Origin of the sequence: Brevundimonas pondensis (genome assembly GCF_017487345.1) — a bacterium.
Lineage (GTDB): Bacteria > Pseudomonadota > Alphaproteobacteria > Caulobacterales > Caulobacteraceae > Brevundimonas > Brevundimonas pondensis.
Genome location: NZ_CP062006.1, coordinates 1,822,223 through 2,266,262, shown reverse-complemented (window position 1 = coordinate 2,266,262; position 444,040 = coordinate 1,822,223). Strand labels below are relative to the sequence as shown.

443 protein-coding genes, 10 tRNA genes, 1 other RNA gene, 2 pseudogenes and 1 riboswitch (2 of these 457 cut by a window edge) are annotated in these 444,040 nt (G+C 66.7%); of the genes and pseudogenes, 285 read left to right on the top strand and 171 right to left on the bottom strand.

The annotated features are described in order from the left end of the window. Together IFE19_RS11290 and IFE19_RS11285 are read left to right on the top strand one after the other, a co-directional pair. Positions 1–1,218: the final stretch of a fimbria/pilus outer membrane usher protein gene (locus IFE19_RS11290; protein WP_207822368.1), read on the top strand. The gene continues 1,317 nt to the left of window position 1, outside the view; the window shows 1,218 of its 2,535 coding nt (coding positions 1,318–2,535); its start codon lies off the left edge, out of view; its stop codon occupies positions 1,216–1,218. A gap of 17 nt (positions 1,219–1,235) precedes the next feature. Further along, positions 1,236–2,144, top strand: coding sequence for a hypothetical protein (locus IFE19_RS11285; protein ID WP_207822366.1), 909 nt, complete (start codon positions 1,236–1,238; stop codon positions 2,142–2,144). A gap of 90 nt (positions 2,145–2,234) precedes the next feature. On the opposite strand, the gene IFE19_RS11280 is transcribed toward IFE19_RS11285, so the two are convergent. Both IFE19_RS11280 and IFE19_RS11275 read right to left on the bottom strand, forming a co-directional pair. Continuing rightward, positions 2,235–2,666 carry a hypothetical protein gene (locus IFE19_RS11280; protein WP_207822364.1) on the bottom strand — a complete coding sequence of 144 codons (432 nt, stop codon included), beginning with the start codon at positions 2,664–2,666 and terminating at the stop codon, positions 2,235–2,237. A gap of 192 nt (positions 2,667–2,858) precedes the next feature. Further along, on the bottom strand, positions 2,859–4,202 hold the full coding sequence (locus IFE19_RS11275; protein ID WP_207822362.1) for an MFS transporter: 1,344 nt from the start codon (positions 4,200–4,202) through the stop codon (positions 2,859–2,861). A 190-nt stretch (positions 4,203–4,392) separates the two neighbouring features. Between IFE19_RS11275 and cyoA the strand changes: the two genes are divergently transcribed. From cyoA to IFE19_RS11240, 7 genes are all read left to right on the top strand, one after another. Beyond that, positions 4,393–5,625: a ubiquinol oxidase subunit II gene (cyoA, locus tag IFE19_RS11270; RefSeq protein WP_225910254.1), complete on the top strand. Its 1,233-nt coding sequence runs from the start codon at positions 4,393–4,395 to the stop codon at positions 5,623–5,625. Positions 5,626–5,638: 13 nt separating this feature from the next. Beyond that, complete coding sequence (cyoB, locus tag IFE19_RS11265) at positions 5,639–7,648, top strand: cytochrome o ubiquinol oxidase subunit I (protein ID WP_404822127.1); 2,010 nt, start codon at positions 5,639–5,641, stop codon at positions 7,646–7,648. A 4-nt stretch (positions 7,649–7,652) separates the two neighbouring features. Continuing rightward, the gene (cyoC, locus tag IFE19_RS11260) at positions 7,653–8,297 is read left to right on the top strand and encodes a cytochrome o ubiquinol oxidase subunit III (RefSeq protein WP_207822358.1); all 645 of its coding nucleotides are present in this window, start codon (positions 7,653–7,655) and stop codon (positions 8,295–8,297) included. Further along, on the top strand, positions 8,294–8,686 hold the full coding sequence (gene cyoD / locus IFE19_RS11255) for a cytochrome o ubiquinol oxidase subunit IV (protein ID WP_207822355.1): 393 nt from the start codon (positions 8,294–8,296) through the stop codon (positions 8,684–8,686). The genes cyoC and cyoD overlap by 4 nt, the downstream gene beginning before the upstream one ends. A 67-nt stretch (positions 8,687–8,753) precedes the next feature. Next, positions 8,754–9,467: an SURF1 family protein gene (locus IFE19_RS11250; RefSeq protein ID WP_207822353.1), complete on the top strand. Its 714-nt coding sequence runs from the start codon at positions 8,754–8,756 to the stop codon at positions 9,465–9,467. After that, a complete protein-coding gene (locus IFE19_RS11245) occupies positions 9,464–10,786 on the top strand; it encodes an ATP-binding protein (protein WP_207822351.1) in 1,323 nt (440 codons plus the stop codon). Before IFE19_RS11250 ends, IFE19_RS11245 begins: the two co-directional genes overlap by 4 nt. Positions 10,787–10,791: 5 nt before the next feature. Continuing rightward, complete coding sequence (locus IFE19_RS11240; protein ID WP_404822171.1) at positions 10,792–11,328, top strand: response regulator transcription factor; 537 nt, start codon at positions 10,792–10,794, stop codon at positions 11,326–11,328. Positions 11,329–11,338: 10 nt separating this feature from the next. Here IFE19_RS11240 and IFE19_RS11235 read toward each other — a convergent pair whose 3' ends face one another. Further along, complete coding sequence (locus tag IFE19_RS11235) at positions 11,339–12,280, bottom strand: DUF808 domain-containing protein (RefSeq protein WP_207822346.1); 942 nt, start codon at positions 12,278–12,280, stop codon at positions 11,339–11,341. A gap of 161 nt (positions 12,281–12,441) precedes the next feature. Next, positions 12,442–12,517 (bottom strand) — tRNA-Lys (locus IFE19_RS11230). Positions 12,518–12,711: 194 nt separating this feature from the next. On the opposite strand from IFE19_RS11230, the gene IFE19_RS11225 reads away from it, so the two are divergent. The 10 genes from IFE19_RS11225 (at position 12,712) to IFE19_RS11180 (ending at position 25,670) form a co-directional block, all read left to right on the top strand. Then, positions 12,712–14,121: an amino acid permease gene (locus tag IFE19_RS11225; RefSeq protein ID WP_207822344.1), complete on the top strand. Its 1,410-nt coding sequence runs from the start codon at positions 12,712–12,714 to the stop codon at positions 14,119–14,121. Next, complete coding sequence (locus IFE19_RS11220; RefSeq protein WP_207822342.1) at positions 14,121–14,474, top strand: Hpt domain-containing protein; 354 nt, start codon at positions 14,121–14,123, stop codon at positions 14,472–14,474. The genes IFE19_RS11225 and IFE19_RS11220 overlap by 1 nt, the downstream gene beginning before the upstream one ends. A 217-nt stretch (positions 14,475–14,691) precedes the next feature. Then, positions 14,692–14,778: a potassium-transporting ATPase subunit F gene (locus IFE19_RS11215; protein ID WP_225910496.1), complete on the top strand. Its 87-nt coding sequence runs from the start codon at positions 14,692–14,694 to the stop codon at positions 14,776–14,778. 16 nt (positions 14,779–14,794) lie between these two features. Further along, the gene (gene kdpA, locus IFE19_RS11210) at positions 14,795–16,507 is read left to right on the top strand and encodes a potassium-transporting ATPase subunit KdpA (protein ID WP_207822338.1); all 1,713 of its coding nucleotides are present in this window, start codon (positions 14,795–14,797) and stop codon (positions 16,505–16,507) included. A 100-nt stretch (positions 16,508–16,607) separates the two neighbouring features. Beyond that, a complete protein-coding gene (kdpB, locus tag IFE19_RS11205; protein ID WP_225910495.1) occupies positions 16,608–18,602 on the top strand; it encodes a potassium-transporting ATPase subunit KdpB in 1,995 nt (664 codons plus the stop codon). Positions 18,603–18,634: 32 nt separating this feature from the next. After that, positions 18,635–19,378, top strand: coding sequence for a TorF family putative porin (locus IFE19_RS11200; protein ID WP_207822335.1), 744 nt, complete (start codon positions 18,635–18,637; stop codon positions 19,376–19,378). Continuing rightward, the gene (kdpC, locus tag IFE19_RS11195) at positions 19,378–19,965 is read left to right on the top strand and encodes a potassium-transporting ATPase subunit KdpC (RefSeq protein ID WP_207822333.1); all 588 of its coding nucleotides are present in this window, start codon (positions 19,378–19,380) and stop codon (positions 19,963–19,965) included. Before IFE19_RS11200 ends, kdpC begins: the two co-directional genes overlap by 1 nt. Before the next feature lie 11 nt (positions 19,966–19,976). Next, the gene (locus IFE19_RS11190) at positions 19,977–22,634 is read left to right on the top strand and encodes a sensor histidine kinase (protein ID WP_225910253.1); all 2,658 of its coding nucleotides are present in this window, start codon (positions 19,977–19,979) and stop codon (positions 22,632–22,634) included. Positions 22,635–22,643: 9 nt separating this feature from the next. Continuing rightward, complete coding sequence (locus IFE19_RS11185) at positions 22,644–23,333, top strand: response regulator (RefSeq protein ID WP_207822329.1); 690 nt, start codon at positions 22,644–22,646, stop codon at positions 23,331–23,333. Positions 23,334–23,375: 42 nt separating this feature from the next. Further along, a riboswitch (cobalamin riboswitch) is annotated at positions 23,376–23,583 on the top strand. Between the two features lie 137 nt (positions 23,584–23,720). After that, positions 23,721–25,670 carry a TonB-dependent receptor plug domain-containing protein gene (locus IFE19_RS11180; RefSeq protein ID WP_207822328.1) on the top strand — a complete coding sequence of 650 codons (1,950 nt, stop codon included), beginning with the start codon at positions 23,721–23,723 and terminating at the stop codon, positions 25,668–25,670. Between the two features lie 119 nt (positions 25,671–25,789). On the opposite strand, the gene IFE19_RS11175 is transcribed toward IFE19_RS11180, so the two are convergent. Beyond that, entirely contained in the window at positions 25,790–26,362 is a 573-nt protein-coding gene (locus tag IFE19_RS11175; protein WP_404822126.1) for an OmpA family protein, read from the bottom strand. Positions 26,363–26,401: 39 nt separating this feature from the next. Between IFE19_RS11175 and IFE19_RS11170 the strand changes: the two genes are divergently transcribed. Together IFE19_RS11170 and IFE19_RS11165 are read left to right on the top strand one after the other, a co-directional pair. Next, a complete protein-coding gene (locus IFE19_RS11170; protein ID WP_207822326.1) occupies positions 26,402–26,587 on the top strand; it encodes a hypothetical protein in 186 nt (61 codons plus the stop codon). Between the two features lie 114 nt (positions 26,588–26,701). Further along, positions 26,702–27,520 (top strand): hypothetical protein, encoded by an 819-nt coding sequence (locus tag IFE19_RS11165; protein ID WP_207822324.1) that lies wholly within the window; start codon positions 26,702–26,704, stop codon positions 27,518–27,520. Here the strand turns inward: IFE19_RS11165 and IFE19_RS11160 are convergent. Next, positions 27,517–28,395, bottom strand: a complete 879-nt coding sequence (locus tag IFE19_RS11160) for a LysR family transcriptional regulator (RefSeq protein WP_207822321.1) — start codon at positions 28,393–28,395, stop codon at positions 27,517–27,519. The two genes, IFE19_RS11165 and IFE19_RS11160, sit on opposite strands and share 4 nt — an antisense overlap. A 103-nt stretch (positions 28,396–28,498) precedes the next feature. Between IFE19_RS11160 and IFE19_RS11155 the strand changes: the two genes are divergently transcribed. Continuing rightward, the gene (locus IFE19_RS11155) at positions 28,499–30,001 is read left to right on the top strand and encodes a CoA-acylating methylmalonate-semialdehyde dehydrogenase (RefSeq protein WP_207822320.1); all 1,503 of its coding nucleotides are present in this window, start codon (positions 28,499–28,501) and stop codon (positions 29,999–30,001) included. A gap of 46 nt (positions 30,002–30,047) precedes the next feature. Here IFE19_RS11155 and IFE19_RS11150 read toward each other — a convergent pair whose 3' ends face one another. Then, entirely contained in the window at positions 30,048–30,743 is a 696-nt protein-coding gene (locus IFE19_RS11150; protein ID WP_207822318.1) for a TetR/AcrR family transcriptional regulator, read from the bottom strand. Further along, positions 30,740–32,266: a carboxylesterase/lipase family protein gene (locus IFE19_RS11145; protein WP_207822316.1), complete on the bottom strand. Its 1,527-nt coding sequence runs from the start codon at positions 32,264–32,266 to the stop codon at positions 30,740–30,742. The genes IFE19_RS11150 and IFE19_RS11145 overlap by 4 nt, the downstream gene beginning before the upstream one ends. A gap of 195 nt (positions 32,267–32,461) precedes the next feature. Between IFE19_RS11145 and IFE19_RS11140 the strand changes: the two genes are divergently transcribed. Continuing rightward, positions 32,462–34,666, top strand: coding sequence for a TonB-dependent receptor (locus tag IFE19_RS11140; RefSeq protein ID WP_225910252.1), 2,205 nt, complete (start codon positions 32,462–32,464; stop codon positions 34,664–34,666). 62 nt (positions 34,667–34,728) lie between these two features. On the opposite strand, the gene IFE19_RS11135 is transcribed toward IFE19_RS11140, so the two are convergent. Further along, complete coding sequence (locus tag IFE19_RS11135) at positions 34,729–36,183, bottom strand: short-chain fatty acyl-CoA regulator family protein (protein ID WP_225910251.1); 1,455 nt, start codon at positions 36,181–36,183, stop codon at positions 34,729–34,731. Positions 36,184–36,269: 86 nt separating this feature from the next. On the opposite strand from IFE19_RS11135, the gene IFE19_RS11130 reads away from it, so the two are divergent. Genes IFE19_RS11130 through mce form a run of 5 tightly spaced genes read left to right on the top strand, consistent with a single transcriptional unit; the run spans position 36,270 to position 43,752 of the window. Beyond that, positions 36,270–37,805, top strand: a complete 1,536-nt coding sequence (locus IFE19_RS11130) for an acyl-CoA carboxylase subunit beta (RefSeq protein ID WP_207822314.1) — start codon at positions 36,270–36,272, stop codon at positions 37,803–37,805. A 9-nt stretch (positions 37,806–37,814) separates the two neighbouring features. Next, positions 37,815–39,791: an acetyl-CoA carboxylase biotin carboxylase subunit gene (locus IFE19_RS11125; RefSeq protein ID WP_207822312.1), complete on the top strand. Its 1,977-nt coding sequence runs from the start codon at positions 37,815–37,817 to the stop codon at positions 39,789–39,791. Beyond that, positions 39,792–41,174 (top strand): methylmalonyl-CoA mutase family protein, encoded by a 1,383-nt coding sequence (locus tag IFE19_RS11120; protein ID WP_207822310.1) that lies wholly within the window; start codon positions 39,792–39,794, stop codon positions 41,172–41,174. After that, entirely contained in the window at positions 41,171–43,330 is a 2,160-nt protein-coding gene (gene scpA / locus IFE19_RS11115; RefSeq protein ID WP_207822307.1) for a methylmalonyl-CoA mutase, read from the top strand. The genes IFE19_RS11120 and scpA overlap by 4 nt, the downstream gene beginning before the upstream one ends. Continuing rightward, a complete protein-coding gene (gene mce / locus IFE19_RS11110) occupies positions 43,330–43,752 on the top strand; it encodes a methylmalonyl-CoA epimerase (protein WP_207822305.1) in 423 nt (140 codons plus the stop codon). Before scpA ends, mce begins: the two co-directional genes overlap by 1 nt. A 39-nt stretch (positions 43,753–43,791) precedes the next feature. On the opposite strand, the gene IFE19_RS11105 is transcribed toward mce, so the two are convergent. Further along, positions 43,792–46,299: a TonB-dependent receptor gene (locus IFE19_RS11105; RefSeq protein WP_207822303.1), complete on the bottom strand. Its 2,508-nt coding sequence runs from the start codon at positions 46,297–46,299 to the stop codon at positions 43,792–43,794. Positions 46,300–46,501: 202 nt separating this feature from the next. After that, a complete protein-coding gene (locus IFE19_RS11100) occupies positions 46,502–48,577 on the bottom strand; it encodes a TonB-dependent receptor domain-containing protein (protein WP_207822302.1) in 2,076 nt (691 codons plus the stop codon). Between the two features lie 129 nt (positions 48,578–48,706). Here IFE19_RS11100 and IFE19_RS11095 point away from each other — a divergent pair, with 129 nt between their 5' ends. The 3 genes from IFE19_RS11095 to tdh are packed head-to-tail and all read left to right on the top strand — an operon-like array spanning position 48,707 to position 51,858. Continuing rightward, a complete protein-coding gene (locus IFE19_RS11095; RefSeq protein ID WP_207822300.1) occupies positions 48,707–49,564 on the top strand; it encodes a DUF4232 domain-containing protein in 858 nt (285 codons plus the stop codon). A 45-nt stretch (positions 49,565–49,609) separates the two neighbouring features. After that, positions 49,610–50,812 (top strand): glycine C-acetyltransferase, encoded by a 1,203-nt coding sequence (locus IFE19_RS11090; RefSeq protein ID WP_207822298.1) that lies wholly within the window; start codon positions 49,610–49,612, stop codon positions 50,810–50,812. Beyond that, positions 50,812–51,858 (top strand): L-threonine 3-dehydrogenase, encoded by a 1,047-nt coding sequence (tdh, locus tag IFE19_RS11085; protein ID WP_207822295.1) that lies wholly within the window; start codon positions 50,812–50,814, stop codon positions 51,856–51,858. The genes IFE19_RS11090 and tdh overlap by 1 nt, the downstream gene beginning before the upstream one ends. Positions 51,859–51,916: 58 nt before the next feature. Here tdh and IFE19_RS11080 read toward each other — a convergent pair whose 3' ends face one another. Further along, on the bottom strand, positions 51,917–52,321 hold the full coding sequence (locus IFE19_RS11080) for a hypothetical protein (protein WP_207822293.1): 405 nt from the start codon (positions 52,319–52,321) through the stop codon (positions 51,917–51,919). Positions 52,322–52,461: 140 nt separating this feature from the next. Here IFE19_RS11080 and rlmJ point away from each other — a divergent pair, with 140 nt between their 5' ends. Beyond that, positions 52,462–53,283: a 23S rRNA (adenine(2030)-N(6))-methyltransferase RlmJ gene (rlmJ, locus tag IFE19_RS11075; protein WP_207822291.1), complete on the top strand. Its 822-nt coding sequence runs from the start codon at positions 52,462–52,464 to the stop codon at positions 53,281–53,283. Here rlmJ and IFE19_RS11070 read toward each other — a convergent pair. Continuing rightward, entirely contained in the window at positions 53,280–53,597 is a 318-nt protein-coding gene (locus IFE19_RS11070) for an antibiotic biosynthesis monooxygenase family protein (protein ID WP_207822289.1), read from the bottom strand. The two genes, rlmJ and IFE19_RS11070, sit on opposite strands and share 4 nt — an antisense overlap. Positions 53,598–53,680: 83 nt before the next feature. On the opposite strand from IFE19_RS11070, the gene IFE19_RS11065 reads away from it, so the two are divergent. Next, a complete protein-coding gene (locus IFE19_RS11065) occupies positions 53,681–54,412 on the top strand; it encodes a type 1 glutamine amidotransferase (RefSeq protein WP_207822287.1) in 732 nt (243 codons plus the stop codon). Between the two features lie 83 nt (positions 54,413–54,495). Continuing rightward, positions 54,496–56,997 carry a hybrid sensor histidine kinase/response regulator gene (locus IFE19_RS11060; RefSeq protein WP_207822285.1) on the top strand — a complete coding sequence of 834 codons (2,502 nt, stop codon included), beginning with the start codon at positions 54,496–54,498 and terminating at the stop codon, positions 56,995–56,997. Between the two features lie 19 nt (positions 56,998–57,016). Here the strand turns inward: IFE19_RS11060 and hemF are convergent, their stop codons facing one another. Continuing rightward, entirely contained in the window at positions 57,017–57,871 is an 855-nt protein-coding gene (gene hemF, locus IFE19_RS11055; RefSeq protein WP_207827577.1) for an oxygen-dependent coproporphyrinogen oxidase, read from the bottom strand. Between the two features lie 179 nt (positions 57,872–58,050). Between hemF and IFE19_RS11050 the strand changes: the two genes are divergently transcribed. Then, positions 58,051–59,328 carry a dipeptidase gene (locus IFE19_RS11050; protein ID WP_207822283.1) on the top strand — a complete coding sequence of 426 codons (1,278 nt, stop codon included), beginning with the start codon at positions 58,051–58,053 and terminating at the stop codon, positions 59,326–59,328. Positions 59,329–59,385: 57 nt separating this feature from the next. Here the strand turns inward: IFE19_RS11050 and IFE19_RS11045 are convergent, their stop codons facing one another. Then, positions 59,386–59,841 carry a tRNA (cytidine(34)-2'-O)-methyltransferase gene (locus IFE19_RS11045; protein WP_207822281.1) on the bottom strand — a complete coding sequence of 152 codons (456 nt, stop codon included), beginning with the start codon at positions 59,839–59,841 and terminating at the stop codon, positions 59,386–59,388. Positions 59,842–60,036: 195 nt separating this feature from the next. Here IFE19_RS11045 and petA point away from each other — a divergent pair, with 195 nt between their 5' ends. The 5 genes from petA (at position 60,037) to IFE19_RS11020 (ending at position 66,296) form a co-directional block, all read left to right on the top strand. Further along, the gene (gene petA / locus IFE19_RS11040; protein ID WP_207822279.1) at positions 60,037–60,597 is read left to right on the top strand and encodes a ubiquinol-cytochrome c reductase iron-sulfur subunit; all 561 of its coding nucleotides are present in this window, start codon (positions 60,037–60,039) and stop codon (positions 60,595–60,597) included. A gap of 17 nt (positions 60,598–60,614) precedes the next feature. After that, entirely contained in the window at positions 60,615–61,910 is a 1,296-nt protein-coding gene (locus IFE19_RS11035; protein ID WP_207822277.1) for a cytochrome b, read from the top strand. Positions 61,911–61,915: 5 nt separating this feature from the next. Further along, positions 61,916–62,791, top strand: coding sequence for a cytochrome c1 (locus IFE19_RS11030; RefSeq protein WP_207822275.1), 876 nt, complete (start codon positions 61,916–61,918; stop codon positions 62,789–62,791). Between the two features lie 143 nt (positions 62,792–62,934). Next, positions 62,935–64,575 (top strand): M28 family metallopeptidase, encoded by a 1,641-nt coding sequence (locus tag IFE19_RS11025; protein WP_207822273.1) that lies wholly within the window; start codon positions 62,935–62,937, stop codon positions 64,573–64,575. 110 nt (positions 64,576–64,685) lie between these two features. After that, positions 64,686–66,296 (top strand): M28 family peptidase, encoded by a 1,611-nt coding sequence (locus IFE19_RS11020; RefSeq protein ID WP_207822271.1) that lies wholly within the window; start codon positions 64,686–64,688, stop codon positions 66,294–66,296. A 256-nt stretch (positions 66,297–66,552) separates the two neighbouring features. Here IFE19_RS11020 and IFE19_RS11015 read toward each other — a convergent pair whose 3' ends face one another. Then, positions 66,553–67,524 (bottom strand): DUF6607 family protein, encoded by a 972-nt coding sequence (locus IFE19_RS11015; protein WP_207822268.1) that lies wholly within the window; start codon positions 67,522–67,524, stop codon positions 66,553–66,555. A 43-nt stretch (positions 67,525–67,567) separates the two neighbouring features. Beyond that, the gene (locus IFE19_RS11010) at positions 67,568–69,793 is read right to left on the bottom strand and encodes a TonB-dependent hemoglobin/transferrin/lactoferrin family receptor (RefSeq protein WP_207822266.1); all 2,226 of its coding nucleotides are present in this window, start codon (positions 69,791–69,793) and stop codon (positions 67,568–67,570) included. Positions 69,794–70,060: 267 nt separating this feature from the next. On the opposite strand from IFE19_RS11010, the gene IFE19_RS11005 reads away from it, so the two are divergent. The 3 genes from IFE19_RS11005 to IFE19_RS10995 all read left to right on the top strand — a co-directional run bounded on the left by IFE19_RS11005 (position 70,061) and on the right by IFE19_RS10995 (position 72,591). Further along, complete coding sequence (locus IFE19_RS11005) at positions 70,061–70,378, top strand: hypothetical protein (protein ID WP_207822264.1); 318 nt, start codon at positions 70,061–70,063, stop codon at positions 70,376–70,378. 147 nt (positions 70,379–70,525) lie between these two features. After that, positions 70,526–70,957: a thiol-disulfide oxidoreductase DCC family protein gene (locus IFE19_RS11000; RefSeq protein WP_207822262.1), complete on the top strand. Its 432-nt coding sequence runs from the start codon at positions 70,526–70,528 to the stop codon at positions 70,955–70,957. Beyond that, positions 70,957–72,591, top strand: a complete 1,635-nt coding sequence (locus IFE19_RS10995; protein ID WP_207822260.1) for an SDR family oxidoreductase — start codon at positions 70,957–70,959, stop codon at positions 72,589–72,591. The genes IFE19_RS11000 and IFE19_RS10995 overlap by 1 nt, the downstream gene beginning before the upstream one ends. Before the next feature lie 22 nt (positions 72,592–72,613). Here IFE19_RS10995 and ychF read toward each other — a convergent pair whose 3' ends face one another. From ychF to IFE19_RS10975, 4 genes are all read right to left on the bottom strand, one after another. Next, positions 72,614–73,711 carry a redox-regulated ATPase YchF gene (ychF, locus tag IFE19_RS10990; RefSeq protein ID WP_207822258.1) on the bottom strand — a complete coding sequence of 366 codons (1,098 nt, stop codon included), beginning with the start codon at positions 73,709–73,711 and terminating at the stop codon, positions 72,614–72,616. 109 nt (positions 73,712–73,820) lie between these two features. Next, on the bottom strand, positions 73,821–74,303 hold the full coding sequence (locus IFE19_RS10985) for a copper chaperone PCu(A)C (RefSeq protein WP_207822256.1): 483 nt from the start codon (positions 74,301–74,303) through the stop codon (positions 73,821–73,823). 20 nt (positions 74,304–74,323) lie between these two features. Then, positions 74,324–76,387: a TonB-dependent receptor family protein gene (locus IFE19_RS10980; protein WP_207822254.1), complete on the bottom strand. Its 2,064-nt coding sequence runs from the start codon at positions 76,385–76,387 to the stop codon at positions 74,324–74,326. Next, positions 76,348–76,854 (bottom strand): hypothetical protein, encoded by a 507-nt coding sequence (locus tag IFE19_RS10975; RefSeq protein WP_225910250.1) that lies wholly within the window; start codon positions 76,852–76,854, stop codon positions 76,348–76,350. The genes IFE19_RS10980 and IFE19_RS10975 overlap by 40 nt, the downstream gene beginning before the upstream one ends. Before the next feature lie 117 nt (positions 76,855–76,971). On the opposite strand from IFE19_RS10975, the gene IFE19_RS10970 reads away from it, so the two are divergent. Both IFE19_RS10970 and IFE19_RS10965 read left to right on the top strand, forming a co-directional pair. After that, a complete protein-coding gene (locus IFE19_RS10970; RefSeq protein WP_207822252.1) occupies positions 76,972–78,393 on the top strand; it encodes a DUF4139 domain-containing protein in 1,422 nt (473 codons plus the stop codon). Positions 78,394–78,396: 3 nt separating this feature from the next. Further along, positions 78,397–80,001, top strand: coding sequence for a DUF4139 domain-containing protein (locus IFE19_RS10965; RefSeq protein ID WP_207822250.1), 1,605 nt, complete (start codon positions 78,397–78,399; stop codon positions 79,999–80,001). Positions 80,002–80,046: 45 nt separating this feature from the next. Here IFE19_RS10965 and pth read toward each other — a convergent pair whose 3' ends face one another. From pth to IFE19_RS10945, 4 genes are all read right to left on the bottom strand, one after another. Further along, complete coding sequence (pth, locus tag IFE19_RS10960) at positions 80,047–80,652, bottom strand: aminoacyl-tRNA hydrolase (RefSeq protein ID WP_207822248.1); 606 nt, start codon at positions 80,650–80,652, stop codon at positions 80,047–80,049. Between the two features lie 87 nt (positions 80,653–80,739). Next, positions 80,740–81,345 (bottom strand): 50S ribosomal protein L25/general stress protein Ctc, encoded by a 606-nt coding sequence (locus tag IFE19_RS10955; protein WP_207822246.1) that lies wholly within the window; start codon positions 81,343–81,345, stop codon positions 80,740–80,742. Positions 81,346–81,490: 145 nt separating this feature from the next. Continuing rightward, complete coding sequence (locus tag IFE19_RS10950; protein WP_225910249.1) at positions 81,491–82,414, bottom strand: hypothetical protein; 924 nt, start codon at positions 82,412–82,414, stop codon at positions 81,491–81,493. A 208-nt stretch (positions 82,415–82,622) separates the two neighbouring features. Then, the gene (locus IFE19_RS10945) at positions 82,623–83,558 is read right to left on the bottom strand and encodes a ribose-phosphate pyrophosphokinase (protein ID WP_207822244.1); all 936 of its coding nucleotides are present in this window, start codon (positions 83,556–83,558) and stop codon (positions 82,623–82,625) included. 241 nt (positions 83,559–83,799) lie between these two features. Here IFE19_RS10945 and IFE19_RS10940 point away from each other — a divergent pair, with 241 nt between their 5' ends. Together IFE19_RS10940 and recN are read left to right on the top strand one after the other, a co-directional pair. Continuing rightward, the gene (locus tag IFE19_RS10940) at positions 83,800–84,615 is read left to right on the top strand and encodes an outer membrane protein assembly factor BamD (protein ID WP_207827575.1); all 816 of its coding nucleotides are present in this window, start codon (positions 83,800–83,802) and stop codon (positions 84,613–84,615) included. Between the two features lie 86 nt (positions 84,616–84,701). Next, positions 84,702–86,399 carry a DNA repair protein RecN gene (gene recN / locus IFE19_RS10935; RefSeq protein WP_207822242.1) on the top strand — a complete coding sequence of 566 codons (1,698 nt, stop codon included), beginning with the start codon at positions 84,702–84,704 and terminating at the stop codon, positions 86,397–86,399. A gap of 184 nt (positions 86,400–86,583) precedes the next feature. Here the strand turns inward: recN and IFE19_RS10930 are convergent, their stop codons facing one another. The 4 genes from IFE19_RS10930 to IFE19_RS10915 all read right to left on the bottom strand — a co-directional run bounded on the left by IFE19_RS10930 (position 86,584) and on the right by IFE19_RS10915 (position 89,900). Further along, positions 86,584–87,504, bottom strand: coding sequence for a cobalamin biosynthesis protein CbiG (locus IFE19_RS10930; protein WP_207822239.1), 921 nt, complete (start codon positions 87,502–87,504; stop codon positions 86,584–86,586). 76 nt (positions 87,505–87,580) lie between these two features. Continuing rightward, positions 87,581–88,096, bottom strand: a complete 516-nt coding sequence (locus IFE19_RS10925) for a hypothetical protein (RefSeq protein WP_207822237.1) — start codon at positions 88,094–88,096, stop codon at positions 87,581–87,583. A gap of 3 nt (positions 88,097–88,099) precedes the next feature. Continuing rightward, positions 88,100–88,885: an exodeoxyribonuclease III gene (locus tag IFE19_RS10920; RefSeq protein ID WP_207822235.1), complete on the bottom strand. Its 786-nt coding sequence runs from the start codon at positions 88,883–88,885 to the stop codon at positions 88,100–88,102. A gap of 103 nt (positions 88,886–88,988) precedes the next feature. Continuing rightward, entirely contained in the window at positions 88,989–89,900 is a 912-nt protein-coding gene (locus tag IFE19_RS10915) for a hypothetical protein (protein WP_207822233.1), read from the bottom strand. Between the two features lie 115 nt (positions 89,901–90,015). On the opposite strand from IFE19_RS10915, the gene IFE19_RS10910 reads away from it, so the two are divergent. The 6 genes from IFE19_RS10910 to IFE19_RS10885 are packed head-to-tail and all read left to right on the top strand — an operon-like array spanning position 90,016 to position 94,886. Then, a complete protein-coding gene (locus tag IFE19_RS10910) occupies positions 90,016–91,089 on the top strand; it encodes an MBL fold metallo-hydrolase (RefSeq protein WP_225910248.1) in 1,074 nt (357 codons plus the stop codon). Then, a complete protein-coding gene (locus tag IFE19_RS10905) occupies positions 91,086–91,862 on the top strand; it encodes an enoyl-CoA hydratase (RefSeq protein ID WP_207822231.1) in 777 nt (258 codons plus the stop codon). The genes IFE19_RS10910 and IFE19_RS10905 overlap by 4 nt, the downstream gene beginning before the upstream one ends. A gap of 51 nt (positions 91,863–91,913) precedes the next feature. Next, on the top strand, positions 91,914–92,423 hold the full coding sequence (locus IFE19_RS10900) for a GNAT family N-acetyltransferase (RefSeq protein ID WP_207822228.1): 510 nt from the start codon (positions 91,914–91,916) through the stop codon (positions 92,421–92,423). A 50-nt stretch (positions 92,424–92,473) separates the two neighbouring features. Further along, positions 92,474–93,025, top strand: a complete 552-nt coding sequence (locus tag IFE19_RS10895; RefSeq protein ID WP_207822226.1) for a DUF1285 domain-containing protein — start codon at positions 92,474–92,476, stop codon at positions 93,023–93,025. After that, positions 93,022–93,684 carry an NUDIX hydrolase gene (locus IFE19_RS10890; protein WP_207822223.1) on the top strand — a complete coding sequence of 221 codons (663 nt, stop codon included), beginning with the start codon at positions 93,022–93,024 and terminating at the stop codon, positions 93,682–93,684. Before IFE19_RS10895 ends, IFE19_RS10890 begins: the two co-directional genes overlap by 4 nt. Next, complete coding sequence (locus IFE19_RS10885) at positions 93,681–94,886, top strand: CCA tRNA nucleotidyltransferase (RefSeq protein ID WP_207822221.1); 1,206 nt, start codon at positions 93,681–93,683, stop codon at positions 94,884–94,886. Before IFE19_RS10890 ends, IFE19_RS10885 begins: the two co-directional genes overlap by 4 nt. On the opposite strand, the gene IFE19_RS10880 is transcribed toward IFE19_RS10885, so the two are convergent. Then, positions 94,861–95,820 carry an endonuclease/exonuclease/phosphatase family protein gene (locus IFE19_RS10880; protein ID WP_225910247.1) on the bottom strand — a complete coding sequence of 320 codons (960 nt, stop codon included), beginning with the start codon at positions 95,818–95,820 and terminating at the stop codon, positions 94,861–94,863. The two genes, IFE19_RS10885 and IFE19_RS10880, sit on opposite strands and share 26 nt — an antisense overlap. 220 nt (positions 95,821–96,040) lie before the next feature. Here IFE19_RS10880 and IFE19_RS17865 point away from each other — a divergent pair, with 220 nt between their 5' ends. From IFE19_RS17865 to IFE19_RS10805, 15 genes are all read left to right on the top strand, one after another. Further along, on the top strand, positions 96,041–97,516 hold the full coding sequence (locus IFE19_RS17865) for a DUF2793 domain-containing protein (protein ID WP_263972771.1): 1,476 nt from the start codon (positions 96,041–96,043) through the stop codon (positions 97,514–97,516). Between the two features lie 157 nt (positions 97,517–97,673). Continuing rightward, a complete protein-coding gene (locus IFE19_RS10870; RefSeq protein WP_207822219.1) occupies positions 97,674–97,931 on the top strand; it encodes a hypothetical protein in 258 nt (85 codons plus the stop codon). Beyond that, positions 97,928–98,311, top strand: a complete 384-nt coding sequence (locus IFE19_RS10865; RefSeq protein ID WP_207822217.1) for a M15 family metallopeptidase — start codon at positions 97,928–97,930, stop codon at positions 98,309–98,311. Before IFE19_RS10870 ends, IFE19_RS10865 begins: the two co-directional genes overlap by 4 nt. Beyond that, complete coding sequence (locus IFE19_RS10860) at positions 98,308–98,733, top strand: hypothetical protein (protein ID WP_207822215.1); 426 nt, start codon at positions 98,308–98,310, stop codon at positions 98,731–98,733. The genes IFE19_RS10865 and IFE19_RS10860 overlap by 4 nt, the downstream gene beginning before the upstream one ends. Before the next feature lie 22 nt (positions 98,734–98,755). Continuing rightward, the gene (locus IFE19_RS10855) at positions 98,756–98,920 is read left to right on the top strand and encodes a hypothetical protein (RefSeq protein ID WP_207827730.1); all 165 of its coding nucleotides are present in this window, start codon (positions 98,756–98,758) and stop codon (positions 98,918–98,920) included. Between the two features lie 246 nt (positions 98,921–99,166). After that, entirely contained in the window at positions 99,167–99,982 is an 816-nt protein-coding gene (locus IFE19_RS10850) for a flagellin (protein WP_207822213.1), read from the top strand. An 87-nt stretch (positions 99,983–100,069) separates the two neighbouring features. Next, complete coding sequence (locus IFE19_RS10845) at positions 100,070–100,345, top strand: hypothetical protein (RefSeq protein ID WP_207822211.1); 276 nt, start codon at positions 100,070–100,072, stop codon at positions 100,343–100,345. A 129-nt stretch (positions 100,346–100,474) separates the two neighbouring features. Then, on the top strand, positions 100,475–101,326 hold the full coding sequence (locus IFE19_RS10840; protein ID WP_207822209.1) for a flagellin: 852 nt from the start codon (positions 100,475–100,477) through the stop codon (positions 101,324–101,326). Between the two features lie 248 nt (positions 101,327–101,574). Beyond that, positions 101,575–104,262 carry an NHL repeat-containing protein gene (locus IFE19_RS10835; protein ID WP_225910246.1) on the top strand — a complete coding sequence of 896 codons (2,688 nt, stop codon included), beginning with the start codon at positions 101,575–101,577 and terminating at the stop codon, positions 104,260–104,262. A gap of 78 nt (positions 104,263–104,340) precedes the next feature. Continuing rightward, entirely contained in the window at positions 104,341–105,021 is a 681-nt protein-coding gene (locus tag IFE19_RS10830; RefSeq protein WP_207822207.1) for a hypothetical protein, read from the top strand. Beyond that, positions 105,018–105,446, top strand: a complete 429-nt coding sequence (locus IFE19_RS10825) for a hypothetical protein (protein ID WP_207822206.1) — start codon at positions 105,018–105,020, stop codon at positions 105,444–105,446. Before IFE19_RS10830 ends, IFE19_RS10825 begins: the two co-directional genes overlap by 4 nt. A gap of 94 nt (positions 105,447–105,540) precedes the next feature. Further along, entirely contained in the window at positions 105,541–106,038 is a 498-nt protein-coding gene (gene ssb, locus IFE19_RS10820; RefSeq protein ID WP_207822205.1) for a single-stranded DNA-binding protein, read from the top strand. A 293-nt stretch (positions 106,039–106,331) separates the two neighbouring features. After that, positions 106,332–107,639, top strand: coding sequence for an SDR family oxidoreductase (locus tag IFE19_RS10815; RefSeq protein WP_207822203.1), 1,308 nt, complete (start codon positions 106,332–106,334; stop codon positions 107,637–107,639). Beyond that, complete coding sequence (locus IFE19_RS10810; RefSeq protein WP_207822201.1) at positions 107,639–108,106, top strand: DUF2269 family protein; 468 nt, start codon at positions 107,639–107,641, stop codon at positions 108,104–108,106. Before IFE19_RS10815 ends, IFE19_RS10810 begins: the two co-directional genes overlap by 1 nt. Before the next feature lie 125 nt (positions 108,107–108,231). Continuing rightward, positions 108,232–109,074, top strand: coding sequence for a DMT family transporter (locus IFE19_RS10805; protein ID WP_404822169.1), 843 nt, complete (start codon positions 108,232–108,234; stop codon positions 109,072–109,074). Positions 109,075–109,080: 6 nt separating this feature from the next. Here IFE19_RS10805 and IFE19_RS10800 read toward each other — a convergent pair whose 3' ends face one another. Then, positions 109,081–109,611 (bottom strand): superoxide dismutase family protein, encoded by a 531-nt coding sequence (locus tag IFE19_RS10800; protein ID WP_404822168.1) that lies wholly within the window; start codon positions 109,609–109,611, stop codon positions 109,081–109,083. Positions 109,612–109,824: 213 nt separating this feature from the next. Here IFE19_RS10800 and gyrA point away from each other — a divergent pair, with 213 nt between their 5' ends. Genes gyrA through IFE19_RS10775 form a run of 5 tightly spaced genes read left to right on the top strand, consistent with a single transcriptional unit; the run spans position 109,825 to position 115,736 of the window. Beyond that, positions 109,825–112,593: a DNA gyrase subunit A gene (gene gyrA, locus IFE19_RS10795; RefSeq protein ID WP_207822195.1), complete on the top strand. Its 2,769-nt coding sequence runs from the start codon at positions 109,825–109,827 to the stop codon at positions 112,591–112,593. Positions 112,594–112,622: 29 nt separating this feature from the next. After that, entirely contained in the window at positions 112,623–113,426 is an 804-nt protein-coding gene (locus IFE19_RS10790; protein ID WP_207822193.1) for an aminotransferase class IV family protein, read from the top strand. Positions 113,427–113,478: 52 nt separating this feature from the next. Then, on the top strand, positions 113,479–113,961 hold the full coding sequence (gene coaD / locus IFE19_RS10785) for a pantetheine-phosphate adenylyltransferase (RefSeq protein WP_207822191.1): 483 nt from the start codon (positions 113,479–113,481) through the stop codon (positions 113,959–113,961). Positions 113,962–113,975: 14 nt separating this feature from the next. Next, entirely contained in the window at positions 113,976–114,818 is an 843-nt protein-coding gene (locus tag IFE19_RS10780) for a peptidylprolyl isomerase (protein WP_207822189.1), read from the top strand. 27 nt (positions 114,819–114,845) lie between these two features. After that, positions 114,846–115,736, top strand: coding sequence for a peptidylprolyl isomerase (locus tag IFE19_RS10775; protein WP_207822187.1), 891 nt, complete (start codon positions 114,846–114,848; stop codon positions 115,734–115,736). Here the strand turns inward: IFE19_RS10775 and IFE19_RS10770 are convergent. Further along, positions 115,706–116,833, bottom strand: a complete 1,128-nt coding sequence (locus IFE19_RS10770) for a Ppx/GppA phosphatase family protein (RefSeq protein WP_207827567.1) — start codon at positions 116,831–116,833, stop codon at positions 115,706–115,708. The genes IFE19_RS10775 and IFE19_RS10770 overlap by 31 nt on opposite strands. Positions 116,834–116,978: 145 nt before the next feature. On the opposite strand from IFE19_RS10770, the gene hspQ reads away from it, so the two are divergent. Then, positions 116,979–117,293: a heat shock protein HspQ gene (gene hspQ, locus IFE19_RS10765; RefSeq protein ID WP_207822185.1), complete on the top strand. Its 315-nt coding sequence runs from the start codon at positions 116,979–116,981 to the stop codon at positions 117,291–117,293. A gap of 72 nt (positions 117,294–117,365) precedes the next feature. Continuing rightward, on the top strand, positions 117,366–118,241 hold the full coding sequence (gene phhA / locus IFE19_RS10760; protein ID WP_207822183.1) for a phenylalanine 4-monooxygenase: 876 nt from the start codon (positions 117,366–117,368) through the stop codon (positions 118,239–118,241). A 306-nt stretch (positions 118,242–118,547) separates the two neighbouring features. Here the strand turns inward: phhA and astB are convergent, their stop codons facing one another. The 4 genes from astB to IFE19_RS10740 all read right to left on the bottom strand — a co-directional run bounded on the left by astB (position 118,548) and on the right by IFE19_RS10740 (position 123,755). Continuing rightward, a complete protein-coding gene (astB, locus tag IFE19_RS10755; protein ID WP_207822181.1) occupies positions 118,548–119,882 on the bottom strand; it encodes an N-succinylarginine dihydrolase in 1,335 nt (444 codons plus the stop codon). A gap of 174 nt (positions 119,883–120,056) precedes the next feature. Continuing rightward, positions 120,057–121,472, bottom strand: a complete 1,416-nt coding sequence (gene astD, locus IFE19_RS10750) for a succinylglutamate-semialdehyde dehydrogenase (RefSeq protein ID WP_207822179.1) — start codon at positions 121,470–121,472, stop codon at positions 120,057–120,059. 14 nt (positions 121,473–121,486) lie between these two features. Then, on the bottom strand, positions 121,487–122,494 hold the full coding sequence (locus IFE19_RS10745) for an arginine N-succinyltransferase (protein ID WP_207822177.1): 1,008 nt from the start codon (positions 122,492–122,494) through the stop codon (positions 121,487–121,489). Positions 122,495–122,498: 4 nt separating this feature from the next. Beyond that, positions 122,499–123,755: a hydrolase gene (locus IFE19_RS10740; protein ID WP_207822175.1), complete on the bottom strand. Its 1,257-nt coding sequence runs from the start codon at positions 123,753–123,755 to the stop codon at positions 122,499–122,501. A 117-nt stretch (positions 123,756–123,872) separates the two neighbouring features. On the opposite strand from IFE19_RS10740, the gene IFE19_RS10735 reads away from it, so the two are divergent. From IFE19_RS10735 to arsC (IFE19_RS10725), 3 genes are read left to right on the top strand one after another with little or no spacing between them, the layout of a single operon-like run. Then, a complete protein-coding gene (locus IFE19_RS10735) occupies positions 123,873–124,346 on the top strand; it encodes a hypothetical protein (RefSeq protein ID WP_207822173.1) in 474 nt (157 codons plus the stop codon). A 23-nt stretch (positions 124,347–124,369) separates the two neighbouring features. Next, a complete protein-coding gene (locus tag IFE19_RS10730) occupies positions 124,370–124,906 on the top strand; it encodes a hypothetical protein (protein ID WP_207822171.1) in 537 nt (178 codons plus the stop codon). Then, positions 124,906–125,247, top strand: coding sequence for an arsenate reductase (glutaredoxin) (gene arsC / locus IFE19_RS10725; protein WP_207822169.1), 342 nt, complete (start codon positions 124,906–124,908; stop codon positions 125,245–125,247). Before IFE19_RS10730 ends, arsC (IFE19_RS10725) begins: the two co-directional genes overlap by 1 nt. A 36-nt stretch (positions 125,248–125,283) precedes the next feature. On the opposite strand, the gene IFE19_RS10720 is transcribed toward arsC (IFE19_RS10725), so the two are convergent. The 4 genes from IFE19_RS10720 to IFE19_RS10705 all read right to left on the bottom strand — a co-directional run bounded on the left by IFE19_RS10720 (position 125,284) and on the right by IFE19_RS10705 (position 132,858). Further along, positions 125,284–129,513, bottom strand: coding sequence for a translocation/assembly module TamB domain-containing protein (locus tag IFE19_RS10720; protein WP_207822167.1), 4,230 nt, complete (start codon positions 129,511–129,513; stop codon positions 125,284–125,286). Continuing rightward, positions 129,510–131,318 (bottom strand): autotransporter assembly complex protein TamA, encoded by a 1,809-nt coding sequence (locus tag IFE19_RS10715; RefSeq protein WP_207822165.1) that lies wholly within the window; start codon positions 131,316–131,318, stop codon positions 129,510–129,512. Before IFE19_RS10715 ends, IFE19_RS10720 begins: the two co-directional genes overlap by 4 nt. Positions 131,319–131,374: 56 nt before the next feature. Beyond that, complete coding sequence (locus IFE19_RS10710) at positions 131,375–131,653, bottom strand: hypothetical protein (RefSeq protein ID WP_207822163.1); 279 nt, start codon at positions 131,651–131,653, stop codon at positions 131,375–131,377. A 119-nt stretch (positions 131,654–131,772) separates the two neighbouring features. After that, complete coding sequence (locus IFE19_RS10705) at positions 131,773–132,858, bottom strand: CaiB/BaiF CoA transferase family protein (RefSeq protein WP_207822161.1); 1,086 nt, start codon at positions 132,856–132,858, stop codon at positions 131,773–131,775. 211 nt (positions 132,859–133,069) lie between these two features. Here IFE19_RS10705 and IFE19_RS10700 point away from each other — a divergent pair. From IFE19_RS10700 to IFE19_RS10690, 3 genes are all read left to right on the top strand, one after another. Beyond that, positions 133,070–133,146, top strand: a tRNA-Lys gene (locus tag IFE19_RS10700). A 118-nt stretch (positions 133,147–133,264) separates the two neighbouring features. Beyond that, positions 133,265–133,669: a hypothetical protein gene (locus IFE19_RS10695; protein WP_207822159.1), complete on the top strand. Its 405-nt coding sequence runs from the start codon at positions 133,265–133,267 to the stop codon at positions 133,667–133,669. Between the two features lie 50 nt (positions 133,670–133,719). Continuing rightward, positions 133,720–134,283: a hypothetical protein gene (locus tag IFE19_RS10690; protein WP_207822157.1), complete on the top strand. Its 564-nt coding sequence runs from the start codon at positions 133,720–133,722 to the stop codon at positions 134,281–134,283. On the opposite strand, the gene tgt is transcribed toward IFE19_RS10690, so the two are convergent. The 3 genes from tgt to queA all read right to left on the bottom strand — a co-directional run bounded on the left by tgt (position 134,280) and on the right by queA (position 137,060). Then, positions 134,280–135,395 carry a tRNA guanosine(34) transglycosylase Tgt gene (gene tgt / locus IFE19_RS10685; protein WP_207827564.1) on the bottom strand — a complete coding sequence of 372 codons (1,116 nt, stop codon included), beginning with the start codon at positions 135,393–135,395 and terminating at the stop codon, positions 134,280–134,282. The genes IFE19_RS10690 and tgt overlap by 4 nt on opposite strands. Before the next feature lie 94 nt (positions 135,396–135,489). Continuing rightward, on the bottom strand, positions 135,490–135,957 hold the full coding sequence (locus IFE19_RS10680) for a hypothetical protein (RefSeq protein WP_207822155.1): 468 nt from the start codon (positions 135,955–135,957) through the stop codon (positions 135,490–135,492). Beyond that, on the bottom strand, positions 135,954–137,060 hold the full coding sequence (gene queA / locus IFE19_RS10675; RefSeq protein ID WP_207822153.1) for a tRNA preQ1(34) S-adenosylmethionine ribosyltransferase-isomerase QueA: 1,107 nt from the start codon (positions 137,058–137,060) through the stop codon (positions 135,954–135,956). The genes IFE19_RS10680 and queA overlap by 4 nt, the downstream gene beginning before the upstream one ends. A 101-nt stretch (positions 137,061–137,161) precedes the next feature. On the opposite strand from queA, the gene IFE19_RS10670 reads away from it, so the two are divergent. Further along, a complete protein-coding gene (locus tag IFE19_RS10670; RefSeq protein ID WP_207822151.1) occupies positions 137,162–137,917 on the top strand; it encodes a hypothetical protein in 756 nt (251 codons plus the stop codon). 25 nt (positions 137,918–137,942) lie between these two features. Next, positions 137,943–138,401: a MaoC family dehydratase gene (locus tag IFE19_RS10665; RefSeq protein ID WP_207822149.1), complete on the top strand. Its 459-nt coding sequence runs from the start codon at positions 137,943–137,945 to the stop codon at positions 138,399–138,401. On the opposite strand, the gene IFE19_RS10660 is transcribed toward IFE19_RS10665, so the two are convergent. Continuing rightward, entirely contained in the window at positions 138,398–138,826 is a 429-nt protein-coding gene (locus tag IFE19_RS10660) for a GNAT family N-acetyltransferase (RefSeq protein ID WP_207822148.1), read from the bottom strand. The genes IFE19_RS10665 and IFE19_RS10660 overlap by 4 nt on opposite strands. An 82-nt stretch (positions 138,827–138,908) precedes the next feature. Between IFE19_RS10660 and IFE19_RS10655 the strand changes: the two genes are divergently transcribed. Next, positions 138,909–140,579 (top strand): lysine--tRNA ligase, encoded by a 1,671-nt coding sequence (locus tag IFE19_RS10655; RefSeq protein ID WP_207822146.1) that lies wholly within the window; start codon positions 138,909–138,911, stop codon positions 140,577–140,579. 250 nt (positions 140,580–140,829) lie between these two features. Continuing rightward, positions 140,830–141,309, top strand: a complete 480-nt coding sequence (locus IFE19_RS10650; RefSeq protein ID WP_207822144.1) for an SH3 domain-containing protein — start codon at positions 140,830–140,832, stop codon at positions 141,307–141,309. A 157-nt stretch (positions 141,310–141,466) separates the two neighbouring features. Here IFE19_RS10650 and IFE19_RS10645 read toward each other — a convergent pair whose 3' ends face one another. The 6 genes from IFE19_RS10645 to IFE19_RS10620 form a co-directional block, all read right to left on the bottom strand. Continuing rightward, the gene (locus IFE19_RS10645; protein ID WP_207822142.1) at positions 141,467–142,102 is read right to left on the bottom strand and encodes a S24 family peptidase; all 636 of its coding nucleotides are present in this window, start codon (positions 142,100–142,102) and stop codon (positions 141,467–141,469) included. 37 nt (positions 142,103–142,139) lie between these two features. Further along, the gene (locus IFE19_RS10640) at positions 142,140–142,574 is read right to left on the bottom strand and encodes a hypothetical protein (RefSeq protein ID WP_225910245.1); all 435 of its coding nucleotides are present in this window, start codon (positions 142,572–142,574) and stop codon (positions 142,140–142,142) included. A 90-nt stretch (positions 142,575–142,664) separates the two neighbouring features. Then, positions 142,665–143,012 carry a hypothetical protein gene (locus IFE19_RS10635; RefSeq protein WP_207822141.1) on the bottom strand — a complete coding sequence of 116 codons (348 nt, stop codon included), beginning with the start codon at positions 143,010–143,012 and terminating at the stop codon, positions 142,665–142,667. A gap of 112 nt (positions 143,013–143,124) precedes the next feature. Further along, on the bottom strand, positions 143,125–143,532 hold the full coding sequence (locus IFE19_RS10630) for a PaaI family thioesterase (RefSeq protein ID WP_207822139.1): 408 nt from the start codon (positions 143,530–143,532) through the stop codon (positions 143,125–143,127). Continuing rightward, positions 143,529–144,017, bottom strand: coding sequence for a PaaI family thioesterase (locus tag IFE19_RS10625; RefSeq protein ID WP_207822137.1), 489 nt, complete (start codon positions 144,015–144,017; stop codon positions 143,529–143,531). Before IFE19_RS10625 ends, IFE19_RS10630 begins: the two co-directional genes overlap by 4 nt. 121 nt (positions 144,018–144,138) lie before the next feature. After that, complete coding sequence (locus IFE19_RS10620) at positions 144,139–145,755, bottom strand: response regulator (RefSeq protein WP_207822135.1); 1,617 nt, start codon at positions 145,753–145,755, stop codon at positions 144,139–144,141. A gap of 206 nt (positions 145,756–145,961) precedes the next feature. Between IFE19_RS10620 and queC the strand changes: the two genes are divergently transcribed. The 3 genes from queC to IFE19_RS10605 all read left to right on the top strand — a co-directional run bounded on the left by queC (position 145,962) and on the right by IFE19_RS10605 (position 147,773). Then, entirely contained in the window at positions 145,962–146,681 is a 720-nt protein-coding gene (gene queC / locus IFE19_RS10615; protein WP_207822133.1) for a 7-cyano-7-deazaguanine synthase QueC, read from the top strand. Next, complete coding sequence (queE, locus tag IFE19_RS10610; protein WP_207827560.1) at positions 146,678–147,313, top strand: 7-carboxy-7-deazaguanine synthase; 636 nt, start codon at positions 146,678–146,680, stop codon at positions 147,311–147,313. The genes queC and queE overlap by 4 nt, the downstream gene beginning before the upstream one ends. A 61-nt stretch (positions 147,314–147,374) precedes the next feature. Then, positions 147,375–147,773, top strand: coding sequence for a DUF6334 family protein (locus IFE19_RS10605; RefSeq protein WP_207822131.1), 399 nt, complete (start codon positions 147,375–147,377; stop codon positions 147,771–147,773). A gap of 25 nt (positions 147,774–147,798) precedes the next feature. Here the strand turns inward: IFE19_RS10605 and IFE19_RS10600 are convergent, their stop codons facing one another. The 6 genes from IFE19_RS10600 to IFE19_RS17640 all read right to left on the bottom strand — a co-directional run bounded on the left by IFE19_RS10600 (position 147,799) and on the right by IFE19_RS17640 (position 151,495). Further along, positions 147,799–148,419, bottom strand: coding sequence for a DJ-1/PfpI family protein (locus tag IFE19_RS10600; protein ID WP_207822129.1), 621 nt, complete (start codon positions 148,417–148,419; stop codon positions 147,799–147,801). Positions 148,420–148,500: 81 nt separating this feature from the next. Further along, complete coding sequence (locus tag IFE19_RS10595; protein WP_207822127.1) at positions 148,501–148,773, bottom strand: hypothetical protein; 273 nt, start codon at positions 148,771–148,773, stop codon at positions 148,501–148,503. Between the two features lie 117 nt (positions 148,774–148,890). Then, positions 148,891–149,586, bottom strand: a complete 696-nt coding sequence (locus tag IFE19_RS10590; protein ID WP_207822125.1) for a pirin family protein — start codon at positions 149,584–149,586, stop codon at positions 148,891–148,893. Positions 149,587–149,671: 85 nt separating this feature from the next. After that, complete coding sequence (gene aroC / locus IFE19_RS10585; protein ID WP_207822123.1) at positions 149,672–150,757, bottom strand: chorismate synthase; 1,086 nt, start codon at positions 150,755–150,757, stop codon at positions 149,672–149,674. Positions 150,758–150,767: 10 nt separating this feature from the next. Continuing rightward, positions 150,768–151,229, bottom strand: coding sequence for a DnaJ C-terminal domain-containing protein (locus IFE19_RS17645; RefSeq protein ID WP_225910244.1), 462 nt, complete (start codon positions 151,227–151,229; stop codon positions 150,768–150,770). Positions 151,230–151,234: 5 nt separating this feature from the next. Continuing rightward, complete coding sequence (locus IFE19_RS17640) at positions 151,235–151,495, bottom strand: hypothetical protein (RefSeq protein WP_225910243.1); 261 nt, start codon at positions 151,493–151,495, stop codon at positions 151,235–151,237. Between the two features lie 143 nt (positions 151,496–151,638). Between IFE19_RS17640 and pdxH the strand changes: the two genes are divergently transcribed. Beyond that, entirely contained in the window at positions 151,639–152,301 is a 663-nt protein-coding gene (gene pdxH, locus IFE19_RS10575) for a pyridoxamine 5'-phosphate oxidase (RefSeq protein WP_207822121.1), read from the top strand. A 6-nt stretch (positions 152,302–152,307) separates the two neighbouring features. On the opposite strand, the gene IFE19_RS10570 is transcribed toward pdxH, so the two are convergent. Then, complete coding sequence (locus tag IFE19_RS10570) at positions 152,308–152,922, bottom strand: TetR/AcrR family transcriptional regulator (RefSeq protein WP_207822119.1); 615 nt, start codon at positions 152,920–152,922, stop codon at positions 152,308–152,310. Between the two features lie 87 nt (positions 152,923–153,009). Next, positions 153,010–153,654 (bottom strand): uridine kinase, encoded by a 645-nt coding sequence (udk, locus tag IFE19_RS10565; RefSeq protein WP_207822117.1) that lies wholly within the window; start codon positions 153,652–153,654, stop codon positions 153,010–153,012. Positions 153,655–153,937: 283 nt separating this feature from the next. Between udk and IFE19_RS10560 the strand changes: the two genes are divergently transcribed. Both IFE19_RS10560 and IFE19_RS10555 read left to right on the top strand, forming a co-directional pair. Then, positions 153,938–155,569 (top strand): long-chain-fatty-acid--CoA ligase, encoded by a 1,632-nt coding sequence (locus IFE19_RS10560; RefSeq protein ID WP_207822115.1) that lies wholly within the window; start codon positions 153,938–153,940, stop codon positions 155,567–155,569. A gap of 17 nt (positions 155,570–155,586) precedes the next feature. Further along, complete coding sequence (locus IFE19_RS10555) at positions 155,587–156,282, top strand: DUF1499 domain-containing protein (protein WP_207822113.1); 696 nt, start codon at positions 155,587–155,589, stop codon at positions 156,280–156,282. Here the strand turns inward: IFE19_RS10555 and IFE19_RS10550 are convergent. Then, on the bottom strand, positions 156,279–157,187 hold the full coding sequence (locus IFE19_RS10550; protein ID WP_207822112.1) for an MBL fold metallo-hydrolase: 909 nt from the start codon (positions 157,185–157,187) through the stop codon (positions 156,279–156,281). The two genes, IFE19_RS10555 and IFE19_RS10550, sit on opposite strands and share 4 nt — an antisense overlap. Before the next feature lie 240 nt (positions 157,188–157,427). Beyond that, positions 157,428–157,829 carry a beta-lactamase hydrolase domain-containing protein gene (locus IFE19_RS10545; protein ID WP_207822110.1) on the bottom strand — a complete coding sequence of 134 codons (402 nt, stop codon included), beginning with the start codon at positions 157,827–157,829 and terminating at the stop codon, positions 157,428–157,430. Between the two features lie 228 nt (positions 157,830–158,057). Here IFE19_RS10545 and IFE19_RS10540 point away from each other — a divergent pair, with 228 nt between their 5' ends. Next, positions 158,058–158,963: a TonB-dependent receptor gene (locus IFE19_RS10540; protein WP_207822108.1), complete on the top strand. Its 906-nt coding sequence runs from the start codon at positions 158,058–158,060 to the stop codon at positions 158,961–158,963. A 43-nt stretch (positions 158,964–159,006) separates the two neighbouring features. Next, positions 159,007–161,094 (top strand): TonB-dependent receptor domain-containing protein, encoded by a 2,088-nt coding sequence (locus tag IFE19_RS10535; protein WP_207822106.1) that lies wholly within the window; start codon positions 159,007–159,009, stop codon positions 161,092–161,094. A 94-nt stretch (positions 161,095–161,188) separates the two neighbouring features. Here IFE19_RS10535 and metH read toward each other — a convergent pair whose 3' ends face one another. The 7 genes from metH to ettA form a co-directional block, all read right to left on the bottom strand. Beyond that, positions 161,189–163,873, bottom strand: coding sequence for a methionine synthase (gene metH / locus IFE19_RS10530; protein WP_207822104.1), 2,685 nt, complete (start codon positions 163,871–163,873; stop codon positions 161,189–161,191). 183 nt (positions 163,874–164,056) lie between these two features. After that, positions 164,057–164,842 carry an alpha/beta fold hydrolase gene (locus tag IFE19_RS10525; protein WP_207822102.1) on the bottom strand — a complete coding sequence of 262 codons (786 nt, stop codon included), beginning with the start codon at positions 164,840–164,842 and terminating at the stop codon, positions 164,057–164,059. Positions 164,843–164,848: 6 nt separating this feature from the next. Continuing rightward, positions 164,849–165,943 (bottom strand): homocysteine S-methyltransferase family protein, encoded by a 1,095-nt coding sequence (locus tag IFE19_RS10520; RefSeq protein ID WP_207822100.1) that lies wholly within the window; start codon positions 165,941–165,943, stop codon positions 164,849–164,851. After that, complete coding sequence (gene metF / locus IFE19_RS10515; protein WP_207822098.1) at positions 165,944–166,900, bottom strand: methylenetetrahydrofolate reductase [NAD(P)H]; 957 nt, start codon at positions 166,898–166,900, stop codon at positions 165,944–165,946. Continuing rightward, positions 166,900–167,862, bottom strand: coding sequence for an ArsR/SmtB family transcription factor (locus tag IFE19_RS10510; RefSeq protein ID WP_207822096.1), 963 nt, complete (start codon positions 167,860–167,862; stop codon positions 166,900–166,902). The genes metF and IFE19_RS10510 overlap by 1 nt, the downstream gene beginning before the upstream one ends. A gap of 115 nt (positions 167,863–167,977) precedes the next feature. Beyond that, positions 167,978–168,907: a 2-hydroxyacid dehydrogenase gene (locus IFE19_RS10505; protein ID WP_207822095.1), complete on the bottom strand. Its 930-nt coding sequence runs from the start codon at positions 168,905–168,907 to the stop codon at positions 167,978–167,980. A 96-nt stretch (positions 168,908–169,003) separates the two neighbouring features. Next, entirely contained in the window at positions 169,004–170,671 is a 1,668-nt protein-coding gene (ettA, locus tag IFE19_RS10500) for an energy-dependent translational throttle protein EttA (RefSeq protein WP_207822093.1), read from the bottom strand. 179 nt (positions 170,672–170,850) lie between these two features. Here ettA and IFE19_RS10495 point away from each other — a divergent pair, with 179 nt between their 5' ends. After that, complete coding sequence (locus tag IFE19_RS10495) at positions 170,851–172,359, top strand: serine hydrolase (RefSeq protein ID WP_207822090.1); 1,509 nt, start codon at positions 170,851–170,853, stop codon at positions 172,357–172,359. Here the strand turns inward: IFE19_RS10495 and IFE19_RS10490 are convergent. From IFE19_RS10490 to IFE19_RS10480, 3 genes are all read right to left on the bottom strand, one after another. Further along, positions 172,356–173,267, bottom strand: a complete 912-nt coding sequence (locus tag IFE19_RS10490; protein WP_207822088.1) for an alpha/beta hydrolase — start codon at positions 173,265–173,267, stop codon at positions 172,356–172,358. The genes IFE19_RS10495 and IFE19_RS10490 overlap by 4 nt on opposite strands. Positions 173,268–173,331: 64 nt before the next feature. Continuing rightward, a complete protein-coding gene (locus IFE19_RS10485) occupies positions 173,332–173,943 on the bottom strand; it encodes a TIGR02466 family protein (RefSeq protein ID WP_207822087.1) in 612 nt (203 codons plus the stop codon). 44 nt (positions 173,944–173,987) lie between these two features. Further along, a complete protein-coding gene (locus tag IFE19_RS10480) occupies positions 173,988–174,758 on the bottom strand; it encodes a tRNA1(Val) (adenine(37)-N6)-methyltransferase (protein ID WP_207822085.1) in 771 nt (256 codons plus the stop codon). 143 nt (positions 174,759–174,901) lie between these two features. On the opposite strand from IFE19_RS10480, the gene IFE19_RS10475 reads away from it, so the two are divergent. Both IFE19_RS10475 and IFE19_RS10470 read left to right on the top strand, forming a co-directional pair. Continuing rightward, positions 174,902–175,876 (top strand): polyprenyl synthetase family protein, encoded by a 975-nt coding sequence (locus IFE19_RS10475; RefSeq protein WP_207827559.1) that lies wholly within the window; start codon positions 174,902–174,904, stop codon positions 175,874–175,876. A gap of 89 nt (positions 175,877–175,965) precedes the next feature. Continuing rightward, the gene (locus IFE19_RS10470) at positions 175,966–176,283 is read left to right on the top strand and encodes a hypothetical protein (protein WP_225910242.1); all 318 of its coding nucleotides are present in this window, start codon (positions 175,966–175,968) and stop codon (positions 176,281–176,283) included. A gap of 13 nt (positions 176,284–176,296) precedes the next feature. Here IFE19_RS10470 and IFE19_RS10465 read toward each other — a convergent pair whose 3' ends face one another. After that, complete coding sequence (locus IFE19_RS10465; protein WP_207822082.1) at positions 176,297–177,502, bottom strand: pyridoxal phosphate-dependent aminotransferase; 1,206 nt, start codon at positions 177,500–177,502, stop codon at positions 176,297–176,299. A 121-nt stretch (positions 177,503–177,623) separates the two neighbouring features. Here IFE19_RS10465 and IFE19_RS10460 point away from each other — a divergent pair, with 121 nt between their 5' ends. From IFE19_RS10460 to IFE19_RS10425, 8 genes are all read left to right on the top strand, one after another. After that, positions 177,624–178,346, top strand: a complete 723-nt coding sequence (locus tag IFE19_RS10460) for a TVP38/TMEM64 family protein (RefSeq protein WP_207822079.1) — start codon at positions 177,624–177,626, stop codon at positions 178,344–178,346. A 13-nt stretch (positions 178,347–178,359) separates the two neighbouring features. Beyond that, positions 178,360–178,974: a glutathione S-transferase family protein gene (locus IFE19_RS10455; protein ID WP_207822078.1), complete on the top strand. Its 615-nt coding sequence runs from the start codon at positions 178,360–178,362 to the stop codon at positions 178,972–178,974. A 251-nt stretch (positions 178,975–179,225) separates the two neighbouring features. Beyond that, positions 179,226–180,266, top strand: a complete 1,041-nt coding sequence (locus IFE19_RS10450) for a rod shape-determining protein (protein ID WP_207822076.1) — start codon at positions 179,226–179,228, stop codon at positions 180,264–180,266. Positions 180,267–180,381: 115 nt separating this feature from the next. After that, complete coding sequence (gene mreC, locus IFE19_RS10445; RefSeq protein WP_207822074.1) at positions 180,382–181,587, top strand: rod shape-determining protein MreC; 1,206 nt, start codon at positions 180,382–180,384, stop codon at positions 181,585–181,587. Further along, entirely contained in the window at positions 181,584–182,102 is a 519-nt protein-coding gene (locus IFE19_RS10440; protein WP_225910241.1) for a hypothetical protein, read from the top strand. Before mreC ends, IFE19_RS10440 begins: the two co-directional genes overlap by 4 nt. After that, positions 182,099–184,105 (top strand): penicillin-binding protein 2, encoded by a 2,007-nt coding sequence (gene mrdA / locus IFE19_RS10435; RefSeq protein ID WP_207822072.1) that lies wholly within the window; start codon positions 182,099–182,101, stop codon positions 184,103–184,105. The genes IFE19_RS10440 and mrdA overlap by 4 nt, the downstream gene beginning before the upstream one ends. Then, positions 184,102–185,259, top strand: coding sequence for a rod shape-determining protein RodA (rodA, locus tag IFE19_RS10430; RefSeq protein WP_207822070.1), 1,158 nt, complete (start codon positions 184,102–184,104; stop codon positions 185,257–185,259). Before mrdA ends, rodA begins: the two co-directional genes overlap by 4 nt. 28 nt (positions 185,260–185,287) lie before the next feature. Further along, positions 185,288–185,797, top strand: a complete 510-nt coding sequence (locus IFE19_RS10425; protein ID WP_207822068.1) for a DUF6173 family protein — start codon at positions 185,288–185,290, stop codon at positions 185,795–185,797. Here IFE19_RS10425 and pip read toward each other — a convergent pair. Together pip and IFE19_RS10415 are read right to left on the bottom strand one after the other, a co-directional pair. Continuing rightward, positions 185,794–186,768, bottom strand: coding sequence for a prolyl aminopeptidase (gene pip, locus IFE19_RS10420; RefSeq protein WP_207822066.1), 975 nt, complete (start codon positions 186,766–186,768; stop codon positions 185,794–185,796). The genes IFE19_RS10425 and pip overlap by 4 nt on opposite strands. Before the next feature lie 31 nt (positions 186,769–186,799). Then, the gene (locus IFE19_RS10415; protein ID WP_207822064.1) at positions 186,800–187,171 is read right to left on the bottom strand and encodes a DUF423 domain-containing protein; all 372 of its coding nucleotides are present in this window, start codon (positions 187,169–187,171) and stop codon (positions 186,800–186,802) included. A 50-nt stretch (positions 187,172–187,221) separates the two neighbouring features. Between IFE19_RS10415 and IFE19_RS10410 the strand changes: the two genes are divergently transcribed. Beyond that, complete coding sequence (locus IFE19_RS10410; protein WP_207822062.1) at positions 187,222–188,382, top strand: MFS transporter; 1,161 nt, start codon at positions 187,222–187,224, stop codon at positions 188,380–188,382. Between the two features lie 4 nt (positions 188,383–188,386). Here the strand turns inward: IFE19_RS10410 and IFE19_RS10405 are convergent, their stop codons facing one another. The 3 genes from IFE19_RS10405 to IFE19_RS10395 form a co-directional block, all read right to left on the bottom strand. Next, complete coding sequence (locus IFE19_RS10405) at positions 188,387–188,980, bottom strand: hypothetical protein (protein WP_207827555.1); 594 nt, start codon at positions 188,978–188,980, stop codon at positions 188,387–188,389. 120 nt (positions 188,981–189,100) lie between these two features. After that, positions 189,101–191,668: a coiled-coil domain-containing protein gene (locus IFE19_RS10400; RefSeq protein WP_207822060.1), complete on the bottom strand. Its 2,568-nt coding sequence runs from the start codon at positions 191,666–191,668 to the stop codon at positions 189,101–189,103. A gap of 162 nt (positions 191,669–191,830) precedes the next feature. Beyond that, on the bottom strand, positions 191,831–192,013 hold the full coding sequence (locus tag IFE19_RS10395; protein ID WP_207822058.1) for a hypothetical protein: 183 nt from the start codon (positions 192,011–192,013) through the stop codon (positions 191,831–191,833). Positions 192,014–192,162: 149 nt separating this feature from the next. Here IFE19_RS10395 and IFE19_RS10390 point away from each other — a divergent pair, with 149 nt between their 5' ends. Further along, on the top strand, positions 192,163–193,638 hold the full coding sequence (locus IFE19_RS10390; RefSeq protein ID WP_207822057.1) for a phospholipase D-like domain-containing protein: 1,476 nt from the start codon (positions 192,163–192,165) through the stop codon (positions 193,636–193,638). Here IFE19_RS10390 and IFE19_RS10385 read toward each other — a convergent pair. The 5 genes from IFE19_RS10385 to folD form a co-directional block, all read right to left on the bottom strand. After that, positions 193,623–194,363 (bottom strand): endonuclease/exonuclease/phosphatase family protein, encoded by a 741-nt coding sequence (locus tag IFE19_RS10385; protein WP_207822054.1) that lies wholly within the window; start codon positions 194,361–194,363, stop codon positions 193,623–193,625. The genes IFE19_RS10390 and IFE19_RS10385 overlap by 16 nt on opposite strands. Before the next feature lie 44 nt (positions 194,364–194,407). Further along, positions 194,408–195,112 carry a TPM domain-containing protein gene (locus IFE19_RS10380; RefSeq protein ID WP_207822052.1) on the bottom strand — a complete coding sequence of 235 codons (705 nt, stop codon included), beginning with the start codon at positions 195,110–195,112 and terminating at the stop codon, positions 194,408–194,410. Beyond that, entirely contained in the window at positions 195,106–195,975 is an 870-nt protein-coding gene (locus IFE19_RS10375; protein WP_207822051.1) for a TPM domain-containing protein, read from the bottom strand. The genes IFE19_RS10380 and IFE19_RS10375 overlap by 7 nt, the downstream gene beginning before the upstream one ends. 10 nt (positions 195,976–195,985) lie before the next feature. Continuing rightward, positions 195,986–196,690: a LemA family protein gene (locus IFE19_RS10370; RefSeq protein ID WP_207822048.1), complete on the bottom strand. Its 705-nt coding sequence runs from the start codon at positions 196,688–196,690 to the stop codon at positions 195,986–195,988. Positions 196,691–196,784: 94 nt separating this feature from the next. Continuing rightward, on the bottom strand, positions 196,785–197,708 hold the full coding sequence (folD, locus tag IFE19_RS10365) for a bifunctional methylenetetrahydrofolate dehydrogenase/methenyltetrahydrofolate cyclohydrolase FolD (RefSeq protein WP_207822047.1): 924 nt from the start codon (positions 197,706–197,708) through the stop codon (positions 196,785–196,787). Positions 197,709–197,801: 93 nt separating this feature from the next. Here folD and IFE19_RS10360 point away from each other — a divergent pair, with 93 nt between their 5' ends. The 3 genes from IFE19_RS10360 (at position 197,802) to IFE19_RS10350 (ending at position 201,511) form a co-directional block, all read left to right on the top strand. Beyond that, on the top strand, positions 197,802–199,637 hold the full coding sequence (locus tag IFE19_RS10360; protein WP_207822045.1) for a PPC domain-containing protein: 1,836 nt from the start codon (positions 197,802–197,804) through the stop codon (positions 199,635–199,637). 19 nt (positions 199,638–199,656) lie between these two features. After that, positions 199,657–200,688, top strand: coding sequence for a type 2 isopentenyl-diphosphate Delta-isomerase (fni, locus tag IFE19_RS10355; RefSeq protein WP_207822043.1), 1,032 nt, complete (start codon positions 199,657–199,659; stop codon positions 200,686–200,688). Between the two features lie 61 nt (positions 200,689–200,749). Next, positions 200,750–201,511, top strand: a complete 762-nt coding sequence (locus IFE19_RS10350; protein WP_207822041.1) for a peptidase — start codon at positions 200,750–200,752, stop codon at positions 201,509–201,511. Here IFE19_RS10350 and IFE19_RS10345 read toward each other — a convergent pair. The 3 genes from IFE19_RS10345 to hutU all read right to left on the bottom strand — a co-directional run bounded on the left by IFE19_RS10345 (position 201,495) and on the right by hutU (position 205,281). Beyond that, entirely contained in the window at positions 201,495–201,971 is a 477-nt protein-coding gene (locus tag IFE19_RS10345; RefSeq protein WP_207822039.1) for a hypothetical protein, read from the bottom strand. The two genes, IFE19_RS10350 and IFE19_RS10345, sit on opposite strands and share 17 nt — an antisense overlap. A gap of 105 nt (positions 201,972–202,076) precedes the next feature. Further along, a complete protein-coding gene (gene hutH / locus IFE19_RS10340; protein ID WP_207822037.1) occupies positions 202,077–203,609 on the bottom strand; it encodes a histidine ammonia-lyase in 1,533 nt (510 codons plus the stop codon). A 4-nt stretch (positions 203,610–203,613) separates the two neighbouring features. Then, positions 203,614–205,281 (bottom strand): urocanate hydratase, encoded by a 1,668-nt coding sequence (hutU, locus tag IFE19_RS10335; protein ID WP_207822034.1) that lies wholly within the window; start codon positions 205,279–205,281, stop codon positions 203,614–203,616. A 95-nt stretch (positions 205,282–205,376) separates the two neighbouring features. Between hutU and IFE19_RS10330 the strand changes: the two genes are divergently transcribed. From IFE19_RS10330 to IFE19_RS10310, 5 genes are all read left to right on the top strand, one after another. Continuing rightward, positions 205,377–206,075 carry a UTRA domain-containing protein gene (locus IFE19_RS10330; RefSeq protein WP_207822032.1) on the top strand — a complete coding sequence of 233 codons (699 nt, stop codon included), beginning with the start codon at positions 205,377–205,379 and terminating at the stop codon, positions 206,073–206,075. Between the two features lie 5 nt (positions 206,076–206,080). Next, entirely contained in the window at positions 206,081–206,983 is a 903-nt protein-coding gene (locus IFE19_RS10325) for an agmatinase family protein (protein WP_225910240.1), read from the top strand. Positions 206,984–207,137: 154 nt separating this feature from the next. Continuing rightward, complete coding sequence (gene hutI / locus IFE19_RS10320; protein ID WP_207822028.1) at positions 207,138–208,352, top strand: imidazolonepropionase; 1,215 nt, start codon at positions 207,138–207,140, stop codon at positions 208,350–208,352. Positions 208,353–208,409: 57 nt separating this feature from the next. Continuing rightward, the gene (locus IFE19_RS10315) at positions 208,410–211,901 is read left to right on the top strand and encodes a class I SAM-dependent DNA methyltransferase (RefSeq protein WP_207822027.1); all 3,492 of its coding nucleotides are present in this window, start codon (positions 208,410–208,412) and stop codon (positions 211,899–211,901) included. 36 nt (positions 211,902–211,937) lie between these two features. Then, a complete protein-coding gene (locus tag IFE19_RS10310; protein ID WP_207822025.1) occupies positions 211,938–213,524 on the top strand; it encodes a phytoene desaturase family protein in 1,587 nt (528 codons plus the stop codon). On the opposite strand, the gene IFE19_RS10305 is transcribed toward IFE19_RS10310, so the two are convergent. The 6 genes from IFE19_RS10305 to IFE19_RS10280 form a co-directional block, all read right to left on the bottom strand. After that, a complete protein-coding gene (locus IFE19_RS10305; protein ID WP_207822024.1) occupies positions 213,511–213,888 on the bottom strand; it encodes a response regulator in 378 nt (125 codons plus the stop codon). The two genes, IFE19_RS10310 and IFE19_RS10305, sit on opposite strands and share 14 nt — an antisense overlap. Next, positions 213,885–215,396 carry an HWE histidine kinase domain-containing protein gene (locus IFE19_RS10300; RefSeq protein WP_225910239.1) on the bottom strand — a complete coding sequence of 504 codons (1,512 nt, stop codon included), beginning with the start codon at positions 215,394–215,396 and terminating at the stop codon, positions 213,885–213,887. Before IFE19_RS10300 ends, IFE19_RS10305 begins: the two co-directional genes overlap by 4 nt. Before the next feature lie 145 nt (positions 215,397–215,541). Continuing rightward, positions 215,542–215,616: transfer RNA gene (locus IFE19_RS10295), tRNA-Val, on the bottom strand. 85 nt (positions 215,617–215,701) lie between these two features. Continuing rightward, complete coding sequence (locus tag IFE19_RS10290; RefSeq protein WP_207822022.1) at positions 215,702–216,991, bottom strand: dicarboxylate/amino acid:cation symporter; 1,290 nt, start codon at positions 216,989–216,991, stop codon at positions 215,702–215,704. Positions 216,992–217,092: 101 nt separating this feature from the next. Further along, positions 217,093–217,416 carry a DUF2834 domain-containing protein gene (locus IFE19_RS10285; RefSeq protein WP_207822020.1) on the bottom strand — a complete coding sequence of 108 codons (324 nt, stop codon included), beginning with the start codon at positions 217,414–217,416 and terminating at the stop codon, positions 217,093–217,095. Between the two features lie 21 nt (positions 217,417–217,437). Continuing rightward, on the bottom strand, positions 217,438–218,127 hold the full coding sequence (locus tag IFE19_RS10280) for an HAD-IA family hydrolase (protein ID WP_207822018.1): 690 nt from the start codon (positions 218,125–218,127) through the stop codon (positions 217,438–217,440). Between the two features lie 72 nt (positions 218,128–218,199). Between IFE19_RS10280 and glmU the strand changes: the two genes are divergently transcribed. The 8 genes from glmU (at position 218,200) to IFE19_RS10240 (ending at position 225,395) form a co-directional block, all read left to right on the top strand. Next, the gene (gene glmU, locus IFE19_RS10275) at positions 218,200–219,549 is read left to right on the top strand and encodes a bifunctional UDP-N-acetylglucosamine diphosphorylase/glucosamine-1-phosphate N-acetyltransferase GlmU (RefSeq protein WP_207822015.1); all 1,350 of its coding nucleotides are present in this window, start codon (positions 218,200–218,202) and stop codon (positions 219,547–219,549) included. Further along, positions 219,546–220,229: a ribose-5-phosphate isomerase RpiA gene (gene rpiA, locus IFE19_RS10270; RefSeq protein WP_207822013.1), complete on the top strand. Its 684-nt coding sequence runs from the start codon at positions 219,546–219,548 to the stop codon at positions 220,227–220,229. The genes glmU and rpiA overlap by 4 nt, the downstream gene beginning before the upstream one ends. Next, complete coding sequence (locus IFE19_RS10265; RefSeq protein WP_207822011.1) at positions 220,226–221,077, top strand: hypothetical protein; 852 nt, start codon at positions 220,226–220,228, stop codon at positions 221,075–221,077. The genes rpiA and IFE19_RS10265 overlap by 4 nt, the downstream gene beginning before the upstream one ends. Before the next feature lie 123 nt (positions 221,078–221,200). After that, the gene (gor, locus tag IFE19_RS10260; protein ID WP_207822009.1) at positions 221,201–222,583 is read left to right on the top strand and encodes a glutathione-disulfide reductase; all 1,383 of its coding nucleotides are present in this window, start codon (positions 221,201–221,203) and stop codon (positions 222,581–222,583) included. A gap of 75 nt (positions 222,584–222,658) precedes the next feature. After that, positions 222,659–223,405 (top strand): class I SAM-dependent methyltransferase, encoded by a 747-nt coding sequence (locus IFE19_RS10255; RefSeq protein ID WP_207822007.1) that lies wholly within the window; start codon positions 222,659–222,661, stop codon positions 223,403–223,405. Between the two features lie 28 nt (positions 223,406–223,433). Then, positions 223,434–224,114, top strand: coding sequence for a methyltransferase (locus IFE19_RS10250; RefSeq protein WP_225910238.1), 681 nt, complete (start codon positions 223,434–223,436; stop codon positions 224,112–224,114). An 82-nt stretch (positions 224,115–224,196) separates the two neighbouring features. Then, positions 224,197–225,096, top strand: coding sequence for a 3-hydroxyisobutyrate dehydrogenase (gene mmsB, locus IFE19_RS10245; protein WP_207822005.1), 900 nt, complete (start codon positions 224,197–224,199; stop codon positions 225,094–225,096). Then, positions 225,093–225,395 carry a hypothetical protein gene (locus IFE19_RS10240; protein WP_207822003.1) on the top strand — a complete coding sequence of 101 codons (303 nt, stop codon included), beginning with the start codon at positions 225,093–225,095 and terminating at the stop codon, positions 225,393–225,395. The genes mmsB and IFE19_RS10240 overlap by 4 nt, the downstream gene beginning before the upstream one ends. On the opposite strand, the gene IFE19_RS10235 is transcribed toward IFE19_RS10240, so the two are convergent. After that, complete coding sequence (locus tag IFE19_RS10235) at positions 225,392–226,480, bottom strand: agmatine deiminase family protein (RefSeq protein WP_207822001.1); 1,089 nt, start codon at positions 226,478–226,480, stop codon at positions 225,392–225,394. The two genes, IFE19_RS10240 and IFE19_RS10235, sit on opposite strands and share 4 nt — an antisense overlap. A 180-nt stretch (positions 226,481–226,660) precedes the next feature. Here IFE19_RS10235 and hemA point away from each other — a divergent pair, with 180 nt between their 5' ends. The 12 genes from hemA to IFE19_RS10175 all read left to right on the top strand — a co-directional run bounded on the left by hemA (position 226,661) and on the right by IFE19_RS10175 (position 237,109). Beyond that, entirely contained in the window at positions 226,661–227,887 is a 1,227-nt protein-coding gene (hemA, locus tag IFE19_RS10230; RefSeq protein WP_225910237.1) for a 5-aminolevulinate synthase, read from the top strand. Beyond that, positions 227,884–228,069, top strand: coding sequence for a DUF6898 family protein (locus IFE19_RS10225; RefSeq protein ID WP_207821997.1), 186 nt, complete (start codon positions 227,884–227,886; stop codon positions 228,067–228,069). Before hemA ends, IFE19_RS10225 begins: the two co-directional genes overlap by 4 nt. A 79-nt stretch (positions 228,070–228,148) precedes the next feature. Continuing rightward, on the top strand, positions 228,149–229,432 hold the full coding sequence (gene glyA, locus IFE19_RS10220; RefSeq protein ID WP_207821994.1) for a serine hydroxymethyltransferase: 1,284 nt from the start codon (positions 228,149–228,151) through the stop codon (positions 229,430–229,432). Positions 229,433–229,444: 12 nt separating this feature from the next. Further along, on the top strand, positions 229,445–229,918 hold the full coding sequence (nrdR, locus tag IFE19_RS10215; RefSeq protein WP_207821992.1) for a transcriptional regulator NrdR: 474 nt from the start codon (positions 229,445–229,447) through the stop codon (positions 229,916–229,918). Next, positions 229,918–230,544 (top strand): RibD family protein, encoded by a 627-nt coding sequence (locus tag IFE19_RS10210; protein ID WP_207821989.1) that lies wholly within the window; start codon positions 229,918–229,920, stop codon positions 230,542–230,544. The genes nrdR and IFE19_RS10210 overlap by 1 nt, the downstream gene beginning before the upstream one ends. 75 nt (positions 230,545–230,619) lie before the next feature. Continuing rightward, positions 230,620–231,210 carry a riboflavin synthase gene (locus tag IFE19_RS10205; protein ID WP_207821987.1) on the top strand — a complete coding sequence of 197 codons (591 nt, stop codon included), beginning with the start codon at positions 230,620–230,622 and terminating at the stop codon, positions 231,208–231,210. After that, complete coding sequence (gene ribB, locus IFE19_RS10200) at positions 231,207–232,343, top strand: 3,4-dihydroxy-2-butanone-4-phosphate synthase (protein WP_207821985.1); 1,137 nt, start codon at positions 231,207–231,209, stop codon at positions 232,341–232,343. The genes IFE19_RS10205 and ribB overlap by 4 nt, the downstream gene beginning before the upstream one ends. Then, entirely contained in the window at positions 232,337–232,801 is a 465-nt protein-coding gene (gene ribH, locus IFE19_RS10195) for a 6,7-dimethyl-8-ribityllumazine synthase (protein WP_404822167.1), read from the top strand. The genes ribB and ribH overlap by 7 nt, the downstream gene beginning before the upstream one ends. Before the next feature lie 41 nt (positions 232,802–232,842). After that, positions 232,843–233,337 carry a transcription antitermination factor NusB gene (gene nusB, locus IFE19_RS10190; RefSeq protein ID WP_207827549.1) on the top strand — a complete coding sequence of 165 codons (495 nt, stop codon included), beginning with the start codon at positions 232,843–232,845 and terminating at the stop codon, positions 233,335–233,337. Then, complete coding sequence (gene thiL, locus IFE19_RS10185) at positions 233,324–234,313, top strand: thiamine-phosphate kinase (RefSeq protein WP_207821983.1); 990 nt, start codon at positions 233,324–233,326, stop codon at positions 234,311–234,313. The genes nusB and thiL overlap by 14 nt, the downstream gene beginning before the upstream one ends. 38 nt (positions 234,314–234,351) lie before the next feature. Then, positions 234,352–234,777 (top strand): hypothetical protein, encoded by a 426-nt coding sequence (locus tag IFE19_RS10180; RefSeq protein ID WP_207821981.1) that lies wholly within the window; start codon positions 234,352–234,354, stop codon positions 234,775–234,777. Positions 234,778–234,958: 181 nt separating this feature from the next. After that, positions 234,959–237,109 (top strand): sodium-translocating pyrophosphatase, encoded by a 2,151-nt coding sequence (locus tag IFE19_RS10175; protein WP_207821979.1) that lies wholly within the window; start codon positions 234,959–234,961, stop codon positions 237,107–237,109. 55 nt (positions 237,110–237,164) lie between these two features. On the opposite strand, the gene bamE is transcribed toward IFE19_RS10175, so the two are convergent. Next, on the bottom strand, positions 237,165–237,644 hold the full coding sequence (bamE, locus tag IFE19_RS10170; protein WP_207821977.1) for an outer membrane protein assembly factor BamE domain-containing protein: 480 nt from the start codon (positions 237,642–237,644) through the stop codon (positions 237,165–237,167). Between the two features lie 87 nt (positions 237,645–237,731). On the opposite strand from bamE, the gene IFE19_RS10165 reads away from it, so the two are divergent. The 7 genes from IFE19_RS10165 to IFE19_RS10135 all read left to right on the top strand — a co-directional run bounded on the left by IFE19_RS10165 (position 237,732) and on the right by IFE19_RS10135 (position 241,887). After that, positions 237,732–238,259 carry a ubiquinol-cytochrome C chaperone family protein gene (locus tag IFE19_RS10165; RefSeq protein WP_207821975.1) on the top strand — a complete coding sequence of 176 codons (528 nt, stop codon included), beginning with the start codon at positions 237,732–237,734 and terminating at the stop codon, positions 238,257–238,259. Next, the gene (locus tag IFE19_RS10160; protein ID WP_207821973.1) at positions 238,256–238,792 is read left to right on the top strand and encodes a YceD family protein; all 537 of its coding nucleotides are present in this window, start codon (positions 238,256–238,258) and stop codon (positions 238,790–238,792) included. The genes IFE19_RS10165 and IFE19_RS10160 overlap by 4 nt, the downstream gene beginning before the upstream one ends. Positions 238,793–238,921: 129 nt before the next feature. Further along, positions 238,922–239,962 carry a phosphate acyltransferase PlsX gene (plsX, locus tag IFE19_RS10155; protein WP_213086734.1) on the top strand — a complete coding sequence of 347 codons (1,041 nt, stop codon included), beginning with the start codon at positions 238,922–238,924 and terminating at the stop codon, positions 239,960–239,962. After that, on the top strand, positions 239,959–240,936 hold the full coding sequence (locus tag IFE19_RS10150; protein ID WP_207821970.1) for a beta-ketoacyl-ACP synthase III: 978 nt from the start codon (positions 239,959–239,961) through the stop codon (positions 240,934–240,936). Before plsX ends, IFE19_RS10150 begins: the two co-directional genes overlap by 4 nt. 71 nt (positions 240,937–241,007) lie before the next feature. Continuing rightward, the gene (locus tag IFE19_RS10145; RefSeq protein WP_207821967.1) at positions 241,008–241,316 is read left to right on the top strand and encodes an integration host factor subunit alpha; all 309 of its coding nucleotides are present in this window, start codon (positions 241,008–241,010) and stop codon (positions 241,314–241,316) included. Between the two features lie 6 nt (positions 241,317–241,322). Next, positions 241,323–241,739, top strand: a complete 417-nt coding sequence (locus IFE19_RS10140) for a MerR family transcriptional regulator (protein WP_207821965.1) — start codon at positions 241,323–241,325, stop codon at positions 241,737–241,739. A 71-nt stretch (positions 241,740–241,810) separates the two neighbouring features. Continuing rightward, a tRNA-Pro gene (locus tag IFE19_RS10135) sits at positions 241,811–241,887 on the top strand. Between the two features lie 70 nt (positions 241,888–241,957). On the opposite strand, the gene IFE19_RS10130 is transcribed toward IFE19_RS10135, so the two are convergent. The 3 genes from IFE19_RS10130 to IFE19_RS10120 all read right to left on the bottom strand — a co-directional run bounded on the left by IFE19_RS10130 (position 241,958) and on the right by IFE19_RS10120 (position 243,160). Further along, positions 241,958–242,620, bottom strand: a complete 663-nt coding sequence (locus IFE19_RS10130) for an FkbM family methyltransferase (protein ID WP_207821963.1) — start codon at positions 242,618–242,620, stop codon at positions 241,958–241,960. A gap of 82 nt (positions 242,621–242,702) precedes the next feature. Further along, a complete protein-coding gene (locus IFE19_RS10125; protein WP_207821961.1) occupies positions 242,703–242,906 on the bottom strand; it encodes a DUF2842 domain-containing protein in 204 nt (67 codons plus the stop codon). Then, positions 242,906–243,160 (bottom strand): transglycosylase, encoded by a 255-nt coding sequence (locus tag IFE19_RS10120; RefSeq protein WP_207821960.1) that lies wholly within the window; start codon positions 243,158–243,160, stop codon positions 242,906–242,908. The genes IFE19_RS10125 and IFE19_RS10120 overlap by 1 nt, the downstream gene beginning before the upstream one ends. 131 nt (positions 243,161–243,291) lie before the next feature. Between IFE19_RS10120 and IFE19_RS10115 the strand changes: the two genes are divergently transcribed. After that, positions 243,292–244,359, top strand: coding sequence for a COX15/CtaA family protein (locus IFE19_RS10115; protein WP_207821958.1), 1,068 nt, complete (start codon positions 243,292–243,294; stop codon positions 244,357–244,359). Here IFE19_RS10115 and IFE19_RS10110 read toward each other — a convergent pair. After that, positions 244,328–245,749 carry an alkaline phosphatase PhoX gene (locus IFE19_RS10110; RefSeq protein WP_207821956.1) on the bottom strand — a complete coding sequence of 474 codons (1,422 nt, stop codon included), beginning with the start codon at positions 245,747–245,749 and terminating at the stop codon, positions 244,328–244,330. The genes IFE19_RS10115 and IFE19_RS10110 overlap by 32 nt on opposite strands. 394 nt (positions 245,750–246,143) lie before the next feature. On the opposite strand from IFE19_RS10110, the gene rplM reads away from it, so the two are divergent. The 3 genes from rplM (at position 246,144) to argC (ending at position 248,134) form a co-directional block, all read left to right on the top strand. Continuing rightward, on the top strand, positions 246,144–246,620 hold the full coding sequence (gene rplM / locus IFE19_RS10105; RefSeq protein ID WP_207821954.1) for a 50S ribosomal protein L13: 477 nt from the start codon (positions 246,144–246,146) through the stop codon (positions 246,618–246,620). A 2-nt stretch (positions 246,621–246,622) separates the two neighbouring features. Further along, positions 246,623–247,111 carry a 30S ribosomal protein S9 gene (rpsI, locus tag IFE19_RS10100; protein WP_207821952.1) on the top strand — a complete coding sequence of 163 codons (489 nt, stop codon included), beginning with the start codon at positions 246,623–246,625 and terminating at the stop codon, positions 247,109–247,111. A gap of 87 nt (positions 247,112–247,198) precedes the next feature. Then, entirely contained in the window at positions 247,199–248,134 is a 936-nt protein-coding gene (gene argC / locus IFE19_RS10095; protein WP_207821948.1) for an N-acetyl-gamma-glutamyl-phosphate reductase, read from the top strand. A gap of 17 nt (positions 248,135–248,151) precedes the next feature. Here argC and IFE19_RS10090 read toward each other — a convergent pair whose 3' ends face one another. Beyond that, on the bottom strand, positions 248,152–248,529 hold the full coding sequence (locus IFE19_RS10090) for a hypothetical protein (RefSeq protein WP_207821946.1): 378 nt from the start codon (positions 248,527–248,529) through the stop codon (positions 248,152–248,154). Then, a complete protein-coding gene (phaC, locus tag IFE19_RS10085; protein ID WP_207821944.1) occupies positions 248,526–250,487 on the bottom strand; it encodes a class I poly(R)-hydroxyalkanoic acid synthase in 1,962 nt (653 codons plus the stop codon). The genes IFE19_RS10090 and phaC overlap by 4 nt, the downstream gene beginning before the upstream one ends. 79 nt (positions 250,488–250,566) lie before the next feature. On the opposite strand from phaC, the gene IFE19_RS10080 reads away from it, so the two are divergent. From IFE19_RS10080 to IFE19_RS18115, 8 genes are all read left to right on the top strand, one after another. Further along, positions 250,567–251,016, top strand: a complete 450-nt coding sequence (locus tag IFE19_RS10080; protein ID WP_225910236.1) for a hypothetical protein — start codon at positions 250,567–250,569, stop codon at positions 251,014–251,016. A gap of 76 nt (positions 251,017–251,092) precedes the next feature. After that, positions 251,093–252,895: a single-stranded-DNA-specific exonuclease RecJ gene (recJ, locus tag IFE19_RS10075; protein ID WP_207821940.1), complete on the top strand. Its 1,803-nt coding sequence runs from the start codon at positions 251,093–251,095 to the stop codon at positions 252,893–252,895. A gap of 107 nt (positions 252,896–253,002) precedes the next feature. After that, positions 253,003–253,077 (top strand) — tRNA-Glu (locus IFE19_RS10070). A gap of 160 nt (positions 253,078–253,237) precedes the next feature. After that, positions 253,238–253,312, top strand: a tRNA-Glu gene (locus IFE19_RS10065). 163 nt (positions 253,313–253,475) lie between these two features. Beyond that, positions 253,476–254,021 carry a cold-shock protein gene (locus IFE19_RS10060; protein WP_225910235.1) on the top strand — a complete coding sequence of 182 codons (546 nt, stop codon included), beginning with the start codon at positions 253,476–253,478 and terminating at the stop codon, positions 254,019–254,021. A 28-nt stretch (positions 254,022–254,049) separates the two neighbouring features. Beyond that, positions 254,050–254,526: a DUF192 domain-containing protein gene (locus IFE19_RS10055; RefSeq protein WP_207821938.1), complete on the top strand. Its 477-nt coding sequence runs from the start codon at positions 254,050–254,052 to the stop codon at positions 254,524–254,526. Between the two features lie 67 nt (positions 254,527–254,593). Next, positions 254,594–254,670: transfer RNA gene (locus IFE19_RS10050), tRNA-Pro, on the top strand. A 62-nt stretch (positions 254,671–254,732) separates the two neighbouring features. Then, positions 254,733–255,443 (top strand): CatB-related O-acetyltransferase, encoded by a 711-nt coding sequence (locus IFE19_RS18115; protein ID WP_404822117.1) that lies wholly within the window; start codon positions 254,733–254,735, stop codon positions 255,441–255,443. Positions 255,444–255,458: 15 nt separating this feature from the next. Here IFE19_RS18115 and IFE19_RS10040 read toward each other — a convergent pair whose 3' ends face one another. Continuing rightward, positions 255,459–256,163: a polysaccharide biosynthesis/export family protein gene (locus tag IFE19_RS10040; protein ID WP_207821936.1), complete on the bottom strand. Its 705-nt coding sequence runs from the start codon at positions 256,161–256,163 to the stop codon at positions 255,459–255,461. 124 nt (positions 256,164–256,287) lie between these two features. On the opposite strand from IFE19_RS10040, the gene IFE19_RS10035 reads away from it, so the two are divergent. Then, positions 256,288–257,733: a GumC family protein gene (locus tag IFE19_RS10035; protein ID WP_225910234.1), complete on the top strand. Its 1,446-nt coding sequence runs from the start codon at positions 256,288–256,290 to the stop codon at positions 257,731–257,733. 64 nt (positions 257,734–257,797) lie between these two features. Beyond that, positions 257,798–258,499: a P-loop NTPase family protein gene (locus IFE19_RS10030; RefSeq protein ID WP_207821934.1), complete on the top strand. Its 702-nt coding sequence runs from the start codon at positions 257,798–257,800 to the stop codon at positions 258,497–258,499. On the opposite strand, the gene IFE19_RS10025 is transcribed toward IFE19_RS10030, so the two are convergent. From IFE19_RS10025 to IFE19_RS10005, 5 genes are read right to left on the bottom strand one after another with little or no spacing between them, the layout of a single operon-like run. Continuing rightward, a complete protein-coding gene (locus IFE19_RS10025; protein WP_207821932.1) occupies positions 258,496–259,440 on the bottom strand; it encodes a glycosyltransferase family 2 protein in 945 nt (314 codons plus the stop codon). The two genes, IFE19_RS10030 and IFE19_RS10025, sit on opposite strands and share 4 nt — an antisense overlap. After that, positions 259,437–260,180 (bottom strand): polysaccharide deacetylase family protein, encoded by a 744-nt coding sequence (locus IFE19_RS10020; RefSeq protein ID WP_207821930.1) that lies wholly within the window; start codon positions 260,178–260,180, stop codon positions 259,437–259,439. Before IFE19_RS10020 ends, IFE19_RS10025 begins: the two co-directional genes overlap by 4 nt. Next, positions 260,177–261,118, bottom strand: a complete 942-nt coding sequence (locus IFE19_RS10015; protein WP_207821927.1) for a glycosyltransferase family 2 protein — start codon at positions 261,116–261,118, stop codon at positions 260,177–260,179. Before IFE19_RS10015 ends, IFE19_RS10020 begins: the two co-directional genes overlap by 4 nt. After that, a complete protein-coding gene (locus IFE19_RS10010; RefSeq protein WP_207821925.1) occupies positions 261,115–262,566 on the bottom strand; it encodes an oligosaccharide flippase family protein in 1,452 nt (483 codons plus the stop codon). Before IFE19_RS10010 ends, IFE19_RS10015 begins: the two co-directional genes overlap by 4 nt. After that, positions 262,566–264,125 carry an exopolysaccharide biosynthesis polyprenyl glycosylphosphotransferase gene (locus IFE19_RS10005; RefSeq protein WP_207821924.1) on the bottom strand — a complete coding sequence of 520 codons (1,560 nt, stop codon included), beginning with the start codon at positions 264,123–264,125 and terminating at the stop codon, positions 262,566–262,568. The genes IFE19_RS10010 and IFE19_RS10005 overlap by 1 nt, the downstream gene beginning before the upstream one ends. A gap of 137 nt (positions 264,126–264,262) precedes the next feature. Between IFE19_RS10005 and IFE19_RS10000 the strand changes: the two genes are divergently transcribed. Further along, a tRNA-Ser gene (locus tag IFE19_RS10000) sits at positions 264,263–264,354 on the top strand. Positions 264,355–264,376: 22 nt separating this feature from the next. Here the strand turns inward: IFE19_RS10000 and IFE19_RS09995 are convergent. After that, complete coding sequence (locus tag IFE19_RS09995) at positions 264,377–264,577, bottom strand: hypothetical protein (protein WP_207821921.1); 201 nt, start codon at positions 264,575–264,577, stop codon at positions 264,377–264,379. A 187-nt stretch (positions 264,578–264,764) separates the two neighbouring features. Between IFE19_RS09995 and IFE19_RS09990 the strand changes: the two genes are divergently transcribed. From IFE19_RS09990 to IFE19_RS09965, 6 genes are all read left to right on the top strand, one after another. Next, positions 264,765–265,955 (top strand): glycosyltransferase, encoded by a 1,191-nt coding sequence (locus IFE19_RS09990; protein ID WP_207821919.1) that lies wholly within the window; start codon positions 264,765–264,767, stop codon positions 265,953–265,955. Then, entirely contained in the window at positions 265,945–266,721 is a 777-nt protein-coding gene (locus tag IFE19_RS09985; RefSeq protein ID WP_207821917.1) for a hypothetical protein, read from the top strand. The genes IFE19_RS09990 and IFE19_RS09985 overlap by 11 nt, the downstream gene beginning before the upstream one ends. A gap of 212 nt (positions 266,722–266,933) precedes the next feature. Next, positions 266,934–268,331, top strand: coding sequence for an ammonium transporter (locus tag IFE19_RS09980; protein ID WP_207821916.1), 1,398 nt, complete (start codon positions 266,934–266,936; stop codon positions 268,329–268,331). A 144-nt stretch (positions 268,332–268,475) separates the two neighbouring features. Next, entirely contained in the window at positions 268,476–269,156 is a 681-nt protein-coding gene (locus IFE19_RS09975; RefSeq protein ID WP_207821914.1) for a TorF family putative porin, read from the top strand. A gap of 117 nt (positions 269,157–269,273) precedes the next feature. Continuing rightward, positions 269,274–269,576: an SCP2 sterol-binding domain-containing protein gene (locus IFE19_RS09970; protein ID WP_207821912.1), complete on the top strand. Its 303-nt coding sequence runs from the start codon at positions 269,274–269,276 to the stop codon at positions 269,574–269,576. Positions 269,577–269,681: 105 nt separating this feature from the next. Then, positions 269,682–270,890: an acyl-CoA dehydrogenase family protein gene (locus IFE19_RS09965; RefSeq protein WP_207821911.1), complete on the top strand. Its 1,209-nt coding sequence runs from the start codon at positions 269,682–269,684 to the stop codon at positions 270,888–270,890. Positions 270,891–270,959: 69 nt separating this feature from the next. Here IFE19_RS09965 and IFE19_RS09960 read toward each other — a convergent pair whose 3' ends face one another. Beyond that, positions 270,960–271,196: a hypothetical protein gene (locus IFE19_RS09960; protein ID WP_207821909.1), complete on the bottom strand. Its 237-nt coding sequence runs from the start codon at positions 271,194–271,196 to the stop codon at positions 270,960–270,962. 58 nt (positions 271,197–271,254) lie between these two features. Then, positions 271,255–271,857, bottom strand: a complete 603-nt coding sequence (locus IFE19_RS09955; protein ID WP_207821907.1) for a sigma-70 family RNA polymerase sigma factor — start codon at positions 271,855–271,857, stop codon at positions 271,255–271,257. A 160-nt stretch (positions 271,858–272,017) separates the two neighbouring features. Between IFE19_RS09955 and egtB the strand changes: the two genes are divergently transcribed. After that, positions 272,018–274,165 carry an ergothioneine biosynthesis protein EgtB gene (gene egtB / locus IFE19_RS09950; RefSeq protein WP_207821905.1) on the top strand — a complete coding sequence of 716 codons (2,148 nt, stop codon included), beginning with the start codon at positions 272,018–272,020 and terminating at the stop codon, positions 274,163–274,165. Between the two features lie 64 nt (positions 274,166–274,229). On the opposite strand, the gene IFE19_RS09945 is transcribed toward egtB, so the two are convergent. Next, on the bottom strand, positions 274,230–274,457 hold the full coding sequence (locus tag IFE19_RS09945; protein WP_207821904.1) for a con-10 family general stress protein: 228 nt from the start codon (positions 274,455–274,457) through the stop codon (positions 274,230–274,232). Between the two features lie 219 nt (positions 274,458–274,676). Here IFE19_RS09945 and IFE19_RS09940 point away from each other — a divergent pair, with 219 nt between their 5' ends. After that, a complete protein-coding gene (locus IFE19_RS09940) occupies positions 274,677–274,952 on the top strand; it encodes a hypothetical protein (protein ID WP_207821902.1) in 276 nt (91 codons plus the stop codon). Between the two features lies 1 nt (position 274,953). Here the strand turns inward: IFE19_RS09940 and IFE19_RS09935 are convergent, their stop codons facing one another. Next, entirely contained in the window at positions 274,954–275,655 is a 702-nt protein-coding gene (locus IFE19_RS09935; protein ID WP_225910233.1) for an MBL fold metallo-hydrolase, read from the bottom strand. A gap of 171 nt (positions 275,656–275,826) precedes the next feature. Here IFE19_RS09935 and tig point away from each other — a divergent pair, with 171 nt between their 5' ends. From tig to IFE19_RS09920, 3 genes are all read left to right on the top strand, one after another. Beyond that, positions 275,827–277,170 (top strand): trigger factor, encoded by a 1,344-nt coding sequence (gene tig / locus IFE19_RS09930; RefSeq protein ID WP_207821900.1) that lies wholly within the window; start codon positions 275,827–275,829, stop codon positions 277,168–277,170. Between the two features lie 164 nt (positions 277,171–277,334). Continuing rightward, a complete protein-coding gene (locus tag IFE19_RS09925; protein ID WP_003165321.1) occupies positions 277,335–277,976 on the top strand; it encodes an ATP-dependent Clp protease proteolytic subunit in 642 nt (213 codons plus the stop codon). Between the two features lie 90 nt (positions 277,977–278,066). Continuing rightward, positions 278,067–278,387, top strand: a complete 321-nt coding sequence (locus IFE19_RS09920; RefSeq protein WP_207821898.1) for a hypothetical protein — start codon at positions 278,067–278,069, stop codon at positions 278,385–278,387. Between the two features lie 17 nt (positions 278,388–278,404). Here the strand turns inward: IFE19_RS09920 and IFE19_RS09915 are convergent, their stop codons facing one another. Further along, on the bottom strand, positions 278,405–279,052 hold the full coding sequence (locus IFE19_RS09915; protein WP_207821896.1) for an HAD-IB family hydrolase: 648 nt from the start codon (positions 279,050–279,052) through the stop codon (positions 278,405–278,407). A gap of 193 nt (positions 279,053–279,245) precedes the next feature. On the opposite strand from IFE19_RS09915, the gene clpX reads away from it, so the two are divergent. The 4 genes from clpX (at position 279,246) to IFE19_RS09895 (ending at position 283,785) form a co-directional block, all read left to right on the top strand. Further along, positions 279,246–280,514 carry an ATP-dependent Clp protease ATP-binding subunit ClpX gene (clpX, locus tag IFE19_RS09910; protein WP_207821894.1) on the top strand — a complete coding sequence of 423 codons (1,269 nt, stop codon included), beginning with the start codon at positions 279,246–279,248 and terminating at the stop codon, positions 280,512–280,514. A 356-nt stretch (positions 280,515–280,870) separates the two neighbouring features. After that, positions 280,871–283,270: an endopeptidase La gene (lon, locus tag IFE19_RS09905; protein ID WP_207821892.1), complete on the top strand. Its 2,400-nt coding sequence runs from the start codon at positions 280,871–280,873 to the stop codon at positions 283,268–283,270. Between the two features lie 121 nt (positions 283,271–283,391). Continuing rightward, the gene (locus IFE19_RS09900) at positions 283,392–283,667 is read left to right on the top strand and encodes an HU family DNA-binding protein (protein WP_207821889.1); all 276 of its coding nucleotides are present in this window, start codon (positions 283,392–283,394) and stop codon (positions 283,665–283,667) included. Positions 283,668–283,708: 41 nt separating this feature from the next. Then, positions 283,709–283,785: transfer RNA gene (locus tag IFE19_RS09895), tRNA-Val, on the top strand. Between the two features lie 219 nt (positions 283,786–284,004). On the opposite strand, the gene IFE19_RS09890 is transcribed toward IFE19_RS09895, so the two are convergent. After that, entirely contained in the window at positions 284,005–284,235 is a 231-nt protein-coding gene (locus IFE19_RS09890) for a hypothetical protein (RefSeq protein ID WP_207821887.1), read from the bottom strand. A gap of 879 nt (positions 284,236–285,114) precedes the next feature. Here IFE19_RS09890 and IFE19_RS09885 point away from each other — a divergent pair. Then, on the top strand, positions 285,115–285,615 hold the full coding sequence (locus IFE19_RS09885) for a pyridoxamine 5'-phosphate oxidase family protein (protein ID WP_207821885.1): 501 nt from the start codon (positions 285,115–285,117) through the stop codon (positions 285,613–285,615). A 326-nt stretch (positions 285,616–285,941) separates the two neighbouring features. Beyond that, a complete protein-coding gene (locus IFE19_RS09880; RefSeq protein WP_207821883.1) occupies positions 285,942–287,852 on the top strand; it encodes a UDP-N-acetylglucosamine--peptide N-acetylglucosaminyltransferase SPINDLY family protein in 1,911 nt (636 codons plus the stop codon). On the opposite strand, the gene IFE19_RS09875 is transcribed toward IFE19_RS09880, so the two are convergent. Further along, positions 287,849–288,688, bottom strand: a complete 840-nt coding sequence (locus tag IFE19_RS09875) for an AraC family transcriptional regulator (RefSeq protein WP_207821881.1) — start codon at positions 288,686–288,688, stop codon at positions 287,849–287,851. The two genes, IFE19_RS09880 and IFE19_RS09875, sit on opposite strands and share 4 nt — an antisense overlap. A 125-nt stretch (positions 288,689–288,813) precedes the next feature. Here IFE19_RS09875 and IFE19_RS09870 point away from each other — a divergent pair, with 125 nt between their 5' ends. The 6 genes from IFE19_RS09870 (at position 288,814) to IFE19_RS09845 (ending at position 294,586) form a co-directional block, all read left to right on the top strand. Then, positions 288,814–290,049 (top strand): MFS transporter, encoded by a 1,236-nt coding sequence (locus tag IFE19_RS09870; RefSeq protein WP_207821879.1) that lies wholly within the window; start codon positions 288,814–288,816, stop codon positions 290,047–290,049. A 655-nt stretch (positions 290,050–290,704) separates the two neighbouring features. Further along, positions 290,705–291,283, top strand: a complete 579-nt coding sequence (locus tag IFE19_RS09865) for a DUF4142 domain-containing protein (RefSeq protein ID WP_207821877.1) — start codon at positions 290,705–290,707, stop codon at positions 291,281–291,283. A gap of 4 nt (positions 291,284–291,287) precedes the next feature. Beyond that, on the top strand, positions 291,288–291,743 hold the full coding sequence (locus IFE19_RS09860) for a hypothetical protein (protein WP_207821875.1): 456 nt from the start codon (positions 291,288–291,290) through the stop codon (positions 291,741–291,743). Between the two features lie 113 nt (positions 291,744–291,856). Then, positions 291,857–292,030 carry a hypothetical protein gene (locus IFE19_RS09855; protein WP_207821874.1) on the top strand — a complete coding sequence of 58 codons (174 nt, stop codon included), beginning with the start codon at positions 291,857–291,859 and terminating at the stop codon, positions 292,028–292,030. Between the two features lie 151 nt (positions 292,031–292,181). Continuing rightward, positions 292,182–292,421, top strand: a complete 240-nt coding sequence (locus IFE19_RS09850; RefSeq protein WP_207821872.1) for a hypothetical protein — start codon at positions 292,182–292,184, stop codon at positions 292,419–292,421. Positions 292,422–292,501: 80 nt separating this feature from the next. After that, the gene (locus IFE19_RS09845) at positions 292,502–294,586 is read left to right on the top strand and encodes a catalase (protein WP_207821869.1); all 2,085 of its coding nucleotides are present in this window, start codon (positions 292,502–292,504) and stop codon (positions 294,584–294,586) included. Between the two features lie 30 nt (positions 294,587–294,616). Here IFE19_RS09845 and IFE19_RS09840 read toward each other — a convergent pair whose 3' ends face one another. Continuing rightward, a complete protein-coding gene (locus IFE19_RS09840) occupies positions 294,617–295,108 on the bottom strand; it encodes a DUF4126 domain-containing protein (protein ID WP_225910232.1) in 492 nt (163 codons plus the stop codon). Between the two features lie 143 nt (positions 295,109–295,251). On the opposite strand from IFE19_RS09840, the gene IFE19_RS09835 reads away from it, so the two are divergent. Next, positions 295,252–295,467 (top strand): hypothetical protein, encoded by a 216-nt coding sequence (locus tag IFE19_RS09835; RefSeq protein WP_207821867.1) that lies wholly within the window; start codon positions 295,252–295,254, stop codon positions 295,465–295,467. 124 nt (positions 295,468–295,591) lie between these two features. Here the strand turns inward: IFE19_RS09835 and IFE19_RS09830 are convergent, their stop codons facing one another. Beyond that, positions 295,592–296,437: a Crp/Fnr family transcriptional regulator gene (locus IFE19_RS09830; protein ID WP_207821865.1), complete on the bottom strand. Its 846-nt coding sequence runs from the start codon at positions 296,435–296,437 to the stop codon at positions 295,592–295,594. A gap of 140 nt (positions 296,438–296,577) precedes the next feature. Between IFE19_RS09830 and IFE19_RS09825 the strand changes: the two genes are divergently transcribed. Continuing rightward, the gene (locus tag IFE19_RS09825; protein ID WP_207821863.1) at positions 296,578–297,348 is read left to right on the top strand and encodes a Crp/Fnr family transcriptional regulator; all 771 of its coding nucleotides are present in this window, start codon (positions 296,578–296,580) and stop codon (positions 297,346–297,348) included. Between the two features lie 284 nt (positions 297,349–297,632). Here IFE19_RS09825 and IFE19_RS09820 read toward each other — a convergent pair whose 3' ends face one another. Further along, positions 297,633–298,376 carry a Crp/Fnr family transcriptional regulator gene (locus tag IFE19_RS09820; RefSeq protein WP_105562254.1) on the bottom strand — a complete coding sequence of 248 codons (744 nt, stop codon included), beginning with the start codon at positions 298,374–298,376 and terminating at the stop codon, positions 297,633–297,635. A 263-nt stretch (positions 298,377–298,639) separates the two neighbouring features. Then, positions 298,640–298,813 carry a DUF1328 domain-containing protein gene (locus IFE19_RS09815; protein WP_207821861.1) on the bottom strand — a complete coding sequence of 58 codons (174 nt, stop codon included), beginning with the start codon at positions 298,811–298,813 and terminating at the stop codon, positions 298,640–298,642. A gap of 383 nt (positions 298,814–299,196) precedes the next feature. Here IFE19_RS09815 and IFE19_RS09810 point away from each other — a divergent pair, with 383 nt between their 5' ends. The 11 genes from IFE19_RS09810 to IFE19_RS09760 all read left to right on the top strand — a co-directional run bounded on the left by IFE19_RS09810 (position 299,197) and on the right by IFE19_RS09760 (position 309,323). Then, the gene (locus IFE19_RS09810; protein ID WP_207821859.1) at positions 299,197–299,493 is read left to right on the top strand and encodes a hypothetical protein; all 297 of its coding nucleotides are present in this window, start codon (positions 299,197–299,199) and stop codon (positions 299,491–299,493) included. Positions 299,494–299,496: 3 nt separating this feature from the next. After that, a complete protein-coding gene (locus IFE19_RS09805) occupies positions 299,497–300,315 on the top strand; it encodes a TIGR02587 family membrane protein (protein WP_207821858.1) in 819 nt (272 codons plus the stop codon). A 2-nt stretch (positions 300,316–300,317) separates the two neighbouring features. Next, positions 300,318–300,701 carry a hypothetical protein gene (locus IFE19_RS09800; RefSeq protein WP_207821856.1) on the top strand — a complete coding sequence of 128 codons (384 nt, stop codon included), beginning with the start codon at positions 300,318–300,320 and terminating at the stop codon, positions 300,699–300,701. A 199-nt stretch (positions 300,702–300,900) separates the two neighbouring features. After that, entirely contained in the window at positions 300,901–301,248 is a 348-nt protein-coding gene (locus tag IFE19_RS09795) for a hypothetical protein (RefSeq protein WP_207821854.1), read from the top strand. Between the two features lie 26 nt (positions 301,249–301,274). Further along, a complete protein-coding gene (locus IFE19_RS09790) occupies positions 301,275–301,919 on the top strand; it encodes a hypothetical protein (protein ID WP_207821852.1) in 645 nt (214 codons plus the stop codon). A 212-nt stretch (positions 301,920–302,131) separates the two neighbouring features. After that, a complete protein-coding gene (locus IFE19_RS09785) occupies positions 302,132–302,437 on the top strand; it encodes an energy transducer TonB (RefSeq protein WP_207821849.1) in 306 nt (101 codons plus the stop codon). A 145-nt stretch (positions 302,438–302,582) separates the two neighbouring features. After that, positions 302,583–306,005, top strand: a complete 3,423-nt coding sequence (locus IFE19_RS09780) for a response regulator (protein WP_225910231.1) — start codon at positions 302,583–302,585, stop codon at positions 306,003–306,005. Further along, positions 306,002–306,838, top strand: coding sequence for a CheR family methyltransferase (locus tag IFE19_RS09775; protein ID WP_225910230.1), 837 nt, complete (start codon positions 306,002–306,004; stop codon positions 306,836–306,838). The genes IFE19_RS09780 and IFE19_RS09775 overlap by 4 nt, the downstream gene beginning before the upstream one ends. Next, entirely contained in the window at positions 306,835–307,410 is a 576-nt protein-coding gene (locus tag IFE19_RS09770; RefSeq protein WP_207821847.1) for a chemotaxis protein CheB, read from the top strand. Before IFE19_RS09775 ends, IFE19_RS09770 begins: the two co-directional genes overlap by 4 nt. Then, entirely contained in the window at positions 307,407–308,546 is a 1,140-nt protein-coding gene (locus tag IFE19_RS09765; RefSeq protein WP_207821845.1) for a hybrid sensor histidine kinase/response regulator, read from the top strand. Before IFE19_RS09770 ends, IFE19_RS09765 begins: the two co-directional genes overlap by 4 nt. A gap of 114 nt (positions 308,547–308,660) precedes the next feature. Beyond that, the gene (locus IFE19_RS09760; RefSeq protein WP_207821843.1) at positions 308,661–309,323 is read left to right on the top strand and encodes a hemerythrin domain-containing protein; all 663 of its coding nucleotides are present in this window, start codon (positions 308,661–308,663) and stop codon (positions 309,321–309,323) included. A gap of 121 nt (positions 309,324–309,444) precedes the next feature. Here the strand turns inward: IFE19_RS09760 and pdeM are convergent, their stop codons facing one another. After that, positions 309,445–310,164 carry a ligase-associated DNA damage response endonuclease PdeM gene (pdeM, locus tag IFE19_RS09755; RefSeq protein ID WP_207821841.1) on the bottom strand — a complete coding sequence of 240 codons (720 nt, stop codon included), beginning with the start codon at positions 310,162–310,164 and terminating at the stop codon, positions 309,445–309,447. After that, the gene (locus tag IFE19_RS09750; RefSeq protein WP_207821839.1) at positions 310,161–312,623 is read right to left on the bottom strand and encodes a ligase-associated DNA damage response DEXH box helicase; all 2,463 of its coding nucleotides are present in this window, start codon (positions 312,621–312,623) and stop codon (positions 310,161–310,163) included. Before IFE19_RS09750 ends, pdeM begins: the two co-directional genes overlap by 4 nt. 219 nt (positions 312,624–312,842) lie before the next feature. Between IFE19_RS09750 and IFE19_RS09745 the strand changes: the two genes are divergently transcribed. The 3 genes from IFE19_RS09745 to IFE19_RS09735 all read left to right on the top strand — a co-directional run bounded on the left by IFE19_RS09745 (position 312,843) and on the right by IFE19_RS09735 (position 314,659). Then, a complete protein-coding gene (locus IFE19_RS09745; protein WP_207821837.1) occupies positions 312,843–313,910 on the top strand; it encodes an NAD(P)/FAD-dependent oxidoreductase in 1,068 nt (355 codons plus the stop codon). An 82-nt stretch (positions 313,911–313,992) separates the two neighbouring features. Continuing rightward, the gene (locus IFE19_RS09740) at positions 313,993–314,250 is read left to right on the top strand and encodes a SemiSWEET family sugar transporter (RefSeq protein ID WP_207821835.1); all 258 of its coding nucleotides are present in this window, start codon (positions 313,993–313,995) and stop codon (positions 314,248–314,250) included. Between the two features lie 217 nt (positions 314,251–314,467). Then, positions 314,468–314,659 (top strand): DUF3008 family protein, encoded by a 192-nt coding sequence (locus IFE19_RS09735; protein ID WP_207821833.1) that lies wholly within the window; start codon positions 314,468–314,470, stop codon positions 314,657–314,659. Between the two features lie 247 nt (positions 314,660–314,906). Here the strand turns inward: IFE19_RS09735 and IFE19_RS09730 are convergent, their stop codons facing one another. Together IFE19_RS09730 and IFE19_RS09725 are read right to left on the bottom strand one after the other, a co-directional pair. Then, complete coding sequence (locus IFE19_RS09730) at positions 314,907–316,529, bottom strand: cisplatin damage response ATP-dependent DNA ligase (protein ID WP_207821831.1); 1,623 nt, start codon at positions 316,527–316,529, stop codon at positions 314,907–314,909. Beyond that, positions 316,529–317,548: a ligase-associated DNA damage response exonuclease gene (locus IFE19_RS09725; RefSeq protein ID WP_207821829.1), complete on the bottom strand. Its 1,020-nt coding sequence runs from the start codon at positions 317,546–317,548 to the stop codon at positions 316,529–316,531. The genes IFE19_RS09730 and IFE19_RS09725 overlap by 1 nt, the downstream gene beginning before the upstream one ends. 201 nt (positions 317,549–317,749) lie before the next feature. On the opposite strand from IFE19_RS09725, the gene IFE19_RS09720 reads away from it, so the two are divergent. Beyond that, positions 317,750–318,643: an SDR family oxidoreductase gene (locus tag IFE19_RS09720; protein ID WP_207821827.1), complete on the top strand. Its 894-nt coding sequence runs from the start codon at positions 317,750–317,752 to the stop codon at positions 318,641–318,643. A gap of 18 nt (positions 318,644–318,661) precedes the next feature. On the opposite strand, the gene map is transcribed toward IFE19_RS09720, so the two are convergent. The 4 genes from map to IFE19_RS09700 form a co-directional block, all read right to left on the bottom strand. Next, positions 318,662–319,432, bottom strand: coding sequence for a type I methionyl aminopeptidase (gene map, locus IFE19_RS09715; RefSeq protein ID WP_207821825.1), 771 nt, complete (start codon positions 319,430–319,432; stop codon positions 318,662–318,664). Next, the gene (locus IFE19_RS09710) at positions 319,429–319,665 is read right to left on the bottom strand and encodes a ParD-like family protein (RefSeq protein WP_207821822.1); all 237 of its coding nucleotides are present in this window, start codon (positions 319,663–319,665) and stop codon (positions 319,429–319,431) included. Before IFE19_RS09710 ends, map begins: the two co-directional genes overlap by 4 nt. 97 nt (positions 319,666–319,762) lie before the next feature. Beyond that, on the bottom strand, positions 319,763–320,593 hold the full coding sequence (locus IFE19_RS09705; RefSeq protein ID WP_207821820.1) for a metallophosphoesterase family protein: 831 nt from the start codon (positions 320,591–320,593) through the stop codon (positions 319,763–319,765). Then, positions 320,577–321,356 carry a nucleotidyltransferase family protein gene (locus IFE19_RS09700; protein WP_207821818.1) on the bottom strand — a complete coding sequence of 260 codons (780 nt, stop codon included), beginning with the start codon at positions 321,354–321,356 and terminating at the stop codon, positions 320,577–320,579. The genes IFE19_RS09705 and IFE19_RS09700 overlap by 17 nt, the downstream gene beginning before the upstream one ends. A gap of 264 nt (positions 321,357–321,620) precedes the next feature. On the opposite strand from IFE19_RS09700, the gene IFE19_RS09695 reads away from it, so the two are divergent. From IFE19_RS09695 to IFE19_RS09680, 4 genes are read left to right on the top strand one after another with little or no spacing between them, the layout of a single operon-like run. Beyond that, a complete protein-coding gene (locus tag IFE19_RS09695; RefSeq protein WP_207821816.1) occupies positions 321,621–322,040 on the top strand; it encodes a DUF2231 domain-containing protein in 420 nt (139 codons plus the stop codon). Between the two features lie 41 nt (positions 322,041–322,081). Beyond that, positions 322,082–323,347, top strand: coding sequence for a PQQ-dependent sugar dehydrogenase (locus IFE19_RS09690; RefSeq protein WP_428979966.1), 1,266 nt, complete (start codon positions 322,082–322,084; stop codon positions 323,345–323,347). A gap of 57 nt (positions 323,348–323,404) precedes the next feature. Further along, positions 323,405–324,136 (top strand): cytochrome c oxidase assembly protein, encoded by a 732-nt coding sequence (locus tag IFE19_RS09685; RefSeq protein WP_207821812.1) that lies wholly within the window; start codon positions 323,405–323,407, stop codon positions 324,134–324,136. Further along, positions 324,133–324,867: a cytochrome b gene (locus IFE19_RS09680; protein WP_207821810.1), complete on the top strand. Its 735-nt coding sequence runs from the start codon at positions 324,133–324,135 to the stop codon at positions 324,865–324,867. The genes IFE19_RS09685 and IFE19_RS09680 overlap by 4 nt, the downstream gene beginning before the upstream one ends. On the opposite strand, the pseudogene IFE19_RS18110 reads toward IFE19_RS09680, so the two are convergent. Next, positions 324,863–325,321: pseudogene (locus IFE19_RS18110) on the bottom strand (c-type cytochrome); the annotation flags it as partial. The gene IFE19_RS09680 and the pseudogene IFE19_RS18110 sit on opposite strands and share 5 nt — an antisense overlap. 233 nt (positions 325,322–325,554) lie before the next feature. Here IFE19_RS18110 and IFE19_RS09670 point away from each other — a divergent pair. From IFE19_RS09670 to IFE19_RS09640, 7 genes are all read left to right on the top strand, one after another. Continuing rightward, complete coding sequence (locus IFE19_RS09670; RefSeq protein WP_207821808.1) at positions 325,555–325,935, top strand: c-type cytochrome; 381 nt, start codon at positions 325,555–325,557, stop codon at positions 325,933–325,935. Further along, on the top strand, positions 325,925–326,875 hold the full coding sequence (gene coxB, locus IFE19_RS09665) for a cytochrome c oxidase subunit II (RefSeq protein WP_207821806.1): 951 nt from the start codon (positions 325,925–325,927) through the stop codon (positions 326,873–326,875). The genes IFE19_RS09670 and coxB overlap by 11 nt, the downstream gene beginning before the upstream one ends. Next, positions 326,872–329,418, top strand: a complete 2,547-nt coding sequence (locus tag IFE19_RS09660) for a cbb3-type cytochrome c oxidase subunit I (RefSeq protein WP_207821804.1) — start codon at positions 326,872–326,874, stop codon at positions 329,416–329,418. Before coxB ends, IFE19_RS09660 begins: the two co-directional genes overlap by 4 nt. Beyond that, positions 329,415–329,714: a hypothetical protein gene (locus IFE19_RS09655; protein ID WP_207821802.1), complete on the top strand. Its 300-nt coding sequence runs from the start codon at positions 329,415–329,417 to the stop codon at positions 329,712–329,714. Before IFE19_RS09660 ends, IFE19_RS09655 begins: the two co-directional genes overlap by 4 nt. 55 nt (positions 329,715–329,769) lie before the next feature. After that, positions 329,770–331,011 (top strand): putative DNA modification/repair radical SAM protein, encoded by a 1,242-nt coding sequence (locus IFE19_RS09650; RefSeq protein ID WP_207821800.1) that lies wholly within the window; start codon positions 329,770–329,772, stop codon positions 331,009–331,011. Continuing rightward, positions 331,011–332,456 (top strand): UdgX family uracil-DNA binding protein, encoded by a 1,446-nt coding sequence (locus IFE19_RS09645; protein ID WP_207821798.1) that lies wholly within the window; start codon positions 331,011–331,013, stop codon positions 332,454–332,456. Before IFE19_RS09650 ends, IFE19_RS09645 begins: the two co-directional genes overlap by 1 nt. A 383-nt stretch (positions 332,457–332,839) precedes the next feature. After that, on the top strand, positions 332,840–333,178 hold the full coding sequence (locus tag IFE19_RS09640; RefSeq protein WP_207821796.1) for a hypothetical protein: 339 nt from the start codon (positions 332,840–332,842) through the stop codon (positions 333,176–333,178). A gap of 208 nt (positions 333,179–333,386) precedes the next feature. On the opposite strand, the gene IFE19_RS09635 is transcribed toward IFE19_RS09640, so the two are convergent. The 3 genes from IFE19_RS09635 to IFE19_RS17855 all read right to left on the bottom strand — a co-directional run bounded on the left by IFE19_RS09635 (position 333,387) and on the right by IFE19_RS17855 (position 337,792). Beyond that, positions 333,387–334,316: an NAD(P)/FAD-dependent oxidoreductase gene (locus IFE19_RS09635; RefSeq protein ID WP_207821794.1), complete on the bottom strand. Its 930-nt coding sequence runs from the start codon at positions 334,314–334,316 to the stop codon at positions 333,387–333,389. A 105-nt stretch (positions 334,317–334,421) separates the two neighbouring features. Next, on the bottom strand, positions 334,422–336,410 hold the full coding sequence (locus IFE19_RS09630; protein ID WP_225910227.1) for an AsmA family protein: 1,989 nt from the start codon (positions 336,408–336,410) through the stop codon (positions 334,422–334,424). Positions 336,411–336,688: 278 nt separating this feature from the next. Further along, complete coding sequence (locus tag IFE19_RS17855; protein ID WP_207821790.1) at positions 336,689–337,792, bottom strand: winged helix-turn-helix domain-containing protein; 1,104 nt, start codon at positions 337,790–337,792, stop codon at positions 336,689–336,691. Between the two features lie 88 nt (positions 337,793–337,880). On the opposite strand from IFE19_RS17855, the gene IFE19_RS09620 reads away from it, so the two are divergent. Beyond that, positions 337,881–338,477 carry a hypothetical protein gene (locus IFE19_RS09620; RefSeq protein ID WP_207821788.1) on the top strand — a complete coding sequence of 199 codons (597 nt, stop codon included), beginning with the start codon at positions 337,881–337,883 and terminating at the stop codon, positions 338,475–338,477. A 127-nt stretch (positions 338,478–338,604) separates the two neighbouring features. Here IFE19_RS09620 and IFE19_RS09615 read toward each other — a convergent pair whose 3' ends face one another. Next, on the bottom strand, positions 338,605–339,486 hold the full coding sequence (locus IFE19_RS09615) for a hypothetical protein (RefSeq protein ID WP_207821786.1): 882 nt from the start codon (positions 339,484–339,486) through the stop codon (positions 338,605–338,607). Positions 339,487–339,723: 237 nt separating this feature from the next. Between IFE19_RS09615 and IFE19_RS09610 the strand changes: the two genes are divergently transcribed. Next, positions 339,724–339,870: a hypothetical protein gene (locus IFE19_RS09610; protein WP_207821783.1), complete on the top strand. Its 147-nt coding sequence runs from the start codon at positions 339,724–339,726 to the stop codon at positions 339,868–339,870. Between the two features lie 123 nt (positions 339,871–339,993). Here the strand turns inward: IFE19_RS09610 and IFE19_RS09605 are convergent, their stop codons facing one another. The 5 genes and pseudogenes from IFE19_RS09605 to IFE19_RS09590 all read right to left on the bottom strand — a co-directional run bounded on the left by IFE19_RS09605 (position 339,994) and on the right by IFE19_RS09590 (position 345,731). Further along, entirely contained in the window at positions 339,994–340,143 is a 150-nt protein-coding gene (locus IFE19_RS09605; RefSeq protein WP_207821782.1) for a hypothetical protein, read from the bottom strand. A gap of 133 nt (positions 340,144–340,276) precedes the next feature. Continuing rightward, a complete protein-coding gene (locus IFE19_RS09600; RefSeq protein WP_207821780.1) occupies positions 340,277–343,534 on the bottom strand; it encodes an error-prone DNA polymerase in 3,258 nt (1,085 codons plus the stop codon). Next, the gene (locus IFE19_RS18105; RefSeq protein ID WP_404822113.1) at positions 343,531–343,782 is read right to left on the bottom strand and encodes a DUF6504 family protein; all 252 of its coding nucleotides are present in this window, start codon (positions 343,780–343,782) and stop codon (positions 343,531–343,533) included. The genes IFE19_RS09600 and IFE19_RS18105 overlap by 4 nt, the downstream gene beginning before the upstream one ends. A gap of 328 nt (positions 343,783–344,110) precedes the next feature. After that, positions 344,111–345,058, bottom strand: a pseudogene (locus IFE19_RS09595) (Y-family DNA polymerase); the annotation flags it as partial. Next, complete coding sequence (locus IFE19_RS09590; RefSeq protein ID WP_207821778.1) at positions 344,973–345,731, bottom strand: ImuA family protein; 759 nt, start codon at positions 345,729–345,731, stop codon at positions 344,973–344,975. The gene IFE19_RS09590 and the pseudogene IFE19_RS09595, both read right to left, overlap by 86 nt. A gap of 145 nt (positions 345,732–345,876) precedes the next feature. Between IFE19_RS09590 and IFE19_RS09585 the strand changes: the two genes are divergently transcribed. The 6 genes from IFE19_RS09585 (at position 345,877) to IFE19_RS09560 (ending at position 349,706) form a co-directional block, all read left to right on the top strand. Beyond that, a complete protein-coding gene (locus IFE19_RS09585; RefSeq protein ID WP_207821776.1) occupies positions 345,877–346,113 on the top strand; it encodes a DUF5961 family protein in 237 nt (78 codons plus the stop codon). A gap of 92 nt (positions 346,114–346,205) precedes the next feature. Continuing rightward, a complete protein-coding gene (gene ku / locus IFE19_RS09580; protein ID WP_207821774.1) occupies positions 346,206–347,066 on the top strand; it encodes a non-homologous end joining protein Ku in 861 nt (286 codons plus the stop codon). 125 nt (positions 347,067–347,191) lie between these two features. Continuing rightward, entirely contained in the window at positions 347,192–347,398 is a 207-nt protein-coding gene (locus IFE19_RS17615) for a hypothetical protein (RefSeq protein WP_225910225.1), read from the top strand. Between the two features lie 268 nt (positions 347,399–347,666). After that, positions 347,667–348,143 carry a hypothetical protein gene (locus IFE19_RS09570; RefSeq protein ID WP_207821770.1) on the top strand — a complete coding sequence of 159 codons (477 nt, stop codon included), beginning with the start codon at positions 347,667–347,669 and terminating at the stop codon, positions 348,141–348,143. A 519-nt stretch (positions 348,144–348,662) separates the two neighbouring features. After that, positions 348,663–348,887, top strand: a complete 225-nt coding sequence (locus IFE19_RS09565) for a hypothetical protein (protein WP_207821768.1) — start codon at positions 348,663–348,665, stop codon at positions 348,885–348,887. A 243-nt stretch (positions 348,888–349,130) separates the two neighbouring features. Then, positions 349,131–349,706 carry an isochorismatase family cysteine hydrolase gene (locus tag IFE19_RS09560; protein WP_207821766.1) on the top strand — a complete coding sequence of 192 codons (576 nt, stop codon included), beginning with the start codon at positions 349,131–349,133 and terminating at the stop codon, positions 349,704–349,706. A gap of 40 nt (positions 349,707–349,746) precedes the next feature. Here IFE19_RS09560 and IFE19_RS09555 read toward each other — a convergent pair whose 3' ends face one another. Both IFE19_RS09555 and xth read right to left on the bottom strand, forming a co-directional pair. Beyond that, complete coding sequence (locus IFE19_RS09555) at positions 349,747–350,046, bottom strand: hypothetical protein (RefSeq protein WP_207821764.1); 300 nt, start codon at positions 350,044–350,046, stop codon at positions 349,747–349,749. Between the two features lie 440 nt (positions 350,047–350,486). Continuing rightward, complete coding sequence (xth, locus tag IFE19_RS09550; RefSeq protein ID WP_207821762.1) at positions 350,487–351,260, bottom strand: exodeoxyribonuclease III; 774 nt, start codon at positions 351,258–351,260, stop codon at positions 350,487–350,489. A 409-nt stretch (positions 351,261–351,669) separates the two neighbouring features. Here xth and IFE19_RS09545 point away from each other — a divergent pair, with 409 nt between their 5' ends. From IFE19_RS09545 to IFE19_RS09530, 4 genes are all read left to right on the top strand, one after another. Then, entirely contained in the window at positions 351,670–352,029 is a 360-nt protein-coding gene (locus IFE19_RS09545) for a sigma factor (protein WP_207821760.1), read from the top strand. Further along, positions 352,026–352,223, top strand: coding sequence for a hypothetical protein (locus tag IFE19_RS09540; RefSeq protein ID WP_207821757.1), 198 nt, complete (start codon positions 352,026–352,028; stop codon positions 352,221–352,223). The genes IFE19_RS09545 and IFE19_RS09540 overlap by 4 nt, the downstream gene beginning before the upstream one ends. Beyond that, a complete protein-coding gene (locus IFE19_RS09535) occupies positions 352,220–352,663 on the top strand; it encodes a DNA glycosylase AlkZ-like family protein (RefSeq protein ID WP_207827533.1) in 444 nt (147 codons plus the stop codon). Before IFE19_RS09540 ends, IFE19_RS09535 begins: the two co-directional genes overlap by 4 nt. A gap of 235 nt (positions 352,664–352,898) precedes the next feature. Beyond that, on the top strand, positions 352,899–353,177 hold the full coding sequence (locus IFE19_RS09530) for a DUF7662 domain-containing protein (RefSeq protein WP_207821755.1): 279 nt from the start codon (positions 352,899–352,901) through the stop codon (positions 353,175–353,177). Positions 353,178–353,252: 75 nt separating this feature from the next. On the opposite strand, the gene IFE19_RS09525 is transcribed toward IFE19_RS09530, so the two are convergent. Next, positions 353,253–353,477, bottom strand: a complete 225-nt coding sequence (locus IFE19_RS09525; RefSeq protein WP_225910224.1) for a hypothetical protein — start codon at positions 353,475–353,477, stop codon at positions 353,253–353,255. 190 nt (positions 353,478–353,667) lie between these two features. Here IFE19_RS09525 and IFE19_RS09520 point away from each other — a divergent pair, with 190 nt between their 5' ends. The 5 genes from IFE19_RS09520 (at position 353,668) to IFE19_RS09500 (ending at position 358,020) form a co-directional block, all read left to right on the top strand. Beyond that, entirely contained in the window at positions 353,668–354,567 is a 900-nt protein-coding gene (locus IFE19_RS09520) for an endonuclease/exonuclease/phosphatase family protein (RefSeq protein ID WP_207821750.1), read from the top strand. Positions 354,568–354,694: 127 nt separating this feature from the next. Further along, positions 354,695–355,399, top strand: a complete 705-nt coding sequence (locus tag IFE19_RS09515; protein WP_207821748.1) for a glutathione S-transferase — start codon at positions 354,695–354,697, stop codon at positions 355,397–355,399. Positions 355,400–355,578: 179 nt separating this feature from the next. Beyond that, a complete protein-coding gene (locus tag IFE19_RS09510; RefSeq protein WP_225910223.1) occupies positions 355,579–356,517 on the top strand; it encodes an aminotransferase class I/II-fold pyridoxal phosphate-dependent enzyme in 939 nt (312 codons plus the stop codon). Continuing rightward, positions 356,405–357,445 carry a DNA polymerase IV gene (gene dinB / locus IFE19_RS09505; RefSeq protein ID WP_263972834.1) on the top strand — a complete coding sequence of 347 codons (1,041 nt, stop codon included), beginning with the start codon at positions 356,405–356,407 and terminating at the stop codon, positions 357,443–357,445. The genes IFE19_RS09510 and dinB overlap by 113 nt, the downstream gene beginning before the upstream one ends. Then, on the top strand, positions 357,442–358,020 hold the full coding sequence (locus IFE19_RS09500; RefSeq protein WP_207821744.1) for an alpha-ketoglutarate-dependent dioxygenase AlkB: 579 nt from the start codon (positions 357,442–357,444) through the stop codon (positions 358,018–358,020). Before dinB ends, IFE19_RS09500 begins: the two co-directional genes overlap by 4 nt. Before the next feature lie 4 nt (positions 358,021–358,024). Here the strand turns inward: IFE19_RS09500 and IFE19_RS09495 are convergent, their stop codons facing one another. Continuing rightward, positions 358,025–359,227, bottom strand: a complete 1,203-nt coding sequence (locus IFE19_RS09495) for a DUF6880 family protein (protein WP_225910222.1) — start codon at positions 359,225–359,227, stop codon at positions 358,025–358,027. Between the two features lie 167 nt (positions 359,228–359,394). On the opposite strand from IFE19_RS09495, the gene IFE19_RS09490 reads away from it, so the two are divergent. Together IFE19_RS09490 and IFE19_RS09485 are read left to right on the top strand one after the other, a co-directional pair. Continuing rightward, positions 359,395–359,607 carry a hypothetical protein gene (locus IFE19_RS09490; RefSeq protein ID WP_207821742.1) on the top strand — a complete coding sequence of 71 codons (213 nt, stop codon included), beginning with the start codon at positions 359,395–359,397 and terminating at the stop codon, positions 359,605–359,607. A 178-nt stretch (positions 359,608–359,785) separates the two neighbouring features. Beyond that, entirely contained in the window at positions 359,786–359,953 is a 168-nt protein-coding gene (locus tag IFE19_RS09485; RefSeq protein ID WP_207821741.1) for a hypothetical protein, read from the top strand. 557 nt (positions 359,954–360,510) lie between these two features. Here the strand turns inward: IFE19_RS09485 and IFE19_RS17610 are convergent. After that, positions 360,511–360,882 carry a hypothetical protein gene (locus IFE19_RS17610; protein WP_225910221.1) on the bottom strand — a complete coding sequence of 124 codons (372 nt, stop codon included), beginning with the start codon at positions 360,880–360,882 and terminating at the stop codon, positions 360,511–360,513. A gap of 120 nt (positions 360,883–361,002) precedes the next feature. Here IFE19_RS17610 and IFE19_RS09475 point away from each other — a divergent pair, with 120 nt between their 5' ends. Then, entirely contained in the window at positions 361,003–361,398 is a 396-nt protein-coding gene (locus IFE19_RS09475) for a DUF302 domain-containing protein (RefSeq protein WP_207821739.1), read from the top strand. 249 nt (positions 361,399–361,647) lie between these two features. Here IFE19_RS09475 and chrA read toward each other — a convergent pair whose 3' ends face one another. Further along, the gene (chrA, locus tag IFE19_RS09470) at positions 361,648–362,856 is read right to left on the bottom strand and encodes a chromate efflux transporter (RefSeq protein WP_225910220.1); all 1,209 of its coding nucleotides are present in this window, start codon (positions 362,854–362,856) and stop codon (positions 361,648–361,650) included. 197 nt (positions 362,857–363,053) lie between these two features. Here chrA and IFE19_RS09465 point away from each other — a divergent pair, with 197 nt between their 5' ends. Beyond that, positions 363,054–363,623, top strand: a complete 570-nt coding sequence (locus IFE19_RS09465; RefSeq protein WP_207821737.1) for a cytochrome b — start codon at positions 363,054–363,056, stop codon at positions 363,621–363,623. A 57-nt stretch (positions 363,624–363,680) separates the two neighbouring features. On the opposite strand, the gene IFE19_RS09460 is transcribed toward IFE19_RS09465, so the two are convergent. Then, a complete protein-coding gene (locus tag IFE19_RS09460) occupies positions 363,681–364,370 on the bottom strand; it encodes a VIT1/CCC1 transporter family protein (RefSeq protein ID WP_207827525.1) in 690 nt (229 codons plus the stop codon). A 168-nt stretch (positions 364,371–364,538) separates the two neighbouring features. On the opposite strand from IFE19_RS09460, the gene IFE19_RS09455 reads away from it, so the two are divergent. Further along, positions 364,539–366,566: an ATP-binding protein gene (locus tag IFE19_RS09455; protein WP_207821735.1), complete on the top strand. Its 2,028-nt coding sequence runs from the start codon at positions 364,539–364,541 to the stop codon at positions 366,564–366,566. Between the two features lie 216 nt (positions 366,567–366,782). Here IFE19_RS09455 and IFE19_RS09450 read toward each other — a convergent pair whose 3' ends face one another. From IFE19_RS09450 to IFE19_RS09410, 8 genes are all read right to left on the bottom strand, one after another. Further along, a complete protein-coding gene (locus IFE19_RS09450) occupies positions 366,783–367,457 on the bottom strand; it encodes a pentapeptide repeat-containing protein (RefSeq protein ID WP_207821731.1) in 675 nt (224 codons plus the stop codon). Positions 367,458–367,589: 132 nt separating this feature from the next. Then, the gene (locus IFE19_RS18175) at positions 367,590–368,840 is read right to left on the bottom strand and encodes an amidohydrolase family protein (protein ID WP_455423501.1); all 1,251 of its coding nucleotides are present in this window, start codon (positions 368,838–368,840) and stop codon (positions 367,590–367,592) included. A 3-nt stretch (positions 368,841–368,843) separates the two neighbouring features. After that, complete coding sequence (locus tag IFE19_RS09435; protein WP_207821725.1) at positions 368,844–369,635, bottom strand: MerR family transcriptional regulator; 792 nt, start codon at positions 369,633–369,635, stop codon at positions 368,844–368,846. Positions 369,636–369,889: 254 nt separating this feature from the next. Next, the gene (gene arsH, locus IFE19_RS09430; RefSeq protein ID WP_207821723.1) at positions 369,890–370,636 is read right to left on the bottom strand and encodes an arsenical resistance protein ArsH; all 747 of its coding nucleotides are present in this window, start codon (positions 370,634–370,636) and stop codon (positions 369,890–369,892) included. Further along, the gene (arsN2, locus tag IFE19_RS09425; protein ID WP_207821721.1) at positions 370,633–371,073 is read right to left on the bottom strand and encodes an arsenic resistance N-acetyltransferase ArsN2; all 441 of its coding nucleotides are present in this window, start codon (positions 371,071–371,073) and stop codon (positions 370,633–370,635) included. The genes arsH and arsN2 overlap by 4 nt, the downstream gene beginning before the upstream one ends. Further along, positions 371,070–372,155, bottom strand: a complete 1,086-nt coding sequence (gene arsB, locus IFE19_RS09420) for an ACR3 family arsenite efflux transporter (protein ID WP_207821719.1) — start codon at positions 372,153–372,155, stop codon at positions 371,070–371,072. The genes arsN2 and arsB overlap by 4 nt, the downstream gene beginning before the upstream one ends. Next, entirely contained in the window at positions 372,155–372,577 is a 423-nt protein-coding gene (arsC, locus tag IFE19_RS09415) for an arsenate reductase (glutaredoxin) (protein ID WP_207821717.1), read from the bottom strand. Before arsC (IFE19_RS09415) ends, arsB begins: the two co-directional genes overlap by 1 nt. Positions 372,578–372,584: 7 nt before the next feature. Next, positions 372,585–372,920, bottom strand: coding sequence for an ArsR/SmtB family transcription factor (locus tag IFE19_RS09410; RefSeq protein WP_207821715.1), 336 nt, complete (start codon positions 372,918–372,920; stop codon positions 372,585–372,587). A 429-nt stretch (positions 372,921–373,349) separates the two neighbouring features. On the opposite strand from IFE19_RS09410, the gene IFE19_RS09405 reads away from it, so the two are divergent. Continuing rightward, positions 373,350–373,760 (top strand): DUF2177 family protein, encoded by a 411-nt coding sequence (locus tag IFE19_RS09405; protein WP_105564496.1) that lies wholly within the window; start codon positions 373,350–373,352, stop codon positions 373,758–373,760. Here the strand turns inward: IFE19_RS09405 and IFE19_RS09400 are convergent. Genes IFE19_RS09400 through IFE19_RS09390 form a run of 3 tightly spaced genes read right to left on the bottom strand, consistent with a single transcriptional unit; the run spans position 373,757 to position 375,770 of the window. Continuing rightward, a complete protein-coding gene (locus IFE19_RS09400; RefSeq protein WP_207821713.1) occupies positions 373,757–374,560 on the bottom strand; it encodes a DUF1295 domain-containing protein in 804 nt (267 codons plus the stop codon). The genes IFE19_RS09405 and IFE19_RS09400 overlap by 4 nt on opposite strands. Beyond that, on the bottom strand, positions 374,557–375,195 hold the full coding sequence (chrR, locus tag IFE19_RS09395; protein WP_207821711.1) for a cadmium/peroxide/UV radiation responsive anti-sigma factor ChrR: 639 nt from the start codon (positions 375,193–375,195) through the stop codon (positions 374,557–374,559). The genes IFE19_RS09400 and chrR overlap by 4 nt, the downstream gene beginning before the upstream one ends. Then, on the bottom strand, positions 375,192–375,770 hold the full coding sequence (locus IFE19_RS09390) for a sigma-70 family RNA polymerase sigma factor (protein ID WP_225910219.1): 579 nt from the start codon (positions 375,768–375,770) through the stop codon (positions 375,192–375,194). The genes chrR and IFE19_RS09390 overlap by 4 nt, the downstream gene beginning before the upstream one ends. 124 nt (positions 375,771–375,894) lie before the next feature. Here IFE19_RS09390 and IFE19_RS09385 point away from each other — a divergent pair, with 124 nt between their 5' ends. The 5 genes from IFE19_RS09385 (at position 375,895) to IFE19_RS09365 (ending at position 380,735) form a co-directional block, all read left to right on the top strand. Then, positions 375,895–377,220 (top strand): NAD(P)/FAD-dependent oxidoreductase, encoded by a 1,326-nt coding sequence (locus tag IFE19_RS09385; protein WP_207821709.1) that lies wholly within the window; start codon positions 375,895–375,897, stop codon positions 377,218–377,220. Next, on the top strand, positions 377,217–378,020 hold the full coding sequence (locus IFE19_RS09380) for a DUF1365 domain-containing protein (RefSeq protein WP_207821707.1): 804 nt from the start codon (positions 377,217–377,219) through the stop codon (positions 378,018–378,020). The genes IFE19_RS09385 and IFE19_RS09380 overlap by 4 nt, the downstream gene beginning before the upstream one ends. 54 nt (positions 378,021–378,074) lie before the next feature. Then, positions 378,075–379,298, top strand: coding sequence for an SAM-dependent methyltransferase (locus IFE19_RS09375; RefSeq protein WP_207821705.1), 1,224 nt, complete (start codon positions 378,075–378,077; stop codon positions 379,296–379,298). A 71-nt stretch (positions 379,299–379,369) separates the two neighbouring features. After that, a complete protein-coding gene (locus IFE19_RS09370) occupies positions 379,370–379,882 on the top strand; it encodes a lipocalin family protein (protein WP_318780445.1) in 513 nt (170 codons plus the stop codon). 52 nt (positions 379,883–379,934) lie between these two features. Then, the gene (locus tag IFE19_RS09365; protein WP_207821701.1) at positions 379,935–380,735 is read left to right on the top strand and encodes a DUF3313 family protein; all 801 of its coding nucleotides are present in this window, start codon (positions 379,935–379,937) and stop codon (positions 380,733–380,735) included. 228 nt (positions 380,736–380,963) lie between these two features. Here IFE19_RS09365 and IFE19_RS09360 read toward each other — a convergent pair whose 3' ends face one another. The 5 genes from IFE19_RS09360 to IFE19_RS09340 form a co-directional block, all read right to left on the bottom strand. Next, positions 380,964–382,499, bottom strand: a complete 1,536-nt coding sequence (locus tag IFE19_RS09360) for a tyrosine-type recombinase/integrase (RefSeq protein WP_207821699.1) — start codon at positions 382,497–382,499, stop codon at positions 380,964–380,966. 378 nt (positions 382,500–382,877) lie between these two features. After that, positions 382,878–383,306, bottom strand: a complete 429-nt coding sequence (locus IFE19_RS09355; RefSeq protein ID WP_207821697.1) for a DoxX family protein — start codon at positions 383,304–383,306, stop codon at positions 382,878–382,880. Beyond that, positions 383,303–384,067 carry an HvfC/BufC N-terminal domain-containing protein gene (locus IFE19_RS09350; RefSeq protein WP_207821695.1) on the bottom strand — a complete coding sequence of 255 codons (765 nt, stop codon included), beginning with the start codon at positions 384,065–384,067 and terminating at the stop codon, positions 383,303–383,305. The genes IFE19_RS09355 and IFE19_RS09350 overlap by 4 nt, the downstream gene beginning before the upstream one ends. Next, entirely contained in the window at positions 384,064–384,921 is an 858-nt protein-coding gene (gene bufB / locus IFE19_RS09345; protein WP_207821693.1) for an MNIO family bufferin maturase, read from the bottom strand. The genes IFE19_RS09350 and bufB overlap by 4 nt, the downstream gene beginning before the upstream one ends. Beyond that, positions 384,921–385,214, bottom strand: coding sequence for a BufA1 family periplasmic bufferin-type metallophore (locus IFE19_RS09340; RefSeq protein ID WP_207821691.1), 294 nt, complete (start codon positions 385,212–385,214; stop codon positions 384,921–384,923). The genes bufB and IFE19_RS09340 overlap by 1 nt, the downstream gene beginning before the upstream one ends. Before the next feature lie 152 nt (positions 385,215–385,366). On the opposite strand from IFE19_RS09340, the gene IFE19_RS09335 reads away from it, so the two are divergent. Together IFE19_RS09335 and IFE19_RS09330 are read left to right on the top strand one after the other, a co-directional pair. Beyond that, positions 385,367–385,909, top strand: coding sequence for a sigma-70 family RNA polymerase sigma factor (locus tag IFE19_RS09335; protein ID WP_207821689.1), 543 nt, complete (start codon positions 385,367–385,369; stop codon positions 385,907–385,909). After that, positions 385,899–386,534, top strand: coding sequence for an NrsF family protein (locus IFE19_RS09330; protein WP_207821687.1), 636 nt, complete (start codon positions 385,899–385,901; stop codon positions 386,532–386,534). Before IFE19_RS09335 ends, IFE19_RS09330 begins: the two co-directional genes overlap by 11 nt. Positions 386,535–386,745: 211 nt before the next feature. On the opposite strand, the gene IFE19_RS09325 is transcribed toward IFE19_RS09330, so the two are convergent. The 5 genes from IFE19_RS09325 to IFE19_RS09305 all read right to left on the bottom strand — a co-directional run bounded on the left by IFE19_RS09325 (position 386,746) and on the right by IFE19_RS09305 (position 392,910). Beyond that, positions 386,746–386,982, bottom strand: coding sequence for a helix-turn-helix domain-containing protein (locus tag IFE19_RS09325; protein ID WP_207821685.1), 237 nt, complete (start codon positions 386,980–386,982; stop codon positions 386,746–386,748). Positions 386,983–387,442: 460 nt separating this feature from the next. Then, positions 387,443–387,787, bottom strand: a complete 345-nt coding sequence (locus IFE19_RS09320; protein ID WP_207821683.1) for a hypothetical protein — start codon at positions 387,785–387,787, stop codon at positions 387,443–387,445. Between the two features lie 185 nt (positions 387,788–387,972). Further along, positions 387,973–388,230, bottom strand: coding sequence for a hypothetical protein (locus IFE19_RS09315; RefSeq protein ID WP_207821681.1), 258 nt, complete (start codon positions 388,228–388,230; stop codon positions 387,973–387,975). A 265-nt stretch (positions 388,231–388,495) separates the two neighbouring features. Next, a complete protein-coding gene (locus IFE19_RS09310) occupies positions 388,496–389,083 on the bottom strand; it encodes a helix-turn-helix domain-containing protein (RefSeq protein WP_207821679.1) in 588 nt (195 codons plus the stop codon). Between the two features lie 536 nt (positions 389,084–389,619). Next, positions 389,620–392,910 (bottom strand): autotransporter outer membrane beta-barrel domain-containing protein, encoded by a 3,291-nt coding sequence (locus IFE19_RS09305; RefSeq protein ID WP_207821677.1) that lies wholly within the window; start codon positions 392,908–392,910, stop codon positions 389,620–389,622. A 303-nt stretch (positions 392,911–393,213) separates the two neighbouring features. Between IFE19_RS09305 and IFE19_RS09300 the strand changes: the two genes are divergently transcribed. Then, positions 393,214–394,464, top strand: a complete 1,251-nt coding sequence (locus IFE19_RS09300) for a glycosyltransferase (protein WP_207821675.1) — start codon at positions 393,214–393,216, stop codon at positions 394,462–394,464. A 111-nt stretch (positions 394,465–394,575) separates the two neighbouring features. Here the strand turns inward: IFE19_RS09300 and IFE19_RS09295 are convergent. After that, positions 394,576–394,652, bottom strand: a tRNA-Asp gene (locus IFE19_RS09295). Between the two features lie 112 nt (positions 394,653–394,764). Continuing rightward, positions 394,765–396,375, bottom strand: coding sequence for an AbgT family transporter (locus tag IFE19_RS09290; RefSeq protein WP_207821673.1), 1,611 nt, complete (start codon positions 396,373–396,375; stop codon positions 394,765–394,767). Between the two features lie 210 nt (positions 396,376–396,585). Between IFE19_RS09290 and IFE19_RS09285 the strand changes: the two genes are divergently transcribed. The 21 genes from IFE19_RS09285 (at position 396,586) to IFE19_RS09185 (ending at position 415,328) form a co-directional block, all read left to right on the top strand. Continuing rightward, positions 396,586–396,963: an NADH-quinone oxidoreductase subunit A gene (locus tag IFE19_RS09285; protein ID WP_207821670.1), complete on the top strand. Its 378-nt coding sequence runs from the start codon at positions 396,586–396,588 to the stop codon at positions 396,961–396,963. Then, complete coding sequence (locus IFE19_RS09280) at positions 396,933–397,556, top strand: NuoB/complex I 20 kDa subunit family protein (protein WP_207821668.1); 624 nt, start codon at positions 396,933–396,935, stop codon at positions 397,554–397,556. The genes IFE19_RS09285 and IFE19_RS09280 overlap by 31 nt, the downstream gene beginning before the upstream one ends. Then, positions 397,553–398,176 carry an NADH-quinone oxidoreductase subunit C gene (locus tag IFE19_RS09275; RefSeq protein WP_207821666.1) on the top strand — a complete coding sequence of 208 codons (624 nt, stop codon included), beginning with the start codon at positions 397,553–397,555 and terminating at the stop codon, positions 398,174–398,176. The genes IFE19_RS09280 and IFE19_RS09275 overlap by 4 nt, the downstream gene beginning before the upstream one ends. Before the next feature lie 95 nt (positions 398,177–398,271). Then, positions 398,272–399,450, top strand: a complete 1,179-nt coding sequence (locus IFE19_RS09270; protein ID WP_207827521.1) for an NADH-quinone oxidoreductase subunit D — start codon at positions 398,272–398,274, stop codon at positions 399,448–399,450. After that, positions 399,447–400,121: an NADH-quinone oxidoreductase subunit NuoE gene (gene nuoE / locus IFE19_RS09265; protein ID WP_207821664.1), complete on the top strand. Its 675-nt coding sequence runs from the start codon at positions 399,447–399,449 to the stop codon at positions 400,119–400,121. Before IFE19_RS09270 ends, nuoE begins: the two co-directional genes overlap by 4 nt. Then, positions 400,121–400,390 (top strand): hypothetical protein, encoded by a 270-nt coding sequence (locus IFE19_RS09260; RefSeq protein WP_207821662.1) that lies wholly within the window; start codon positions 400,121–400,123, stop codon positions 400,388–400,390. Before nuoE ends, IFE19_RS09260 begins: the two co-directional genes overlap by 1 nt. Positions 400,391–400,396: 6 nt before the next feature. Continuing rightward, the gene (nuoF, locus tag IFE19_RS09255) at positions 400,397–401,710 is read left to right on the top strand and encodes an NADH-quinone oxidoreductase subunit NuoF (RefSeq protein WP_207821660.1); all 1,314 of its coding nucleotides are present in this window, start codon (positions 400,397–400,399) and stop codon (positions 401,708–401,710) included. Positions 401,711–401,715: 5 nt separating this feature from the next. Next, positions 401,716–403,761, top strand: coding sequence for an NADH-quinone oxidoreductase subunit NuoG (gene nuoG / locus IFE19_RS09250; RefSeq protein ID WP_207821658.1), 2,046 nt, complete (start codon positions 401,716–401,718; stop codon positions 403,759–403,761). Positions 403,762–403,764: 3 nt separating this feature from the next. Further along, positions 403,765–404,841, top strand: a complete 1,077-nt coding sequence (gene nuoH, locus IFE19_RS09245) for an NADH-quinone oxidoreductase subunit NuoH (RefSeq protein WP_207821656.1) — start codon at positions 403,765–403,767, stop codon at positions 404,839–404,841. Then, positions 404,841–405,065 (top strand): hypothetical protein, encoded by a 225-nt coding sequence (locus tag IFE19_RS09240; protein WP_207821654.1) that lies wholly within the window; start codon positions 404,841–404,843, stop codon positions 405,063–405,065. The genes nuoH and IFE19_RS09240 overlap by 1 nt, the downstream gene beginning before the upstream one ends. Further along, on the top strand, positions 405,065–405,268 hold the full coding sequence (locus tag IFE19_RS09235) for a hypothetical protein (RefSeq protein ID WP_207821652.1): 204 nt from the start codon (positions 405,065–405,067) through the stop codon (positions 405,266–405,268). The genes IFE19_RS09240 and IFE19_RS09235 overlap by 1 nt, the downstream gene beginning before the upstream one ends. Beyond that, entirely contained in the window at positions 405,268–405,759 is a 492-nt protein-coding gene (nuoI, locus tag IFE19_RS09230; RefSeq protein WP_040345161.1) for an NADH-quinone oxidoreductase subunit NuoI, read from the top strand. Before IFE19_RS09235 ends, nuoI begins: the two co-directional genes overlap by 1 nt. A gap of 63 nt (positions 405,760–405,822) precedes the next feature. After that, positions 405,823–406,449 (top strand): NADH-quinone oxidoreductase subunit J, encoded by a 627-nt coding sequence (locus IFE19_RS09225; RefSeq protein WP_207821650.1) that lies wholly within the window; start codon positions 405,823–405,825, stop codon positions 406,447–406,449. After that, complete coding sequence (gene nuoK / locus IFE19_RS09220) at positions 406,449–406,757, top strand: NADH-quinone oxidoreductase subunit NuoK (protein ID WP_105563431.1); 309 nt, start codon at positions 406,449–406,451, stop codon at positions 406,755–406,757. Before IFE19_RS09225 ends, nuoK begins: the two co-directional genes overlap by 1 nt. 14 nt (positions 406,758–406,771) lie before the next feature. After that, on the top strand, positions 406,772–408,820 hold the full coding sequence (nuoL, locus tag IFE19_RS09215) for an NADH-quinone oxidoreductase subunit L (RefSeq protein ID WP_207827519.1): 2,049 nt from the start codon (positions 406,772–406,774) through the stop codon (positions 408,818–408,820). Between the two features lie 5 nt (positions 408,821–408,825). Continuing rightward, the gene (locus IFE19_RS09210; RefSeq protein ID WP_207821648.1) at positions 408,826–410,313 is read left to right on the top strand and encodes an NADH-quinone oxidoreductase subunit M; all 1,488 of its coding nucleotides are present in this window, start codon (positions 408,826–408,828) and stop codon (positions 410,311–410,313) included. A gap of 7 nt (positions 410,314–410,320) precedes the next feature. After that, positions 410,321–411,763 carry an NADH-quinone oxidoreductase subunit NuoN gene (gene nuoN / locus IFE19_RS09205; RefSeq protein WP_207821646.1) on the top strand — a complete coding sequence of 481 codons (1,443 nt, stop codon included), beginning with the start codon at positions 410,321–410,323 and terminating at the stop codon, positions 411,761–411,763. A gap of 6 nt (positions 411,764–411,769) precedes the next feature. Further along, positions 411,770–412,516, top strand: a complete 747-nt coding sequence (locus IFE19_RS09200; RefSeq protein WP_207821644.1) for a biotin--[acetyl-CoA-carboxylase] ligase — start codon at positions 411,770–411,772, stop codon at positions 412,514–412,516. Further along, on the top strand, positions 412,513–413,307 hold the full coding sequence (locus IFE19_RS09195; protein ID WP_207827517.1) for a type III pantothenate kinase: 795 nt from the start codon (positions 412,513–412,515) through the stop codon (positions 413,305–413,307). Before IFE19_RS09200 ends, IFE19_RS09195 begins: the two co-directional genes overlap by 4 nt. A gap of 6 nt (positions 413,308–413,313) precedes the next feature. Next, the gene (locus tag IFE19_RS09190) at positions 413,314–414,990 is read left to right on the top strand and encodes a ribonuclease J (protein ID WP_207821642.1); all 1,677 of its coding nucleotides are present in this window, start codon (positions 413,314–413,316) and stop codon (positions 414,988–414,990) included. Next, complete coding sequence (locus tag IFE19_RS09185) at positions 414,990–415,328, top strand: DUF3088 family protein (RefSeq protein WP_207821640.1); 339 nt, start codon at positions 414,990–414,992, stop codon at positions 415,326–415,328. The genes IFE19_RS09190 and IFE19_RS09185 overlap by 1 nt, the downstream gene beginning before the upstream one ends. A 154-nt stretch (positions 415,329–415,482) precedes the next feature. Here IFE19_RS09185 and IFE19_RS09180 read toward each other — a convergent pair whose 3' ends face one another. Then, positions 415,483–415,842: a 5-carboxymethyl-2-hydroxymuconate Delta-isomerase gene (locus IFE19_RS09180; RefSeq protein WP_207821638.1), complete on the bottom strand. Its 360-nt coding sequence runs from the start codon at positions 415,840–415,842 to the stop codon at positions 415,483–415,485. Positions 415,843–415,932: 90 nt separating this feature from the next. Here IFE19_RS09180 and IFE19_RS09175 point away from each other — a divergent pair, with 90 nt between their 5' ends. From IFE19_RS09175 to IFE19_RS09155, 5 genes are all read left to right on the top strand, one after another. Then, complete coding sequence (locus tag IFE19_RS09175) at positions 415,933–416,199, top strand: DUF1467 family protein (protein WP_207821636.1); 267 nt, start codon at positions 415,933–415,935, stop codon at positions 416,197–416,199. Between the two features lie 60 nt (positions 416,200–416,259). Next, positions 416,260–417,576 (top strand): proline--tRNA ligase, encoded by a 1,317-nt coding sequence (gene proS, locus IFE19_RS09170; RefSeq protein WP_207821634.1) that lies wholly within the window; start codon positions 416,260–416,262, stop codon positions 417,574–417,576. Continuing rightward, positions 417,573–418,883 carry a lipoprotein-releasing ABC transporter permease subunit gene (locus IFE19_RS09165; RefSeq protein ID WP_207821632.1) on the top strand — a complete coding sequence of 437 codons (1,311 nt, stop codon included), beginning with the start codon at positions 417,573–417,575 and terminating at the stop codon, positions 418,881–418,883. Before proS ends, IFE19_RS09165 begins: the two co-directional genes overlap by 4 nt. Continuing rightward, positions 418,876–419,592 (top strand): ABC transporter ATP-binding protein, encoded by a 717-nt coding sequence (locus IFE19_RS09160; protein WP_225910217.1) that lies wholly within the window; start codon positions 418,876–418,878, stop codon positions 419,590–419,592. Before IFE19_RS09165 ends, IFE19_RS09160 begins: the two co-directional genes overlap by 8 nt. A gap of 184 nt (positions 419,593–419,776) precedes the next feature. Further along, positions 419,777–420,406 carry a response regulator transcription factor gene (locus tag IFE19_RS09155; RefSeq protein WP_318780444.1) on the top strand — a complete coding sequence of 210 codons (630 nt, stop codon included), beginning with the start codon at positions 419,777–419,779 and terminating at the stop codon, positions 420,404–420,406. A 530-nt stretch (positions 420,407–420,936) separates the two neighbouring features. Here the strand turns inward: IFE19_RS09155 and IFE19_RS09150 are convergent. Beyond that, positions 420,937–421,101 carry a hypothetical protein gene (locus tag IFE19_RS09150; RefSeq protein WP_207821626.1) on the bottom strand — a complete coding sequence of 55 codons (165 nt, stop codon included), beginning with the start codon at positions 421,099–421,101 and terminating at the stop codon, positions 420,937–420,939. Then, the gene (locus IFE19_RS09145; RefSeq protein ID WP_207821623.1) at positions 421,098–421,691 is read right to left on the bottom strand and encodes a LexA family transcriptional regulator; all 594 of its coding nucleotides are present in this window, start codon (positions 421,689–421,691) and stop codon (positions 421,098–421,100) included. Before IFE19_RS09145 ends, IFE19_RS09150 begins: the two co-directional genes overlap by 4 nt. A 125-nt stretch (positions 421,692–421,816) precedes the next feature. Between IFE19_RS09145 and IFE19_RS18100 the strand changes: the two genes are divergently transcribed. The 21 genes from IFE19_RS18100 to lpxB all read left to right on the top strand — a co-directional run bounded on the left by IFE19_RS18100 (position 421,817) and on the right by lpxB (position 442,485). After that, a complete protein-coding gene (locus tag IFE19_RS18100) occupies positions 421,817–422,110 on the top strand; it encodes a helix-turn-helix domain-containing protein (protein WP_207821621.1) in 294 nt (97 codons plus the stop codon). Between the two features lie 2 nt (positions 422,111–422,112). Further along, positions 422,113–422,430, top strand: a complete 318-nt coding sequence (locus IFE19_RS09135; protein ID WP_207821619.1) for a hypothetical protein — start codon at positions 422,113–422,115, stop codon at positions 422,428–422,430. Positions 422,431–422,447: 17 nt separating this feature from the next. Next, a complete protein-coding gene (locus IFE19_RS09130) occupies positions 422,448–422,912 on the top strand; it encodes a phage tail protein (protein ID WP_207821617.1) in 465 nt (154 codons plus the stop codon). A 425-nt stretch (positions 422,913–423,337) separates the two neighbouring features. Further along, positions 423,338–426,793, top strand: coding sequence for a DNA polymerase III subunit alpha (gene dnaE / locus IFE19_RS09125; RefSeq protein WP_207821614.1), 3,456 nt, complete (start codon positions 423,338–423,340; stop codon positions 426,791–426,793). Positions 426,794–426,810: 17 nt separating this feature from the next. Continuing rightward, positions 426,811–427,206, top strand: coding sequence for a DUF3224 domain-containing protein (locus IFE19_RS09120; protein WP_207821612.1), 396 nt, complete (start codon positions 426,811–426,813; stop codon positions 427,204–427,206). A 15-nt stretch (positions 427,207–427,221) separates the two neighbouring features. Beyond that, a complete protein-coding gene (locus IFE19_RS09115; protein WP_207821610.1) occupies positions 427,222–427,572 on the top strand; it encodes a GFA family protein in 351 nt (116 codons plus the stop codon). Positions 427,573–427,736: 164 nt separating this feature from the next. Further along, positions 427,737–428,585 carry a 30S ribosomal protein S2 gene (gene rpsB / locus IFE19_RS09110; RefSeq protein ID WP_207821609.1) on the top strand — a complete coding sequence of 283 codons (849 nt, stop codon included), beginning with the start codon at positions 427,737–427,739 and terminating at the stop codon, positions 428,583–428,585. Positions 428,586–428,685: 100 nt separating this feature from the next. Next, positions 428,686–429,627, top strand: coding sequence for a translation elongation factor Ts (tsf, locus tag IFE19_RS09105; RefSeq protein WP_207821607.1), 942 nt, complete (start codon positions 428,686–428,688; stop codon positions 429,625–429,627). Positions 429,628–429,765: 138 nt separating this feature from the next. After that, on the top strand, positions 429,766–430,503 hold the full coding sequence (pyrH, locus tag IFE19_RS09100; RefSeq protein ID WP_207821605.1) for a UMP kinase: 738 nt from the start codon (positions 429,766–429,768) through the stop codon (positions 430,501–430,503). A gap of 38 nt (positions 430,504–430,541) precedes the next feature. Then, positions 430,542–431,099, top strand: a complete 558-nt coding sequence (frr, locus tag IFE19_RS09095; protein WP_207821603.1) for a ribosome recycling factor — start codon at positions 430,542–430,544, stop codon at positions 431,097–431,099. A gap of 29 nt (positions 431,100–431,128) precedes the next feature. Continuing rightward, positions 431,129–431,893 carry a polyprenyl diphosphate synthase gene (uppS, locus tag IFE19_RS09090; RefSeq protein WP_207821601.1) on the top strand — a complete coding sequence of 255 codons (765 nt, stop codon included), beginning with the start codon at positions 431,129–431,131 and terminating at the stop codon, positions 431,891–431,893. Further along, positions 431,893–432,711 carry a phosphatidate cytidylyltransferase gene (locus IFE19_RS09085; protein ID WP_207821599.1) on the top strand — a complete coding sequence of 273 codons (819 nt, stop codon included), beginning with the start codon at positions 431,893–431,895 and terminating at the stop codon, positions 432,709–432,711. The genes uppS and IFE19_RS09085 overlap by 1 nt, the downstream gene beginning before the upstream one ends. Then, positions 432,708–433,904: a 1-deoxy-D-xylulose-5-phosphate reductoisomerase gene (dxr, locus tag IFE19_RS09080; protein ID WP_207821597.1), complete on the top strand. Its 1,197-nt coding sequence runs from the start codon at positions 432,708–432,710 to the stop codon at positions 433,902–433,904. Before IFE19_RS09085 ends, dxr begins: the two co-directional genes overlap by 4 nt. Before the next feature lie 23 nt (positions 433,905–433,927). Further along, complete coding sequence (locus IFE19_RS09075; protein WP_207821595.1) at positions 433,928–435,145, top strand: M50 family metallopeptidase; 1,218 nt, start codon at positions 433,928–433,930, stop codon at positions 435,143–435,145. A 53-nt stretch (positions 435,146–435,198) separates the two neighbouring features. Then, complete coding sequence (gene bamA, locus IFE19_RS09070; protein ID WP_207821593.1) at positions 435,199–437,598, top strand: outer membrane protein assembly factor BamA; 2,400 nt, start codon at positions 435,199–435,201, stop codon at positions 437,596–437,598. A 32-nt stretch (positions 437,599–437,630) separates the two neighbouring features. Further along, complete coding sequence (locus IFE19_RS09065) at positions 437,631–438,212, top strand: OmpH family outer membrane protein (RefSeq protein WP_207821591.1); 582 nt, start codon at positions 437,631–437,633, stop codon at positions 438,210–438,212. Between the two features lie 8 nt (positions 438,213–438,220). Further along, positions 438,221–439,240 (top strand): UDP-3-O-(3-hydroxymyristoyl)glucosamine N-acyltransferase, encoded by a 1,020-nt coding sequence (gene lpxD / locus IFE19_RS09060; protein ID WP_207821589.1) that lies wholly within the window; start codon positions 438,221–438,223, stop codon positions 439,238–439,240. Next, the gene (gene fabZ / locus IFE19_RS09055; protein ID WP_207821586.1) at positions 439,237–439,701 is read left to right on the top strand and encodes a 3-hydroxyacyl-ACP dehydratase FabZ; all 465 of its coding nucleotides are present in this window, start codon (positions 439,237–439,239) and stop codon (positions 439,699–439,701) included. The genes lpxD and fabZ overlap by 4 nt, the downstream gene beginning before the upstream one ends. After that, a complete protein-coding gene (lpxA, locus tag IFE19_RS09050; protein WP_207821584.1) occupies positions 439,698–440,486 on the top strand; it encodes an acyl-ACP--UDP-N-acetylglucosamine O-acyltransferase in 789 nt (262 codons plus the stop codon). Before fabZ ends, lpxA begins: the two co-directional genes overlap by 4 nt. Next, entirely contained in the window at positions 440,483–441,322 is an 840-nt protein-coding gene (gene lpxI, locus IFE19_RS09045) for a UDP-2,3-diacylglucosamine diphosphatase (protein ID WP_207821581.1), read from the top strand. The genes lpxA and lpxI overlap by 4 nt, the downstream gene beginning before the upstream one ends. Next, positions 441,319–442,485 carry a lipid-A-disaccharide synthase gene (gene lpxB, locus IFE19_RS09040; RefSeq protein ID WP_207821579.1) on the top strand — a complete coding sequence of 389 codons (1,167 nt, stop codon included), beginning with the start codon at positions 441,319–441,321 and terminating at the stop codon, positions 442,483–442,485. The genes lpxI and lpxB overlap by 4 nt, the downstream gene beginning before the upstream one ends. A 16-nt stretch (positions 442,486–442,501) precedes the next feature. Here lpxB and IFE19_RS09035 read toward each other — a convergent pair whose 3' ends face one another. The 4 genes from IFE19_RS09035 to ssrA form a co-directional block, all read right to left on the bottom strand. After that, a complete protein-coding gene (locus IFE19_RS09035) occupies positions 442,502–443,041 on the bottom strand; it encodes a hypothetical protein (RefSeq protein WP_207821577.1) in 540 nt (179 codons plus the stop codon). A gap of 77 nt (positions 443,042–443,118) precedes the next feature. Beyond that, a complete protein-coding gene (locus IFE19_RS09030; RefSeq protein WP_207821575.1) occupies positions 443,119–443,286 on the bottom strand; it encodes a hypothetical protein in 168 nt (55 codons plus the stop codon). Positions 443,287–443,297: 11 nt separating this feature from the next. Beyond that, a complete protein-coding gene (locus IFE19_RS09025; RefSeq protein WP_207821573.1) occupies positions 443,298–443,795 on the bottom strand; it encodes an SspB family protein in 498 nt (165 codons plus the stop codon). Positions 443,796–443,910: 115 nt separating this feature from the next. Further along, positions 443,911–444,040: a transfer-messenger RNA gene (gene ssrA / locus IFE19_RS09020) on the bottom strand; it runs 236 nt beyond the window's last position.

Here is a 444,040-nt window from a genome sequence, read left to right as displayed (position 1 = left end):
TACGCCCTGAGCTACGATCTGGCGGTCGATCAGGGCGACACCTACGACAGCTGGACCTTCGTGGCGGATTACACGTCCGAGGACTATGCCAGCCTGGGCAACGCCACGGCGCAGAATCCGATCTCGTGGATCTTTACGGGGGCCTATTCGCACAGGTTCTCGGCCGATTGGCTGGCTAACGCCACGGCCTCCTATCGTATGAGCCGCAGCGCCTTCCTCGATGATTCCTATACCCTCGGCGCGACGACCACCTATCGCGTGACGCCGGAGTGGGGACTGCAGTTCGGGGCCGAATACACGGATTACGGCAATACCTTCGGCACGACGCGCGACGGTTTCGGCTTCACGGTCGCCCTGATCTGGTCGCCACGCTACGATCGTCGTGGCGAGGCGCGCTACAGTTCGGCGCGCAACACCGGCAGCGTGCGCTTCCAGCAGTCGAGTGAGAACCGTGTCGGGTCGTGGGGCTATTCGGTCCAGTCGACCTATGACGACGGGCCCGGCACGGTGTCGGGTCAGGTCGACTATGTCGGCAATCGCTTTGACGCCAGCCTGTCGCACACCACCTTCGGCCAGTCCTTCAGCAATATCACCGAGGAACAGGTCACCACCTTGCGGCTCGGCAGCTCGATCGCCACGACGGGCGGCAAGGTCGCGATGGGGCGCAACATCTACGACAGTTTCGCCATCGTCTATCCACACGAAACGCTTGGCGATCACCCGGTCATCGTGGGCGAGTCGTTCGCGCGCGGGAACTACACCGCCCGCAGCGGCGCCCTGGGGCCGGCTCTGTCGAACACCCTGACCTCCTATGTGAACCAGTCGGTACGCTATGATGTGCTCGATGCGCCGCTGGGCTACGACATCGGCGAAGGCATCCTGCGCGTTCGGCCGACCTACAAGAGCGGCTATTCCGTCCAGGTCGGCAGCGACGCCTTCGTTTCGGCGCTGGGCCGCATCGTCGGCAACGGCGGTCGCCCGGCGGCCCTGCTGTCGGGGCGGGTTCGTCCGGTCGACGAACCGAACGCCGAGCCGGAACTGTTCTTCACCAACTCGGTCGGCCGTTTCGCCGTTCAGAAGCTGAAGCCGGGCAAGACCTATCGCGTTGATCTGTTCACCAGCCCGTCGGCCGGGTTCGAGTTCTCGGTGCCGGCGGACAACGAAGGTCTGCTGGACATGCAGACCGTCACCCTGCCGATCGACGTGCCGGAAGAATGACTGGAAGGAAGATGACCATGATCTCCGGATCCCTTCGCACCACCCTGACGGCGGCCGCCGTCGCCTTCGGCGCCCTGGCGCTGGCGGGTCAGGCCTCGGCGCAGGCCAAGTGCAACCTGACTCTGGACCCCGGCGCCGACCAGTGGATCATTCGCTACAATCCGCTGGAGGACGACTCTGCGGTGCGCGATTTTGATCTGGCCCTGATCAACAGTGGTCAGACGCCCTGCAACGGTCGCTTCAACGTCTCGCTTCGCGGTGAGCCGTACGGCCTGGGCGCGCCCGGAACGCGGGTGCGCGTGCCCTACGTCATGCGTGACGAGCAGAGCGGCGCGGATCTGACGCCGCGGTCGGGAACCAGCGGCATCGTCACCGGCTCCCAGATCCACGTGCCGAAAGACGGACGGGAACTGGCGCGCATTCGTGTCGCCGTGCAGCCGCCGGCCAATCTGCCCTACGGCCGCTATACCCAGACCGCCTACATCGCCTTGCAGGCCGCCAGTGGCGACGTGCATGCCGAGCGTCCGGTGACCCTGGTGCTTGAGGCCGCGGCGGCCACCATCATCGGCCTGAAGGGCGAGTTCACTCGCCAGAACGGGATTCCGACCATCAGCCTGGGCGAATTGAGCGAGGGGACGCGCGCGCTTAACACCTCGGTCTATGTTCACAGCACCGCTGGCTACCGCGTGTCGGTTACGTCCCAGAACCTGGGCCGCCTGCGTCAGGCCGGTACGCCCTGGTATATCGACTATGGGCTGCAACTGGGTTCGCGGAACGTCAACCTGACCGCGCCCTACAGCTTCGACGTGGTTTCGGCCCAGGCGCGTCGGGACGACTACCCGCTGACGGTGCGTATAGGCGACACCTCGGGCAAGCGGGCAGGGGATTACAGCGACATCCTGACCTTCACCGTCGCCGCGATCTGATCGCGGCGGCGCCAGCCGCCTTGATGTTTGCCGAATACGAAAACGCCCCGCAGATCCTGCGGGGCGTTTTTGTTGTCGGAGATCAGGGGATCAGATCGGCTGGATGGTCAGGGCCAGGATCAGGGGCTCGTCCAGTTCGACCTCGTCGAAGCGATAGTCGACGGTGCGGATGGTCGCCATATTGGAACGGCGCAACTCCAGCATCCCGGTCTTGGCCAGGTCCAGGGCGCGATCACCGTAGATGATCCTGGCCTTTTCGCTGGTGCCGAGCGGGCGGTATTGAGCCGAGACGGTGAAACCGCCCGGGCTGTTGCAGGCCTCGACGACAGAGCCGGTGCGGCCGGTTTCGGCCATGACCGTGCTGCTGGGGCGCACCCAGCATGACACGGGCACTGTCGCTTTCAGGCGATAGGAATAGCCCGCGGTCGGGCCGGCCGAGGCGACTTGCGGCGCCAGCATGGCGGTCAGGCCGGCGGCGAGCGCCAGCAGGGTACGGCGTTTTGCCGACTTCAACTTGGTCATGACGTCCTCATCACCCTTGATTTCAAGAGCGACGATACGCAACGCCTCTTAACTTCAGGCGATCAGACAGGCTTAGCGGGGACTGAAGCCTTATTGTAAACTGGCGATAACCTTGTTGACCTGAAGCGCGCATGAAAAAGGGGCGGAACCTGCAGGTCCGCCCCTTTTCCGTTTCTCATGAAGGTCTGACCATCAGGTCTTGGCGCCGGCCCGGCCGCGGCCTAGTTCGCGGTTCAGCCACAGGGCCAGCAGGGTGCAGACGGCGCCCGACAGCAGATAGCCGCCGCCCGCCACCAGGCCGAACTTGCCGGATAGGGCCAGAGCCGCCAGAGGGGCGAAGCCCGCGCCGAACAGCCAGGCCAGGTCGGAGGTCAGGGCCGAGGCGGTGTAGCGGTTCCCCAAGCTGAAGCTGGAGGCGATCGAGCCCGAGGCCTGGCCGAACGACAGGCCCAGCAGGACGAAGCCCAGGATCATGTAGGCCAGTTCGCCCATGGGGCCGCCGTCCAGCATCTGCGGCGCGAAGCCCGAGAAGGCGGCGATGCCGGCGGCGGTGACGGCCAGCAGGGCGCGACGGCCGTAACGGTCGGCCAGCCAGCCTGAGGCCAGGATGGCGATCAGGCCGAAGACGGCGCCGACCAGTTCGATCATCAGGAAGCGGCTGGGGGATTCTTCCGTGTAGAGGAAGACCCAGGACAGCGGGAAGACCGTCACCATGTGGAACATGGCGAAGCTGGCCAGAGGAGCGAAGGCGCCGATGACGATGCCGCCGCCTTCTTCGCGCACGGCCTTGGTGACCGGGGCAGGGTGCAGTTCCAGCGTCTCGAAGGCGGCCTGGAAGGCGGGCGTCACCACGATGCGCAGACGGGCGAACAGGGCCACGACGTTGATGGCGAAGGCCACGAAGAAGGGATAGCGCCAGCCCCAGTCGAGGAAGTCGGCGGCCGACAGCTTGCTGAGGAAGTAGGCGAACAGGGCGCTGGCCACGATCAGGCCGAAGGGCGCGCCCAGTTGCGGCACCATGGCGTACCAGCCGCGACGGTTCTCAGGCGCGCTGACGGCCAGCAGCGAGGCCATGCCGTCCCAGGCGCCGCCCAGAGCCACGCCCTGACCGATGCGCAGGACGATCAGCATGACCGCCGCCCAGTGGCCAACCTGATCATAGCTGGGCAGGAAGCCGAGGCAGACCGTCGATAGGCCCAGCAGGAAGAGGGCGATGGTCAGCTTGGTCCCGCGCCCGAAGCGTCGGTCGATCTCGATGAACAGGGCCGTGCCGAGCGGGCGGGCGATGAAGGCCACGGCGAAGACGGCGAAGGACAGCAGGGTCCCGCCCAGCGGTCCCGCATAGGGGAAGACCAGCTGCGGGAAGACTACGACCGAGGCGATCGCATAGACGAAGAAGTCGAAGAATTCCGACGTGCGACCGATGATCACGCCGATCGCAATTTCTCCGGCGTCGATTTTGCCGTGTCGCGCGTTGATCTGGCTGGCGTCCCGTTCGAGGGACTCTGAAGAAGGCGCGCCGCTGGTGGCGTTCATGACCGATGACGTTCCCTGGACCCGAGCGCGACACGCGCGCCGACATGGTAAGAATGACGAAAGCGGCCATTTGCTCCCGATCCTCGTCGGGGGGGATAGGACGGATTGTCCAATGTCGCCATTTGGCGGGCGGCGCTACGGGCCGCGCACGATGACCGAGCCAGCACCCAATTTCCGGACAGGAGCCTTCGTGCGCCGCCTGCGACCTCTCTTGCTATTGCCGCTCCTGGCCCTGCTGCCGGGCTGTGAAGCTGTTGTCCTGTCGCCCGCGGGCGACATCGCGGTGCAGCAGCGCGATCTTCTGGTTTGGTCGGTGGTGCTGATGCTGATCATCGTCATCCCCGTGATGGCCATGATCATCTTCTTCGCCTGGAAGTACCGGGAGTCGAACAAGGAAGCCCGTTACGAGCCGGACTGGGATCACTCGACCCATCTGGAACTGGTGATCTGGGCTGCGCCGCTGCTGATCATCATCTGCCTGGGCGCGATCACCTGGTCGGGCACCCACCTGCTGGATCCCTATCGGTCGCTGGACCGGGTCAACAAGGGGCAAGCCGTCGCCGAGGGCGTCGAGCCGCTTCAGGTCAACGTCGTCGCCATGGATTGGAAGTGGCTGTTCATCTACCCGGAATACGGCATCGCCACGGTCAATGAACTGGCCGCGCCGGTGGACCGGCCGATCCGTTTCCACATCACCTCGACGGGGGTGATGAACTCCTTCTACATCCCCGCCCTGGCTGGTCAGATTTACGCCATGCCGGGCATGGAGACCAAGCTGCACGCCGTCATCAACCATCCGGGCGAATACGTCGGCTTCTCGGCCAACTATTCCGGCGACGGCTTCTCCAACATGCGTTTCGCCTTCCACGGTCTGGATCAGGCGGGCTTTGATCAGTGGGTCGCCGGCGTGCGCGCCGACAGCAGGAGCCTGGACCGTGAAACCTATCTGGAGCTGGAAAAGCCCAGCGAGAAGGTGCCGGTCATTCACTACGCCTCGGTCGACGAAGGCCTGTTCGACGCCGTGCTGAACATGTGCGTCGAGCCGGGCAAGATGTGCATGGGCGAGATGATGGCCATCGACAAGAAGGGCGGCCTGGGTCTGACCGCCGTCCACGCCACCTGGCCCCTGGTCCACGACAAGTACGCCCGCCGCGGCCAGGCCGTCCTGGGTTCGGGCGAGTCCTACGTCATGGCCGTCTGCACCCCGCTGGAGGCCGAGAAGGCCGCAGTGGACGCCGCCCGCCGCCGTCAGGAGCTGGCCGTGCAGATGACTCGTTCGGCTCCGAGCGAACAGATCATGGGCATGGGGCTGGCCCGTCCGGGGCAAGCCGCCCGCACCGAAGTCGCCGCCACCACCGGCTGGCCCTTCGCTCCCCGTATTCCTGCGCCGACCGCGGCCGACGCCTCCGCGTCCCAATCCTGAGCGCCTGACCGACATGTCTATTGAGCAAATCGCATCCATGATCTTCGGCCGGCTGGACTGGAACGCCCTGCCATTCCACGAGCCGATCCTGGTCGTCACCTTCGCCGTCGTCGTGCTGGGCGGCCTGGCGACCCTGGGCCTGATCACCCGCTACAAGCTGTGGGGCTACCTCTGGACCGAGTGGTTCACGACGGTCGACCACAAGAAGATCGGCATCATGTACATGATCCTGGGGATCATCATGCTGCTGCGCGGCTTCGCCGACGCGGTCATGATGCGTCTGCAGCAGGCCATGGCCTTCGGCGGGGCCGAGGGTTACCTGAACGCCCACCACTACGACCAGATCTTCACCGCTCACGGCGTGATCATGATCTTCTTCGTGGCCATGCCCCTGATCACCGGTCTGATGAACTATCTGGTGCCGTTGCAGATCGGGGCGCGCGACGTCTCCTTCCCCTTCCTGAACAACTTCAGCTTCTGGATGACGACGGCGGGCGCGGTGCTGGTCATGGCCTCGCTGTTCATCGGCGAGTTCGCGCGCACGGGCTGGCTGGCCTATCCGCCGCTGTCGGGCATCGGCTACAGCCCCGGCGTCGGCGTGGACTACTATATCTGGGCCCTGCAGATCGCGGGGGTGGGGACCACCCTGTCCGGCATCAACCTGATCGCGACCATCGTGAAGATGCGCGCGCCGGGCATGGGCCTGATGAAGATGCCGGTCTTCACCTGGACCTCGCTGTGCGCCAACGTCCTGATCGTGGCCTCCTTCCCGGTGCTGACGGCGGTTCTGGCCCTGCTGACGGCTGACCGTTACGTGGGCACCAACTTCTTCACGAACGACTTCGGCGGCAACCCGATGATGTACGTGAACCTGATCTGGATCTGGGGCCACCCCGAGGTCTACATCCTGATCCTGCCGCTGTTCGGCGTCTTCTCGGAAGTCACCTCGACCTTCTCGGGCAAGAAGCTCTTCGGCTATACCTCCATGGTCTATGCGACGGTGGTTATCACCATCCTGTCCTACCTGGTGTGGCTGCACCACTTCTTCACCATGGGCTCGGGCGCATCCGTGAACTCCTTCTTCGGGATCACGACGATGATCATCTCGATCCCGACAGGGGCCAAGTTGTTCAACTGGCTGTTCACCATGTACCGCGGCCGCATTCGCTTCGAGCTGCCGATGATGTGGACGGTCGCCTTCATGCTGACCTTCGTGATCGGCGGCATGACGGGCGTCATGCTGGCTGTGCCGCCGGCGGACTTCGTCCTGCACAACTCCCTGTTCCTGATCGCCCACTTCCACAACGTCATCATCGGCGGCGTGCTGTTCGGTCTGTTCGCGGCCATCAACTTCTGGTGGCCCAAGGCCTTCGGCTTCAAGCTGGACAAGAAGTGGGGCCTGGTCAGCTTCTGGTGCTGGGTGGTCGGCTTCTGGGTCGCCTTCGCCCCGCTCTATGTCCTGGGCTTCATGGGCGTGACGCGGCGGATGCGGGTCTTCGACGATCCGTCCTACCAGATCTGGTTCATCATCGCGGCGGTCGGCGTTGGCATCATCGCCGTCGGCATCCTGGCCATGCTGATCCAGTTCGCCGTCTCGATCCTCAACCGCGACAAGCTGCGCGATGAGACGGGCGACCCCTGGCACGGTCGCACCCTGGAGTGGTCCACCTCCTCGCCGCCGCCGGATTACAACTTCGCCAAGACGCCGATCATCCATGACTCGGACGCCTGGTGGGACATGAAGACGCGCGGCTATGAGCGGCCGACCGACGGCTACAAGGCCATCCACATGCCGTCCAACACGGGGGCGGGCGTGATCCTGGCCGGTCTGTCGACGATCGTGGGCTTCGCCCTGATCTGGTACATGTGGTGGCTGGCGGCGCTCGGCTTCTTCGCCCTGATCGCCTACGCCATCTTCCACACCTTCAACTACAAGCGCGACTACTACATCCCGGCCGAAACGGTGCAGGCGACGGAAGACGCGCACACCAAGGCCCTGGCGGCCGCAGCGGCGAAGGGATGATCCGATGAGCCACGCAGCTTCCCTGAACCCTGACTACGTCGACGAGGCCGGGCGGCCGATCTACCACCCGGTCGAGGAGCCGCATCACCCGGAAGGCCACAGCACCATGCTGGGCTTCTGGATGTATCTGATGAGCGACTGCCTCATCTTCGCGATGCTGTTCGCTGTCTATGCCGTGATCGGCGGCAACTACGCCGCCGGCCCCGCGCCCAAGGACCTGTTCGACCTGCCGCTGGTGGCGCTGAACACGTCGATGCTGTTGCTGTCGTCGATCACCTACGGCTTCGCCATGCTGGCCATGGTCAAGAACCGCACGGCCCAGATGCAGACCTGGCTGGCGATCACCGGCGTCTTCGGTCTCTGCTTCCTGGGGATCGAGCTCTATGAGTTCGCCCACATGATCCATCTGGGCGCCACGCCCCAGCGCAGCGGCTTCCTGTCGGCTTTCTTCTTCCTGGTCGGCACCCACGGCCTGCACGTCACCTTCGGCTGCATCTGGCTGGTCACGCTGATGGTGCAGGTGTGGCGCAAGGGTCTGATCCCGGCCAACAAGCGCCGGCTGATGTGCCTCAGCCTGTTCTGGCACTTCCTAGACGTCATCTGGATCGGCGTCTTCACCTTCGTCTATCTGTTCGGGATGCTGCGATGAGCGTCGAGGCCCACAACGACCACGCGGTCGATCATCATCACGACGATCATCACCACGGCGACGACCACGATCACGGCTCGTTCAAGACCTATATGATCGGCTTCCTGCTGTCGGTCGTGCTGACGGCGATCCCGTTCTGGCTGGTCATGACCGAGGCCCTGGCGCCTCAGACGACCGGTCTGGTCATCACGGCCTTCGCCGTGGTCCAGATCATCGTGCACATGGTCTTCTTCCTGCACATGAACCACAAGTCCGAGGGCGGGTGGAACATGCTGGCGCTGATCTTCACCATCGTCGTGGTGGTGATCGCCGTCGCCGGTTCGGTCTGGGTGATGTATCACCTGAACACGAACATGATGCCCACCCACGACATGCAGACCATGGGCTGAGCCTGACGGCCAGCAGGGGAGAAGCGCCATAGAGCCGACGTCGCGACCTGTCCGGCCGCCGCGCAGCATGACCGTCCTGATCCTGGGCGCGGTCATGTTCGCGGTTCTGTTCGCGGGCTTCTCGGCGCTCGGCGTCTGGCAGGTGCAGCGGCTGGCCTGGAAGCAGGACCTGATCCGTCAGGTCGACGCGCGCATCCACGCCGCGCCCGTCGCCGCTCCGCCGCCCGATCAGGTCGTCACGCGTCAGGCCGATCAGTATCGTCGGGTCGTCGTCAGCGGCCGCTTCGATCATTCGCGCGAGGCCCTGGTGAAGGCCGTGACAGACCTTGGCCCCGGCTACTGGGTTGTCACGCCGCTGACGACCGACCGGGGGTTCACGGTCCTGATCAACCGGGGCTTCGTCCCGTCTGAGCGTCAGAAGCCGGCCGATCGTGCAGAGGGCCAGATCGAGGGGGAAGCCACCGTCGTCGGCCTGCTGCGCCTCAGCGAACCGGACGGGGGCTTCCTGCGCGCCAATGATCCCGCGGGCGACCGCTGGTTCTCGCGCGATGTGACCGCAATCTCCAGGGCGAGGGGGCTGACCGGGCCGGTGGCGTCCTACTTCATCGACGCCGATGCTGCGCCCAATCCCGGCGGCTGGCCGCGCGGCGGCCTGACCGTGGTGCGTTTCGCCAACAGCCACCTGATCTACGCCCTGACCTGGTTCGGGCTGGCCCTGATGTCGACGGCGGGCTTCGTCCTGTTCTGGCGTGAGGAAAAGCGCCGGAGAGCGGCGCGATGAGCGCGGCCGGTTTCGCGCGAGGCCTTCTGGGCCTGGACGACCGGGCCGAGACACCGGTGTCGCCGGGCGCGGCGGGGCGGCGCAACATGTTGCTGCTGATCCAGTTACGCTGGCTGGCGGTCATCGGGCAGGTGATGACCATCGCCGTGGTTCACTGGGGGCTGAAGATTCCCCTGCCGCTGGGGATGCTGCTGCTGGCGCCGACTGGGCTGGCGGTGATGAATCTGGCCAGCGCGCCTGTGACCCTGCGTCGGCAGAGCGTGACCGACCCGGAGCTGATGCTGGCCCTGTTCGTGGATGTGGCCGCTCTGACCTGGCTGCTCTTCTTCAGCGGCGGGACCAGCAATCCCTTCGCCGCCCTTTATCTTATGCAGATCGTGCTGGCGGCGGTGCTGTTGCGACCGCCCTACGCCTGGGGCTTCGTGCTGGTCACCAGCGGCTGTCTGGCCTTTCTGGCGATCTGGCACCAGACGCTGTTGTTGCCGCCGGACACCGACGCCCACATGGGCCTGATCCAGGCCGGCGCCCTGGTCAACTTCATCCTGATCGCCGTGCTTCTGGTCGCCTTTGTCACCCGTACGACCCAGAACGTGCGCGCGCGCGACGCCTATCTGGCCGACGCCCGCCAGCAGGCGGCGGAGCAGGATCACATTGTCCGCATGGGGCTGCTGGCCTCGGGCGCCGCGCATGAACTGGGCACGCCTCTGGCCTCGCTGTCAGTCATCCTCAGCGACTGGAAGCGGATGCCGGTCCTGACCGCCGACGCCGACCTGACCTCCGACATTGTCGAGATGCAGGCCGAGGTCGAGCGCTGCAAGACCATCGTCACCGGGATCCTGATGTCGGCGGGCGAGGCGCGGGGCGAGGCGCCGACCGTCACAACCCTGGGCGGCTTCCTGTCCGAGATCGTCGCCGACTGGCGCGAGAAGTCCAGCGACGCCATGGCCGTGGTGCTGAAGCCGCCGACGCCTCGTGATCCCCGCATCATCGCCGATCCGGCCCTGAAGCAGGTCTTCAGCGCCCTGCTGGACAATGCGCATGAGGCGGGGGCCGAGCGCATGGTGATCGCTGCGACGCTGGAAGGCGACCTGCTGTCGGTTGAGTTCAATGACGACGGCCCGGGCTTCACGCCCGAGATCCTCGAGCGCCTGGGCCAGCCCTATCAGTCGACCAAGGGCAGGGCAGGGGCGGGGCTGGGGCTCTTCCTTCTGGTCAATGTGATGCGCAAGCTGGGCGGCGGCGTCGTCGCCGCCAACCGACGCGACGGCGGCGCCAATGTCCGCCTGACCCTTCCCCTGGAGGCTTTGGCTCCGAAATGACCGACCTGACCGACGCCCCTCGTCAATTGCTGATCGTCGAGGACGACGAGGCCTTCGCCAAGACCCTGCGCAAGTCGTTCGAGCGGCGCGGCTATGAAGTCGTATCGGCCCGCAGTCACGAGCAGCTGGTCGAGTTGCTGCAGGTGCATCATCCCCGTTACGCCGTGGTGGATCTGAAGCTGGGGGCGGCTTCGGGCCTGACTTGCGTCCAGACCCTGCACGCCTTCGATCCCGAGTTGGACATCGTGGTCCTGACCGGGTTCGCGAGTATCGCGACCGCCGTCGAGGCGATCAAGCTGGGCGCGCGCCACTACCTGGCCAAGCCCGCCGGCACGGATGAGATCGAGGCCGCCTTCGCCCGTCAGGACGGCGACCCTGACGCCGCGCTCAGCGCCCGACCCACCTCGATCAAGACCCTGGAGTGGGAGCGCATCCACGAGGTTCTGGCCGAGACCAATTTCAACATCTCGGAGACCGCGCGTCGCCTGGGCATGCATCGCCGCACCCTGGCCCGGAAGTTGGAGAAGCGTCAGGTCACCTGACGCCGACTGGCTAGTGCGCGCCCCGCCCGAATAGCCGCAGGACCTGATGCAGCAGGACCGCGAGGACCCCGCCGACGACCAGGCCCAGAAGGCCTGACAGCAGGGCCGTGGTCGTCCAGCTTGCCGCGCCGGCCAGCGGCCCGGCCAGGGCGCCGACCGCGTGGGCCAGATGCTCGACCGGCTCCGCCGGCCAGGCCAGACCCAGCGTGTGCGTGCCGTGCACCAGGATGCCGCCCCCGACCCACAGCATGGCCACGGTGCCGATGACGGACAGGGACGAGAAGACGCCCGGCATGGACTTGACCAGGCCGCGCCCGATCGCGCGGCTGGACTTCGAGGCGCGCCCGGCCATGTGCAGACCGATGTCGTCCAGCTTCACCAGCAGGCCGACCGCGCCATAGACGGCCACGGTCATGGCCAGGCCAACCACGATCAGCACGCCGGCTTGCGTCGCCAGCGGCGCATCGGCGACGTCGGCCAGGGCGATGGTCATGATCTCGGCCGACAGGATCAGGTCCGTGCGCACGGCGCCGGAAACCGTGGCCTTTTCCAGATGGGCGGGGTCGTCGCTGACCGGCTTGTCCTCAACCTCGTGCCCGGCGAACATCTCCATCACCTTTTCGGCTCCCTCGAAACAGAGGTAGGCGCCGCCGCACATCAGCAGGGGCGTGATGGCCCAGGGCGCGAAGGCGGTCAGCAACAGGGCGACGGGCAGGATCAGCAACAGCTTGTTGCGGATGGAACCTACGGCGATCTTGCCGATGATGGGCAGTTCGCGGCTGGGCGACAGGCCGGTCACGTATTTCGGCGTCACGGCCGCGTCGTCGACCACCACGCCCGCTGCCTTGCCGGCGGCCTTGCCCGAGGCGGCGCCGATATCGTCGATGGAGGCCGCCGCCAGTTTGGCGATGCCCGCGACATCATCGATCAGGGCCATAAGTCCAGAGGGCATGAGGCGCACCAGAGGGGGAGGGAGAAACGCAGAGCTTTCTTCCTGCCTGCGACAAGGCGTCTTGGAAAGAGGCTGAACTCCGTCTTCTCGCCAGGCTGAGACCCGCGCAGGAGCTTTCCCCGGAAAGGGAACAGTTCGCCTGAAGCTGGATGGAGAGACGATGGTGGGTGATCACAGGTTCGAACTGTGGACCCGCTGATTAAGAGTCAGCTGCTCTACCAACTGAGCTAATCACCCGTACCGTCGTCTGCGCCCTTGGTATGGCGCCGGTCCTTCGCGGAAGGCGCTGGGCCGCCGGAAGGGCCGTCCTAATACTCAGGATGCCGGGGACGCGCAAGGGCTGATTGTGGGATTTTCTAAAGTTTGTTCTGCGCGCTAAGGTCGCGGCCGGAATCAGCCGCCGAAAGACGCGGCACGAGGAAATTACACATATGGCGTTCTGGAACCGTCGGCGGTCGATCGATGCGATGCTGGCCCCGCATGAAGGGCCGGCGCTGAAGAAAACCCTCAGCTGGCCGCACCTGATGGCCCTCGGCGTCGGCGCCATCGTCGGCACCGGCATCCTGACCCTGATCGGTGTCGGCGCCGGTCTGGCAGGACCGGCCGTGCTGATCAGCTTCGCCCTGGCCGGTCTGGTCTGCGCCTGCGCCGCCCTGGCCTATGCCGAGCTGTCCACCATCATGCCCGCCTCGGGCAGCGCCTATACCTATTCCTATGCCTCGCTGGGCGAGATCTTCGCTTGGGTCGTGGGGTGGAGCCTGATCCTGGAATACTCGCTGGTCGTCTCGGCGGTGGCCGTGGGCTGGTCGGGGTACGCCATTCCCTTCCTGGCCGGGCTGGGCATTGACCTGCCGCTGGCCCTGACGGTCGGCCCGCACGTCGAAGGCGGTCTAATCAACCTGCCGGCCGTCTTCATCATCGCCGTGGTGACGGGCCTGCTGCTGATGGGCACCAAGGAGAGCGCGACCTTGAACGCGGTGCTGGTGCTGGTGAAGATCGCCGCCCTGGTGGCCTTTGTCGCCATCGCCCTGCCGCACTTCGACGCCGCCAACTTCACGCCCTTCATGCCGCATGGCTTTGGCGCGCCCTTCGTCCAGACGGGCGTCATGGCGGCGGCGGCCATCATCTTCTTCGCCTTCTACGGCTTTGACGCCATCGCCACGGCGGCTGAGGAGACCAAGAAGCCTGAGCGCGACCTGGCCATCGGCATCATCGGCTCGATGGTGGTCTGCACCGTCCTCTATATCGTCGTCGCCGCCGCCGCGATCGGCGCCGCGCCCGTCGCCAGCTTCTCGGACAGCCCCGAGCCTCTGTCGCTGATCATGCGTGGTCTGGGCCAGGGCGTCGCCGCCCAGTGGATCGCCGCCGCCGCCGTCATCGCCCTGCCGACCGTGCTTCTGGCCTTCCTGTTCGGCCAGAGCCGCATCTTCCTGGGCATGGCCCGCGACGGCCTGCTGCCCAACCGTCTGGCCAGGATCTCTAACCGCGGCGTGCCGACCGTGGTCACGCTCTTCACGGCCATCGTCGTGGCCATCCTGGCCGGGATCATGCGTCTGGACGAACTGGCCTCCCTGGCCAACGCCGGCACCCTGATGGCCTTCATGGCCGTGGGGATCAGCCTGATCGTCCTGCGCGTCCGCGAGCCGAACCGCGAGCGCAAGTTCAAGGCGCCGCTGTGGTGGCTGGTCGGTGGCGTGGCCATCGTCGGCTGCATCGTCTTCTTCTTCAGCCTGAAGGCCTCGACCCAGCTCTACTTCCTGCTGTGGAACCTGTTCGGCCTGGCCATCTATCTGCTGTGGTCGTCGAAGAACGCTCGCCTGGCCAAGAGCCCGGAAGCCTGATGGCGCGGCGCGATCTGACGGGGGCGGTGGACTTCGCCGTCCTCGAGGCCATGACGGGTGGCATGGACGACATCACCGAGGAGGTGTTGGGCCTGTTTGCACAGCAGGCGGCGCTGTGGGCGCCCATGCTTGATCCGACGTTCGAGGGGTGGCGCGATGCGGTTCACACCATCCGTGGCGCGGGCGCGGGCATTGGCGCGCATGAGTTGGCGACGGTTTGCCAGAGTGTCGAACACGGTGAACAGGCCCTGGCGGCGGTGGGCCTGGAAAGGGTGAAAACCGCGCTGGACGCGGCCCTGGCCGACGTGGCCGCCTACCGTCATGAACTGATGCTGCGCGGCTTGAAGGGCTGAGGCGCGGTGCGCGCACCATGCGCGTGAACGGCTTTCTTTATATGCGCCTTATACGCGGCCAGATTTTCCGCATGGCCCGCTTACGCTGTTAAGGCGTCTCTTCCGGCTCTAACTGAGCTGGAGGCTTCGGCATGGCCGATGTGATCTTTCTGGCGATCGGCGGCGGGGCCTTTCTGGTCTTCGCCGCCCTCGCTGTTGCGTTGAAGAGGTTGTGATCATGTGGCTGAACGTCCTGTGGGGCGTCGGCGCCCTGGTCATCGCCGGCTACATGGTCGCGGCCCTGCTGCGCCCCGAGCGGTTCTGAGCGGAGCCGCCATCTCATGAATATTCAAGGTTGGGCGGAAATCGCCCTGACCCTCGGTCTCGCCGTCGTGCTCGGCTGGCCGATCGGGGTCTATATGTCGCGTGTCTGGAACGGCGAGCGCACCTGGCTGGACCCGATGCTGAAGCCGGTCGAGGGCCTCTTCTATCGCGCCGCCGGGGTTGATCCGGGCCGCAGTCAGGGCTGGCTGGGCTATGTCGGCGCCCTGCTGGTCTTCAATCTGGCGGGCTTCCTGCTGCTTTACGGCCTGCTGCGGCTCCAAGGTATTTTGCCGATGAACCCGCAGGGGTTCGACGGCCTGAGCCCGCATCTGGCCTTCAACACCGCCGTCAGCTTCGTCACCAACACCAACTGGCAGAGCTATGGCGGCGAGACGACCGTCTCGACCTTCACCCAGATGGTGGGCCTGACGGTGCAGAACTTCGTCTCGGCGGCCACCGGGGCGACCATCGCCGCCGCCCTGGCCCGCGCCTTCATCGCCAATCGCGGCGAGGGACTGGGCAATTTCTGGGCCGACCTGACGCGCACCAGCCTCTATGTCCTGCTGCCGATCGCCTTCATCGTGGCGGTGGTTCTGGCCGGTCTGGGCGTGGTTCAGTCGCTGGCGGCCTCGACCCAGGCGACGACGCTGGAAGGCGGCTCGCAGACCATCAGCCTGTTCCCGACCGCCAGCCAGCTGGCCATCAAGCAGCTGGGCATCAACGGCGGCGGCGTGTTCAACGTCAACTCGGCCCATCCGCTGGAGAACCCGACCCCTCTGACCACCCTGATCACGGCGGTCTGCATCAACGTCATGGGCTGGGCGGCCTTCTTCGCCTTCGGCCGCAGCGTCCTGGCCAAGAAGGACGTTCGCGCCCTGGCCGTCGCCGCCGTCATTCTTCTGGGGGGCGCGGCCTCGGCCCTCTATGTCATCGAAAGCCAGCCCGCGCCCGCCTTGGTCGCCGCTGGGGTCGATACGTCCGCCGGAAACATGGAGGGCAAGGAGGTCCGCTTCGGCGTGCCGTCCTCCGTCGCCTGGGCGGCCCAGACGACCGGCGCCTCGAACGGCTCGGTCAACTCCATGCACGCCAGCTATATGCCGCTGGGCGGCGCCGTGACCATGTTCCTGATGCAGCTGGGCGAGATCCTGCCCGGCGGGATCGGTTCGGGCGTCGCGGTCATGGTGCTGATGGCCATGCTGGCGGTCTTCGTGGCGGGCCTGATGGTCGGCCGCACGCCGGAATACCTGGGCAAGAAGATCGAGGCGCGCGAGATCCAGTTCGCCATGCTGGCGGTCCTGGTCGTGCCTTTATCGGTGCTGGGTTTCTCGGCCGTCGCGGCGGTCCTGCCCGAGGCTCTGGCCGGTCTGCTGAACAAGGGGCCGCACGGCCTGTCCGAGGTCCTCTACGCCTATACCTCGGCGACGGGGAACAACGGTTCGGCCTTTGCGGGTCTGACCGCCAATGCCCCCTGGTGGAACACCACCCTGGGTCTGGCCATGCTGCTGGGCCGGTTCGTGCCCGCCGTCGCGGTTCTGGCCGTCGCCGGGGCTCTGGTCGCCAAACCGAGGCTGGCGCCCTCGACCGGCACTCTGCCGACCCATGGCCCGCTGTTCATCGGCCTGTTGATCGGGGTGATCCTGATCCTCGGCGGTCTGCAGTTCTTCCCCGCCCTTTCCCTGGGTCCGATCGTGGAGCATTTCGATATGCTCCAGGTCGTGGCCCGGTTCTGATCGGATATCCGTCATGACCCAAGTCACGCTCGATCCGTCGAGCTCCCCATCCTCCCCAAGAGTGTCCTCTTCGCCCGTCGCGGGCGGATTGACCGGGGCCATGCTCGGCCGGGCGCTCGGCGACGCCGTCGTCAAGCTGAACCCGACCAAGCTGCTCAACAACCCGGTGATCTTCGCCACCTGGATCGTCGCCCTGCTGGCCAGCGTCTCGGCGGTCGCCGCCGTGGCGACGGGCCAGGCGGCGGGTTTCGCCGTCCAGCTGGCCCTGTGGCTGTGGGCCACGGTCCTGTTCGCCAATGTCGCTGAAAGCATCGCCGAAGGGCGCGGCAAGGCGGCGGCCGACAGCCTGCGCGCCACCCGCGTCACCACCAAGGCCAAGCTGATCGTCGATCCGAAGACCGGAACGGTGGTCCCGACGCCGGCGGGGGAGCTGGAGATCGGCTCCATCGTCCTGGTCGAGGCCGGGGACGTCATCCCCTCGGACGGCGAGATCATCGAGGGCGTCGCCTCGGTCAACGAGGCCGCCATCACCGGCGAAAGCGCCCCCGTCATCCGCGAAAGCGGCGGCGACCGCTCGGCCGTCACCGGCGGCACCACCGTGGTGTCGGACTGGATCAAGGTCCGCATCACCTCGGCCCCCGGCGCCACCTTCCTCGACCGCATGATCGCCATGGTCGAGGGCGCGGACCGTCGCAAGACGCCGAACGAACTGGCCCTGTCCGTACTCCTGGCAGGATTGACCCTGGTCTTCCTGATCGCGGTGGCCAGCTTGCTGGGTCTGGGCGCCTATACGGGGATCAAGCTGGACCCCATCGTCCTGGGCGCCCTGTTCATCACCCTGATTCCGACCACCATCGGCGGCCTGCTGTCCGCTGTCGGCATCGCCGGCATGGACCGGCTGCTGAAGGTCAATGTTCTGGCCACCTCGGGCCGGGCGGTGGAGGCGGCGGGCGACGTCGACACCCTGCTGCTGGACAAGACCGGCACCATCACCTTCGGCAACCGCATGGCCACGGAAGTCATCACCGTGCCGGGCGTGCGTCCTGACGCAGTGATGCGGGCCGCGGTCATGGCCTCCCTGGCCGATGAGACGCCGGAAGGCCGCTCCATCGTCGAACTGGGCCGCAACGCCGGGGTGACGGGCGACCTGCCTGAAGGGGCTAAGACCATTCCGTTCAGCGCCGTGACCCGCCAGTCGGGTCTGGAGGCGGGCGGCCAGTCGTGGCGCAAGGGGGCGGTCGACGCCGTGCTGAAGTCGCTGGGTCTGGCCGAGGCGGAGGCTGCGCCTGAGTTCCGCGCCGCTGTGGACCGCATCGCCCGTTCGGGCGGCACGCCCCTGGCCGTGACCGAAAACGACGTCCTGGTCGGGGTCATCCACCTGAAGGACGTGGTCAAGCCGGGGGTGAAGGCCCGCTTCGCCGACCTGCGTCGCATGGGGCTGCGGACCGTCATGATCACCGGCGACAACCCGGTGACGGCGGCGGCCATCGCATCCGAGGCCGGGGTCGACGACTTCCTGGCTGAGGCCACGCCTGAGGACAAGATGCGCCTGATCAAGGCGGAGCAGGCCAAGGGACGCATGGTCGCCATGTGCGGCGACGGCGCCAATGACGCGCCTGCCCTGGCCCAGGCCGACGTCGGCGTGGCCATGCAGACCGGGGCCCAGGCCGCGCGCGAGGCCGGCAACATGGTCGATCTCGACAGCGACCCGACCAAGGTCATCGAGATCGTCGAGGTCGGCAAGCAACTGCTGATCACGCGCGGCGCCCTGACCACCTTCTCGATCGCCAACGACGTGGCCAAGTATTTCGCCATCATCCCGGCCATGTTCGTGGTCGGTCTGCCGTCGCTGGCGGCGCTGAACGTGATGAAGCTGTCCAGCCCGGAGAGCGCCATCCTGTCGGCGGTCATCTTCAACGCCCTGGTCATCATCGCCCTGATCCCGTTGGCGCTGCGCGGGGTGAAATACCGCGCCGTGGGGGCGGGCAAGCTGCTGGGCCGCAACCTGCTGATCTACGGCCTGGGCGGTCTGATCGCCCCCTTCGTCGGCATCAAGCTCATCGACATCGTCATCTCCGCCCTCGGCCTGGCTTGAAGCCCGCCCTGAGCGACCAAGGAAAAACCGTCATGCGTAAACGTAACCTCTCCAAAGCCTCGGGCTCCAACGACGCCCTGTTCGGCGGCGCCTGTCTGGTCGCCATCATCGCCCTGGGCCTGTGCAGCGCGCCGGCCAAGGCCGAGGAGAAGGCGGGTCCCGACTTCGCCTTCAACGCCGCAGTCGCCAGCGACTATGTCTTCCGCGGCGTCAGCCAGACCGAAGGCGATCCCGCCGTCTCGGCCGGGGTCGATGTGACGCAAGGAGCCTTCTACGCCGGGGCCTGGGTCGGAAACGTCGCCTTCACCGGGGACGCCGACACTGAGGCCGAGATCGACCTCTACGCCGGGGTCCGGCCCGAGTTCGGCGGCTTCAACTGGGACTTCGGCGTGGTCAGCTACTTCTACGCCGGCCAGCCGGACGGCGCCGACTACGACTATGTGGAGCTGAAAGCCGCGACCTCGCGCGCCGTCGGCCCGGCGACCCTGGGGGCGGCGATCTACTACTCGCCGGACTTCTTCGGCGCGTCCGAGGACGAGGCGACCTATGCCGAGATCAACGGCGCGATCAGCCCGGCGGACAAGTGGACGATCTCGGCGGCGGTGGGCCGTCAGTGGGTGTCGTCCGACTTCGACTACACCACCTGGAACCTGGGCGCGGCCTATCAGCTGACCGATCATCTGGCGCTGGACGTCCGCTATTTCGACACCGATGAGCACGGCTTCGGCTCCAGCTATGACAGCCGCGTCGCAGCCAGCCTGAAGGCGGTCTTCTGATGTTGAGCCATATCCGTCCGGCGGTCGTGATGATCGCCCTGTTCACCGGTGTCCTCGGCGTCGCCTATCCCCTGGCCGTGACCGGCGTGGCCCAGGCCGCCTTCCCGGATCAGGCGAACGGCAGTCTGGTTCGCGACAAGGCGGGCCAGGTGGTCGGCTCGGCCCTGGTCGGCCAGACGTTCAGCCAGCCCGGCTATCTGCACCCGCGCCCCTCGGCGGCGGGCGACGGCTATGACGCGGCCGCCTCGTCCGGCTCCAACCTCGGTCCGCTGAACCCGGACCTGATCGCGCGGGTCAAGGCCGATGCTGAAAAACTGCGGGTCGAGGCGGGCAAGGCGGTCGTCCCCGCCGACGCCGTGACGACCTCGGCCTCGGGCCTCGACCCGCATATCTCTCCGGCCTACGCTAGGTTGCAAATCGCCCGCATCGCCAGGGCGCGCGGGATTGGAGAGGCGCAGGTGCGCGAGGTGGTCGAACAGCACGTCGAAGGCCGCACGTTCGGCGTTCTGGGTCAGCCGCGCGTCAATGTGCTGCTGACCAACCGGGCGCTGGACGCTCGCTTTGCGCGCCCTGCCGCGGAGGGCTGATGGCGCCGTCCATGCTCCCGACGGACAAGACCCCGGCCGCCCCGCGCAAGCGTGGGCGGCTGAAGGTTTTTCTGGGTATGTCGCCCGGGGTCGGCAAGACCTATGAGATGCTGCGCGCCGCCCGCCGCCGAAAGGCGGAAGGCGACGACGTGGTCGTCGGCGTGGTCGAAACCCATGGCCGCAAGGAGACCATGAGCCTGCTGCGCGGGCTGGAGGTCATGGCCCGCAACCCCATCGCCTATCGCGACCGGACCCTGCTGGAGTTCGATCTCGACGGCGCCGTGGCGCGCCGCCCCGGCCTGCTGCTGGTCGATGAATACGCCCACTCCAACGCCCCCGGCTCGCGCCATCCCAAGCGCTGGCAGGACGTGGAGGAGATCCTGGACGCCGGGATCGACGTCTGGACCACCTTGAACGTCCAGCATCTGGAAAGCCTGTCGGACGTGGTGCTGCGTATCACCGGGGTGCGCCAGCGTGAAAGCGTGCCCGACAGCGCCCTGTCGCGCGCCGACGACATCGAGGTGGTGGACATCACGCCCGAGGAGCTGCGGAAGCGCCTGGCCGAGGGCAAGGTCTATGTGCCCGAGACGGCGCGTTTGGCTTCGGACAACTTCTTCAAGGTCGAGAATCTGACAGCTCTGCGCGAACTGGCCCTGCGCCGCGCGGCCCAGACGGTGGACGATCAACTGGTGGCCCGCCTGCGCGAACAGGGGGTGCCGGGGCCGTGGGCGGCGGGGGAGCGGATCCTGGTGCTGGTCAGCGGCGACGCCATGGCCGCCCCCCTGGTCCGCGCCGGGCGGCGGTTGTCGGACATGATGATGGACGCGCCCTGGACCGTGGCCCACGTCGATCGGCCCTCGGGCGCACGCCACGGCGTCGGCTCGGCGGGCAAGCTGTCGGATGCGCTGAAGCTGGCGGAGCAACTGGGCGGGCGCACGGTGGTCCTGAGCGGCGACGACGTGGTGCGCGCCGTCATGGACCACGCCCATCAGAACAACATCACCCAGATCGTTCTGGCCAAGGGCCGCGACAGCCGCCTGTCCGAATGGCTGGGCCGGTCGCTGGCCGCCGAACTGCTGCGCCAGGCGCGCGGGGTGGCGGTCCACGTCATTACCGATGGAGCCGATCTGGAGGAGAAGACCCTGCGCGAGCCGCGCATGGTCCTGACCGGCGGCTGGCGCGGCTATGCCGTCGGCGCGGCCTGTGTCGTCGCGGCGACGGGCCTCGCCCTGCTGCTGGACCGGACCTTCGAGCGGGTTGATCTGGGCGTCATCTACCTGTCGGCGGTGCTGGCGGCGGGGGTGCTCTATGGCCTGCGTCCGGCGCTGGCGGCGGCGACGCTGGCCTTCCTGACCTACAACTTCCTGTTTCTTCAGCCGCGCTACAGCTTCGCTATCGGCTCGCCGACCGACCTTTTGACCCTGATCGTCTTCTGGGCCGTGGCCCTGACGACCGGCGTCCTGGCCGGGCGCGTGCGCGAGCAGGCCAGGGCGGCCCAGCGCCGCGCCTCGGCGGTCTCGGCCCTGCTGGCCGCCAGCCAGAGGCTGACCGGGGTGGGCGACCGCGCCGCCGCCGCGCGCATCCTGGCCGAACAGACGGCGGCGGCGGCCGGAGCGGGGGCTGTGGTCCTTTTGCCCCTCAACGACGAACTGACCCTGATCGCGGGCGCGCCGACCAAGGCGGCGCTGGACGCCGAGGCCATGGCCGCCGCCCGCTGGGCCTGGGAGAAGGGCGAACCGGCGGGCCACGGCACCGGAACCCTGCCGCAGGCGCGCTGGACTTTCCGGCCCCTGCAGGGCGTGCGCGACCGGGCGGGCGTGGCGGGGATCGAGGCGGCGGCCCTGTCGCCCGGTTCGGACGAGGAAAAACTGGCCCTGGCCCTGCTGGATCAGGGCGCCGTGGCGGTCGAGCGCGCCGACCTGGCCGGGCAGGCGGTCGAGACCGAGACCCTGCGTCGCACCGACCGTTTCCGGGGCGCGCTGATGAACTCGGTCAGCCATGATTTGCGGACGCCCCTGTCCACGGTGCTGGGCGCCTCGACGACGCTGATCGACCTGGGCGACAAGCTGACGCCGGCCGTGCGCGCCGACCTGCTGCTGTCGATCCGCGAGGAGGCCGAGCGGCTCAGTCGCTATGTCGGCGACCTGCTGGACATGACCCGGCTGGAGGGCGGCGGTCTGAACATTCGCGCCGACTGGGTCGACGTGCGCGATGTGCTGAACGCGGCGGGCAAACGGGTGGCGCGGCGTCTGGGCGGGCGGAAAATGACCCGCGACTTCCCGGCCCAGCTCAGCCTGGTCATGGTGGATCAGGGGCTGCTGGAGCAGGCGCTCGTGAACATCCTTGAAAACGCCGTGGCCTACAGCCCCGACGGCTCGACCGTCGAACTGGCCGCCTATGAGGACCGGGGTGCGGTGGTCATCTCCATCGAGGATGAGGGCCAGGGCATCCCCACCGCCGAGCTGGAGCGCGTCTTCGACAAGTTTCGCCGCATGGAGGAGCCGTCTGACCGGAGCAAGGGCGCAGGCCTCGGCCTGGCCATCGCCAAGGGCTTCGTCGAGGCCATGAACGGCCGCATCGCCGCCGCCAGCCCGATTCAGGATGGAAAAGGCACGCGCATCCTGATCAGCCTGCCCAAGGCCGTCGTCACCCACCCGAGCCTGCTCTAGACTTCGCCAATGGCCGCTGTCCGTCCCCAGATTCTCGTCATCGACGACGAGCCCCAGATCCACCGCTTCCTGTCCCCGGCGCTGGACGCCGCCGGCTATGAGCCGCGCCGCGCCGACAGCGGGCAGGAGGGCCTGCGCGGCATCGCCCTGTGGAGCCCGGACGCCGTGGTGCTGGATCTGGGCCTGCCCGACATGGACGGCAAGGACGTGCTGGCCCGCGCGCGGGAGTTCTATTCCGGTCCCATCATCATCCTGTCGGCGCGCGACAAGGAGGCCGAGAAGATCGCCGCCCTGGACCTGGGGGCTGACGACTATGTCGAAAAGCCCTTCGGCGTCGGCGAACTGCTGGCCCGGGTCCGCGCCAACCTGCGCCAGGCCGCCCCGCGCGTGGAGGCCAGCGGGCCGTTGACGGCGGGGGAGGTGGTCATCGACCTGGAGCGCCGCCTGATCACCCGCGCCGAGGCCGCCGTGCGCGTGACGCCCAAGGAATACGACGTCCTGGCCCATCTGGCGCGCAACGCCGGCAAGGTCGTCGGCCACCGCGACCTGCTGACCGCCGTCTGGGGCAAGGCCCACGCCGACGACACCCAGTATCTGCGCGTGGTCATCGGCCAACTGCGTCAGAAGCTGGAAGCCGACCCGGCTCAGCCGCGCCTGATCGCGACAGAACCGGGTGTCGGTTATCGACTGACGGCCTGAGGTCGCTTTTGCGATGGTTGACCTGACCGGCGCGCGGCCCTACTGCCACCGACGCGTCAGGTTCCCCGAAAGGGGATCAAAAGGGAACGGAGTGTGAGACTCCGGCTGTTCCCGCAACTGTAAGCGGTTAGCCCGCGCGTCATACGCCACTGGCGGTCCTGAAGGCCACGGCCTGAACGACTTCTGGGAAGGCGACGCGCATCGGCCCTGATCCGCAAGCCAGGAGACCTGCCTGTCGCCGTCGTTCTCTGCGCGGTCGGGATGTGCCGGGCGGTCGAGGTGACTCGTGTGACGACAAGTGAAAACCTGCCGCGCTCGCGGCCGTTTTCGTGCGTCTGTACGGCGCCGGAAGCAGCCACGACGCGGCGTCGTCAATGGAGCCGCCGGATGAACCGGATCGCCTATGCTACCCTCGCCGCCGCCAGTCTGTTGGCGGCCTTCCCCGCCGCCGCCGTTGAAACGGACCAGCAAGCCGCCGCGCCCGACGTCGCCGGCCGCGCCGCCGCCACCCAGGTTGAAGACGTAGTCGTCACCGCCAACCGTTCGGCTCAGCCGATCGAGCGCGTCGGCGCCTCGGTCACGGTCTTGACCCAGGCCGCTCTGGAAAACCGCCAGACCACGGCCGTGGTCGAGCTTCTGGCCGAGACGCCGGGCGTCAGCTACACGCGCAATGGCGGCGTCGGAACGGTCAGCGGGCTGAGAATCCGGGGCGCGGAAAGCTACCACACGGTCGTGCTTCTTGACGGGGTCAAGATGAACGATCCGACCTCGACGCAAGGCGGCTACAACTTCGGAAACCTGCTGGTGGGCGACACGGCGCGCATCGAGGTGCTGCGCGGCGCCCAATCGACCCTGTGGGGCAGCCAGGCCATCGGCGGCGTGGTGAACATCGTCACCGCCGAACCGACCGAAGCCCTGCAAGGCAGCCTGGACGCCGAGGCCGGCGCGCGCGGCACGACCTATTTCCGCGGCGGGGTCGGCGGCGCCGGCGAGCGCCTGAACTGGCGCCTGGCCGCCAGCCGTTATTCGACGGACGGCTTCTCGGCCGACGCCACCGGAACCGAGGACGACGGCTATGCCAATACCGGTCTGTCGGGGCGTGTGAACCTGAAGCTGACTGACGCCGTGTCGCTGGACCTGCGATCGGTCTGGTCGGATGGCCGGGTTGATCTCGATGCCTGGAACGGTGATGCGCGTCGCTACGGCAATACGCGTGAACTGGCCGCCTACGCCGGACTGAATTTCGATCTTCTGGGCGGGCGTCTGCGTAACCGTATTGGCCACGCCTGGACCGATACCGACACGCAGTATTACGATCCCGACGTACATGTTCAGCCCCTGACCTATGATGCTCTCGGCCAGAACCAGCGGTGGGAATATCAGGGCGTATTCGCCGTCAGCGAGACGCTGAACGCCACCTTTGGCGCCGAGAGCGAACGTTCGGAGATGAAGGTTCGTGTGCCGGATGCCTGGGACCCGAACCCCGCCTACACCCGCGGCAAGGCCGGTATCGACAGCGTCTATGGCCAGGTCCAGTGGACCGCACTGGATGGCCTGACCCTGACCGGCGGCCTGCGCTACGACGATCATGAAGTCTACGGCGGCAAGGCTCTGGGACAGGCTGCGGCGGCATGGGCGCTGAACGAGGGCGACACCGTCCTGCGCGCCAGCTGGGGACAGGGCTTCCGGGCACCGGGTCTCTATGAGCTCTACAGCAACCTTGGCAATCTGACGCTTCAGCCTGAAGAATTCGACAGCTGGGAAATCGGCGTCGAGCAGCGCCTCTTTGATCGCGCCGTCGTCTCGGCCGTCTACTTCAATCGTCAGGCGGACAACGAGATCCGTTACAACAGCTGCGATGTCGGCACGACCGATCCGCTTTGCGGCGGCGTGAACCGTTGGGGCTATTACAAGAACCTGCAGAAGACCGAGGCTCAGGGCATCGAGCTGATCGGTCGTGTGGACGTGACCGACCGCCTGAACCTCAGCGCCAACTACACCTGGACCGAGGCGCAGAATGTTGAGGGCGACTACAACGGTAAGCAACTGACCTATCGGCCCGAGCATACGGCCAATCTGGCGGCGGATTACGCCTGGGTCTTTGGTCTGAAGACGGGCGTGTCGGTGCGCTATGTCGGCGAGCGTTTCACCACCGCGAACAATTCCGCTGACCTGGACGCCTACACCCTGGTCGATATTCGGGCTTCGTATCCGATCAATGATCACCTGGAAGTCTATGGCCGTGTCGAGAACCTCTTCGATGAAGAGTATCAAACGATCCTGAACTACGGCACGGCCGGACAGGGCGCCTTCGGCGGCGTTCGCGTTCGCTTCTGACGCCTGTCTGTTGACGGCCGCATCGGGTGCGGACGGCAATCGTGAGGGGGCCGGCGATCATTCGCCGGTCCCTTTTGCGTTTCCGGGCGGCGGCCCTGAATTGAGCCGCCGCCTCGGGATCAGCTGAGCACGACGATAGCGACGCGACGGTTCTGGGCGCGGCCTTCGCGCGTGTTGTTCGGCGCCACCGGCTTGGTCTCGCCATAGGAGATGGTCGCCATGCGGTTCAGGGCGATGCCCTGGTCGCTGAGGAAGCGGCGGACGGCTTCGGCGCGGGCCTGGCCGAGCATTTCATTGGCGTGGGTGTCGCCCGACGAGTCGGTGTGGCCCTGGATTTCCAGATAGACGTTGCGGTTTTCGGCCTTGAGGCGCTGGACCAGTTCGGACAGGCGCTGTTCGGCCTCGGGCGAAAGGGCGTCGCGGTTGACCGGGAATTTCACCGAGTCATCCGACAGCACGACCTCATACAGGAACTTGCCTTCAGCCAGCTTGTGGGCGGCGTTGGCGCGGTTCAGGGCTTCGCCGGCAGTGCCTTCGACCTGAGTCAGATGGTTGTCGACTTCGGTCACGCGGCCATCGACCACGGCGACATTGTCGCGCACGAAACGGTGGCTGGCGCAGCCGCTGGCGGCCAGGCCGCCGATCAGCACGACGCTGGTCACAGCGATCGCGCGAGAGGTCAGTTTGATCAAGTTCAGTCTCCTTCGTTCCGGAGCGCTATTCCCGGATGCATGCGCAAGCAGTCCTGTTTGCGCAGGAACGGCGCGGTAGAGACGCGTGACGAAAGAAAAGGTGCCAGCTTAACTATAGAAAAATTTAAGATATCTGCGTTTTTTGCGCTTCTCGAACGTTATGCTTCGAGCACCTTGATCCTGACACGAGCAGATGATTTTCAAAGTAATGGTCATATGCCGTGAGATCGACTTCGGAACATCAATGTCGAAGCTTCGCCATACTGAAATTGAAATATCGCGGGTTGTCGCTGAATGAGTGGGCAGCACCGTCGGCGAAGGATCGTAGGACCGGCGACCGTGGCGTTCAGTCTTCTGACGCACGCCCTTGTGCTGGCCGTCATTCTGTTCGCGCCGGTCAAGGTTCCCGTCTATCCGCCGGAGCGACCGGTCATGGAGGTGGAGCTGATTGAGCTTCTGCCGCCGCCGCCCGCGCCGGAACCGGCGGCGCAGGAAGCCGGAGGCGGCAAGCCGGCCGCAGCCCCGACGCCCGAGCCAAAGCCTGCGCCCCCGCCGACCCCGGTGAAGACGCCGGTCAAGGCCGCGCCTGCGCCGCCTGCGCGTCCTGCGCCGCGGCCCAGCCGTCCGGCGCGGCGGCCGCCGACGGTGGAGCCTGTGCCGATCTCGGCGCCGGAGCCCAGCGTCTCCTACGTCTTTCTGGGCGACGCCGCCCTTGCAGGGGCGATGACAGCCGGGGGCGGCTCCGGCGTCGGCAGCGGCGCCGGTAGTGGTACGGGCACGGGATCCGGCAGTGGTTCCGGCTCAGGCTCCGGTTCGGGATCGGGAGGGGTCTGCAACATGATCGAGCGTCTGCAGAACGCCCTGCGCGACGACCCGCGCATCCGGGCGCGCCTGACCGAGGCCTATCGCGACTCCGGCGCGCGTGGCCGGGCCATTGTCATCTGGAACGGCGATTGGGTGCTGAGCCCCGGTCAGGACGGCAAGGGACTGGCGGGCGTGCGTCAGGCCGTGGCTGTGGTGGTCGGCTTCTCGCCCCGTGAGTGCAAGTCCCAGGCGGTGCGCGGCTATGTGGTTGTGACCCTGAGTGATGATCCCGGCGCGCCCAAGCTGGCGCTGGGGACCGGCCAGTGGCGCTGGTCGGACCTGTTGGGGCTCTAGTAGGGCGACAGACGCGCCGCCGTATTCTGGCACAGGCTCTTGATCCAGCGCCGCGCCGCTTTCAGCCGCGCCGTGCCGTGAACCTCGCGGTGGGTGCTGAGCCAGAAGCGGCGCTCGATCAGCACCTGATCGGGCAGGACCCGCATCAGCCCCTCGGCCAGAAAGCAGGGCAGGACCCCGATGCCGCCGCCCGCCGCGATCATGTCCCGCTGCGCCCGGATCGAGGATGAGGCCAGGCGCGGCCTCAGGTTGGGGCGGATCTCGTCCAGATAATGCAGCTCCGGCGCATAGATCAGGTCGTCGACATAGCCGACGATGTCGAAGTCCGGCAGGTCCTCAACACGCTGCGGCGCGCCATGCCGGGTCAAGTGCTCGGGCGCGGCATAGAGGGCCAGTTGATAGGGCGTCAGCGGCTCGACGATCAGGCGCGGGCTGGCCGCGGGGCTCAGGGTGATGGCCATGTCCACCTCGCGCCGGCTGGGCGACAGGAAGCCGGAGCTGGCGGCCAGTTCGATGTTCAGGCCGGGGTGCGCCGCCAGCAACGCGGGCAGGGCGGGGGCTAGGACCGCGCCGCCGAAGCCCTCGGAGGCGCTGATCCGCACCGTGCCGGCGATCAGGTCGGGCCGCGTCACCCGCTCAGCGGCCTCCATCGCGCTTTCGGCGTCCAGCGCCGTCTCCAGCAGTTGCGCCCCCGCCGCCGTCAGCAGCAGGCCGGACGCCGAGCGCACCACCAGGGTCGATTTCAGCGCCGTCTCTAGCCGCGCCACGCGCCGCCCGACCGTGGCCGCGTCTATGCCCAGTCGCTGCGCCGCCACAGCCAGCGAGCCCGCCCGCGCGGCGGCGATGAAGATGCGAACGTCGTCCCAGTCGAACATTGCGCGAATGCACAGCATAGGATGCAAGATTGCAATGGGTGGCGAGCCCTTCGTCTGCTAGGCCATGCTGGAACGAACAACGACATCACAGGGAAACGCCTTCATGCGCGACATTCGCCACTTCATCGACGGTGCGGCCTTCGACGGCGCATCGGGCCGTTTCGGCGACGTGTTCAACCCCAACACCGGCGAGGTTCAGGCCCGCGTCCAGCTGGCGACCGTCGGCGAGATGGACCGCGCGGTTCAGGCCGCTCAAGCCGCCTTCGAGGGCTGGTCCTCGACCAACCCGCAGCGCCGCGCCCGCGTCATGTTCGAGTTCAAGCGCCTGGTCGAGGCCAATATGAACGAGCTGGCCGAGCTGCTGTCCTCGGAACACGGCAAGGTCATCGCCGACTCTAAGGGCGACATTCAGCGCGGCCTGGAAGTCATTGAATTCGCTTGCGGCATCCCGCACGCGCTGAAGGGCGAGTACACGCAAGGCGCCGGGCCCGGCATCGACGTCTATTCCATGCGCCAGCCGCTGGGCGTCGTGGCGGGCATCACCCCGTTCAACTTCCCCGGCATGATCCCGATGTGGATGTTCGGCATGGCGATCGCCGCCGGCAACACCTTCATCCTTAAGCCGTCCGAGCGTGATCCGTCGCTGCCGGTGCGTCTGGGGGAACTGATGATGGAAGCCGGCGCGCCCAAGGGCGTGCTGAACGTCGTCCACGGCGACAAGGTGGCGGTCGACGCCATCCTGACCCACCCTGACATCCACGCCGTCAGCTTCGTCGGCTCGTCGGACATCGCCCACTACGTCTATCAGATGGGCGCCCAGCACGGGAAACGCGTCCAGGCCATGGGCGGCGCCAAGAACCACGGCATCGTCCTGCCCGACGCCGACATGGATCAGGTGATCAAGGACCTGACCGGCGCGGCCTATGGCTCGGCTGGCGAGCGCTGCATGGCCCTGCCGGTGGTGGTGCCGGTCGGTCAGCGCACCGCCGACGAACTGCGCGAGCGTCTGGTCTCGGAGATCCCCAACCTGCGCGTCGGCGTCTCGACCGACGTCGAGGCCCACTATGGCCCGGTCGTCACCCAGACCCACAAGGACAAGGTCCTGGGCTGGATCAACAAGGGCGTCGAGGAAGGCGCCGAACTGGTCGTCGACGGCCGCGAGTTCAGCCTGCAGGGCCACGAGAAGGGCTTCTTCATCGGCCCGTCGCTGTTCGACCACGTCAAGCCCGAGATGGAATCCTACAAGGAAGAGATCTTCGGCCCGGTGCTGCAGATCATGCGCGCCGCCAGCTTCGAGGAGGCCCTGAGCCTGCCGAGCAAGCACCAGTACGGCAACGGCGTAGCCATCTTCACCCAGAACGGCCGCGCGGCCCGCGACTTCGCCGCCCGCGTCAACGTCGGCATGGTCGGCATCAACGTGCCGATTCCGGTGCCGGTGGCCTATCACTCGTTCGGCGGCTGGAAGCGTTCGGCCTTCGGCGACATCAACCAGCACGGCATGGAAGGTCTGCGCTTCTGGACCAAGACCAAGACCGTCACGGCCCGCTGGCCTGACAGCGAACTGGAACACGCCGACAGCTCCTTCGTCATCCCGACAATGGGCTGATGAGACCGGAACCCGACCTCAGACGCTGAGGTCGGGTTTTTCTTTGTTAGCGGCGGATGGCCTCGAACCCGCCGGTGAAGACGGCCTCCATGGCGTCGCAGATGGCGCCCATTTCCGAGGACTTGCACAGGCCGCCGGACAGGACGTCGATACGGCCCGTCTGGGCCAGCGACAAAGTCAGCGACCCCGACAGCAGGTGATAGAACCAGTAGATCTGGCGCGGTGGCGTCTCTGGCGCGATGCGTCTCAGCACGCCGATGAAGCGGTCGATCACCGGGTCGAAATGTTGGTGCATGGTGTCGCCGCCCCAGACGGGGGTGTTGTTCACCTGGGCCACCAGGGCGGCATAGTTCAGCCAGGCCTTGTCGCCCTCGTCGAACAGGACGAATAGCGGGCGCAGGAAGGCGTCGATGGCGCCGCGCACCGTCATGGCGTCGCCGTGCTCGGCCTCGTAGCGGTCCAGACTGTCGAGGCGCAGCCGGTTCACCACCTCGGCGCGGCGGCCGAAGACGGTCGAGAACAGCCGGTTCTTGTCGTCGAAATAATAATGCAGCAGGGCCGTATCGACGCCCGCCTCCTTGGCCACGGCCTTCAAGGTGACGCCGTGCAGGCCGTCGCGCGCGAACAGGGCCTCGGCCACGTCGAGGATACGGGTCGTCGTCTCCTCGCGGCGCTGGGCCTTGGGCTTGGGCGCGGGCTTGGCTTTCGCCCTGGGGCGCGGCTTGGTCTCGGTGGCGGTCATCGAGTCACTTTAGCCGAGAACAGGGTTCTCAGGCGATCCCGCGCGCGCAGCAGCAGGATTAGCAGCTTCCCTTTGCGGCCGTGGTGGTCCAGCGCCGCCTTCCACCAGCCGCGCTTGACCTCGCCGCCGGGCGTGTCGTTGAACACCATCCAGGCGTCGTCGGCGGGGACATAGGCAGGCCAGTCCGCGCCGGGCGCGCCCGTTCTGGCGAAGTCGATCCAGCGGGCGTGCATGGCGGCGCTGACGACGCGGTCAGCCTCGGTCGCTGGCGGGGCGCCGTCGGGACGGTGATCCAGGGTCTCGAAGACGTGGAAAATTTCGGCGGCGTGGTTGGCGCGCGGCATGGTCTCGCGCCGGGCTTCCTCCACATAGTCAAAGGCGTAGAGCCAGGCCTTCGACCGACGGGGGCGCGACACGACCCAGCGCGCCGGGGCGGCGAAGGCGAAGTCGCGGAAGCCCAGGCGGATCAGCTGTTCCTCGTCGCCGTTCGCCTGCGGATAGAGGGCGGCCAGCTTGGCGTTCGGCTTGATCAACTGACCGAAGCGTTTCAGCCCGCCGCCGTAGTTGAGCAGGGAATCCTCGCCGCTGTTGACCCCGATCATCATCGGCACGTCGGCGAAGTCGCCGCGCGCAAAGGCGCTGATCGGGTCGCGATCCAGCAATCGACCGTCGATGACTGGCCCGAAGGCGCCTTCGACAGTCGTCAGTTGCTCGGGCGCCAAGGCGCGCAGGGCGGCGGCGTCAGGCTGGGTCAGGCCCAGCGCAGTCGCAGCCGCGACGCCGCGCTCCTGCGCCGTCTTCAGCGGCGTGGCGGGCAGCCAGCCGCCGCCGGACTGGACGATCGCCTTGTGGAACAGGCCGCGCGCCCGCCTGGCCGTCATCAGGGCGAGGATGTCGAGGCCGCCGGCGGACTCTCCGAACAGGGTGACATTGGCCGGATCGCCGCCGAAGGCGCTGATGTGGTCGCGCACCCATTCCAGCGCCGCGATCTGATCCAGCAGGGCCTGATTGCCGAGCGCTTCGCCGGGCGCGGCCTCGGCCGTCAGGGCCGGATGGGCGAAGAAGCCGAGCTGACCCAGGCGATAGTTGACGCTGACCAGCACCACCCCGTCACGGGCGAAGGCGGCGCCGTCGTAAAAGGGCAGGGAGCCCGCTCCCATTCGGTTCGATCCGCCGTGCAGCCAGACCATGACCGGCGCGGGCGCGGCGGCCTCGGCGGGCGCCCAGAGGTTTAGCGTCAGGCAGTCTTCGCCGGTCGGCTCGGGCGCGCCGCCGATGGCGACGATGTCGGCCACATCGGACGGCCCGGCCTGAGGAGCCGAAGGGGCGAACGTCGCCGCATCGCGCACGCCATCCCAGGCCGGAAACGGGTGCGGCGCCTTCCAGCGCAGGTCGCCAACCGGGGCGGCGGCATAGGGTACGCCGCGAAACACATTGGCCGGACCTTCGCGACGGCCGCGCAGGTCGCCGGACGGGGTGTGCGCGACAGGCGAGGTCGCGGCCAGATTGACCTGATTCATCATTGCTTCCTCCAGGCGCGATCTTCGCCGCACTCGTTCATTTCAGAATGAACAACGCTCGCCTGGCTGTCGAGCCGCCGAATGAAGTTTCATTCATGCAAGAATGAATGATGTTGACAGCGGGGCCGTTCGCGGACCACCGTCGGCCCAACACAGATCAGCGGCGACCAAACGACCGCGCGTGGAGAGGAAACGAGAATGCGAACGACAGGACAGTTGCGTCTGGCGCTGATGACCAGCGTCTTCATCACGGCCTCGCTCTGCGCGGCGCCGAGCTTCGCCCAACAGGCGGATACCGAGCAGGCCTCCAGCGTCGACGATATCGTCGTCACCGCCCGCCGCCGCGAGGAGAGCCTCAAGGACGTGCCGGTCGCCGTCACCGCCGTCAGCTCTGAGCGCCTGGAACAGACCGGCGCCGCCGACATCACTACCCTGCAGCAGCAGACGCCGAACGCCACGGTCCAGATCGCGCGCGGCACCAACTCCACCCTGACCAGTTTCATTCGCGGCGTCGGCCAGCAGGACCCGCTGTGGGGCTTCGAGCCCGGCGTCGGCCTCTATGTCGACGATGTCTATGTGGCCCGTCCGCAGGGCGCGGTCCTGGACATCTTCGACATCGAACGGCTGGAGGTCCTGCGTGGACCGCAGGGCACCCTCTATGGCCGCAACACCATCGGCGGCGCGATCAAGTACGTCACCAAGCGCCTGAGCCAGGACCCGGAACTGACGCTGAAGGGCGCCTATGGCAGCTATAATCAGGTCGACCTGATCGCCTCGGGCTCGACCCCGCTGAATGACACCCTGCGGATCGGCGGCGCAATCGCGCGCTACACCCGCGATGGCTATGGCACGAACCTGACCACCGGCGCCGAACACTACAACAAGGATGTCACGGCGGGGCGTCTGAGCGTCGAATGGACGCCCAGCGACAACCTCTTCTTCCGCCTTGCCGGCGACAGGACCACGGACGAGTCCAACGCCCGTCACGGCTATCGGCTCAAGGCGCCGATGACCGACGGCATCTATGACACGCGCGCCGGCATCGGCGACGACGGCTACGTCCGTACGCGCGGCCTCTCCTTCACCGGCGAATGGAACGTCAGCGACGCCCTGACCTTCAAGTCGGTCACGGCCTGGCGCGACGGCGACACTGCGGGCGACGGTATCGACTTCGATGGCCTGCCCCAGCCGATCCTCGACATCCCGGGCTATTACGCCGACAGCCAGTTCACCCAGGAATTCCAGCTGTTGTTCGAGGGCGAGCGCTGGCAGGGCGTGGCTGGCGTCTTCTACATGGACGCCTCGGCCGAGGGGGCCTTCGACACGGTCGTCGGCCTGGCCAATCTGACCACCTTCACCGGCGGCAAGGTGGACACCGAGAGCTTCGCCGTCTTTGCTGATTTCAGCTACGATCTGACTGACCAGCTGTCGCTGTCGGTCGGCGGTCGCTGGACCAAGGACAAGAAGAGCGTCGATCAGCTGCGCCAGAACTATCTGGGCATCAAGAGCCCCTTCTTCCACAATCTCTCGGCCATTCCGCTGGGCGCGCCTCTGACCGACTACACCAACTCGGACGACTATTCGGAGTTCACGCCGCGGATCAGCGCCAGCTACAAGTTCACGCCGGAACTGACCGGCTACGCCTCCTACGGGCGCGGCTTCAAGTCGGGCGGCTTCGACATGCGCGGCGACGCCAGTCTCTATCCCGAGACGATCAACGGTTATCAGCCGGAACTGGTCGATACCTATGAGATCGGGTTGAAGGGCTCGCTGCTGGATCGCCGGATCAACTTCGCCACGGCCCTGTTCAAGTCGGACTACACCGACCAGCAAATCACATCGCAGTTCTTCATCCCGCCGACCTCGGTGGTCAGCTTCGTCGACAACGCGGGGTCCAGCGAGATCTGGGGCTGGGAGCTGGAAGCCAGCGCGCGGATCACCGACAGTTTCGTTCCGCGCCTGACGCTCGGCTACCTGGACGCCAAGTTCAACGAGTTCGTCACCTTCAACCCGTTGACCGGCAAGCGCGAGAACATGGCCGATCAGCGCCACTTCCAGAACACGCCGGACTGGACCGCCAATATCGCTCTGCCCTACAGTGTCGATCTGGGCGACCGCGGCTCGGTGATCTTCACGCCGATGGCCTCCTATCGCGGCGCGACGCAGATGTTCGAGACGCCGATCCCGCTGCTCGATCAGGGCGCCTACTGGCTCTATGACGCCACCCTGATGTGGACGGCGCCTGACGCGCGCTATCGCGTCAGCCTGGCGGGCCGCAACCTGTCGGACGAGCGCTATCGCGCCGGCGGCTATAACTTCCCGGCGGCGATCACCGGGGATTCCGTCATCGGCTTCTACGGCGCGCCGCGCACCGTGACGTTGAGCGTGACCGCCAACTTCTAGGGTTTCCAGCCCCGGAAAAACTGAAGCCCCGCCGGTTCGCCCGGCGGGGCTTTCTTTGGCCTCTAGCTGAGGGTGTAGGGGATAACGCCGCGCTCGTTGTCCGGCACGCGCAGGGTCCGGTCGATGGGCGGGAAGGCCCGCTGGGCGCAGTCGGTGCGCTCGCAGATGCGGCAGCTGACGCCCATGCGCGTCGGCGGGCCGTTCAGGTCGAGACCAGCGGCGTAGACCAGCTGATCAGCATGCTCGATCTCACAGCCCAGGCCGAGCGCATAGCGGCGGTCGGGCTCCAGATAGGACCCGCCCGGCTTGGACACGCTCTTGGCGATGCAGATGTAGCGCGAGCCGTCCGGCATCTCCGACAGATTGACCAGGATGCGGTCGGGCGCGCCGAAGGCCTCGTGCACGTTCCACAGGGGGCAGGCGCCGCCGAAGCGGGCGAACTGGAAGCGCGTCGCGCTGTGCCGCTTGGTGATGTTCCCGGCCATGTCCACCCGCGCGAAGTAGAAGGGCACGCCGCGCCAGCCGGGACGCTGAAGCGTGCTCAGCCGGTGGCAGACCTGCTCGAAGCTGACGTGGAAACGATTGCGCAGTCGGTCCACGTCGTGCCGCAGTTCACGCGCGGCCTCCAGGAAGCGGCGATAGGGCAGCAGCAGGGCCCCCGCCGCATAGTTGGCCAGACCGACCCGGCAGACATCACGCGCGGCGGGAACGTTGAAGGCGGCCCGGTCCAGTTCGTGCTCGATCAGGTCGTGGAAACGCAGCAGCACCAGCTGGTGCGCCATCAGGAAGGACCGCGTGGCGCCGGGCAGGCTGGCGTCGACATAGAGGATGCGCGCCGCCGGATCGAAACGCCGCATGGCCCCGCGTCCTTCGCCGGTGGCCAGGCGCACTCCGCACAGGTCGTTCAGCGCCGCCTCCAGATCGCGTTCGGGGTGGCCGCCCGCGCCGAGGCCTAGCTGTTCGGCCAGCACTTCGGCCGCCTGATCCAGCACGTCGATGTAGTTGTCGCGATAGTGGAAGAAGTCGCGCACCGCCTCATAGGGCAGGGCGGGGGCTGCTTGCGCCCGTTCGTCCCGGCCAAGCGTCTCGTTCAGCGTCTTCAGCCGTTCGTCGAGGCGGCGATAGTCCTGATGCAGGGCCAGGAACTGACGCGCCAGCCGCGGCGTGGTCGTCACCGCCTGCTTCAGCTCGACGGGCGAGGGCGCCTCGGCGTGACCGGCCACGTCGGTGACGGCCTCGCGCAGGTCGGCGATCAGGCGGGCGTCGCCGTCCAGATCGAACAGGCTGGCGTCCACGTCGAAGGCCCGTGTCAGGGCGATCAGAACCCGCGCCGTCGCCGGGCGTTGATTGGTTTCGATCTGCGACAGGTAGCTGGGCGACAGGGCCAGCCGTCCGGCGCAGGCTTCCAGCGTCCAGCCGCGCGCCTCGCGCAGCTTGCGCACCTTGGCCCCGAGATAGAGTTTTTCCGCCATCGCAACTTTGCAAAACAGCCCGTCGACCTTGGCAGGCTTACGCACTTACGCCCCTTTTGCAAAGTTGCGATTGCCTTTTTGCAACGGAGCGTCTTGGTGATCGTCAAAGATTGCAGGGAGTCGCCCACACCATGAGCCAGGCCATCCTCGAGGAACTGGAGCGCCGCCGCGCCGCCGCCAAACTGGGCGGTGGCGTCAAGCGCATCGAGAGCCAGCACGCCAAGGGCAAGCTGACCGCGCGCGAACGCATCGAAGTGCTGCTGGACGAAGGCAGCTTCGAAGAGACCGACATGTTCGTCGAGCACCGCAGCCACGACTTCGGCATGGACCAGCAACGCATCCCTGGCGACGGCGTCGTCACCGGGCGCGGCACCATCGGCGGTCGTCTGGTCTATGTCTTCTCGAAGGACTTCACCGTCTTCGGCGGCTCGCTGTCGGGCGCCCACGCAGCCAAGATCGTCAAGATCCAGAAGATGGCCCTGACGGCCGGCGCGCCGATCATCGGCCTGTTCGATGCGGGCGGAGCCCGTATCCAGGAGGGCGTGGAGAGCCTCGCCGGTTACGCCGACATCTTCCTGCAGAACACCCTGGCCTCGGGCGTCATCCCGCAGATCTCGGTCATCATGGGCCCGTGCGCGGGCGGCGATGTCTATTCGCCGGCCATCACCGACTTCATCTTCATGGTGAAGGACACGTCCTATATGTACGTGACCGGCCCGGACGTGGTGAAGACGGTCACCAACGAGGTCGTCAGCCACGAGGACCTGGGCGGCGCCCGCGTTCACGCCGGCAAGTCGGGGGTCGCCGACGGCGCCTTCGAGAACGATCTGGAGGCCCTGTCCGAAGTCCGCCGCCTGATCGGCTTCCTGCCCCTGTCGAACCGCGAAAAGCCGCCGGTCCGCGACAGCTATGACGAGGCGGATCGCGACGAGGCCTCGCTGGACACCCTGGTCCCGACCAATCCGAACCAGCCCTACGACATGAAGGAGCTGATCCTGAAGACGGTCGACGAGGCCGACTTCTTCGAGATCGGCGCCGACTTCGCCAAAAACATCGTCTGCGGCTTCGGCCGCCTGGACGGCCAGACCGTCGGCATCGTCGCCAACCAGCCCCAGGTGCTGGCGGGCGTTCTGGACATCGACAGCAGCCGCAAGGCCGCGCGCTTCGTCCGCTTCTGCGACGCCTTCCACATCCCTCTGGTGACCCTGGTGGACGTGCCGGGCTTCATGCCGGGCACCAAGCAGGAGTACGGCGCCCTGATCAAGCACGGCGCCAAGCTGCTGTTCGCCTATGCCGAGGCCACCGTGCCCAAGCTGACGGTCATCACGCGCAAGGCCTATGGCGGCGCCTATGACGTCATGAGTTCCAAGCACCTGCGCGGCGACGTCAACTACGCCTGGCCCACCGCCGAGATCGCGGTCATGGGCGCCAAGGGCGCCGTCGAGATCATCTTCCGCAAGGAGGCTGGCGATCCCGAGGCCCTGGCGGCGCGCGAGGCCGAGTACAAGGAACGCTTCGCCAATCCCTTCGTGGCGGCGGGCCTCGGCTACATCGACGACGTCATCATGCCCCACGGCACCCGCCGTCGCCTGATCAAGGCCCTGAAGACGCTGAAGAACAAGACCCAGGAAAATCCCTGGAAGAAACACGACAACATCCCCCTGTAAGGCCCAGAAATGTTCAAGAAAATTCTGATCGCCAACCGGGGCGAGATCGCGGTTCGCATCATCAAGACCTGCCGCAAGATGGGCATCAAGACGGTGCTCGTTTACTCGGACGCCGACGCCGGTTCGCTGGCCTGCGAGATGGCCGACGAGACCATCCACATCGGGCCGTCGCCCGCCGCACAGTCCTATCTGATCCAGGACAAGATCGTGGACGCGGTGCGCCAGTCGGGCGCCGAGGCGGTTCACCCCGGCTTTGGCTTCCTGTCGGAAAACCCGGTGTTCGCGCGTCGTCTGGAGGCCGAGGGCATCACCTTCATCGGCCCGAACCCGCACGCCATCGAGGCCATGGGCGACAAGATCACGTCCAAGAAGTTCGCCGCTGAAGCGGGCGTCTCGACCGTGCCGGGCCACATGGGCCTGATCGCCACGACCGAAGAGGCGGTGAAGATCGCGGGCGAGATCGGCTATCCGGTCATGATCAAGGCCAGCGCCGGCGGCGGCGGCAAGGGCATCCGCGTCGCCCATTCCGACGCCGACATGGCCGAGGGCTTTGCGGCGGTGAAGGCCGAGGCCCTGACCGCCTTTGGCGACGACCGCGTCTTCCTCGAGAAGTTCATCGTCAATCCGCGCCATATCGAGATTCAGGTGCTGGGCGACAAGCACGGCAACATCGTTTCGCTGTTCGACCGCGAATGCTCGATCCAGCGCCGCAACCAGAAGGTCATCGAAGAGGCCCCGTCGCCCCTGCTGGACGACGCGACGCGCAAGGCCATGGGCGATCAGGCCGTCGCTCTGGCCCGCGCCGTGAACTACGACTCCGCCGGCACGGTCGAGTTCGTGGCAGGGCAGGACCGCAGCTTCTACTTCCTGGAAATGAACACCCGTCTGCAGGTCGAGCACCCGGTGACGGAGCTGATCACCGGCGTCGATCTGGTCGAACAGATGATCCGTTCGGCGGCGGGCGAGACCATGGGCTTCAAGCAGGAAGACCTGTCGATCAACGGCTGGGCCATCGAGAGCCGCATCTACGCCGAGGACCCCTATCGCGGCTTCCTGCCGTCGATCGGTCGTCTGGTGCGCTATGAGCAGCCCGAGGAAGGCGATCAGGGGGACTATACGGTCCGCAACGATTCCGGCGTCCGCGAGGGCGACGAGATCAGCATGTTCTACGACCCCATGATCGCCAAGCTGTGCGCCTGGGGCGAGACGCGCGACGCCGCCGTCGAGGGCATGGCCCGCGCGCTGGAAGACACCCACCTGTCGGGCGTCGGCCACAACGTGCCCTTCCTGTCGGCGGTGATGGATCAGGACCGCTTCAAGTCCGGCGAGCTGTCGACCAGCTACATCAAGGACGAGTTCCCCGAGGGCTTCCACGGCCTGGAACCCAGCGAGGCGCAGAAGGACATCTTCATCACCGTGGCCGCGGCGATGAACGAGGTCCTGGCCGAGCAGGCGGGCGATCCGTCGGAACGCACCGACTGGACCGTGCTGATCGACCGCGAGGCCCACGAGGTGTCGTTGTCGTATGACGAGGCCGAGGATCTGGTCATCTCGCTGGACGAGCGCGACCTGACCCTGTCGGAAATCGACTGGCGTCCGGGCATGGCCCAGTTCCGCGCCGTGCTGGACGACGAGCCCTTCACCGCCGAGGTGAAGCGCGCGCCGGACGGCTTCGACATCCGCCACCGCGCGGCGAAGGCCCGCGTCCGCGTCCTGACGCCGCGCGCCGCCGACATGTATCAGCGTCTGCCTGAAAAGGTCGCCGCCGACACCTCCAAGCTGGTGCTGTCGCCCATGCCCGGTCTGGTCGTCGACATCCCCGTGACGGTCGGCCAGGAGGTCAAGTCGGGCGAGACCGTCGCCATCATCGAAGCCATGAAGATGCAGAACATCCTCAAGGCCGAGCGTGACGGCGTGGTGAAGGCGGTCGGCGCCAAGGCCGGCGATCCGGTCGCCGCCGACGACGTGCTGGTGGAGTTTGCGTAAATGACGACCTTTCCCACGCCGAGCCCGCTGGAATGGCGGGAACAGGCCGAGAAGGCGCTGAAGGGGCGGGCGATCGAAAGCCTGCTGCACCTCGACGCCGACGGCCTGATCATCCGGCCGCTCTATGCCGACGCAACCGGGGTGCAGGCGCTTCGCGCGCCGCGCACCACGGACGCCGAGGGGCGGGCGTGGGACCTGCGCACCCTGGTCGAGGGCGACGAGGCGGCGGCGATCAACGCCGCCGTCCTGACCGACCTTGAAAACGGCGCCGCCTCGGTGGTGCTGAAGGGCGCGTTCACGACTGACGAGGCGGCGCTGGCCGCCGCCCTCGACGGCGTGGCTCTGGAACTGGCGCCGGTGGCGCTGGACGCGGGCTTTGACGGCGTGAAGGCCGCCGAGGCCCTGTCGGCCGTGGCCAAGGGTTCGCCCCGGGCGCAACTGCAATTCCACCTCGACCCCATCTCGGCCTTTGCCGAGGCCGGTGAGGGTGAGATTGACGCCGCCGTGACCGAAGCCGCCGAGGCCGCTTCGCGTCTGGCCGTCGCCTATCCTGAGGCCAAACTCTTCCTCGCCTCGGGCCGCGTGGTGCACGAAGCCGGCGGCTCGGCGGGGCAGGAACTGGCCTTCGCCGCCGCCAGCGCCGTCGCCTACGTCAAGGCCGCCGTTCTGGCGGGACTGAGTACCGAACAGGCGCTGAAGGGCGTGGTTCTGGGCGTCTCCGTTGACGCCGAATATTTCGACGCCCTGGCCAAGGTCCGGGCCATGCGCCTGATCTGGGCCAGCGTCAGCAAGGCCTTCGGGCATGAGACCCCCGCCGTCATTGAGGCCCGTTCGTCGCGGCGGATGCTGTCGGCGCGCGATCCCTGGCCGAACCTGCTGCGCCTGACCGCCGCCGGTTTCGCCGGGGCTGTCGGCGGCGCCGACGTGGTGGTGCTGGACGGCTTCACCCGTGCCGAGGGTCGTCCCGACGCCTTCGCCCGCCGTCAGGCCCGCAACACCCAGCTGGTGCTGATGGAAGAGGCCAATCTGGGTCGGGTCGACGACCCCGCCGCCGGCTCCTGGTTCCTGGACAGCCGCACCCGCGATCTGGCCGAGGCCGGCTGGACCGAGTTCCAGTCCATCGAAGCCGAAGGCGGCGTGGTGGAGGCCCTGAAGCATCACCTGATCCAGCCGCGCGTCGAACGCGCGCGCGGCCAGTTGGAAGCCGCGCTGAAGGACGGCGCCCGCCACATGGTCGGCGTCACCAAATACGTCGATCCCGATCCGCGCCCGGCCCCGGTCGAGGCCGCCGATCCCGTCGATGCGCCGGTGCGCCACGGCGCCCTGACCCCGGTGCGCTTCGCCGCGCCCTTTGAAGTCGCGTCCGAGGAGGCCGCCCAATGAGCTTCCCCGACTTCTCCAAGGTCGACCTCGACCTGACCACGACCGGTGAAGGCCCCGCGCGCGACCCGTGGCTGACGCCCGAGGGCCTGACGGTCGAAACCGCCTATGGCCCTGAGGCTCTGGAAGGCCTCGACGCCATCCACGGCCTGCCGGGCTTCGCCCCCTATATGCGCGGACCCTATCCGACCATGTACGCGGGCAATCCGTGGACGATCCGCCAGTATGCGGGCTTCTCGACCGCCGAGGAGTCCAACGCCTTCTATCGTCGCAACCTGGCGGCGGGTCAGAAGGGCCTGTCGATCGCCTTCGACCTGGCCACCCACCGCGGCTATGACAGCGACCACCCGCGGGTGAAGGGCGACGTCGGCATGGCCGGCGTGGCCATCGACAGCATTCTGGATATGCGGACCCTGTTCGACGGCATCCCGCTGGATCAGATGTCGGTGTCCATGACCATGAACGGCGCCGTCCTGCCGATCCTGGCCCTCTATGTCGTGGCGGCGGAAGAGCAGGGCGTGCCGCACGCGGCCCTGACCGGAACCATTCAGAACGACATTCTGAAGGAGTTCATGGTCCGCAACACCTACATCTATCCGCCCGCGCCCTCGATGCGGATCATCTCGGACATCTTTGCCTGGACCGCGCAGGAGACGCCGAAGTTCAACTCCATCTCCATCTCCGGCTATCATATGCAGGAGGCCGGGGCCTCGGCCGAGATCGAGCTGGCCTACACGCTGTCGGACGGTCTGGAATACATCAAGGCCGGCGTCGACGCGGGCATGGACGTGGACCGCTTCGCGCCGCGCCTCAGCTTCTTCTGGGCCATCGGCATGAACTACTTCATGGAGGTGGCCAAGATGCGGGCCGGCCGCCTGCTGTGGGCCGAGAAGGTCGCCGAGAAGTTCTCGCCCAAGGACCAGCGGTCCCTGTCGCTGCGCACCCACTGCCAGACCTCGGGCTGGAGCCTCGCCGCGCAGGACGTGTTCAACAACGTCTCGCGCACCATGGTCGAGGCCATGGCGGCGGCGGGCGGTCAGACCCAGAGCCTGCACACCAACGCCCTGGACGAAGCGCTTGCCCTGCCGACCGACTTCTCGGCCCGGATCGCGCGGAACACCCAGATCCTGCTGCAGATGGAGACGGGCCTGACCCGCACCATCGACCCCTGGGGCGGCAGCTTCTACGTCGAGCGCCTGACCCATGATCTGGCCAACCGGGCCCGCGCCCTGATGGCGGAGGTCGAGGCGGCGGGCGGCATGGCCAAGGCCATCGAGGCCGGCATTCCCAAGCTGCGCATCGAAGAGGCGGCGGCCAAGACCCAGGCCCGCATCGACACCGGCAAGCAGACCGTGGTCGGCGTGAACCGCTATCTGAACGACACGCCCGACGACATTCCGATGCTGAAGGTCGATAACGCCGCCGTTCTGACCGCCCAGATCGACAAGCTGAAGAAGCTGCGCGCCGAGCGCGACCAGGCCGCGACCGACGCCGCGCTGGAAGCCCTGACGGCTGGCGCGCGCGGAAACGCCAACCTGCTGGAACTGGCGGTGCAGGCCGCCCGCGCCAAGGCCACGGTGGGCGAGATTTCCGACGCGCTGGAGGCGGCTTTCGGTCGCCACATCGCCACCGTGAAGACCGTCTCGGGCGTCTATGGCAAGGAAGCCGGGAACGATCCCAAGGTCGCCCGCGCCCGGGACATGGTCGCGACCTTTGTCGAGAACGACGGCGGCCCGCCGCGCATCCTGATCGCCAAACTGGGCCAGGATGGTCACGACCGGGGCCAGAAGGTCGTCGCCACCGGCTACAGCGACATCGGCTTCGACGTCACCGCCGGTTCGCTGTTCCAGACGCCCGCCGAGGCCGCCAAGGATGCGGTCGAGAAGAACGTCCACGCAGTCGGCGCCTCGTCGCTGGCGGCCGGACACCTGACGCTCGTACCGGAACTGCGCGCCGAACTGGCCAAGCTGGGCCGCGAGGACATCATGATCGTGGTCGGGGGCGTCATTCCGCCGTCGGACGTGCAGCCCCTGCTCGATATGGGCGCGGCGGCTGTCTATCCGCCTGGCTCGGTCATCGCCGACACGGCGGCGGACCTGATTGAAAAGCTGAACCTGCGTCTGGGCTATGCCCAACCGGCGCCGGCGGAGACCAAGTGATGATCGGCAATCTGAACCACGTCGGCGTCGCCACGCCCTCGATCGCGGACTCGATCAGGCTGTATCGCGACATCCTGGGCGCGACCAAGATCGGCGAGCCGTTCGACCTGCCGGCCCAGGGCGTGAAGGTCTGCTTCATCGACACGCCCACGGCCCAGATCGAACTGATCGAGCCCTATGACGAGACCAGCCCCATCACCGGCTTCCTGGCCAAGAACCCCAAGGGCGGTCAGCACCACGTCTGCTTTGAGGTGGTCGACATCCACGACGCCATCGCCCAGATGCGCGCCAAGGGCATGACCATTCTGGGCACCGGCGAGCCCCGCATCGGCGCCCACGGCACCCCGGTCGTCTTCCTGCATCCCAAGGAGATGGGGGGCGTCCTGATTGAACTGATGGAAACGCCCAAAGAGGCGCACTAAGTCAAAAGGCCCGGTCGCGATGACCGGGCCTTTTTCTTATCAGAACAGGATCTTGCGGAAACTGACCCGGAAGGTCCGGCCCAGCGGGTCCAGATAGTCGGGCTGGTAGGCTAGCGGCGTCTCACCCAGGCCGTTCCGCACGTCCAGCTTCTGGTCGAAGATGTTGTCGATGCCGACGCTGACCCGCGCCCCCTTCAGCCACGGATACTTCGCCACCAAGGTCTGACGCGACGACAGGTCGGCGAACAGGTTCAGGTTCACCGTCGTCAGATCCGAGAAGGTCAGGTCGCTGGCGTCGTCGCCGCCGTTGATCCGCGTGGACTCCTTCCAGTTGGCGTTCAGGAAGCCGCCCATGCCGCTCTTGAACAGGCCCATCTGGAACTGGACTTCATTGCGCGACTGACCGCCGCGTGCGCCCGTGGCCGCGCCGTCCAGCAGGTCGAGCACCGGCAGGCCGTCGCGGATCGTGATCTCGTCCTGGATGCGATAGGTGTGGTACAGCGAGACATTGAAGCGGCCCTGGCCGGGCTGCATCGCCGGGCCGCGTCCGCCGCGTCCTCCGCCGCCCATCTGCATCCGCATGCCGCCGCCGGGCGGAGGGCCGCCTTCGACGCGCATGGTGACGGGCCCGCCGCCACCCGGACCACCGCCGCCCGGGCCGCGCTGACCCATCCGCGCCGCCGCCGCCGGATCGGGCTTGCCAAACGGGGTCGAGAAGTTCAGGCCCCAGCGGATTTCCTGCTGCTCGGCCTTCTGGAAGTTCAGCGGGCGGGCGTCGATGGACTGCAGAACGCCATTTACGCGCGTGAAGCGCTCGGGCAGGGCGGCTTCCAGTTCCGGGGTGATGGTCGGGAAGGCGGCGATGGATCCCTCGACCTCGGTGCGGCTGTAGTTGGCCGTCAGGCGTAGGTCCTTGTCCTTCAGCGGCGTGAAGTTGAAGCCCAGCTTCAAGATGCGCTTGGTTTCCTCGGACAGACCCGCGTTGCCGCCCTCGATGCGGGTGATGTTGACCGACTGGCCGGTGGCGAAGTCATAGACCGGCACGTTTGGGGTCGAGATGGTCGGGTCGTTCAGTTGCGACATCGATGGAGCATTCTGCTCGTCCGACCAACTGGCGGTGAAGCTGACCGGGCTCCAGGGCGACCAGTTCAAGCCCAGTGTATAGGCGCTCAGGCCGCCGAAATCGGACAGGTCCTGATAGGCCAGGTTCAGGTTGGCCGACAGGTCGCCCAGAACGCCCAGGACCTCGCGGTCGCGGCTGGCGATGGGCAGGTTGAAGTTGCCCGAGGCGCTGGTCCGGTCGCGCGACAAGGAGCGCTCCGAGAAGACTCCGGAGCGCACGCTCTCGGAGTCCAGCGTCTGGGTGTCGAAGCCGACCTTGAAGGTCGAGGTCAGGGCCCCGGCCGGGCCCTCCCAGGCGGCGCCGTTGATGACGCCTTCGAGGTTGCCGCTGCTGGACACGGACCGGGCGGTGTCGAAGGGAAGGCGCGGCAACAGGTCTGCATCGCCGAACGGGTCGATCGTTCCCGCCGACACCCCGGTTTGCAGGGCGTCCTGATCCAGGCCGCGACCGGTGCGGGTCTTGGTTTCTGTGCGGTCGTAGGTTCCAGTCAGCGTCCAGCGCCAGTCGCCCAGGTAGCCGTCCACCAGGGCTCCGACCTTGCCCGCCAGGGTATCGGTGGTGCGCGACAGGGCGTCGGGCGCGTTCAGATAGAGTTGCTCCGTGACGGTGGACGGCGGCACGACCAACTGCACACCTGGCAGGCCTTGATAGGACAGTCGCGAGGTGTCCTCCAGGCTGGCGCTCAGCGTCAGGGCGGTGGTGTCGTTCAGGTCGCGCACCACCGAACCGGCGACCGAAGCCTGTTCCTGTTTGGGCAGAAGGGTGCGGTAGGCGGTGGGGTCGCCGTTTTCCCGCTGAATGTCACGCTCGGTTTCGTACAGCGGGCTGTCGTTCTCGTATTCGAGATCCAGTGTCGCGCGCTGTTTACCGGCGATGCGCAGGATGTTGCTTTCCAGATCGCTGACCGTGCGGCCGCCCTCGTCCGGGCGGCGGGCGCTGGCCTGAAGGGTCAGGGAGCGGAAATCGGCCTTGAGGACGAAGTTCACCACCCGCTGGTCGGCGCTGTAGCCGTAGGAGAGGGCGGTTTCTTCCGGCAGGATTTCGGTGCGCTCGATGGCCTCGGGCGGGATGCCGCGGATTTCCTGGAAGCCCGAGATGCGCCGGCCATTGACCAGGAAGACCGGCGAGCCGCCGCGCGAGCTGCGCGTCACCGGCTCAAGCAGGGTCATCAGCTCCTGGATGCTGCTGGCGCCATAGGCCTTGAGCTGCTCTTCATCCAGCACCAGTTCGGGTTCATAATCGCCAAGGGCCGCGCCGCGCCTCTTGGTCGATACGGCCTGGATCTCGCCCAGGTCATAGGCTTCCTGGTCCTCAATGGCCGGAACGACGGGGGTCTGGCTCTGTGTCGCTTGCGCGGTTGCCGGCGTTGTCGCGGCGGCCGGATCGAGAGAGGCGAGGGCAAGCAGCAGGGCGGCGGGTGACATGAAGAGTCCTGGTAGCGACCACGAAAGAACCGGTCCGCCTGTCTGGATACCGATGTGCGCCGAATGGTGACGCTTTCGCCCGTCAGGATTAAACCTTTGTAATGACGGGCCGGATCTGGACGAAGCCGACAGACCCTAAACGGCACGAGGGACGGAATCCGTCGGACCCGTCCCTCGCTTTTTTCGCCGATGCGAAATGAAATCAGAAGCGGGCGCGGACCCCCACCACCAGGTTGCGGCCCCGCTGCGGCGCGGTCTCTGCCAGGAAGGAGGCGTGGTTCAGCGCCAGTTCGTCCAGCAGGTTGGTTCCGCGCAGGAAGACCTGCGACTTCACCCCGGCCAGCTCGACGTCATAGGCCACGGTGGCGTTGACCATGTTGTAGCCCGGCGTCTCGCGCTCGAAGGCGGCGATGTCGTTCTGCTTGAAGGTGCGGCTGTATTCGACATCGCCGGACCATGGCCCTGAGAAGGCCTCGGCGCGGACGCCGACGCGGGCGGCGGGGATACGGGGCAGGGCGCCGCCGCCGCCCTTCAGCTCCCCGCGCACATAGTCGCCGAACACCGTGGCCGACAGCCAGGGGGTCAGCTGCTGGCGCACCTCGCCTTCGACGCCGGTGAAGGTCGCGTCGGCCTGGCTGTACTGGATCAGGCGGAAGTCCTCGAACTGGTCCAGCGTCCGGGCGAAGATGTAGTCGTCGTAGATGTAGTGATAGGCGCTGACCGAGGCGGTGGTCGAACCCGCCGTCTTGCGCAGGGTCAGCTCCAGGGCGTTGGCCGTTTCGACGTCCAGGCTGCTGTCGCCGATCTCATAGGTGTTGGTCGCCAGGTGAACGCCGTCGGCATAGAGCTCCTGGGCCGAGGGGGCGCGTTGCGAGCGCGACAGCGAGACGGCGCCGGTCCAGCCGGGCATGAAGTGCCAGACCGCCGAACCCGAGATCGAGAAGGGCTTGTGCTCGGTATCGGCCAGACCGATGGCCGAGGCCTCCTGCCATTCCTGACGCAGGGCGCCCTCGAAATGCCAGTCGCCCAGTTCGTACTCCTCCATCACGAACAGGCCGGTGTTTTTCGTCGTGCTGGGAGCCAGGAAACTCTCCTCGCCGACGGCGGCGAAGTCGCTCTTGCTCAGCTGCAAGCCGACCACGCCCTTGAACCCGGCGATCTCGCGGTGCTGGACCTCGATGCGGCCGTCGTAGCCCTCGTTGGTGAAGGTGGTCGAGACGACGCCTTCCTCCAGTTCCTGATGCTGGTAGTCGGTGTAGCCGGCGCGCAGGCGGACGTTCTCGATGCCGGGCAGGGGATCGCGCAGTTCGCCGCGCAGATCGAAGCGGCGGCTCTTCAGCCGGACCTCGGGCACGCCGTGGTCGTGATCGTGCTCCTCGCCCTCTTCGTGATCGTGGCCGTCGTGGTCGTGGTCGTCGTGGCCGCCGCAATGCAGGTGGTCGCCGTGCGGGTGGCAGCCCTCGTACTCATGGGTGTGGCCCGCCAGACCATAGCGGCTGGTCTGCTCCGTATAGGCCGCGCCCAGATAGCCGCGCGACCCGATCCAGGAGGCGCCGAGCGTCGCGGTCGAGGTCTCGTTGTAGGAACCGTCCAGACGCGGTTCGTCCCAGTCAGGGACCTTGTAGTCGTCGGCCTTGCGCGCCGCCGCCTCGATGCGGACGGCGAAGTGTCCGGCGCCGACCGTGGCGCCGACCACGCCGGCCTCTTCATTGTCGACCGAGCCGCGACGGTATTCGACCACGGCCTCGCCGCCGTTGGCCGGGACGCGGGTCGGGATCTTCTTGTCCAGCAGGTTGACCGCGCCGCCGATGGCGCCGCCGCCGTAAAGCAGGGCCGAGGGGCCGCGCAGGATCTCGATGCCTTCCAGCAAAAGGGGTTCGCCGGAGATGGCGTGGTCCGGCGAGACTTCGGAGGCGTCCATCAGGCCAGCGCCTTCGCTCAGCACCTTGACCCGCGGGGCGGCCTGACCGCGCACCACCGGGCGGCTGGCGCCGCCGCCGAAGGTGTCGGAGTTGACGCCGGGAATGCCGCTGAGCGTGTCGCCCAGGGTCGACTGACGACGGTGGACCAATTCGTCGCCGCTCAGCAGGGCGACGTGCGAGCCCACATCGTCGCCAGCGCGGCCCAGAGGCAGGGCGCGGACGACCACGTCGGCGATCTCGGTCGGATCATCCTGTTGCACCGTCTGGATCACGTCGTCAGCGGCGAAGGCGGAAGTCGAAAGGGCGGCGGCCCCGGCGGCGGTCAGAAGGAAGGTTTGAAGTCGCAAGGCACGCATCCCCGTTACAATGTCGGGAGTTTGATATGTTATAGTGTATCACTACGCAACCGCTCCGCTCGATTTCTTTGCAAGCGGAGCCTTTGGTCAGATGCGGCGTTGGGATCGGACCCACTCAGAGAGACGCTCATGACCCGTTCCGCTGTTGCGCTGTTGTCCTGTCTCAGCCTGACCGTGGCCGCCTGTTCGCAAGAGACGCCACCCGCGCCGACGTCGCCGGTGGAAGCGCCGATGGCCCAGACCGCCGCCGCTGTCGGCTATGCCTGCGAGAGCGGCAAGACCATCGCCGTGACCTATCCGGACACGGAGACGGCGCGCTTGTCATACGACGGGCGCGACTATGTTCTGACCAGCGCGGTCTCGGCCAGCGGCGCCCGCTACGCCGGGCAGGGGCTGGAATGGTGGACCGCCAGCCGAAATGGCCAGGAGAGCGGGATGCTCAGCCGACTGGGACCGAACGATCAGGCCGGCGGGGCGGTGATCGAGCGGTGCAGCCGTCCGGTCGCGGCCCTGGCCCCGGCGCCGGTTGGCCCTTGCACGGGATCGGATCTCAGGTTGTCGGTTGAGGGCGGCGACGCGGGCATGGGCAATCGTGTGACGGTCCTCGCCTTGCAGAATATCGGGGCGCGGGCCTGTAGCCTGACCGGCTATCCCACAGTGACCCTGGCCGACGCGAACGGCAGCGCCCTGACCACGGTCAAGACGGTGCAAGAGCCGGGCAACTATTTCGCCAAGGGGGTGGCGCCGACGCCGGTCGCCCTGGCGCCCCAGGCCAAGGCCTTCTTCGATCTGGCCTGGAACGTCGTGCCGCATGAAGCCGAGGGCGAGACGACCTGTCCCGAGGCCAAGACCCTGCGTCTGACGCCGCCCGGCGACACGCCTGGGGTCAGTCTGTCGTTCACCCTGACGCCGTGCGGGGGGCAAATTCGTGTCAGCCCGTTTCGGTCGGTCGTCGACGCCTCAGCCGGTCCTGCCCCGAGCGCCTGAAAACAGGGGTTCAAACCTGCCTGAATTCAGCGTAGCGGAGCAATCATGACCCAGAATACGAATTCGGTCTTCTACGACCGCATCTCCGCCGAACTGGCCGACATCGACGCCCAGGGGCTGACCAAGCCCGAGCGCGTCATCGCCTCGCGTCAGGGGCCGGTGATTTCGGTGAACGGCCGCGACGTCCTGAACTTCTGCGCCAACAACTACCTTGGCCTCGCCGGTGACGAGCGCGTCACCCAGGCGGGCATCAAGGCGATGGAGAAGTGGGGCGCGGGCACGGCCTCGGTCCGCTTCATCTGCGGCACGCTGGAGATCCACAAGGAGCTGGAACGCGCCATCGCCGACTACCTCGGCTTTGAAGACACCATCTTGTTCGCCGCCGCCTTCGACGCCAATGGCGGCATCTTCGAGCCCCTGTTCACCGAGGCCGACGCCATCGTCTCGGACAGCCTGAACCACGCTTCGATCATCGACGGCGTGCGTCTGTGCAAGGCCAAGCGCTACCGCTTCGCCACTTCGGACATGGCCGATCTGGAGGCCCAACTGAAGCAGGCCCGGGCCGACGGCGCGCGCGAGATCATCATCGCCACCGACGGCGCCTTCTCGATGGACGGCTACATCGCCAAACTGAAGGACATCCGCGCTCTGGCCGACCAGTACGGCGCCCTGATCATGGTCGACGACTGCCACGCTACCGGCTTCCTGGGCGAGAAGGGGCGCGGCTCCTACGCCTGGAACGAGGTCGAGGTGGACTTCGTCACCGGCACCTTCGGCAAGGCCCTGGGCGGCGCCATGGGCGGCTTCATCTGCGCCAAGGCTGATGTCGTGGCCCTGCTGAAGCAGCGCGCGCGGCCTTACCTTTTCTCCAACGCCCTGGCGCCCGCCGTGTGCGGTTCGTCGCTGGAGGCCATCCGCATCGCCGCGGGCGAGGAGGGCGACGCCCTGCGCGCCCAGCTGTTCGCCAACGCCGCGCGCTTCCGCTCGGCCATGACGGCGGCGGGTTTCACCCTGCAGCCGGGCGAGCACCCCATTATCCCCGTCATGCTGGGCGACGCCAAGCTGGCGCAGGACATGGCGGCGCGGATGCTGGAACTGGGCGTCTATGTCATCGGCTTCTCGTTCCCGGTGGTGCCGCGCGGTCAGGCTCGCATCCGCACCCAGATGTCGGCGGCGCACACCTTTGAACAGATCGACGCTGCCGTGGCGGCGTTCACGACCGCCGGTAAAGAACTGGGAGTGATTTGATGACCCAATCCATGAAGGCCCTGGCCAAGACCAAGCCGGGCGTCGGCCTTGAGATGATCGACGCCCCGATCCCCGTGGCGGGCGACGAGGACGTGCTGATCCGCGTCCACCGCACCGCCGTCTGCGGCACCGACATCCACATCTGGAACTGGGACGAGTGGTCCCAGAAGAATGTTCCGGTGCCCATGATCACGGGCCACGAGTTCGCCGGTGAGATCGTCGCCATCGGCAAGGACGTGGATCGCCGCCTGAAGGTCGGCCAGCGCGTCTCGGCTGAAGGTCACGTCATTGACCTGAACTCCGAAGCGGCCCGCGCTGGTCACTTCCATCTGGACCCCGACACCCGCGGCATCGGCGTGAACCGCCAGGGCGCCTTCGCCGAATACGTAGTGGCCCCGGCCTTCAACGTCATCGAGCTGCCCGACGACGTGCCCTATGAGATCGGCTCGATCCTGGACCCGTTCGGCAACGCCGTGCACACGGCGCAGCAGTTCGACCTGCTGGGCGAGGACGTCCTGGTCACCGGCGCCGGCCCCATCGGCATGATGGCCGCCGCCGTGGCGCGCCACGCGGGCGCCCGCACCGTGGTTCTGACCGATATCAATGATTTCCGCCTGGAACTTGCACAGAAGGTTGCGCCGGGCGTGCGCACGGTGAACACCACCAAGGAAGACCTGCGCGACGTCATGCACGAGCTGGGCCTGAAGGTTGGCTTCGACGTGGCGCTGGAGATGTCGGGCTCGCCCATCGCCTTCAAGCAGTGCGTCGACACCCTGATCATGGGTGGCGGCATGGCCCTGCTGGGCATTCCGTCCAAGCCGATGGAGACGGACTGGGGCACGATCATCCTGAAGGCCCTGACCATCAAGGGCGTCTATGGGCGTGAGATGTTCACCACCTGGCGCAAGATGCTGGGACTGTTGAAGGCCGGTCTGGACCTGACGCCGCTGATCACCCACCAGATGCCCTATCAGGACTTCCAGCAGGGCTTCGAGGCCATGAAGTCCGGCCAGTCCGGCAAGGTCGTCCTGAACTGGGCCGACTGATCCGTTCCTGATGCGAACTCAAGGGCCCCCTGACCGCAAGGCAGGGGGCCTCTTCGTATCAAGCCAGGGCCGAGCGCTGGCTGGTGGCGCGGAAGACGATCGCCACGAACAGAACCATCGACAGCAGGGTCAGGCTGGGGCCGACCATCAGGCCCAGATTGGCGGCGGCTTGCAGGCCGGGGCCACCCAGCAGCTTGGCCGCCAGGGCGGGCATGAAGATCAGCAGGCCGACCAACGTGATCCAGAAGTGGATGGCGGGCAGCCACCCATGCGCCGCGCCCGGCTGAACCCGGTAGAACAGGCTATAGAGCGCCATGGACACCCAGCCCAGCAGGTTGATGTGGGCGTGGACCGGCGAAGCGGCGAACTGCTCGGTCGCCCCCATCCAGTAGCCCAGGCTCATGCCGATCAAGGCGAACAGGACCGCCAGTCGGAGAAAGCGGTTGGAGAGGCGATAGTCCATCGGCGTGTCCTCATTCCGACGCGTGTCTGCGCGAGGCGCGGCAATGACGCATAACGGCGGTGTGTCAAAATGAAACAAGCGTCATTTCTGTCGCGAGGCCAGGGCTTGACCCGGAGCCCGGACCGGGAGACGGAGCGGGCATGAATTATCGCCACAGCTTTCATGCCGGAAACTTCGCCGACCTGGTCAAGCACGCCCTGGTGCTCTGGCTGCTGAAGGAGCGGCAGGAGAGGGGACCGGTCACGGTCATCGACACCCATGCGGGCGCGGGCCTCTATGACCTGTCGGGCGACGGGGCCCGGTCGAAGGAAGCCGAGGCGGGCGTGGCGCGCTTGATGACCGTCGGGGACCGGCCGCCGCTGATCGAGGCCCTGGCCGTCGAGGTGGCGGCGCTGAACCCGGACGGCGGCGCGCGCTTTTATCCGGGGTCGCCGCTGCTGATCGCGCGGGCGCTGAAAGGCGGCGATCGCTACCTGGGGTTCGAGTTCAACCCGCCGGTCCAGGAGATGCTGACTGAGGCGCTGGCGGACTGGTCCGCCGCCGAAGGGCGCGCGGGCGACGGCTATGTCGAGGCGCTGAAGGCGGCCAAGGCGACCAAGGGACCGCTGGTCCTGATCGACCCGCCGTTCGAGCGGCCCGACGACTACGTGCGCTCGGCCGAGACCGCCGCCGCCATCCTGCGCCATGACCGTACGGCGACGGTGGCCGTCTGGACCCCCTTGAAGGACATGGAGACCTTCGACGGCTTCATCCGCCGGTTGGAGGAGGCCAGGATCGGTCGGGTTCTGGTGGCCGAGGCGCGCCTGCGTCCGCTGAACAATCCGATGAAGATGAACGGCTGCACCATGACGGTGATCAATCCGCCCTCGGGCGCGGAAGCCGCCGCCGCCGAGATCTGCGGCTGGGTGGCGGCGACCCTGGGCGAGGCGGGCGCGCGGGCCGAGGTCTGGCGCGCGGGCTAGGCTTCGACGACCTCGCCGGGTTCGTAGAGGTGGGGCTCGAAGGTGGCGAGGGCCAGGATCGGCCCCATGGCCGCCACGACGCTGGGATGACGGGTCATGACCTTCCAGTCCGTGGCGCTGGCCCAGACGGCGTGATTGGCCACAACCCGTCCGTTCAGCCCGCGATGCAGGGTGCCTGAGACGAAGCCGGGCAGGGCGCGCTGCACCTGGGCCAGGGCCGTCAGATGCTCGATCAACTCGTCCTGACGACGCGCGTCGCACTTGAAGACATTGATCAGGACGACCGGGGAATTGTCGTGCGCGTGGGCGGTCATGCAGGGCGGCCTCGTTGCAATCGCCCGACTTCTACCCCAATCCAGAGACAGACGCTTCCTTCTCCCCGCTGGAAAACGCCGAAATGACCCGTATCGCCATTCTGGAAACCGGCCACCCGCCCGAGCACTTGCGGGACGCCTTCGATGATTATCCGGCGCGGTTCCGCTATCTGCTGGGCGAGAACGTGCCGACGACGCGTTTCGATGTGCAGTCGGGGCACCTGCCGGACGACCCTTCGATCTTCACGGGCGTCATCGTCACCGGCTCGGCGGCGGGGGTCTATGACGACCTGCCGTGGATCGCGCCTCTGGTGGACTGGTTGCGAGCGGCGCGGGGCAAGACGCGGCTGCTGGGCATCTGCTTCGGGCATCAGGTCATCGCCCACGCCTTCGGCGGCAGGGTCGAGAAGTCGCACAAGGGTTGGGGTGTCGGCCTGCATCGCTATGATGTCGTCAGCCATGAGTCCTGGATGCACCCTCGCGCGCCCTCTATCGCTATTCCGGTGTCGCATCAGGACCAGGTGGTGGCGGTCGCCCCGGACACGCGAGTCATCGCCTCGTGCGAGTTCACGCCCTACGCCGGTCTGGCCTGGGGCGAGGACGCCGTCAGCTTCCAGTGCCACCCGGAGTTCCAGCCCGCTTATGCCGCGGCGCTGATCGAGGGGCGGCGCGGGCATCGCATACCGCACGATCTGGCGGACGAGGCCCTGTTGAGCCTGGAAGGGGCCAACGACCGCGCCGTGCTGACGGCCTGGATTCGCGCCTATCTGCTGCTCACTCCGCCGCCGGTCGAGGCGGACGGCAGCGGCATCTGACAACGGCGTTCGGGATGGCGGTCGAACGCTAAACCTTGGGCAACTTCTGCTGTGCCAATCTGAGGCGTCAGTCTGGAAGTGATATGTCGCCAATCAAAGCTGCGGTCCTCGCAACCGCCATCCTGCTGTCGCCAAGCCTGGCTCAGACCCAGGCCCTGGCGCAGACGCCCGCCCCGCGAGACGACTTGCTGCGGGCGGTGGAGGCGCGTGCCGGCGGGACCAGTTTCACCGAGCTGGAGGCCTTTGGGGAGGCGGCCTACAAGCGCCATGATCGGGAGGGGCTGAACCGCCTCTATCATGTCGTCTGGACGACGCAGAATCAGGGCGAGTTCGAACGCGCGGCCTTCTGGAACCGGCGACTGGAGGAGAAGGCGCGCGCGCAACGTGATCAGCGTTACATCCAGATCGCCCGCCTGAATGAACTGACCGCCCGCTATGACATGGGTGACCGGACCGTCGAGGCGGAGATGAGCCGCATGGCGGCCACCGGCGCCGACTGGTTCGTGCGCGCCCACGCCGCCCGCCTGACCGCCCTGAACCTGATTGACCAGGATCGGGTGGGCGAGGGGTTGAAACTGCTCAATCAGGCCGAGACCGACATTCCGGACGCCGATCCCTACGCCGCCACCGCCCACGCCGGACTGTGGGAGATGACCGGCATGGGGCTGATGAAGCTGAACGACGTGGTGGGGGCCACCATCGCCTTCCGTCGGTTCGAGATCGACTATTCCGACCCGACCTATCCGCGCCCGGACTTCGACAGCCTGTACAATCTGACCAAGATGGCGATCCAGATCGGCGATCTGACCAGGGCGCAGGAATACTATGCCGCGCATCATCGACTGAGTTTGCGGACCGGTCTGCCCAACCTGCTGGTCTATGACGCCGGCCTGTGCGCCCAGGTCGCCAACGCCCGGGATGAGCCGCTGGAGGTCCTGGCCTGTCTGGCGCCCTATGGTGAAGACCTGACCGCGGGGACCTATGTCCTGCTCGACAATCTGCCCATACGGGCCGTGGCGCGGGCGCGAACGGGCGATGTGGACGGCGCGCGGCGTGATCTCGACCGTTTACGCGCGTTCGCTCGTGATGGCGGCGTGGATTCCCGCGTCGCCCTGGCCGAGGCCGAGGTCCTGTTCGCATCGGGACGCCCGACCGAAGCCTATGAGGTCCTGCGCACCTATCAGAGGGACCGCGACGTTCAGAGCGCCCAGCGCTTCAGCGCGGGCATTCGCCAGGTCACAGGCGACATTCAGGAACAACTGGACCGCCGTCGCCAGCAACTGGAGACTGCGCGCGCCAATACCGAGCTGCAACGTAGGGTCATCCGCTGGCAGAACTGGATCGTGGGCATCGGGGTGGTCTTCATGCTCTCGGCCCTGCTGACCCTGCTGTGGCAGTGGCGTCAGGCGGGAGAGCTGCGTCGCGCCCGCCGTCGCGCCGAAGAGGCCAGCCGGGCCAAGAGCGAGTTTCTGGCCAATATGAGCCATGAGATTCGCACCCCCCTGAATGGCGTAGTGGCCATGGCCGACGCCCTTGGACAGCGCGATCTGAATGCTGACGAGCATGAGATGGTCGAGGTCATCCGCTCGTCCGGGGCCACGCTGGAGCGGCTGTTATCCGACATTCTGGACAGCGCCCGCATCGAGTCCGGTCAGGTCACGATCGAGACGGCGCCCTTCCATCTGGGGCGGGCGGTCCATGATGTCGCCGCCCTGTGGCGAGTTCCCGCCGAGGCCAAGGGTGTGGCTGTGGCGGCCCACGTGGAGACCCGGCTGGATCGTCTGGTTGACGGCGACGCCGTTCGACTGCGTCAGATCCTGACCAATCTCGTCAGCAACGCCTTGAAATTCACAACGGAAGGCGAAGTCAGCCTGACCGTCGAGCCAGGTGTAGAGGGCGACGTCCGCTTTACTGTCACCGATACCGGCGTCGGCTTCGACGAAGAGCAGAAGGCGCGCATCTTCGGTCGTTTCCAGCAGGCGGACGGTTCGATCACACGGCGCTTCGGCGGTACGGGGCTGGGCCTGGCGATCTCGCGAGAATTGGTTGAACTGATGGGGGGATGGCTGGAGTGTGAAAGCACGCCGGGCGAAGGTTCGCGGTTCTGGTTCGAAATACCCCTGCCGCCGGTTGAGGCCCCGGACGCGACGGTTCCCCTGTCACAGCCGATGGGCGATGTCCGGGAACAGCCGTTGCGGGTCTTGCTGGCCGACGACCATCCGGCCAACCGCAAGGTCGTCGAGATCATGCTGGGCGCGACGGCGATGGAACTGGTCGCGGTCGAGGACGGGGCGCAGGCGCTGGACCTCTTCAAGCGCGAGGCCTTCGACCTGGTGTTGATGGACATGCAGATGCCAGTGATGGACGGCCTGACCGCCACCGCCGCCATCCGGGCCTTCGAGATGCAGATGGGCCGCGGCCGAACGCCGATCCTGATGCTCACCGCCAACGCCATGACCGAGCATGTTGAGGCGGGGCAGGCGGCGGGTGCGGACGGCCATCTCACCAAGCCGCTGACCCTGACCGCCCTTTTCGACGGGATCGCCGAGGGTATGGCGCGACATCAGCGCGCTGAAGTCGCTTGAAGTCGGGTTCGCCCCTTCCTCAGGGCCACTTCACCACGGGCGGCATGGAACTGAGGATCGAATCCACGTTGCCGCCGGTCTTCAATCCGAAGGTGGTGCCGCGATCGTACAGCAGGTTGAACTCGACGTAGCGGCCGCGACGGATCAGCTGTTCCTCGCGCTCCTCGGGCGTCCAGGCCTCGGTCATGCGACCGGCGACGATCTGGGAATAGGCCTCGAGGAAAGCCTTGCCCACGTCCTGGGTGAAGGCGAAGTCGCGTTCCCAGTCGCCGCTGTCGTGGTGGTCGTAGAAGATGCCGCCGGTGCCGCGCGGTTCGTTGCGGTGGGGCAGGAAGAAGTACTCGTCGCACCACTGCTTGTACTTGGCGTGCCACGAGGGGTCATAGGCGTCGCAGGCGCCCTTCATGGCGGCGTGGAAGGCCAGGGTGTCGGGGTGATCGTCGCGACGGTCAACGTCGAGAACCGGCGTCAGGTCGCCGCCGCCGCCGAACCAGGTCTTCGTGGTCGAGATCAACCGGGTGTTCATGTGCACAGCCGGCACGCGCGGGCTGACCGGGTGACAGATCAGGCTGATGCCGGTGGCGAAGAAGCGCGGGTCTTCTTCGGCGCCGGGAACATTCCTGGCGTAGTCGGCGGGGAAGGTTCCATGCACGGTCGAGCAGTGGACGCCGACCTTCTCGAACAAGCGGCCGTGCATCATGCCCATGACGCCGCCACCACCTTCCTGGCGGTCCCAGGGCGTGCGCACGAAGCGGCCGGCTTCGCCGGGGAAGAGGTCGGCGGGCGCGGCGTCTTCCAGAGCCTCGAAACCGGCGTGGATCTGATCACGCAGGGTTTCGAACCAGACGCGGGCGCGCTCGCGATGTTCGACCATCAGGGTGGGGGTCTCTTGGATCATCAGGGCTTCAACCATGACGGGCGGCCTTTGTGAACAGTGTGCGGTGCGGGCTTCATGCGCCCCGGCAAGAAAGAAGGCCTTGATCCAGATCAGACCCGGTTCCCATGCCGCGCCGCCTGTGTCAGCGTGGCTGTAACAGTTCTAAGGGGAAGTCCATGATCCGCACCGCCTTGCTCGCCGCCGTCTCGCTCGCTGTTCTGACCGGACCCGCCCTTGCTCAGGCCCAGGCGCGTGGTGATGCGGCGGGGCAGGAGCGGGTGCTGCAGATCCTGCGCCGCACGCCCTTGATCGATGGCCATAACGACTTGCCCTGGGCCCTGCGCCAGAGCTTCGGGAACGACCCCTACCGTGTTGATCTGGCGACTAATCTCGAAGCAACGACGCGCCTGCACACGGATATTCCGCGCCTGCGCGCGGGCGGTGTCGGGGCCCAGTTCTGGTCGGTCTATGTCCCCGCCAGCCTGGAGCCGGTCGAGGCCGCCAAGGCCACCTTCGAGCAGATCGACACGGTCAAGCGGATCGCCTCCGCCTATCCCTCGGTGTTCGAGATCGCCACCACCGCCGATGACATCGTCCGCATCCACAAGGCGGGCCGCATCGCCAGCCTGATCGGCATGGAAGGCGGCTATTCGATCGACGATTCCCTCGGCCTGCTGCGCGAGTTCTATGATTCCGGCGCGCGTTACATGACGCTGACCCACTCCAAGACCACGACCTGGGCCGACAGCGCCACGGACGCGCCCAAGTGGGGCGGCCTGTCGCCTTTCGGCGAGCAGGTGGTCAAGGAGATGAACCGCATCGGCATGATGGTGGACCTGAGCCACGTCTCGGAAGAGACGATGACCGACGCCATCCGTGTCTCGACGGCCCCGGTGATCTTCTCGCACTCGTCGGCGCGGGCTGTGACCGGCCACCCGCGCAACGTGCCCGATGCTGTCCTGCGCCAGATGCCGGCCAACGGCGGCATTGTCATGGTCACCTTCGTGCCGGGCTTCATCAGCGAGGCCGTGCGGGCCTCGGGCGCGGCGCGCGGGGCCGAGATGACGCGCTTGACGGCCCTGAACCCCGGCGATCCCGATGCGGTCAAGGCGGGCATGGAGGCGTTCAACGCCGCCAACCCGGCGCCCAAGGCGACGCTGGACGACGTGGTGGCCCATATCCAGCATGTCCGAGACGTGGCCGGCATCGACCATGTCGGTCTGGGCGGCGACTTCGACGGCGTCGACAGCCTGCCCGAGGGCGTCGAGAGCGTGGAGGCCTATCCGCGCATCCTGGCCGAGCTGATGCGTCGCGGTTGGAGCGAGGCCGACATCCGCAAGATCTCGGGCGAGAACCTGCTGCGCACCATGCGGGCGGTCGAAGCCGCCGCCACGGCTCAGCGCGGCGAACGCCCCAGCCTGGCGCAACTGCCCAACGACGGCGCGCCGGAGTAGGGGGAGCTCTAGAAGGGCTTCGCCTCACGTGTCCCCTCTCCCGCCGGGAGAGGGTGTCTAGCGGCTGGGCAACTCGCCCAACTGCCTCAAGCCTTCCCACAGGGCGATGCCGGCGCTGACCGACAGGTTCAGCGACCTCGTCTCGGGGCGGATGGGGATGAAGACCCGTGCGTCTGCGGCGGCGTGGACATAGTCGGGCGCGCCGGCGCTTTCCTTGCCGAAAAGCAGAATATCGTCGGGCCGGAATTCGAATTCTGTCAGCGGCGTGGCGCCCCTGGTGGTGAACAGGACCAGCCGTCCCGGTGCGCGGTCGCGCTGGAAGGCCTCCCAGTCGGCGTGGCGGGTCATGTGCGATAGCGGCCCGTAATCCAGCGCCGCGCGCTTCATGGCGCGGTCGTCGAAACGGAAACCGGTGGGCTCGATGACATGCAATTCCACGCCGAAACAGGCGCTCTGTCGGATACAGGCGCCCACATTCTGCGGGATGTCAGGTTGAAAAAGGGCGAGACGCATTCTAAGGCCGTCATACGCGCGGGGCGGGGTCTTGTCGCGGTCTTTGTTGCGACCGTTTCGCAAGTTGTGTCAGCAACTTGCGTGGAATGCGGTAAAACAAGGGCCGCAGGCATCTTCTGCCGTCTCGCAGGGACGATCCATGCCGACGACTAACCCCTTCCGGGGGCGGGCGATCGGGAGTGCAGAGGTGAGAGCGTGGCCGAATCGGTCGTGAATGCTGAAGGGCCTGAGGGCCAACACGGGGGCGGCGACGCCACCCGCCGCGATTTCATCCACATCGCCGCCGGCGCCGCCGCGGTCGGTGCGGGGGTGATGGTGGCCTGGCCGCTGATCAACCAGATGAACCCCGCCGCCGACACCCTGGCCCTGGCCTCGATCGAATTCGATCTGACCAAGGTTCAGGAAGGCCAGCAGGTCGTCATCAAGTGGCAGGGCAAGCCGGTCTTCGTGCGTTACCGCACCCCGGCCGAACTGACGCGCGTCATCGCCGACGACCACGCCTCGGATCTGAAGGAACCCCAGACCGACGCCGAGCGCACCAAGCCCGGCCACGAGAAGTATCTGGTGGTCATCGGCTCCTGCACCCACCTGGGCTGCGTTCCGACCTTCGGCTCGGGCGACTACGGCGGCTGGTTCTGCCCCTGCCACGGCTCGCACTACGACGCCTCGGGCCGCATCCGTAAGGGACCGGCGCCCAAGAACCTGGTGGTGCCGAACTACGAATACGTGTCCGACACCCGCGTGAAGATCGGCTGAGGACGGACAGAGGACCCATGAGCGATCACGAATCCACCTACGTCCCCAAGACCGCGATTGAGCGGTGGATGGACACCCGCCTGCCGATCATCCGTTTCGGCATGGACTACGCCAACCTGCCGACCCCCCGTAACCTGAACTACTGGTGGACCTTCGGCGGCATCCTGGCCCTGTGCCTGATGACCCAGATCATCACCGGCATCGTTCTGGCCATGCACTATACGCCGAACACGGCCCTGGCCTTCGAGTCGGTCGAGCGCATCATGCGCGACGTCAACGGCGGCTGGCTGATCCGCTATGTGCACGCCAACGGCGCGTCGATGTTCTTCATCGCCGTCTATCTGCACATGCTGCGCGGTCTCTATTACGGCTCCTACAAGGCGCCGCGCGAGATGATCTGGATCGTCGGCTGCGTCATCTTCTTCCTGATGATCGCCACCGCCTTCCTGGGCTACGTCCTGCCGTGGGGCCAGATGTCCTTCTGGGGCGCTGAGGTCATCACCAACCTGATCGGCGCCATTCCGGTCATCGGCGAACCGATCCTGATCTGGCTGCGCGGCGGCCCGGCGATCGACAACGCCACGCTGAACCGCTTCTTCTCGCTGCACTACCTGCTGCCGTTCGTCATCGCCGGCTGCGTGGTGCTGCACCTGTGGGCCCTGCACGCCGCCGGTCAGAACAACCCGGTCGGCATCCTGATCCCGAAGGACCGCCAGAAGAAGGACATGCTGCCCTTCCACCCGTATTTCACGGTCAAGGACGGCTTCGCGATCATCCTCTTCCTGATCCTGTTCTCGGTCTTCGTCTTCTATCAGCCGAACGCCCTGGGCCACGCCGACAACTATATCCCGGCCAATCCGCTGCAGACCCCGGCGCACATCGTGCCTGAGTGGTACATGCTGCCCTTCTACGCCATCCTGCGCGCCATCCCCGACAAGTTCGGCGGCGTGGTGGCCATGTTCGGCGCCATTGGCGTGCTGTTCGTCCTGCCCTGGCTGGACACGTCCAAGGTGCGCTCGATGCGTTACCGCCCGACGATGCGCACCTGCTTCATCATCTTCCTGTTCGTGTGCTTCGGCCTCGGCTGGTGTGGTGGTCAGCTGCCGGACGCCCCGGTTGTTCCGGGCATGCCCAGCTTCAATCTGATCGACGGCCAACTGAACTCCTACCTGTGGCTGACGCGTCTGTTCACGGCTTACTATTTCATCTTCTTCCTGGTGCTGATGCCGTTCCTCGGCCTTCGCGAGAAGCCGCTGCCGGTCCCGGCGACGATCTCCGAGCCGGTCCTGCCCGTCACCGAGCAGAAGGGCTGAGCGCGATGATTTCCAACGAGAAGAAAACCGTGTCCTTCCGCAAGACCCTGGTCGTTCTGACGGCCGCTCTGGGCCTGGCCGCCACCGCCGCTCCGGCGCTGGCCGCCGGGGGCGCCAAGCATCCGCGCAGCGGCGGCTTCAGCTTCGAGGGGCCGTTTGGCACCTACGACCAGGGCCAGCTTCAGCGCGGCTACAAGGTCTACAAGGAAGTCTGCGCCTCGTGCCACAGCATGAACCTGGTGCACTTCCGCAACCTGGGCGACAAGCACGGGCCGTTCTGGAACCCGGAGTATCCGAACCCGAACGACAACCCGGTCGTGAAGGCCCTGGCCAAGGAGTCTCAGGTTCCGGACATCGACAGCGAGACGGGCGAGGCGCTGATGCGCGACGCCACCACGGCTGACAAGTTCCCGAATCCCTATCCGAACGCCACGGCTGCGGCCGCCGCCAACGGCGGCGCGGCTCCGCCCGACCTGTCGGTCATGGCCAAGGCCCGTCACGACGGCGCCAACTACATCTACTCGCTGCTGTCGGGTTACGGCGCTCCGCCCAAGGGTCTGAAAATGACCTCGGCTCAGCACTACAACCCCTATATGGCCGGCGACCTGACCCCGTTCTGGGAAGGCGAGGGCCACGCCCCTCCGGGCGGCTTCATCGCCATGCCCGCGCCGCTGCGCGCCGGCCAGGTCACCTATGACGACGGCACCGAAGCCACCGTCGATCAGATGGCCAAGGACGTCGCCGCCTTTATCGCCTGGACCTCCGAGCCCAAGGCGACCGAGCGCAAGCAGATGGGCTTTGGCGTCATCATCTTCCTGCTGCTGTTCGCAGGGGTGACCTACGCCAGCTACCGCCGCATCTGGAAGGGCGTCGCCCACTAAGGCGAAACCTGTTCGAGACGAGATGACCCGCCGGAGCGATCCGGCGGGTTTTTTCGTGCCCGCAACCCAGCGCACCTGCATCGACTCGACCGATTTCGCCCTCTAGGGTCCGGGCCTCTGATTTGGTTGAGGGGTCTGTTTCCATGCGTCTGATGTCGTCCGCCGCCGTCCTGTTGTTCGCCGCCGCCATGGCTTCGGGCGCTGTCGCTCAGACGCCTGACTTTGATGCGGCGCGCATTTCCAACGACATCAAGGTCCTGTCGGACGACAGCTTCGAAGGGCGCGGCATCGCCACCCCGGCCGAGCAGAAGGTCATCGACTATCTGAGCCAGCAGTACGCCGCGGCCGGCTTCGCGCCCGGCGGCGAGAACGGCGGCTGGACCCAGGCGGTCGGCCTGAACCGCTTCACCGTCTCCAACGTCAGCGGCCAGATCAAGGTCGGCGACTGGACCCAAACCCTGGCCCAGGGCCAGCAGGCCACCATCACCACCCGCCTGCCCAGCGACGGCGTCGATCTGCGCGGCAAGCCCCTGGTCTTCGTTGGCTACGGCACCAACGCGCCTGAGCGCGGCTGGAACGACTTCAAGACCGATGTGCGCGGCAAGGTCATCGTCGTCCTGGTCAACGACGCCGACTTTGAAGACCCTTCGCTCAACACCTTCGGCGGTGAGGCCATGACCTACTACGGCCGCTGGACCTACAAGTACGAAGAGGCGGCGCGGCAGGGCGCGGCGGGCGTGCTGATCGTCCATGAAACCCGCCCGGCCTCCTATGGCTGGACCACCGTGGCCAACTCCTGGTCCGTGCCGCAGTTCGACATCGTGCGTCAGAACCCCTCAGCCGAACGCGTGCCGATGGAGGCCTGGATCCAGCGCGACGTGGCGGTCGAGATGTTCCGTCACGCCGGCCTCGACTTCGAGCAGGAGAAGGTCAAGGCCCGCAGCCGCGACTTCCAGCCGGTCGAACTGAAAGGCGCGACCATCGACGCCAAATTCGATGTGAAGACCGATCAGATCACCACCCACAACGTGCTGGCCAAGCTGGAGGGCACGACCCACCCGAATGAGACCATCCTCTACACCGGTCACTGGGACCACATCGGCATGGGCGAGCCGGACGCCAACGGCGACCGCATCTTCAACGGCGCCGTGGACAACGCCTCGGGCACGGCGGGCCTGCTGGAGCTGGCGCGGCAATGGGCCAAGGGGCCCAAGCCCGAGCGCACCATCGTCATGATCAGCTTCACCGGCGAGGAAAGCGGCCTGCTGGGCTCGGAGTTCTACGCCGCCAACCCGCTCTATCCGCTGGAAACCACGGTCGCGGGCTTCAACCTCGACGCCTCCAGCGTCCTGGGTCGGATGAGCAAGCTGGGCGTCACCGGCTATGGCCAGTCGGAACTGGATGAACGCGTCATCGCCCTGGCGGCGGCCCAGGGACGCGGCTTCGAGGGGGATGCGGGCGCAGGTGCGGGCATCTACTTCCGCTCGGACCACTTCCCCCTGGCCAAGCGCGGCGTGCCGATGGGCTATCTGTCCTCGACCGGCGATTATGTGGACGAGCCGATCGCCCCGCGTCTGGCGGCGGCCGCCGACTATCGCGCCAATCGCTATCATCAGGCTGCCGATGAATGGGAGCCGACCTGGGACTATCGCGGCATGATCCAGGATCTGGAGGTGGTCTTCGACGCCGGTCAGGCCCTGGCCAACAGCCGCGACTGGCCGCAGTGGAAGGCCGGTTCAGAGTTCGGCCCCGCCCGCACCGTCAGCGACGCGCAGCGCAAATAGGCTGGTCTGATCCCGCATTGCGGAAGATGACAAAAATGTAAGGGGCGGCCTCCTGCGAGGTCGCCCTATTACTTTGCGTGAAGCCCCGTGGGGAGGGCGAGGGAGTTTCCATGCATCGTCGGTTCATCAGCGGCGTCGCCGCCACCGCTCTTCTGCTCGTCGCGGGTTCGGCGGCGGCTCAGGACTTTTCGGCTCAGCGCCTGTCGGACGAGATCCGCACCATCAGCGCCGACGACTTCCAGGGCCGCTATCCCGGCACGGATGGCGAGAAGAAGACCCTGGACTGGCTGCAGGCCCAGTACGAAGCCATGGGCATGCAGCCCGGCGGCCCGAACGGCCAGTGGCTGCAGGTCATCGACCTGAAGCGCTACACCCCTGTCGCGGACGCTGCCCGGGCCAGCTGGACCGGCCCTGACGGTCAGGTCCACGCCCTGACGCCGGGAACCGACATCACCCTGCGGGCGGTCAGCAACGACGGTCAGGCGTCGATCACCAATGCGGGCGTGGTCTTCGCCGGCTACGGCATCCACGCGCCGGAGCGCGGCTGGGATGACTACGGCGGCCTCGACGTGGCGGGCAAGATCGTCCTGGTGGTTGGCGGAGAGCCGGACGGCGACCTGTTCAACGGCCCCTACGCCACCAACTACCAATCCGGCGCCTACAAGGCGGACGAGGCCAAGCGCCGGGGCGCGCTGGGCGTCATCACAGTGGCCAGGGTGGGCGCAGCCGACGCCGGCTGGACCCGGATGGCGCAGGGCAACGCCCGCACCCGCACCTTGACGCCGGGCGCGGCTGATCTGGAGTTCTCGGGCGCGATCAACACGGACACGGCCAAGGCCCTGGGGCTCGACATGGCCGAACTGATGTCGCGTGTGGCCACCGGCGACTTCCGCGCCTTCGTGCTGCCGGGCGTGACCCTGTCGGTCGCGACGGCGGAAGCCACCGACACCCTGCGCACCCACAACCTGCTGGCCAGGATTCCGGGCACGAAGCGTCCCAACGAGACCATCATCTATTCGGCCCACTGGGATCATGTCGGCGTCAATGAACACGCGGCCGGCAATGACAAGGTGTTCAACGGCGCCTGGGACAACGCTTCCGGGACCATCGGCGTGCTGGAGATGGCGCGTCAGCTGAAGGCCGCGCCTGCGCCGGACCGCACCATCGTCTTCGCCCATATGGCGGCCGAGGAAATGGGTCTGCTGGGCGCCTACGCCTATGCCGCCGATCCTGTCTATCCGCTGGAAACGACGGTGGCCGACATCAACATCGACATGCTGCCGCTGTCAGGGCCGACGAAAGACGTGCCGATCTTCGGCAAGGGTCAGAACAGCCTGGAAGACGACCTTCAGGCCCTGGCCGAGAAGGAAGGCCGCTATGTCTCCGACGACGGCCAGCCGGAGCAAGGCTTCTACTATCGCTCCGACCACTTCCCCTTCGCCCGCGCGGGCGTGCCGGCCCTGATGCCTTGGCACGGCGTGGACTGGGTCGAGGGTGGGCGTGAAGCCGGTCTGGCGGCATGGAAGGCCAAGTTCGGCGCCGACTATCACAAGCCCAGCGACGAATGGTCGGCGGACTGGGACCTGCGCTCGGCGGTCGAGAACCTGACCCTGCTGTATCGCCTGGGGCTGCAACTGGCCAATAGCGACGAATGGCCGACCTGGAAGCCGACCTCCGAGTTCGGCCAGGTCCGCGCCACCAGCGACGCCGCGCGCAAGTAATGTTGCGCCGACGGCTGCAGGAACTGACGGATCAAGCCAAGCAGAAACCCTTCCGCACCGCGCTTGGGATCATCGCGGTGATGGTTGGGGTTCGGATTCTGGGTGAGTTCGCTGCCGGCGTTATCGACGGACTAGTCGTGGGTTTCACCGACACCGTCTGAGGGTGTTGGCGTGGCCGCGTGATCGTAAGTGAAAAGGCCCTCCGACCCTTGCCGGGCGGAAGGCCTTTTGTTGGTGCTCGCCGGGGCGGGCGACCTCAGCGTTTCGTGGCGGCGTCGATGGTGGCGCGAGCCTGGACGATGGCGGCCTCGGTCGTGATCTCGCCGTTCTGGATCTTCTGGGCCAGATCCATCAGCGGCGGGCCGGTGACGACGCCGGTCTGGGCCTCTTCCTCGACATAGACGCCGTTGTCGCGGGCGATGGCGGCGTCCCAGGCGTCGCGAACGGCGGCCCAGTAGTCCTGCGTCGCCGCCCAGTAGTCGTCGCCGGCCTTGGGCGAGTAGCTGGTCGAGCGGTCGTAGGTGTTGACCACGTCTTCCTGAACGATGGCGACGGGCTCGCCGCCGGCCCGGCCGTTCATCTTCATATTGTCCTGGATATGGACCCAGCCGGTCGGCGTCAGGGCGTGGCGGTTGGTCCCCAGATAGCGGTCATAAACAGGGTTCAGCACCGCATCGCGACGCGCCAGCGGGCGCCAGGTCGGATCGGAGGTCCAGACGCTGAGGCCGTTGACGTAGGTCCAGCGCCCGACGCCGCCGTAGCGGGGGGAATCGTCCGTCTGCCACACCGTCTGCGACCAGGCGCCGGCGCGTTGATCGGCCGACACCGGCGTCAGGGCCCAGTGGTTCGGACCGGCGTAGGCGACGACCGTTTCCGGCTGATAGACCCAGTCCTGACGCCAGTGCTTGATCACGATGGCCTGACCGTCGTGCTCCATGACCAGGATGTGTTGCAGGCTGATGCGGTCGCCCTTGTCATAGACAACGCGCACGATCTCGCTGCCGCCCGACAGCTTGCCCTCCATCGGGTCGTAGTCGACGTTGAAGCTGACGTTCTCGCGCATGTCGAAGTGGACGCGGTACTGGCCAGCCTGGGCGAGGATCGACTGGCGGTCGCGCTCGAACGGGCTGGCGGGGGTGGTGGCGCCCTGAGCGGGAGCCTGAGCCAGGGCGGTCGCCGCCGGCGCGGCTCCGGTCAGCAGGGCGGCGGCGATGAGGATGGCGCGCATGGGGCGTTCCTTGGTTGGTATTTTTGTCATCGAGCTTCGTCGGTCAGTAGCGGACGTTCAGCGAGACGCCGAAGTTGCGTCCAGGCTGGGTGAAGGCGTCCAGGCTGGCTGGGGGCAAGGGATTGCCGATGTCGGCGGGATTGGCGCGCATCGACAGGCCGCGCACGTCGCTCCACCAGGCGTATTTCTCGTCGAAGACGTTGAAGACGCCGGCGCGCAGGGTGGCCTTCTCGGTCACGTTCCAGAAGGCGGTCAGGTCCAGGATGGCGAAGGCTTCGCCCGGCCAGCACAGGCCGCCGCCGCAGTCGTGGTTGGACTTGTCGTCCGACCAGGTGACGGTGGCGCCGCCGCCCCAGACGCCCGAGGGGGCGGCGTAGTTCAGGCCCGCGACGACCTTGATCGGATCGATGCTGGTCAGGGCGCCGCGCTCGCCGTCCGTCTCCTGCTCGCCGTCAGCGAAGGAGGCGGCGACGATGGTCGAGACGCCGTTGTCCCAACGAATGTCGCCGCGCGCTTCCAGGCCCCAGATCTTCACCTTGCTGAGGTTGACGTACTGATAAATCAGCGGATCGGAGCCGGGCACGCCCGTTCCCCGCACCACGATCTGATTGATGAAGTCGTCGTAGTCGGTGTGGAAGGCCGTGGTCGATAGCGACAGGTTCCCACCGAAGGCGTCGAGGTTGCGGAAGCGGAAGCCGCCCTCGATGCTCTCGCTGGTTTCCGGCGTCAGGTCGGGGTTGGGGATGGATTCGTAGCCGAACAGCGGGTTGTCGAAGAAGTTGTTCACCTGCATCGGCGAGGGCGCCTTGAAGCCCTGGGCGTAGTTGGCGAAGACGCCGAAGTGGTCGTCGGCCCAGAAGATGACGCCGACCTTGGGCGACAGGTGGCTGTCGCTCTGCCCCTCGGCGGTGACCGGGTAGAGGGCGTCGGGCTTGGGCGTCAGCTCGTACCAGTCGTAGCGCAGGGCCGGGATGATGCTGAGGCGGCCGCCCATCAGTTCGATCTCGTCCTGAACGAAGAGGCCGGCCAGATCATACTCGGTCTTGGGGAAGGGGCGGACGGGGAAGACCTCGCCCATCGGGGGCACGGTGCCGCCGCGGATGCCTTCCTGGCTGGTGCGCGACCAGTCGCCGCCGATGGTGACGCGGTGCTTCACCGACGGGCCGCCAAAGGTTTTCGATCCCTGTGCCGCCAGACCCCAGACGTTGTTGTCGAAGGTCACGTCGCGCGTGCGATCCACGGCGGGCGTGCGGTCCTCATAGGTGAACTGACGCGTCGTGGCGTCCTGCCAGTAGGCGGAGATCGATCCATCATCCAGGCCGAAGACGTCGTTGAAACGCCAATCCAGGCTGACACGGTCGCGCTGGGTCTCGTCGTGGGCGGTCAGACCGATGACGCTGGCCGAGTAGCTGCTCAGCGCCTCGCCATCCATCTCCTGATCGAAGTGGTCGTAGGTCAGGCGGACCGAGTGGTTGGCGTTGGCGTCCCAGACCAGCTTGCCCAGGATGGCGTTCGAAGCGAACGCCTGCGGGTTCGGCTGGGTGCGGGCCGAACCCGTGCCGCCGGTCTCGGCCATGTTCTCGGTCTCATGAGCGTCGCGGCGGGTATAGGCCAGCAGACCGGACAGCGAACCAGTGCGGCCTGCCAGCGCCAGACCCTCGGTCCAGCTGTCGTCTGACGAGTTGTAGCCGATACGGCCCCGCGCGCCGAAGCTCTCGCCGCGCGCGATGAAGTCGGCCGGGTCCTTGGAGGTGAAGCTGACCGCCCCGGCGATCCCGTCCGAGCCATAGAGGGCCGAGGCCGGGCCGCGCAGGATCTCGACGGACTTGATCAGGTCCAGATCGTTGTAACCGCCACGACCGACGCTCTGGGCGCCGAAGGCGAAGCCGTCGGGGACGCGCACGCCGTCCTGAATGATCAGGACCCGGTTGCCGCCCATGCCACGAATGGTGAAGCCCGAGTTGCCGTCGCGGCCCGCGCCGGACAGGGCGGCCGAGAAGCGGGCGGGGCTGGTCGGGACGCTGACGCCCGGCTCGAACCGGATCAGGTCCTTGATGTCGGTGACGAGGTTGTTCTCGATGGTGTCGGCGGTGATGACGCTGACGCTGGCCGGGACATCGTCCACGCGGCGCTGGGTGCGGGTGCCGACCACGGTGATCGGGGCGACGGGAACGGCCTGCTCCAGATCGGCGACCTCCTCGGCCCATGCGGGGAAGGCGGCGGCCGAAAGGGCGGTCAGCCCGGCGGAGAACATCAGAAACGAGCGCATGGTTACGGCCCCGGTTGGAGAGGGCTGCGCAATTACTGCGAATGATTATCAGAATCAACCGCATTTGAGGCGGCGTCGTGAAACCGAGCTGCAATGGCGGGCGTTTCCGCCGTCATGAGATGTCTTGTCGCAGCCTGTACCGCCGCCATCGCGCTCGTGGCCTGTGATCGAGACGGCGGGGTCAATCCTCCAACGGAGCCGGCGCAGCCCATTCAGGGACCGGCGGCTGCGGCTCCGCCCGCAAAGCCGCCGCCCGGCGCGGAAACCATGCTTTCTGGGGCGGGGCCGGTCAGCTTCGTCGGGCGCTGGGCGGCTGAGGCCGACTGGTGTTTCAACCCGCGCGGCGACCGCGTGCCGATCGAGATCACCACCACCGAACTGCGCGGCTATGAGAATCGCTGCGAGATTCAGCGCATCACCGAGATCAGCACGGGCTATGAAGCGGCGTTGAAGTGCGAATCCGAGGGCGAGGCGCGCTATGAGCGGCTGCGGATGATAGCCACGAAGCAGACCCTGGTCCTCACCTGGCTGGACCGCGGCGACCAGGCAGTCCGCCTGATCCGTTGCACAACCCTGGCGGACTGATGCACGAGAGCCAGCGACGATTGGTCCCCCGGCCAGTGTTTGTGCTGTGTGGTCGAGACGATGACGTTGCTATAGCGACGGGGATTGCAGATGGGGCGCAACCCTGGACGGCGGCGCTTCTTAGAACCTCAGCGAGGGCGGCAACCCATGTCCGACTGGTCGTCGCGCCCGGCGAACGGCGAAGCCGATGGTCTGATCCTGTTCGACGGGGTCTGTGTCTTCTGTTCGCGATGGGTCCGGTTCGTGCTGAAACGCGACCGCGAGGCGCGCTTCCGTTTTGTCGCGATCCAGAGCGAAGCTGGTCGGGCTCTGGCCGCAAGGTTGGGAATTTCAGTGGAGGAGCCACAGACCAACGCCGTCGTCTGGGGCGGCCGGGTCTGGTTCAAGTCCGATGCGGCCCTGACGGTCCTGTCGGTCCTGGGGCCTGCGCGGTTGCTGATGCGCGGGTTGCAGGCGACGCCGCGCCCGCTGCGAGACGCCGTCTATGACCAGATCGCGCGCAATCGTTATCGCATCTTTGGCCGCAGCGACGTCTGCATGATCCCTGATCCGGCGCAGGCCAGCCGGTTCATCACCTGATGCGCATCCTGTTGATCGGCGCGGCCGGGGTGTTTGGATCGCGGCTGGCCGAGGGGCTGGCGCGGTCCGGTTTCGATCTGATCCTGGCGGGACGCAGCCGTCCGCGCGCCGAGGCTCTGGCGGTTCACCTGCGCGCCGCATGGCCGCAGGCGCGGATCGACAGCCTGTCCCTGGATGTGGCGCAGGTGACGCCGCACATGCTCAAGGCCGCCGGCGCCGAGCTTGTCGTGGACGCCGCCGGGCCATTTCAGGGCGCAGAGCCGGTCGTGGCCCGCGCGGCCGTTGCGGCGGGCCTGCACTATGTCGATCTGGCTGATGCGCGGGATTTTGTGTCCTGTTTCAACGCTCTGGACGCCGCGGCCAGGGGCGCGGGCGTGGTGGCCCTGACCGGCGCCAGTTCTACACCCGCCCTATCGCACGCGGTGCTGGATGCGATGACGGCGGGTTGGACGCGCATCGACCAGGTCGAGGCCGCCATTTCGCCGGGTGCGCGGGCGCCGCGTGGTCCATCGGTCGTGGCCGCGGTGCTGCATTGGTTCGGACGGCCGGTCAGGGTGTTTGAGGACGGCGGCTGGCGCGAACAACCGGGCTGGGGTCGGGTCGTGCATCGCGATTTTGGCGCCGCCGGGCGTCGTCCCGTGTCTCTGAGCGAAACGCCGGACCTGGACCTGATGGTCGCCCGCTTCGCGCCGACGTCCGGGGCCGTCTTCATTGCGGGAATTCAGCCCGCGCCGTTGCACTGGGCGGCGTGGGCGACGGCGCGGCTGGTGGCGGCGACGGGGCTGGATGCTCATCCGCACTCGGCCCTTCTGAGTCGCCTGTCGGGGATGGGCGTCCGTTGGGGCGATGATCGCGGCGCCATGCGGGTCGAGGCGACGGGCGTGGATGCGGACGGCCGGGCGAAGCGCGCCGTCTGGGTCCTGATCGCGCCGCCCGGCGTCGGCCCCTGTACGCCGGGACTGCCGGCGCTGGCGACGATCAAGCGGATCGCGGCGGGCGGCATCGCACCGGGCGCTCGCGCGTGTACAGGAGAATTGGTTCTGACCGAGATCGAGGACGAGTTGGCGGTAGTCGGCATTGAAACCACCATGACGGTCGAGCCCGTCGCGCTGTTCCCGCGCGCCATCGGTTCCGCCTTCGACGTCTTGCCTGCGCCAATCCGCGACCTGCACGAGGCCGTGGGCGTCAGCGTCTGGAGGGGGCGTGCGCGAATTGACGGGGCGGCGGGTCCGATGGCGGCGCTGGTCGCGCGCGTCGTGGGGTTTCCGACAGCAGGGGGGACGGCAGTCGAGGTCGAGATCCAGGCCGACGGCCAGCGATCCGTCTGGCGGCGGCGCTTCGGCCGCCATCGCTTCCTCAGCATTTTGTCCAATGCAAGAGAGGGCGGACGCGTCACCGAGCGGTTCGGGCCTCTGTCATTCGACCTGATCCTGACGGTCAGAGACGGTTGGCTGCACTATGATGTCGAGCGCTGGCGAATGGGGGCGCTGCCCCTGCCGCGCTTCCTGATGCCCGGAACCGTGACCCATGAACAGATCGACGCCGAAGGCCGGTTCGCCTTCGACGTCGAAATCTCTGCACCGCTGGTCGGGCGGCTGGTGCGCTATCGCGGCTGGCTTGAACGCGAAGGCTAGATCAAGCCTTCGCGGTTTGGGCTTAGTTGTTGAACAGGAAGTGCATGACGTCGCCGTCCTTGACGACATACGCTTTACCTTCTGCCCGCATCTTGCCGGCTTCCTTGGCGCCCGCTTCGCCCTTCAGCGCGACATAGTCGTCGAAGGCGATGGTTTCACCGCGGATGAAGCCTTTTTCGAAGTCGGTGTGGATCACGCCGGCGGCCTGCGGGGCGGTGGCGCCGACCGGGATGGTCCAGGCGCGGGCTTCCTTGGGACCGACGGTGAAGTAGGTCTGCAGGCCCAGCAGCTTGTAGGCTTCGCGGATCAGACGGTTCAGGCCGGGCTCTTCCAGACCCAGGGTTTCGAGGAACTCTTTTTGCTCCTCGTCGTCCAGGACGGCGATTTCCGACTCGATCTGGGCCGAGATGACCACTGAGTTGGCGTTGTCCTCGGCGGCGCGCTTGGCGACCAGGTCGGACAGTTCATTGCCCTTGTCGGCCGAGCCTTCCTCGACGTTGGCGACGTAGAGGGCGGGCAGGGCGGTCAGCAGCTGCAGCATATCCCAGGCCTTCTTGTCCTCCTTGGACACCTCGGCCAGGCGCGCGGGCTTGCCGTCGCGCAGCTTCTCGAGCGCGGCGTCGATCAGCTTCAGCGTCAGCTGGGATTCCTTGTCGCCGCCCTTGGCGCGCTTCTCGACCTGAACGCGACGGCGCTCCAGGCTCTCGAGGTCGGCAAGCATCAGCTCGGTCTCGATGATCTCGAGGTCCGAGATCGGGTCGATGCGGTTCTCAACGTGGGTGATGTCGTCGTCGACGAAGCAGCGGGCGACGAAGGCCACGGCGTCGCAGTCGCGGATGTTGGCCAGGAACTGGTTGCCCAGGCCCTCGCCCTTGGACGCGCCTCGCACCAGACCGGCCACGTCGACGAAGGTGATCCGCGCAGGGATGATTTCCTTCGACCCGGCGATCTCGGCCAGGGTGTTCAGACGGGCTTCCGGCACGGCCACGTCGCCGGTGTTCGGCTCGATGGTGCAGAACGGATAGTTGGCGGCCTGGGCCGCCGCCGTCTTGGTCAGGGCGTTGAACAGGGTGGACTTGCCGACGTTGGGCAGGCCGACGATCGCGACTTTAAGAGCCATGGGATTCCTCGTGAGCGCGAGCCTTTAGCGGGTTCGGGCCCGTTTGTCAGGTGCGGCGGCGCCACGGCCCTTCCTCCCCATGTGGTGGGGAGGAAGGACTTGTGTCCGATTACTCCTCGCTATCCACCACCGGCGGCTGCTTGATCGCCGCGTGGACGCCGATGGCCGGGGCCTTCTCGAAGGTCAGGGTGAAGGAGGCCACGCCGCCGTCGACCAGCGGATCGCGCAGGCCCATCAGCATGACGTGGGTGGAGCCGGGCTTCAGCTCGACCTTCTGACCGGCGGGCAGGGGCAGGCCGTCCTTCAGCTCGCCCATGCTCATGACGCCGTTTTCCATCTTCATCTCGTGGACCTGGGCGCTTTCGGCGAGGGCCGTCGAGACGCTGAGCAGGCGGTCGTCGGAACCGGCCGTCAGGGTGACGTAGCAGCCGCCGACCTTGGCGCCGTTCGGCGTCGGGCGGCACCAGGCGTCGGCGACCGTGACGGTTCCGGGCGCGGCGGCGGTCTCAGCGGTCTTTTCGGCGGGCTGGCCGCAGGCGGAGAGGGACAGGGCGGCGAGTGCGCCGAGGATCAGGGTGTTTTTGGTCATCATGGGCTCCTTGATAGTCCAAATTAGTAGGCGAGGCGCAGGCCGACGAAAACGGATCGCCCTTCGCCCGGGAAGAAGACGCTGGTCGAGGCCGTGCGGGCGTCGGTCACGGCCGAGAACTCGCCGACGTAACGCTCGTCGGTCAGGTTTCGCGCATCGACATAGACTGAGAGGCCGTCACGGACGTCGAAGCCCGCCGTCAGGCCCAGCAGGGCGTAGTCGGGAGCCTTCATGGTGTTGGCGTAGTCAACATAGGGCCGGCTGATCCGCCACTCGATCGAGGGAGTGACGAAGACGCCCGATGCATGACGCCAGGTCAGCTCGGCCCGATACTGATGCTCGGGCACGACCGGCAGGCGGTTGTCGCCCCAGCGCAGATCGCCGTCGAAGCGGAAGTCGCTCCAGGTCCAGGTCTGGCGCAGCAAGAGGGAGCCGTTCGCGATCTCGACCGGCAGACGCCAGTCCAGGCCCGCCTCGATGCCTTGGTGGATGGTCTTGTCGGCGTTGAAGGTCGCCGCCGGGATGTCGGGTCCGACGATGAAGTTCAGCATCTCCCCTTCGATCTGGCTGCGATAGGCGGTCAGGTCCCAGGCCAGGGCACCATGCCGTCCGCGCGTGCCGATCTCGGCGGTCCAGGCGTCCTGAACCTGAACCGGGGTGAAGCCGGTCAGCGGGGCCTGCACCAGGGCGCCATAGGTCGGAGGCTCGACCGACCGGGTAACGTTGGCGAAGACTTGGGCACCGTTCTCGGCTTCCCACAACAGGCCCAGACGCGGCGAGAACCAGTCGTAGTCGATGCTGTCGTCGTTGGCGGGTTTCAGCCGATCGGTGTAGTCGCGTGTCGCTCGGCCCCATGACCCGCCCGCGACCAGCGCCATTCGTTCGGTGACGAACAGGCGGCCCTCGGCGAAGACGTCCAGCCCCGTGGCCTGTTGCAAGCCCTTGGCCGTCAGCGCGCCGCGCTTGCCGCCGACATTGACGTAGCGCAGGGCGTCCAGATCGCCATCGCGCCAACTGAAGCCATAGAAGGCGTCGGCGCGCAGGCCCGCGACTTGCCCCGTCCAGTCGATGCGGCCGAAGGCGCCCTTCGTCTGACTCTCCTGATCCACGACCTGGAAGATCGGGTGATAGAGCGACTTCTCCCAGCCCCAGATCGCGCCTTCGAAAAGGGTGGAATCGGTCAGACGCCAGCGGGTCTGCAGCGTCAGCCGCTTCAGCGTCTGGTCGCGGGCGTTGTCGTTGATGATGTTGTTGGCCGGAGCCGTGCGCAGAGTTTCCAGCGCCTGCTTCAGCGTCAGGGAGCCGGGGACCGACTGCTGGATGTCGGCGGCCTGGGCGATCAGGCGCACCTCGCGGTCCTGACCGAAGGACCGGCCGACATTGAGGGTCAGGCGGCCCTGCGACTGGTCGCTCTGCTGGCGATAGCCGTCGGTCTTCATGCCCGAGACGGCGGCGAAGGCGTCCCAGTCGCCGTGCTCGCGGGCCAGCTCGGCGTGGACGCGGTAGGTATCGTAGCTGCCGTTCTCGAACTGCAGCACGTTGTCATGCAGGGCCGTGCGGCCGGTTTGCGTCACCAGATTGATCGCCCCGCCCAGCTGGGCGCCGCCGAAGCGCAGGGTGTTCGCGCCCTTCCACACCTCGATGTAGCGGGCGCTCAGGGCGTCGACGCCCTGAAAGTCGGAAAAGCCGTCGGCGTCGGCGAAGGGGACGCCGTCCTGAGCCAGCAGGACGCCGCGCTGGTGGAAGCCCTGGGCGATGCCCGAGCCGCGAATGGAGAGGCGGCTTTCCTCGCCATAGCGCTTTTGGGCCATCACGCCGGGGACGTTCCTCAGCGTATCGGAAAAGCCCTGGGCGAAGCGGTCGGCGTAGCTCTCGGCCGAGACGACGGCCACGGCGCCGGGGGTGCGGCTGAGGCGGTCGCGCGCCTCAGCCACGACGGCGGGGTCTTCGGCGTTGCGGCGGCCGGTGACGATGATGCTGTCGACGACGGTAGCGGGGCCGTCAGCCTCGGAAGCATGGGCGAAGGTCGGCGCTAGGCAGGCGCCGATCAGCAGCGCGCACGGCGCCGCAGTGGTCTTGAAAGACATGGAAGGTCAAATCCTGAAAACAGAGGTGCGGTCGCGGGCGTCGTCGTTGGACGCGCGCGAGGCGGCAGAGGTTTCTGGCTTTCAGGCTCGAGGCGGGGCGGTGGACGGCGGGCGCGGCGGGGCGCGGGCCGGCGGCGGGGACTGACGCGGAAAGGGGAATAGGCGACCGGCGCGACCATGCGGACGGCCGGGGCGGGCGTCGGCGCGGGCGGTTCGGGCAGGGCGGCCAGCAGGGGCATGACGCAGGCCGCGCACTTTGCCCCCACATGCTTGTTGATCGGGCCGTCGACGCCGCCCGACTGGATGGTCTGCGGTCCTTCGGCCGAGCAGATGACGACGGGCTGGCCGGGAACCGAGGCCGCCAGCGCCGCGAACGGCAGCAGGGTTCCGATCACGATGGCGAACGTCGCGGCCAGGAAGGCCAGCGAGCGCGCAATCGACCAGTTTTCACTCTGGGACCGGGTCACGGGCCGGGGCTTAAACCTTCCCGCAATGTGAAGCTATAGCGACCGGACGCCGCGCACCCTCGACAACGCCTGTTTCTCCGTGTCAGCGTGGCTGCCGGACAAGCTCAGGGGGAACCCATGATCCGCGCACTCGGACCCTTCGCCGTCGCCATGCTGCTGGCCGCGCCCGTCTTCCCTTCTCAGGCATGGGCGCAACAGGTGGAGGACGGGCCGGGCGGTCCCGACCGCGTCTCCCTGACCGTCTACAACCAGAACATCGCCCTGGTGGAGGACGTGCGGAACTTGAACGTGCCCGCCGGGCGCTCCCGTCAGGAGTTTCCCGGCGTGTCGGCCAGCATCCGGCCCGAGACAGTCGGTCTGTCGGGGCGCGGCCTGTCGGTGGTGGAGCAGAACTTCGACTATGACCTGCTGACGCCCGGCAAGCTGATGGAAAGCGCCGTCGGCGGCGACATCGGCATCGTCCGCACCAATCCCGGCTCGGGCGCCCAGACCACCGAGCGCGCCCGCGTCCTGGCGGCGAATCAGGGCGTGGTGCTGCAGATCGGAAACCGTATCGAGGTGCTGCGCGACGACGGCGTGCCGACGCGCGTCATCTTTGACCGGGTGCCGCAGAACCTGCGTCCCCGTCCGACGCTCAGCGTCACCCTGGACGCGGAAGGAGCGGGGCGGCGCGAGACGACGCTCAGCTATCTGACCTCCGGCCTGCAATGGAAGGCCGACTATGTCGCCCGCTTCGACGAGAAGGCGGGCAAGCTGGACCTGACCGGCTGGGTCACCATCACCAACAACTCCGGCGCGACCTTCAGCAACGCCCAGACGCGCGTGGTGGCGGGCGACGTCAATCTGATCAATCAGGGCGGTTACAACCCCTATAACCAGCCGTCGCGTTCTCGCGGCAACGGCACGCAGACGGGCGGGCAGGGCGCGTTGGCCGACGTCTATGTCTATCCGCTGCCGGAAGCCGTCACCGTCGCCAACAACCAGACCAAGCAGGTCGGCCTGATCGACGCGGCTGGCGTGCCCGCGAGCAAGCGCTATCTGAACGTCATCGACGGCTTCCAGACCTTCGAGGAGCCGGTCGCGGCCGAGGTCGGGGTCATCTTCGCCAACGGCTCGGGCAATGCCGCCCGCGCCCTGCCGGCGGGCGTCATGCGGGTCTATGTGAAGGACGCGGCGGGCGAGCCGCGCTTCATCGGCGAGGATCAGGTCGACCACTCGCCCGCCGGCTCCGAGATCGTGGTCACGACCGGCGACGCCTTCGACGTGACAGTGCAGCCGCGTCTGGTCTCGTCCGAGCGCACGTCCAAGCGCCTCGTCGACTATTTCCGCACCCGCTATGCGATGGAATACACCGTCCGCAACGCTCGGCCCGAGCCGGTGACGGTCGAGGTGCGCCAGCGCGGTCTGGGCCGTGACACCGAACTGAGCGAGCAGAGCATCGAGGGCGAGATGCGCGACGCCCGCACCGTCGTCTGGCGCGTGCCCGTGCCCGCCAACGGTGAGACCAAACTGACCGCGACCATCACCACGGGCGGCTGATCCATGCGCCGCCTTCTGGCGATCACCACGGCCTTCAGTCTCGTCGCGCCCTCTGTCTGGGCGCAGACGGAGAGCGTGTCTGCGCGCCCGGACACGGCGACTGTGGTCATCTATCGCGACCAGCCGGTCGATACGGTCGCCCTGATGGCGCAGTCGCGTCAGTCGTGGAACCGGCTGGATCGCGAAGGTCTGGCCCTGATCGTCGAGACGCGCACCGTAGACCTTCCGGCGGGCGAGGGCATCATCCGCTTCCGGGGTCTGGCCACCGGCGTCGTGCCGCAGAGCGCGGTGCTGGAGGGCCTACCCGCCCATGTGGTCGAGCGCAACGCCGACTTCGATCTGCTGTCGCCCGCCAGCCTGATGGAGAAATCCGTTGGCGAGGTCGTCCGCGTCGTCCGCACCAATCCCGCGACGGGCGAGCAGGTGGAAAAGGCGGCCGTCATCCGCGCGGGCGCGCAAGGGACCGTGTTGGAGATCGACGGGCGCTTCGAGGCCCTGGACTGCTCGGGCCAGACCGAGCGCGTCATCTTCGATCGCGTGCCCGAGGGGTTGGGCGACCAGCCGGTGCTGTCGGTCCGCACGCGGGCCGAGCGCGCTGGGCGCCACACCGTCACCCTGGCCTATCTGGCGACAGGGCTGCAGTGGTCGGCCGACTATGTGGCGCGTCTGGACCCGTCGGACGGGACGCTGGATCTGACCGGCTGGGTGACGCTGGCGAACTTTGGCGGGACCGGATTCCCCGACGCCCCCGTCCAGGTGGTGGCCGGGACGCTGAGGAAGGACGCCGGCACCGTGCCGGTCGAACCTCTGGTCCGCTATCAGCAGAACCAGTGCTGGCCGCAGGGGACGACGACCTTTGGTTCGGGTGAGGTCGCTGAGTATAGCGGCGGACCTCCGCCGCCACCGCCGCCGCCGCCTGCGCCCCCTCCGCCGCCGGTGATGGCCATGGCGCGGGAAAGCATGGATGAGGTTGTTGTCACCGCGATGGCTCGCCAGGGCGAACTGGGCGACTACAAGATCTACACCCTGCCAGAGCCGACCACGGTGGCCGCGCGCCAGACCAAGCAGGTGCGCTTTCTCGAGCGCGAGGGCGTGGCCTATGAGCGGGTCTATCGCGCCAACGTGCTGAGCAACGATGACGAATCCCGTCCGACCGGCATCGTGTTGAAGCTGAAGAACGAGGAGAGCGCCGGGCTCGGCCTGGCCCTGCCGGGCGGATCGGTGGCGGTGATGCAGCCGGACGGGACGGGCGGTGTCCTGCTGGCCGGTCAGGACCGCTTCGTGGACAAGGGCGTGGGCCTGCCGGTGCGGCTGTCTTTTGGCCAATCGCCCGACGTGCGGGTGCAGACGCGGCTGGTGAAGTCGACCAGCACTACGCGCGGCGCGGTGACGACGGACCGGTCCGAGATCGAGACCACCGTCACCAACGTCCGCTCAGAGCCTGTCACCGTCGAACTGCTCGCCGACGCGGCGATGTCGCGCGGCTTCCGTATCCGTCGCCAGTCGGTGCGCAGCCGCATCGACGACACCGGCTACCCGGTCTGGACCCTAAGCGTACCCGCCAACGGCGCGGCGACGCTGACGGCGGCGTGGACGACGACGAATTGACCCCCTGATTCTCCCTCCCCTTCATGGGGAGGGAGAGGCGTCGCGCTATTCGCCCTTGGCCGCCTGCCTGGGGCTGAACTTCGGCGCCGGGGCCAGGCGCATGACCTCGCCCTGATAGCGCTCGTCGTCGCCCTTTATGGCAAAGGGCAGGGCGTCGGCGCAGGCCTGCAGCATGGCGTCCAGCCAGGGCTTGTCGGCCTTGTGGAAGTCGCCCAGGACGTGATGCATGACCAGCTGCGGCTCGCCGGGGTGGCCGACGCCCATGCGCGCCCGGCGGAAGTCGGCGCCCAGGTGACTGATCAGGCTGCGGACGCCGTTCTGGCCCGCCGCCCCGCCACCGGTCTTCATGCGGAACCGCCCGGGGGCCAGGTCGATCTCGTCGTGGAAGACGATGATCTCGCTGGGTTTGATCTTGTAAAAGCGCGCCGCCTCGCCGACAGCCCGTCCGCTCTCGTTCATATAGGTCTGGGGCTTCATCAGCAGGACCTTGGTCCCCTCGACCTCGCCTTCGCTGACGATGGACTGGAACTTGGCCCGCTCGGGTCCGAAGCGCCAGCGGCTGGCGATCTCGTCCACGGCCATGAAGCCGATGTTGTGACGGTTCTTCTCGTACTTGGCGCCCGGATTGCCGAGCCCTGCGATGATGATCATGCGGTCCTCATGCCCTGTGCTCCGGGCAAAGAAAAGCCCCGCTCCGGCGAACCGGGCGGGGCTGAAATCTTCGACTGGGCGGAAGGCTTATTCAGCTTCAGCCGTCGTGTCGCCGGCGTCCGACTGTGCAGCAGCCGAGTTCTTGATCGTGGCGATCACGAAGTCGCGGTCGGTGATGGTGGCCGAGGCGCCCTTCGGCAGGGTGATGTCCGACATGCGGATGGTTTCGCCGATTTCGCGACCCTTCAGATCAACGACCAGCTCTTCCGGGATCTGGTCGGCGGCGACCAGGATCTCGACCGAGTGACGGACGACTTCCAGCATGCCGCCGGCGCGCGAGAAGGGGGCTTCGTCAGCGTTCTTGAAGTGAACGTTGATTTCGATCTTGATCGGAGCCTTGGCGTCGACGCGCATCAGGTCGAAGTGCAGCGGACGATCGGTGACCGGGTCGAAATCGACGGTCTTGGCGATGACCGGCTGGGTCTCGTCGCCGTACTTCAGGGTCACCAGGTGGCCCAGCAGCTTGCCGGTGTAGAGGGACTTGCGGAAGTCCTTCTCGTTCACCGAGATCGAGACGGGGGCCTTGTCGCCACCGTACAGGATGCCGGGCACGGCGCCCGAGCGACGGACAGCGCGCGCGCTGCCGGTGCCTGCGCCTTCACGGACGTCAACGTTCAGAATGATCTCGGCCATCGGGCTCGCCTCAACAACAACAGTAACGCCGCGCCAACTCAGGGCCCGCGCAGCGGGGTCATGAACCCTCGAATTCAAGAGCGCGGGCTATTACACGGATCGGAGGCGGGACGCAACCGCTCCGGTGGTTTCCACCCGCTGCGGATCAGTTCATGCCGCTTCCCGGCGTGGGATTGGTTTCGGCCATCGTCACGGTCGGCGTCGTCTGAACGGGCACAGGGCCTGTATACTGGGCGGTGCAGGTCGCCAGGTCGCGCACGATATGGCGGCCGGCGCAGAACATGTCCTCATAGCTGGGGCGTGACGCCGCCAGGCACTGGAACAGCATCAGCTTCGACATGTTGAGGCAGAACTCGTTGTTCGATTCGCTCGACAGGGCGTCTGTGTTGGTCCGCGCGTCGTCACCGGCGGCGCCCAGGGCGGCCAGGGCGGCGATGGCCAGCGAATTGACCACGGCGGGCGTAAAGGGCGCGCCGCGCTGCGCTGGCGTCAGGTTCAGGCCCGAGCCGCTGTTGGCGGCGGCGAACAGGCGGGCGCTTTCCTCCGCTGACGGCAGACGCGAAACGGACAGGGTCTTCGCCCCTTCCAGGCGGCCCACACGGTCGGCCACGGGCTGGACCGCCCAGCGACGACGCGGGTCGCGCCGTTCCTGAATGGTGTAGGCGTCACCCTCCACCGCTTCGGCGATGGCGGTCAGTGAGGCGATGTCCCTGCCCATGGTCGAGGTGATCAGGCCGGCGGCGGCCTCGGCGCCGGGCAGGGTGGCGGCATAGGCCGGATCGGCGACGATGCGGGCGATCATGTCCTGGCGCAGCGCCGGGGTGGAGGCGAACTGACGCACGCCGGCGACATATTCGGGCGACTGCAGCGCCAGGATGGAGCCGTAGGCGATCATGCCGCGCGACAACTGGCCGGGTTCATAGGCCGCGCCCTTGCGGATCGCGGCCTGAATCGATTCCGCGTCAGGGAAGCCAGCCTGGATGGTGCCGACCTCGCGCACGAAGGCGACATAGACCGACGCCGCCTGGGCCACGCCTTCGTTCAGGGCGACCGGCGGCGGCGGGGTCACCGGCGGGGGGGCGGCGGGGCTTCGGGCTCAGGCGTCGAACAGCCGGCCAGGATGGCGGCGGCGGGCGATGGCGCGGCGACGGACAGGCCGCGACGCAAGAAGGCCTGGGACATCGGCGAATTCCCTCAAAAAACGAACGCAAGGCGCACGCTCGCGCGCCCATGAAACTGAAGCGTCTTATATCGCTGAGGGAATGGTTATTCGAAGGTTAATCGAACAGCTTCGAGACCGATTCCTCGTTGGCGATACGGCGAATAGCCTCGCCGATCAGGGGCGCCACGGAAACCGTGCGAATCTTCGAGCACTTCAAAACTTCGTCAGGCTGTTCGATCGAGTCGGTGATCACCAGCTCCTTCAGCGGGCCGTTGGTGACGCGCTGGACGGCGGGTCCCGACAGGACGCCATGGCTGATATAGGCTGAAACCTCGGTCGCGCCGCGGTCGATCAGGGCCTGGGCTGCATTGACCAGGGTGCCGCCCGAATCGACGATGTCGTCGAACAGGATGCAGCGACGGCCTTCGACGTCGCCGATGATGTTCATGACCTCGCTCTCGCCCGCCTTGGGGCGGCGCTTGTCGACGATGGCCAGATCGGCGTCCAGGCGCTTGGCCAGCGAGCGGGCGCGCACCACGCCGCCGACATCGGGAGAGACGATCATCAGGTCGTCGCCGCGCGGATAATTGTCCTTGATGTCCTGGGCCAGGACCGGCGTGGCCACCAGGTTGTCGGTCGGAATGTCGAAGAAGCCCTGAATCTGACCGGCGTGCAGATCCATGGTCAGGACGCGGTCGGCGCCGGCGCGGGTGATCAGGTTGGCGACCAGCTTGGCCGAGATCGGCGTGCGGCCCCCGGTCTTCCGGTCCTGACGAGCATAGCCGAAGTAGGGCATGACCGCCGTGATCCGTCGCGCCGACGCCCGCACCAGGGCGTCGGTCATGATCAGCAGCTCCATCAGGTTGTCGTTGGCCGGATAGGAGGTCGACTGGATGATGAAGACGTCTTCGCCGCGAACGTTCTCTTCGATGACCGCGAAGACCTCATTGTCGGCGAATCGCTTCACCTGGGCCTTGGTCAGCGGCATGTCGAGGTGGGCGCCGATGGCCTGGGACAGAGTCCGGTTCGAATTGCCAGAGAGCAGCTTCATGACCGGTCATCCTTTTGCCGTCTTCGCTGCGCCAATGGGCGCAGTCGTTTCTGGACGCGCTCTTTAGCAGCGGATCGTTTCGCATCAACCCGTCATGACCGATTTCGCTGCATTGGCATGGTCGCTGTCGCTGCTATAGAGGTCGCCGTAACGACAGCGGCGCACCGGGGGTGCGCTGCAGCCAAGGCATCTTGTGAGGTCGCCCTTGCCCGCTTCGAAGTCCCGTTCCGGCCTGATCCTGATGACGGTCGCCGTCGCCGCACTGACGGTATCCGCCTGCGCCGGGAGCAAGCCGCGCCAGAAGCTGGCCTATGAAGAGCGTCCGGTCGAAGCTCTCTACAACACCGGCTATCAGCGCCTGCAGTCCAAGCGCTGGATCGACGCGGTCGATTACTTCCAGGAAGTCGAGCGTCAGCATCCCTATTCGGAGTGGTCGCGCCGGGCGATCCTGATGCAGGTCTACGCCTATTATCAGAACAACAACTATCAGGACGCGATCGCAGCGGCTGACCGCTTCATCGCCCTGTTCCCCGGCAATCCGTCGGCGGCCTACGCCTTCTATATGCGCGCCATCTGCAACTTCGAGCAGATCGTCGATGTCGGTCGCGATCAGGCCTACGCCGAGGCCGCCCTGGTCGGTCTGCGCGATGTGGCGCGTCGTTATCCCAACACGCCCTACGCCACCGACGCCCGCGTCAAGATCGACATGGTCAACGATCAGCTGGCCGGCAAGGAAATGGCCGTGGGCCGTTTCTATCAGCGCGCCAACCAGCCGCTGGCGGCCCTGAATCGCTACAAGACGGTCATCAACAACGAAGCCTTCCAGCGCAGCTCGCATACGCCCGAGGCCCTGTACCGTCTGGTCGAGGTCAATGTGGCCCTGGGCCTGATCGAAGAGGCCACGCGCAACGCCGCCGTCCTGGGTCACAACTATCCGGGCAGCCCCTGGTACGCCGAGGCCTACGCCCTGCTGACCGAGCGCGGCCAGCGCCCTGACGTCCAGCCGGAAGCCAAACGCGAAAGCTGGCTGCAGCGGATCATCCCCGGCGGGGCCTGATCCTTTGAGGGAACGCATGCGAAAGACGCTGCGTTCCCTTTCTGTTTCCGGCTACAGTGGGCCGTAAAGTCGAATCACGCTGGCCCATGCTGACCACTCTCTCGATCCGTGACGTCGTCCTCGTCGACGCCCTCGACCTGGAGGTCGGCGAGGGGCTGACCGTGCTGACCGGCGAAACCGGGGCCGGCAAGTCCATCATCCTGGACGCCCTGGGCCTGGCGCTCGGCGCGCGCGGCGACGCGGGCCTGGTGCGGTCCGGCGCCAAACAGGCGATCGCCACCGCCGTCTTCACCGCGCCCGACGACGAGGTCCTGATCGCCCTTCTGGCCGAGCGCGGCTTCGAGGTCGCGCCGGGCGAGGAGCTGATCCTGCGCCGCGTCGTCTCGGCCGACGGCCGCAGCCGCGCCTATGTCAACGACCAGCCGGCAGGCGTGACAGCCCTGCGCGAAATCGGCGCCCTGCTGGTCGAGGTGCATGGGCAGCATGAGACGGTAGGCCTGCTGGACTGGAAGACTCACCGCGCCCTTCTGGACAATTACGGCGGCCTGCAACCCCAGCTGTCGGGCGTGGCGGCCGCCGCCGAGCGTCTGAAAGCGGCGCAGGGGCGTCTGGACGAACTGGAAGCCTCAGCCGCCGAAGCCGCCGCCAAGGCCGAGGAGATTGCGCTTAACCTGTCGGAACTCGACGCCCTGGACCCGCAGCCGGACGAAGAGACCGAACTGGCCGGCGAGCGCGCCATCCTGGGCGCTTCGGAAAAGGCCGTGGCCGATCTGGCCGACGCCCGCAACCTGCTGGGCGGCGACAAGCTGAGCCAGCGTCTGGCCTCGGCCCTGCGCGCCGTCGAGCACGCCCGCCAGCGGGCGGTGCAGGCAGGGGCCGAGGGCGACAACCCCATCATCGTCAAGCTGGCCCTGGCCGCCGAGGCCGTGGACCGCGCTCTCGTCGAGGCGACCGAGGCCGTGGCCGCCGTCGACGCGGCCGCCGACGCCTTCGACTTCGAGCCCGGCCGTCTGGACAAGGCCGAGGAGCGGCTGTTCAGCCTGCGCGCCGCCGCCCGCAAGCTGAACACCACGGTCGACGCCCTGCCGGGGTTACGGATTCGCCTGCGCGAGCAGCTGCGTCTGATCGAGGACGGGGCCGAGGCCCTGACCAACGCCCGCCGCGACGTGGCCGTGGCCATTGAGGCCTATGACGTGGCGGCCATGCTGCTGACCTCGGCGCGCGAGGCGGCGGGGGACCGTCTGGTCGCCGCCGTCATGGGCGAGCTTGGCCCGTTGAAACTGGATCGCGCCCGGTTCCGCGTGACCCTGGAGCCCATCGAGGGCCGTCGTGGACCTTTGGGCGTCGAGACCGTGCGCTTCGAAGTCGCCACCAACGCCGGCACGCCCTTCGGTCCGCTGGACACCGTGGCCTCGGGCGGCGAACTGGCGCGCTTCGCCTTGGCCATGAAGGCGGCCCTGGCCAGCCGCGAGGACCAGCGCCAGCCGGTCATGATCTTCGACGAGGTTGATCAGGGCGTCGGCGGCGCCGTGGCCGAGGCCGTGGGCGGTCGCCTGCAACGCCTGTCGAACGGCGCCCAGGTCCTGGTCGTGACCCACAGCCCTCAGGTCGCCTCACGCGGCCACGCCCACTGGAAGGTCCGCAAGGCCGACGTGGACGGCCACACCCGCACCTCCATCGACGTGCTGGAGCCGCACCCCCGTCAGGAAGAGATCGCCCGAATGCTGTCGGGGGCGGAGATCACGGATGAGGCGCGGGCCGCGGCGCGGGTGCTGATCGGGTAGGACGCCTTCCTTCTCCCCTTGAGGGAGAAGGTGTCATGCGGAGCATGACGGATGAGGGGTGCCGGCGCCGCCTCTAGAAATTCTGCGATCCGAGGGAGAGTTGGCCATCGAAACCGGCGCGCTCACACCCTCATCCGAGCGCCTGCGGCGCCCACCTTCTCCCTCAAGGGGAGAAGGAAGAAGGTCAGACCCCCAGGATCCAGCCTTCTTCGCTCTCGACCTGAGCCACCAGCGCCTCGTCCGCCGTCTTCGGGGGCGCAAAAGCCTTCTGCAACTCGCCGGCGTCGTCCATCTGGGCGAAGGCTTCGGCGGCGGTGCGGACCTGGGCCTGGGTCTTGTATTCCTTGACGCCTTCGGCGCTGACCTGACGCTTGGCGTCGAACAGGGCGGGCCAGACCTCGACCACCACGGCCGACAGGGGCTCGACGTCGGCCTCAGTCAGCTCACGCCAGCCGGTGTTGAAGGGCCAGACGGCGGCCGAGGCGCCCAGCTTGTCCAGCAGGCGGCGCAGCATGGGCACGCCCAGCAGGGTCAGGCCGCCGACGGCGCCGGCGCCGTGCATCTGCCAGACGCTCTTGGGCGGCAGCTTGTCCTTGCGCGCGGCCAGTTCGGTGGCTCGGAACTCGGGGATGTCGGCGCCGGCGCCTTCGGGCGGCTTGGTCGTGGTCAGCCAGCGCTGGGCCTGGCTGGCGGGCGCGCCCCAGAAGGGCCAGGGCTGATCCGTCATCAGACGGTTCATCTTGGCCGCGACCTGATAGCGATTGTTGGTGTTGTCGGCCTTGTCGACGATGTTGGCGGCCAGGAACTTGCCCAGGGCGTCCCAAGGGCGGCCGTCCAGATTCAGGCGCGCGGCCGTACCGGCGGGGAAGCCGAAGTCGAAGTCGAAGCCGACCAGGACGCGGTCGCCGCGCTTGCGGTGCTCGGCCAGCAGGTCGGCGATCAGGGCCTCGCCCTCGGCGCGCGTGGCGACGTTGTGGGTCTCGGTATAGAGGCGGAAACGCACGTCGCGCTTGGCGACGCCGACCCATAGGGTCTGCTCGCCCAGCTTCTTGCCTTCGGCGGCGGTCCAGTCGGCGATGATGTAGGCGTCGAAGAGACGGGCCACGGCGGGCTCCTGAAGAAACGCAGTAAACAGTAGAGGCGGGGGTTCTAGCCTTCCACGGCGAGGCCGGGAAGGGCGATCAGCGCTTCATCAGGGCTTCGACGTGCGACAACCAGCGGCGCCCCAGCCGCAGCGCCTCGGACGGCGAGCCGGTGGAGGCCGGCAGGTCGGCGTTCCACAGGGCCAGCTCGAACTCGGGGCTTCGGGTGTCGCTGAACATCAGGCGCAGCACCACCTGCTCCGCCTCGGGCACGACGACGTCCAGATCCTTGCGCAGGGCGCCGCGCCGGGCGCGGGCGACGACATGGCCGTCGACGATGATTTCGCCGCCCTCGACCTCGTCAAAGCTATAGACCAGGCCTTGCGAGCCACGCCTCCATAGCACGACCACCTGGCCGCCGTCGAAATCCAGACCGGCGGCGCGGCCCTCGGCAGGGGACAGAGCTTCGGTGTCGGCCTTGGCCCCCAGCGACTTCAACAGGGCCCGCTTCAGCCGTCGCTCCGGCTCCATCCACCAGGACAGCATCAGGGCGCCCGTCGTCAGGAAGGCGGCGGTCAGGGCGATCAGCAGGATGACCCTGAACGTCTCGCCCATGGGTCAGGCCTCCAGGTCCAGGTCGACCACCACGGGGACGTGGTCGCTGGGCTTGTCCATATCGCGGGCTTCGCGGTGGGTCTCGATCCCCCGGAAGCGGTCGGTCGCCTGCGGCGACAGCAGGGCGTAGTCGATGCGGATGCCGTTGTTTCGCTGCCAGGCGCCGGCCTGATAGTCCCAGAAGGTGTAGGTCCCCTTGGGCTCGCCGCCCAGGTCGTGGGCGTCCGCCAGCCCCAGCCACTTCATGGCGTTCAGGGCCGCGCGCGTTTCCGGCTGGAACAGGGCGTCGTTGACCCAGTCCTCGGGCTTGGCTGCGTCGTCGGGCGTCAGGATGCAGTTGTAGTCGCCGCACAGGGCCAGCGGTTCTTCGTAGGCCAGAAGTTCCTTGGCGTGGTTGTGCAGGCGCTGGAACCAGGCCAGCTTGTAGGGAAATTTCTCTGTGCCGAGCGGATTGCCGTTGGGCAGATAGATCGACGCCACGCGCACCGGGGCCGGGGCCTCGATCAGGGCCTCGATGTAGCGGGCCTGTTCGTCGCTGTCGTCGCCGGGCAGGCCGCGCCGGATGTCGGACAGCGGGAATTTCGACAGGATGGCGACGCCGTTATAGGTCTTCTGACCGTGGGTCTCGACGTTGTAGCCTAGGCTCTCGAAGGCCTCGCGCGGGAATTTCTCGTCCACGCATTTGATTTCCTGGAAGCAGACGACGTCAGGATTGGCGGTTTCCAGCCAGGCCAGCACGGTGGGCAGGCGGGCGTTGACCGAGTTCACGTTCCAGGTGGCGATGCGCATGGCCCAAGGCTAAGCCGCGTCGCGTTCGGCGAAAAGAGGTCGCCAGAAACAAAGACGCCGCCGGATCGCTCCGGCGGCGCTTCGTCTGATGATCCGATGTGGATCAGGCTTGCGGCGTCGCGGCCGGGGGCGTGGTCGTCAACTTGCAGCCGCCGCCGATCTGCTGAGCGGTGGCGCAGGGATAGATCTGCTGGACAGCCTGTTCCGCGTTGAAACGGACAATCACGCCGTCAGCGCCGGCGCAGGTGGCTTCATAGAATTTGCCGTTGGCGTTCTGGCCCATGAAGCGCGCTTGCTGGACATCGCAGTTGGCGGCGTCGCTGCCAGCCAGCCAGGACTTCAGCGTCGCGGCCTGCTCGGCGGGCTGGGTGAAGCTGCAGGTCGCATTGATTGAGATCAGCTCGAAACAGGACGAGCGGGTCCAACCTGAAGCTGATTTCTGGATGCGGGCGCCGTCCGAACCGGCGCAGCCGATCTCATAGACGACCGCGCCGTCCGAAGCCGCGCCGATGATGGTCGCGCCGTCGATCTGGCAGTCCATTCCGGCTTCGCGGGCATAGGCGGCGAAAACAGCCTGGGCATTGTCGTTGGCGGGCAGGGTGCACTGCGGGCCGACCTGGGCTTCAGGATCGCGCGCACGCGCCTTTTCTGCAGTGGAGGCCAGCACCAGGCAGTCCATCGCCGTGGGCGGCGTGCCGCCCAGAACCAGATAGCCAGGCCCGGTCGCGCAAGCGACTTCATAGAGCGACGTCTTCTCGGCCGTCTGTCCCAGAAGTTTCGCCTCTGCGATCTGGCAGCTGTTGCCGATCGCGGTCAGATGCCCCTGGACGTCGGCGCGAACCTCGGCCTCGCTGGGCTGTCGAGGAGTCCGCTGGCGACCGCGAAGCGGCCGGGGGCTGCTTTCCGTCGCTTCTGACTGTTGATTCTGGGTGCGTTGAGCAAAGGCGGGCGCAGCTGTCGTCGCGGTCAGGGCGACCGCGGCCAACACGGCCAGGATACGGGAATTCAGAGCCACGGGTGACGCTCCTGTCAAAGGGAGAAAACGTCCTGCCGTTCGAAATCGCTCGGGTCAAGGCGATGGACGCGGGGAGTTTAGCCCCATAAAGAGATGGTTTCGATAGGAGACGGACTTGGCCGACGGCGTCGCAGGATCAGACAGTCGCGTGGAGCGCGGCCTGACCTATCCGTCGGGACCGCCGCCTGAGCCGGGTCAGGCGATCAAGGTCGCGCCTGGCGTGCTGTGGATGCGCCTGCCCCTGCCGCTGAGCCTGAACCACATCAACGTCTACGCCCTGGCGGACGGCGAGGGCTGGACCCTGGTGGACACCGGGCTGAAAACTGGCGCGTCCCAAGCAGGTTGGGATGCTGCACTGGCCGGGCCGCTGGCCGGAAAGACGATCAAGCGCGTCATCTGCACCCATATGCACCCGGATCATATCGGGTTGGCGGGCTGGTTGTGCGCGCGGTTCAATGCACCGCTGCTGATGTCGCGGCTGGAATATGTGACAGGGCGGATGCTGCTGGTCGATACGGGGCGGCCGGCCCCGGACGAGGGCGCGGTCTTCTATCGCGCCGCCGGCTGGAATGATGAACAGATCGCGCGTTGGCGCACGGGTTACGGCGGTTTCGGCAAGGCGGTGGCGGCCATGCCCTCGGCCTATCTGCGTCTGGCGGAAAACGATGTGATGCGCGTCGGCGACGACGACTGGCGGGTCGTGATCGGGGAAGGCCACAGTCCGGAGCATGTCTGCCTTTGGCGCGAACGTGACGGGGTCTTTCTGGCGGGGGACCAGATCTTGCCGCGCATTTCCTCGAACGTCTCGGTCTGGCCGACCGAACCGGAGGGCGATCCCCTGGGGGAGTGGCTGCGGTCGCTGGCCGCGCTGAAGACGCGCCTGCCGGAAGACCTGTTCGTCCTGCCGTCGCACGGCGAGCCCTTCTATGGCGTCACGACGCGTCTGGAGGCCCTGATCCGGGGGCATGAGACCGCGCTGAAACGGTTGGAGCGAACGCTGAAGGCGCCGTGCCGGGCCGTCGATGTCTTTTCGGCCCTGTTCGCGCGCCCGGTGGGCGACGAGGTGCTGAGCATGGCGACGGGCGAGGCGATCGCTCATCTGAACTATCTGGCCCGCGAGGGGCGGGCCCGGCGCAACCGCGATGAGGCGGGCGTCGATTGGTGGACACTGACGGAGGCGAGCCAATGAGCGAACACATCAAGATCGATCTGGACGGCGGCGTCCTGACCGTCGCCTTTGATCGGGCGGACAAGAAGAACGCCATCACCCAGGCCATGTATGCGGCCCTGGCCGACGCCACCGAAAAGGCGAAGGTCGATGACGCAGTGCGCGTGGTCCTGTTCCGCAGCGAGGGCGACTCGTTTTCGGCGGGCAACGACATCGCTGACTTCATCGCCCTGGGCTCGCAGACGAGCGGCGATCTGGTCGAGATGGGGGTGTTTCGCTTCCTCAAGGCCCTGGCGGATCTGGACAAGCCCGCCGTGGCGGCGGTGCGCGGTCGCGCTGTGGGCATCGGCCTGACCTTGCTGCTGCATTGCGACATGGTGGTGGTGGCCGAGGACGCCCTGCTGTCGGTTCCCTTCGTCAACCTGGCCTTGGCGCCGGAAGCGGCGTCGTCCCTGTTGCTGCCGGCCACGATCGGTCATCAGCGGGCCTTTGAGCTGTTCGCCCTGGGCGAAGCCATAGACGGCAGGACCGCCCTGGCCTGGGGTCTGGCCAACCGGGCGGTGACGGCCGATCAGGTCGAGGCGACCGCGCGTCAGCTGGCCGACAAGCTGGCGGCCCGCGCGCCCAACTCGATCCGCAAGACCAAGGCTCTGATGCGCGACGCCGAGACCCTGTGGAGCCTGATGCAACGCGAGGCCCACGCCTTCGGCTCGCAAATGCGCAGCCCTGAAGCCATGGAGGCCTTCATGGCCTTCAGCCAGAAACGCGCCCCGGATTTCACCAAAGCGGGCTGAATTCGCGCAAACGCGATTGATTCGAGGGGGCAGGGGGTCTAGGCGCCGCGCATGAACGCTGTCGTCGCCCCAACTGCTGTCGAAACCGTAACACCGGTCCGCATTCTGCAAGAGCGATCGGGCGATGCGGCGGCCGTCGACGCCCTGGTTCTGGCGGCCTTTGGTCCTGGCCGGTTCGCCAAGACGGCGGAGCGTCTGCGCGAAGCGGCGCACCTGGCGGCGGGCTTTTGCGCCTATGAGGGCGAGCGGCTGATCGGCTCGGTGCGGCTGTGGTCGATCACCGTGGGCGAGGCGCGCTCTGTGTTTCTGGGGCCGGTCGCTGTGGACGCCGCCAGCCGGCGTGGCGGCCTGGGCGCGGAACTGGTGCAGGCCTGCATCGACGAAGCGAAGACGATGGCGCTGGACGGGGTCCTTTTGGTCGGCGACCCGCCCTATTTCTCGCGCTTCGGTTTTCTGCCCGCGCCGGAGGCTGTCCTGTCGGGGCCGGTGGACCGTCGCCGGGTGATGTGGTTGCCGATCACCGAGGTTGCTCCGGTTGGTCTGGTCCGTTCCGTCGCCTGAGGACGGGCTCACACCTTCCTTTGCCGGGCGACGCGCCCCATAGTTCGGATATGACGAACCCAGCGACATCGTCGGGCCTGTCCGGCGTGGCCGAAGCCGCGCGGCAAACGCCGGGGCGCGGCCTGCCGCCGGTGCATCTGTGGCATCCCGAACATTGCGGCGACATCGACATCCTGATCCGCGCCGACGGGGTGTGGATGCATGAAGGCTCGCCCATCGGCCGGGCCGAGCTGGTGCGCCTGTTCTCGACGGTGCTGCGCAAGGACCCGGACGGCTATCATCTGGTCACGCCTGTCGAGAAGCTGAAGATCCAGGTCGAGGATCTGCCGTTCCGGGCCGTGGCCGTGCAGTCGGTGGATGGGGTTCTGAACTTCACAACCGACATGGGCGATGTGGTCGAGGCTGGGGTGGATCATCCCATCGAGGTCGAGACGGACGCCGTGACCGGCGAACCGTCCCCGCGCGTCCATGTGCGGGCTGACCTGTGGGCGCGGATCGTGCGGCCGGTCTTCTATGAGCTGGTCGAGCGGGCCGGTGCGGCGGATGGACGACTGGTGGTGCGGTCCGGCGATGAGGCTTTCTCTCTGGGAGGGCTGGAATGAGCTGCGACAGCTTGAAGAAGCGGTTGATCGCGCGGCTGGACCCGGTGGCGTCGTGGACGCCTGAACGCACCGCGATCCGCTCTGATTACGATCTGAACCCCGGAACCGCGCGGCCGCCGCGCGAACTGCGGCCCGCCGCCGTTCTGGTGCCGATCATCATGCATGACGACGGCCCGACGGTGCTGATGACGCGGCGCTCGGACAGTCTGGCCAGCCATACCGGCCAGATCGCCTTTCCCGGCGGCCGTCTGGACCCCGGCGAGACGGCGGGGCAGGCGGCGCTGCGCGAAGCCTTTGAGGAGGTGGCGCTGGACCCTGGCGCGGTCGAACTGCTGGGGCTGGGAGACCCCTACGAGACGGGGACCGGGTTTCTGGTGACGCCGGTGGTTGGCTGGCTGACGAAGCCGCCGCAAGTCACCCCTTCGCCTGCTGAGGTGGCTGAGGTGTTCGAGGCGCCCTGGGACTTCCTGATGGACCCGATCAATCACCGTCGGGACTATTATGATCCCGAGGAGGGGCCGCGTCGCTGGTTCTGGGCCATGCCCTATCGCGAGCGTTATATCTGGGGGGCGACGGCGGGCATCCTGAAGGGCCTGTTCGGGCGGCTCTATGGCGACGAGGCCGAGCCCCTGTCGGCGGCGGCCGAGGACGCCGCGTGAGCCATCGGCTGCAGGGGCAGGCCTGGCTGACGGCCCCGGCGACGCGGGCGGTCATGGCGGCGCTGGCGGCGGCGGGCGGACCGGATTGCGCGCGCTTCGTCGGCGGCTGCGTGCGCAACGCCCTCATCGGCGCGCCCATCGACGACATCGACATCGCCACGACCCTGACGCCCGATGTGGTGGTCGCGGCCTTGAAGGCGGCGGGCTTGCGCTCGGTTCCGACTGGGATCGAGCACGGCACGGTGACGGCGATCTCCGAGCGCCAGCCGTTTGAGATCACTACGCTGCGCCGCGACGTCTCGACCGACGGACGGCGGGCCACGGTGGCGTTCACGACCGACTGGGCCGAGGATGCGGGACGGCGCGATTTTCGCCTGAACGCCCTGTACGCCGACGCGGACGGCGTCATCCTGGACCCGACGGAGCAGGGCTACGACGACGCCCTGGCGGGACGGATCGTCTTTGTCGGCGAGCCTGAGGGACGCATCCGCGAGGACTATCTGCGCATCCTGCGCTTCTATCGCTTCTACGCTTGGTACGGACGCGGCGCGCCGGATGCGGCGGCGGTGGCGGCCTGTGCGGCCCTGGCCGAGGGCGTCGAGCAGTTGTCGGCTGAGCGGGTGTCCAAGGAACTGCTCAAACTGCTGTCCGCGCCCGATCCGCGTCCGGCGGTGCGGCTGATGGATGAGGCGAGCGTGCTGGAACGCGTGCTGGGACAGCCCGCAGACCTGACGCGGTTTGAGGTGATGACGGAGCTGAGCGGGGATGCGGTGCTGCGGTTGTCGGCCCTGCTGCCTGATGAGCCGGCGCGGGTGGCCGAGATCTCGCGCGCCTTGCGACTATCCAACGCCCAGCGCGACAGGCTGGTTGAAGCGGTCAGCGGTGAAGCGACGACGGGGCTGACGGACCCGCAGGCCCGCACGGCGATCTATCGCGACGGGCGACAGGCGTTCGAGGATCGCGTCATGCGGGCCTGGGCGGCGGGCGGCGACGCCGAAGCGGCGCGGCGGCTGCTGGCCCTGGCGGAGGGCTGGTCACGGCCTGCGTTGCCGGTCGGCGGGCGTGACCTGGCGCGGTTGGGCCTGAAGCCCGGGCCGGAGACGGGACGGGTGCTGCAGGCCTTCGAGGCCGGCTGGATCGTCGACGACTTCCCCGACCACGGCCATGAAGACCGGCTCAGGGCGCTTCTGCCGCCAGCGTGAACCGGGTGATGACCGGGCGGTGGTCCGAGCCGGTCTTGCGGCCCAGCTTGCGATCCAGCAGGGCCAGATCGGGCGAGCGCCAGACCTGGTCGATGGTCATGCCGACCACCGAGGGGGCGGCCGAGGGCCAGGTGCCGGGCCAGCCAGGGGCGGGGATCAGACCGGCCTCGGCCTGAATCTGACGGCCGATACGGGCGCTGGAGACGCTGTTGAAGTCGCCCGCCGCGATGACTGGCCCGGTCATGTCGTGACGGATAGCGGCCAGGGCCGCAGCCTGATTGATCTGTCCCCACTGATACTGGAAGGGCCAGGGCCGGGTCAGGTGGGCGCCGATGATGTTGACGGAGCCGAGCGGAGTCTGGGCCACGGCGGCCACGGAGACCAGGCCGTCGGCCCGGTCGGCGACGGCGGTCAGCGGATAGCGCGAGGCGATGGCGGCGCGGGCCGCTCCGCTGGGCCGATCCACACGGGCGTTGAGAACGCGGTGGGGGTAGCCCGCCAGCACGCGGTCCAGTTGGGCCGAGGGCGCGTCTCCGAGTTCAACCAGCACCACGATATCGGCGTCGGATTCCTGAATGGAACGGGTGATGGCGTCGACGTCGCTGTTCCAGGCCCACAGGTTGGCGGAGTAGAGGGTCAGGGTCGGTGCGCCTTCGCGGGGCAGGGCGCCGCCCCTCGGCAGCCACTGAGGCCAGACAGCCAGAATCAACAGAGCCGTGACGCCGAGGCCGGCGATCATGGCGGGGCGCAACTTCAGCAAGGCGCAGATCACGGTCAGAACCAGGGTCGCGGCCAGGGCCGGGGCGACGAACTGGGCCAACAGGTCGGTCCAACGGTGGCCGATCCCTGACAGGGCCGACAGGGCGACGGCGGCAGGGGCGGCGACGAGGCCGAGCGCGGCCAGGTGAACCACGGCCTTCAACGGAGAGATCAAGCGGACTTCCTCGCGGACTGACGCGGCGGACCGCGTCCCTGGCCTATCCGACCGGGGCGGCGCGTGTCGAGGGCGTGGACGCACGTCGAAGGCGGAACTTCGCGCGCAATTTGACGCGTCAAATCCGGTGATTTCCCGGGCTTGCGATCCGCTGCGGCCTATCTGCCCACCGTAGCGACCGGCCTCAGCAGACTGATCCTCCAACCTTTGGAGGTATCTGATGAGCGACGACGCCAGCGCGCGGCTGGGCCTGCCCTATCTGGCGGCCGGACAGCTGCAGAAGCATGTGACCTTGAACGAGGCGCTCACGCGTCTGGACGCCCTGACCCAGACGGCCGTGGTCAGCCGCACGAGGGCGGCGCAACCGGCCACGCCGGCTGACGGCGCCCTCTATATCCTGCCGGCTGGCGCAATCGGCGCGTCCTGGGCCGGGCGTCCGGCGGGCAGCCTGATGCGGGCCGAGGCGGGCGGATGGCTGGAGGTCGAGGCGCCCGACGGCCTGCTGGCCGTGGTGCTGGACAGCCAGGAGGTGCTGGTGCGCCGCGCCGGGACCTGGGCGCCTCTGGCGGGCGAACCGGTCGCCGCCCTGCAGAATCTGACTCGCCTCGGCGTGAACACTGAGGCGGACGCGGCCAACGTTGTCGCCGCCCGGCTGAACAAGGCCCTGTGGACCGCGCTGGAGAGCGAGAGCGGCGGCGACGGCGACCTGCGCTTCACCTTCAACAAACAGGGAGCGCCGGACGTTCTGTCCCTGCTGTTCCAGAGCGGCTGGGGCGGGCGGGCTGAACTGGGCCTGATTGGCGACGACGACCTGAGGCTCAAGGTCAGCGCTGACGGTGGGAGCTGGCGGGACGTATTCGCCGTGGATCGCGTCAGCGGGCGAATGGGGTTCATGCGTGGCGCGACACGGCGCGAGACGACCGTCATGACCGGCAATGGCGTCTGGACGCCTCCGCTCTGGGCGCGCTGGATCGAAGCGGTCGCTGTGGGCGGCGGCGGCGGCGGCGGGCGGGGCCGTGGGCGCTTCTGGCGCAGCGCGGCCGGGCGGCGGCGGCGGCGGCGCAGGCGGCGCGGTGACGGCCTTGTGGCCGACGGAGGCAGTTGTCGCCGGATTGACGGTGGCGGTCGGCGGCGGCGGAGCCGGCGGGACGGTCAGCGGCGCGTCAGGCGCGGCGGGGCTGGACAGCGTGCTGACGATCGGAGGCGTGACGATCCTGAGGGCCGAAGGCGGCAGGGGCGGGGCGACATTCGGTCTGGGCGGCGTGGGCGGCGTCGGTGCGGCGCGGGCGAACGGCGGCGGAAGCTCGTCTACGGGAGCCAACGCCGGCGGCGGCCAGGCTACGGACTGTTCCTGCGGATCTGGAGGCGGCGGCGCAGGCGGCGGCGTCAGCGCGGCCAATGTCGCTTTCAGCGGTGGAAACGGCGGAGATGGTGCTGTGGCGCTGGCGCGTGCGATGGGCGGCGCCGGGCGTGCGACCTCCGGCCTGCCTGGTCAGGTATCGCCCGCGCCGGTCCTTTCCTGGGCTGGCGGCGGCGGCGGCGGCGGCGGCGGCGGCAACGCCTCGGGCGGAGGAGGCGACGGCGCGGCCGGAGGCTTGTTCGGCGCGGGCGGCGGAGGCGGGGGCGCAGCGACCTCGACGCCCGGCGCGGGGGGCGCGGGGCGGCAGGCGTCGTCTGGCTGACGGCGATCGGGTGAAACTCATGACCCGATACCTTGATCGTCTTCTCGAACCCGAGCTGCTGGACGAGGAGGCCTGGGCTGCGCCTGAACGGCTGAGTCCCGATGACTGTTTCGAGCAACTGGGCAGCGACTGGCGAAAACCGGCCGCCCCTTGTGATCCGGAGGATGAAGGATGAGTGATCCTGGCTTGGCTGAGGGGCGCTGGCTGTGGCGCCGGCTTTACGTCTTCGCCGCCAGTGCGGGCCTGTGGTGGCTGCTGGGGCGCGCAATCGGGCGAACGGCGTCCGAAGATCTGCCGCGCGTGGTCGAGGGTTTGATGGGGCTGATCGCCCTGATGCAGGTTCTCTATCTTGTGGCGCCGACCGCTCAGCAGATGATCGCCATGCTGGCCAATCTGCGGTTGCGTATGGCGACGGGAGGCAGGGCATGAGTTTTCGCCTGTCGCAACGTTCGAGGGCTCGGCTGCAAGGCGTCCATCCCGACCTGATCGTCGTGGTCGAGGCTGCGATCCGTCGGACCGAGGTGGACTTCATGGTCACCGAGGGTTTGCGCGACCCCGTCCGCCAGGCGGCGCTGGTTCGGGCCGGGGCAAGCCGTACGTTGAACTCACGTCATCTCACCGGCCACGCTGTCGATGTGGCGGCTCTGGTCGAGGGGCGGGTGCGCTGGGACTGGCCGCTGTACGGGCGGATCGCGGAGGCCTTCAAGGCGTCGGCGCGCGAGCTGCGGATCCCGCTGACCTGGGGCGGGGAGTGGTCGCGGCTGCGGGACGGGCCGCATTTCGAGCTTGATCGCAAGGTCTATCCATGAAGGCGCGTGAGTGGATGCGGGCGCTGACGCCTCTGGGCTGGCTGATGGCGGTGGCGATGATCATGACCCTGCTGGCGGTCGCCGGGCACGGCGTCGGTCTGCGATGGGATCCGCTCGACCTGAAGCAGAGGCGGCTGGATCGCGCCTTGTCGAGAGCGAGCCAAGCCGAGAGCGAGGCGGAAGCCCGGCGCGTCGAGGCCCGGGCCCGGGTGCAGCAGAGCGCTCGTCTCGACATCCACCACAAGCAGATCCTGGCTGTTGAGCGGGCAACCGTCGCAGCCGTTATTCAGGCGAGGAATGCTGACGATGCCGACGAACTTCTGGGGCGGACGCGTGCTGATCGTCTGCATGCTCATGACCGCGAGTTGTGTGAACTCTCCCCCGAACTTGAAGGGTGCGCCGCCGCGGCTGATCCTGTCTGAGGCGGCGACCCGACCTTGCGCAGTGGCGATCCTGCCGGCTCAGCCCACCCTGGCGGATCTTGAAGCGGCCTATATGTCGCGAGGGGCGCAGATCGTCGCGTGCGACGGCGCCCGACGGCTGGCGGTCGATGCGCTGCTTGCGGAGCGTGCGCTTCAGGACGACTTGCGTGGTCGCGGTTCTGACTGACAGCTCTGCACCCGGCACTTATTGCCCAATGCAAGGCAATAAGTGCCGGGTAGGCAGGTGAAGCGGCAGAAAATGCCGAGGCCAGAAAGCGGCGAAATCAAATTTAATCTAGGAAAATCATTGCTGTAGAAAACATGCGACTAGCGGTTCGAGCTGGCCCTGTCCTTGCTCAGTATCGTTCCGAGCAGAAAGCTCCCGGCAGCCAAAACGGCGTCGGACATCGTCGAAGACACAAGGATGGCCAAAATGGCTAACAGCATCAATACGAACGCTGGCGCCCTCATCGCGCTGCAAAACCTCAACGCGACCAGCCGTGACCTCTCGGTCACGCAAAACCGCGTGAACACGGGCATGAAAGTGTCCTCGGCCAAGGACAATGGCGCCATCTTCGCCATCGCCACCGGCCAACGCGCCGAAATGGGCGCTCTGGACGCCGTCAAGCAATCCATCCAGCGCGGTCAGTCGGTCGTCGACGTCGCCCTGGCTGCCGGTGATGTGATCACCAAGGCCCTGGAAGAACAAAAGTCGCTGGCCGTCGCCATCCAGTCGTCCGTCGCCGGTTCGGCTCAGGAAACCGCCTACCTGGCTGACTTCAATGCTCTGGGCAACGAAATCACCAAGGCTCTGGGCGGCGCCAACTTCGACGGCGTCAACCTGTTCTCGGCTGGTTCGGCGACCAACAACCTGGTCGTTCAGACGGGCACCGCCGCTGGCGATACCTTCACCGTCCACGCTGTGGCCGGCACCGCCACGACCGTCGCCACCGCCACGGGCTCGATCGCTCGCGCCGGCGCCACGGCCGCTGCTGTCGACACCGCGATCAGCGGTTTCGCCGCCAAGCTGGGCTCGCTCGGCACCAACTCCAAGTCGCTGGAGCGCCAACTGACCTTCACGTCCAAGATCCAGGACGCGGTGGAGGTGGGTATCGGCAACCTGGTGGATGCTGACCTGGCCAAGGAAAGCGCGAAGCTGACCGCCCTGCAGACCAAGCAACAGCTGGGCGTGCAGGCGCTGTCGATCGCGAACCAGTCGAGCTCGGTTCTGCTCGGCCTGTTCCGCTAATATGACGTGGCCGGGGGCGGGCCTTGCGGCTCGCCCCCGTTCGCACGTGCGGAGACGGAGGGCGCGGTATGACCGCGCAAGAGGGAAATGGCAGACAATGTCGCAAGAGTACCCAGCGTAGCCTTTATCAACGCCGACGCCTTGGGGCAGGGCGCTGATGTTCTCAGGCAGAAGCAGGCGGCCACGGACACTGACGCAGGGCGCTATCGCCTGACGATCGAGGAAGGCCCCGGCGGATTTATCTACAAGACCCTGGATCGCGTCACCGGCGAGGTGATTCGTCAGCTGCCGCGGGAAGATGTGGTCAAGATGCGCCACAGCCCGGCTTACGGCCCCGGCGAACTGATCAGAACCAAGGTCTGATCGCCATTGACCTGGCTTGCTGCGCCGCCTTTTCGCAAGGAGGCGTCGCAGTCGTTTCTTCGCCGTTAACCATACGCTCAGGAATCAGAGACATTCTGGCGCCCAGAATTTGAACTGGGGCTAGAAGCCATGACCAACAGCGTTCTCACCAATGCCTCGGCGCTGATCGCGCTCCAGAACCTCAATTCGACCAATCAGAAGCTGGCGATGACCCAGAACCGGGTCAATACCGGCCTCAAGGTTCAGGGGGCCAAGGACAACGCCGCCACCTGGGCTATCGCTCAGAGCCAGCGCGCCGACACCGGTGCTCTGGAAGCCGTCAAGACCAGCATGAACCGCGCGACGTCGCTCGCTGACGTGTCGTTGGCTGCGGGCGCCCAGATTTCAGATCTTCTGATTGAGCTTCGTCAGAAAGCGACCTCGGCGGCTGATCCTTCGGCCTCCACCGCGACGCGCAAGGCTTATGACGACGAGTTTCAGGCCCTGCTGATCTCGCTGCAATCCTATGCGAACAACGCAACCTTCGACGGCGAGAATATCCTGGACGGCACCAGCACGACGGCGCTGGATTTTCTGGCCAATGTGAACGCCAGCGAGACCATCACCGTGAACCGTCAGGACATGACCCGCGCGGGCCTGGGCCTGGCCACGACGAACTTCACGGCGCCGGCCACGGCTTTCAATCTTCTGACGCCGGACAACGCCACCAACGCCCTGAATCAGGTCATCGCGGCTCTGGACACGGCCAGCGCGAACCTGGCTGAGCTGGGCGCCCAGGCCAAGCAGGTCGAAAAGCACAATATCTTTGTCGGCAAGCTGATGGACTCGCTGGAAACCGGCATCGGCAACCTGGTGGATGCTGACATGGCCAAGGAAAGCGCGCGCCTCCAGGCGCTGCAGGTTCAGCAGCAACTGGGCGCTCAGGCTCTGTCGATCGCCAACCAGGCGCCGCAGATCATCCTGTCGCTGTTCAAGGGCTGATCTATCTGACCAGTCGCGATGCGCCGTGGCCCAATGAGACGGGCGGCGGCCGTCGACGCGGCGTGGGGCGAGGCAGCAGCCCGTACAGGCTGGCCAGTCTCAGGATCATCCAACGCAGATACGACATGGGCGAGCATCCCTTGCCTGTGGCCGGTGAATAACGACGTCTAACCGTCGCCGTTCCGGGGCGATCTTAAACACTTCGTTACCGGGGGTGTTGCAGGCTGGACGACAGGAGTGCGCAGCCTGTGATCAACAACAGCTATCTTCTTGGAATGTACGGACTGTCGCCGATAGCCTCAGGCTCATCGGGGGCGGCTTCGTCGTCGAAGAAGCAGCCGACTGCGCCCTGGAGCCCGGCCGCCAAGCCGCCGACCGAATCCGAACTGCTGCGGGCCGCCCTGGGTGGGCGTCGTTTCTTCAACGAGGCGACGACCTCGCTGGATGTGAAGGGCGCATCATCGGGCGACTATCGCAAGATTTTCGCCATGTATCAGGGCCTTTCCATGCTGGAGGCCATTTCAGGCCGGGCAGGGGAGCGTGGCGTCAGCGCGCTCGAAAACGCGCAGCTTTCCAAGAGATTTGATGCGGGCATGGCCGAACTGTCGGCCTTCTTGCGTGATGCGAAATTCGAGGGCCTGCGGATGGTCGAGGGGGTCTCGGCCACCAAGGCCCAGACCGGCGCCGCTGTCGCGCGGGATTCAGCCAAGTATGTGACGGGCGCTGTCCATTCGGGATCGGTGAACGAGGAGGTCGCTGCTTTTCAAGGCGATGTGAAGTTCAGCATCACGGTCAGGACGACGGGTGGCGCGCAGTCGATCGCCATCGACCTTGCCGATATGGGCGGCAATCCGCGTACGCTTCAATCTGTCGTCGATCACATCAACGGCAAGCTGGAGGCCGCTGGCGTACAGACGCGCATGGGACGTGAACTGTTGCCGTCCGAGCCGCGCGTCATCAAGGCCGGCGACAAGACCGTGACCCTGCCTGCCGGCCCGGACCAGTGGGCGCTCAGCGTTCAGGGGGTGTCGTCGGAGGCTGTGAGCTTCGTTCCCGTTGCCTCGTCAGACGCAGTCTATGTGGTGCAGGGTGTGGGAACCGCCGGAGCACACAATGTGCTGAAATTCCAGGAAGGCGCCCCCAATGCGACGGGCGCGGCCTTCTGGGTGGATGGACAGATCGGCCAGTCCGGCTTGCCGGCGGGTGTCGAAACGGTTCGCGCCAGCGCCGTGGGACCGGACGGTTCAATGTGGATCGTCGCCGACGTCAGCGAAGGCGCATCCAACCAGCCGATCAAGGGACAGGCCGACGTTGTCCTGATGAAGCTCGATTCAGCCGGGCAGGTGGTGCTCAGCCGGGCCCTGGGCGCTGCATCGACCGCCAGCGGCTATGCGATTTCAGTCAGCGCCGACGGTCGCGTGGCCGTAGCCGGATCGGTTGTCGGGGCGCTCGAGCCCGGCGTGTCCGGCGCTTCAGCCAATGTCGCGGACAGTTTCGTGACCGTTTTCGACGCCAAGGGCGTGGAGCAGTGGACCCAACGCCGCGGCGCCAAGGCGGCGGACGAGGCGACGGCGGTGTCATTCGGCGCGGACGGCCGCATCTATGTCGCGGGCCGTTCCCAGTCCGCCATGTCAGGCAGCGTCGCCCTGGGCGGCTGGGACGGCTATGTTCAGGCCTTCAGCGAGACCCAGATCCACAGTCTGGCGCCGATCAGGGCGGTGGCCTCGGGCGTCGAGCAGTTCGGTACGGCGGGCGACGACAATGTCCAGGCGATGACCGTGGACGGAGGCAAGCTCTACACCGCCGGGGTCGAGAACGGACGCATGGTGGTGCGACGTTTCCAGATCGACGCGACAGGCGCGCCGACGCTGTTGTCCACGCGTGATCTCGGCGGAGCCGATGGGGGTGAAATCAGCGGCCTGTCGGTGGTGAACGGCCAGGTCGTGGTGGCCGGCGTCACCCGCAATCCGGGCCTTGATATCGGACAGGTCAACACGGCCCACGCCGGCGGCAAGGACGCCTTCGTGGCGGTGATCGGCGAGGATCTGATCGCATCGGGCGCCGATCGGTTGACCTATCATGGGGGCGCCGGAGACGATTCCGCCGCAGACGTGAAGATCGTTGACGGCAAGGTCTGGTTGACCGGGATTGCGGACCGTCCCCTGGGCGCCAAGGTCGAGGATCCGACGTCGGGGTATCTGGCGCGCCTGGACCCGCTGACCGGCGCGGTCGAATGGAAGCAGACGTGGACCGGCGCGAATGGTCAGGCGTCGCCGACCACCATCGCCGTGGCCGCGGGCGGAGCCAGCGTGCTGGACCGTCTCGGCCTGCCGCAGGGCGAGATTCCCCAATCTGATTCCAAGCAACTGGTGGATGTCACGGCCCTGCGGGCGGGGGATCGCTTTTATGTCACCTCGACGACGGGAAGGTCGGTCGCGGTGACGATCGACGCCAAGGAGACCTTGCAAACTCTGGCGCGCAAGATCGAGACCGCATCGGGACGGGCGCTCAAGGTCACGATCAAGACAGACCGGGACTATACGACGGGGCTGGACGGCGACACCAAGGTGACGGCGGGAGGCGTCCAACGTCTGTCCATCGCCTACGCCGATGGTCGCGACGGGGCGGTCCTGCAGGCGGGGGAGGCGGGGCGAGACGCCCTGGCGGCTCTTGGCCTGACTCCCGGCTATATCGGGCCTTCGAGCAGCGATCTTAAGACCTTTGGTCTGGATCTGCCCAAGACGCTGGGCCTGCGCGACGCGGATGCGATCAAACGCTCCAACGAAAAGCTGCGCGCCGCGATGGCGACCTTGCAGACCGCCTACAGGTCGCTGGCCCCCAAAAGCACCACGCCAGCGGTTACCGGCGAGGTTCCAGCCTATCTCAAGACGCAACTGGCCAATTATCAGGCGGCGCTGGCACGACTCACAGGCTAGTGGCGGCGAGCCCTGCTTTAGGTTGACGCGTGCGGCGTCGCCGGGGTTATTGGGGCCATCATTGGCGTCGAGTCCCGTATGGCCCTTCCGAAAGACAATCGCACCGTCCTGCTGGTCGGGGGCGGCCTGGCCGTCGTCGCGGCCGTGGCGGCCGCCCTGGTGTTCAGCGGTGGACGCGACCGACCCACCGAGGCGCCGCCTGCGTCGCAGGGCGGTCTGACCATCGATCTGGCCGAGGCCCCGACGCTGGAGCCTGCGCGTGAACTGCGCTGCTTCGTTGACGGCCAGTTCGTCGGCATGGCCACTCTGGCGGACTGTGCTCGGCGCAACGGCGTGGCCACCAGCGCCCTGGACGTGGGTCTGGACGCCACAGGCGCCCTGGCCGCCGCGCCGACCGCGGCCTTCGCCCCGCCGCCTGAACTGCCCGCCGAGCCGACCGTCGAGGTCGCTCCGGTCGAGGAGGGCGCGTCGCCGGCCGAAGCCGCCCGTCCGGCGCCGGCTTCGACCTCGGCCACCGCCTGTCTGCGCCACACGGGCTCGGAATGGCGCGCCATTTCCAACGGCATGAGCCTGGGCGCCTGCGTTCAGGCCCTCTACGCCGGTGTTTGCGTCCGTCCCGGCGAGGCCCAGTACGGTCGCTGGGGTGACACCACCCTGCGTCTGGTGCCGCGTCGCGTTGAGCAATCGAACGACAACAGCCGCTTCCGCACCCTGGCCCAGCAGGATCGCAACTGTCAGTTCCCGGAGCTGGGCCGATGAGCCGCAAGACCGTCGTTTCCACCGCTGCTATCGGCCTTCTGGGGTTGAGCCTCGCCGCCTGCGCGCCGAAGGGCCTTGAAGCTCCGACTGAACCGGGCGTCTGCTATCACGTGGTCCTGTCTGAGGACGGCAAGTCTGCGCCCCTGGTCAATGTCGTCGCCCGCGATCAGCCGCAGATCGAGTTCTGCGCCGCGCGGCTTGAGGAAATGCGCCTGCGTTTCCTCAGCATGGGGGGCAACAACCGCGACATGATCGGCGCCTATCAGGGGCAGTTCATCTTCATCGACCGGGCGGGCGTGAAGTTCGGCCGAACCCTGGAAGGGCAGCGCTTCTTCGCCCTGGCGCGGACTGGCGACGGGCGCCTGGCCATTCCGGGCGCCATTCAGCGCGAGATCGACGGCCGTCCCGTCGCCGTCGCCCCCTAACTGGAATTCCCGCCCGCTCGGGTGTGAACAAAACTGGAACATTCTGTCGGTATCCGCTAGGGATCGACGGCAAGAACATAAAAGGACATCGGTCATGGCCGGCAGCGTCAACAAGGTCATCCTCATCGGCAATCTGGGCCGCGACCCGGAAATCCGCACGCTGAACAGCGGCGACCGTGTCGCCAACCTGCGCATCGCCACCTCGGAGCAATGGCGCGACAAGGCCACCGGCGAGCGCAAGGAAAAGACCGAGTGGCACGCGGTCGTCATCTTCAACGAGAACATCGTTAAGGTGGCCGAGAACTACCTGAAGAAGGGCTCGACAGTTTACATCGAGGGCTCGCTGCAGACCCGCAAATACACCGACGCCCAAGGCGTCGAGAAGTACTCGACCGAGATCGTGCTGCAGCGCTTCAATGGCCAGCTGACCATGCTGGGCGGTCGTAATGACAGCCAGGGCGGTGGCGATCGCGGCGGCTACGGCGGCGGCCGCAACGACGACGACTACTCCTCGGGCTTCTCGACCGGCGGCGCCAACAAGCCTTCGGGTCCCAAGGAAAGCTATGATCTGAACGACGACATTCCGTTCTAAGGCGATCTGAGAACTCAGGTGGGCCGGGGGGCTTGCTGTTGCCGCGACGAGCCGGTCGCGCCGTCCTTTCCGGACGAGCGGCCGCTGGTCGTGTTTGACGGCGATGGCGCCCTCCGTCCCCATCCCGCGCGGACCTTGCTGAAGCATGGTCCGCGTTTTTCGTCTGGCGCCGACGCAACCAGGGCTGCGGCAAGCCCTGTTCATCCATTTCAGTTTGTCGCCTGACACGTCCAGCCGCTTTCGAAAGCGGGCATCACGCGCATCAAGGAACGGCTTCTGGAGGGGAGGCGTAAATGAGCGATAGACGACAGGTTCTCGTTCTCGGGGCCAACGGCTTCATCGGTTCGCATCTGGCCGCCGCGCTGTCGCGCGAGGGCTGGCGGGTTCGCGCGGGCGCGCGGCGGCCCGCCGAGGCCGCCCGCCGGGCGCCGACGTTCGACTGGGTCTGCGCCGACTTCGCCAGCTTGACCTCGGTCGAGGCCTGGGCGCCGCTGCTGGACGGCGTCGACGCCGTGATCAATTGCGTCGGCGTCTTGCAAGACGGGGCGGGGGACAGCACTCGGCTGGCCCACGTCGAGGGGCCGCGCGCCCTGGTGCGGGCTTGCGAGCGTGCCGGGATCAGGCACCTGATCCACATCTCGGCCGTGGGGGCCGACGAGGCGGCGGGCACCGCCTATGCCCGCACCAAGGCCGAGACCGAGCGTCTGGTCGAGGCCAGCGCTCTGAACTGGCTGATCCTGCGGCCTTCGCTGGTGGTGGACCGCACGGCCTTCGGCGGCACGGGTTTGATCAGGGCGCTGGCGGCCTTCCCTCTGTTCAGTCCCGTCGTCGGCGGCGACCAGACCTTCCGCCCCATTGCTCTGGGCGACCTCGGCGCGGCCGTTGTGGCGGCATTGAAGCCTGACGCGCCGAGCCGTGAGACCTTCGACATGCCGGGGCCGGAGGCCGTGACCATGGTCGAGACCGTGCGCCTCTATCGCGGTTGGCTGGGCCTGCCGTCCGCGCCGGTGGTCCGGGTTCCCCGCGCGCTCGCGGCGCCGGCTCTGGCGATAGGCGACGGGCTGGGACGTATGGGCTGGTCCTCGCCTATCCGCACTACGGCCATGCGCCAGATGGATCATGACGTGTCCGGTCGGGACAGCGGCTGGGCCGAACGTCTGGGCGTGCCGGTGCGCGGCTTCTCGCGTTTCCTGGCCGAGACCCCGGCTTCGGTTCAGGACGTCTGGCACGCGCGGCTGTGGTTCGTGCGGCCCATCTCAATCATGACCCTGGGCCTGTTCTGGCTGATCACCGGCCTGATCAGCTTCGGGCCGGGCTGGAGCGGGGCTCTGGCCATCCTGCACGAAGGCGGTTTCGGGCGCTGGGCGGGGCCGATCGCCTGGTGGGGCGCCTTGCTGGACGTGGTGCTGGGGCTGGCCCTGTTCGTGCGGCCGTGGACGGCGCGGGTGGCCATCCTGATGTGCCTGTCGACCATTGGCTACCTGATCGCCGGGACGCTCAGCCTGCCGCACTACTGGATCGATCCGCTCGGGCCGTGGCTGAAGGTGCTGCCGATGATGGCCTTGTGCCTGTTCGTGGCGGCGACGGACGCGAGGCGTTGATGACCTATCTGATCCTCAAGGTGATCCACATCCTGTCGGGCGCGGTCCTGTTCGGCACCGGGGCCGGCATCGCCTTCTTCATGCTGAGGGCGCACGCTACGAAAGACCCGCGCACGGTCGCTTCGGTCGGACGGATCGTGGTGCTGGCCGATTTCGTCTTCACCGCCAGCGCCGTGGTGGTGCAGCCGATCAGCGGTCTGGCCCTGATCCACCTGCAGGGCTACGCCCTGACCGAGCCCTGGCTGATGGCGGCCTACGCCCTCTATGTCCTGATCGGCGTCTGCTGGTTGCCGGTGGTCTGGTTCCAGTGGCGCATGGTTCAGCTGGCTGAGCGTGCGGCTGAGGAGGGGGCGTCTCTGCCGCCCGCCTATCACCGCCTGTTCCGGGCCTGGTTCATCCTAGGCTGGCCGGCCTTTGCGGGCGTGATCGGCATCTACGCCCTGATGGTGGCCAAGCCGGTCTTTTGAGTGACGAAAAGAGCGGTCATCGAACGTGACGGGCCTTTCACAGCGGCCTGTGGCATCAGGTCACGGTGTCCAGCCATCGTCATTCCCCGCTGAGTCTGCTCGAGATCGCCGCCATCATCGCGGTGATGCTGATCTGGGGCGTCAATAACGCCGCCGCCAAGATCGCGACCGAGGTCATGCCGCCGTTGATGGTTGGGGCGCTGCGTTTCGCCGTCGCCGCCGCCTGTCTGGTCTGGTTCGTGCGGCCGCCCTTTCCGAACTGGAAGAGTCTTCTGATCATCGCCGTCGTGGGCGGCCCGATCCACTATGGCCTGATCTATCTGGCCTTCTGGCTGGCCCACGACGTCAGTCCGGTGACGGTGGCGACCCAACTTTGGATACCTCTGACTTCGCTGTTCGCCTTCCTGCTGCTGGGCGAGCGGATTTCGCGGACGGCGACCATCGGTCTGGTCATCGCCTTCGTCGGGGTGGCCTGGATGACGCTGGACCCGCACGCTCTGCAGGACTGGAAGGCGATCGCGGTCGGGGCCTTGGGCGCCTCGGCCTGGGCGCTGACGACGGTGATCGCGCGCCGCACCACCTCCATCCCGCCGCTGAAGATGCAGGGCCTGCTCGCCCTGATGGCCTTTCCCGCGCTGACCGTCGGATCGTTGCTGTTCGAGACGGGGCAGTGGGAGGCGGCGCAGATCGCGCCGCCCATCGTCTGGGGCACAGTGGTCTGGGCCGGGGTGATTTCGTCGGTGTTCGCGACCAGCCTGGTCTTCTGGCTGGTGCAGAGGCGCGAGGCCGGGCGGGTGACGCCCTATCTGCTGGGCTCGCCCCTGGTCTCCATCCTGATTGGCTGGCTGTGGATGGGCGACGTGCTGACGCCGCAGATCCTGACCGGGGTGGCGATCGCCCTGATCGGGGTGGTGACGGTCGCCCTGGGGGAGCGCGGCCTGCGCGCCGGCGCCCCCGCCAAGGTTTGACGCTGGTTACTGTGCGCTGAGGACGGCGCAGGCCACGCGGTCGCCCGCGCCGCCGATGGGCTGGCTGTTGTGGTCGTCGGGGTTGGCGTGGATCACCAGGGCCGAGCCGTCGGCGTCCCACAGCCACTGGCCGGGGCCGTCCTGGCTGATGCGGGCCTTGGTGGTGAAGAACTCGCCATGGGCGCTGCCGTCGGCGGCGGCGTAGAGGTTGGGCAGGTCGCCGTCGTCCGGGCCTTGGGCGTTCAGCAGGCCGTGGGGCGTCTTCGGGTCCGTGTGGTTGATGTGGGCGCCCGCCGAGGTGAAGGGGGCGGCGCACTGGCCCGTGGCGTGGATGTGGATGCCGTGCCAGCCGGGCGTCAGGCCCGTCGCCTCGACCTTGATCAGCAGGCCGGTGGCCCCCTGCGTCAGCGTCGCCTTGCCGATTTCAGCGCCCTGGCCGTTGATGATCGACGCCTGTCCCGTCTGGCCCGGCGTGGCGCGCGGAATCATGGCGGAATGGTCCATGGCGGCGGCCTGGCCGTGCGCGCCGTGACCCATGGCGGCATGGTCATGGCTTTGAGCGGAAGCGCCGGCGGCGAGCAGCGAAGTCGCCGCGACGGCGGTGAGGGTGGCAGCAGTCAGACGCATGGTTTTCCTGTCCTTTTAGGCATGGGGATATCCGCGGCGTTTCTTTGCCACAACGCCCCCCGGATGCTAGAAACCGGAACAGCGGATCACGTTCCGATTCCGGCCATTTAAAGCCTGATTTCCTTGACCGACGACAGCTACGACAACGCCGCACCTTCGGCGCCCGGCGACATCTCCATCATCACGATCGAGGACGAGCTGAAACGCTCTTACCTCGACTACGCCATGAGCGTCATCGTCAGCCGCGCCCTGCCGGACGCGCGCGACGGTCTGAAGCCTGTTCACCGTCGCATCCTCTACTCGATGCACGACCTGAACATGACGCCCGAGCGGTCGTATTCGAAGTGCGCGCGCGTCGTCGGCGACGTGCTGGGTCGCTTCCACCCGCACGGCGACGCGTCGGTCTACATGGCCTTGGTGCGGATGGCGCAGCCCTTCTCGATGGGGCTGATGCTGGTCGACGGTCAGGGCAATTTCGGCTCGGTCGACGGCGATATGCCGGCCTCCATGCGTTACACCGAGGCCAGGATGGCCCCGGCGGCGGTGGCCCTGCTGACCGACATCGAAAAAGACACGGTCGATTTCCAGCCCAACTATGACGAGAAGGAGCTGGAGCCCGTCGTCCTGCCGGCGCGGATTCCGAACCTGCTGGTCAACGGCGCGGGCGGCATCGCCGTCGGCATGGCGACCAACATCCCGCCGCACAACCTGGGCGAAGTCGTCGATGCGGCGGTGGCGCTGCTGGACAATCCCGACATGGGCGACGAGGCTCTGCTGGACATCGTGCCCGGCCCCGACTTCCCCACGGGCGGCGAGATCATGGGCCGCACGGCGCCGCGCAACGCCCTGCGCGACGGACGCGGCTCGGTCATCGTGCGCGGCAAGGCCTCGGTCGAAGAAATCCGCAAGGATCGCGACGCCATCGTCATCACCGAACTGCCGTTCCAGGTGAACAAGCAGACCCTGATCGAACGCATCGCCGAAATGGTGCGCGAGAAGCGTCTGGAAGGCATTTCCGACGTCCGCGACGAGTCCGACCGCCAGGGGATGCGGATCGTCATCGAGCTGAAGCGCGACGCTTCGGGCGATGTCATCCTGAACCAGCTGTTCCGCTATACGGCGCTGCAAAGCTCGTTCGGCGTCAACATGCTGGCGCTGAACCATGGCCGTCCCGAGCAGATGGGCCTGCGCAAGCTGTTGGAGCTCTTCCTCGAATTCCGCGAGGAAGTGGTCGTCCGCCGCGTCAAGTTCGAGCTGGCCAAGGCCCGCGACCGCGGCCACGTCCTGGTCGGTCTGGCCGTCGCCGTCGCCAATATCGACGAAGTGATCCACATCATCCGCAGCTCGGCCGATCCGGCGGAAGCGCGCGAACGCCTGCAGGCCAAGGCCTGGCCGGTCGGGGACATGATGGCCCTGGTCGAGCTGATCGCCGACCCGCGCACGGTCCTGGTCGAGGGCGACAAGATCCGCCTGACCGACGAACAGGCCCGCGCCATCCTGGCCCTGACCCTGTCGCGTCTGACCGGCCTGGGCCGCGACGACATCTTCGGCGAGGCGCGCGGCCTGGCCGACACCATCCAGGGGCACCTGACCATCCTGTCGGACCGCGCCAATGTCCTGGCCATCATTCGCGAAGACCTGCTGCTGGTGAAGGATCAGTTCGCTGTTCCGCGCCGCACCCTGATCGGGGAAGGCGACGCCGAGATGGAGGACGAGGACCTGATCCCGCGTGAGGACATGGTCGTCACCGTCACCCACGGCGGCTATGTCAAGCGTGTGGCCCTGAACGCCTATCGGACCCAGCATCGCGGCGGCAAGGGCAAGTCGGGCATGACCATGAAGGACGAGGACGCCATCACCGGCATCTTCTCGGCCTCGACCCACACCCCGGTCCTCTTCTTCGCCACCAACGGCAAGGCTTACAAGCTGAAGACCTGGCGCCTGCCGCTGGGCAACCCGCAGTCACGCGGCAAGGCCTTCGTCAACCTGCTGCCCATCGAGCCGGGCGACAGCATCATGAACGTGCTGCCGCTGCCGGAAAACGAGTCCGAGTGGGACAACTACGACATCATGTTCGCCACCAAGTCCGGCGACGTGCGGCGTAACAAGCTCAGTGATTTCGCCACGGTGAACCGCGCGGGCAAGATCGCCATGAAGCTGGAAGACGGTGACCGCATGGTCGGCGTGGCCATCTGCAACGCCGACGACGACATCCTGCTGACGACGAAGTTGGGCCGAGCCATCCGGTTCAAGGCCGATGACGTGCGGGTGTTCAAGGGGCGGGATTCGACCGGGGTGCGCGGCATCCGTCTGCAAGGCGACGACGAGGTCATCTCCATGGCCGTCCTGGGCCGCGTGGACGCTTCGCCGGAAGAACGCGCCGCCTACGTCAAGCACGCGAACGCCATGCGCAAGGCGCTGGCCGGTGCGGACGCGGACGAAGAGGTCGCTGTGGTCGAGGCGGACGACGAGGACGTGGCGGACGCCGCCCTGTCGGTCGAGCGCATCGCCGAACTGGGTGCGGCCGAGCAGTTCATCCTGACGGTCACGGAAACCGGATTCGGCAAGCGGTCCTCGGCCTATGAGTATCGTCGCACGGGTCGCGGCGGGCAGGGGCTGACGGCCCACGGCCTGGGCGGTCGCGCGGGCACGCGTCTGGCCGCCGCCTTCCCGGTCGAGGAGAGCGACGACCTGATGCTGGTCACCGACGGCGGCCAGATGATCCGCACCCCGGTCAGCCAGGTCCGCATCGTCGGCCGGTCCAGCCAGGGCGTGACCATCTTCCGCACCGGCAAGGACGAGAAGGTCGTTTCGGTCGAGCGTCTGCCCGACTCGGGCGGCGACGACGACGGCGCTGACGAAACCGTGGCGGACGAGGGCGGCGAGGGCTGATCGGCCCTCAAGGCGGCATGACGGCGGGCATGGCTGACGTTCTGATGCAGATCGACGGTCGGCCCGCCGGCGCCGCCGACCTGGGCTGTTTCGTCCTGTCCAACTATGGCGCCTTCACCTCCATGCAGGTGGAGGACGGCGGGGTGCGGGGCCTGGACCTGCATCTGGCCCGGCTGGAGGCCGAGGCCGTCGAACTGTTCGGCGTGGCGGTGCCCGAGGCCCTGCTGCGCGAACGGATGCGACAGGCGCTAGACGGACGGGCGGGCCGGTTCAGCCTGCGGGTCAATCTGTTCTCGGACGCCATCAGCCTGCGGGCGCCAGATGCGGCGGTTCAGCCGCGTGTTCTGACCACGCTGTCGCCGCCGGCTGCGCCGTTGACGACGCCGCTGCGGCTTCAGACCCAGGTCTATGCCCGCGAAGTCCCGCATCTGAAGCACGCCGCCACCTTCGGCCTGACCCGGGCGCGGCGCCTGGCGGTGCAGGGCGGTTTCGACGACGCCCTGTTCGTTGACGGCGGGGGGCGGATTTCGGAAGGCTCCATCTGGAACATCGGCTTCGTGCAGGGCGACACGGTGGTCTGGCCCGAGGCTCCCATGCTGGCGGGAACGGGGCAGGCCCTGTTGCAACGCGGGATAGCGGACCTCGGTCTGAATAGCGTCACCCGCCCAGTCCATCTGTCCGATCTGGCGGATTTCGACGCCGCCTTCATCTGCAACAGCGCCACGCCCGCCTGCGCGGTGGCGGCCATCGACGGCCATGCCTTTCCTCCCGCCGAGGCCGTGATCGCGCGGCTGATCGACGCTTGGCGATCAAACCCACGTCAGAAAATCTAGGCCGTTGATTTCGCACCTGCTAAACGGATCGAAACGCGGGGAGGCGAAGGCCATGCGCATCGGACTGTATCCGGGGACTTTTGACCCGGTCACGAACGGCCACATGGACATCATCGGGCGGGCCATCAAGCTGGTCGACCGCCTGGTCGTCGGGGTGGCCCAGAACGACGACAAGGGGCCGCTGTTCTCGACCGCTGAGCGCGTCGAGATGCTGAAAACCGAGGTCGCGCGCTTCAACGCCGACATCGAGGTGCGGCCCTTTTCCAGTCTTCTGATGCATTTCGCCGAGGAAGTGGACGCCAATGTCATCGTGCGCGGCCTGCGCGCGGTCGCGGACTTTGAATACGAGTTCCAGATGACGGCGATGAACCAGCGCCTCAACAGCGACATAGAGACCGTGTTCCTGATGGCCGATCCGCGCCATCAGGCCATCGCCTCGCGGCTGGTCAAGGAAATCGCCCGTCTGGACGGCGCGATCGAGAGCTTCGTCAGCCCGGCGGTCGCCGCCCAGGTGCGCGCCAAGGTGCAGCGCTAGAATTCAGGATAGAGATGAACCTAAAGATGTTTCTGGCCGCCGCCGCGGTCTCGATGATCGCGGGCGGCGCGGCTGCACAATCTGTTGGTGAGTGGCGCACCGTGTCGCCTGACAACCTGTTGGTGATCGACACCTCCAAGGGGCGGGTTCTGGTCGAATTGGAGCCGCGCGCCGCGCCGAACCACATCGAGCGCATCCGCACCCTGACCAACCGCGGCTTCTATGACGGGTTGAAGTTCCACCGCGTCATTCCGGATTTCATGGCCCAGACCGGCGATCCGCAAGGCACCGGCGCGGGCGGCAGCGATCTGCCGGACATCAAGGGCGAGTTCAGCTTCCGCCGGGGCCGCGACAGCGGGTTTGCGCCGGTCGAGAACAGTGGTCCGGGTTTGCGCGGCATCATGGGCAGCCTGCCGATCACGACCCAGCCGGACGCCCAGATGTTCGTCACCGCTGATCTCAAGGTTGGGGCCGGCGGCCTGTTCTGCCCTGGCGTGGCGGGCATGGCGCGGGCCGGTTCGCCTGACAGCGCCAACAGTCAGTTCTTCCTGATGACGGGTCAGAATGATGCGTTGAACGGCGGCTATACCACCTTTGGCCGAGTGGTTCAGGGACTGGACGTGGTCAAGTCTCTCAAGACAGGCAGCGAGGCCGAGGACGGCAAGGTCGCCGATCCTGACACCATGACAAGGGTGCAACTGGCCTCGGCCATGCCGGAAGGCCAGCGCCCGACCGTGCGCGTGGCCGCGCCCGGTTCGGCGCCGTTCAACGCCGCCGTCGAGGCCGCCCGCGCCGCGCGGGGCGCCCAGTTCGGCATCTGCGACGTTCAGCCGGTGGTCGAGGTCACCGGCGGCTGATTATCGACCTTGGGGAAGGGGACGAGGATGCGCGTTTCAACAGCTTTGGCGGCAGCGGCCGTCCTGATGGCGGCGGGTGGGGCGGCCTGGGCGCAGGAGGCGGCGCCGGCCGTCGCGGCGGCGCCCGCCGTGGCCGCAAGCCAATGGCGTAATGTGTCGCCTGAAAACCTGTTGGTGATCGACACCAACAAGGGCCGCATCCTGGTGGAGCTGGCCCCTGAGGTCGCGCCGGGCCATGTCGAGCGCATCCGGTTGCTGGCCGGGCGCGGCTTCTTTGACGGCCTTCTGTGGCACCGGGTCATCGACCAGTTCATGGCCCAGACCGGCGACCCGCTGGGCACGGGCGAGGGCCAGAGCGCCTGGCCCGATCTGAAGGCCGAGTTCACCTTCCGCCGTGACGGGCAGACGCCGTTCACGGCTGTCGCCGCCCCCGCCGGGGCTGTTCTGGGTTTCCTGCATTCGCTGCCGGTCCAGACCCAGCCCGACGCCTTCATGGCCACGACGGCGGATCACAAGGTTCATGCCTGGGGCCTCTATTGCCCCGGCGTCGCCGGCATGGCGCGGGACGATGCGCCGGACAGCGCCAACAGCCAGTTCTTCCTGATGCGTCAGCCCTATCCGTCGCTGGACAAGCGCTACACCATCTGGGGTCGGGTGGTGTCGGGGCTGGACGTGGTGCGGGCGCTGAAGTTCAGTCCTAACCCCGACGGGATTGTCGCCGGTCCTGACAGCATGACGCGCGTTCGTGTGGCGTCAGACCTGACCGAGGCTGAGCGGCCCACGGTGCAGGTGCTGGATACGGCCTCGCCGCAGTTTCGCGCCCTGGCCGAGGCGGCGCGTCAGGCCAGGGGAGCCGACTTCTCGGTCTGCGACATCGACCTGCCTGTTCAGGTGGCTGGAGCAGCGCCCCCCGCCTGATTGCCAGCCTGGGCTGAGCGGCCCCGACGACGGCGTCGGCGGGGCTTCTGCCGGTCCTCGCGCATCCTTTGCAGCAGCAGGCCCTCGCGCAGGCCACGGTCGGCGACGCGCACGCGTTCGCACGGCCAGGCGCGCTGCACGGCCTCAAGGATGGCCGCGCCCGCTAGCACCAGATCGGCGCGGTCGGGGCCGATGCAGCTTTCCGCCGCCCGGCCCGCCGGCCCCAAGCGCTTGAGCCGCAGGGCGGCCGCCTCGCAGTCGCCACGCGTCATCCACAGCCCGTCGACCAGATCACGCTGATAACGGCGCAGGCCCAGGTGGATGCCGGCCAGACTGGTGATGGCGCCCGAGGTGCCGACCATGTGCACCCGTCCGCTCTCGAACAGGGTGCGAACCTGCTCGTCGCTGGGACCGCCGATGGCCAGGTGAGCGCCCACGTCGGCGACCATGGCTTCGTACCAGGCCTCGGTGTTTCCGACGGGTTCGGGGTGGCGTTCAGCCAGGGTGACAACGCCCAGAGGCGCGGACATCCAGCCCTTGCTTTCAAAGCCCCGCGCGCCGCGCATCATCCACGAAAGCTCGGTCGAGCCGCCGCCGACGTCGATGACCAGCACCGCCTCGGCTCTGGGGTCGAACAGGTTGAGGCAGCCGGCGACCGAGAGGCTGGCTTCCTCCGCCGGGTCGATGATCCTGAGTTTCAGTCCGGTGCCGCGACGCACCCGGTCGATGAAGGCCTGGCCGTTGTCGGCGGCGCGGCAGGCCTGGGTGGCGACGGCGGTCAGGCGGCTGGCGTCCAGACCCTTGCGGGCCACGCGCTCGGCGCACAGGGCCAGGGCGTCATAGGCCCGGTCCATGGCGCGATCGTCCAGCCGTCCGGTAAGCGACAGGCCTTCGCCCAGCCGCACGATGCGGCTGAAGCTGTCCACCACCCGGAACCCGTCGCGCGACGGACGCGCGATCAGCAGGCGGCAATTATTGGTCCCCAGGTCGAGTGCGCCATAGAGGGGCGCATCGCGACCGGAAGCCCCTGAATCGCGGGACTTCGTGGGCTGGGACCGCGCGTCGCGCCGTGCAGGCGCGCCAGGGGTCTCCGGCATGGGCCGAGCTTTCATGTGGGCGGTCCGAAGCGGCGCCCGTCCCGGTCAGGTTAGACCGGGCTTTATGTCCAAGCCAAGACATTCTGTCGCAGAGATGAACGGCGCGGATGCATCCCCTTCAACCGGCGGCGCGTAATAGGGAAGCATGACCCAGGTTCACACAGCCCGGTTCGGCCTCGGACAGATCGTCCGGCATCGCGACCACGCCTTCCACGGTCTGGTCATGGATGTGGACGCCACCTATGCAGGCCCGGCCGCAGAGACGGGCGCGGTCGCCAGCGACCAGCCCTTCTATCGTATCCTGATCGCCGACACGGACGGCGGCGTCATCGCCTACGCCGCCGAAGACTCCCTGGTGGCCACGCCGGAGATCGAGCCCCTGTCGCCCGAGGCCGAGCGGGAGTGGTTTACCATCGACGCCCAGGGCCGCCACGCGCCGCGCTCGCAAAGGCTGCAATAGACGTGCGTGACGGCGGGCTGATGCCGCGCTAATCTGCCCGCAACGGCCGTCAGAGCCGAGAGGAGCGTTCCCATGTCCGATTTCGAACACGTCTTTGAAGCCCCGCCCGAGGGCGCCGCCGCTGACTGGACCATCCCCCAGAACTGGGCGGCCTATACCGACGTCGAACACGAGACCTGGAACACCCTCTACGCCCGGCAGATGAAGATCCTGCCCGGCCGCGCCTGCGAGGCCTATATGCGCGGGCTGGACGCCCTGGACCTGAACATGGGCGGCATCCCCGACTTCGAGGTGATGAACCCCAAGCTGCAGGCTCTGACCGGCTGGACCGTGGTCTGCGTGCCGGGACTGGTGCCGGACGACGTCTTCTTCGACCACCTGGCCAATCGCCGCTTCGTCTCGGGCCAGTTCATTCGCAAGCCGGACCAACTGGACTACTTGCAGGAGCCAGACATCTTCCATGACGTCTTCGGCCATGTGCCGATGCTGACCGACCCCGACTTCGCCGCCTATATGGAGGCCTATGGCAAGGGCGGGCAGCGGGCGCAGTCGCTGGGCATGCTGAAGAACCTGGCGCGGCTCTATTGGTACACGGTCGAGTTCGGCCTGATGAAGGAGGCCGACAGCCTGCGGATTTACGGCGCGGGCATCGTCTCCTCGGCGACCGAGAGCGTCTTCAGCCTGGAGGATGCCTCGCCGAACCGTCTGGGCTTCGACCTGGAGCGGGTGATGAAGACCCTCTATCGGATCGACGACTTCCAGCAGGTCTATTTCGTCATCGACAGCATCGAGGCGCTGAAGGAAGTCACGCTTCAGGACTTCGGGCCGATCTATGAGCGTCTGCAGGGCGCCGAGGACCTGCCGATCGAGGCGGTTTTGCCGAGTGATCGGGTCTTCACGTGCGGGACCCAGGCCTATGCCCACAAGGGCGGGCGGTTCGCGGCCTGATCAAGGCTGGCTGAAAACAGAGTCCAATTCGTCTGAATCGTCTGAAATCTCCTCCCTGGCGCGGCTCGGGAGGAGAGTGTGGCGCGGGACGAAGGGCAGGCGCGCTGATTGGCGATTACAGAGTCGCGCGGGTTGAAAAGTTAGACCTTTCTGGCGCGAGTTATGATTCCGGTTCCGCTTTCCTCCCCATGAAATGGGGAGGGGGTCCGCAGAGCGGTGGAGGGGCCTTCATGTCCAAGCGGCCCCTCCGTCTCGTCGGCTGCGCCGTCGATCCACCTCCCCATTTCATAGGGAGGAGAGGTGAAATCAGTCCCTTTGGAACGGGTAGAAGTCGGTCCCCAGACCCAGAATCCCCGTCAGTTCGTCCAGGGCCCCACGCGTTTCGTCCAGCAGGGCGGGGTCGGCCAGGTCGTGGGCGGTCAGGCTGTCGCGATACCAGCGCGCGCCCCAGACGCTGAGGGCGCCGTGCAGTTCGTCGGTCAGGCGCATGGCGGGGTTGGTCGCGGCCAGCTCGTCATCGGTCAGGACCACCCGTAGACGCAGGCAGGCGGGGCCGCCGCCGTTCCTCATCGACTGGCGCACGTCGACATATTCGACCCGGCCGATGGGGCCGTTGGAGGCGGCGATCCGCTCGGCGACCGCATGGCTGCGGGCGTTGTCGCGCGTCTCGGTGGGGCAGATCAGGGTCAGGCGGTCCTCGCCCGGAACCTGGATCAGCATGGAGTTGAACAGATAGGAGCTGATGGCGTCGGCCAGGGGCAGGTCGGCGGCCGAGACCTCGACGAATTGCGGCTCGAACAGGCCGTCGGCGGCGCGGCGGATGGCGGCCTTGGTCGCGTCCGTGTCCTCGAACGCCAGCTCGTGGAAGAAGAGGGTGTCCAGGGCGCCGACGCAGACCACGTCGTTGTGGAAGGTCCCGCCGTCGATGGCCGTGCGCGACTGCTGGGCCAGGACCGGGCGGCCGGCTTCATGGCGGCGAACGATCGTCTCGGAGGCCTCGCGCGTCTGGCGGGCGGGGAAGCGGCCCTCCCAGGGCTCGAAGGCTTCGCGGCCCCAGACCAGCAGATTGACCCCGCGACCGCCGTGCGTGGCGCACAGGCGGACGTGGTTGGCGGCGCCTTCGTCGGCCAGATGGGCCACAGCGGGCAGGGCGTCATGGACAGCGAACTTACTCGCGTCCGGGAAGAGGGCGTCCAGCGCGCGCTTCGTCTGCTGGTGCTCCAGCGAGCGGTGCAGGTTGGTGTGCAGGTTGGCGGGGGTGAAGTGGACCCGGCCGTCGGCGGCGTCGGCGCTTGGGGTCACCGTCGCGGCGTTGGCGGCCCACATGGGCGAGGCCGAACAGGCGGCGGCGGCGAAGGCCGGCGCGTCACGCCAGGCCTTGGCCAGCACGGTCCTGTCGTTTCCTGAGAAGCCGAGCGAGCGCAGGAAGGGGATGTTCGGCCGTTCGTGCGGCGGCAGGACGAACTGCGGCAGGCCCAGGTCCGCCAGCCGTTTCATCTTGTCGAGGCCCTGCAGCACCGCCGCACGCGGGTTCGACGCCTCGCCCTTGTTCAGGCTGGAGGCGAGGTTGCCCGGCGACAGGCCCGCATAGGAGTGGGTCGGCCCGATCAGACCGTCCGCGTTGGCTTCGATGGCCTTCATGCGTCCTTCTCCCCTTGAGGGAGAAGGTGGGCGCTGAAAGCGCTCGGATGAGGGGTGACGGCGGCGCCGTTCCCAATCATCCGGGACCTTGAGTTCGATCTATCAATCATGCCGCACACACCCCTCATCCGTCTCGCTCCGCGAGCCACCTTCTCCCTCAAGGGGAGAAGGAAGTCAGCGCAGGCCCTTGATTTCGCTTTCAATGTTCTTGACCGCGCCGGCCTCGAAGCTGGCGACCGGGTAGGCGCAGTAGTCGGCGGCGTAGTAGGCGCTGGGGCGGTGGTTGCCGGAGGCGCCGAGGCCGCCGAAGGGCATGTCGCCCGCCGCGCCGGTGGTCGGGCGGTTGAAGTTGACCACGCCCGCGCGGATGCGGTTGATGAAACGGTCCCAGAGCTTCGCGTCGTCGCTGACCAGACCGGCGGACAGGCCGTATTTGGTGGCGTTGGCGGCGGCGATGGCGGCGTCGAAGCTCGGGACGCGCAGCACCTGCAGGAAGGGGGCGAACATTTCCTCATCCTCGACCGCGACGCCGGTGACGTCGATGATCGCGGGCTTCACGAAGGCGCCCGGCAGGTTGTCGACCGGACCGGAGGCGCGGATCACGCGCGCGCCCGCGTCGATGCGTTGTTGCAGGGCGGCGAGGGCGGCGCTGGCGGCCTTCTCCGAGATCAGCGGCCCGGCGTAGGGCTCGGGATCGCTGTCCCAGGGGGCGAAGTTCAGGCGGTCGGACATGGCGGCGACGGCCTCGACGATGGCGTCGCCCTGGGCGCCTTCCGGCACGATCAGGCGGCGCGCGCAGGAGCAACGCTGGCCAGTGGTGACGAAGGCGGACTGGACCACGATGCCCGCGACGGCCTCGGCGTCGGCGGCGTCCCAGACGACCAGCGGGTTGTTGCCGCCCAGCTCCAGCGCCAGGATGACGTGGGGGTCATCGGCGAACTTGCGACGGAAGTGCGCGCCCGCCGCGCCCGAGCCCGTGAACATCAGGGCGTCGATGGGTTGATCCAGCAGGGCTGCGCCGGTGTCGCGCCCGCCCTGCACCATGTTGAACACGCCCTTGGGCAGGTCGGCGGCCTCGAGGCATTCGGCCATCAGCTGGCCGGTCAGGGGCGTTTCCTCGGACGGCTTGAACACGACCGTGTCGCCCGCCAGCAGGGCTGGGACGATGTGACCGTTAGGCAGGTGGCCGGGGAAGTTGAATGGGCCGAGCACCGCCGAGACGCCGTGCGGGCGGTGACGCAGGGTGGCGCGGCCGAAGGCGGTTTCGCTGCTGCGCTCGCCGGTGCGCTCGTCATAGGCGCGGATCGAGATATCGACCTTGCCCGCCATCGAGGCCAGTTCGGTCTTGGTCTCCCACAGGGCCTTGCCGGTTTCGCGGCTGATGGCCTCGGCCATTTCGGGGGCGCGCTCCTTGAGCACCGCCTGATAGCGCTTCACCGCGTCGATGCGGTCCTGACGCGGGCGGTCGGCCCAGTCGGGGAAGGCGGCGCGGGCGGCCTCGACGGCGGCGCCGACCTGTTCGATGGAGGCGGCTTCGCCTTCCCAGACGGTTTCGCCGGTGGCGGGGTTGGTGGAGGTGAAACGGGTCATGGCGGGTACTCGGTTCAGGATTTCACGCGGACGACAGCGCCGTCCTTGATCTTCAGGGCGGCGGCGACGTCGGGGGTCATGCGGACCACGTCGCCGTCGACCAGGACGCGGGCGCGGACGGCGCGGAAGGCCGAGACGCTGTCGGTCGAGACGAGGCTGGGCAGTTCGACCTCGACCTCCTTCTCGATCCGGGCGGTCAGGACGCGGGCGTCGCGGACGGTGCGGATGTTGTCGCGGCCGCAGGCGACGGTCGGACCGGCGTCGAAGATGTCGACCAGGCCATTGGGGCGGAAGCCCTCGGATTCCAGCAGGGCCATGGCGGGCACGCCCTGCGGGTGAACCTTGCCGATCACGGCGCGGGCTGGTTCGGGCAGCAGGTCGATGTAGATGGGGTGGCGGGGGGCCAGGTCGAGAATGAACTGCTTGTCGGTCGAGCCGCTCATGCGGTCGGCGTCGTCGAAGTCCATCGGGAAGAACTTGTGCGCCACATGGTCCCAGAAGGGGCAGTAGCCGTCGGGGGTGAAGACGCCGCGCAGTTCGGCCAGGACGTTGTCGGCGAACAGGTCCGGCTGCGCCCCGATCAGCATGTAGCGCGACTGGCTGAGCAGGCGCCCGGCGCCGCCCTTGCGACGGTCGGCCTTGAGGAAGAGAGAGCCGACCTCGGTCCAGCCGGTGCATTCGTTGACCAGAACCAGGGTCTGGTGGTTCAGCTTCATGCCCAGTGAGGGAGACTGGACGGTGTTGTTGACCACGCGGAAGCTGAAGAAGGGCCGCTTCAGCCCCACGGTGGCCTTGACCGAGCCGACGCCGTCGATATCGCCCGTGTCGCCGTCTTCCAGCATCAGGGTGTACCAGGCTTCCTGCGGCGGAATGCGGCCCTCGAAGCTGGCCTGGCTCAGTTCCAGCCGTTCGCTCAGGACGTCGGCGTCTTCGGGCAGGCTGGTGAAGCCGGGGCCGGACAGGATGGCCAGTTCGAGCAGGTGATGAAGGTCGGCGGGGCCGGCAGGGCGAACAACGAGCATGCGGTTACATGGTCTCCAGTCGGAGCTGTTTCAGTTTCAACGCGTCAATCTCGCCTGAGGCGATCTTGCACAGGATCAGGGCCGACAGCTGCGCCCGTTCGACGAAGCTGGCGGGCCAGGCGAACTCCTGATCCGAATGGATCTCGCCGCCGACGACGCCAAGGGTATCGACATTGGGCAGGCCCGCGGCGTGCAGGTTGTTGCCCTCGCAGACGCCGCCCGACGGCTTCCAGGCGATGGTCTGGCCCAGCAGGTCGCCGGCGTTGCGCACGGCGTGGAACAGGGCGGTCTGGCTGGCGTCCATCGGCTTGGGCGCGCGGGTCATGCCGCCGTGCAGGTCCAGGGTCAGGCCGGGGAAGGGCGGCTCGGCGGCGAGGTCGCGCACCGTCTCGTCGATCCAGGCGGCGCTCTGGGCGTCCGGGACGCGAACGTTGAAGCGCACCACGGCGTTGTCGGCCACGACGTTCAGCGGGCCGCCGCCGGCGATCTTGGCCACGTTGACGGTGACGCCCTCGCGCTGGCCGTTCAGGCCGTGCAGGCGGGCGGCGATCATGGCCGCGCCGGCCACCGCATTGGCGCCCTCGTGGAAGGCGCGGCCCGCGTGGGCGGCCTTGCCCGTGACGATCAGGTGGAAGTTGCCGCTGCCCTTGCGTTCCCCCGCCAGGGTCCCGTCGGACAGGGCGGGTTCGTAGGTCAGGCCGACGTGGCCGCGGGCGCCCAGTTCCGCCAGCAGGGGGGCCGAGGCGGGCGAGCCGATTTCTTCGTCAGGGGACAGGAGGACGGTCCAGCCGACGCGGGCCTTGTGGGGGTGGGTCTCGAAGGCCTCGAGCGCGGCCAGCATGACGCTGATCCCGCCCTTCATGTCGGCGACGCCTGGCCCGTTCAGGGCGCCGTCGTCGCGCATGACGACGCGCTGGAAAGCGCTGTCGGCGGGAAAGACGGTGTCGTAGTGGCCGGTCAGGACGACCTGGATCGGGGCCTCGGGCCGGGCGGTGATCTTCAGGCAGTCGGCGTAGCTCTCTGCGATCACCGCGCCGTTGTCGGCCACGGTGGTGGAGCCTTGGGTCGGCACGCGCTCGACCGTCGCCGTGTCGAAAGCGGCGCGCGCCGTGGCGTCCAGAACGTCGAGAACCCGCGCCAGCCCTTCGGCGTGGCGGCTGCCTGAGTTGATGTTGGACCAGTCGATGGCGCGCTGGACAATGGCGTCGCCTTGGGCCGCGACGTGATTGAGCACGGCCTGATCTTGAGGTTCGATCCGCATGACGACGACCCTAGACGGGGGCGGGGCAAAGGTGAAGGCGGGGCGGTTTCTCGCTCACGGACTTGGGAAAACGGGAGCGGGCGGGATAGGTTTGCCGCCGCAGTCTAGGAGTCGCGCATGAACCGTCGTTTCAGCTTTCCCAACCCCTTCGGTCCTGTCGATTCGGGTTCGACGGCGCAGGCGATGGCGCGCCTCAGCGCCCTTGCCTTCTGGTTGTGGGCGGCGACGGGTCTGATGCAGGCGGGACTGGTCTGGTACGCCTCGGATGCGAGCTATGCCGAGTTTCGCGGGGCGACGACAGGGTTCGCGGTCTTCTTCGCCCTGACCGCGGGCCTGCTGGGATGGATGCAGTGGCGACGGCCCAACCGTATCCTGCCGGTTTTCGGCCTGGCCTGGGCGCTCTATGAGTTGAGCTCGTTCGGGGTCAGTCTGCTGGTTGGGGCGCCGCTGGGGGTGGCGGGCGTGCCCGGCCTGGGGCGGATGATCGCGGCGACGGCGATGCTCGCGTGTGTGGTTCTGCATGTCGGCGGCCTGCGCGGCGCGACGGCGCTGGCGCGGTTTGCCACGGCGCCGCTTGCCTCTAAGAGGTAGGACTGAACAGCCGGGGGGCGATGATGAACCAGAATGTGAAACTGTGGCTGCGCGCAGCCAATCCCTTCACGCCGCCGCGCGGCATGGCCGAGGCGCAAAGGGCGGCGCGGGTGGGGGCGGTGGCGCTGGGGATTGAGGCCCTGGCGTCTGCGATCTCGAGCATTCGAACCATGGCTGATCCCAGCTACATGCGGGACTTGATGTCGCAGCAGTTCGCGCAGATGCAAATACCGGCCAAGGAACTCGAGTTCCAAATGGCGATATTCGATGCGATGCGGCCCATGATGGCGATGCTCAGCCTCGCGATCGTCGTGCTGATGGCCACGGTCGCTGTGGTGCAATGGCGGCAGATGACCCGCAGCATCCCCATCGCCATGCTGCTGTTTGGCGCCTACTCCATCGTGACGACGATCGGTGTTCTGGCGTTCGGGTTCTTTCCGAAAGGCGCGATGGACGGCTGGGCGATGTTTAGTTGGGCGCTCTTCGCTATTCTTTCGCTGCCCGTGATCGCGTCCTATCGAGGCGCGACCGCCCTTGAAAAACTGAAACGGACCTACTGATGACCGTCACGATTTTCCACAATCCGAAATGCTCGACCTCGCGCAAGGCGCTGGAGCTGCTGCAGGAGAAGGGCGTTCAGCCGGTGGTGGTCGAATATCTGAAGACCGGCTGGGATGCGGCGACGCTGGACCGGCTGGCCCAGGAGACGGGCGTCGGTCTGTCGGGGCTGCTGCGCAAGCGCGAGGCGAAGACGGGCGAGTTGCTGGAAAGCGGCGCGTCGGATGAGGTGATCCGCGCGGCCATGATCGCCGAGCCGGTGCTGGTCGAGCGACCTATCGTGCAGAGCGACAAGGGCGCCCGGATCGGGCGGCCGGTCGAGAGTATTCTGGAAGTTTTGTAGCGGGCTATCGACCCTCTCCCAATGGGAGAGGGTTTTTTAGCGGCTTCTGCTGCGCTGACCGGCGCGGTCGCCGCCGGGACGGTCGCCTTCGCGGCGCCAGCGGATCGACAGGCTGGCGTCGCCTTCGCCGCCGAACTTGGAACTGACGGCCAGGTTGCGGCGCACCTGCCATTCGACGTTGACCGCCGCTCCGCCTTCGCCGCCGCCGATGATCTCCAGATAGACGTCGTCGGTGATGTAGCGCCCGCCGGCGACGGTCAGGCTGGAGGCCTCGCCGCCGAAGGACAGACGATCCAGGCCCGCCAGCTGGCGCAGGTTGCCGATCACGTCGAAGCCGCCGCCGCCGGCCAGAGAGGCCACGGCCGAAGCCAGTTGGGCCGCTTCGAAGCCCGACAGTTGCGAGGCCGAGCGTCCGAACAGGACCTGTGACAGGATTTCGTCCTGAGGCAGGGAGGGGGTCGAGGTCAGTTCGATCTTGGGTTGGGCCGCCGTGCCGGTCACCTTGATGGCTGCGGTCAAGGTGGGGTCCTCGCGCACCGCCTGAAGGTTCAGGCGTATGCGGGCCGGATCGGTGGACAGGGAGACAGATCCGCTGTCGTCGAAGACGAAGCGCTTGCCCGCGAACTCATAGTCGCCGCGCACGACGTTGGCGGTGCCGGTCAGCAGAGGCTGGGCGATGGTGCCGCGCACGCGGGCGTTGGCCGTCAGCTCGACGTTCAGGCCGCGCCCGCGCACATGGATTTCGCGTCCGGTCAGATTGAGGTTCAGACCGATCTGCGGGCCTCGGGCCCTGGTCTCGGTCTCGACCGGATCGCCGCCGGGGCGGTTGATCTCGACCACATCCATCTTCACCACGCCGTTGGAGCCGGGCAGGTTGGGCGAGATGTTCGCATCGTCGATGTCCAGATCGCCGCTCAGCTGGATATTGCCGTCGGCGCCGCGCACCGCCGTGATCACCCCGTTGGCGCGGGCTTCTGCGATGTCATTGTCGATGACGCGAAAACGGGTCAGTTCCAGCCGCAGGGTGGAGCCTGAGCCCTGACGCAGGCCCAGATTGCCGTTGCCGGTCACTGTGCCCTTGGCGCCGTCGGCGGCCTCGAATCGTTCGATGACGGCCTGACTGTCGTCGAAGCGGCTGGCCAGGGTCACGCTTTCAAGACGCAGACCGGTGACGCTGTCGCGGAAGGCGCCCTGGGTCAGATCCATCCGGCCGTTCAGCCGGGGTGCGTTCAGCGTGCCGGCGAGGGAGGCGCGCGCCGCGACCTGGCCGGACAAGGACTGGGCGCCGCCCAGGAACAGGTCCCAGATGGGCTGGATCTGGCCATTGATGGCGATCTGGCCGGACATGTCACGCGTACGGGCGATCGCCAGACGCAGGGGCGCGGCCGAAGCCTCGACCGGGAGGCTGACGTCGGCCGAGGCCTGAACCGCCGAGCCGTCGTTGGCCTGGGCCCGGATGCGCAGGACGTTGTCGGTCAGATCGGCGCTCAGCGTGCCGTCCACGGCCAGGCCGCGTGGCGCGTCGATGCTGCGCAACTGCTTCAGATCGACATTGGCCGAGCCGTTGAGCGTATCGCCCGAGCCCTGCAACGAGACGCGGCCGGTGATCTGGCCTCTCAGGTCGGGCGCCAGGGAGCCCATTTCGACATTGGTCAGTTCGGCCTGGATGGCGCTGCCCTGCTTGTCCTGACGCAGTTCGCCAGCCAGGACGCCGCCGCCGACGCCGAGATCGACGCGGACCACGCGACCGTCGCCGTTCAGGGCGATGATGGCGGGCGTACGGGTGGTGAAGGCGACCTCGCGCACGCGGCCGCCGCCGCGCAGGGTAACGGACTGAGCCGGACCCTGGCGCGAATACTCGCCCGTGCCGTTGAATTGAACCGGGTTGGGGCCGCCGACATCGGCGGACAGGGTGAAAGGCAGGCGATCCAGCGTGCCCTGACCCTTGAGCGACAGGTTGCGCACGACCCAGGTTGACCCGGCCAGGCGAACGTTGCGGCCGGTGACGTCGAGGACGGCGCTCTGATTGCCGCCGCCGTCGGTCAGGCGCACGCGCCCATTGGCTTCGCCGGAAGCCAGGAAGGCGCCCTGACGCGCGGTGAAGGTCAGGTCGGCGCTGGACGGGTAGTTGTTGGACAGGGCGAGCGCGCCCTGGGCCGTCACGCCGCCGGCGTTGACGTCTACGTCGGTCAGGCGGATCTGCTTGCCGCCAAGGAAGAAGTTCCCCGAGGCGCGCGCCGGACCATAGTTGGAGCCTGCATTGACGACAACGCGGCCGTCGGAAGCGTCAGTTCCCTTGCGGAAGCTGAGGATCAGGTCGGCGTTGGTCAGGATCAGGCCGCCCGCCGACACCTTGTCGAAGGCGGCGCGCAGGTCGGCGCGGGGCTGGGCCAGGGTGCCGGTCAGGGCGCCGTCACCGCTCATGGCGCCGTCGATGGCCACGGGGCCGACGCCGAACGGGCCGCGCGCGTCCCAGTCCAGGGCGAGGCGCAGCTTGCCGCCCTCGATCAGGCCCTTGGCGCCCATGCGGCCGGCGGCGCCGGTCAGTTCGCTGCTGTCGATGGACAGGACGCCGTGGTTCCACGATCCGGCGGCTTTCAGGCGTGGGGTCTGGCCCAGCAGGCGGTCCAGTTCGTCCATGCCGATGGTCATTCCGGAGCCGCGCCCGTCGAAGCTGAGCGTCCATGGCGTGTCGCCGCGCGCCTTGCCGGCCTGGATCGGGCCCTTGAACGCGCCCTTGGCGCCGGGGCGGATGCGCGAGATGTCGGTGATGTCGGCGTCGCCGCGGAAGCTGAGGCCGCCGGTGATGCTGCGCCCGCCTGAGCCGGTGAGCGTCAGGGCCTGACCGCGCCCGTCGATCTTCTTCAGCACATAGGCGCCGTCGGGGGTGCGCGAGCCCTGAAGCTGTACACGCGGCGTGGCGCCCAGCAGGGCGCCGATGATGCCGGCGGTCGAGCCGCCGACCGCGCGGGCGTCGGTGGTGATGTCGAACTGACCCTTGTTCACGGCGATGTCGAGCGGCCCCGAGATGCGGGCGGCGCGGTAGCTGGCCAGGTCGGCGTTCCGAAGGCTGGCCGAACCCTGCAGGGTCCAGGTCCTGGCGTCGCCCCTGAAGACGCCGGTGTAGGTGGTGGCCTCGGCCAGGGTGAAACCGACCAGGCGGGTGAGCGACGGCGTGGTGATCGTCAGGTTGACGCCGTCAGGCGCGGTGCGGTCCTTGAGGTGGATCAGGCCGCGCGCATTGGACTGGATGTTGTCGGCGCTCAGGGTCCAGGCGACGCCCTGAAAGCCTTCGCGGGTCTTGTCCGGCACGGCGGCGAAACCGAAGCGGGCGGTGCGGCCGATGCGCTCGACGAAGGGGGCCAGCAGGTCCGAGCCCGAGAAGTCGGCATTGCCGCCGATGCGCGCGCCGTCCTTGCCGTAGCGGCCCTTGACCGACAGGGGGATGAAGTCGCCCGTCTTGACCTCGATGTCGACGATCGCGCCGTTGACCACGGCGATAGCCGAGAAGGGCTTGTCCGGGGAGTAGCCCAGGGCGCCGGCGATGGGGCCGCCCTGGGCTTCACTGGCGCGCAGGTTGACGCGCAGGTCCTCGGGCTTCTGGCCAATGATGGCTTTCAGCAGCAGGTGGTCGCCCTTGCGGTTCAGGCTGAAGGCGTCGACGTTGACGACCTTGTCGCCCTTGCGCGGGATCTCGGCGTCGCCGCTCAGGGTCCAGCGACCGTACTCCTTGGAGAAGTCCTCCATCAGTTCGACGTTGGCGCGGAACTTGTCGATGTCGACCGTGATGGCTTGCGGACCGCCCGGCTCGGTGCGGGGTTCAAGCAGGGGGCGGCGTATGACGCGGATCTGGTCGGCGCTGATCTCGGTGGCGTGGAAGCGGCGCAGAAGCAGGGGCCAGTAGGACCAGTCCACGCGGACATTGGTCGCCTCCAGCCAGACGCCGTCCTGGTCCGTCACCGTGACGCGGCCCAGGGTGAAGTCGTCGAAGAGATCGCCCTTCAAGCCCTCGACGTTGATGCGGCCATAGCGACTGATCTTCTTGCCGGCGACGAAGCTGGTGATCAGCTCACGCCCGGAATCCGAGACCAGATACATCCGCCCGCCAACCGCCAGGACGATGGTCAGGGCCAGCAGGACGGCGACCACGATCCCGCTGATGAAGGCGATCAGTTGCAGGCGGGTGCGCTTGCGCCTTTCCGCCTTGGCTGGCGTGTCGGCGGCGGCTTCCGCTTCGGGTTCGTGAGGCGGAGGAGTGTCGGTCAAAACGCCTGGCCGATGCTGATGTAGAGCTGGAAGTTGGAGTCGCCCTCGCGCTTGTCCAGCGGAATGGCGATGTCGGCGCGGACCGGGCCGAAGGGCAGCTTGTAGCGCACGCCGACACCCGCGCCGTAACGCATGTTATTGAAGTTGGGCGTTTCCTGGAAACCCACCGCGCCGGCGTCGAGGAAGGCGACGGCCTGGAACTTGGCGCCGATGTCGTGGCGGACTTCCAGCGAGGTCTCGAACAGCGACAGACCGCCGCGCGGGGTGTTGTCGGGCAGGCGCGGGTTGATGCTCTGATAGGAATAGCCCCGCACCGAGCCGCCGCCGCCGGAATAGAACAGGCGATCCGACGGCACCGTCAGCTCCGCGCCGCCGATGATGGAGCCGAGGCGTGCGCGGCCCGCCAGAATGGTCTTGGCGCCGTCCTGTAGCGGCAGGTAGGCGGTCGCCTGGCCCTCGGTCTTCAGGAACAGGACCGTGTCCTCGCCGGCGACGGCGGTCGGCTGGGCCGAGACGTAGAGGCGATAGCCGCGGGTCGGATCGAGCGGGTCGTTGGACCGGTCCATGAAGGCGGCGGCGCGCCCTGTGACGATGGCCAGATCGCGGTCGAAGGTGATCGGCGCCTGGGTGATCGGGTCGAAGCGGTTTTCCGTATACTGACCGGCATCGACGCCCAGACCGTAGGTGAAGAAGGAGGTCTTGCCGATCCGCTGCGACAGGTCGGCGTTCAGGCTGACGGCGCTGCGATCATAGGCGTCGGTCTGTTCGTTGACGAGGTAGGAGGACAGTCGCAGCGTCCGTCCCGGCTTGCGCCAGTGGGGCAGGCTGACCTCACCGCCAAGGCGGCTGTCGATGCTGGCGTAGCGACCGCCGTATTTCACGGTTGCCGCCCGACCGAAGCGGTTGAAACGGGTCTGGAAGATATCGACGCCGACGCCCTCGGCGGTCGAATAGGTGGCGCCCGCTTCCAGCAGACTGCGCGCGCGATCGGACAGGCCGACGACAACCGGGCGCAGGCCTTCAGGCGTCATCTGATCAGGCGCGGCCAGGGAGACATTGACGCCGTCATAGACGCCGGTGTCCAGCAGGCGTCGCTCCAGTTCGGCCACGTCCTCGGGATCATAGCGATCACCCGCCTTCCAGGGCGCAAGGCCGGCCACCCAGTCAGGATTGGTCGAGCCGCGCGTGCGGACCTGAATCCCGTCCAGACGGACCAGGGCGCCCGAGGCGATGTTGAAATTGGGCTGGACGGTGAAGCTGGCGTGATCGACCACCACGCGCCGGGGCTCAGCCTTGGCGTCGGCATAGCCCTCGCGGCTCAGGCTGGCCACGATGCGGCCCTCGGCGGCCAGGACATCGGCGGCGCGGCCCGGTTCGCCCGGCGTCAGGGCGAGATCCTTGGTCACGACCTGTTCAGTGACGGCGTCGGGAGCAGGCGCGACCCAGGTGACCGTGGTCTCGCCCAGGACGAAGCGGCGGCCGGGCGTAACGGCGACGACGGCGACCGGCGTGTCTTCACCTTCGACATCGTCCTGCAGCGTCGGCTGATAATAGCCCTCGGATCGCAACAGGGCCTGTGCGGCCTCCATCGCGCTGCGGGCGCGGCGCCTCGCTTCGAAGCGGTTGGCGGGGGCGGCGTCGGCACGACCCACCGCCTGCTCCAGTTGACGGCGCAGTTCGGCGTCGATCTCGCCGCGGATCTGGGCTTTGGGCACGTCGGCGAGTGCGGCGTGCCCGCAAGCGGCCCATAGCGCCAGACCGCCGATCAGGTGGCCGGCGAGAAGAAGTTTGGGCCTCGACGTCAAACGGGAACCTCGGGTCAGAGGGTCTTGAGCGGCGCATGGCCGCTGTACCGACGGAATCAGTAGAACAGCGTATCGCTTTCAGGCTGCACCGTCTGTTCCGAGGTGCGGTTTTCCGGCGGAAGGGCGTCCACCGGCGGCGGCGCATCGGTGGGGATGGGCGCTTCGGCCACGGCCGGGGCGGCCGAATCTTCGGCGGCGGGTGCAACCGGCTCTTCGCTCTGGATTTCGACCGCTTCGTAGTCGCTCTCCTGATGCGGTTTGTCGCATGAGGCCAGGAAGGCCGCGGCGCTCAAGCTGGTCGCGAGCAGTAAACGTTTTACAATCAACTGGTTCATCTGAGTCATCTTCCCCCTGTGGGGTGGCAAACGCCGTCTGCGGCGCAGGGTTCCTTCCCCCTTGTTGACCGAACGAGAATGAACCGCAACTGAACCCGCGGGGCCACAGGAGCCGGAAATCAGGCCAGCCAGTTTTTCAAGGCCTGCTCCAGCGGCAGACTGAGGCGTTGCGCGCTGACCGGCGACGGCTTTTCGGCGAATCGTGGGGCTGGGGCGGGTTGGACGACCCCGGCCTCGACGAAGGTCGCTCGCGCGCGATTGTGCGGGTGGTTCGCGGCTTCGGTCAGGGTCAGGACCGGGGTGACGCAGGCTTCGGTTCCGGCGAAATGGGCGGCCCAGTCGTCGCGGTCGCGCGCGGCGAACAGGGCGGCGAAACGGGCCTGCAGCGCGGGCCAGCCGTCGCGGTCGAACTGGGGCGCTTCCTCCGGCGTCAGGCCCAGGCCGTTGATCAGGGCGGCGTAGAAGCGGGGCTCCAGCGCCCCCACGGCGACGAAACCGCCGTCCCGACAGGCGTAGCAGCGATAGAAGGGTGCGCCGCCGTCCAGCAGATTGGTTCCACGCTGGTCGCCCCACAGACCGCGCGCGCGCAGGGCGTGGAACAGGCTGGTCAGCAGGGCCGAGCCGTCGGTCATGGCGGCGTCCACGATGCGCCCGCGTCCGGTGGTCTTCGCCTCCAGCAGGGCCGCCAGGACGCCGCTCACCAGCATCATGGCCCCGCCGCCATAGTCGCCGATCAGATTCAGCGGAGGAGGGGGCGGCTGATCGCCCGAGCCCATCGGATAAAGGGCGCCGGACAGGGCGATGTAATTGATGTCATGGCCAACCTGATCCGCCATCGGTCCGGTCTGCCCCCAACCGGTGACACGGCCATAGACCAGGCGCGGGTTGCGCGCGGCGCAGACCTCGGGGCCAAGGCCAAGGCGCTCCATGACGCCGGGACGGAAACCTTCGATCAGGGCGTCGGCGCTCTCGATCAGGGTCAGGACCCTGTCGCGGTCTCCGGTTGATTTCAGATCGACCGGAACAGCCGTGCGTCCGCGGTGCAGGACTTCGCCCCCGACCTCGTCGAACACGGCGGCGGGAGCGCTTCCGCCGCGCGTCAGGCGCAGCACCTCGGCTCCCATGTCGGCCAGCACCATGCCGGCGAAGGTGACCGGCCCAAGGCCGTCCAATTCGATGATGCGCAGTCCAGCAAGCGGTCCCATGACGCCAAGCTAAACCGGAAGCGCGAAAAGCCGCACGAGTTTCTCATGGCGCTCCATGATGCGGCGTCGAGACGTTTTCCTCATAAAATGCGCATCTTCCCGCGCGGCGGCCCTTGACCTCCATCCGCGAATGAACCAGAAACCGCCTCCGCAAACAGGCGCTGCGCCTGTCGGCGGTGAAACAGTCCAAGAGACTGATTTCAAAGAGTGTGCGCCCCTAGCTCAGTTGGTTAGAGCATCTGACTTTTAATCAGAGGGTCCTCGGTTCGAGCCCGAGGGGGCGTACCATCTCCCTTATAGTTCGATTGCGCCTTCGCGAGCGCGCGACGGGTATTCGCTGTTTGGCGAACGTTGAATTTCATGAAGGATTGCGTTTTCCTGTCGTCGGCTGCGACGGGAGGGACGTATGGCGAACAGCGAAACCGAGATTCAAGGCTTTGACGCGCGTCTGAATGCGCTGATCGAGGAAGTGCGGCGAAAGGCTGACGCCCTTGTCGATGAGGCGAGCCGCGCTGCAGACGAGCAGGCCAAGACCGCTGTGGCGCAGGCGGTGGCAGACGTGAAACGCAGGAGCCTCCAACTGGCCACCTTGACTATAGGGGTCTTGCTGCTTGCTGCCACCACCGTTGGCTATATGGCGATGAAGGACTTCATGGCCCTGCAGACGCAGGTTATTTCCGCACAGAAGGACATATCCGATACGAAAGCGCGTCTGGCCGAAGCCGTGCGTCAGGCCAATGAAGATCAGAGACGAATCGCAGAGATCAGGGCGAGTCTGGAGCGGCGGACCACAGCGGCGAACGGCAGGTGAGGCACAGCGACAGGCCTTCACCATTTGGCGTCGCCATGGTCTAAGGCGCAATGCACAAGCTTCTGGTCGCCATTTCCGTCTCGCTGACTTTGGCCGGTTGTAACGCAGGGGCCTCTGCGCGCGGCGGCGCCCAGCAGGTCGGGGCGGGCCTGGGCGATGCGGTCACGGCGCCGCTGGATGATCTGAACCTGCGCCGTCAGGAAATCCCGACCGTCCTGCTGCAGGCCGAGAGCAATCCCTATGACCTGCGCAATCTGACCCACTGCCGCACCATCGCCGCCGAGATCGCGCGGCTGGACGAGGCCCTGGGTCCGGACACCGATGCGCCGCCGTCGCAGGACGGGTCCTACATGAGCGAGCGGGCGGCCGATGCGGCGGCAGGCGCCACGCTGGACGCCGTGCGCGGGGCCGTGACCGACTTCATCCCGGCGCGTAGCTGGGTCCGTCGTCTGAGCGGCGCGGACGCCCACAGCAAGCATGTGCAGTCGGCCATTCAGGCAGGCCTGCGCCGCCGGTCCTTCCTCAAGGGCGTGGGGATGCAGCGCAACTGCGCGCCGCCGGCGGCCCCGGCGGGGTTCGTGCCCCGCCAGACCCGTGGTTGGACGGGCGGCTAGGCCTTCAGGTGCCGGGCGCGGAAGTCGCGCCGGAACTGTTCGAAGCGACCTTCGCTGATGGCCTCGCGCATGGCTGCGGTCAGCGCCTGGAAGAAGGCGATGTTGTGCCAGCTCAGCAGGATCTTGCCGAGGATCTCGTCGGCGCGGATCAGATGGTGCAGGTACGCCTTTGAATAGTCGTTGGACGCGGGGCAGGGCACGCCCATGTCCAGCGGGTCCTGATCCTCGGCGAAGCGGGCGTTCTTGATGTTGATCGGCCCGTCCCAGGTCCAGGCCTGGCCGTGGCGCCCGGCGCGGGTGGGCAGGACGCAGTCGAACATGTCGACGCCGCGATACACCGCCTCGACCAGGTCGATCGGCTTGCCGACACCCATCAGATAGCGAGGGCGATCTTTCGGCAGGAACTCGGGCGCGAAGTCCAGAACCTCGCACATGGCCTCATGGCCCTCGCCGACGGCCAGGCCGCCGATGGCGTAGCCGTCGAAGCCGATCTCCTGCAGGCGTTCCGAGGATTCGCGGCGCAGGTTCTCATAGGTCGAGCCCTGCTGGATGCCGAACAGGGCCTGCGTATCGCGCGTGCCGAAGGCGTTCTTGGACCGCTGCGCCCAGCGCGCTGACAGCTCCATGCCCTGACGGGCGCGCTTTTCTTCGGCGGGCCAAGCCACGCATTCATCCAGCTGCATGACGATGTCCGAGCCGAGGCGGTCGGCCTGAATCTGGATCGAGCGTTCCGGCGTCAGGACGTGCTTCGAACCGTCGATATGGCTGGAGAAGGTCACGGCCTCCTCGGTCAGCTTGGAAATGCCCGACAGGCTCATGACCTGGAAGCCGCCGGAGTCCGTCAGGATCGGCTTGTCCCAGCGCATGAAGTTATGAAGGCCGCCGAGGCGCTCCATCCGCTCGGGGCCGGGGCGCAGCATTAGGTGATAGGTGTTGCCCAGCAGGATGTCGGCGCCGGTCTGCTTGACCTGATCCACCGTCATCGCCTTGACCGTGGCGGCGGTGCCGACGGGCATGAAGGCGGGGGTGCGGATGTCGCCGCGCGGGGTCTTCAGCACGCCGGTGCGGGCGCGGCCTTCGTTGGCGGAAATTTCAAACGGGAAGGGCAACAGGTAACTCCGCTCATCCCGGCGGGCGCCGGAATTCAGACTTTAGCCACGCGCGCATGGCGCACTCATGGCTCTCAAACATAAGGGCTCGAAGGACCTAGCGCAGGCTTTCCAGCATTTCGGCGCGTTGCAGGTCCTTGGGGCGGCCGAACAGGCGGCAGGTCTCGATCTGCTCCTCGATCGAGGGGGTGAAGACGGTGAAGTCTTCGAGCACGATCGGCACGCGGGTCGAGAAGATGACGGGTGTCCAGTCGCCCCCGGCGCGTACGTCCATATTGGCCATGACGTCCAGCGGCACGGGCGTGGTCAGGATCTGGCCGAAGACCTGCGAACGGAACAGGCCTTCGCCGGGATCGGGCGTGACCTGGCCATGCAGGGCTTCGATCAGGCGGCGGGCGTCGCGCGGGCTGCACAGGATGTCGATGTCGGGCGCGCGCCAGTCCTGTAGGCCCCACAGCACCATGGCCGCCCCGCCGAAGATCCACCACGGGTCCTGCATCTCGCTCGCCGCCGAGGCGAGGATGTCCAGAGAGGCGGCGAAATCGTCGGGCAGGTCTTCGGTCATGCGTCCTTCCTGAACAGCAGGCTCCCGTCGCCATAAGAATAGAAGCGATAGCCGCTGTCGATGGCGTGGGCGTAGGCGGCGCGCATGGTCTCCAGGCCCGCAAAGGCGCTGACCAGCATGAACAGGGTCGACTTCGGCAGGTGGAAGTTGGTCATCAGCACGTCGCAGGCGCGGAAGCGATAGCCCGGCGTGATGAAGATGGCCGTGTCGCCGTGGAAGGGCCGGACCACGCCGTCCTCGGTCGTGGCGCTTTCCAGCAGGCGCAGCGAGGTGGTGCCGACGCAGACGATGCGCCCGCCCGCCGCGCGCACGGCGTTCAGGGCGGCGGCGGTTTCGGGCGAGACCTCGCCCCACTCGGAGTGCATCTTGTGGTCGGCGGTGTCGTCGGCCTTGACCGGCAGGAAGGTGCCGGCGCCGACGTGCAGGGTCACGGCGTGGGTGCTGACGCCGCGCGCACGGATGGCCTCCAGCAGTTCGGGGGTGAAGTGCAGACCCGCGGTGGGCGCGGCGACCGAGCCGTCATAGGCGGCAAAGACCGTCTGATAATCCTTCAGGTCGCGGTCGTCCTCGGGCCGCTTGGCTGCGATATAGGGGGGCAGGGGCATGACCCCGACGTCGCGAATGGCGTCGTCCAGCGCCGGGCCGGCCAGGTCAAAGCGCAGGGTGATCAGGCCGTCTTCGTTCTTGGCCTCGATGACAGCGTCGAGACGGCCCAGTTCGCAGGCGCCGTCAGACTGTCGTCCGAAGCGCACCCGATCGCCTACCTTCAGCCGCTTGCCCGGCTTCATGAAGGCGGACCAGACGTCCGGGGCGTCGCGGTGGTGCAGGGTGGCCTCGACCTCGACGGTCAGGGTGTCGCCTTCAGGCCCACCGACCACGGGATTGGGACGCTGGCGCACGCCCGACAGGCGGGCCGGGATCACCCGCGTGTCGTTGAACACCAGGGCGTCGCCGGGCTGCAGGAAGTCCGGCAGGTCGCGGATGATGCGGTCGTCCAGCGCGCCGTCCCTGACCACCAGCAGGCGTGCGGAATCGCGCGGTTCGGCGGGGCGCAGCGCGATGCAGTCATCGGGCAGGTCGAAGTCGAAATCTGAGGTCAGCATGAGGTGGGGCAAAGGCCATGCCCGCGCCGGTGGGTCAAGGGTCGGCGGCCGATGGCGGAATTTCTGCTATCCTTGTTCGGCGTGGACGCAGGGGAGAGCGCATGGCGCGCGTGAGGACCGGCGCCGTCCTGAACGGCGGCTTCTATGTCGGCATGGCCCTGACCGGGCTGGCGGTGGTCCTGCTGGGCTTCTCGCGGACCTATCTGGCGCCGATGGCGCAGGGCGACTTCCAGGCGGCGGGGGTGGTTCACCTGCACGGCGCCCTGGCCTTCGGCTGGGTGCTGCTGTTCGTGTTGCAGCCTGGCCTGATCCGGGCGGAGCGTTACGGCGTTCACATGCGAACCGGCCTTCTGGGGCTGGGGCTGGCGACGGCGACGGCGATCACGGCGGTTCCGGTGGCGCTTCTGGCGGTCGCGCGCGACCTTGCGTCGGGATTTGGAGCCGGGGCGGTTTCCAGCCTGCCGGGCGTACTGACCTCGATGGCGATCTTTCTCGGTCTGGTGCTGGCGGGGGCCTGGGCCGCGTTTCGAGGGCGCGGGGCGGTTCACAAGCGGCTGATGCTGCTGGCGACCATCGTCGTGCTGTGGCCGGCCTGGTTCCGGTTGCGGCACTGGTTGCCGGGCGTGCCGGACCCGCAGTTCTGGCTGGGCGTCGTGGCGGCCGATTCCCTGATGTTCGCGGCCATGATCCGCGATCGTCTGGTCGAGGGGCGGGTGCATCCGGTCTGGCTGTGGGTGGGCGTGCCGATCTTCGTCGAGCAGACGCTGGAGGCGGTGTTTTACGACGCGCCGCTCTGGCGGTCGGTCGCGACCTTCCTGTACGAGGCCCTGTCCGGCCAGGCGGTTCCGCTCGCCTGACGCCCTGTCGTGCAAGGAGCACCCCATGACCGATCGCTATCTGGACGACCTGAGCGTCGGCGAGAGCTGGACGGGCGAGCCCTTCACCATGACGGAGGCCGAGATCGTCGCCTTTGCCCGGCAGTTCGACCCTCAGCCCATGCACGTGGACAAGGCGGCGGCCGAGGCGGGGCGCTTCGGCGGCCTGATCGCCAGTGGCTGGCACGTCTGCTCGCGGGTCATGCGTCAGTTCGTGGACGAGGCCTATTTCGGCCAGACGCCGCTGCTGGGCATGAACGTCGACGCCCTGTGGTGGGTGCGGCCGGTGCGGCCGGGCGACACCCTGACCGTTCGGCGCGAGATCATGGACATCCGTCCATCGAAGAGCCAGCCCGACCGGGGCGTGGTGCGCACCAAGACCTGGGTCACCAATCAGGAGGGCGATCTGGCCATGAGCTTCGAGAACCAGATGCAGTTGCCGCGGAACGCCGAAGCGCGGCTTTAGGCGCCGTCCGGGCGCAGGAACAGGGCCATGCCGATGGAGGCGGGCGCCGTGGGCTGGAAGCCGTACTGGGCATAGAGGCGGTGGGCCTCGCCATCCGCGATCAGGCTGATATAGGCCTCGGCCGGGACGGTGGCGCGCAGGTGCTCGACCAGGGCCGCCATGATCGCCTTGCCGAGACCCTGACCCTGATGGGCGGGATCGACGGCGATGTCGACGATCTGGAAGAAAAGCCCGCCGTCGCCGATCACCCGACCCATGCCGACCGCTTGACCGGCCTGATCCTCGATCACAACCGCGAAGACGGTGTTGGGCAGGCCGACCGTAGCGGCTTCGGCACTGCGCGGGGTCAGGCCCGAAATGGCTCTCAGCCGGCGATAGTCCTCGATAGCGGGCGTGCGGGCGACGATGCGGTAATCAGGGCTCATGCCGCTTAGCTAGCCGATGATCCGGCGGGCTGACAGGGGAACAAAAGTTGACGTGATGCTGCGGAGCCTTCAAAGCCCCTTCATGCTTCAGAACCTTGAAACCCTGTCCCGTGAGGCCCGTTCGTGGCCGTTTGAGCAAGCGCGCAATCTGCTGGCCCACGTGCTCAAGAAACGGCTGTCGGACGCGGAGCGCGATGCGGCGAAACTGCTGATCGACGCGGGCAAGGCGGATGAGGCTCTGGCGACCTTCGAGGCGCTGAACCGGCCGGTGATCCTGGAGACGGGTTACGGCCCGTCGGGCCTGCCGCACATGGGCACCTTCGGCGAGGTGGCGCGCACGACCATGGTGCGCAATGCCTTCCGCGCCCTGACCGGCGACCACTGGCGCACGCGCCTGATCGCCTTTTCGGACGACATGGACGGCCTGCGCAAGGTGCCTGAGGGCGTGCCCAACCCGGAGATGCTGCGCGAGGACCTGCACCTGCCGCTGACCAGGGTGCGCGACCCGTTCGGCACGCATGACAGCTTTGGCGCGCACAACAACGCCCGTCTGCGCGCCTTCCTCGACAGCTTCGGCTTCGAGTACGAGTTCATGTCCTCGACCGAGACCTATCGGTCGGGCCGGTTCGATGCGACCCTGCTGACCCTGCTGGAGCGCTTCGACAAGGTCATGGGCATCATGCTGCCGACCCTGGGCGAGGAGCGCCGCGCCACCTATTCGCCCTTCCTGCCGATCAGCCCGATCACCGGCCACGTGTTGCAGGTGCCGACGCTGGAGCGCAACGTCGAGCGCGGCACCATCGTCTTCGACGATCCGGCCGGCGGCCGCACCGAGGTCCCCGTCACCGGCGGCCATGTGAAGCTGCAGTGGAAGCCCGACTGGGCCATGCGCTGGACCGCGCTGGACGTCGACTATGAGATGTCGGGCAAGGACCTGATTGAGAGCGTGCGCGAGAGCGGCAAGATCTGTCGGGCCCTGGGCGGCACGCCGCCGGAAGGCTTCAACTACGAGCTCTTCCTCGACGTCGAGGGCAAGAAGATCTCCAAATCCAAGGGCAATGGCCTGACGATGGACGAATGGCTGCGCTACGGCACGCCCGAGAGCCTGAGCTGGTATATGTTCCAGTCGCCGAAGTCGGCCAAGAGCCTGCACTTCAACGTCATTCCGCGCGCGACGGACGACTATCTGTCCTTCATCGAGCAGTACAAGACGCAGGAACCGGCCAAACAGATCGACAACGCTGTCTGGCACATTCACTCAGGGACTCCGCCCGAGAGCGCCTCGCCGGTGTCCTTCGCTCTGCTGCTGAATCTGGTGGGCGTGGCCAACGCCTCCAGCAAGGACCAGCTGTGGGCCTATTTCGCCAAATACCTGCCGGACGCCACGCCCGACAACCAGCCGGTTCTGGATCGGCTGATGGGCTATGCGCTGAACTACTACGAGGACTTCGCGAAGCCCTCGAAGACCTATCGTCTGCCGGACGACAAGGAGAAGGCGGCGTTGCTGGATCTGGCGGAACGTCTGAAGGCCCTGCCGGCCGACACGACCGACGGCGAGATCATTCAGGGCGAGGTCTATGCGGTGGGCAAGGCGCATGAGTTCGAGCCGCTGCGGGCCTGGTTCCAGGCGCTCTACGAGGTCCTGTTGGGCGCCTCGCAAGGGCCGCGCTTCGGTTCGTTCGCGGCCATCTACGGTCTGCCCCAGACCATCGCCCTGATCGAAGCGGGCGCGAACGGCGAACTGGCCGCCTGATTGAGAATGGAGCCGCCGCGGGAAACCTCGGCGGCTTATTCTTTGGACGCTGCGGTGTTGATCGCGAAAGGCCCGCGTCATGGCCTCAAGTAGCCCGAAGGGCGGTACGCCAACGCCTCGGGCCTCAAGTAGCGCAAAGCGCGGTAGGCCCCCTGAGAAACATGAACCGAAAATAACGGCGAAGCCGGGGGAGCCTTCAGCTTCGCTGGCGCATTCTCCTCCTCACGACACTCGATGACAGGAGAGAGACATGTCGAAGTTCTTCAAGGCGGGTCTGGCCGCCACCGCTATGTTCGCTGCTCTGGGTTCGGCCGCCGTGCCGATGACCGCCAGCGCCATGCCGCAAGCTAACGGCATCACCAACTGCGACGCCCCGGGCGGTCGCCAGCAGGCGGGCGCCGCCATCGGCGCCGTGCTGGGCGGCCTGGCTGGCAGCCAGGTGTCCAAGAATGAGCGCGCCCTCGGCGCCGTGGTCGGCGCGGGCGCCGGCGCCGCCGCTGGCTCCTACATCGGCTGCAACCAGCAGCGCGCGCGTTCGGCCAATCAGGCGGCCTCCAACTCGTACCGCGCCACCTCGAACCTGCGCATCCGCACGGGTCCCGGCGCCAACTATCGCCAGACCGGCAGCCTGTCGGCCGGCCAGCCCTTCACCGCCGTCGGCTCGCAGGGCGAGTGGGTCCAGATCGCCGGCGGCGGCTGGGTGAACGCCCACTATGTTGCGCCGAACTAGGCGACCGACAGTTTGAGTGAGGAGAGGCCGTCCCGGTGGGGCGGCCTTTCTTTTTGGGCGAGCGGCCGTCTGGCCTGCTTCTTGTGCGCTACCGGCCTTCGGCCTGCTTGAGCACATTCTTTCTGCGCTACCGGCCGTTCGGCCTACATGAGCGCGGCTACTGGCTGACCCAGAGAATGCGGGCCATCCACAGGATGTCACGGCGGGGCAGGGCGCGGGGCGGATAGGCAGGATTGATCGAGACCAGTCGCACCTCGGCGGCGTTCATGGCGGCGATCTCCTTGGCCAGGGTTTCACCGCCGGTGGTGCGCACCGCCACCCGGTCGCCGCGCCGGACGTCCGACGCCTCCAGATCCACGATCACCCGGTCGCCGGGGCGATAGAGGGGCGCCATGGAATCCCCGTCGATGGTCAGGCTGATCAGGCTGTCCTTGCGCGTCGGCAGGTCGGTCTGGTCCCAGCCCTCGGCCAGCGGCAGACCGGCGTCGTCGAAGAAGCCGTCGGCGCCGGCCTTGGCCAGCCCCAGCAGTGGGATGGATCGGTCTTCGGCCGGGGAGTCGTCGGCGAGGGCCGCGAAGGCACCGAGCGAAATCCCCGTCGCCTCCAGAACCCGTGTCAGGCTCTCGGTCGAGGGCCAGCGCGGACGGGGCGGCTCGCCCGGGCCGAAGCGCTTGGAGGGGTTGAAGCTGGTGGCGTCCAGACCGGCGCGGCGGGCCAGGCCCGACGGCGACGCGCCTTCACGACGCGCCAGGGCGTCGAGGGCCTTCCAGAGCTTGGCGTGGGACAGGGGCATGACCCTGAAGCTATCGTCAAACGATAGGAATATCCACCTACTCCGCGTCCTGACCGATGGCGCGGCGCTCCTGCCAGGCCCAGAAGGTGCCGATGGCGATGGACAGCATGATGCCGTAGCCCGTCATATTGACGACGGTGTAGAAGGCCGAGATCGGGGTCGGAAGCTTCATCATCAGCATGACGTGGCTGGTGACGGCGAGAAGCTGCATGGCGCAGGCCCAGACGGGCCAGGATCGCGGCGCCTTCCAGACCATGGCGCCGAAAATGACCAGAAGAACGACGTCGATGGCGAAAACGCCCCACTGGACGCCGAAATAGCCTCCGGATGTCTGGACCATCACCGAGGCGAACCATGCGAACAGATAGGCGCCCGCGCCAATGCGCTCGGGTGGTCCGCCTTTCAGAAGGGCGAACATGCCGACTAGGACCATGAAGGCGGCGCCGACGTAGCCAGCAATGGTTTCAAACAACGAAGGCCCCCACTGTCATACGACAATGAGGGCCAGCATATCGCAAAGTCAGTGAGAACCGGAGAGCCGATCCTCTAGATTACCGTTATTTCACGCGACGCGCAGGTGGTCGCCCTTGCGGATCATCGGGCGGTCATCCCATTGGTCAGGCTTGTTGAGCGGGCCGGCGGCGTAGGTGCCGTAGCCGAGGCGACGGTGGTCCTTTTGCAGTTCGGCGTGACAGGCGACGACAGCGTCGCGAGCCGTGCTGAGAGCCATGATGGCTTCGACGGCCTTGGCCTGTGAGCCTGCTCCCGAAACCGGCGAGATCGACAGAGCGGCGCGGGCGCCGATCATGGCCTGGACCAGGGCAGTGGCGTGGGTGATGGCGTCATCCACGGCCTTTTCAGTGGCGTACAGTTCGCCAGCGACGCCGGCGATCACTTCGGTGCGATCCATGACTTTACCCCTCAATAAAGAAACACGAGCATTTCTTAACGCGCATTAAGGGTAAATGGTAGGGTTTTGTTTACCAAGGGTTACATTCTACCTTTGCGGTAGTTGAGTAACTTCAGGTTGAATCATCGTCGCCATCCAGAAGGAAGTGAGCCGTCAGGGAGGCGATGGGCTGGTCGCGTCGCTCCTGCCAGGCTTCGGCTGTCACATGGGCCACGCGGCGGCCCGCCTTGTTGATGTGCGCCTGGGCGAAGACGTCGGTCGGTCGTCCCGAGCGCAGGTAGGCCACGGTGACGTTGATCGGGCGCGGCAAACGAAGGCGAGGGTAGCTGAGCGAAACCTGGGCGACGGCTGTCATCTCCAGCAGGGCGGCGGTTGATCCGCCATGCAGGGCAGGCAGCATGGGATTGCCGATCAGGTGATCTGCAAAGGGCATGACGACGGACAGGTCGTCGCCGTTCAGCTGGGTGCGAAGGCCGAGAAAGCGGGCATAGGGCAGGCCGTCCAGAAGGGCGAAGGTCATGCGGATTCTCCCCGAACGGCGCCGGATCGGGCGCGGAGGTTGGCGCCGGCGCGATGGTCGCCCTCGGCGCTGATGACATAGGAGGATTGGGCAGCCGCGACAGGATCTGCGGGATCATCCTCGAAGGCCCAGGCGCGCACGAAGCCGATGCTGCGGGTCAATCGATAGCAGCGCGCTTCAGCGATCAGATCCCGACCGGGGATGGCGGCGCGCATATAGTCGACGCGAAGGTCCAGGGTGGCGATCGGTTGATAGGCCTTTAACCCCACCCAGACGGCCAAACCTCCGACATGGTCCAGCAGGGTGGTGACCAGGCCGCCCGCCAGGACGCCGGTTTCAGGATCGCCGACCAGGTCCTCGCGATAGGGGACCCTGAGGCGGACGCGGTCGCCCTCCAGCCCTTCGTACTGGAAGCCCAATGTGTGGGTGTGCGCCGATCCCGAAGCGAGTTGCGGCAGAAGATTGGTGAGGAACAGATCTGTCATTGAGACGTCCTTGGCTTGAGGGCGTCTGCGGGACGTTGCGTTCGCCGCAGACGCCTTTGGTGGCGCGCAGCGAGGAGGCTGTCCATAGGGGCGGCGTCCCGATCGGGACGCGAGACATGGGTCAGGCGGCGGGGCGTTCGGCCGTCGGCGCGCTTTCGGCGCCCATCTCGGTCGAGGCGGTCAGAGCCGCGTTCATGGCCATGCGTAGCCGTTCGGGCTTGATCGGCTTTTCAACCACGGCGGCCATGCCGACAGCCAGATAGTGCTTGGCGTCGTCGGGGTCGGCGTTGGCGGTCAGGGCCACGATGGGGATGTGGCGGCTGTTGTCGGAAAGGCCGCGAATGGCCAGGGTCGCCTGGACCCCGTCCATGCGCGGCATCTTGATGTCCATCAGGATGAGGTCGAACGGTCGAGCCTTGACGGCTTCAACGGCTTCTTGTCCGTCCTCGACGGTTTCCGAGGTGCAGCCGAACATTTCGCACAGGGCCTGGGCCACGACGCGATTGGTAGCGTTGTCGTCAGCGATCAGGACGTGCGGTCTGGCCTGCAGGTCCAGTTCGTCCAGGCTGGAGACGTTGGACGGCTCTGCCTGTTCGATGACCGCGCGCGGCGCCGACAGGTCGAAGGCGAAAGTGGCACCGCGACCGACGTTGTTTTCGGCCCAGATACGTCCGTCCATCTTCTCGATGACGTGGCGGCAGATCGACAGGCCCAGACCGCCGCCGTCAAGGTTGGCGGCATGATCGAAGATCTGATCCAGGCGGCTGGCGTCGATGCCGGGGCCGTCGTCGCGAACACGGGCTTCAAGGCGAATGCGGTCGCCAATGACATGGGCCTTGAGGCTGGCCTCGACCATGCCGTTGCGAGCAAACTTCAGGGCGTGACCGATCAGGTTGTTGAACACCTGGGTCAGGCGAGGGCCGTCCAGGACGCCAGCCAGCTCGGTGTCGCCCTCGTAGCCGACCATCAGGGTGACGCCGTCCTGAGCGGCTCTCGGGGCCCACAGGGTCTGAACCTGGTCCATCACGCCGCGCAGAGGGGTAGGGGCGGCCGCCAGCTCCAACTCGCCAGCCTCGGCCCGGGCCAGGTCCAGAGCATCCTGCAAGGTGTCCAGAGCGGAATCGGAGGAGTCGATGATGGTCTGGACATGAGCCAGGGCCGCGTCGTTCAGCGGCTGGCGCAGTAGCAGTTCAGCCACCGCCATGACGCCGTTCAGAGGCGTGCGCAGCTCGGTGTTCATCAAGCCCATGAACCGGCTGTTGGCGCGGGCGGCGGCGATGGCCTGGGTCTTGGCGTCGCTGAGGGCGCGCACCTGTTCGGCCAGGTCGTGATTTTGCTGTTGCTGGCTGTCGTTCACAGCGCGGAGCAGGGCCACCGCGGTGCCGACGCCGCGATAGGCGCCGTTGCGGGTGACGATGAAGCCGCGCATCAGGGCGCCGGGGCCGCTTTTCAGAATGATGTTGGAAAAGGCGTCTATGCGGACGCCGGCTTCGACCACGGCCGGTTCGGGGTCCATCACGTGCGTGACTTCGCGTGCGCCGTAGAGGCTATGTCCCAGCGGGCCGGCCAGCTTCATCAGGAAGTCGCCGCGTTCAATCAGGCCGATGGGTCGTTCGCCATCGACGACGGGGATGACCAGGGTGTCCGGCTCGCGCTCGAAACGCGCAAAGACCTCGGCCGCCATGGTAGTGGCGGTCACCGGCTCTACGCGCTCGGTCAGCACTTCGATCGTCGGCATACGGCCGGCACTCCAATATGGAGTTTTACATTTGGCGCTAACGCTTTGCGAAAGCGTTAAAGGCCCCCCGGGAAAATACGTAGATGACACCGATGGCGTGCGGCCTCCTTTGCCGCCGTCGCCCGTCTGGCGTATAGGGGGGACAGACCCTTCTTCTTTCGACCTTTTCTGGATGCGCGCGGCCGTCGGCCGACCGCAGGTTCGTCATGAGCGTTACGCCGCAAGTCTCTGAAACCTCTGCCCTTGTCCTGTTTTCAGGTGGGCAGGACAGCGCCACCTGCCTGGCCTGGGCGCTGGAGCGGTACGACCGGGTCGAGACCATCGGCTTCGACTACGGCCAGCGTCATGCCGTCGAGATGCAGGCGCGCCAGACGGTGCGCGAGCAGATGGTGAATGTCCTGCCGCAATGGGCCGACCGGCTGGGGCCGGATCATGTGGTCGACCTGACCGGCTTCGGGGCCATCGGCGAGACGGCCATGACCACGGATCGGGCCATCGAGGCCGATGCGCGCGGCCTGCCCAACACCTTCGTGCCGGGGCGCAACCTGATCTTCCTGGTGGCGGCGGCGGCCCTGGCCGACCGGCGGGGGCTGGAGGTCCTGGTCGGCGGCATGTGCGAGACCGACTTCTCCGGCTATCCCGACTGCCGCAACGACACGATCCAGGCGATGAGCCACGCCCTGACCCTGGGCCTGGCCAAGCCGTCGCCGATCGAGACGCCGCTGATGTTCCTGACCAAGGCCGAGACCTGGGCTCTGGCCGAGCGGATCGGCGGGCGGGCGCTGGTCGAGATGATCGTGGAGGCCAGCCACACCTGCTATCTGGGCGACCGGACGCATCGCCACGACTGGGGCTATGGCTGCGGAACCTGCCCGGCCTGCGAGCTGCGGGCGGCGGGCTACGCCGAATGGGCGGCGCGCGCGTGACCTATTCGGCCAAGGAAGTCTTTTTGACGGTGCAGGGCGAGGGTGGTCAGGCCGGGCGGCCCGCCGTCTTCCTGCGCTTCGCCGGCTGCAACCTGTGGAGCGGGCTGGAGCGGGATCGCGCCACCGCCGTCTGCACCTTCTGCGACACGGATTTCGTCGGGACCAACGGCGACGGCGGGGGCAAGTTCAAGACCGCCGATCTGATGGCCGACCATGTCGCCGGGATGTGGCGGGGTCGCGAGGGTGATCCCAAGTTGGTGGTCTGCACCGGGGGCGAGCCGCTGATGCAACTGGACGCGCCGCTGATCGAGGCCCTGCACGCGCGCGGGTTCGAGGTCGCCATCGAGTCAAACGGCACCATGGTCGCGCCCGAAGGAATCGACTGGATCTGCATCAGCCCCAAGGCCGACGCGCCTGTGGTCCAGACCTCGGGTCAGGAACTGAAGCTGGTCTTCCCCCAGCCCCTGGCCATGCCCGAGCGGTTCGAGGGCCTCGATTTCGAACGCTTCTGGCTGCAACCCATGGACGGCCCCGACCAGGCCGCCAACACCGCCGCCGCCATCGAATACTGCCTGACCCACCCGCAATGGCGGCTCAGCGTCCAGACGCACAAGTATATCGGGGTTCGGTAGGGGGGCGTGTGGGTGTCTGGTAGGGCTAGGAAACGGATTTTGGACAGGTTAGACTTCGGCGATGTCCACTTTGAACTTCGATTGGGATATTGTTGACGGCCAGACCGTGTTGGCTGTTATTGGCCGCAACGAACGAAGGCAATCCGACGCCTCGTTGGCTTGGGATCAGATCGCCTTCGTCTTAGACGAACGCGCTCTCATTCTTTCGGTGAATGACACTGATGAGCTCATCGTTGAGCTTTCGGCAGTCTCTGAGCCAGGTGACTGGTTGGAAGTCGCGTCTTTAAGCCGCTTTGTAGCAAAGCCTCTAGGTTGGGGCTGGGTAATCGCGAACTATCGAGGCTACAACGACGGCTTCATGGTCGCGTTCGGTGAAACCACCGATGGACTTGAGCCGAAACTGACCTTCCTTGCAGAAGGCTCTGCAATAATCTGTTTCCACATGACCGTCGCTAGGTAACGTCCGCGACGGCGCGAAAGCGGACCTAGGCCGCCAGCGTCTTCCCGTCCCCAAGATGCGGCCTCACCGCCGCCATAGCCCGCGCGACGTATTCGGCCTTCTCGCCAACGGGGGCGACGTAATGGATGGCGTCTTCAGCGTCTTTGACGGTGGCCAGGCGGGCGATCATCCATGCGGCGAGGTATTGGGAGGCGAGGCAGCCGCCGGCCGTGGCGACATTGCCGTGGGCGATGAAGGGGGCGTCGACGACTTTGACGCCGGCCTCGATGACCCAGGGCTTCGTCGTCAGGTCGGTGCAGGCGGGCAGGTCGCCGATCAGATTTAGCTTGGCCAGCAGCAGGGTGCCCGAGCACTGGGCGCCGACCAGCTGGCGCGACGGGTCCAGCTTCAGCTGTGACAGGAAGGCGGGATCGGCGGCGTAGTCGCGGGTCCTGATCCCGCTGCCGATGAGGACGGCGTCGGCCTCGGTCAGGAAGTCCAGCGGCTTCTGGCGCTGGATCGTCACCCCCGCCATGGAGGTGGCCTCGGGCGTGGGGCAGGTGATGTGGGCCGCCCAGCCCTGGCTCTTCATCCGGTTCAGGATGCCCGCCGCAATGAAGCTGTCCAGCTCGTTGAAGCCGTCGAGGGTCAGGATGGCGATCTGCATGGCGGGCTCATCAGGGGAGGGAGGCTCACCCTAGGCCGATAGTGGCGCGGTCCGACAGGGCCGGTTGGCGTGTGAGCGGCCCTAGCAGTCCTTGCCCTGGCGCTGGCGTTGTTCGCAGCGGCGCTGTTCGCGTTCGTATTCGCGCTGCTCGCGCTCGCGTTTGGCCTTGGTTTCCTCGTCCGAGGTGGTGACGGCGTCGAAGCCCGCGCCGACGACCGCGCCGGTGGCTTTGACCGTGCCGCCGACAACCGCCGCGCCTGCGCCTGCGACGGCGCCCACGACGCAGGCCTGCAGCATCAACGAACCGCCGACGATGGCCAGAAGGGTGGTCGCCCGCGTGAAGGACTTGGTCATGTGAATCTCCCGAGGCGACTATTCTGCGTGACGGAAGTGAACAGATGCTGACGGCGGGATCGTGGCCTGCGCCGGGTCCCGGAGGGCGGCGGGCGCCGCCTTCCGGGAGGGCAGGGGTTACATGCTATCGACCATGACCAGTTCGGCGTCTTCGCTGGCCGTGATGGTGATCACGGTCTCGTCGACGATGCCGGCGCCGTCGCGGGCGTTCAGCGGGGTTCCGTTGACGTTCACCCGGCCCACGGCGGGGACCAGATAGGCGCGACGACCGGCGGCCAGGTCATAGGTCAGGCTCTCGCCCGCCTTCAGCGTCGCGGCCAGGATCCTGGCGTCGGCGTTGATCGACAGGGCCTCGTCCGCCGGATCGCCCGAGGCGACGACGGTGAACTTGCCCGAACGGTCGCTCTTGGGGAACTCGCGCTGGCCCCAGGACGGCGGGGCGCCCGGCTTGTCCGTCTCGATCCAAATCTGGAACAGGGTGGTCGTCTCGTTCTCGAGGTTGAACTCGGAGTGACGCACGCCCGTGCCCGCGCTCATCACCTGAACGTCGCCCGCGCCGGTACGGCCCTTGTTGCCCATCGAGTCCTCGTGGGTGATGGCGCCGGTGCGGACATAGGTGATGATCTCCATGTCGGCGTGCGGGTGGGGCGGGAAGCCCGAGCGGGCGCCGATCTCGTCGTCGTTCCAGACGCGCAGGCGGCCCCAGCCCATGCGCTTGGGATCATAGTAGTTGGCGAACGAGAAGTGATGCTTGGCGTTCAGCCAGCCGTGGTTGGCGCCGCCGAGGGTGTTGAAAGGTCTGACGTCGATCATGATGCGGTCTCCCATCCGAGGAATGCTTGAGACCTAGATAGGATCGCCAAATCTTATTTGCAACTGTTCTAGTATCAGATCGATCTCAGCCCACCTGCGCCCGGTGGCGCAGCATGGCGTCGGCCAGGACAATAGCCGCCATGGCCTCGACGACGGGGACGCCGCGCAGGGCGACGCAGGGGTCGTGGCGGCCCTTGGTGCGCAGGTCGACCTCGGCGCCGTCGCGGTTGATGGTCTGGCGCAGGGTCAGGATGGAGGAGGTGGGCTTGAACGCCACACGGGCCGTGATGGGCTGGCCGGTCGAGATACCGCCCAGGACGCCGCCCGCCTTGTTCGACAGGAAGACCGGCAGGCCGTCGTCGCCCAGACGCATTTCATCGGCGTTGTCCTCGCCCGTCAGTTCGGCGGCGCCGAAGCCCGCGCCGATCTCGACGCCCTTGACCGCATTGATGGACATCAGGCCCGAGGCCAGTTCGGCGTCCAGCTTGGCGTAGAGGGGCGCGCCCCAGCCGGCGGGGACGCCCGTGACCTCCAGCGCCACGACGGCGCCGATGGAGGAGCCGGCCTTCCTCACGCCGTCCAGGTAGTCTTCCCAGGTAGGCACGACCTCGGCCGAGGCGGCGAACAGGGGGTTGTCATAGACGGCGTCGAAGTCGATCGCTTCGTCGGGGATGCGGTGCGGACCCAGCTGGACCACGCCGGCGCGGATACGGATGTTCTCGCCCAGCACCTTCCTCGCCACGGCGCCCGCCGCGACGCGGCTGGCCGTTTCGCGGGCCGAGGAGCGCCCGCCGCCGCGGTGGTCGCGCACGCCGTACTTGGACTGATAGGCATAGTCGGCGTGACCGGGGCGGAAGGCGCGGGCGATCTCGCCGTAATCCTTGGAGCGTTGGTCGGTGTTCTCGATCATCAGACTGATCGGCGTGCCGGTGGTGACCGGGCCGTTCCCGTCGTCGAAGACGCCGGACAGGATACGGACCTGATCGGCCTCCTGCCGCTGGGTGACGAAGCGGCTGCCGCCGGGCTTGCGAAGGTCGAGCAGCGGCTGGATGTCTGCCTCGGTCAGGGGGATCAGCGGCGGGCAGCCGTCGACGACGCAGCCGATGGCCGGGCCGTGGCTTTCGCCCCAGGTGGTGACGCGGAACAGATGACCGAAGGTGTTGTGCGACATGCCCTAGGGCTTAAGCCGCTATCCGCTCCGGCGTCCAGACCCGCGTGAAGCGAAGCAGCAGATCTTCGGCCGCCGAGGGCAGGTCGGCCGAGGCTTCCAGCTTGACGAACAGGTCGCCGGCGGGGCGCTGGCCGCGCGCGGGCAGGCCCAGGCTCTTGAGCCGCAGACGCACCGGCTCGACCATGTCGGGGACCAGCCAAGACGAGCGCGGACCCGCGTGGGTCATGATCTCGATGCGGCCACCGTCGTCCATCATCCGCTGCGGCACAGCCCAGGTCATGAACAGGTCGCCGCCCAGAACCGACAGGCCGTCGGCAGGGCGGATCAGCACCGGCAGAAGAAGGTCGTCGCCGTTGGATGCGGCGCGCTTCAGTCGGATCCTGTCTCCGGTGCGCACGCCGGGCGGGGCGTGGACCAGCAAGGTGCGAGCGCCCAGGGTCACGCGGACACAGCCGCCGCTGATCGCCTGCATCGGCGTCAGGCCCAGAAGCGGAGCGGGGCGGGCGGCTGGATGAAGGGCTTGGCGTGGGCGGGCGCGGGCAGGGCCAGGGTCTGGGCCTGCAGCAGGCGGTAGGCGGCGATGACGCGGCGGAAGGTCTCGGTGTCGCCGCCGGGCGCGTCGGGGCGAGCCGCCTTGACCGCCGCGCGAAAGGCCCTGGCCAGGCCGTCGGCGCCGACCGGACCGGTCAGGCCCAGCAGGGATCGGGCCTTGTCGAGAGTGAGGGCGTCCGCGCACATGGAGGGCAGCCTCGCGCCGATATGGTCAAGACCGGGTTAACCTTGTCGATTGAAACGAGAATTTCAGTTTATGGTGAAGCTTGGTGTCGCACCTTAGTCTACGGCTGATGACGTAGGGGAAATGCGGGTGTAGAGAATCGGCCATGACCCAGCCCCTGATCCCGCCCAGCCCGTCTGTTCAGGACTACGCCGCGCAACTGGCGGCCAATGCGGACGAGACCATGTTCGAGCAAGTCGAGCCCTATGGCCTGTTCGCAGAGTGGCTGGAGGCGGCCAAGGCGGGTGAGCCGAACGACGCCAACGCCATGACCCTGGCGACTCTGGACGCCGAGGGCGTGCCGGACGCGCGGATTGTCCTGCTGAAGGATGTGGATGCGCGCGGCTTCACCTTCTTCTCCAATCAGGAAAGCGCCAAGGGCGAGCAGCTCTGGGCCCATCCGGCGGCGGCCCTGGTGTTCCACTGGAAGAGCCTTCGCCGTCAGGTTCGGGTGCGCGGCGTGGTGGAACAGGTCAGCGCCGCCGAGGCCGACGCCTATTTCGCCGGCCGGGCGCGCGAGAGCCGCATCGGCGCCTGGGCCTCGGACCAGTCGCGACCCCTGGACAGCCGGGCGACGCTGGAAGCGCGCGTGGCCGAAAAGACGGCGGGCTTTGACGGGCAGGAGGTGTCGCGTCCGGATCGCTGGACCGGTTGGCGAGTCGTGCCTCAGCAGATCGAATTCTGGCGTGACCGGGCCTTCCGCCTGCACGATCGACTGCGTTTCGAACGTGATGGCGAGGCCTGGCGGCGGACGCGTCTCTGGCCGTAGGCGAGACTAGACGGCGTAGCGCGCCAGGAAGGTGTCGACGGCTTCCTCGGCGATCGCGCGCGGGGTTCTCTCGGCGATGACATCGTCGCCGGTGACCAGCGGCACGAAGAAGACGGGGTGTTCGACCATGCCCATCAACTGGCCGGCGGCCCAGGAGGGTTTGTCCACCTTCATCTGACCGGACCGGGTCATCTCTGTCAGCATGCCGATCAGGACTGCGCCGAAGTCGCTGCGGCCACGTTCGAAGAAACGCATGGCGATGGCCTCGAAGCGCGGTCGCTCGGCCAGAACCAGCCGAAACACCGAGCGGACGAAGCTGTTGCTCATGAACTCGGCATAGCCGCCGATGAACTCGTTCAGACGCTCGCGCGGGGTCCCGGACCTGGTGTGCACCCCAGCCATATGGTTGGCGAAGTCTTCTGACGCATTGTCGATGACCGCCTCGAACAGCACCGCCTTGCTGTCGAAGAAGGCGTAGAGGGTGGCGGTGGATACCCCGGCTTCGCGCGCAATCGGTTCCATGCGCGTGCCGGCGTAACCTTCGGATATGAAGTGCAATCGCGCCTGTCGCACGATCGCGGCGCGGCGAGGGTCGTCGAAATCTTGGACCAAGGCGGTCATCAGCACATACCCGGAAAGCGTATGGCTAACGTGCCTTTAAAATGCCTTGATTGCAACAAGTAGCCGCGTTCTGCGAGTCGTAATCAACTAGTGATGCCAAGGCGCTAGGAGTGGATGAGCCAGGACCGGCGCGGCCAGGCGAATGACCGCCTGCGGATCTTCCAGCCGCACGGCGGCGGTGGCGTCGGCGACGATGAAGTCGGCGTGGGTGCGCGAGGGTTCCGTCAGCCGCTCGTGGCCGGGGCGGACGGTCAGCAGGTACTGATGGATGACGGATTCGGCGGTGCGGCCGCGTTCGGTCTGGTCGCGCAGCAGGCGACGGATGAAGCGGATGTCGGCGGGGGTGTCGACGAAGACCTTGATGTCGAACAGGGCGGTCAGGGCCGGCGTGCACAGGACATGAGTGCCCTCCAGAATCACCACCTCGGCTGCGGGGATGGGTTCACCGCCAGGGTCGCGGCCGTGATGGAGGAAGGAATAGAGAGGGGCGACGACCGGGCGTCCGGCCTTCAGCTCGGTCAAATGTTCCACCAGCAGATCGTGGTCGCGCGCGGCCACATCGTCGAAGTCGTGGGTGTCGGCGTCGAAGCCGGGGACACTGGCGGCGTCCAGATAATAGGAGTCCTCGCGCATCAGCACGGCGACGCCGGCGGGCAGGGCGGCGACCAGGGCCTCCGCCAGTGTGCTCTTGCCTGAGCCGGAGCCTCCGGTGATGGCGATCAGGATGGTCATGGGCGGTCTCCGTGCATTCCGGCGGCTTTCTAGGCGGGTCGTGCGGGATTGACCATCTTGCGTAAACCCGGCCAGCGTCGAAGAAGTCGTCTGCCTGACGCGTCCATATGGGGCATGACGTTTCTGGCCAAAGAGGATCAACGGCGAGGTCGTGCGCGAAGCTGTCAAACGCCTGCGGGCCTGCGGCCTTGTTTCCCTTGCGGCGCCGTTGCTTATCGCTGTTCACCTAGATAGCGTGACTGCAAGGCGCCTCGTTCGAGAGGGCGCCAAGCGAGGAAATGCGATGCTGGGTTTGATGCAGGACTGGCCGCTGACGGTCGACAAGATTCTCGACCACGCCAGGAATTGGCACCCGAACCGTGAGGTCGTGACCCGTTCGGTCGAGGGGCCGATCGAGCGCACCACCTATGGCGCCATCCATGGTCGCGCCAAGCGGGTGTCGAACGCGCTGAAGGCCTGGGGCGTGCAGCCCGGCGACCGTATCGCCACCCTGGCTTGGAACACCGCCGATCATATTGAAGCCTGGTACGGCATCATGGGCATCGGCGCGGTGTGCCACACCCTGAACCCGCGCCTGTTCCCGGAACAGCTCGTCTATATCATCAACCACGCGGGCGATCGGATCATCTTCGTCGATCTGACCTTTGTACCGTTGCTGGACGCCATCCTGCCGCACTGTCCGTCGGTCGAACGCGTCGTCATCATGACCGATCCCGACCACATGCCGCAGACCAAGCTGCCGGTGGTCGAGTGCTATGAAACCGTGTTGGAACAGTCGTCCGAGGACGTGGAGTGGGGCGGCTTCGACGAACAGACCGCCTGCGGCCTGTGCTATACCTCGGGCACGACGGGGAACCCCAAGGGGGTGCTCTATTCGCACCGCTCGAACTTCATCCATACCCTGCTGGGCCTGCAGTCGACGGTCCTGGGCGCGACGCCGAGGGAAGTGATCCTGCCGGTCGTGCCCATGTTCCACGCCAACGCCTGGGGCATCGCCTTCGGCGGGCCGGCGGCGGGGTCCAAGCTGGTCATGCCGGGCGCGCGCATGGACGGACCGGCCATCTATGAGCTGCTGGAGACCGAGGGCGTCACCTTCTCGGCCGCAGTGCCGACGGTCTGGCAGGGCCTGCTGAACCATCTGCGTGAGAACAAGCTGAAGCTCTCGACCGTGACCCGCGTGCTGATCGGCGGCGCCGCCGTGCCGGAAAGCATGATCCGCGCCTTCCACGACGAATTCGGCGTCGAGGTGCTGCAGGGCTGGGGCATGACCGAGACCTCGCCTATCGGCACCCTGTCGAACATGACACCGGAGCTGGCCGCCCTGCCGTTCGAGGAACAGCTGAAGTGGCGGGTCAAGCAGGGCACGCCGCCTCTGGGCGTCGAGCTGAAGCTGAAGAACTACGCCGGACAGGAAATGCCGCACGACGGCTCGACCTATGGCCGCCTGATGATCAAGGGGCCGACCATCGCCCGGGCCTATTTCCGCGACGAAGGCGGCGAGATTCTGGACACCGAAGGCTTCTTCGACACCGGCGACGTCTCGACCATCGACGATCACGGCTTCATGCAGATCACTGACCGGGCCAAGGACGTCATCAAGTCCGGCGGCGAGTGGATCAGTTCCATCGAGATCGAGAACCTGGCTGTCGGCCATCCCAAGGTCGCCCTGGCCGCCGTCATCGGCGCGGCCCATCCGAAATGGGACGAGCGGCCGGTCCTGCTGATCAAGCTCAAGGAGGGCGAGGCCGAGAACAAACAGGAGCACCTGGACTTCCTGCAGGGCAAGATCGCCAAGTGGTGGATGCCCGACGACGTGGTCTTCCTGGCCGATATTCCCCTGGGCGCCACCGGCAAGATCGACAAGAAGCTGCTGCGCGAGCAGATGAAGGATTACCGTCTGCCGACCGCAGGCTGATCTTTCAGGAGGGCCGCATGGCTGAACCGACCCGGACCCAGGCGCGCGCGGCCGAAATTCGTCTGCGCTGGCTGACGCTGGCGGCGTTTGCAGCGCCCCTACTGGTTCTGGTCGCTGTCTTCGGGACCCGGTTCGGTCTGTGGGACGCCGGTTTCGGCCTGGAAGTTCTGACGCTGAAGATCGGCCGCATGCTGGCCTTTGCAGGCTTGGCGGCGGCTCTGGTCGCGGTGCTGATCGCCTTTAAGGACCTGCGGCGGCGCGGGGCTTACGCCGCTGTGTCGCTGGTCGTGGCCGGTGCGGCCGTGGCCTTGTTTGCGGTTCAGGGACAGCGGTTCGCCGTCCCGACCGCCAATGACGTCACGACCGACCCCGCCGAGGCGCCGGCCTTCTCGCGTGCGGTTCTGGCCCTGCGCGGCGGGGAAGGCGAGGGCGGCGCGTCCGTCGCCTGTCCCGATCTGGTTTCGGTTCCCCGTCAGGTCGCGCCGGAAACAGCGGCGGCGGCGCTGGAGGCGGCGGGCTTCACCGTTCGCGGCGCCGCGCCCTTCCGTGCTGACGGGGCCAAGGAAGGCTTCTGGTTCGGTCTGACCTATGACGCCGCCATCCGCATCCGCCCCGGTCGCACCGACGTGCGTGTGGCCCAACGTGAGGGCGTCAAGGTCGGCGATGAGGCCTGCCGTCTGGCCCGCGCCGTTACAGCCGGGCTGCAGCCCTAGTCGATCAGGCGATAGCGCGCGGTCATCGCCGGTTCGGGATCGGCGGAGACGCGTCCCTCCTTCACCAGCTTGATCAGGTGCGACAGCACCGACAGGCTGGCGGCGGGCCACAGCCGCTGATCGACGGCGGCGTAGAGGGCAGGGACCATGTCCGCTATTGTTTCATCGCCCGCCGCCAGCCGCGCGCAGATCTGGGCCTCGCGTTCCAGCCGGTGGTCGCGATAGGCCTTGAGGAAGGGCGCGACCTGAGTGATGGCCGGGCCATGCGTCGGCCAGATGGTCGAGAAGCCGCGCGCCAGCACCCGGTCCAGACTGTCCATATAGGCTGTCATGTCGCCGTCAGGCGGGGCGACGACCGTGGTGGACCAGCCCATGACATGGTCGCCGCTGAACAGGGCGTTCTCGTCCCTCAGTACGAAAGCCATGTGGTTGGAGGTGTGGCCGGGCGTGGCCAGGGCCTCGATGGTCCAGCCGTCGCCCTCGATCATCTCGCCGCCCGACAGCAGGATATCCGGCGCAAAGGCGTCATCGTCCTCCTCGTCCATGGCGGTTGAGGCGTGGGTGGCCTGGGCGGGCGGTCGAGCCGCCAGAATCGGCGCGCCGCCGACCGCCTCGGCCAGGGCGCGTGACAGGGGCGCATGGTCGCGGTGGGTGTGGGTCACCAGAATATGGCTGACGGTTCGCCCCTTCACCGCCCGCAGCAGGGCGTGCAGGTGCGCCTCGTCCTCGGGGCCGGGGTCGATTACGGCCACCCTGGCCCCCGGCATGTCGCGGCCCACGATATAGGTTCCCGTGCCGGTGAAGGTGAACGGCCCCGGATTGTCGGCGATGACTCGCTGGATCAGGGGCGAGACCTGATCGCGACGGCCGTAGGTGAAGTCGAACTGTCGAACATAGGGGATCACGGGCGGCGGTCCTTGCGGCGAGGCTGACAGAGATCGAAGCGGAGCGGCGCCCGCCTTGCTTCAACGCATCTAGACCTGTTCGGGAGCCGCCGTCGTGATCCGTTCCGCCGTTTTTCCTGTGCCAAATCGGGCGAAAGCCCTGACTGTCGTCGCCATATGTCTTGTTGCGGCGCAGTGGGCCGCGGCGTCCTGCACGCCAGAACCCGCCGCACCCTATGCCGCGCGCGCCGCGGTCGTTCGCTAAAGCGGCAGACGGCTGAGGTCGTAGCCGGCCTTTAGCGCGGCGGCGCGAAGGTCGTCCGGGGCCGCGCCGCGCAGTCGCTCAGCCATGGCCCAGGCCGCCGTCGACCGCATGCCGGAGCGACAGAAGAGCAGGATGCGCTCTCCGGGGGCGAGGCTGTCCATCGCCGCAAGCGTGCGCTCCACCGCTGTCCGGTCCGGCAGGCCCGCCACCGGAATTTCCACGTAACGCATGCCGGCGCGCGCGGTGATTTCCGTCATTTCCGCCGAGTCGGGCTGGCCCGGCTCTTCATGCGGGGTGCGGTGATTGACCACCAGTTTTACCTGCGCCAGGGCGGCGTCGGACAGATCGTCAGCCGAAATCTGGCCTGCGACAAACGTCACTTCGTTGAGCGGCTTCATTGAATGTGTCCAATTTCATTATACGAAACAGTAGTTTCGTCATAAGTGTGGCCAACGTGCGACAACATGACGCTGAAATTGTTGCAGATCGGTAATTGTCGATGCGGCTGCGGCATCCGGTCGCTAGCATGACAGTCGCCGCAGGCATGGGGGCTTGTGGTGATTGTAGCTGTTGATGCGCATTGATCGATCGATGCAGCGGTTGATAGCTTCTAGGAGGAGAGACTCTTGAAGATCAAAAACATTCGTCAGCGGCTGTTACAGTCGACGATGATCGGCGGGACGGCGCTGATGGCGTTGGTCGCTGCACCGGCTGTCACCATGCTGGCGCCGGCTGAAGCTTTCGCACAGGACTTCACCACCGGCACGCTGGCCGGTACGGTGACGAACACTGCGGGCCAGCCGGTGTCGGGTGCTACGGTCGTCGTGACGCAGAAGGGCCGGGCGCAAAGCCGTACCTTCTCGACGGATGCGCAGGGGCGTTTCCGCGCTTCGCAAATCCCGGTCGGCGTCTATACGGTGGCGATCAGCGGCGACGGCTATGAATCCTATACCGACTCGAACGTGGCGGTGACGCTGGGCGGCACGGCTGAGTTTCAGTTCACCATCGGCGCGGTAGGCGGGTCCGCCAGCACTGTTGATGATGTCGTCGTCGTTGGCACCCGTTCCGCTTCCGTGGACTTCGATCGCACCACCACCGGCATTACGGTGGATGTGCAAGAAACGTTCGACCGGATCCCGACCCAACGTAACCTGGCGGCTATTCAGTTGCTGGCTCCGTCGACGACGCGCGGTGACGCCGCCTTCGGCAATCAGGTTTCGATTTCGGGTTCGTCGGTCGCTGAGAACGTTTACTACGTTAACGGTTTCAACATCACGAATTTCCGGAACTTCCTGGGCGGCAATACGGTGCCGTTCGAATTCTACCAGCAAATCGATGTGAAGACCGGCGGCTACCAAGCCGAGTTCGGCCGTTCGACTGGCGGCGCGGTGGTTGCGGTTACCCGCTCGGGTTCCGACGAGTTCCACGGCGGCGTCAACTACTACGTCGAACCGAACAGCCCGGGGCTCGTCTCCGGACACCTTCTCCGGCGATCCGTCGACGAACATCACGACGCTGGACTCCAAGGCTGAGTCGGATCGCTCTGAAGCCAACGTTTGGCTGTCGGGCCCGATCGTGCGCGATCATGCCTACTTCTTCGGCTTCTATAACTGGCGTGATTTCGAGAACCATCAGTTTGACGCCAACGGCACTGAAACGGTCACGCTTCAGGACGATCCGTTCTGGGGCGGTAAGGTCGATCTGTACCTGAACCCCGACCACCGCCTGGAACTGACCTACTTCAACGATGATCAGTCGGCGACGACGCGCACCATCGAAGGCAATGGTCAGAGCTCGGCCAGCGACACCTTTGTCGGCGGCGAAACCAAGATCGCCAAGTACACCGGCAAGTTCACCGACTGGTTCACGCTGTCGGCTCTGTATGGTGAAGGCACCTTCAATCAGTCCGTGATTGGTGACCTCGATGCGGAGGCGTCGGTCGTTGATAACCTCGGCAGCATTCGTCGTGGTAACACTGCGCTCGTGATTGAAACGGGTGAAGATACGCGCAAGATGTATCGTCTTGACGCTGATATCTATGTGAACAACCTGTTTGGTGATCACCACTTCCGTATCGGTTACGATCGTGAAGATCTGGCGTCGTCGATTGACTCGAGCTATTCGGGCGACCGCTACTATCGCTACTACATGTCAGGTGCTGGCGGCGCTCTTGGTGGTCTGATCCCTGCGAACACTCTCTACGTTCGTGACCGGAACATCCAGAACCAGGGGGCTTTCTCGACCGAGCAGACGGCCTTCTACATTCAGGATGCCTGGGACTTCAATGATCGCCTGTCGCTGCAACTCGGCCTGCGTGCTGAAAAGTTCAGCAACAAGAATGCTGCCGGTGAAGTCTTTGTGGAAACGGATTATGATCTGTCGCCGCGCCTTGGCTTCACCTATGATGTGTTTGGAGACCGTTCGACCAGCCTGAAGGGCTACTTCGGTCGCTACTACATCCCGATCGCCGCCAATACGAACATCCGTATGGCGGGCAAGGAACTCTTCACGCAAGACTGGTACATCGTCGGTGGCGTGGGCGGTAGCTATGCTGGAACTGCCGCTGGTCTGCAGTCTTGCCTGGACGCTACGCCTCGCAACAGCTGCGTGCCGACCTTCGCCGGCCCTGCCGTCCTGGAGGAAGTGCTGTCTCCTGGCACTGTGGCCCAGTCTCAGTCCCTGGTCTCCAAGAACCTTGAAGCGCAGTATCAAGACGAGTTCATCTTCGGCATCGAGCACGAAGTCGCCAACATGGGCTTCTTCGACGGCTGGACCGTCGGCGCCAACTTCGTCTACCGCGACCTCAAGAAGGCGATGGAAGACTTTGACACCAGCTACATCATCGACGCCTACTGCTCGTATGCGGGCATCTCGGCCGCCAACTGTGGTCAGATCAACGGCGCCGGCTATGTGCTGCTGAACCCGGGTTCCGACCTGGTCATCACGCCGGACTCGACGACTTTCCCGTTCCTCGCGGGTCAGGAAATCACCATCCCGGCGTCGATCCTGGACATTCCGGAAGCCGAGCGTACCTACAAGGCTCTGGAACTGACCTTCGAGCGTCCCTGGGACGGCAAGTGGAGCCTGCAAGGCTCGGCGGTGTTTGCCGAATCCAAGGGCAACATCGAAGGCGGCGTGAAGTCGGATAACGGTCAGGACGATACTGGTCTGACCCAGGACTTCGATGAGCCGGGCTGGACCGACGGTGCGTATGGCTTCCTGCCGAACCACCGTGGCCAGACCTACAAACTGTTTGGTTCGTATGCCATTACCAACGACCTCACGGTTGGCTTCAACGCCACGCTGCAGTCGCCGCGCAAGTACGGCTGCATCGGCACCTATCCGCATGCCGATGATCGTGCGTCGAGCTCGACCGTCACGGCCTGGTACTGCAACGGCGTCCTGACGCCGCGCGGCAGCCAGTTCGAAGGCGAGTGGTTCAAGAACGTGGACCTGTCGCTGGCCTGGAACGTTCCGGTGTCTGGCGTTCCGGGTAAGGTGCAACTCCGCGCCGACCTGTTCAACGTCTTTGACCTGACGTCGGCGACCCGCTTCCAGGAAGTGGGTGAAGATGGTCCGGGCAGCCCCAATGCTGACTATCGTCACGTTACGGGCTATCAGGCGCCCCGCACGGTTCGCGTGGGCCTGTCCTACCAGTTCTAAGGATTTACGCCTTAGACTGAGATGGGAGGCGGCGGATCGAAAGATCCGCCGCCTTTCTTCTTTATTGAATGTGGATTTCGTTGACGGGGTGTTCTTACGCCGCCGTGTCCCGCGCCAGGGCGTGCGGGTCGTAGTTGAGGATGGGGGCCAGCCAGCGTTCGGCGGTTTCGACGTCCCAGCCCTTGCGGCGGGCGTAGTCCTCGATCTGATCGCGGTCGATCTTGCCGACGCCGAAATAGTGACTGCTCGGATGGCCGAAGTAGAGGCCCGAGACCGAGGCCGGGGGCGTCATGGCGTAGCTTTCGGTCAGGGCCATGCCCGCCTTGTTCCCAGCGTCCAGCAGGCGGAACAACGTCGCCTTTTCCGTGTGGTCGGGCTGGGCCGGATAGCCGGGGGCGGGGCGGATGCCCTGATACTTCTCTTCGATCAGATCCTGCACCGAGGTGGCTTCGTCGGGGGCGTAACCCCACAGTTCGGTCCGCACCTTCTTGTGCAGGGCCTCGGCGAAGGCTTCGGCCAGGCGGTCGGCCAGGGCCGTGGCCATGATCGAGGAATAGTCGTCGCCGGCGTCCTTGAAGCGCTTGGCGATTTCCAGTTCGCCATGTCCGGCCGTGACGGCGAAGGCGCCGACGTAGTCGGAACCTTCTTCCGCGATGAAGTCGGACAGGGCCAGGTTGGGCTTGCCGTTCGACTTCTTGATCTGCTGGCGCAGGGTGTGGAAGCGGGCGATCTCGTCGCTGCGGCTCTCGGCGGCATAGACGGCGATGTCGTCGCCGTCGGCGCGGGCGGGCCAGAAGCCGACCACGCCCTTCGCCGTGAACCACTTCTCGTCGATGATCCGCTTCAACATTCCTTGCGCGTCTTTGAACAGGTCCTTGGCCGCCTCGCCGACGATCTCGTCTTCCAGGATCAGCGGATAGCGGCCGATCAGCTCCCAACTGGCGAAGAAGGGCGTCCAGTCGATGTGGTCGGCCAGGTCCTGCAGATCCCAGGCGTCGAACGAACGCACGCCGAGGAAGGAGGGCTTGCCCGGCATGGTCGCCGCCGGATCGGGCTGGAAGCGGTTCTCGCGCGCTTGCTGGATTGTGGCGCGAGCCTTCACCTCTTGCCCGCGCGCGTACTGCTCGCGGATGCGGATATACTCGTCGCGGGTTGCAGCCTCGTTCTTCGCCTTTTCGGTGGGCGACAGCAGGCCCGAGACCACGCCGACGGCGCGGCTCGCGTCGATGACATAGGTGGTCGAGCCCTTGCGATAGCTCGGCTCGATCTTCACCGCCGTGTGGGTGCGGCTGGTCGTGGCCCCGCCGATCAGCAGGGGAATATCGAAACCGCGCCGCTCCATCTCGCGGGCGACAAAGACCATCTCGTCCAGCGACGGCGTGATCAGACCCGACAAGCCAATGATATCGACCTTGTGCTCGACGGCGGCGTCCAGGATGCGGTCGGCCGGGACCATGACGCCCAGGTCGATGACCTCGTAGTTGTTACATTGCAGCACGACGCCGACGATGTTCTTGCCGATGTCGTGAACGTCGCCCTTGACCGTGGCCATCAGGATGCGGCCCGCCTGCTCGCGCGGCTTTCCGGCCTTTTCGGCCTCCATGAAGGGTTCCAGCCAGGCGACGGCCTGCTTCATCACGCGGGCCGATTTCACCACCTGCGGCAGGAACATCTTGCCCGAGCCGAACAGGTCGCCGACCACGTTCATCCCGTCCATCAGCGGGCCTTCGATGACGTGCAGGGGGCGCTCGACCGACAGTCGGGCCTCTTCCGTGTCGGCCTCGATGAACTCGGTGATGCCATGGACCAGGGCGTGGGCGATGCGGGCCGCGACGGGCTGCTCGCGCCATTTCAGGTCGACGACGCGCGCCGCGCCCTTCTCGCCCTTGTAGTTGGGCGCCATGTCCACCAGCCGCTCGGTGTTGGACACATTGGTCCGCTGCGGCCGGTTCAGGATCACGTCCTCGACCGCCTCGCGCAGGACCGGGTCGATGTCGTCATAGACCGGCAGGTCGCCCGCATTGACGATGCCCATGTCCATGCCGGCGTTGATGGCGTGGTACAGGAAGACGCTGTGGATGGCCCGGCGCACCGGCTCGTTGCCGCGGAAGCTGAACGAGACGTTCGACACCCCGCCCGAGATGCGGGCGTAGGGCAGGGTGGCCTTGATGACCTTGACCGCCTCGATGAAGTCGACGGCGTAGTTGTCGTGCTCTTCAATCCCCGTCGCCACGGCGAAGATATTGGGGTCGAAGATGATGTCCTCGGGCGGGAAGCCGACCTCGTTGACCAGGATATTGTAGGCGCGGGTGCAGATCTCGATCTTGCGCGCGGCGGTGTCGGCCTGACCCACCTCGTCAAAGGCCATGACCACGACGGCGGCGCCGTAGCGCAGGCATTTCACGGCGTGCTCGCGGAAGGCCTGTTCGCCCTCCTTCATCGAGATCGAGTTGACGATCGGCTTGCCCTGAACGCACTTCAGGCCCGTCTCGATGACCTCCCACTTGGAGCTGTCGATCATCACCGGCACGCGGGCGATGTCGGGCTCGGCTGCGATCAGGTTGAGGAAGGTGCGCATGGCGACGGCGCCGTCCAGCAGGCCCTCGTCCATGTTGATGTCGATGACCTGGGCGCCCGCCTCGACCTGCTGGCGCGCGACATCGAGGGCGGCGGTGTAGTCGCCGTCCACCACCAGCTTGCGGAACTTGGCCGAGCCGGTGACGTTGGTCCGCTCGCCGACGTTGATGAAGACAGGACGCATCTTACTGACCGAAGGCATTCCTTCTCCCCTGGGGGGAGAAGGTGTCATGCGGAGCATGACGGATGAGGGGGAGGTGTCCGCGGGCACGGTCCTGGGCGATGAGGAAGAAGCGGGCGTCCCCCTCATCCGAGCCGCTGACGCGGCCGGCCTTTTCCCCCGAGGGGAGAAGGGAAAGAGCGGTGGAGGTCATGGCGGGGCTGGTCATGCCGGTCGCTGCTCCCCCGAACGGTTCGTTGCGAGGCGCGCCGCCAGCGTGGCGATGGCTTCAAGGACCGCGGCGGGTTCGGAAATCTGCGGGAAATGCCCGCTTCGGGCGGCGAGGATCAGCGACCCCTGGGGGGACAGACGGGACAGGGCTTCCAGATGTTGACGCCTCAGGGTCTGCGCCTCTGGCCGCGCCTGCCAGTCTTTCGGGGCCTTGCCGCCGACGATGACCGCAAGCGGCACGTCCGGGAAAGGCGCCGCCGCCGCCAGCTGGCGCACGGTTTCCAGCTCATGGGCGACTTCGCCGTCCGGGTTGGACGGCGACAGGCGGTTCAGCAGTCTGTTCACCCAGCGCTGGGCGCCGGACTGAAGCGGCTTGAGGGTTGTCACATCCTCCGGCGTAGTCGGTTCGATCAGGACCAGGCCGGCGACTTCCTCGGGGTGCTGTCGCGCGAACAGGTTGGCGTGCAGCCCGCCGAAGGAATGGGCCACAAGCAGATAGGGCGGGGCCAGGCCTGCCGCCTTCAGCAGGTCGCGCAGTGTCTCGACGACCTGGACGCCCGTCTGGGGCGAGACGGGCGGCGACGAGCCGCCGACGCCGGGCCGGTCATAGGCGAAGACGGTTCCTGCTTGGGTGATGTCGGGGAACAGGCGGAACCAGCCCTCCATGGGACCGCCCGCGCCATTGATCAGCACCAGGGTCGGGCCGTCGCCGTGGGCGAGGCGATAGGCCAGCTTCTGACCCTTGATGACCGCCTCATGTCTGGGGGGAAGGTGTTTCATCGCCGGTCAGGCCACCAACTCGAACGGTTCCAGCCCGCTCAGGCGCATGGCCACCGGGCGTGCCGGGATTTCGCGCGGCTTCAGCGGGGCGACTTCTTCGGCGACGTGCTTGATGTGGTCGGGGGTGGTGCCGCAGCAGCCGCCGACGATGTTGACCAGACCTGAGGCGGCCCATTCCTCGATGAAGTGGGCGGTTTCGTGCGGTTGCTCGTCGTACTGGCCCATGGCGTTGGGCAGGCCGGCGTTGGGGTAGGCGGCGACCAGGGTGTCGGCGACCCGGCTCAGTTCGGCGATGAAGGGGCGCATCAGGTCGGCGCCCAGGGCGCAGTTGAAGCCGACGGCGAAGGGCTTGGCGTGGCGCACGGAGTTCCAGAAGGCCTCGGCGGTTTGGCCGCTCAGGGTCCGGCCCGAACGGTCGGTGATGGTGCCGCTGATCCAGATGGGCAGGGGCTCCAGCCCCTCGTCCTCAAGATCCTTGATGGCCTTGATGCAGGCCTTGCAGTTCAGCGTGTCGGTGATGGTTTCGATCAGATAGAGGTCGACGCCGCCCTCGTTCAACGCCTTCACCTGATGGCGATAGGCCTCATAGACCTCGTCGAAGGTCACCAGCCGCGCGCCGGGGTCGTTCACGTCCGACGACATGGACAGCATCTTGTTCAGCGGACCGATGGAGCCGGCGGCGAAGCGGGGCTTGTGCGGCTCCTTTTCCGTCCAGCGGTCGGCGGCGGCGCGGGCCAGCCTGGCGCCTTCCAGATTGATGTCCCAGACCGCCTGGGCGTCCAGCTTGTAGTCGTCCTGGGCGATGACGGTGGCCGAGAAGGTGTTGGTCTCGCTGATGTCCGCGCCCGCAGCGTAATACTGATCGTGCAGGTCGGCGATGATGTCGGGACGGGTGATGCAGAGGATGTCGTTGTTCCCCTTCATCTGGTCTTGTTCGTTGTAGCCATTGGCCGCAACGAAGCGGTCGCCGCGGAAGTCGGCTTCCTCCAGCCCGCGTCGCTGGATCATCACGCCCCACGATCCGTCGAGGACCAGGATACGTTCCTTGGCCGCCGCGTGCAGGGCGGCGATGCGGTCTTGGCGGGTCAGTGGGGAGGTCATCTACGCAACAGCCTTGGTTTCACGCACGCCCAGCACCCGGCAGATGGCATAGACCAGCTCGGCCCGGTTCAGGGTGTAGAAGTGGAAGTCCGAGAAGCCCTCCTCCTGCAGTCGCGCGCAGGTCTCGGCGGCGATGGAGGCGGCCAGCAGCTTGCGGGTCTCCGGGTCGTCGTCCAGGCCGTCGAAGTGGGCCGCCAGCCAGTCGGGCAGGGCCGCGCCGCAGGCCGCCGTCATTCGCTTCAGTCCGGCGAAGTTGGACACGGGCATGACGCCGGGGATCAGGGGAATGGTCACGCCCGCCGCCCGCACCCGGTCGCGGAACCGCAGGAAGGCCTCGATGTCGAAGAAGAACTGGGTCACGGCGCGCGTGGCGCCCGCATCGACTTTGGCCTTCAGCACCTCGATGTCGTGGTCGATGGACGGGCTTTCCGGGTGCTTTTCGGGATAGGCGCCGACCGTCACCTCGAACCCGCCGACGCGGCTGATGGCGGCGGTCAGTTCGGTGGCGTTGGCGTAGCCGTCGGTGCGGGGCGTGTAGGCGCCGCCGATTCCGGCTGAACCCGGCGGATCGCCGCGCAGGGCGACGATGTGATCCACGCCGATGGCTTTGTAGCCCTCGATGACCTCATCGACCTCGGCGCGGCTGGCCTCGACGCAGGTCAGGTGGGCGGCGGGGCGCAGGCTGGTCTCGCTGATGATCCGCTGCACCGTGCGGTGGGTGCGCTCGCGCGTTGAGCCGCCCGCGCCATAGGTGACGGAGACGAAGGCCGGGTTCAGCGGCTCCAGTCGGCGGACGGCCTTCCATAGATTGGCCTCGGCCTCGTCCGACTTGGGCGGGAAGAACTCGAAGGAGACGTTGACGGCGTTGCGGTTGGAACCCGCACGGGCGACCGGGCCCAGCGGCGACAGCAGCAGGGCGCGGGCCTCGGCCAGATTGAGAGCGGCGGGGGAGGCCATCAGGCGGTCTTTCGAGCGGGGACGGCGGCGCGTTCGCCGGTCCAGATGTGAACGGTCAGGCCCTCGGTGTCGGGCGGCAGGGCGACGGGGGCGTCGGCGGTCAGGCCCGCATCGGCCAGCCAGCCCTGGATTTCCTCGTCGGCGAAGCCCAGGCGGCGGTGCTGATGCGCCTCGCGCAGCTGCTCCAGCTGGTGCGGGGCGAAGTCGACGATCAGCAGCTTGCCGCCCGGCATGACCAGACGCGCCGCCTCGGCCACGGCGGCGGCGGGATCGGCCAGGTAGTGCAGGACCTGATGCACGATCACCAGGTCGGCGCTGGCGTGGGGCAGGCGGGTCGAGAAGATGTCGCCGTGGCGCAGCTCGACCTTGTCCAGCCCGGCCTTGGAGACGTTGGCGCGGGCGATGTTCAGCATGTTCTGGCTCAGGTCCAGCCCGACCGACATCTTCGCCTTCTTGCCGAACAGGGTCAGCATCCGGCCCGAGCCGGTGCCCAGATCAACGACGCGCTCGAATGGGCCGGGACCGGCCGCCTGTTCGACGGCGGTCTCGACCGCGCTTTCGCAGACATAGAGGCTGCGCATCTGGTCCCACTGGGGCGCGACCTGCTCGAAATAGCGGGCGGCGTCGATGGCGCGCTCCTTGCGCACCTCGTCCAGACGGCGATGATCGGCCTCGCCCTCGGCGTCGTCCAGCAGGTCCAGCACCGTGTCGATCAGGCGGCGCGACAGGGCGTCGTGCGACAGGCGGTAGAAGACCCGCGCGCCGTCAGGGAATCGTTCAATAAGGCCGGCGTCCGCCATCAGCTTCAGGTGACGCGACACGCGCGGCTGGCTCTGGTCCAGAACCCGCGACAACTCCATGACCGACAGCTCTTCGGCGGCCAGCAAGGACAGCACCCGTAAACGGGTCGGTTCGCCCGCGGCGCGCAGGGCCTCGACGGTCTGGTCAGCAGTCAGTGTCATGAGGTCGTATAAAGATATCCTTATACGATTATGCAAGCAAAAACTGACCGCGCGCAGGCGTTGTGCGGCGGTAGGGCCGCACGGATCATTCGAAGACCGATGAAATCGTGGCCGCTCAGGTCGTGACGGGCGTCTTCAGCGGCTCGCCCGCGAAATGGGCCGACAGGTTCTGGAGCAGAAGCATCAGCATCCCCTGAACCGCCTCGGTCGTGGCCCCGGCGGTGTGGGGCGTCAGGACGGTGTTGGGTACGCTGGCCCAGCGCGCGGCGTCGGTCGGCTCGGTCTCGAAAACGTCGAGCGCGGCGCCGCCGAGGCGCCCGTCGCGCAGGGCGGCGATGACGGCGTCTTCGTCCACCAACTGACCGCGCGCGACATTGACCAGCAGGCCGGATGGGCCGAGCGCCTCGACGACCTCGGCCGAGATCAGGCCGCGATTGGTTTCGTCCGCCCGACAGGCGACGACCAGAACGTCCGAGGCCCGGGCCAGGTCAAGCAGGCTGTCGGCGCGGGGCCAGGCGGCCTCCTTGGCGCGCGGCGCCCACCACTGGACATTCATCCGCATGACCTCGGCGCGGCGGGCCACGGCCTCGCCGATGGCGCCCAGGCCGACGACGCCGAGCGTCTGACCGCCGATGGATGGGGTGATGGTCTTGGACGCCGGAGTCCAGCCGCCGGCGCGGAGCTGACGGTCGCCCTCGGCGATCTGACGGCGCGCGGCCAGGATCAGGCCGATGGCGTGGTCGGCCACGTCCTCGTGGTTGATAGCTGGTGCGTGGGTGACGGGCAGGCCGCGCGCGCGGCACCACTCCACGTCGATGCCGTCATAGCCCGAGGTGAAACAGGCGATCAGCGACAGGTTGGGCAGGCGCTCGATCAGGTCCTTGTCCAGCTCGAACTCGCCCGCCACGACCAGGACGCGTACGTCTGCGGCGGCCTCGATCGGCGGCCCCTCCCAGAAGCGATAGACGTCATAGGCGCCTTCAAGGAAGACGCTGAGCGGCGCGAGGTGCCGCTGCATGATCAGGATGGCGGGGCGCTGGGTCATGGCGTCAGACTAACCCGGTTCCGCAGGAGCGCCAGCAGGCAAAGAAAAACGGCCCCCCGATCACTCGGAGGGCCGTCTTATTCAGTTTAACGCGGATCAGCGACCGAACTTCTGGTGCTGGATACGCTTGGGAATGATGCTGTCCGCACCCAGGCGGCGCATCTTGTCCTGTTCGTAGGCTTCGAAGTTGCCCTCGAACCACTCCACATGGCCGTCACCTTCGAAGGCCAGGATGTGGGTCGCCAGACGGTCCAGGAACCAGCGGTCGTGGGAGATGACCACGGCGCAGCCGGCGAACTCCTCCAGAGCCTCTTCGAGGTTCTGCAGGGTTTCGATGTCCAGGTCGTTGGTCGGTTCGTCGAGCAGGATCAGGTTGCCGCCCGAAGCCAAGGTCTTGGCCAGGTGGACGCGGTTGCGCTCACCGCCGGACAGTTGACCGACCTTCTTCTGCTGGTCGCCGCCCTTGAAGTTGAAGCTGCCGACATAGGCGCGGCTGTTAATCTCGCGCTTGCCGACCATCATGATGTCGGTGCCGCCCGAGATGGCCTGCCAGATGGTGTCGTCCGGCTTCAGGTCGTCGCGTGACTGGTCGACGTAGGCCAGCTTGACGGTTTCGCCGACCTTGATGGAGCCGCCGTCGGGCGTTTCCTGGCCGGTGATCAGCTTGAACATGGTCGACTTGCCGGCGCCGTTGGGGCCGATGACGCCGACGATGCCGTTGGGCGGCAGCTTGAAGGTCAGGTTGTCGAACAGGGTCTTGTCGCCATAGGACTTCTTCAGGCCCTCGACTTCCAGAACCACGTTGCCCAGACGCGGGCCCGGCGGGATCTGGATGACGGCGAAGGACTGGGCCTGACGGCTGTTTTCCTGATCGGCGACCATCTTCTCATAGGCGGCCAGACGGGCCTTGGACTTGGCCTGACGGGCCTTGGCGCCCGAGCGGACCCATTCCAGTTCGCGGGTGAGGGCGCGCTGGCGGGCTTCCGATTCCGATTGTTCCTGCACGACGCGCTTGGTCTTGGCTTCCAGCCACGAGGAGTAGTTGCCCTCGTGCGGGTGGCCCTTGCCGCGGTCCAGTTCCAGGGTCCACTTGGTGACCTGGTCCAGGAAGTAGCGGTCGTGGGTGACCAGGATGACGCAGCCCGGGAAGTTCTCCAGGTGGTGCTGCAGCCAGGCGACGGATTCGGCGTCCAGGTGGTTGGTCGGTTCGTCCATCAGCAGCATGTCGGGCTTGCTGAGCAGCAGACGGGCCAGGGCCACGCGGCGCTTTTCACCACCCGACAGGTTGGTGACTTCCCAGTCGTCCGGCGGGCAGCGCAGGGCGCCCATGGCCTGGTCGATGCGGCTGTCGATGTCCCAGACGTCGCCGGCGTCGATCTTCTCCTGGAGGGCGGTCATCTCCTCCATCAGCTCGTCGGTGTAGTTTTCGCCCAGCTCGTTGGCGACTTCGTTGAAGCGGTTGACCCACTGCTTCTCTTCGCACCAGGCCTCGACGTTCTGGCGAACGTTCAGGCTGTCGTCGAGCTTGGGCTCCTGTTCCAGGTAGCCGCGCTTGATGCCGTCGGCGGCGCGAGCCTCGCCCTGGAACTCGCTGTCCAGGCCGGCCATGATCTTCAGCAGGGTGGACTTACCCGAGCCGTTGACGCCGACAACGCCGATCTTGGCGTCGTTGTAGAAGCTCAGCCAGATGTTCTCGAAGATCTTCTTGCCGCCGGGGAAGGTCTTGGTCAGACCCTGCATCTGGAAAATATATTGCTGCGCCATGAGGTGCGGTTTCGCCCTGTCGTCTGATCTGATGGGGAGGTTGGCGCGGGATGTAGCCGTCGCGGACCCTTTGAGCAAATCTCTAGACGTAACGCGGGGCGGTTTGAAGGCGCTGCATCCGTTCCGGCCCGTCGCGGCCTCTACCCGGCACGCCCGTCGGGGGCGGGGGAGCGACTTCCATGAAAACACGGTCGATGGGGGCGTTTCTGGCGACGGCGCTCGTCTGCGCGGCGGGCGAGACGGGGGCGCAGGACCGTGCGTTGTTCGGTCCGGCCATGGACGCCTTTGCGAGTCGGGCGATGCAGCGGGTCGAGGCGGCCCCTGGCCTGGCGTTGGCTGTAGTGGATGAGGGTGGCCTGGTTCACGCTGCGGGCTTTGGCGTGGCGGACGTGGCCACAGGCGCACCGGTGACGACGGACACGCGATTCTACATCGCCTCGGCCACCAAGTCCTTCACCGCCCTGTCCATAGCCGCCATGGCGCGGCGGGTTGAAGTGGACATGGACGCGCCCCTGGCCGACTGGGCGCCGCCGTCCGGCGTGCCGACCGACATCGCCGCCCGGATCACCCTGACCGATCTGCTGAGCCACCGCTCGGGCGTGGACAACGCCCCCATCGCCTTCCGCCTCGCCTATTCCGGCGACTGGACGCCCGAGGTCCTGTGGCGGCTGACCAAGGAGACGCAGCCGCGCGACACCCCCTATGGCCAGTTCGTCTATTCCAATTCGGGCTACAACCTCGCCACCGTGCTGATGGAGCGCCGCTGGGGTCGCGACTGGCGCGCACTGGTCGAAGGCGAGGTGCTGACGCCGCTCGGCATGACCGCCACGACGGCCCGTATCGACGAGGCCCGGATGTCGGGCGCGGTGGTCGCCGCCGGTCATTTCGGCCGCATTCCCGGCCAGCCCGAGCGGTCGCAGTTGCAGAAGACGAACGCCACCATGCAGTCGGCGGGCGGGCTGATCTCGACCGCGAACGACATGGCGCTCTGGCTGGAGGCCCAGATCAACGACGGTCGTGTCGGCGGGCGGCAGGTGTTTCCGGCGGGGCTGGTCGCCTCGACCCATGCGTCGCAGGTCGCTCAGGAGACGACCTTCGGCCCCTATGTCCGCACGGGCTACGGCCTGGGCTGGCAGGTGGGGCGCTATGGCGAGGACGTTCTGATCCACCACTTCGGCAACTTCTCGGGCTTGCGGGCCCATGTCTCCTTTATGCCGGAGCGCCGTCTGGGCGTGGCGGTTATGGTCAACGAGGACGCCTTCGCCGGGGATATGGCTGATCTGGTCGCCAACTACGCCTATGACTGGTTCGCGGGCCTGCCCGACATCGAGGCGGTCTATGAGGCCAAACTCGACGCCTTGATCGTTGAGCGCGACCGTCGCCGTACGGGCATCGCCGGGGCCATGGAGGCGCGGGCGAAACGACCGCGCACCCTGTCGCTGTCGAACGCCGCCTACGTCGGCGACTACGTCAACGACGCCTACGGAACCCTGACGATCCGCGAAGCGGGCGAGCGGTTGTCGGTCGCTACCGGCGTGCAGCAGGCGCTGGCGGAATACTTGACCGAACCGGAGGGTCTTCGGGTCGAGCTGACCCCGTTCCGGGGCGAGGGCGTGGTGTTCAACCTGGACGCCGACGGCCGCCCGGTCTCGCTGACCTATCAGGACGCAGTCTTCGTGCGGCGCTAGGGCCTGGCCGGCAAGACGGCCATCAGAGCGCGGGTGAAGCCGACGGGGGCGACCGTCAGGTGGTCCTCATTTTCGAGCACGGTCGACTGGACGCTGAGACCCGGATAGGCGCGCGATTTCAGCAATCGTTCCATGGTGCGCATGTCGCCGACCATGTCCGCCTCGCTGTTGTGCCGGGCGGTGGGGCCGGGGGCTTCGAAGGCGCCGACGTACATGAAGACCTCGGCGGGCAGGTCGCGGTGGCTGCGGGCGTAGTCCGCCTCCATCTTCATCATGTGGCGCTTGTCGTACCAGAAGGACGGGCTGCCCAGGACATAGCCGCTGAACATCGTCGGATCGGTGAACATGATCTGGGCCCCCAGCAGCCCGCCGTAGGAGTGGCCCAACAGGACGCGGCGGGCCGGATCGGTGCGGAACTTCTGATCCACGAAGGGCAGGGCCTGGGTCTTCAGATAGGTCTGATAGGCCGCGCCGCCGCCGTGCACGGACCCGGCTGAGTTGCGCGGGCCGTTCGGCGTGGGGGTGTAGTCGCGGCGGCGGCTGTCGGCCCCGCCGTCGCCCCTGGCGTAGGACAGGCCGACCAGGATGAACTCCTCGATCACCGGGCCCTCCAGATTCACGCGCCGGGCGATCTGGCGGATGATGGGGAAGGCGTAGTCGGCGTCGGTGACATAGAGGACCGGATAGCGTCGGTTCGGCTCGGCCTCATAGCTGGCGGGCAGGCTGACGAAGACCTCGTATTCACGGCCCGAGACCGGATCGGGAACTGACCAGACCTGGGTGCCCTTCAACACATAGGGCGCGCCCTCGGCGGCGGTTTCGGTCGCGGTTTGTGCGTCGGCCCGTTCGCCGCAGCCTGCGGCGAGGCTCGCCGCCACCAGAATCGTCGCCAGTCCCAATGCCCGCATGGAGGCCCCCTCAAGCTTCACCAGAAGGGCAGACTTCAGGGTGAATGTGGCGCTGAAGGGGCGGTCAGGCGTAGTTGAAGCTGATCGAGATACGCTGTTCCTCGGCGCGGTTGGCGGGCACCTCGTGGCGCAGCCAGCTTTCCCACATCAGGATCGTGCCTGAGGCGGGCTTCAGATAGACGAAGGGCTTCTCGGCCTCGGTCGCCTCGGCGGTCAGGCCGGGGCGGGCCATCATCATGACCAGACGCGGGTCCTCGATCTTCAGCGACGAGGCGCCGTCGGGCACGTGGATGTAGATGGTGCCGGAAATGATGGCGTGCGGGTGGATGTGGCCGGTGTGGCCGCCGCCGGGCATCAGGACATTGACCCACAGGTTGTCGAGCTTGGGCTTCCTCGCCAGATCGAAATGCAGCGCCTTGGCGTAGGCGGCGGCGTGCTTGTCCAGCAGCTTCTTGAGCTCGGCGAACTCGGGGAAGCGGTGCGGCAGGTCGTTGATCGAGCCGTAGGAGGTGTAGCCCGGATAGTGGTTGGCCTTGCACCATTCGATCCCGGCCTCGTCCTCCTCGGCCATGACCAGGCAGAGGTCGAGGATTTCCTCGTGCAGTTCGGGCCAGGCGGCGGCGTCGGCCAGCGAGGCTTCATACACTTGGGTCGGGAAGAGGGGGCGCAGGGACATGGCGGGTTCTTAGGCCAAGCGGACGGCTTCAGAAAGCGGAGGCTTCAGAAAGGCAGGGCCGCCTCGCCGCGCAGGATGGCCTCGGCCTCGGGGCTGTGCTTGGCGTCGGTGCGGTCGTGCAGGACCAGGGGGGGGAGCAGCCGCAGCGGGGCCTTGCCGGTCTTGATGGCCTGAACCATCACCCGCTTGGCGGGCTGGTCGGCGTAGGGCTGGATAGGGCGGATGGCGAAGGAGCCGGCCTTGTCGCCCAGCAGAGCCAGCAGGTCGGCCAAGCGGTCGGCGCGGTGGATGACCACGATCTTCCCGCCCTCGCGCACCGCTTTCAGCAGAAAGCCGGTCCAGGCCTTCAAACCGTCGTCGGCCATCCAGGCGCCCATCTTGCCGGGGCCGGGCGCTCGCAGCGCGCCGGGGTCGTCGAAGAAGGGCGGGTTGCTGATCGCCCAGTCGAAGGTCGGCTGGTCCAGCGCGCGAAACCCCTGCGCCACATCGCCGCTGACAATGGTCGTGCGGTCATCCACGCCGTTCAGTGCAGCGTTCTCGCGCGCCAGTCCGGTGGCGGTCAGGTCGCGCTCCAGTCCGATGAGAAACACGCCCGGCCGCCGCGCCGCCACCTGCATCAAGACCGCGCCAGCGCCGCAACCCGCCTCGATCAGTCGTTCGCCCGGCTTGGCGTCCACAGCGGCGGCCAAAAGCGCGGCGTCCATGCCCGCGCGATAGCCCTTCACGGGCTGGCGCAGCCGGACGCGCCCGCCCAGCAGGGCGGATTCCGCAACTTCGGCGGCGGCGGTAAGGGTTGACCCGGCTTGACCCGTCATGACGCCGCCACCATTGTGCGCCGCATCGCGTTCGGGCAAGCGGATGCGTGTGATTTCCGGGCGAATCTCCCTGTTCGCCCCCTGAGTTGAAAGAGATTTTCGTGGACGCAGCATTCGTCGCCGCTCCCCGCCCCAAGGGCGATGTGGATGCTCTTGTTCGTCTGGCGAAGGACGACATGGCGGCGGTTGACGCCCTGATCATCGCCCGGATGCAGTCCGACGTGCCGGTGATCCCCATGCTGGCCGAGCATCTGGTCTCGGCGGGCGGCAAGCGTCTGCGTCCGCTGCTGACCGTCGCTGCGGCCCGCGCCATCGGCGCGACGGGCGCCATTGAGGGCGCCAGGAAGCTGGCCGCCTCGGTCGAGTTCATCCACACCGCCACCCTGCTGCACGACGACATCGTCGACGGTTCGGAAATGCGCCGCGGCAAGGTGGCGGCGCATCTGATCTGGGGCGCGGCCTCGTCGGTGCTGGTTGGCGACTTCCTGTTCGCGCGCGCCTTCGAGCTGATGGTCGAGACGGATTCCCTGCGGGCGCTCGGCATCCTTGCCACGGCCTCCAGCGTCATCGCCGAGGGTGAGGTGCTGCAGCTGACGCGCGCCCATGACCTGAACCTGGATCAGGACACCTATCTGCAAATCATCCGAGCCAAGACCGCCGAACTGTTCGCCGCCGCCGCCGAGTCGGGCGCGGTGGGCGCCGGCGCGACCGAGGAACAGGTCAAGGCTCTGCGTGACTACGGCATGGCGCTCGGCATCGCCTTCCAACTGGCCGACGACGCTCTGGACTACGGCAGCGACACGGCGACCCTGGGTAAGAACGCGGGTGACGACTTCAACGAGGGCAAGGCCACCCTGCCTCTGCTGCTGGCCGTCCAGCGCACCAAGGGCAAGGAAGACCTGTTCTGGGACCGCGTCATCACCAAGGGCGAACGCACGCCCGAGGACTTCACCCGCGCCCGCGAACTGATCCTGGGCACGGGCGCGGTCGAGGCGACGCTGGACGCCGCCGGCGACTACGCCGATTGGGCCAAGGCGGCGTTGTCGGTCCTGCCGGCCAGCGACTGGCGCTCGGCGCTGCAAGACCTGGCCGACTTCGCGGTCAGCCGCGCGGCCTGATGCTGCTGTCGCTCGTTATTGTGGGGATGCTGACGGCGACCCCGCAAGACTTGCCGCGATTCACCATGACGGCTCAGCCGGGCGACGCCTTGAAGGCCGAGCTGTTTCGCCTGGCGCCCGGTGATCCTGACGCCCAGGTTCGCGATCTGCTGGGCGGAGGCGAGGCGGGCGCGTTCACTCTCAAAAAATCCGGCGCCCTGAAGATGACCTATCGGCGCGCGACAGGGCCGGGGGCCGGCCTGGTCATTTATGCCGGGGCCAATAGCGAGTATCGGCCCGATGCGGCCTGTCTCCTGACCCGCACCGTTGATGGCGATCTCGACAACTCGCGGCGGGCCACGGACTGGTGCCTGTCCTTCATCCTGAAGACAGCGCCGACGTTGAACATTCCGCCGGCGCCGCTCTAGGCGGTTACTTCAGCTACTTCAGGGAAGCGCAGAACTTCTGGATGCGCCGGCAGCCTTCTTCCAGCACGGCTTCCGAGGTGGCGTAGCTGATGCGGAAATAGGGGCTGAGGCCGAAGGCGGCGCCCTGGACCACGGCCACGCCTTCCTGGTTCAGCAGTTCGGCGGTGAAGACCTCGTCGTCGGTGATGACCACGCCCGTTTCGGTCGTCTTGCCGATCAGGCCCTCGATCGAGGGATAGACGTAGAAGGCGCCTTCCGGGGTGGGGCAACGGATGCCGGTCGCCTGGTTCAGCATCGACACGACCAGATCGCGGCGCTTTTCAAAGGCGGCGGAACGCTCGGCCAGGAAGTCCTGCGGCCCGTTCAGGGCCTCGACGGCGGCCCACTGGCTGATCGACGACGGGTTGGAGGTCGTCTGGCTGGCCACCTTGCGCATCAGGTCGATCAGCGGCTTGGGGCCGCCTGCATAGCCGATGCGCCAACCGGTCATGGCGTAGGCCTTGGACACGCCGTTGCAGGTCAGGGTGCGGTCATAGAGGTCGGGCGCGACCTGGGCGATGGTGACGTAGTCGAAGCCGCCATAGACGAGGTGCTCGTACATGTCGTCGGTCAGGATCCAGACCTGAGGGTGCTTTCGCAGCACCACGGCCAGGGCTTCCAGTTCGGCGCGGGTATAGGCGGCGCCGGTCGGGTTGGACGGCGAGTTGAGGATCAGCCACTTGGTCTTGGGCGTGATGGCGGCGTCCAGAACCTCGGGGCGCAGCTTGAAGCCGTCGGCTTCCTCGCCGATCACGGTGACAGGCTCGCCGCCGGCCAGCAGCACCATGTCGGGGTAGGAAACCCAGTAGGGGGCCGGCACGATGACCTCGTCGCCGGGGTTCAGCGTGGCCACGAAGGCGTTGTAGATCACCGGCTTGCCGCCCGAGGCGACGTGGATCTGGTTGGTTTCGTACTTCAGGCCGTTCTCACGCGCGAACTTGGCGACGATGGCGGCCTTCAGCTCGGGCATGCCGTCGGCGTCGGTGTATTTCGTCTCGCCGCGCCTGATGGCCTCGATGGCCGCCGCCTTGATGTTGTCGGGGGTGTCGAAGTCCGGCTCGCCGGCGCCCAGGCCGATCACGTCGCGGCCCTGGCGTTTCAGCTCACGCGCCTGAGCGGTCACGGCCAGGGTGGCCGAAGGCTTGACGCGGGCGAGGGAGGCGGACTGAAGGCTGGACATGTCTATCCCGTCTGGAGGATGTGAAGAGAGCCGGGGAGGCGAGGCTTGATACGCAACCCGGCGCGGGCGCACAACGTTTGTGCGCCTTGCGGACGATCAAAAGGCGATTTGGGCGAAATTAATGCGGCGGATCGTCGATTTCCTGCTGAATATGGAGGCCCAGCGGTGGCGGACCCTGCTGGTCAGCCTGCTGCTGCTCGGGGGAATCATCGCCCTGTTCGCCTTTGGCAAAAGCCATTTCACCCTGGGCGCCGAAGAGAAGCTGGAAGCCTGGCTGGCCGGCTATCGGGTCGGGCCGTGGGGGCTGGTCGCGGCCATCGTCGTTTTCACCCTGTCGGCTTTTCTCGGCATACCGCAGTTCATTCTGATCGCCGCCTGCGTGGTGGCTTTCGGGCCCTGGTTCGGCTTCCTCTACAGCTGGATCGCCACGGTGGTGTCCGCGGCGGTCACCTATTGGCTGGGGCGTGGGCCCACGGCGCGGGCGCTGGAGCGCTTCGGCGGCGGCGCGGCCGAGCGGCTGCAGCGCTTCGTCGGCCGCAACGCCTTTTCCGCCAGCTTCATCATCCGCAACGTGCCCTCGGCCCCCTTCATCGTCGTCAACATGGCGTTCGGCGCGGTGCGGGCCTCGTTTCCGGGGTTTCTGGCGGGGTGCGCCCTGGGCGTCCTGCCCAAGACCGCCCTGGTCGCCTTCTTCGGCGGCTCCTTCATGGCGGCGGTGTCCGGCGACGGGGTCTGGACCTCCTTGATCCTGGCCGGGGTCGCCGTAGGCTGGCTGGCGCTGATGATGGCCGTGCGCGAAGTGGTCAAACGTCGCGAGGCGGCGCGACTTTCAGACGTGGATTGAACGGGAGACGACGATGCTGAAACTCTATTATTCGCCCGGCGCCTGCGCCATGGCCTCGCACATCGCGTTGGAAGAGGCGGGCACTGACTATGAGCTGCAGAAAATCGACCTGCGACAGGGCGAACAGCGCACCCCGGAGTATCTGGCGATCAATCCGGCGGGCGTGACGCCGGCCTTGGCGACTGAGCAAGGCGTCATAACTCAGAACGTCGCCATCCTGACCTATGTGGCTCAGACCCATCCGCAAGCCGGTCTGGCGCCGACCGAGGCCTACGCCTTCGCCCGGATGCAGGCCTTCAACGCCTGGCTGGCCTCGTCCCTGCACCCTGCCATCGGCAAGGTGCTGTTCTCGCGTCCTCCGCTGGAGGGGGCGGTGCGCGCTGAAGCGCTGGAGCAGGCCTTCGCCAAGTATGATCTGGCGGAACAGCATTTGCTGGTCGGTCCCTGGGCGTTGGGCGAGGATCATTCGGTGACGGATGGATACCTGATGGTCTTCACGCGGTGGGCGCGTCAGGCCGACCTGCTGGACAAGGCGCGCTTCCCCCGTCTGAACGCCCATCTGGACCGGGTGCAATCGCGTCCCGCCGTTCAGCGAGCGCTCGCGGCCGAGGGGCTGTCGGCGATCTGACGCATCGAGGTGCAAGCGGGGCTGGAAAGCTTGAGCGGACGGGCTTTCAAGCCTTGCCGTGACAAGGCTGTGATCGGCGAGTCATAGGCGCTTGCAATCGACGCGCCATGCGGGCAAACGGGCCTGTAGTCGGCTCGGCGAGGACGATCAGGACGGCTCGGCGCACATGGGTGCGCGGGGCAGGGGCGTCGCCACAGCGGACGAACAAGACTCACGCCCTACCAGGCCCGAACAAGCGGTAACCGACGCCCATGCTTTCACCCCTCTTCGGCATGATCTCCAATGACATTGCGATGGATCTGGGTACGGCCAACACCCTGATCTACATGCGCGGCAAGGGCATCGTCCTGAACGAACCGTCGGTTGTCGCCCTGCGCAACGTGGGCGGCCGCAAGATCGTCCACGCCGTCGGCCTGGAAGCCAAGCAGATGCTGGGTCGCACGCCTGGCCACATGGAAGCCATCCGTCCCATGCGCGACGGGGTCATCGCCGACTTCGAAGTCGCCGAAGAGATGATCAAGCACTTCATCCGCAAGGTGCATAACCGCAAGGGCTTCGTGAACCCCAAGATGATCGTCTGCGTCCCTTCGGGCGCCACGGCCGTCGAACGTCGCGCGATCAATGATTCCTGCCTGAACGCCTCGGCCCGCCGCGTTGGCCTGATCGACGAGCCCATGGCCGCCGCCATCGGCGCCGGCCTGCCGATCCACGAGCCGACCGGTTCGATGGTCGTCGACATCGGCGGCGGCACGACCGAGGTCGCCGTCCTGTCGCTGTCGGGCATCGTCTATTCGCGTTCGGTCCGCGTCGGCGGCGACATGATGGACGACGCCATCATCAGCTACATGCGCCGCAACCATAACCTGCTGATCGGCGAAACGACCGCCGAGCGCATCAAGAAGGACATCGGCACCGCCCGCGTCCCGGCCGACGGCGAAGGCCTGTCGATCGAGGTCAAGGGCCGCGACCTGATGCAGGGCGTGCCGCGCGAAGTGAAGATGAGCGAGCGTCAGGCCGCCGAAGCCCTGGCCGAGCCGGTTTCGCAGATCGTCGAGGCCGTCAAGGTCGCGCTGGAGGCCACGCCGCCGGAACTGGCCGCCGACATCGCCGACAAGGGCATCATGCTGACGGGCGGCGGCGCCCTGCTGCGCGGCCTGGATGTGGAAATCCGCGACCACACGGGCCTGCCGGTCCAGGTTGCTGACGATCCGCTGTCCTGCGTCGCCATCGGCTGCGGCCGCGTGCTCGAGCATCCGTCGTGGATGAAGGGCGTCCTCGAGTCCTCGCTCTGAGGCTGAACAGCCTGTCGTAGACGCCGTCTTCTTCGGGAATCGGTTTTTGCGATAGGCTCTCACCGCCGGCGAGCGAGGCTCGCCGGTCCCGGATCTCTAGGTAGGAAGGCTGGCCGTGGCGTTTCGCGACGGACCGTTCGAGAACATCAAGGTGCCGCTGGCCTGGACGGCCGCGGTCGTGGTGGTCGTCGGCCTGGTCGGCGCCGGCATGCTTCTGCTTGGCGGTCGCGGCGGCTCTCAGGACATCGACGGCTATGCTCCGGCCCGGGCCGCATTCGAGACCGGCGCCGCCCCCGTGGGCGGCGTGGTCGCCGCGCCTGTCCGCTGGACCGGCAACGCCGTCGAATACGTCAAGGGTTACTTCTTCGCCGTGTCCGAGAACCGGCGGCTGCGCGCCGAGATCGTCGAACTGAGCGCCTGGCGCGACGAGGCGCTGGCGCTGAAGAACGTCAACGCCCGTTATGAACAGATGCTGGGCGTCAAGACCGAGCCGCCCATCCCCATGGTGACGGGGCTGGCCATCACCGATGCTCGCGGTCCCTTTGCCCGCTCGCGCCTGCTGAACATCGGCGCCGCCAAGGGCGTCCGCATCGGCAATCCTGTGCTCAGCGAGCATGGCCTGGTCGGTCGCATCATGGGCGTGTCGTCGGGCAATAGCCGCATGCTGTTGCTGACCGATGTGGCCTCGCGCACGCCGGTTCTGGTGGAACGCACCGACGCCCGCGCCATGCTGACCGGCGATGGCAGCGGCAGCCCGCGCCTTGACTACGTGCGCGGCCAGGGGGCGGTGCAGGAAGGCGACCGCATCATGACTTCGGGCGACGGCGGCGGTTTCCCGCGCGGCCTGCCCATCGGTGTGGCCGCCAAGGGCGTCGACGGGACCTGGCGCGTCAAGCTGTTCAGCGATCGTACCGCCATCGACTATGTCCGCGTCCTGCTGTTCCAGGACTTTGGCCAACTGGCGGACCAGAACGCCCTGAACGCCCCGCCGCTGGCCAGCCTGGCTGTCGCGCCGCCGCCGACTCCGGCCCAGGCCGCCGCCATTCAGGATGTGGCCACCCGCCGCGCCGCCGCCGCCGCCGCGACGGCCGAGCGTGTGCGCGCCGCCAACGCCGCCCCGCCGCCGGCGCCCGTTCCTGCGCCTGCCGCAACGACGACCGCCCCGGCTCGAGCGCCAGCGACGGTCACGTCCCGTCCTGCCGTCACCCGTCCGGCGACGCCTCAGCCGCGCCCCGCGGCGCCCAGGCCGGCGGCGCCCGCGCCTCAGCCCGCCGCCTCCACGTCCGACGCCGAACCCACGCCTGCGGGAGCCGCAGAGTGAGACGGGCGATCACGGTCCGCGTCGTCGGCCCGCTGCAGTGGATTGTCTATCCGGCCCTGGCCGCGATCGCGGTCACGGTGCTGCTGGCCATTCCTTTCCGGCTGTTCGGTCTGAATCTGCCCGAGCCGGTTCTGCCGATCGTTCTGGCCTTCGCCTGGCCCCTGATCCGGCCGTCCATGCTGGCGCCCGCGGTGTTGTTCGGTCTGGGACTGTTTTTGGACCTCTTCTGGGGCGGTCCCCTGGGATTGTGGCCGCTCAGCCTTCTGGCCGTCTATGGCGCCATCCTGCTGGCCTCGAACTTCCTGGCGGGGCAGGCGACCATCGTCCTGTTCGCCCTCTATGTCGCCTCGACGGGCTTCGCCTTCTTCCTGGCCTACATGATCACTACGATGACGGTGGGCAACGCGCCGAGCATCCTGGCCGTCTTGGGGCAGGTCGTGCCGACCCTGTTGCTCTTCCCCCTGGCCGACTGGCTGATCCAGCGATTTGACGACGCCGACGTGCGCTTCCGATGAGCAGCGAACCCCATATCTTCTTCTCGGATGTGAATGAGCGGCAGGGCTCTTTCCTGCGGCGAACCTTCCTGCTGGGCGGGGGCATGGCGCTGGGGACAGCGGCTCTGGTCGGGCGTCTGGCTCAGTTGCAGATCGTCAAGGCCGAGGAATACGCCACCCTCGCCACCAACAATCAGTTCAACTTCCGCCTGGTTCCGCCGCCGCGCGGTCTGATCAAGGACCGCAACGGCGTCACCATCGCCGGCAACCGGCCCAGCTTTCGTGTCCTGGTCGTGCGCGACGAGACCAAGGACCTGGACCAGACCCTGGACCTGCTGGGCCAGCTTCTGCCCGACACCCTGGAGCGTCGCCGCACCCTGATCCGCGAGATCAACGCCGCGCCGCGTTTTTCGCCTGTCCCGGTCAAGGCCGACCTGACCTGGGAGGAATTCTCCAAGGTCAACCTGCACGCCGCTGAACTGCCAGGCGTCATGGCGGACATGAACGAGGCCCGCTACTATCCGTTCGGCGGGGCCTACGCCCATGTGATCGGCTATGTGGCCAAGGTCTCGGATCGCGACGTCAAGGCGATCCGCGACAAGGGCGAGCAGCCACCCTCCATCCTGTTCAATCCCGGCTTCCGCATCGGCCGCCAGGGCATCGAGAAGTCGCTGGACACCGACCTGCGCGGCGAGGCCGGCGGCAAACGGGTGGAGGTGGACGCGCGTGGTCGCGTGGTGGCCGAGGACGTCGCAGGTTCAAAGCCGGCCGTTCAGGGCGCCGAGGTGGTGCTGACGCTGGACAACGACGTCCAGAACCGGGCGCTTGAGGTGTTCGGCGAGGAGGCGGGAAGCTGCGTCGTCATGGACGTGCGCAACGGCGATATCCTGGCCATGGTCTCGTCGCCCTCGTTCGACCCCAACCTGTTCGTTTCGGGCGTGCCGTCGAAGATCTATCGCGCACTGGCCGATTACGAACGTCGTCCACTGCTGGACAAGGCTCTGGGCGGCACCTTCGCGCCGGGCTCGACCTTCAAGCCGGTCGTGGGTCTGGCGGCGATGAAGCGGGGCTGGGACCCCAACCGTCGCGTGGTCTGCAACGGCAGCTTCTTCCTGGGCCGGCGTTTCGCCTGCCTGGGACGGCACGGCGCGCTGGATCTGCGCGGGGCCATCAAGGCGTCGTGCAACGTCTATTTCATGACCATTGCGACCGAGTTCGGCCCCGACGCCATTGCTGAAACCGCGCGCGAAATGGGGTTCGGTCAGAGCTTCGACATCGGCCTGACAGGCCAGAAGGTCGGCCTGGTGCCGGATCGCGAATGGCGCCGCAGAAACCCTGTGCGCGGCGACGGCAAGTGGTATCCGGGCGAGACGCCAAGCTATGGCATCGGGCAGGGCGCGCTGAACGTCAACGCCTTGCAACTGGCGGTCTATACTTCCCGCATCGCCAATGGACAGAAGGCGGTGACGCCGCGTCTGATCAAGTCGATCGGCGGGGTGGAGCAGACCTCCGGCACGGCGTTCGCCGACCTGCCGTTTGATCCCGCCCTGTTGAAGGTGCTGCGTGACGGTATGGAGGCCGTGACGGACGTGGGCGGCACAGGTTTCCGCAATAGCCAGCTGGGGCTCGGCGCCGTCCGCATGGCGGGCAAGACCGGCACGGCCCAGGCCCAGAACTATGGCGCGGGATCGCGCAAGGGGGCAGGGCGACCCTGGGCGCAAAAGGACCACAACCTCTTCATCGCCTACGCCCCGACCGACAACCCGCGTTACGCCGTGTCGGTGATCGTGCAGCACGGTGGTCTGGGCGGCGGCACGGCCGGTGCGCCGCGTGCGCGAGAGGTCATGAAGGTGGCGCTGCTGAAAGACCCTGAGATTCGCGCCCGCATCGAACAGGCGGGCTTTGAAGCACCCGAAGACGCCGGCGCGCGTGAGGCCGAAGCGCGCGGCGAGCCTGTCGATGCGCCGACCCTTGAAGCGCCCGCCGTCGAAGTCGCCGCGCCCCCGCCGGAGCCTGCCCAGTGACCGCTTCCGCCCTGACCCGTCCCGGCGAACGCGACCGGATCTCCAGCAAGCTGGCTGAGCTGGACTGGCGCGTCATTGGCCTTCTGTGCGTCCTGGCCGGAATCGGCACGGCCATGCTGTATTCAATCGCCGGGGGCAGCTGGTCGCCCTGGGCGTGGAAACACCTGCTGCGCTTCGGCGTCCTGCTGGTGGCCATGATCGGCCTGGCCATGGTCCATCCCAAGTGGTGGTTCCATGCGGCCTATCCGGTTTACGGGGTCCTGCTGCTGCTGGTGCTGATGATCGAGTTCACGCCGCTGGGCTATACGGCGGGCGGCGCCAAGAACTGGCTGAATCTGGGCTTTATGCGCATCCAGCCGGCGGAGTTCGTCAAGATCGGCCTCGTTCTGGCTCTGGCCCGTTGGTACCACGGTCACTCGGCCCAAGACGCCCGCTGGTCCTGGAAGTTGCTGATCCCGGCCGGCATGATCGGCGTGCCTTTCCTTCTGGTGGCCAAGCAGCCTGATCTGGGCTCGGCCATGGTCATCGGCCTGACCGGCGCGGCCGTCATGTTCATGGCGGGGCTGAGCTGGCGCGTGATCGCGGCGGGCGCCGCGGCCGCCGTGGCGATCATTCCGCCTTTCGTCATGTTCGTCATGCACGACTATCAGCGCAACCGGGTCCTGACCTTCCTGAATCCCGAGGCCGACCCCTCGGGTACGGGCTACAACATTATTCAGTCCAAGATCGCGCTCGGTTCGGGCGGTCTGCTGGGCAAGGGCTATGGCCTGGGCAGTCAGAGCCAGCTGGAGTTCCTGCCGGAACGCCATACCGACTTCATCTTCTCGACCGTGTCCGAGGAGTTCGGCTTCCTCGGCTCCTTCACCGTCCTGGCCTGCTATCTGGCGCTGATCCTGATTTCTCTGCGGATCGCCTCGCTGTCGCACAGCCATTTCGGGCGCATCAGCGCAGCGGGCATGACGGCCTTCCTGGCCATCTTCATCCTGATCAACGGGGCCATGGTGATGGGGCTGGCGCCGGTCGTGGGCGTGCCCATGCCGCTGCTGTCCTATGGCGGTTCGACCATGATGACGGTGATGATCGGTTTCGGCCTGATCCTGTCGACCCACGTCCACCGCTATGTCGAACTGCCGAAGGGGCAGGGGCTGTTCTGATCGCGGCCTCAGGCGTTAGGCTGACGCCATGACCGATAAAACGCCCGAATCCGCCGCCGTCCCCAAGGCCGATCCCTCGATGTTCTCGGATTGCGGCGACACGCCCTGTCCGCAGCCGGTCATGGCTGATCCCAAGAACGAGGCGGCGGTCCTGGCCGAGGGCGTGCGGATGCGCAACAACCCCGCCGAATGGGCCTTCGTGCGTCTGTCCAAGCTGATCGAGGAGTTCGAGGCCAAGCTGGACAAGGACGAGGAGATCGGCGCCCGCGTGGTTGGTCTGCCGGGTGAGGGGACGATGCAGATCGTCGACGTCGGCTTCTGGGGGCCGGACCTGATCATCTTCTTCGGCCGCAACGCCGACGGCAAGCCGGTGCGCCTGATCCAGCACTACACCCAGATCAATGTCGTCCTGGCCGCGATCAAGAAACCCGAGGAGCGCGAGGCGCGCCGCATCGGCTTCCAGCTCAATGAAATGGTGATGAAGACCAACCCCGCGCCGACCGCCGCTGCGACGACCGGCGCGGGCGGTGCGATCTAGAGGCCCGCTGCCCAGTCGGTGCCGCGGATCAGGCTGTCGATGATGCCCGGTTCGCTGGAGGCGTGGCCGGCGTCGCCGACGATGTCCAGCTTGGCCTCGGGCCAGGCGCGATGCAGCGACCAGGCGCCCGAGATCGGGGTCACCACGTCGAAACGGCCCTGGGCGATCCAGCAGGGGATGTGGCGGATGGTCTCGATGTTCTCGAGGATCCAGTGCTCGCTGTCGAAGAAGCCGCCGTTGGTGAAGTACCAGTTCTCGATCCGGGCGAAGGCCACGGCGAACTCCGGCTCGGCGAACTTGTCGGGCTTGCCCGAGGGGCCCTGGACGCTGACGGTCTCGCCTTCCCAACTGGACCAGGCCACGGCGCAGCGGTTGCGCTCTTCCACGTCGTCACCCAGCAGCCGCTTGTTGTAGGCGGCCATCAGGTCGCCGCGCTCGGCCTCGGGGATGGGGGCCAGGAAGCGTTCCCAGGCGTCCGGGAAGATCATCGAGGCGCCGTCCTGATAGAACCAGTGCAGCTCCTTCTTCGTCAGCAGGAAGATGCCGCGCAGGATCAAGGCCAGGCAGCGGTCCGGGTGCTTGATCGCATAGGTCATCGACAGGGTCGAACCCCACGAGCCGCCGAAGACGACCCATTTGTCGATGCCCAGCATCTCGCGCAGGCGCTCGATATCGGCCACCAGATCCCAGGTGGTGTTGTCTTCCAGCGAGGCGTTGGGCCGCGACAGGCCGCAGCCGCGCTGGTCGAACATGACGATGCGGTATTTGGCCGGATCGAAATAGCGGCGCATTCCCGGATTGACCGCCCCGCCGGGGCCGCCGTGCAGGACGATGACCGGCACGCCGTGCGGGTTGCCGCTTTCCTCGTAATAAATCTCGTGGATGCTGTCGGTCTGCATCCAGCCCGAGGCATAGGCTTCCAACTCGGGATAGAGGTTGCGGCGCAGGGTGTCGGTCACAGGAAATGCCATGTCAGAAATGAGGGGTTTTCAGATTGGCCGGTCAGGCGTTGACGTTGTGTGAGCGGAACGCCGCGATCGCCAGCACGATCCATCCGGTGATCATCAGGGTCCCGCCGATCGGAGCGACCATGCCCATGGTTCGCAGGCTCAGCAGACCGATCATGGCCAGGGCCAGGCTGAAAATCAGCCCGCCGCCCGCCGCCAGCCAGCCCGCGATGCGCGCGGTCCTGCCGCCCGCAGCCCAAATCGCGCAGGCCACGGCCAGGACGGCGTGGACCATCTGATACTGGGCGCCCGTGGTCAGCAGGCCCTTGACCGCCGGGCCCGCGCCGTGGGCGGCGAAGGCGCCGAGCGCCACGGCCATGGCCCCGTTGAAGGCGGCGAAGACGAGCAGGTTGCGGTCATGGCTCATGGCTTAATGTCTAGACCACAACTTCGCCGGAGTCTGCTATCGCAGCGGCGATGAAATCCGCCCCGCGCATGGCCCTGCAATACGTCCTGCTGTTCGCCGCCAGCGGGGTGACCCTGCCGTTCGCCGGCCTGTGGTTTCGCGAACAGGGGCTGAGCGGGGCCGAGATCGGCGCCCTGCTGGCCATCCCCATGCTGGGGCGAGTCGTGACCGGGCCGCTGTTGGCGGTTTGGGCCGACGGTTTCCAATACAGGCGCACGCCCATTGCTCTTCTGGGGCTGGCCATGGCTCTGGGCTACGGCGGGGCGGGCATGGTTCAGGGCTTCGCGGCCTGGGCGCTCTGCTGGTTGGTGGGGGCCACGGCGGCGGCGGCGCTGATCCCGCTCAGCGACGTCATGACCTTGCGGGTGGCCAAACGCGAGGGCTTCGACTTCTCCCTGCCGCGCGGCTGCGGCTCGGCGGCTTTTGTCGTGGCCAATGTCGTCATGGGGGCGCTGCTGACGCGGGCCTCGCCGGACGCAGTCATCATCTGGATCGGGACGGCGGCGATGCTGATTGCGGTGACAGCCTGGCGGGTCCTGCCCGCCGAGCCAGTGACCGACGGTCCGCGCACGCCAGGGCTGGAGCGGTTCAAGGGGCTGGGGCGGCTGGTGATGGATCCGGCCTTCATGACCGCCATCTTCGCCGTCGGCGCGGTGCAGGCGGCGCACGCCTTCTACTACGGCTTTTCGGCCATCGCCTGGAAGGCGCAGGGGATTTCCGAGAGCGTCACCGGTCTGTTGTGGGCCTTTTCCGTCCTGGTCGAAATCGGCTTCATGTGGGTGGTCGAGCCGTGGCGTCGGCGCGTCGGCATCGGGCCCTGGTTGGTGCTTTCGGTCGGGGCTGGCGCGGCGGTCGTGCGCTGGACCCTGATGGCCTTTTCTCCGCCGCTGTGGGCGCTGTGGCCCCTGCAGACCCTGCACGCGCTCAGCTTCGCGGCCACCTACCTGGCCGGGGTGCAGATCGTGGAGCGCCTGTCGCCGCCCGGAAGCCATACAGCGGCCCAGACGCTGAGTTCCGTGGTGTCGGCGGGGGTGTTGATCGGTCTGGCGACCGCGGCGTCGGGGCCGCTGTACGACGTCTTTGGTCTCAGGGGCTATCTCGCCATGGCCGCTCTGGCCCTGGCGGGGGGACTGGCCGGGCTGACCCTGAGGTCACGGTTGCAGGAGGCCTGAAGCGTCAGGCTGCGTTGGGGCGGGGCAGGGGCGCCAGGTGGCGGGCGATGACTGAAGCCGCTGTCTTGACCGCCGCCTGAACCCTGGCGTTCGGCGCGTCGGCTGGCGCGCGGATCAGGCCGATGGCGGGCGAGGCCGGGCCGTCGGGCAGGTCGTTCAGGATCCGATACAGGATATAGCTGCCTGCATCTTCCTCGGCGTCCGAGGCGGCCATGGCGGTCAGGCCTGCGTCGGCCAGATCGCGCACGATCTCTGCGGCGGGCGCCGTGGCGCGGGCCACGCCGGGTCCGGTGTGATCCAGGCGCTCGCTTTGATCCAGGCGTCGGTTCTCGGCTCGCATCTGCAGCCGGAAGGCGCCGGCGTGGCTGGTGCGGCCCACCAGCAGCAGGGCGCTGCAGTCGCCCCTGGCCAGCAGGGCGCTGAGTTCGGTCGCCAGGGCGTCGGCCTCGGCCGAACCGGGGACGGGCAGGGTGCGCGCGCCAACCGGGTTCCACGGATCGCCCGACAGGTCCTCGACGGGGTCCCAGGCGGTGAAACCGGGGTCCCAGGCGCAGATGGCGATGGCGGGGCGCCGGTCGGGGCGAGGCCCGGTATCCATATCCAGCAAGGAGTTCACCCTGTGTGACACTAACGCGACAGCGGCCGGAACGGTGCGGTCAAACCCGGCGAGAGGTCAAGCCCGCCGAGGTAAAATGTGACGGTTCTGCGGCGCCGACGTCTAGCCCAGATCACCGATGGCGGCGTCCAGCAGCATGAAGGCGCGGCCCTCGTCGGTGGCCAGGCGCGCCTGGACGTCATGGGCGTCGCCCTGACGCGCATGATCCTGCATCTCGCGGCCGAAGGCGCGGACATAGGCGTCGGCGTCGGCGCGCAACTCGGCGTCGGCTAGGATGCGCCGCGAAACGCTGCGCACGGCGGCGGGGGCCACGCGGCGCACGATCTGGCGCGCGCGATCCGGCTCTTGCAGCGCCAGGGCGCGCGCGGCTTCCTCGATCCGGGCGCGGGGCAGAAGGGCGTTGGGATCGACCCCCATGCGGCGAATGGCGGCGGTGATGCGGTCGGCCAGGACCGCGGCGTCGACCGGGGTGGCGACCGGCGCATCCAGCTCCAGCGGGGCTTCGCGCGTCGGGTCGTTCTCGGCCAGATCGCTCCAGTCCAGCGGTTCGTCTTTTGCGGGAGGAGGCGGAGGCGGGGCGTCTTCGGTCGGCTCCAGCCGCAGACGTCCGCGCAGGCCGAAGCCGCGTTCGTCAGCAGGCTTGGCGGCGGGCTTGGCCTCAGCCTTGGGTTCGGGCTTGGCCTCGACCGGGCGCGGCTTGTAGCGTGGCGTTTCGGGCGCGGGCGCGGCCAGCAGGGGCTCGCGACGGCGGCTGGCGGGGGTATCGCCCGACACCACGCCCATGACGCGCACGGCTTCGGTCAGCATGTCGTAGTTGCGGCGCACCCGATCCTGGAAACCGCTCTCAAGAGCCTCGGTGTCCTCCGCCGCCTTGCGCGAAGCCGCGGTCAGGGCGGCCAGACCCTGTTCGACCGAGGCGCGCACCGCGTCCACGCGAGCGGCGGCTTCTTCAGGCAAGCGGTTGGCGCGGGCGTCCATCTCGGCGACGGCGCTCTCGACCTGGGTCAGGGCGGCGGTCATGCGCTCCAGCGTGCCTTCCAGACGCTCGACCACCTTCTCGCCGGTCAGATCGACCATGTCGGCGGTCTGGTTGACGATCTTGCGGGCGCCGTCGATGCGGGCCTCGGCGGCTTCGTCGGCCTTCTGTGCGGCGTCGAACAGGGATTCGCCCAGGCGGTCGGCGCGGATCTGGGCCTGTTCGATGGCGGCGGCGGCGGCGGCGCGCTGTTCGTCGGCGGTGGCCTGAAGCGCCGACAAGGCGCGTCGCGTCTCCTCGACCAGCAGGTCGCGGGCCTCGGCGGCCATGGCCTCGAAGCGGTCCAGGGCCAGCTTGGTGGCGTGGTCGAAGCCGTCGGCCTCGCGCTGCGACAGGTCCACCAGGGCGCGGAACTGATCGGTCACGGCCTCGACCTGGGCCTTCAGGGCGTCGCTGACGTCGCCCGTGGTCTGGTTCAGCTCGCCGGCGGCGCTGCGGGTCAGGGACAGTTGCTCGGTGAACTGGGCGCGCTGGCTCTCGATCTGGGCCGAGAAGTCTTCCTGATCGGTGCGCAGGGCGTAGGCGGCGGTGACCAGGGAGGCGCGCTGCTGGCTCAGACCTTCCTCGACCGACTGGATCTGTTCGGCGACGCCGCTGCCGGCTGTTTCCAGACGCAGGGTCTGGCGGGCCAGGTCGTCGGCGGCGGCGCGGGCGGCGTCCTGGGCCTCGTTGGCGGCGGCGGCGAGGTCGGCGGCGCGGGCGGCCAGGGCGGCCTCGGCTTCACGCAGTTGGGTCTGGGCCAGATCGGAGGCGTCCACCACCATGCGCGACTGACGCTCGACGGCGTCGACCACGCCGGTCGCCTGGCTGTCCAGTTGCACGCCCAGGGCGCCCAGTTGCTCACGTTCACGACCCAGCTGGTCGGTCAGGCGGCGGGCGGTGCGGCCCGCGCTCTCGGCGGCCTCGTTCAGGCGGCTGGTTTCCTGCGCCAGGGCTTCGCGCAGCAGGGCCATGTCGTTGCGGGCGCGCTCGGCGGCCAGGGCCGCCTGATCAATGTCGCCGCGCAGGGAGGTCAGGACCTGTCCAGTCTGATGGGCGGCCAGGGCCGTCGGCCCGACCAGGGCCTCGGCCATGTCGCGGGCGCGGCGGGTTTCCTGGGCCAGGCTGGCGCCCTGACGGACAGCATGGGCCAGCATGATGGCCAGACCGGCGGGGGCCAGGGCGATCAGGGCGTAGACGGCCAGACGCAGGGGCTCCAGCTGGACCGCGCCCGAGCCGAACTCGTAGGCGAACCACGAAGCCACGCCGCCGATCCACAGGGCCGAGGCCAAGCCAGCGATCAGATAGGCGGCGCCGTCGGATTTCGTGGCGGACGCATGGCTCGCGGCGACCGGGGCGGGAGGCGGGGCCTCGTCTAGTACGGCGGGCGGCGCGTCCGCCGAAACGGCCAGTGGCGGCAGGTCAGGGTGGGCCTGCATGGCTGAGGCGCGTTCGTCGGCCAGTCGCTGTTCTTCCAGCAGTTGGCGGCGACGACGCTCGGACATGGGGCGTTCAACTTCCGGTTCGGGCTGCGGCGCAGCCTCGGTTTCCGCGACCAGATCGGCGTCAGGCTTGGCGGCGGCGTCGGGCTCGCCGTGAACCGTCTCCGGTTCAGGGTCGGTCAGGTTGAGCGGCGGCCGATGGCTGGACTTCATGGGGCGTCGTTCTCGATCACTATTCGCCGAATACGCGGCGAGGGCGCGCGGAGAGTGGACCCTAACGGCTTGATCGGGTCACGCAAAGGCTCGCAGGGCGGGATTTCGCGGGAAGATCGGGGATGATCGCCCAGAATCGCTCAGGCGTCAGCGACCGGTCGGTCAGCAGTCGCCGGGTGCGGCGGCGACGGTGATCGTGGTGGTCGGGGCGTCCTTGCAATCCTGCACGCGCTGAATCTCGCGCTCCGTGTGGCGCGGCGCGTGCAGATCGACGCCGAACTGCGACAACGCCGCCGCAGCGAGCATCGCAATCAGGCCAGCCAGCATTTCCAGCAGCATTTGCATGGCGCGCACAATGGCAGAACGCGGCGATGTTTACAATGCGGCGGCATTGTGAAGCTGCGGTGGCGCGGAGAATGGAACGAAGCGGCCTTTTAAACGTCAAGCTTGGAGACGCGCATGGGCCCGTCACGCGAATCAGTCAGTCTGGATGCATGAGGGAACGGGGCGACGACAGCTACGAGGGCAGCCTTCTGGAGCCGGGGCGCGACTGCTGGCGCGTGGCGACGGCGCGCCGGTTCACGCCGCTGATGGAGAACAACGCCTATTTCGACGCCCTGGCCTCGTCGTTGCAGAAGGCGAAGAAGTCCATCGTCGTCCTGGGCTGGCAGTTTGACCCGCGCACCCGACTGGACCCGGAGTCGCCGCTGACCGACCGACGCGGCGAGATCGGCCATCAGTTGCGGATGCTGGTGCGCCACAGACCCGATCTGGATATTCGCCTGCTGATCTGGAAGTCGCCTCTGCTGATCGCGGCGTCACAGGGTTTCTATCCTCATCGCGCCCAGGGTTGGTTCCGCAAGCGAATGGTGGAGTTCCGGCTCGACAAGCCCGGCATCCTCGGCGCCTGCCACCATCAGAAGGTCGTCGTCATCGACGACAAGGTGGCCTTTTGCGGCGGCGGCGACATCGCCACCGACCGCTGGGACACGGACGAGCATCTGGATTTCGATCCCCGTCGCTGTCAGCCCTCGGGCCTGTTCAGCGCGCCCCGTCATGAGGTGATGAGCGTCATGGACGGCGCGGCGGCCCGCGCCCTGGGGGATCTGGCGCGCGAGCGCTGGTTCCGCGCCACCTGGGAACGCACCTTGCCGGACGAGACTGATGAGGACCCCTGGCCGGACGGGGTCGAGCCGGCCCTGACCGACGTGCCGGTCGGGATCGCCCGCACCGAACCGCGCGTGCGCGGTCGGCCTGAGGTGCGCGAGAACGAGGCCCTGCATCTGGAATCCATCCGCCGGGCGAAACGCCTGATCTATCTGGAGAACCAGTATTTCACCTCGCCGGTCATCGCCGCCGCCCTGGCCGAGCGGCTGGCCGAGCCGGAAGGGCCGGAAATTGTTCTGGTCTCGACCGGACGCAGCCCCAGCTGGTTCGACGGCCTGACCATGGACACGGCTCGCGCTGAGGTTCTGTATCGGCTGGAACAGGCCGATCGCTACAACCGCTTCTTCGCTTTCAGCCCGCGCACGGTCGAGGGCGAGCGGATCATCGTCCACGCCAAGATGTCGATCATCGACGACCGGCTGCTGCGCATCGGCTCCACCAATCTGAACAACCGCTCGCAGGGCCTGGATACCGAGTGCGACGTGGCGGCCGAACCGACGACCGAAGCGGGGCGCGACGTGGTGCGGCGCTTCCGTCAGCGCTCCATCGGCCACTTCATCGGCGTCTCGGGCGAGGACTTTGCCCAGGCCGAGGCCGTCATGGGCTCGGTAGGCCGGGCTGTCCTGACCTTCGGCTCGGACCGGATGACCCTGCTCGGTTCGACCCCGCCGTCGGCGATCGAGCGGATGATCGCCGAATGGCAGCTGGGCGACCCCGCTTCCTCGATGGACGCCTGGCGGCCGTGGAAGCGGTTGAACCGCTCGCATCGCCCCCGACTGACGGGACCTCAGACGCCGGGCTGAAATTCGAAATCGATGACTAGGGGCAGGTGGTCCGAGGCCGTGCGCGCCAGCGGATGCAGCGGCGTCATGGCCTTCGTCACCCTGATCTCCGGGCTGACGAAGCAGTGATCGATGCGGATGGCCGGGAAGCTGGATGGGAAGGTCTTCACCGAGGGCTTCAGGCCCAGCTCGCGCTGGGCGTCGGCCAGCCGTTTCGTCAGGGCCTGATAGGGGCGGGTGATCGAGGTGGCGTTGAAGTCGCCGGTCAGCAGGGTCGGCCCCGTGCAGCGCGGATCGCCCAGCCAGTCCGGCCCGACCAGAGCCGCCGCCTGCAGCCTCTGCTCGCGCGGCACCAGACCGAAATGGGTGTTGAAGACGTTCAGAATGGTCCCGTCGAAGTCGATAGCCGACCACAGGGCGCCGCGCGGCTCAAGCCCCCGCAGATTGGGCAGGGTCGGCAGGGCGGCGGCGCGGATCAACTTCTCGGGCCGCGCCGTCAGGATGGCGTCGCCATACAGCTCGGCCTCGATGGTCATGGCCGGATGGAAGCGGAAGCCCATCGCCAGACGCTCGGCGATGGCATGGGCCTGATCCACGCCGTTGGTGCGGGCGCGGCCGACGTCCAGTTCCTGCAGGCAGACGATGTCCGGCTCCAGCTCGGCGATGACGGCCGCGATGCGCGCCACGTCCAGCTTGCGGTCGACGCCGACGCAGCGGTGTACGTTATAGGTGACGAGTCTGGGCATGGGTCCTTGTCGGCGCGGTCGATCCCGCCGCCTGTCTATCCGGTCTAGATGACAACCAGACGGTCGGGGACCTCGTTGATATCAGCGGGTCGCGGCGGAAACTGTTCCGCCAGAACCTGACCGCACAGGGCGATGGCCTGTTCCATGCCCTCGACCGGTTGATCTCGACGCAGGCCGGCGGTCAGGGCGGCGACGGCGTCGGCCCAGACCTCGGGGCTGACGCAGGCATGGATGCCCTCGTCGGCGATGACCTCGACCTGATGATCCGCCAGGGCGGCGAAGATCAGCACCCCGGTGCGCGCCTGTGTGACGTGCAGGCCGTGGGCCAGGAACTGCTGCATGGCCGCGCGGCGCACGCGGGTGCGGCGCAAGGGGACGGGAGTAAGCAGACGGCGTACCGTGGGGATCAGGCTCAGCAGAAAGACGCTGACGAAGACCGCCGCCTGAACCAGGGCGTAGGCGGCCAGGGCCTGTCCGATCTCGACCTCGCGCGCGGCGGCGTGGGCGGCCTGCCAGTCAGCGCTGCCGAGGTTGGCAAGGTTGGGCAGCCAGTGGGCGCCGAAGCCGAGAGGGATCAGGCCCAGCGGCAACAGCAGGGCCGCCGCCGCCGCCCAGGCCAGACTGACGTCGCGATAGGAGGACACCTGCCGCGCCACGACGCAGAAGATCTCGCCCGAGGTGTTCGCCTCGGCCTGGGCGATGGCCCGGGCGACGCGGGCGTGGTCGTCGGTTGTGAACTGCATCACCATCCCCCCGAGGCGCCGCCGCCGCCGAAGCCGCCGCCGCCGCCGCCAAATCCACCGCCACCTCCGCCGAAGCCTCCGCCTCCGCCCCAGTCGCCGCCTCCACGACCTTGGTTCTTCAGCGCCTCGCTGGCGGCCCAGATCAGGATGGGGGTCAGGCCGTCGCCGCCCTTGCCGCCACGACGCCGCCTGCCGCCCGCCGCAGCCCCGACAAGGCTGATGAACAGGAAGAAGAAGATCAGGAAGATGATCAACGCAGGCAGGATGGGCTTTTGACGCTCGCTGGCCGCGCTCTTCGCCTCGGCCGCGCGGGCCTGGGCGTCAGCGGGATCGGCGGTCAGTTGGGCGATGACGGCGTCGGTCCCGGCGATGATGCCGGCCGCATAGTCGCCCTGGCGGAAGGCCGGCAGGATGTCGTTGCGGATGATCAGCGAGGAATAGGCGTCGGTCAGCACGCCTTCCAGCCCATAGCCGACCTCGATCCGCACCTTGCGCTCGTTCGGCGCGACGATCAGCAGGGCGCCGCCGTCGTTTTCCTTCTGGCCGATGCCCCAGTGACGACCCAGTTGATAGCCGAAGTCCTCGATCTCCTGATCCTGCAGCGAGGGCAGGGTGACGACGACCAGTTGATCGCCGGTCTGCTGCTCCAGCGTCGCCAGCTTGCCGGTCAGGGCCTGTTCCTGCTCCGGCGTCAGCAGTTGGGCGTCGTCGACCACCCGCCCGGTCAGGGCGGGGAACCGGATCTCGGCGGCGAAGGCCGGCAGCGCCGCCAACCACAGGACGAGCACCAGCAGAAGCGCCGGGATCAGTCCCGGTCCAAGCGGGCCGGGACTGGGGCGCTCCCTCACGGCGAGGGCGGAAGGGGTCATGTCAGGTGGATCAGGCCGCCGGAGCAGGCGCGGCTGTGGGCGGCGTCGAACCGGGAGCGGCCCCCGGCGTGGTCGCGGGCGCGCCGCCTCCGGGTTGAGCCCCTGGAACGCCGAGGTTGAAGTTCACGCTTGGGGCGCTCTGGGCCTCGGCGGTGGCGGTGAACAGCTGCATGGGCTTGGAGCCGCCGTGCAGGGTCTTGGCCCAGATCACGGTCGGGAAGGTGCGCAGCGACGTATTGTAGTCGCGCACGGCCTCGTTGTAGTCGCGCCGCGCCACGGCGATGCGGTTTTCGGTGCCTTCCAGTTGTGACTGCAGGGTCAGGAAGTTCTGATTGGCCTGAAGCTGGGGATAGGCCTCGACCGTCACCAGCAGCCGCGACAGGGCGGACGACAACTCGCCTTGCGCCTGCTGGTATTGCTGGAAAGCGGCGGCGTTATCCAGGTTTGAGGCGTCGATATTGACGCTGGTGGCCTTGGCGCGGGCCTCGATCACCTGGGTCAGGGTGGTGCGCTCCTGAATGGCCGCGCCCTGAACGGTGGCGACCAGGTTCGGCACCAGGTCGGCCCGACGCTGATACTGGCTCTGGACGTCGGCCCAGGCCGCCTCGGCCCGTTCCTGCTTGGTCGGAATGGTGTTGTAGCCGCAACCCGCCACGGCGGGGGTCAGGACGACGACGGCGGCGACGGCCGCGAGACGGGGCGATAAACCAGCCATGAAGAAGCTCCTGCGGGCGGTCGTCAGGACCGCTGATCGCTAAAGACTATCGGGGCCGAAAGGCTCCGCTTCAAGGCCGGATTTTTAGCCAGCCCTAGCTGTTCAGATCATCCGGCGTCACACCCGCGCCGCGGCAGGCGGCCGTGTAGGTGTTGGCCAGCAGGCAGGCGATGGTCATGGGACCGACGCCGCCGGGGACGGGGGTGATGCGACCGGCGACCTCGACCGCTTCATTGAAGTCTACGTCGCCGACCACGCGGGTCTTGCCCTCAGCGGCCTTGACCGGATCGCGCGAGGGGACGCGGTTGATGCCGACGTCGATGACGGTGGCGCCCGGCTTGATCCAGTCGCCCTTGATCATCTCGGGGCGACCCACGGCGGCCACCAGAATATCGGCGGTGCGGCACAGGGCGGGCAGGTCGCGGGTGCGCGAGTGCGCGATGGTGACGGTGCAGCTCTCGCCCAGCAGCAGTTGCGCCATCGGCTTGCCGACAATGTTCGAGCGCCCGACGATGACGGCGTTCAGGCCCGACAGGTCGCCCAACTGGTCCTTGAGCATCATCAGGCTGCCCAGGGGGGTGCAGGGAACCATGCCCGGCAGGCCGACCGCCAGACGCCCGACGTTGACGACGTGGAAGCCGTCCACATCCTTGTCCGGGTCAATGGCGTCCAGAACGGCGGCCGAATCGATGGCCTTGGGCAGGGGCAGTTGCACCAGGATGCCGTGGATGCCGGCATCGGCGTTCAGCGCCGCGATCAGGGCCAGCAGTTCCTCCTGCGTGGTCGTGTCGGGCAGGCGGTGGGTGTCCGACCGCATTCCGGCCTTCAGCGTCGTCTCGCCCTTGTTGCGGACATAGAGCTGGCTGGCGGGGTCTTCACCGACAATGACCACGGCCAGACCGGGCTTGACGCCGTGGGCCGCTTCCAGTCGCGCGGCGGCGGCGGCGACGCGCTCGACCAGGGTCTGCGAGAAGGCCTTGCCGTCGATGAGCGAGGCGCGTGCGGGTTCGTCAGCCATGATCGGCTCCATGCGTCGGGAACTGGAAAGCGTGGCCGCGATTTACAGCCGCTACGGTTCGGCGTCTATGATAGCGCCAGCAAAGAGGTTTTCATGCGTCATTCTCAGTTCGCGGCCCTGTTCGGGGCGGTCAGCGCCATCGCCCTGTTGTCGTCCGGCTCCGTTATCGCCCAGACCGCGACCGACATCCGCATCGGCGCCGAGGTTCGCGGACAACTGGAGGAAGGCGACGCCCGCACGCGCGGCAATGATGCCTATCGGTATGACGACTACCGCGTGCAGTTGCGCGCCGGGCAGAGATTGCAGGCTGAAATGCGCAGCAGCGACTTTGACGCCTATCTGGAAGTCTACGCCGAGGGCCGGACTTCGGGCGATTCTCTGGCTTCGGACGACGACGGCGCCGGCAGCGGCACCAACGCCCGCCTGCGCTTCACGCCCGAAAGCGACGGTGTCTATATCGTGCGGGCTCGACCCTTCTCAGGTCTGGAGACCGGCGCCTACACCCTCGCGCTCAGTGAACGGGTGGTTCCGCGTCAGCCCCGTCCGGGCCGTATCTCGATAGGCGACCATGCCAATGGCCGCCTGACCAGCAGCGACGCCGAAGACGAGGACGGCAAGACCTTTGACGCCTACGCTTTCCGGGCGGGCGCCGGGGATCGTGTGGCGGTTCTGCTGGAATCCGACGACTTCGACCCTCTGGTTCGTATTGGCCGCATGATCAACGGCGCCTTCGTGCAGTCGGCCCAGAATGACGACGGCGCGGGCAAGGGGCTGAATTCCTATTTGGTTTTCACCGCGCCTCAGGCCGGCGAGTACGTCATCCAGACGACTTCGGTCAGCGGTGACAGCGAGGGCGACTACCGCCTGACGCTGGAGCAGGGGCCCCCCGCGCCTGAGGCGCGCGGCATCGCCGTCGGCGAGGAAGTCAGCGGCCGGCTGAATGAGGACAGCCCCAAGAGCGATTCCGGCGCCCCCGCCGACCTCTATCGCTTCACCGGCCGCGCCGGGCAGCGCGTGGCCATCAGCCTGAAGGCCGATGATTTCGACAGCTACCTCGAATTGTTCGACGCCAACCACAACAGCCTGGCCACCGACGACGACAGCGGCGGCGAGCTGAACGCCCGCCTGACCTTCGTCCTGCCCGAGGACGGCGACTATCTGATCGAGGCGCGCGGTTTCTCGGACGCCACGGGCAGCTATGACCTGAAGCTGGAAGAGGTGGCCCCGCCGCCACCGCCGACAGCGCTCAGCTTTGGCCAGACGGTTCAGGGCGACCTGAAGGAAGGCGGCGCGACCGACGATCAGGGGCGTTTGTTCGACGGCTACGCCTTCACCGGAGCCGAAGGTCAGCGCGTCCAGGCCGTCATGCGCTCGGGCGACTTCGACGCCCTGCTGCAGATCGGAAAGGCGGGCGAGGAGTTCGAGGAACTGGCCAGTGACGATGACGGCCTGCGTCAGGGCACCGACGCTCGCCTGACCTTCACCCTGCCGGAAGACGGCGACTACATCCTTCGCGCTCTGCCCTATTCCAGCAGCGGCAAGGGTCTGTATTCGCTGGAATTCTCTGATCGCGGTCCCGAGCCCGGTCCCGGCAGTCTGCTGGTCGGCTCGACCGCGCGCGGCAGCCTGTCGGAAGCCGACGCCATGACCGACGAGGGCGTCTCGTTCGACGCCTACACCTTCAAGGCCAAGGCCGACGAGAAGCTGCGCTTCACCCTGATCTCCCCGGCCTTCGACGCGGTGGTCGAGGTGGGCGAGGACAAGGACGGCGACTTCCGCAGCCTGGCCGAGGATGACGACAGCCTGTCGGACACCCACGCCCGTCTGGACTGGACCGCGCCGCGCGACGGGACCTATGTCGTGCGCGCCCGCAGCTTCGCTGCGGCCTCGACTGGCGACTATGTCCTGACGGTCGAGCGTCAGCCCTGATCGCCAGGGGGAGGGCGCGATGAGCGACGACCTGATCCTCGGCCGCAAGGATCAGCACCTCGACGTGGTGCTGTCCGGCGGCGGGCGGCACACCCTGTCTTCGGGTTTTGAGGACTGGCGCTTTGTCCACGAGGCCCTGCCGGATCTGGACCACGCCAAGATCGACCTCGGCGCCGATTTCCTCGGTCGGCGTCTGCAGGCGCCCATGCTGATCAGCGCCATGACCGGGGGGCCTGCCAGGGCCGAGGCCATCAACGCCCGTCTGGCCGAGGCCGCTCAGCATCTGGGCATCGCCCTGGCGGTGGGTTCGCAGCGCGCCGCCATTGAGGGCGGGGCGACCGGCGGTCTGGATCGCTCCCTGCGCGATCGCGCGCCCGACACGCCCATCCTGGCCAATATCGGCGCGGCTCAGCTGACGCGCGGTTTTGGCGTTGAGCAGGCCAAACGGGCGCTGGACATGATCGGGGCCGACGCTCTCGTCGTGCACCTGAACCCCCTGCAGGAAGCCTGTCAGCCGGAGGGCGACCGTGACTGGTGGGGCGTCGGCGCGGCGCTTCAGGCCCTGATCCGCGAACTGGACGCGCCGGTGATTGTCAAGGAAACGGGGGCGGGCATATCCGCCGTCACCGCCCAGCGCCTGATCGCCATGGGCGCGGCGGGGATCGACGTGGCCGGGGCCGGCGGCGCCAACTGGGGCCTGATCGAGGGCGAGCGCGCGACCGATGCGGCGGACAAGGCTCACGCCGTCGCCTTCGCCGCCTGGGGCATCCCCAGCGCCCGCGCCATCGCCGAGGCCCGCAACGCCTTGCCGGAAGCCCTGATCATCGGCTCCGGCGGCGTCCGCGACGGCGTCGATGTCGCCAAGGCCGTCCGCCTGGGCGCCGATGTGGTCGGCATGGCTTCCGGCGTCATTCAGGCCGCGACGGAATCCACCGAGGCGGTGGTCGCCCGGTTCCAGACCGTGATCCGGCAACTGCGGACCGTCTGTTTTTGCACCAACGCCGCCAGCGTAGCGGCCCTGAAACGCGTACCCTTGCTAAGTGTAAAATAAATCAACTGTTTAGGCGCTCGGGTTAGGGCGCTGTTTCGGAACCCACGGAGACCTCCCCTCTATGCGCACCCTTCTGATGACCACCGTTTTGGCCTCGGCCCTGGCTGTCGCCGGCGCCGCCTCGGCCCAGAGCACGATCCGCCCCGGCCAGACCATTCAGGGCAATTTCAGCGCCAAGGACGCCCGCATGGGCGACGGCTCGCACTACCGTTGCTATGTCGTCCAGACCAATCCGGACGAGGCCTATACGGTCACGCTCAGCTCGTCGGACTTCGACACCTATCTGTCGGCGGGCGCGGGCGCGGACTGCGACGATACCTCGGTCACCAATGACGACGGTCCCGACATGGGCACTAACTCGCAGGTGCGCTTCGTCTCCAGCGGCGGCCTGTGGATCATCAAGGCCAACACCCTGAGCGAGGGCGAGACCGGCCGCTATGAACTGCGCGTCTCGGCCGGCGAGCGCGTCCGCCCGACGACCCAGGTCCTGCCGATCGCCGTCGGTGAAAGCCGTTCGGGTCGTCTGGAGTTCAGTGACCGTCGCGCCGACGACGGTTCCTTCTATGACTGCTACGCCCTGTCGATCGCGCGCGCGGGCAGCGTCGCTGTCCGTCTCGATTCCGGCGACTTCGACGCCTACCTGGGCCTCTATGAAGGGCCGCAATGCGACGGCGACTCCCTGGCTACCGACGATGACAGCGGCGGCGGCACCAGCGCCCAGATCGTCCAGACCCTGCGTCCGGGGACCTATTCGATCCGCGCAAACACTCTCGGGTCGTCGGAAGAGGGCGACTATACCCTCAGCGTCACCACGCGTCGTTGATGTCGGCGGAGGCCCCGGTCGGATCGATCGGGGCCATCCCTGCGACCGCTTCCGGCAAGGGGCGGTCGAAACCGAAACTGTAGTCGTCGGGGTCCAGCCGCACGACCCGCGGCATGGCCGCGGGCGCCGGCCCTCCAATCACCACCACGGAGGGCGGAGGCAGGGGCGGCGTCGGCTCGATCCAGGCGCTGTCCTGCGCGGCCTCATCTTGGCCATGGGGCGTCAGCGACGCCATCCGCTCCGGGTCATGCTCATAGCCGTTGCTGAACTCGCCCACCGCCAGGATAGGGCTGGGGGCCAATTCCGGCTCGACCGGGGCCACGACCTCTATATGCATTGCAGGCCCGTCAGGCGCTGTGCCGTGAGCGATCGCGGTCGAGCGCCACAGCATCCAGCCGCCGCCGAACAGGGCCGCCAAGCCGAGCGCCGCAATCGCCGCCGTCACCGCCTTCATCATCATTCACTCGTTCCTGACGCTTCCATCTATGAAGCGCACGAAGGAGGGATGGAGTTCACTTTCAGGAAATAGAGGGGGGAGAGTCTGGCCCTCCCCCCAGCGGGCCAATCAGGCCGAGGGCAGCAGGTCGCCGGCGAAGGCGCGATAGCGACCGGCCCGCACCCCGTCCGTGGCCCGGGCGATGTCTGGTGCGAAGTAACGGTCCTGATCATAGGCCGGGGCCGCCTCGCGCACGATGGCGTAGGTCTGCTCCAGTTCCGGCGAGGACGTCAGCGGACGACGGAAGTCGATGCCTTGCGCGGCGGCCAGCAGTTCGATGCCGACCACGGTCGCCGTGTTGGCGGCCATGTCCAGCAGACGGCGGGCACCGTGGGTGGCCATCGAGACGTGATCTTCCTGGTTGGCGCTGGTCGGCACGGTGTCGATGACGCAGGGGTGGGCGACCATGCGGTTCTCGGCCACCAGAGCCGCCGCCGTCACCTGGGCGATCATGAAGCCCGAGTTCACGCCGCTGTCCTTGACCAGGAAGGCGGGCAGGTCGGTCATCTTGGGATCGACCAGGATGGAGGTGCGACGCTCGGAGATATTGCCGATCTCACACAGGACCATGGCGATCTGATCTGCCGCATAAGCAACGGGTTCCGCGTGGAAGTTGCCGCCCGAGATGACGTCGCCGTCCTCGATGAAGACCAGCGGATTGTCGGTGACGGCGTTGGCTTCGCGCTCCAGCATGGCGGCGGCGTTGCGCAGCACGTCCAGCGTCGCGCCCATGACCTGCGGCTGGCAGCGCAGCGAGTAAGGGTCCTGCACCTTGGCGCAGTCGTGACGATGGCTGTCGCGGATGGCGCTGCCGGTCAGCAGTTCGCGCAGGCGACGCGCCACGTCGATCTGACCCGGCTGGCCGCGCAGGGCGTGGATACGGTGGTCGAACGGCGCGTCCGAGCCCAGAAGCGCATCGACCGACAGACCGCCCGCGGCGATGGCGGCGGCGAAGACGTCCTCGGCGGCGAACAGGCCGGTCAGGGCCAGGGCGGTCGAGCACTGGGTGCCGTTCAGCAGGGCCAGACCTTCCTTCGGACCCAGAACGACGGGCGACAGCCCGGCCTTGGCCAGAGCCGAAACGGCGTCCAGTGTTTGACCCTGATAGCGGGCTTCGCCGACCCCGATCAGGACGCAGGACATGTGGGCCAGCGGGGCCAGATCGCCCGAGGCGCCGACTGAGCCCTTGGGCGGGATCAGCGGCAGGACGCCCGCGTTGACCATGCCGATCAGGGTCTCCAGCGTGTGCCGCCGAACGCCCGAGGCGCCCTTCGACAGGCTGGCGATCTTCAGCACCATCAGCAGGCGGGTGACGTTCTCGTCCAGCGGCGCGCCGACGCCGCAGGCGTGGCTGAGCACCAGGTTCTTCTGAAGGGTTTCAAGGTCTTCCGACGCAATGCTGGTGTTTGCCAGCAGGCCGAAGCCGGTGTTGATGCCATAGACCGTGCGGCCCTCGGCCAGGATAGCGGCGACGACCGCTGCGCCCTTCTCGACATTGGCCCAGGCGGCGTCGGTCAGGCTGACCGCGACCGGGCCGTTCAGAACCGAGCGAAGCTGGGCGAGGGTGAGCGGCGCGGCGCCGATTTCGATGGTGGTGGTCATAAGCTTACAGGTCCAGAGAGGGCAGGTTCAGGCCATGTTGGCGCGCGGCGTCCTTGGCGATGTCGTATCCGGCGTCGGCGTGGCGCATGACGCCGGTGGCCGGGTCGTTCCACAGGACGCGCTCCAGACGCTTGGCGGCTTCCGGCGTGCCGTCGGCGACGATGACGACGCCCGAGTGCTGGCTATAGCCCATGCCGACCCCGCCGCCGTGGTGCAGCGACACCCAGCTGGCGCCCGAGGCCGTGTTGAGCAGGGCGTTCAGCAGGGGCCAGTCGGACACGGCGTCCGAGCCGTCCATCATGGCCTCGGTCTCGCGGTTGGGGCTGGCGACCGAGCCGCTGTCCAGATGGTCGCGGCCGATGACGATGGGGGCGCTCAGTTCGCCCGAGGCCACCATCTCGTTGAACATCAGACCGGCGCGATGACGGTCGCCCAGACCGATCCAGCAGATGCGCGCCGGCAGGCCCTGGAAGGCGATGCGCTCGCCCGCCATGTCCAGCCAGCGGTGCAGGCCGGCGTTGTCGGGGAACAGCTTCTTCATCGCCTCATCCGTCTTGCGGATGTCCTCGGGATCACCCGACAGGGCGGCCCAGCGGAACGGGCCGATGCCGCGGCAGAACAGCGGGCGGATGTAGGCGGGGACGAAGCCGGGGAAGTCGAAGGCATTTTTCACGCCCTCGTCGAAGGCGACTTGACGGATATTGTTGCCATAGTCGGTGGTGGGCACGCCCATGGCGTGGAAGTCGAGCATGGCCTGAACGTGGACGGCCATGGACTGACGCGCGGCGGCCTCGACGGCGGCGGGGTCGCTGACGCGCTTTTCTTCCCACTCGGCGACGGTCCAGCCGGAGGGCAGGTAGCCGTTGACCGGGTCGTGGGCGCTGGTCTGATCGGTCACCAGATCGGGGCGGACGCCGCGCTTGACCATTTCAGGCAGAAGGTCAGCGGCGTTGCCCAACAGGCCGATCGACAAGGGTTTCTTGTCCTTGAATGACTGCTCCAGCAGGGCCAGGGCCTCATCCAGGGTCTCGGCCATGACGTCGACGTAGCGGGTGCGCAGGCGGAACTCGATGCGGCTGCGCTGGCACTCGATGGTGATGCACGACGCGCCGGCCATGGTCGCGGCCAACGGTTGCGCGCCGCCCATGCCGCCGAGGCCCGCCGTCAGGATCCACTTGCCCGACCAGTCGCCGCCATAGTGCTGGCGACCTGCCTCCATGAAGGTCTCATAGGTGCCCTGAACGATGCCCTGGGTGCCGATGTAGATCCACGAGCCGGCGGTCATCTGGCCGTACATGGCCAGGCCCTTCTTATCGAGCTCGTTGAAGTGGTCCCAGGTCGCCCACTTGGGCACCAGGTTGGAGTTGGCGATCAGCACGCGCGGCGCGTCGGCATGGGTGCGGAAGACGCCGACCGGCTTGCCTGACTGGACCATCAGGGTCTCGTCGGCTTCCAGCTTTTGCAGTTGGTCGACGATGGTGTCGAAGGCCTGCCAGTTGCGGGCCGCCTTGCCGATGCCGCCATAGACGACCAGGTCCTCGGGGCGCTCGGCCACCTCGGGGTCGAGGTTATTCATCAGCATTCGCATGGCCGCTTCGGCCGCCCAGGTCTTGGCGGTCTTTTCAGACCCGCGCGGGCTGCGGATGATGCGGGTGTTAGGCGTAGCGCTCATCGATTCCTCCATGCGGCCCAGGATGCGACTTGGGCCGTCGTATGGGGGCAGTGTTATGTCTAGACATTAATGCGTGCAAGGGGCAGTTTCACATCATGGATCAGGAGCCGCTTCATCGCCGCATCGCGGGCGACATTGAGCGCCGCATCGCCTCGGGCGAGTGGCGGCCGGGCTTCCGCATCCCGACCGAGGCCGAGCTGACGGCCGAATACGGCTGCGCCCGCATGACGGTGTCGCGCGCCATGACCGACCTGTCGGCGCGAGCGCTGGTGGTGCGCCGCAGACGGGCCGGGACGGTTGTGGCCCATCCGCCGGTGCATTCGTCCGCCCTGGTCGCCATTCCCGACATCCAGTCCGAGGTCGAGGGCAGGGGGCTGGTTTATTCTCACCGCCTGCTGGGCCGGATCGTCCGTCCGGCGCGACCCGACGAGGGTCTGGGCGAGCGGGTGATCGAGCTCGAGACCCTGCATCTGGCCGACGACCTGCCCTTCGTCTTCGAGCGCCGCCTGATCTCGCTGAGCGCCGCGCCCGAGGCCGAGGCCGCCGACTTCGCCGCCCAGCCGCCGGGCGGCTGGCTGCTGGCCCACATGCCCTGGACCGAGGCCGAGCATCGCATCTCGGCCGTCGGCGCCGACCGCGAGACGGCGGCGGGTCTGGGTCTGGCCGACGGCGCGCCCTGCCTGCGGCTGGAGCGCCGCACCTGGCGCGATGGTCAGGGCGTGACCTGGGCCTCACAGATTTTCCCCGGCGCGGCCTATGATCTGGTCGCCCGCTTCTCTCCGACCAAAGGATGACCCCGATGAGCCAACCGTCTGAAGCCCTCGGCTGGCGCTCTGTCGGCGATCTGGTGGGGAACCATCCGGACGCATCCGTCGCCCTGATCGGCGCGCCGCTGAACGAGCGGTCGCTGACGCCGGGCCGCTGCGACCTGGGGCCGAAAGCCCTGCGCGCCGTCCTGCCGCGCCTGTCCACCTATGACGTCGAGACGGGGCTGGAACTGGACATCAAGGTCCATGACGCTGGCGACGTGGCGCTGAAGGCCGTGTCGCCGTTCGACGCTTTTGAGCCCGTGCGCGACGCGGTGGCGGCTCAGGCTCATCGCGCCCTGACCATCCTCGTCGGCGGCAACAACGCCATCACCCGGCCCGGCGTTCATGCGCTGGGGCTGGCCAAGGGGCTTTCGAGCGTCGGCGTACTGACGCTGGACGCCCATTTCGACCTGCGCGACACGGATCAGGGCCTGACCAACGGCAATCCGATTCAGGCCCTGCTGGACGATGGGCTCGACGGCCATCGCATCAGCCAGGTGGGCCTCGCCCCCTTCGCCAACACCCGCCGCGCCCATGAAAAGGCCGAGGCCGCCGGCATCAGCGTCCGCACCGCCCGCGAGTGCCGCCAGCGCGGTCTGGCGACCGTGGTGGTCGAGGAGCTCGAGCGCCTGTCGTCCCTGTGCGAGGTCATCTATGTCGACTTCGACATCGACGTCATCGACCGCAGCCAGTGGCCCGCCAGCCCCGGCGCGCGACCTGGCGGAGTGTCGGTCCACGACTTCTTCGACGCCGCCCGCGCCATCGGCGCCCATCCCAAGGTCCGCGCCGTCGATCTGACCGAATACGACCCCTCGCTGGAAGTCGGGGACCTCGGCTCCCTGACCGCCGGGCGCTGGTTCTGCGAAATCCTGAGCGGAGTAGCCGCGCGATGACCTTCACTTCCGCTCATCCCCGCGGAGGCGGGGACCCAGTTCTGTCCAGCGAGACGCCAAGGTTTCAGGATAGTCGAACGCACGGTCTCAACAGCCGCGCCTGCCAGCCAAAGCACTGGGTCCCCGCCTCCGCGGGGATGAGCGGAGAAAACTGATGATCCTCGCTGACCGCCTCATCGCCGACTGCCACGTCGCTACCATGACCGAGGGCGGCGCCCCCTATGGCGCGATCGAGGACGCCGCCATCCTGATCCAGGACGGGCGTATCGCCTGGGTCGGGCCGCGCGCAGACCTGCCTGTGCATAAGGCTGTGGAAACTGACAGCCTGGACGGCCGCTGGGTCACGCCCGGCCTGATCGACTGCCACACCCATCTGGTCTTCGGCGGCGACCGCTCGGGCGAGTTCGAGCGGCGGCTGGAGGGCGCGACCTATGAAGAGATCGCCCGCGCCGGGGGCGGTATCGTCTCCTCGGTCAAGGCGACGCGCGAGGCCAGCGAGGACGACCTCTACGCCTCGGCCTGCAAGCGCCTGGAGGGGCTCAAGGCCACGGGCGTCACCACCATCGAGATCAAGTCCGGCTATGGTCTGGACCACGACAGCGAACTGAAGATGCTCCGCGTCGCCCGCCGCATCGGGAAGGACGCCGGGGTGCGGGTCCGCACCTCCTACCTGGGCCTTCACGCCGTCCCGCCGGAGCATAAGGCCGACCGCGCCGCCTATGTGGACAAGGCTGTGGATGAAATCCTGCCCGCCGCCCATGCCGAGGGTCTGGTGGACGCGGTAGACGCCTATTGCGAGCCCATCGCCTTCAGCACCGATGAGGTCAGCCGCCTGTTCGACAAGGCCGAGGCTCTGGGCCTGCCGGTCAAGCTGCACGCCGACCAGTTGTCGGATGGCGGTGGCGCGGCCCTGGCCGCCCGCTATCACGCCCTATCCGCCGACCACATCGAACATACGACCGAGCCGGGCGTGCAGGCCATGGCCGAGGCGGGGGTGGTCGCGGTCCTGCTGCCCGGCGCCTTCCTGATGCTGCGCGAGACCCAGGCGCCGCCCGTCGCCCTGCTGCGTCAGCACGGCGTTCGCATGGCGGTGGCGACCGACTGCAACCCCGGCACCTCGCCCGTCGCCTCGATGACGGCGGCGCTGAACCTCGCCTGCGTCCAGTTCCGTCTGACCCCGGAAGAAGCCATCGCCGGCGCCACCCGCCACGCCGCCCGCGCCCTGGGCTTGCAGGACGAGGCGGGAACCATCGAGCCCGGCAAGACCGCCGACCTCGCCATCTGGGACATCAGCCGCCCCGCCGAGCTCTGCTACTGGCTGGGCGCGCCCCTGCTGCATCGACGCTACCTCGGCGGTGAAATCTCCTAAAGGTTGTATTTCTCCGTTATACTAATCTAGGGTTGTTGGCGGGGAGGCCGACAATCCATGGATGCAGACGACTTCATTCGCCGCTGGTCCGAGGCGCCGATCAGCGAGCGCGCCCACTATCAGACCTTTGTCGCCCAGCTGTGCCGCCTGATCGGCGTCGCAGCGCCTGACGACGAGCGAACCGGCGATCTGGACTACTGCTTCGAGCGCCCGGTGAAGTTCTTGCACGAGGACGGGGGCAGTCACCCCGGCTACATCGACTGCTATCGGCGCGGCGCCTTCGTGCTGGAGGCCAAGCAGTCGGGCAAGCGCGGGGCGGGCGGGGCGCTGGACCCGCAGCCGCAACTGGCTCTGTTCGGCGGGCGCGGGCGCAAGGTCGCGCCCGGACCGCCAAACGCGCTGGAAACCCTGATGCGTAACGCCAAGCGTCAGGCCGAGAACTACGCCAAGGCTCTGGACGAGTGGCCGCCCTTCATCGTCGTCGTCGATGTGGGCCGGGCCATCGAACTGTGGTCCGACTTCGGCCGGCAGGGCAAGGCCTACGTCCCGTTTCCTGACCGCGCCCGCTATCGCATCGAGATGGCGGATCTGCGCGACGAGGCCGTGCGCGATCGGCTGAGGCGTGTCTGGTCCGACCCGATGAGCCTGGACCCCGCCGCGCGCGTGGCCGAGGTGACGACCGACATCGCCGCGCGGCTGGCCTGGCTGGTCCGCTCCATCGGCGGTCGGCTTGCGATCGGCGTGGACGGTCGGCCTGATCCGGTGACGAGGGCGGCGCGGGCCAATCAGACGGCCCTGTTCGTCATGCAGTGCATCTTCGCCATGTTCGCCGACAGCGTCGGCCTGATCGAAGACAAGGGCTTCCGGCGCTTTTTGGAAAGCTATCGCGGTCAGGCGGACCAGTTTCATCTGGGCGCAGGCGACTTCTTTCGGCGCATGGATCAGGGCGGGCACTGTTCGGCCATTCGTCAGACCCTGCGCCGTTTCAACGGCGGCCTGTTCCGTCATGTCGCGGCCCTGCCGATCACCGAGGACGAACTGGAGGCCCTGATTGCGGCGGCGCGGCGGGATTGGGCCTCGGTCGAACCCGCCATCTTCGGCGCCCTGCTGGAACAGGCGCTGGACCCGACCGAGCGGGGCGAGCTGGGCGCCCACTATACGCCACGCGCCTATGTCGAACGCCTGGTCGAGCCGACTCTGATGGAGCCCCTGCGCGCTGACTGGGAGGCCGCCGAGGCCAGCGCCATCGGCCTGTTCATGGCGGGCGACCACCGGGGCGCGCGGCAGATGGTGCGTCAGTTCCATCATGACCTGTGCCACATCCGCGTGCTGGACCCGGCCTGCGGCACGGGCAACTTCCTCTATGTCGCCATGGGCATGATGAAGGAGCTGGAAGGCGAGGTCCTGGCCGTTCTGGCGGAAATGGGCGAGGCGCAAGGGTCGCTGGCCCTGGACGGCCACACCGTCAGCCCGGAACAGTTCTGGGGGCTGGAAAAGAACGCCTACGCCGCCTGGATCGCCGAGATGGTCATGTGGATCGGCTATCTGCAGTGGCATTTCCGGGTCTATGGCGACGCCAAGCCATCCGAGCCGATCCTGCGCAATTTCGAGAAGATCCGGCAGACGGACGCCCTCCTGTCCTGGTCGCGGGAAGAACTGGTGCGCGACGCCGTGGGACGTCCGATCACGCGCGCACGTCCCAGCTCTCGAACGGGGCGCAAGGCGGGCGACGCACCTGATCTGTTTCCTGTGGCCGAGGATCGCGAGGTGGTCCGGCTGATCGACCCGCGTCCGACGCCCTGGCCCGACGTTCACTTCATCATCGGCAATCCGCCCTTTATCGGCGGCAAGGACCTGAGGCGTGAGCTGGGCGACGGCTATGTCGACGCCCTGTGGCAGGTGCGGCAAGGGCGGTTCCGCTCGGCCGATCTGGTGACGGCCTGGTGGGATCGGGCTGCGGACATCCTGACGGCCAAGGGATCCAGCCTGCGCCGCTTCGGCTTCATCACCACCAACTCGATCACCCAGACCTTTTCCCGGCGGGTGCTGGAGCACCACCTGAAGAGCGAGCCGTCGATGCGGCTGGTCCTGGCCATCCCCGACCATCCGTGGATCAAGGGCGGGGACCGGGCCGCTGTCCGCATCGCCATGACCGTGGCCGAGCGCGGCGAGCCGGACGGGCATGGAAGGCTGCTGACGGTCGTGTCCGAGGCGGGCCTGCATACCGACGCGCCCGAGATCGTGTTCAGCGAGGAAAGGGGGGCGATCTCCGCCGACCTTTCGGTCAGCGCGCCGGTATCCGACGCGGCGCCGCTGAAGGCCAATGCCGTCCTGGCCATGCGCGGCGTGCAACTGATGGGCGCGGGCTTCATGGTCGCGCCGGACCGTGCGGCTGCGCTGCTGTCTGCGTCGGAGCCGGAAGCGGCCTCGCCGATCCGCGCCTATCGCAACGGACGTGATCTGGCGGACCGACCGCGCGGGGTGAACGTCATCGACCTGTTCGGTTGGGAAGAGTCAGAGGTGCGGCGACGTCACCCCGCGATCTTTCAGCACGTTCTCGAGACGGTGAAGCCCGAGCGAGACCATAACAACCGGACCTCCTATCGCGACAACTGGTGGATCTTCGGCGAGCCGCGACGCGAGTTGCGACCTGCGATTGAGGGGCTGGGGCGCTATATCGCCACGGTTGAGACGGCCAAGCACCGTTGGTTCCGGTTTCTGGACGCGGACATCCTGCCGGACAACAAGCTGGTGGTGATCGCCAGCGACGACGCCGCCGTGCTGGGCGTTCTGTCGTCGCGACTGCACCAGCAATGGTTCGTCGCCAACTCGGCGCGGATTGGCGTCTATGACGGCGACGCCGTTTATGTGAAGGGCGCCTGCTTTGACGCCTTCCCCTTTCCCGATCTTTCGGGAAGGGCCCGGGCGGAGATCGCGATCTTGGCCGACGAGATCGACGGGCTGCGCGCCAAGGTCATGGCCCAGCATGATTTCCTGACCATGACCGGCCTCTACAACGCCCGGGCCCGGCTGGCGTCAGGCGCGCCCCTGACCGAGAGCGAGCGCACCGTGCATGACGCGGGCTGCATCGGCCTGCTGGATCATTTGCATCGACGCCTCGATGCGGCGGTCATGGCCGCCTACGGCTGGCCGGCCGACCTGTCGGCGCAGGAAGCGGTGGCGCGGCTGGTCGCCCTCAACCGTGACCGGGTGGTCGAGGAGGCGCGCGGCGAGGTGCGGTTCCTGCGTCCCGACTTTCAGGCCGGGCGCGTGAAGGCGCCGCGCCGCGCGGTTCAGATCGAAGCGACGTTTGATGTTTCGGCCAGTCTCCCGTCATTGCCGGATGCGCCAGGGCCGATGGCCTCGGCGCTTCTGCACGCCCTGAGACAGGAGGGCGTGCCCGTGGGGCCGCGCGCCCTGGCGGCCCGTTTCGGCGGACGACGGGGGCGGCGGATGGAGGATCGCATCGAACAGACCCTGGCGGTTCTGGCCGTGGCGGGGTCGGTGCAGCGTACAGAGAACGGCTGGTTCACCCCGCGTCGGCTGTAATGCTAGCGTCGGCTTCTGGAATCGGGGGCGGGCGGCATGGCGCAATCACAGACGGACGTCGTCATTCTGGGCGGGGGCCATAACGGGCTGGTCTGCGCCTTCTATCTGGCGCGGGCCGGTCTGAAGGTGACGGTGCTGGAGCGGCGCGGCGTCGCCGGCGGGGCGGCGGTGACCGAGGAATTCCATCCCGGCTTCCGCAACTCGACCGCCAGCTATACCGTCAGCCTGCTGAACCCCCGCGTCATCGCTGACATGGAGCTGCCGCGCCACGGGCTGCGGGTGGTCGAGCGGCGGGCGGCGAACTTCCTGCCCTTTGACGACGGGCGTTACCTGTTGACCGGCGAGGGCCGGACCCAGGCCGAGGTGGCCAAGTTCTCGACCCGCGACGCCGAACGCCTGCCCGACTACGAGGCGCGGCTGGAGACGGTCGCCGCCATCCTGCGCGATCTGATCCTGACCACCCCGCCCAATGTCGTTGAGGGCGGCTGGTTGACGGCCCTGCCGGAAATGCTGAAGGCGGCGTCGCTGGGGCGGCGGGTGTCGGGGCTGGGCCTGGCGGCGCAGCGCGACCTGCTGGACCTGTTCGCCAAGTCGGCGGGCGACTGGCTGGACGGCTGGTTCGAGAGCGATCCGATCAAGGCCCTGTTCGGCTTCGACAGCGTCGTCGGCAACTACGCCAGCCCCTATACGCCCGGCTCGGCCTATGTCCTGCTGCATCATGTCTTTGGAGAGGTAAACGGCAAGAAGGGGGCCTGGGGCCACGCCATCGGCGGCATGGGGGCGATTACTCAAGCCATGGCCGCCGCCTGCGTCGAACAGGGCGTCGACATCCGGCTGGACGCGCCGGTCGCCGAAGTGCTGACCGAAAAGGGCAGGGCGGTCGGCGCCGTGACCGAGGCGGGCGACGCAGTCCGCGCTCGCGCCGTGGTCTCTAACCTGCATCCGCGCCTGCTGTTCGACCGGCTGGTCGATCCGGCGGTGGTCCCGGCGGACTTCACCGAGCGGATGAGCCGCTACGCCTCGGGCTCGGGCACCTTCCGCATGAATGTGGCCCTGTCGGAACTGCCCCGGTTCACAGCCCTGCCAGAGGTAGGCGACCACCTGACGGCGGGCATCATCATCGCACCGTCGCTCGCCTATATGGATCGCGCTCACGCCGAGGCGCGGCTGAACGGCTGGCCGTCAAAGCCGATTGTCGAGATGCTGATCCCCTCGACCCTGGACGACAGTCTGGCGCCGGCAGGGCGGCACGTCGCCAGCCTGTTCTGCCAGCACGTCTCGCCCGATCTGGCGGACGAGCACCGCGACACGGTGGCCGATCTGATGATCGAGACGGTCGAGGCCCATGCGCCGGGATTCAAGGCCTCGGTTGTGGGGCGGCTGGCCCTGGGGCCGCGCGATCTGGAGCGGCGCTTCGGCCTGATCGGCGGCGATATCTTCCACGGCCGGCTGACCCTGGATCAGCTGTTCAGCGCGCGGCCGGTGCTGGGCCACGCCGATCACCGCATGCCGGTTCCGGGGCTCTACCTGTGCGGTTCCGGCGCCCATCCCGGCGGCGGCGTCACCGGCGCGCCCGGCCACAACGCAGCGCGCGCCGTGCTGAAAGATCTCAAACCAGGCTGATGTTCATGGCCCGCATCAGGGCTTCGCGAATGGCGCCTTCGGTAAAAGGCTTCTGGATGGTCGGATTGCCGCGCCAGTGTTCGGGCAGTCCCGCTTCTCCATAGCCGGTCGAAAAGACGAAGGGCACGCCGCGGGCCTTCAGCGCCTCGGCCACGGGAAAGACCTCGCGTCCCGCCACGTTGACGTCCAGCAGGGCGGCGTCCAGCGAGGGCTCGGTCGTGGCCGAGATCAGGCCGTCGTCGATATTGGATTCCGGGCCGACCACGGCGCAGCCCATGTCGTCCAGAATCGTCTCGAGCAGCATGGCGACCAGGGATTCGTCCTCGATCACCAGCACGCGACGGCCCTGCAAAGCTGTGGTCATCCGACTTCCTTGTTCAACGGAATGGCGATCTCGGCGGTGAAACCATCGTCGCGGTAATGCATCTGAACCGTGCCTGCCAGATCATGCCTGACATTGCGTTCGATCAAACGACTGCCGAAGCCGCGGCGTTCCGGCTGAGCTACTGACGGCCCGCCGGTCTCGCGCCAGAAGATGACCAGCTGCGGGTCCGTCAGGTCGGCCAGTGACCAGTCGACCAGAACCCGTCCATCGCCAGGCGTCAGGGCGCCATACTTGGCGGCGTTGGTGGCAAGTTCATGAAAGATCATGCCCAGCGACACCGCCATGGCGGGGTCGAGCGCGACATTGGGGCCGTTCAGGGTCAGTCGGTGCAGGCCGTGGGCCGTGGTCTCATGCTCCAGCACCTCGCGCAGGTCGGCGCCCTCCCAATGGCTGCGGGTCAGCAGGTCGTGGGTGTGCGACAGCGACAGGATACGCGACTGGAAGGTCTCGGCGAAGGAGCGCGGGTCCTCGTGTGAACGCGCTGTCTGCATGGCGATCGACTGGACGGTGGCCAGGGTGTTCTTCACCCGGTGGTTCAGTTCGTCGATCATCAGCTTCTGACGCTCGGCGGCCTGGACGGTGTCGGTGACGTCGTGCCCCTGGACGAAGACGCCCACGATCTGACCCTCGTCGTCGCGGATCGGCTGATAGATGAAGTTGAGATAGCGGGTCGTCAGCAGGCCGTTGGGCGTCTGCTGAAGTTGCACCGGGCTCTGGCGTCCCTGGAAGGGCTCGCCCGTCGCCAGCACTTCGTCCAGGAAGTCATAGTAGCCTTGGCCGGCAAGCTCGGGCAGGGCTTCGCGAATGGGTTTCCCCACTACGTCGCGATGGCCGATCAACTGGCCATAGGCGCCGTTATGCAACTGGATCACGTGCTGCGGGCCGTTGAGTACGGCCACGAAGCCCGGTGTCTGCATGAACATGTCCAGCAGTTGCCGCCGTTCCGTCTCCAGTCGCCGGTTGTCGGCCTGAACGCTCATGGCGCGGCGGAACATGCCGCCGCCGATCAGGCTGTCCAGCGCCGAGGGGGCGTCTTCAGGCCTGAGCCGCCCGACCTGACGGCGCAGTCGTTCCAGTTCGGTGATGTCGCTGGTGTGCTGCAGGATATGGGTGACGCGGCCCTCGGCGTCCTTGATCGGCGTGTGGGTGCAACTCCAGTAGCGATCGTCATAGGCGACCGTGCCGTCGGCCTGCTCGATCGGGATTGGATAGTGCAGCACGGCCAGATGGTCTGGCTGTCCCGTCGTCAGAACCTTCTCGAACGACGCCGCCAGCTGTTTGGCGTTTTCAGGCGCCTCCTCGCCCGGCCCGGCGTCAAACGCCTGCATCACCGGCTGGCCTAGCAGCGCTTCGCGGGTGCGATGCGTCACGTCCAGATAGGCCTGATTCATCCCGGCGTAGCGCAGCTGGGCGTCCAGCAGCATGTAGGGATTGGGCGAGGCGTCGAACGCTGCGACCAGATCGATTGTCTTGGCGAGTTTTCGCAATAGGACCCCCGTAGTCCCTGCCTAACGTCAGCGCGCCCGAAAGGGTGCGTGTTCCTGCCGTGAAATCCACAGTTCTGTCCAGAGACGAACTTACGAATGCCGCGGCGGAGTGGGCGGTCGAGGTGACGAGATGTCGGAGAAGGGATGGTGGACGCGACAGGGATTGAACCTGTGACCCCCTCGGTGTGAACGAGGTGCTCTCCCGCTGAGCTACGCGTCCAGCGCAGAACGACCAAATCAGAAAGGCTTGGGCCGTCGGGAGGCGCGATGTAGCCCGCGATTCCGACGACGGCAAGCCTCTTTGATCAAATACCGGCGGTGCGGACCCCTTCGGGCGTTTCCGTCTCGGGATCGCCGGGCAGCCAGGCGACGTGACCGTTGTAGATGTCCTCGTTCAGGATGCCTTCCTCCTTGGCGACCAGCACAGGCACCAGCATCTGGCCGGTGACATTGGTGGCGGTGCGCATCATGTCGATGATCCGGTCAATGGCGACAATATAGCCGATGCCTTCCAGCGGCAGGCCCGCCGTCGAAAGGGTCAGGGTCAGCATGACGATGGAAGTGCCGGGCACGCCCGCCGTCCCCAGCGAGCCCAGAACCGCCGTCAGGCCGATCAGGACGTACTGGGTCAAGCTCAGGTCGATGCTGAAATACTGGGCGATGAAGATCGAGGCGATGGCCGGATAGATGGCCCCGCACCCGTCCATCTTGACATTCGCCCCCAGCGGCACGGCGAAGGCGGCATAGGCTTGCGGCACGCCCAGACGCTCGACCGTCTGGCGCAGGGTGATCGGCAGGGTGCCCAGTGAGGAGGAGGTGGCGAAGGCCGTCTGCTGGGCCGCAAAGGCCCCGCGGAAGAAGCTGCGGATCTTCAGGCCGTGCAGCTTCAGCAGGCCCGAATAGACGATCAGGATGTGGAACAGGCAGGCCGCATAGATGGCGAAGATGAACTTGCCCAACGGCAGCAGCGCCTCCCAGCCATAGCCGCCGACGACCGAGCCGATCAGGCCGAACACCCCGAACGGCGTCAGCTGGATCACCCAGCGGGTGATGCGAAACACCAGGGCCGCGCCTTCGTCCACCAGCCGTCGAGCCGTCTGCGCCCGGTCGCCCAGCGCCACCAGAGCCGCGCCCAGCAGGGCCGAGAAGAAGATGATCTGCAGCACCTTGCCCTCGGCCAGAGAGGCGAAGGGGTTCTTCGGCACGACGCCCAGCAGCACCTCCAGCGGCGTCGGGATGACCCGTTCCTTCACCTCGCCCAGCGGCAGGTTGGACAGGCCCACGCCCGGATTGATCAGGTGTCCGAAGGCGAAGCCGACCAGCACCGCCAACAGGGACGTGACGGCGAACCACACCAGGGTCCGCACCCCCAGCCGCACCGCGCCCACGCCTTCGCCCAGCTTGGCGATGGAACTGGCGATGGTGAACAGCACCAGCGGCGCGACCACCATGCGGATCAGGTTCAGATAGACATCGCCGATCGGCTGCAGCCAGACGGTCGCCTGCTCGCGCAGGATCAGGCCGGCGATGATGCCCAGGGCGAAACCGGCGGCGGTGCGCTGCCAGAGGGGGATAGCGAAGAAACGACGAAGCATGACGACCCTTGGGGAGGAACGGGTCGACCTATGTGTTTCCCATGCGCGCGGACGGCAACAGGAACGGGAGCGATTGACGCTGAGAAGTTCTGCGTCGTCGTTTAGTTTTTCTCGCCATCAGCTCGCTCGCGCAAATAGAGGTAGAGCGGCAGCGCCAGCGACAGTCCAACGCAGAAGCTGGCCGGCAGCACCAGCCACCAGCGCGCCACCCTGTGCCGGGCCGCATCCCGCCATGACCACACCCAGAACACCACGATGGTGATCAGCACATCGGTGGAAAAGCCGCCGGCGGCGCCGTTGGCGAACAGCGACTTCAGAAAGAGCGGGATATCGAGCCCGTTCAGGGCGAAGAAGGACCCGAAGAACAGCCAGGGGACCACGGTTCCGACCACAGCCATGGCCAGATAGAAGGGCTTGGCGTTCATTCTGTCTCTCCCCTTGGGGCCTCAGCCGCCCATCACGTCGGCCAGCCCCGCCTCGAACCCGTCGTAGTGGTCGATCACCACGTCCCCGCCCAGCTCATCCCGCGGCACGTCGTTGTAGCCAAAGCCGACGACGATGCAGGCCACGCCCGCATCCTTGGCCGCTTTCGTATCCGTCGTGCTGTCCCCAACCATGACGCACCGCGCGGGATCGCCGCCGGCCTTCTGCACGGCCTCATGGATATGCGCCCCGCTGGGCTTGCGGGCCGAGACGGCGTCCGGCCCGGCGATGAAGGCGAAATGCTTCGTCAGATCCAGCGCCTCGATCAAGGCCACGGACAGGTCGGTGCGCTTGTTGGTGGCGACGCACAGGATGGCGCCGCGCGCGGCCAGCCGCTCCAGCGTTGGGACGACGCCGTCGAACACGACGCTCTCGTCGGCGATGTGGGCCAGATAGTCCTCGATGAAGCGCTCGAACAGGCCGGGGGCATGGGCCTCGTCCCAGGCGGCGCCCGCCTCCATGAAGCCGTGACGCAGCAGGGCCATGGCGCCGTGTCCGACCAGATGCCGGGCCGAGGACATGGGCACGGGCGGCAAGTCATACTGCGCCAGCATCCGGTTCAGCGTGCCGATCAGATCGGGCGCCGAGTCCACCAAGGTCCCGTCCAGGTCGAAGGCGATGGTCCAGCCTTCCAGATCGCGTTCAGTGCTCATGTCGTCTCCCGGCTCGCGCAGACCCCGGCAATGGGCTAGATCGCGCAGGACGACAAGCCGCCGGATCGATTCATGACCGCACCTCACCCTCGCGCCGCCATCATCCTCGCCGCAGGGCAGGGCACGCGGATGAAGTCGCCGCTGCCCAAGGTCCTGCACCCGGTCGGCCAGCGCGCCATGCTGGATCACGCCATCGACGCCGCCGAGGCCCTGGGCTGCGAGCGTATCGTGGTCGTCGTCGGCTCCCATTCGCCCGAGGTCCGCGCCCACGTCGAAAAGCGTCTGGGCGCTGACTCCATCGCCGTTCAGGACCCGCCGCTGGGCACCGGCCACGCCGTCCGCGCCGCCGAGGCCGTGCTGGGCGATTTCATCGGCCATGTGGTCGTGACCTATGGCGATGTCCCCCTGCTGAAGGCCGCCGACATCGAGCCGGTCTTCGCCGACGCTCATGAAGGCGTCACCGTCATCGGCTTCGAGGCCCGCGATCCCGGCGCCTACGGCCGTCTGATCCTGCAAGGCGACGACCTGCTGGCCATCACCGAGGCCAAGGAGGCTTCGGCCGAGGTTCTGGCGATCACCGCCTGCAACTCCGGCGTCATGGCCGCCCCGGTCGGCCTGCTGTTCGACCTGCTGGCTGAGGTGAGGAACGACAACGCCAAGGGCGAATACTATCTGACCGACGTGGTCGAGCTGGCCCGTAAGCGCGGCGCCCCGACCCGCGCCGTCTTCGCTGCAGAGGACTCGGTCATGGGCGTGAACGCGCAAGGCGAACTGGCCCAGGCCGAGGCCCTGTTCCAGCAAACCCAGCGCGAACACTTCTTGGCCGCAGGCGTCACCATGGGCGCGCCCGACACCGTCCATTTCGCCTGGGACACGGCTATCGGAGCCGGCACGACCATCGAGCCCTTCGTCGTCTTCGGCCCCGGTGCGGTCGTCGCCGAGGGCGCACGCATCCGCAGCTTCAGCCACGTGGAGGGCGCCAAGGTCGCGAGCGGGGCAGAAGTCGGCCCCTACGCCCGCCTGCGCCCCGGCGCGGACCTGGGCGAGGGCGTCAAGATCGGCAACTTCGTCGAGGTCAAGAACGTCCGCATGGACGCCGGCGCCAAGGCCAACCATCTGGCCTACCTCGGCGACGGCCATGTCGGCGCGAAGGCCAACATCGGCGCGGGAACCATCTTCTGTAACTACGACGGCTTCTTCAAACACCGCACTACGGTGGGCGAGGCGGCCTTCGTCGGCTCCAACTCCTCGCTGGTCGCCCCCGTGACTGTCGGCGCGGGCGCCATGGTCGGCTCGGGTTCGGTGGTGACGAAGGACGTGGCGCCCGGCGATCTGGCCCTCGGCCGCGCCGAACAGACGACCAAGCCGGGCTGGGCCGCCCGCTTCATGGCCACCATGCGCGCAAAGAAGGCAGCGAAATGAGCGACCAGCAAAAGAAGAACGCCGGCGAAGCCGCCGCCGCCCATGTCGAGGCCGGCATGGTGGTCGGTCTGGGCACCGGCTCCACCGCCGCCTGGTTCGTGAAAGCCCTGGCCGCGCGCAACCTGCCGGACCTCCGCTGCGTCCCGACTTCGGAACGCACGGCCGATCTGGCGCGCGAACTGGGTCTGACCCTGTCGACGCTGGAAGACACCCCCCGCATCGACCTGACCGTCGACGGCGCCGACGAGATCGGCCCGGGTCTCGCCCTCATCAAGGGCGGCGGCGCGGCCCTGCTGCGCGAGAAACTGGTGTGGGAGGCGTCAAGCCGCTGCATCTGCATCGCCGACGCGGCCAAGGTGGTGCCGGTGCTGGGAACCTTCCCCCTGCCGATCGAGGTCGTCGCCTTCGGTCACAAGACGACCGCCAACCGCATCGCCGACGTCCTGGCTGACCACGACATCCCCATGCCCGCCCGTGTCCGTCAGGCCGACCGGGGCCTGATCCGCACCGACGGCGGCAATCTGATCTATGACGCGGCCTGCAAGGTCATCAACGACCCGGCGCGCCTGGCCGCCGACCTCAAGAGCCTGACCGGCGTGGTCGAGCACGGCCTCTTCCTCGACCTCACCGACCTCGCCATCATCGGCACGGACGCCGGGTTCGAGACGATCAATCCTTGATGCCGCTGACCAAGCGGCGTGCCGCAGACGTGCTTGTGTTTAAGGCTTCGCGTCTCAAGGCTGCATTCTGTGCAGCGGGCTCCGCTGCCATGGTTTACGTGAGTTATGCTAGCCAGAATCCAGTAACGACGTCTGGTGGATCGCCAGTGCACCCGCTGGCTGCTTGGGGCTTTTCCGTCCTGTTCGGCAGCTGTCTTGTCGCGGCGCTGCTAAGACTCGTTTTCTTGCCCAAGCTCGTTGTCGATCAAAATGGGCTCAGGTGCGAGGGCGGACTCAGACCTGTTGCTTTGTCCTGGAATGACGTGGTCCGCATTGATGTGCTGGAAATCAGGGGGCTGGCCTGGCTGACGGTGACTGGTTCGGCGCCTAGACATGGTCTGTTTCTTCAGGGTTGGAAGCTGTCGGCGCACGAGATGAAGTCGCGAATTACCCAATTTCGTGCGGGGCTAGGACAAGCACCCTCCGTAAACGATTGTGCAGCCGTTATTCCGAACGACGAATCTGACGAACGCAACCGTATGCGGCGACAGGGCATGGTCACGGTCGTTGTAGCGGCCGTCATGGCGTTTCTTAGCTTCGGCGATGTTCGGCAGGTTGGCGTTCAGCAGCTTCCAGCAGGTGTGGATTTTCAATGGGCTGTGGCGCCCAACCTATGGAACATGGCGCTGGCGATTGTCGCTCTCGCCGTTTCCCTTGTGGGGTTCTCCCGGTGGTTTTGGCCGACAGGCAAGAGGGCTAGTCCGCCCTTGCTGACCACGGCAACCGAATGGACGGTCCTCTCCATCTGCATGCTCGCTCTCTTTTGCGCCGCTTGGATGTTGTTCGCAGGGCTGGCGCATCCGGCATGACGTTGCCTTGCCCCCTCGCGCCCCGGCGCCTAAGTCGGGTCAGCGCTGCGGTTCAGCCGCACGGATTTCAGACGATTCAGACGAATTGGACTCTGTTTTTTGAGTCCATTCCCGGAGACCCCGATGACCCAGTACGACTACGACCTCTTCGTCATCGGCGCCGGCTCCGGCGGGGTGCGCGCGGCGCGCCTGACCGCTCTGGGCGGCAAGAAGGTGGCCGTGGCCGAGGAGTATCGGGTCGGCGGCACCTGCGTCATCCGCGGCTGCGTGCCCAAGAAGTTCATGGTCATGGCCTCGGAAGTCAGCCACGCGCTGGAGATCGCCGAGGGCTACGGCTGGTCCTTCGACAACGCTAGGTTCGACTGGCCGACCTTCCTGCAGGCCAAGGATGTCGAGATCGCCCGCCTGTCGGGCATCTACGCCGCCAACCTGGGCAAGGCGGGCGTCGATCTGGTCCACGGCCGCGCCGTGATGAAGGACGCCCACACCGTCGAGATCGTCGGCAAGAACCAGACCTTCACCGCCGAGAAGATCCTGATCGCCACCGGCGGTCGTCCGTGGAAGCCTGAGGACCTGCCGGGCGTCGAACACGCCATCACGTCTGAAGAAGCCTTCCATCTGCCGGAACTGCCCAAGCGCATCCTGATCGCGGGCGGCGGCTATATTGCGGTCGAGTTCGCGGGCATCTTCGCCGGTCTGGGCGTCGAGACGACCCTGATCTATCGCGGCCCCAACATCCTGCGCGGCTTTGACGACGACGTGCGCGCCCATCTGGCGGGCGAGATCGAGAAGCGCGGGATCAAGGTCATCCTGGGCTGCCAGCATGCGTCGATCGAGAAGACCGAGACCGGGCTGGTCAGCCACCTGGGCAACGGCATGACGCTGGAAACCGACGTGGTCATGTTCGCCACCGGCCGCGTCCCCTATGTGCGCGGGCTGGGTCTCGAGAACGCTGGCGTCGAACTGAATGACGAGGGCGCCATCGCCGTCGATCCCTTCTCGAAGACCTCGGCCGACAACATCTGGGCCATCGGCGACGTGACCGACCGGATGAACCTGACGCCCGTCGCCATCCGTGAGGCCGTCGCCTTCCACGAGACGGTCTACAAGAACAATCCGCAGCACTTCGATTATGAAGCCGTCGCCACCGCCGTCTTCAGCCAGCCGCCGGTCGGCGTCGTGGGCTTGACCGAGGCCGAGGCCCGCCGCGCCTGTCCGGGCGAGGTTGATGTCTATGTGACCCGCTTCCGCCCGATGAAATACGCCTTCACGGGCTCGGAGGAGCGGGTGCTGATGAAGCTGGTGGTCGACGCCGACAGCCAGCGCGTCGTCGGCTGCCACATCGTCGGCCCGGAAAGCCCGGAGATGATCCAGCTGGCCGCCATCGCCGTGAAGGCCGGGCTGACCAAGGCCCAGTGGGACGCCACCTGCGCCGTCCACCCGACCATGGCCGAGGAACTGGTCACGCTGAAGGAGAAGCAGTCCCCGTCGATGATGGCGGGCTGATCTTCATGGCGAGAGGCGGCTTGCCAGTCGCCTCTCGCACGCGCCTTATGCGGCCAGCTGTTTCGGAGGTTCCCCATGAAGTCCCGTCTGCTCGCCGCCGCCCTGTCCGCCCTGATGGTCGCCGCCGCATCGCCGGTTCTGGCTCAGACCGCACAGCCCGCCGCCTATCAGAGCGCCGTCGCGGACGCCTTGCGCCCCGCGGACGAGGTCGCGCGCGACCCCCTGCGTCATCCGGCCGAAATCCTCGCCTTCGCCCAACTCCAGCCTGGCCAGCGCGTCGCCGACATCCGCCCCGGCGCGGGCTACTTCACCCGCCTGTTCTCCCGCGTGGTGGGCGAGGGCGGCCACGTCTACGCCTTCGTGCCGAACAAGACCGCCGAGCGCGAAAACCCGCGCGCTGACGCCCTGGTCGCCGCCTATCCCAACGTCAGCCGCGTCAACGGCGACCTGGACGCCATGAGCTTCGACCAGCCGCTGGACGTGGTCTTCATGAGCCAGGAATATCACGACTTCCACATCCCCCGTTTCGGCGTGGATGTGACCAAGATGAACGCCGACATCTTCAAGGCGCTCAAGCCCGGCGGCCTGTTCGTGGTCATCGATCACCAGGCTGCGCCCGGCGCCGGGAACACCGTCGTCGAAACCCTGCACCGCATCGAGGGCGCCCAGCTGCGCCGCGAGGTCGAGGCCGCCGGCTTCGTCTTCGACGGCGAGACCCCGGCGGTCGCGAACCCGGCCGACAATCACACGCTGAACGTCTTCGACGAGGCCATTCGCGGCAAGACCGACCAGTTCGTCTATCGCTTCCGCAAGCCGGGCTGAACCGGCTGAAATCACAGGAGGAGTTGCCGTGCGTCCCTTCCTTTCTGTCCTCATCGCCGCCGCTCTGGCGGCGACCGCGCCGGTCGTCTCGGCCCAGACGGCGCCCGGCGCCTACGAAGCCGCCCTGGCCAGCCCCATCCGCACGACCGAGGACCGGGCCCGTGATGCGGCCCGCCACGCCGCCGACACTCTGGCCTTCTCTGAGGTGAAGCCGGGCCAGAAGATCGGCGACATGATCATCGGCGGCGGCTACTTCACCCGCCTGTTCTCGGCCGCTGTCGGACCCGCCGCCGCCGCCGCGCTGGATAACGCCGACGCCATCAGTTCACCCATCGGCGCGCCGGAATGGCCGGAAGATCTGGATCTGATCTTCACCGCCCAGAATTACCACGACCTGCACCTCAAGCCCTTCGCGGCGGACACCGCGGCGCGGGTCAATGCGGCGGCTTATCGGGCGCTGAAGCCCGGCGGCCTCTATGTCATCATCGACCATGACGCGGCGGCAGGGGCGGGAACGGAGGCGCCCGACAGCCTGCACCGCATCGAGGCGGATCAGGTCAGGCGCGAGGTCGAGGCGGCGGGCTTTGTTATGGACGGCTCCAGCGACCTTCTGGCCCACGCCGACGACCCGCGCACGGCCAATGTCTTCGACCCCTCCATTCGCGGCAAGACCAGCCAGTTCATGCTGCGGTTCAGAAAACCGGCCTGAGCCGAAACTGTCGAACAGGTGACTGGCGAAGCGCGCGGGGAGGGGCTAACCCTGCCCCAAAATCCATAAGGGAAACGCTCAGATGACTCGCATCGCCTTCATCGGTCTCGGCAATATGGGCGGCGGCATGGCCGCCAATCAGGCCAAGGCCGGGCATGACGTCGCCGCCTTCGACCTGTCGCCCGCCGCGCTGGAGCGCGCCGCCGAGGCCGGCTGTCGCACCGTCGCCTCGGTCGCCGAGGCCGTGAAGGACGCCGAGATCGTCATCACCATGCTGCCCGCCGGTCCGCACGTCCTCAGCGTCTATTCCGAACAGATCATTGGCGCGGCTCCGTCCAGCGCCCTGCTGCTGGATTGCTCGACCATCGACGTGGAGACGGCGCGTAAGGTCGCGGGCCTTGCCAAGGAGGCAGGCTACGCCTTCGCCGACGCCCCCGTCTCGGGCGGCACGGCCGCCGCCGACGCCGGGACCCTGGCCTTCATGGTCGGCTGCGACGAGGTCGACTTCGCCCGCGTCGAACCGGCGCTGGACCCCATGAGCCGCATCACCATTCGCGCCGGCGACCACGGTGCGGGTCAGGCGGCCAAGATCTGCAATAACATGCTGCTGGGCATCTCCATGGTCGGCACCTGCGAGGCCATCGCCCTGGCCGAGAAGCTGGGTCTGGAGCCGGAACGCTTCTTCGAGATCGCATCCAAGTCCTCGGGCCAGTGCTGGAGCGTCAGCAACTACTACCCCTGGGCCGGTCCGGTCCCGACCGCTCCGTCGAACCGCGAATACGAGGGCGGCTTCGCCACCGCCATGATGCTGAAAGACTTGAAGCTGGCCCAGGACGCCGCCGCCAAGGCGGGCGCCACGACCCCGCTCGGCGCCCAGGCCGAGGCCCTTTACGCCCTGTTCAACGGCCTGGGCTACGGCGGCAAGGACTTCTCGGCCATGGTGCAGATGCTGCGCGGACGGCTGGATACCCTGGCCCAATGACCGAAGAACCGCCCCTCTACCACGAGGACATCGCCGGGATCATCATGGGCTTTCTGCTGGCCTTCATGGCCAACTGGGCGGTTAGCGAGGAGGAGGGGCGGGTGCTTCAGGACGCGGTGGACTGGCTGGTCGCCGCCACCATCCTGGTCAGCATCTCCTTGATGGTCATCACCCTGGCCCGCTTGCTCGACAATCGGGTGCGCGACGGCGTCGGTCGCCGCTATCAGACGACCTTCCGGTTCTACATCACTTCGATGGTGGTGGGGCTGGCCGGTCTGGTGGCCGCCCTGATCATCTAGGCTGGCTGCTGCTGCGTCGCGCAGTGGATGCCGCCGCCGGACGCGCCCAGGGCGTCGATGTTCAACTGCACCACTTCGCGGCCCGGATAGAGGGCGGCCAGGATCTCGCGCGCCTCGGCGTCGGCGCGGCGGTCGCCGAACTGCGGCGCGATCACCGCTCCGTTGCAGACGTAGTAGTTGACGTAGCTGGAGACGAAGTCGTCCCCCGTCCCGCGAATGTCGATCGGTTCAGGCAGGCGCGTGATGTCCAGCGGACGCCCGCGCGCATCCGTCGCCTGTTGCAGGATGCTCAGGGTTTCATGGGCGGCGACCGACCAGGGGTCATCTGGGTCCAGTTCGTCGTCGATCTGGATCAGCACCCGTCCCGGTCCGGTGAAGCGGGCCAGGGAGTCGATGTGATAGTCGGTGATGTCGGCGTCCTTCACCCCCGGCGCCCAGATCATCTTGGTCGCGCCGATGGCGGCGCCCAAGCGCTCGGCGATCTCGTCCTCGGTCAGGTCGGGGTTGCGGTTGTCGTTCACCCAGCAGCTGGCGTGGGCCATCATGGTCCCGGCGCCGTCGTGCTCCAGCCCGCCTTGCTCTCCGATTACGCCGCTGTCGAACAGGGGCAGACCCAGGCGCTGCGCAACCCGCTCGGCGATCAGGCCGTCATTTCGGTGGCGTTGCTTGTCGCCCCAGCCATTGAAGCGGATGTGGGCGACCGCCAGCTCGCCATCGGCGTCCTTGACGAAGGTCGGTCCGCTGTCCCGGCACCATAGGTCGTCGGTCGGGATGTCCCAGACCTCGACGTCTTCGCTGAATCGGTCGGGATTGAAGCCGCGCGCGCCGGGCGCGGCCATCATGGCCACGGGTTCATACTCGCTGATGGCATTGGCGATGGCGACGATATTGGCCTGGACGGCCGCCAGATCGCGCGACCCATAGACATCGACGCTGACCGGCCACTGCATCAGAGTCCGCGTGTGGCGCTCGCTCTCCATCGGCATCTCATAGCGCGCGGAGGAGGCGAGCGTCGGTGCGGCGCACCCGGCGGCTCCGATCCCGAAGGCGGCGATACCGGTTTTGATCACATGGCGTCTGTTCATGACGCCGGAGCCTAGGCGGGGCTGTCAGGCGGTCAAGTCGCAAGCGCGTGTGAAACGTGTGAGGTGAGAATCGTTATCAATTAAGGGGTTGGGACGTTTTGTCCGGCTCAGAACATGGACAAGGCTGGTCGGCGAGCGCAATTAGGCGGAGAAAGCTGTATAAGCGAAAGAACTGCCGTCTTGTTCGACTATAAGTCCGCCTTTCAAAACTCGGTCGAGCAGGTCCGCAACGAGGGTCGCTATCGCGTCTTCGCCGACCTGAAGCGTGTGCGCGGTCAGTTCCCGCAGGCGGTGCGCCGTCGTGAAGACGGTTCCGAACAGGGCGTCGTGGTCTGGTGCTCCAACGACTATCTTGGCATGGGCCAGCATCCGGTGGTTCTGGAGGCCATGACGGCGGAGATCGAGGCCGTGGGCGCGGGCGCCGGCGGCACGCGCAACATCTCGGGCACCACGCGCTCGGCGGTCGATCTGGAAGCCGAGCTGGCCAGCTGGCACCAGAAGGAAGCGGCCCTGCTGTTCACCTCGGGCTATGTGGCCAACGAGGCGACGCTGTCGACGCTGCAGAAGATCCTGCCGGGCCTGATCATCTTCTCGGACGCCCTGAACCACGCCTCGATGATCGAGGGCATCCGTCACGGCGGCGGCCCGCGCCACATCTTCCGTCACAACGATCTGGAACACCTCGAGGAACTGCTGGCCGCCGCGCCGGTTGACGCCCCCAAGCTGGTCGCCTTCGAGAGCGTCTATTCGATGGACGGCGACATCGCCGACATCGCCGGCACCATCGCCCTGGCCAAGAAGTACGGCGCCATGACCTATCTGGACGAAGTCCATGCGGTCGGCCTGTATGGCGAGACCGGCGCGGGCGTGGCCGAGCGTGACGGCGTGCTGGACGGCATCGACATCGTCGAATGCACCCTGGGCAAGGCCATCGGCGTCATGGGCGGCTATATCGCCGCCGACGCGGTGATTGTGGACGCGGTGCGCAGCTGGGCCTCGGGCTTCATCTTCACCACCAGCCTGCCGCCCGCCCTGACCGCCGGGGCCCTGGCCTCGGTGCGTCACCTGAAGGCGCACCCGGAACTGCGCGTCGCCCATCAGGAGCGCGCCGAGACCCTGAAGCGCCGCCTGCTGGAAGCCGGCATCCCGGTCCTGCCCAGCGTCAGCCACATCGTCCCGGTCCACGTCGGCAACCCGGTCCACTGCAAGCTGATCTCGGACATGCTGCTGGAAGAGCACGGCATCTACGTCCAGCCGATCAACTATCCGACCGTGCCCAAGGGGACCGAGCGCCTGCGCTTCACCCCGTCGCCGAACCATGACGACGGCATGATCGACAAGCTGGTCGATGCGATGGACAAGCTGTTCTCGCACTGCAACGTGGCGCGTCGTCCGGTCGCCGCATGACGATCGATCCCGAACTCGGCGAGGTCATCGTCGAGTTCGTCCGCAACGGGACCTATGTGAAATGCTCGGCCGTCCACACGGCCACCGGCGTCGAGGTCTCCGCCATGGGCCCGGCGCTGGAGCCGCGCGCCGTCGAACGCGTGGCGATCGCCAAGTTGAAGCGGGCCTTGTCACAGCGCTGACCCCCTAGATGTTGTGGTGTGGGACGACGCGGCCTAGATAGGGGCGCCGTTTTCGCTCCAGCCTTCGGGATGCCCGCCAGTGACCGCCTTCACCCACGACGCATACTTCTCCAAGAGCCTCGCCGACGCTGATCCGGCGATCTTCAAGGGCATCCAGGGCGAGCTTGGCCGCCAGAAGGAGCAGATCGAGCTGATCGCTTCGGAAAACATCGTCTCGCAGGCGGTGCTGGACGCACAGGGCTCGGTCCTGACCAACAAGTACGCCGAGGGCTATCCGGGCCGTCGCTACTACGGCGGCTGCGAGTTCGTGGACGTGACCGAGGATCTGGCCCGCGAGCGCGCCAAGGAGCTGTTCGGCGCCGCCTTCGCCAACGTCCAGCCTCACTCGGGCGCCCAGGCCAACCAGGCCGTCTTCTTCACCTTGCTGCAGCCCGGCGACACCTTCCTGGGCATGGACCTGGCCTGCGGCGGTCACCTGACCCACGGTTCACCCGCCAACCAGTCGGGCAAGTGGTTCCGCCCGGTGACCTACAAGGTCCGCGAAGACACTCATCTGATCGACTATGACCACGTCGCCGAAATGGCCCAGAAGGAAAAGCCCAAGCTGATCCTGGCCGGCGCCTCGGCCTATTCGCGTCACATCGACTTCAAGCGCTTCCGCGAGATCGCCGATTCGGTCGGCGCCTATCTGATGGTCGACATGGCCCACTACGCCGGTCTGATCGCCGGCGGCGTCTATCCCGATCCGATCCCGCACGCCCACGTCGTCACCACCACGACGCACAAGACCCTGCGCGGCCCGCGCGGCGGCATGATCCTGTCCAACGACGTTGATCTGGGCAAGAAGATCAACTCCGCCGTCTTCCCCGGCCTGCAGGGCGGCCCGCTGGAGCACGTCATCGCCGCCAAGGCCGTGGCCTTCGGCGAGGCGCTGAAGCCCGAGTTCAAGGGCTATGCCCAACAGGTGGTCAAGAACGCCCAGGCCTTGTCCGGCGTCCTGATCGAGCGCGGTCTGGCGATCGTTTCGGGCGGCACCGACAGCCACCTGATGCTGGTCGACCTGCGTCCCAAGGGCGTGACCGGCAAGGCCACCGAGCATGAGCTCGAGAAGGCCCTGATGACCTGCAACAAGAACGGCGTGCCGTTCGACACCGCGCCCTTCACCGTCACCTCGGGCGTCCGTCTGGGCACCCCGGCCGGCACCACGCGCGGCTTCGGCGAGGAAGAGTTCAAGCAGATCGGCCACTGGATCGCCGACGTCGTCTCGTCGATGAACGGCGGCGACGAAGCTGATCCGGCCGTCGTCGCGGGCGTCGCCGCCCAGGTGCGCGAACTGACCGCGCGCTTCCCGATCTACCGCTAAGAGGTCTGCTGAATGAAGTGCCCCTTCTGCGGAAACGCCGACACCCAGGTCAAGGACAGCCGCCCGTCTGATGACGGCGCGGCCATCCGCCGCCGTCGGTCGTGCCCGCAGTGCAACGGGCGCTTCACCACCTTCGAGCGGGTGCAGCTGCGTGAACTGGTCATCCTGAAACGGAACGGCCGCCGCACCCCCTTCGACCGCGACAAGCTGGAGCGTTCTCTGGGCATCGCCCTGAGGAAACGTCCCGTGCAGCCCGATCAGGTCGAGCTGCTGGTCAGCCGCATCGTGCGCCAGCTGGAAAGCTTGGGCGAGACCGAGATCCCGTCTCACATCGTCGGCGACTTCATCATGAAGGCGCTGAAGTCGGTCGATGAGGTCGCCTACGTCCGCTACGCCTCGGTCTATAAGGACTTCCGCCACACGGGCGACTTCGCCAAGTTCCTGGGCGACGAAGGCTTCGACGAGACCAAGTCCGGCCAGGACTGATGCGCCCGCGCGTCACGCTTAAGCTGGCCACGTCGCTGGACGGCCGCATCGCCACGGCGTCCGGCGAAAGCCAGTGGATCACCGGACCGGAGGCCCGTCAACAGGGCCACCGCCTGCGCGCGTCCCATGACGCCATCCTGGTCGGCGTCGAGACGATGCTGGCGGATGATCCCGAACTGACCGTGCGTCTTCCTGACTACGCCGGGCCGCATCCGCTTCGCGTCGTCCTCGATAGCCGCCTGCGCACCCCCGCGACGGCCAGGGTCGCCAGCGGCAACACCCTGATCCTGACGACCACTGCGCCCCACGCCATCGGTCAGGCCGAAGTCATCGCCGTCGTTGACGACGACGGTCGTCCCGCCATCGCCGCCGTCCTGGACGCCTTGACCGCGCGCGGCGTCGCCTCTTTGCTGATCGAGGGCGGAGGCCGGGTCGCCGCCTCCTTCCTGCAGGCGGGCGCAGTGGACGCCATCGAATGGTTCCGCGCCCCGATCCTGCTGGGCGGGGAGGGCAGGCCCTGCGTCGCCTCTCTGGCGCTTGCAAAGCTGGCCGACGCCCCCAAGTTCCGTCGTCTGGGCGTCGAGCCTGTCGGAGACGACCTGTGGGAACGCTACGCGCGTGCGTGACGGCCCCTCGGTCGATTTCAGACGAATTAGACTAATTAGACTCTGTTTTTTGGGTCCGAAGGGACCGGAGCTTTCATGTTCACCGGCATCGTCACCGACATCGGCCGCGTCCGCAGCGTCCGCCAAACCGACCGCGACCGTCGCTATGAGATCGAGACCGTGTGGGACACGGCGAGCATCGACCTCGGCGCCTCCATCAGCCACGCGGGCTGCTGCCTGACGGTGACTGAGAAGGGCGAGGGCTGGTTCGCGGTCGAGGTCTCGGGCGAGACCCTGTCCAAGACCAAGCTGGGCGACTGGGCCGAGAACACCCGCGTCAATCTGGAGCGCGCGGCCAAGCTGGGCGACGAACTGGGCGGCCATATCGTCTCGGGTCACGTCGATGGTCTGGGCGAGGTCATCTCCATCACGCCCGAAGGCGGATCGCACCGTATCGTGATCGAGGCGCCGGCCCCGTTGCACCGATTTATCGCCCCGAAAGGCTCAATCACCGTCGATGGGGTTTCCCTGACGGTGAATGGGGTGCAAGAGCGCCGCTTCGACTTGAACATCATTCCGCATACGTGGGATGCGACCACGCTCGGCGGCCTTAAGGTCGGCGACAGGGTCAACCTGGAGATCGACATGCTGGCGCGCTACCTCGCGCGGTGGCAGGAGACCGCATGATGAAACTGGCCGTCCACAATACCGACAGCCCGATCAGCCCGATCGAGGACATTCTCGAGGACGCCCGCAACGGCCGTCCCTACATCCTGGTGGACGCCGAGGATCGCGAGAACGAGGGCGACATCGTCATTCCGGCCCAGTTCGCCACGCCGGACCAGATCAATTTCATGATTCGCTATGCCCGCGGCCTGGTCTGTCTGGCCGTGACCGGCGACCGCGCCCGTCAGCTGCGCCTGCCGCCGATGGCCGCCGACAATCGCGAGAGCATGAAGACAGCTTTCACCGTCTCGATCGAGGCCAGGGAAGGTGTGACGACCGGCATCTCGGCCGCCGACCGTTCCCACACGATTCAGGTCGCGACCGACCCGACGCGGGGCGTGGACGACATCGTTTCGCCGGGCCACATCTTCCCTCTGGTCGCGCGCGACGGCGGGGTTCTGGTCCGCGCCGGCCACACCGAGGCCGCCGTCGACATCAGCCGTATGGCCGGCCTGAACCCGTCGGGCGTGATCTGCGAGATCATCAAGGACGACGGCGAGATGGCGCGGATGCCCGACCTGATCGCCTTTGCCCAGCTGCACGGCCTGAAGATCGGCACCATCGCCGACCTGATCGCCTATCGCCGCCGCACCGAACGCTTTGTCGAGCGCACGCTGGAGACCCCGTTTGAGAGCGTCCACGGCGGGCCGTTCAAGCTGATCCTGTACCGCAACACCATCGAAGGCGCCGAACACATCGCCCTGGTGCGCGGTGACATCGACCCGACCAAGCCGACCGTGGTGCGGATGCACCAGATCGACTTCGCCGCCGACCTGCTGGGCCATGTCGAGGCGCGTCAGGACTATATTCCGAAGGCGATGCAGGCTCTGACCGCCAATGACGGTCCCGGCGTCGTGGTCTTCCTGCGTGATCCGGGCCTGCACGGCCTGGCCGAACGTCTGGGCGGGGCGGATAAACCGACCGCCGTGGATCGTTCGCTGAAAGCCTATGGCGTCGGCGCCCAGATTCTGCTCGACCTTGGCGTTAAAGACATGATCGTGATGAGTTCGACGCGGCCCAATCCGACGGCGCTTGAAGGCTACGGCCTGCGCATCGTGGGCTGGCGCGACATGGACGGAGAAGACCAATCCTGAACGACCCCACCCGCGTCCTGATCGTCGAGGCGCGTTACTACGACGATCTGGCCGACGCCCTTCTGGAAGGGGCCAAGGACGCCCTGCGCGCGCAAGGCGTGCAGTTCGACGTCGTCACCGTGCCCGGCGCCCTTGAGGTTCCGACCGCCATCGCCCTGGCCGAGGAGGCCGGCCGTTTCCCGACGGCGCCCCGTTACGACGGCTATGTGGCCCTGGGCTGCGTGATCCGCGGCGAGACCTATCACTTCGAGATCGTCTCGGATCAGTCGGCCGCCGGCATCATGCATCTGGGCCTCAAGGGTCTGGCCATCGGCAATGGCATCCTGACGACCGAAGACGAAGAGCAGACCTGGGCGCGCGCCCGGATGAGCGAAGGCGACAAGGGTGGCGGCGCCGCTCGCGCCTGTCTGGACCTGATCGCGCTGCGCAAGCGCCTGCGCGGAGGACTGGCCTCGTGACCGAGCCGACCAACACCACCCCGGCCACCGTCGCCGAAGTCATGGCGCAACTGGCCGAGGCCGACAAAGCCCGCGCCGAACCGCAACTGACCTCGCGTCAGCGCCGCGCCCGCACGGTCGCCCGTCTGGCCGCCGTTCAGGCCCTCTATCAGATGGAACTGGCGGGCGAGGGCGTTGAAGTCGTCGTCAAGGAATTCCGCAATCACCGCTTTGACGCCGACATCGACGGCGCGCCTCTGGCCGAGGCTGACGAAGACTGGTTCTCGGACATTGTTCACGGCGTGGTCGAGGATCAGCGCGGTATCGACGAGGCGGTCAAGGCGCGTCTGGCCTCCAACTGGCGGATGGAACGTCTGGACGCCACGCTTCGCGCCCTGCTGCGCTGCGGCGCCTGGGAGCTGAAGTCGAAGCCCGACGTGCCGCGTGAAATCGTGATCGACGAATATGTCGAACTGGCCAAGGCCTTCTTCGACGATGCGGAGGCGAAGTTCGTGAACGCGGCGCTGGACGGCGTGGCGCGCGATGCCCGCGATTGACGTCGCTGGCGAATTCGAGACCATCCAGCGGCTTCTGAAGCCGCTGGCGCACCCGGAATGGGCGAGGGGGCTGGCCGACGACGTGGCTGTGCTGCCCTCGCGTCCGGGGCATGATCTGGTTCTGACCAAGGACGCCATCATCGAGGGCGTCCACTTTCTGCCCGACGATCCGCTGGACACGGTGGCGCAGAAGCTGCTGCGCGTGAACCTGTCCGACCTGGCCGCCAAGGGGGCCGAACCCTTCGGCTATCTTCTGGCCTGCCACTGGTCCGAACGCTGCGGCTGGCCCGAGCGCGAGGCCTTTGTCGCCGGGCTGCGGCGGGATCAGGCCATCTTCGACATTTCCCTTCTGGGCGGCGACACGGTGAAGACGCCGGGGCCGGCCAGCTTTTCGGCCACCCTGATGGGCTGGGCGCCCTCGTCCTCGACCGTCAGCCGGGGCGGGGCGCGGCCCGGCGACCTGGTCTTTGTCACGGGCACGATCGGCGACGGCTGGCTGGGGCTTCAGGCGGTGCAAGGCGCCCTGTCGCTGGAGCCCGAGCGCATGGACGCGCTGGAGGCCGCCTATCGCACCCCCATGCCCCGCGTCGAGTTTGCCCCCGTGGTGCGCGGCCTGGCCACCGCCAGCGCCGACGTCTCCGACGGCCTGCTGGCCGACGCCGGCCACATCGCCGAGGCCAGCGGCGTGGGCCTCGAGCTGGATCTGGAAGTCCTGCCTCTGTCGGCGGCGGCCCAGGCCTGGCTGGACAGTCGTGTCGACCCGCAGGGCGCGCTGGAGCTTCTGGCCACTGGCGGTGACGACTATGAGATCGTCCTGACCGTCCCCGCTGGCGCCGAGAACGCCCTGCGTCGCGAGGCCGAACGCCGCCACCTGCGCCTGACCCGTATCGGCCGAGTGGTCGAGGGCAAGGGCACGCTTGTCCGTCACCTCGGCCAGGAAATCACCCCGACCCGCATCGGCTGGACCCACGACTAGGCAACGGAATCCTAACCGGGGAAGGGCAGAGTGATCTCATGCAACGACGCGCCCTGATCCAGGCTGGAGCCCTTCTGACCGCCTCTGCGGCGGCTGGAGGCGTGCAGGCTGGCGAGAAGGCCGCACCGGCTGCGGCGGTCGTCAACATGACCGGGGTCGGCCTGCCGATCATTACGGAAGGGCGGGTGCGGAACTACGTCTTCATCGTGTTGAAGCTGCACCTTGGGGCTGGTCACACGGTCGAGGCGGTGCGGGCCAAGGAGGCCTGGCTGCGTGACGCCCTGGTCCGGGCCGGGCATCGCACGCCATTCGTCTTGCCCGATACCTGGGTGGCGTTGGATACAGCAGCCCTGAGCGCCAGCCTGATCCGTTCGGCTGCGACCCTGGTCGGGCGCGGCGCCGTGACCCGTGTCGAGGTCGTCAGCCAGACCCCGCGCCGCCGCACGGGGATGCAGGGCGTCTGAAGCGCAGCTTGAGAAACCGCTGTTGCTTCACGTCGTCGCATTTGCCACTGTTAAGCCGCAATTCCCGGGGGACGTGAGGTTGCGTCCGTAGGCGCACGGGGGGACCGGAAGGCGGTGAGAGGCGCAAAGCCCGCCCGCGCCAAGGATCCGTGTGCTTGTTGCACAAGGGCTTGGAAACGCCATGACGAACTATCTATGGCTGGTCATCGCGGCCGGCGCGCTGGGGGTGCTTTACGGCGCCGTCCAGACCGCCGCCCTGATGAAGGCCGGCACTGGTAACGACAGGATGCGAGAGATCGCAGCGGCGATTCAGGAAGGGGCTTCGGCCTATCTGAAGCGTCAGTACACAACGATTGGTATGGTGGGGGTCGTGATCTTGGTCGCGGCCTTTTTGCTTATCGGGCCCTGGGCTGCGCTCGGGTTCCTGATCGGGGCGGTGCTGTCGGGCGCGGCCGGGTTCGCCGGGATGCTGATCTCGGTGCGGGCCAATGTGCGCACGGCCCAGGCGGCCTCTGAAAGCCTGTCCAAGGGGCTGGACCTGGCGTTCCGCTCGGGGGCCATCACCGGCATGTTCGTGGCGGGCGGCGCGCTTCTGGGCGTGTCGGGCTACTACGCCTTCATGACCCAGGGCATGGGCTTCGAGCCCACCAGCCGCACGGTCGTTGACGGCTTGGTGGCTTTGGGCTTCGGCGCCTCGCTGATCTCCATCTTCGCGCGACTGGGCGGCGGCATCTTCACCAAGGGCGCCGACGTGGGCGGCGACATGGTAGGCAAGGTTGAGGCCGGCATCCCCGAGGATGATCCCCGCAACGCCGCCACCATCGCCGACAACGTGGGCGACAACGTCGGCGACTGCGCCGGTATGGCCGCCGACCTGTTCGAGACCTATGCGGTCACGACCGTGGCCACCATGGTCCTGGCGGCCATCTTCTTCCGCAACCAGCCCTATGTCGAAGTGATGATGCTGCTGCCGCTGGCGATCTGCGGCATCTGCATCGTGACCTCGATCATCGGCTCCTTCTTCGTCCGGCTGGGCAAGAGCGGCAACATCATGGGAGCTCTCTATCAGGGGCTGATCGTGACGGGCGTCCTGTCTGTGGGGGCGGTCTGGTGGGTGATCACCTCCCTGCTGCCCGGCGCGGTCGAGACATCCGGCGGGCTGCTGATCCAGCCGATGAACCTGTTCTGGGCCGGTGTCGTCGGCCTGCTGGTCACGGCGGCCATCGTGGTCATCACCGAGTTCTACACCGGCACGGGCTTCCGTCCGGTCAAGTCGGTGGCCAACGCCTCGGTCTCGGGGCACGGCACCAACGTGATCCAGGGTCTGGCCGTGTCGCTGGAATCCACGGCGCTTCCGGCTCTGACCATCATCGTCGGCATCGTTGCGGCCTTCCAGCTGGCGGGCCTGTTCGGCATCGCCATCGCCACCACGACCATGCTGGGCGTGGCGGGGATGATCGTGGCCCTGGACGCCTTTGGTCCGGTCACCGACAACGCGGGCGGCATCGCCGAGATGGCGGGGCTGCCGCCGGAAGTGCGCGTCTCGACCGACGCCCTGGACGCCGTGGGCAACACCACCAAGGCCGTGACCAAGGGCTACGCCATCGGTTCGGCAGGCCTGGGCGCTCTGGTCCTTTTCGCCGCCTATGTGGAAGACCTGAAGCATTTCTCGGCCGAGGCGACGCCCGGCAGCTTCTTCCACGGGATGGGTGCGGTCGCGTTTGACCTGTCCAACCCCTACGTCGTCGTGGGCCTGTTGTTCGGGGGGCTGCTGCCCTTCCTGTTCGGCGGCATGTCGATGACGGCGGTGGGGCGCGCGGCCGAGGCCGTCGTGGCCGAGGTCCGTCGACAGTTCCGCGAGAACCCCGGCATCATGACCTTCCAGACCAAGCCGGAATACGGCAAGGCCGTGGACATCCTGACCAGCGCGGCCATCCGCGAGATGATCGTGCCCAGCCTGTTGCCGGTGCTGTCGCCGATCGTCCTGTTCCTGGTGGTGCTGTTCATTCAGCCGGACAAGGCCAACGCCTTCGCCGCCCTGGGAGCCATGCTGATGGGCGTGATCGTGACCGGCCTGTTCGTGGCCATCTCGATGACCTCGGGCGGCGGCGCCTGGGACAACGCCAAGAAGCTGATCGAGGAAGGCTTCACCGACAAGAATGGCGTGGTCCACGGCAAGGGTTCGGAGGCCCACAAGGCCGCCGTCACCGGCGACACTGTGGGTGATCCCTACAAGGACACTTCTGGTCCGGCGGTGAACCCGATGATCAAGATCACCAATATCGTGGCGCTTCTGCTGCTGGCGGTATTGGCCAGCGGGAAGATCGTCTGACGAAAAAGGCCCCGGGGATTGCTCCCCGGGGCCTGATTCTTCTTCGGTAGAAAACCTAGTCCGGGCGGCGCTGACCGGGGACGTTGTCCTCGGTGCGGGGCAGTTGGCCCTGACCGACGGTGCCCAGCAGCTGCTCCATGATCGACAGCTGGCGACCGCGAGTCGGCGTCTCGCGGCGCTCCATGGCGACCTGACGCCCATCCTCAAGACCCAGGGTGCGCACGGCGGCGACCTTGCCGTCGGCCTTGTCGAATGTGATTTCGGTGATGGTCCGTTGCGACACCTGCGCCTTGTTGTAGGTGTAGCGCTCGGTCGTCTGGGTCAGGTAGTACCAGACGTTCTCGGGTTCGAAGGTCGAGGTGGTCGAGGGCGAGCCCAGACGCGCCAGAACGGTTTCGCGAGTGTCCGTGCCCGCCACCACGTCCTGGGGTTTGGCGTCGATAGCCTGGAACCCCTGGGTGGCGACAGTAGGCGCACAGGCGCCGGCAGCGGCGGCCAGCACAACGGCGGCGAAGATCGGTGTAATTCGGGGCATCAGCGTCCGCCTCAGCATAACAAGGTCTTTGACCTAACCGGCGCTGCGTCCTAGTGCAACGGCGCGGCGAAAAAGGGGCTGCTGATCATGCTAAGAAATCTCTTCCGACAACGGCCCGATGAACGCCAGGGTGACGCCCTGTATGCCCTTGCGGTCGAACAGGCTCGCCAACCGGCCTTTTATACGTCGCTGGGCGTGGCTGATCGGATCGACGCGCGGTTCGAGCTCTACACCTTGCACGTGCTGATTCTGTTCCTGCGACTCAAGCAGGACGGCGAGCGCGGCGAGGTCGCGGCCCAGAAGCTGTTCGACGTCTACATCTCATCGCTGGACCACACCCTGCGTGAACTGGGCGTAGGCGATGTTTCGGTCGGCAAGAAGATGCGCAAGCTGGGCGAGTCCCTGTATGGTCGCATGAGCGCCTATGAAGGCCCGCTGCGCGCCGAGGATGTGGACGCCCTGGCCGCCGCCTTGGCCAAGAATGTCTATGAGAGCGCTGACGCAGCGACCGGACTGGCGCTGGCGCGTTACGCTGTGGCCGCGCGTCAGAACCTCGCGCAACAATCATTTGAAGCCGTGTCCAGGGCTCCGGCCTGGGCGGAGATCGCCGCATGACCGACCTGCCTACCTTGCCCTTCAGCGAGCCGCTGCGCCTGCATCAGATCGGTGCGGGCCTGGAGCGCCGCCTGACGCCGGACGCCGACGCACGCAAGCGTATCGCCCGAGCCCTGGACCTGCAGTCGCTCGACGCCTTCGAAGCCGACATCAACCTGATGCCTACGGTTTCGGGTTGGCGGATGGAGGGACGTGTCATCGCCGATGCGGTCCAGACCTGTGGTCTGACGCTGGAGCCGCTGCCGGTCCATGTTGATCGCAGGTTCTCGGTGCAGATGGTCGAAGCGACCGAGCGCGAGGGCGAGGAAGACGAAGGTGAAATCGACCTGGAACTGGACGACGATTCGCCAGATCAGATCGAAGACGGTCGCCTGGATCTGGGTCAGTACGCCGTCGAACAGCTGGCGCTGAGCCTGGACCCGTTCCCGCGCAAGCCGGGCGCCGTGTTCGAGCAGCCCAAGGAACCTGGCGAAATCTCGCCTTTCGCAGTGCTGAAGACCCTGCGTCCCAAGGACGGCGCCGACGAAGGTTGACCTGACGTCGGGCTGGTTGCATCCCATGGGTGCGACATTTGCGTCCTGCATCCCTATATGAAGCCGCGACAAGACGGCGACGGAGTCCATTTCCACTTGGCATCCCCAACACTGATCTCGCTTGACGCCATGGGGGGAGACCACGGTCCCTCGGTCGTGGTCGGCGGCGTGAAGGACTATCTCTTGCGGCATGACGGCGAGGGTCTGCGTTTCGTGCTGCACGGCGACGAGGCTGCGATTCGCGCCGAGATGACGCGCTGCGGTCTGACCGACGCCGTCTGCGACGTGCGCCACACGGACAAGGTCGTGGCCATGGACGAAAAGCCGGCCCAGGCCATGCGCCGGGGCAAGGGCTCCAGCCTGTGGAACGCCATCGAGGCGGTGAAGACGGGCGAAGCGGCGGCGGCGGTGTCGGCCGGCAATACCGGCGCCCTGATGGCCATTTCCAAGCTGATCCTGCGCATGGCGGCGCCGGGACTGGAGCGCCCGGCCATCGTCGCCAGCTGGCCGACAACGCGCGGTTACACTGCAGTTCTGGATGTGGGCGCCAATATCGGCAGCGACGCCAAGCAACTGATCGAGTTCGCCATCATGGGCGAGGCCTTTCAGGCGGCGGTCCACGGCGTGGCCAAGCCCACCGTCGGCCTGCTGAACGTCGGCTCCGAGGACATGAAGGGCCATGACGAGGTGCGCGAGGCCCACGCCATCCTGCGCGAAGGCGGCATTCCGCTGAACTATCACGGCTTCGTCGAGGGCGACGACATCGCCAAGGGCACAGTGGACGTGATTGTCACCGACGGCTTCACCGGCAATATCGCCCTGAAGACCGCCGAGGGCACGGCGCGGTTTATTTCGGGGCTGTTGAAAGAAGCTCTGACCTCGGGCCCGATCGCCAAGCTGGGCGCCCTGATCGCCATGCCGGCGCTGAAGCGCATGGCCGCCAGGATCGACCCCAACGCCATCAACGGCGGGCCTCTGCTGGGGCTGAACGGAATCGTCGTGAAGAGCCACGGCGGCGCCACGCCCCAGGGTTATGGAAACGCCATCCGCATCGCCGTCGATCTGGCGCGCAGCGACTACATGGCCAAGGTCGGGGCCAACCTGGGACGGCTCGCCGCCCTGGAACAGCCCGCGCCCGTGGCCGAAACACTCGGGGAGACCCAACAGTGAGCGTCATCCGCAGCGCCGTGACCGGCGTCGGCTCCTTCCTGCCGGAAAAGGTCGTCACCAACGCTGACCTGGCCAAGTTCGTCGACACCTCGGACGAGTGGATCGTCGAGCGCACCGGCATCCGTCAGCGCCACCAGGCCCGTGATGACGAACCGACCAGTGATCTGGCCGTCGAGGCCGCGCGCCGCGCCCTGACCGACGCCGGCAAGACGGCGGCTGACGTCGATCTGATCATTGTCGCCACGACGACCCCGGACCAGACCTTCCCCGCCACCGCCGCCATCGTGCAGCGCAAGCTGGGCGCGCCGGTCGGCATCGCCTTCGACGTTCAGGCCGTCTGCTCGGGCTTCGTCTACGCCATGAGCGTGGCTGACGGCTTTGTTGCGCGCGGCATGGCGAAATGCGCTCTGGTCATCGGCGCAGAGGAGATGACCCGCTTGATGGACTGGTCCGATCGGACCACCTGTGTCCTGTTCGGCGACGGCGCCGGCGCCTTTGTGCTGGAACCGCGAGAAGGGCAGGGGACCAAGGCCGACCAGGGCGTTCTGGGCTTCGCCCTGCGCTGTGACGGTTCCAAGGGCGACATGCTTTATGTCGACGGCGGCCCGGCCACGACCGGCACGGTCGGTCACTTGAAGATGCTGGGCAACCAGGTCTTCCGCCACGCCGTGGTGAATATTTCCGAGGCCATCGTCGGCGCGACCGAGGCGGCGGGCGTTGCGATCCCCGAAATCGACTGGTTCGTGCCGCACCAGGCCAACCAGCGCATCATTCGCGGGGTCGGCGAGCGCCTGGGGCTGGACGAAAACAAGGTTGTCTCGACCGTGGCTCTGCACGCCAACACCTCGGCGGCGTCCATTCCTCTGGCCATGGATACGGCCATGAAGGACGGGCGCATCAAGCGCGGGGACCTGGTGGTGATCGAGGCCATGGGCGGCGGTCTGACCTGGGGGGCGTGCGCCTTCCGTCTCTGATTTGCATTCAGGGCTTTGATTCGGGGCCACTTTGCCCTTCTATGCGTGCGGATTGACAGCGGAGAGACGCAGTGACGGGACAAGATACCCTGACCCGGGCGGATTTGTGCGAGGCGGTGCATGACGAGGTGGGGCTTTCCCGTCAGGAATGCTCCGGTCTGGTCGAGCGTACGCTCGAACTGGTGGTCGAATCGCTGGAGCGCGGCGAGACGGTGAAGCTGTCGGGCTTCGGCGTCTTTCAGGTGCGTGAAAAGCGCGCCCGGATGGGGCGCAATCCGAAGACCGGCGAACCGGCGGCGATCAACCCGCGTCGGGTCATCAGCTTCCGTGCCTCGCAGATCATGAAGAGCCGGGTCCACGACGCGGTCGTCGAGGACTAGTCTGACGTGGCCAAAAGCCCGAACGCCTTTCGCACCATCTCCGAGGCTGCTGACGAAGTCGGCGCGCCGCAGCACGTCCTGCGTTTCTGGGAGACGAAGTTCGACTTCATCGCCCCGGTCAAACGCGCCGGCGGTCGCCGTTTCTATCGCCCGGAGGACGTGGCGGTCCTGAAGGGCGTGCGGCGGCTGCTGCATGACGAGGGGCTGACGATTCGCGGTGTCCAGCGCCTGCACAAGGAGCAGGGCCTGGCCCGTCTGGCCGCCTATGGCGATCCGACGACCGTGCTGGAGATCGACGCCGACGTGGAGCGCGAACCCGTTGCTTCCGCCGTCGCTGCCCCGTTTGAAGCCGCCCGGCTGGGCGCTGTTCTGGCCGACCTGGAGTCGGCGAAGGCGCGTCTGGACGCCGTTCTGCGCCGCTGAGGCGAACTTGTTGTTCAAAGAGCGTTTTAGCGTTTGCGGACTGCGGAATCGCCGTCTATACGGAGCGCCTTCGGAGCGTGGCGCAGCCTGGTAGCGCACTTGACTGGGGGTCAAGGGGTCGCAGGTTCGAATCCTGTCGCTCCGACCATTCAACCCTTTGGGTTCATGGTTTTAAACGGGCGGTTTCGCTTTCTGCGGACCGCCCGTTTTGCTGTCTGCTATTCGAAGATATAGACACGGTCTCCGCCGGGCTTCTCCTTGGGGGTCATACCCAGTGAGATAAGAAAGGCTGCCGCCTTGCGGGCGTTTTCTGCGTCCAGTTCGTCTCCGGCGCGTGGCTTTTCCTCGATCAGAATAACCGGGCGGCAGCGACGGATCGTGTCTTCTGCTCCGCGAAGCGCCAGATATTCGGCGCCCTGAATGTCCAGCTTCATCAGGTTCACGCGGTCGAACTCGAAGCTATCCACGGTGCGAACCTCGACCGGCACCGCGCGGTTTCCAGTGGGCATTTCACGGGTCGGCGTAGCAACGCCGGGATGGTTGGCGATGAAGGAGCCGCCAGAGCCCTTGACCAATTGATGCATGATGAGTTCGCCAGGCTGGTCCGCGAGGGCGAAGGGCTGCACCACGACGTTTGACGGGACATTTCGCACCAGGCATTCGCGAATGCCGGGGATCGGCTCGAAACTGACGACTTCGTCAAACCGTGCCGCGAACGCGCGGGCGAAAATGCCGATGTTGCCGCCTATGTCGAGTGCGCGGCCCCAGTCCCGGACATAGTTGAAGGCAGCCTGGCGCCCCGGGGACTGATAGTCTGCGAGATCAGGCATCAGCCAGTGCTGTTCGCCGTCCGGCAGCCAGAAGTCTTCGTGTTTGAACAATGCCCCCTCCTTGTTCGTGAACTGGAGACACTAGAGGGCTATCCGTCGTGTGGCCATGGGCCAGAAAACCGCACTGGACGGTCTAGAGTCCGGGTTCGCGTTCGGCCCAGCGCAACAAGGGAATCAGGGGCAGGCCCCAGCCGATGCCGGCGACGGCGAAGAAGATCAGGTCCAGCCACCAGATGTCCGGCAGACGGTCGTTGATCGTCACCGCACCCCAGACCCAGAAGGCCAGAAACAGCACGACGCCGATGGCGGCGACGAAACGGCGGCTCCGGGCGCCCATCAGCGCTTGCTCCGGAACAGGAAGAAGGCGACCAGGCAGATGACGGCGGCGACCATCGACCAGACGACCCAGGTCCAGTCGTCCAGCGTGGCCACGGCGAAGACGCGAATGGCCAGGAAGGCCCCGCAACCTGCGCCCACGGCGGCGACCAGAATGGTCCCGCCCAGGCCGCGACGGCCCGTCAGCAGGTCGGCGATCCACGCCAGAACCAGAGCGCCGACGACGGCGATGGCGATATCCGCATATGGCGCCACGGGCGCTCCTTCAGGTTGGTGCGACGCCTTGGCGTCGAAAGCGACTCGATCTTGCCGCGCTGGGGGGGCATACCGCCCCGGTCGCCCGGTGGGTTTGGCGACAGTGTATCGGGGCGAACGGCAGGCGTCGAATGAACCGTTTTGTGAATCAGGATCGCAGCCGCGCGGTGGCGCTGTGGCTGTTCTTCAGCGCGGCCATGGTCTTCGCCATGGTGGTCATCGGCGGCGTGACGCGCCTGACGGGCTCGGGCCTGTCGATCACTGAGTGGAAGCCCATCATGGGCGCCATCCCGCCGCTGAACGCGGCCGAGTGGGCCGAAGCCTTCGAGAAATATAAAGCCATCCCGCAGTACGCTCAGGTCAACGCCGGCATGAGCCTGGGCGAGTTCCAGGGCATCTTCTGGTGGGAATGGCTGCACCGTCTGTTCGGGCGTCTGATCGGCGTGGTCTTCGCGGTTCCCTTTGTCGTCTTCCTGCTGATGCGGCGGATGCCCAGGCGTCTGATCGGGCGCTGCCTGATTCTGCTGGCGCTGGGCGGGCTTCAGGGCCTGATCGGCTGGTGGATGGTGTCCAGCGGCCTGTCGGAGCGCGTCGACGTGGCCCCCGAGCGGCTGGCGACCCACCTGGGCCTGGCCTTCCTGATCTTCGCGGGCCTGATCTGGACCGGGTTGGAAGCCTGGTCGGGGTCCGACCATTCGCGGTCGCCGCGCGGCTGGACCTGGGGCGCCGGGCTGCTGCTGGGCGCTATCTTCCTTCAGTGCCTGCTCGGCGGTCTGGTGGCCGGGGCCAAGGCGGGCTTTGTCTATACCGACTGGCCGATGATGAACGGGGCGGTCTTCCCGCCGGTTGAGTGGGGCAAGGGGGCGATCGCCTTCCTGCATGATCAGGGCCTGGTGCAGTTCAATCACCGCATCGGCGCCTATGTCCTGCTGGCGGCGGGCACGGCCTACGCCATCCATGCCTGGCGCTGGCGACTGGCCGAGGGTCTAGGCGTTTCGGCCTTCATGCTGGCGGGCTTGCTCTGGCTTCAGGCGGCGCTGGGCGTCGTGACGCTGATGCACGCCGTGCCGATCGCCCTCGGCGCCTTGCACCAGGCGGTCGCGGCTCTGGTGCTGGGCGCGGCGACGGTCAACCTGTGGTTGGTTCGCCGCTCGCGCCCGCGTCTGTTCATGAGCGGACCGCGTTCCACGGTCCTCTGATCGCGAAGGTCAGACCGGGGTACATGATGTTCACGAACAGGACGCTGCCGTCCGGCGAGAACACGGCCCCGGCGAACTCCGAGTTCCCGGTGAAGACGTTACGAGCGATGGTGTAGACGCGACCGTCGGGGGTCACGCCCTTGATGTGGTTGCGCACCTCGTCGGAATAATTGTCCTCGCAGACGATCAGGTGGCCCCAGGGCGCGATGCACAGGTTGTCGCCCATGTTCATGGTGCGTAGGTCGGTGCTTTCCACGAACAACTGGATTCGGCCCGGCGAGCGGGCCTCGTCCGCGCCGCCCTCGTCGGGCGAGGGGACGTAGCGCATGATCTGGCCCCGACGCAGCGGCCCGCCCGAGGTGGCGGTCAGATAGAGTTCATTGTCGCCCCAGAAGATGCCTTCGCCGCGCGCCACCTTCACGGCGCCCGCCGCGTGGCCGCGTTTGCGCAGGTCGTCCTTGGGCGACTCCACGTCGTCCAGATCGATCCATTCGACCTCGCGCCAGTCGTTGACGGACCAGACGCGGGCGTCGTGGTTGGCGCTGTCGGCGCCTGGTTGGCCCTTGAAGGCCATGGCCTGCAGTCGTCCGCCACGCGCCAGCTGGCCTGGAACCGTGGGGATGAAGCGGTAGAAGAGGCCGTCGCCCTGATCCTCGGTCAGATAGGCGATGCCGGTGCGCGGGTCGATGCAGACGGCCTCGTGGTCGAAGCGGCCCATGGCCTTCAGCGGCACAGGGTCGACCAGGCCGGTCGCGTCGGCGGGCACCTCGAAGACCCAGCCGTGAGCCTTGGCCACATCGGCGTCGGCGGGCGTCTCGACCGTTTCCTCGCAGGTCAGCCAACTGCCCCAGGGGGTGTGGCCGCCGCAGCAGTTGGTCGAGGTGCCGGCCAGCGACAGGTGCTGACGCACCGTTTTGCGGGTTTCGAGATCATAGATCAGGGTCGTCGTGCCGCCAGGCAGGGGGCGACCATCCTTGTAGGTGTCGTAGGCTTTCGACGCGTCCAGCAGGCCGAGGCGTTCATGATGGAAGCCGCCGGGGCCCATGTTGCGGTGAAGCGCCCGCCCGCCCTTCAGTTCGTGGTTGCGCACCAGGGCGACCGTGGTGGGGCTCAGCGCGAAACAGCCCATGCCGTCGGGCTGGCCGGGGACCAGCAGGCCGTCGTCCATCGTCTCGCCGCTCTGGGAGATGACCTGATAGGTGAAGCCCTCGGGTAGATCGAGCAGGCCGTTGGGGTCGGCCTTCAGCGGGCCATAGCCCTCGACCTGATTGACGTAGGTCTCCTCGCCAGCGCCCAGATCGCGTCCTTGGGCGTGGACGTTTCGGGCGAAGCCGGCAAAGGCGAAGGCGGCGGCTCCGGTCGAGATCAGCTGGCGGCGTTGCAGGCGCATGAGGGACTCCGTTTGAAGGGCGAGCTTAGACCGCGTGCGGACGACAGGGGCGATACGAAGCTGTGACGGTTGCGTGGCTGCGACGATTTGGACGGATGACGATTCTTCCTGCCCTCCATGGGGAAGGGGGCCGCGTCAGCGACCGGGGAGGAGGGCGTGGCGATACGAAGGTGGCGCGCCTTGCAATCTGGATCCCGGCCTTCGCCAGGATGAGCGAGGTAGATGTGTTGGGTATTTTAATACCGTTTATAATAAATCGTTTTAAATCAATATTTTGATATAAATCCTGGTCGCGAACCGGTGTTGACCTGCTGTGGATGACCCTCTATCAGCACGCCTTCCGCTCATCCCTGCTTCGGGGTGGGCCGCACCGTTCGTCTTTAGGACCCTCAATATGCTGAAGAGCACTACGGCTTCGATGAAGCCGGCAGAGGTCGAAAAGAAGTGGATTCACATCGACGCCGAAGGCGTCGTGGTGGGCCGCCTCGCGACCTTCATCGCCAACCGTCTGCGCGGCAAGCACCTGCCGACCTACACCCCGCACGTTGACATGGGCGACTACGTCGTCGTCACCAACGTCGACAAGGTGGTGTTCACCGGCAAGAAGAACACCGACAAGATCTACTATCGCCACACCGGTCACCCGGGCGGCGTCAAGCAGACGACCCCGGAGAAGGTCCTGGGCGGTCGCTTCCCCGAGCGCGTGCTCGAGAAGGCCGTCGAGCGCATGCTGCCGAAGGAAAGCCCGCTGGCTCGCAAGCAGATGACGCACCTGCGCCTGTTCGCCGGCGCTGCGCACGACCACGAAGCCCAACAGCCGCAGACCATCGACTTCAAGTCGATGTCGGCCAAGAACACCCGGAGCGTCTGAGCATGACCGACGTGACTGCTGAAGCCACCGGCTTCGACGCCCTGAAGGGCCTGACCGCCTCGGTCGAGAACGACGCTCCGGTCTATGTCCAGAAGCTGGACGCCCAGGGCCGCGCCTACTCGACCGGCAAGCGCAAGAACGCGATCGCTCGCGTCTGGGTCAAGCCGGGCACCGGCAAGATCACCATCAACGGCAAGGACCAGGAAGTTTACTTCGCTCGTCCCGTGCTGCGCATGATGATCGCTCAACCGCTGACCGTTTCGGACCGCGCCACGCAATACGACGTGATCTGCACCGTCGAAGGTTCGGGTCTGTCGGGTCAAGCCGGCGCCATCCGTCACGGCCTGTCGCACGCTCTGACTCACTTTGAGCCGGAACTGCGCAAGGTCCTGAAGCCGCACGGCTTCCTGACCCGCGACAGCCGCGTCGTCGAGCGTAAGAAGTACGGCCGCGCCAAGGCACGCCGCAGCTTCCAGTTCTCGAAGCGCTAACTCGCGACCGCGAGTGGGAATACAAGGGCGCTTCGGGGAAACCCGGAGCGCCTTTTTTCTGTCTGAACTTGGGGCGAGAGCAGTGGCATGACCCACACCATCTTCATCGACGGCGAGGCCGGCACCACGGGGCTGGAAATCCGCGAGCGTCTGGAGGCGCGCAAGGATCTGGAGCTGACCCTGCTGGGCGAGCGTCGGCGCGACGTCGCGGCGCGGCGCGAGGCGCTGAACAGCGCGGACGCGGTGATCCTGTGCCTGCCCGATGATGCGGCGAAGGAAGCCGTGTCGATGATCGAGAACCCGAGCGTGCGGGTGATCGACGCCTCGACGGCGTTCCGGGTCGATCCGGCCTGGACCTATGGCTTCGCCGAGATGGATGCGGGTCAGCGCGCGGCCATCGCCGCCTCGACGCGGGTGTCGAACCCGGGCTGCTATCCGACGGGCTTCATCGGTCTGATGCGGCCGCTGGTGAGGGCAGGGCTGGTCCCGGCCAGCCATCCGGTCACCGTCAATGCGGTGTCGGGCTATTCCGGCGGCGGCAAGGCCATGATAGCCGAGTTTGAAGCTGAAGGCGCGTCGACTGCCTATCGCGCCTATGGCCTGACGCTGAAGCACAAGCATGTGCCGGAGATGACCCTGCATACGGGCCTGACGCTGCCCGTCCTGTTTGCGCCCGCCGTGGGCAATTACCGTCAGGGAATGCTGGTCGAGGTTCCGCTGCACCTGTCGGCCCTGCCTGAGACGCCCTCGGTCGAACGGCTGCACGGCGCCTTGCTTGAGGCCTATGACGGTCAGCGTTTCGTCGAGGTCGCCGATCTGGACGAGACCGAGGCGATGACGGGCATCGAGCCGGAAGCCCTGAACGGCACCAACCGGATGCGTCTGCACGTCTTTGGCGATCGCGGTGGCGAGCAGGCGCGTCTGGTCGCCATGCTCGACAACCTGGGCAAGGGCGCGTCGGGCGCGGCGGTTCAGAACCTGAACATCATGCTGGGCCTGGACGAGGCGACGGGCCTGGTCTGACGCAGACGTCGGGCGGCTCAGCCCGCCTGACGCGCCCGCAGGGCTGACTGCACCGTCACGCCGAACCAGACGGCGCCGATGATGACCAGCAGGCCGTAGTCATGGCCGGGGAAGAAGACTGGAGCGGCGGCGGCGAAGATCAGCACCAGCGGGAAGAGGCTGGCCCAGACGGCCGTCGAGGCGGTTTCGGCGTGGATCATCGGCGGGCGCTGAACGCCGGCGCGCCTGGCCATCACGCCGTTGAAGACAACGAACAGAACCGTGCAGACAACGGCCAGCAGGACATATTTCAAGGTGTTGCCGGGTTCGCCGAACAGGCTGGCGGTGGCGACCAGAAGGGCGAGCGGGACGGCGGTGGCCAGGGCCAGCAGCAGGTTGGGTTCGATACGCTTCAAGACTTCACTTTCACATAGGCGCCGGGCGCAGGCTCGATGGGCTTCAGCGGGCCGGTCTTCGGGTCGCGGGCGGCGATCTGGTCGCCCGATTTTTCATGTAGCCAGGCGGCCCAGTGAGTCCACCAGCTGCCGGGCTGCTGTTCAGCCCCGGCTTGCCATTCCTCGAGCGTCTCGGGAAGGGCGGGGTTGGTCCAGTGCTGGTATTTGTTGGCGGCAGGCGGGTTGATCACCCCGGCGATGTGGCCCGATCCGGCCAGGGTATAGGTCACCGGACCCCCGAACAGACGCGCCGAGCGATAGACCGAGTTGCGGGGTGCGATGTGGTCTTCGCGGCTGGCCAGGAAGTAGAGCGGGGTCTGAACGGTGGACAGGTCGATGCGTCGGCCGTCGATCTCGAACTGGCCCCTGGCCAAGGCGTTCTGGCCGTACATGCGGCGCAGGTATTCGAGGTGCAGGCGCTTGGGCATTCGCGTCTGGTCGGCGTTCCAGAACAGCAGGTCGAAGGCCGGCGGCGCCTTGCCCATCAGATAGTTGGACACGAAGAAGGACCAGATCAGGTCGTTGGCGCGCAGGGCGTTGAAGGTGTCGGCCATGGCGGCGCCGGGCAGGACCCCGCCGGCGGCGTCCATCTGCTGCTCGATCTCGGCCAGCCAGTGCTCGTCGGTGAACAGCAGCAGGTCGCCGGCCTCGGCGAAGTCGTGCTGGGCGGCGAAGAATGTGGCCGAGGCGACGCGCTTGTCCTTGTTCGCGGCCATGTGGGCCAGAGCCGCGCCCAGCAGAGTGCCGCCGATGCAATAGCCGACGGCGTTCAGTTGCTTCTGACCGGTCTGCTCCAGCGTCTTTTCGATGGCGCGATAGACGCCCTTGTTCAGATATTCGTCGAAGCCGAACTCGGCCTTGTCCTGGTCCGGATTGACCCAGGAGCAGACGAAGACGGTGAAGCCCTGGGCCGACAGCCAGCGGATCAGCGAGTTCGCCGGCTGCAGGTCCATGATGTAGAACTTGTTGATCCACGGCGGGAAGATCAGCAGCGGAATGGCGCGTTGCGTGTCGGTCGCGGCGTCGAACTGGATCAGTTCGAACAATTCGTCGCGCCAGACCACCTGACCGGGGGCGGTGGCGACGTTCTCGCCGACCTTGAACTGACCATAGTCGGCCTGGCTGATCTTCAGCTTGCCGTTTCCGCGTTCCAGATCGGCGGCGAAGTTTTGCATTCCCTTGACCAGGGACTCGCCGCCGGTTTCAGCCAGGGCCTTTAGGGCCGCAGGGTTGGAGGCGAGGAAGTTGGACGGCGAGAAGGCGTCGGTGAGCAGTCTGGTGAAGAACTCTGCACGGCGCTTCACCTGGGGATCGACGTCGTCAACGCTGGACACCAGACCGTTCATCCAGTCGGAGGTGACCAGATAGGACTGGCGCATGACGTCGAAGACGGGGTTCTCGCTCCAGGCAGGGTCGCGGAAGCGCTTGTCGGTCGAGGGGGCTGGGGCGACCTCTTCGCCCATGGCGCGGCGGGCGGTCGAGGACCACAGGTCCATGTAGCGGCCGAACAGGTCGGCCTGGGCCTGGAACAGCTTTTCGGGGCGGGCGGCCAGACTGGTCATGATCGAGGTCATGGCCGGGGCCACGTTGAACGGGTCGGGCGACAGGGCGGCGGGGCGGTCGGCCTGGCTCAGGGCCGCCTCGGCGATGGCGGACTGGGCTGTCATGGCCGCCTTGGCCAGGTTCAGCGACAGGGTTTCCAGCAACTGCCGTTGATCAGCGCCGAAGGCGAAGGGATCGGCGGCCTCGGGCTGAGGCGGCGGGGGTGTTTGCGGCTGCGCGACGGTTTCGGCGGGCGATTCGGGTGGCGTCGCGGCCTTCCTGGCGCGAGGTTTGGCCGAGGTCGGACGACCTGACTTGCGCGGGGCCGCCGCGGCGGGCAGCGGGGCAGGGGGAGCCTTGGTCGGGCGTTTGGCCATGGGCGAACCTCCGGAACGGGCGCGCGTCGGGTCGCGAGCCTTCCTCCGGGCGCGATGATGGCATATGACCGGGGGTGAGATGAACGTGTTCCTGTCGAAAAAGACGATCCTGCCGGCGATGACCGGTCTGCTGTTGCTGACGGGCGGCTGCGTGGGGTCGTTCGACCCGCAGACGGACGCCACATCGCCGCTGGCGCCGCGTATTCAGGAACTGGTGGACGCCAAGCGCGAGTACCCGCGCTGGGCCGATTTTCCGGCCACGCCGACTGACGTGCCGCCGCCGGTCCAGGTGGCGGCGAACGTCAATGCGCTGAGCGCCGACAGCGGCGCATTGGCGACCCAGGTGGCGGGTATCGACTGGACCCTGGGCAGTGATCCGTCGGCCTTCGTCGAATCGATCAATCGCCGCTTTGATCCCGCGCGCATGGCCCCCATCGGCGCCCAGACGCCGGACGAGGTCGAGGCCTTCGCCGAGGCTCTGCGTCGCCGCGCCGCCGCGCCCGCGCCGATCGACCGCCCGCGCCCCTAACGAAGGCCCTGTCGCGCACCCAAGTCGTCGGGGCGACAGAATCCCGGAATGATGGCCGGGCTGACAAGGATTCCTCATGGCTGACGGTGGAAACAGTCCCGCCTTCCTCGACGTCTCGCGCTCGCTGTCGGGCCGCGCCTGGCGGCAGCGCCCGGCCGAGGCCGGGACGATCCGCGCCCATATGCAGGCCCTGAATCTGGACGAGCCGATGGCTCGCGCCCTGGCGGCGCGCGCTGTGGCGGCGGATCAGGGCGAAAACTTCCTGAGGCCGACGCTGCGGGCCCTGTTCCCCGATCCCTCCAGCTTCATGGACATGGACACGGCGGCGACCGCCATCATCGACGCCCTGCAGGCGGGCAGCAGCATCCACGTCTTCGCCGACTATGATGTGGACGGCGCCTCCAGCGCGGCCCTGCTGGTGCGCTGGTTCAGGACCTTGGGCGCGGAGCTGCCCATCTATGTGCCGGATCGTCTGACTGAGGGTTACGGCCCCAGCGCGCGGGCCTTTGACACGCTGAAGGCGCGCGGCGCCGATCTGGTCATCACTGTCGATTGCGGGGCGGCGGCCAATGAGGCGGTGGCCCACGCCGCCGCGATCGGCCTGAAGGTCGTGGTCATCGATCATCACATGATGCGCGAGGAGCCGCCGGCCTGTCTGGCCGTGGTCAATCCGAACCGGCCCGGCTGTAACTCGGGGCAGGGCAATTTGGCGGCGGCGGGGGTGGTCTTCGTCTTGCTGGCGGCGCTGAACCGCGAGGCGCGGGCGAGGGGCCTGTTCGAGGGCAAGGCAGAGCCGGACATCCGCCAGTGGCTGGATCTGGCCGCCATGGGCGCGATCTGCGACGTGACCGGCCTGACCGGCTTCAACCGGGCCCTGACCAGCCTGGGCCTGAAGGTCATGTCGGACTGGAAAAATCCGGGGCTGAAGGCCCTGCTGGCCGCCGCCGGGGCGGAGCCAGGACCGGCCAAGTCCAACCACGCGGGCTTCATCCTGGGGCCGCGCATCAATGCCGGGGGGCGGATCGGCAAGTCGGATCTGGGGGCGCGCCTGCTGTCCACCGACGATCCCGACGAGGCCAGGATGCTGGCGCAGGAACTGGATGGGCTGAACATCGCCCGGCGCGAGGTCGAGGCCCAGGTGACGGAGCAGGCCGTGCGCCGCGTCGAGGCGACGGGCGCGCACGCGGACGAGTCGGCCCTGGTCGTGGTCTCGGGCGAGGACTGGCACCCCGGCGTGGTCGGCATCGTGGCGGGACGGCTGCGCGAACGCTGGAGGAAGCCGGTCATCGTCATCGGCGTCGACGCCGTCAACGGCGTGGGCAAGGGGTCGGGCCGGTCGCAGCCGGGCATGAATCTGGGGCGCGCCGTGCAGGCGGCCTGGAACGAGGGCGTGCTGATCGCCGGGGGCGGGCACGCTATGGCGGCTGGCCTGACGGTGGCGGCCGACCGCATCGACGAGTTGCGGGCCTTCCTCAATGAGCGCCTGTCGGGCGAGCGGGCCGAGGCCGTGGCCCAGGACTGGGTCGAGGTGGACGCCCTGATCGATCCGCGCGCGGCGACGCGCGACCTGTTCGAGGCCTTTGAGCAGTTGGCGCCCTATGGCCCGGCCAACCCCGAGCCCCTGTTCGCCCTGCAAGGGGTGCAGGCGCGCGAGCCGGTCGCCATGAACGGCGGTCATGTGCGGTGCCGTCTGGTTGGGCCGGACGGGGCGTCGGTGCGGGCCATCGCCTGGCGCTGCGCTGACCTGCCCGGCGGCAAGGCGCTGCTGGAGGGGCAGGGCGGGTTGAACCTGGTCGGGCGGCTGAAAGCCGATGACTGGAACGGTCGTCGCGGGGTGCAGTTCGAGATCGAGGACGTGGCTGACCCGCGCATGGCCTGAGGTTTTGGCGTTGCCGAGCGCAGGTCTTTGAAAAAGTCGCACAAACTGCGCAGCAACCGCTTGCAAGCGGCGGAATCGGCGGCTATTACCCCGGTCCTCCGCGCAGCGGTCCCTTCGTCTATCGGTTAGGACGTCAGGTTTTCAACCTGAAAAGAGGGGTTCGACTCCCCTAGGGACTGCCACGCGGAGCCATTCTTTCCCTGACATCGACAGCCTGCATCCGCCTCGTCAGGGCGGCGCTTCGCCGTGTGCTGCGCTGTTGCGAAGTCTTTGTTCGGAAAGTTGAAAAACAGACTTGCATCGTCCGAGGGCGGGGGGTATCAGACCGCTCCTCCGCGCAGCGGTCCCTTCGTCTATCGGTTAGGACGTCAGGTTTTCAACCTGAAAAGAGGGGTTCGACTCCCCTAGGGACTGCCACGCGGAGTTTTCCCCCTACTGATATGTTGGCCGGCGCGTAGCTGGTTTCGCGCGCGGATCATCGCGCCACGCAGGGCTTAAAACCGTCATTTTTGTTTTTCCGCAGTTCACAGAACCGTGTTAATCATAGTCTCTGCACGCTTTGCAGGCGGGGGTTTGTGAGTTGTCGGACTACGACGAGATTGAAGCGCCGGATGTCGTTCTGATCGCCGGCCGGGTGAAATGGTTCGATCCGGGCAAGGGCTACGGCTTTATTGTCCCTGACGAGCCGGACATGACCGAGCTCAAGGATGTGCTGTTGCACGTCAGCAGCCTGCGTGACGGCGGGCATGAGGCCGCCGCGGAGGGGGCCGCCATCACCTGTGAGTGCGCGCGCCGTCCAAAAGGCTGGCAGGTTGTGCGCGTCATTGATCTGGGCGAAGGGGTGCCGGTTTCCGTGCGTCGTGACTCGCCGCGCGCGCCATCTCCGCGCACCGCCTTCAGCATGCCCACAGACGGTCCGCTGGAGGCCGCGGTCGTCAAATGGTTCAATCGTACCAAGGGCTATGGTTTCGTGGTGCGCGACGGTGCGGCGGGCGATATCTTCGTCCATGTTGAAACGCTGCGCCGTTGCGGGCTGGATGATCTGATTCCGGGCGAAACGGTACAGGTGCGGTTCGCCGATGGGCCCAAGGGCATGGTGGTGGCCGAGATCAGGCCGGGCGAGTAGGTTTCGCCCTTGTTGAGGGGCGAAGGCCATGGAGTTCTCACGTCGCGTGCTGCTGGGGGCGGTTCTGCTCGTCGCGGGCCTGGAGTCTGGCTGCGCCAAGGAGGGTCCGGTTGACGCTGCAGGGCGGCCGCTGGAGTCGCTGAGCATCGTCACGGCTTCGGGTGAGCACAGGTTCCTGGTCGAGATCGCCGATGACGACGCCGAACGCGAGCGTGGGCTGATGTATCGTCCGCCGCTTGAGGACGACCGGGGCATGCTGTTTCAGTTTCCGGCGGCGCGCGAGCAGAGCTTCTGGATGAAGAACACCCCCAGTTCGCTGGACATCATCTACATTGATCCGCAGGGACGGATTGTCTCGATCGCCAGCCACGCCACGCCCTATTCGGAGACGCCCCTGCCGTCCAACGGCGCCGCCAATGGCGTACTGGAACTACGCGCCGGCCGCGCGGGCGAGATCGGCGCCGAACCCGGTGACCAGATTCGCCACAGCTTCTTTCGCCCCTAGGGGAGATTAAGCCCTTCAATGCGTTGCGGTGCGCCGCCGCCCGTGCCAATAGGGCGCTCCATCGGTTCGGGGTGTAGCGCAGCCTGGTAGCGCATCTGGTTTGGGACCAGAGGGTCGGAGGTTCGAATCCTCTCGCCCCGACCATGGATTTAGCTGTCGTCGGTCATGGCTGGACCGTGAGGACGGTGACGCGCTAGCAACGTGACATGTATCTTCCAGAACAGTCGCTGCTGAAAAGAAAACTGAACATCGACCTGCCGCCGTCGTCCGGCCTTACGCTGCACTGGAGCGTGAGGATGGAGGAGCATTCCCAGATCGGCGAGGGCGGCGTCCTGATGGTGAAATCCATCGGTGCTTTCACCTATACGGGACGTGGATGCGAGGTCTATTCGACGGCTTCGATCGGACGATATTGCTCGCTGGGACAAGAGATACTGATCGGCGCCGGCCAGCATCCGACGGACTGGTTGTCCACCAGCACGTTCTTCTACCGAAAGAACCGGTGGGTCGGCACGCCCCTGACCAATGAGTTCTACGCCGCCCAGACGAAGACGTTTGACGCTGTCGAGGCTCTGGTCGTTATTGGCAATGACGTCTGGATAGGCAGCCGTGCAGTCATCATGGCGGGCGTTACCATTGGCCACGGCGCAATCATCGCGGCAGGCGCCGTCGTCACGCGGGATGTGGAGCCGTACGCCATTGTCGGCGGGGTGCCGGCAAGACCGATCCGCAAACGGTTCGACGAAGAGACAGTGGCGCGATTGCTGGCTTCGGAATGGTGGCGGGTCAAGCCGACCTTGCTGAAGGGAATGGATTATTCCGACGTCAAGGCGATGCTGGATGAGGTGGCGCGGATTCGGGCGTCAGGTGAAGAGTGGGAGTTCCAGCCCAGAGCCGCCACTGTGCGGCCAGCCTGACGACCTGCCACGTCGTCAGGTCGAGGCGTAGCCGCCATTCAGGGCGTAGCTGAAGCCGATGGGCAGGGCTGCGCGGAACTGGGTGAAGAAGGCGGCCAGTTCACCCAGGGTGCTGCGCGGCACGAAGATGATGTCGCCGCGACGCATCAGGACCGGCGCGGCGCGGCGTGGGCTGAGATCCAGTACCCGCAGCATGCGCACGCCGCCCGGCCCGCGCCGGATCAGGGCGGCCTGACTGGACCGGGCCGAGGGCAGGTAGCCGCCAGCCATGACAACGGCCTGGTAGGCGTCAATATCGCCGGGCATGTCGAAGACGCCCGGATTGCGCACCTCGCCGTCGACCCAGACCTTGAGCGGCCCGGCCAGACGCAGGGTGACCTCGGTTTCGGGGCGGCGCAGATAGGGAGCGTAGCCCTCGGCGACATCGGCCTCCAGCTCGGCCAGGGTGCGGTCTGCGGCCATGACATGGCCCACCAGAGGCAGGGAGACGCGGCCGTCCGGTCCGATCTTCAGCTGTCGTGTCAATTCGGGCGCGGTCGGGGTGGCGATCTCGATCTCGTCGCCCGGGAAGAGAAGGTACTCGGGTGCGACATCCGTCCACTCGGCGAAGTCCAGGCCAGACGTTGGCGGCGAGGCCGGGGCTATGGACCCGCGGCCGCTGGCGCAGCCCGCCAGGCCGGCGGCCAGGCCCATCAGGATAAGGCGGCGGTCAGGGGTCATGGGCGCGGCGAACAGCAATCGTTTTCGAATGACGGTGAAGCTGGACCCTTATGGGTAACGCACGGTTAACGCGCCTGGGCCAAAGGTGAAGGTGAAAACGACCAGCAACGGATTTCCTCGGCCCATGCGTATGGCGTCTCGTGCAGCAGCCCGTCCGCGTTACGGCGTCCTCGACGTCGTGGCCTTGCTGTTCCGCGAGCTTCTGGTCATGGTTCTGGTCTTCGTGGTCCTGTTCGCCCTCGGCGCAGCGGCGGTCCTGACCCTGAAGAAGACCTATACCGCCGGGGCCAGCCTGTTTGTCGGCGTGGGCCAGGAATATGTCTATCAACCGCGGGTCGGGGTGACCGACCGGTCCTCGCCGCCGACGGCCGCCGAAGTGGCCCAGTCGGAAGGGGCGATCCTGAACAGCATGGAGGTCAAGCGCCGCGTGGTCCGCGCCATGGGCGTCGAGAGTTTCCAGGACGGCAAGCCGTCGACCGCCAGCCCCGCCAAGCAGGAAGAAGACGCCGTCCGTGCTGTCAGCGGGGGCTTGGAGGTGGTTGTAACGCCGCTGAGCCCAGTGATCGGCCTTCGTTATGAAAGCGATGACGCGGCTTTGTCGGCGCGGGTTCTGAACACGGTCATCGACCAGTATCTGACCTATCGTCGCGAAGTCTTCCAGGACAAGGCCACGCCGGCTATCCAGACCCAGCGTCGTGCGTTCGAGGATGAACTGGCCACGGCGGATCAGGCGTATGAAGAGTTCCTGCGCACGAACGATATCGGCGACTTCGCCACGGCCAAGGCCACCCTGGCGGCCACCTATCAATCGATCTTCGCCGAGCGGATGGCGGTCCAGGCGCAACTGAACCAGGCGGCGCAGCGACTGATGACCCTGGCGGGTCAGCAAGGCCGCACCCCGGTCGAGATCGCCTTGCAGCAGGACCTGAACATTTCGGCGCAGGATCAGATCCTTCAACTGCGCACCCAGCGTGAGGATCTGTTGAGCCGCTATCAGCCCGACGCCCAGCCGGTGCGCGAGATCGAGGCCCGTATCGCCCAGCTTCAGGCCTACGTCGGCACCGGCACGGCGGTCGGCGCCAAGGAGGTCCGCACCGGGCCGAACCCGGTCTGGGTCGAGCTGGAGACGACGCGGATCAACGCCCAGGCCGAGCGCGACGCTCTGGCGGCGCGCCTGGCGGTGCTGGATCGCCAGGTGACGGACCTTCGGGCGCGTCAGGCCCGTCTGACCGAGCTGGAATCGCGCAACGCCACCCTGGCGGGCAACCGCGAGGTTCTGACGGCGTCGATCCGTGAGTTTCAGCAGCGCGAAACGCAAAGCCGCGCCGACAACGAACTGGTCAAGGCGGGCGCCGACAATGTCACGGTGATCGAGCGCGCCCAGCCCCCGTCCAAGGGCAAGAGCCTGAAGGCGCCGCTGATGATCGCGGCCTTCCTGTTCGCTGCCTTTACGGCCCTTTGCGTGGGCCTGCTGAGGGTTTTCCTGAGGCGCGGGTTCTCGCTGCCGTCGACGGCCAGCCGCACCCTGCAGATGCCGGTTCTGGCCGTGGCGCCGATGAAGGGCGCCTGAACCTCTCGGTGGACGAAGTCCATGCTAGGCTAGTGCTTCAAACGGCGGGCGCGTAACCGATTCGATGGTCGATCTGACGACGGAAATGGCGGGACTGTGGGCGGCGCTGGGACCAGCGTCGGCTCATCGCGGCCGCGTCATCCAGTTCGCCTCGGCCACGACCGGCGACGGGGTTTCGACCGTGGCGCGTGAATACGCCCGCCTGGCCGCCGTGCGGGCGCGCAAGCCGGTCTGGCTGGTGGACGGCGATCTGAGCCAGCAGGGCCAGATGGACGTGATCGCGTCGGAACCCGAACGGTTCGGGCGGCTGGCGGCGCCGGTGAAGGCTTCGCCCGACGGATCAGCTTTCTACGCCGTGACGCCGCCGATGCGCGGGCGCGACGGGCTGCCGGTCAAGCCGGCGCGCCTGATTACAGCTCGGGCTTGCCTGGGCGGACGGCTGTTCGTCACCCGTTTCCATACGGAGTTGCTGCGGGCTGGTCAGAGGGTCGAGCCTCTGGGCGAGGCGCGTTACTGGACCGCCCTGCGCGCCCACGCTGATACGGTGGTGATCGACACGCCCGCCGCCGACCGCAGTGACATGGCCATCACTCTGGCTCCCTTTGTTGACGCCACCATCCTGGTGGTTGCGGCCGAGACGACGGAGGCCAGCGAACCGGTGGCCTTGCGCGACGAGATCGACGCCGTCGGCGGGCGGATCGCCGGGGTGGTGATGAACCGTTCGACCTGGAGCCCGCCGCTCATGCTGAAGCGGCTGGTCGGCTAGGCCGGTTTCTGACGCTCCAGCCGCGCCAGTTCGCGCACACCGTAGAAGTGTGGCTCGAAGCCCTTCATCCAGCACAGTTTTCCAAGGCCACGCGCTGCGCGGTCCAGCACCTGCGCGCGTCGCGGATCGCGAGACAGGAGCAGTGGCAGGGCGGCGAGGGTCCAGACCGCCGTTTGCGCCGCGCCGATCACCATCCAGCGCGCGACGGCGGGCCAGTTGCGGGCTGCGGCGGCGGTCTGACTGGGCCCCTGGCCATAGGCGAAGGCGCGGGTCAGGGCATAGCGCAGGTTGGCGCGATGCGGCGGGGCGAACTCATCGACCCAGGCGTCTGCGGACCAGCCGAAGCGGCCGCCGCGCGCGGCCAGGGCCGCGAACAGGGCGTCATCCTCGCCGCCTGATTGGTCCGCCGAGGTGTTGAAGGGCGCGGCGCCGGGCAAGGCGGTTGCGCGCACCAGCAGGGCGTTGCCGCAGCCATAGGGGTGGTCGATCAGTTGTGACTGTACCGGGCCTTCGCGGCCGAAGAAGCGTTCCAGATAGGGCGTGCTCCAGCCGGTTCCGTCGGGCACTCGCCCGCGGATGGGCCCGAAGACGGCGTCGGCGCCGGTCATGGCCTGTCCCGCCAGCAAGGCCGCCAGCCAGCCGGGCGAGGCGGCTTCGTCATCGTCGAGGAAGGCGATTAACGGGGCGTCGGTGGCAGCCAGACCTTCGTTGCGGGCGGTGGCGACGCCGGGGCGGGGAGCGTGGCGCCAGATCAGGGGCACGGGCGCGGCGGGACGCAGGCGATCCACGGTCTCCCGTGAACTGGCCTGGGGGTCGTTGTCGATGACGACGATCTCGCGCAGGCGGTCGGCGACTCCGGTCTGGCTGAACAGGGAGCGCAAGGCGCGTTCCAAGCTCTCGGGCCGGCGCAGGGTCGGCACGATGACGGCGACATCGCTCATGCAGCCAGCACCTCGCCGACGGTGCGGACATCGCAGCCGGCGTCCTGGGCGTGGGTGATCAGACGCGACAGGGCGTCGGGCGTGCAGCCCCAGGACGAGTGAGCTTCGCGCACGTCGTGGGTGTAGAGGATCAGCCACGCGTTCTCGGCTGCGGCGCGGTTGATCCAGCGGCGGGCGACGCCTTCGCCGTCGGGGCCTTCGATGCCGACGCCCGGCAGCTGGTTGAGGTCGTCGCCGTCGTGAACCAGAGCCTTGTGCACGCCGCGCAGTGAACTGTAGCGCCCGGCCAGCAGGGCCTTGGCGCGCGGCGAGACCTCACCATAGGGGTAGGCGAAGTGGATGGGGGCGGCGCCCAGTCCGCGCAGGGCCGCATCGTTGGCGTCCAGGTCAAAGGTCAGATCCGCCTCGGGCGTACGGTGGCAGTCCAGGTGATTGAAGGTATGGCCAGCGACCTCGTGTCCGCGACGGATCAGGTCGCTGATCTCGCTCGCGTCGGCGAAGCGTCCCATGTGGCCCTCCTGTCCGAACAGGCCGGCGCAGACGTAGAAGGTCCCGCGTGCTCCTTGGGCTTCCAGCGCCGAAGCTCCGGCTTGTCCGGCGTTGGCGGGGATGTCGTCGAAGGTGAAGCTGATGGTCGGACGGGTCAGGTTCAGGCGCACCGGGCGGCGATGCGTCAGGCGAGCGAAGCGACGACGCAGCTTACCCTTGAGACTGACGTCTGGCGTGTAGGGTTGTATCATATCGCCTCCGCATAGAGGGCGGCGCGGTAGAGCCGCAGACTGAAGGCGCGCAGGGGGACCGGCAGGGCGGAGAGGCGTGCGGCCCGCTTGAACAGGGGGCGGATCCCCTTCAGGCCCGGCACGGCCTTCAGGGCCTTCGCCACGCGATAGCTCGGGTAGGCGGCCACGAAGTCAGGATGGCGGGCGACGACGCGCGCGAAGTTGGGCGCCGACTGTTCGTACTTGGCGGCCAGGGTCTCGACCGTGTCCAGGCCCATGTGGGTGGCCGGGTTGTCCAGATGCACGACCTCGAAGCGGCGCGAGACGCGCATGGCCCATTCCACGTCCTCCCAGCCCCAGCCGGAGAAGCCGGGGTCGAAGGCCTCGGCGTCGAAGACGTCGCGGCGGACCAGAAGATTGGACGTGAAGACATGCTTCTCGGGCTGCAGGGCGCGCTGGTCATGGGACAGGCAGTCCGAACGCGCGGCCATCTGGCGATGCACGGCGAAGCGGGCGTCGTCGGGGGCTTGCAACAAGGAGAAGCCGCCGAAAGCCACGGCCGGCGCCTGTTCGCCCGTCAGCCGCGCCCAGGTCTGCAGGAAGTGGTCGTGGTCGGGCCGCATGTCGCTGTCGAGGAACAGCAGGCTGGCCCCGCGCGCGACCGAGGCCAGGCGGTTGCGGCCGATGGAACGGCCCTCGTTGGCGGCCAGGGTGATAAGGCGGGCCGGCAGGGCCAGGGCGTCGATCTGGGCCGTGAGACGGGCGGTCAGGGCCATATCGGCCGTGCCGTCGTCCAGCAGGACCAGCTCGACCTGGCCGTTCAGGGCGGCGCCTTCGCGGTCGAGGAGGGTCAGCAGGCTCGCGGGATCGTCGCGCAGGAAGGGGATCAGTACCGACAGGGCGGGCTGGGCCCTGGTCCAGGCGGAGTTGTCGTGCAGCTGGGCGGCGTTGCTGGTCATGCGGTCGCCCTCCGCGCGCGCATGGCGCCGACCAGGCGGCGGGCGAGGTCGCGGACGCCGCCGGCGTTCAGGCCCCAGGCGCAGGCGCCATAGACGGCCGCGCCGACCGAGGCGTCCAGCATCAGCTCCGTAAAACCGCCGATAGGGGGCAGGACCCAGACGACGACGGCCATGACGCCTGCCGCCAGACTGCAGCGGACGAGGGCGTTCCAGGGAACAGGCAAGGGCAGGATGCGGCGGCCGATGGACATGGATGCGATCAAGCCGACCGCGAAGCTGGCGGCGGTGGCCCAGGCGGCGCCCAGAACCCCGAAGCGGGGGATCAGCAGGAGATTCAGCGCCACATTGGTCAGGGCTGGAACGCTCATGGCCAGCAGCAGCCATCCGGTGCGGCGGCCCAGGGTGAAGGCCTGGTGGAAATAATAGACGGTTACGCCGGACAGGAAGGCCGACAGGGCGATCCAGGGGGTGACCAGGATGGCGGCCTCGCGCAGGTTCTCGCCGATCATGAACTCCGACAACGGGCGGGCCACCAGGGCCACGCCGACGGCGGCGGGCAGGCCGATCAGGACCAGGGTCGAGGCCTGCTCGCGGGCGGCGGCGGTCAGCTGATCGCGTCCGCCGCGTTCCAGGGCCATGACCAGGGCTGGCGTGCCCGCCGTGCCGAGCCAGATGAACAGCACGTCCAGGGTCCGGTTCGCGATGCTGTAACCTGCGTGGTAGGCGCCGACCGCCGCCTCATCGAGGAAGAGGGCCAGCAGGAATCGGTCGGTCGAGGCCAGAACCACCGCCAGACCCAGGGAGGCGGCGATCGGATAGCCGTAGACGGCATAGGTCTTGAGCCGTTGGACATCCACCACGCCTTGCCGCGCTTCGCGCAATTCGCCTGGCAGGAAGAAGGGCATGGCCATCAGCGGCGCGATCAGCAGACCCGCCAGCGGCGATGCGCCGCCCGCGCCGGCCAGGGCGAACACGGCCCCGACAATGAAACCGGCGACGCCGTTCCAGATGTCGAGGGTGGCCGCCTTGCGAACCTCGCCCGCCGCGCGATAGCGCTCTTGCGCCAGCTTGGCGAAGCAGCGCACCGGGATGCCGATCAGGGCGACGGCCAGAGGAAAGCGGAAGGCGTCCGGCATGGGCCACAGCCAGACCGCCAGGCCGACCACGGGCAGGAAAGCGGCCGTGACGATGAAGGCGGTGCGATACAGGCTGGCGAAGTGGCTGGCCATGTCGGCGCCTTCGCGCTGGGCCGCCCAGAAGCGCGCCATGGCGGCCTCCAGCCAGCTGAAGGTCGCCACATGGGCCAAAGTCATGACGGACAGGGCCAGGGCGTAACGCCCGTAATCCTCGGCGCTGAGAAGACGGGTGAAGACGATGATCGTCAGAAAACCGATCACGCCCTGCAGGATATTGGCGGGCAGATAGCCCAGTACGCCGCGCCAGAACATCAGCGTACCGACATCCGGTCGCCGAGCAACACAGGAATGGTGATGAGGATGACCCTGAGGTCCAGCCAGAAGGACTGGCGCTCGATGTAGTCGATGTCCAGTTGAACGCGACGACGAACCTCGGCCGCCGTGTGCATGGGGCCGCGTGACCCCTTGATGGCGGCCCAACCGGTCATGCCCGGCTTGATGCGGTGGCGATGGGCGTAGTCGGCGACCAGGCGCGCGGATTCAGTCTCCCCGGTCTTCATGCCGATGGCATGGGGACGCGGGCCGACCAGAGACATTTCGCCGCGCAGGACGTTTAGCAGCTGCGGCAGTTCGTCCAGGCTGCTGGCGCGCAGGAAACGACCGATGCGCGTGACGCGATCGTCGTCGGCCGTAACTTGGCGGCTGGCGGTGGCGTCGGCGGCCTCATGGCGCATGGTGCGGAATTTCCACACCACGATCTCTTCCTGGTTGAAGCCGTGACGGCGCTGGCGGAACAGGGCCGGGCCCGGGCTGTCGAGCCTGACGAGCAGGGCGATCAGGAGCAGCAGGGGCGCCAGAAGCGCAAGACCGACCGAACCGAGGACGATGTCCTGGAGGCGCTTGTTGAAGGCGCGGCGATCCGGGGTCGGCCCCCCGTCCAGAGGGGCGAACGGAGCGCTGGCGAGGTCTTCCAGCACGGCGTTACGCTGTTCGACGGCTCGGGGGTCTACCAGAAGGGTCAGGCGCACCGGCAGCACGGACAGACGCGCGGTCAGGTCACGCACGCGCGCTTCGGCGCGCGGGTCAATGGCCAGAACGATGCGGTCGACATAGGGGGTCAGACGGTGGTTCAGCAGGGCGTCGACCTCGCCCAGCACCGGAACGCCCTGGACGCTGGACGGCGAGCGGGCCAGACGATCATCGAAGACTCCCAGAACATTGAGGTCGCGACGTTGCAGGGCTTCGTGGATGAGGTTCTCGGCGTGGCGGGTGGCGCCGACTACGGCGATGTTCGGCGTCAGGGCTCCGCGGCGTCGCCAGTTCGCGATCAGGCTGCTCCAGACAGCGTGCAGTACGCCAAGCGTCGCGAGGGTCGCCAGAGCCCAGCCGCCATAGGCTCTCCAGGGCGCGTCGCCGCCATGCACGATGGCGCCGGTGGCGCAGACGGCGAGGCCGCCGCCCGTGACGACGCCCGCGACGGCGACGAGATGGCGCAGCAGACCTTGCCCCTTGGCGAAGCGGTAGAGCTCAAGCGAGCGCAACAGGGCCAGAACAACCACGGCGCCGACCACGAAGGGCGCGGCATCGGTCGCGCGCGCTGACAACAGGGGGGCGTCCGTCGCCAGGGCCCCTGCGGCCAGGGCGGCGATCCACACGCCGACAATGTCGAAACCTCGAAAATAGAAGACGCGCAGCCGCGCCGCCTCGCGCTGACGCGTGTTCAGCCACAGCTCCGGACGGAAAGGACCGCGTCGGGCCTTGCCGACGGCGGACGTCGAATCATGCAGGCGCGCTTCTTTGGCCCGCGCGCGTCGCGTTTCGACATCGGCGCCGTCTGCGGGCGTTGGAAAGAAGGATTCGGCGGACGTCATAGGGGTGAGAGCGGCTTCCAGAAGCGGAGTTATCTCATATTTCCTTCCACATTCGCCATCTATGGCGCGTTAACGCGACTGTATTGCAGGTCCCCGGTTGCGCGCCGTCAAAGGACCCGCTATCCACGCCGCCTGCCGGAGACGTGGCCGAGTGGCTGAAGGCAACGGTTTGCTAAATCGTCGTACCCTGTAAGGGGTACCGAGGGTTCGAATCCCTCCGTCTCCGCCAGAACTTTCCCTGCATTATAGCGCTATTGAGTTGACCCCCTCGGGGCGCGCGCGGGTTTGACCTCGTCCGTAACCGGGCGATGGAGCGCGCTGTCCGGGACGCCGTTCTGACGCAGGATGCGGCGGGTGATCTCTGGTGCGCCGATCAGCGGCAAGGGCTGGCCGAAGGTTTCGCGCCACAACTGGTTCAGATGGGCGTCGTCGGGCGAAAGCTGGGGATTCATGGCGGCCTCGAGGATCGGATCGCCGGACAGTCTAGGCGGGGTGCGCGGCGCCAGGTCGTAAAAGGCTGTAAAGCGGGACGTACCGGACCTTATGTCGCGCATTTGAGGCGGATCGGCGGGAGCGCAGGATCGGCTTGCTGGCGATGAAGGCTTCGCCTAACCCGGGCGTCCGAGCTGGAGAATGGCCTTGCGGGTACTGATCACGAACATGCGTCTGGCCCGTTTCAGCGGATCGGAAGTTGCAGCGGAGCTGGCGGCGGATGGATTGAGACGCGCCGGCCACGACGTCGTCGTCTATGCGCCGGCCCTGGGCGAACAGGCCGAGAAGATGCGGGTGAGGGGGCATGTGATCACGGATCGTCTGGCGGGTGTGCCATTTCGTCCGGACGTCATTCACGCCCAGCATTCGACCCCCGCCCTGATGGCCATGACAGCCTTTCCCGAGACGCCGGTCGTCCATGTCTGCCACAGCGCGCGATTCGCCCAGGAGGCCCCCATCCTGCACCCGCAGGTTCGTCGGTATGTTGCGGTCGACGCCCTGTGCCGCCAGCGCTGTCTGGCGGATGGCGCGCCGGCGGCGCGGCTGTCCGTGGTCTATAATCCTGTGGATCTTTTGCGCTTCGTCGAGCGCCCGCCCCTGCCGTCCAGGCCGAAGCGGGCCCTGCTTCTGACCAAGACCAAGGAACAACGCCAGGCGGTGATCGCCGCCTGCAAGGCGCGCGGCGTCGAAGTCGTGGAGATGGGGCCCGGCGTAGGACAGGTCAGCGCGGCCATCGAAGACGTCCTTCCGGCCTTTGATGTCGTCTTCGCCACTGCACGCATGGCGCTGGAGGCGGCGGCGATAGGGTGCGCCGTGGTGGTCGCGGACGGTCGCGGGGCGGCGGGGATGCTGACCAGCGCGCGTTGGCCGGAATGGCGGCGACAGAACCTCGGCGCTGCAATGCTGGTCCGGCCCGTGACGGAACAGGAGATGGCGGCGGCGCTGGACGACTATGATCCCGAGGATGCTCGGGAGGTGGCGCGACAGGTCCGCGTTTCGGCCGATCTGACGGGCTATGTGCAAGACATGACCGCGCTTTACGAGGCCGCCGTCAAGGAGGGGGTTACAGCGAGCCCGGCAGAGTTGGCGCTTCATAACGCCGCCTTGCTTGAGGACTGGTTGCCGACCCCGACAGAAAGACCGTGGCGGCGATTGGCGACGGAAAAGCGATGGGCGCCGGACTGGAACGAAGAAATCAGCCGGGTCGGAGCCAGGCTGGAAGCAGCCGGTGAAAAGCAGCGCGTTCGGCTGAAGCGACAGATCGAGGCGCTGGGAGTCGAACTGCGAGAGCAGATCGACGCTCTTGCCGCCCGGGGTGGAGCGCAAGATGACCGGTGAGCGGGCCATGCTGTTGATCGGCCATCCAGGTCACGAACTGCGCCTCCATCATTGGCTTGAACTTGAGCGCCCCACGGTCTGCGTTCTGACGGACGGGTCTGGCGGAACGGGGCAGGGGCGGATCGAGTACTCGCGCGACTGTGTGGCGCGAGCGGGGGCGACGACGGGGCCTCTGTTCGGTCATATGGCTGATCGCGATTGGTATGCCGCGCTTCTGGCCCGCGACCCCGCGCCCTTCGTCGAGGCTGGCGACAAGATCGCGTGCGCGGCCTTGACGCTGGGGATCGGTCTGATCGTTTCGGATGCGCGCGACGGCTATAATCCCATGCACGACGCGGCCTGCTGTCTTGCGACGATGGTGGTTGAGGGTCTGTCCGCGCAAGGTCAGTCTGTACGACGCCTGACCGCGCCGGCGACGGGGGAGGCTCTGTCCGCGCCGGTACGGGAGCTCTGGTTGGACAGCATCGCAAGGAAGCGCAAAGAGGCGGCCATGGCACGGTATGCGCCCTTGCTGCAGGAGATCGAGCAGGTGCGGGAGCAGGGCCTGGATATCGGCGTCGAGCGGCTGTACCCGGATGATGCGGAACGATCAGGCAAGCGCTCGCCGGCCTATGAAGCCTATGGCAGTGCGCGGGTCGCCGACGGCGACTATCGGTCCGTCATCATGGCCGAAGCCCATTATCAGCCCTTGATGGCGGAGGTCCGGTCCAGACTGTTCGATCTGTGGGGCCTGCCATCCGTTCCCGAGAGATCCGCTGTCGTCTGACGGCGGCGCGAGGCAGGATGGTTTATGCCGTGGTGGTATATGACAGGAGCGTATTTTCCTGAATTTGGCATAAATTTGCAATTTTCACTCATATGAAGCCTGTTTCGCGGCTTGTGTGCGAATATTTTTTCAATTCCTCACGAATTGCTCTTGTCAGTCTCGCAATTGCAATAAAATCTTCGCAACTGCGAAACGCATGAGGGGATACGCGCATGACGCAGTTCAAGAACAGCTTACCGGGGCTTCTCGCCCTGCTTTGTCTAACCGGCGGATTGTTCGCGGTGGGAGCGGCGCTCGCAGCGCCTGACGCCGCCGCCGTCGCCAACATCGCCAGTGCCGCTGTAACAGCGTCGGAGCCTGCTCCGGCGCTGTTTTCACATCAGGTTCCGCTGGAGCTGGATGCGGCGGGCACGGCCTGGCTGGGGACCTCCACTGCCCTGGTCCTGTTGATGACCCTGCCGGGTCTGGCGCTCTTCTACGGCGGCATGGTGCGCCGCAAAAACGTGATCGCCACGATCACCCAGTCGGTCGCCGCCTTCGCGGTGGTGTCGCTGACCTGGTTCATCGCCGGCTATACCATCGCCTTCGGGACGAACGGCGACGCCGGAGTCAATCAGTACATCGGCAGCCTGGACGCCCTGTTCCTGAACGGGGTGACGGTGGACACGGCCCACAGCCTGCTGCCGGGCATCCCCGAGTTCCTCTGGGTGTCGTTCCAGCTGACCTTCGCCATCATCACCCCGGCGCTGATCACCGGCGCCTTCGCCGAGCGGCTGAAGTACTCGGGCATGCTGCTGTTCACGGCCCTGTGGTCGCTGGTGGTCTATGCGCCGATCGCCCACTGGGTCTGGGGCGGCGGCTTCCTGGGGGCGCAGGGCGTGCTCGACTTCGCCGGTGGCGCGGTGGTGCACGTCAACTCGGGCGTGGCGGGTCTGGTCTGCGCCCTGTTCCTCGGGCCGAGGAAGGGCTACGGCGTCGAGCCCATCACGGCGCACAACCCCGTTCTGACCATGATCGGCGCCTCGCTGCTGCTGGTCGGCTGGATCGGCTTCAACGCCGGTTCAGCGGGGGCGGCCAACGGCCTGATGGGCGCAGCCCTGATCAACACCCTGCTGGCGGCGGCTGCAGCTTCGCTGGCCTGGAAGTTCGTCGAGGTGGTCTACAAGAAGAAGTGGTCGCTGATCGGCGTTCTGTCGGGCGTGGTTGCGGGTCTGGTCGCCATCACCCCGGCGGCGGGCTTTGTCGATCCCAAGGGCGCGGTCATCATCGGCCTGATCGCCGGTCCGGCCTGCTATGTCTCGTCGGTCTGGCTGAAGAAGCTGCTCAGGTATGACGACAGCCTGGACGCCTTCGGCCTGCACGGCGCGGGCGGTCTGGTCGGCGCCTTGCTGACCGGCGTCTTTGCCTCCACGGCGATCAACAGCCTGTCCGAAGGGGCCAACATCGGAGCCCAGGCGCTGGGGCTGGTCTGGACCATCCTGTGGAGCGCGGTCGGCACACTGATCATCCTGCTGATCTGCAAGTACACCACGGGCCTGCGCGTCACCGACGAGCAGGAATCCGAAGGTCTGGACGCTCACCTGCACGGCGAAGTGCTGGACGGCGTCTGAAGCCGACGGATGGGACGCGGCGCCTCCCCGCCGTGTCCCGTTCCCGCAGAGAACCCGTCAAGGGAACCAAGGCCCGGCTGCGCTCCACCAGCGGCCGGATGAGTAGGCGTGACCAAAATCAATCAGACTTTGAGGGGATATGTCATGAGACTTGCACTTGCTTGCGCATCATTGCTGGCGCTGACCGTGGGGGCGGGCGCCGCCCAGGCCCAGACCGCGCCAGAGGTAGCTTTCAACATCGGCGTGGTCAGCGACTATGTTTTCCGCGGCGCCAGCCAGACGGACGAGGAGCCCGCGCTCCAGGGCGGAGTCGATGTCAGCTTCGCCAGCGGTTTTTATGTAGGCGGTTGGGCGTCCATGGTGGATTTCGGAGACGACACGGACGCCGAAGTCGATCTGTACGGCGGCTATCGAACCGAATTGGGAGGCTATGGTCTGGACCTCGGGGTGGTGAGCTATCTCTACGTGAACGAACCGGGCTCGGCGGACTACAACTATGTGGAGCTGAAAGCGGCGGCCTCGCGGGCCATCGGTCCGGTGACGCTGGGGGCGGCGGTTTATTATTCGCCGAACTTCTTCGGGGCGGACGAGCAGACCACCTATCTGGAAGCCAACGCCGCCTATGCCGTGACGGACAAGTGGAGCGTGTCCGGCGCGATTGGTCATCAGTCGCTGGATGTCAACGACGACTACGCCACCTGGAACCTGGGCGTGGCCTACGCCCTGACAGATCACCTGGTGGTGGACGTCCGGTATCATGACACGGACGTGGACGGACCGCTGACCGATGACCGCTTCGTGGTGGGGTTGAAGGCCAGCTTCTAGAGGCCGACGGGGCGGCGATACGGCGCGACCGGTCGCCGCCTTCCCTTGCGTGATCTTGGCGCCGCCCTCGGAGCGGGCTACGCCTGAGGTTCATTCTTGTCCTCGGGAGAGACGTACATGGACCTGAACGCCGTCACTGACCACATCCGCAACGCCGTCGGCGACAACTCGGGCCTTGGCAAGACCGTCAAGCTGGACCTGGGCGACGTCGGCAAGATCTTCATCGACGGCGCCTCGGTGCCGAACTCGGTGACCAACGACGACAAGCCGGCCGACGCCACCGTTTCGATGAAGTGGGACGACTTTGTCGCCCTGTCGGAAGGCAAGCTGGACCCGATGATGGCCTTCATGCAGGGCAAGCTGAAGATCGCCGGCGACATGATGATCGCCCAGAAACTGGCGCCTCTGCTGAAGCGCTGATGCGTTTCTGAGACACCAGAACAAGGACGGCGCGGCTCCCTCGGGGTCGCGCCGTTTTGCTATCGGCGCTCGCAGAAGCGCGGCCAAGAAGCTGAGGACACGATCATGGATTTCGCCCCTTCCGAACGCGGCGTGATGTGGCGCGAGCGTTTGTCGGACTTCATCGACAGGCATGTCGTTCCGGCCGAAGCGGAATACCGCGCCCAGGTCCACGCCGACCCGAGGGTCCAGGCTCCCGTCATGGAGGCGCTGAAGGTCAGGGCGAAGGAGGCCGGGCTGTGGAACATGTTCCTGCCGGGCGACCACGGCGCGGGGCTGAGCAATCTGGAATACGCCCCCCTAGCCGAACTGATGGGGCGGCGGCTGTGGTCGGCCGAGGTGTTCAACTGCAACGCCCCGGACACCGGCAATATGGAAGTCCTGCACATGTACGGCGACACCGCGCAGCAGGAGCGCTGGCTGAAGCCGCTGATGGCGGGCGAGATCCGTTCGGCCTTCCTGATGACAGAGCCCGAGGTGGCGTCGTCGGACGCCACCAACATCCAGACCAGCATCGTCCGCGACGGCGACCACTATGTGATCAACGGCCGCAAGTGGTGGTCGACCAACATGGCCCACCCCAATGTCGCCATGACCATCGTCATGGGCAAGACCGACCCGGACGCCGCAACCCACCAGCAGCAGAGCCAGATCATCGTGCCGGTGGACACTCCTGGCTTCCGCGTCGAGCGGATGCTGTCGGTCTTTGGCTATGACGAGGCGCCGATCGGCCATGCCGAGGTGGTGCTGGAGAATGTCCGCGTGCCGGCCTCGAACCTGATCGCGGGCGAGGGGCGGGGCTTTGAGATTGCTCAGGGGCGGCTTGGCCCGGGTCGTATCCACCACTGCATGCGTGTGATCGGCGCCGCGGAAAGGGCGCTGGAGCTGATGGTCGAGCGGCTGCTGACGCGCACCGCTTTCCGTAAGGCCATCGCCGAACATTCGGTGTGGGAGCAGCGCGTGGCCGAGGCGCGCACCAATATCGAGATGTGCCGCCTGCTGGTGCTGAAGGCCGCCTGGATGATGGACGAGGTCGGAGCCAAGAACGCCAAGTCCGAGATCGCCCAGATCAAGGTCGCCGCGCCCCGCATGGCGCTGAAGGTCATCGACGACGCCATCCAGGCCTTCGGCGGGGCGGGCGTGTCGGGCGACACGCCTCTGGCCGAACTCTACGCCACGGTTCGCACCCTGCGCATCGCCGACGGCCCGGACGAGGTGCATAACCGCACTATCGCGCGGCTGGAATACGCCAAGGGCGAGGGGCTGCGACGCTGATGAGGCGGGGGGCTTGGCGGATCGCCTCGCCCCCCCCCTCTCAATGCCGTGTGTGACCGTTGTACAGGCTCAGTGTTTCTTGTCCTGGCGATAGACCTGCTGGCGGTGATGTGAGCCGATGCCGCCTTCAACTACGTCGCTGATGAAGAAGTTTTCGCTATGCCGGTGCGGCGGCTCAGCACCGAAATGTTGGCGGACCCAGTGAGCGAAACCGGATTTCCTAACCTGTGGTTCGCTCACAGGAGCGGGGGATGACATGTCCTGTTCGGACGGCGTGCGGACTTCGTTTTCAAGGGGGTTCATCATGACCGACTCTCCCAAATCTGGGAGGTGAACCAGAAAAACCGAGCCTCGTTCCTTCGGCCTAGCTGTCTTCGCGGATTACATTTTGGTCAGCTTCGACAGGGGGTTCCATGTCGAGCAACAAGGCCAGGCGGTGGCGTGCGCGGTTGACGCGACTTTTGATTGTGCCCACGGCGCAGCCGGAAATGTCGGCGGCTTCCTGGTAGGAGAGGCCGGCTGCTCCGACCAGGACGATGGCTTCGCGGTGCTCGGGCGGCAGGGCGCCCAGGGCTGTTTGCAGCGAGGTCAGTTCTGCTGTCCATTCCTGGCTGGCCTCAGCGATGAGACGGGCGGCGTAGTGGCCCTCTTCATCCGCGATTTCACGACGGCGCTTGGCCGCCCCGGTGTACCAGCTGTTGCGCAGGATGGTGAAAAGCCAGGCTCGCAGGTTGCTGCCCGGCTCGAAGCGCTCGCGATGCGCCCAGGCCTTGGTAAGGGTTTCTTGCACCAGGTCGTCGGCGTCGGCTGCGTTTCTGGACAGAGAGAAGGCGAAGGCGCGAAGCGAGGGCAGGAAGGCGGCCATGGCGTCACGCCAGTCTCCGGCCTCAATGATGCTGACGGGGCGGGAGCCTCGACTGGGCGGGCCATTGTCCTGTGGCCCGTCAGGCGCGCGAACATGGGCCATGCAACGGGTATCCTGAAGCGGGGTCCGAATGTGGACCGTCCGGCAGGAACGTCGCCTCGTCGGGACCGTTCCGCAGGAGAGGTCGCGATCCATCGGAACTGCCGCGAGCAGCGGGCATTCCACTTGAAGTGGCGACGATGCGCATCACGAGGCTGGCAGGATGAATTCAACCGTCCGTGTTTCTCGCAGAAACGACGGCGAGATAGCGGCCTATCGGCGGATACGTGCGCGGCTGCCCAGGCTTGCAGCCACTCTTCTGGCTGAGGACCTGACCGCACAGTCGATGCCGGACGCCAGCCCTGGCAAATGGCACCTGGCGCATGTCTCTTGGTTTTTCGAGGCGATGATCCTGTCGAAACAGGCGGGCTACACGCCGGTGGATGATCGGTTCGGGCGCCTGTTCAACTCCTACTATGAAGCGCTGGGCGAGCGGATCGCACGTGGGGAACGCGGTCTGATGACCCGTCCGTCGCTGGATGAGGTCATGGCCTATCGCGATGAGATTGACCGCCGGATGGAGGCGCGGCTGGCGCAGGGGCTGGACGACGATCTGGCGCGGTATCTGTTCGAACTGGGACTGCACCATGAGCAGCAGCATCAGGAACTGTTCCTGATGGACTTGCTGAACCTGATGGCGTGTTCTCCGCTTGACCCGGCGGCCTATGACGTAGAGCCGCGCGACGAGGCGGTGGATAGCGGCCAGGGCGGTTGGGTCTCCTTTCAGGGCGGCTTGTGTGAGATCGGCGCCGGGCAGGAAGGCTTCGCCTTTGACAACGAGCGTCCGGCTCACAAGGTCTGGCTGGAGCCTTTTTCGCTGTCGGCGGATCTGGTCACCAGCGAGGACTGGATCGCGTTCATCGACGACGGCGGCTATCGGCGGGTCGAGTTCTGGCTGTCGGACGGCTGGGCGCGGGTGAAGGCCGAGGGGTGGAGCGCGCCGCTTTACTGGCGTGAAGAGGCGGCGGGATGGAGCGTCATGACCCTGGCCGGACGCCGCCCCGTCGATCCCGCCGCGCCGGTTCGGCACGTCAGCTTCTATGAGGCTGACGCCTTTGCGCGCTGGTCGGGCCGGCGGCTGCCGACCGAGGCGGAATGGGAGCAGGCGGCGCGGGCGGATCCGGCGGCCTTCTCCAACCTGACGGGCGAGGTCTGGCAGTGGACCGCCAGCGCCTATGCGCCCTATCCGGGGTTCCGCCCGACCGAGGGGACGGCGGCGGAATACAACGGCAAGTTCATGGCCAATCAGATGGTCCTGCGCGGCGGGGCCTTCGCCACGCCCGAGGGGCATGCGCGGTCCAGCTATCGCAACTTCTATTATCCGCATCAGCGCTGGATGTTCGCCGGCGTCAGGCTGGCTGCTGACGGGGCGCAGGCCGCCGATGCCGAGGCGCGTGACGCCTTTCGCCGGGAGATGATTGAAGGCCTGTCGCATCGCCCCAGAACCCTGTCTCCCAAGTGGTTCTATGACGCCGAGGGGTCTCGCCTGTTCGAAGAGATCACCCGCCTCCCGGAATACTATCCCACCCGGCAGGAGGCGGCCCTGCTGCGACGTGTGGCGCCAGAATGGGCGAAACGGTTCGGACCCGGCGCGGTGCTGGTGGAACTGGGCTCAGGCGCCAGCGAGAAGACGCGGATTGTTCTCAATGCGACCTCGAACCTGGCGGCCTACGTCCCCATCGACATCAGTTCCACCGCCCTACAGGCGGCGGCGAAGCGTATCCGGGCCGACTATCCAGGGCTGAAGGTGTTGCCCGTGGTTGGCGATTTCGAGCACCTGGCGCCGCCTTCCGCCGAGGCTGGGCAGGGGCGCCGGATCGGCTTCTTTCCCGGTTCGACCATCGGCAATCTGACGCCGGAGGCGGCGGTGGCTCTGCTGCGGTCTTCGCGCGAGGTGCTGGGGAAGGGCAGTCTGTTCATCCTCGGCGTCGATCTGGTGAAGTCGCCCGAGGCGCTCGTCGCCGCCTATGACGACGCCCAGGGCGTGACGGCTGCGTTCAATCGCAATCTTCTGGCGCGCGCCAATCGCGAGCTGGGCATGGATTTCACGCCCGAGGCTTTTGCGCATGCCGCAGTATGGAACGCTGAGCAATCACGGATCGAAATGCACCTGCGTGCGACCCGGTCGATGACCGTGCACCTGGACAAGCTGGCCTTCCATCTTGGCGAGGGCGAAACGATCCACACCGAAAGCTCGCGCAAGTTCGATGAGGTTTCGGTCAAGGCCATGGCTGAAGCCGCCGGATGGCGCCTGGCGGCGTTCGAGATCGGCGAGGCTCCGTCTGTCGCCCTGGCCCTGCTGGTCGCCTGACAGGGCGAAATGAATGAGAGGCGGCGCAGTTCCGACTGCGCCGCCTCCTGATCGGTGGACCGGGTTAACCCTTTGGCGGGGCTTCGTCGGTCTTGTTGCGCGATCCGTGCGAGGCCTCTCCGCCCTTGCGGCCGGCCTGGGCGGCCAGGCTGCGATCCTGGGAGAAGCTGCGTTTCTCGCTGGGAACGCTGGCGCCGCCCTTGCGGGCGATCTCGCGTTGACGTTCGGGGTCCATCGAGGCGAAGCCTCGCTTGGAAACACCCGAGCCGCGGGTGGGCTGACCTTCGGCCATTTCGGCTGTTCCTTTCAAAGACGGTGGCGCTTGCCGGAAAGAACCCGGCGCCGTCGATGCGGTTCCGAACAAGAGCGATTTCCTTGTTCTGTGGACGGTCAGTCGTGGAGCGGAAATCGCCAGGGCGTCCGCCGTTGGCTTGAAGGGCCGGTCGGGTCAGGAACCAGCTTCGGACCGGCGGGTTGAAAAACGACCCCTCATCACCCGAAGAGACCCCTCATGGCGGAACCCCGCACATCCCCATTGCCGGAAGAGATCATCAACGGCGCCTCGACCGCGACCCGACGGCTGGAAGAGGCGGCCGACGCCATCATCGCCAAGGGCGCGTCGCCGCGCCCGATCCACGAAGCGGTTCGCGAAGACGCTGCCGAGGCGCGGGCCTGGGCCGACCGGCGTGTCAAAAGGGCGCGCGATGCGATCCGTGACGAGCCGCTGCGGGCGTCCCTCTATGCGCTCGGGATCGGCGTGATCATCGGCCTGCTGGCCGCGCGCTAGATCAGGAGGGTCCGGTCGCCGGGCGGGCGATGGGCGCGCGCGACATGGCCTGATCCGAGACATAGGGATTGGTCCGCCGCTCGGCGCCGAAGGTTGAGTGCGGGCCGTGGCCGGGCACGAAGGTCACGTCGTCGCCGAGCGGCCACAGCTTCTGCGTGATGGCGTGCAGTAGGGCGCCGTGGTCGCTGCGGGGGAAGTCCGTCCGGCCGATCGAACCCTGGAACAGGACATCGCCGACCTGGGCGAAGCGCGCCTCGCGGTTGAAGAAGACGACATGGCCGGGCGTGTGGCCCGGGCAGTGGACGACCTCCCAGGTCGTCTCGCCCAGCGTCAGAACGTCGCCGTCGTTCAGGAAGCGCGTCGGGGTGAAGCTGCGCACGTCGGGCAGGCCGTACTTCTGACCCTGGGTGGGAATCAGGTCGATCCAGAACTGGTCCTCGACGTGGGGGCCGATGATGTCGACGCCGGTCTTTTCCTGCATCTCGGCGGCGGCGCCGGCGTGGTCGAGGTGGCCATGGGTGATCCAGATGGCGTCCAGCGTCAGGCCGCGCCGCGTGATCTCGCTCAGAATCGCATCCACCGACCCGCCGGGATCAATGACGGCGGCCTTGTTCGTCTTCGTGCACCAGACGGTGGTGCAGTTCTGCTGCAGGGGCGTGACGGGCGTGATGAAGACGCCGATGGGGGAGGCGGGCTGGCTCATGAGCCTTCAGATAGCGAGGGGATGGCGGCAAAGGAACCCGCGCGCGTTGACCTTTCGGCCCCTTCTCGACATAAGGGCGGGCTTCGAGGCGCCGCTCCAAAAGGGCGGCCCTATTGCTTTATCCACCGCGCGCGCCGTTCGGCGTCGCCACAGAGCGTCAGAATCCCGACCATGCAAGTCGTCGAAAAGTCGAACGAAGGCCTCAGCCGCGTGATCGCGGTGACCATCCCCGTCGCCGAGCTGAACGAAAAGCTCGAAGCGCGCATCAAGGAAGTCGCGCCGCAGATGAAGCTCAAGGGCTTCCGTCCGGGCAAGGTGCCGGCCGCGCACGTCAAGAAGACCTTCGGCCGTGACTTCATGGGCGAAATCATCAACGCCTCGCTGAACGAAACCAGCCAAAAGGCCCTGGACGACGCCAAGTTGCGCCCGGCCGCCCCGGCCGAGATGAAGCTGATCTCGGACATGGACAAGGTCATCGCCGGTCAGGAAGACCTGGCCTATGAAATGTCGCTGGAAGTCATGCCTGACTTCACCCCGGTCGATCCCAAGACCCTGAAGCTGGAGCGCCCGACCTACACCGCTTCGGACGAAGATCTGGACGAAGCTCTGAAGGAACTGGCCTCGCAGGCCAAGTCCTATGAGGACAAGAAGGGCAAGACCGTGAAGGCCGCCGAAGGCGACCAACTGACCATCGACTTCGTCGGCAAGCTGGACGGCGAAGTGTTCGAAGGCGGTTCGGCCGAGGACGCCGACCTGGTGATCGGCTCCAACCGCTTCATCCCGGGCTTCGAAGAGCAGCTGAAGGGCGCCAAGGTCGGCGAAGAGAAGACCATCGAAGTGACCTTCCCGGAAGAATACCAGGCCAAGAACCTGGCCGGCAAAGCCGCCACGTTCGACATCAAGGTCAAGGCCATCAAGGCCGAAGCCGAAGCCAAGATCGACGACGAGTTCGCCACCCGCATCGGCCTGGAGTCGCTGGACAAGCTGAAAGAGCTGCTGAAGGCCAATCTGGACCAGCAATACGCCGGCGCCGCCCGTTTCAAGCTGAAGCGCGCCCTGCTGGACCAGCTGGACGCAGCCCACGACTTCGCCCTGCCGCCGAAGATGGTGGACGCCGAGTTCGAAGGCATCTGGGCCCAGGTGTCGGCTGACAAGGACGCCGGCCGTCTGCCGGAAGAGGACGCCAAGAAGTCGGAAGACGAGCTGAAGGCCGAGTACAAGAAGATCGCCGAGCGCCGCGTGCGCCTGGGTCTGGTCCTGGCTGAAATCGGCCGCGCCAACAACGTCGGCGTGACGGACCAGGAACTGTCGGGCGCCATCATGGCCGAAGCCCGCAACTATCCGGGTCAGGAAAAGATGGTCCTGGACTTCTACCGCCAGAACCCGAACGCCGCCGCCCAGCTGCGTGCGCCCATCTATGAAGAGAAGGTCGTCGACCTGATCGTCGGCGTCGCCGACGTCACCGACACGCCGATCTCGAAGGAAGAGCTGCTGAAGGAAGAAGAGGAGGCGTAAGCCCCGCTTTTTCAACCAGAGATCTTGCGATCCCCGTCCCGGATTTCCGGGGCGGGGATTTTGCTGTCCGGCTTCGCCTTGCGCCGAGGCCCTATGGACGCGATATCAAAGGGGACCGGCGAGCGAACGGTGAGTCGTCCGCCCCAGCACTCGAGAAGGCCTTCATGCGCGATCCGATCGACTACATCTCCAACAACCTGGTGCCGATGGTGGTGGAGCAATCCAGCCGCGGCGAACGGTCGTTCGACATCTTTTCGCGCCTGCTGCGCGAGCGGATCATCTTCCTGACCGGCCCGTTCGAGGACGGCATGGCCTCGCTGATCTGCGCCCAACTGCTGTTCCTGGAATCGGAAAACCCGAAGAAGGAGATCAGCATGTACATCAACAGCCCCGGCGGTCAGGTGACCTCGGCGCTCGCGATCTACGACACCATGCAATACATCAAGTCGCCGGTCTCGACCGTGGTCATGGGCATGGCCGCCTCGGCCGGCTCGCTGATCCTGACCGCCGGTGAAGCCGGCCAGCGCATCGCCCTGCCGAACGCGCGCGTCATGGTGCACCAGCCCTCGGGCGGCTTCCGCGGCACGGCTTCGGACATCGAGCGCCACGCCGAGGACATCATCGCCACCAAGCGTCGCCTGAACGAGATCTACGTCCAGCACACGGGCCGGACCTATGAGGAAGTCGAGCGCACCCTGGACCGCGACCACTTCATGACGGCCGAAGAAGCCAAGGCTTGGGGCATCGTCGACCACGTCTACGACAAGCGCACCCAGGCCGACGACGACGGCGTGAAGGCTCCCTGAGCCTAGCCGTTAGGTTCCGAGATCAACGAGGCGGGGTCTGGCGACAGGCTCCGCCTCGAATCGTTTCGAGGCCCGTGCTATCAGGCCTTCATGCAGTACACGCGCGATTCCAAAGGCGCCGTCGAAGTCGACGGCGACATCTATGAGTGGGAGATCCGTCGCCAGCCTCAGCCCAAGTCAGGCGGGGAGTGGGAGGGCATGGCCGTCACCCTGCGTCTGGTCGACTTCAAGCGTGAGGCCATCATCCAGTTCCCGCCGCCGTTGCGTCCCAATGGCCGGCCGGACGTAGAGAAGCAGCGAGTCAACGTCGATGCGGTGCGCAACGCCGTGGTCTCGGCGACGGAGGCGGGTTGGAACCCGACCTCGCGTGGTCGGGCCATGGTTTTTGACGTGGACGCCGACGGTCACTGACGGCTGGCGTCGTTTCCTCACGGATGACCGGTGAAGACGCGGAAGCCTTTTTCAGCGGCGACGGCGATCATTTCGGTGTCGCCTGAGGTGTCGCCATAGGCGGCGGTCAGCTTCATGTCCTCGCCATAGGCGGCGCGCAGGCGACGGACTTTTTCCTCGCCCCGACAGTTTTCGCCCGCGAAGGCGCCGGTGACGCGGTCCTGGGCGTCGAACACCAACTGGGTGCCCAGCAGTCCCTCGGCGCCGAGGCGACGAGCAAACGGAGCGACGGTCGTTTCCGGAGAGGCGGTGACGATGACGCGGTGAGCGCCTTTCTCGCCCCAGGCTTTCCAGCAGGCGAGGGCGTCGGGGCGCATGAAGCGGTCCCAGACCTGATCGGCGTAACGCTCGGCCTCGGCCTCCAGCGTCTGACGCTCCACGCCGTGCAGGAACTCCCGCACCGATGCGGCCTTGATCCGTCCCCGGTCGCGGTCGCCGATGTAGGCGGCCAGGGCCGGCGTCATCTTGGCCAGCCCGATGGCCCAGCCCGCCGGGCCGGCCCGCCAGCGGAGGAAGGCGGTGAAGCTGTCGCGAATCGTCAGGGTGCCGTCGAAGTCGAAGGCGACGATCGGGCGGTCCCCGGCGGGGGACTGGCGAAACGATTGTGCGGCGCCCATGTCAGACATTAGCCGTGATCCCCATAGAAACTGTCCTGTCCGTCCCTGTTCGCGCTTTGTCGTGTCGCAACAGGGTTGTGGCGGAACGTGTGATGGGTGATTGTCTTTTTTTGAAGACCTTCGTGCATAGATTCACGGATCAATGACGAGGTAAGCGCCTTTCGTCCCATGTCGGGCCGGATCGCGGGAGTGAGAAGGGTCTATGACCAAAGCCGCCGGCACAGACGCCAAAAGCACGCTCTATTGCTCGTTCTGCGGCAAGAGCCAGCACGAAGTCCGCAAGCTGATTGCAGGACCGACGGTGTTCATCTGCGATGAATGCGTCGAACTGTGCATGGATATCATCCGCGAAGAGCACAAGATCGCCTTCAAGACGACCAAGGACGGCGTGCCGACTCCGAAGGAGATCCGCGACGTCCTGGACGACTATGTGATCGGCCAGAGCCACGCCAAGAAGGTGCTGAGCGTCGCCGTCCACAACCACTACAAGCGCCTGAACCACGCGACGAAGAACAACGACGTCGAGCTGGCCAAGTCGAACATCATGCTGATCGGGCCGACCGGCTCGGGCAAGACGCTGCTGGCCCAGACGCTGGCGCGCATCATCGACGTGCCCTTCACCATGGCCGACGCCACGACCCTGACCGAAGCCGGTTACGTGGGTGAAGATGTCGAGAACATCATCCTGAAGCTGCTCCAGGCCTCGGACTACAACGTCGAGCGGGCTCAGCGCGGCATTGTCTACATCGACGAAATCGACAAGATCTCGCGCAAGTCGGACAACCCGTCGATCACCCGCGACGTGTCGGGCGAAGGCGTGCAGCAGGCCCTGCTGAAGATCATGGAAGGCACCGTCGCCTCCGTGCCTCCGCAAGGCGGCCGCAAGCATCCGCAGCAGGAGTTCCTGCAGGTCGACACCGCCAACATCCTGTTCATCGTCGGCGGCGCCTTCGCTGGCCTGGAGAAGGTGATCTCGGCGCGCGGCGAGGGAGCCTCGATCGGCTTCGGCGCCAAGGTCAAGGAGATCGACGAACGTCGCACCGGCGAGATTCTGAAGCAGGTGGAGCCTGACGACCTGATGCGCTTCGGCCTGATCCCTGAGTTCATCGGCCGTCTGCCGGTTCTGGCGACGCTGGAAGACCTGGACGAGACGGCGCTGATCAAGATCCTGACCGAGCCGAAGAACGCCCTGGTCAAGCAGTACAAGCGCCTGTTCGAGATGGAGAACGTGACGCTGACTTTCACCGACGACGCCCTGTCGGCGGTGGCCAAGAAGGCGATCACCCGCAAGACCGGTGCCCGCGGCCTGCGTTCCATCCTGGAAGGCATCCTGCTGGAGACCATGTTCGAACTGCCGACCTTCGAGGGCGTCGAAGAAGTCGTGGTCAACGCCGAGGTGATCGAGGGCCGCGCTCAGCCGCTGCTGATCTACTCGGAAGCCTCCAAGAAGAAGGCCGACGGCGCGGCCTGAGGCTGACGCCAGTCACAGACGCAGGGGGCGGTCCGGCGACGGGCCGCCCCTTTCGCTTCGTCCCCTGATGAAACGGCGCCACAGGGGGTGGCGGCGATAAATGGCCGCGACAGCGCCGCGCAAGCACGATCCGACCGCCTTGGTTTCCAGGATCGGACAGCCCGTCCAGCGTCACCACAGTTTCACGCTTCTGTGGGCCTTGCGTCCGCTACGCTTGAACACGGCGTTCGCAGCGCCACATACTCATATGAAAGCCGCCATTAACGGCGGGCTGAGTCGAGACGTCGAGGCATTCGCGCCAAGACAGACCGGTTCGGTGGGCCGGAGATCCACGAAGGCCCTGGAAAGTACGCATCATGACCGAGAGCAAAATCCTCCCCGTCCTGCCGCTGAGAGACATTGTTGTCTTTCCGCACATGGTCGTGCCGCTGTTCGTAGGACGCGAGAAGTCCGTGCGGGCGCTGGACGAGATCATGAAGGGCGACAAGCAGATCCTGCTCGCCACCCAGAAGAACTCCGTCGACGATGATCCGGCGGCGGACGCCATCTATCAGACCGGCGTCCTGGCGACCGTGCTGCAGCTGCTGAAGCTGCCGGACGGCACCGTGAAGGTGCTGGTCGAAGGCAAGGGCCGCGCGCGTCTGGTCCGCTTTACCGACCGCGAAGACTACTATGAGGCCGAGGCCGTCGAGATCGCCGATGAAGAAGGCGACGCCTCGCAGAGCGAAGCCCTGCTGCGCGCGGTGATCGAGCAGTTTGAAAACTATGTGAAGCTGAACAAGAAGGTTCCGCCGGAGGCCCTCAGCTCCATTCCCCAAATCAACGACCCGTCCAAGCTGGCTGACAGCGTGGCCGCCCACCTGTCGGTGAAGATCGCCGACAAGCAGAGCCTGCTGGAAACCATCGAGGTGCCGGCGCGTCTGGAGAAGGTCTATGGCCTGATGGAGGGCGAGATCAGCGTCCTTCAGGTCGAGAAGAAGATCCGCTCGCGCGTGAAACGCCAGATGGAGAAGACCCAGCGCGAATATTATCTGAACGAGCAGATGAAGGCGATCCAGCGCGAGCTGGGTGAGACCGACGACACGCGCGACGAGCTGCTGGAACTCGAGAAGCGTATCCGCAAGGCCAAGCTGTCCAAGGAAGCGAGGACCAAGGCCGAGGCGGAGCTGAAGAAGCTGCGCAACATGTCGCCGATGTCGGCGGAATCGACCGTGGTGCGCAACTATCTCGACTGGCTGCTGTCCGTGCCGTGGGGCAAGGCCAAGACCAAGCCCATCGACCTGCAGAAGGCCGAGGACATCCTCGAGGAGGACCACTACGGCCTCGAGAAGGTCAAGGAACGGATCATCGAGTATCTGGCTGTCCAGGCGCGCACCGGCAGTCTGAAGGGTCCGATCCTGTGCCTGGTCGGCCCTCCCGGCGTCGGCAAGACCTCGCTGGCCCAGTCCATCGCCAAGGCGACCGGGCGTGAATACGTCCGCATGTCGCTGGGCGGCGTGCGAGACGAAAGCGAGATCCGCGGCCACCGTCGGACCTATATCGGCTCCATGCCCGGCAAGATCATCCAGTCGATGAAGAAGGCCAAGACCACCAACGCCTTCGTCCTGCTGGACGAGATCGACAAGCTGGGCGCCGACTGGCGCGGCGACCCGTCCTCGGCCCTGCTGGAGGTGCTGGACCCGGCTCAGAACTCGACCTTCGGCGATCACTATCTGGAGGTCGACTACGACCTGTCGCAGGTGATGTTCGTGACCACGGCCAACAGTCTGAACATGCCTCAGCCCCTGATGGACCGGATGGAGATCATCCGTGTCAGCGGTTACACCGAGGACGAAAAGGTCGAGATCGCCAAGCGCCACGTCCTGCCCAAGCAGCTCAAGGACCATGGCCTGAAGGAAGGCGAACTGATCGTCCCGGAAGAGACGATCCGCGACCTGATCCGCTACTACACGCGCGAAGCCGGCGTGCGTTCGCTGGAACGTGCTCTGGGCGGCCTGGCTCGCAAGGCCGTGCGTGAGATGGCCAAGACCAAAGCTGTCTCCATCACCGTAGATGCGGCCAAGCTGGCCGAGTATGCGGGCGTGAAGAAGTTCCGTTACGGCGAGACGGACGCCGAGGATCAGGTCGGCATCGTCACCGGCCTGGCCTGGACCGAGTTCGGCGGCGACATCCTGACTATCGAGGCGATCAAGATGCCGGGCCGCGGTCGCATGACCGTGACCGGCAACCTGAAGGAGGTGATGAAGGAGTCGATCTCCGCCGCCGCCTCCTATGTCCGCAGCCGCTCGCTGGCCTTCGGCGTCAAGCCGCCGGTGTTCGAGAAGACCGACATCCACGTCCACGTGCCGGACGGCGCCACGCCCAAGGATGGTCCTTCGGCCGGCGTGGCCATGACCGTGGCCATGGTCTCGGTCCTGACCGGCATTCCGATCCGCAAGGATATCGCCATGACGGGCGAGATCACCCTGCGCGGTCGGGTCACGGCCATCGGCGGCTTGAAGGAGAAGCTGCTGGCGGCCCTGCGTTCCGGCGTGAAGACGGTGCTGATTCCTCAGGAGAACGAAAAGGACCTGGAGGACGTGCCGGCCAATGTGAAGTCGGCTCTGGAGATCATCCCGATTTCGACCGCCGACGAGGCGCTGAAGTGGGCCCTGACCGGCACGCTGACGCCGGTGGAGTGGGACGAGACGGCCGAGCCGCTGCTGCCCGCGCCGCAGGCTCAGCCGACCCAGGACGGAACCGCCGTCAGCCACTAGGGCCGATGACAATCTGATCGACAGCGCGCGGCTCGGGGAAACCCGGGCCGCGTTGCTTTTGACGTTCGCGTCAGGAAGGCCTTAAGTGCGCCCCGGGGAAAATACTGGGGAGCTGGGCTCGATGAACAAGACCGAACTGATCGGCGTCATGGCGGAAGCGGCGGGCATCAGCCGTGACCAGGCCAAGCTGGCGCTGGAAGCCTTCACTGACAATGTGACGTCATCGCTGACGAATGGACGCGACGTGCGCCTGGTCGGTTTCGGCAGCTTCATTGCTGTCGATCGCAAGGCGGGAACCGCCCGCAATCCGCAGACCGGAGAGGCCATTGCCCGCCCCGCCTCGCGTACCGCCCGCTTCCGGGTTGGGGAAGGATTGAAAAGCGCCTTGAACGGCTGAGCATAGACGGGCATGAAGCCCGCCTGACGCGCGCGTCATGAGGGCGGCTAGCTCAGCTGGTCAGAGCATCTCGTTTACACCGAGAGGGTCGGCGGTTCGAACCCGTCGCCGCCTACCATTTTTTCCTATAAAATTCAGCGATTTGCTGGGTCTTTGGCGACGCCAAATGCTCCGAATCCGGATCAATTTGGGGCAAGGGGGGCAGTAGGGGGGCAGTTTCTGCGGAATTCGCTGAAACGTCCTGAAAGGGTTCTGGCCGCTCGAGGCCTGTTTGGCCCCCAGCGATCACCGCTTGATGATAGTTCGCATGATGGGCGGGGGGGTGTTGAGGCGCCGACTAGACGCCCGAGCCTGATCCATCGGCCCCGTCGAACCCAGCCGTGGCGATTGCTGCAGGGATTGAGGCCACGGTTTCATCGCCGTGGATCACATGCACCATGACGGCGCTAGCGTGCCGCGCCATCAGTTGCCTGGCTTCGCTCGTGGCGGTCTGGGCGCATTCGGCTTCCAGGACCTCGAGGTGCGAGGCAGTCGGGCCGCCGGTTTCGATCAAACAGAAATAGACCACAGCAATCCTCTCAGACCAAAAGGCGGGAGTTTGCGGCGTGCGCCACCGGTCTCTTCCAGTTTGGATGATCACGGCCCGCAATGCAGCCAAGCTACACTGAAGAGCGTCGGCGCGTCCTAACCTATGTTGGTCTCCATATTTCCCTTCCGTGCTTCAGTCCGCTGTCGTGAAGGCTCGGGTCGGTTTTCCAAGCTCGGTGGTTGGGCAGGTCTCACCAACCCCTTTGCGCGTTTCGCAATGCTCCAGGAGTGTCGATGAAGCGTTCTGGATACAAGCTGCTGATCCTCATGATTTGCGCCACCGCCATCTTCACTCTGGTAAGCCTTGGCGTCCTCGCCCAAGGTATTGTTGCGTTGGGATGAGAACGGCACACGTCAGGCGGTCGTCGCTGGTTCCGGGACGCATACGGGCATCCATCCGCTCAGTTCGGAACGTCAGGATGACGATCGACGCTCATCCCTAATGACGGACCGTATTCCTGCCGATCAGGCTCGCAAGTCCACTCACTCGCAAACGGGGGAGGATGCTCATCCAACTCCCGTTTCGTTCTGGAGATGACCGATGAACTTCGTTCTCTTCGGTCTTGGTGTTGTGTTCACCGCTATCGCCGTCGTCGCCATAAGACGGAGCAGGCGCAAGCCAGTCACGCCCAGTCGCGATGAAGGTGACGACGACGGGGCGCCTGCGTCCACAGGGGACGACACCTGAAGTAAGGCCGAGGTGTATCGTCGGACCTCACGATCTTATCTGCGCCTTGGCTGTGCCTTGAAAGCGTTTGATGGCTATCCGCAGCGCCGGGTAGAGGCCGCTATGCCGCCTTATGTGCTCAGGAACCTGTTTCCGGCCGATCGGTTGATCGCTGACAAAAGGAGACGTTTCATGAGTGATCATCTGACTCCAGCCGAGGCGGAGACGGCGTTTTGGAAAAGCCTCAAGCACTCCAACACGGGCATGCTCGGGATCGACCGACCAGGTTATCATCACCAGCCGATGACGGGATTTGGCGAGCCTGAAACCGGAACGATCTGGTTTTTCACGCGCAACGACACGGACTTCGCTCGAGACGTCGCCGCCGGCGGTCAGATGGGAATGTTCTGCTACCAGGCCAAGGACGAGAAGCTTCAGGCCTGTATTCACGGGAGGCTGGCGATCGATCTGGATCGCGAGCGCATCGACCGCTTCTGGAACCCGGTCGTTGCGGCCTGGTATCCCGATGGAAAGGCCGATCCTCATCTGACCCTCATACGCTTTGATGCCGATGATGGGCGGGTCTGGGTTTCGGACACGGGCATGCTCGGCTTCGGCTACCAGATACTCAAGGCGAACCTGACCAAGAGCACGCCTGATGCTGGCGGCGTCGCGGACGTCAATCTGGGCTGACAGGCGTCACATATGTCGAGATGGGGCAGATCGTCGGGTGCACGACAAAGCATCCGCATCCTTGGTTCGTCGTGATCATCCAAGAGGCCTTCTCTCGACCTGGCGGGTGCGGCGTTTCGTTACGATTGGGTCCGGCGGCGCACACCTCAGGTGGCCGACGATCTCTCCAATACGATCCGGCGCCTTGCTCCGGACGTGCGCCCTCCGACGTGGCTAGACGAACGATTGAGGCTGAGGCTGGGGGGAGCGCTGACACGGGCCTTCCTCGACACGTCAGTCAATAGCTCCGATAGTGACGTTATTTGTGAGTGTCGGGGGGCATGGACATGAAGGTCGCACGAGGCGGGGACAGCAAGGCGGGTGAACTACCGAAGGCGCCGGCCGCAGGTGTTCCACCAACGACAAACCCCATCGACATCGCTTTGGAAACGGGGCGTCACGATCCAGACCTCGAGAGTCCGGCGCGGCGGGTTCTGCAGAAGAATGAGCGACTGATCGAGGCGCAGACTGCGCAACTGGGCCGCCAGCGGTGGCGCGACTTCATCATCACGGCGCTTGGCGTTTGCGTCCTGGCGGGGGCATGCCTGCTGGTTTGGGACGCCTCGCAGGCCAAGGGGGTGGTGGTCGAGCCGTTCGCCGCACCGCCCGATCTGGTGGAGCGCGGGCTGAGCGGGCCGGTGTTGGCGGCCCAGATGCTCGACAAGCTCTCCCGCATGCAGGCGCAGACTGAATCCACGCGGGCGGCCTCGACCTACGCCAATGATTGGGGCGGCGACATCGAGATCGAAATCCCCAACACCGGCGTGTCGATCGGAGAGGTTCGTCGCTATCTGCGCGCCTGGCTGGGCGATCAGACGCGGCTGTCAGGCGAGGTGTTCCGGCTGACGGACGGTCGGCTGGCGGTGACGACGCGCGTGGGCACGAACCCCGCCACGAGGGGGGAGGGCGCCGAGGCGAACCTGGATGCGTTGCTGCAGCAAGGGGCTGAGGCCATCTATGCCGAGACCCAGCCTTTTCGGTATGCGGTCTGGCTGGTGCAGCAGAACCGCAACGACGAAGCCAAGGCGGTGTTTCAGGCTCTGGTCGCCGGCTCGGACAAGGATGAGCGGCTGTGGGGCTATTACGGCCTGTCCAATCTCGCGGAGACCTCTGCGGAACGGCACCGCAATCTGCAGGCCGCGTTGAGATTGAACCCGAGATTCACGCCGGCGATGTTCAACCTGGCGATGTCCCTTGGCGCCGACGGACGCGAGGAACAGGGCTATACGACCCTCGGGGACTTTGTGGCTCACGCCGCCGACGCTCGCCGTGAGCTCCAGTCGGGTTGGGCGGAGGACATGCTCAATCAGGCCCATCTGATCCGGGCGGGGATTGTCGGCGACACGCGTCAGGCGTCCCAACGCGCCGAGAAGGGCATTGGCCTCTCGCCCTGGTCGCAGGGGACGGCGAGCGCTCCGGTCGCGGCGGCCGTGGCCTATGCTGCGGCTCATGACCTGCCGGCCGCACGACGAGTGCTGCAGGAGCATGGCCTGTTGGCGCCGGAAGCTATGGCCAAGCTTCAGATGCAGTTTGGACCGGAGTTCGAATACCAGTCGCAATTCGCGATGTCGGTCGGGGACTGGGCGGCGGCGCGCGATCATGTCGCTCGAGTTCTTGCGGCGAGCTCCGCGTTTCAGCGGGGCCCTGCCCAGGCCGATCTGAGCGCCGGCAACCGCGCGGTCCTGGCGGCGGCCCACGCCCGGCTCGGTCAGATCGACGAAGCCCGGGCGGCGATCATACCGACCAAGCTGGACTGCGCGCCCTGCGTTCGCGCGCGTGGACTGGTCGAGGCCTATGCCGGCAATGGCCGCGCGGCGGATCACTGGTTGCGCGAGAGCGTGCGGATCACGCCCTCTCTTCCCACGGCGCACGCCGACTGGGCCGAGGCTTATCTCGTGCGGCGCGATCCGGCTCGGGCCATCCTCCAGGCGCGGCTTGCAGTCGAGAAGGGGCCAAACTGGGCTGAGCCGCGCAAGTTCTGGGGGGACGCCCTGATGATGCAGAACAAGCCTTCAGAGGCGGCCAGGAAATATCGCGAGGCTGTAAGGCTGGCGCCCAACTGGGGCGCGCTGCATCTGGCGCTGGGCCGGGCGCAGGCGGCGGGACAGACTGAAGCGGCGCGAGGAAGCTTCAGCGCCGCATCCCGGATGGATTTGAGCCCTGCGGACCGGACGGCCGTGACGTCTCTGCTGAACTAGGCGTCCGCCTCGGCGAGCTTTCCACGGGCTCGGGATTGGGGGGCCGCATGTCCGGTCCGAACACTGGGGCCGGAATGGGGGAGATAGAGGCTCGGGGCGACCCCCACCTGGCGCTTGAACATGGTCGAGAAGTTGCCGGCTCCCTCGTAGCCGAGGTCAAGCGCGATGGTTGTGACGGCTTCGCCCGCCGCGAGCCGGGGCAAGGCGACGGCGAGACATGCCCTCTGCCTCCATTCTCCGAAGCTCAGTCCCGTCTCCTGTCGGAACAGACGCGTGAAGCGGCGCCGATTCATGGCGAGGCGGTCGGCGAAGCCGTCGATGGTGGCGTTTGCCTGGGGCCTGTTCAGAAAGGCCTGGCAGAGCTCGGCCAGGGCGGCGTGAGACGGGAAGGGGACGGCGAAGCCCGCTGGAGGCGCCTTGTCGATCTCGTTCAACAGCAGGCTCATCACGAGACCGTCGCGCCCCGCAAGGTCGTATTCGGTGGGTACGTCGAAGGCTTCCAGAAGAAGCTGGCGCAGCAGCGGCGAGACGGCGACGACTTCGCAGGTCCTGGATCTGGCCGCGCATTCGCCGGCCTCGATCAGGACGCTGCGGGTTTGCACGGAACCGACCATCTTCACGGCGTGGGGCGTCTCGCCAGGTATCCAGACGCCGCGTTCCGGAGGCGCCACCCAGGCTCCGTGAGGCGTGCTGACCACCATGACGCCGCTGGCGGCGTAGAGAAACTGGGCCCGGCGATGGCGGTGCTCGCCCAGCTCGAAGGCGGGCGGGTATAGTCGGCCCAAAGCCACGACGGCTCTGGGGACTTCGTCCATGTCATCGCGTTGGAGCACCATGGATGGATTGTCCCAGACTCAGAACTGAATGTCTCGTCTATCGAAGTGGGATGCAGGTCAACTTGCTATAGCGGTCCATGAAGGGGCTGACGCGGGGCGTCGGTCCGATTGTATCGAGCGCGCCGATGACCATTCCGACAGACCTGACAGACGCCCAACCGGTCCCCAATATGGCGACCTCGCCGCGTTTTCTGATCGGGATCGTCGGCGCCGTGGCCTTCGCCCACCTCCTCAACGACCTCATCCAGGCTGTCCTGCCGGCCATCTATCCGATGCTGAAGACGAAGTTCGCCCTGAGCTTCACCCAGATCGGCCTTGTCGCCCTGGTTTACCAGTTCACGGCGTCGCTGCTTCAGCCCTGGATCGGCTTCTATACCGACAAGCATCCCAAGCCCTATCTGCTGCCCTGCGGGATGTTCGCCACCCTGATCGGGATCGGCCTGCTGGCGACCGCCGGCAGCTTCGCCATGCTCCTTTTGGCTTCGGCGGTGATCGGGGTGGGGTCCGCCACCTTCCACCCGGAAGCCTCGCGCGTGGCCCGTCTCGCCTCCGGCGGACGGTTCGGCACGGCCCAGTCGACCTTCCAGGTCGGCGGCAACACCGGGTCGGCCATCGGGCCTCTGGTGGCCTCGCTGATCATCCTGCCCCTGGGCCTTACCGCTGTGGGATGGCTGGCGGTCGCTGCGGTGACGGCGATCTGGGTGCTCTTTGGCGTGACGCGCTGGCGTATCCGCAACCCTCACGCCATGGTCGCGGCCAGGACCGTGAGCGAAGGTCCCCACCTGAGCCGGGGCCGGATCATCAGCGCCCTGGCGGTCATCGCCGTGCTGATGTTCGCCAAATTCATCTACATCGGCACCTTCACCAACTACTTCACCTTCTACCTCATCGAGCGGTTCGCCCTCTCGGTTCAGGATTCCCAGTACCACCTGTTCGCCTTCCTGGCGGCCGTGGCGGCAGGAACCTTCGCCGGCGGCCCGATCGGCGACCGGATCGGCCGAAAGGCCGTGATCTGGCTCTCCTTCCTCGGGGCCGCGCCCTTCGCCCTGCTGCTGCCCTACGTCGATCTGGGGTGGACGACCGTCCTCTCGATCGCCATCGGCTTCATCATGTCCTCAGCCTTCGCGGCCCTGGTCGTCTATGCGCAGGAGCTCGTCCCCGGCCGCGTCGGCCTGGTGTCAGGCCTGATGTTCGGTCTCATGTTCGGCATCGGCGGCATCGGCGCGGCAGGCCTCGGCCTGCTCGCGGACGCCAACGGCATCGTCTGGGTCTACAAGCTTTGCGCCGTACTGCCGCTTCTGGGCCTGATCACCGCCCTGCTTCCTGACATGAAGAGGCTGGGGGCGGCGGGCCAGGGCTAGGATCGGGCGTGAGTCTGGGCGTCCCTGCCTGAGGGGGCGCTATGTCGTCTTCCAGACATAGGGATCTGAGGGGAGGAGAAGGACGTTAGGTCTTTGCACTCTCCCTGGGAGGAGTCTGCAGGCGGTCGGCTTCGTGATTGCCCCCCTTTGGCGTAACCGGCCGCCTTCCTCCCGAAACCGCCGCGATGGGGCGGATGAGTGCGAGGTCAGGAAACCGAGGCTTCCACTCGACAGATTTCTATCCCGGAGCGGCTGACCACGAGCTCGAGTGCGAAGGCTCCGCCGTCCCGAATGGGCTGCTCCCGCATCATCTCCGACAAGAACATGATGGCCTCACGGCGCGCGTCCGCGTCTGTCGCGGATACGCCCTGGAGGACCATATCGGGCTCCGGCCCTCGAAGCGTGTAATCATAGGTCGCCATCGAAAGGCTCTACGCGCCGCGCGCCAAACCGTTCGTGGATGGCGGCTACCCGACACAAGGCCGAGAAGGCGTGGAGCGCTGAGCGGCTCCAGCTTCAATCAGGTTCGTGTGTCGTCTTCCCGACACAGGCTCCCATGGCGGCGGGGCGGGAGTGAGAGCGGCCGGCCGCCCTGAGGAGGAAACCGGATCGCCTGCGAGGCGCTTGAGGATCACACATTCAGGAGATCACCATCATGCGCCGCGCCATGACCCTCGTCGCCTTCGCCGCTCTGGTCGCCGCCTGCAGCCCGCAGGGCGGGGAGAAAGCGGTCGACAAGGCCCAGGACGCCGTGTCCGCCCCTGTCGGACAGACGTCCGCCGCCACCATGGGGGCTAACCTGGCGAGCGCCTATGCGCCGTCCGCGGCCATGGGCGACATGTATGAAATCCAGGCGGCGGACATCGCTCTCGAGCGCGCAAAGCGAGCTGACGTCAAGGCCCTGGCCAGAATGATCAAGACTGATCACACGGCCGCCGGCACGGCCTTGAAGACGGCGGTCGCGACGGCGGCGCCGGACATCGTTCTCCCCACAGAGCTGGACCAGCGCCGCAAGGGCCTCCTCGACAATCTTCGCTCCGCCGGCGTGAACGACTTCGACAAGGTCTATATCGACCAGCAGGTGGCGGCCCATGAGGAGGCCGTGACCCTGAACCGGGGCTTCGCGGACAATAGTGATGCGCCGGCCCTGGCGGCGCACGCCCGCACCGTCCTTCCCAAGATCGAGGCCCACCTTCAGAAGGCGAGGGAGATCCAGACGGCCATCTCGGGATAGGCCAATGGCCCCGCGGCTGAAGGTCTTTGAATGGTCGGACGGCTTCCATCGCTTCACGGTGGCGGCCTCATCCCGTTCGAAGGCGCTGGCCGCATGGGGCATCCAGCAGGACATCTTCGCTTCAGGACTGGCACGCGAGGCGGTGGAGACCGAAGACGAGGCGGCGGCGCGCGCCCGCCCGGGGACGGTGATCGAGCGAGGTCTCGCGGTGGACGTCGGGAAAATCGGATCGCGACGGCCCCGCAGGCCCGCGCCCGCGGGGCCGTCGCCGGCGCAAATACGGCGGATCGAGGCCCTGGCGGACGCGCTGCAGAAGCTTGAGACATCCCATGCCGCGGCCTGCGCCCGGCTTGAGGAAGAAAGACGCAGGATCGAGGCCGAGGGGGAGGCGGCGGAGCAGAGGTTCAACAAGGAAAAGGCGGAACTCGTCCGGAAACTGGAGGCCGCCAGAAAAGCCTGATGAGAAGTCCGCCGGACCCCGCGCTTCGCACCAAAGGAGCGAACTGCAGGGGATCCGGCACCCGGAAAAGCGCAATGCCCTATCTGGTCAGCTATGTTTGCAAGAATAACGACATGGCGACGAGCGTGTCTGACGAGACGGCCGCCTTGCGACTGGCTGCGGCCTTCGAGGCTCAAGGCCTGGCAGGGGTGGCGATCCGCGACGGGCGGAGCGGGGAGGTCTATTCGGTTCAGGCCTTCAGATCGTCCCGGCTTCGGGGCGGGTCGGGCATGGCTCCCCTTCGCTGATCCTTCCTTTGCGGCCGCTTGTCGGGTCCCGCGAGGGGAGACGCGCTGCGGGCTTTGACCTCAGTCGAGATCCGACGCCGCGCGCCGCCTTCGCCGCAGGCCTGGTGCAACGCGCCATCCGCCTCGTCGTTGTTCCTCCAGGGAGAAAGACATGAAGCATCTTACTGCGATGACGATCCTGGCCGTGCCGCTTCTCGCCCTCGGCGCTTGCGGAAGCCGCGACGCGGAGCGTGCAGCCCCTGAAGCCTCCTCGCTGGAGGCGGACGCGACGAGCGGCGTGGCGGGCGCAAATCCCGGTTCCACCCCGTCCGCGGGGGTCGCCGACACCCCGGCCCGGCATGTCGACCAGGCCGGGCGGGAGGGGGCGGCTGCACCGCCGCCGCAAAGATAGACGGGGGCTGGCCGCCTCCGCGCGCCTGCTTTTGCGGGCTTTCAACCCTGTCGCCGGACAATCTGACTGAAGGAAACCCCATGCCCAAGTCGCCCGCTGCAGACGCCCGCCCCGGTGAGGGCGGCGAACTCCACCAGACCACCTCAACGCCTGAAGCCCGCCTTACGACAAACCACGGCGCGCCGGTCAGCGACGACCAGAACTCACTGAAGCTGGGGCCCCGAGGCTCGACCCTGCTCGAGGATTTCGTGCTGCGCGAGAAGATCCAGCACTTCGACCATGAGCGTATTCCGGAGCGGATCGTCCATGCACGCGGATCGGCCGCCCATGGCTTTTTTGAACTCACCGAGAGTCTGGAAGACTACACAACGGCCAAAATCCTCACCGAGGTCGGAAAAAAGACCGAGGTCTTCACGCGCTTCTCGACGGTCGCCGGAGGCGCCGGTTCGGTGGATACGCCGCGCGACGTCCGGGGCTTTGCCGTCAAATTCTATACGTCCGAGGGCAACTGGGATCTGGTCGGCAACAACATCCCCGTCTTCTTCATCCAGGACGCGATCAAATTCCCCGACCTGATCCATGCCGTGAAGATGGAGGCCGACCGCGGCTATCCTCAGGCGGCCAGCGCCCATGACACCTTCTGGGACTTCATCAGCCTGATGCCGGAGAGCACCCATATGGTGATGTGGGCCATGTCCGACCGGGCCATTCCGCGATCGCTGCGCATGATCGAGGGCTTCGGCGTCAACACCTTCCGGCTGATCAACGCCAAGGGGGAGGCGACCTTCGTCAAGTTCCACTGGCGGCCCAGGCTTGGGACCCAGTCCACCTGCTGGGACGAGGCGGTCAAGATCGCCGGGGCCGACCCGGACTATCATCGGCGCGATCTGTTCGAGGCCATCGATCAGGGCGACTTCCCTGAATGGGAGTTCGCCGTCCAGCTGCTGAACCAGGCCGAGGCGGACGCCTTGCCGTTCGATATTCTCGACGCGACCAAGCTGATCCCGGAAGAGGATCATCCTCTGCGGGTCATCGGCCGCATGGTGCTGAACCGTAACCCTGACAACTTCTTCGCCGAGACCGAGCAGGCGGCCTTCCTGCCCACCAACATCGTGCCGGGCGTCGACTTCTCGGAGGACCCTTTGCTGCAGGGGCGGCTCTTCTCCTATCAGGACACCCAGCTGTCGCGGCTGGGGACCGTCAACTTCCATCAGATCCCGATCAACCAGGCCAAGGGCTGTCCCTTCCAGAACTTCCAGCGCGACGGCCATGTGCAGACCCAGGTCTTCAAGGGGCGCGCCAACTACGAGCCGAATAGCCTGGCCGAGGCGGGAGAGGAGGGCGGGCCGCGCGAGGACCCGAAAGGCGGCTTCCGCACCGCCGCCGTGCCGATGGAGGGCGCGAAGGTCCGTCTGCGCGCCGAGAGCTTCGCCGACCACTACAGCCAGGCCCGGCTCTTCTTCCGCTCGCAGACGGAGATCGAACAGGCCCACCTGGCCAGCGCCCTCGTATTCGAACTGTCGAAGGTGACCCTGGACCACGTCCGGGCGCGCGTCCTTGCCAATCTCCGCAATGTCGACGAGGATCTGGCCAAGCGCGTGGCGGGGGCCATGAACCTGCCTCTGCCCAAGGCGTCCGCGCCGGCCGCGACGCCCATCGACCTCGAACCCTCGCCGGCCCTCAGGATCGTCGGCAAGTATCCGGACAGTTTGAAGGGCCGCAAGGTCGCGATCCTGGTCGCTGACGGCTCTGACGGCGCGATCGTCGCGGCTGTCCGCAAGGCGGTGGAAGGCGACGGCGGCGCCGTCTTCATCGTCGCGCCCAAGATCGGCGGGGCGAAACTGGCGGACGGGTCCGTCTTGCCTGCTGACGGCCAGTTGGCGGGAAGCCCCTCTGTCCTGTTCGACGCCGTGGCCGTCATCCTGTCCGAGGACGGATGCGCCCAGCTTCTGAAGGAGGGCGCGGCGGTGGACTTCGTCAGGGACGCCTTCGGTCACCTCAAGGCCATCGGCCATACGCGCGAGGTCGGCCCTCTTCTGGATCGGGCCGGAATCAAGCCCGATGAAGGGGTCGTCGACCTGTCTGCGGCCAAGTCGGGGGACTTCCTGCCGCCGGCCCGCACCCGGCAGTGGGCGCGGGAGCCCTCCGTTCGCACTCTCGCCTGAGCCCTTTCCTGTTCAGGCAGGGGGGCGGGCTTACGCGTCGCCCTCCCGCCCGACGGACGGCCCCGGACGCTTGGGACCTGCGCGAAGGATGAGGGTGGTTGCGGTCAGGGTCAGGAGGTCTTCGGCCAGGCCGCTGCGTGTCTGGCCGAAACGGCGCATGGCGCGCTTGCGCAGCGCCAGGCCGGCGTAACCGCCCAGGATGGCGCCCGCGGCGCCCAGGGCGGCGGCGGATGCGCGTGAACTGCGAGGCGCCAGGGCGGCGCCGGCGACCCCTCCGGCGACCAGCCTGGCCGCCAGCCCGGGAGGGACGGTCCTGTCCGGTGCAGACCGCATCTTGTCGCCGAGCATTTCTCCGATCGCCAGAGCACTCGCCGCGACAGCCGAGGCCCTCCGACCGATAAGCGGCGGAGCGCCATTGTCGCGCGCGAGGCCGCCGGAACGCGCCGCCAGCGCCACGGCGGCGAGCGGGGTCATGGAGCGTTGGCCGGCGACCAGTCCGATAAGCAGGGGGCGAAGGTTCAAGGCGAGCTCCTTTTCGGTTTGGAGGGCCAGCGCCCGCAACGCCTGTGGGTTCCAAAGGCCCTGGACCTGACTTTGCGGCTCTGCGTCATCCGCTCAGGGAACCGTAGCCTTCGGCTTTCGCTCTCTCTTGCCACGGAGGAAACATGAACCAGATCCACGTTATCGAGCGCGCCTTTCAGATCGCCGACGAGAACCGCGCCTGCCTCAAGATTTCTGATCTTCAAGAAGCCCTGGCCCGCGAGGGCTACACGCTGAACGATTTCGCGCATCTCGACGGCTGGACCATTCGCGAGCAGTTGCGGGCTCGGATGAGAGCGCGTGCGGAGGCTCGCCCGGAGCTGCGAACCGCCCCCGCCTGACGTCGTTTCGCTCGGGCGGCGAAGGCCGTGGGCGCCAATCCAGCCCTCGAGGCTGGAAGGTCTGGGGACGTTGATCAATCGGGGGCTGGAGCCAGGGCTTGCAAGATTAGAGTCTGGCTGGGCCCTAGCCTGCACGCGCCAATGGAGCCGAGGCGACCACGCCCTCCGGCTCGGCGACGTCGCGAGACGGTGAACCGGGATGCGCAGGCGACCAGGAGGCCGCTTCCGTAGCGAGACCTGGGCTCCGCACCGCCGACCGGGGTGTCGCTGAGACCGGCGCGACAGCTTCGCCGCAACCGCAGGAGGCCTGACGCAGGCCGACGAGATCGAGCACCTGGACCTTGCCTCGCCCGAAGCGCACGAGGTTCTGGCCCTGGAGACGGGCGGCGGCGGCGTTGACGCTGGTTCTCTGGACCCCAAGCATCCCCCCGAAATCCGCCTGGGTGAGCAAGAGCGGCGCGCCGTTTCCGCCGCAGTGGAGCCGAACCAGCCATTTGGCCAGCCTTTCGGGCACCAGGTGAGAGGCGTTGCACGCCGCCTCCGTCGCCAGGGCGTCAAGACGGGCGGTCGCATGACGCGCCACGAGACGGGTCAGCCATTCCCGGCCCATGGCCTCCACGAGGGGAGCGGCGGCGGCGCGGCAGACGACGGTGTCGATCAGGGCTCGCGCCTCCGGGCGACGGGCGCCCGGTTCAAGAGCCTGGTCCCAGCCGTGGACGGATCCGGCTGTCACCGCGGCCACGCAGATGCGGCCGCCGCCCGGGAAGAGGCCGACCACGCCCGAGAGGATGAAGTAGAGCCCGCCGTCGTTCGGCAGGACCTCGCCGGCCGCCAGCGACGCCCTGCGACCACAGGCCTCTATCCGGGCCTGGGCGTCAGCGGGCAGGGCCTGGAAGACCGGGTGATCCTGAACCTCAAGACGAGAGCGAGGGGAAGAGGCCATGGCTGCTAGGCCGGTCGTGGTCTGCATGTCGCACTCCTAAGAGGGGGAGTGTGGCCCATGGCGGGGCGGTCACCACTTACATGGGTTAGGAGGCCGGGGGCCGGTGAACCGCGCCCGCGCGGCTGGACGACGTAGGGCCTGCAGCGGAGGAACCGGGAAAGGGCTGGATGGTTTTGCAAGCGTTGCCGCAGTGGGCGGTGCGGATTCTGGAGGTCATCCTGATCAGTCCCCTGATCGACAAGCTGTCGCGTCGAGATTTCATCTCTGACGAGGAAAAGGCCGTTCTGGCGGACGTGGTCGCGCCGCCTGTCACCCTGAAGGCCGGCGACAACATCGTCGAACAATATGATCGCCCGTCCCGAAGCACGCTTCTGCTCGAAGGCTTCGCGGCGCGCAATGTCGTGCTGATGAACGGCGCGCGCCAGATCACGGAACTCAACGTCCCGGGCGACTTCGTCGATCTCCATAGCCTTCTGATGAGTCCGATGGATCATGGCGTGGTCTGTCTGACGGACTGCAAGGTGGGCTATTGCCCCCATGAGGCCCTGCGTTTCATTTCCCAGACCCAACCCCACCTGACGCGCCTTCTGTGGTTGGAGACCCTCATCGACGCCGCCGTGCACCGCCAATGGCTGGCGGGTTTGGGGCGGCGCACGGCTTTCGGGCGGCTCGCTCACTTCCTGTGCGAGGTCTATCTTCGTCTGGCCTCCGTGGAGCGGGCGCAAGGACATCGGATGGAACTGCCTCTCAGCCAGGCCATCCTCGCCGATGTGCTTGGCCTCTCGGCCGTCCACGTCAACAGATCCGTGGCCCAACTCCGCGCCGACGGCCTTGTCGAATGGAGCGGACGCAACATCAGGATCCTGGACTGGAATCGGCTGGTGCGGGTGGCGGAGTTCGATCCGACCTACCTGCGCCTGGGGCGCGATCCGGTCTGAGCCTGTCCGGGCGGCAAGGCGTGAGGTGCCCGAAGGCCGTGCTTCAGTGACGCCCGGAGCGCCGGGGCCAATGAGGACGGGGCAGGCGTCGGGACGTCCGCATCTCGGGTGTCCGGCCCAGCAAGAAGGCGACGAGACGCCGCCAGAGCTCTTCAGGTCGAGGCATGACCAGCCTCCTCGGCAAGGGCGCATTCTGATCCTGCTCCGGGCAAGATCAAACAACATGGGTTAACCCGCCTCCGGCGGACGCGAGGTTCTCTCGTCCGCCGCGGCGATGCCCGCCGTCAGAGGCTTGGACCGCAGTCGGCGCTCAGGTTGGCGGCCTGGGCCAGGCTCGTGAGGTTCTGCAGGACCGCCCGCCCGGCTCTGTAATCGACCAGGGCGTTGCGCCTGAGCTGCTGCAGGGTTCGGTTCATATGAACGGCGCTGAGGCCCAGGATGTCCGCAAGAATATCCTGGGTCAGAGGCAGATGGAGCACCCCCGCCACGACGGGACCCAGACGCGCCTGGCGTTCGTGGAGCTCCAGCAGGAGATGGGCTGTGCGTTCGTAGGCGTTGAGCCGACCCAATCTTATGACCTGGCGCGCCATGCGCAGGCGTTCGGCCGTGCGGTAATGCCTCCAGGCCTCCAGCAGCGGCGGACTCTGCGTCCGCAGCTCGGACATGCCGGTCCAGAAGGCGGTGCCGTCGATCGTGACGACGTCCGTCAGGGCCCAGACCAGCATGTCGGTGTCGACCGCGCCGGATGCGACAATCATCTCGCCGGGCAGATTGAGGCCCACGATCTGGCGACGTCCGTCCTCCAGCATGGCGCCGCGTGCGGCCCAGCCCTTGAAGACCAGTCTGGCTTCATTGCGCTCCGGAGCCAGGATGACCGGGCTTCCCGCCGCATGGGTCTGCAGCACCCCGGTGAAGCAGTCCCGGATATAGGCGATGTCGTCGGCGCCAAGCGGCCCGAAACTGGACAGCATCCGCTCAAGCGACGCGGTGTGCCGGGTTTCGTGATGGGTTTCCGACTGATTCTTCATGGCCTTAGACCAACAGCATGGCTTCGGCGTTTTTGTTCTTCACATAGGTTGGTTTCGCGCGACTTGGCGCGCGGTTCTGAAGGCCCCGGACCCGATAGCCGGGCCCTCCTGTCTCAAGCGCATGTCGGCTCTTCGCGCCTCCGCTGTGAGACGGCGGGCAGGAAGACGGACGCCGCGACGTCTCCAGGGAGGGCCGCGGACTCGCCTGGCCGCCGTGTCCCCGAGGCGATCGGGAGGTTAGCCGTCGGCGGCCAGGCTCTCCTTCAGGTGATCTTCTTGGCGGCTGTGAAGCCCAGGAAGAGGAAGACCACGAATACGATCAAGGCGAGGATAGCGAGGAATTTGGCGATCCCCGCAGCGGCGCCGGCGATCCCGCCGAACCCGAGAAGGCCAGCGACGATGGCGATGACCGCAAAGATAAGGGCCCATTTCAGCATACGAATTCTCCTTAAGCGCTGGAGCCAGCCCAACGTCGCCCCGTCTCGCAGGGTTCCAGAGTTTGGCCCGGGGGCCGCGGGCCCCGGGCCTTGATCCCGACAATCCGGATCTCATGGCTCGAAGTGATCGATATCGGGAAAGCCCTGGGTCGGATTCCCGACCCAGATGACCGCCGGTGGAACCGGCGCCATGGCGGGCTGTTGGCCTCGATGCGGTCTCCCGGGGGGGAGGCCTGCTTGACGGCCCGGTTTGTCGTTCGCCCGCTGCGCGACAGATCGGGTCGCTTCAATCCGGCGAGGCTGCAGGTCCATCTGCTCGCGGGGGCGGCGAGGAACAGCCAGGCTGAGGCGGCGTTGCCCTATTGAGCCGTTTGAGAGGTCACATGATCCCCGAAGAAAGCCGCCGTCACGCCAAGGCCGCCCAAGCCGTCCGGGAGGGGCGCCCTGTCGCTGCTCGTTATGTCCGGGGCGGAAGGCGCGGAGCCCGGGTGCTCGCCATACTGGTCGCTTCCACGGCCGCGGTCGCCGTCCTGCTGCTCGCGATCTGGGCCGCAGCCAACGGCGTCTTCATCAATCAGAATCCGACAGACGCCCAGCAAGCGGCTGACGCCCGAGCCTTCGACAACGCAGGCCCGCCCGCGCCGGATGTTGCGACGGCTGCAGCGGCTGTCTCCGACTAGACCATGAGCGCCGTCGCCGCCCGCAAATCCCACGAGGCCGGCTATGTTCGGGACCTGGGCCGCGCTTTCGGCGGCGCGCTGTTGTTCAGCTTGCCGCTTCTCATGACGATGGAGATGTGGGCCCTGGGGCACGCCGCGACGCCCGAGCGACGCCTGGCCTTTGTCGTCGTGTCCCTGCCTGTGCTTTTTGGGCTGGCCCATTATGCAGGCTTCTCCGCGCGTCGCGGGGCCTTGAACAACCTCCTCGACACCCTGACGGCGCTCGCGGCGGGCTTTGTCACGGCCGGCGGGCTGCTGGCCCTCTTCAATGTTCTGGACCACAGTTCCCTGGCCTCAGCCGTCGGTCAGGTCTCGCTGCAGGCCGTCCCGGCCGCGCTTGGGGCGCTTGTGGCCCGACGTCAGCTCTCGAACGGAGGGGGGGAGGGTGACGAGGATCAGGCCTCCTACCCCGGCGAGCTTTTCCTCATGCTGGCCGGCGCCCTCTACTTCGCCATGAACCTGGCGCCGACGGAAGAGATGCGGCTGATCGCCTATCGCACAACGCCCCTGGGGGCGCTCGGCGTCCTGCTCCTGTCCATAGTTCTTCTGCATCTCATCGTGTTTGAGGCGGGCTTCGCCGGTCAGGAGGAAAAGGAGTCTCCGCTGCGCGCCTTCATTGATTTCACTCTGCCAGGTTACGCCCTGTGCCTCGTCGCCAGTTTCGCCATGCTGTGGACCTTCGGCGGTCTCGACGGCCACGGGCTCCAGTCGCTGGTCGCCAATGTCGTCACTCTCGCCTTTCCCGCCGCCATAGGCGCGGCGGCGGCGCGGCTTCTGGTCTAGCCATGTCCAGCCGCAAGCTCTCTTCCAGCGCTTCGCAACCCTCGCGTCTTCAAGGCCTGTGCGCCCTGATCGGCCTGGCGGTGATCCTCGGCGTCATCGGGACCCTCGCGCGGGCCGTCGTGGTCGAGGTGAGGCCGCCTGACCTCATTGTCCAGGCAGAGTCGGTTCGAAGAGGCGCGGGCGGCTGGGTCATGGACGTGACCGTGGTGAACCGGGGCGACCTGACCGCCGCCGCCGTGGAGGTTGAAGGCGTGAGCGGGAGCGAAACAGCCAAGGCCACGCTCGACTATGTGCCCGGTCATGGGAGCAAGGGTGCGGCCCTGGTCTTCACCGGGGACGAGCGCCCGCGTGCGGCCTTGCGCGTCCTCGGCTGGTCGAGCCCGTGAGGGCGAGCGCCGCCTTATCGCCTCGCTGAGGCGCGGCTGCCCTCCCGTCTCCCTTGTGTCGGGTAGAGGTCTCATCCCGCTCCAGGCCAGGCGTGGCGGCGATAGCGAGCGGTCAGGGCCATGAGGGGGGCGAAAGAGGGGGAACCCTCTTCCGGACGGGGGGCTTGTTTTTTCGCCATCACCAAAAAGGACAAGCCGAATGACGAGAGCGATCATCGCCTTGGGCGCCACAGTATTCCTGCTGGCTGCCTGCGGAGACAACAAGGCGGACGAGGGCCGTGTCGAAGGGCCGGTCGTGTCGGAATCCGAAGCCCCGCGCAATCCCGCCGTCGACACCGCGCCAGGCGGAGACGCGGCCCTGACGCCGGGCGCCAACTCCTTCACCGAAGCCCAGGCGCGCTCGGCGATCGAGAAGCAGGGCTACGCCGTGGTGGGGCCCATGAGCCAGGACGCCCAGGGCATCTGGAGCACGACCGCGACGCGCAATGGCGCCGAGAGCAAGGTGTCGGTCGACTACAAGGGCGCGGTCAGCGCCTCCGCCAACTAAGAAACTAGATAAAGAAGGAGCTTCAAATGGCCGTAGTCACGCGACTTTTTGACAATCACAATGATGCGCTTGAAGCCGTGTCCGCCCTGGAGCGGGCCGGCGTCGCCTCCGACCGGATCAGCCTTATCTCCAATAATTCCGATAACTGGCACGACGGTCATGCCCATTCGGGAGACGGGCGCCGGTTCGGCGACATGAACGGCGACGGCGAGAACGACGTCGCCGAGGGAGCCGGGAAGGGCGCCGCGACCGGGGGCGTTCTGGGCGCCGGGGCGGGCGTGCTCGCCGGTCTGGGGATGCTGGCGATTCCTGGCCTGGGCCCCGTGGTCGCCGCAGGCTGGCTCGCTTCGACCGCGGTGGCGGCTGCGGCGGGCGCTGCGGTCGGCGGCGCCGCCGGCGGCTTGCTGGGCGCGTTGAAGGAGGCCGGCCATGACGAAGGCGAGGCCCAGGTCTACGCCGAAGGCGTCCGTCGCGGCGGGACCCTGGTGAGCGTCAGGACCGAGGAGTCTGATCGGGTCCGTGTCGAGACGCTTCTCAACGACCGGCGGGGGTTCGATTCCCTGTCGCGCGGCGCGGCCTACCGCGAGAACGGGTGGTCGGGGTTTGACGCGGCCGCTGAGCCCTGGAGCGCTGAGCAGATCGCCGAGGAAAGGGCGCGCTACAATCGATAGGGTTTGTCCAACGCCCTATGGAACCGATCGAGCCTGCTGAGCGGTGATGCGCTGCTTCAGGATCGAGGCCGGCCCCTCGTCGCAGGACGGGGGGCCGGCTGCCGTAAACGCCCGGTCGCAAGAGGCATCCAACCTCGCCTTGTTCGCCACAAGCGGCCGCGCCGTTGGAACAGATCGCGACCCGCCCGGTTAAGGAAACGGAGGGTTTTGCAATGATGATCCTGGCCTTGACCGCGGCCATCCTGCTGGATGCGTCGCCGAAGATCGACCGTCTCCCGAAGGTTGAAAGATCTGCCGCGGCCGCGCAGCATGAGGCGCCGGCCCCGCTTCTGACTGTAGCGGTGACCCTGGAGTGCACGGCGCGGGCTGCAGGGCGGGTCGAGGATTGCCGCGTCCTGGGCGAGACCCACCCCGGTCTGGGCTTCGCTGAGGCGGCCATCGCCCTGATGCGCGACGCCGAGGTCGAGCCGGGCCGCAAGGATTATCAGTTCGCCCGCACGATCCAGTTCACGCCCTGAGGTGATTGTTTGCCGGCGTGCGCCGCTGGAGCGTGCGACCGATGGCCTCGGCCCAGGCCGAGAAAAACCAGCACAGGTTATTGCGCTGACGGCTCCGCCCTCTAGGCAGGGAGGTTCCCGTCGCTCACCCGAGGTCAGACTGCTGATGATGTTGTTCCGTCGCCCGCCCGCGGGCTCGAAGACCGAAGCCTGGTCCGCAGCAGGACTGGCCCTGGTTCTGGCCTTCTTTCTGGCGACAAGCGGGGTGGCCTGGTTCAACGTCCAGGTGCTGAGGGCGAATAATCAGCAGATCATTCACACCCATCAGGTGATCGTCGCCGTCGACGACCTTCTGTCGACCGTCCAGGACGCCGAGACAGGCCAGCGCGGCTATCTGCTGACGGGCAATCCTCTCTACCTGCAACCCTATGACATGGCCGCGGCCGCCGTGGAGCGGCGCCTGGAGGATGTGGCGCGCCTGACCCGGGACAACCCGGTGCAGCAGGCCCATCTGAGCCAGGTCCGCAGGCATGTCGACGCCAAGATGACCGAGCTGGACGCCACCATCCGGGCGCGCCGCAGCGAGGGCCTGCAGGCCGCCGTGTCCCGGATGAACACGGATCGCGGCAAGGCGGAGATGGACGCCATCCGGAGCGAGGTGAATATGATGAGGCAGGAGGAGCAGAAGCTCCGCCTCGCCCGTCTCGAGGAGATGGACGCCGCCTATCGCACAGCCCTGGTCAGCGGCGTCCTGTCCGGCCTGCTGGGCGCGGGCCTGACCCTGGGCGTCTACGCTCTTATCCGCCGCAGCGCCCGTCAGAAGGCCCGCCAGGAGTGGATCCACAAGGGCCAGGTGGGGCTGGCGGACGCCATGATGGGCGATCAGTCCGTAGAACAGCTGGCGGCCAGCATCCTCGCCTATCTGGCGCGCTACGCCGATGTTCAGGCCGCCGCCCTCTTCAAGGGCGAGGGCGGCGTGTTCCGGCGTGTCGCGGCCCTCGGCGTTCCCGCCGACGCGCCTGTCCCGGAGCGCTTCGGTCCGCGCGAGGGCCTGCTGGGGCAGGTCGCCGCCGAAGGGCGCGCCCTGACGGTGCCCGAGGTGCCGGACAACTATCTGACGATCGGCTCGGCGCTGGGACGCTCCAAGCCCCGGCACCTCGTCATCGCCCCGGGTCGCGCGGACGGCGAGATCAACGCTGTTCTTGAACTGGGCTTCCTTCGTCTTCCCGACGAGCGTCTCCTCGCGCTGCTTGAGGAAGCCGCGCCGCTGATCGGCACGGGATTGAGATCAGCACGCTACCGGGCCCGGTTGCAGGACATGCTGGAGGAGACCCAGCGGCAGTCCGAAGAACTCCAGGTCCAGAGCGAGGAACTGCGGGTCTCCAATGAGGAGCTGGAGGAGCAGGGGCGGGCGCTCAAGGAATCCCAGGTGCGTCTGGAACAACAGCAGGCTGAGCTGGAACAGACCAACAGCCAGCTCGAGGAGCAGGCTCAGGTGCTGGAAACCCAGCGCGATGATCTGGAGCGCGGATCGGCCGCCCTGGGGCTCAAGGCGCGGGAACTGGAGCGGGCCAGCCAGTACAAGTCCGACTTCCTCGCCAACATGTCCCATGAGCTGCGCACGCCGCTCAATTCCCTGCTGATCCTTTCGAAGCTCCTGGCCGACAACCCCGACGAGACCCTGTCGGAAGACCAGGTCAAATACGCCCGCACCATCCAGTCTTCGGGCAACGACCTGCTCACCCTGATCAATGACATTCTCGACCTGTCGAAGATCGAGGCCGGCCATATCCAGGCCCGTCCGGAGGCGGTGTCCCTGCAGCGCCTCGGCGATGATATCCGCCAGATGTTCCAGCCGGTGGCCGACGATCGCGGCCTCGCCTTCGAGATCGACCTGGGATCGGGCGATGACGGGCTCGAGACGGATCGCCAAAGGCTTGAGCAGATCCTGAAGAACCTTCTGTCGAACGCCTTCAAGTTCACCGAAAAGGGCAAGGTGATCCTGTCGATCTCGGAGGCCGGGCCGGACGAGGTGGCCTTCGCGGTTTCGGATACGGGCATCGGCATCGCCCCGGACCAGCAGGACAGCGTATTCGAAGCCTTCCAGCAGGCGGACGGCACCATCAGCCGCCGCTACGGCGGAACCGGCCTGGGCCTGTCCATCTCGCGCGAACTGGCGCGCCTGCTCGGCGGCCGTATTGGTCTGGAAAGCCGGGCCGGCGAAGGCAGCGTCTTCACCCTGATCCTTCCTCGGACCTATGACGCCTCGCGCGTGGCGCCCAGAGAGGCGCCTTCCGGCGTGGCTCCGATCCCGGCGGCCCGGGCTCCGACCCCTCGAGCGGCGGAGGCGGCGACGCTCGCCCGGGCCCTGGACGATGACCGCGATCATCTGGCCGGGACACGTCGCCTGCTTCTGGTCGTGGAGGACGACGATCGCTTCGCCGCCATTGTCCGGGACCTGTCGCGCGAGATGGGGTTCCAGTGCATTCTGGCCGGGACGGCCCAGGAGGCTCTCAAGCTCGCCAAGCGCTATCGGCCCAACGCCGTCGTGCTGGACATCGGCCTGCCGGACCAGTCCGGCCTCACCGTCCTCGACGTGCTCAAGCGCGACGACGACACCCGCCATATTCCCATCCATGTCGTCTCCGCCGACGATCACAGCCAGACCGCCCTGTCGCTGGGGGCCGTCGGCTATGTGGTGAAGCCCGTGGGACGCGAGGCGCTCGCCGAGGTGCTGCGATCGCTCGAGGAGAAGCTCACGCGAACCGTGCGGCGCGTCCTCATCGTCGAGGACGACGTGGTTCAGCGCGAAGCGGTCAGCAAGCTGCTGGAATCGGGTGATGTCGAGACCGTGGGCGTCGGCACGGCTGCGGAGTGCCTCGAGCAGCTCAAGAGCCAGACCTTTGACAGCATGGTCCTCGACCTGACCTTGCCGGACGCGTCCGGCTTCTCCCTGCTGGAGACCCTCAGCCGCGAGGGCGGGCAGGGCTATCCGCCGGTCATCGTCTACACAGGCCGCGACTTGTCGCCGGAGCATGAGCAGCAACTGCGTCGCTATTCCAACTCCATCATCATCAAGGGCGCCAAGTCGCCTGAACGGCTGCTCGACGAGGTTTCCCTCTTCCTTCACCAGGTGGTCTCGGAGCTGCCGCCCGAGCAGCAGAAGATGATCCGCAAGGCCCGCCATCGCGACGCCGTGCTGGAAGGGCGACGGATCCTCATTGTCGAGGACGATGTGCGCAACATCTACTCCCTGACCAATGTCCTGGAGCCGCGCGGCGCCCTTGTCGAGATCGCGCGCAACGGCAAGGAGGCGATCGAGCGCCTGGAGCAGTCCGCCGAAGATCCCGAGCAGGCGATCGATCTGGTCCTGATGGACGTCATGATGCCGGTCATGGACGGCCTGGCCGCGACGCGCGAACTGAGGAAGGACCCGCGCTGGCGCGATCTGCCCGTTCTGATGCTGACGGCCAAGGCCATGCCCGACGACCAGGAGCGCTGCATGGCGGCGGGGGCGAATGACTACATGGCCAAGCCGCTGGACGTGGACAAGCTGCTCTCGCTCGTGCGCGTCTGGATGCCCCGTTGAACGCCGTCGCGCCCCATGCGGTGGAGGACATAGAGATCCAGCTGCTGCTGGAGGCCCTGTTCCAGCGCTATCATTACGACTTCCGTCACTATGCGCGGGCCTCGATCAAGCGCCGCCTGCTCCAGGCGCGCAGCCATTTCGGCCTGCCCAGCCTGACGGCCCTTCAGGAGCGCGTCCTGCATGATCCGGAGATGCTGCCGCGGCTGCTGGGTTTCCTGACGGTGCAGGTCAGCGAGATGTTCCGGGACCCAGCCTATTTCCGGGCCCTGCGCGAACAGGTGCTGCCGCACCTGCGGACCTATCCCTCCCTGAAGGTGTGGATCGCGGGATGCAGCGCCGGCGAAGAGGTCTATTCGCTGGCCATCCTGTTCCGGGAGGAAGGCCTTTTCGAACGGACGATGTTCTACGCCACGGACATCAATCCCGATGCGCTGCGGGCGGCGGAGGCGGGGGTCTATTCTCTGGATCGCATCCGCAAGTTCACCGAAAATCACCAGAAGTCGGGCGGGCGAACCTCGCTGTCGGACTACTACACCGCCGACTACGGGCGAGCGGTCTTCGACAAGTCCCTGCGGGCCAATGTCGTCTTCTCGGACCATAGCCTGGCGTCCGATGCGGTTTTCGGCGAGATGCAGCTGATCTCCTGCCGCAATGTGATGATCTATTTTGATCGCCCGCTACAGGACCGCGCCGTCGGCCTGTTCAAGGACTCCCTGGCTCGCAACGGCTTCCTGGGCGTCGGATCCAAGGAGAGCTTGCGCTTCTCGCGGCACGCCGGCGCCTTTGCCGACTTCGTGCCGGAAGAGAAGATCTATCGCAGGCGCGAGCCATGACGCCTCATCCCGCCCGCGCTGTCGTGATCGGCGCCTCGGCCGGAGGCGTGCAGGCTCTGCTCGCCCTCCTGCCGTCGCTTCCCGCCGACTTCGCCCTGCCGATCCTGGTGGTCCTGCACGTACCCGCCGACCGCAGCAATGTGCTGGCGCCCCTGTTTGCGTCCAAATGCGCGCTCACGGTGAAGGAGGCCGAGGACAAGGAGCCGGTGGAGCCAGGCGTGGTCTATTTCGCCCCTTCCGACTATCACCTCCTGGTCGAGGCGGACGGCGCTCTGGCCCTTTCGTCCGACGAGCTGGTCAACTACTCCCGCCCTTCCATCGACGTCCTCTTCGAAAGCGCCGCCGACGCCTACGGCGCCGGTCTGGTCGGCATGGTTCTGACAGGGGCCAATGAGGACGGGGCGGCGGGACTGAAGGCGGTCGCCGCCGCCGGCGGTCTGACCTTCGTCGAAGACCCGGCCACCGCCCATGCCCGCCCCATGCCGGAAGCCGCCCTGCGCGCCTGTCCGGTCGCCCAAGTGATGTCGCTCGCGCGCATTCTCGAAGTTCTGAAAGGTCTAGGCCAGGCATGACGAGCCCTGACAAGCCGATCCATCTCCTTCTCGTGGACGATCTCGAGGAGAACCTTCTCGCCCTGGAGGCCCTGCTGAAGCGCGACGGCGTGGTCTGTCTCAAGGCCCGGTCAGGCGACGAGGCGCTGGAGCTTCTGCTGGTGCACGACGTCGCTCTCGCCCTGGTCGACGTGCAGATGCCGGGAATGGACGGTTTCCAGCTCGCGGAGTTCATGCGCGGCAACGCCAATGCGCGCCACGTTCCGATCATCTTCGTCACCGCTGGCAGCGCCGATCAGCAGCGGCGCTTCAGGGGCTATGAGGCCGGAGCGGTGGACTTCATCCAGAAGCCCGTCGAGACGGATATCCTGAAGAGCAAGGCCAATGTCTTCATCGAGCTCTACCGCCAGAGGCAGGAGATCCTGTCGCATCGGGACGAGCTCAAGGCCTATGCGGCGGCCCTCAGCGCCGCAGACCGGCGCAAGAACGACTTCATCGCCATGCTCGGACACGAGCTGCGCAATCCCGTCATGGCCTTCCGGGCGGGGCTCCAACTGCTGGAGAGACAGAAGGATCCGGAAAAGAGCGCTCTGATCCACGCCCGAATGGAGGTGCAGGCCCACCATCTGTCGCGGCTGATCGAGGATCTGCTGGACGTCGCCCGCATCGACCAGGGCAAGATCTCGCTTCAGCGCGAGCGGGTGACGGTGCAGAGCATCATCGACTCGGCGGTCGACACCAGTCGACCCAAGATCGACGCGGGGCGCCACGACCTCACAGTCGAAGTTCCGGGCGCGCCGATCTGGCTCGACGGCGACTTCACCCGCCTGTCCCAGGTGGTGAGCAATCTGCTGACCAATGCGGCCAAATATACGCCGTCGGAGGGGCGGATCCAGGTGTCGGCCAACCGGGTCGAGGACCGGGTGCGGATTGATGTCGCGGACAACGGAGTCGGTGTGCCGCAGGAGATGCAGGTCCGGGTCTTCGATCTCTTCACGCAGTCCAAAGGGCCGGACGACCGGTCGCGCGAGGGTCTGGGGATCGGCCTCGCCTTGGTGCGCCAGCTGGTCGAAATGCATGAGGGCGCCGTCGAACTGGAGAGCGCCGGGGCGGGGGCGGGGAGCCGGTTCACGGTCTGGTTCCCGGTTGTCGGCTAGGCAGGCTGCGCCGGCTTTCGGACAGTCGGGAACCGGCTGATCGCCGAAAGGTTCGTACTGCGAATGCAGAGCTTGTCGGCCTCCGGGGGCGACGGCTCGAGAAAGGAGCAGTGCATGCGCAAATGGGTCTTGGGGAGCGAGATACGGGCGAAAGCCGGTGGAAAGGAACAGCGGGCGGAGGATCGCGTCCGGCCTGTGGCGCCCCGGAAGGCCAGGGCTGACGCCGTCGCCAAGGCGCGGGCTGTAGCGCCTGACCTGGCCGCACGGATCGGCAGCACGCCCGCCACCAAATTCAGGGGGGATCCCGACATCTTCGGTCGGCTGGTCGAGGACCATGATCGCCATCGCGCGCTCCTGGCCATGCTGGAGGAGACGAAGGGGAAGTCTCCCGACCGCGAGCGCCTCTTTGTAGAACTGGTTCATGAGCTGAAGGCGCACGCCGCGGCAGAAGAACAGGCGCTCTGGTCCAGCGTGCTGAGAAACCCGGACACCACGGACTTCGCCCGCCACGCCATCGCCGAACACAAGGAGATCGATGACCTTCTCGCGGATCTGGCCGCGCGGGACATGGCGTCTCCCGGATGGATCCGTCGTTTCGCCGCCCTGCGAGAAGAATACCTCCATCACATCCGCGAGGAGGAGCAGGAGCAGTTTGTCGCCGCTGAAGAGGTGTTGAGCCTTGCGGATCGCCGCTTCATGCGGACGGTCTTCAACCGGCGCAAGCAGGAAGAAAAGGCGGCCGCCGAGGTCGAGAAGAAGATCCGCTTCAAGGCCTGAGATCGGTAATCCGGGGGGCGTCGTGGCGTGACATTGCAACAGGGACTGGCGTTCGGCCTCGTTGCGCTGACCTTCGGCGCCTCTATCTGGCGCCGGTTTCGCTATGATTTTGTAGCGGCGCTCAGCTAGCCAGGGACCTCTGATCGGGTCGCATTTTGTCAAAGGGGACCGCCGCAACGCGCCGCGCCAGGAGGTAGCCTGTGGGAGGAAGGCGAAAGAGGCCGGCGAAGGCTGGATCGCGCAGGTTGAGCCCCCCGGCATAGGCGCCGAAGGCCGGCAGGATCAGGCGGTTGCCGTCCGATGCGAAGCAGGGGCGGCGAACAGAGCCTGCGGCGCCCTTGACGCGTGCGCAGGGATGAAGGTGTCCCGCGACCTCGCCCTCCACGGGGCCAGGGCTGGGCTCGTGGCGAAGCGAAAGGCCTGCGACCTCGACCACGTCCGCTGTTTCGCCGCCCAGGTCGCCTGCGCCTTCGGGGTCGTGATTGCCGACGACCCAGATCAGCCTGACCCTTTCCGCCAAGGCCCTGAGGCGCGCGCGCTCTTCCTCGCCGATACGCGTCGGAGCCCCACCGTCATGGAGGGTGTCGCCGAGCAGGACGACGGTTCGGGGGGCGAGGATCGCGACCTCCCGCTCCAGCCGGTTGAGGGTTTCGCGCGTGTCATAGGGGGGCAGGAGCTGTCCGCGCGCGGCGTAGGCGGATCCCTTTTCGAGGTGCAGGTCGGCGACGACCAGGGTGCGTTCCGCCGGCAACCAGAGGGCGCCGGAGACGCGAAACACGACGTCGGTGCCGGCCAGTCGCGTTGCGAAGGCGCCGTCGTCGGCCAGGCTTGAGACGTTCAAGACATGGCCTCGTCAATCAGGGCGGCGTCCTCCAGCATCATGTCCGCGGCGGTGGTCCCAGGCGCACGCTCCTTGCCGATCTCCATCAGCAGGGGCACGGCGAAGGGCGAAACATGCGCAAGGCGCTCGACCCCGATCCGGCCCGAGATGCGTGTGAGAAACTCCCCCAGTCGCGCCAAGTCGAGAAGTCCGCGCGCCGCATCCTCGCGCGCGCAGGACAGGAGAAGGTGATCCGGATCATGTCGGCGCAGGGTGTCGTAGATCAGGTCGGCGGAGAAGGTCACCTGCCGTCCGTTCTTCTCGTGGCCGGGCATGCGGCGCTCGATCAGGCCGCTGATCAGCGCACATTCCTTGAAGGCGCGTCTCACCATGAAACTCTCGTCCAGCCAGGCTTCAAGATCATCACCCAGCATGTCCTGCTGGAACAGGGCGTCGAAATCGAGGCTGTCCATGGGCCGCAAGGACCAGACGCAAAGCGCATAGTCGTTGGCGAGGTAGCCGATCGGCCCGACCCCGGCCCGGTCCAGCCGACGTGTGATCAGCATGGCCAGGGTGGCGTGGGCCAGTCGGCCCTCGAAAGGATAGCAGACCATGTAGTGCCGTTTGCCGCGCCTGAAGGTCTCGACCAGGAGATCCTCTTCCCCGGGAATGCTTGAATGCGACTGCTGGGCGAACAGCCATTCGCAGACGTCGGGCGGCAGCCGCGACCATGAGGACTGGTCGCTGATCATCCGCCGGACCCGCCTGGCCAGGAAGGTGGAAAGCGCAAATCGGGAGCCGCCCCAGCTGGGAACCTTGGGCTGTTTGTCGTTCGAGCGGGTGACGATCGCATCCGTCGCCCTGACCCCTTCGAAGCGCCATATCTCGCCAGCGAAGAGGAAGCTGTCGCCCGGGGTCAGCTGTTCGAAATACCACTCCTCGGCCTGGCCGATCTTGCGCCCGGCGCCGCGTCGGCCCGCAAGCCGGATGTTGAGGGTCTGGGCGGCGACGATGACGCCGACATTCATCCGGTGGCGTCGCGCCGTCTCCTCATTGAGGACGCGCCAGCGGCCGTCGGGACCGCGTATGATCCTGCGGAAGCGATCATAGTTTCTGAGCGCATAGCCGCCTGTCGAGACGAAATCGACGACCTGCTCGAAGGCCTCCCAGGAAAGGCCTGCATAGGGCGCAGCCCGGCGCACCTCCTCATAGAGGTCCACAGGGTCGAAGGGCTCCGAACAGGCGCAGCCCATGACGTGCTGCGCGAGGACGTCTCTCGCCCCGATCCTGGGCGGATCCCCGTCGAGGGCGTTTTCAGCCACCGCCTCCGCCGCCGCCTGGCACTCCAGCATCTCGAACCGGCTGGCGGGAACCAGAATCGCGCGGGAGGCCTCGTCCAGCCTGTGGTTGGCGCGTCCGATCCTTTGCACCAGCCGCGAGGCGCCCTTGGGCGCCGCAAGCTGGATGACCAGATCGACTGCGCCCCAGTCGATGCCCAGATCCAGCGTCGAGGTGCAGACCACTGCTCTCAGTTCGTGGCGCGACATCGCCGCCTCGACCTTGCGGCGTTGCTCGGCTGAAAGGCTGCCGTGATGAAGGGCGATCGGCAGGTTGTCGTCATTGAGCCGCCATAGCTCCTGGAAAGCGAACTCCGCCTGCCAGCGGGTGTTGACGAAGACCAGGGTGGTGCGCGCCGTCTTTATGGTCTCATAGACTTCGGCCATGGCGTGCTGGGCGGTGTGACCGGCCCAGGGGACCCGGTTCTGCGACAGCAGAACCTCGAGCCGGGGGGGCGCCCCGGCCTGGCCAAGGATGATGTCGTCGCCTCGGTCCGACAGCCAGCGTCTGACGCGGGCCGGGTCGTCCACGGTGGCCGACAGACCGACGCAGCGGACGCCGGGCGCAAACGTCCTCAGCCGCGCCAGCCCCAATGAAAGCAGGTCCCCTCGCTTGGACCCGTGGATGGCGTGGATCTCGTCGATGATCACGCACTCCAGATCCTGGAAATAGTCGCGCGCGCCCTTCCAGGCGCAGAACAGGGCAAGCTGTTCCGGCGTGGTCAGCAGAATGTCCGGGGGGGATGTCCTCTGACGCTGGCGCCGGGCCTGGCCGGTGTCGCCCGTGCGTGACTCCACGAGGATGGGGAGATCCATGTCCCGGACCGGCATCAGGAGGTTCCGTTCGACATCGACCGCCAGGGCCTTGAGGGGGGAGATGTAGAGGGTGTGAAGGATCTTGCGGCCCTTGCGCGGGCCGCGTTCGGCGAGTTGCAGGAGGCTGGGCAGGAAGCCCGCCAGGGTCTTGCCGCCGCCTGTCGGCGCCACGAGCAGGACATCGGCGCCGGCTTTCGCCTTGTCGATCATGTCCAGCTGGTGGGGGCGCAAGGTCCAGCCGCGGTCCACGAACCAGTCGCGAAACGGCGCTGGAAGCTGGCGGGTCGGATCCGTTGCAGACGTCGTGATCCGGTGAGGCTTGGCCATGGTTTGAGCAACCCTCCACAGGAGCGCGCGTTCCCTGAAGCGGAGGCGCAGGCTGTGCGTGTCGGGGGTTGAATGGCGAGGTTGACACAGAAGCGCGACCTGAGAAGCGGGCGATCTCTCTGGGCGGACAGCCCTTTTACAGGGGCGCCGGTTCGCCCTCTAAAGCAGGCCGTTTCGGTCGATGTCGCCGTCGTCGGAGCCGGGATCAGCGGCGCCCTGATGGCGCACGAGCTGTCGCGCGACCACACGCTGGCCGTCCTTGATCGCAGGGCGCCTCTGATGGGATCGACCATCGCCTCGACCGCTCTGTTGCAATGGGAGATCGATCTTCCACTGGAGGCGCTTGGGAGGCGCATAGGCCGGCCGAAGGCGCAGCGGGCCTATCTGCGCTCGCGGCGCGCGGTCGATGACTTGAAACAGATCATCGCCCAGGAGGGTATCCGTTGCGGCTACCGGGATCGCGACGCCCTCTATCTTGCGGGCGACGCCTATGGCCGCAGAGCCCTCGAAAGCGAGGCCGCAGTGAGGGTCGACGCCGGCCTGGAGAGCTGCTTCCTGCCGGCGGATCAGGTTCGTGATCGGTTCGGGATCGACCGAACCGGCGCCATCCTCAGCGGCGGATCGGCCAGCGCCGATCCTGCTCAACTGACGGCGGGACTTCTACGGCGCGCCCAGGCCCGGGGCGCGAGGCTCTTCTCACCGGTCGATGTGATCGAAGCCGTGTCGGACCCCGACGGGGTGACCTTGCTGACAAGCACCGGTTTCGCTGTACGGGCTTCAGCGGTGGTCTTCTGTTGCGGTTACGAACGCCCCAAGGGCGTGACTGCGCCGGACTCCAGGGTGGTCTCGACCTGGGCGCTTGCGTCAACGCCCGGCTTTGCCGGTCCAGCCTGGCTGCGAGACACCCTCGTCTGGGAAGGATCAGACCCCTATCTCTACATGCGCACGAGCAACGACGGGCGATTGATCGTCGGCGGCGAGGATGAGGATTCTCCCACCGCCCATGCCAGCAGAGCGCTTCTGGAACGCAAGACAGCGCGCATACTGGCCAAGCTGAAGGGCCTGCTTCCCGAGGTCGCGCTGGAGGTCGCCTACGCCTGGGCCGGGGCCTTCGGAGAGAGCGCCAGCGGCCTGCCCCATATCGCGCCAGTACCGGGAATGGCCCACGCCTGGAGCGTCATGGGCTTCGGGGGCAACGGCATCACCTCCTCGGTGATCGCCAGCCAGGTCGTGGCGGCCTGGGTGAGGGGTGAGACCGACCCGGACGCGGACCTCTATCTTGCCTGACAGGGAGCCCGCGGGGGGCCGCGGCGTTAGGCTGACTCACTGCGGCCGGACCGGTCGAGTTCGGGACTGACCTATGATCTCCATGGCCGATATGGTCGGCGTCGCCGCCGCCCTGTGCTCTGTCAGCAGTTTCGCGCCCCAGATTTACAAGATCTGGAAGGAGCGCGACGCCTCCAGCGTCTCGCTCAAGACCTACGCCCTGACCGTGAGCTGCTTCATTCTATGGGTATGCTACGGCCTGCTGACCGAGGCATGGCCCGTGACCCTCGCCAACGGCTGCGCCCTTGTCATGGCCAGCGGCGTCCTGATTATGAAATGGCGCTTTGAACGGAAGGGCTAGGGAGGGCCAACCGCGCTGGATCAATCAAGGTCACGCGGCGGCTCGCCGCCTTCTGTCCGGTATCGGACTCTTCGGTCCTTAAGCGCCATGCCACTACCGCGGTCGGTCGGGTCGAGCCGGCGGAGCCCCTCAGGAACCCGGGTTTCGGGGGCGGGTTGAAAGAAGGTGTCTGACCGGCCTTTCGCTCGATCCGGCGATGAATCAGGGAGATTTCGACATGCCCGCCAAATCCGCAGCCCAGCAGAAGGCGGCAGGGGCCGCCCTGGCCGCAAAACGGGGCGATGCGCCGAAAAGCAAGCTTCGGGGCGCCTCGAAGTCCATGGAGGAAAGCATGACCCGCAAGGAGCTGGAGGAGATGGCTTCGACCCCGCGCGAGGGCAAGCCGGAGCACACGGGCAAGTCGGCGTGACGCCGGGCTCTCTTGTCCTCTTCGCACACCTGGGAGACGCCTGATGACGCAACCGGACAAACCTGCCGAACGCACCGGCCGCGAGGCCGAGAATGAAAATCTGCGCCCGCCGGACCGGGCCGGACAGCCTCCGCGGCCGGCGACTGAACCCAGGGGCTCCAAAGCCTCCGGGCTATCGACCGAAACCCGGACGGATCCGGGCTCGGGCGAGCCCAATCCCCGACACAAGGACAGCCGCTAGCCCAAGTCAGGGGGCGGCCGAGGGCGCGTCCAGCATGGCTTCCAGCGTATGCAGCTCGTCCGCCTCCTTTGCCGGCTTGTCCCAGCGGATGCGGCTGATGCGGGGAAATCTCATGGCCACGCCGGACTTGTGGCGTTTGGACCTTTGCAGGCCCTCGAAGGCAACCTCGAGCACCAGGCCGAACTCGCGCGTCGCCGTGACGGAGCGGACGGGGCCGAAACGCTCGACCGTGTGCTCGCGCACGAACCTGTCGAGCTGTTTCAGTTCTTCATCGGTGAAGCCGAAATAGGCCTTGCCGACGGGAGTGAGGACATGGACGCCGTCGGCATCCTCGGTCCAGACGCCGAAGGTGTAGTCGGAGTAGAAGCTGGAGCGTTTGCCGTGGCCGCGCTGGGCGTACATCAGGACGGCGTCGATCAGACGCGGATCGCGCTTCCACTTGAACCAGGGCCCTCTGGGGCGGCCGGCTTCATAGAGGCTGTCGAGCCGTTTCAGCATCAGCCCCTCCGCCGACTGCGGATCGCCCGGCGGCGGTTCGGCGCGACGGGCCGCCAGGTCTTCCCAGGTCCGGAAGGGAACGAGGGGCGACAGGTCGATGCGGTCTGAGCCGATTTCGGCGACGAAGCCTTCCAGGCGCTTGCGGCGCTCGGCGAAGGGCAGGGCGCGCAGGTCTTCCCCGTCGGCGGCCAGAAGGTCATACGCGCGCACGCCCGCCGGGTGACTGATCATCAGCCTGGCGTCCGCCGTCTTGCGGTTCAACCTTTGCTGCAGATCCCCGAATGGAGCGACCCGAACGTCGCGCAGCACCAGGAGCTCGCCGTCGATGACCCCCTCATAGGCCAAGGCGGCCACGACATCGGGAAAGGCGGCGGACACATCCTCGCCGGTTCGGCTGTAGAGGCGTTTGACGCCCCCTTCGCTGACCGCCTGGACGCGGATGCCGTCCCACTTCCATTCCGCGGCGTATTCGCCGGGGTCCAGCCTGGGCAGGTCGACGGCTTCGTCGATCGGTTGCGCCAGCATGACCGGGCGAAAGCGGCCGTGCGCCATGGCCGAGGGGCGCTCGGTCCTGCCGTCCAGCCAGGCCAGAAGGTCGGCATAGGGCGGGCTCTGGGCGTGCCAGACCTCCTGGATGTCGGCGACCTCGACCCCGCCGAAGTCCGCCGCCGCCTGCCAGGCCAGTCGCGCCGAGACGCCGACGCGCAAACCCCCGGTCACCAGCTTCAACAGAGCCCAGCGCCCGTCGGCGTCCAGGGCGTCCAGCCAGCCTTCCAGCAGGCCCTGAACCTCGCCGCGTTTGGCGGCGCTCAGGGCGTCGATCACCTCGGACAGTTCCGGCTCGCGGTTGGCGCCGTGGCGGGCCGGCCAGATCAGGGCGACGGTCTCCGCCAGATCGCCGACATAGTCGTAGGACAGGCGGAAGAGTTCGGGATCGACCCGCCCCTCGACGACCTGACGGATGACGGCCGGCTTGGCGGCGGTGAAGGACAGGGCGCCCGTCAGGGCGGCCAGGGCCCAGCCCCGGTCGGGATCGGGGGCGTCGGCCAGGTGGTCGCGGATCAGCCGGAGCTTGGCGTTGCGCGAGGCCGTGAAGGACAGCCGGTCGAGCAGGGCGGCGAAGGCGCGCATCAGTCGTCGTCCTCGTCTTCATAGCCGACCAGATGCAGGGCGCGCGCCGTCAGGCCCTGCAGTTCAGCCCAGCGGCGCAGGGCGTCGTCGCGGCCATGGGTGATCCAGGTTTCCTGGGGCGACAGTTCGGTCAGGGTGGCGGTCAACTCGTCCCAGTCGGCGTGGTCGGAGAGGATCAGCGGCAGCTCGACGCCGCGCTGGCGCACCCGCGCCCGCACGCTCATCCAGCCCGAGGCGAAGGCCGTGACAGGATCCGGGAAACGTCGGCTCCAGCGGTCGGCGATGGCGGAGGGCGGAGCGACGATGATGCGCCCGGCGAAGTCGGCCCTTGATCCCGTAGCCGGAGCCAGCGGTCCCAGGTCGACGCCGAAATGCTCATACAGCCGGTTCAGCCGTTCCAGGGCGCCGTGGACATAGATGGTCTCGTCATAGCCCGCCTCGCGCAGCAGCCGGATGAGGCGCTGCGCCTTGCCGAGCGCATAGGCGCCGACGAGATGGGCGCGTTCGGGGAACTGCTGCACCGAGCGCAGCAGCCGTCCGATCTCCTGCGTGTCCGGCGGATGGCGAAAGACCGGCAGGGCGAACGTCGCCTCGGTGATGAAGACGTCGCTCGGCACGGGCTCGAAGGCGGCGCAGGTGGGATCGCGGCGGCGCTTGTAGTCGCCGGAGGCGGTGATGGTCAGGCCGCCCTGACGGACGGTCGCCTGGGCTGATCCCAGAACATGTCCGGCCGGAGCCAGGGAGAGCTCGACGCCGCCGACCTTGAGCCGCTCGCCATAGGAGAGGGCCTGGGTGCGCCCGGCGAAGTCCGCGCCATAGCGCTCGCCCATGATGGCCAGGGTCTCGACCGTGGCCAGGACGGCGCCATGTCCCGCGCGAGCGTGATCGGCGTGACCATGGGTGATGACGGCCCGGTCCACCGGGCGCGGCGGGTCGATGTAGAAGTCGCCCCCCGGGCACCACAGGCCGGCGGGGGTGGGCTGGAGGACAGAGGCGAGACCTTGGCCGGGCGTGGGCATGCGCTTACAGGCGTCTCCTGGTGACGGCCGTCGGCTGCGGCGACAAGCGCGCCGAGGACGGCAAGGGAGAACGCGGCGGGCTCGTCAGCGTTGCGAGGGTCGGGTCGGCGGCCGGGTGGAACGTCGCGAGGGACGAGGACATTAGATCGGCATCCCCTGCGCCGCCCCTGGCCGGGACAGGCGCCACAACGAGGAAGACCCATGTCCGATCGCCTCGCCATGCAGGATCCGCGCAACCAGTATCCCCGACCGCCCTTTCCACGTCAGCCTCAGGCTGAACCCGGCCTGGCGGGCCGGATGATCCCTCGGCCCGACCATGGCGAGGACAGCTATGTCGGACATGGCCGTCTGAAAGGACGCCGGGCCCTGATCACGGGCGGGGATTCCGGCATCGGCCGGGCGACCGCCATCGCCTTTGCGCGCGAAGGCGCAGACGTCGCTATCGGCTATCTGCCGTCCGAGGAGGCGGACGCCGCAGAGGTGGTCGCCCTGATCGAGAAGGCCGGGGTGAAGGCCCTGGCCCTGGCCGGAGACGTCAGGGACGAAGCGTGGAATGCGGCCATGGTCGCGCGGGTGGTGGAGGTTTTCGGCGGCCTGGACATCCTGGTCGTCAACGCCGGTCACCAGCAGTTCCGCAAGGCGGTGTCGGAGGTCTCGACCGAGGATTTCGATGCGACGCTGAAGACCAACCTCTATGCGCTTCACTGGCTTTGCAAGGCCGCCGAGCCCCATCTTCCGCCAGGCGCATCCATCATCACCACCGCCTCGATCCAGGCCTATGAGCCCTCGGACATCCTTCTGGACTACGCCACGACCAAGGCGGGGATCGTCGCCTACACCAAGGCCCTGGCCAGGCAGATGATCGAAAAGGGCGTGCGTGTGAACGCCGTTGCGCCGGGGCCCTTCTGGACCGTGCTTCAACCCAGCGGCGGTCAGCCTCAGGAAAAGGTCGAGCAGTTCGGGGCCCACAGCGCCTTCGGCCGGCCGGGGCAGCCGGTGGAGATCGCGCCGGTCTATGTCCTGCTGGCCTCCCAGGAAGCCAGCTTCGTCACCGGCGAGGTCTGGGGCGTGACCGGCGGGGCCGGCATCGGCTGATCCATAGCCCGGCTGGATTCAGGCGGCCTGCCGCGCTTCATCCGGTCGAAGGGTCAGGACCCGGACGCCGTCGCGGGTGACGGCGACGGTGTGTTCGAACTGGGCGGAGAGCTTGCCGTCGGTGGTGACGACGGTCCATCCGTCGTCCAGGGTCTCGACAGTGCGGCGGCCCTGGTTGAGCATGGGCTCGATGGTGAAGACCATGCCTTCGCGCAGCCTCAAGCCGCTTCCGGGCTTGCCGAAATGCAGGACCTGAGGCGCTTCGTGCATTTCGCGGCCAATGCCGTGGCCGCAGAAGTCGCGGACGATGGAATAGCCGTTCTTCGTTGCGTGCCGCTCGATGGCGTGGCCGATGTCGCCCAGCGTGGCGCCGGGACGCACCGCCCGGATGCCCTTCCACAGGGCCTCATAGGTGGTCTGGACCAGGCGGCGTGCGGGGCGGGCCACTTCGCCGATCAGATAGGTCTTGCTGGAGTCGGCGATGAAGCCGTCCTTCTCCAGGGTGATGTCGAGATTGATGATGTCGCCGTCGCACAGGATTTCGTCCGGTGAAGGGACGCCGTGGCAGACGACCTGGTTGCGCGAGCTGTTGAGCACGAAACCGTAGCCGTACTGGCCCTTGCTGGCCGGGCGGGCCTTCAGGTCATCGACGATGAAGCGCTCGACCAGGGCGTCGATCTGCAGGGTGCTCATGCCCGCCAGTTTCAGGCCGTCCAGATGGGTGAAGACCGAGGCGAGCAGGCGGCCCGCCTCGGCCATGAGTTCGATTTCGGCCGGGGTCTTGGTCATGCGGCGGCCGTCAGGTCCGAGGGAACGAGGCCAGAGGCGTTGATGTCGGCGCCGACGCCGGCGGCCTTCAACTCGCGCGCGGCCAGTTCCTGAAAGGACAGGCCCGGGTTCAACTCGCCCAACATGCCGATCCTGATCCAGAAGGCGGCCTGGGCGTTGATGGACCGGCATGAGGCCTTGCTGGCCCGGCGCAACTGCTCGTGCAGTTCGTCCTCGATGTTGACGATGCCCATGGGCTGATCCTCAATATATGTTTCGTATATGAAGCATATATTTAGGTGTCGGGAAGGGCAAGCGCGCGCGGTGATCCGCCCGCGCGACCCGGGCGCTTCAGACTTCGAAGACGCGGTAGGGCTTGTCGCCGAGGGTGCGCAGGACGGGCAGGGCGACATTATAGACCGGCACCCCGCGCGCGGTGCGGCCTTCCGGGGCGCCGCGGTGGGCATGGCCGTGGACCACCAGCTTGACGTTGTCGTAGCGGTCGACGACCTCGCCGAGACGCGAGGAGCCGAGGAAGGGGTGGATTTCGGGCGGTTCGCCGACCACCGTATCGACGACAGGCGAATAGTGGAGCAGAACCACGCTGCGTTCGGTTCGCAGGGTGCGGATCGAATTCTCGATCAGATTGGCGTCTTCGACGGCCTCCTGGACGAAGTGCTTGATCGAGGCCTCGCCGAACGGGCTGAGCATGTAGCGGCCGAAGCCGCCGACGAAGCCCTTGCCGCCGGCGAACCCCACCCCCTCGATCTCGTAGGACTCTCCGGTCAGCATCTTGACCCCGGCCTCCGACATCAGGCGCGACACCTCCTGGGGCTGTCCGCACTCATGCTCATGATTGCCCAGGACGCCGACCATGGGGATGCGGCAGGCGCGCAGGTCTTCCAGCAGGTTCTCGACCTCCGCGGTCTTGCCGAAATTGACCAGGTCGCCGCACAGGCACAGGACGTCGGCCTCTTCATGGACCTGGTCGAACAGGTCGCGGTAGACGCGGTGCGAGGTCTCGCCGACATGCAGGTCGCCGACGGCGGCGATGCGAAGCTTCTTGCCGGGGCCGGCTTCCATGCCGGGCTGCGGCGTCTGGGCGTCTGACGTCTTGGGGTCCGACGTCTGGGGGTCCGACGTGGGGGCCTCCGCTTTGGCGCGCTCAGTAGACGGGGTCATGGCGTTCCTCCAGGCCCTTGCCCACCACGTCGCCGAAGCCCCATTCGGTGATGTCGGCGATATAGTCGCGAGGGCTGAACAGACGCCCGCGACACACCCTGACGCGCGGCGCAGGCAGGTCGACCTGGGCTTCCAGCCGCTCCAGAAGTTCGGTCATCAGCCAGGCCGGCACGAGGCCGCGCTCGGTGGGATAGGCGAAGCGGAAGTTGAGCAGGTGGGCCATCAGGACCTCCCAGTAGAGGTCCATCTGGTCCAGCATGGACTTCCAGTCGATGGCGTCGGACTGCTTGAGGATGACGTGGTTCACATCGGCCCCGTCATAGCGATAGCGATCCTGGATGAAGACCTTGGACAGGATCAGGGCCGTGGGCGGGGTGATGGTCACCTCGTGGCCGTAGACCGTGATCCGGTCCTCGCCAAACCAGCTGTCCGACACCGCGATGGTCCCGTTCGACATGGCGAAGATGACGTCGAAGAAGTGTTTGTCGTCCTTCCACACCTTGGCGATCCAGCGCTCGTCCTCGACATCCGTCCGATAGCCGCGGGCCTGGAAGTAGGCGAGGATACGCGGGTAGTCGCCGGGTTTGCAGAAGACGTCCAGGTCCTTGGTCGGACGGCGGATGCCGGTATAGGCCGTGACCGCATAGGTGCCTGAAAGCAGGAAGGGCACGCCGGATTCCTTCAGCAACCTCAGGCTTTCCTCGTAGAAGGCCATGGCCTCGGGCGGCGGTTCAAAGGCGGGATCGGCGACCGTGTCGGACATGTGAGCGTGGGTTCCTGAACAGGGCAGGGGAACGAAGCCACGAAGGCTTGGGTTCCGCCGCGCCCCGTTGGGAACGGAGTTGAACAGGTCGCTCAGGGCCCCGCGGCGAACTGGCTTCCCCTGTCGCTGCAAGGTAGCCTCAGCCTGGCGTAGCGTCGGTAGGGCGCGGCCGTCCGATCGAAACGACGCTGCACGGATGGAAGACGTGTGAACCATCTCACGGCCAGGCAGTTAGCCTAAGCTAGGCATTAGGGAGAGGGTGGCATGGGCATCCATGGACTATCGCGCGGATGGGGTCGACCTCTGCATCGTCTGCTGCTGGCGTTTCCGATCGGCCTGTTCACCTTCGCCCTGTTTATGGACATCGCCTATCTGAAGACCGCCGAGATCCAGTGGACGAACTTCTCGGCCTGGCTGATCACCGGGGCCCTGGTGTTCGGCGGGATCGCCGGCGTCTTCTCCATCGCCGATTTCGTTCTTGGCGCTCGTCGCGGATCGCGCCGGGCCCTGATCCATCTGGTCGCGCTCGCCCTGGCCTGGGTGCTGGGACTGTTGAACGCCTTCAAGCACAGTCAGGACGCCTGGAGCTCGGTCGGCGCTTTTGGCCTGACCCTGTCCATTCTTTGCACCCTGCTGGTCCTCGTCGCCGGCTGGATCGCCTATTCCGCGCGGGAGACCCTCTGATGAAAAAGACCCTGCTCGCCGCCGGCGCCGCAACGACCCTCATGTCGCTCGCCCTGGCCTCCTGCGGAAACTCCAGCGATCCGAAGCTGAACCAGACCGGCGCCGCCCCCGACCTGCCCAGGATCAACGAGACCCTGGTGCCGGCCATGAAGATCAGCCCGCCCGCCGGCTGGAACGGCGAGACGCCGACGGTGCCCCAGGGCTTCACCGTCAGCGCCTTCGCGACCGATCTGAAGATTCCGCGTCAGATGCTGATCCTGCCGAACGGAGACGTCCTGATCGCCGAGGGGCGCGGTGGTCATGCGCCGCGCCTGCGTCCCAAGGACGTGATCGCCGGCTTCATCAAGAAGCAGGGCAACACCAAGATCAAAGGGGGGAACCGCATCACCCTGCTGCGTGACGCCGACAATGACGGCGTTCCCGAACTGCGCGCCGTTCTGGTCGAGAATCTGGATGCGCCCTATGGTCTGGCCTATGTGGACGGCTATCTCTACGTCGCCGAACAGGGCGCGCTGACCCGTTTCGCCTTCCAGCCGGGGCAGACCGGCATCGCGACGCCGGGCGAGCGCGTGACGGCCCTGCCGTCCCGCATCAACCATCACTGGACCAAGTCCCTGACAGTCAGTGCGGACGGGAGCAGGTTCTATGTCGGCATCGGCTCCAACTCCAATATCGGGGAAAGGGGGCTGGCTGTGGAGGAGGAGCGGGCGGTGGTCTGGGAAATCGACCGCGCAACCGGGGCGCGTCGCACCATCGCCACCGGCATCCGCAACCCGACCGCCCTGGCGATCGAGCCCACGACCGGTCTTGTCTGGTCGGTGGTCAATGAGCGCGACGAACTGGGCCCGCAGCTGGTGCCCGACTATCTGACCCAGGTGCGTGACGGCGCCTTCTATGGCTGGCCCTACAGCTACTGGGGCCAGAATATCGATCCGCGCGTGAGGCCGCAGAACCCGGACATGGTCGCCAAGGCGGTCAAGCCCGACTACGCCCTGGGGTCTCATGTCGCCGCGCTCGGCCTGGATTTCGCGCGTAACGGGGGCTTCGGGGGGCCGTTCGCCGACGGCGCCTTCGTCGGCATGCACGGCAGCTGGAACCGCGAAGATCCCTCCGGCTACAAGGTCGCGTGGGTGGCCTACAACGGCGGCCGTCCTGTCGGTCGGCCCGTCGATTTCGTCACCGGCTTCCTCAAGGGCGGCGAGGCGCGCGGCCGCCCTGTCGGCGTGGCCTTTGATCCGTCCAAGAGGATTCTTCTGGTCGCCGACGACCTGTCCAACACGGTCTGGCGGATCGCGCCCTCGCGCTGACAAGGCCAGGATCGCCGGCATGTTTGAACCGTCGCCGTCCTGGGTCGTTAGCCGACCATGACGATCACGCCCTGGACGCCCTACTGCGGACCCGCGCCCGACCCTGCGGATGTTCTGGGACGTTGGAACGGCGATCCCGTACTTCTCACGGGTCTGGGACTTCTCGTCGCGTGGGGCGTGTTTGGGGCGATAAAGAACCGTTCCGGGGCGCGCGCCCTGCTGGGGGCGGCGGGCGTCTTGGTCGTCGTCTTCATCTCGCCCCTCTGCGCCCTGAGTTCAGCCCTGTTCACGGCGCGCACCCTGCATCACCTCCTGCTCCTGTTCGCGGCGGCACCCTTGCTCGCCCTGAGCCTTCCGCGCCTGAAGGCGCCGCGTCTGGCGATGGCGACCGCGGTTCAGGCCATGGTCTTCTGGGCCTGGCACACGCCGGATCTCTATGCCGCGGCCCTGTCGAGCGACGCCGTCTACTGGCTCATGCAGGTGACGATCCTCGGCAGCGCCGTCTGGTTCTGGGCGGCCGTGCGGGCCTCCAACGTCCCCGCTGCCGTCGCGGGTCTATTGGCGGCCATGCTGCTGATGGGGCTGCTGGGGGCTCTGCTCGTCTTTGCGGGGGAGCCGCTCTACGCGCCGCATTTCGCCACGACCCTGGCCTGGGGCATGACCCCGCTTGAAGACCAGCAGGCGGCGGGCCTGATCATGTGGGCGCCGGCGGCGGCGGCCTATCTTCTGGTCGCCCTGTGGCGGGTCGCCGGCCTGTTCCAGAGGCGCGAGACGGCGCGCCCGGCATGATCGACCGGCTGATCGCGCAGGCGCTGGAGTGGGCGGCCGGCCATCATGACGAAGGCCGGTATTCCCCTGTCGCCATCGTCTTCCACTGGAGCATGGCGGGCCTGGTCTTCTTCCAACTGGGCTGGGGCTGGTGGATGGGCCGGCTGTCGGTCGGCGGGGCCAAGGTCGCGGCCTATGAGATGCATTTTGCGGTGGGGGTCCTGATGCTTCTTCTGGTCATGGGACGGCTGTCCTGGCGGCTGATGGCGCCCAATCTGATCAATGACGCCGACAAGCCGGGGTGGGAGAGCGTCGCCGCCCATTTCACCCACTATGTCTTCTACATCTGCCTGTTCGGCCTTCCCCTGTCGGGGTGGGCGATGATCTCGGCGACGGCGCGTGACACCCCGTTGATGGCGGCGGGCGTCGTGCCCTGGCCGCTGCTGCCGTTGCAAAACCTGTCCAACACCCAGCTTTGGGCGATTGAAGCCGTCGCCGAGTGGATGCACTGGGCCATGGTGGCCGCCCTGTTGCTGATGATCCCGATCCACGCTGGAGCGGCGCTCAAGCACCATCTGATCGATCGGGACGACGTGTTTCACGCGATGCTGCCGGTCGTGCCGCAGCGGCGACCGAAGCGGACGCGCTGGCAGAGGCGCTGGCGGGCCCTGGAGAAGCGGGTCGGCCGGACAGCCACCGGGCTATGGCGCGGGCTTCTTCGTCCGTCAGCCGTTGAACGGCGGCGGCCATGACGCCCCGCGGGTCGTTGCGGCGCCGGCCCGATTTCCAGCGATCGATCTGCTCCAGCGTATAGGCGGCGGGCTGGCCCGCGACGGCCGGCTGGCCTTCGCCCGCGCCCTGGCCTGCGGCGCCGTGGCAGGCGGAGCAGGCGGTGATCCCGCGGCCGGCGTCTCCGGTGATCCAGATGGGCGGGGGGGAGGCGGCGGGCCCAGGCCGCGCCTTGTCGTCCGCGGGCAGACCGGCGTACCAGGCCGCGACGGCGCGACGGCTGTCCTGGTCCAGACCCCGGGCGACCCGCGTCATGACGTCGTCGGGACGCCGGCCGCCGGCGTAGTCCTCCATCTGCTTTTGCAGATAGCCCTGATCGAGCCCGGCCAGGCGCGGCGCCGCATCCCGGTCGCCTTGGCCATCCAGCCCGTGGCAGGTGAAGCAGGCGTTGCCCGCCCCGCCGGGGCCGCCGCTCATGGCGATCATTTCGCCTGACGCGGAGAAGGCCCGGTCCGTCACCCCTGGCGTGGCGTCGCAGGCGGCGAGCGACAGGAGCAGGGCCAGCAGAGGGAGCGGAAGGAGGGGAGGAGGGGCGCGCACCCTGTTCCAACACCGGCATATGGCGCCGGTTCCGGCGCGGAACCCCCGGCCTCCCGGCGGATTGGTTCTGGTGAAGCTGGAAAGGGGCGGAATGCGATCATGTACGGACGATGCGGACCATAGGGGCCTCGCTGCTGGCCGCGGTGCTGTGCACCGCCGTGACGGCCTGCGCCGACAAGGCGGATGCGCCGCGGTCCCTGGCCCAGGCCGATCCGGCCGAAGGGTTGAAGCTCATCGAGCGCTCCGGCTGCGCCACCTGTCATGTCATTCCCGGGGTGTCCTGGCCCAGGGGACGGACCGGAGGCCCTCTGGCGGGCGTGGCGGCGCGCCCCCTGATTGCGGGCCGGCTCCCCAACCAGCCCGATGTCATGGTCCGGTTTGTCCGCGACGCCCCGTCCTTGCTGCCCGACATTGGAATGCCGGCCATGCCCTTGAACGACACCGAAGCCCGCGACGTGGCGGCCTATCTCTATACCCTCGATGACGGCTGAAACGCCCGCCATGCTGAGCGGCTGGCCGCCGCCGGTGCTGGATCCGGCCGGCCCCTTCGCCGGGCCGGTCACAACGGTCGCCTGGGTCCTGTTCGTCATGGGGGCGGTCGTGCTGGCCGTGGTCCTGGTCGCGCTCGGCCTCGCCCTGTTCGGGCCGCGGTCCTGGAAGCGGCGGGTGGCGAGCGAGAGGCTGGTGTGGATCGGCGGACTGGTCTTTCCCGTCATCGTCCTGAGCGGCCTGCTGCTGTACGGGCTCAGCGTCACAGCGCGGCTGTCGGATGCGCCGCGGGCCGGCGAGATGCGAGTGCGCGTCACCGGCGAGATGTGGTGGTGGCGGGTCGCCTATCTCGACGGCGAGGGCCGCGAGATCCTGCAGGACGCCAACGAGGTTCACATACCCGCCGGGCGCCCGGTCGTGCTGGAACTGGAAAGCGCCGACGTCATCCACAGCGTCTGGATCCCGCGCCTGGGCGGAAAGACCGACATGATCCCCGGCCGTCGCAACTTCATGCGTCTGCAGGCAGACGAGCCGGGCGTCTACGCTGGCCAATGTGCGGAATACTGCGGCGGGCCCCACGCCCTGATGGGACTGGTGGTGGTGGCGCACGAGCCAAAGGCCTTCGCCGCCTGGCGCGAGAAACAGAAGGGGCCTGCGGGTCCTTCCTCCCTGCCTGGCGCTGAGGTGTTCAGCGCCTCCGGCTGCGGCGCCTGTCACACCATCCGGGGCACCGAGGCCAATGGTCTGGCCGGGCCCGACCTGACCCATGTGGGGTCACGCCAGACCCTGGGGGCCGGCGTCCTGCCCAATAACCGGGGCACGATGGCGGGCTGGATCGCCGACAGCCAGGGCATCAAGCCCGGCAACCGCATGCCCGCCTATCCCGTGTTGACGGGGCAGGAACTGCGCGACGTCTCCGCCTATCTGGAAGGCCTGAAATGACGTCGGAAACGGGCTTCGACGTCGGCAAGTACGATCGTTTTCCGACCACGGAGCCCAGACCCGAGGGCGAGCTGGAGCAGCTTGAGCAGGCCTGGTGCGGGCCGCGGTCGCCCTGGGAATGGATCACGGCGACCAACAACAACATCATCGGCGTCTACTATGTCGGCGCCGCCATGCTCTTCTTCGTGCTGGCGGGGGTGCTGGCCCTGCTGATGCGGACCCAGCTGGCCCTGCCGATGACCGGCTTCCTGCCTCAGGAGACCTACAACCAGATCTTCACCATGCACGGCACGGTGATGATGTTCCTGTTCGCCGTGCCGGCGGTCGAGGCCCTGGGGGTGCTGCTGTTGCCGCAGATGCTGGGGGCGCGAGACCTGCCGTTTCCGCGCCTGGGAGCCTACGCCTTCTGGGCCTATCTGATCGGCGGCCTGGCCTTCTTCTGCTCCCTCTTCTTCGGCCTGGCCCCGGACGGGGGCTGGTTCATGTATCCGCCCCTGACCAGCACGACCTATTCGCCGGGGATCAACGCCGACTTCTGGCTCCTGGGCATCGGCTTCATCGAGATCTCTGCCATAGCCGGGGCCATCGAGATCATCGTCGGGGTGCTGAAGACACGGGCGCCCGGCATGACCCTCGACAAGCTGCCGATCTTCGCCTGGGCCATGCTGATCTTCGCCTGCATGATCATCATCGCCTTCCCCTCCATCATTCTGGCCACCCTGCTGCTGGAGCTGGAAAGGGCGCTGGGCTGGCCCTTCTTCGATCCACTCAAGGGCGGCGATCCCATGCTGTGGCAGCACCTCTTCTGGTTCTTCGGCCACCCGGAGGTCTACATCATCTTCCTGCCTGCGGCGGGGGCCATGTCGACCATCATCCCGGCCATGGCGCGCACGCCGCTGGTCGGACACCCCCTGGCGGTCATGGCCATGCTGGCGACGGGCTTCATCAGCTTCGGCGTGTGGGCGCACCACATGTTCACCACCGGCATGCCGCAGATCTCGATCAATTATTTCAGCGCCGCCTCCATGGCCGTCAGCGTGCCGGCGGGCATCCAGGTCTTCGCCTGGATCGCCACCATGGCGGCGGGGAGGATGCGCTTCTCGACCCCGGGTCTTTTCGCCACGGGCGGGTTGGTAATCTTCGTCATGGGGGGACTGTCCGGCGTCATGGTGGCCATGGTCCCCTTCGACTGGCAGGCCCACGACAGCTATTTCATCGTCGCCCACCTGCATTACGTCCTGATCGGCGGGATGGTCTTCCCCCTGTTCGCGGCCATCTACTACTGGCTGCCCATGTCCAGCGCCCGGCCGTTGAGCGAGCGGTGGGGGCGTTGGATTTTCTGGCTGATGTTCGCCGGGCACAACATCACCTTCATGCCCATGCACCTGACGGGGCTGATGGGGATGCCGCGGCGGGTCTACACCTATCTGCCGGACCGCGGCTGGGACCTGCCCAACCTCGTCTCCACGCTCGGGGCCTTCATGTTCGGGCTGGCGGTGCTGCTGTGGGTCGTCGACATGGTCCGCAATTACCGACCCTTTGGCCCGCGCGAGGCCGGCAATATCCACGGCGGTCCCGGTCTGGAATGGCTGCCCAGCGGCTTCTATTCGGTGCGGTCGATCCCGGTGGTGAAGAGCCTCTATCCCTTGTGGGAACAGAAGGGGCTGGCCAAGGACGTGGCGGCGGGCCGCTACTTGCTGCCGGGGGCGGCCCGGGGCGAGCGCCAGACCCTGGTCACCAGCCCATTGAACGCCGAGCCGCAGTATGTGCTGCGGATCCCGAGGCCATCGGCCTGGCATGTTTTCGGGGCGGTCTTCACGGCGGGCTTCTTCCTGATCCTGACCATCCAGGCCTATGCGGCCGCCGTCGTCAGCGGGGTTCTGGCGATCTATTGCATCATGCACTGGTGCTGGTTCCTGGACGCGCCTCATGCCCGCAAGACGACCGACATCGGAGCGTCGATCCGCGTGCCCAACTATGTGTCAGGTCCGTCCAGCCACGGCTGGTGGGCCATGGTGATCGTCCTGATCGTCGGCGGCATGGTCTGCCTGCTGGCCGGCTTCTCCTATGTCTTCCTGTGGAGCCGACGGCCGGACCTGTGGCAGACCCCGCCGGCCATCAGTTCGCTCATGGCGTCGGTCAGCCTGCTGGTCGTGGCCGGGCTTTGCGCCGTCGCGGCGCCGCGGGCCGTGCGAATGGCGCGCGCGGGGGCGGTTTCGGCTGCAGCGGGCCTGCTGGTGCTGGCCTGCGTGGCGGCGATCGCGGCGATGTTCCTGGAGGGCAGGGCGTGGTGGGCGAGCGGCCTGCGGCCGGAGGCTTCCAGCCAGGGTGCGTCGGTCTACGCCCTGTTGAGCTGGGCCGGGACCTTCGCGGCCATTGGCGGCTTGATGGGCCTCTACGTCATGCTGAGGCGCCTGTTCGGCCGCCTGGCGGCTGAACGCCCTTCGACGGTGGACCTGATCAGCCTCTTCATGGCCTTCACAGCAGCCCAGGCGATCGGCGTCATCCTCCTGGTCCGCCTCTTCCCGGGCGGCGGGGCATGAGGCGCTGGTTGAGGATGACCGGCGGCCTGCTGATATGGGCCGTGCACTTCGTCGGGGTCTATCTGATTTCCAGCGCCGCCGACGTCTGGTCGTCCACTGAGGCCGGGAGCGCGCGCTGGATAGGACTGGCCTTCAGCATCGGCTGTCTGCTCTGCGTCATCGCCCTGGCGGTCTGGCTCGTCCGGGGAAGGCGCGTGGGCTCCCGCGCTGAGGCGTGGGAGCGTCGCGTGGGCCTGACGGGGGCTCTGGTCGCCGGGATCGGCGTCTTGTGGCAGACGGCGCCGCTGGCCTTCTGACCCAGGGTTTACGGCCACGCTGTACCTCTTCGTCATTGGAACGTATCATGAACAAATGGCGCGTATCGAACTTCGACGAAAGCTCTCCATCCTGTCCGATGCGGCCAAGTATGACGCCTCGTGCGCGTCGTCCGGCGCCCCCAAACGCAACTCCCTCGACGGCAAGGGGGTGGGTTCGACCGAGGGCATGGGAATCTGCCACGCCTATACGCCGGACGGGCGCTGCGTCAGCCTGCTGAAGATACTGCTGACCAACTTCTGCATCTACGACTGCGTCTACTGCATCAATCGGTCGTCTTCGAACGTCGAACGGGCGCGGTTCACGGTCGAGGAGGTCGTCGACCTGACGCTGGCCTTCTACAAGCGCAACTATATCGAGGGGCTGTTTCTCTCGTCCGGCGTCGTCCGCTCGGGCGACTATACGATGGAGCAGCTGGTCGAGGTCGCGCGTCGCCTGCGCGAGGACCATGATTTTCGAGGCTATATCCACCTCAAGCTGATCCCGGAGGCGGACGAACGACTGGTGGCGCTGGCGGGCCGTTACGCCGACCGTCTGTCGGCCAATATCGAGCTGCCGCGCGACGAGGCCCTGGGGCGCCTGGCGCCCGAAAAGGACGCCCGCCTGATCCGCAAGACCATGGGACAGGTAAGGCTGAGGCTGGAAGCGGCCAGGCCCGAGAAGAGGGACCGGGTCCGTCCGCCGGCTTTTGCGCCGGCGGGCCAGTCGACCCAGCTGATCGTGGGGGCGGACGGGGCGCCGGACACGGAAATCCTGGACCGCAGCGCCTCTCTCTATGGCGGCTACGGCCTGCGCCGGGTCTATTATTCGGCCTTCAGCCCCATTCCCGACAGCTCCAGCATCCTGCCGCTGTCGAAACCCCCGCTCATGCGCGAGCATCGCCTCTATCAGGCCGACTGGCTGATGCGCTTCTACGGCTTCACCGCGCCCGAGATCGGGGAGGGGGCGTCGGACGGCATGCTGGACCTGGCGGTCGATCCCAAGCTGGCCTGGGCGTTGAAGCGGCGCGACGTCTTTCCGACGGACGTCAATCAGGCCTCGCGCGAAGATCTGTTGCGCGTGCCGGGGCTGGGGGTGAAGGCGGTGGATCGCATCCTGTCGGTCCGCCGCTATCGCACCCTGCGCCTGGAGGACGTGGCGCGTCTGACGCGTTCCATAGACAAGGTGCGCCCCTGGATCGTCGCCCTGGACTGGACGCCCGGAGGATTGACGGACGCCGCTGACCTTCGCGCCCGGCTGGCCCCCAGGCGCGCGCCGGAACAGCTGAGCCTGTTCTGATGCGCACCATCAGCCTGGCGAACGAGACGGATTTTTCCGGATGGAAGGCGGCCGCGCGCCGGCTGCGCCTTGCGGGCGTCGAACCCGCCAGCGCGCGCTTTGTCACGGCCGGGTCGGTCCAGGGCGGGCTTTTCGACGCTGATGAGGGGCCGGGCGCGGTCGCCGTGGACGATGCCTTTGTCGTCCCTCGAACCTTCATGGAGACGGCAGGCGACCTAATCCTGCATCGCGCGCCGGACCGGTTCGACCTGATGTACCGTTTGCTGTGGCGGCTGCGGGACGAGCCCGATCTGATGCGGGTGGTCTCCGACCCTGATGTCGCCGCCGCGGCCGAGCGGGTGAAGAACGTGCGCCGCGCCAGCCACAAGATGAAGGCCTTCGTCCGTTTTCGCGAGACAAGGGATGCACAAGGCGACCTCTGGGTCGCCTGGTTCGAGCCGGCGCATCGCGTTCTGGAGAAGACCGCCCCCTTCTTCGCGCGACGCTACAGCACGATGCGGTGGAGCATTCTTACCCCTGACGGGACCGCCCACTGGGACGGCGAGGGGCTCGCCTTTGGCCCGCCGGGACGACAGGAGGAGGCGCCGCAGGACGACGAGGTCGAGGATTTCTGGCGCACCTACTACGCCTCGACCTTCAATCCGGCGCGTCTGCGCACGCGCATGATGCAGTCGGAGATGCCGAAGCAGTATTGGAAGAACCTCCCCGAGGCGTCTCTGATCCCCGAACTGGTGGCCTCGGCGGCGAGCCGCACCGAGGTCATGGTCTCCGAGCCTTCCTCCCTTCCCAATGAGAAGTTCCAGCGCCTGCGTCCGCCGACCGTAGATCGGACGTCGACCGATGAGCTTGTCGCTTTGGAACCGGCGGACCTGGAGCGAGGCGTGCAGAACTGCCGTCGCTGCCCCCTTTGGCGGGATGCGACCCAGGGTGTCTGCGGACAGGGACCGCGCGAGGCGCGTCTGATGATTGTCGGCGAGCAGCCGGGCGATCATGAAGACCTGGCGGGACAGCCCTTCGTCGGACCGGCAGGTCAGGTTCTCGACGCCGCCCTTGCTGAAGCGGGCGTCCAACGAGGAGCGGTCTACCTGACCAATGCGGTCAAGCACTTCAAGCATGAGCCGCGCGGCAAGCGTCGCCTGCACAAGACGCCCGAAGCGGGCGAGGTCCAGGCCTGCCGTTGGTGGCTGGACCAGGAGCGCAGGCTCGTCAAACCGCGGCTGATCCTCGCCATGGGGGCGACGGCGGGCCTGGCGGTCCTGGGACGAAAGCCCTCCGTCATGGCGGAGCGTGGCGCGCTGATTGAAACGTCGGACGGCGCGCGCGTCTTGCTGACGCTCCATCCCGCCTTTGTCTTGCGTGTGCCCGATCCTGAAGCCCGTCGCCGCGCCCATGCGACCCTCGTCGAAGACCTGAAGATGGCGAGGAGAGAAGCGGGGCTGGCTTGATCCGGTCCTGGGTTGTCCGCCGTCCTTCCAGGGGGCGGAGGCAGGATCGCGTCCTGGTCTTCCCTGCAGGCCAGCTGCTCCTGGCCGGTCGAAGACTGGGGGTGCAAAGGGCCAGCTTGATCAACTCTTCTTCTCGTGGCGAACCTAAGCGCTTGCCCCTCACCCTAGATGGTGGGGGGCGTTTTTTTGGATCAGTGATCAAGCGTGCGACCCCTGAATCTAACGGTCGAAGGATCGAACCTGGCTCCATAATCTGGGGGACGGTAGCGCCGCGCCCTTATGATCACCATCTATCGCTCAGGCCAACGCCCGGAAGGTGACTTTCCTTGACACGGGCTTTGACCTTTGCGGCAAGCCGTTCGGCCGATTCCTTAAGGTACAACATGATAGAAGACGCCTACGTTCGACTTTACGCCCATGACTTTGTGCAGATGGCTGGCCGCTCCGAACTCGGCCAGAACGTGCAGGGTGATGTCGAAAAGAGGCTGTCCGACGCTCGCGCTCACGCCGTCATCATGGATGATCGCAAGACTCCAGGTCATCTCAAAGCTCTGGTGGAACGATTGCGAGAACTCGCGCCCGAATTCTCAGGCCGCGTCATGTTGAAGGGCGCCAATCTCGAAGACGCTGCGGAGCGGCGGCTCGTCTTTCTGAACCGTATCGCCGATGCATTGGCTGGCGCTGCGCCTGCCTCGTCCTCGCGTGTGATCGCAATCTCATAAGCGAGCGGGCTCGCGTTGTCGCTAGGCGCAAAGCTGGTGATGGAGCAATGGACGCAGCCGACCCGACGAAGTTCGCAATAAGTTCGCTCATGGGGCCGCAACGTGGCGGCTGGACCGCCGTTCCTCTGAGTTCAGGAGGGCGCAGAGGAACTCGATGGCGGCATGCGCCACCGCTGAGTTCGGAGCGGCAGTTGAGAAGCTGGCGGCTCTAATCCTTGTTCTGGAGCGTGTCCTGGTCCTGTTCGCGCAGCCAGTTGTGGGCCTTGGTCGCCGCCACGGCGCCGTGGCCCATGGCGACGCTGATCTGGTCCAAGCCTTCCACGACGTCTCCGGCGGCGAAGAAGCCGGGAACCCCGCTGTCGGCGACGCAGGCGGCGGTCACGCAGCCAGCCTCGGTAAGGTCGATCCCGAGTTGCTGCGCCAGGCTTGAACGTGGCCGATATCCCAGCGCGGGATAGATGACGTCGAACTCCAGACGCGCGCGATCCTCGAGCAGGACGCCGATGTGGTTTGGTCCGGGCGCCACAGCGATCAGGGCGCCCGTTTCCACCTTGATTTCGGCGGCGGCCAACTCCTGGATCTGGGCAGGGGCGAGTTCGGAATGGCTGAGCGGCATCAGGGTGATGTCGTTCGAGTATTGTCGCAGGAAGAGGGCCTCGCTGGCGCCGTTGGTGTCGCAACCGATCACGCCGATCCTTTTGTCCAAGTGCTCATATCCGTCGCAGACGGGGCAATAGCGAAGCACCCCCGCTCGGATCGCCGCCTCATGAACCGCGCCCGGCAGATCGACCTGGTTGAGGTCTATCCCCGTAGCGAGAATGACGGCCCGGCTCTCTCGGGTCGAGCCGTCCTCAAGATTCAGGCGAAACCCGCCGGATATCGCTTCGACTGTAGTCACCTTCGCCTCTTCCACGACCGCGCCATACTGGACAGCATGGCGCGTCATGCGCGCGATCAGGTCGGGTCCCCGAACACCATCGGGAAATCCTGGAGCATTGTGCGTGAGGGGAATCCGGAGCGCGCGGCTGGACCCGTCGTGCAGCACGAGCGGGGCCCGACGGTATCTCGCCAGGTAGAGGGCTGCTGTCAGGCCTGCGGGCCCGGCGCCGATGATGACGATATCGCGTCCAGAGATCATTTCTTCAGTCACCGCCAGGAGACCATTTCGAGCTGTTGCGCCGTGCGAACAAATCGCGCGGGGCTGGGTTCCGTTTCTGGCGCGAGAGCCGGCGGGGCCATCAGTTCAACGGGCGCTGGCGATCAAGGCGCCGCAGTCGGCGTCTTCCGCCAGGCCAGGATCGATGAAGCCCAGCAGCGCCGCAACGGGGTTGACCAGGGTCGCCAAGGCGCCGACCAGGCCGCCCTGCGTCGCCACCGCTGAGGCGTCCACGCCAAGGCGCGGGGAGGCGAGGGGGCCACGGACCGTGATGGGCGCCCAGACCCGCAGAAGCCGCGGCTTCTTGGTTTCGCCGTCGAGCCTGAGGTTCAGCGTCTCTGCCCCCAAGTCGATGGTCCCTGTGCCCTGGGCCAGGACGACATCCGTGTCGATCACGAAGGTGCGGGAGGTGGCGACGCCGCCGACGACCGTGAACTCCGCCACGGCGCAGCGGATGTCGGAAGTCGACTGATCCCCCGACAGCAGCTTGCGCACGCCCGCGCCGACATTGATGCCCAGCAGTTCAGCGAAGGCAGACCGCATGCGTCCCTGGGGAACGACCAGGCTTATGGTCCCCTTGGAATTGGCCGCCAGTTCATGGATGGAGGCGCCGGGGCCTTCCAGCTTCGCCCGACCCAGGGCGCGGCCGGTCACGGTTGGCGCGCCGTCCCGCGCTGGAATGATCGACTCGAGCGGATAGCCGCTCAGACGGAAATCGATCGCGCTGTAGGGGGTGGACCGGTTGGCGTCGATCCGCGCCGTCCCGTTCAGTTCTCCACGATTGAAGGTGAAGGAGACGGGATTGAGCGTCAGTATGCCGTCCTTGAGGTCGGCGCCGAGGCTCACCTGCCGGATGTCGAAGGCGTTGGTCTTCACCGAACCGGCGCGATAGGTCAGGGCGCCGTCCATGGTGCGAAGCCGTTCTGTCCGCAGCGGGGCGTCTGGCAAGAGCTTGCCGGGCTTGCCGGAGGTCGCGACAGTGCCGCCGCTGGTGACCCGCGGACGGGCGCCCAGGACTGCCGCGAGGTCATCAATGTCCAGCGAGCGTGAGGTCAGGTCGGCGTCGACGCGGCGACGTTCGCCCACCTTGTTCACCTCCAGCGTACCCGACAGATCCGACGACCCGACCCGACCGCCGAAATCGGCGAAGCGGAAGAGGGAGCCGTTTCGGCTCAGGTTACCGCTCAGCTTGTAAGGGGGCGTGTTCGGCGTGGTGATCCCGGTGAGAAGATAGATGTCGGCCAGGTCCTGCCCCTCCAACTCAAGCACGGCGTTGAACCGTCCCAGGTCGAACGGGCGGGTAATGGCGCCCTTGGCCTGAAGCCTGGAGCCAGCCCCCGCGAGATCGGCGGTGAAGCCATAGGGTCGGTCGCGGCGAATATTGATGAAGGGGCCGCCCGTGACGCGAAGGGTCAGCGGCGCGCCGTTCATCGTCCCCTTGCCGTCGAGGAGGAAGCCGCTTTCGCCGTCCTCAGGGGAGCGCGCCTCGCGCGCCGTGATCATGGCGTCAAGCTTCATGCCCCGGCGCTGCTCATCCAGCGTCAGCCGACCTTCGTTGATCACCAAACTCTGGATGACGGGCAGCCTGGCCCCCTGACCGTCGTCGGGTCGGTCAGGATTCAGGTCCCAGCTGCGGCGTCCTTGATCATCAACGATCAGATGGACGACCGGGCGCGTCACGGTCAGGGAGGTCACTTCAATCTGGCCCAGGAACAGGCGCCGCAACCGAACCGCGACATCCAGCTGCTCGACCTCGGCGGTATTCTGGCCGCGCGCCCAGGCAGGGCCGCTGACGCTGAGCCGGCGCACGCTGGCCGACGGGGTCCAGCTGAACAGCCTGACATCGAGGTCGCCGTTCAACAGGACCTCGCGACCCGTCGAGGCGGACGCCGCGCGACCGATCGGGCCGCGAACCCAGTTCCAGTCGAACAGAACCAGGAACAACAGACAGCCAAGCGCCACGGCCAGGGTGATCCCCGCCGCGATGACCTCCGGCTTGCCGGGCTGACGGAGCGCCAGCCAGGCAGGGTCTTCGGCGACCACATAGGTCCTGAGGCTATCCGCCCTGTCTTTCACCAGACGCCATGCGGAGGTCCCGCCGGCACGGACGGACTGAAGGAATGATTTTGGGCCAGGTCGGTCGATCGGTTCGCCTCCGGTGAAGCTGACCAACGCCTGAGACGGCAAAGGGCGCCACGGGTTTGAAGCCCGACGGGAGGCGCGATCGTGATGGTGCTCGCCAGGGTGTCGGTCAGACGGGGCCTGGCCGCCGCTAGCCCGAAGTTCCGCCGCGTCACGGAGGCGCTCCAATGCAAAGCCGAGCGGGCGTGCCGCGAGGACCATGGAGATCGAATCTAGATGGTCGGCCCCGCGGCGCTTTCGGCGTAACGGCGCCGCTCCAGTGTCAGCGCCAGCACCATGGCCGCGCCGAAGAGCGCGCCTTCAAGCCCGGCTGTAACGACCTGACTGGTCGGCCCGAACCCCGTTTCGCCGAAAAGTGGACCCAGGTGGTCCATCCGGAGCCGCGCTCCCGGGAACTGCGCCGCCAGGGCCGCAAGACTTCCTCCCATGAGCCGACCGCCGAGAAGGGCGCTGATCACTCCGGCTGAACCGGTCAGGACGGCGCCGGCCAGGACCGCGACCCGTCGGCGCCGTGCCTGTGCGACCCAGACGCCCGCCCCGATTGCTGCGCCGAGCAGCATGCCTTCGCCTCCGCCGGTCATCGCTCCGGGAGCTGAGCCGAAGAGGAGGGCGAAGGCGTCCAGTCCCGCCAGGCGGACCACGGCGCCCACGGCCATGCCTCCGCAGGCGCCGCCGACAACAGACCACGACCCCCGCCATCGCGAGGTGAAGGCCGCGGCGCCCACGCCCAGACCGACGCCTGCGCCGCCTATCATGCCGACAGCAGCCGTGAGAGCGGCGAGCACCAGTAATCCGGACGCCGCCGCACCGGCGCCATCCGCCACGCCGACGAACCCGTAGGCAAGGCCTCCCGCCAGACCCGCTGCTCCCCCGCCGATCAGGCCGGCGCGACCCTGGCCAGCAAATCTCTCCACGGCCCTCCGTCGCGTCTCTTCGGCCGTCGGTATGGCTACCTCCAGGCGAGACAATCCGGTTTCGGGGCCGACGGATGCAGCCGGATGGCCTCGCGACACCGCCGCCACGAAGCGATAGCCATGGCGGGGGGCGGTCTCAATGAACCGGGGCCGAGCAGCCTCGTCGCCCAGGACCTTGCGAAGAGATCGGACGCACTGGGTCAACGCCTCCTCGGTCACCGGCGCGCCTTTCCAGACCTCCTCCAGAAAGCGCCCCTTGGTGACGAGCCGGCCCTCTTCGCCGACCAGCAGGACGAGCGCGTCCAGATACCTTCCCGACAGTTCGACGGTCCGCCCGTCCTCGGTGAGGCGGCGGTTGTCCGGATCCAGCATGAAGCGATCGAAATAGTAGGCGTCCGCCACGATTTCAGGATTTCCTCATCTCGAGCTCAGGACTCTCACAGGCGACGTCCCCAGGGTTCCAGCCTCACTCAAGGCTGGAACCAAGGCAATGACCAGGACCATCAAACCGACTCGAAATGACCGTGTGACCCAGAGGCTGCGCCTGCTTGGCTGGGCCCTGGTCGCCGCCCTTCTTGTCACGCCCGCCGTCGCCATGCGGTTCACTGCCGAGGTGCAATGGACGACGTCAGACTTTGTCTTCGCAGGCGTCATCCTGATCGGTGCGGGCGTCGTCGCCGAGCTTGCGGTGCGGGCGTCGAGCGACTGGTCCTATCGCATCGGGGCGGGTCTTGCCGTCCTCGCCTCCGTGCTGCTGGTCTGGATCAACGGGGCGGTGGGGATCATCGGGTCTGAGGATAATCCGGCGAACCTGCTCTATCTGGCCGTCATCGCCGCCGTCTTCATCGGCGCGGTCGCAACGCGTTTTCGCGCGGAGGGCCTGGCGCGGGTCATGATCTGCGCCGCCGTGCTTCAGGTGCTGATCGGCGCCGTCGCCGTGATGCGCGGCTGGGGAGAGGGTGCGGAAAACTGGCCACGGCCGGTTATCGTGCTCAGTATCATGTTTGCGCTGACGTGGCTGGCGTCAGCCAGCCTTTTCCATAGGGCGGAGCGCGCCTTGCAGTCCGCGGACCGATCGAACCGGTGAACTGACGGAAGGTCCGCCGCCTCAGGCGGCGTGTTGCCTGCCGGAGCGGGATTCGGGGCAGGCGCGGCCGCCCTCGGGCGAAGGAGCGTTTCAGCTCATGCCGTCCGAGGGCGTGGTCTGACCGTGTTCAGCGTCGCACTTTTGCTCGCGTCTCCAGCTCGCTGACGCGGCGCTCCAGATAGGCGCGCTCGTCCGTTGACGGGGTCAGGCGTTCATAGGCGGCGGCGAGACGGCTGAGGTCTTCCTGTTCGACACGCAACTGGGTCTGGGCCGCGACGGAAAGGCCCGCGGAGGAAAGGGCCCTAAGGACAGCGTCAAGACGATTTCGCGGCGTCTGAACGGCGCCGCCGTAGCCGACGTCGCCGACGCGGGCGTCCAGGGCGTCAAGACGGGTATCAAGATCTTCGCGCTCGCGAGCGGTGATCTGGCCATCGCGCAGATAACCGGCTTCGACCTGGATCAGGGCGTTGTAGTCCGTCTTGAGACGTGTCCCTTCCGTACGGCTCAGGCGGCGCGATGAGACGGCGGCGTCAACGCGGCGATCAAAATCCGCCTTGCCGCCGGCGACGGAGGCGGTGTCCGATGAGGCGTCGGCGTACCGGCCGTCGGAGAGAACGCGAGTGAGCGCGCTGTAGCGGCTGGCGAGGTCCGAACGTTCTTCTGCTGTGAAACGGCGATCCGCTCCGTAGCGGGTCTCGAGATCCACAAGCGCCGCGTAGTCGCTCTTGAGTCGGGTTCCGGTCATTTGGCTGATCGCACCGGAACGGACGTCTGAATCGATGCGAGCGGTGAACTGGGCGCGCTGGGTCAGGAGCGGGGTGCGTCCGGCCGCCCATTGGGATTCAATGGACGTCGTGACGCCCAGCCGGTCGCCGAAAAGCGCGCCAAGAATGGCTCCGATCCGTTCCTGCTGCTGGGACGGCGCATCGACGGGGGTCTGCGCGGCTGCGGGGGAGGCGGCGAGCGCGAGAGCCAGGGCGGCGGCGGGCAGGCAGTGGGTTGCAGTCATGTTTTGCTCGTCACGGTGAAGGTTCTCCGATCAACGGCTGCATCGGCTGTCGGTTGCTCCGGATATGTCGGACGCGCGAGGGGAACTGGGCGGCGCCGCGCGGCGCTTGTTCTTCATGAACACGGCAGCCGCGTTTCTTCTTGTCATGGTCTTCGCCGTCCCTGTGGCGGTCGGGCTTTCCCTCGCCAGCCGCGCCTTCAAGCGGTTGGGAAGAGGCTGGCGTCTTGGAGGCGAGAGATGAATTATGTTCTGGTCGCCCTCGGCGTTCTGTTCACCGCCATCGCGGTGGTGGCCATCAGGCGTAGCCGGCGCCAGTCCCAAAAATCGCCGCTGAATGAGGCGGAGCCCGGTGCTGCAGCCAGCGCGTCAGACCGCGAAACCTGATCCCATCTCGACCAGGGCGTCAGGGAAGAAACCTGAAGCGCGCTCGCCGTGGTCTGAACCAGGCGGGGATCAAGGGCGCGCCCTGAGAGGGGCCTTGAGACGGGCCCTGAGACGGGTTGCCTTCTAGTCCTGCTTTTCGGCCTGCTCACGGTAGCGCTGCGCGATCCTGTAGAAGCGCTCGCGGTCGGCGGTGAAGGGCGAGAGCCGGGCCATCCTTTCCGCCTCCTGTTGAAGGGCGCGCAGGGTGGCCGGGGTGGCAATGTTACGGGGCATGCGTCGGATACTCGTGAACGGTAGGGGGCGGTCGATGATCCCTGTCGCCTCGAAAAGGGCCGTGAGGCGCGGGATGTTCCTGCCCACGGGCGACTTTTGCGCATTGTGTCTTGTGCGCCGCATGCCTGTTCGATCAGCAGAAATCCCGGGATCGGACTTTGATCGTCTCCGGAGAGAGGTCTGGAATATAGATGTCGCGGACCTGAACCCCCCGCGGGGGCGCGGAGCGGGAATCGAGGCCGCTGCCCATGTGGGCTTCGTCGCCGCGGCCGTGAGGAAGACGGAAGGTCTGATCCCTCTCGCCTATGGAGGCCAGCAGGCCTGAGCCGTCATGGAGCTTCGTCGCGACGATGTGGACGACCTCGCCCTCGCGCTGGACCTTGCCGTCGACGACCAGCAGGCTTGAGGAGAGGACGACACGGCGCTGGGCCTCGTAGAGGCTGGGCCAGATGACGAGATTGGCGACCCCGGTCTCGTCCTCGATGGTGATGAACATCACCCCCTTGGCGCTGCCGGGCTTCTGCCGCACCAGGACCAGGCCCGCGATCCGTGTAAGGCGGCGATCGCGCATGGCCGTGCCGTCGGCGCAGGTCATCACGTGTCTGCGCAGAAGATCGCCCCGAATGAAGCTCAGGGGATGATCACGCAGCGTCAGGCCCAGATGGCCATAGTCTTCCACCACCTCCCGGCCGGGCGTCATCGGTCTCAGGTCGGGCAGGGCTTCCGGGACCTCGGCCTGGACCGATCCGTCACGGGCGTCGGCGGCCGCGAAAAGGGGCAAGGGGGCCTCCCTAAGGGCCTTGATGGCCCAGAGGGCCTCGCGCCTTTCGAGCCGCAACGACGGGCTGAAGGCGTCGGCCTCGGCCAGGCGGACCAGGCTGGCGGCGGGCGCGGCCGCGCGGCGCCAGAGATCGTCCACGGAGGTGAAGGGACCGTCCGACCTCGCCGCCATGATGCGGGCCGCGTCTGCATTGGCGAGGCCTCGCACCATCCTCAGGCCCAGGCGCACGGCGAAGTCCCCGTCACGGGCCCTTTCGAGGGTGCAGTCCCAACGGCTGGCGTTGACGCAGGCGGGGCGGATCTCGACGCCGTGTTCCCGGGCGTCCCGGACGATCTGGGCCGGGGCGTAGAAGCCCATGGGCTGGGCGTTCAGGAGGGCGGCGCAGAAGACGTCCGGATGATGGCGTTTGAGCCAGGACGAGGCATAGGCGATCAGGGCGAAGGAGGCGGCGTGGCTTTCGGGAAAGCCGTAGGAGCCGAAACCCTCGAGCTGGCTGAAGGTCTTTTCCGCGAACTCCGCGGTATAGCCGCGCTCGACCATGCCCCCGACCAGCTTGTCCTTGAAGTGGCTGACCCCGCCCGTGAACTTGAAGGTGGCCATGGCCCGGCGCAGCTGGTCGGCTTCAGAGGCGGTGAAGCCCGCGCATTCAATCGCGACCCGCATGGCCTGCTCCTGGAAGAGGGGGACGCCGAGGGTCTTGCCCAGCACCTTCTCCAGTTCAGGGCGGGGATAGTCGACCGGCTCGCGGCCTTCGCGGCGACGCAGATAGGGGTGAACCATGTCGCCCTGGATGGGGCCGGGCCGGACGATGGCCACCTGGATGACCAGATCATAGAAGGTGCGCGGCTTGATCCGCGGCAGCATGGCCATCTGGGCGCGGCTCTCGATCTGGAAGACGCCCAGGGTGTCGGCCTTGCGGATCATGGCGTAGGTCATGGGATCCTCCGCCGGAATGGTCGCCAGGTCGAGGGCCACGCCCTTGTGTTCCGCCAGCAGGTCGAAGCCGCGTTTCATGCAGCTCAGCATGCCGAGGGCCAGGACATCGACCTTCATGAACTTCAGGGCGTCGATGTCGTCCTTGTCCCATTCGATGATCTGGCGATCCTTCATCGCCGCCGGCTCGATGGGGACCAGGTCGTCCAGGCGGTCGTGGGTGAGGACGAAACCGCCGGGGTGCTGGCTCAGGTGGCGCGGGAAACCGATAAGCTGGCGCGCCAGGTCAAGCGCCAGCCTCAGGCGGCGATCGCCGAGGTTGAGGTTGAGCCCCTCGACGTGCCGGGCCTCGACGCCCTCGCTGGAATAGCTCCAGATCTGGGAGGACAGGCCCTTGATGATGTCTTCCGACAGTCCCAGGGCCTTGCCCACGTCGCGCAGGGCGCCGCGGGACCGGTAGCGGATGACCGTAGAGCACAGGGCCGCGTGGCGACGTCCATAGGTCTCGAATATCCACTGGATGACGATCTCGCGGCGCTCATGCTCGAAATCGACATCAATGTCCGGAGGCTCCTTACGCTCCTGGCTGATGAAGCGCTCGAACAGGAGGTCATTGCGTTCCGGGTCGATCGAGGTGACGCCCAGCACATAGCAGACCGCTGAATTGGCGGCCGAGCCCCGGCCCTGGCAAAGAATGTCCTGGCTGCGGGCGAAGCGAACGATGGCGTGGACCGTCAGGAAATAGGGGGCGTAGGCCATCGTCTCGATCAGACGAAGTTCATGCTCCAGGCTCTTTCGGACCTTGTCGGGCAGGCCTTCCGGATAACGGGTCTTCGCGCCTTCCCAGGTGAGGTGCTCAAGGGCCTGCTGGGGCGTCATCCCGGGGAGGCTGGCCTCTTCGGGGTACTGGTAGGCCAACTCGTCGAGCGAAAAGCGGCACCGGTCGGCGATCTCAAGGGTTCGCGCCAAAGCCTCCGGCCAGGCCCTGAACAGGCGGTGCATCTCGACGGCCTGCTTCAGATGCCGGTCGGCCGATCGCTCGCGCCGGAAGCCGACGCTGTCGATGGTGCAGCCTTCGCGGATGCAGGTGAGGACGTCCTGCAGAATGCGGCGGTCGGGATGGTGGTAGAGGACGTCGTTGACGACCACGGTCGCGACGCCGGCGTCAGCCGCCATGCATGCCAGCTCATGAAGACGCATCTGGTCGCGCGGGCGTCGGCGCAGGGTGAGGGCGACATGGGCGTTGGGGCCGAAGACCGCCTTCAACTGCTGAAGCCGACGGCGGGCGGCGGCGTCCGGGCGGTCAGGGACCAGCACGGCCACCAGGCCTTCGGCATGGCCGGCGAGGTCCTCCCAGTCCAGCAGACAACGGCCCTTGCCGCCTCTTCGCTTTCCCAGGGACAGCAGGCGCGTCAGGCGCGAATAGGCGGGCCGATCGGTCGGATAGACGAGGACCACGGCGCCGTCCGTCAGCTCGAGACTGCAGCCGACGATCAGGCGCACCCCCGTGGCCTTGGCCGCTTCATGAGCGCGGACGATTCCGGCCAGGCTGTTGCGATCAGTGACCGCCAGAGCTTCGAGACCGCATGCGGCCGCCTCGGCGAACAGCTCCTCGCAGGCGCTGGCGCCCCTCAGAAAAGAGAAGTGGGAGGCGCATTGGAGCTCGGCGTACCTCATCCGAACCGCCCGTGGATGAACCAGGCCTGGGAACCGGTCCGGGCGTCCAGGCCATCCCCGGCCCGGAACAGCCAGAAGCGTTCACCGGCCTCGTCCTCGACCTGGAAATAATCCCGGACGGCCCACATCTCCGCGTCGCGCCGGCCCCACTCGCCGTAGATCCGCTCCGGACCGTCTGCCCGCCGAATGCGTCGCCGCACGCCCCGCCAGGTAAAATGGGTCGGGGGATTGTCCGGCAGGAGCGCCATGGTCTGGACCGGCTCGGGCGAGGGAAAGAGACGCACGGGCCGCGGCCAGTCCGGAACCCAGGCGCCCGGGAGGGGGCGGGGCGGAAGCGGCGAGCGGGGAGGTCTTGCGGACGGATCGTTCCGGGACGTCGCTTTGCGCGGGCGCCATGCGGTAAAGGCTGCGGGCGCCGATGCGATTGGCGAGCAGATCAACCAGGCCGGAGATGTCGGGCGCCGCCTCGTCCGTCAGGCTGGAGGGGCTCGGCCGCCAGTCCAGCGGTTCGGCGATGGAGGCCGTCAGCGTCATCCGCTCTATGCCGAATCCGGGCGAGACGGTCTCGATCTTGTCCTGCAACAGTCGGGTCAGTCGACGACGGTCCCGCACAGGCCGGGCCGTGCCGACCCGGACGGCCTCGATGCGATGATCGACACGATGACAGAGCCAGTCGAGGCGTCGTGCGCCCAGGCCCTGTCCTTCCAGCTGGGTGCAAAGCGCGTCTGTCAGAAGGCCGACGTAGCGCGCCAGGGTTTCGGCTGCGCCTATGGGTTCGGCGAAGACCTGCTCCACCCGGATCTGCTCCGCCTCGATGACGGGAATGATGGGTTCGAAGGCCCGGCCAAAGGCCTGGTCCAGGCGCTTGCCGGCCTCGGGGCCGAAGCGGAGCGTCAGGGGCGCGCGGGGCTGCCGTTCCAGATCCAGGATGGTCTCGAAACCCATGCGGCCCAGGGACTGGATGAGGTCCGGCGAAAGCCTCAGGGCGGCGAGGGGCAGGTCGGCCAGGCACGGGCCGATCTCGCCCTCGGTGATGATAGCGGGTCCGCCATGGCGCGCTGCGGCATGGGCGGCGCCATAGGTGGGGGCGACGACGGCCCGGGCGCGGACGCCGGCCTCCGCCAGACGCGCTTCCAGGTCGGCCAGGAGACCCTCCTCTCCGCCGCGGAGATGGGCGGCGCCCGTGACGTCGATGGCGAGGCCGTCGGGCGCATCCGCCGCGCAGACCGGGGCGTAGCGGCGCAGCGCCCAGAGGGCGAGCCGCTCAAGCGCGGCGGCGTCTTCGACGGGAGCGCCGTCAAAGGGCTCGAGGCCAGGGACGAGAGCATGGGCCTGGACCGCGGCCATGCCGGGGCGCAACCCTAGGGCGCGGGCTGCAGGATTGCAGGCGGTGAGGATGCGTCGGCGGCGATCCCGTCCGACGAGGACGGTCGGCGTCTCAGGCGGCGGCGCGGCGGACCCTAGCCGCCGGCGCAGCCGATCGATCGGCCAGTTCGGCAGGTAGAGCGAGACGACCCTTTTCATCACAGGCTTCCAGAGAGAAATCGGCGCAGTCGCCGGAGCGACAGCGAAGCAGTTCGACGAACCAACGCGGGCGGCCGACGCCGGGCGCGGGGAGGGGCGAGGAGGGCTGGGCGGTCACCCGCCACCGGGTGACCGCCGCCGTCGGTTGACCGAAGTCGGCGGCCTCGCTCGCGCGCCGCCAGCGCCGTATCGCGATGGCGGTGACCCCCGAGCCTTCGGCGGCGAGCTGGAGGCGGCGTGAGGCGGTCATGGAGAGACGGGCGGTCTCCGCCACAACGGCGCCCAGACCGCCGTAGCGCAGGCCCTCCTCAAAACAGGCCATCAGGCTCTTCTCGTCGCCGGCCTCAAGATAGAGGACGCGCTCCGGCCCGAGCCCGACCTGCTGCAGGGCGGGGGCGAAGAGATCCGGGCGGGTCAGGCACCAGAGCACCTGGCCGGGCAGGCGGGCGGCTATGCCGGCCGCGAAGAGGGCGGCGATCGCGCCGTCCACCGCCCCGTCGCCGCCGCCGGCCACCTCGTGCAGGGCGCCGAGGGCGAGCCCGCCCTGGGGCAGAGCGGCGTCGACGACAGGGACGCCGAAGGGCAGGACGCCGGCGCGGGGGCGACCGGACGTCTCCAGGTTTTCAATGCGGGCGCGCAAGGCTGCCAGCTCGGCGACAGGCCGGACATGCATGACGGCCTCCTTTCCGAGGTCTATAATGTTCCTGTTGTGTTCTGGTTCTCATTTCGAGACGGAGTCAATCAGGAGAAGGGCTTATTCCCCGTCGAATCATGGAATCCTTTTGCCGCCTGCCGCATTCATTTGAGGAGGAGAGCCCATGATCGAAGCTGAACAGCATCGCTATTTCGCCTATGCCGAGGGCGTGGGACGGGCCCACGGACATGTCATCGAGGCGCCGAGCTTCGAGGCCGCCGCCGTCGGATACACGGAAATCTACGCGCCGCCCGTGGACGCCGACGATGAGATCCGGGTTTTCGTGGCCGAGCTGGACGGCGGACGGGAACATTGCTTCGTCATCGACCTTGGCGACGGTCAGGCCGAACCCTGCGGCTGATGCGGGCGGGTCCGCCAGCCTGACGGAGCAAATCCCGGGGGACGGTGTTGAATCCGCGGTGGCGGGCGTGAGGTCCGCCAGGAGTTCGGATCATGGCCTTTCGCCCCACCTGGCAGGGACACCTGCGTCTGTCTCTCGTGACCTGCCCGGTCGCCCTCTATACGGCCACCAATTCCGGCGGCGAGGTTCATTTCAACCTCATCAATCCGGAGACCAATAACCGCATCCGCATGGTGACGACGGATCCCGACACCGGGCCCGTCGAGCGGTCTTCCCTGGTCAAGGGCTACGCCGTCGCCAAGGACGAATACATTCTGCTCACCGATGAGGAGATCAAGTCGGTCAAGCTCGAGAGTACCAAGACGATCGATATCGAACGGTTCGTCCCCGCCGACGAGATTGATCGGCTTTACTGGGACAATCCCTATTATCTCGCCCCCGCCGGGGCGATCGCCGAGGAAGCCTTCGGCGTGATCCGTGAGGCCATGCGGTCGGAGGGCAAGATCGCCCTGGGCCGGGTGGTCCTGTCGACACGCGAGCGCCTTCTGGCGCTGGAGCCCCGTGACCAGGGGATTCTGGCCTATTCCCTGCGCACCCGAGGCGAGGTGCGGGACACCCGGGACGTCTTTGGCGCCATATCGGACAAACAACCCGATCCCGCCATGATCGATATCGCCCGGCGCATCATCGAGCAGCAGGCCGGGCCCTTTGATCCGGACCTGTTCGTCGACCGCTACGAAGAGGCGCTCAAGGCCCTGATCGCGGCCAAGCAGAAAGGCCACAAGCCGGTGCGCTCGGCCGAGCCGGAAGACACCAATGTCGTGGACCTCATGGCCGCCCTTCGCGCCAGCCTCCAGGGGGCGGCTCCGAGGACCAAGGGACGCGGCCGGACGCCCAAGTCGGCCGCACCGGCCAAGACGTCTCGAGCTTCGCCTCGCCGACGCGCCAGTTGAGGGACCAGGGGCGCTCCCATCCAGTCACGCCGGACGGGCGGTATTTCGTCGTCCGGGGGCGCCTTTGGCGATGCTCGAACCCGTCTCTCGCCGCCGAGGCGCGCCGGGGCCTCGTAGGGGACCTGATGCGCGCCCGCAGGGCGGTCAGGGACGCTCTGCGGGCCGGGGATGAACAGGCCCTGGCGCTCGCTCGAAGCGAGGTGGATGGGGCCAAGGTTTCACTGGGCGAAAGGGGGCCGCCCTGGTGGAGCGACGGCGCGCCTGACGTCAATCGCCGCCTGGCGCGCAACACCGCCTACGCGGCCTGGTTCGCCGGACTGAAGGACGGATGAGGGACGCAGCTTCAGGCGGACTGGCCCATGCCGTCGGGTCCTGCCCTTTTGCGCGACCCTGGACCCGGCTTCGTCGACATGGCCTCAAGGCCTCGGAGGGCCGCAGGGCGTGCGCCTGGTCTCCTGGTGGATCATCCCGCCGCCCGGAGGAAGCAGCGGCCGTCAACGGCCTTTGCCAGGCTGTTTCGACAGGGCGGGACCCTCGCATCGGTAAGCGGAACCATTGCTTCGGCCGCGTGGTTTGAGCCGGGCAACGAGGAGAAAGACCATGGACGAGCTCAAGAGATCTGATCCCAACGCCATCCCGCCGACCGGCCCTTCCGGCCGTCGCGTCGAAGAACGGATCATCGTTGAACGCGAGAGCAACGTGGCCCTGTGGTGGGTTGTGGGCATTCTTCTCGCCGCCGTTGTATTCGGTCTGATCTATGTCCTGACGCGTCCCGACGGAGGGATGACCGAAGCGGACCTTCGCACCGCCCAGGCGGAGGCCGCCGCCGAAAGCGCCCGCCAGAGCGCTGAGACCGCCATCGCCCAGAACCAAATCAACAGCAGCCGCGACAGCGTAGCGATCGCGCAGGCGCAAAGCGCCACGGCCCGTTCGGAAGCTCTCCGCGCTGCAGCAGAGGCTCGCGTGGCCGAAGCCCGGGCGGCGGCGCCGGTGGTGGTCGAGCGTCCTGCTCCGTCCACGCCGCCAGCGAACGATCCCGCCGTCGTGACCAGCACCACCCCCCAGCCGCAAAACTGACCCGGCAAGCTGCGGGGGCTCGCCAATAACCGTGCCTCCGCTCATTGATCGTGTACGGGTCGGCGCCATCAGGGTTCTGGCCTGAAGTTCTCAAGGCCGCCCGCCGTCGGGGCGGGCGAGACTTCGGCGGTCAGGGGTCAGGTGTCTGGTTCGGGCGTCGGCGCCCGTGTCATGCTCTGACCACTGGGTCGGAGTGTCTCGCCTCGCGCCCGTGGCGCCGCTCAATCCTCATTCAGCCTCTGCAGAGCGGGCGCTGTCTGTTGAACTTGTCCCAGATCACGGTGGTCCCGCTGCGCACCATGGCGCAGTTGATCTCTTCGCCGTCCGATCTTCGGCAGATGGCCGTGATGCGCCTGTAGCTTCGGCCGGTCACCTCGCAGGTCAGGCTCTTTCCCGCCACGAGCCGGTTCAGGGCGGCGGTCGCAGATGCGCCGCTGGCCGACGGGCAGGGATGCCCCGGCGAACAGGTCTCATCCGCTTCCCTGGCCGCGACGGCGTGAAGCCTGAAAGGGAACCTCCATGACCAGTTTCATTGTCCGCTACAGCGGGAGGGGAACGGGCGTACTGCGCACCGAGACCGTGGCCGCCGAGAACACGCCGTCCGCCGTCGCCCTCGTCAAGCGACGACTGGGAGCGAGTCAGACCTTCCGGGAAGCGAGGGTGTTCGAAGATGAAGAGCTCCGGTTCAACGTCACCGCGGGCAGGGGGGGCGCGGTTACGAGCGAGGAGCGCGCGCGTCTTTAACAGGCCGACGGTGGGCGCTCGACGCATTGACGGCGGCTGAGGTCGGGATCTGACCATGTTGACCGTTCCGACCTCTTTGGCGACGGCCTGGGATCCAGCGCCTGTTTCTGATCCCGCCTCCGTCTCAGCGCCGTGACCGCCGTCGCCAGATCCGGCCAGTGGGAGGATCGGCCCATGGGGGAACGAAACCGGGCGCCAGGGCCCTCATAGAGCGGCGGCGGAAGGATGAGGGAGGAGGAGGGCATGGAGAAGGAAGCGCACCCGGCCGGGGACCGCATCGCCCTTCTGATCATCGACATGATCAATGATCTTGAGTTTGAAGGCGCCCCCGCCGTGCTCGACCAGGCCGAGGCCGCAAGCCACGCTGTTGTTGGGCTGAAGGCCGCCGCTCGCAGGGCGGGCGCTCCGGTCATCTACGTCAACGACAACTTCGGGCGCTGGTCCGATGATCGTCGGCAGATCACCGCCCATGCCAGCCGCAAGGGCGTTCGCGGCGGCGCCATCACCAAACGGCTCGCTCCCAAGGACGACGACATATTCGTCATCAAGCCCCAACATTCCGGATTCTACGGCACCAATCTCCAGGTCCTTCTTCCGAGCCTCGGAGTGACCCGCCTGGTTCTCGTGGGCATGGCGGCCGACCTTTGCGTCCTCTTCACCGCCGCAGACGCCCATATGCGTCAGTACCGGCTCTGGACTCCGGGCGACTGCCTGGTGCCGTCCAAACCGGATCGGCTCAAACCTGCGCTGGACATCCTGAAGGATGGGCTCGCGGCCGATGTGCGCCTCTCGCCAGAGCTGAAGGAACTGTGGCGTTGAGGGCTATCCAGAGGCCATCGAACCAGAATCTACTGGCCCTTCATCGGTCCGGTTCTTTCTTCTTCTCAGACAGGATGTTCGCGCTCGACCTCGGCGCGGAGAAGACCTCCTCCTGTCCGTAATTCAGCAATTCCTCAACGGCCATGCCTTCTCGTTCAGCGCTGACGTAGACTCCGGCGCTGTCCGGCCCGCCGCCTCCGACCCCGACCGCCGAGCCGGCCAGTCGCTCCCTGCGGCTCGAGCCGGCTTTGGAGAGGGCTGCAGCCCTTTGATCAATATCCTCGCGCGTCGAGCCTGCAGTGTCCGGCGCCGTGGGATTGGCGTCCTCATGACCCGCCATGGTGTGCTCCTGGTCTTTGACCGCGTCACAACGACCCGATCCAGGAATCAAGCAGCGGGCCCGCGCCAGGTCTCCATGGGTCCGATACCCGACACGGCCTTTCGGGATCTTCGCTAATCCATGTTGTTTGTCCCATGGCGTCATCGGCCCAGGGTCAGCCCAGCCAGAGGAGGCGCGCCGATGTTCCGACCTTTCGTTCTGCTGCGACGTCTTGCGGCCCTGTTCATCGGGCGCGCTCCCGTCATGCGCGCTGATGAGCGTCCTCGCCGGGCCGCCTCATCCTCCAGCCACCCGGTCCGGACGGTTCGCTGAGGTCGGCTGCGGAGCTGCGCCCGCTGCGAAACAGCGGGAAATCTGCGGAGTCGATCCCTTGAAGGTGTGATGTGCTTCATGAAGGCGGCCCTCCGGCACAGGACGGAGGGCCTTTTTTCATGGAGCGGCTAGTCGTCCAGCTCAATCCAGACCGGAGCGTGATCGCTGGTCTTTGGCCAGGCTCTGACATGGCGGTCCACCTCGGCCGCCCGCAGCCTTTTTCGGAGGGGCGGGCTCAGGAGGAGGTGATCGATCCTCAGTCCTGCATCCCGCGAAAAGCCATTCCGGAAATAGTCCCAGAATGTGTAGATCCTCTGGTCCGGGTGGAGGGAGCGCAGGGCGTCGGTCCATCCCTGGTCCAGCAGATCCGCAAAGGCGCTGCGGACCTCCGGACGAAACAGGGCGTCATCCCTCCAGCGCTCAGGTTTGTAGACGTCCAGGTCGGTCGGCATGACATTGTAGTCGCCGGCAAGGACCACGGGAGCCTTGCTCGACATCAGGGTCGCGGCGTGAGCCGTGAAAGCCTCGAACCAGCGCAGCTTGTAGTCGAATCTGGGGCCCGGGGCGGGGTTCCCGTTCGGAAGGTAGAGGCAGCCCACGAGCACCCCGTTCACCGCCGCCTCGATGTAGCGGCTCTGCGAGAGGTCGGGATCCCCCGGCAAACCTCGGCGGGTTTCGTGGATTGTGGCTCCGCGAGCCAGAATGGCTACGCCGTTCCAGCTCTTCTGCCCCAGCCAGATGGCGTCGTAGCCGGCGTCTCGAATTGCTGCTGCGGGGAAGTTCGTCTGTTGGGCCTTGAGCTCCTGGAGGCAGACGACGTCGGGTCGGGCAGTCTCGAGCCACTGCAGCAGGACGGGAAGGCGCCCGTTCACGCCGTTCACGTTATAGGTCGCGATCTTCATGTCATCGCGCCGGCTTCACAGCGCGGCGTGGCAGGCCAGGTCGCATTCTTACGGGGAGCCGGATGATAGCAGCCTCCTGCAGGAATCCTCTGGCGGATCAGAGCTCGGTCGGGACGCGGGTCTACTGTTCAACATCCGATTGAGGGATGAAAGCTTCGCAGGCCGGCAATATGCGGCTTGCCAACTAAATCCGCGTGATCCAGCCTCATGGTGCGTCTGATTTGACGCCGAGGCGTGAGAACCTCGCTTGAGCAGATCCTGAAAATCCCACTTCGCGCTCCGTGGCGGCGGGTGGCCATCGCGCATGTCCAGGCTCCCTTGAGGGCTAAAGGCGGTGGCGCATGTGTTTGAGCATGTTCTCAACACCCGGTGCTTCGGCCGGGCTCGCCTCATAGCTGGAGGCGAGCCCGTGTCGGATGGATTGGATAAGCTGCAACCAGATGCGCCGATGACGCTGGACGGCCTGCATGGGCGCTATGCGGCGTGGTTCCGGGCGCGGCTGGTCCGTCGCTATGGGGCGCATGACGCCGAGGACATCCTGCAGGAGGCCTGGCTGCGGCTTGCTTCCTATCAGGGTCTGGCTGGCATCCGTCATCCGAAGGCCTTCCTGCTGCGGGTCGCGAGCAATCTGGCGCTGGGGCAGGCGGACATCCAGGCGCTCGAGGCCGCGCTGAGTCGCTACCACCATCGCCGGATGGAGGCTGCAGCCCTCCTTGTACTCGAAGCTACGGCGGGAGACCCGCCGGACCGCCATGGCGATCCGTCGTGAAGACGCGCCTTGCCGGTCTTGTTGCGGGGACCCTCGTCGGTCTTTGGGCAGGAACACAGAGCTTCGCCTGGACCTATGAATGGTCGCCAGGTCTGGGTTCTGCCTGGCGGGTCGGGCCGGATCTGGCCCTCTATCCGCCCTGGTCGATCCTGGCCTGGAGAGACGCCTTTGCGGATGAAGCGCGGGGGTTCTGATCCCGGTCTCGACGCCGGGCAGTCGTCGCGCCTGGGCGCATCGCGATGCGCGGACGCCCCGCAAGATCGAGGCCTCGGCCCTTCTTGCCCCTTTCGATCCGCTGATCTGGCATCGGGACCGCGCTGAGCGCCTGTTCGGCTTCCGCTACCGGATCGAAATCTACGTGCCGGCGGAGAAGCGGATGCACGGCTATTATGTTCTGCCCTTCCTTCTGGACAATGGGCTCGTCGCCCGCGTGGATCTGAAGGCGGATCGCCAGCAGGGGCGATTGATCGTGCGTTCCGTCCATCTGGAGGAGGAGGCGCCGTCCCATACGCGCGACGCTCTTGAGGCGGAGCTTGCCCGCATGGCGGCGTGGCTGGGCCTGGAGGCCGGCGTGATGTCTGAACCGGGCTCCAGAGGAGCGCCACGACCTGGCTCAGGGCCGATGGAGGCCTAGGCGGCGGAACCTTGTCAGAACCCTAGAGTTCCGGTCGTTCCTCCGCTTCGGCGTGAGGCGCGGCCCGGCCTCTTCCGTCCACTGCCCCCCATTGCGACTGAGGCGGCCGGGTCGCTTACAGACTTGTGCACCTTCCGCCCACCAGATGCGGCCTTCTCTCCAGAGGCGTCGTCCCTTAAGGACGGCCGCTTTCAGCGGGTTGGCGTGTCGCCGCGAGAGACAGGATCGGGTCAGAATGGCGAAGTACGAACCTCTGGAGCGATATCTGCGTCGGCAGAAGGCGGCCGAGGTCGAGCTGAGTTTTCGCGACATCGAGCGGATGGTCGGCGGCCTGCTTCCCAAGGCGTCGGCCGACCTGAAGTGGTGGCGCGTCGAGGACGGCCCTACGGCTCCGCCGCAGCAGCGCGCCTTTGCGGCGGCAGGATATGTCGCCCAACCGGAGTTGCGCGCCGAACGCGTTCGCTTTGTCCGTTCGGCGATCCCGAAGCCGTCTCCGGCCGTATCGGCGGACTGACCCGACCCCCGATTTCAGGGGGGATGACGGCTGAGGCGGGAGGACAGGGCGCGGAGCTTGATCGGTCCGGCGAATTCAGGCCGCAGCCTTGCGCTCTTCCTGCGTATCGGCAGGAATGAGGGGCTCAATGGGAAAGCCCAGGTCCGGATTGCTGCGGACCCTGATAAGGCGCTCTCCATGGTAGAGGCAGATGGTGGAAAAGCCGATCCACTCCGCCATGACGGTTTCCAGCGCATTGATCGCCGAGGTGTCGTCGCTGGCCTCGAGAACCCGGATTTCCCTGGCGGGCACGCCAGGCATGTTAACGATGCAAAAATATGAAATCACGCAACTTTCCTCGATCAGGCGCCACTAACGATCGCCGGGGCGAGGGGTTCCGAACGGCGACAATCGGTCCCGCATCCGCTTCATCTTGCGGCCTCAGCCTGTCTGGCGCCCTCCAGCGCTCGTCCGCGCTTGCCTGCTCATGACAAGGCGTTACCAGAGCCGCATGAAACCCTTTTTCGCTTCCCTCGCCGTCGCTGCGCTTCTGTCCGGCTGCGCCAGTGTCCTTCCCGCTCCCTCGGGCAGCGCTCTGCTCAAGGTCGCCAGCTGGAACCTCGAACATCTGGCCGAGATGGACGGCCAGGGATGCAGGCCGCGCGTGGAGGCCGACTACGCCCTCCTGCGCCGTCATGCCGATGCGTTCGGGGCCGATGTGATCGCCCTACAGGAGGTCGAGAACCGGGCGGCGGCGGAACGCGTTTTCGATCCGGCGAAATATGATGTCGTCATGTCGACCCGCCCGGCGAGCGAACGCGGTCCGGAATGCCGCGGGCTCCCTGGCCGCTACATCCAGAACCAGGCCGTCGGTTTCGCCATCCGCAAGGGCGTCGTTTGGTCCCGCAACGCCGACCTCTCGGCTCTGGCGCTCGGCAATCCCAATCTGCGGTGGGGCGTCGATATCACTGTCGCCGAGGGACGGCCCCTGCGGCTCTTGGCCGTCCACCTGAAGTCCGGATGCAATTCGGGACGCTCCTCGACCGATCCCGACTGCCCTGTGCTGTTCGACCAGCTCCCGGTGCTGGAGACCTGGGTCGATGAGCGGGCCCGGGCGGGTGAGGCCTTCGTGGTCCTGGGCGACTGGAACCGGCGGATGGCGAGCGCGGGCGACGCCTTCTTCGATGGGCTCAATGACAACGACCCGGCTGAAGGGGCGCTCAGCCTGGCAGGCCGAGACCGATCGGCGACCTGCAAGACGCGCTACCGGGAGTTCATCGACTTCATCGCGGTCGGCGTGAAGGCCGCAGCGCGTGTCAAGCCGGGCTCGTTCGAGGAATATGTCTATGACCAGCCCGAAGCCGAGCATCCTTCCGATCACTGCCCCATAGCGGTGCGCATTCAGGGCTGAGAGCGACTCCAGGTCCTGGCGTGCTGCGGTCGGGTCGCCGTCGGGACGAATTAAAAGGGAAGGGGCCGGGTTCAGAACGGACCTGGCCGCCGTTCGTTGTCTGCTTCGCGCCGTCAGCGAGGTCAGGATGCCGAACTACACCCTCTACTACTGGGCCGCACCGTTCCGCGGGCAGTTCGTCCGCGCCCTTCTGGCCTATGGCGGCGCGCCCTGGATCGAGGCCGGCGACGAGGCGACGAGCGCCTTGATGGAAGGCGCGCTGGAAGACATGCCGGTTCCCTTCATGGGGCCTCCGGTCCTGGTCGACCACGCCGCCGGCGTGGCTCTGTCCCAGATGCCGGCGATCCTCCTCTATCTTGGAGACAGGCTCGGGCTATTGCCGGAGGATCCCGGCAGGCGGGCCTTGTCGATCAAGGTGGTCAACGACGCCAATGACGTGATCGACGACCTCACCCTGGATGGAGGGCGTCAGATGTGGACCGAGGCCCGATGGGCGGCCTTTGTCCCGCGCCTGCGAAAATGGATGGGGTTGTGGGAGGAGCTGGGGCGACGCCACGGCCTCACGCCTCAGTCCGGCTTCCTGCTCGGCGGCCTTGCCCCGGGCGTGGCCGACATCGTCAGCGCGACCCTCTGGTCGACCATGTCGGAACGCTTTCCGGCTATCGGGGCGATCCTCGACGATGCAGCGCCCATGACCGCGAACCTGGCCCGACGCGTCTCCGACGTCCCGGCGCTGGCCGATCTGGCTGTTCGCGCCCGCCGCGACTATGGCGATCTCTATTGCGGCGGCCAGATCGAACAGTCGCTTCGAAGGGTTCTGGGATCGTCGTAGCCGGCGAGGTCAGAAGGAAAGCTGAGCCTTTGCGCAGGATTTCTCCATTCTCGCCTGTGGTGCGGCGTGAGAGGTGGGGGCGTCTCTTTCGAGAGGCGTTTCCTCCCTTGAAACTGCGGGCCGCCTAGCGGCCCGCGTCTTTCGTGTTCGTCTGGACGGTCTTGGGGTAGCTTCCGGACATGCGTCTCAATCCCCTGTTCGACAATCTGCCGACAACCGTCTTCGAGCGCATGTCGGGGCTCGCGCGTCAGCATGACGCCGTCAATCTGGGGCAGGGCTTCCCGGATGGCCCGGAGCCGGCCGATCTTCTCGATGCAGCGGCGCGTGCTCTGAGGGAGCGGGGCAATCAGTATCCGCCGTCGCGAGGGCTGCCCGAGCTGAGGACCGCGGCGGCGGCCTTCTACAATCGCTTCGACGGATTGGCTCTGACGGCTGAAAACCTGGTGGTGACGTCCGGGGCGACCGAAGCGATCGCGGCGGCCTTGATGGCGGCCATTTCGCCTGGCGACGAAGTGATCATCATCGAGCCGGCCTATGACGCCTATCGCCCGCTGATCGAGCGTGCGGGCGGCGTGGTTCGGGCGGTGTCGCTGGCCCCGCCCGCATGGCGACTGACGGCCGAGGCGCTGGAGGCTGTCGTGACGCCGCGCACCCGGGTGCTGGTCTTCAATAATCCGCTCAATCCCGCGGGGCGCGCCTTTGATGCTGAAGAGGTCGAGGCGGCGGCCTCCGTCTGTCGCCGGCATGATCTGATCGCCGTCAGCGACGAGGTATGGGAGCGGCTGGTCTATGACGACCGCCGGCACATCTCGCTGGCGTCGCGCCCGGGCAGGGGCCTTGCCTCCTATCGGGCCGAGGCGGCGGCGCCCACAAGACCTGAGGTCGCGGCCCCGGCCATGACCCTCCAGGCGGCCCGATGGGCGATAGCGGGTTCTCCTTTTGTTTCAGTCCTGCTAGGCGTCGCCCATGGGAGAAGCGGCGGTTCGCAAGATCATCCATGTGGACATGGACGCCTTCTTTGCTTCGGTGGAGCAGAGGGACGATCCGGCCCTGCGTGGGCGACCGGTGGCGGTGGGTCACGCCGCGTCGCGCGGCGTCGTAGCCGCCGCCAGCTATGAGGCGCGCAGGTTCGGGGTGCGGTCGGCCATGCCGTCGAGCACGGCCTTGCGCAAGTGCCCGGGACTGATCTTCGCGCCGCCCCGGTTCGAGGTCTACCGGGCCGTCTCGGCTCAAATCCACGCCGTGTTCGCCGACTACACGGACCTGATCGAGCCGCTGTCGCTCGACGAGGCCTATCTCGACGTCACCGCCAACCTCAGGGGGCTGCCGACAGCCACCGCCACCGCCGATGAGATCCGCGCCCGCATCCTGGAAGAGACCGGGCTGACGGCCTCGGCCGGGATTTCCTACAACAAGTTCCTGGCCAAGCTGGCGTCGGACCAGCGCAAGCCGAACGGTCAGTTCGTCGTGCCGCCGGGACGGGGCGAGGCCTTTGTGCAGGACCTGCCGGTCAAGCGCTTCCACGGCGTCGGCCCGGTGACGGCGGAGAAGATGACGCGGCTGGGTATCGAAACGGGAGCGGATCTGCGTCGCCAGTCGCTCGCCTTTCTCCAGCATCATTTCGGCAAGTCGGGACCCTGGTACTACGCCATTGCGCGTGGCGAGGATCATCGGCCGGTCAATCCGGACCGTGAACGCAAGTCCAGCGGCTCGGAGACCACCTTCGCCAAAGACCTCGTCGAGCCGGAGGCGATCGAGGCCGGCGTCGAGGAAATGGCCGACGAGGTCTGGGCCTGGTGCGAGAAGGCCGGCACGCTGGGCCGGACCGTGACGGTGAAGGTGAAGTGGGCCGACTTCCAGCAGTCGACGCGCAGCCGATCCTTCGCCGAGCCGGTCGCATCGAAAGCCCGCCTCAGGGAGATCAGCCGCCTGCTGGTGCGGTCGCTCTATCCGCCGGCCAAGGGGATCCGCCTGGTCGGGGTCGCCATCTCCAATCTCGAGAAGGCGACGGCCCAGCCTGCTGCGGGCGAACTGGCCCTCTCATGACGGCGGCCCAGGCCGACCTGTTCGGCTACGAGCCTGCGCCAGCGATGAAACCGGACGGCTTCGACTACTGGCCCGGGGTTCTGTCCGCCGACGAGCAGACCGAACTGGCGTGGCAGCTTCAGAGCCTGAGCTTCAAGCCCTATGAGCACATGGGCTACCAGGGATTCAGGCGCATCGTCGCCTTTGGTCGGCGCTATGAAATGGAGCGGAGCAGGCTGGAGGTCGCGGATCCCTGGCCGGACTTCCTGCAACTCATGCTGGCCCGCCTCACGGAGCGGATCGGCCTGGACAAGGGCGACTTCGTTCAGGCCCTCATCAATGAATACGCCCCGGGCGCCGGGATCGGCTGGCACCGCGACCGGCCGGTCTATGGCGAAATCCTCGGCGTCTCCCTGCTGGCGCCCTGCGTCATGCGCCTGCGACAGAGGGACGGGGCGGGCTGGCGTCGGTCAGCGGCGCCGCTGGCGCCAGGATCGGCCTATCGGCTGTCGGGCGAGGCGCGCCGGGAATGGGAGCACTCTATCTCGCCGATGTCGGCCCTGCGCTATTCGATCACCTTCAGGACCCTGGCCTGAGCGGTCAGGCCTGGTAGCCCAGGATCTCGGCCGCCTCGGGGTAACGCTGGGCCAGCCGCGCCGCCCAGTCGGCGCCCATGGATCTGGCGGCCCTGGCCTCGCGCGGCCTGGCCAGAACAAGGCCGGCGGCCTCGCGATGCGCCGGCCAGTCCATGAGAAAACGCATGGCCGCTTCGAAGTCGGGGTGGACGGCGGCATGGGCGAAGGCCCGGTCGAGGGCCTCGACGTCGTCGAAGTCGGGCAGGCGAGCGAGGTAGTCGCGCAGGACCGGGGCTGACAGGTCGCGCTCGAACAGCTCCCAGCGCAGGGCCTGGGCCTCATCACGGCGGCCTTCGGCGTCGAGCAGGTCGATCGAGGCGGCCTCCCAGGCGGGCGTCAGTCGCGGCGCGCCTTCCTTGGGGCTGTGGCCGAAGGTCCAGCGGCGGTTCGACGGGGAGGGGCTGAGCGCGGTCTCAAGCGCCGCCCGAGCCTCGATGACGCGACCGGCGGCGAGAAGACGGCGGGCGATGTCGGCGGCGATATCCGGCGAACCGGCCTGTTCCGGGGTGACCAGAGACAGCCAGAGGTCCAGATCCTCCGCCTTGTCGGCGAGGCGACGGACGAGGTTGCGTCCGGCCGGCGTCTTTCTGGAGGCGGCGTCGAGGCTGGCGAGGAAGCTGCGGGCGAGATCAGGGCTGACGGCGTCGCCGGCCGCGGCGATCCACCGGCCGTAGTCCTGAGGCCGGCGACGAAGGGCGTCGCTTAGCTCGCGGGCGGCGCCTTCGCCCGCCGTTTCGGCCAGGGCGAATAGGTCGGGCGCGGCCGTCTCGAATCCGACGACCAGTTCGCCCTTGGTGTCCTTCACGCGGGCGGCGAGGCCTGGATAGAGGTCGAACCAGCGCACCAGCACAGCCAGGGCCTCGGCAGGCGCCTCGGGGGCCAGGCGCTCGACGATCATGCGGCGATGCGCCTCGAGATCCTCGATCAGTTCGCCCCGTTTGCGCCAGGACACGCGGGTGCGGGCGGCGGCGAGGGCGGTCAGCCGCTTGTCGATCTCCAGCGCAAGAACCTCAGGACCGGCCTCCGCGGCGAGTTCCAGCCTGAGCCGGCGTTTGAGGTTGGCGTTGCCGGCCCCGGCCTCGATCAGCAGGTCGGCCAGGCGAGGTGCGCCGAGGTGGACGAGGCTGGCTGCGGAAAGCCGGGTCGAGATCCGTGATTGTCGCGCCATGACGTCCTTTGATGCGGGGGCGAAGCTTCGTCCGCGACGTCTTCATAGCACGGAGGGGAAGAGGTCGGTTCCGCTCGCATCGATGGGCGTCTCCCGCGCCGGCCTACCCGGCAGGAGACACCGTGGGCCCTGCCGTGCATTAGAGCGGCTCACGAGGAGGCGCCGACATGCCCAAGGTCAACGACACCGTTCATATCCGTTTTTCCATGCGCGGCATGTCGGGGCCTTTCTGGCAGACCAACGCCACGGTGGCTTCGGTCAGCGGCGCCTCGCTTCTGCTGGACGGGCTGGATCGCCAAGTTCCGGCTGTGGCGTCCGAGTTGAAGCGGGCTGGGGAAGGACGATGGACGCTCGACTGGGAGGTGCGTCGCCGGCCCTGAACGCCGCGCAATGGTAGGCGAGCGCCAAGCTTTGCCGTAAACCAGTGTCGTGGGAGCGACCGACCTCGTTCCCAAAGACGGTTCGACTCGTCTCTCGCCGAGCGGGTCGGACCGTCGCCTCGACGATCCTGAACACGGGTCGATGGCGTTCGGGCTCTGGAGAGTCCACACTGGGCCCATGGAATCAGGGCTCAAGATCGAGAACGGGTGGTCGCGCCGCGGCTATGGCGGGGGCGGCTTCGAGGTCTATCGCGGCAAGGGCCGCCATGCTCGTCGGCTGCAACCCTCGGCGTCCGGCGGCATCCTCTTCAGCCTCTTCATGAGCTGGCTCCGCGGCAAGGCTTGAGCCGCCCGACCGAAATCGGGAAGCGCTTGTGAAAGAGCGCGGCGCGCGAGGAACTTTGAGAGAGCGGCAGGGTTGATAGTCTGATCGCCAGGTGAAAATCAGACGATTGAGGTTAGGATCATCGCTCAGAAATGGGTGAAGCCCAGCCCCCAATGAAAGCCCGACGCGCACCCCGACAGGGGCAACGCCGGGCTTTCGCTGTTTCCGGGCAGCCCTGCATTGGCACGTTCGCGGTATTTGGTCCGCCTGGCTGAACTGCTTCGCTATTGGCGGAGGGCGGACCTTCAACGCGCCCGGCTGACCGTCCGCGAATGTAGGGCCGACGTCAGCGCCCGCCTGCGCGGCGGCGGACGGCTCTTGTCATAGGTGCAGCGCTTTGCGCGGAGGGGTGAGGCCGTCCGGTTCAGTGTTGACGGCAATGTCAAGTAGTGCGCTTTATGGGCCGTGCAATCACAGGTTTTGGAATCCCGTGGTTGTCCTGCTGGCCCGAGCCTCTTGGGTCGACGTGTTTATCCCCTCCTTGACCCGTTCCGGTTTGCCGGAGCGGGTTCTTCTTTTCAGGCGGCAAGGGCGCTCATCAGCCACTGCTTGAACGCCGCCGCGTCAGCGGCAGTCTCGAAAGCGTAGTTGTCGCCCTGGGCGTAGAACCATCGGTCGCCGGGCCGCTCTACCAGCCAGGCGAGAATCTTCGCGCGGACCTCAGGGCCGCGGTCCGGCATGCTCATGGTGATGGTCTTGCCCCTGGCCCTAGCGTGCTCGATCGGCGTCAGTCGTTTCATGGGCGGGGGTAGAGGGCGGTTCGTCCCTGGTGTCGAGGCGCGGGGGCGGGTTCTCAACAGCTGCGTCAGAGCTGGGGACCAGATCACCTTCAGCCTCAGTTCCGCCAGCAGGGCGCCGGCCTGGGCTCCAGCGAAGCGAGCATTGTTCAAATCTCGGGACTTCCAGGTCGAAGCGGGTCGCCAGGGTCGTTCCGGCTTAGCCGGGATTAGAGACCGGACGCGCAACGCCGACGCTCTTTTGACCGTTGACCTGAGGAGAAGGAGATTTTCATGTCCTACTACCACAGCAGGACGACGAGCCTGTCGTTCGATGAGGCCGTCGTCCGGACGCGCGAGGCCCTCAAGGCAGAGCATTTCGGCGTCATTACCGAGATCGACGTCGCCGAGACCTTCAAGCAGAAGCTGGATGTCGACTTCCGCCCCTATCTCATTCTGGGGGCCTGCAATCCCAGGGCCGCTTATCAAGCGCTTCAGACCGAAGACAAGGTCGGCGTCATGCTGCCCTGCAACGTGATTATCCAGGCTTCGCCCTCGGGTTCTGGGTGCGAGATCGCCGCCGTGGACCCGGTCGCCTCCATGTCGGCGATCGACAATCCGGCATTGAAGGCCAAGGCGGAGGAGATCGGAGCCGGCCTGCGTCGAGCGATCGATGCTGTCGCGGTCTAGGGAAGGGTCAGAAAGACACCGTGCCGGATGCGGCGGTTCAGGCAGAACGGATCGTTGTGGAGCTGACGCCTTCCGCCTGGGGTAGTGATTGCTCAGTTGCCGGCGTGGACGCGCGTCAGGACTGTGAAACGCACCAGTTCCCCCTTCACCGCGAAACGGAACGGGCGAGGCTGCGGGCTCTTTCCAGCTGATCAAATCCATCGCGTTCCTCTGTCGACAGAGGTGGCGGCGACTCTCCGCACGACTTCGTCAAAAACTGAGAACGCCGGCCAGACCGGCCAGAACCAGGGTGACGGGTATCGCCAGTTGCGCTCGCCAGCGGTAGGCAGCCGCCAGGGCGAAGCCGAAGATCGCCAGCGCCAGCGGCCAGTAAGGAACCGTACGGAGCATGGAGGTCCCCAGTTGAAGGACGGTGGCGACGATCAGGCCGACGACGGCGGCGGCGACGCCGTCCAGCAGGGCGTGAAGGGACTTGTTCTCGAGGATCAATTCCAGGCGATCATAGAAGATGAGGGAGAAGCCGAAGGCCGGGAGGAAGATCCCAGCCGTCAGCGCCAGCGCGCCTGGAAATCCGCCGCCTGCATAGCCGACGAAGGTCCCGAAGATGATGAGGGGCGCCGGGATCACCTGGGCCAGGGCGACGCCGTCCAGGAACTGGCCGTCGCCGATCCAGCCGCCTCGCGTGGCGTCGGCGCGCATGATCGGGATGGCGGTGTAGGCACCGCCGAAGGTGAGAAGTCCAGCCTTCAGGCCGGTGAAGAAGAGGGCGGCGACAGATGCGGTCATCGGCACGACCCCGGCGACGGCGACGGGGGGCGCGCTTGGGCCGCCGAAGCCGTAGCGCGCCGCCAGACCGATGGAGAGCATCAGCATGAAGAGCGTCGCTGCGGCTAGACGGCGGCTCCTTTGGGCCAGGGCGTAGGTCAGGCCGGCCGCCGGCAGAATCAGCCAGAAGCTCACGCCCAGCAGCGAAGCCGCGCAACTGACGGCGCCGATGATCCATAGGCTGCGGTCGACCATGACGTGCAGGCCGATCCGGTGGGCGGCCCGCACGATCACGGCCAGGACAGCGATCTGAACCCCGATGAAGGCGCTGCTCATCCAGTTCGATTTCACGCCGATCGAGAAATAGAGCCAGGCCAGTACCAGCATCAGCACGAAGCCGGGCAGCATGAAGCCCAGCCCGGCGAGGACGCCGCCGATCCGGCCTTTCGCCCGCATGCCCAGGTGAACGCAGAGTTCGTGGGCTTCAGGGCCAGGAAGCGCCTGGAGGACGGCGAGGAGCCGGTTGAAGCGCGCGCTCGACATCCACTGATCTTCGTCGATCAGCTTGCGCCGGATCATGGCGATCTGGGCGACCGGACCGCCGAAGGCCAGAGCGCCGAAACCCAGGAACTGCAGAAAAAGGGCGGCGTAGCTCAGGAGCGGGGGGCGAGGTTCGACGGGATCGGACGTCATCTAGCCTCCGTCTCTTCGCTCAGCGCTTGCGACTATGGAGCGCCATGGCTTGTATCACGATCGATCAAGCGCCTCGACCAGGTCGTGCGGCTCGTAGAATGCTCGTGATTACGCAGGAGCGAAAGACGGGCGAAAGCTTGACGCTAGCGCATTCAAAGCTGACACCGTGAGACGTCACGCAATCAGACAAGACGACCATGATCACCCGCTTCGCCGAGAAGGACCGCTACAACGCCGTCGCGGCGGGCCTGCACTGGCTAATCGCGAGCCTCCTCTTCGCGGAGATCTATGTCGGCTGGACCTTTGGCGACATGGAGCGGGGCGCGGCCCGCGATCTCTGGTTCGACTGGCACAAGACCGTGGGGATCACGATCCTTGTAATCAGTGTGGCGCGACTGGGCTGGCGCATCGCCAACCCGCCGCCGCCCCTTCCGGCCCGAACGCCCCCTTGGGAACGGGTCGCGGCGGGTCTCAGCCACTTCGGCTTCTACGTGATCCTGATCGGCCTGCCGTTAACGGGATGGACGGCGGTCTCGACGGGAAGGGCGGCCCTGACCAGCGATGTGATGAGCCTGATCAATGGCCTGTCATGGCCCCTGATTCCCGGACTGCCCCGGACCCTGCACGAGCCCATGGAGGGGGTCCATGAGCTGCTGGTGAAGGTGACCTACGCCTTGATCATCCTGCACGTCGTTGCAGCATTGAAGCATCAGTTCATGGACAAGGGCCGGATGGCTGGTCGGATGTGGCCGTTTCCGCGGCGCTGATGCGCTTCGGCGCGCTGGGCGCTCCTAGAGGCGTCCGGCCGCCGCGGACGTCCTGGATCAGGCGGCGACGCCGAAGAGGCGGCCGACGCCCGCAGTGATGGCCATGGCGAGCGCGCCCCAGAAGACCACCCGCGCAACTGATCGGCCGACGGGCGCGCCTCCGGCCCTTGCTCCCAAGGCCCCTAGCAGGGCCAAGCCGAGCAAGGCCGAACCGGCGACCCACAGGGCCAGGTCGGCCATCGGCGCGAAGGCCGCCACGACCAGGGGCAGGGCGGCTCCGGCCGAGAAGGTCAGGGCAGAGGTGACCGCCGCCTGGATGGGGCGGGCGGTCGTGATCTCCGATATGCCGAGCTCATCGCGGGCATGGGCGCCGAGGGCGTCGTGCGCCATCATCTGTTTCGCGACTTCTTTCGCCAGATCGGGCGTGACGCCGCGAGCGGCGTAGATCCCGGCCAATTCCCGCACCTCGGCCTCGTGATCCCCGGCCAGTTCGGAAGTTTCGCGCGCGAGATCGGCCTTTTCGGTGTCGGACTGGGAGCTGACGGAAACATATTCGCCAGCGGCCATGGACATGGCGCCGGCGACGAGGCCCGCCACCCCCGCGATCAGGACCGCTCCGTGGCTCGACGCCGCGGCCGCGACCCCCACGATCAGGCTAGCGGTAGAGACCAGGCCGTCATTGGCGCCCAGCACCGCAGCCCTGAGCCAGCCGATGCGCTCGACCCTGTGGGATTCAGCGTGTGGCATCATCGCTACTCCGGTTGGCTTCGCAGGAGACGCCTAAAGCGGCGCCGAGGCAAGTTCGTGGTGGAGCCGCGCAGCCTTGGAGAGCGACTACGTAGTGTTGCGGAGGCGTTGAAATCTTAACGCCCGGGAAAGCCGGCGAGCCCAGCGTCCCGTGGGGGCGAGGTAAAAATGCTGATTCCGGACATACCCGAGGACGAAGACGGCCGTATATCGGTCGTCCGGTCTCTGGAGACTGATGACGATCTTGGCGACGTGGTTTTAAGCCATCTGTTGGCGCTTGCGCGTCGACAGTCCGGCGCGTCGATCGCCTATGTCTCGCTTCTCGACGCGGAGCGTCAGCGTTTTGTCGCCAGATCCGGACTGGACGCCGTCGGAACGACACGCGCCGAATCCTTATGCGGACACGCCATTCTTCAACCTGATCGTGTCCTCTGGGTCGAGGACGCACGGGCCGACCCCCGTTTCGAAGCCAACCCGCTCGTTCTGGGGCCGCCGCAGATAAGATTCTACGCCAGCGCGCCGCTCCTGGTGGACGGGCGCGCGGTCGGCGGCTTCTGCATCGCCGGATCGAACCCGTATCCGAGGGACGAGGCGATGGTCGCGCATCTTCAGGATCTCAGCCTGATCGCCGCGGAGCGCCTGGCGGGGCGCCAGAAGCGCATGGCGCTTCAACGCGCTCTGGAAGCGGCCTCCGACGCCTTTGTCGTCACCGACGAGCATGACCGGATCATCTACTGGTCCGGCGGCGCGGAACGACTGTTCGGCTTTTCGCAGGCGGAGGCCTCGGGCGGGCTCGAAACCTTGCTGGGCCTGAATTTCCGGACGTTCCGCGACAACGTCGAACGTGACGGAGCAGGCGAGCCGGTTTCTGCCACGGCCGTGCGAGGCGAAGCCGTGGCGAGGCGCAAGGACGGCTCGACTCTGGACATAGAGATCGGCCTCGCCCCCTGGTTCGAGGACGGGGCCAGGCGAACGAGCACGACCATCAAGGACATCAGCCGGCGCAAGGCGCAAAGAGCCGAACTGGAACGAGCCAGGGCGGGCGCGGATGCGGCCAATCACGCCAAGAGCGCCTTCCTCGCCAATATGAGCCATGAGCTGCGTACGCCGCTCAACGGGGTCATCGGGCTTGTCGAGCTTCTGGCCCGCACGCCCCTGTCCGCCCATCAGCAGGAATTAGCGCAGGTCATCCAGGCCTCGGCTGAAAGGCTCCGGGGACTTATCGGAGATATCCTCGACCTGGCCAGGATCGAATCCGGGGAGCTGCAGATCACGCGGGAGGCCTTCGATCTTTGCGCTGAAGTGGAACGCGCCTTCGCCCTGTGCGCGCTCAAGGCGTCTGAAAAGGGCCTGGACCTGCAGCTGCATCAGGAGGTTGGCGAGCATCGCGTCTTCGGCGATCCGCTGCGATTGAAGCAGGTGCTGATCAATCTCCTCAACAATGCGATCAAATTCACTGACGCAGGTTCGGTCTCGCTTCACGTATCCGGCCTGGAGGGCGGGCGGCGCCGGTTCGAGGTTCGCGATACGGGAATGGGATTTTCCGTCGAACAGAGAGGCATGCTCTTCGAACGCTTCCATCAGACAGACGGCGCGATCTCGCGCCACGCTGGTGGGACGGGGCTGGGGCTGGCGATTTGCCGGGAACTCGTTGAGGCCATGGGAGGCGTCATCGACGCCTGCGCCGAACCGGGCGCGGGCGCGACCTTCTGGTTTGAACTTCCCCTGGGCCCGGCGGGCGAGGCCGCAGAAGAGAAGCGCGGGACCGGTCCAGACCCGGAGCGACCGGCCTTTACGCGGGTTCTGGCGGCCGACGACAATGAGACCAACCGCCGGGTGCTGGAACTCATTCTCGGAGCCGCCGGCGTTTCGGTCACGACGGTCAACGACGGCGCCATGGCGATCGAAACCTGGCGTCAGTCGACGTTTGATGCCGTCCTGATGGACATGATGATGCCGGGGACCGACGGTCTGGCGGCGACGCGCGCCATTCGCGCGCTCGAAAGCAGGGAGGGGCGGCTGCGGACGCCGATCGTAATGCTGACGGCCCACACCCTGGAGGAACATGTGGCCGCCGCCCTGGCGGCCGGAGCTGATTTGCATCTCGCCAAGCCCATTACAGCGTCGGCCCTGTACGAGGCGCTTTCCACGCTCGCGCAGGCTGATGAGGGGCGTCAGGAGACATCTGCTGCCTGAGCGCCTGGGGCGAGGCGCGATTGGCGCGCGTGTGAATCCCGGGCGCACAACGCCTGGCGTCGCTGAAGAGCCAGGCCTTGGCGGTTTCCGTTACCCTCATACAGGCGCGGACCAACCCCAGCATGGCGACCGCCTTGGACGACCGCTTGGTCGCCGAGATCGAACAAGTCTCAGGCCTAGCCAGATTCGTTCGGGTTTCGTCGGCTCAGGCTCCAACTAGATCACCTTCAGGCCCAGTTCGGCCAGCAGGGCGCCGGCCTGGGCGCGGGAGATGGTCGCGCCCTTGAACCGTCGGGCGTCGTTCAGGCGCAGGCCGCCGAGGTCGGCGCCCCTCAGGTCGGCGTTGTCGAAGCGGGCGTCGACCAGATGGCTGTCGCGCAGGCTGCAGTTGTCCAGAACGGCGTCGCGAAAATCGCAGCCCGCAAGATCGGCATGGCTGAAATCGACAGTCTCCAAGGTCTGCTTGCGAAAGGAGAAGCCGGGCAGGCGGGCGGACGCCAGGGTGGTCTCGATGAAGGTCGTCCCGACATGGCGCGATCGTGAGAAATCCGCCCCCGTCAGCTTGCAGCCGGTGAAGACCGTCTCGGAAAGGCTGGCGCCGATGAAGCGCGTATTGTTGAGATCGCAGGATTTCCAGGTCGAGGCGTCCAGCCTGGCGGCGGTGAAGTTGGCCATGGCGCCGCGGCAGCCGGAAAATCGCGTGTCCTCGAGTTGGGCGCTGGTGAAGTCCGTCCCCTTGAAGCTGCAGCGATCGAACAGAAGGCCGTTCAGATTCAGGCCTGACAGATCGACATCATCGAAAACGCACCCGCGGAGGGTCCTGATCTTGCCCCCGGCAAGGGCCTCGAGGTCGGAGCGCGATAGGGTCTGGCCGTCAATAAGGGGGTGCATCCGGGGCGCCTGAGGTGAATTCGAGACCGTCCGGCTACCATATGGATTGAGGTTAAATTCTGGCGGTCGGCGCGCTTGGCGCCTTGCTGCAGCCCCTTCCTCGCCGCGCTCACAGCCGGCCGGGCGCGGTTGTCAGACGGGATGCTTCAGGAAGCTTCTGATTTTACGGTTCATTCCCTGGACCTCCTGAAGGCGCGGAGCCTGCCGGGCCGGCGAGCCGGAAGCCTTCTGCGACGCCTCTGGAACTTGCGAACAACTTGGCCAGAAGTTCAAAATAAGTCGCTGAAATAAAACAATATTTCTCATTGACTCCCTGTGGATTGTTTTGCTTGCAATGAGTCGCGGCGCCCTGAAATGCGCTGAACCCTGGAGGCGGATCATGAAGCGGAGAGTGGGACAGCGCCTGTTCGGCGCAGCCTTGGCGAGCGGCCTTCTGGCTGCGGGGACGGCGCTGGCGGGTGGAACGGGGATGCCCTGGGAAGGGCCGATCCAGCAGGTGGTGCAGTCGATTACGGGGCCGGTCGTCCAGGCCGCAGCCGTGATCGCCGTGGTCCTGTTCGGGGCCGGCGTCGCCATGAGCGAGAGCGGGTCCTCCATGCGGCGGGCCCTGGGCATCCTGTTCGGGCTGACCATCGCCTTTGCGGCCTCGACCTTCTTCCTCGACTTCTTCGGCTTCGCCGGCGGGGTGGAGATCGCCTGATGGCCCGCTCCCTCGACAATCTGCATCCCGAGGGCTGGGATCCCCGCCGCCAGGTCCTCAGGGGTGAGGGCCTCGTATAGCTTGACGTAGTCCACGCCGGCCGCCGCCTGCGCCTTCACGAGGTCGGCCACGCCATGCACGTCATCAACGCGATCGACCAAGCCGGTCACGGGAAAGGCGGAGCGGTCGATCACCGCCCCCGCAATCCGAGCTTCCGGCCCCCTCAGTCGTCCTTGGGCGACTGCTTCGCGATAGGCGATCATGCGCGCCGTATCTCCGCCCGTATCCCGGATCGTCGTCACCCCGGCCGCCAGCAGCATCAGGGCGTCATGACGGGTGATGGCGTCGTTTCCCGCCACTACCAGACTGACCTCGCCGTCCTTGTCGATCTTTGGCGCCACGGGCCCCAGGGTAATGTGGGCGTGGGTATCGAACAGGCCCGGCATGGCGAAGCGACCTCTCATGTCGGAGCGTATCGCCCCGATGTAGCGCTCAGGGACCAGGCCCTGGCCCATCGCTTCGATGCGTTCGCCGCGCACGACGATGTAGTGATCCGGCAGCCGGCGCTGCGTCACAGGATCGAGGATGGTGACGCCGGTATAGACGGTCGCGTCGGCAGCAAGGACAGGCGACGCCGCGCCGAACATCAGGACAGCGGCGAGAAGCAGGGACTTGGTTCGCAAGGGTCAGACCTTTTGTGAGGGAGCGCCCCGCCGCTCAACGGCGTCGCGCAGGAATGTCAGGGCGTCTTTCAGGGTCGGGTCCGCCATCATGCGGACGGCGACACGACGCAGCGCGTCGGCTTGGCCTGTGTTCGCGGCGGGCAAGTCGAGCGCATCGGCCAAGGATAGCCAACGTTCAGCCAAGGCTTGGGCTCGACGTGATCCCGGCCCGCCTTCCGCTGCGGCGATGACGGCTTCAGCCAGCAGGTCGCGAATGCTTGCCTCAGTGGCTGGGTCAGCCCGGCATCCGTCGATGACGGCTTCGACAGCCGCCTGCTCTTCCCCGTCCAGCGTCGCCGCCTGGATGGCGGTCCGCACGTCAGTCAGCCCCAAGGCTGGCGCGGGCGCCAAGTCGCGCGCCAGCTCCAGCAACAGCGCATCCGTTATCCGCCCCTCGTTCACCAGTTGGTCCCGCGCCTGCTGAACCCGCTTCAGTTGATCGCGAGCGGCGCGTATATTCGTCGCCAAGTGCAGGGCCTGAAGCTCCATGATCCGGCCGATAGCCATATCGTCCCGATTGAGTACTACTGCGATCTGCTTGAGCGACAGGCCCAGCGCCTTAAGCGCCAGAACCTGATGCAGGCGCGCGACGTGCTCGGGCCCATACAGACGCCACCCGCCCGCGCGCCGATCCGGCGTCAGCAGGCCAGCTTTCTCATAGACCCGAAGCGCCTTGATCGACGTGTTGGCCTCGCGCGCCAGTTCGCGAGGTCCCAGCCAGCGCGACCTGGTCGGTGATGAAGAGGTACTCGACATGAGGCCACCTTGGGACCGGCCCCAAGGTCCGGTGCAAGAGCCCAGCCCGCTTCATTTCCCTTGTATATCTAACCTGCGACGTTGCGCCTCAGCGTCAAAGGGGCAGTCGGCGGCGTCCGAACTGCTGCCATGAGTCATGGTCGGGACCTTCTGGGACATCCGTCTCAACGACCGCAATGGGTCGGCTTGCGAATTAGGCATCGTGCTTGAAAGCAGACTCCCGGCAGGCGTTGTCCTTGTGACTGCTCATGGCGCTAAGCCGACCGGATCGCGATGGCGGACAGGTCGTTAGCTGCGTCGATCGGTACGCCTGAAGCTTTCCGTTCGGAATAGCGGTCCACCAACTGCCCGGCATGGGCGCGGGTCAGGATGGTGAAGCGCACCAGTTCCTCCATGACGTCGACGATGCGGTCGTAGTAGCTGGACGGCTTCATTCGGCCGTCGTCGTCGAACTCCATGAAGGCTTTTGCCACGCTGGATTGGTTGGGGATGGTGATCATCCGCATCCAACGGCCGAGCAGGCGCAGCGTGTTGACCGCGTTGAAGCTCTGCGAGCCGCCCGACACCTGCATGACCGCCAGGGTGCGGCCCTGGGTCGGGCGCATGCCGCCCATGTTGAGCGGCAGGTGATCGATCTGAAGCTTCATGATCCCGGAGATCTGGCCGTGGCGCTCGGGGCTGCTCCAGACCATGCCTTCGGACCACAGGGCATGTTCGCGCAGTTCGTGGACGGCGGGATGGTCGTCGTAGTCGACTTGATCCGTCAGCGGCAGGTCGGAGGGATCGAAGATACGCGTCTCGCAGCCCATGAAGCGCAGAAGGCGGGCGGCTTCCTCGACGCAGAGGCGGGAAAAGGACCGATCCCGGAGCGAGCCGTAGAGCAGCAGGATACGCGGCGGATGATCGTTCAGGCCGAGGCCCAGCGCCGGACGGTTCGACAGGTAGGCCGGGTCGAGCGCGGGCAGGTGATCGGGATCGGGCAGGGCGCGAAGACGGGTCATTGGGTAGGCAACTCCTTGAACATGAATGCTGCCGAAGCCGGACACAGGGCGCTAAACTGCCTGGAGGCGGCGATGGCGGTCGGCGCGGCTGATCGGGGCAGGACTACGTAGCCCTGTCGCTGGAAGAAGGCGGTCGCCGTGGTCGTGAGCAGGTAGAGGGTGGTCGCCTTCTGCTCGGCCGCGCTGGCTTCCAGCCATGAGAGGACTTCCGCGCCCAGATCACAGCCGCGACGGGCGTCGACGACGACCATGGAGCGGATCAGGGCGTCGTGGCCGATCTGCTCTAGTCCGCCGTAGCCGATCAGTCCGGCATCGTCCTCGAAGCGGTAGAAACGACGGCCGGGTTGTTGGAGGTCATCCGTGGGCAAGCCTGCGGCTTCCAGTACGGCGATCAGGTCTGGGGTAGGTTCGGGGAGGGGCGTGGCTTTGAAGGTCATCGACAGACATCCTTCGGCGCGGTCGCTGGGAAATAGCGGCGGCCCAGCCACAGGGCGACCGAGACCAGCAGGATCAGCACCGGGACCTCGACCAGCGGGCCGATGACGGCGGCGAAGGCGACCGGCGAGGCCAGTCCGAAAGCCGCGATGGCGACGGCGATCGCCAGTTCGAAATTGTTGGATGCGGCGGTGAAGGCCAGGGCCGTGGCGCGCGGATAGTCCGCCTCGATCAGCCGCCCCATCAGGAAGCTGACCACGAACATGACGAAGAAGTAGATCGTCAGCGGGACGGCGATGCGTAGGGCGTCCAGCGGCAGGGCGACCACGTCGCCGCCCTTCAGGCTGAACATGGCGACGATGGTGAAGAGCAGGGCGATCAGGGTGATCGGGGCGATGCGCGGCAGGAAGCGCGTCTCGTACCAATCGCTCCCCTTCCTCGCGACCAGGGTGCGCCGGGTCAGGAAGCCGCCGAGGAAGGGCAGACCCAGATAGACCAGGACGGCGCCGGCGATGGTCCAGACGCTGACGTCGACCACGCTGCTCTCCAGCCCGAACAGGGGGGGCAGCACGGTCAGGAACAGCCAGGCGTAGAGGCTGAAGAAGGCGATCTGGAAGATCGAGTTGAAGGCGACCAGGCCCGCCACATACTGGTTGTCGCCGCGCGCTAACTGGTTCCAGACCAGCACCATGGCGATGCAGCGGGCCAGGCCGATCAGGATGACGCCGGTCATGTATTCCGGTTGATCGCGCAGGAAGATCACCGCCAGGGCGAACATCAGCACCGGCCCCAGCACCCAGTTCTGGAACAGGGACAGGGCAAGCACGCGCTTGTCGGCGAAGACGCGCGGCAGTTCCTCGTACTTTACCCGCGCCAGCGGCGGATACATCATCAGGATCAGGCCGACGGCGATCGGGATATTGGTCGTCCCGACCGACAGGCCGTCGATCCAGCCGGGCAGCGCCGGCACGACCGTACCCAGCAGCACACCCAGCGCCATGGCGACGAAAATCCAAAGTGTCAGCCAGCGGTCGAGGAAGGACAGGCGGCGGTTCGGCTGCTCAGAGATTGCGGCGTCGACCATCAGCGGACCCTCCGGCCCTCAGCGTCGATGACGACTTCGCCGTCCTCCTTGGTGAAGGGCTTGAGCCCCTCCGCCGGCAGAATGTTGAGGACCGCCTCCGACGGCCGGCACAATTGCACCCCCAGCGGCGACACGACGATCGGGCGGTTCAGCAGGGTCGGATGGGCCTCGATGGCGTCGAGAAGCTGGTCATCCGTCAGGCCGGGATCGCCGAGGCCCAGTTCAGCGAAGGGCGTACCTTTCTCGCGCAGAAGGCTGCGCAGCGGAACGCCCATGCGCTTGACCAGCCCCGTGATCATGGCGCGGCTGGGCGGCGTCTTCAGGTACTCGATGACGTGCGGCTCGATCCCGACGTGGCGGATCAGGGCCAGGGCGTTGCGCGACGTCCCGCAGGCGGGGTTGTGATAGATGACGACGTCCATGACAGCCTCAGGCGCGGCAGGGGGTGAGTTCGGCCAGCAGCGGCTCGCACAGTTCGGCGCGGCCCTGGCAGCAGTCCTTGAGCAGGAACAGGACCAGCGCCTGGAGGCGATCGAGGTCCGCCCGGTAGATGATCGACCGACTACGGCGCTCCGAACTGATCAGACCTGCGCGGGACAGAACCCCGAGGTGCGACGACATGGTATTGGCGGGCACGGCGAGGGCATCCGCGATCTCTCCGGCAGGCAGGCCTTCGGGCTCATGCCGGACCAGCAGGCGGAAGGTCTCAAGCCGCGTAGGCTGCGCCAGGGCGGCGAGGGCGAGAATGGCGGGTTCTGATTCCATAATTCCAATATAATGGAATTAATGCCGTCGTCAACTAAACCCGCAAGAAGGCCCGCTTGCATCCTGCCTGCCGATGTCGCTCATGGCTCTGAAGAGACTGATTTCCCTTCGCAAGATTCCGAGACCCTTTTCCGGGTGGAGCGCTCTCGGAAACGGTTGAGCAAGGAGGAATTTGTCGTTCGAGTGCTTCGTTGAGCAAGTGTCAGTTCGAAGTGTCGCCGTCGATATGGTTGGTCGCTCCATCTATCTTCGTCTGACTAGCTTCGGTGTTTCGCCGGGACCTAGCCGGCCGGCACGGTCGCCTCAGCGCGGTTTCGTCGACGACGTGCCCCCGGCGCTGACGCGTGTATCGACCTGCGGGATCGAAAGCTCGGGGCATCCGGCGCGGCGCGCCGTTCGTATAGGATTAGGAGCTGATGGAGCTGCGCCATGAATATCGCGATCGCCTACCTTCTGACCCTGGTCGCCTTCGCTGTGATCGACACGGCCTGGCTCGGGAGCATGGGGGATCGGCTATACCGCCCGTTGATCGGGTCAATGCTGGCTGACAACTTCAGGCTCGCGCCCGCCATCGCTTTTTATGCGCTCTATGCTGGCGGTCTCACCCTGTTCGCCGTCCTGCCTGGATTGGCCGAGGGCGGCTGGAAGAAGGCGTTGATCTGGGGCGGGTTGTTCGGCCTCTTCGCCTACGGAACCTATGACCTGACCAATCTGGCCACGCTGAAGACCTGGAGCCTGAAGCTGTCGCTGATCGACATGGCCTGGGGCGTGTGTGTCAGCGCCGGGGCGTCGTCGATAGCGTGCGCATTGGCGATGCGATTGCTTCGAACGCCTGTCTAGCGCCGGGGCGGTCGCGGGAAGAAGGCGCTGGTGCGGGCGACGTAGGCGGCGAAGGCTTCGGGGCGTGAGCGGCGCATATGGGCCTCCAGCAGCGGCACGCCCGATACCCGCGTCAGCAGCCAGTAGATATAGACAGGCCCGCTCAACGCCAACCAACCCCAGGGCCAGGCGCCGCTGAGTTCGATGGCGAACACCGGCCAGGCGCACCAGCCCAGCCATTCGAAGAAGTAGTTTGGGTGCCGCGACCAGCCCCAGAGGCCGACGTCGCAGACCTGCCCGCGATGGGCGGGATCAGCCTTGAAGGCCGCAAGTTGGCGGTCCGCGATGGTTTCGCTGAGCAGGGCGGACGCGAAGATCAGGCTGGCCAGACCGTCCTGCAAGGTCAGGCCCGGCGTCGGATTGCGCGCCGCCAGCAGGATGCTGAGCACCAGAAAGGCCGCGGCCCCGGCCTGCAACATCAGAAACACGAACATCTTGGACTGAAAGTCCGCGCCCCAGTCCTGTCGCAGGCGGGCATAGCGGGCGTCCTCACCCTCATGAGCCGCGCGGGCGGCGATGTGCAGACCCAGCCGCAGACCCCACAGGCCGATCAGGGCCGCCGTCAGCCACTGTCGGGGCGAGGGCGGGGCTCCGTCCATAGGAAACAGGGCGACGCCGACCCCCGCCGCGCCCAGACCCAGTGACCAGAAGGCGTCGGCCCAGCCGCCTTGGCCCGTGCGGCGTTGTACAATCCATGCCGCAGCCATGACGACCACCATGAACAGCGCCGCCGCGCCCCAGAGCGGCAGCAGTCGGATCATAGCCGCACGAAGGGCTGCATCAGTCGGCCCAGCCATCCTTCGAGCTGAATCTGGCCGTCCAGAGCGACGACGCAGAGGCAAGGGCCGTCCGACACCACGCGCGGCTGGTGCAGCACCTCGGGGTCGGCCTCTTCCAGATCGCCGACGTCGAACCGCTCGGTCTCGGTTGCGTAGGCGCCGGACAGGACGCAGGTCAGTTCGACCCCGCCGTGGGTGTGGCGAGGCGTCTCGCGCCCCGGACCGATCTCCAGCAGGATGACCCGGCAGTCGCCGTCGCGCGGAGCGTGGACGTCCCGCACCCGCATGCCCGGCCCGATCCAGCGCCACCGACCCAGGGCGTAGCGGCGCAAGGGTTCGGGTAGTTCGGGCATGTCGTTGAGCGGCGCCGGGGCCTTTACCTCGCCCGCGTCGGTGTCGATCCGCGCCATGGCCCGCGCCAGGGCGTCGTCTGCCATGGGGGTGGGCGCCGCATCGCTCAGGAACTCGCCGCCCACGGCCTGTAGCTGGCGCACCCAGGCGTCGTTGGCGGGGCGCAGGGCCAGATGCGCGGCGACCACCACGGCCTCGGGCGGGCTGAGGTTCCCCGCGGCATAGGCGAGGACGCGTTCCTCGGAGGGGTTGCGAAGAGCCTTCATCGGGCGGCCTCCTCGGACGGTTCGAGGATCAGGCGCAGTTTGATCATGGCGTTGCGGATACGGGATTTGACGGTGCCCAGCGGCAGGTCGAGTTGGCGGGCGATTTCGGAATGGGGGCTGTCCATGAAGAAGGCGAGGCGCAGCACCTCGACCTGATCGGGCTTTAGCCGCGCCAAGGCGCCGCGAACCCGCTCGGCGTCTTCGGACAGCACCAGAAGGTCGTCGGGCCGTTCGACCGTCTGTTCCGTCAGTTCGATTTCGGGGACGGGCAGGGGGCGGGCGTCGCGGCGCAGCATGTCGAGGCGGCGGTTGCGGGCGATGGTGAAGATCCAGGTGGCGGCCCGCGCCTTACGCGCATCGAACAGGTCGGCCTTGCGCCAGACCGTCAGCATGGCGTCCTGGGCGAAGTCTTCGGCCGCGCCGGGCGTGGCGCCTGACTTGATCAGCCAGGCCTTCAGGCGGGGGGCGAAATAGCTGAACAACTGGGCGAAGGCCTCGCGGTCGCGTCTCAGCGCCACGGCCTCGATCAGCCGATCATGCACGAATGGATCGGGCGAGAGCGCGTCCAGGCTCATGCCGGACGCCCGCCGCGCAGGGGATGTGAGTGACGAAGCCTCGGCATGCATGAAGCCTAATACGCTTCGTGGAAATGTCTGGATCATTCGCAATCCGATCGCGGCGCCGGTGCGTAATCCGTTCATGTCCTATCCTGCCGCCGACCGTTTGAAGATCGCCGTGATCGGCTCTGGCGTGGCCGCCCTGTCCTCGGCCTGGCTGCTGTCACAGCGCCATCGGGTGACGATCTATGAGAAGGCCGACCGTCTGGGCGGTCATTCCAACACGGTGACGGCGGGCGTGGCGACGGGGGCTGTGCCGGTCGACACCGGCTTCATCTGCTTCAACGACGCCACCTATCCCAACCTGATCGCCCTGTTCGCGCATCTGGGGGTCGAGACGCGCGCGACCGACATGTCCTTTGCGGTGTCGCTGGACGGCGGGCGGTTTGAGTACGCCGCTCCGGGTCTGTTCGCCCAGCGCCGCAACGTCCTGCGTCCGCGGTTCTGGTCCATGCTGGGCGAAATCTTGCGATTTTATCGCGAGGCCCCGATCGACCTGAGCGGTCTGACGAATCCCAACCTGACGCTGGGCGACTATCTGAAGCGTGAGGGTTTCAGCGAGGCCTTCCGCGATGACCACCTACTGCCGATGGCGGCGGCGATCTGGTCCTCGCCGGCGCATACGCTGATGGACTACCCCGCCGAGGCCTTCATTCGCTTCTGCGGCAACCACGGTCTGTTGAAGCTGGTGGGGCGCCCGTTGTGGCGCACCGTCGTGGGCGGCAGCCGGGTCTATGTCGAGCGCCTGGCGCATGAAATCGACGACGTGCGGTTGAACCGCGGGGTGACAGGGGTGCGGCGCACGGATCAGGGCGTCATGGTTCATGACGATCAAGGCGGCGTCGAGCGGTTCGATCATGTCGTCATCGGCGCCCATGCCGATCAGGCCCTGGCCATGCTGGCCGAGCCGACCGCGCGGGAAAAGGAGGTGCTGGGCGCCTTCCGCTACAGCCGCAATCTGACGGTCCTGCACACCGACGCGGGCCTGATGCCGAAACGTCGCCGTGCCTGGGCGAGTTGGAACTATATCGGGGCCGAAGAGGGGCTGTGCGTGACCTACTGGATGAACAAGCTTCAGGGGCTGCCGGGTCAGGACCTGTTCGTCACCCTGAACCCGCCGCGTCCGCCCAGGCCGGACACCCTGCTGCGCAGCGAACTTTACGAGCACCCCATCTTCACCCCCGCCGCCATCCAGGCGCAGAAGCAGCTGTGGAGTCTGCAAGGGCAGGGCGGCGTCTGGTTCTGCGGCGCCCACTTCGGCGCGGGCTTTCATGAGGACGGCCTGCAATCGGGTCTGGCCGTGGCCGAGCAACTGGGCGGCGTGCGGAGGCCGTGGTCGGTTCAGAACGAGAGCGGCCGCATTCATCTGTCGCCCGCCGCATCGAAGGTCGTGGAGCAGGCCGCGTGACCCAGGTCTCAGCCCTCTATCGCGGCGGCGTCATGCACAGACGGCTGCGGCCCCGGGCGCATCAGTTGAACTATCGCGTCTTCTGGCTGCTGCTCGATCTGGCCGAAATCGACGGGCTGGACCGACGCCTTCGCCTGTTCTCGCGCAATCGGTTCAACCTGCTGTCCTTTCATGATCGTGATCACGGCGACGGGTCGGGAACGGCGCTACGCCCTCAGATCGAAGATTTCCTCATGCGCGCCGGGATCGACATCGGCGGCGGGCCGATCCGTCTGCTGACCATGCCGCGCGTGCTGGGCTACGTCTTCAACCCGATCAGCCTCTACTACTGCCATCAGGCCGATGGCCGGCTGGCGGCCATGGTCTATGAGGTGACCAGCACCTTTGGCGTGCGCCACGCCTACGTCATCCCGGTGCCGAGCGAGGATCAGGCGGCGGGTCTGATCCGTCAGGGCGCGGCCAAGGCCCTCTATGTCTCGCCATTCATGGGCATGGAGATGGACTATGTGTTTCGCGGCCACGCGCCGGGTCAGCGTCTGGATCTGACGATTGACGGTCTGGATGCCGAGGGTGTCCTGATCACCGCCGCCATGTCCGGCGAACGGCGACCACTGCAGGACAGACAGTTGTGGGCGGCGGCGCTGGCCCTGCCCCTGATGACGCTCAAGGTCATGGTCGCCATTCATTGGGAGGCGCTGAAGCTGTGGCTCAAGGGCGTGCGCCTGACCCGACAGCCGCCTCCGGCCCGGGAGTCTGTCACGATCCAGCGGCGGGCGCGTGAGAGCCGTCTTGCGCGTTGATCTTTGGAAATCCCCGGGGGGGCACCGTCCTCCGCGCAAGAGTCGTCTGATCTCATGACCACCACCTTCTATGGCGAACGCAACGACAGGCGGACGGCGTTGCCGGTTTTCGCCCTGGTTATGCGCCTGCTGTCCGCCAACTGGACCTGGGGGCGGTTGACCCTCGTCCTGCCCGACGGCGCTCGCCATCAGTTGACAGGCAGTGACCCCGGCCACGCCGCGGTCCTGACCATCCGCGACCCTCGGTTCGCCGCGCGCGTGCTGAAAAGCGGGGATATCGGCTTTGCAGAAGGGTACATGGCGGGCGAGTGGGACACCCCCGATCTGGCGATCCTGCTGGAGACCCTGGTCAACAACTACGACCACATCCGACGCCTGTTTGACGGCAATCCGCTGATGAATGGTCTGAACTGGCTCGGGCATCGGTTGAACCGGAACAGTCGACGCGGCTCGCGCCGGAACATCCACGCCCACTACGACCTCGGCAATGCTTTCTACGGGGCTTGGCTTGACCCTTCGATGACCTATTCGTCGGCGCGGTATGAAGGGTCGGGGCAGTCGCTACAGGACGCACAGCGCGCCAAATACGCCTCTTTGGCGCGGATGATGGACCTGCAGCCGGGGCATAGCGTGCTTGAAATCGGCTGCGGCTGGGGCGGTTTCGCCGAGTTCGCGGCGCGCGAGGTCGGGGCGGTCGTCACCGGCGTCACCATCTCGCGGGAACAGCATGACTATGCGCGCCGTCGCCTGTTCGAGGCGGGGCTGGCTGAGCGTGCCGACATCCGCCTTATCGACTATCGCGATGTGGAGGGCCGGTTCGATCGCGTCGCCTCGATCGAGATGTTCGAGGCGGTGGGGCGCGAGTACTGGCCGACCTATTTTCAGAAGGTCCATGAGGTGCTGACGCCCGGCGGACGCGCGGGCCTGCAAATCATCACCATTCAGGACGAACTGTTCGACGAGTACGACGCGCGCACCGACTTCATCCAGAAGTATGTTTTCCCCGGAGGCTGCCTGCCGTCCGAAGCGCGGATGGCGCCTGACATCTCCGGCGCGGGCCTGGTCGAGGCGGGGATCGTGCGTTTCGGCGGCGACTACGCCGAGACCCTCGCCGAATGGGCCCGACGCTTCGAAAGCGCCTGGGGCGAGATCGTCAGGACGGAGGCGAGCTTCGATGACCGCTTCCGTCGCCTCTGGCGCTTCTACCTCGCCTATTGCGAGGCTGGCTTCCGATCGGGTCGTACCGATGTGATCCAGATGGCCCTGCTGCGCGCCTGATCCTCAATCGTGGAATCCCGATGGCTTTGAAACGCGCGTCCATTCTCCTCGTCGTCGCGACGGCTTCTGTCGTGACTTTGTCGGCTTGCGCCACCCTGCAGCGTGGCCCTGTGGGCAACTCAGCCGTTCCCCAGCCCGCCAAGGCGGTCGACCTTAGCCGTTACGCCGGGCTCTGGTACGAGATCGGCCGCTACGAGAACGGCTTCGAACGGGGGTGCGAAGCGGTCACGGCCGAGTATGCGCTCCGGGAAGACGGCCTCGTCGGGGTGTTGAACACTTGCCGGCAGGGCGGCGTCGACGGTCCGGTGAAAACGGCCGGGGGCAGGGCCAGGGTGGTCGCCGACAGCGGCGACGCCAAGCTGAAGGTCTCCTTCTTCGGGCCCTTCTACGTCGGCGACTACTGGGTTCTGGATCATGCCGACGACTATTCCTGGTCCATCGTCGGCGAGCCGTCCGGCCGGTATCTGTGGCTGATGAGCCGGGCGGCGAACCCCTCGGATGCGGTCAAGGCGACCATCATGACCCGCACGGCCGCGATCGGCTATGATCTCGCCCTGGTGCGCGAGACCCGGCATCTGCCGTAAATCTGATCACTCGATCCGTGCGTATTTCCCCGCAGAAGAGGGAGAGACGAGGATGGCCGGCAAGGGGTTTCGCGGGATGGGGGCGGCGGTTCTGGCCATGGCTACGGGGGCCTGCGCCAGCGGCGCCGCGCCGTCGCACACTGGCTTTCTGACGACCTATGAAGGCCTGGCGCCCAGAACGGACGTGGTGCGCGCCTCGGTCTCGCAGCGGCGGGACGAGGCCTTGGCTTCCAGCATCACCCGGCTATGGGTGGCGCCCGCCGAGGTGTTCGGCGTCAAGGACCCGGTGCTTTCTGATGACGACCGGCGCGCGGTGATGAACGAGGTGGATCGGCAGCTCTGCTACGAATTGAGCGAGCGGTTCGAGATTTTGGAACAACCCGATCCCCAGGCCGGAACGGTGCGCGTCGGCGTCACCTATATCCGGCCGACGCATCAGGCCGGCTCGGCGGCGGCTGCCGTCGCCAACTTCTTCATCCCCGGTCCGATCAAGGTGAGGGCGCCCGGCGGCACGGGCGGCCTCGGCGCGGAGGCCGAGCTGCTGGCGCCGGACGGTCGCCAGGCCGCCGCCATTGTCTGGCGGCGCGACGCCATGGTGGTGGGCACCGACAAGCCGTCGCTGTCGCGCATCGGCGATGCTCATCAACTGGCGGAGCCTCTGGGTGACATGGTAGGCGACGCCCTTGCGCCCAGTGACCGTGCGTTGCGCCCGAGACCTGACCTGGATCCCTGTCGGCGGTTCGGTCCGCGCGTACGGGTCGAAGGGATCCTCGCCGGCATCGCCACGGGCCTGTACGAACCCGGTCTGAGCGGCGGGCGGCGGGCTCCTGAAAGCGAAGCGGACAGCGACTGATCGTGTGGCTCATCTGGAGCAGCCCGGGTGAGCCCGCGCTCCTGGAAGGAGGCTGGCCGCTGCGGACAGTTGCGGGATGCCTTTGACTCAGGCGGCGACGTCGAAAAGGCGGCCACTGCCTGCTGTGACGGCAATGGCGAGCGTGCCCCAGAAACCACGCGTCACAGATCAGCCGATGGGCGCCTGATCGGGGTCTGGCCGAACGTCCCCAGGTTTCGATTTCACCCTTCAGCCAAAGCCGTTGATCCACGCCTCCAGATCCGACCAGTCATTGCGGCTGGCGAGGTCCAGGCCGACGGCTGACAGTAAATCGAGGTGGGTCTGTGATACCGAGCCCTCCCGACTAGCCGCCATGCACATCGTCAGCACCGCCTGCTGCGCCCGGCCGTCAGTGCAGAGCGCGAGTGCACGGACCTTGGCCGCCGCCAGGTCCTCGGTTCGCCTGGGAGCAACGGCCTCGTCGGCAACCAAAGCAGAAGCTGCATCGGATCGCGTTCCGGTAAGGTGCTCCGACCATTTGACGAGAGCGCAGCGCTTCTCCGGTATATAGGTGTGACGGTCGTAGACGGCCGTGACTGCGGCGCCGTCTTTTGGCGTATGGCCGAGAACGAGCCCGACGATGAAACGGGTGACGCCGTAGCGCCCCGTCAAGGTGGTCGCACCCGTTCGCCGGACATCGTGAGGCGATCGGAGCGGTAGTTTTCTACGCTCGAAGATGCGGGAAAAGGTTCGCGTGATCGCCTGCTCGTCAATGCATTGATCGGCGACGCGCGGGGAGGGGAAAACGAAGGGGCTGTCGGGATCGAGCGCAAACGCCGCCGCAAGCACGGACAGAGCCTGAGGGCTCAAGGGGACGACGTGCTGATGATTGGCCTTGGCTCGGTTGGCCGGGATCACCCAGAGCGCGGCGTCCAGGTCGAACTCTGACTTGCGCGCACCCGCGACTTCATTGCGGCGCGTCAGGGTGAGCATGAGCAACTGGATGGCGAGCGCCATCACGGGCTCCGGCCGTGCTGCAAGGCCGATGTTGAGGTAGCCCGGCGGCCGCGGCTGTACCCCCTCCCGCGCAATATCCCAGACCAGCCTCAGTCCGGCGTCGTCCAGCATCCGGTCGCGGGAAACCAGGGCCAAAGGTCGAGCGAGCCCGACCACCGGGTTGGCGTCGATCATCTCTTCCTGAACACAGAAGGCCATGACGCTGTGAAGAAGCCCGCCAATCGAAGCCACGCTGGCGGCGGAGAGGCGCCGCTCGGTCACGAGCGAACGCATGAAGGTCTTGACCTCCGCGCGCTTCAAATCGCGTGGCGCCGTCGTGCCGAGGGAAGACGAGATATGACGCTTCCAAAGGTGGCGCTCGTTGGCGATCGTTCGAGGGCGTTTAGGTCTTCGGCGGCCGCCATGCAGACCCAACTCCGCTGCAGCCCAGTAGGTCTGCGCGACTTCGTCCAAAGTGTCTTGCGGCGGAGCGGGCAGTTGGGCGGCGGCGCGCGCCGCCACGGGGTCGACGCCCCTGAGAAGTTCCAGCCTGAGTTCCGTCGCCTTTTGCCGGGCGTCGGCGAGTGACACCTCCGGATAATCGCCGAGGATTACACGCCGTCGAGGTCCGTCTTTGATTGCGAATCGCACCTCGAACTGCCTCAGGCCCGACGGCCATACTCTGACGCTGAGACCTCGCACGCCAGAAATCCGGCGCTCGAATCGACGCTCGAGCGGCTTTAGGCCGGCGATCTGGCGATCAGTCGTGATGATGACCTGGGTCGGCATCGCAGCAGCGTCCTGAGCAAATCAGACGCCGCCAGCCTACCATCAAGGGGGGGCAATAGGGGGGCAGTTGGTGCAAGATTCGCTGCAAACCCGTGCACAGGCGTGCAAATACCAACTTCTATATATTCATATGCTTATGGCCATCTTGTAATGCGATGAAACACCCTGAAATGGCATTCGGGGCGATTTACACCGAGAGGGTCGGCGGTTCGAACCCGTCGCCGCCTACCATTTTTCATTAATAAAATCAGATAATTGAATCTATTCGTCTCTCTGCATGGGGAGTGGTTTTCGTCTCATTGAGCTCGGGGCGCCAGCATCCATTCAACGAGCCACGCGGTCGCCGGCAGGCGTGTTCCGGTCTTTTTGACGAACGGTTCAATCGAGGCGCAGGGCTCGGTCGAGGCTGAAGGCGCCGGGGCCGCGGGCGATCAGATAGACCAGCGGGCCGGCCCATAGCAGATGCGTCGGCCAGCCGGTCGGCACGACGAAGATCTGGATCACCAGGGTCATCAGCAACAGGCCGACCGCCGCCGGGCGTGTCAGCAAACCAAGAACCAAAAGCGCCGGCAGCAGGTGTTCGGCATAGGTCGCGAGATAGGCCGCCGTTTCCGGCGGCAGCAGCGGGACGCGGTACTCTTCGGCGAACAGGTATTCGGTCGACGGCGTCAGGGTCAGCAACCCCTCGACCTTGGTGCGCCCGGACAGGAAAAAGGGCGCGGCGACGCACAGGCGCATCAACAGGGCCAGGGGCCATTCGGGAATGGCGGCGGTCAGGCGGCGGTACAGGCGGTCGAGGGCGATCATGCAGGCGTGCTCTGGTGAGAAGGGGACATGAAGACGCCGAAAGCGATCAGTTCGGCGAAGAGGGCGGGAACATCCACGCTGGGGTGCGTGGCCTGGGCGGCCATGGCGGCGGCGGCGAAGGAGACGCCCCGGCGACCGGCGTCCAGGAAGGTCCACTGGGCGCGGGACAGGTGGTGCGTCAGGACATGGTCCCCGGGACGGTGGATCAGCAGCCCCTCCGGCGTCGGTCGCCAGGACAGCTCCACCCCGGCGCGGGGATCTCGGTGTGCGAGCCACAGCGAAGGCGCGTTCCAGTCAAACCAGAACAGGCGCGCTGACGGATGCAGACGGGCCGGCGCCCCCGTCAGCGTCAGGCCCAGGTTTGCGGCCTGACGCGCGGTCATCGTCGGGGCGTCCTCGGCCAGGTGGGCCTCGGTCCAGGCGCGGTCCAGCCGCGCGGCTGGCGGCAGATAGGACATGGGGCGCGCGGGCTCGAAGTGCGCCAGCCAGGCGGGAAAGCCCTCGCCATAGGCGACCATGACGGGCTCCTGGCCCGGTTCGTCCTCGACGTATTCGCGCGCGACGGCCCGGAACCAGTCGCGCCCGACCATATCGACGACGGTCGGATAGTTGGCTTCCAGGGCGTCGATCCGACCCTTGGTCGCCGTGTTGCGATAGACGGCCAGGGCGGCCAGTGTGCGTTCGTCCGGCGCCAGGTGCGGCCACAGGTCGTCGAAACGGCCTTCGAGAGCGATCGAAAAGGCGGCGTGAAAGGCGGTCATGCGGTCGCCCTTGCTGAAAGAGCCATAGACAGGGCCTGGGCGGCGCGGGCCTGCTCGGACAGAAGCTCGGAAAACTCGGGAACCCGGCCGTCGCGCTCGATCAGGGTTGGCCGGACGCCGATGCGGGCGATGAGCCGTTCATGCAGACGCCAGACGGCCTCGGCGACCGGGGCGTCGTGACTGTCGATCAGCAGGGCCTGACCCCACGCGGGATCGGGGCTGTGTCCCGCCAGGTGAATTTCCCCGACCAACTCGGCCGGCGTGCGGTCGATCCAGTCCTCGGCTGAAAACCCCATGTTGGCGGCGCTGACATGGACGTTGTTCACATCGACCAACAGGCCGCAGCCGGTACGTCGCGCGATCTCGGTCAGGAAATCGATCTCGTCCCAATCATGGCCAGCCGTCGGCAGATAGGCTGTCGGGTTCTCGATCAGCAGGCGATGTCCCAGGGCGTTCTGCGCCTCGTCGATGTGACGGCAGACCAGCACCAGTATCTCGCGGCTGCGCGGAACGGGCAGAAGGTCAGGGTGATAGACGTTCCCCCGGCGCGACCAGGCCAGGTGCTCGGACACGACGAAGGGCTCGAAGCGGTCGATCAGGGCGCGATATCGGGCCAGGTGTTCGCGATCCGGACGTTCGTCTCCGGCCAGGGACAGGCCTACGCCATGCAGGGACAGCGGCCGGCGTGCGCGGATGCGCTCCAGCCAGGACAGGCGCGGCCCGCCCGCGACCATGTAGTTCTCGGGGTGGACCTCAAACCACAGGCCGTCCTGCGCGCCGACCGCCGGGCAGGCCTCGGCCTCGGCGTAGTGTTGGGGCTTCAAACCCAGCCCGGCGGTCGGTGCGGCTGACATCAGCGGTTCGGGATCGGGCTCAGCGAGCCGTTGCCCTTGGGCGTCTTGATGGAGGTGCAGGTGCCGCGCGGGGCCAGCTTCCAGGCATTGCCCTGATAGTCGCGCGTAGAAGTGCCCGCGCAGGTGGTGCCGGGGCCGGCGGCGCAGTCGTTCTGACCAGCCTTGGCGACGCCGTAGCATTTCTCCATGCCGCGTTCCTGCTGGGCGGTGGGAATGGTCTGGGCCACGGCGGCGTTCGCGCCCAGGGCCAGCAGGGCGCCGGCGCCGATCAGAAGCTTGGCGGGGGTGTTCATCAGATCGTCTCCTGTGAGGGGCCGCCCGAGATCGAGGCGGCCTGACGCAAGAGGGTTCGACGCGGAGGCGGTGCAGGTTACGAAATATATTTCGACGTCCGGAACGCGCGAACGTGTAACCTTTGGGCTGGTCGGCGCGAATGATGGAGGGCGTGGTCGACAGAGAAGCCGAGTTGAAGGGATTGATGGTGCGGGGCCTCGATGGCGACCCCGTGGCTTGGCGCGCCCTGTTGATGGAGATGCGCGGCGCCCTGACCCCCTTCTTCAAGCGTCGTCTGATCGGCCGAGAAGCGGACACGGAGGATCTCGTGCAGGACTGCCTGATCGCCATTCACGCCAAGCGGGCGACCTATGACCGGTCCCTGCCGTTCACCGCTTGGGCCTATGCGATCGCGCGCTACAAGTTGATCGATCACCTGCGTCGCCAGGGACGCCGGCACGACGTTCCGCTCGAGGACGCATCGGTTCTGCTGGCGGAGCATACGGTCGAGGACGGCGCGGTGCGTCGTGACCTGAGGCGTGTGTTGTCCATTCTGCCGATGCGTCAGCGACGCCTGATCGAGGATGTCCGCATTGGCGGCTACAGCCTGGCCGAGGCGGCGGCGCGAAATGGCTTCACCGAAGGCGCGGCCAAGGTCAGCGTTCACCGCTCCATGAAGACGCTGGTCGCCAGCGTGTCCGCCGATGAAGACTGACGATCTGATCGACGCCCTGGCCGTGGGGCTGGAGCCGGTGAAGCCGGCGCGCGCCAGTCTGCTGTTGCTGGCCGCCGCGACGGTTGCGGCGGTCGTCGGCGTGGTCGTGCTGCTGGGCGTCCGTCCGGATCTGGTCCAGGCCTTGGGCGGGTCGACGCCGTGGCTGAAGGGGCTCTATACCCTGACGCTGGCGGTCGCTGCCGTGCGCCTGGCGACGCGGTTGGGGCGGCCCGGCGTTGACGCTCGCCCGGCTGCTGCTGTCCTGTTCGCCGTCGTGGCGGTTGTGGCGGGGGCTGGCGCGATTGAATTGGCGCTGACAACTCCGGACCAACGGATGGTCGTATGGCTGGGGCGGACGTGGGACATATGCGGTCGCAACATCCTGCTGATCTCGGCGGTGACGGCTCCGTTTGTCTATCTGTCGGCCCGGGCTCTGGCGCCGACGCGGCCGTCGACGGCCGGGGCGGCGTTGGGCGTGATGACCGGCGCGGTGGCGGCGACGGCCTATGGCCTGTTGCACTGCCCTGAAGCCACGGTCGCCTTTGTCGCCACCTGGTACACCCTGGGCGTGGCCGCAGCCGGCGTGATCGGCGCGATCGTCGGCCGCTTCGCCCTTCGCTGGTGATTTGGCTGGTCTCCGCCCGGAGCTCAGTCGGCGCGGCGTGCTTTTGAGGATTTCATCGGCCGAGTCGTTGATCGCAGGAGCTCGGCGCCCAAGTGAGCCCAGGGCGTTGACCCAGGATGAACGCCTCGCGTACGAGGCGCACGCGAGGCGTATCCGGGATTTGGCGTCGCCAAAGCAGGAAGGTCGACGCGAGGCCCTGGAAACCGATGGTTCAATGCAGATCGGGCGGGAGCAGGGCCGACACCGGCACGCTCAAGACCCGGGAGGCCGTCAGCAGGGTTTCAGCGAAGACCTTGACCTTGCCGGCTTCGATTGCGCGAAGCCCTCGAACATCCAGTCCCAGGAGACTGGCGAGCCCTTCCTCAGTCAGGGCTGAAGCTTCGCGGATGTCCGAGATTCTACGACCGACGTAACTGTCGATTTCGTCCAGGGGTTCGACGTCGATCATGTCTGGCCCCTCCTCGGCGAACACAGCCCCATGCGATAGCGCTCAGGACACCGAAAAAGAGCAGGTAGGAAGTCGAGAGATAGGCCCTGCTCAGAATGTCCAGATTGAGCGCGTAGCCCACATGGGTCACCACTGTGATCAGTTGGAATGCGGCGGCCCAAGGGAGCCAGGGCCGGTCGTACCGCCAAGTCAGGACGACGAGGGCCGCAAGGCAGGTGGCGTCGACGACCATGATGCCCCATTGAGGGGCGTTGAGGTTGGACCAGTTCTGAACCAGCGGCGTCAGAAGGCTTCCTATCACGACCGCGGCCATGGCCAGGCGTTCCGGCAGACCCCCGCGGATCACGGCGAGAAGCGAAGTGATTACGAGAAGGGCCATGAGGCCGATCTGTACGGGGGTCTCGAGAAACTGCATGCCGTAGCATGGCGACCCTGGATGCCGTGAGCAAGACGGGCATGGTCAGGCGACCTGGCGCAGGCGGCCGGCCGTACGGACCTCGCCCGTTTCCGGCTTGCCGGTCATGGGGCCCATGAGCTCCACGTTGTGGCCCACCAGCCATGGTGCGGCTTCGGCAAGCGCATGGTGAGCGGTGACCAGTCGCCCACGCGCCTCCCCGAGCGCGCGGACGGCCTCGGTCGCGGCCGACATCGCATCAGCGCCGAGGACGGCGGACAGGCGATGATCAAGGCGGGCGTTGGTCAAAGTGTTGATGAGGTTGCTGGCGTCGCGAAGCGAGACGTCGGCGGAATCTTCGGCCTTGAACAGGGCGTCGGCGATGGTCTGGGCGAGCTGGCGTCGTTGCATGAGGGATCCTTGCCGCCGGACCGGGCCCGGCAGACGGAAAACAGGGAAACAGGAATAGGGTGGTTCGGGTCAGCGACCCGACAGAAGACGGTCGACGGCCGAGACGGCGAGTTGCAACTGAACCCCTCCGCCGAGCAGGGCGGACAGGATGGCGGTTGCGGTCGCGGCGATGACGATGATCGACATCATCCGCTTGAGGGGAGGTCGAACCTCTCCTGACCGGGTCTCTTCGGCGGACGATCGTTTCCGCAAGGGAGAACGAGTGCGATGCAGAAGATCTCGCGCATCAAGTCGAGCGGTGAAAGACTGCCGGCCGCCAGCCGTGTCATCGACAGCAGCTGGATCGCCTGATCCTTTTGCTCGTTCGTCGCCGCCAGCTCGTCGAATATCGCCTCTATTTCCTCCCAGGTGAGGGAGGGGAGACGTGCGAGCGGTTGCGGCATTCGCACCTCCTTTCGTGACGCCATCTGGGGCGTCGGCGATCAAGGAGGCTATGGGGAATGGCGCCTCTACGGCGCCGTTCCGTAGTAGATTTTGGTCAGCTGCTCTGAGCAGGCAGAAGGCGCGCCGCTCGGCGTCTGTTTGCGACGCCCGGCTTCCGACAGGCGTTCTCGGTGTGTTTGTCGATCGTCTTCGACGCGGGACCCTTGCCGACGGCGCAGATCCGACGGACGGGAAAAAGGGAAACAGGAACGGGTGATGGCGTGATCAGTAGCCCGACAGAAGACGATCGACGGCCTGGACGGCGAGTTGCAACTGAACCCCTCCGCCGAGCAGGGCGGCCATCACGATGGTTGCGGCCGCGGCGATGACGAAGATCGACATCAACCGCTTGAGAGGAGAGGGGAGCTCTCCGGACTGGGCCTCTTCGGCCGAGGATCGTTTCCGCAAGGGAGAACGAGCGCGATGCAGAAGATCTCGCGCATCAAGTCGAGCGGTGAAAGACTCCCGGCCGCCCGCCGCGTCATCGACAGCTCGTCGAACATCGCCTCCACTTCCTCCCAGGTCAGGGAGGGGAGACGTGCGAGCGCTTGCGGCATACGCACCTTCTTCCGTGACGCCATCTGCGGCGCCGGCGATCGGGGGAGCTGTGGGGAACGGCGGCCCTACGATGGCGTCCCGTAGGGGGACCGGGCTGGGAAGCCGGCCCTGAGTAAGGAGGCGCACGGCCTCGCGGCGATTCTGGACGCCCAGCTTCCGGCAGGCGTTCTCGACATGTTTGTCGATCGTCTTCGGCGCCTTGCCGGTGAGTTCGGCGATTTCCTTGGACTGGAAGCCCTGGCAGACCAGAGACATGCATTCCCGCTCGGCCGGGGTAAGGCGAAGCTCTGGAGTTGAGGAGCGTTGTGCAGGCATGGATCAGCCCGCTTTGCGAGCGTCCAGGGCCTGGGCCATCGCGCGCAGGCCTTGCCTCAGGCCTGCGTTGCTTGTTCCGAGACGCCCGACGATCAGCATCGGTCGAGCGATCGGGATGCGATTCTGATCGCGTTTGTACGTCTGGATCTGCTGGAAGCTGATGTCGATGAGGCGGGAAAGATGATGTTGCGAAAGGCCGACGGCCTCGCAACTGGCGCGAACACGCGCGCCGACTTCGACATCGATAGGGTATAGAGCCTCAGCCATATGCCTGATTTACAGTTGACGCCCGGGCTTGGCGAGAGGGATCGTCGAGGGCCAAGGAGGCATTTCCTTTGACCAGGGCATGACTTCAGGGCGGGCTCCAGACAACACGCGAGGGTCTCGACTATCGGCGCCGACGTCGTCGTCTGTCAGAACCAAAAAAGGCCGCCGGGCGAAAGCCGGCGGCCTTTCTGCTGTTCGGTTGGGACCGATCAGAACTTGAAGCTGGCCCTTAGCAGCAGGGTGTAGCGGACGTAGTCCTTGAGCAGCTCCGCGTCGCCGGTGATGGCCAGCATGCCGAGATCGTTGCCGACGTTCAGGCGGAAGCCGAGGATGGGGCCGCCGCCTTCGATGCTGGCCGGATCCAGGGTGAAGGCGTCGCCGCCCGAGGCGAAGCGGGCGATAGTCGTGCCGGCGTCCACCGAGAAGTTCTGACGCCAACCCAGCCGGACTTCCGGGCGAATCCAGCCGTTCTGACCGAAGCCGTAGCCGATGTTCACCGCCGCGACGCCGGAGAAGATGTGGCCGTCGCGGTCCTCGATCTTCAGGTCGAAGCCGTCGCCGCCGCCCTTCTCGGTGCGAGCGTCCTCGCTGAGCGAGAAGTACTCGCCGTAAATTTCAGGACGAACGTTCAGGCGACCGAAATTGCGTTCGTAGGAAGCGCCGCCGGCTGCGGCCAGAGTAAAGCCGTGCCAGTCGGATTCGTTCTTGAGGTTGACCCCTTCAGCGACCAGCTTGCGAGTCGCGTTGAAGGAGGCGTAGCCGCCGGCCGCACGGGCCCAGGTCGTCCAGTACTGGCCCTGGGCGCGCCAGTAGAGGCCCAGCTCCAGCAGGTTGGCCGAAAGAACTTCCTCCGCCGCGGCTTCAGGGTCTTCCAGATCGGATGAGGTGAAGGCCGCCGACAGACCCACGGCGCCCATGCTGGTGCCGCGCTCGACGCCGCCCGCGACGCCGAAGCCCTCGGAACGGAAACCGTAGGAGTCGGTCTTGTCCTTGTCGGCGTAGAAGTTGATTTCCTGCACCCAGGCGCTGGTCTCGCCGGGGGCGGCCGAGGCGTTGCGTCCGGTCAGGGCGCGGGTCACGGCGTCCACGCCGCTGGCCAGGGAGAGCAGGGGGCCGCCCGAGTGGTCGGGCAGCATCTGCTCATAGACATCGAAGAAACCGTCGCGATCCGTCTGGTTGAGGATGGCGTTGCGGATGGCTTCGTTCTGACCCAGGGCGCCGTAGATCGAGTCATAGGCGGCGGATTCGACGCCGATCATGCCGGCTTCCTCAGCCGTGCGTCGGCGAGCATCGACATAGATATCGCCCGCCGCCACGTCCGCGCCGGTCTTGACCACGAAGGCGTAGGGCGAGTTGGCCTGGAGCGCATCCGGATCGAGCGTACCCACGTTGAGGGTGTCGGCGTCGATGATGGTGAAGCGGGTCGGTCCCTGAATCAGGGAGTTGAAGCGCACGCCTAGATCGGCGCCCGTCGCAACGTTCGCCGCGCCATTGACCCGGAAACCGCCAGACGTGCTGTTCGAGGGGTCCAGCGTGACGATCAGGCCGCCGTCCGCGCCGATATCAAGGCCGCTAACGTTCAGTTGTCCGGTGTGTCGGGCGTCGAGGGTGCCCTTGGAAATATCGATATCCAGCAGGCCGTCGGCGCTGGACAGCTTGCCGGTGACCACAGCTCCGCCGGAAATGTTGAGCTTGTCCGCGCCGCCGCCGAAATTGATGTCGCCGTTGACGGTGCCGTTGCGAACATCGACGACATCAGCGCCAGCGCCGAAAAGCAGCTCTCCGCTGATGCGGGGCTCCTTGACGTCGGGGACGCCGTCGCCGTCTGCGTCAGGCAGTTTGGTGCCGGCTTCCACGACGCCGTCCTGAACGAAATGGACGCCGCTGGTGTTGGCGCTCAGGTCGACGGCGATGGCTCGCCCCTCGAGAGCGACATCGCTCGCCGGCGTGACGCCGGTGGCGATCATGCCGGTGTTGCGGAAGCTCGTGACGGTTCCTGATTCGTCACGGAATGCGACGGCGTCCGCCTTGGACCCGCCGACCGCCGCGGCGATCTGACCCGAGTTTTCAAAGGAGCCGAGTGACGCGCCCGACTTGATCAGAACGCCGGTGGCCGTGTGCTCTCCGGTCGATGAAGCGCCGGCCTGGATCGTACCGGAGTTGACCATGGCGGGCAGGGCGGCGCCGCTGCCGATCAGGACGGCGGTGCTGTCGGCGTTCAGTGCGTTGGTCGCGATGGTGCCCTGGTTGGACAAGCCGCCGTTAATGGTGACGCTCTGGCCCGTGCCTCCGATCTGGAGGCCGTGGGCGGCGACGCCGGAATACAGGCCCACGCCCTCAATGGACCCGCGGTTGATCAGGCCGTAGGCGTTGGCGCCCGAGCCGACTTCGCCGAGGGTCATGGCGTTGCTGGTTGAACCGATCAGAACCGCGGGAGCGCCGCCGAAGGCCTTGATGGCGGCGTTGGTTTCATTGGCGTCCGGCAGACCGTCGCCGTCGCGATCAGTGTCTTCGCGGTTCTTGACGCCGTCGCCGTCATCGTCCTCGTCGCCGTTCTTGACGCCGTCGCCGTCGTCGTCTCCCTCGATCCCGTTGGAGCCGTAGCTGGGCGCCACGTCGAAAACGACGCCGCCCGTCACATTGCCGGCGATACGGACGGCGGGGCCGCCCTGAAGCAGATCGTCGGCGTCTAGGTCCTCGAGGTAGAGAGCTTCGGGGTTCACGGTTCCCGTGGTCGGCTTCGAGGGCGGTACAGTCGTGTATCGATAGCCGGTCGAAGAGATGGCGCCCTGAATCTTCACAGCGCCCTGGACATTGCCGTCCAGCGCCACGCCGCTGGCGTTCGCGCCCTGGGCTGCGACCGAGCCGAGGATCGCGACATCGCCGGTCACCGGGCCGGTGACGCGAATGCCCGCGGAGTTGTCACCCAGAACATTGATGGTGCCGAAGCTGGTCAGCTTGCCCACCAGCGGGGCGTCGACCGTCAGGCCGCCAGAATTATTGCCCTCGACCTTGATGGCGGCTCCGCTCTCAATGAGAACATTTCCCGTCAGGGGGGCGGAACCCGTGATGCGCACGCCGTGGCGATCGACGCCTTCGGCGAAGGGACCGTCCAGATCCCCGTCCTTGTCGGTGTCCGTATATTCCGTGATGGAGTCGCTGATGGCGATCGTACCGCCGATCGTCACATTGGCGGTGTTGCCGCCCTGGACCAGGACGCCGGTCGATCCCGACGCGGACTTGTCCATGGTGATCGTCGAACCGCTGTCCATGTCGATGCTGTTGCTCGAATCAACAGTGACAGCCGCGCCGTTGGCGACCGTGATCGAACCGCCGCTGGCCATGCGGACATTGGAAGGGGCGGCGCCCGTAGCTGTCGAGGTCGAGATCGGCGTGGTGCGCGCCGTGGAAATCACGGTCTCCGACGTCGTTTGCGCCTGAGCGCCGGCGGCCGCCATCAAGGGGGCGATCGCTACTGCGGTCGCAAGCAGAATACGCATTAGATAGAAACCCCTCGTGGACACACGCGCAACGACGTCAGCCGTCCGTCTATCAGGCTCGGCGTCGCCATGCCCCAAGTTTCTCGAATTTGAGGCGATTGCAAGGCCCGGCGTAGGCAGGCCAGCATGAACGGTACATGAAGAACTCTGTTTGGAGGCCGAAGCAGCGGGTTCTTCAAAAGGACGCTTGAGCGAAGCCGTTTCCGGCGCTAGGGGCGATTCATGGTGAGTTCCAAACGCGCGCGTCGCATCCAAAGTCGGTCCAGCCGCGTTGCGGCGTCGAGATCCGGGGAGGCCGCCTCAATGACGATGAGCGATATTGATGTCCAGGAAGGCGAACTGCGCCTGATCCCCGGATTGGACGAGGAAGTCGCTGAAACACTTAGAATTCTGAAGGCCTCAACTGCCGATCCGCGCCCGAGACTGGTGGACACCACCATGCTGTTCGCGCCGCGATCAGGCGGGGTGAAACGCTATCTTCTGTCCAAGAAGGCCTGGCTGGAAGCGAACCGCCCCTCGGTGGCTCATTCGCTGGTGGTTCCGGGCGCCAAGCACAGGGCGGGCGCAGATGGAATCGTCCAGCTTCACGCCGCCAAGCTGCCGTTCGGGGACGGCTATCGCTGGCCCAGCTCTGTGCGGCGTTGGGGGGCCTGGGTAGCGTCGATGAACCCGGCCGTCATCGAGGCGGGGGACCCCTATACGCCGGGCCAGGGCGCGCTGGAGGCCGGGCAGCGTGCCGGGTGTCCGGTCGTCGGTTTCTGTCATTCGGACCCGGCGGGTCTGGCGGCCCTGCATTTCGGTGAATGGGCCAAGAAGCCGGTTGAAAAGCGCTGGGCCCGACTGTTTTCGCAGTTCGACCGCGTGGTCTCGCCCAGCCGCTTCATCGCGCGGCGGCTGGAAGAAGCTGGCGTCGGCGGCATCGTGATTCGCCCCTTGGGGGTCGAGGTCGACACCTTCAGGCCTGACCGTCGCGATCGTGACTGGCTACTGAAGAAGCTGGGCCTGGACGCTGACGCCCGTCTGCTGTGCTTCGCGGGCCGTCCGGCCAAGGAGAAGAACGTCGACGTCCTGATCGACGCGGTGCAGCGTCTGGGCGCGCCCTATCATCTGGTGCTGGTCGGCGCCGGAGCGGGGATGCCGCCGGAAGATCGGGTGATCTCTCTGCCCTATGAGAAGGACCCCAAGGCCGTGGCGCGGATCATCGCCAGCTGCGACGTCTTCGTTCACGCCAACGACAAGGAACCCTTCGGCCTGATCGTGCTGGAGGCGATGGCCTGCGGTCGGCCCGTGGTGGGCGTCAACGCCGGCGGCGTGGCCGAGACGGTCGATTCCAGCGTGGGCCAGCTGGCGGCGTCGGCCGATCCGGCGGACTACGCCGAGGCCATCGAGGCCCTGTTTGCACGCGACATCGAGGCGCTGGGCCAGGCGGCCCGTGTGAAGATGGTCGAGCAGTTCGCCTGGAACCGGGTCTTCGAGGATCTGTCGATGCTTTACGGCGAACTGAGCGGACGCCCGGAGTTCGTCATGCCGCAAGAGGTCGCGCCGCTTAACTAGCGGTGCGATGCTCTGCGCGCGCGACTGCGTGTGGCGGAGCGTTCTGACAATGTAATGAGAGAGACTGCGCCCCTTGGGGGCGGTGTGCGCCATTCCTTTCGCTGAAAGGAATGGCGCGAGTGACGGGGCTCGAACCCGCGACCTCCGGCGTGACAGGCCGGCACTCTAACCAACTGAGCTACACCCGCGTTTCCCGAACCGAAGCGCTGTGCGCCGCGGCGAGGGGCGTCGTTTAGGCGGGGCCGCCGCACACGTCAAGCGGCCCTGCTGTGGATAAGTGAAAATATCGCCAGACCTCCGTTACTTGGCGGCAGCGGCGGCCTGAGGCGGGGCTGCGGGACCGGCGATTCCGCCGTCCGTCGGCAGGTGCGAGGCGACGGCAGGCGGGGGCGGTTCGTAGTGGACGCCCACGCCCGGCCCCAGCGGCAGATCCAGCGCCACCCAGGTCGCCACCATGATCAGACCCGCGACCAGGAAGGCCCCGGCGTAGGGCAGCATGGTGGCCATCAGCGAGCCCAGGCCGAAACGCGGGTCCCAGCGCTGGGCGAAAGTCAGGATCAGCGGGAAGTAGCTCATCAGCGGGGTGGCGATGTTGGTGACGCTGTCGCCCATGCGATAGGCGGCGGTCGTCATCTCGGGGCTGATGCCCAGCAGCATGAACATGGGCACGACGATAGGGGCCAGGGCTGACCACTTGGCCGAGGCCGAGCCGATGAACAGGTCGAAGACGCAGGAGACCAGCACCACCACGATCAGCAGCAGCGGCGTGGGCAGGGCCAGTTCGCGCAGCGACGCGGCCGCGTTGACCGCCAGAATCGGCCCCAGGCCCGACCAGTTGAACATGGCCACGAAGTGGGCGGCGAAGAAGGCCAGGACGATATAGGGGGCTAACTGACTGATCCCCTCGCGCATCATCCGCACCAGGTCGTGGTGGCTCTTGATCGAGCCGGAGCCGACGCCGAAGGCTGCGCCCGCCCCAAAGAAGGTCAGGGCGAAGAAGGCGACCAGCGAGCGGTACAGGGGGTTGAAACGCTGGGCAGGCTCGGCGTCGGCGTCGACGAAGGGCGAGCCGGGCAGGAGGGTGACGAGGGTCCACAGCGCGATCATCGACAGGATGGTCAGGCCGGCAAAGATCAGGCCGCGCTTTTCCATCGCTGAAAGTGGCTGCTTTTCCTCGGCGGTGGCAGGCGCGGCGGAGGTAGGGACCCACGGCCCGAGGCGCGGCTCGATCACCCGGTCGGTCAGGAACCAGACGATGGGGGTGAAGACGAAGACGACGCCGACGATGAAGAACCAGTTGCCGGCGATGCTGACGGCGTAGGACGGATCGATCAGGTGGGCGGCCGGTTCGGTGATGCCCAGGATCAGGGCGTCGCTGGCGCCGGGGAAGAGGTTGCCCGCATATCCGCCCGAGACGGCGGCGAACCCGGCGGCCAGGCCGGCCAGAGGATGGCGGCCCGCAGCCGCGAAGATGACGGCCGCCAGCGGAATGACCACGACGTAGGAGGCGTCGGAGGCGTGGTGCGACACCATGCCGGTCACCACCACGATCGGCGTCAGGATGAATCGCGGGGCGTTCAGCAGGGCGCCGCGAATGGCGGTCGAGAACATGCCCGTCCGTTCCGCGACCGAGGCGCCGTAAATAATTGTGATCACGATCCCCAGCGGCGGAAAATCGGCCAGGGTGCGGGGCATGCCGATGAACAGCCGCTCCAGATTGGCGGGCGACAACAGGCTCTCGGCCTGCAGCACGTCGCCGGTCACCGGGTTGACCGCTGACCAGCCCAGACCGGCCCCGACCAAGCTGAGCACGATCAGGCCCAGGATCAGCCACAGAAAGAGAAATACGGGATCGGGCAGGCGATTGCCGACGCGTTCGATGGTGTTCAGCAAGCGGGCTGCCAGGCTCATGCTGTGACCTTGATTACAGAGGTATGGGAAAGTCGCCATTTACGCGTATCGCCGGTGCAACTGGCAACGTCGGGGGCTGCGGCAAAACGCGCACAAGCTTGCGAACCATTCTCAACAAAAAACCTTTGCCGACATGGGTTTGAACCTGTCGAAGGTTGGGTCTAAGAAGCCCCGAATCCGCCCCCTCCCTCGGCGGGCGAGGCAGCTCGAATGAACGCATTTCTTCTGGAATACCTCCCGATCGTCGTTTTCCTGGCGATCGCCGCCGTACTGGGCCTCGGCTTCATGCTGGCCGCCTGGGCCCTGGCGCCGAAAAACCCCGACACTGAAAAGCTGTCGGCCTATGAGTGCGGCTTCAACGCCTTTGATGACGCACGGATGAAGTTCGACGTCCGGTTCTACCTGGTGTCGATCCTCTTCATCATCTTCGACTTGGAAGTGGCCTTCCTGTTCCCGTGGGCGGTGTCGATGTTCGACCTGTCGACCGGCGGCATGGTCTTCGCCTTCTGGTCGATGATGGTCTTCCTCGGCGTCCTGACGGTCGGCTTTATCTACGAATGGAAGAAGGGAGCGCTGGAATGGCAATAATCGCGCCTTCGTCGCCCTTGGCGTCGCCCCTGGTCCCCGCTGACCCAAGCTACGGCTCTGGCGCGCGTTCGACCGTGGAAGGCTACGACCCCAAGATTCATGACAAGTTCTTCGAGGCGGTGAACACCGAGCTCGGCGAACAGGGCTTCCTGACGACCTCGCTGGACGACGTCATCAACTGGGCCCGCACCGGTTCGCTGATGTGGATGTCGTTCGGTCTGGCCTGCTGCGCCGTGGAGATGATCCACCTGTCCATGCCGCGCTTCGACCTGGAACGCTTCGGCACCGCGCCGCGCGGTTCGCCGCGCCAGTCGGACCTGATGATCGTGGCCGGCACCCTGACCAACAAGATGGCTCCGGCCCTGCGCAAGGTCTACGACCAGATGCCGGACCCGCGTTACGTCATCTCGATGGGCAGCTGCGCCAACGGCGGCGGCTATTATCACTACAGCTACAGCGTCGTGCGCGGCTGCGATCGCGTGGTGCCGGTGGACGTCTATGTCCCTGGCTGCCCGCCGACCGCTGAAGCCTTGCTGTACGGCATCCTGCAACTGCAGAAGAAGATCCGCCGCACGGGGACGATCGAGCGATGAGCGAACTGGTGCGCGTCGCGGAGCGCGAATCCGCCCTGACCCCGCTGGGGACCGAAATGGTGGCGGCTCTCGGTGTCGAGGCCGTCGTCGCCTATGGCGAGCTGACCCTGATCGCCCCGCGCGAGAACATCGTCGCCGTCATGACCGCCCTGCGCGACCAATTCGGCTTCCAGTTGCTGATGGACGCCTGCGGCGCCGACTATCCGGACCGCGCCGAGCGGTTCGAGGTCGTCTATCACCTGCTGTCGCTGACCCGTGCAGCGCGCGTTCGCGTCAAGGTCTCGACCGATGAAGTCGCGCCCGTCCCCAGCGTCGTTTCGGTCTATCCGTCGGCGGGCTGGTTCGAGCGTGAAGCCTTCGACATGTACGGCATGATCTTCTCGGATCACCCCGACATGCGCCGCATCCTGACCGACTACGGTTTCCAGGGGCACCCGCTGCGCAAAGACTTCCCGATGACGGGCTATGTCGAGGTCCGCTACGACGAAGAGCAGAAGCGCGTGGTCTATGAGCCGGTGAAGCTGGCTCAGGAATATCGCAACTTCGACTTCCTCTCTCCGTGGGAAGGTGCTGAATATCCGACCGTCCTGCCGGGCGACGAGAAGGCGGGAGCCAAGTAATGGCGCATGGCGACAACACCCCCGCGACGGCCGCGCCCAGGGCGATTGACCCGTTCGAGGACTATGAAGACGGCCTGACCCCGCACGCGCGGGCGATGGACGACCGCAAGTTCACCATCAACTTCGGCCCGCAACACCCGGCCGCGCACGGCGTGCTGCGTCTGGTGCTGGAGCTGGACGGCGAACTGGTGACCCGCGTCGACCCGCACATCGGCCTGCTGCACCGCGGCACCGAGAAGCTGATGGAGTCGCGCACCTATCTGCAGAACATCCCCTACCTGGACCGGCTGGACTACGTCTCGCCGATGAACCAGGAGCACGCCTTCTGCCTGGCCATCGAGCGCTTGTTGGAACTGGATGTGCCGTATCGCGGCCAGCTGATCCGGGTCCTGTACTCGGAAATGGGCCGCATCCTGAACCACCTGCTGAACACGACCATGCAAGCCATGGACGTGGGCGCCCTGACCCCGCCGCTGTGGGGTCACGAAGAGCGCGAGAAGCTGATGGTCTTCTACGAGCGCGCCTGCGGCGCGCGTCTGCACGCCAACTACTTCCGTCCGGGCGGCGTCCATCAGGACCTGACGCCCGAGCTGATCGACGACATCGGCCGCTGGTGCGCCGAGTTCCCGGCCAAGCTGGCGGACATCGAGAGCCTGGTCACCGAGAACCGCATCTTCAAGCAGCGCAATGTCGACATCGGCGTGGTGTCCAAGGAAGAGGCCCTGGCCTGGGGCTTCTCGGGCGTCATGCTGCGCGGCTCGGACATCGCCTGGGATCTGCGCAAGGCGACGCCCTACGACTGCTATGCGGATCTGGAGTTCGACATCGCCGTTGGCAAGAACGGCGACTGCTGGGACCGCTACCTCTGCCGCGTCGAAGAGATGAAGCAGTCGATCCGCATCATGGAGCAGTGCATCCACAAGCTGCGCAACTGCCCCGGCGAGCCGGTCCTGGCCGAGGACCACAAAGTCACCCCGCCGCGCCGCGGTGAGATGAAGCGTTCGATGGAAGCGCTGATCCACCACTTCAAGCTCTACACCGAGGGCTTCAAGACGCCGGAAGGCGAGGTCTATGCGGCCGTCGAGGCGCCCAAGGGCGAGTTCGGCGTCTATCTGGTGTCGGACGGCACCAACAAACCCTACCGCGTCAAGCTGTCGGCCCCCGGCTTCCGTCACCTGCAGGCGATGGACTGGATGAACACGGGCCACATGCTGGCGGACGTGTCGGCCATCCTCGGCTCGCTCGACATGGTGTTCGGAGAAGTGGACCGATGAGCGTTCGTCGCCTCGCCAAGGAACAGCCTGAAACCTTCGCCTTTTCAAAGGACACGAAGGCCAAGGCCGAGTGGTGGATCAAGAAGTACCCTGAGAATCGTCGCCAGTCGGCGGTGATCCCGATCCTGTGGCTGGTCCAGAAGCAGGAAGGCTGGGTCTCGGAACCCGCCATCCGCGCCATCGGCGAACTGCTGGGCATGCCCTTCATCCGGGTGCTGGAGGTCGCGACCTTCTACACCATGTTCCAGCTGGAGCCGGTGGGCAAAGCCGCCTTGATCCAGGTCTGCGGCACCACGCCCTGCATGCTGCGCGGCGCCAATGAGCTGATGCGCGTCTGCAAGGAGAAGATCGGGCCCAAGGACGAACTGTCCGCCGACGGTCGCTTCACCTGGCAGGAAGTCGAGTGCCTGGGCGCCTGCGCCAATGCGCCGATGGCCCAGATCAACGACTACTACTACGAAGACCTGACGCCCGAGACGATGGCCCAGATCATCGACGACTTCGCCGCGGGCAAGTCGCCGAAGCCGGGTTCGCGCGTGGGTCGTCACACGTCCGAGCCCGAGGGCGGCGCCAAGGTCCTGACGGACCCGACGCTGTACGACGGTTCGCGCGCCAAGAAGATCAAGTCGCTGCCGAACGCCAAGCCGGCGGCTGAGAAGGCTCCGGCCTGATGACGCGACCGAACCTGGACACGGATGAGGGCAGGGCGGCTTACCGGGCCGAGCTGCGCCGCGTCGGCTGGCCGTTCCGCTGGGGCGGGATGGCGCTGATCGTGGTGGCGGCGGGACTGGTGCTGTTCGCTCGTCAGGGTCGGTTCGGACTTACGGAAGATGCGGTGACGGTCGCCTATGGCGTCCTGGCCGTGGGTTGGGCGCTGGTGATCGGTTCGATCTTCATGCGCACCCGCCACCATAAACGCCGCATGGCGGAAGGACTTTAAGGGCTCATGGTCGGAATCCTCGAAGACAAGGACCGCATCTTCACCAACCTCTATGGTTTCCATGACTGGGGCCTGGAGGGTGCGAAGCAGCGCGGCGCGTGGAACGCCACCAAGGACATGCTGGACCTTGGCCGCGACTGGATCATCAACAACGTCAAGAACTCGGGCCTGCGCGGACGCGGCGGCGCCGGTTTCTCGACGGGCCTGAAGTGGTCCTTCATGCCCAAGGAAGTGAAGGATCGTCCTCACTACCTGGTCATCAACGCCGATGAATCCGAGCCCGCGACCTGCAAGGACCGCGAGATCATGCGTCATGATCCGCAGCTGCTGATCGAGGGCGCGCTGATCGCCTCCTTCGCGATGCAGGCCCACGCCTGCTACATCTACCTGCGCGGCGAGTACGTGCTGGAGCGCGAGCGCATGGAAGCCGCCGTCAAGCAGGCCTATGAGGCCAAGCTGATCGGCAAGAACAACGTCCACGGCTGGGACTTTGACGTCTATATCCACCACGGCGCCGGGGCCTATATCTGCGGCGAAGAGACGGCCCTGCTGGAAAGCCTGGAAGGCAAGAAGGGCCAGCCGCGCCTGAAGCCCCCGTTCCCGGCTGGCGCTGGCCTCTACGGCTGCCCGACGACCGTGAACAACGTGGAATCGATCGCCGTGGTCGGCACCATCCTGCGCCGCGGCGCGGACTGGTTCGCCAGCTTCGGTCGTCCGAACAACACCGGCACCAAGCTGATGTCCCTGTCGGGACACGTGAACACGCCCTGCGTGATCGAAGAAACCATGTCGATGCCGCTGCGTCAGTTGATCGAAGATCACGGCGGCGGCGTTCGTGGCGGCTGGGGCAACCTGAAGGCCATCATCCCCGGCGGCGCGTCCTGCCCTGTCATCACGCGCGAGCAGGCCGAAGTCGCGCTGATGGACTTCGACTCCATGCGCGAGCTGCGTTCGTCCCTGGGGACGGCTGGCGTGACCGTCATGGACGAGTCCACCGACATCGTGAAGGCGATCGCCCGCATCAGCTACTTCTTCAAGCATGAGAGCTGCGGCCAGTGCACGCCGTGCCGCGAAGGCACCGGCTGGATGTGGCGCGTGCTGGAACGTATGGCTGTCGGTGACGCCGATCCGTCGGAAATCGACCTGCTGCTCGACGTGGCTGGTCAGGTCGAAGGCCACACGATCTGCGCCCTCGGCGACGCCGCCGCATGGCCTGTTCAGGGCCTGATCCGCCACTTCCGTCACGAGATTGAAGACCGCATCAACACCTACCGCAGCCGCCGCGCGAACTTCGCCGGCCACGCGATCGCGGCGGAGTAATCGTAATGCCTATCGCCAAGGTCAACGGCGTCGAAACCGAGTTCGAACCCGGCATGACGGTTCTGCAGGTCGCAGAGCGCGCCGGTCAGGAGATCCCGCGTTTCTGCTACCACGAGCGTCTGTCCATCGCCGGCAACTGCCGGATGTGCCTGGTTGAAGTGAAGCCCGGACCGCCGAAGCCGCAGGCGTCGTGCGCCCTTCCGGCCATGGACGGTCAGGAGATCTTCACCGACACGCCGATGGTCAAGAAGGCCCGCGAAGGGGTGATGGAGTTCCTGCTCATCAACCACCCGCTGGATTGCCCGATCTGCGACCAGGGCGGTGAATGCGACCTGCAGGATCAGGCTGTCGGCTATGGCCGTGACGGTTCGCGCTACGGCGAGAACAAGCGCGCGGTCGAAGAAAAGAACATGGGCCCGACGGTCAAGACGTTCATGACGCGCTGCATCCAGTGCACGCGTTGCGTTCGCTTCATCACCGAAGTGGCCGGCGTGCCGGACATCGGCATGATCTCGCGCGGGGAAAGCGCCGAGATCACGACCTATCTGGAAAAGAACATCGACAGCGAACTGTCGGGCAACGTCAACGACCTGTGCCCGGTGGGCGCGCTGACGCACCGTCCCTGGCAGTACCACTATCGTCCGTGGGAACTGAAGAAGACCGAGACCATCGACGTCATGGACGCCCTGGGCTCGAACATCCGCGCCGACGCGCGCGGCGCCGAGGTGATGCGCGTCCTGCCGCGCGTGAACGAGGGCATCAACGAAGAGTGGCTGTCGGACCGCTCGCGCTACGCCGTCGACGGCCTGCAGGCGCGTCGTCTGGATCGTCCGTGGGTGCGTGAGAACGGCAAGCTGCGCGTCGCCTCGTGGGACGAGGCGCTGTCGGCTGTCGCGACCAAGATCAAGGCGGCCTCGGCCGACCGCATCGGCGTCATCGCCGGCGACCTGCAGGACGCCGAGTCGATGAAGGCCGCCCTGGACCTGTTCCGCGCCCTGGGCTCGGCCAACACCGACTGCCGTCAGGACGGCGCCGCGATCGGGCGGGGGGCTCGCGAGGGCTGGCTGTTCAACTCCGGCCTGCAAGGCATTGAAAACGCTGACGCCATCCTGATCGTTGGCGCCAATCCGCGCACCGAAGCCCCGCTGCTCAACGCCCGCATCCGCAAGACCTGGCTGAAGGGCGCCGTCGAGATCGGCGTCATCGGCGAGCAGGTCGACCTGACCTATGACTACAACTACCTGGGCGCCGGTTCGAAGACCGTCGGCAAGCTGCCCAAGGCGGCCGTCGACTTCCTGACCAAGGCCGAGCGTCCGGCGATCATCGTCGGCGCGGGCGCCCTGACCGGCGAGACCGGCGCGGCCGTGCTGAACGCCCTGGGCGCGCTGGCCAAGAAGGTCGGCGTGGTCAAGGACGGCTGGAACGGCTTCAACGTCCTGCACACCGCCGCCGCCCGCGTCGGCGGTCTGGACATGGGCTTCGTCCCCGCCGAGGGCGGTCTGGACGTGGCCGGCATGCTGAAGCCGGGCGCGCTGGACGTGCTGTTCCTTCTGGGCGCCGATGAGGTGAACGCTTCGGCCTCGGACGCTTTCCGCGTCTATCTGGGGTCGCACGGTGATCGCGGCGCGCACGGCGCCGACGTCATCCTGCCGGGCGCTTCCTACACCGAGAAGTCGGGCCTCTACGTGAACACTGAAGGCCGGGTGCAGATGGCCGAGCGCGTCGTCTTCCCGAAGGGCGAGGCCAAGGAAGATTGGGCCGTCATCCGCGCCCTGTCGGAACGCGTCGGCCACAAGCTGCCGTTCGACACCCTGGAGCAGCTGCGCACGAAGCTGATGGGCGACCATCCGACCTTTGGCCGCATCGACTATCTGGCCCCGGCGGCTTCGTTCGACGTGGCGGCTCTGGGCGCCAAGGGCGATCTGGGCGACGTCGCCTTCGTCTCGACCATCGTCGATCCCTACCTGACCAACCCGATCGCGCGCGCCAGCGAAACGATGGCCCAACTGTCCGCTGAGCGGACGGCCCCGGTCGTACTGGCGGCGGAGTAAATCATGGACGCTGCGACCTCCTTCTGGGCCACGCCCCTCGGCTGGACCCTCGCCACCATCGGCGGCATCCTGATCGTCACGGTCGGGATCCTGATCTCGCTCGCCTTCCTGCTGCTGGCGGACCGCAAGATCTGGGCTGGCGTGCAGATGCGCAAAGGCCCCAACGTGGTCGGCCCGTTCGGCCTGCTGCAGTCCTTCGCCGACTTCTTCAAGTTCGTGCTCAAGGAAATCGTCGTCCCGTCGGGTTCCGACAAGGTCGTCTTCCTGGCCGCGCCGCTGATCACCTTCATCCTGGCCTTCATCGCCTGGGCCGTGATCCCGTTCGCACCCGGCTGGGTGATCTCGGACCTGAACGTCGGCGTTCTGTATATCCTCGCGATCAGCTCGCTGGGCGTCTATGGCATCATCATGGGCGGCTGGGCTTCGAACTCGAAGTATCCGTTCCTGGGTTCGCTGCGTTCGGCGGCGCAGATGGTGTCCTATGAGGTCTCGATGGGCCTGGTCATCATCAACGTCATCCTGCTGGCCGGGACGATGAACCTGACCGAGATCGTGACCCAGCAGACCGGGTGGATCTGGAACTGGAACATGTTCGGCGGCGGCCTCGAGACCCTGCCGACCATCGTGGTCATGATCCCGATGACCATCGTCTTCTTCATCTCGGCCCTGGCCGAGACCAACCGCCCGCCCTTCGACCTTCCCGAAGCGGAGTCGGAACTGGTGGCCGGTTATCAGGTCGAATATTCGTCGACGCCCTACCTGCTGTTCATGATCGGCGAGTACGCCAACATCGTCTTCATGTGCGCCATGATCAGCCTGCTGTTCTGCGGCGGCTGGAACCCGGGCTTCCCGACCGACTTCCTCGACAGCTGGCCGACCTTCCTGGCCAACCTGTTCTACTTCCTGGTCCTGGCGACCAAGATCGTCTTCTGGTTCTTCATGATCGCCCTGGTGAAGGCCTTCGTACCCCGCTACCGCTACGATCAGCTGATGCGTCTGGGCTGGAAGATCTTCCTGCCGTCGTCGCTGATCGCCGTGGTGGCCGTGGCGGCCTGGCGTGTCTTCGCGGTGGGCGCGTGATGGGCGTTCGCGCCACATCACTGCTTGCGCTGGCCTTCGCCGCCGGCCTGTCGGCCTGCACTTTCAAGCCGATGGACCCTGCTGCGCCGGAAAGCGCGTCCGCGCGCCTGGAACGTGTCGAACGCGAACGCCGCGACGATGCGGACAAGCGCGCCTATTGCCAGCGGCTGTCGCGCGATGATCCGCGTTTCGACCGCGACGACTGCAAGCGGCAGGTGAACTGATGGCCCGCGCCCTCATTATCCTGCCGCTGCTGATTGTTCTCGGCGGCTGCGCCTCTTACGAAGCCGAGCCCGTCTCGGTCTATCAATGGGAACGCAAGGTGGAGCGTATCCAGCGTGAAGACGCTGAACGCGCACGTGTCTGCGGAACCCTCGACAAGGAAAGCGCGCGCTATGAACGCGAGTGCGCCGGAGTGAAATCGTAATGCTGACCCGTATCGTTCAGGCGGCCAAGGGCGCGATGCTGACCGACGTGTTCGGCGCCGTCGGCCTGTCGATGAAGTACATGATGAAGCCGAAGGCGACGGTGAACTATCCGTTCGAGCGCAACCCGCAGTCGCCGCGCTTCCGTGGCGAACACGCACTGCGCCGCTATCCGAACGGCGAAGAGCGCTGCATCGCCTGCAAGCTGTGCGAGGCCATCTGCCCCGCCCAGGCCATCACCATCGAGGCCGAACCGCGCGCCGACGGCAGCCGCCGCACGACGCGCTACGACATCGACATGGTCAAGTGCATCTACTGCGGCCTGTGCCAGGAGGCCTGCCCGGTGGACGCCATCGTCGAGGGACCGAACAGCGAGTTCGCCACCGAGACGCGCGAAGAACTGCTCTATGACAAGGCCCGACTGCTGGACAACGGCGACCGCTGGGAACGGCTGATCGCGAAGAATCTGGAACTCGACGCTCCGTATCGCTAAACCGAGCCGCGATTCCGCCACGGGATCGCTGCGCAAGACTTTGAAGGGGGCTTTGTCCCACCCATGCTGCAAGGCATAGCGTTTTATCTTCTGGCGACGGTCGCCGTGGTCTCGGGCCTTCTGGTCGTGACCGCGCGCAATCCCGTGCACTCCGTCCTGTGGCTGATCCTCAGCTTCTTCTCGGCCGCCGGCCTGTTCGTCCTGCTGGGCGCAGAGTTCCTGGCCATGCTGCTGGTGGTCGTCTACGTCGGCGCCGTCGCGGTGCTGTTCCTGTTCGTGGTCATGATGCTGGACGTCGACTTCGTCCGCCTCCGCGAAGGCTACGCCCGCTACCTGCCGCTGGCGGGGATCGTCGCCGGCGTGTTGCTGGCCGAGATGATCATGGTTTCGATCACCGTGGTGCAGGGCGGTGCGGCCAGGTCGGCCATCGCCCCTGTTGTCGCCGGCGCTGACGCCAGCAACATCGAGACCATCGGCCGCGTGCTCTACACGGACTACGTCTACTTCTTCCAGGCTGCGGGCATCGTGCTGCTGATCGCCATGATCGGCGCCATCGTCCTGACCCTGCGTCACCGCCCCGGCGTGCGTCGCCAAGACCTGGCCGCCCAGGCCAACCGCGAACGCGCGAAGGCCGTCGAGGTCAAGTCGGTCGCTACCGGCCAGGGCGTCACCCCCGAGGAGCTTCTGTGATGGACATCTCGCTCCAGCACTATCTGGCGGTCGCCGCCATGCTGTTCACCATCGGGGTGTTCGGCATCTTCGTGAACCGCAAGAACGTCATCATCATCCTGATGTCGGTCGAGCTGATCCTGCTTGCGGTGAACATCAACTTCGTCGCCTTCTCGACCTATCTCAACGATGTGTCGGGTCAGCTGATGGCCATGTTCGTCCTGACCGTCGCCGCGGCTGAAGCCGCCGTCGGCCTGGCGATCCTGGTGACCTTCTTCCGTAACCGCGGCGACATCGCGGTTGACGACGCCTCCGTGATGAAGGGCTGATCGGAACCGTGACTATCCAGACTCTCGTCACTCTCGGCGTCTTCGCCCCCCTTCTGGGGGCGATGATCGCTGGCTTCTTCGGTCGCAGGATCGGGAACATCGCCTCGCAGTCGGTCACGACCGGCCTGCTGTTCTTCTCGTGCGCGGTCTCGTGGATCGTGTTCAGCCAATGGACCTGGGGCGGGCTCGAAGCCTTCACCGTCCACATCGCGCCCTTCATCCACGTCGGCGACTTCCAGTCGAACTGGTCGATCCGCGTGGACGCGATGTCGGCCACCATGCTGATCGTGGTGACGACCGTGTCGTCGCTGGTTCACCTCTATTCCTGGGGCTACATGGCCGAGGACGACAGCCGTCCTCGCTTCTTCGCCTACCTGTCGCTGTTCACCTTCATGATGCTGGCGCTGGTGACGGCCGCCGACTTCCTGCAGATGTTCTTCGGCTGGGAAGGCGTGGGTCTGGCGTCCTATCTGCTGATCGGCTTCTGGTACAAGAAGGACACCGCCTCGGCCGCCGCCATCAAGGCCTTCGTGGTCAACCGCGTCGGCGACTTCGGCTTCCTGCTGGGCATGATGACCATCTTCTGGATGTTCGGCACGATCCAGTTCGCCGAGCTGTTCCCGCAGATCGCCGGCAAGGTCGGCACGGGCTGGGACTTCCTGGGCCACACCTGGTCCGCGCTGGATCTGGCCGGTCTGCTGCTGTTCATCGGCGCCATGGGCAAGTCGGCCCAGTTCTTCCTGCACACCTGGCTGCCGGACGCCATGGAAGGCCCGACGCCTGTGTCGGCCCTGATCCACGCGGCGACCATGGTCACCGCCGGCGTCTACATGGTCTGCCTGCTGTCGCCGCTCTATGAGCACGCGCCGGTCGCGTCGCTGTTCATCGCCATCATCGGCGGGATCACGGCGATCTTCGCCGCGACCGTCGGCATGATGCAGAACGACATCAAGCGCGTGATCGCCTACTCGACCTGCTCGCAGCTGGGCTACATGTTCTTCGCGGCGGGCGTCGGCGCCTATCAGCCCGCCATGTTCCACCTGTTCACGCACGCCTTCTTCAAGGCTCTGCTCTTCCTGGGCGCCGGTTCGGTGATCCACGGCATGCACCACGAGCAGGACATGCGGAACATGGGCGGCCTGTGGAAGCTGCTGCCCATCACCTATGCGGTCATGATGATCGGCACCATCGCCATCACCGGCCTGGGTCTGCCCGGCGTCGGCGGCTTCGCCGGCTTCTACTCCAAGGATTCCATCCTCGAGAGCGCCTATGCGGCGGCGACGACCGGCCACTCGGCTGCGGGCATGTTCGCCTTCGTCATCGGCATCTCGGCGGCTCTGCTGACGGCCTACTACTCGTGGCGCCTGGTCTTCATGACCTTCCACGGCACGGCCAAGTGGAAGGAAGAGGAGGGCGCTCACCATGCGGACGCCCACGGTCACGACGACCACGCCCATGACGATCATGCGCACGACGACCATCACCATGGTCCGCTGTCGCCGCATGAGAGCCCGGCGCCCATGGTCCTGCCGCTGCTGGTGCTGTCGATCGGCGCCGTCTTCGCGGGCATGATCTTCGCCCCGCACTTCATTGGTCACCATGAGGCCGAGTTCTGGCGCGGCGCCATCTTCGTCGGCAGCAACAATCATGTGCTGCACGAGAGCCACAATGTCCCGACCTGGGTGAAGTGGGCTCCGCTGGTCGTGACCCTGCTGGGCACCGCCGCCGCCTTCTGGATCTACATCCTCAAGGAAGGCGTCGCCAAACAGTGGGCCGACCGCAAGGGACCGCTGTGGACCTTCCTCTACAACAAGTGGTTCTTCGACGAGCTGTATGACGCCGTCTTCGTGAAGGGCGCCAAGGCGCTCGGCGACTTCTTCTGGAAGATAGGCGACGTGAAGATCATCGACGGTCTGGGCCCCAATGGCGCCGCCTGGGCTTCGCTGAAATCGGGCGGCTGGTTGTCGCGCTTCCAGTCCGGTTTCGTCTACTTCTATGCATTCGTGATGCTGATCGGCGTGGCTGCGTTCCTTGCCTTCGCCATCTTCACGTGGGGAGCCTGAGCCTCGTGCCTCACATTCTGAGCATCGTCACCTTCCTGCCGCTGGTCGGCGCCGGCCTGCTGCTTCTGGCCGGCATGATGAACAAGGGCGGCCAGGACGCCGCGGCTCCGGCCGCGCGCTGGATCGCCCTGGGCACCACCCTGGTGGTGCTGGCGGTTTCCGTTCTGCTGGTGGCCCAGTTCGATCCGTCGAACCCGGCCTATCAGTTCGTTGAAAACTACGCCTGGTTCGCCGGCGCCGGTTATCACCTGGGCGTTGACGGGATCTCGATCCTGTTCGTCCTGCTGACCGCCTTCCTGATGCCGATCTGCATCGTGGCCAGCTGGAAGTCGATTGAGACGCGCGTCGTCGAGTACATGGTCGCCTTCCTGGTGCTGGAGACCCTGGTCATCGGCGTCTTCACGTCGCTGGACCTGTTCCTCTTCTACATCTTCTTCGAAGGCACCCTGGTGCCGATGTTCCTGATCATCGGCATCTGGGGCGGGGCGAACCGCATCTACGCCTCGTACAAGTTCTTCCTCTACACCCTGCTGGGGTCGGTGCTGATGCTGCTGGCCATGCTGTGGATGGCCCATGAGACGGGCACCACCAGCATCCCGGAGCTGAAGCAGTACGCCTTCGATCCGGCCGTTCAGCCGATCCTGTGGCTGGCCTTCTTCGCCTCGTTCGCGGTCAAGATGCCGATGTGGCCGGTCCACACCTGGCTGCCCGACGCCCACGTTCAGGCCCCGACGGCTGGTTCGGTCATCCTGGCCGGCATCCTGCTGAAGCTCGGCGGCTACGGCTTCATCCTGTTCAACCTGCCGATGTTCCCGCAGGCCTCGCAGATGTTCACGCCGCTGGTCTTCACCCTGTCGGTGATCGCCGTGGTCTACACCTCGCTGGTCGCCTTCCGTCAGACCGATATCAAGAAGCTGATCGCCTATTCGTCGGTCGCCCACATGGGCTTCGTGACCATGGGCATCTTCGCCGGCAACGACACCGGGGTGCAGGGCGCGGTCTTCCAGATGCTGAGCCACGGCCTGATCTCGGGCGCGCTCTTCCTCTGCGTCGGCGTGGTCTATGACCGGATGCACACCCGCGAGATCGCCTTCTACGGCGGCCTGACGGCGCGCATGCCCTGGTACGCGGCCATCTTCCTGATGTTCACCATGGCCAACGTCGGCCTGCCGGGCACCTCGGGCTTCATCGGCGAAGTGCTGACGATGACCGGCGCCTATCAGGTCTCGACCTGGACGGCCCTGATCGCCGCCTCGGGCGTCATCTTCTCGGCGGTCTATGCCCTGACGCTGTTCCGCAACGTCATGTACGGCGAGATCAAGAACCCGGCGCTGCAGACCATCACGGACATCGACAAGCGCGAGCTGCTGATCTTCGTGCCGTTGATCGTCGGCACCATCTGGCTGGGTCTCTATCCCAACGCCGTCCTCGACTACACCGGGCCGACCGTTGAGGCCCTGACGACCGCCTATCGCGCAGCCATCGGCGGGTGAGAGCATAATGACTGATCTGTCTTCCGCCCTTCAACTCGCCGCCCCGGAGCTGACCCTTGCGGTCGGCGGGCTGGTGCTGCTCATGCTCGGCGCCTTTACCGGCGAGAAGTCGACGCGCCTGATCTCGGGCCTGTCGGTTCTGCTGCTGGCGGTCGCCTCGGTGCTGGCCGCCGTCGGTCCGCTGGGCACGGCCTTCAACGGCGCCTATGTGGCCGACCCGCTGGCCGTCTATGGCAAGGTCGCCATCTTCCTGTCGGCGGCGGTCGCCATCGTCTTGGGCGACGGCTGGATCCATCGCAACGGCATCGCCAAGTTCGAGTATCCCGTCCTGATCGTGCTGGCCTCGGTCGGCATGTCGATGATGGCTTCGTCGGGCGATCTGATCTCGCTCTACATCGGCATCGAGATGCACTCTCTGGCCCTGTACGTGCTGGCCGCCTATCACCGCGACAACCTGAAGGCCTCGGAAGCTGGCCTGAAGTATTTCGTCCTGGGCGCCCTGTCGTCGGGTCTGCTGCTCTACGGCGCCAGCCTGATCTACGGCTTCGCCGGTTCGATGCGCTTCGTCGACATCGCCGCCTTCGCCACCGCCAACCCGGGGCCGGGCCTGATCTTCGGTCTGGTCTTCCTGATCTGCGGTCTGGCGTTCAAGGTCTCGGCCGCGCCGTTCCACATGTGGACGCCCGATGTCTATGAAGGCGCCCCGACCCCGGTCGTGGCCCTGTTCGCCACGGCGCCCAAGATCGCCGCCATGGTGCTGATCATCCGCGTCCTGGTCGAAGGCTTCGGCGTCGCCCACGCCCAGTGGGCCCAGGTCATCATCCTGATCTCGCTGATCAGCTTCGCCGTCGGTTCGTTCGGCGGTCTGATGCAGAAGGACATCCAGCGCCTGCTGGCCTATTCCTCGATCATCAACATCGGCTACGCCCTGCTGGGCGTGGCGGCGGGCACCGAAGCCGGCGTCCAGGCCACGCTGATGTTCATGACCCTGTACGCCATCGACCAGTTTGGCTTCTTCGCCGTCCTGCTGTCGCTGAGCCGCAACGGTCGTCCGATCCGCAAGATCGCCGACCTGGCCGGTCTGAAGAAGGATCGTCCGCTGCTGGCGGTGGCCCTGACCATCCTGTCGCTGTCGGCTGTCGGCATCCCTCCGATGTCGGGCTTCTGGGGCAAGTTCTTCGTCTTCGGCGCCGCCGCCGATGCGGGCTACTGGATGGCCGGCGCTGCGGGTCTGGTCGCCTCGGTCGTGGCCGGCTTCTACTACCTGCGCATCATCAAGGTGATGTGGTTCGACGCCCCTGCCACCGAAGTCGCGCCGGACAAGTCGCCGCTGGAAGCCAAGTGGATCGCCCTTGCGGCCGCCGCCTTCTGCTTCCCGCTGGTGATCGTCGCCCTGACCTGGCTGGAGCCGCTGACTCGCGCCGCCGCCTCGGGCGTCGGGGCCGGGTAAGGGCGCTTGGCCGCCCCGGTCCTGATCCTCGACGAAACCGACTCCACCAACGCCGAGGCGCGACGCCGCGCCGAGGCGGGTGAGGGCGGGCCGCTGTGGATCACGGCGCGGCGGCAGACGGCGGGTCGCGGCCGTCGCGGACGCAAATGGGAGAGCGAGAGCGGCAATCTCGCCTCCACCCTGCTGCTGCTGACGCGCAAATCCCCCGCCGAGGCGGCGCAGCTGACCTTCGCCGCTTCGCTGGCGGTGGCGGACCTGCTGGACCTCTATGTCCCGCCGGCGCTTGTCACGATCAAATGGCCCAATGACGTGCTGCTGGACGGGCGAAAGACCTCCGGCATCCTGATCGAGTCCGGCCCGGCGCCGTCCGGCGGCCTGTGGCTGGCGGTCGGCATCGGGGTGAACCTGAGCCAGACGCCGGGCGAGACCGAACGGCCCGCCACCTGCATCGCCGAACATCTGAACCACGGCGTCGCATCAGCCCCTACCGTCGATGAGGCGGCCAAGGCTCTGGCCGAGACCTTCGGCGTCTGGCTGGACCGCTGGACGACGCTGGGCTTCCAACCCATTCTTGACGCTTGGACCGCGCGGACCCCCGGTCTGCACGGTCCCTGCACGGCGCGGCTGACCCACGAGACCCTGACTGGCATGGCTGACGGGGTCGAGGCGGACGGCTCGCTGCGCCTGAAACTGCCGGACGGATCGCTGCGTGTGATCTCGGCCGGCGACGTCTTTTTCGGAGAGGCCGCCTGATGCTGCTGGCGATCGAGCAAGGCAACACCAACACCCTGTTCGCCGTCCACGACGGCACGGAATGGATCGCCCAGTGGCGCACGGCCACGGACGCCATGCGCACGGCGGATGAATACGCCGTCTGGCTGCACCAGCTGTTCGAGATGCGCGGCAAGGGCCTGAGCATGAAGGACCTCGACGGATGCATTATCTCCAGCGTGGTGCCGCAGTCGATCTTCAACCTGCGCAACCTGGCGCGACGCTATATCGCCGTGGAGCCTCTGGTGATCGGTGAGAACGTCAACCTCGGCATCGAGGTGCGGATTCCCAAGCCCAGCGAGGCCGGGGCTGACCGGCTGGTCAACGCCATCGGCGCGCTGCAGGTCTATGAGGGCGACCTGCTGCTGATCGACAGCGGCACGGCCACGACCTTCGATGTGGTGTCGGGTGGCGCCGAGCGCGGGCAGGGGGCCTTCGAGGGCGGACTGATCGCCCCGGGCATCAACCTGTCGCTGCAGGCCCTGCACGAAGCGGCGGCCAAGCTGCCGCGCATCGCCATTCAACGCCCCGATGTCGTCATCGGGCGCGACACCGTCACCTCCATGCAATCGGGCGTCTTCTGGGGCTATATCGCCCTGATCGAGGGCCTGGTGGACCGCATCAAGGCCGAGTGGGGCAAGCCCATGACGGTCGTCGGCACCGGCGGCGTCGCCTCGCTGTTTGAAGGCTCCACAAATTCAATCGACCGGTTTGATCCGGACCTGACCATCCGCGGCCTACTCGAAATCTGGCGGCGGAATACCCACCTTTAGGGACGTATGACAAAGAAAACTCAAAACGACGAACTCGTCTTCCTGCCGCTGGGCGGCTCGAACGAGGTCGGCATGAACCTGAACGCCTATGGCTTTGGCCCGGCGCATGATCGCAAATGGATCATCGTCGACGTCGGCGTGACCTTCGGCGACCCCTCTACGCCCGGCGTGGATGTGATCGTGCCCGATCCCACCTTCCTGGAAGGCGAGAACATCCTGGGCATCGTGCTGACGCACGCCCACGAAGACCATATCGGCGCCCTGGGCTGGCTGTGGCCGCGCATCAAGGCACCGCTGTACGCCACGCCCTTCACCGCCTATCTGATCCGCGAGAAGCTGCGCGACGCCAACATCCTGGACGATGTCGAGCTGAACGAAATTCCGCTGGGCGGCGACCTGAACCTGGGTCCGTTCGACGTGACCTTCGTCACCATCACCCACTCGATCGCCGAGCCGAACGGCCTGGCCATCAAGACCCCGCTGGGCACCGTCCTGCACACCGGCGACTGGAAGATCGACAACGATCCGGTCGTGGGCGAGCGCACCGACGTGGAGACGATCAAGCGTCTCGGCGACGAGGGCGTGCTGGCCATGGTCTGCGACAGCACCAACGTCTTCGTCGACGGCGTGGCCGGTTCCGAGGGCGATGTGAAGGTGGCCCTGGCCGCCCTCATCAAGGACCTGAAGGGCCGCGTCGCCGTGGGCTGCTTCGCCTCCAACGTCGCGCGCATGGACAGCGTGATCCGCGCCGCCGAGGCCGCCGGTCGCCGCGTGGCCCTGGCCGGGCGTTCGATGCACCGCATCACCGCCGCCGCCAAGTCGGTCGGCATGCTGAGCGACGTGAAGCCCTTCCTGAGCGAGCAGGAGGCCCGCGTCTGGCCCGAGGACGAGATCCTGTATCTGTGCACCGGCAGCCAGGGCGAGGTCCGTGCGGCCCTGTCGCGCGTGGCCGAAGGCACCCACCCCTTCATCAAGCTGGGCAAGGGCGACCACTGCATCTTCTCGTCGCGGGTCATCCCGGGCAATGAGCTGTCGATCGGTCGCCTGCAGGACAAGATGGCCGACCGGGGCGTGCGCCTCTACACTGAGAAGGACCATCCGGGCATCCACGTCTCGGGCCACCCGTGCCGTGACGAACTGCGCCAGATGTACAACTGGGCCCGTCCGCAGATTGCCGTGCCGACCCACGGCATGCGTCGTCACCTGATGGAACACGCCCTTCTGGCCAAGGACATGCAGGTCCCGGAAACCGTGACGCCGCGCAACGGCGACATGGTGCGCCTGGCCCCCGGACCCGCCGCCATCATCGACGAAGTGCCCTCGGGCCGTCTGTTCGTCGACGGCGGCATGCTGGTCGAAGAGGCGGGCGAGGCCCTGCGCGAGCGTCGCCATGCGGCGTCGAACGGCGTGCTGGTCGTCAGCTTCGCTATGGACAAGCGCGGCAAGATCGTCAGCGACATCGACGTGCGAGGCATCGGCCTGCCGGGCGACGACAAGCGCCCGCTGGGCGACGTGCTGGACGACCTGGCCGAGCGCGCCGAACAGGCCGTTCGCAAGCTGAAGGGCGAGGCCCTGGACGATGAACTGGTGGTCGAACAGGCCGTCAGCCGCGCCCTGAAGAAGGCCAGCCAGCAGATCTGGGATCGCCGTCCCATCGTCGAAACCGTGATCCTGAGGCTGTAATGGCGGATCGGCTCTATCTGCTGAACCCTGATTGGTTCGACGATCAGGGCGGGCCTTGGTATTGCCCGCCCGGCGCCCGGATCGAGGGGGTGCTGGGGCTGTATCCGCGCCTGCGCGAGCATCTGACGGTCATCCATCTGGATCACCCGCGTCCGCGCGCCGCCGTGGTGGCCGAGGTGGGGGAGGCGAACCAGAGCTGCCCGCTGCTGGTGCTGGACGGCGAGTTCGACTGGCCGGACGCTCGGGTCAGCGAAGAGACCGGCGCCCGCTTCCTGCAGGACGACGACATCCTGCCCTACTGGGCCGCCCGCTACGGGATTGGCCGTCCGCACCCGTAAGATGCGTCTTTCCTCCCCATTTCATGGGGAGGGGGACCACGAAGTGGTGGAGGGGGCGGCGCAAACGTCAGCCGTTGAGTCGCCCCCTCCGTCACGTCGCCTGCGGCTCCGCGCCACCTCCCCATGAAATGGGGAGGAAAGCGATGTCCGAGCCTCACCCGCCCAGCGTGACCTTGCGATAGTTGTCCTTGTCCAGCGCCCCGATCTCGACGGAGATCTGGGCCGGGCCGTCATAGGGCTTCACCCTCGCCAGCAGGGCCGCCTGGACCGCTTCGCCCAGCGCCGTCTTCTGTTCCTGGGTGCGGCCGGTCAGGATGCGCAGGTCGCAGTGGACCATGGCCTGGGCCGGGTCGCCGTCGGCGATGATCAGGTCGTCGCAGCGGACGATGCGGGTCTTGCAGGCCAGGGTCGTGGCGCCGACCACGTCGACGCACAGCTTATGGATATCCAGCGCCAGGGCGCGCCAATCGGTCCCGTCGAAATGGGGGGAGTGTTCCAGGGTGATCTGTGGCATGAGGGCGTCCTTGTTTCGCGCCTTTCCTTAGCCTGCCGATGACGCGGGCGGAATGCGGAGGGCGCACGAACCGATGGATGGAATGCCCCGATGCCTCTTGGCCCCTTCACTCTGGTGGCGCTGTATCTGACCACGTGGTGGATCGTGCTGTTCATGATCCTGCCGCTGGGATCGTCAAAGCAGGTCGAGACGCCGCCCACCGACGGCAGCCAGTGGGGCGCCCCTGCTGATCCGCAGTTGAAGAAGAAGTTCATCACCACGACCTGGGTCTCGGCCATCGTCTGGGCCTTCATCGTCTTCATCGTCTGGACGGGGTGGATGCCGCTGCCGGACTTCAGCCGCGGTCCCGCGCTCTAGCTTTCGCCCCATTCGCCCGTTTAAAACTCGGGCCTGACTGATTTTGCAGAGATTCCCGCCATGCGCCTGTCGCGCTACTTCCTGCCGACCCTGAAAGAAGCCCCTTCCGACGCCCAGATCGTGTCGCATCAGCTGATGCTGCGCGCGGGCATGATCAAGCAGGAGGCCGCTGGCATCTACGCCTGGCTGCCGCTGGGTCTGCGCGTGCTGCGCAAGATCGAAGGCATCGTCCGCGACGAGCAGGTCAAGGCCGGCGCCGTCGAGCTGCTGATGCCGACGCTGCAACTGGCCGACCTGTGGCGCGAGAGCGGCCGCTACGACGCCTATGGTCCCGAGATGCTGCGCATCACCGACCGTCATGAGCGCGAGCTGCTGTACGGACCGACCAACGAGGAAATGGTCACGGATATCTTCCGGGCCTATGTGAAGAGCTACAAGGCCCTGCCGCTGAACCTCTTCCACATCCAGTGGAAGTTCCGCGACGAGCGCCGTCCGCGCTTCGGCGTCATGCGCGGCCGCGAGTTCCTTATGAAGGACGCCTATTCCTTCGATCTGGACGAGGCCTCGGCCCGCATCGCCTACAAGCGCATGTTCGCCGCCTATCTGAACACCTTCTCGCGTCTGGGCCTGAAGGCCGTGCCGATGCGCGCCGACACCGGCCCCATCGGCGGCGACCTGAGCCATGAGTTCATCGTCCTGGCCGAAACCGGCGAGAGCGAGGTCTTCTGCGACCGCAAGCTGGTCGAAATGGATGCGCCGGGCCACAACCTCAGCGTTGAGCAACTGGAAGGCGTCTTCAACGAGCGCACGGCCCTTTACGCCGCGACCGAGGAAATGCACGACGCGGCCCAGTTCGAGGCCCAGACCGCTGAGGGCGACCGCCTGTCGGCGCGCGGCATCGAGGTCGGCCACATCTTCTACTTCGGCACCAAATACTCGGCGCCGATGAAGGCCAAGGTCGCCGGACCGGACGGCCAGGACACCGAGGTCCACATGGGCAGCTACGGCGTCGGCGTGTCGCGTCTGATGGGCGCCATCATTGAGGCCAGCCACGACGCCGGCGGCATCATCTGGCCGGACTCGGTCGCCCCGTTCGACGTGGTGGTGATCAACCTGCGCGCCAGCGACGAAGCCGTCTCGGCCGCCTGTGAAGAGGCCGTGGCCAAACTCGAGGCTCTCGGCAAGGACGTCCTCTACGACGACACCGACGAGCGTCCGGGCGGCAAGTTCGCAACCGCCGACCTGATCGGCGTGCCGTGGCAGCTGACCATCGGGCCCAAGGGGCTGGCTGACGGCGTGGTCGAACTGAAGCGCCGCGCCACCGGCGAGAAGCAAACCCTGTCGCTGGACGCCGCCCTGGAGCTGCTGACGAAATGACCGACGCCGCGACGGCCTCCGCGCCGCCCGCCGTGAAACCCGCCGGTCCCTTCTCCGCCTGGGAGATCGGACTGGCCCTTCGCTACCTCCGCGCCAAGCGCAAGGAGGGCGGGGTCGCCCTGATCGCCATCATCAGCTTCGTCGGCATCATGCTGGCCGTGGCGGTGCTGATCAGCGTGATGAGCATCATGGCCGGCTTCCGCAGCGAACTGCTGGGGCGGATGCTGTCGTTCAACGGGCACATGTATGTGCAGGGACCGGTGCTGACCTCGCCGGACCGTGAGGCGGCGCTGAAGCGGATCAGCGACGTGCCCGGCGTGGTCTCGGTGACGCCGCTGACGGAATCGCCCGCCATGTTCCGCGCCGGCGGCCAGATGACCGGCGGTATCGTGCGCGGCGTGCGGCCCCAGGACCTGGCCTCGACCAAGTTCGTCTATGACAGCCTGACGCCTGAAATGCGGGACTCCTTCGGGCGCGGCGAATACGGCGGCGACAACATCCTGATCGGCAAGGCTTTGGCCGACCAGATGGGGCTGAGCGTCGGTAGCGCCATCTCCATCTATTCGCCGACGGGCGCCGACAGCGCCTTCGGCAATCTTGGCGGTCTGGAGAAGACCTATCGCGTCGGGGGAATCTTCAGCTCCGGCACCGCTGACTATGACCGCGCCTTCATCTTCATGCCTCTGGAACAGGCCCAGCTCTTCTTCGGCAAGGAGGGCGTCTGGGACGTGATCGAGATGAAGGTGGCCGAGCCGGATCAGGTCGAAACCCTGCTGACGCCGGTGCAGCAGGCCGCCGGCCCCGGCAGCGTCGTCACTGACTGGCGCACCCGCCTGGCCGCCTTCTGGGGCGCGCTGAAGGTCGAGCGGGTGGCCATGAGCATCATCCTGGGGCTGGTCGTCGCCATCGCCGCCATGAACATCATCAGCGGCATCGTCATGCTGGTGAAGAACAAGACCCGCGACATCGCCATCCTGCGCACCGTGGGGGCCAGCCCGTCCTCGATCCTGCGGATCTTCTTCATCTCGGGCGCGGCAATCGGCATCGGCGGCACCATCGCCGGTCTGGTGCTGGGCCTGCTGTTCTGCCTGAACATCGGCGCGATCCAGCACTTCCTCGAGGGCCTGCTGGGTGTCCAGCTGTTCAACGCCGACGTCTATATGCTGGACGCCATTCCGGCCCTGGTCGATCCGTGGGATGTGACCTGGGTCGCGCTCTTCTCCTTCCTCATGAGCTGCCTCGCCAGCCTGCCGCCGTCGTGGAATGCGTCGCGGATCGACCCGGTGGAGGCCCTGCGCTTTGAATAGTCCGCTGAACAAGACGCCGACGCTGCGCCTGCGCGGGATCACCCGCACCTATCCGACCGCTTCCGGCGGGCTGACGGTGCTGAAGGGCGTCGATCTGGACATCATGCCGGGCGAGGTCGTCGGCCTGATCGGGCCTTCGGGCTCGGGCAAGTCGAGCCTGCTGCACGCCGCCGGCCTGCTGGAGCGTCCGACCAGCGGTCAGGTCATGATCGACGGCGAGGATGTTGGCGGTCTGGACGAGCGCGCACGCACGCGCCTGCGCCTGTCGCGGATCGGTTTCGTCTATCAATTCCATCACCTGCTGCCGGAATTTGATGCGCGGGACAACGTCGCCCTGCCGATGCGCATCGCCGGGCATTCGGAAGGCCAGGCGCGTCGTCGGGCCGAGGCCCTGTTGACCAGCCTGGGTCTGGGCGAACGCTTCACCCACCAGCCGGCCCAGCTGTCAGGCGGCGAGCAGCAGCGCGTCGCCATCGCCCGTTCGCTGGCCAACAGCCCGCGCCTGCTGCTGGCCGACGAGCCGACCGGCAATCTGGACCCCGCCAACAGCCATGCGGTGTTCGAGGCCCTGCGTGAACTGGCCAAGACCACAGGCGTCGCCGCCCTGATCGCCACCCACAACATGGAGCTGGCCGGCCACATGGACCGCGTCTTCGCCCTGAAGGACGGCCATCTGGAAGAGCGCGCGGCCGAGGCCCAGACCTACTAGGCTCTGTGGCCAGGCGATCGGCGATAGGGAAGGGGCCACGCCGGCTTCGGCTGGGCGTTCTGGCGTCTGGTGTGAACCGACCTGCGCATGCGGCGTTTTCCAGAAACACGGCCGGTTTGATTCCCCCGGAACGGGAAGGCGCATCAACTGCGTGGGACTACGAGGTTCTTCGCAGAAACTCTTAATGTATCATCGAGATATGACGACTGGACGTGCGGTGAGGCTTGAGGCGAGTGAGCAAGGCGGGCGTCAAACCGCACCCTTGCCGCAAGAGATTATCGTTATCGACGATGACCGCGCCTTGCTTGAGCTGACATTGCTGACGGTCCGTGCCGGAGGCTATCGCGCCGTTGGATTTCACGATCCCCTGGACGCTCTAATGTGGGCCTCAGACGCCGAGCCGACCTGCATTGTCTCCGATCTGAAGATACCGGGCGTCGAGGGGCTGGATCTGGTCGCGGCCTTCTGCGCCCTGAACCGTCATGCCGTCATCATCGTCAGCGCCTTTGTCGATGTGCGGATGACCGTGGACGCCATGCGTCTCGGCGTGGACGACGTCCTGCCCAAGCCCGCCAGCGACGAGAGTCTGATCCGGGCTATCGAGCGGGGGGCCGCCGCCTTGCCGGCTGTACCGGTTCGTGAGGACGTGGCCTTCACGCGTCGTGAGCGTCAGGTCGCGGAGTTGATGCTGGCGGGCAATACGACCAAGCAGATCGCCCAGACCCTGGCCCTGAGCCCACGTACGGTTGAATTCTTCCGCGCGAGCCTGCTGCGCAAGACGCAGTCGCCGAACTCGGCCGCCCTGGCTTCGTGAGTGAGGACAGGACTGGCTAGAGTCACCGAAAAGGGCGGGATGGGCCGGGACGGGTCGGGATCAGGCGGGACCAAAACCCCGTAATCATTGCCTTTCCCGACCGATCCAAAAAATTTTGTTCGCGGTCGTCGTTCGAAAACAGTGTCTAGAGAGGCTCGCGATTTAGACACTGGCGGGACAGGACATGCCGGAGTGACCGCCTGGCGGCAAGCCGGTGCTTACGGCGCTATTAAGTCGGCCCTGAAGGCCTATTAGGCCCGAGCTAAAAGGGTTTGAGCCGGATTGCATTGCCGGGCGCCCTAGCGATTACGCCGCCAGGAGGGCGCCTTCGTGGGCACGGACCCACGTCTAACTGGGACACCTGCAGTCCCAGTTCATTCAAATACGCAAAAGGCCCGGAAATCCGGGCCTTTTGCGTATTTGAATGAACTGGGACTCGGTTTTCGGCCGCCTCGAACAGGTCGCTGGCGCGATCAAGGCTGCGTCGGATGCGCCTGACGGCTTCGGGCATGGGTGGCCCGCCGCGAGGATCAAGCTTCAGGCGAAGACCAAGGCCTTGCCATTCGAGCTTCACGCTCTTTACCTGCTTGGTCCATGCGAACCCCAAAGCTGATGATGGCCGCGCATCCCAGGATCGCGACAAGGCCAAAAGCCAAGCACAGGGTTAGTTGAGTTCGGTTCAGCTTGGTCTTCATAGGACGCTCCCAGTCCAAAGCACTGCGCCAATAATCACCACCTCATCCGCATCGTCCCCTTTGAGGACTTCGGGCGGGTAGCGCTCATTATCCGACCGTATTTCGATGCCATCGACCAGCCGGCGAAGCCGCTTGATCCTTAGCTCGTCGCCTGTTCGAAAGGCGAAAATCCCCTCCCTCAGACGCGTATCCTTAAGGTCGGTAAGGACGCGAGCGCCATCTTGGATCGTGGGCCACATGGAGTCGCCTTCGGCCTGGAACACTGCAAGACCTTCTGCCGAGGATCGGCCCAGGTCTCGGAGCAGCTGACGATCAAAAGGCATTTCGCCTATCTGGTCGGCTGCGTCCGAAAATGACGCAACACCAGCTGCTAATCGAACATCATAGATGGGCACGGCTAGGTAGCCGTCGTTAGCAGCGTTCGGACTTCCTACACCCGTCGCCAACCATGCAGGGTCCACGCCAAGCGCGCGGGCCAGCCTGATCCCGTCAATGAACTTGGGCACCCGAGCGCCCTGTACATAGAGCGACATCGACGTCGAAGAGATGTCGGCGCGCTTCCTGACGTGCGCTTGGGGCGTGCTGCCCATGGCGGCCCTCAATCTTTCCCCAAAAGAAAGCGCATCCGCGTCCGTATGTGGCGCAGTCATTGTTGACTAACCCTTTTTAGGGATACATTGTCCCTACAAGCGGATTCGCCCGCGAGGCGAGGGACATGATTTCGAAGTCGGTACACAAAGAGGACATCAAGGGGGCGCTCAGAAAGCGCTATGGCACCCTGATCGCGTTCGAGCAGGCCCACGATCTCCCGACGCAATCCGTCAAGGACGTCCTTCGCGGACGCGCATCTGCGCGGGTTGAACAGGCTATTGCTGATGATCTGGAGCTTCCGCTTCATCGTCTCTTTCCAGGGCGTTACGTCGCCGCACAGGCGGGAGATTCGTCCCTAAAGAGGGATAATAGGCGCACTAAGCGAAATGCGCACCGTCTATCGGCGGAGGCCCGCTAGACATGGGCCGTCAACGTCTCCCCAAAGCCAGCCTTCGCGCCCAGTTGGTCGCGGTTCGGCGGGCGGCCAGCTCGGCCGCCCTGGAATGCCGCTCGACAGGCGACCGGCTGCGCAGCCACCTGACCAAGGCGGAAAACCACCGCGACAGCCTGACGGCCGCAGCCGTGACCCTGTCGATGGTCGAGGCCAGCCGCGAGGCGCTGGACGTGTTGCCGGATGCGCAGCGCGACCAGCTGGCGATCCGCCTGACCGCCCTCGGTCTGCAGGCCGTGCGCATCGACACCCCGCATGAAGCGCCGGAGCTGACCCCGACCAACTAAAGCTGGCGATCGCTGCGATGATCGCGGCAGCGGCCGCCGCTACCAGGACGCCGGTGGGCACGGTCATCAGACTGGATGGCCCGGACGCGCCGGCGGGCTACCTGAAACTGGACGGCGGCCAATACGCCCGCGCGGACTATCCGGCGCTGGTGGCCTTCTATCAGGGGCAGGGACGCCTGATCGCGGGCGACACCGGCGCACAGTTCAAGGTGCCCGACTACAGGGGCCGCTTTGATCGCGCCTGGTCCACCGCTGCCGGTCTTGATCCGGATGGACCTCGCGCCCCCGGCTCGACCCAGGCTGACGCGTTCAAGAGCCACACCCATACGATCAAGGAAGGCTCTAACGCTCCTGGCCCCGGCCAGCTGGCGTCGGGCGACGATTACACCGACCAGTCCACCTATAATCAGACGACTTCATCGACGGGCGGGACAGAAACCCGCCCCGTCAACGTCGCCTTCCTGTGGTGCATCAAGACCTGACGCGGCCCGCCGCTATCAGCCGTCGCTTAAGCAGGCTTGAGGGGGCTCTTAGAGACGGCTCAACGCCCGTCCATCGCCGGGCTCGGGTCCCTAAAGTGCTCCAGACACTCTTGTCCCGAACTCCGACGGCTTTTGTCGCGCTTCACTTCGGCTCTGACCCGGATTGGCTTCGGAAAAAACTGATATTGACGAGAACGAAAGAGCAACATAGAACAAATAGGCAACATATGAACTGGGGATAAGCTCATGTCGCGTTGGGTGAGAAACATGCTGTCGCTTGCGTCGTGCGGCGGCTTCGTCTGGATGATCTGGCAGGCGTCCTTCATGGTGGCGTGATGTCGCCCAGACGCCCTGCATGATCTGGATTCGGCCGCGCGGCGGTTGGATATGAGAGGTCCCGACGTTCGGGATCAGCGGAGTTTGTGTTGGCGGAAACGGCGAACAGTCAGGGCTTTGTCCATTTGCGGGTCCGCAGCGCCTATTCCCTGCTGGAAGGGGCGATCAAGGCCGGCAAGATCGGCAAGATGGCCGCGGACGCTGGAATGCCGGCGGTTGCAGTCGCTGACCGCGCCAACCTGTTTGGCGCGTTGGAGTTCAGCCAGAACACGAAAGACGCGGGCGTTCAGCCGATCGTCGCCTGCGCCCTGCCGGTCCTGGGCATCGGCGGTCAGGTCGCCGAACGTTGGGCCAAGACCCCGACCGTGGTGATGCTGGTCCAGAACGAGCAGGGCTGGCTCAATCTGTGCGCCCTGTCCTCTGCCGCCTACCTCGACGCCGGCGAGATGTCCGAGCCCGGCGTGCCCTGGTCGCAGGTTGTGGATAAGTCCGAGGGCCTGATCCTGCTCTCGGGTGGCCCCGATGGCCCCATTGACCCCCTATTCGTCCAGAACAAGCGCGATGATGCGATAACTTCTCTCAACGAGATGAAGCGCGTTTTCGGTGACCGTTTCTATGTAGAGTTGCAACGTCACGGCCAACCGCAGGAGCCTGCGGCCGAGGCCGGGCTGGTCGAATGGGCCTATGCTAATGACGTGCCCCTGGTCGCCACGAACGACGTCTATTACGCGAAGGCGGCCCAGGCGAAGTCGCACGACGCCCTTTTGTGCATTTCCGACGGCGCCTTCACCGGTCAGGAAGACCGGCGCCGGATCACCGGCGAGCACTGGTTCAAGACCGCCGAGGCCATGCGGACCCTGTTCGCTGACCTGCCCGAAGCCTGTGACAACACCATCGACATTGCCCGTCGCTGCGCCTTCCTGGTGCCGACGCGGGCGCCGATCCTGCCGCGCTTCGACACCGGGGCGGGGCGCTCCGAGCCCGATGAACTGGCGCACCAGGCGCGCGAGGGGCTGAAGGCGCGCCTGCAACAGGTCACGCCCGCCGCTCCCGAAGAAGACTACTGGGCTCGCCTCGAATGGGAGGTGGGGATCATCCAGCAGATGGGCTTCCCCGGCTACTTCCTGATCGTTTCGGACTTTATCAAGTGGGCCAAGCTGCACGGCATTCCGGTGGGACCGGGGCGCGGCTCGGGCGCCGGTTCGCTGGTGGCCTGGTCGCTGACCATCACCGATCTGGACCCGCTGCGGTTCGGCCTGCTGTTCGAGCGCTTCTTGAACCCCGAACGGGTGTCCATGCCCGACTTCGACATCGACTTCTGCCAGGAGCGGCGGGAAGAGGTGATCGACTATGTGCAGGATCACTACGGCAAGGACCGGGTGGCCCAGATCATCACCTTCGGCACCCTGCAGGCGCGGGCCGTGCTGCGTGACGTCGGCCGGGTGCTGCAGATGCCGCTGGGGCAGGTGGACCGGCTCTGCAAGATGGTGCCGAACAACCCGGCCAACCCAGTGACCCTGGCCCAGGCCATCGACCTGGAGCCGCGCCTGAAGGAGGCGCGCGACGCCGAACCGGCGGTCAGGACCCTGCTGGAGACGGCGCTGGAGCTGGAGGGGCTGTACCGTAACGCCTCGACCCACGCCGCCGGCATCGTCATCGGCGACCGACCGCTGACCGAGCTGGTGCCGCTGTATCAGGACCCGCGCTCGACCATCCCGGCCAGCCAGTTCAACATGAAGTGGGTCGAGCCGGCAGGTCTGGTGAAGTTCGACTTCCTGGGCCTGAAGACGCTGACGGTGCTGGACCGGGCGCGGGAATATCTGGAACGGCGCGGCGCGGCGCCGGAATGGAACCTGCTGCCGCTGGACGACCCCAAGACCTATGAGCTGATGGCCTCGGGCCAGACGGTCGGCGTGTTCCAGCTGGAATCCCAGGGCATGCGCGACACCCTGCGCAAGATGCGCTGCGGCTCCATTGAAGAAATCACGGCCCTGATTTCCCTCTATCGGCCGGGGCCGATGGAGATGATCGACACCTACATCGACCGGAAATTCGGTCGGGCTGAGGTCGACTATCTGCACCCCAGCCTGAAGGAGGTGCTGACCGAGACCTATGGCGTCATCATCTACCAGGAACAGGTGATGAAGATCGCCCAGATCCTGGCGGGCTACAGCCTGGGTGAAGCCGACCTTCTGCGCCGGGCCATGGGCAAGAAGAAGAAGGAGGAGATGGATTTCCAGCGCCTCCGTTTCGTCAAGGGCGCGTCCGAGAAGTCGGTGCCGGAGGCCCAGTCGGGCTCCATCTTCGACCTGGTGGCCAAGTTCGCGGGCTACGGCTTCAACAAGTCGCACGCGGCGGCCTATGCGTTGATCTCGTTCCAGACGGGCTGGCTGAAGGCCAATCACCCGGTCGAGTTCTTCGCCGCTTCGATGAGCCTCGATCTGTCGAACACCGACAAGCTGGCGGTCTTCTATCAGGATTGCCGTCGCTTTGAGGTTCCGGTCCTGGCGCCCGACATCAACCGCTCGTCCGCCGACTTCGACGTAGCGTGGAAGGATGGGCAGGGCAGCGTTCTTTATGCCCTGGGCGCCATCCGCAACGTGGGTCTGGAGGCGATGAAGCACGTCGTCGAGGTCCGCGATGCGGGCGGGCCGTTCGCCGACATCTTCGACTTCCTCGAGCGGGTCGATCCGAAGGCGGTCAACAAGCGGGCGCTGGAAGGCCTGGCCAAGGCGGGGGCCTTCGACAGTCTCAACCCGAACCGTCGCCAGCTGTTCGAGCAGGCCGACACTCTGATCGCCTATTGCCAGAGCGTCGCCGCTGAACGCGCCTCGTCGCAGGTCAGCCTGTTCGGGGCTGATCAGGCGGGCGCTGCGCGGCCGCGTCTGAAGAGCGTCGAGCCCTGGGCCGGGCCGGACAAGCTGGACCAGGAACTGTCGGCGGTCGGCTTCTATCTGTCGGGACACCCGCTGGAAGAACTGACGCCGGCCCTGAAACGCAAGCGCGTGACCTTCGTGGCAGAGGCTCAGGGCCTGGCCGAGGCGGGACATGAGGCTTTTCTGATGGCGGGCGTGGTGCGCCGTCGTCAGGAGCGAGCCAGCGCCAAGAGCGGCGAGAAGTTCGCCTTCGTCACCTTCTCTGATCCGACGGGCGAGTTCGAATGCCTGTTTCCGCCGGAACAGCTGCGGCGGTGTCGGGATATCCTCGAGGTCGGCGCCTCGGTTCTGGTCAAGGTGCGGGCCAAGTCGGCGGATGGCGAGGTGCGTTTCTTCGGCGACGACGCTCATCGGATGGACGTGCTTCTGGACGACGCCCAGATCGGATTGCGCGTCGTGGTTTCGGCCCAATCGGCGGACGCTGAGGCGTTGAAGGCGCGGCTGGAACGGGCGCAGGCGCAGGGGAAGGGCGGGGAGGTCTGGTTGCAGGCCACCCTGGGCGGTCGAACCGAGGTCGAGATCAAGCTGCCGGGGCGTTATCGCCTGGACGCCGCCCTGCGAGGCGCGTTGAAGTCCGCGCCGGGCGTGATCATGCTGGAAGACGCCTGATGGGTGAGGAGCTGCTCATGCGCAATGCGCGCGGAACCTTTGATGTCGTCATCACTCCGGTTCAGCCGGAGGCAGGATCGCCGCCGGACGCCCCAGGCCGCATGTTGCTGGCCAAGACCTTTCACGGCGACCTGACGGGAACCGCCGCCGGCGAGATGCTGGCGACCATGAGTCCTGAACGGTCGGGCGCCTATGTCGCCCTGGACCGGGTGCGCGGCATGATCGACGGGCGCGAGGGAGCCTTCACCCTGGTGCACCGCGGCCTGATGGACCGTGGCGCGCAGGAACTGCTGATCACGATCGTGCCGGGGTCGGGGGCAGGTGAGCGGACCGGGATCGCCGGGGTGTTCCATCTGACGATCGAAGACGGCGTTCATCGCTATGATCTGGAATACAGCCTGCCCACGTCCTGATTGAGGATAGCAAACATGACCGTGCATAAGGGGTCCTGCCACTGCGGCGCGGTGGCCTATGAGGTCGAGGTCGGGCTGGAGGGCCTGATCGAATGCAACTGTTCGCATTGTTACCGAAAAGGCTTCGTCCTGGCCTTCGCGCCACGGGCGGCGTTCCGGTTGACGGCGGGCGAGGAGGCGACGACCTCCTATTTCTTCAACCACCACAAGATCGATCATCGCTTCTGCAAGACCTGCGGGGTGCAACCTTTCGGCTACGGCGTGGCGCCGGACGGGGGCGAGGTGGCGGCGATCAATGTGCGGACCCTGACGGACGTCGAGCCCTGGGCCTGGACGGCGGCACGGGTGGACGGGCGAAGCTTCTGACTGATCCTCTTGCCTTTTTCGATCAATCCGCCTAGAGAGCGCCCGCACTTCGCACGTGGGCGTGGCGCGGTCCGGGGAGACATCCCGGTCTGCACCGTTCCGAGGGACCGTCCGGTCCTTTAACCGCCCACGCTAGGTTAGATCGGAAAAAGGAAAAGACGATCATGGCTCTGCCTGAATTCTCGATGCGTACGCTGCTGGAAGCCGGCGCTCACTTCGGCCACCAGACGCACCGCTGGAACCCGAAGATGGACCGCTACATCTTCGGCTCGCGCTCGAACATCCACATCATCGACCTGTCGCAGACGATGCCGCTGCTGCACCAGGCTCTGGTCGCCGTTCGCGACGTCGCCGCCAAGGGCGGTCGCGTCCTGTTCGTCGGCACCAAGCGCCAGGCCGCCGGCCCGGTCGCTGAAGCCGCCACGCGCTGCGCCCAGTACTACATGAACAACCGCTGGCTCGGCGGCACGCTGACCAACTGGCGCACCGTCTCGGGCTCGATCGCCCGCCTGCGCGAGCTGGAAACCGTTCTGGCCACCGGCGGCGAAGGTCGCGTCAAGAAAGAGCTGCTGACCCTGCAGCGCGAGAAAGACAAGCTGGAGCTGTCGCTGGGCGGCATCAAGGACATGGGTTCGATCCCGGACATCATGTTCGTGATCGACACCAACAAGGAAGCGATCGCGATCCAGGAAGCCCGCAAGCTGAACATCCCGATCATCGCCATTCTGGACACCAACTCGGACCCGGACGGCATCACCTATCCGGTCCCGGGCAACGATGACGCCGCCCGCGCCATCCAGACCTACTGCGACCTGATCGCCGACGCCGTTCTGGACGGCCTGGCCGCCGGCGCTTCGGCTTCGGGCATCGACCTGGGCGCTTCGGAAGCTCCGGTCGAGCCGATGCTGCGCGAAGCCGCTGCCGCCCCGGCTGAAGCCGAAGCCGCTCCGGCCGGTACGGAAGCCGTGGCTGAAGAGCTGCTCGCGACGACTGAAGAAAAGGTCGAGGGCTAAGGCGCTCTCGGGGTCCGGTCGATGATCGGACCTACGCCAAACTGACATGCGGCCGGGCTATCCATGCCCGGCCGCTCATTTGAATTTTCAGGAGAAGAACATGGCCGAGATCACTGCCGCCCTCGTGAAGGAACTTCGCGAGCGTTCGGGCGTCGGCATGATGGACTGCAAGAAGGCGCTGGTGGAAACCAACGGCGACATCGAAGCAGCAATCGACTGGCTGCGCGCCAAGGGTCTGTCCAAGGCCGCCAAGAAGGCCGACCGTGTCGCCGCTGAAGGCTTGGTCGCCGTCGCCGTCCGCGCCGATGGCAAGGGCGAAGTCGCCGCCGCCATCGAGTTCAATGCGGAAACCGATTTCGTCGCCCGCAACGACCTGTTCCAGACCGCAGCCAAGTCGTTCGCCCAACTGGGTCTGCACCATGACGGCGTCGACGCCATCCATGGCGCGACCCTGGAAAACGGCCGTACGGTTCAGGACGAAGTGACCCAGCTGATCGCCACTATCGGTGAGAACATGCAACTGCGTCGCGCCGCTCGCCTGGCGGTCGATGAGGGTGTGGTTTCGACCTACGTTCACAACGCCGTCTCGCCCAGCGTCGGTCGCATCGGCGTGCTGGTGGCTCTGGAAGGTGAAGGCGACCAGGACGCCCTGCGCGAACTGGGCCGCAAGATCGCCATGCACGTCGCCGCTACGGCGCCGCTGTCGCTGAACACCGACGACCTGGACCCTGCCGCCATCGAGAAGGAACGCGCTGTTCTGATCGAAAAGGCCAAGGAAGAAGGCCGCCCCGACAACATGATCGAAAAGATCGTGGAAGGTCAGATCAACAAGTTCCAGAAAGACGTGGTGCTGTCGAAGCAGCCGTTCGTCATGGACCCCGACGTGACCATCGAACAACTGGTCGCCAACTCGGGCAAGGAACTGGGCTCCTCGAACCTGCGCCTGGCCGGCTTCGTCCGCCTGGCTCTGGGTGAAGGTGTCGAGAAGGTCGAGACCCCCGACTTCGCGGCTGAAGTGGCCTCGATGACCGGCGGCAACTAACACCGAGGTTTCTTCCCGAAAGGGAAGAATTTTCAAAAGGGCGCGTTCGGCTTTGATGGCCGGCGCGCCCTTCGTCTATGATGAGCCGCCGATTCATTCGCGCGGATGCGTAACCCCTGTATCCACGGACCCATGACCATGCCCGACGCCCCCTCCGAGTTTCGTTACAAGCGCGTCCTGCTGAAGGTCTCGGGCGAGGTCCTGATGGGCGATCAGTCCTATGGCATCGACATGAAGACCGTCGATGTGGTGGCGGCCGCCGTTGCTCAAGTGGCGCGTCAGGGCGTTGAAATCTGCCTGGTTATCGGTGGCGGCAACATCTTCCGTGGCTTGTCCAAGGCTGCCGAGGGCATGGATCGCGCCAACGCCGACTACATGGGCATGCTGGCCACCATCATGAACGCCCTGGCCATGCAGGGCGCGCTTGAGAAGATCGGCGTCGATACGCGGGTCCAGAGCGCCATTCCGATGGCCGCCATCGCCGAACCCTACATCCGTCGCCGCGCCATGCGGCATCTGGAGAAGGGGCGGGTGGTGATCTTCGCCGCCGGCGTGGGCGCGCCCTTCTTCACGACCGATTCGGGGGCCGCGTTGCGCGCCGCCGAAATGGGTTGCGACGCCTTGCTCAAGGGCACCAGCGTGGATGGCGTCTATACCGCCGATCCCAAGAAGGATCCCACCGCCACCCGTTATGAGACCCTGACCTATCAGGAAGTGCTGGCCAAGGATCTGCGCGTCATGGACGCCTCGGCCATCGCCCTGATGCGCGACAGCGATATTCCGATCGTGGTCTTCTCGATCCGTGAAGAAGGTTCCCTGCGCAAGACCCTGAGCGGTGAAGGCACCTTCACCGTGATTACCAACAAGGCCGCCTGAGCGGCTCTCGAACCGAACGACAGACCAGGAAGATCCTCATGGCCAAGCCCGAGCTCAAGACCTATCGCGACCGTATGGAGAAGTCCGTCGCGGCGCTGAAGGAAGAGTATGCCGGTCTGCGGACGGGACGCGCCAACGCAGGCTTGCTCGATCCGGTCCAGGTCGAGGCCTACGGCTCGACTTCGCCGCTGAACGCTGTAGCCGCGATCAGCGTGCCTGAGCCGCGCATGATTTCCGTCAGCGTCTGGGACAAGGGCATGGTCGTGGCGGTCGAGAAGGCCATTCGAGCGGCCGGCCTGGGTCTGAATCCGATCGTGGACGGCCAGACCCTGCGCATCCCCGTGCCGCCGTTGACCGAGGAGCGCCGCAAGGACCTGGTCAAGCTGGCCAGCAAGTATGCCGAACAGCAGAAGATCGCCGTGCGTAACGTGCGCCGCGACGCCAACGACGACCTGAAGAAGGCCGAGAAGGCCACCGAGATCAGCCAGGACGAACAGAAGAAGATGGAAACCGAGGTCCAGAAGGACACGGACGGGGCCATCAAGCGCATTGACGAGGCACTGAAGACCAAGGAAGCCGAGATCATGCAGGTCTGACGCCAGCACGCGTCAGGAGGGATTCCAGAATGTCGGTCGAGACCGTCGCCACGGCGCCTGAGAAGGGGCCACGTCACGTCGCCCTGATCATGGACGGCAACGGTCGCTGGGCCGAGCGCCGGGGCCTGCCGCGCGTCGTGGGGCATCGCGAAGGCGTGCAGGCCTTGCGTCGCACGATCAAGGCCGCGCCGGACTTCGGCGTGCGGTGCCTGACCGTCTTCGGCTTCTCGACCGAGAACTGGAGCCGGCCGGCGGACGAGGTGTCGGACCTGATGGGGTTGGTGCGGTCCTTTGTCGGCAGCGACCTGAAGCGGTTGGAGGCCTCCGGCGTTCGTTTACGCGTCCTGGGCCGTCGCAAGGGATTGCCCGGCGACATCGCTGCTATCGTCGATCGCGCCGAGGCTCAGACGGCGCACAACGACCGTTTCCTGTTGCAGGTGGCCTTCAACTACGGAGGGCGGGCCGATCTGGTCGACGCCGCGCAGAGGTTGCTGGATCGCGCACGCGCGGGTCTGTTTGAAGGCGATGTGACCGAGGATGATCTGGGCGCGGGTCTGTCGACAGCCGGGGCGCCGCCGGTGGATTTGATCGTGCGGACATCGGGCGAGCAGCGGCTGTCCAACTTCCTGTTATGGGAGGCCGCCTATGCCGAGCTGGTGTTCCAGGACATCCTGTGGCCCGACTATGGGGCCGAGGCGTTGGGCGAGGCGATCGCCCTCTATGGCAATCGCGAACGGCGCTATGGCGGTCGCGACGTGCTGACGGACGCACCCGTCGTAAAGGCGGCTGGCTGATGGCGTTGAAGATCGGCGATATCGGCCTGAGAGCGGCTTCGGCCGTGGTGCTGGCGCCGGCCGCCGTCCTGGCGACCTGGGCTGGCGGGGCCTGGTTCTGCGCCCTGGTGGTGGCGGCGTGCGGTCTGCTGGCCTTTGAATGGGCGCGAATGAGCGCGCCGCGTATCTGGCGGTCAGTCGGAGCGGCGGTGGCCCTGGCGCTGATCACCGCCGTGATCGCCGCCCATATCGGACAGATTTCTCTCGCCTTGATCCTGCTGGTCTTCGGCGCTCTGGCGGCGGGTTTGTTCGCGCGTTCACGCGGCGGCCAGGCGCTGGATGCAGCCTATGGCGTGCTCTACCTCGGCTGGCCCTGCGTCCTGCTGATCTGGTTGCGAGACCTGAACGCGGCCCAGGGCCTGTACTGGACGGTGCTGGTCTTCGCCGTGGCCTGGGCTTCCGACATCCTGGCCTATCTGGTCGGTAGCGCCGTGGGCGGCCCCAAGCTGTGGCCGCGCTTTTCACCCAACAAGACCTGGTCCGGTTTCATCGGCGGCTTGTTGGCGGGGATGGTCGCCGGCGCCGCCATGGCGGGTTGGCTGGAAATGGGCCGGCTCAATATCTTCTGGGGCGGTGTCCTCGGTCTGGCGGCGGCCCTGGCCACCATGGCTGGCGACCTGTGGGAATCGGCGCTGAAGCGACGTTTCGGGGTGAAGGACGCCGGCAACATCATTCCCGGCCACGGTGGCCTGCTGGACCGGGTCGACGGTCTGATGTTCGCGGTTGTGGTCGTGGCGGCGGGGCGTGTGATCGTTCTGATGCTGGGGCAGGGCGCATGATTGCCCGCAAGATCAGCGTGCTGGGCTCGACCGGCTCGGTCGGGACATCGACGCTGGACCTGATGGATCAGGCCGAACAGGCCGGTTCGGGCGCGTTTCAGGTCGAGGTCCTGACCGGCGGCGCCAACATCGCCCGGCTGGCCGAGCAGGCCCGGCGTTGGCGGCCCAGGCTGGCGGTGACGGCTGATCCCGCGCGTCTGAGTGAACTGCGCGACGCTCTGGCGGGGACCGATGTCGAGGTCGCCGCTGGCCCTGAAGCCATTGTCGAGGCCGCGACGCGGCCCGTTGACTGGGTTATGGCCTCTATCGTCGGCTCGGCGGGCTTGCGCTCGGCCTGGGCCGCAGCCGGCACGGGCGCGACCCTGGCCCTGGCGAACAAGGAAAGCTTGGTCTGTTGCGGTCCGGCGTTGATCGAGCGGGTGGGGCGCAGTGGCGGCAAGCTGATCCCGGTCGATTCCGAACATTCCGCCATTTTCCAGGTCTTTCCCGCCGAGGCGCCCGAACAGGTGTCGAAGCTGGTGCTGACCGCCTCCGGTGGGCCGTTCCGCACCCTGCCGCGCGAGGCCATGGGCCGCATCACACCCGAACAGGCGGTGGCTCACCCGAACTGGAGCATGGGCGCCAAGATTTCGGTCGACAGCGCCACCATGGCCAACAAGGGCCTGGAGCTGATCGAGGCCGCCTATCTGTTCGCCATGAGCGGCGACAGGATCGATGTGGTCGTCCATCCGGAATCAATCATCCACAGCCTTGTGGAATATGTGGATGGTTCGACTCTGGCTCAGATGGGGCCGCCGGACATGAAGACGCCGATCGCTTGCGCCCTGGCTTGGCCTGACCGGATGGCATGGCCCGCGCCGAAGCTGGATTTGGCGGCTCTGGGGCGTCTGACCTTTGAGGCGCCCGATATGACGCGGTTCCCGGCCCTGCGGCTGGCGCGCGAGGCCCTGGCGGCGGGCGGCGTGGCGCCCATCGTCTTCAACGCGGCCAACGAGGTGGCGGCTCTCGCTTTCCTTGACCGTCGGCTGGGCTTTCTCAATATTGCCGCAGTCGTCGCGGACACCTTGGAGCGCGCGACGAATGCGGGGATGGATTCCGGTTCCGACGACGCCTGCGACGCGGCTCTGGCCGTGGACGCGGCGGCCCGACGGATCGCGAACGACATTATCGCCTCGCTCGCGATTGCTGCCTGAGGGCGACGGAGACAGTGACCGGCATGCTAGGAATTATCGGGCAGGCCCTGATCTATGTCGTGCCGTTCCTGCTGGTGCTGACCCTGGTCGTCACTGTCCACGAACTGGGGCACTTCCTGACGGCGCGCGCCTTCGGCGTGAAGATGGAGCGTTTTTCTATCGGTTTCGGTCGCGCCATCTTTCAACGCACAGACAAGCGTGGCGTGGAATGGCGCCTGGGCTGGCTGCCGCTGGGCGGCTACGTGAAGTTCGCCGGTGATCTGGACGCGACGGGCGTGCCCGACAAGGCCGGGCTGGACGCCCTGAAGAAGGAAGTGGTCGCTGAGCATGGGGTCGGCGCCGAGAAGGACTATCTGTATTTCAAGCCCCTGTGGCAGCGGGCCCTGGTCGTTGCCGGCGGCCCCTTCGCCAATTTCGTGCTGGCTATCTTCATCTTCACCCTGTTGTTCAGCCTGGTCGGGGTCGAGCTTCGTCCTGCGCGCGTCGTGCAGGTGCAGGCGGATTCGCCTGCCGCCGCCGCCGGGTTCCTGCCGGGCGACCTGATCACGCGCGTCAACGGCAAGCTGATCGCCGATGGCGGCGAGGTGACGCGCGTTGTGGCTCTGAGCAGCGGCGACCCGGTGCAGTTCACGGTTGAGCGTGCGGGCGCTGACGTTCAACTGACCGCCACGCCGGAGCGCCGGGTCGAGAACGACCCCATTGCCGGCCGGGTTTCCGTCGGTCGCATCGGGCTTGGCCTGGGTTCCAGCCGCGACGAGGTGCGCCACGTTCGCTACGGCCCGGTCGCCGCTGTTGGGCAGGGGTTCAAGGAAACCGGCGCCATCCTGAGCACGACCTTCACCTATATCGGCCGCATCTTCACCGGTCGCGAATCGGGCGACCAGTTCAGCGGACCGCTGGGCATCGCCAAGGCCTCGGGCGCCCTGACCAACGCCGCGGTGGCCGCCAATCCCGACCCGCTGGCCATGGCGGGAAATCTCCTGCTGACGCTGACCAGCTTCGCCGCCATACTTTCGGTCGGAATCGGTTTTCTTAATCTGCTGCCCGTTCCGGTGCTGGATGGGGGGCATCTGATGTTTTACGCCTATGAGGCGGTGGCGCGTCGGCCGGTGGCCGCCAGGGTTCAGGAGGCGGGATATCGCGTCGGCCTTGCTTTGCTGGCCAGTTTAATGTTGTTCGCCACCTGGAACGACCTGCAGAAACTCAATCTCTTCAAATTCCTCGGCGGGCTCGTCTCGTGAGCCGACGCCAGCCCCCGATGGTTCCCCGAATGATTCAGAACGACAGTCGCCTCATGATCCGAACCCGTGGCCGTATCCTTGGACCCAGCGCTCTGGCGCTGGCAGTCGCCGCCGGCCTGGCCGGACCGGCCCTGGCCCAGACCGCGCCCGTCGCAGCGCCGGCCGCCGCCCAGCAGGACCCGCAAGTGACGGTCGCGGCCCCGGCTGAGGATCGTGCTGTCGTCAACCGCATCGTGGTGCGCGGCAACCAGCGCATCGACCAGACCACGGTCCTGTCCTATCTGCCGATCCAGCCCGGCGACACGGTCGATGCCGCCACAATCGACGTGGCGGTTCGCACCCTGTCGCGCACCGGCCTGTTCGCCAACGTGCAACTGGGCCTGCAGCCGAACGGTGACCTGATCGTCGAGATCGTCGAGAACCCGATTATCAATCAGGTGACGTTCGAGGGGAACAAGGCGCTCACCCTGAAGAAGCTTCAGGATGAAGTCACGATCAAGCCGCGCGGCATCTATACGCGCGCCCGCGTCCAGGAGGATGTCGGCAAGATTATTGAACTCTATCGTCTGTCGGGTCGTATCTCGGCCACGGTGACGCCGAAGCTGGTCCAGCTGGAGCAAAACCGCGTCGACGTGGTGTTTGAAATCGATGAAGGCCCGGAAACGGGCGTGGCGGCCATCACCTTCCTGGGCAATCAGGCCTTCTCCGACAGCGATCTGCGTGAGGTCATGGTGACCAAGCAATCGCAGTGGTGGCGTCTGTTCAGCTCGAACGACAATTACGACCCGAATCGTCTGGATTATGATCGGGAGCAACTGCGGAAGTTCTACACGAACCGGGGCTATTACGACTTCCGTATCCTGTCGTCCGTCGCTGAACTGAAGCCGGACGGCAGCGCCTTCGGCATGACGGTCACGATGGATGAAGGGGATCGCTACAAGTTCGGCGAGGTCAAGGTCGTGACCGAGAATGATCGCCTCAACGCCGACTTCCTGCAGCGTCTTCTGCCGATCCGTTCGGGTGACCTGTATGAGAGTGATCGCATCGAGAACGCCGTCGACGCCCTGACCTTTGCGGCGGGTTCGGCGGGCTACGCCTTTGTCGAGATCAACCCCAGCTATCGCGCCAATCCCGAGACCGACACGGTCGATGTGACCTTCAATCTGAAGGAAGGCCAGCGGGTCTACATCGACCGCATCAATGTCGTCGGCAACACCCAGACCCTGGATTCGGTCATCCGGCGCGAGCTGATGGTGGGCGAAGGCGACGCCTTCAACCGCAGCCTGGTCGAGCGTTCGCGCAACAATCTGCGCGCCCTGGGTTTCTTCAAGGACGTCACGATCGAGGAGACGCGTGGCAGCGCACCCGACCGTTCTGTCGTCAATGTCACCGTGCAGGAACAGCCGACGGGCGAACTGTCGGTCGGCGCGGGCTTCAGCTCGGTTGACTCCTTCGTGCTGAACCTGGGCGTGACCCAGCGCAACTTCCGCGGTCGGGGCCAGAACGTCGTGGCGCGTGCCGAGTGGGGCTCGCTGCGCCAGCAGATCGATTTCCGTTTCACCGAGCCGAAGTTCCTGGGTCGTGACCTGCGCGCCGGTTTCGACCTGTTCCACACGCGGTACGACCTCAGCGAATACTCGTCGTATGACTATCGTTCGACGGGTGGCGGCTTGCGTCTCAGCTATCCGCTGAATGGCTACTCGCTGTTCAGCCTGCGCTACTTCCTGAAGGACGACGAGGTTCTTATCCCGGCCGGCTACTGCAATGGCACCGGTTCGTCGGCGCTGTGTGAGCAGGCCGGTTCCTTTATGAACTCGTCGGCCGGTTACACCCTGATGGTCGATCGCCGGAATGATCCGGTGCGGCCGACGCGGGGCTGGACGGCGTCGCTCCGCCAGGACTTCGCCGGTATCGGCGGCGACGTGAACTACATCAAGACCGAAGCTGACGCAGCCTGGTACTGGGGCATTCGCCCGAACTGGACTGTCAGCGTTCAGGGCTCGACCGGCTATGTGTCGGGCTGGAACGGCGATCCGATCCGGATCAATGACCGCTTCTTCAAGGGCGGTAACAGCTTCCGCGGCTTTGAAACGGCGGGTATGGGGGCTCGCGATCTGACCACGACCGATGCTCTGGGCGGCAACTTCTACGCCATCGGCACGGTTGAACTGACGGTGCCCAACTACCTGCCGGAAGAATACGGCATCAAGACCTCGCTGTTCGCCGATTTCGGCACGATTGGGATGCTGGACGATCGGTACAAGACCGATACGACCACGGGTTTGCCGAACGCGAACATCGTGGATGATCTGGCGCTACGCGCCGCCGCCGGCGTCAGCATCCACTGGCGGTCCCCGATGGGGCCGATCCGTTTCGACCTGTCCAAGGTCCTGTCGAAGGAAGACTACGACAAGACCGAGACTTTCCGCTTCTCCACCTCGACCCAGTTCTAACCGCAGCCTTCCAGACTGCTCAAAGGTTCAAGATGAAACTGTTCGCTATCGGCGCCTTCGCCGCCGCCACTCTCGTTGCTTCGTCCGCCCTGGCTCAGGACGCGCCGCAAAACCCGGGCCCCGTACTGCCGGGCGTCTGCGTGGTTTCCGGCGAGCAGATTCTGCTCGGTTCGGCCGCGGGCCAAGCACTGCAGAATCGTATGGTTCAACTGCTGCAAGAAGTTCGCGGCGAGCTGCAGCCCTACTCGCAACAGATCCAGACCGAGTATCAGGCCTTGCAGCAAGGCGCCGCCACCATCCCGGCGGACCAGCTGAATCAGCGTCGCCAGCAACTGCAGCAGCGTGCACAGGAAGCTCAGCAGCTCGAGCAGACCCGCGATGCCGAACTGCGCTACACTCAGGGCGTTCAGGCCAAGGCCATCGAGGACGCCGCCCGTCCGATCATCATGGCGGTTTATCAAGAGCGCGGTTGCGGCGTGCTGCTGCGCAGCGAGAGCGTCGCCTACGTTAACCCGGCGATGGACATCACCGACGTCGTGGTTCAGCGCCTGAACACCAGCTTGCCGTCGTTGACCTTCAACCGCATGCCGGTTCCGGCCCAACCGCAGTCGTAAGACGGGCCATGCCCGATCCGAGGTTCTTTGAGACCCTGTCGCCCCTGACGGTCGCCGCCCTCGCCGAGCATATCGGCGGGGAGGTGGTTCGGGGCGGCGAAGTCGTCATCTCGGCCGTTGCGCCCCTGTCCACAGCGGACCGGGGCGCGATTGCGTTTCTGGGCGATCGCAAGTTCGCCGCCGCTCTGGCCGAGACCAAGGCTGGCTGCGTAATCGTGCCAGCGTCCGCTGTGGACCTGGCGCCCGCGGACGCCGCCGTCATCGTCTCGGGCGAGGCGCAGGCGAGCTGGGCGCGGGCGTCCGCCTTGCTGCACCGTCCGATCCGCCTGGATCGCGCGACCACCCCTGCCGAGGCCGCCGAGGACGACACTGTGGTGATCGAGCCTGGCGTGGTGCTGGGCGAAGGCGTCCGCATCGGACGAGGCACACGCATTGGCGCCAATACGGTCATCGGGCCCGGCGTCCAGATCGGCCGCGACTGCCTGATCAGTCCGGGCGTCACCATCGGCTTCGCCCTGCTGGGTGACCGGGTGAAGCTGCTGGCGGGCGCACGGGTCGGCGAGGCCGGCTTCGGCGCCGCCGGGTCGAAGACCGGACCGGTGGACATCCCGCAACTGGGTCGGGTCATCTTGCAGGACGGCGTCACCGTCGGCGCCAACTCCTGCATCGACCGCGGCGCCTATGACGACACGGTCATCGGTGAGAACACCAAGATCGATAACCTGGTCATGATCGGCCACAACTGCGTCATCGGCCGCAACAATCTGATGGCGGCCCACACCGGCATCTCGGGCTCGGTCACGACGGGAGACAACTGCATCTTCGGCGGCCGGGCGGGCGTGGGCGACCACATCGCCATCGGTGAAGGCGCGCGCGTCGCGGCCGGCGGCGGCGTCCTGGCTAATATTCCGCCGGGCGAGATCTGGTCCGGCTACCCCGCCAAACCCCTGCGTCAATTCTTGCGCGAGACTGTGTGGCTGTCCAAACAGGCGTCCCAGAAGAAGGGCGCGAAGGAATCGAAAGAATGAGCGAAGACAACAAGATCGATTACGCCGAGGTGATGCGTCGCCTGCCGCACCGCTATCCCTTCCTGCTGGTCGACAAGGCCGAGGACTTCGTGACGGCGACCTCGATCGTTGGCATCAAGAACGTCACCCACAACGAGCCCTTCTTCCCCGGCCACTTCCCGATCGATCCGGTCATGCCGGGCGTACTGATCGTCGAAGCCATGGCCCAGACGGGCGCGCTGCTGATGTCCAAGTCGTTGGACGTGGCGGTGGCTGACAAGGTCATCATGTTCATGTCGATCGACGGCGTGCGCTTCCGCAAGCCCGCCCGTCCGGGCGACCAGCTGCGCATGGAGGTCAAGGTGATCCGCGCGCGCGGCGACGCCTACAAGTTCCGTGGCGAGACCTTCATCGACGGCAAGCTGGCCGCCGAGGCCGAGTTCATGGCCATGGTCGTGACCGTGGCGGAGCCCGCCCAGTGACCATCCACCCGACCGCCGTCGTCGACGCCTCGGCCCAGATCGCCAGCGGGGTCGTGATCGGACCCTGGTGCGTCGTCGGTCCGGGCGTGACCCTGGCCGAGGGCGTCAAGCTTGTCAGCCACGTCGTGGTTCAGCAGGACACCAGCGTCGGCGCGCGAACGGTCATCCATCCCTTCGCCGTCATCGGCGGCGACCCGCAGCACAATGGCTACAAGGGTGAGCCTGTCCGGCTGGAGATCGGTGCAGACAACCTCATCCGCGAGCACGTCACCTTCAACCGGGGCACGCCGCAGGGCACGGGCGTGACGCGCGTCGGCTCGAACGGCCTGTTCATGACGGGCGCCCACGTCGGTCATGACTGCGTTGTAGGCGACAATGTCGTCATGGCCAACAACGCCACCCTGGGCGGCCACGCCCAGATAGGGGACAAGGTCTTCCTGGGTGGGCTGTGCGCCGTGCATCAGAACGGCCGGGTGGGGCAGGGCGCCATCGTCGGCGGTCTGGCCGCCGTGACGCGCGACGTCATTCCCTACGGCTCGGCCTGGGGCAATCACGCCAGCCTTCACGGCCTCAACCTGATCGGGTTGAAGCGCAAGGGTTACGGCAAGGATGCGGTGCGTCGCCTGCTGGCCGCCTTCCGCGACCTGTTCGAGGGCGAAGGCGTCTTCGCCGATCGCCTGGACCGGGTCGAGGCGACCTATGCCGATCTGCCTGAGATCGTGGAGATCGTCGCCTTCATCCGCGACGGCGCCAAGCGACCGCTTTGCCTGCCGGGCAAGGAATGACGGCTGCACCCAAGCTCGGCCTGATCGCGGGCGGCGGCGACCTGCCGTTCAAGATCGCGGCGCGGTGCGAGGCTGAGGGGCGGGCGGTCTTCATCATCCGTCTGGCCGGGTTCGCCGACGAGCATCTGGTGCGCTGGCCGGGGCAAGAGTTCGGCATGGCCGAGATTGGCCGTATCCTGAAGACGATGAAGGCGGAGGGCTGCGAGGCGGTCTGTCTGGCGGGCTATGTGAACCGGCCCGACTTCAAGACCCTGAAGCCCGACTTCAAGGGGGCGACCCTGTTGCCCGGCATCGTGGCGGCCGCGACCAAGGGCGACGACGCCCTGCTACGCAAGATCCTGTCGGTGTTCGAGGCCGAGGGTTATGCGGTCGAGGGCGCGGACGACATTCTGGGCGGCGAGGCTCTGGCGGCGGGCGCTCTGGGTGCGATCACGCCGACGCCAGAGCAAATGACGGACCTGAAGAAGGCGCTGCACGTCGCTGAAAAATCGGGTGAACTGGATATCGGTCAGGGCGCGGTCGTCTGCGAGGGACTGGTGCTGGCGGTGGAGGCGCAGGAAGGCACGGACGAGATGCTGCGCCGCGTGGCGGGCCTGCCCGCTGACCTGCACGGCGCGCCGGGCGCGCTGAAGGGCGCGTTGGGCAAGGCGCCCAAGCCGATCCAGGATCTGCGGGTGGACATGCCAGTGATCGGGCCGATGACGGTCGAACTGGCCGCCGCCGCCGGTCTGGCGGGCATCGGCGGCTTCGCCGGGCGGTTGATCATCATCGACCATGAGGCGCTGGTCGAGGCGGCCGACCGGCTTGGCCTGTTCGTCTGGGGCGTGGAACGATGAGCCGTCCGCTGAAGATCATGCTGGTCGCCGCCGAGGCCTCGGGCGACGCCCTAGGCGCCGGACTGGCGCACGCTTTGAAGTCGCGCCTGGGCGACGATGTCGTCTTTGTCGGCGTCGGTGGCCCCAAGATGACGGCCGAAGGCGTCGCCAGCCCGTTCGACATCGCCGAACTGTCCATTCTGGGCTGGATCGAGGGGCTGAAGGCCTATGGTCTGGTCAAGCGCCGGGTGGCCGACACGGTCGCTCTGGCCAAGGCCGAGCGGCCCGACGCGGTCGTCCTCATCGACAGCTGGGGCTTCACCATCCGCGTGGCTAAGGCCCTGCGCGAGGTCCTGCCGGGCATACCGCTGATCAAGTATGTGGGGCCGCAGGTCTGGGCCTCGCGTCCGGGCCGGGCCAAGACCCTGGCCGCCAGCGTCGATCACCTGCTGTCACTCTACAGCTTCGACGCGCCCTGGTTCGAGCGCGAGGGGCTGCCGACGACAGTCGTGGGCTCGCAGGCCCTGCATGTGGACATGGCCAGCGCCGACGGCGCCCGCTTCCGCGCCGCGCGCGGCATCGCCGCCGCCGCGCCCCTGTTGCTGGTCCTGCCGGGCAGTCGTCCCAGCGAAATCAACCGGATGACGCCCGTTTTCGAGGCGACGGTGAAGCGTCTGAAGGCGGCGAACCCCTCGCTGGAGATCGCCGTCGTCGCCGCCGGCACCGTGGCCGCCGATGTGGCGGGGCGTGTCGCCGCCTGGCCCTTCCGCGCCCATCTGGCGCAGGAGGCGGACAAGTATGATGCGATGAAGGCGGCCAATGTCGCCCTGGCCACCAGCGGCACGGTCTCGACCGAACTGGCTCTGGCCGGCGCGCCCATGGTCATCGCCTACAAGATCGACGGGCTCAGCTACGCTCTGATGAAGAACCTGGTGACGGCCAAGCACATCACCCTGTTCAACATCGCCGCCGACGACCGCATAGCGCCTGAGTTCATCCAGAACGACGCCACGCCCGAGAAGCTGACCGAGGCGGTCGGCCGCCTGTTGTCCGACCCGCAGGCCGCCGCCGATCAAGCCGCGCGCCAGACTGCGGCGCTGGACCTGATGGGCCGCGGCGGTCCCGATCCGTCAGAACTGGCGGCGGATGCGGTGCTGAGGGTGATTGCGGCCAGGGCGGGATGACGCCGCTCCCCCCTGTTCAGCGCGCGGGGTGGCTATCTTCAATGATGGCCGTATAGATCAGGGACCGATCAGGCGCTTCGTCGACGCGCACCAGAATCCAGTCCGCTTGCCGACGCGCGACCACCACGCGTACGCGCTCGCTGAAGACGGCGTCGGAGAAGCCGACCGGCGCCACCTTGCCCGAGTTCGAGATCAGGGCATCCATGCTGCGGCCGCAGTCGTTCTGACCGCTGCATGAAAAGACGGTTTCAAACCCATTGGCGGCGAGGACCGCTTCATAGTGCCGGGCCATGGTCAGAGGACTGGCCGCTGGCGTGACGCGATAGTCCAGGTGCGTCACACGGCCTTCCAGAGCTTCGCCCTTCGCCTGGTTTTCGTCGTTGACAGCAGCGGTCGGGATAAGGATCTCGTCGAGCGAGCCGTCGCGATACTGGATGATCGTGGCGCCCTCGTAGCGGGGCAGCAACGGGTGATCCGTTCCTTCGCGATCCTGTGCTGCGACGGGCGATGCTGCGAGAAGCGCCATGACTGGCAGGGCAAGGCGAAACAGGCGCATGGCGATCTCCGTCGGAAACGAAGATTTCTCCATCGGAGCGGTTTGCTGTCAAGCCAGCGCAAATACCCTTGAATGACCTAGCGCGTCATCCAGGGTTTGTTCGAGCCGGACTTGACGTTGACGGACTGGTCACGCTGAAGGCCGCCCTTTTGGGGCGGGCCGGGGCGGGCCTTCTGGGCGGCCTGCTTGAGGCGAAGCGCGCGCTGGGCGGGTGTCTCGGCGGGCTTGTCGTCGGGATTGCTCATGAAGCCAGCGTCTATTTCTTGCGGAACTGGTCCAGGGAGACGACCTTGGGGCCGTCGTCATCGCCCGAGGGCGGCGGGGCGGCGTTCGGGTCGCGGGCCGGCGGCGACAGGGGGGCGATTTCGGCCTCGACGATCTCGGGTTCCTCGAACTGCAGCATGAACTGGACGCTGGGGTCGTAGAAGCGGGTCACGGCCGAATAGGGCATGGCCAAAACCTTGGGCATGCCGCCGAACTTCAGCATGATGGAAAAGCGGTCGTGCTGGACGTCCAGGTCCCAGTACTGGTGCTGCAGGACGATAGTCATTTCGTCAGGGTATTTGGCCAGCACGTCCGGCGGCACCGAGACGCCGGGCGCCCGCGTCTTGAACGTGATGTAGAAGTGGTGCGCGCCGGGGATGCCGTCAGGCTCGGCCGCGCGTTCCAGCGCCGAGCGGATCACGCCGCGCAGGGCGTCCTGGGCGAGCTGCTCATAGTGCATCTCATCGACCGGGGGAGCTTGATCCGTCATCAGGGCCTCGAAACTGGGAACGGCCGACTGTTACCCGCGACAGGCGAGCGACGGAAGATGCGGATTTGAGGAAAGCGACGGGATTCTGTCGCCAGGTTCCTGCGATGTCCGAGGAAGTGGGGGGCTTCTGTTGCCAGGCGCCCCCCGGGCCCCGCCTGAGGATCTGAACCCCCAGGACTTAAGTGTTCGAAATCAACCGAACCGCATTACGCGGCGAGGCGGACTTCTCCAGCGAAGTTATCGTT

What these genes read in the sequence shown, in the direction of transcription:
- IFE19_RS10740 (WP_207822175.1), bottom strand. Translation starts at nt 123,755, where the DNA reads ATGCGGATCGAACCTCAAGATCAGGCCGTGCTCAATCACGTCGCGGCC.
- IFE19_RS09985 (WP_207821917.1), top strand. Translation starts at nt 265,945, where the DNA reads ATGACCGGTGAGCGGGCCATGCTGTTGATCGGCCATCCAGGTCACGAA.
- IFE19_RS09025 (WP_207821573.1), bottom strand. Translation starts at nt 443,795, where the DNA reads ATGACGGATCAAGCTCCCCCGGTCGATGAGATGCACTATGAGCAGCTC.
- IFE19_RS09635 (WP_207821794.1), bottom strand. Translation starts at nt 334,316, where the DNA reads ATGATCTCTGGACGCGATATCGTCATCATCGGCGCCGGGCCCGCAGGC.
- nuoG (WP_207821658.1), top strand. Translation starts at nt 401,716, where the DNA reads ATGCCTATCGCCAAGGTCAACGGCGTCGAAACCGAGTTCGAACCCGGC.
- IFE19_RS10890 (WP_207822223.1), top strand. Translation starts at nt 93,022, where the DNA reads ATGAGCTGCGACAGCTTGAAGAAGCGGTTGATCGCGCGGCTGGACCCG.
- IFE19_RS09385 (WP_207821709.1), top strand. Translation starts at nt 375,895, where the DNA reads ATGTCCTATCCTGCCGCCGACCGTTTGAAGATCGCCGTGATCGGCTCT.
- IFE19_RS10695 (WP_207822159.1), top strand. Translation starts at nt 133,265, where the DNA reads ATGGCGAACAGCGAAACCGAGATTCAAGGCTTTGACGCGCGTCTGAAT.
- chrA (WP_225910220.1), bottom strand. Translation starts at nt 362,856, where the DNA reads ATGACGTCCGATCCCGTCGAACCTCGCCCCCCGCTCCTGAGCTACGCC.
- IFE19_RS09610 (WP_207821783.1), top strand. Translation starts at nt 339,724, where the DNA reads ATGAATTATGTTCTGGTCGCCCTCGGCGTTCTGTTCACCGCCATCGCG.
- IFE19_RS10165 (WP_207821975.1), top strand. Translation starts at nt 237,732, where the DNA reads ATGCTAAGAAATCTCTTCCGACAACGGCCCGATGAACGCCAGGGTGAC.
- bamE (WP_207821977.1), bottom strand. Translation starts at nt 237,644, where the DNA reads ATGCCCCGAATTACACCGATCTTCGCCGCCGTTGTGCTGGCCGCCGCT.
- IFE19_RS18115 (WP_404822117.1), top strand. Translation starts at nt 254,733, where the DNA reads ATGTATCTTCCAGAACAGTCGCTGCTGAAAAGAAAACTGAACATCGAC.
- IFE19_RS11000 (WP_207822262.1), top strand. Translation starts at nt 70,526, where the DNA reads ATGTCCGACTGGTCGTCGCGCCCGGCGAACGGCGAAGCCGATGGTCTG.
- IFE19_RS11180 (WP_207822328.1), top strand. Translation starts at nt 23,721, where the DNA reads ATGAACCGGATCGCCTATGCTACCCTCGCCGCCGCCAGTCTGTTGGCG.
- IFE19_RS09320 (WP_207821683.1), bottom strand. Translation starts at nt 387,787, where the DNA reads ATGCAACGACGCCAGCTCGCCCAGACCATCGCCGACGCCCTGTTCAAG.
- IFE19_RS09155 (WP_318780444.1), top strand. Translation starts at nt 419,777, where the DNA reads ATGTATCATCGAGATATGACGACTGGACGTGCGGTGAGGCTTGAGGCG.
- IFE19_RS11105 (WP_207822303.1), bottom strand. Translation starts at nt 46,299, where the DNA reads ATGTCACCCGCCGCCCTGCTGCTTGCCCTCGCCTCTCTCGATCCGGCC.
- IFE19_RS10570 (WP_207822119.1), bottom strand. Translation starts at nt 152,922, where the DNA reads ATGACCGCCTTGGTCCAAGATTTCGACGACCCTCGCCGCGCCGCGATC.
- aroC (WP_207822123.1), bottom strand. Translation starts at nt 150,757, where the DNA reads ATGTCGCACAACACCTTCGGTCATCTGTTCCGCGTCACCACCTGGGGC.
- IFE19_RS10380 (WP_207822052.1), bottom strand. Translation starts at nt 195,112, where the DNA reads ATGGTGATGCAGTTCACAACCGACGACCACGCCCGCGTCGCCCGGGCC.
- IFE19_RS11120 (WP_207822310.1), top strand. Translation starts at nt 39,792, where the DNA reads ATGACGACCTTTCCCACGCCGAGCCCGCTGGAATGGCGGGAACAGGCC.
- IFE19_RS09150 (WP_207821626.1), bottom strand. Translation starts at nt 421,101, where the DNA reads ATGAAGACCAAGCTGAACCGAACTCAACTAACCCTGTGCTTGGCTTTT.
- rlmJ (WP_207822291.1), top strand. Translation starts at nt 52,462, where the DNA reads ATGAATTATCGCCACAGCTTTCATGCCGGAAACTTCGCCGACCTGGTC.
- arsN2 (WP_207821721.1), bottom strand. Translation starts at nt 371,073, where the DNA reads ATGACCTTCAAAGCCACGCCCCTCCCCGAACCTACCCCAGACCTGATC.
- IFE19_RS09405 (WP_105564496.1), top strand. Translation starts at nt 373,350, where the DNA reads ATGAATATCGCGATCGCCTACCTTCTGACCCTGGTCGCCTTCGCTGTG.
- IFE19_RS10175 (WP_207821979.1), top strand. Translation starts at nt 234,959, where the DNA reads ATGACGAACTATCTATGGCTGGTCATCGCGGCCGGCGCGCTGGGGGTG.
- IFE19_RS09925 (WP_003165321.1), top strand. Translation starts at nt 277,335, where the DNA reads ATGCGCGATCCGATCGACTACATCTCCAACAACCTGGTGCCGATGGTG.
- IFE19_RS10425 (WP_207822068.1), top strand. Translation starts at nt 185,288, where the DNA reads ATGACCGATAAAACGCCCGAATCCGCCGCCGTCCCCAAGGCCGATCCC.
- IFE19_RS09655 (WP_207821802.1), top strand. Translation starts at nt 329,415, where the DNA reads ATGAGGCGCTGGTTGAGGATGACCGGCGGCCTGCTGATATGGGCCGTG.
- IFE19_RS10110 (WP_207821956.1), bottom strand. Translation starts at nt 245,749, where the DNA reads ATGCGCCTGCAACGCCGCCAGCTGATCTCGACCGGAGCCGCCGCCTTC.
- map (WP_207821825.1), bottom strand. Translation starts at nt 319,432, where the DNA reads ATGACCAAGACCCCGGCCGAAATCGAACTCATGGCCGAGGCGGGCCGC.
- nuoI (WP_040345161.1), top strand. Translation starts at nt 405,268, where the DNA reads ATGCTGACCCGTATCGTTCAGGCGGCCAAGGGCGCGATGCTGACCGAC.
- IFE19_RS11220 (WP_207822342.1), top strand. Translation starts at nt 14,121, where the DNA reads ATGGCGCGGCGCGATCTGACGGGGGCGGTGGACTTCGCCGTCCTCGAG.
- IFE19_RS11015 (WP_207822268.1), bottom strand. Translation starts at nt 67,524, where the DNA reads ATGCGCGCCATCCTCATCGCCGCCGCCCTGCTGACCGGAGCCGCGCCG.
- IFE19_RS09960 (WP_207821909.1), bottom strand. Translation starts at nt 271,196, where the DNA reads ATGATGAACCCCCTTGAAAACGAAGTCCGCACGCCGTCCGAACAGGAC.
- IFE19_RS09115 (WP_207821610.1), top strand. Translation starts at nt 427,222, where the DNA reads ATGACCGTGCATAAGGGGTCCTGCCACTGCGGCGCGGTGGCCTATGAG.
- IFE19_RS10180 (WP_207821981.1), top strand. Translation starts at nt 234,352, where the DNA reads ATGCAACGACGCGCCCTGATCCAGGCTGGAGCCCTTCTGACCGCCTCT.
- IFE19_RS10605 (WP_207822131.1), top strand. Translation starts at nt 147,375, where the DNA reads ATGTCCACTTTGAACTTCGATTGGGATATTGTTGACGGCCAGACCGTG.
- IFE19_RS10460 (WP_207822079.1), top strand. Translation starts at nt 177,624, where the DNA reads ATGCGGCGGATCGTCGATTTCCTGCTGAATATGGAGGCCCAGCGGTGG.
- IFE19_RS09845 (WP_207821869.1), top strand. Translation starts at nt 292,502, where the DNA reads ATGCCCAAGTCGCCCGCTGCAGACGCCCGCCCCGGTGAGGGCGGCGAA.
- IFE19_RS09590 (WP_207821778.1), bottom strand. Translation starts at nt 345,731, where the DNA reads ATGCATGTCCGGCCTGTCGCCGAGCTGGCAGCCTTGCGCGCCCGCATT.
- IFE19_RS11100 (WP_207822302.1), bottom strand. Translation starts at nt 48,577, where the DNA reads ATGCGTGCCTTGCGACTTCAAACCTTCCTTCTGACCGCCGCCGGGGCC.
- IFE19_RS09400 (WP_207821713.1), bottom strand. Translation starts at nt 374,560, where the DNA reads ATGATCCGACTGCTGCCGCTCTGGGGCGCGGCGGCGCTGTTCATGGTG.
- astB (WP_207822181.1), bottom strand. Translation starts at nt 119,882, where the DNA reads ATGAAGGCCATCGAAGCCAACGCGGACGGTCTGATCGGGCCGACCCAC.
- IFE19_RS10360 (WP_207822045.1), top strand. Translation starts at nt 197,802, where the DNA reads ATGCGTCATTCTCAGTTCGCGGCCCTGTTCGGGGCGGTCAGCGCCATC.
- rpsI (WP_207821952.1), top strand. Translation starts at nt 246,623, where the DNA reads ATGACCGACGTGACTGCTGAAGCCACCGGCTTCGACGCCCTGAAGGGC.
- IFE19_RS09585 (WP_207821776.1), top strand. Translation starts at nt 345,877, where the DNA reads ATGATCGAAGCTGAACAGCATCGCTATTTCGCCTATGCCGAGGGCGTG.
- IFE19_RS10415 (WP_207822064.1), bottom strand. Translation starts at nt 187,171, where the DNA reads ATGAGCCATGACCGCAACCTGCTCGTCTTCGCCGCCTTCAACGGGGCC.
- IFE19_RS11200 (WP_207822335.1), top strand. Translation starts at nt 18,635, where the DNA reads ATGCGTAAACGTAACCTCTCCAAAGCCTCGGGCTCCAACGACGCCCTG.
- IFE19_RS10635 (WP_207822141.1), bottom strand. Translation starts at nt 143,012, where the DNA reads ATGGATCGCACCGAAGTGATCGCCGGCGTCGCTGGCGAACTGTACGCC.
- IFE19_RS09920 (WP_207821898.1), top strand. Translation starts at nt 278,067, where the DNA reads ATGCAGTACACGCGCGATTCCAAAGGCGCCGTCGAAGTCGACGGCGAC.
- IFE19_RS10850 (WP_207822213.1), top strand. Translation starts at nt 99,167, where the DNA reads ATGGCTAACAGCATCAATACGAACGCTGGCGCCCTCATCGCGCTGCAA.
- IFE19_RS18105 (WP_404822113.1), bottom strand. Translation starts at nt 343,782, where the DNA reads ATGGCGCTCCTGCCGGACAATCCCCCGACCCATTTTACCTGGCGGGGC.
- IFE19_RS09570 (WP_207821770.1), top strand. Translation starts at nt 347,667, where the DNA reads ATGGACGAGCTCAAGAGATCTGATCCCAACGCCATCCCGCCGACCGGC.
- IFE19_RS10210 (WP_207821989.1), top strand. Translation starts at nt 229,918, where the DNA reads ATGCGCCCGCGCGTCACGCTTAAGCTGGCCACGTCGCTGGACGGCCGC.
- IFE19_RS11250 (WP_207822353.1), top strand. Translation starts at nt 8,754, where the DNA reads ATGACCGTCCTGATCCTGGGCGCGGTCATGTTCGCGGTTCTGTTCGCG.
- IFE19_RS10955 (WP_207822246.1), bottom strand. Translation starts at nt 81,345, where the DNA reads ATGGCCGAGATCATTCTGAACGTTGACGTCCGTGAAGGCGCAGGCACC.
- IFE19_RS10055 (WP_207821938.1), top strand. Translation starts at nt 254,050, where the DNA reads ATGGAGTTCTCACGTCGCGTGCTGCTGGGGGCGGTTCTGCTCGTCGCG.
- IFE19_RS10080 (WP_225910236.1), top strand. Translation starts at nt 250,567, where the DNA reads ATGAACGTGTTCCTGTCGAAAAAGACGATCCTGCCGGCGATGACCGGT.
- IFE19_RS11150 (WP_207822318.1), bottom strand. Translation starts at nt 30,743, where the DNA reads ATGACCGCCACCGAGACCAAGCCGCGCCCCAGGGCGAAAGCCAAGCCC.
- IFE19_RS10395 (WP_207822058.1), bottom strand. Translation starts at nt 192,013, where the DNA reads ATGCAAATGCTGCTGGAAATGCTGGCTGGCCTGATTGCGATGCTCGCT.
- IFE19_RS09165 (WP_207821632.1), top strand. Translation starts at nt 417,573, where the DNA reads ATGACCGACGCCGCGACGGCCTCCGCGCCGCCCGCCGTGAAACCCGCC.
- IFE19_RS11235 (WP_207822346.1), bottom strand. Translation starts at nt 12,280, where the DNA reads ATGCCCTCTGGACTTATGGCCCTGATCGATGATGTCGCGGGCATCGCC.
- IFE19_RS09855 (WP_207821874.1), top strand. Translation starts at nt 291,857, where the DNA reads ATGGCGACGAGCGTGTCTGACGAGACGGCCGCCTTGCGACTGGCTGCG.
- IFE19_RS09980 (WP_207821916.1), top strand. Translation starts at nt 266,934, where the DNA reads ATGACGCAGTTCAAGAACAGCTTACCGGGGCTTCTCGCCCTGCTTTGT.
- tsf (WP_207821607.1), top strand. Translation starts at nt 428,686, where the DNA reads ATGGCCGAGATCACTGCCGCCCTCGTGAAGGAACTTCGCGAGCGTTCG.
- IFE19_RS10660 (WP_207822148.1), bottom strand. Translation starts at nt 138,826, where the DNA reads ATGAGCCCTGATTACCGCATCGTCGCCCGCACGCCCGCTATCGAGGAC.
- recN (WP_207822242.1), top strand. Translation starts at nt 84,702, where the DNA reads ATGCTGACCACTCTCTCGATCCGTGACGTCGTCCTCGTCGACGCCCTC.
- IFE19_RS09120 (WP_207821612.1), top strand. Translation starts at nt 426,811, where the DNA reads ATGCGCAATGCGCGCGGAACCTTTGATGTCGTCATCACTCCGGTTCAG.
- chrR (WP_207821711.1), bottom strand. Translation starts at nt 375,195, where the DNA reads ATGAAGGCTCTTCGCAACCCCTCCGAGGAACGCGTCCTCGCCTATGCC.
- IFE19_RS11190 (WP_225910253.1), top strand. Translation starts at nt 19,977, where the DNA reads ATGCTCCCGACGGACAAGACCCCGGCCGCCCCGCGCAAGCGTGGGCGG.
- IFE19_RS09850 (WP_207821872.1), top strand. Translation starts at nt 292,182, where the DNA reads ATGAAGCATCTTACTGCGATGACGATCCTGGCCGTGCCGCTTCTCGCC.
- IFE19_RS10985 (WP_207822256.1), bottom strand. Translation starts at nt 74,303, where the DNA reads ATGATGACCAAAAACACCCTGATCCTCGGCGCACTCGCCGCCCTGTCC.
- IFE19_RS09355 (WP_207821697.1), bottom strand. Translation starts at nt 383,306, where the DNA reads ATGATCGCCCTCGACCGCCTGTACCGCCGCCTGACCGCCGCCATTCCC.
- IFE19_RS18100 (WP_207821621.1), top strand. Translation starts at nt 421,817, where the DNA reads ATGATTTCGAAGTCGGTACACAAAGAGGACATCAAGGGGGCGCTCAGA.
- IFE19_RS10970 (WP_207822252.1), top strand. Translation starts at nt 76,972, where the DNA reads ATGATCCGCGCACTCGGACCCTTCGCCGTCGCCATGCTGCTGGCCGCG.
- IFE19_RS10680 (WP_207822155.1), bottom strand. Translation starts at nt 135,957, where the DNA reads ATGACCGAAGACCTGCCCGACGATTTCGCCGCCTCTCTGGACATCCTC.
- IFE19_RS09365 (WP_207821701.1), top strand. Translation starts at nt 379,935, where the DNA reads ATGGCCGGCAAGGGGTTTCGCGGGATGGGGGCGGCGGTTCTGGCCATG.
- arsB (WP_207821719.1), bottom strand. Translation starts at nt 372,155, where the DNA reads ATGGTCGACGCCGCAATCTCTGAGCAGCCGAACCGCCGCCTGTCCTTC.
- IFE19_RS09870 (WP_207821879.1), top strand. Translation starts at nt 288,814, where the DNA reads ATGACCATTCCGACAGACCTGACAGACGCCCAACCGGTCCCCAATATG.
- IFE19_RS09780 (WP_225910231.1), top strand. Translation starts at nt 302,583, where the DNA reads ATGATGTTGTTCCGTCGCCCGCCCGCGGGCTCGAAGACCGAAGCCTGG.
- phhA (WP_207822183.1), top strand. Translation starts at nt 117,366, where the DNA reads ATGTCCGATTTCGAACACGTCTTTGAAGCCCCGCCCGAGGGCGCCGCC.
- IFE19_RS10825 (WP_207822206.1), top strand. Translation starts at nt 105,018, where the DNA reads ATGAGCCGCAAGACCGTCGTTTCCACCGCTGCTATCGGCCTTCTGGGG.
- IFE19_RS10385 (WP_207822054.1), bottom strand. Translation starts at nt 194,363, where the DNA reads ATGCCCAGACTCGTCACCTATAACGTACACCGCTGCGTCGGCGTCGAC.
- IFE19_RS09030 (WP_207821575.1), bottom strand. Translation starts at nt 443,286, where the DNA reads ATGAGCAATCCCGACGACAAGCCCGCCGAGACACCCGCCCAGCGCGCG.
- IFE19_RS09815 (WP_207821861.1), bottom strand. Translation starts at nt 298,813, where the DNA reads ATGCTGAAATGGGCCCTTATCTTTGCGGTCATCGCCATCGTCGCTGGC.
- metF (WP_207822098.1), bottom strand. Translation starts at nt 166,900, where the DNA reads ATGGCCTCCCCCGCCGCTCTCAATCTGGCCGAGGCCCGCGCCCTGCTG.
- hutI (WP_207822028.1), top strand. Translation starts at nt 207,138, where the DNA reads ATGATCCTCGCTGACCGCCTCATCGCCGACTGCCACGTCGCTACCATG.
- queA (WP_207822153.1), bottom strand. Translation starts at nt 137,060, where the DNA reads ATGCTGACCTCAGATTTCGACTTCGACCTGCCCGATGACTGCATCGCG.
- IFE19_RS10485 (WP_207822087.1), bottom strand. Translation starts at nt 173,943, where the DNA reads ATGTCCCTGCGCCCCCTCTTCCCGACCCAAGTGTATGAAGCCTCGCTG.
- IFE19_RS10040 (WP_207821936.1), bottom strand. Translation starts at nt 256,163, where the DNA reads ATGACCCCTGACCGCCGCCTTATCCTGATGGGCCTGGCCGCCGGCCTG.
- IFE19_RS09185 (WP_207821640.1), top strand. Translation starts at nt 414,990, where the DNA reads ATGGCGGATCGGCTCTATCTGCTGAACCCTGATTGGTTCGACGATCAG.
- IFE19_RS09190 (WP_207821642.1), top strand. Translation starts at nt 413,314, where the DNA reads ATGACAAAGAAAACTCAAAACGACGAACTCGTCTTCCTGCCGCTGGGC.
- IFE19_RS09825 (WP_207821863.1), top strand. Translation starts at nt 296,578, where the DNA reads ATGGTTTTGCAAGCGTTGCCGCAGTGGGCGGTGCGGATTCTGGAGGTC.
- IFE19_RS11160 (WP_207822321.1), bottom strand. Translation starts at nt 28,395, where the DNA reads ATGTTCGACTGGGACGACGTTCGCATCTTCATCGCCGCCGCGCGGGCG.
- IFE19_RS10545 (WP_207822110.1), bottom strand. Translation starts at nt 157,829, where the DNA reads ATGAAGCCGCTCAACGAAGTGACGTTTGTCGCAGGCCAGATTTCGGCT.
- IFE19_RS09685 (WP_207821812.1), top strand. Translation starts at nt 323,405, where the DNA reads ATGACGATCACGCCCTGGACGCCCTACTGCGGACCCGCGCCCGACCCT.
- IFE19_RS11060 (WP_207822285.1), top strand. Translation starts at nt 54,496, where the DNA reads ATGTCGCCAATCAAAGCTGCGGTCCTCGCAACCGCCATCCTGCTGTCG.
- IFE19_RS09830 (WP_207821865.1), bottom strand. Translation starts at nt 296,437, where the DNA reads ATGCAGACCACGACCGGCCTAGCAGCCATGGCCTCTTCCCCTCGCTCT.
- tdh (WP_207822295.1), top strand. Translation starts at nt 50,812, where the DNA reads ATGACCCAATCCATGAAGGCCCTGGCCAAGACCAAGCCGGGCGTCGGC.
- lpxD (WP_207821589.1), top strand. Translation starts at nt 438,221, where the DNA reads ATGCCCGATCCGAGGTTCTTTGAGACCCTGTCGCCCCTGACGGTCGCC.
- IFE19_RS10895 (WP_207822226.1), top strand. Translation starts at nt 92,474, where the DNA reads ATGACGAACCCAGCGACATCGTCGGGCCTGTCCGGCGTGGCCGAAGCC.
- IFE19_RS09225 (WP_207821650.1), top strand. Translation starts at nt 405,823, where the DNA reads ATGCTGCAAGGCATAGCGTTTTATCTTCTGGCGACGGTCGCCGTGGTC.
- kdpA (WP_207822338.1), top strand. Translation starts at nt 14,795, where the DNA reads ATGAATATTCAAGGTTGGGCGGAAATCGCCCTGACCCTCGGTCTCGCC.
- IFE19_RS10865 (WP_207822217.1), top strand. Translation starts at nt 97,928, where the DNA reads ATGAGTTTTCGCCTGTCGCAACGTTCGAGGGCTCGGCTGCAAGGCGTC.
- IFE19_RS09240 (WP_207821654.1), top strand. Translation starts at nt 404,841, where the DNA reads ATGGGCGTTCGCGCCACATCACTGCTTGCGCTGGCCTTCGCCGCCGGC.
- IFE19_RS09465 (WP_207821737.1), top strand. Translation starts at nt 363,054, where the DNA reads ATGATCACCCGCTTCGCCGAGAAGGACCGCTACAACGCCGTCGCGGCG.
- IFE19_RS10800 (WP_404822168.1), bottom strand. Translation starts at nt 109,611, where the DNA reads ATGGGTCACGGCGCGCACGGCCAGGCCGCCGCCATGGACCATTCCGCC.
- thiL (WP_207821983.1), top strand. Translation starts at nt 233,324, where the DNA reads ATGCCCGCGATTGACGTCGCTGGCGAATTCGAGACCATCCAGCGGCTT.
- IFE19_RS09350 (WP_207821695.1), bottom strand. Translation starts at nt 384,067, where the DNA reads ATGACCGCCTTTCACGCCGCCTTTTCGATCGCTCTCGAAGGCCGTTTC.
- IFE19_RS10205 (WP_207821987.1), top strand. Translation starts at nt 230,620, where the DNA reads ATGTTCACCGGCATCGTCACCGACATCGGCCGCGTCCGCAGCGTCCGC.
- IFE19_RS09720 (WP_207821827.1), top strand. Translation starts at nt 317,750, where the DNA reads ATGTCCGATCGCCTCGCCATGCAGGATCCGCGCAACCAGTATCCCCGA.
- IFE19_RS09770 (WP_207821847.1), top strand. Translation starts at nt 306,835, where the DNA reads ATGACGCCTCATCCCGCCCGCGCTGTCGTGATCGGCGCCTCGGCCGGA.
- folD (WP_207822047.1), bottom strand. Translation starts at nt 197,708, where the DNA reads ATGGCTGACGAACCCGCACGCGCCTCGCTCATCGACGGCAAGGCCTTC.
- IFE19_RS10690 (WP_207822157.1), top strand. Translation starts at nt 133,720, where the DNA reads ATGCACAAGCTTCTGGTCGCCATTTCCGTCTCGCTGACTTTGGCCGGT.
- kdpC (WP_207822333.1), top strand. Translation starts at nt 19,378, where the DNA reads ATGTTGAGCCATATCCGTCCGGCGGTCGTGATGATCGCCCTGTTCACC.
- IFE19_RS10770 (WP_207827567.1), bottom strand. Translation starts at nt 116,833, where the DNA reads ATGCCGGAGACCCCTGGCGCGCCTGCACGGCGCGACGCGCGGTCCCAG.
- IFE19_RS09460 (WP_207827525.1), bottom strand. Translation starts at nt 364,370, where the DNA reads ATGCCACACGCTGAATCCCACAGGGTCGAGCGCATCGGCTGGCTCAGG.
- clpX (WP_207821894.1), top strand. Translation starts at nt 279,246, where the DNA reads ATGACCAAAGCCGCCGGCACAGACGCCAAAAGCACGCTCTATTGCTCG.
- IFE19_RS10860 (WP_207822215.1), top strand. Translation starts at nt 98,308, where the DNA reads ATGAAGGCGCGTGAGTGGATGCGGGCGCTGACGCCTCTGGGCTGGCTG.
- IFE19_RS10940 (WP_207827575.1), top strand. Translation starts at nt 83,800, where the DNA reads ATGACGGTCGCCGTCGCCGCACTGACGGTATCCGCCTGCGCCGGGAGC.
- IFE19_RS09620 (WP_207821788.1), top strand. Translation starts at nt 337,881, where the DNA reads ATGACCAGGACCATCAAACCGACTCGAAATGACCGTGTGACCCAGAGG.
- IFE19_RS10505 (WP_207822095.1), bottom strand. Translation starts at nt 168,907, where the DNA reads ATGACCCAGCGCCCCGCCATCCTGATCATGCAGCGGCACCTCGCGCCG.
- plsX (WP_213086734.1), top strand. Translation starts at nt 238,922, where the DNA reads ATGGGGGGAGACCACGGTCCCTCGGTCGTGGTCGGCGGCGTGAAGGAC.
- IFE19_RS10625 (WP_207822137.1), bottom strand. Translation starts at nt 144,017, where the DNA reads ATGACAGATCTGTTCCTCACCAATCTTCTGCCGCAACTCGCTTCGGGA.
- IFE19_RS17865 (WP_263972771.1), top strand. Translation starts at nt 96,041, where the DNA reads ATGAGCGACGACGCCAGCGCGCGGCTGGGCCTGCCCTATCTGGCGGCC.
- IFE19_RS09835 (WP_207821867.1), top strand. Translation starts at nt 295,252, where the DNA reads ATGAACCAGATCCACGTTATCGAGCGCGCCTTTCAGATCGCCGACGAG.
- IFE19_RS10805 (WP_404822169.1), top strand. Translation starts at nt 108,232, where the DNA reads ATGCTGATCTGGGGCGTCAATAACGCCGCCGCCAAGATCGCGACCGAG.
- IFE19_RS09085 (WP_207821599.1), top strand. Translation starts at nt 431,893, where the DNA reads ATGGCGTTGAAGATCGGCGATATCGGCCTGAGAGCGGCTTCGGCCGTG.
- IFE19_RS10010 (WP_207821925.1), bottom strand. Translation starts at nt 262,566, where the DNA reads ATGTTCTGGCGCGGCGTACTGGGCTATCTGCCCGCCAATATCCTGCAG.
- frr (WP_207821603.1), top strand. Translation starts at nt 430,542, where the DNA reads ATGGCCAAGCCCGAGCTCAAGACCTATCGCGACCGTATGGAGAAGTCC.
- nuoF (WP_207821660.1), top strand. Translation starts at nt 400,397, where the DNA reads ATGGTCGGAATCCTCGAAGACAAGGACCGCATCTTCACCAACCTCTAT.
- IFE19_RS17645 (WP_225910244.1), bottom strand. Translation starts at nt 151,229, where the DNA reads ATGCAGGCGATCAGCGGCGGCTGTGTCCGCGTGACCCTGGGCGCTCGC.
- IFE19_RS10965 (WP_207822250.1), top strand. Translation starts at nt 78,397, where the DNA reads ATGCGCCGCCTTCTGGCGATCACCACGGCCTTCAGTCTCGTCGCGCCC.
- IFE19_RS10115 (WP_207821958.1), top strand. Translation starts at nt 243,292, where the DNA reads ATGAACCGTTTTGTGAATCAGGATCGCAGCCGCGCGGTGGCGCTGTGG.
- fabZ (WP_207821586.1), top strand. Translation starts at nt 439,237, where the DNA reads ATGAGCGAAGACAACAAGATCGATTACGCCGAGGTGATGCGTCGCCTG.
- IFE19_RS09730 (WP_207821831.1), bottom strand. Translation starts at nt 316,529, where the DNA reads ATGCGCGCCTTCGCCGCCCTGCTCGACCGGCTGTCCTTCACGGCCTCG.
- IFE19_RS17640 (WP_225910243.1), bottom strand. Translation starts at nt 151,495, where the DNA reads ATGTGCGCGGACGCCCTCACTCTCGACAAGGCCCGATCCCTGCTGGGC.
- IFE19_RS10555 (WP_207822113.1), top strand. Translation starts at nt 155,587, where the DNA reads ATGGCTGAACCGACCCGGACCCAGGCGCGCGCGGCCGAAATTCGTCTG.
- IFE19_RS09645 (WP_207821798.1), top strand. Translation starts at nt 331,011, where the DNA reads ATGCGCACCATCAGCCTGGCGAACGAGACGGATTTTTCCGGATGGAAG.
- IFE19_RS09330 (WP_207821687.1), top strand. Translation starts at nt 385,899, where the DNA reads ATGAAGACTGACGATCTGATCGACGCCCTGGCCGTGGGGCTGGAGCCG.
- IFE19_RS10735 (WP_207822173.1), top strand. Translation starts at nt 123,873, where the DNA reads ATGAACCGTCGTTTCAGCTTTCCCAACCCCTTCGGTCCTGTCGATTCG.
- IFE19_RS09785 (WP_207821849.1), top strand. Translation starts at nt 302,132, where the DNA reads ATGATGATCCTGGCCTTGACCGCGGCCATCCTGCTGGATGCGTCGCCG.
- IFE19_RS11170 (WP_207822326.1), top strand. Translation starts at nt 26,402, where the DNA reads ATGCGCAAGCAGTCCTGTTTGCGCAGGAACGGCGCGGTAGAGACGCGT.
- IFE19_RS11050 (WP_207822283.1), top strand. Translation starts at nt 58,051, where the DNA reads ATGATCCGCACCGCCTTGCTCGCCGCCGTCTCGCTCGCTGTTCTGACC.
- IFE19_RS09515 (WP_207821748.1), top strand. Translation starts at nt 354,695, where the DNA reads ATGCCGAACTACACCCTCTACTACTGGGCCGCACCGTTCCGCGGGCAG.
- rpiA (WP_207822013.1), top strand. Translation starts at nt 219,546, where the DNA reads ATGAGCGACCAGCAAAAGAAGAACGCCGGCGAAGCCGCCGCCGCCCAT.
- IFE19_RS10845 (WP_207822211.1), top strand. Translation starts at nt 100,070, where the DNA reads ATGGCAGACAATGTCGCAAGAGTACCCAGCGTAGCCTTTATCAACGCC.
- IFE19_RS10310 (WP_207822025.1), top strand. Translation starts at nt 211,938, where the DNA reads ATGGCGCAATCACAGACGGACGTCGTCATTCTGGGCGGGGGCCATAAC.
- astD (WP_207822179.1), bottom strand. Translation starts at nt 121,472, where the DNA reads ATGACCCGTTTCACCTCCACCAACCCCGCCACCGGCGAAACCGTCTGG.
- pyrH (WP_207821605.1), top strand. Translation starts at nt 429,766, where the DNA reads ATGCCCGACGCCCCCTCCGAGTTTCGTTACAAGCGCGTCCTGCTGAAG.
- IFE19_RS11020 (WP_207822271.1), top strand. Translation starts at nt 64,686, where the DNA reads ATGCATCGTCGGTTCATCAGCGGCGTCGCCGCCACCGCTCTTCTGCTC.
- IFE19_RS09975 (WP_207821914.1), top strand. Translation starts at nt 268,476, where the DNA reads ATGAGACTTGCACTTGCTTGCGCATCATTGCTGGCGCTGACCGTGGGG.
- coaD (WP_207822191.1), top strand. Translation starts at nt 113,479, where the DNA reads ATGCGCATCGGACTGTATCCGGGGACTTTTGACCCGGTCACGAACGGC.
- fni (WP_207822043.1), top strand. Translation starts at nt 199,657, where the DNA reads ATGAGCGACGACCTGATCCTCGGCCGCAAGGATCAGCACCTCGACGTG.
- IFE19_RS09805 (WP_207821858.1), top strand. Translation starts at nt 299,497, where the DNA reads ATGAGCGCCGTCGCCGCCCGCAAATCCCACGAGGCCGGCTATGTTCGG.
- IFE19_RS11025 (WP_207822273.1), top strand. Translation starts at nt 62,935, where the DNA reads ATGCGTCTGATGTCGTCCGCCGCCGTCCTGTTGTTCGCCGCCGCCATG.
- IFE19_RS10920 (WP_207822235.1), bottom strand. Translation starts at nt 88,885, where the DNA reads ATGCGCATCGCCACCTGGAACGTGAACTCGGTCAACGCCCGCCTGCCC.
- proS (WP_207821634.1), top strand. Translation starts at nt 416,260, where the DNA reads ATGCGCCTGTCGCGCTACTTCCTGCCGACCCTGAAAGAAGCCCCTTCC.
- IFE19_RS09605 (WP_207821782.1), bottom strand. Translation starts at nt 340,143, where the DNA reads ATGCCCCGTAACATTGCCACCCCGGCCACCCTGCGCGCCCTTCAACAG.
- IFE19_RS09035 (WP_207821577.1), bottom strand. Translation starts at nt 443,041, where the DNA reads ATGCGCCTGTTTCGCCTTGCCCTGCCAGTCATGGCGCTTCTCGCAGCA.
- bufB (WP_207821693.1), bottom strand. Translation starts at nt 384,921, where the DNA reads ATGTCAGCCGCACCGACCGCCGGGCTGGGTTTGAAGCCCCAACACTAC.
- IFE19_RS09970 (WP_207821912.1), top strand. Translation starts at nt 269,274, where the DNA reads ATGGACCTGAACGCCGTCACTGACCACATCCGCAACGCCGTCGGCGAC.
- IFE19_RS10980 (WP_207822254.1), bottom strand. Translation starts at nt 76,387, where the DNA reads ATGTCTTTCAAGACCACTGCGGCGCCGTGCGCGCTGCTGATCGGCGCC.
- IFE19_RS10455 (WP_207822078.1), top strand. Translation starts at nt 178,360, where the DNA reads ATGCTGAAACTCTATTATTCGCCCGGCGCCTGCGCCATGGCCTCGCAC.
- IFE19_RS09735 (WP_207821833.1), top strand. Translation starts at nt 314,468, where the DNA reads ATGCCCGCCAAATCCGCAGCCCAGCAGAAGGCGGCAGGGGCCGCCCTG.
- IFE19_RS09175 (WP_207821636.1), top strand. Translation starts at nt 415,933, where the DNA reads ATGCCTCTTGGCCCCTTCACTCTGGTGGCGCTGTATCTGACCACGTGG.
- IFE19_RS09680 (WP_207821810.1), top strand. Translation starts at nt 324,133, where the DNA reads ATGATCGACCGGCTGATCGCGCAGGCGCTGGAGTGGGCGGCCGGCCAT.
- kdpB (WP_225910495.1), top strand. Translation starts at nt 16,608, where the DNA reads ATGCTCGGCCGGGCGCTCGGCGACGCCGTCGTCAAGCTGAACCCGACC.
- cyoC (WP_207822358.1), top strand. Translation starts at nt 7,653, where the DNA reads ATGAGCCACGCAGCTTCCCTGAACCCTGACTACGTCGACGAGGCCGGG.
- IFE19_RS09300 (WP_207821675.1), top strand. Translation starts at nt 393,214, where the DNA reads ATGACGATGAGCGATATTGATGTCCAGGAAGGCGAACTGCGCCTGATC.
- ychF (WP_207822258.1), bottom strand. Translation starts at nt 73,711, where the DNA reads ATGGCTCTTAAAGTCGCGATCGTCGGCCTGCCCAACGTCGGCAAGTCC.
- IFE19_RS09875 (WP_207821881.1), bottom strand. Translation starts at nt 288,688, where the DNA reads ATGGTGCTCCAACGCGATGACATGGACGAAGTCCCCAGAGCCGTCGTG.
- IFE19_RS11070 (WP_207822289.1), bottom strand. Translation starts at nt 53,597, where the DNA reads ATGACCGCCCACGCGCACGACAATTCCCCGGTCGTCCTGATCAATGTC.
- nrdR (WP_207821992.1), top strand. Translation starts at nt 229,445, where the DNA reads ATGAAGTGCCCCTTCTGCGGAAACGCCGACACCCAGGTCAAGGACAGC.
- IFE19_RS09485 (WP_207821741.1), top strand. Translation starts at nt 359,786, where the DNA reads ATGGAATCAGGGCTCAAGATCGAGAACGGGTGGTCGCGCCGCGGCTAT.
- IFE19_RS10030 (WP_207821934.1), top strand. Translation starts at nt 257,798, where the DNA reads ATGGTCGATCTGACGACGGAAATGGCGGGACTGTGGGCGGCGCTGGGA.
- egtB (WP_207821905.1), top strand. Translation starts at nt 272,018, where the DNA reads ATGAATTCAACCGTCCGTGTTTCTCGCAGAAACGACGGCGAGATAGCG.
- IFE19_RS10305 (WP_207822024.1), bottom strand. Translation starts at nt 213,888, where the DNA reads ATGACCACAGCTTTGCAGGGCCGTCGCGTGCTGGTGATCGAGGACGAA.
- IFE19_RS09275 (WP_207821666.1), top strand. Translation starts at nt 397,553, where the DNA reads ATGAGCGAACTGGTGCGCGTCGCGGAGCGCGAATCCGCCCTGACCCCG.
- IFE19_RS09390 (WP_225910219.1), bottom strand. Translation starts at nt 375,770, where the DNA reads ATGAGCCTGGACGCGCTCTCGCCCGATCCATTCGTGCATGATCGGCTG.
- IFE19_RS10495 (WP_207822090.1), top strand. Translation starts at nt 170,851, where the DNA reads ATGAAAACACGGTCGATGGGGGCGTTTCTGGCGACGGCGCTCGTCTGC.
- IFE19_RS11285 (WP_207822366.1), top strand. Translation starts at nt 1,236, where the DNA reads ATGATCTCCGGATCCCTTCGCACCACCCTGACGGCGGCCGCCGTCGCC.
- IFE19_RS09510 (WP_225910223.1), top strand. Translation starts at nt 355,579, where the DNA reads ATGCGTCTCAATCCCCTGTTCGACAATCTGCCGACAACCGTCTTCGAG.
- pth (WP_207822248.1), bottom strand. Translation starts at nt 80,652, where the DNA reads ATGATCATCATCGCAGGGCTCGGCAATCCGGGCGCCAAGTACGAGAAG.
- IFE19_RS09325 (WP_207821685.1), bottom strand. Translation starts at nt 386,982, where the DNA reads ATGATCGACGTCGAACCCCTGGACGAAATCGACAGTTACGTCGGTCGT.
- IFE19_RS09810 (WP_207821859.1), top strand. Translation starts at nt 299,197, where the DNA reads ATGATCCCCGAAGAAAGCCGCCGTCACGCCAAGGCCGCCCAAGCCGTC.
- IFE19_RS09500 (WP_207821744.1), top strand. Translation starts at nt 357,442, where the DNA reads ATGACGGCGGCCCAGGCCGACCTGTTCGGCTACGAGCCTGCGCCAGCG.
- IFE19_RS09435 (WP_207821725.1), bottom strand. Translation starts at nt 369,635, where the DNA reads ATGTCGAGTACCTCTTCATCACCGACCAGGTCGCGCTGGCTGGGACCT.
- IFE19_RS10290 (WP_207822022.1), bottom strand. Translation starts at nt 216,991, where the DNA reads ATGCTTCGTCGTTTCTTCGCTATCCCCCTCTGGCAGCGCACCGCCGCC.
- arsH (WP_207821723.1), bottom strand. Translation starts at nt 370,636, where the DNA reads ATGACCCGTCTTCGCGCCCTGCCCGATCCCGATCACCTGCCCGCGCTC.
- IFE19_RS11280 (WP_207822364.1), bottom strand. Translation starts at nt 2,666, where the DNA reads ATGACCAAGTTGAAGTCGGCAAAACGCCGTACCCTGCTGGCGCTCGCC.
- hutH (WP_207822037.1), bottom strand. Translation starts at nt 203,609, where the DNA reads ATGACCACCACCATCGAAATCGGCGCCGCGCCGCTCACCCTCGCCCAG.
- IFE19_RS10840 (WP_207822209.1), top strand. Translation starts at nt 100,475, where the DNA reads ATGACCAACAGCGTTCTCACCAATGCCTCGGCGCTGATCGCGCTCCAG.
- IFE19_RS09135 (WP_207821619.1), top strand. Translation starts at nt 422,113, where the DNA reads ATGGGCCGTCAACGTCTCCCCAAAGCCAGCCTTCGCGCCCAGTTGGTC.
- IFE19_RS11215 (WP_225910496.1), top strand. Translation starts at nt 14,692, where the DNA reads ATGTGGCTGAACGTCCTGTGGGGCGTCGGCGCCCTGGTCATCGCCGGC.
- IFE19_RS10025 (WP_207821932.1), bottom strand. Translation starts at nt 259,440, where the DNA reads ATGAGCGATGTCGCCGTCATCGTGCCGACCCTGCGCCGGCCCGAGAGC.
- IFE19_RS11130 (WP_207822314.1), top strand. Translation starts at nt 36,270, where the DNA reads ATGAGCCAGGCCATCCTCGAGGAACTGGAGCGCCGCCGCGCCGCCGCC.
- IFE19_RS09490 (WP_207821742.1), top strand. Translation starts at nt 359,395, where the DNA reads ATGCCCAAGGTCAACGACACCGTTCATATCCGTTTTTCCATGCGCGGC.
- IFE19_RS09820 (WP_105562254.1), bottom strand. Translation starts at nt 298,376, where the DNA reads ATGAAGAATCAGTCGGAAACCCATCACGAAACCCGGCACACCGCGTCG.
- phaC (WP_207821944.1), bottom strand. Translation starts at nt 250,487, where the DNA reads ATGGCCAAACGCCCGACCAAGGCTCCCCCTGCCCCGCTGCCCGCCGCG.
- IFE19_RS09530 (WP_207821755.1), top strand. Translation starts at nt 352,899, where the DNA reads ATGGCGAAGTACGAACCTCTGGAGCGATATCTGCGTCGGCAGAAGGCG.
- nuoH (WP_207821656.1), top strand. Translation starts at nt 403,765, where the DNA reads ATGGACGCTGCGACCTCCTTCTGGGCCACGCCCCTCGGCTGGACCCTC.
- IFE19_RS09410 (WP_207821715.1), bottom strand. Translation starts at nt 372,920, where the DNA reads ATGGAATCAGAACCCGCCATTCTCGCCCTCGCCGCCCTGGCGCAGCCT.
- IFE19_RS10325 (WP_225910240.1), top strand. Translation starts at nt 206,081, where the DNA reads ATGAGCCAACCGTCTGAAGCCCTCGGCTGGCGCTCTGTCGGCGATCTG.
- IFE19_RS09315 (WP_207821681.1), bottom strand. Translation starts at nt 388,230, where the DNA reads ATGCCGCAACCGCTCGCACGTCTCCCCTCCCTCACCTGGGAGGAAATA.
- IFE19_RS10125 (WP_207821961.1), bottom strand. Translation starts at nt 242,906, where the DNA reads ATGGGCGCCCGGAGCCGCCGTTTCGTCGCCGCCATCGGCGTCGTGCTG.
- IFE19_RS10280 (WP_207822018.1), bottom strand. Translation starts at nt 218,127, where the DNA reads ATGAGCACTGAACGCGATCTGGAAGGCTGGACCATCGCCTTCGACCTG.
- IFE19_RS09130 (WP_207821617.1), top strand. Translation starts at nt 422,448, where the DNA reads ATGATCGCGGCAGCGGCCGCCGCTACCAGGACGCCGGTGGGCACGGTC.
- IFE19_RS10015 (WP_207821927.1), bottom strand. Translation starts at nt 261,118, where the DNA reads ATGACCAGCAACGCCGCCCAGCTGCACGACAACTCCGCCTGGACCAGG.
- IFE19_RS09725 (WP_207821829.1), bottom strand. Translation starts at nt 317,548, where the DNA reads ATGCCCACGCCCGGCCAAGGTCTCGCCTCTGTCCTCCAGCCCACCCCC.
- IFE19_RS09495 (WP_225910222.1), bottom strand. Translation starts at nt 359,227, where the DNA reads ATGGCGCGACAATCACGGATCTCGACCCGGCTTTCCGCAGCCAGCCTC.
- IFE19_RS10830 (WP_207822207.1), top strand. Translation starts at nt 104,341, where the DNA reads ATGGCCCTTCCGAAAGACAATCGCACCGTCCTGCTGGTCGGGGGCGGC.
- IFE19_RS10815 (WP_207822203.1), top strand. Translation starts at nt 106,332, where the DNA reads ATGAGCGATAGACGACAGGTTCTCGTTCTCGGGGCCAACGGCTTCATC.
- IFE19_RS10670 (WP_207822151.1), top strand. Translation starts at nt 137,162, where the DNA reads ATGGCGCGCGTGAGGACCGGCGCCGTCCTGAACGGCGGCTTCTATGTC.
- IFE19_RS09285 (WP_207821670.1), top strand. Translation starts at nt 396,586, where the DNA reads ATGAACGCATTTCTTCTGGAATACCTCCCGATCGTCGTTTTCCTGGCG.
- lpxB (WP_207821579.1), top strand. Translation starts at nt 441,319, where the DNA reads ATGAGCCGTCCGCTGAAGATCATGCTGGTCGCCGCCGAGGCCTCGGGC.
- IFE19_RS10520 (WP_207822100.1), bottom strand. Translation starts at nt 165,943, where the DNA reads ATGACCTCCCCACTGACCCGCCAAGACCGCATCGCCGCCCTGCACGCG.
- IFE19_RS10945 (WP_207822244.1), bottom strand. Translation starts at nt 83,558, where the DNA reads ATGAAGCTGCTCTCTGGCAATTCGAACCGGACTCTGTCCCAGGCCATC.
- IFE19_RS09270 (WP_207827521.1), top strand. Translation starts at nt 398,272, where the DNA reads ATGGACGACCGCAAGTTCACCATCAACTTCGGCCCGCAACACCCGGCC.
- IFE19_RS11225 (WP_207822344.1), top strand. Translation starts at nt 12,712, where the DNA reads ATGGCGTTCTGGAACCGTCGGCGGTCGATCGATGCGATGCTGGCCCCG.
- IFE19_RS10390 (WP_207822057.1), top strand. Translation starts at nt 192,163, where the DNA reads ATGAGGGAACGGGGCGACGACAGCTACGAGGGCAGCCTTCTGGAGCCG.
- IFE19_RS09145 (WP_207821623.1), bottom strand. Translation starts at nt 421,691, where the DNA reads ATGGGCAGCACGCCCCAAGCGCACGTCAGGAAGCGCGCCGACATCTCT.
- IFE19_RS10465 (WP_207822082.1), bottom strand. Translation starts at nt 177,502, where the DNA reads ATGTCCAGCCTTCAGTCCGCCTCCCTCGCCCGCGTCAAGCCTTCGGCC.
- IFE19_RS11010 (WP_207822266.1), bottom strand. Translation starts at nt 69,793, where the DNA reads ATGCGCTCGTTTCTGATGTTCTCCGCCGGGCTGACCGCCCTTTCGGCC.
- nuoE (WP_207821664.1), top strand. Translation starts at nt 399,447, where the DNA reads ATGAGCGTTCGTCGCCTCGCCAAGGAACAGCCTGAAACCTTCGCCTTT.
- IFE19_RS10730 (WP_207822171.1), top strand. Translation starts at nt 124,370, where the DNA reads ATGAACCAGAATGTGAAACTGTGGCTGCGCGCAGCCAATCCCTTCACG.
- recJ (WP_207821940.1), top strand. Translation starts at nt 251,093, where the DNA reads ATGGCTGACGGTGGAAACAGTCCCGCCTTCCTCGACGTCTCGCGCTCG.
- IFE19_RS09360 (WP_207821699.1), bottom strand. Translation starts at nt 382,499, where the DNA reads ATGCCGACCCAGGTCATCATCACGACTGATCGCCAGATCGCCGGCCTA.
- ssb (WP_207822205.1), top strand. Translation starts at nt 105,541, where the DNA reads ATGGCCGGCAGCGTCAACAAGGTCATCCTCATCGGCAATCTGGGCCGC.
- IFE19_RS11185 (WP_207822329.1), top strand. Translation starts at nt 22,644, where the DNA reads ATGGCCGCTGTCCGTCCCCAGATTCTCGTCATCGACGACGAGCCCCAG.
- IFE19_RS09065 (WP_207821591.1), top strand. Translation starts at nt 437,631, where the DNA reads ATGAAACTGTTCGCTATCGGCGCCTTCGCCGCCGCCACTCTCGTTGCT.
- IFE19_RS11045 (WP_207822281.1), bottom strand. Translation starts at nt 59,841, where the DNA reads ATGCGTCTCGCCCTTTTTCAACCTGACATCCCGCAGAATGTGGGCGCC.
- tig (WP_207821900.1), top strand. Translation starts at nt 275,827, where the DNA reads ATGCAAGTCGTCGAAAAGTCGAACGAAGGCCTCAGCCGCGTGATCGCG.
- IFE19_RS11080 (WP_207822293.1), bottom strand. Translation starts at nt 52,321, where the DNA reads ATGGACTATCGCCTCTCCAACCGCTTTCTCCGACTGGCGGTCCTGTTC.
- IFE19_RS09615 (WP_207821786.1), bottom strand. Translation starts at nt 339,486, where the DNA reads ATGACTGCAACCCACTGCCTGCCCGCCGCCGCCCTGGCTCTCGCGCTC.
- IFE19_RS11125 (WP_207822312.1), top strand. Translation starts at nt 37,815, where the DNA reads ATGTTCAAGAAAATTCTGATCGCCAACCGGGGCGAGATCGCGGTTCGC.
- IFE19_RS09455 (WP_207821735.1), top strand. Translation starts at nt 364,539, where the DNA reads ATGCTGATTCCGGACATACCCGAGGACGAAGACGGCCGTATATCGGTC.
- nusB (WP_207827549.1), top strand. Translation starts at nt 232,843, where the DNA reads ATGGCGCAACTGGCCGAGGCCGACAAAGCCCGCGCCGAACCGCAACTG.
- IFE19_RS10620 (WP_207822135.1), bottom strand. Translation starts at nt 145,755, where the DNA reads ATGCCGACGATCGAAGTGCTGACCGAGCGCGTAGAGCCGGTGACCGCC.
- IFE19_RS11145 (WP_207822316.1), bottom strand. Translation starts at nt 32,266, where the DNA reads ATGATGAATCAGGTCAATCTGGCCGCGACCTCGCCTGTCGCGCACACC.
- IFE19_RS09790 (WP_207821852.1), top strand. Translation starts at nt 301,275, where the DNA reads ATGGCCGTAGTCACGCGACTTTTTGACAATCACAATGATGCGCTTGAA.
- IFE19_RS10315 (WP_207822027.1), top strand. Translation starts at nt 208,410, where the DNA reads ATGGATGCAGACGACTTCATTCGCCGCTGGTCCGAGGCGCCGATCAGC.
- IFE19_RS10870 (WP_207822219.1), top strand. Translation starts at nt 97,674, where the DNA reads ATGAGTGATCCTGGCTTGGCTGAGGGGCGCTGGCTGTGGCGCCGGCTT.
- IFE19_RS11275 (WP_207822362.1), bottom strand. Translation starts at nt 4,202, where the DNA reads ATGAACGCCACCAGCGGCGCGCCTTCTTCAGAGTCCCTCGAACGGGAC.
- IFE19_RS09710 (WP_207821822.1), bottom strand. Translation starts at nt 319,665, where the DNA reads ATGGGCATCGTCAACATCGAGGACGAACTGCACGAGCAGTTGCGCCGG.
- IFE19_RS09740 (WP_207821835.1), top strand. Translation starts at nt 313,993, where the DNA reads ATGGCCGATATGGTCGGCGTCGCCGCCGCCCTGTGCTCTGTCAGCAGT.
- IFE19_RS09340 (WP_207821691.1), bottom strand. Translation starts at nt 385,214, where the DNA reads ATGAACACCCCCGCCAAGCTTCTGATCGGCGCCGGCGCCCTGCTGGCC.
- IFE19_RS10645 (WP_207822142.1), bottom strand. Translation starts at nt 142,102, where the DNA reads ATGCCCCTGTCCCACGCCAAGCTCTGGAAGGCCCTCGACGCCCTGGCG.
- hutU (WP_207822034.1), bottom strand. Translation starts at nt 205,281, where the DNA reads ATGAGCGCTACGCCTAACACCCGCATCATCCGCAGCCCGCGCGGGTCT.
- IFE19_RS09280 (WP_207821668.1), top strand. Translation starts at nt 396,933, where the DNA reads ATGGAAGAAGGGAGCGCTGGAATGGCAATAATCGCGCCTTCGTCGCCC.
- IFE19_RS09475 (WP_207821739.1), top strand. Translation starts at nt 361,003, where the DNA reads ATGTCCTACTACCACAGCAGGACGACGAGCCTGTCGTTCGATGAGGCC.
- IFE19_RS10450 (WP_207822076.1), top strand. Translation starts at nt 179,226, where the DNA reads ATGCTTTCACCCCTCTTCGGCATGATCTCCAATGACATTGCGATGGAT.
- udk (WP_207822117.1), bottom strand. Translation starts at nt 153,654, where the DNA reads ATGACCATCCTGATCGCCATCACCGGAGGCTCCGGCTCAGGCAAGAGC.
- IFE19_RS10285 (WP_207822020.1), bottom strand. Translation starts at nt 217,416, where the DNA reads ATGAACGCCAAGCCCTTCTATCTGGCCATGGCTGTGGTCGGAACCGTG.
- IFE19_RS09565 (WP_207821768.1), top strand. Translation starts at nt 348,663, where the DNA reads ATGACCAGTTTCATTGTCCGCTACAGCGGGAGGGGAACGGGCGTACTG.
- IFE19_RS10810 (WP_207822201.1), top strand. Translation starts at nt 107,639, where the DNA reads ATGACCTATCTGATCCTCAAGGTGATCCACATCCTGTCGGGCGCGGTC.
- IFE19_RS10350 (WP_207822041.1), top strand. Translation starts at nt 200,750, where the DNA reads ATGCGCACCCTTCTGATGACCACCGTTTTGGCCTCGGCCCTGGCTGTC.
- IFE19_RS09700 (WP_207821818.1), bottom strand. Translation starts at nt 321,356, where the DNA reads ATGTCCGACACGGTCGCCGATCCCGCCTTTGAACCGCCGCCCGAGGCC.
- IFE19_RS10710 (WP_207822163.1), bottom strand. Translation starts at nt 131,653, where the DNA reads ATGAACCAGTTGATTGTAAAACGTTTACTGCTCGCGACCAGCTTGAGC.
- ku (WP_207821774.1), top strand. Translation starts at nt 346,206, where the DNA reads ATGGCCTTTCGCCCCACCTGGCAGGGACACCTGCGTCTGTCTCTCGTG.
- IFE19_RS10745 (WP_207822177.1), bottom strand. Translation starts at nt 122,494, where the DNA reads ATGCTCGTTGTTCGCCCTGCCGGCCCCGCCGACCTTCATCACCTGCTC.
- IFE19_RS11140 (WP_225910252.1), top strand. Translation starts at nt 32,462, where the DNA reads ATGCGAACGACAGGACAGTTGCGTCTGGCGCTGATGACCAGCGTCTTC.
- argC (WP_207821948.1), top strand. Translation starts at nt 247,199, where the DNA reads ATGACCCACACCATCTTCATCGACGGCGAGGCCGGCACCACGGGGCTG.
- ettA (WP_207822093.1), bottom strand. Translation starts at nt 170,671, where the DNA reads ATGGCGCAGCAATATATTTTCCAGATGCAGGGTCTGACCAAGACCTTC.
- IFE19_RS10600 (WP_207822129.1), bottom strand. Translation starts at nt 148,419, where the DNA reads ATGCAGATCGCCATCCTGACCCTCGACGGCTTCAACGAGCTGGACAGC.
- IFE19_RS10410 (WP_207822062.1), top strand. Translation starts at nt 187,222, where the DNA reads ATGAAATCCGCCCCGCGCATGGCCCTGCAATACGTCCTGCTGTTCGCC.
- IFE19_RS10225 (WP_207821997.1), top strand. Translation starts at nt 227,884, where the DNA reads ATGACGATCGATCCCGAACTCGGCGAGGTCATCGTCGAGTTCGTCCGC.
- IFE19_RS09695 (WP_207821816.1), top strand. Translation starts at nt 321,621, where the DNA reads ATGGGCATCCATGGACTATCGCGCGGATGGGGTCGACCTCTGCATCGT.
- IFE19_RS09940 (WP_207821902.1), top strand. Translation starts at nt 274,677, where the DNA reads ATGGCGGAACCCCGCACATCCCCATTGCCGGAAGAGATCATCAACGGC.
- IFE19_RS09885 (WP_207821885.1), top strand. Translation starts at nt 285,115, where the DNA reads ATGAGTGATCATCTGACTCCAGCCGAGGCGGAGACGGCGTTTTGGAAA.
- IFE19_RS11090 (WP_207822298.1), top strand. Translation starts at nt 49,610, where the DNA reads ATGACCCAGAATACGAATTCGGTCTTCTACGACCGCATCTCCGCCGAA.
- IFE19_RS09660 (WP_207821804.1), top strand. Translation starts at nt 326,872, where the DNA reads ATGACGTCGGAAACGGGCTTCGACGTCGGCAAGTACGATCGTTTTCCG.
- nuoK (WP_105563431.1), top strand. Translation starts at nt 406,449, where the DNA reads ATGGACATCTCGCTCCAGCACTATCTGGCGGTCGCCGCCATGCTGTTC.
- IFE19_RS10345 (WP_207822039.1), bottom strand. Translation starts at nt 201,971, where the DNA reads ATGATGATGAAGGCGGTGACGGCGGCGATTGCGGCGCTCGGCTTGGCG.
- IFE19_RS10650 (WP_207822144.1), top strand. Translation starts at nt 140,830, where the DNA reads ATGTCGAAGTTCTTCAAGGCGGGTCTGGCCGCCACCGCTATGTTCGCT.
- ribB (WP_207821985.1), top strand. Translation starts at nt 231,207, where the DNA reads ATGATGAAACTGGCCGTCCACAATACCGACAGCCCGATCAGCCCGATC.
- mce (WP_207822305.1), top strand. Translation starts at nt 43,330, where the DNA reads ATGATCGGCAATCTGAACCACGTCGGCGTCGCCACGCCCTCGATCGCG.
- dxr (WP_207821597.1), top strand. Translation starts at nt 432,708, where the DNA reads ATGATTGCCCGCAAGATCAGCGTGCTGGGCTCGACCGGCTCGGTCGGG.
- IFE19_RS09795 (WP_207821854.1), top strand. Translation starts at nt 300,901, where the DNA reads ATGACGAGAGCGATCATCGCCTTGGGCGCCACAGTATTCCTGCTGGCT.
- IFE19_RS11035 (WP_207822277.1), top strand. Translation starts at nt 60,615, where the DNA reads ATGAGCGATCACGAATCCACCTACGTCCCCAAGACCGCGATTGAGCGG.
- IFE19_RS09935 (WP_225910233.1), bottom strand. Translation starts at nt 275,655, where the DNA reads ATGAGCCAGCCCGCCTCCCCCATCGGCGTCTTCATCACGCCCGTCACG.
- IFE19_RS10020 (WP_207821930.1), bottom strand. Translation starts at nt 260,180, where the DNA reads ATGATACAACCCTACACGCCAGACGTCAGTCTCAAGGGTAAGCTGCGT.
- IFE19_RS10255 (WP_207822007.1), top strand. Translation starts at nt 222,659, where the DNA reads ATGAAGTCCCGTCTGCTCGCCGCCGCCCTGTCCGCCCTGATGGTCGCC.
- IFE19_RS09900 (WP_207821889.1), top strand. Translation starts at nt 283,392, where the DNA reads ATGAACAAGACCGAACTGATCGGCGTCATGGCGGAAGCGGCGGGCATC.
- IFE19_RS09555 (WP_207821764.1), bottom strand. Translation starts at nt 350,046, where the DNA reads ATGGCGGGTCATGAGGACGCCAATCCCACGGCGCCGGACACTGCAGGC.
- mmsB (WP_207822005.1), top strand. Translation starts at nt 224,197, where the DNA reads ATGACTCGCATCGCCTTCATCGGTCTCGGCAATATGGGCGGCGGCATG.
- mrdA (WP_207822072.1), top strand. Translation starts at nt 182,099, where the DNA reads ATGAGCAGCGAACCCCATATCTTCTTCTCGGATGTGAATGAGCGGCAG.
- IFE19_RS10790 (WP_207822193.1), top strand. Translation starts at nt 112,623, where the DNA reads ATGGCTGACGTTCTGATGCAGATCGACGGTCGGCCCGCCGGCGCCGCC.
- IFE19_RS10900 (WP_207822228.1), top strand. Translation starts at nt 91,914, where the DNA reads ATGAACGCTGTCGTCGCCCCAACTGCTGTCGAAACCGTAACACCGGTC.
- IFE19_RS10330 (WP_207822032.1), top strand. Translation starts at nt 205,377, where the DNA reads ATGGATCAGGAGCCGCTTCATCGCCGCATCGCGGGCGACATTGAGCGC.
- IFE19_RS09310 (WP_207821679.1), bottom strand. Translation starts at nt 389,083, where the DNA reads ATGTCTCTGGTCTGCCAGGGCTTCCAGTCCAAGGAAATCGCCGAACTC.
- IFE19_RS10480 (WP_207822085.1), bottom strand. Translation starts at nt 174,758, where the DNA reads ATGACGGGTCAAGCCGGGTCAACCCTTACCGCCGCCGCCGAAGTTGCG.
- IFE19_RS10590 (WP_207822125.1), bottom strand. Translation starts at nt 149,586, where the DNA reads ATGATCGACGTCAGACCTTTCAACACCCTCGGCGGCGCCAACCACGGC.
- IFE19_RS10375 (WP_207822051.1), bottom strand. Translation starts at nt 195,975, where the DNA reads ATGACCCCTTCCGCCCTCGCCGTGAGGGAGCGCCCCAGTCCCGGCCCG.
- IFE19_RS09560 (WP_207821766.1), top strand. Translation starts at nt 349,131, where the DNA reads ATGGAGAAGGAAGCGCACCCGGCCGGGGACCGCATCGCCCTTCTGATC.
- rplM (WP_207821954.1), top strand. Translation starts at nt 246,144, where the DNA reads ATGCTGAAGAGCACTACGGCTTCGATGAAGCCGGCAGAGGTCGAAAAG.
- IFE19_RS10160 (WP_207821973.1), top strand. Translation starts at nt 238,256, where the DNA reads ATGACCGACCTGCCTACCTTGCCCTTCAGCGAGCCGCTGCGCCTGCAT.
- IFE19_RS11155 (WP_207822320.1), top strand. Translation starts at nt 28,499, where the DNA reads ATGCGCGACATTCGCCACTTCATCGACGGTGCGGCCTTCGACGGCGCA.
- IFE19_RS09600 (WP_207821780.1), bottom strand. Translation starts at nt 343,534, where the DNA reads ATGAGGTACGCCGAGCTCCAATGCGCCTCCCACTTCTCTTTTCTGAGG.
- IFE19_RS09450 (WP_207821731.1), bottom strand. Translation starts at nt 367,457, where the DNA reads ATGCACCCCCTTATTGACGGCCAGACCCTATCGCGCTCCGACCTCGAG.
- IFE19_RS09375 (WP_207821705.1), top strand. Translation starts at nt 378,075, where the DNA reads ATGACCACCACCTTCTATGGCGAACGCAACGACAGGCGGACGGCGTTG.
- IFE19_RS09750 (WP_207821839.1), bottom strand. Translation starts at nt 312,623, where the DNA reads ATGGCCAAGCCTCACCGGATCACGACGTCTGCAACGGATCCGACCCGC.
- pdxH (WP_207822121.1), top strand. Translation starts at nt 151,639, where the DNA reads ATGACCCAGCCCCTGATCCCGCCCAGCCCGTCTGTTCAGGACTACGCC.
- IFE19_RS10665 (WP_207822149.1), top strand. Translation starts at nt 137,943, where the DNA reads ATGACCGATCGCTATCTGGACGACCTGAGCGTCGGCGAGAGCTGGACG.
- IFE19_RS09290 (WP_207821673.1), bottom strand. Translation starts at nt 396,375, where the DNA reads ATGAGCCTGGCAGCCCGCTTGCTGAACACCATCGAACGCGTCGGCAAT.
- IFE19_RS09640 (WP_207821796.1), top strand. Translation starts at nt 332,840, where the DNA reads ATGATAGAAGACGCCTACGTTCGACTTTACGCCCATGACTTTGTGCAG.
- IFE19_RS10235 (WP_207822001.1), bottom strand. Translation starts at nt 226,480, where the DNA reads ATGAACAGACGCCATGTGATCAAAACCGGTATCGCCGCCTTCGGGATC.
- IFE19_RS10400 (WP_207822060.1), bottom strand. Translation starts at nt 191,668, where the DNA reads ATGAAGTCCAGCCATCGGCCGCCGCTCAACCTGACCGACCCTGAACCG.
- IFE19_RS10405 (WP_207827555.1), bottom strand. Translation starts at nt 188,980, where the DNA reads ATGGATACCGGGCCTCGCCCCGACCGGCGCCCCGCCATCGCCATCTGC.
- IFE19_RS10510 (WP_207822096.1), bottom strand. Translation starts at nt 167,862, where the DNA reads ATGACACTGACTGCTGACCAGACCGTCGAGGCCCTGCGCGCCGCGGGC.
- IFE19_RS11065 (WP_207822287.1), top strand. Translation starts at nt 53,681, where the DNA reads ATGACCCGTATCGCCATTCTGGAAACCGGCCACCCGCCCGAGCACTTG.
- IFE19_RS10490 (WP_207822088.1), bottom strand. Translation starts at nt 173,267, where the DNA reads ATGCGGGCATTGGGACTGGCGACGATTCTGGTGGCGGCGAGCCTCGCC.
- scpA (WP_207822307.1), top strand. Translation starts at nt 41,171, where the DNA reads ATGAGCTTCCCCGACTTCTCCAAGGTCGACCTCGACCTGACCACGACC.
- IFE19_RS11095 (WP_207822300.1), top strand. Translation starts at nt 48,707, where the DNA reads ATGACCCGTTCCGCTGTTGCGCTGTTGTCCTGTCTCAGCCTGACCGTG.
- lpxI (WP_207821581.1), top strand. Translation starts at nt 440,483, where the DNA reads ATGACGGCTGCACCCAAGCTCGGCCTGATCGCGGGCGGCGGCGACCTG.
- coxB (WP_207821806.1), top strand. Translation starts at nt 325,925, where the DNA reads ATGACGGCTGAAACGCCCGCCATGCTGAGCGGCTGGCCGCCGCCGGTG.
- IFE19_RS10240 (WP_207822003.1), top strand. Translation starts at nt 225,093, where the DNA reads ATGACCGAAGAACCGCCCCTCTACCACGAGGACATCGCCGGGATCATC.
- IFE19_RS09760 (WP_207821843.1), top strand. Translation starts at nt 308,661, where the DNA reads ATGCGCAAATGGGTCTTGGGGAGCGAGATACGGGCGAAAGCCGGTGGA.
- arsC (WP_207821717.1), bottom strand. Translation starts at nt 372,577, where the DNA reads ATGGACGTCGTCATCTATCACAACCCCGCCTGCGGGACGTCGCGCAAC.
- IFE19_RS09800 (WP_207821856.1), top strand. Translation starts at nt 300,318, where the DNA reads ATGTCCAGCCGCAAGCTCTCTTCCAGCGCTTCGCAACCCTCGCGTCTT.
- pip (WP_207822066.1), bottom strand. Translation starts at nt 186,768, where the DNA reads ATGGCATTTCCTGTGACCGACACCCTGCGCCGCAACCTCTATCCCGAG.
- IFE19_RS10995 (WP_207822260.1), top strand. Translation starts at nt 70,957, where the DNA reads ATGCGCATCCTGTTGATCGGCGCGGCCGGGGTGTTTGGATCGCGGCTG.
- IFE19_RS10705 (WP_207822161.1), bottom strand. Translation starts at nt 132,858, where the DNA reads ATGGGACCGCTTGCTGGACTGCGCATCATCGAATTGGACGGCCTTGGG.
- xth (WP_207821762.1), bottom strand. Translation starts at nt 351,260, where the DNA reads ATGAAGATCGCGACCTATAACGTGAACGGCGTGAACGGGCGCCTTCCC.
- IFE19_RS09965 (WP_207821911.1), top strand. Translation starts at nt 269,682, where the DNA reads ATGGATTTCGCCCCTTCCGAACGCGGCGTGATGTGGCGCGAGCGTTTG.
- cyoD (WP_207822355.1), top strand. Translation starts at nt 8,294, where the DNA reads ATGAGCGTCGAGGCCCACAACGACCACGCGGTCGATCATCATCACGAC.
- IFE19_RS09690 (WP_428979966.1), top strand. Translation starts at nt 322,082, where the DNA reads ATGTCGCTCGCCCTGGCCTCCTGCGGAAACTCCAGCGATCCGAAGCTG.
- IFE19_RS09955 (WP_207821907.1), bottom strand. Translation starts at nt 271,857, where the DNA reads ATGGCCCATGTTCGCGCGCCTGACGGGCCACAGGACAATGGCCCGCCC.
- IFE19_RS10630 (WP_207822139.1), bottom strand. Translation starts at nt 143,532, where the DNA reads ATGACCTTCGCCCTTCTGGACGGCCTGCCCTATGCCCGCTTTCTCGGC.
- IFE19_RS11030 (WP_207822275.1), top strand. Translation starts at nt 61,916, where the DNA reads ATGATTTCCAACGAGAAGAAAACCGTGTCCTTCCGCAAGACCCTGGTC.
- IFE19_RS09995 (WP_207821921.1), bottom strand. Translation starts at nt 264,577, where the DNA reads ATGAATCCCCAGCTTTCGCCCGACGACGCCCATCTGAACCAGTTGTGG.
- IFE19_RS09860 (WP_207821875.1), top strand. Translation starts at nt 291,288, where the DNA reads ATGGCCCCGCGGCTGAAGGTCTTTGAATGGTCGGACGGCTTCCATCGC.
- IFE19_RS09075 (WP_207821595.1), top strand. Translation starts at nt 433,928, where the DNA reads ATGCTAGGAATTATCGGGCAGGCCCTGATCTATGTCGTGCCGTTCCTG.
- IFE19_RS10370 (WP_207822048.1), bottom strand. Translation starts at nt 196,690, where the DNA reads ATGGCTGGTTTATCGCCCCGTCTCGCGGCCGTCGCCGCCGTCGTCGTC.
- metH (WP_207822104.1), bottom strand. Translation starts at nt 163,873, where the DNA reads ATGCCTTCGGTCAGTAAGATGCGTCCTGTCTTCATCAACGTCGGCGAG.
- IFE19_RS17615 (WP_225910225.1), top strand. Translation starts at nt 347,192, where the DNA reads ATGCGCGCCCGCAGGGCGGTCAGGGACGCTCTGCGGGCCGGGGATGAA.
- IFE19_RS09305 (WP_207821677.1), bottom strand. Translation starts at nt 392,910, where the DNA reads ATGCGTATTCTGCTTGCGACCGCAGTAGCGATCGCCCCCTTGATGGCG.
- nuoN (WP_207821646.1), top strand. Translation starts at nt 410,321, where the DNA reads ATGACTGATCTGTCTTCCGCCCTTCAACTCGCCGCCCCGGAGCTGACC.
- IFE19_RS10905 (WP_207822231.1), top strand. Translation starts at nt 91,086, where the DNA reads ATGAGCGAACACATCAAGATCGATCTGGACGGCGGCGTCCTGACCGTC.
- queC (WP_207822133.1), top strand. Translation starts at nt 145,962, where the DNA reads ATGAGCGTTACGCCGCAAGTCTCTGAAACCTCTGCCCTTGTCCTGTTT.
- IFE19_RS10525 (WP_207822102.1), bottom strand. Translation starts at nt 164,842, where the DNA reads ATGAAACACCTTCCCCCCAGACATGAGGCGGTCATCAAGGGTCAGAAG.
- glmU (WP_207822015.1), top strand. Translation starts at nt 218,200, where the DNA reads ATGACCGCACCTCACCCTCGCGCCGCCATCATCCTCGCCGCAGGGCAG.
- IFE19_RS10780 (WP_207822189.1), top strand. Translation starts at nt 113,976, where the DNA reads ATGAACCTAAAGATGTTTCTGGCCGCCGCCGCGGTCTCGATGATCGCG.
- IFE19_RS10925 (WP_207822237.1), bottom strand. Translation starts at nt 88,096, where the DNA reads ATGGGCGAGACGTTCAGGGTCATCCTGCTGATCGCCCTGACCGCCGCC.
- IFE19_RS09865 (WP_207821877.1), top strand. Translation starts at nt 290,705, where the DNA reads ATGCGCCGCGCCATGACCCTCGTCGCCTTCGCCGCTCTGGTCGCCGCC.
- IFE19_RS11005 (WP_207822264.1), top strand. Translation starts at nt 70,061, where the DNA reads ATGCTTTCTGGGGCGGGGCCGGTCAGCTTCGTCGGGCGCTGGGCGGCT.
- IFE19_RS09915 (WP_207821896.1), bottom strand. Translation starts at nt 279,052, where the DNA reads ATGTCTGACATGGGCGCCGCACAATCGTTTCGCCAGTCCCCCGCCGGG.
- IFE19_RS09670 (WP_207821808.1), top strand. Translation starts at nt 325,555, where the DNA reads ATGCGGACCATAGGGGCCTCGCTGCTGGCCGCGGTGCTGTGCACCGCC.
- IFE19_RS09765 (WP_207821845.1), top strand. Translation starts at nt 307,407, where the DNA reads ATGACGAGCCCTGACAAGCCGATCCATCTCCTTCTCGTGGACGATCTC.
- IFE19_RS09180 (WP_207821638.1), bottom strand. Translation starts at nt 415,842, where the DNA reads ATGCCACAGATCACCCTGGAACACTCCCCCCATTTCGACGGGACCGAT.
- lon (WP_207821892.1), top strand. Translation starts at nt 280,871, where the DNA reads ATGACCGAGAGCAAAATCCTCCCCGTCCTGCCGCTGAGAGACATTGTT.
- hspQ (WP_207822185.1), top strand. Translation starts at nt 116,979, where the DNA reads ATGACCCAGGTTCACACAGCCCGGTTCGGCCTCGGACAGATCGTCCGG.
- bamA (WP_207821593.1), top strand. Translation starts at nt 435,199, where the DNA reads ATGATCCGAACCCGTGGCCGTATCCTTGGACCCAGCGCTCTGGCGCTG.
- IFE19_RS09260 (WP_207821662.1), top strand. Translation starts at nt 400,121, where the DNA reads ATGACGCGACCGAACCTGGACACGGATGAGGGCAGGGCGGCTTACCGG.
- IFE19_RS10655 (WP_207822146.1), top strand. Translation starts at nt 138,909, where the DNA reads ATGCTTCAGAACCTTGAAACCCTGTCCCGTGAGGCCCGTTCGTGGCCG.
- IFE19_RS10595 (WP_207822127.1), bottom strand. Translation starts at nt 148,773, where the DNA reads ATGACCAAGTCCTTCACGCGGGCGACCACCCTTCTGGCCATCGTCGGC.
- uppS (WP_207821601.1), top strand. Translation starts at nt 431,129, where the DNA reads ATGTCGGTCGAGACCGTCGCCACGGCGCCTGAGAAGGGGCCACGTCAC.
- IFE19_RS09520 (WP_207821750.1), top strand. Translation starts at nt 353,668, where the DNA reads ATGAAACCCTTTTTCGCTTCCCTCGCCGTCGCTGCGCTTCTGTCCGGC.
- IFE19_RS09705 (WP_207821820.1), bottom strand. Translation starts at nt 320,593, where the DNA reads ATGACCCCGTCTACTGAGCGCGCCAAAGCGGAGGCCCCCACGTCGGAC.
- IFE19_RS09525 (WP_225910224.1), bottom strand. Translation starts at nt 353,477, where the DNA reads ATGCCTGGCGTGCCCGCCAGGGAAATCCGGGTTCTCGAGGCCAGCGAC.
- hemF (WP_207827577.1), bottom strand. Translation starts at nt 57,871, where the DNA reads ATGGTCGAACATCGCGAGCGCGCCCGCGTCTGGTTCGAAACCCTGCGT.
- IFE19_RS09880 (WP_207821883.1), top strand. Translation starts at nt 285,942, where the DNA reads ATGAAGGTCGCACGAGGCGGGGACAGCAAGGCGGGTGAACTACCGAAG.
- IFE19_RS10035 (WP_225910234.1), top strand. Translation starts at nt 256,288, where the DNA reads ATGCGTATGGCGTCTCGTGCAGCAGCCCGTCCGCGTTACGGCGTCCTC.
- gor (WP_207822009.1), top strand. Translation starts at nt 221,201, where the DNA reads ATGACCCAGTACGACTACGACCTCTTCGTCATCGGCGCCGGCTCCGGC.
- IFE19_RS10775 (WP_207822187.1), top strand. Translation starts at nt 114,846, where the DNA reads ATGCGCGTTTCAACAGCTTTGGCGGCAGCGGCCGTCCTGATGGCGGCG.
- IFE19_RS09945 (WP_207821904.1), bottom strand. Translation starts at nt 274,457, where the DNA reads ATGGCCGAAGGTCAGCCCACCCGCGGCTCGGGTGTTTCCAAGCGAGGC.
- IFE19_RS10005 (WP_207821924.1), bottom strand. Translation starts at nt 264,125, where the DNA reads ATGACGTCCGCCGAATCCTTCTTTCCAACGCCCGCAGACGGCGCCGAT.
- IFE19_RS09235 (WP_207821652.1), top strand. Translation starts at nt 405,065, where the DNA reads ATGGCCCGCGCCCTCATTATCCTGCCGCTGCTGATTGTTCTCGGCGGC.
- IFE19_RS10560 (WP_207822115.1), top strand. Translation starts at nt 153,938, where the DNA reads ATGCTGGGTTTGATGCAGGACTGGCCGCTGACGGTCGACAAGATTCTC.
- arsC (WP_207822169.1), top strand. Translation starts at nt 124,906, where the DNA reads ATGACCGTCACGATTTTCCACAATCCGAAATGCTCGACCTCGCGCAAG.
- IFE19_RS09745 (WP_207821837.1), top strand. Translation starts at nt 312,843, where the DNA reads ATGGCGCACGAGCTGTCGCGCGACCACACGCTGGCCGTCCTTGATCGC.
- cyoB (WP_404822127.1), top strand. Translation starts at nt 5,639, where the DNA reads ATGTCTATTGAGCAAATCGCATCCATGATCTTCGGCCGGCTGGACTGG.
- rpsB (WP_207821609.1), top strand. Translation starts at nt 427,737, where the DNA reads ATGGCTCTGCCTGAATTCTCGATGCGTACGCTGCTGGAAGCCGGCGCT.
- dinB (WP_263972834.1), top strand. Translation starts at nt 356,405, where the DNA reads ATGGACGCCTTCTTTGCTTCGGTGGAGCAGAGGGACGATCCGGCCCTG.
- IFE19_RS09650 (WP_207821800.1), top strand. Translation starts at nt 329,770, where the DNA reads ATGGCGCGTATCGAACTTCGACGAAAGCTCTCCATCCTGTCCGATGCG.
- IFE19_RS11245 (WP_207822351.1), top strand. Translation starts at nt 9,464, where the DNA reads ATGAGCGCGGCCGGTTTCGCGCGAGGCCTTCTGGGCCTGGACGACCGG.